The 461,373-nt window shown below is 49.8% G+C and carries 343 protein-coding genes, 4 tRNA genes, 10 pseudogenes and 1 riboswitch (2 of these 358 only partly in view); of the genes and pseudogenes, 184 read left to right on the top strand and 173 right to left on the bottom strand.

Annotated features, from left to right (window positions below):
* On the bottom strand, window positions 1-2,173 hold the 5' portion of the coding sequence (locus BQ8005_RS11620; RefSeq protein ID WP_159436248.1) for a hypothetical protein. 32 nt of this gene lie to the left of the window's left edge; the window shows 2,173 of its 2,205 coding nt (coding positions 1-2,173); its start codon is at window positions 2,171-2,173; its stop codon lies beyond the left edge, outside the window.
* A 358-nt stretch (window positions 2,174-2,531) separates the two neighbouring features.
* Here BQ8005_RS11620 and BQ8005_RS11625 point away from each other — a divergent pair, with 358 nt between their 5' ends.
* The 10 genes from BQ8005_RS11625 (at window position 2,532) to BQ8005_RS11670 (ending at window position 13,096) form a co-directional block, all read left to right on the top strand.
* Window positions 2,532-3,008 carry a pyridoxamine 5'-phosphate oxidase family protein gene (locus tag BQ8005_RS11625; protein WP_075318161.1) on the top strand — a complete coding sequence of 159 codons (477 nt, stop codon included), beginning with the start codon at window positions 2,532-2,534 and terminating at the stop codon, window positions 3,006-3,008.
* Window positions 3,009-3,084: 76 nt separating this feature from the next.
* Window positions 3,085-3,987, top strand: coding sequence for a serine O-acetyltransferase (locus BQ8005_RS11630; protein WP_075318162.1), 903 nt, complete (start codon window positions 3,085-3,087; stop codon window positions 3,985-3,987).
* A gap of 58 nt (window positions 3,988-4,045) precedes the next feature.
* Window positions 4,046-5,485, top strand: coding sequence for a THUMP domain-containing class I SAM-dependent RNA methyltransferase (locus BQ8005_RS11635; protein WP_075318163.1), 1,440 nt, complete (start codon window positions 4,046-4,048; stop codon window positions 5,483-5,485).
* Window positions 5,469-7,742: a S9 family peptidase gene (locus BQ8005_RS11640; protein ID WP_075318164.1), complete on the top strand. Its 2,274-nt coding sequence runs from the start codon at window positions 5,469-5,471 to the stop codon at window positions 7,740-7,742. Before BQ8005_RS11635 ends, BQ8005_RS11640 begins: the two co-directional genes overlap by 17 nt.
* Before the next feature lie 143 nt (window positions 7,743-7,885).
* Window positions 7,886-9,160, top strand: coding sequence for a phosphoribosylamine--glycine ligase (gene purD / locus BQ8005_RS11645; protein ID WP_075318165.1), 1,275 nt, complete (start codon window positions 7,886-7,888; stop codon window positions 9,158-9,160).
* A 14-nt stretch (window positions 9,161-9,174) separates the two neighbouring features.
* On the top strand, window positions 9,175-10,176 hold the full coding sequence (locus tag BQ8005_RS11650) for a hypothetical protein (protein ID WP_075318166.1): 1,002 nt from the start codon (window positions 9,175-9,177) through the stop codon (window positions 10,174-10,176).
* Complete coding sequence (locus BQ8005_RS11655; protein ID WP_021847004.1) at window positions 10,161-10,640, top strand: YqaA family protein; 480 nt, start codon at window positions 10,161-10,163, stop codon at window positions 10,638-10,640. The genes BQ8005_RS11650 and BQ8005_RS11655 overlap by 16 nt, the downstream gene beginning before the upstream one ends.
* A 24-nt stretch (window positions 10,641-10,664) precedes the next feature.
* Window positions 10,665-11,360, top strand: coding sequence for a tRNA (5-methylaminomethyl-2-thiouridine)(34)-methyltransferase MnmC2 (gene mnmD, locus BQ8005_RS11660; protein ID WP_075318167.1), 696 nt, complete (start codon window positions 10,665-10,667; stop codon window positions 11,358-11,360).
* A 52-nt stretch (window positions 11,361-11,412) separates the two neighbouring features.
* Window positions 11,413-12,315: a metal ABC transporter solute-binding protein, Zn/Mn family gene (locus tag BQ8005_RS11665; protein ID WP_075318168.1), complete on the top strand. Its 903-nt coding sequence runs from the start codon at window positions 11,413-11,415 to the stop codon at window positions 12,313-12,315.
* Window positions 12,316-12,334: 19 nt separating this feature from the next.
* Window positions 12,335-13,096 carry a metal ABC transporter ATP-binding protein gene (locus BQ8005_RS11670; RefSeq protein WP_075318169.1) on the top strand — a complete coding sequence of 254 codons (762 nt, stop codon included), beginning with the start codon at window positions 12,335-12,337 and terminating at the stop codon, window positions 13,094-13,096.
* A 121-nt stretch (window positions 13,097-13,217) separates the two neighbouring features.
* Here the strand turns inward: BQ8005_RS11670 and BQ8005_RS11675 are convergent, their stop codons facing one another.
* The 3 genes from BQ8005_RS11675 to BQ8005_RS17415 form a co-directional block, all read right to left on the bottom strand.
* The gene (locus BQ8005_RS11675) at window positions 13,218-14,024 is read right to left on the bottom strand and encodes a DUF6261 family protein (protein WP_159436249.1); all 807 of its coding nucleotides are present in this window, start codon (window positions 14,022-14,024) and stop codon (window positions 13,218-13,220) included.
* A 414-nt stretch (window positions 14,025-14,438) separates the two neighbouring features.
* Entirely contained in the window at window positions 14,439-16,262 is a 1,824-nt protein-coding gene (locus BQ8005_RS11680) for a GLUG motif-containing protein (protein ID WP_075318171.1), read from the bottom strand.
* 42 nt (window positions 16,263-16,304) lie between these two features.
* Window positions 16,305-16,472: a hypothetical protein gene (locus BQ8005_RS17415; RefSeq protein WP_159436250.1), complete on the bottom strand. Its 168-nt coding sequence runs from the start codon at window positions 16,470-16,472 to the stop codon at window positions 16,305-16,307.
* Between the two features lie 254 nt (window positions 16,473-16,726).
* Between BQ8005_RS17415 and BQ8005_RS11685 the strand changes: the two genes are divergently transcribed.
* The 19 genes from BQ8005_RS11685 (at window position 16,727) to tyrS (ending at window position 35,192) form a co-directional block, all read left to right on the top strand.
* Window positions 16,727-20,155: a protein O-mannosyl-transferase family gene (locus tag BQ8005_RS11685; RefSeq protein WP_075318172.1), complete on the top strand. Its 3,429-nt coding sequence runs from the start codon at window positions 16,727-16,729 to the stop codon at window positions 20,153-20,155.
* Between the two features lie 97 nt (window positions 20,156-20,252).
* Window positions 20,253-20,915, top strand: a complete 663-nt coding sequence (locus BQ8005_RS11690) for a polysaccharide deacetylase family protein (RefSeq protein ID WP_021846671.1) — start codon at window positions 20,253-20,255, stop codon at window positions 20,913-20,915.
* Window positions 20,916-21,222: 307 nt separating this feature from the next.
* A complete protein-coding gene (locus BQ8005_RS11695; protein WP_075318173.1) occupies window positions 21,223-22,125 on the top strand; it encodes a class I SAM-dependent methyltransferase in 903 nt (300 codons plus the stop codon).
* Window positions 22,122-23,003: a cell division protein FtsX gene (locus BQ8005_RS11700; RefSeq protein WP_021846673.1), complete on the top strand. Its 882-nt coding sequence runs from the start codon at window positions 22,122-22,124 to the stop codon at window positions 23,001-23,003. The genes BQ8005_RS11695 and BQ8005_RS11700 overlap by 4 nt, the downstream gene beginning before the upstream one ends.
* Window positions 23,004-23,110: 107 nt before the next feature.
* A complete protein-coding gene (locus tag BQ8005_RS11705; protein WP_075317828.1) occupies window positions 23,111-24,184 on the top strand; it encodes an IS5 family transposase in 1,074 nt (357 codons plus the stop codon).
* A 171-nt stretch (window positions 24,185-24,355) separates the two neighbouring features.
* Window positions 24,356-24,601, top strand: coding sequence for a DUF3098 domain-containing protein (locus BQ8005_RS11710; RefSeq protein WP_075318174.1), 246 nt, complete (start codon window positions 24,356-24,358; stop codon window positions 24,599-24,601).
* Between the two features lie 23 nt (window positions 24,602-24,624).
* On the top strand, window positions 24,625-25,479 hold the full coding sequence (locus BQ8005_RS11715) for an undecaprenyl-diphosphate phosphatase (protein WP_022021780.1): 855 nt from the start codon (window positions 24,625-24,627) through the stop codon (window positions 25,477-25,479).
* Between the two features lie 6 nt (window positions 25,480-25,485).
* Window positions 25,486-26,202, top strand: coding sequence for a tRNA pseudouridine(55) synthase TruB (gene truB / locus BQ8005_RS11720; RefSeq protein ID WP_075318175.1), 717 nt, complete (start codon window positions 25,486-25,488; stop codon window positions 26,200-26,202).
* Between the two features lie 30 nt (window positions 26,203-26,232).
* On the top strand, window positions 26,233-27,291 hold the full coding sequence (queA, locus tag BQ8005_RS11725) for a tRNA preQ1(34) S-adenosylmethionine ribosyltransferase-isomerase QueA (RefSeq protein WP_075318176.1): 1,059 nt from the start codon (window positions 26,233-26,235) through the stop codon (window positions 27,289-27,291).
* A gap of 7 nt (window positions 27,292-27,298) precedes the next feature.
* Window positions 27,299-27,772, top strand: coding sequence for a 2-amino-4-hydroxy-6-hydroxymethyldihydropteridine diphosphokinase (gene folK / locus BQ8005_RS11730; RefSeq protein ID WP_075318177.1), 474 nt, complete (start codon window positions 27,299-27,301; stop codon window positions 27,770-27,772).
* A complete protein-coding gene (locus BQ8005_RS11735) occupies window positions 27,769-28,797 on the top strand; it encodes an endonuclease/exonuclease/phosphatase family protein (RefSeq protein WP_075318178.1) in 1,029 nt (342 codons plus the stop codon). The genes folK and BQ8005_RS11735 overlap by 4 nt, the downstream gene beginning before the upstream one ends.
* A 226-nt stretch (window positions 28,798-29,023) precedes the next feature.
* Window positions 29,024-30,316 (top strand): methionine adenosyltransferase, encoded by a 1,293-nt coding sequence (metK, locus tag BQ8005_RS11740; protein WP_075318179.1) that lies wholly within the window; start codon window positions 29,024-29,026, stop codon window positions 30,314-30,316.
* Between the two features lie 139 nt (window positions 30,317-30,455).
* Complete coding sequence (locus BQ8005_RS11745) at window positions 30,456-31,043, top strand: LOG family protein (RefSeq protein ID WP_111936110.1); 588 nt, start codon at window positions 30,456-30,458, stop codon at window positions 31,041-31,043.
* Window positions 31,043-31,774: a DUF4271 domain-containing protein gene (locus tag BQ8005_RS11750; protein ID WP_075319167.1), complete on the top strand. Its 732-nt coding sequence runs from the start codon at window positions 31,043-31,045 to the stop codon at window positions 31,772-31,774. The genes BQ8005_RS11745 and BQ8005_RS11750 overlap by 1 nt, the downstream gene beginning before the upstream one ends.
* Before the next feature lie 4 nt (window positions 31,775-31,778).
* Window positions 31,779-32,528 carry a uroporphyrinogen-III synthase gene (locus BQ8005_RS11755; protein ID WP_075318181.1) on the top strand — a complete coding sequence of 250 codons (750 nt, stop codon included), beginning with the start codon at window positions 31,779-31,781 and terminating at the stop codon, window positions 32,526-32,528.
* Window positions 32,529-32,933 carry a ribonuclease P protein component gene (gene rnpA / locus BQ8005_RS11760; RefSeq protein ID WP_262484394.1) on the top strand — a complete coding sequence of 135 codons (405 nt, stop codon included), beginning with the start codon at window positions 32,529-32,531 and terminating at the stop codon, window positions 32,931-32,933.
* Window positions 32,933-33,154 (top strand): membrane protein insertion efficiency factor YidD, encoded by a 222-nt coding sequence (yidD, locus tag BQ8005_RS11765; protein WP_075319169.1) that lies wholly within the window; start codon window positions 32,933-32,935, stop codon window positions 33,152-33,154. Before rnpA ends, yidD begins: the two co-directional genes overlap by 1 nt.
* Before the next feature lie 18 nt (window positions 33,155-33,172).
* A complete protein-coding gene (locus tag BQ8005_RS11770; RefSeq protein ID WP_021846685.1) occupies window positions 33,173-33,820 on the top strand; it encodes a TatD family hydrolase in 648 nt (215 codons plus the stop codon).
* 79 nt (window positions 33,821-33,899) lie between these two features.
* Window positions 33,900-35,192 carry a tyrosine--tRNA ligase gene (gene tyrS / locus BQ8005_RS11775; RefSeq protein WP_075318182.1) on the top strand — a complete coding sequence of 431 codons (1,293 nt, stop codon included), beginning with the start codon at window positions 33,900-33,902 and terminating at the stop codon, window positions 35,190-35,192.
* A gap of 346 nt (window positions 35,193-35,538) precedes the next feature.
* Here tyrS and BQ8005_RS11780 read toward each other — a convergent pair whose 3' ends face one another.
* Window positions 35,539-37,101 carry a RagB/SusD family nutrient uptake outer membrane protein gene (locus BQ8005_RS11780; protein WP_075318183.1) on the bottom strand — a complete coding sequence of 521 codons (1,563 nt, stop codon included), beginning with the start codon at window positions 37,099-37,101 and terminating at the stop codon, window positions 35,539-35,541.
* Window positions 37,102-37,131: 30 nt separating this feature from the next.
* Window positions 37,132-39,195, bottom strand: a pseudogene (locus BQ8005_RS11785) (SusC/RagA family TonB-linked outer membrane protein); the annotation flags it as partial.
* Between the two features lie 108 nt (window positions 39,196-39,303).
* Here BQ8005_RS11785 and BQ8005_RS11790 point away from each other — a divergent pair.
* Complete coding sequence (locus BQ8005_RS11790; RefSeq protein WP_005815306.1) at window positions 39,304-40,593, top strand: IS1380-like element IS612 family transposase; 1,290 nt, start codon at window positions 39,304-39,306, stop codon at window positions 40,591-40,593.
* A gap of 172 nt (window positions 40,594-40,765) precedes the next feature.
* On the opposite strand, the pseudogene BQ8005_RS11795 reads toward BQ8005_RS11790, so the two are convergent.
* The 3 genes and pseudogenes from BQ8005_RS11795 to BQ8005_RS11805 form a co-directional block, all read right to left on the bottom strand.
* A pseudogene (locus tag BQ8005_RS11795) lies at window positions 40,766-41,833 on the bottom strand (SusC/RagA family TonB-linked outer membrane protein); the annotation flags it as partial.
* Window positions 41,834-41,998: 165 nt separating this feature from the next.
* The gene (locus BQ8005_RS11800) at window positions 41,999-43,540 is read right to left on the bottom strand and encodes a sulfatase family protein (RefSeq protein ID WP_075318184.1); all 1,542 of its coding nucleotides are present in this window, start codon (window positions 43,538-43,540) and stop codon (window positions 41,999-42,001) included.
* 159 nt (window positions 43,541-43,699) lie between these two features.
* The gene (locus BQ8005_RS11805) at window positions 43,700-47,791 is read right to left on the bottom strand and encodes a hybrid sensor histidine kinase/response regulator transcription factor (protein WP_111936072.1); all 4,092 of its coding nucleotides are present in this window, start codon (window positions 47,789-47,791) and stop codon (window positions 43,700-43,702) included.
* A gap of 127 nt (window positions 47,792-47,918) precedes the next feature.
* Here BQ8005_RS11805 and BQ8005_RS11810 point away from each other — a divergent pair, with 127 nt between their 5' ends.
* Entirely contained in the window at window positions 47,919-48,998 is a 1,080-nt protein-coding gene (locus BQ8005_RS11810; protein WP_075318185.1) for a phosphotransferase enzyme family protein, read from the top strand.
* Window positions 48,998-49,741: a carbohydrate-binding family 9-like protein gene (locus tag BQ8005_RS11815; protein WP_075318186.1), complete on the top strand. Its 744-nt coding sequence runs from the start codon at window positions 48,998-49,000 to the stop codon at window positions 49,739-49,741. The genes BQ8005_RS11810 and BQ8005_RS11815 overlap by 1 nt, the downstream gene beginning before the upstream one ends.
* Window positions 49,742-50,099: 358 nt before the next feature.
* Here the strand turns inward: BQ8005_RS11815 and lpxA are convergent, their stop codons facing one another.
* From lpxA to BQ8005_RS11835, 4 genes are all read right to left on the bottom strand, one after another.
* Entirely contained in the window at window positions 50,100-50,867 is a 768-nt protein-coding gene (gene lpxA / locus BQ8005_RS11820; protein ID WP_075318187.1) for an acyl-ACP--UDP-N-acetylglucosamine O-acyltransferase, read from the bottom strand.
* A gap of 16 nt (window positions 50,868-50,883) precedes the next feature.
* Complete coding sequence (locus tag BQ8005_RS11825) at window positions 50,884-52,272, bottom strand: TolC family protein (RefSeq protein ID WP_075318188.1); 1,389 nt, start codon at window positions 52,270-52,272, stop codon at window positions 50,884-50,886.
* A gap of 104 nt (window positions 52,273-52,376) precedes the next feature.
* Window positions 52,377-55,793 (bottom strand): efflux RND transporter permease subunit, encoded by a 3,417-nt coding sequence (locus BQ8005_RS11830; RefSeq protein ID WP_075318189.1) that lies wholly within the window; start codon window positions 55,791-55,793, stop codon window positions 52,377-52,379.
* 30 nt (window positions 55,794-55,823) lie between these two features.
* Window positions 55,824-56,999, bottom strand: coding sequence for an efflux RND transporter periplasmic adaptor subunit (locus BQ8005_RS11835; RefSeq protein WP_075318190.1), 1,176 nt, complete (start codon window positions 56,997-56,999; stop codon window positions 55,824-55,826).
* Window positions 57,000-57,440: 441 nt separating this feature from the next.
* Between BQ8005_RS11835 and BQ8005_RS11840 the strand changes: the two genes are divergently transcribed.
* Together BQ8005_RS11840 and BQ8005_RS11845 are read left to right on the top strand one after the other, a co-directional pair.
* On the top strand, window positions 57,441-59,414 hold the full coding sequence (locus BQ8005_RS11840) for an Ig-like domain-containing protein (RefSeq protein ID WP_075319173.1): 1,974 nt from the start codon (window positions 57,441-57,443) through the stop codon (window positions 59,412-59,414).
* A 39-nt stretch (window positions 59,415-59,453) separates the two neighbouring features.
* Window positions 59,454-60,293, top strand: coding sequence for a DUF3108 domain-containing protein (locus BQ8005_RS11845; RefSeq protein ID WP_456236476.1), 840 nt, complete (start codon window positions 59,454-59,456; stop codon window positions 60,291-60,293).
* A gap of 20 nt (window positions 60,294-60,313) precedes the next feature.
* Here the strand turns inward: BQ8005_RS11845 and BQ8005_RS11850 are convergent, their stop codons facing one another.
* The gene (locus BQ8005_RS11850; protein WP_021846701.1) at window positions 60,314-60,718 is read right to left on the bottom strand and encodes a PaaI family thioesterase; all 405 of its coding nucleotides are present in this window, start codon (window positions 60,716-60,718) and stop codon (window positions 60,314-60,316) included.
* Between the two features lie 207 nt (window positions 60,719-60,925).
* On the opposite strand from BQ8005_RS11850, the gene BQ8005_RS11855 reads away from it, so the two are divergent.
* Both BQ8005_RS11855 and BQ8005_RS11860 read left to right on the top strand, forming a co-directional pair.
* On the top strand, window positions 60,926-62,128 hold the full coding sequence (locus tag BQ8005_RS11855) for a glycoside hydrolase family 88 protein (protein WP_075318191.1): 1,203 nt from the start codon (window positions 60,926-60,928) through the stop codon (window positions 62,126-62,128).
* Window positions 62,129-62,238: 110 nt separating this feature from the next.
* On the top strand, window positions 62,239-63,783 hold the full coding sequence (locus tag BQ8005_RS11860) for a sulfatase family protein (RefSeq protein WP_075318192.1): 1,545 nt from the start codon (window positions 62,239-62,241) through the stop codon (window positions 63,781-63,783).
* Window positions 63,784-64,061: 278 nt separating this feature from the next.
* Here BQ8005_RS11860 and BQ8005_RS11865 read toward each other — a convergent pair whose 3' ends face one another.
* From BQ8005_RS11865 to BQ8005_RS11885, 5 genes are all read right to left on the bottom strand, one after another.
* On the bottom strand, window positions 64,062-67,664 hold the full coding sequence (locus tag BQ8005_RS11865; protein ID WP_234984039.1) for a glycoside hydrolase family 2 TIM barrel-domain containing protein: 3,603 nt from the start codon (window positions 67,662-67,664) through the stop codon (window positions 64,062-64,064).
* 3 nt (window positions 67,665-67,667) lie between these two features.
* A complete protein-coding gene (locus BQ8005_RS11870) occupies window positions 67,668-69,485 on the bottom strand; it encodes an alpha-L-fucosidase (RefSeq protein WP_200806331.1) in 1,818 nt (605 codons plus the stop codon).
* 117 nt (window positions 69,486-69,602) lie between these two features.
* The gene (locus BQ8005_RS11875; RefSeq protein ID WP_075318194.1) at window positions 69,603-72,689 is read right to left on the bottom strand and encodes a chondroitinase family polysaccharide lyase; all 3,087 of its coding nucleotides are present in this window, start codon (window positions 72,687-72,689) and stop codon (window positions 69,603-69,605) included.
* Window positions 72,690-72,801: 112 nt separating this feature from the next.
* A complete protein-coding gene (locus BQ8005_RS11880) occupies window positions 72,802-74,085 on the bottom strand; it encodes a DUF2851 family protein (protein ID WP_075318195.1) in 1,284 nt (427 codons plus the stop codon).
* Window positions 74,086-74,096: 11 nt separating this feature from the next.
* Window positions 74,097-75,215 carry a sensor histidine kinase gene (locus BQ8005_RS11885; RefSeq protein WP_234984040.1) on the bottom strand — a complete coding sequence of 373 codons (1,119 nt, stop codon included), beginning with the start codon at window positions 75,213-75,215 and terminating at the stop codon, window positions 74,097-74,099.
* Window positions 75,216-75,234: 19 nt separating this feature from the next.
* Between BQ8005_RS11885 and BQ8005_RS17690 the strand changes: the two genes are divergently transcribed.
* The 9 genes from BQ8005_RS17690 to BQ8005_RS11925 all read left to right on the top strand — a co-directional run bounded on the left by BQ8005_RS17690 (window position 75,235) and on the right by BQ8005_RS11925 (window position 83,124).
* On the top strand, window positions 75,235-75,372 hold the full coding sequence (locus tag BQ8005_RS17690; protein ID WP_234984041.1) for a hypothetical protein: 138 nt from the start codon (window positions 75,235-75,237) through the stop codon (window positions 75,370-75,372).
* A gap of 185 nt (window positions 75,373-75,557) precedes the next feature.
* The gene (locus BQ8005_RS11890; RefSeq protein ID WP_075318196.1) at window positions 75,558-76,151 is read left to right on the top strand and encodes a metalloprotease family protein; all 594 of its coding nucleotides are present in this window, start codon (window positions 75,558-75,560) and stop codon (window positions 76,149-76,151) included.
* A 415-nt stretch (window positions 76,152-76,566) separates the two neighbouring features.
* The gene (gene dapB, locus BQ8005_RS11895; protein ID WP_021846428.1) at window positions 76,567-77,328 is read left to right on the top strand and encodes a 4-hydroxy-tetrahydrodipicolinate reductase; all 762 of its coding nucleotides are present in this window, start codon (window positions 76,567-76,569) and stop codon (window positions 77,326-77,328) included.
* A gap of 16 nt (window positions 77,329-77,344) precedes the next feature.
* The gene (locus BQ8005_RS11900; protein WP_021846427.1) at window positions 77,345-78,829 is read left to right on the top strand and encodes a S26 family signal peptidase; all 1,485 of its coding nucleotides are present in this window, start codon (window positions 77,345-77,347) and stop codon (window positions 78,827-78,829) included.
* Between the two features lie 21 nt (window positions 78,830-78,850).
* Window positions 78,851-79,771 (top strand): signal peptidase I, encoded by a 921-nt coding sequence (lepB, locus tag BQ8005_RS11905; RefSeq protein WP_075318197.1) that lies wholly within the window; start codon window positions 78,851-78,853, stop codon window positions 79,769-79,771.
* 13 nt (window positions 79,772-79,784) lie between these two features.
* Window positions 79,785-80,450 (top strand): WbqC family protein, encoded by a 666-nt coding sequence (locus BQ8005_RS11910; RefSeq protein WP_075318198.1) that lies wholly within the window; start codon window positions 79,785-79,787, stop codon window positions 80,448-80,450.
* Between the two features lie 14 nt (window positions 80,451-80,464).
* Window positions 80,465-81,277: an SDR family oxidoreductase gene (locus tag BQ8005_RS11915; RefSeq protein WP_075318199.1), complete on the top strand. Its 813-nt coding sequence runs from the start codon at window positions 80,465-80,467 to the stop codon at window positions 81,275-81,277.
* Window positions 81,278-81,299: 22 nt separating this feature from the next.
* Window positions 81,300-82,469 carry a mannonate dehydratase gene (gene uxuA, locus BQ8005_RS11920; RefSeq protein WP_075318200.1) on the top strand — a complete coding sequence of 390 codons (1,170 nt, stop codon included), beginning with the start codon at window positions 81,300-81,302 and terminating at the stop codon, window positions 82,467-82,469.
* A 67-nt stretch (window positions 82,470-82,536) separates the two neighbouring features.
* Window positions 82,537-83,124 (top strand): epoxyqueuosine reductase QueH, encoded by a 588-nt coding sequence (locus BQ8005_RS11925; protein ID WP_075318201.1) that lies wholly within the window; start codon window positions 82,537-82,539, stop codon window positions 83,122-83,124.
* Between the two features lie 388 nt (window positions 83,125-83,512).
* Here the strand turns inward: BQ8005_RS11925 and BQ8005_RS11930 are convergent, their stop codons facing one another.
* Window positions 83,513-84,769, bottom strand: a complete 1,257-nt coding sequence (locus BQ8005_RS11930) for a M16 family metallopeptidase (RefSeq protein WP_075318202.1) — start codon at window positions 84,767-84,769, stop codon at window positions 83,513-83,515.
* A 143-nt stretch (window positions 84,770-84,912) separates the two neighbouring features.
* On the opposite strand from BQ8005_RS11930, the gene BQ8005_RS11935 reads away from it, so the two are divergent.
* From BQ8005_RS11935 to BQ8005_RS11950, 4 genes are all read left to right on the top strand, one after another.
* Complete coding sequence (locus BQ8005_RS11935; protein ID WP_075319177.1) at window positions 84,913-85,848, top strand: carbohydrate kinase family protein; 936 nt, start codon at window positions 84,913-84,915, stop codon at window positions 85,846-85,848.
* Window positions 85,849-85,974: 126 nt separating this feature from the next.
* Entirely contained in the window at window positions 85,975-87,045 is a 1,071-nt protein-coding gene (locus BQ8005_RS11940; protein WP_075318203.1) for a tyrosine-protein phosphatase, read from the top strand.
* An 87-nt stretch (window positions 87,046-87,132) separates the two neighbouring features.
* The gene (locus BQ8005_RS11945) at window positions 87,133-89,001 is read left to right on the top strand and encodes a DEAD/DEAH box helicase (protein ID WP_075318204.1); all 1,869 of its coding nucleotides are present in this window, start codon (window positions 87,133-87,135) and stop codon (window positions 88,999-89,001) included.
* Window positions 89,002-89,028: 27 nt separating this feature from the next.
* A complete protein-coding gene (locus BQ8005_RS11950) occupies window positions 89,029-89,955 on the top strand; it encodes a hydrogen peroxide-inducible genes activator (RefSeq protein WP_021846665.1) in 927 nt (308 codons plus the stop codon).
* Between the two features lie 154 nt (window positions 89,956-90,109).
* Here BQ8005_RS11950 and BQ8005_RS11955 read toward each other — a convergent pair whose 3' ends face one another.
* The 4 genes from BQ8005_RS11955 to BQ8005_RS11970 all read right to left on the bottom strand — a co-directional run bounded on the left by BQ8005_RS11955 (window position 90,110) and on the right by BQ8005_RS11970 (window position 95,658).
* Window positions 90,110-92,245, bottom strand: a complete 2,136-nt coding sequence (locus BQ8005_RS11955) for a S46 family peptidase (protein WP_075319179.1) — start codon at window positions 92,243-92,245, stop codon at window positions 90,110-90,112.
* A 30-nt stretch (window positions 92,246-92,275) separates the two neighbouring features.
* Window positions 92,276-93,724, bottom strand: coding sequence for a lipopolysaccharide biosynthesis protein (locus tag BQ8005_RS11960; protein ID WP_075318205.1), 1,449 nt, complete (start codon window positions 93,722-93,724; stop codon window positions 92,276-92,278).
* 13 nt (window positions 93,725-93,737) lie between these two features.
* The gene (ruvB, locus tag BQ8005_RS11965) at window positions 93,738-94,772 is read right to left on the bottom strand and encodes a Holliday junction branch migration DNA helicase RuvB (RefSeq protein ID WP_075318206.1); all 1,035 of its coding nucleotides are present in this window, start codon (window positions 94,770-94,772) and stop codon (window positions 93,738-93,740) included.
* Window positions 94,773-94,953: 181 nt separating this feature from the next.
* Window positions 94,954-95,658: a DNA alkylation repair protein gene (locus BQ8005_RS11970; RefSeq protein WP_083610559.1), complete on the bottom strand. Its 705-nt coding sequence runs from the start codon at window positions 95,656-95,658 to the stop codon at window positions 94,954-94,956.
* A gap of 118 nt (window positions 95,659-95,776) precedes the next feature.
* Between BQ8005_RS11970 and BQ8005_RS11975 the strand changes: the two genes are divergently transcribed.
* Genes BQ8005_RS11975 through ybeY form a run of 3 tightly spaced genes read left to right on the top strand, consistent with a single transcriptional unit; the run spans window position 95,777 to window position 98,438 of the window.
* Window positions 95,777-96,769, top strand: a complete 993-nt coding sequence (locus BQ8005_RS11975) for a M20/M25/M40 family metallo-hydrolase (protein WP_394334121.1) — start codon at window positions 95,777-95,779, stop codon at window positions 96,767-96,769.
* A gap of 9 nt (window positions 96,770-96,778) precedes the next feature.
* A complete protein-coding gene (locus tag BQ8005_RS11980; RefSeq protein ID WP_075318209.1) occupies window positions 96,779-98,008 on the top strand; it encodes a nucleoside recognition domain-containing protein in 1,230 nt (409 codons plus the stop codon).
* Window positions 98,009-98,018: 10 nt separating this feature from the next.
* Window positions 98,019-98,438, top strand: coding sequence for an rRNA maturation RNase YbeY (gene ybeY / locus BQ8005_RS11985; RefSeq protein ID WP_021846658.1), 420 nt, complete (start codon window positions 98,019-98,021; stop codon window positions 98,436-98,438).
* On the opposite strand, the gene BQ8005_RS11990 is transcribed toward ybeY, so the two are convergent.
* Window positions 98,431-99,294 carry a hypothetical protein gene (locus BQ8005_RS11990; protein WP_075318210.1) on the bottom strand — a complete coding sequence of 288 codons (864 nt, stop codon included), beginning with the start codon at window positions 99,292-99,294 and terminating at the stop codon, window positions 98,431-98,433. The genes ybeY and BQ8005_RS11990 overlap by 8 nt on opposite strands.
* 325 nt (window positions 99,295-99,619) lie before the next feature.
* Between BQ8005_RS11990 and BQ8005_RS11995 the strand changes: the two genes are divergently transcribed.
* The 8 genes from BQ8005_RS11995 (at window position 99,620) to deoC (ending at window position 108,723) form a co-directional block, all read left to right on the top strand.
* On the top strand, window positions 99,620-101,215 hold the full coding sequence (locus tag BQ8005_RS11995; protein WP_234984042.1) for a leucine-rich repeat protein: 1,596 nt from the start codon (window positions 99,620-99,622) through the stop codon (window positions 101,213-101,215).
* 319 nt (window positions 101,216-101,534) lie between these two features.
* Window positions 101,535-102,347: a DUF6261 family protein gene (locus BQ8005_RS12000; RefSeq protein WP_021847218.1), complete on the top strand. Its 813-nt coding sequence runs from the start codon at window positions 101,535-101,537 to the stop codon at window positions 102,345-102,347.
* A 129-nt stretch (window positions 102,348-102,476) separates the two neighbouring features.
* A complete protein-coding gene (gene mnmG / locus BQ8005_RS12005; protein WP_075318213.1) occupies window positions 102,477-104,351 on the top strand; it encodes a tRNA uridine-5-carboxymethylaminomethyl(34) synthesis enzyme MnmG in 1,875 nt (624 codons plus the stop codon).
* Between the two features lie 58 nt (window positions 104,352-104,409).
* The gene (locus tag BQ8005_RS12010; protein WP_021847216.1) at window positions 104,410-104,934 is read left to right on the top strand and encodes an adenine phosphoribosyltransferase; all 525 of its coding nucleotides are present in this window, start codon (window positions 104,410-104,412) and stop codon (window positions 104,932-104,934) included.
* 84 nt (window positions 104,935-105,018) lie between these two features.
* A complete protein-coding gene (uvrC, locus tag BQ8005_RS12015; protein WP_075318214.1) occupies window positions 105,019-106,866 on the top strand; it encodes an excinuclease ABC subunit UvrC in 1,848 nt (615 codons plus the stop codon).
* 158 nt (window positions 106,867-107,024) lie between these two features.
* Window positions 107,025-107,477 carry a D-aminoacyl-tRNA deacylase gene (dtd, locus tag BQ8005_RS12020; RefSeq protein ID WP_075318215.1) on the top strand — a complete coding sequence of 151 codons (453 nt, stop codon included), beginning with the start codon at window positions 107,025-107,027 and terminating at the stop codon, window positions 107,475-107,477.
* Between the two features lie 18 nt (window positions 107,478-107,495).
* A complete protein-coding gene (locus BQ8005_RS12025) occupies window positions 107,496-107,831 on the top strand; it encodes a nucleotide pyrophosphohydrolase (protein WP_075318216.1) in 336 nt (111 codons plus the stop codon).
* The gene (gene deoC, locus BQ8005_RS12030) at window positions 107,821-108,723 is read left to right on the top strand and encodes a deoxyribose-phosphate aldolase (RefSeq protein WP_075318217.1); all 903 of its coding nucleotides are present in this window, start codon (window positions 107,821-107,823) and stop codon (window positions 108,721-108,723) included. Before BQ8005_RS12025 ends, deoC begins: the two co-directional genes overlap by 11 nt.
* Window positions 108,724-108,800: 77 nt before the next feature.
* Here the strand turns inward: deoC and BQ8005_RS12035 are convergent, their stop codons facing one another.
* On the bottom strand, window positions 108,801-109,775 hold the full coding sequence (locus tag BQ8005_RS12035) for a polyprenyl synthetase family protein (RefSeq protein WP_075318218.1): 975 nt from the start codon (window positions 109,773-109,775) through the stop codon (window positions 108,801-108,803).
* 88 nt (window positions 109,776-109,863) lie between these two features.
* Here BQ8005_RS12035 and polA point away from each other — a divergent pair, with 88 nt between their 5' ends.
* From polA to lgt, 8 genes and pseudogenes are all read left to right on the top strand, one after another.
* Entirely contained in the window at window positions 109,864-112,707 is a 2,844-nt protein-coding gene (gene polA / locus BQ8005_RS12040) for a DNA polymerase I (protein WP_075318219.1), read from the top strand.
* Window positions 112,708-112,984: 277 nt separating this feature from the next.
* On the top strand, window positions 112,985-113,377 hold the full coding sequence (locus BQ8005_RS12045; RefSeq protein ID WP_021847209.1) for a DUF3836 domain-containing protein: 393 nt from the start codon (window positions 112,985-112,987) through the stop codon (window positions 113,375-113,377).
* 319 nt (window positions 113,378-113,696) lie between these two features.
* The gene (ychF, locus tag BQ8005_RS12050; RefSeq protein WP_075318220.1) at window positions 113,697-114,800 is read left to right on the top strand and encodes a redox-regulated ATPase YchF; all 1,104 of its coding nucleotides are present in this window, start codon (window positions 113,697-113,699) and stop codon (window positions 114,798-114,800) included.
* Window positions 114,801-114,892: 92 nt separating this feature from the next.
* Window positions 114,893-115,693, top strand: coding sequence for a carboxypeptidase-like regulatory domain-containing protein (locus tag BQ8005_RS12055; RefSeq protein ID WP_075318221.1), 801 nt, complete (start codon window positions 114,893-114,895; stop codon window positions 115,691-115,693).
* 35 nt (window positions 115,694-115,728) lie between these two features.
* Window positions 115,729-116,160: pseudogene (locus BQ8005_RS12060) on the top strand (ketopantoate reductase family protein); the annotation flags it as partial.
* Between the two features lie 108 nt (window positions 116,161-116,268).
* Window positions 116,269-117,825 (top strand): annotated as a pseudogene (locus tag BQ8005_RS12065) (IS1182 family transposase); the annotation flags it as partial.
* Between the two features lie 165 nt (window positions 117,826-117,990).
* Window positions 117,991-118,467: pseudogene (locus BQ8005_RS17540) on the top strand (ketopantoate reductase C-terminal domain-containing protein); the annotation flags it as partial.
* Window positions 118,468-118,541: 74 nt separating this feature from the next.
* Entirely contained in the window at window positions 118,542-119,435 is an 894-nt protein-coding gene (gene lgt, locus BQ8005_RS12075; protein ID WP_075318222.1) for a prolipoprotein diacylglyceryl transferase, read from the top strand.
* 88 nt (window positions 119,436-119,523) lie between these two features.
* On the opposite strand, the gene BQ8005_RS12080 is transcribed toward lgt, so the two are convergent.
* The 3 genes from BQ8005_RS12080 to BQ8005_RS12090 form a co-directional block, all read right to left on the bottom strand.
* On the bottom strand, window positions 119,524-121,338 hold the full coding sequence (locus BQ8005_RS12080; RefSeq protein ID WP_075318223.1) for an IS1182 family transposase: 1,815 nt from the start codon (window positions 121,336-121,338) through the stop codon (window positions 119,524-119,526).
* A gap of 142 nt (window positions 121,339-121,480) precedes the next feature.
* Complete coding sequence (gene mutS / locus BQ8005_RS12085; protein ID WP_075318224.1) at window positions 121,481-124,099, bottom strand: DNA mismatch repair protein MutS; 2,619 nt, start codon at window positions 124,097-124,099, stop codon at window positions 121,481-121,483.
* A 279-nt stretch (window positions 124,100-124,378) separates the two neighbouring features.
* Window positions 124,379-125,308, bottom strand: coding sequence for an AraC family transcriptional regulator (locus tag BQ8005_RS12090; protein ID WP_075318225.1), 930 nt, complete (start codon window positions 125,306-125,308; stop codon window positions 124,379-124,381).
* A gap of 132 nt (window positions 125,309-125,440) precedes the next feature.
* Between BQ8005_RS12090 and BQ8005_RS12095 the strand changes: the two genes are divergently transcribed.
* The 3 genes from BQ8005_RS12095 to BQ8005_RS12110 all read left to right on the top strand — a co-directional run bounded on the left by BQ8005_RS12095 (window position 125,441) and on the right by BQ8005_RS12110 (window position 127,511).
* Window positions 125,441-126,145, top strand: coding sequence for a YczE/YyaS/YitT family protein (locus BQ8005_RS12095; RefSeq protein WP_021847202.1), 705 nt, complete (start codon window positions 125,441-125,443; stop codon window positions 126,143-126,145).
* 298 nt (window positions 126,146-126,443) lie between these two features.
* On the top strand, window positions 126,444-126,929 hold the full coding sequence (locus tag BQ8005_RS12105) for an RNA polymerase sigma factor (protein ID WP_075318226.1): 486 nt from the start codon (window positions 126,444-126,446) through the stop codon (window positions 126,927-126,929).
* 12 nt (window positions 126,930-126,941) lie between these two features.
* Entirely contained in the window at window positions 126,942-127,511 is a 570-nt protein-coding gene (locus BQ8005_RS12110) for a hypothetical protein (RefSeq protein WP_075318227.1), read from the top strand.
* Window positions 127,512-127,919: 408 nt separating this feature from the next.
* Here the strand turns inward: BQ8005_RS12110 and BQ8005_RS12120 are convergent, their stop codons facing one another.
* Both BQ8005_RS12120 and BQ8005_RS12130 read right to left on the bottom strand, forming a co-directional pair.
* Entirely contained in the window at window positions 127,920-129,398 is a 1,479-nt protein-coding gene (locus tag BQ8005_RS12120; RefSeq protein ID WP_075318228.1) for a TlpA family protein disulfide reductase, read from the bottom strand.
* A gap of 387 nt (window positions 129,399-129,785) precedes the next feature.
* Window positions 129,786-130,334, bottom strand: coding sequence for a hypothetical protein (locus BQ8005_RS12130; protein WP_021847198.1), 549 nt, complete (start codon window positions 130,332-130,334; stop codon window positions 129,786-129,788).
* A gap of 177 nt (window positions 130,335-130,511) precedes the next feature.
* On the opposite strand from BQ8005_RS12130, the gene BQ8005_RS12135 reads away from it, so the two are divergent.
* Entirely contained in the window at window positions 130,512-130,907 is a 396-nt protein-coding gene (locus BQ8005_RS12135; protein ID WP_021847197.1) for a hypothetical protein, read from the top strand.
* 59 nt (window positions 130,908-130,966) lie between these two features.
* Here BQ8005_RS12135 and BQ8005_RS12140 read toward each other — a convergent pair whose 3' ends face one another.
* Complete coding sequence (locus BQ8005_RS12140) at window positions 130,967-131,380, bottom strand: PH domain-containing protein (protein WP_075318231.1); 414 nt, start codon at window positions 131,378-131,380, stop codon at window positions 130,967-130,969.
* Between the two features lie 102 nt (window positions 131,381-131,482).
* On the opposite strand from BQ8005_RS12140, the gene nadB reads away from it, so the two are divergent.
* Window positions 131,483-133,075 carry an L-aspartate oxidase gene (gene nadB / locus BQ8005_RS12145; RefSeq protein ID WP_075318232.1) on the top strand — a complete coding sequence of 531 codons (1,593 nt, stop codon included), beginning with the start codon at window positions 131,483-131,485 and terminating at the stop codon, window positions 133,073-133,075.
* 181 nt (window positions 133,076-133,256) lie between these two features.
* On the opposite strand, the gene rbr is transcribed toward nadB, so the two are convergent.
* A complete protein-coding gene (gene rbr, locus BQ8005_RS12150; RefSeq protein ID WP_021847194.1) occupies window positions 133,257-133,835 on the bottom strand; it encodes a rubrerythrin in 579 nt (192 codons plus the stop codon).
* A 246-nt stretch (window positions 133,836-134,081) separates the two neighbouring features.
* Between rbr and BQ8005_RS12155 the strand changes: the two genes are divergently transcribed.
* Both BQ8005_RS12155 and BQ8005_RS12160 read left to right on the top strand, forming a co-directional pair.
* Window positions 134,082-134,399, top strand: a complete 318-nt coding sequence (locus BQ8005_RS12155; RefSeq protein ID WP_083610562.1) for a DUF4884 domain-containing protein — start codon at window positions 134,082-134,084, stop codon at window positions 134,397-134,399.
* Between the two features lie 91 nt (window positions 134,400-134,490).
* Window positions 134,491-136,167, top strand: coding sequence for a SulP family inorganic anion transporter (locus BQ8005_RS12160; RefSeq protein ID WP_075318233.1), 1,677 nt, complete (start codon window positions 134,491-134,493; stop codon window positions 136,165-136,167).
* Between the two features lie 101 nt (window positions 136,168-136,268).
* Here the strand turns inward: BQ8005_RS12160 and BQ8005_RS12165 are convergent, their stop codons facing one another.
* Both BQ8005_RS12165 and BQ8005_RS12170 read right to left on the bottom strand, forming a co-directional pair.
* Window positions 136,269-136,847, bottom strand: coding sequence for a hypothetical protein (locus BQ8005_RS12165; RefSeq protein WP_075318234.1), 579 nt, complete (start codon window positions 136,845-136,847; stop codon window positions 136,269-136,271).
* Between the two features lie 12 nt (window positions 136,848-136,859).
* The gene (locus tag BQ8005_RS12170; protein ID WP_075318235.1) at window positions 136,860-137,342 is read right to left on the bottom strand and encodes an RNA polymerase sigma factor; all 483 of its coding nucleotides are present in this window, start codon (window positions 137,340-137,342) and stop codon (window positions 136,860-136,862) included.
* A gap of 482 nt (window positions 137,343-137,824) precedes the next feature.
* Between BQ8005_RS12170 and BQ8005_RS12175 the strand changes: the two genes are divergently transcribed.
* Entirely contained in the window at window positions 137,825-138,124 is a 300-nt protein-coding gene (locus BQ8005_RS12175; protein WP_262484407.1) for a DUF3836 domain-containing protein, read from the top strand.
* Between the two features lie 98 nt (window positions 138,125-138,222).
* Here BQ8005_RS12175 and BQ8005_RS12180 read toward each other — a convergent pair whose 3' ends face one another.
* Complete coding sequence (locus BQ8005_RS12180) at window positions 138,223-139,575, bottom strand: nucleoside hydrolase-like domain-containing protein (protein WP_234984043.1); 1,353 nt, start codon at window positions 139,573-139,575, stop codon at window positions 138,223-138,225.
* Window positions 139,576-139,817: 242 nt separating this feature from the next.
* Here BQ8005_RS12180 and BQ8005_RS12185 point away from each other — a divergent pair, with 242 nt between their 5' ends.
* Together BQ8005_RS12185 and BQ8005_RS12190 are read left to right on the top strand one after the other, a co-directional pair.
* Window positions 139,818-140,702, top strand: a complete 885-nt coding sequence (locus tag BQ8005_RS12185; protein WP_075318238.1) for a TraB/GumN family protein — start codon at window positions 139,818-139,820, stop codon at window positions 140,700-140,702.
* A 118-nt stretch (window positions 140,703-140,820) separates the two neighbouring features.
* Window positions 140,821-141,711, top strand: a complete 891-nt coding sequence (locus BQ8005_RS12190; RefSeq protein WP_075318239.1) for a DNA/RNA non-specific endonuclease — start codon at window positions 140,821-140,823, stop codon at window positions 141,709-141,711.
* Here the strand turns inward: BQ8005_RS12190 and BQ8005_RS12195 are convergent, their stop codons facing one another.
* Window positions 141,712-142,485 carry a radical SAM protein gene (locus BQ8005_RS12195; RefSeq protein ID WP_075318240.1) on the bottom strand — a complete coding sequence of 258 codons (774 nt, stop codon included), beginning with the start codon at window positions 142,483-142,485 and terminating at the stop codon, window positions 141,712-141,714.
* Window positions 142,486-142,752: 267 nt separating this feature from the next.
* On the opposite strand from BQ8005_RS12195, the gene BQ8005_RS12200 reads away from it, so the two are divergent.
* The gene (locus tag BQ8005_RS12200; RefSeq protein WP_075319183.1) at window positions 142,753-143,097 is read left to right on the top strand and encodes a cupin domain-containing protein; all 345 of its coding nucleotides are present in this window, start codon (window positions 142,753-142,755) and stop codon (window positions 143,095-143,097) included.
* 16 nt (window positions 143,098-143,113) lie between these two features.
* On the opposite strand, the gene BQ8005_RS12205 is transcribed toward BQ8005_RS12200, so the two are convergent.
* Window positions 143,114-145,123, bottom strand: a complete 2,010-nt coding sequence (locus BQ8005_RS12205; protein WP_075318241.1) for a helix-hairpin-helix domain-containing protein — start codon at window positions 145,121-145,123, stop codon at window positions 143,114-143,116.
* A 98-nt stretch (window positions 145,124-145,221) separates the two neighbouring features.
* Between BQ8005_RS12205 and BQ8005_RS12210 the strand changes: the two genes are divergently transcribed.
* Window positions 145,222-145,842: a DUF4294 domain-containing protein gene (locus BQ8005_RS12210; RefSeq protein WP_075318242.1), complete on the top strand. Its 621-nt coding sequence runs from the start codon at window positions 145,222-145,224 to the stop codon at window positions 145,840-145,842.
* 273 nt (window positions 145,843-146,115) lie between these two features.
* Here the strand turns inward: BQ8005_RS12210 and BQ8005_RS12215 are convergent, their stop codons facing one another.
* Complete coding sequence (locus BQ8005_RS12215) at window positions 146,116-146,655, bottom strand: RNA methyltransferase (RefSeq protein ID WP_075318243.1); 540 nt, start codon at window positions 146,653-146,655, stop codon at window positions 146,116-146,118.
* Between the two features lie 380 nt (window positions 146,656-147,035).
* Between BQ8005_RS12215 and nadA the strand changes: the two genes are divergently transcribed.
* Complete coding sequence (nadA, locus tag BQ8005_RS12225; protein WP_075318245.1) at window positions 147,036-148,055, top strand: quinolinate synthase NadA; 1,020 nt, start codon at window positions 147,036-147,038, stop codon at window positions 148,053-148,055.
* Between the two features lie 95 nt (window positions 148,056-148,150).
* Here nadA and BQ8005_RS12230 read toward each other — a convergent pair whose 3' ends face one another.
* From BQ8005_RS12230 to leuS, 3 genes are read right to left on the bottom strand one after another with little or no spacing between them, the layout of a single operon-like run.
* Complete coding sequence (locus tag BQ8005_RS12230; RefSeq protein ID WP_075318246.1) at window positions 148,151-148,729, bottom strand: non-canonical purine NTP diphosphatase; 579 nt, start codon at window positions 148,727-148,729, stop codon at window positions 148,151-148,153.
* A gap of 13 nt (window positions 148,730-148,742) precedes the next feature.
* A complete protein-coding gene (locus tag BQ8005_RS12235; RefSeq protein ID WP_075318247.1) occupies window positions 148,743-149,645 on the bottom strand; it encodes a YitT family protein in 903 nt (300 codons plus the stop codon).
* Between the two features lie 11 nt (window positions 149,646-149,656).
* Complete coding sequence (leuS, locus tag BQ8005_RS12240; RefSeq protein WP_075318248.1) at window positions 149,657-152,494, bottom strand: leucine--tRNA ligase; 2,838 nt, start codon at window positions 152,492-152,494, stop codon at window positions 149,657-149,659.
* 195 nt (window positions 152,495-152,689) lie between these two features.
* Between leuS and BQ8005_RS12245 the strand changes: the two genes are divergently transcribed.
* The 5 genes from BQ8005_RS12245 to dacB all read left to right on the top strand — a co-directional run bounded on the left by BQ8005_RS12245 (window position 152,690) and on the right by dacB (window position 159,976).
* Window positions 152,690-153,655: a DMT family transporter gene (locus tag BQ8005_RS12245; RefSeq protein ID WP_075318249.1), complete on the top strand. Its 966-nt coding sequence runs from the start codon at window positions 152,690-152,692 to the stop codon at window positions 153,653-153,655.
* Between the two features lie 11 nt (window positions 153,656-153,666).
* Window positions 153,667-154,545 carry a DMT family transporter gene (locus BQ8005_RS12250; RefSeq protein WP_075318250.1) on the top strand — a complete coding sequence of 293 codons (879 nt, stop codon included), beginning with the start codon at window positions 153,667-153,669 and terminating at the stop codon, window positions 154,543-154,545.
* A 577-nt stretch (window positions 154,546-155,122) separates the two neighbouring features.
* A complete protein-coding gene (locus BQ8005_RS12255; protein WP_075318251.1) occupies window positions 155,123-157,021 on the top strand; it encodes a TlpA family protein disulfide reductase in 1,899 nt (632 codons plus the stop codon).
* A gap of 28 nt (window positions 157,022-157,049) precedes the next feature.
* Complete coding sequence (gene lpdA, locus BQ8005_RS12260) at window positions 157,050-158,399, top strand: dihydrolipoyl dehydrogenase (protein ID WP_075318252.1); 1,350 nt, start codon at window positions 157,050-157,052, stop codon at window positions 158,397-158,399.
* Between the two features lie 104 nt (window positions 158,400-158,503).
* Entirely contained in the window at window positions 158,504-159,976 is a 1,473-nt protein-coding gene (dacB, locus tag BQ8005_RS12265; RefSeq protein WP_075318253.1) for a D-alanyl-D-alanine carboxypeptidase/D-alanyl-D-alanine endopeptidase, read from the top strand.
* Window positions 159,977-159,979: 3 nt separating this feature from the next.
* Here dacB and trpA read toward each other — a convergent pair whose 3' ends face one another.
* The 8 genes from trpA to BQ8005_RS12305 form a co-directional block, all read right to left on the bottom strand.
* Entirely contained in the window at window positions 159,980-160,759 is a 780-nt protein-coding gene (gene trpA, locus BQ8005_RS12270) for a tryptophan synthase subunit alpha (protein WP_075318254.1), read from the bottom strand.
* An 11-nt stretch (window positions 160,760-160,770) separates the two neighbouring features.
* On the bottom strand, window positions 160,771-161,766 hold the full coding sequence (trpD, locus tag BQ8005_RS12275; RefSeq protein ID WP_075318255.1) for an anthranilate phosphoribosyltransferase: 996 nt from the start codon (window positions 161,764-161,766) through the stop codon (window positions 160,771-160,773).
* 228 nt (window positions 161,767-161,994) lie between these two features.
* Window positions 161,995-162,579, bottom strand: a complete 585-nt coding sequence (locus BQ8005_RS12280) for an anthranilate synthase component II (protein WP_075318256.1) — start codon at window positions 162,577-162,579, stop codon at window positions 161,995-161,997.
* A 27-nt stretch (window positions 162,580-162,606) separates the two neighbouring features.
* Window positions 162,607-163,224, bottom strand: coding sequence for a phosphoribosylanthranilate isomerase (locus BQ8005_RS12285; protein ID WP_075318257.1), 618 nt, complete (start codon window positions 163,222-163,224; stop codon window positions 162,607-162,609).
* On the bottom strand, window positions 163,221-164,057 hold the full coding sequence (trpC, locus tag BQ8005_RS12290; protein WP_075318258.1) for an indole-3-glycerol phosphate synthase TrpC: 837 nt from the start codon (window positions 164,055-164,057) through the stop codon (window positions 163,221-163,223). The genes BQ8005_RS12285 and trpC overlap by 4 nt, the downstream gene beginning before the upstream one ends.
* Before the next feature lie 17 nt (window positions 164,058-164,074).
* A complete protein-coding gene (locus tag BQ8005_RS12295; protein WP_075318259.1) occupies window positions 164,075-165,472 on the bottom strand; it encodes an anthranilate synthase component I family protein in 1,398 nt (465 codons plus the stop codon).
* Entirely contained in the window at window positions 165,469-166,659 is a 1,191-nt protein-coding gene (gene trpB / locus BQ8005_RS12300) for a tryptophan synthase subunit beta (RefSeq protein WP_075318260.1), read from the bottom strand. The genes BQ8005_RS12295 and trpB overlap by 4 nt, the downstream gene beginning before the upstream one ends.
* Window positions 166,660-166,994: 335 nt before the next feature.
* A complete protein-coding gene (locus BQ8005_RS12305) occupies window positions 166,995-167,957 on the bottom strand; it encodes a helix-turn-helix domain-containing protein (RefSeq protein WP_075318261.1) in 963 nt (320 codons plus the stop codon).
* 289 nt (window positions 167,958-168,246) lie between these two features.
* On the opposite strand from BQ8005_RS12305, the gene BQ8005_RS12310 reads away from it, so the two are divergent.
* The 3 genes from BQ8005_RS12310 to BQ8005_RS12320 all read left to right on the top strand — a co-directional run bounded on the left by BQ8005_RS12310 (window position 168,247) and on the right by BQ8005_RS12320 (window position 174,033).
* Window positions 168,247-169,356 (top strand): efflux RND transporter periplasmic adaptor subunit, encoded by a 1,110-nt coding sequence (locus BQ8005_RS12310; RefSeq protein WP_075318262.1) that lies wholly within the window; start codon window positions 168,247-168,249, stop codon window positions 169,354-169,356.
* Between the two features lie 92 nt (window positions 169,357-169,448).
* Window positions 169,449-172,640 (top strand): efflux RND transporter permease subunit, encoded by a 3,192-nt coding sequence (locus tag BQ8005_RS12315; protein WP_075318263.1) that lies wholly within the window; start codon window positions 169,449-169,451, stop codon window positions 172,638-172,640.
* Window positions 172,641-172,671: 31 nt separating this feature from the next.
* Window positions 172,672-174,033 carry a TolC family protein gene (locus BQ8005_RS12320; RefSeq protein ID WP_075318264.1) on the top strand — a complete coding sequence of 454 codons (1,362 nt, stop codon included), beginning with the start codon at window positions 172,672-172,674 and terminating at the stop codon, window positions 174,031-174,033.
* Window positions 174,034-174,204: 171 nt separating this feature from the next.
* Here BQ8005_RS12320 and BQ8005_RS12325 read toward each other — a convergent pair whose 3' ends face one another.
* Both BQ8005_RS12325 and BQ8005_RS12330 read right to left on the bottom strand, forming a co-directional pair.
* Window positions 174,205-175,698: a butyryl-CoA:acetate CoA transferase gene (locus BQ8005_RS12325; RefSeq protein WP_075318265.1), complete on the bottom strand. Its 1,494-nt coding sequence runs from the start codon at window positions 175,696-175,698 to the stop codon at window positions 174,205-174,207.
* Window positions 175,699-175,751: 53 nt separating this feature from the next.
* Complete coding sequence (locus BQ8005_RS12330; protein WP_075318266.1) at window positions 175,752-176,165, bottom strand: hypothetical protein; 414 nt, start codon at window positions 176,163-176,165, stop codon at window positions 175,752-175,754.
* Between the two features lie 465 nt (window positions 176,166-176,630).
* Window positions 176,631-176,699: riboswitch (Fluoride riboswitch) on the top strand.
* Between the two features lie 124 nt (window positions 176,700-176,823).
* Here BQ8005_RS12330 and BQ8005_RS12335 point away from each other — a divergent pair.
* The 4 genes from BQ8005_RS12335 (at window position 176,824) to BQ8005_RS12350 (ending at window position 182,382) form a co-directional block, all read left to right on the top strand.
* A complete protein-coding gene (locus BQ8005_RS12335; RefSeq protein WP_075318267.1) occupies window positions 176,824-178,104 on the top strand; it encodes a voltage-gated chloride channel family protein in 1,281 nt (426 codons plus the stop codon).
* Window positions 178,105-178,240: 136 nt separating this feature from the next.
* Window positions 178,241-179,611, top strand: coding sequence for a tRNA (N6-isopentenyl adenosine(37)-C2)-methylthiotransferase MiaB (miaB, locus tag BQ8005_RS12340; RefSeq protein WP_075318268.1), 1,371 nt, complete (start codon window positions 178,241-178,243; stop codon window positions 179,609-179,611).
* A gap of 174 nt (window positions 179,612-179,785) precedes the next feature.
* A complete protein-coding gene (locus tag BQ8005_RS12345) occupies window positions 179,786-181,525 on the top strand; it encodes an IS1182 family transposase (RefSeq protein ID WP_075318269.1) in 1,740 nt (579 codons plus the stop codon).
* A gap of 173 nt (window positions 181,526-181,698) precedes the next feature.
* A complete protein-coding gene (locus BQ8005_RS12350; protein WP_075318270.1) occupies window positions 181,699-182,382 on the top strand; it encodes an MIP family channel protein in 684 nt (227 codons plus the stop codon).
* A gap of 3 nt (window positions 182,383-182,385) precedes the next feature.
* Here the strand turns inward: BQ8005_RS12350 and BQ8005_RS12355 are convergent, their stop codons facing one another.
* The 6 genes from BQ8005_RS12355 to BQ8005_RS12380 form a co-directional block, all read right to left on the bottom strand.
* Window positions 182,386-183,339: an acyltransferase family protein gene (locus BQ8005_RS12355; protein WP_075318271.1), complete on the bottom strand. Its 954-nt coding sequence runs from the start codon at window positions 183,337-183,339 to the stop codon at window positions 182,386-182,388.
* Window positions 183,340-183,422: 83 nt separating this feature from the next.
* Window positions 183,423-183,872: a DUF3836 domain-containing protein gene (locus BQ8005_RS12360; protein WP_075318272.1), complete on the bottom strand. Its 450-nt coding sequence runs from the start codon at window positions 183,870-183,872 to the stop codon at window positions 183,423-183,425.
* A 327-nt stretch (window positions 183,873-184,199) separates the two neighbouring features.
* Window positions 184,200-185,429, bottom strand: coding sequence for a DUF4861 domain-containing protein (locus BQ8005_RS12365; RefSeq protein WP_075318273.1), 1,230 nt, complete (start codon window positions 185,427-185,429; stop codon window positions 184,200-184,202).
* A gap of 108 nt (window positions 185,430-185,537) precedes the next feature.
* Window positions 185,538-186,341, bottom strand: a complete 804-nt coding sequence (locus BQ8005_RS12370; protein ID WP_021848768.1) for a gluconate 5-dehydrogenase — start codon at window positions 186,339-186,341, stop codon at window positions 185,538-185,540.
* 32 nt (window positions 186,342-186,373) lie between these two features.
* Window positions 186,374-187,216, bottom strand: a complete 843-nt coding sequence (kduI, locus tag BQ8005_RS12375; RefSeq protein ID WP_021848769.1) for a 5-dehydro-4-deoxy-D-glucuronate isomerase — start codon at window positions 187,214-187,216, stop codon at window positions 186,374-186,376.
* Between the two features lie 132 nt (window positions 187,217-187,348).
* A complete protein-coding gene (locus BQ8005_RS12380; RefSeq protein WP_075318274.1) occupies window positions 187,349-188,104 on the bottom strand; it encodes an exodeoxyribonuclease III in 756 nt (251 codons plus the stop codon).
* A 161-nt stretch (window positions 188,105-188,265) separates the two neighbouring features.
* Here BQ8005_RS12380 and BQ8005_RS12385 point away from each other — a divergent pair, with 161 nt between their 5' ends.
* Window positions 188,266-189,159: an EamA family transporter gene (locus tag BQ8005_RS12385; protein WP_234984045.1), complete on the top strand. Its 894-nt coding sequence runs from the start codon at window positions 188,266-188,268 to the stop codon at window positions 189,157-189,159.
* A gap of 92 nt (window positions 189,160-189,251) precedes the next feature.
* Here BQ8005_RS12385 and BQ8005_RS12390 read toward each other — a convergent pair whose 3' ends face one another.
* From BQ8005_RS12390 to BQ8005_RS12415, 6 genes are all read right to left on the bottom strand, one after another.
* Complete coding sequence (locus tag BQ8005_RS12390; protein WP_234984046.1) at window positions 189,252-190,298, bottom strand: metallophosphoesterase family protein; 1,047 nt, start codon at window positions 190,296-190,298, stop codon at window positions 189,252-189,254.
* A gap of 141 nt (window positions 190,299-190,439) precedes the next feature.
* On the bottom strand, window positions 190,440-192,197 hold the full coding sequence (locus BQ8005_RS12395) for a RagB/SusD family nutrient uptake outer membrane protein (RefSeq protein WP_075318276.1): 1,758 nt from the start codon (window positions 192,195-192,197) through the stop codon (window positions 190,440-190,442).
* Window positions 192,198-192,215: 18 nt separating this feature from the next.
* On the bottom strand, window positions 192,216-195,470 hold the full coding sequence (locus tag BQ8005_RS12400) for a TonB-dependent receptor (protein ID WP_111936076.1): 3,255 nt from the start codon (window positions 195,468-195,470) through the stop codon (window positions 192,216-192,218).
* 179 nt (window positions 195,471-195,649) lie between these two features.
* Entirely contained in the window at window positions 195,650-196,585 is a 936-nt protein-coding gene (locus BQ8005_RS12405; protein WP_075319187.1) for a FecR family protein, read from the bottom strand.
* 84 nt (window positions 196,586-196,669) lie between these two features.
* Window positions 196,670-197,230: an RNA polymerase sigma-70 factor gene (locus BQ8005_RS12410; RefSeq protein WP_083610615.1), complete on the bottom strand. Its 561-nt coding sequence runs from the start codon at window positions 197,228-197,230 to the stop codon at window positions 196,670-196,672.
* A 643-nt stretch (window positions 197,231-197,873) separates the two neighbouring features.
* Window positions 197,874-197,944: transfer RNA gene (locus BQ8005_RS12415), tRNA-Gln, on the bottom strand.
* 144 nt (window positions 197,945-198,088) lie between these two features.
* On the opposite strand from BQ8005_RS12415, the gene BQ8005_RS12420 reads away from it, so the two are divergent.
* The gene (locus BQ8005_RS12420) at window positions 198,089-201,328 is read left to right on the top strand and encodes a S41 family peptidase (RefSeq protein WP_075318279.1); all 3,240 of its coding nucleotides are present in this window, start codon (window positions 198,089-198,091) and stop codon (window positions 201,326-201,328) included.
* A 100-nt stretch (window positions 201,329-201,428) separates the two neighbouring features.
* Here the strand turns inward: BQ8005_RS12420 and topA are convergent, their stop codons facing one another.
* The 4 genes from topA to BQ8005_RS12440 all read right to left on the bottom strand — a co-directional run bounded on the left by topA (window position 201,429) and on the right by BQ8005_RS12440 (window position 209,209).
* Window positions 201,429-203,783: a type I DNA topoisomerase gene (gene topA / locus BQ8005_RS12425; RefSeq protein ID WP_075318280.1), complete on the bottom strand. Its 2,355-nt coding sequence runs from the start codon at window positions 203,781-203,783 to the stop codon at window positions 201,429-201,431.
* A gap of 93 nt (window positions 203,784-203,876) precedes the next feature.
* The gene (locus tag BQ8005_RS12430; protein ID WP_075318281.1) at window positions 203,877-205,535 is read right to left on the bottom strand and encodes a TonB-dependent receptor; all 1,659 of its coding nucleotides are present in this window, start codon (window positions 205,533-205,535) and stop codon (window positions 203,877-203,879) included.
* 30 nt (window positions 205,536-205,565) lie between these two features.
* Window positions 205,566-208,598 carry a tetratricopeptide repeat protein gene (locus BQ8005_RS12435; RefSeq protein WP_075318282.1) on the bottom strand — a complete coding sequence of 1,011 codons (3,033 nt, stop codon included), beginning with the start codon at window positions 208,596-208,598 and terminating at the stop codon, window positions 205,566-205,568.
* 83 nt (window positions 208,599-208,681) lie between these two features.
* On the bottom strand, window positions 208,682-209,209 hold the full coding sequence (locus tag BQ8005_RS12440) for an NUDIX domain-containing protein (protein ID WP_075319189.1): 528 nt from the start codon (window positions 209,207-209,209) through the stop codon (window positions 208,682-208,684).
* A 126-nt stretch (window positions 209,210-209,335) separates the two neighbouring features.
* Between BQ8005_RS12440 and BQ8005_RS12445 the strand changes: the two genes are divergently transcribed.
* Together BQ8005_RS12445 and BQ8005_RS12450 are read left to right on the top strand one after the other, a co-directional pair.
* Window positions 209,336-210,139 (top strand): inositol monophosphatase family protein, encoded by an 804-nt coding sequence (locus tag BQ8005_RS12445; RefSeq protein ID WP_075318283.1) that lies wholly within the window; start codon window positions 209,336-209,338, stop codon window positions 210,137-210,139.
* Window positions 210,139-210,858, top strand: a complete 720-nt coding sequence (locus BQ8005_RS12450; RefSeq protein WP_075318284.1) for a ComF family protein — start codon at window positions 210,139-210,141, stop codon at window positions 210,856-210,858. The genes BQ8005_RS12445 and BQ8005_RS12450 overlap by 1 nt, the downstream gene beginning before the upstream one ends.
* A gap of 161 nt (window positions 210,859-211,019) precedes the next feature.
* Here BQ8005_RS12450 and BQ8005_RS12455 read toward each other — a convergent pair whose 3' ends face one another.
* The 5 genes from BQ8005_RS12455 to BQ8005_RS12470 form a co-directional block, all read right to left on the bottom strand.
* Window positions 211,020-213,560: a TonB-dependent receptor gene (locus BQ8005_RS12455; protein WP_075318285.1), complete on the bottom strand. Its 2,541-nt coding sequence runs from the start codon at window positions 213,558-213,560 to the stop codon at window positions 211,020-211,022.
* A 180-nt stretch (window positions 213,561-213,740) separates the two neighbouring features.
* Complete coding sequence (locus tag BQ8005_RS12460; RefSeq protein WP_075318286.1) at window positions 213,741-215,027, bottom strand: MgtC/SapB family protein; 1,287 nt, start codon at window positions 215,025-215,027, stop codon at window positions 213,741-213,743.
* 73 nt (window positions 215,028-215,100) lie between these two features.
* The gene (locus BQ8005_RS12465; RefSeq protein ID WP_021848791.1) at window positions 215,101-215,568 is read right to left on the bottom strand and encodes a CYTH domain-containing protein; all 468 of its coding nucleotides are present in this window, start codon (window positions 215,566-215,568) and stop codon (window positions 215,101-215,103) included.
* Window positions 215,569-215,703, bottom strand: a complete 135-nt coding sequence (locus BQ8005_RS17815; RefSeq protein WP_021848792.1) for a hypothetical protein — start codon at window positions 215,701-215,703, stop codon at window positions 215,569-215,571.
* Between the two features lie 146 nt (window positions 215,704-215,849).
* Window positions 215,850-216,620 carry a carboxylesterase family protein gene (locus BQ8005_RS12470; protein ID WP_075318287.1) on the bottom strand — a complete coding sequence of 257 codons (771 nt, stop codon included), beginning with the start codon at window positions 216,618-216,620 and terminating at the stop codon, window positions 215,850-215,852.
* Between the two features lie 387 nt (window positions 216,621-217,007).
* Between BQ8005_RS12470 and BQ8005_RS12475 the strand changes: the two genes are divergently transcribed.
* From BQ8005_RS12475 to BQ8005_RS12490, 4 genes are all read left to right on the top strand, one after another.
* Entirely contained in the window at window positions 217,008-219,326 is a 2,319-nt protein-coding gene (locus BQ8005_RS12475; protein WP_075318288.1) for a GH92 family glycosyl hydrolase, read from the top strand.
* 12 nt (window positions 219,327-219,338) lie between these two features.
* Window positions 219,339-220,139, top strand: coding sequence for a basic secretory protein-like protein (locus tag BQ8005_RS12480; protein ID WP_075318289.1), 801 nt, complete (start codon window positions 219,339-219,341; stop codon window positions 220,137-220,139).
* A gap of 230 nt (window positions 220,140-220,369) precedes the next feature.
* Window positions 220,370-220,786, top strand: a complete 417-nt coding sequence (locus BQ8005_RS12485; protein WP_075318290.1) for a hypothetical protein — start codon at window positions 220,370-220,372, stop codon at window positions 220,784-220,786.
* A 22-nt stretch (window positions 220,787-220,808) separates the two neighbouring features.
* Window positions 220,809-221,618, top strand: coding sequence for a hypothetical protein (locus tag BQ8005_RS12490; protein WP_075318291.1), 810 nt, complete (start codon window positions 220,809-220,811; stop codon window positions 221,616-221,618).
* A gap of 434 nt (window positions 221,619-222,052) precedes the next feature.
* Here BQ8005_RS12490 and prfB read toward each other — a convergent pair whose 3' ends face one another.
* Window positions 222,053-223,171, bottom strand: coding sequence for a peptide chain release factor 2 (prfB, locus tag BQ8005_RS12495; RefSeq protein WP_021848799.1), 1,119 nt, complete (start codon window positions 223,169-223,171; stop codon window positions 222,053-222,055).
* An 80-nt stretch (window positions 223,172-223,251) separates the two neighbouring features.
* On the opposite strand from prfB, the gene BQ8005_RS12500 reads away from it, so the two are divergent.
* Window positions 223,252-226,179, top strand: coding sequence for a M16 family metallopeptidase (locus tag BQ8005_RS12500; protein WP_075318292.1), 2,928 nt, complete (start codon window positions 223,252-223,254; stop codon window positions 226,177-226,179).
* Window positions 226,180-226,266: 87 nt separating this feature from the next.
* Here the strand turns inward: BQ8005_RS12500 and BQ8005_RS12505 are convergent, their stop codons facing one another.
* From BQ8005_RS12505 to BQ8005_RS12525, 4 genes are all read right to left on the bottom strand, one after another.
* Entirely contained in the window at window positions 226,267-227,478 is a 1,212-nt protein-coding gene (locus tag BQ8005_RS12505; protein ID WP_075318293.1) for an acyloxyacyl hydrolase, read from the bottom strand.
* A 25-nt stretch (window positions 227,479-227,503) separates the two neighbouring features.
* The gene (locus BQ8005_RS12510; RefSeq protein WP_159436252.1) at window positions 227,504-228,571 is read right to left on the bottom strand and encodes a hypothetical protein; all 1,068 of its coding nucleotides are present in this window, start codon (window positions 228,569-228,571) and stop codon (window positions 227,504-227,506) included.
* Window positions 228,572-229,465 carry a DUF6261 family protein gene (locus tag BQ8005_RS12515; RefSeq protein WP_075318295.1) on the bottom strand — a complete coding sequence of 298 codons (894 nt, stop codon included), beginning with the start codon at window positions 229,463-229,465 and terminating at the stop codon, window positions 228,572-228,574.
* Between the two features lie 262 nt (window positions 229,466-229,727).
* Entirely contained in the window at window positions 229,728-231,533 is a 1,806-nt protein-coding gene (locus tag BQ8005_RS12525) for an AMP-dependent synthetase/ligase (protein ID WP_075318297.1), read from the bottom strand.
* A 160-nt stretch (window positions 231,534-231,693) separates the two neighbouring features.
* Between BQ8005_RS12525 and BQ8005_RS12530 the strand changes: the two genes are divergently transcribed.
* Window positions 231,694-232,764: a M20 family metallo-hydrolase gene (locus BQ8005_RS12530; protein ID WP_075318298.1), complete on the top strand. Its 1,071-nt coding sequence runs from the start codon at window positions 231,694-231,696 to the stop codon at window positions 232,762-232,764.
* Window position 232,765: 1 nt separating this feature from the next.
* Here BQ8005_RS12530 and BQ8005_RS12535 read toward each other — a convergent pair whose 3' ends face one another.
* From BQ8005_RS12535 to dut, 4 genes are read right to left on the bottom strand one after another with little or no spacing between them, the layout of a single operon-like run.
* A complete protein-coding gene (locus tag BQ8005_RS12535) occupies window positions 232,766-234,055 on the bottom strand; it encodes a murein hydrolase activator EnvC family protein (RefSeq protein WP_075318299.1) in 1,290 nt (429 codons plus the stop codon).
* Window positions 234,052-234,636: a lipoprotein insertase outer membrane protein LolB1 gene (locus BQ8005_RS12540; protein WP_075318300.1), complete on the bottom strand. Its 585-nt coding sequence runs from the start codon at window positions 234,634-234,636 to the stop codon at window positions 234,052-234,054. Before BQ8005_RS12540 ends, BQ8005_RS12535 begins: the two co-directional genes overlap by 4 nt.
* Window positions 234,620-236,428: a tetratricopeptide repeat protein gene (locus BQ8005_RS12545; protein ID WP_075318301.1), complete on the bottom strand. Its 1,809-nt coding sequence runs from the start codon at window positions 236,426-236,428 to the stop codon at window positions 234,620-234,622. The genes BQ8005_RS12540 and BQ8005_RS12545 overlap by 17 nt, the downstream gene beginning before the upstream one ends.
* Window positions 236,429-236,461: 33 nt before the next feature.
* Window positions 236,462-236,893: a dUTP diphosphatase gene (gene dut / locus BQ8005_RS12550; protein ID WP_075319191.1), complete on the bottom strand. Its 432-nt coding sequence runs from the start codon at window positions 236,891-236,893 to the stop codon at window positions 236,462-236,464.
* 145 nt (window positions 236,894-237,038) lie between these two features.
* Between dut and BQ8005_RS12555 the strand changes: the two genes are divergently transcribed.
* A complete protein-coding gene (locus BQ8005_RS12555) occupies window positions 237,039-238,367 on the top strand; it encodes a deoxyguanosinetriphosphate triphosphohydrolase (RefSeq protein ID WP_075318302.1) in 1,329 nt (442 codons plus the stop codon).
* Between the two features lie 14 nt (window positions 238,368-238,381).
* Here BQ8005_RS12555 and BQ8005_RS12560 read toward each other — a convergent pair whose 3' ends face one another.
* Both BQ8005_RS12560 and BQ8005_RS12565 read right to left on the bottom strand, forming a co-directional pair.
* Window positions 238,382-239,350, bottom strand: a complete 969-nt coding sequence (locus tag BQ8005_RS12560; RefSeq protein ID WP_021848811.1) for a glycine N(alpha)-acyltransferase GlsB — start codon at window positions 239,348-239,350, stop codon at window positions 238,382-238,384.
* Between the two features lie 33 nt (window positions 239,351-239,383).
* Window positions 239,384-240,205: a lyso-glycine lipid O-acyltransferase GlsA gene (locus BQ8005_RS12565; protein WP_021848812.1), complete on the bottom strand. Its 822-nt coding sequence runs from the start codon at window positions 240,203-240,205 to the stop codon at window positions 239,384-239,386.
* 232 nt (window positions 240,206-240,437) lie between these two features.
* Here BQ8005_RS12565 and BQ8005_RS12570 point away from each other — a divergent pair, with 232 nt between their 5' ends.
* The 14 genes from BQ8005_RS12570 (at window position 240,438) to BQ8005_RS12635 (ending at window position 257,060) form a co-directional block, all read left to right on the top strand.
* The gene (locus tag BQ8005_RS12570; protein WP_075318303.1) at window positions 240,438-240,941 is read left to right on the top strand and encodes an RNA polymerase sigma factor; all 504 of its coding nucleotides are present in this window, start codon (window positions 240,438-240,440) and stop codon (window positions 240,939-240,941) included.
* A gap of 563 nt (window positions 240,942-241,504) precedes the next feature.
* The gene (gene rsmH / locus BQ8005_RS12575; RefSeq protein WP_075319193.1) at window positions 241,505-242,419 is read left to right on the top strand and encodes a 16S rRNA (cytosine(1402)-N(4))-methyltransferase RsmH; all 915 of its coding nucleotides are present in this window, start codon (window positions 241,505-241,507) and stop codon (window positions 242,417-242,419) included.
* 18 nt (window positions 242,420-242,437) lie between these two features.
* Window positions 242,438-242,794: an FtsL-like putative cell division protein gene (locus BQ8005_RS12580; protein WP_021848815.1), complete on the top strand. Its 357-nt coding sequence runs from the start codon at window positions 242,438-242,440 to the stop codon at window positions 242,792-242,794.
* Window positions 242,795-242,817: 23 nt separating this feature from the next.
* Window positions 242,818-244,944, top strand: a complete 2,127-nt coding sequence (locus tag BQ8005_RS12585; RefSeq protein ID WP_234984048.1) for a penicillin-binding protein — start codon at window positions 242,818-242,820, stop codon at window positions 244,942-244,944.
* Between the two features lie 16 nt (window positions 244,945-244,960).
* Window positions 244,961-246,412, top strand: a complete 1,452-nt coding sequence (locus BQ8005_RS12590; protein WP_075319197.1) for a UDP-N-acetylmuramoyl-L-alanyl-D-glutamate--2,6-diaminopimelate ligase — start codon at window positions 244,961-244,963, stop codon at window positions 246,410-246,412.
* Between the two features lie 40 nt (window positions 246,413-246,452).
* Window positions 246,453-247,721: a phospho-N-acetylmuramoyl-pentapeptide-transferase gene (gene mraY, locus BQ8005_RS12595; RefSeq protein WP_021848818.1), complete on the top strand. Its 1,269-nt coding sequence runs from the start codon at window positions 246,453-246,455 to the stop codon at window positions 247,719-247,721.
* A 7-nt stretch (window positions 247,722-247,728) separates the two neighbouring features.
* Window positions 247,729-249,063 carry a UDP-N-acetylmuramoyl-L-alanine--D-glutamate ligase gene (gene murD, locus BQ8005_RS12600; RefSeq protein WP_021848819.1) on the top strand — a complete coding sequence of 445 codons (1,335 nt, stop codon included), beginning with the start codon at window positions 247,729-247,731 and terminating at the stop codon, window positions 249,061-249,063.
* A gap of 42 nt (window positions 249,064-249,105) precedes the next feature.
* Window positions 249,106-250,413 carry an FtsW/RodA/SpoVE family cell cycle protein gene (locus BQ8005_RS12605; protein ID WP_075318304.1) on the top strand — a complete coding sequence of 436 codons (1,308 nt, stop codon included), beginning with the start codon at window positions 249,106-249,108 and terminating at the stop codon, window positions 250,411-250,413.
* Window positions 250,414-250,440: 27 nt separating this feature from the next.
* On the top strand, window positions 250,441-251,595 hold the full coding sequence (murG, locus tag BQ8005_RS12610) for an undecaprenyldiphospho-muramoylpentapeptide beta-N-acetylglucosaminyltransferase (protein WP_075318305.1): 1,155 nt from the start codon (window positions 250,441-250,443) through the stop codon (window positions 251,593-251,595).
* A gap of 11 nt (window positions 251,596-251,606) precedes the next feature.
* A complete protein-coding gene (gene murC, locus BQ8005_RS12615) occupies window positions 251,607-252,986 on the top strand; it encodes a UDP-N-acetylmuramate--L-alanine ligase (RefSeq protein WP_075319199.1) in 1,380 nt (459 codons plus the stop codon).
* Window positions 252,987-253,062: 76 nt separating this feature from the next.
* Window positions 253,063-253,800 (top strand): cell division protein FtsQ/DivIB, encoded by a 738-nt coding sequence (locus BQ8005_RS12620; RefSeq protein WP_021848823.1) that lies wholly within the window; start codon window positions 253,063-253,065, stop codon window positions 253,798-253,800.
* A 39-nt stretch (window positions 253,801-253,839) separates the two neighbouring features.
* The gene (gene ftsA, locus BQ8005_RS12625; RefSeq protein ID WP_021848824.1) at window positions 253,840-255,243 is read left to right on the top strand and encodes a cell division protein FtsA; all 1,404 of its coding nucleotides are present in this window, start codon (window positions 253,840-253,842) and stop codon (window positions 255,241-255,243) included.
* A 20-nt stretch (window positions 255,244-255,263) separates the two neighbouring features.
* Window positions 255,264-256,577, top strand: coding sequence for a cell division protein FtsZ (ftsZ, locus tag BQ8005_RS12630; RefSeq protein ID WP_075318306.1), 1,314 nt, complete (start codon window positions 255,264-255,266; stop codon window positions 256,575-256,577).
* A 33-nt stretch (window positions 256,578-256,610) separates the two neighbouring features.
* Window positions 256,611-257,060, top strand: coding sequence for a GatB/YqeY domain-containing protein (locus BQ8005_RS12635; protein ID WP_021848826.1), 450 nt, complete (start codon window positions 256,611-256,613; stop codon window positions 257,058-257,060).
* A 93-nt stretch (window positions 257,061-257,153) separates the two neighbouring features.
* Here BQ8005_RS12635 and BQ8005_RS12640 read toward each other — a convergent pair whose 3' ends face one another.
* Together BQ8005_RS12640 and BQ8005_RS12645 are read right to left on the bottom strand one after the other, a co-directional pair.
* Window positions 257,154-258,395, bottom strand: a complete 1,242-nt coding sequence (locus tag BQ8005_RS12640) for a rhamnogalacturonan acetylesterase (protein WP_111936077.1) — start codon at window positions 258,393-258,395, stop codon at window positions 257,154-257,156.
* Between the two features lie 37 nt (window positions 258,396-258,432).
* Window positions 258,433-261,315, bottom strand: coding sequence for an exo-beta-1,4-galactosidase (locus BQ8005_RS12645; RefSeq protein WP_075318307.1), 2,883 nt, complete (start codon window positions 261,313-261,315; stop codon window positions 258,433-258,435).
* Between the two features lie 266 nt (window positions 261,316-261,581).
* Here BQ8005_RS12645 and BQ8005_RS12650 point away from each other — a divergent pair, with 266 nt between their 5' ends.
* Window positions 261,582-263,684, top strand: a complete 2,103-nt coding sequence (locus BQ8005_RS12650) for a beta-galactosidase (protein WP_111936115.1) — start codon at window positions 261,582-261,584, stop codon at window positions 263,682-263,684.
* A 20-nt stretch (window positions 263,685-263,704) separates the two neighbouring features.
* Window positions 263,705-264,652 (top strand): annotated as a pseudogene (locus BQ8005_RS12655) (glycoside hydrolase family 43 protein); the annotation flags it as partial.
* Window positions 264,653-264,675: 23 nt separating this feature from the next.
* Here BQ8005_RS12655 and BQ8005_RS12660 read toward each other — a convergent pair.
* The 10 genes from BQ8005_RS12660 to BQ8005_RS12710 all read right to left on the bottom strand — a co-directional run bounded on the left by BQ8005_RS12660 (window position 264,676) and on the right by BQ8005_RS12710 (window position 273,557).
* Window positions 264,676-265,614, bottom strand: coding sequence for an AraC family transcriptional regulator (locus BQ8005_RS12660; protein WP_021848831.1), 939 nt, complete (start codon window positions 265,612-265,614; stop codon window positions 264,676-264,678).
* 380 nt (window positions 265,615-265,994) lie between these two features.
* Window positions 265,995-266,204, bottom strand: a complete 210-nt coding sequence (locus BQ8005_RS12665; protein WP_021848832.1) for a helix-turn-helix domain-containing protein — start codon at window positions 266,202-266,204, stop codon at window positions 265,995-265,997.
* Window positions 266,205-266,215: 11 nt separating this feature from the next.
* Window positions 266,216-266,662 carry a hypothetical protein gene (locus BQ8005_RS12670; protein ID WP_159436253.1) on the bottom strand — a complete coding sequence of 149 codons (447 nt, stop codon included), beginning with the start codon at window positions 266,660-266,662 and terminating at the stop codon, window positions 266,216-266,218.
* Window positions 266,663-266,682: 20 nt separating this feature from the next.
* Window positions 266,683-266,913, bottom strand: coding sequence for a hypothetical protein (locus BQ8005_RS12675; protein WP_075318310.1), 231 nt, complete (start codon window positions 266,911-266,913; stop codon window positions 266,683-266,685).
* A gap of 14 nt (window positions 266,914-266,927) precedes the next feature.
* Window positions 266,928-267,395, bottom strand: coding sequence for a DUF2975 domain-containing protein (locus tag BQ8005_RS12680; RefSeq protein WP_075318311.1), 468 nt, complete (start codon window positions 267,393-267,395; stop codon window positions 266,928-266,930).
* 12 nt (window positions 267,396-267,407) lie between these two features.
* On the bottom strand, window positions 267,408-268,091 hold the full coding sequence (locus tag BQ8005_RS12685) for a DUF2975 domain-containing protein (RefSeq protein WP_075318312.1): 684 nt from the start codon (window positions 268,089-268,091) through the stop codon (window positions 267,408-267,410).
* Entirely contained in the window at window positions 268,088-268,870 is a 783-nt protein-coding gene (locus tag BQ8005_RS12690) for a CPBP family intramembrane glutamic endopeptidase (RefSeq protein ID WP_075318313.1), read from the bottom strand. Before BQ8005_RS12690 ends, BQ8005_RS12685 begins: the two co-directional genes overlap by 4 nt.
* Before the next feature lie 398 nt (window positions 268,871-269,268).
* Complete coding sequence (ribF, locus tag BQ8005_RS12700) at window positions 269,269-270,228, bottom strand: riboflavin biosynthesis protein RibF (RefSeq protein ID WP_075318315.1); 960 nt, start codon at window positions 270,226-270,228, stop codon at window positions 269,269-269,271.
* An 8-nt stretch (window positions 270,229-270,236) separates the two neighbouring features.
* Window positions 270,237-270,857, bottom strand: coding sequence for an HAD family hydrolase (locus tag BQ8005_RS12705; protein ID WP_075319205.1), 621 nt, complete (start codon window positions 270,855-270,857; stop codon window positions 270,237-270,239).
* 21 nt (window positions 270,858-270,878) lie between these two features.
* Entirely contained in the window at window positions 270,879-273,557 is a 2,679-nt protein-coding gene (locus BQ8005_RS12710; protein ID WP_075318316.1) for a calcium-translocating P-type ATPase, PMCA-type, read from the bottom strand.
* Between the two features lie 181 nt (window positions 273,558-273,738).
* On the opposite strand from BQ8005_RS12710, the gene rd reads away from it, so the two are divergent.
* Window positions 273,739-273,900, top strand: a complete 162-nt coding sequence (rd, locus tag BQ8005_RS12715; protein WP_075318317.1) for a rubredoxin — start codon at window positions 273,739-273,741, stop codon at window positions 273,898-273,900.
* Window positions 273,901-273,933: 33 nt separating this feature from the next.
* Here the strand turns inward: rd and BQ8005_RS12720 are convergent, their stop codons facing one another.
* Complete coding sequence (locus BQ8005_RS12720; protein WP_075318318.1) at window positions 273,934-275,631, bottom strand: Na/Pi cotransporter family protein; 1,698 nt, start codon at window positions 275,629-275,631, stop codon at window positions 273,934-273,936.
* A gap of 81 nt (window positions 275,632-275,712) precedes the next feature.
* On the opposite strand from BQ8005_RS12720, the gene BQ8005_RS12725 reads away from it, so the two are divergent.
* Window positions 275,713-277,386 carry a nucleoside kinase gene (locus BQ8005_RS12725; protein WP_075318319.1) on the top strand — a complete coding sequence of 558 codons (1,674 nt, stop codon included), beginning with the start codon at window positions 275,713-275,715 and terminating at the stop codon, window positions 277,384-277,386.
* 82 nt (window positions 277,387-277,468) lie between these two features.
* Entirely contained in the window at window positions 277,469-278,860 is a 1,392-nt protein-coding gene (locus tag BQ8005_RS12730; RefSeq protein ID WP_075318320.1) for a sensor histidine kinase, read from the top strand.
* 123 nt (window positions 278,861-278,983) lie between these two features.
* Here the strand turns inward: BQ8005_RS12730 and BQ8005_RS12735 are convergent, their stop codons facing one another.
* The 3 genes from BQ8005_RS12735 to BQ8005_RS12750 form a co-directional block, all read right to left on the bottom strand.
* On the bottom strand, window positions 278,984-280,153 hold the full coding sequence (locus BQ8005_RS12735; protein ID WP_075318321.1) for a DUF418 domain-containing protein: 1,170 nt from the start codon (window positions 280,151-280,153) through the stop codon (window positions 278,984-278,986).
* A gap of 40 nt (window positions 280,154-280,193) precedes the next feature.
* Window positions 280,194-282,332, bottom strand: a complete 2,139-nt coding sequence (locus tag BQ8005_RS12740) for a M3 family metallopeptidase (RefSeq protein WP_083610565.1) — start codon at window positions 282,330-282,332, stop codon at window positions 280,194-280,196.
* A 384-nt stretch (window positions 282,333-282,716) separates the two neighbouring features.
* Complete coding sequence (locus BQ8005_RS12750) at window positions 282,717-284,090, bottom strand: aminopeptidase P family protein (RefSeq protein ID WP_075318323.1); 1,374 nt, start codon at window positions 284,088-284,090, stop codon at window positions 282,717-282,719.
* 217 nt (window positions 284,091-284,307) lie between these two features.
* Between BQ8005_RS12750 and rpoN the strand changes: the two genes are divergently transcribed.
* The 5 genes from rpoN to BQ8005_RS12775 all read left to right on the top strand — a co-directional run bounded on the left by rpoN (window position 284,308) and on the right by BQ8005_RS12775 (window position 289,463).
* Entirely contained in the window at window positions 284,308-285,807 is a 1,500-nt protein-coding gene (rpoN, locus tag BQ8005_RS12755) for an RNA polymerase factor sigma-54 (protein WP_021848849.1), read from the top strand.
* Window positions 285,808-285,822: 15 nt separating this feature from the next.
* Window positions 285,823-286,500 carry a phosphatase PAP2 family protein gene (locus BQ8005_RS12760; RefSeq protein WP_075318324.1) on the top strand — a complete coding sequence of 226 codons (678 nt, stop codon included), beginning with the start codon at window positions 285,823-285,825 and terminating at the stop codon, window positions 286,498-286,500.
* 52 nt (window positions 286,501-286,552) lie between these two features.
* On the top strand, window positions 286,553-286,933 hold the full coding sequence (gene gcvH, locus BQ8005_RS12765) for a glycine cleavage system protein GcvH (RefSeq protein ID WP_021848851.1): 381 nt from the start codon (window positions 286,553-286,555) through the stop codon (window positions 286,931-286,933).
* A gap of 100 nt (window positions 286,934-287,033) precedes the next feature.
* Window positions 287,034-287,543: a 5-(carboxyamino)imidazole ribonucleotide mutase gene (purE, locus tag BQ8005_RS12770; protein WP_021848852.1), complete on the top strand. Its 510-nt coding sequence runs from the start codon at window positions 287,034-287,036 to the stop codon at window positions 287,541-287,543.
* A gap of 84 nt (window positions 287,544-287,627) precedes the next feature.
* Entirely contained in the window at window positions 287,628-289,463 is a 1,836-nt protein-coding gene (locus BQ8005_RS12775) for a 4-hydroxy-3-methylbut-2-en-1-yl diphosphate synthase (RefSeq protein ID WP_075318325.1), read from the top strand.
* Between the two features lie 28 nt (window positions 289,464-289,491).
* Here BQ8005_RS12775 and BQ8005_RS12780 read toward each other — a convergent pair whose 3' ends face one another.
* From BQ8005_RS12780 to BQ8005_RS12790, 3 genes are read right to left on the bottom strand one after another with little or no spacing between them, the layout of a single operon-like run.
* Complete coding sequence (locus tag BQ8005_RS12780) at window positions 289,492-290,853, bottom strand: TolC family protein (RefSeq protein WP_075319209.1); 1,362 nt, start codon at window positions 290,851-290,853, stop codon at window positions 289,492-289,494.
* 40 nt (window positions 290,854-290,893) lie between these two features.
* On the bottom strand, window positions 290,894-293,059 hold the full coding sequence (locus BQ8005_RS12785) for a peptidase domain-containing ABC transporter (protein ID WP_075318326.1): 2,166 nt from the start codon (window positions 293,057-293,059) through the stop codon (window positions 290,894-290,896).
* A 30-nt stretch (window positions 293,060-293,089) separates the two neighbouring features.
* Window positions 293,090-294,259 carry an HlyD family secretion protein gene (locus BQ8005_RS12790; RefSeq protein WP_075318327.1) on the bottom strand — a complete coding sequence of 390 codons (1,170 nt, stop codon included), beginning with the start codon at window positions 294,257-294,259 and terminating at the stop codon, window positions 293,090-293,092.
* 307 nt (window positions 294,260-294,566) lie between these two features.
* Here BQ8005_RS12790 and BQ8005_RS17420 point away from each other — a divergent pair, with 307 nt between their 5' ends.
* Window positions 294,567-294,794 carry a hypothetical protein gene (locus tag BQ8005_RS17420; protein ID WP_159436254.1) on the top strand — a complete coding sequence of 76 codons (228 nt, stop codon included), beginning with the start codon at window positions 294,567-294,569 and terminating at the stop codon, window positions 294,792-294,794.
* Window positions 294,795-294,865: 71 nt separating this feature from the next.
* On the opposite strand, the gene BQ8005_RS17945 is transcribed toward BQ8005_RS17420, so the two are convergent.
* The 3 genes from BQ8005_RS17945 to BQ8005_RS17820 form a co-directional block, all read right to left on the bottom strand.
* Entirely contained in the window at window positions 294,866-295,390 is a 525-nt protein-coding gene (locus tag BQ8005_RS17945; RefSeq protein ID WP_075318328.1) for a stage II sporulation protein M, read from the bottom strand.
* A gap of 209 nt (window positions 295,391-295,599) precedes the next feature.
* Window positions 295,600-295,869, bottom strand: a complete 270-nt coding sequence (locus tag BQ8005_RS12800) for a hypothetical protein (protein WP_159436255.1) — start codon at window positions 295,867-295,869, stop codon at window positions 295,600-295,602.
* A gap of 517 nt (window positions 295,870-296,386) precedes the next feature.
* Window positions 296,387-296,512 (bottom strand): hypothetical protein, encoded by a 126-nt coding sequence (locus BQ8005_RS17820; protein WP_262484396.1) that lies wholly within the window; start codon window positions 296,510-296,512, stop codon window positions 296,387-296,389.
* Window positions 296,513-296,753: 241 nt separating this feature from the next.
* Between BQ8005_RS17820 and BQ8005_RS12805 the strand changes: the two genes are divergently transcribed.
* The 4 genes and pseudogenes from BQ8005_RS12805 (at window position 296,754) to BQ8005_RS12820 (ending at window position 301,423) form a co-directional block, all read left to right on the top strand.
* Window positions 296,754-298,052, top strand: coding sequence for a sensor histidine kinase (locus tag BQ8005_RS12805; protein WP_075318330.1), 1,299 nt, complete (start codon window positions 296,754-296,756; stop codon window positions 298,050-298,052).
* An 11-nt stretch (window positions 298,053-298,063) separates the two neighbouring features.
* A complete protein-coding gene (locus BQ8005_RS12810) occupies window positions 298,064-298,762 on the top strand; it encodes a response regulator transcription factor (RefSeq protein WP_021848860.1) in 699 nt (232 codons plus the stop codon).
* 75 nt (window positions 298,763-298,837) lie between these two features.
* Window positions 298,838-299,335, top strand: a pseudogene (locus BQ8005_RS12815) (DUF1016 N-terminal domain-containing protein); the annotation flags it as partial.
* A gap of 627 nt (window positions 299,336-299,962) precedes the next feature.
* A complete protein-coding gene (locus BQ8005_RS12820) occupies window positions 299,963-301,423 on the top strand; it encodes a VapE domain-containing protein (protein WP_075318331.1) in 1,461 nt (486 codons plus the stop codon).
* Window positions 301,424-301,440: 17 nt separating this feature from the next.
* Here the strand turns inward: BQ8005_RS12820 and BQ8005_RS12825 are convergent, their stop codons facing one another.
* Together BQ8005_RS12825 and BQ8005_RS12830 are read right to left on the bottom strand one after the other, a co-directional pair.
* Window positions 301,441-303,138: a S41 family peptidase gene (locus BQ8005_RS12825; RefSeq protein WP_075319211.1), complete on the bottom strand. Its 1,698-nt coding sequence runs from the start codon at window positions 303,136-303,138 to the stop codon at window positions 301,441-301,443.
* A 28-nt stretch (window positions 303,139-303,166) separates the two neighbouring features.
* Window positions 303,167-304,150, bottom strand: coding sequence for an adenosine kinase (locus BQ8005_RS12830; protein WP_075318332.1), 984 nt, complete (start codon window positions 304,148-304,150; stop codon window positions 303,167-303,169).
* Between the two features lie 81 nt (window positions 304,151-304,231).
* Between BQ8005_RS12830 and BQ8005_RS12835 the strand changes: the two genes are divergently transcribed.
* Together BQ8005_RS12835 and BQ8005_RS12840 are read left to right on the top strand one after the other, a co-directional pair.
* Window positions 304,232-304,305, top strand: a tRNA-Asn gene (locus tag BQ8005_RS12835).
* 18 nt (window positions 304,306-304,323) lie between these two features.
* Window positions 304,324-304,397 (top strand) — tRNA-Asn (locus BQ8005_RS12840).
* A 118-nt stretch (window positions 304,398-304,515) separates the two neighbouring features.
* Here the strand turns inward: BQ8005_RS12840 and BQ8005_RS12845 are convergent.
* The 5 genes from BQ8005_RS12845 to BQ8005_RS12865 form a co-directional block, all read right to left on the bottom strand.
* Window positions 304,516-304,600, bottom strand: a tRNA-Leu gene (locus BQ8005_RS12845).
* A gap of 76 nt (window positions 304,601-304,676) precedes the next feature.
* Window positions 304,677-305,699: a S41 family peptidase gene (locus BQ8005_RS12850; protein ID WP_075318333.1), complete on the bottom strand. Its 1,023-nt coding sequence runs from the start codon at window positions 305,697-305,699 to the stop codon at window positions 304,677-304,679.
* Window positions 305,696-306,544: a DUF3316 domain-containing protein gene (locus BQ8005_RS12855; protein ID WP_075318334.1), complete on the bottom strand. Its 849-nt coding sequence runs from the start codon at window positions 306,542-306,544 to the stop codon at window positions 305,696-305,698. Before BQ8005_RS12855 ends, BQ8005_RS12850 begins: the two co-directional genes overlap by 4 nt.
* A gap of 29 nt (window positions 306,545-306,573) precedes the next feature.
* Window positions 306,574-309,246 carry a DNA gyrase/topoisomerase IV subunit A gene (locus BQ8005_RS12860; protein WP_075319213.1) on the bottom strand — a complete coding sequence of 891 codons (2,673 nt, stop codon included), beginning with the start codon at window positions 309,244-309,246 and terminating at the stop codon, window positions 306,574-306,576.
* A gap of 123 nt (window positions 309,247-309,369) precedes the next feature.
* Entirely contained in the window at window positions 309,370-309,732 is a 363-nt protein-coding gene (locus BQ8005_RS12865) for a hypothetical protein (protein ID WP_075318335.1), read from the bottom strand.
* 173 nt (window positions 309,733-309,905) lie between these two features.
* Here BQ8005_RS12865 and BQ8005_RS12870 point away from each other — a divergent pair, with 173 nt between their 5' ends.
* Entirely contained in the window at window positions 309,906-311,447 is a 1,542-nt protein-coding gene (locus BQ8005_RS12870) for a glycine--tRNA ligase (protein WP_075318336.1), read from the top strand.
* A 35-nt stretch (window positions 311,448-311,482) separates the two neighbouring features.
* The gene (locus tag BQ8005_RS12875; RefSeq protein ID WP_075319215.1) at window positions 311,483-312,103 is read left to right on the top strand and encodes a BamJ family beta-barrel-assembly machinery protein; all 621 of its coding nucleotides are present in this window, start codon (window positions 311,483-311,485) and stop codon (window positions 312,101-312,103) included.
* A 90-nt stretch (window positions 312,104-312,193) separates the two neighbouring features.
* Here the strand turns inward: BQ8005_RS12875 and BQ8005_RS12880 are convergent, their stop codons facing one another.
* From BQ8005_RS12880 to BQ8005_RS12965, 19 genes and pseudogenes are all read right to left on the bottom strand, one after another.
* Window positions 312,194-314,038 carry a serine hydrolase gene (locus BQ8005_RS12880; protein WP_075319217.1) on the bottom strand — a complete coding sequence of 615 codons (1,845 nt, stop codon included), beginning with the start codon at window positions 314,036-314,038 and terminating at the stop codon, window positions 312,194-312,196.
* 18 nt (window positions 314,039-314,056) lie between these two features.
* Window positions 314,057-314,878, bottom strand: a complete 822-nt coding sequence (gene murQ / locus BQ8005_RS12885) for an N-acetylmuramic acid 6-phosphate etherase (protein ID WP_075318337.1) — start codon at window positions 314,876-314,878, stop codon at window positions 314,057-314,059.
* Between the two features lie 30 nt (window positions 314,879-314,908).
* Window positions 314,909-315,745, bottom strand: coding sequence for a BadF/BadG/BcrA/BcrD ATPase family protein (locus BQ8005_RS12890; protein WP_021846333.1), 837 nt, complete (start codon window positions 315,743-315,745; stop codon window positions 314,909-314,911).
* 11 nt (window positions 315,746-315,756) lie between these two features.
* Complete coding sequence (locus BQ8005_RS12895; protein WP_075318338.1) at window positions 315,757-316,950, bottom strand: acyltransferase family protein; 1,194 nt, start codon at window positions 316,948-316,950, stop codon at window positions 315,757-315,759.
* Window positions 316,947-319,844 carry an FAD-binding and (Fe-S)-binding domain-containing protein gene (locus BQ8005_RS12900; RefSeq protein ID WP_075318339.1) on the bottom strand — a complete coding sequence of 966 codons (2,898 nt, stop codon included), beginning with the start codon at window positions 319,842-319,844 and terminating at the stop codon, window positions 316,947-316,949. The genes BQ8005_RS12895 and BQ8005_RS12900 overlap by 4 nt, the downstream gene beginning before the upstream one ends.
* 19 nt (window positions 319,845-319,863) lie before the next feature.
* Window positions 319,864-321,141, bottom strand: coding sequence for an exo-beta-N-acetylmuramidase NamZ family protein (locus tag BQ8005_RS12905; RefSeq protein WP_075319219.1), 1,278 nt, complete (start codon window positions 321,139-321,141; stop codon window positions 319,864-319,866).
* A 34-nt stretch (window positions 321,142-321,175) separates the two neighbouring features.
* Window positions 321,176-322,501, bottom strand: a complete 1,326-nt coding sequence (locus tag BQ8005_RS12910) for an MFS transporter (RefSeq protein WP_075318340.1) — start codon at window positions 322,499-322,501, stop codon at window positions 321,176-321,178.
* A 19-nt stretch (window positions 322,502-322,520) separates the two neighbouring features.
* Entirely contained in the window at window positions 322,521-323,864 is a 1,344-nt protein-coding gene (locus tag BQ8005_RS12915; RefSeq protein WP_075318341.1) for a SpoIID/LytB domain-containing protein, read from the bottom strand.
* Between the two features lie 18 nt (window positions 323,865-323,882).
* Window positions 323,883-324,086: pseudogene (locus BQ8005_RS12920) on the bottom strand (DUF4922 domain-containing protein); the annotation flags it as partial.
* A gap of 76 nt (window positions 324,087-324,162) precedes the next feature.
* Complete coding sequence (locus BQ8005_RS17425) at window positions 324,163-324,315, bottom strand: hypothetical protein (RefSeq protein ID WP_159436256.1); 153 nt, start codon at window positions 324,313-324,315, stop codon at window positions 324,163-324,165.
* 297 nt (window positions 324,316-324,612) lie between these two features.
* On the bottom strand, window positions 324,613-326,067 hold the full coding sequence (locus BQ8005_RS12925) for a glycosyltransferase family 2 protein (RefSeq protein WP_075318342.1): 1,455 nt from the start codon (window positions 326,065-326,067) through the stop codon (window positions 324,613-324,615).
* A gap of 30 nt (window positions 326,068-326,097) precedes the next feature.
* Entirely contained in the window at window positions 326,098-327,960 is a 1,863-nt protein-coding gene (locus BQ8005_RS12930; protein ID WP_075318343.1) for an outer membrane protein assembly factor BamB family protein, read from the bottom strand.
* A 28-nt stretch (window positions 327,961-327,988) separates the two neighbouring features.
* Window positions 327,989-331,081, bottom strand: a complete 3,093-nt coding sequence (locus BQ8005_RS12935; RefSeq protein WP_075318344.1) for a golvesin C-terminal-like domain-containing protein — start codon at window positions 331,079-331,081, stop codon at window positions 327,989-327,991.
* 17 nt (window positions 331,082-331,098) lie between these two features.
* Complete coding sequence (locus tag BQ8005_RS12940; protein ID WP_075318345.1) at window positions 331,099-332,568, bottom strand: sodium:solute symporter; 1,470 nt, start codon at window positions 332,566-332,568, stop codon at window positions 331,099-331,101.
* A gap of 93 nt (window positions 332,569-332,661) precedes the next feature.
* Complete coding sequence (locus BQ8005_RS12945) at window positions 332,662-333,831, bottom strand: exo-beta-N-acetylmuramidase NamZ family protein (RefSeq protein WP_075318346.1); 1,170 nt, start codon at window positions 333,829-333,831, stop codon at window positions 332,662-332,664.
* 186 nt (window positions 333,832-334,017) lie between these two features.
* Window positions 334,018-335,739, bottom strand: coding sequence for a RagB/SusD family nutrient uptake outer membrane protein (locus BQ8005_RS12950; RefSeq protein WP_075318347.1), 1,722 nt, complete (start codon window positions 335,737-335,739; stop codon window positions 334,018-334,020).
* A gap of 18 nt (window positions 335,740-335,757) precedes the next feature.
* Window positions 335,758-339,099, bottom strand: a complete 3,342-nt coding sequence (locus BQ8005_RS12955) for a SusC/RagA family TonB-linked outer membrane protein (protein ID WP_075318348.1) — start codon at window positions 339,097-339,099, stop codon at window positions 335,758-335,760.
* Window positions 339,100-339,545: 446 nt separating this feature from the next.
* Complete coding sequence (locus tag BQ8005_RS12960) at window positions 339,546-340,394, bottom strand: hypothetical protein (protein WP_075318349.1); 849 nt, start codon at window positions 340,392-340,394, stop codon at window positions 339,546-339,548.
* 158 nt (window positions 340,395-340,552) lie between these two features.
* Complete coding sequence (locus tag BQ8005_RS12965; RefSeq protein ID WP_075318350.1) at window positions 340,553-341,560, bottom strand: aspartate-semialdehyde dehydrogenase; 1,008 nt, start codon at window positions 341,558-341,560, stop codon at window positions 340,553-340,555.
* Window positions 341,561-341,868: 308 nt separating this feature from the next.
* On the opposite strand from BQ8005_RS12965, the gene BQ8005_RS12970 reads away from it, so the two are divergent.
* The 3 genes from BQ8005_RS12970 to BQ8005_RS12980 are packed head-to-tail and all read left to right on the top strand — an operon-like array spanning window position 341,869 to window position 345,436.
* Complete coding sequence (locus BQ8005_RS12970; RefSeq protein ID WP_075318351.1) at window positions 341,869-344,001, top strand: cation:proton antiporter; 2,133 nt, start codon at window positions 341,869-341,871, stop codon at window positions 343,999-344,001.
* Complete coding sequence (locus BQ8005_RS12975; RefSeq protein WP_075318352.1) at window positions 344,001-344,711, top strand: tRNA threonylcarbamoyladenosine dehydratase; 711 nt, start codon at window positions 344,001-344,003, stop codon at window positions 344,709-344,711. The genes BQ8005_RS12970 and BQ8005_RS12975 overlap by 1 nt, the downstream gene beginning before the upstream one ends.
* A gap of 17 nt (window positions 344,712-344,728) precedes the next feature.
* Window positions 344,729-345,436 carry an ABC transporter ATP-binding protein gene (locus tag BQ8005_RS12980; RefSeq protein WP_021846874.1) on the top strand — a complete coding sequence of 236 codons (708 nt, stop codon included), beginning with the start codon at window positions 344,729-344,731 and terminating at the stop codon, window positions 345,434-345,436.
* On the opposite strand, the gene BQ8005_RS12985 is transcribed toward BQ8005_RS12980, so the two are convergent.
* Complete coding sequence (locus tag BQ8005_RS12985; RefSeq protein ID WP_075318353.1) at window positions 345,387-346,343, bottom strand: ComEA family DNA-binding protein; 957 nt, start codon at window positions 346,341-346,343, stop codon at window positions 345,387-345,389. The genes BQ8005_RS12980 and BQ8005_RS12985 overlap by 50 nt on opposite strands.
* 12 nt (window positions 346,344-346,355) lie before the next feature.
* Window positions 346,356-347,723, bottom strand: a complete 1,368-nt coding sequence (locus tag BQ8005_RS12990; RefSeq protein ID WP_075318354.1) for a sodium-dependent transporter — start codon at window positions 347,721-347,723, stop codon at window positions 346,356-346,358.
* A 103-nt stretch (window positions 347,724-347,826) separates the two neighbouring features.
* On the opposite strand from BQ8005_RS12990, the gene BQ8005_RS12995 reads away from it, so the two are divergent.
* Complete coding sequence (locus tag BQ8005_RS12995; protein ID WP_075318355.1) at window positions 347,827-348,213, top strand: VanZ family protein; 387 nt, start codon at window positions 347,827-347,829, stop codon at window positions 348,211-348,213.
* Here the strand turns inward: BQ8005_RS12995 and BQ8005_RS13000 are convergent.
* A complete protein-coding gene (locus BQ8005_RS13000) occupies window positions 348,208-349,506 on the bottom strand; it encodes a UDP-N-acetylmuramoyl-tripeptide--D-alanyl-D-alanine ligase (protein WP_075318356.1) in 1,299 nt (432 codons plus the stop codon). The two genes, BQ8005_RS12995 and BQ8005_RS13000, sit on opposite strands and share 6 nt — an antisense overlap.
* A gap of 192 nt (window positions 349,507-349,698) precedes the next feature.
* Between BQ8005_RS13000 and BQ8005_RS13005 the strand changes: the two genes are divergently transcribed.
* From BQ8005_RS13005 to cdaA, 3 genes are all read left to right on the top strand, one after another.
* Window positions 349,699-350,544 carry a mechanosensitive ion channel family protein gene (locus BQ8005_RS13005; protein WP_075318357.1) on the top strand — a complete coding sequence of 282 codons (846 nt, stop codon included), beginning with the start codon at window positions 349,699-349,701 and terminating at the stop codon, window positions 350,542-350,544.
* 255 nt (window positions 350,545-350,799) lie between these two features.
* Complete coding sequence (gene folP, locus BQ8005_RS13010; RefSeq protein ID WP_075318358.1) at window positions 350,800-351,660, top strand: dihydropteroate synthase; 861 nt, start codon at window positions 350,800-350,802, stop codon at window positions 351,658-351,660.
* Window positions 351,661-351,695: 35 nt separating this feature from the next.
* Window positions 351,696-352,460, top strand: coding sequence for a diadenylate cyclase CdaA (gene cdaA, locus BQ8005_RS13015; RefSeq protein WP_075318359.1), 765 nt, complete (start codon window positions 351,696-351,698; stop codon window positions 352,458-352,460).
* Window positions 352,461-352,482: 22 nt separating this feature from the next.
* Here cdaA and BQ8005_RS13020 read toward each other — a convergent pair whose 3' ends face one another.
* Genes BQ8005_RS13020 through BQ8005_RS13035 form a run of 4 tightly spaced genes read right to left on the bottom strand, consistent with a single transcriptional unit; the run spans window position 352,483 to window position 355,521 of the window.
* Window positions 352,483-353,511, bottom strand: a complete 1,029-nt coding sequence (locus tag BQ8005_RS13020; protein ID WP_075318360.1) for a GNAT family N-acetyltransferase — start codon at window positions 353,509-353,511, stop codon at window positions 352,483-352,485.
* A 7-nt stretch (window positions 353,512-353,518) separates the two neighbouring features.
* The gene (locus BQ8005_RS13025) at window positions 353,519-354,436 is read right to left on the bottom strand and encodes a DUF2156 domain-containing protein (protein WP_021846865.1); all 918 of its coding nucleotides are present in this window, start codon (window positions 354,434-354,436) and stop codon (window positions 353,519-353,521) included.
* A gap of 54 nt (window positions 354,437-354,490) precedes the next feature.
* Window positions 354,491-355,186, bottom strand: coding sequence for an LrgB family protein (locus BQ8005_RS13030; RefSeq protein WP_075318361.1), 696 nt, complete (start codon window positions 355,184-355,186; stop codon window positions 354,491-354,493).
* A complete protein-coding gene (locus BQ8005_RS13035) occupies window positions 355,183-355,521 on the bottom strand; it encodes a CidA/LrgA family protein (protein WP_021846863.1) in 339 nt (112 codons plus the stop codon). The genes BQ8005_RS13030 and BQ8005_RS13035 overlap by 4 nt, the downstream gene beginning before the upstream one ends.
* Before the next feature lie 269 nt (window positions 355,522-355,790).
* Here BQ8005_RS13035 and pta point away from each other — a divergent pair, with 269 nt between their 5' ends.
* From pta to BQ8005_RS13050, 3 genes are all read left to right on the top strand, one after another.
* Window positions 355,791-356,807: a phosphate acetyltransferase gene (gene pta / locus BQ8005_RS13040; protein WP_021846862.1), complete on the top strand. Its 1,017-nt coding sequence runs from the start codon at window positions 355,791-355,793 to the stop codon at window positions 356,805-356,807.
* A gap of 25 nt (window positions 356,808-356,832) precedes the next feature.
* Entirely contained in the window at window positions 356,833-358,035 is a 1,203-nt protein-coding gene (locus tag BQ8005_RS13045; RefSeq protein WP_075318362.1) for an acetate kinase, read from the top strand.
* Between the two features lie 145 nt (window positions 358,036-358,180).
* Window positions 358,181-359,584, top strand: a complete 1,404-nt coding sequence (locus BQ8005_RS13050) for an alkaline phosphatase (protein WP_075318363.1) — start codon at window positions 358,181-358,183, stop codon at window positions 359,582-359,584.
* Window positions 359,585-359,670: 86 nt separating this feature from the next.
* Here the strand turns inward: BQ8005_RS13050 and BQ8005_RS13055 are convergent, their stop codons facing one another.
* The 10 genes from BQ8005_RS13055 to BQ8005_RS13100 all read right to left on the bottom strand — a co-directional run bounded on the left by BQ8005_RS13055 (window position 359,671) and on the right by BQ8005_RS13100 (window position 380,026).
* Window positions 359,671-360,345 carry an ABC transporter ATP-binding protein gene (locus BQ8005_RS13055; protein ID WP_021846859.1) on the bottom strand — a complete coding sequence of 225 codons (675 nt, stop codon included), beginning with the start codon at window positions 360,343-360,345 and terminating at the stop codon, window positions 359,671-359,673.
* Window positions 360,346-360,445: 100 nt separating this feature from the next.
* Window positions 360,446-362,839, bottom strand: a complete 2,394-nt coding sequence (locus tag BQ8005_RS13060) for an ABC transporter permease (RefSeq protein ID WP_075318364.1) — start codon at window positions 362,837-362,839, stop codon at window positions 360,446-360,448.
* A gap of 15 nt (window positions 362,840-362,854) precedes the next feature.
* A complete protein-coding gene (locus tag BQ8005_RS13065; RefSeq protein WP_075318365.1) occupies window positions 362,855-365,224 on the bottom strand; it encodes an ABC transporter permease in 2,370 nt (789 codons plus the stop codon).
* Window positions 365,225-365,413: 189 nt separating this feature from the next.
* Window positions 365,414-367,780, bottom strand: coding sequence for an ABC transporter permease (locus BQ8005_RS13070; RefSeq protein WP_075318366.1), 2,367 nt, complete (start codon window positions 367,778-367,780; stop codon window positions 365,414-365,416).
* 23 nt (window positions 367,781-367,803) lie between these two features.
* Complete coding sequence (locus BQ8005_RS13075) at window positions 367,804-370,104, bottom strand: FtsX-like permease family protein (RefSeq protein WP_075318367.1); 2,301 nt, start codon at window positions 370,102-370,104, stop codon at window positions 367,804-367,806.
* An 18-nt stretch (window positions 370,105-370,122) separates the two neighbouring features.
* Window positions 370,123-372,504 carry an ABC transporter permease gene (locus BQ8005_RS13080; RefSeq protein ID WP_075318368.1) on the bottom strand — a complete coding sequence of 794 codons (2,382 nt, stop codon included), beginning with the start codon at window positions 372,502-372,504 and terminating at the stop codon, window positions 370,123-370,125.
* Window positions 372,505-372,522: 18 nt separating this feature from the next.
* Window positions 372,523-374,796, bottom strand: coding sequence for an ABC transporter permease (locus BQ8005_RS13085; RefSeq protein WP_075318369.1), 2,274 nt, complete (start codon window positions 374,794-374,796; stop codon window positions 372,523-372,525).
* A 29-nt stretch (window positions 374,797-374,825) separates the two neighbouring features.
* On the bottom strand, window positions 374,826-377,222 hold the full coding sequence (locus BQ8005_RS13090) for an FtsX-like permease family protein (protein WP_075318370.1): 2,397 nt from the start codon (window positions 377,220-377,222) through the stop codon (window positions 374,826-374,828).
* A gap of 71 nt (window positions 377,223-377,293) precedes the next feature.
* Complete coding sequence (locus tag BQ8005_RS13095) at window positions 377,294-378,541, bottom strand: efflux RND transporter periplasmic adaptor subunit (protein ID WP_075318371.1); 1,248 nt, start codon at window positions 378,539-378,541, stop codon at window positions 377,294-377,296.
* A 54-nt stretch (window positions 378,542-378,595) separates the two neighbouring features.
* On the bottom strand, window positions 378,596-380,026 hold the full coding sequence (locus BQ8005_RS13100; RefSeq protein ID WP_234984092.1) for a TolC family protein: 1,431 nt from the start codon (window positions 380,024-380,026) through the stop codon (window positions 378,596-378,598).
* A gap of 231 nt (window positions 380,027-380,257) precedes the next feature.
* Here BQ8005_RS13100 and BQ8005_RS13105 point away from each other — a divergent pair, with 231 nt between their 5' ends.
* Together BQ8005_RS13105 and BQ8005_RS13110 are read left to right on the top strand one after the other, a co-directional pair.
* Window positions 380,258-381,628 carry a sigma-54-dependent transcriptional regulator gene (locus BQ8005_RS13105; RefSeq protein WP_075318372.1) on the top strand — a complete coding sequence of 457 codons (1,371 nt, stop codon included), beginning with the start codon at window positions 380,258-380,260 and terminating at the stop codon, window positions 381,626-381,628.
* Complete coding sequence (locus BQ8005_RS13110; protein WP_075318373.1) at window positions 381,625-382,590, top strand: sensor histidine kinase; 966 nt, start codon at window positions 381,625-381,627, stop codon at window positions 382,588-382,590. Before BQ8005_RS13105 ends, BQ8005_RS13110 begins: the two co-directional genes overlap by 4 nt.
* A 142-nt stretch (window positions 382,591-382,732) precedes the next feature.
* On the opposite strand, the gene secDF is transcribed toward BQ8005_RS13110, so the two are convergent.
* The 4 genes from secDF to BQ8005_RS13130 all read right to left on the bottom strand — a co-directional run bounded on the left by secDF (window position 382,733) and on the right by BQ8005_RS13130 (window position 388,820).
* The gene (secDF, locus tag BQ8005_RS13115; RefSeq protein WP_075318374.1) at window positions 382,733-385,729 is read right to left on the bottom strand and encodes a protein translocase subunit SecDF; all 2,997 of its coding nucleotides are present in this window, start codon (window positions 385,727-385,729) and stop codon (window positions 382,733-382,735) included.
* A 132-nt stretch (window positions 385,730-385,861) separates the two neighbouring features.
* Window positions 385,862-386,965: an endonuclease/exonuclease/phosphatase family protein gene (locus BQ8005_RS13120; RefSeq protein WP_075318375.1), complete on the bottom strand. Its 1,104-nt coding sequence runs from the start codon at window positions 386,963-386,965 to the stop codon at window positions 385,862-385,864.
* 9 nt (window positions 386,966-386,974) lie between these two features.
* Window positions 386,975-387,865, bottom strand: a complete 891-nt coding sequence (locus BQ8005_RS13125) for a rhomboid family intramembrane serine protease (protein WP_075318376.1) — start codon at window positions 387,863-387,865, stop codon at window positions 386,975-386,977.
* Complete coding sequence (locus BQ8005_RS13130) at window positions 387,846-388,820, bottom strand: rhomboid family intramembrane serine protease (RefSeq protein ID WP_394334104.1); 975 nt, start codon at window positions 388,818-388,820, stop codon at window positions 387,846-387,848. The genes BQ8005_RS13125 and BQ8005_RS13130 overlap by 20 nt, the downstream gene beginning before the upstream one ends.
* Between BQ8005_RS13130 and BQ8005_RS13135 the strand changes: the two genes are divergently transcribed.
* The gene (locus tag BQ8005_RS13135) at window positions 388,792-389,058 is read left to right on the top strand and encodes an HU family DNA-binding protein (RefSeq protein WP_021846843.1); all 267 of its coding nucleotides are present in this window, start codon (window positions 388,792-388,794) and stop codon (window positions 389,056-389,058) included. The two genes, BQ8005_RS13130 and BQ8005_RS13135, sit on opposite strands and share 29 nt — an antisense overlap.
* A 201-nt stretch (window positions 389,059-389,259) precedes the next feature.
* Window positions 389,260-391,080, top strand: a complete 1,821-nt coding sequence (gene argS / locus BQ8005_RS13140) for an arginine--tRNA ligase (RefSeq protein WP_021846842.1) — start codon at window positions 389,260-389,262, stop codon at window positions 391,078-391,080.
* Between the two features lie 72 nt (window positions 391,081-391,152).
* On the opposite strand, the gene BQ8005_RS13145 is transcribed toward argS, so the two are convergent.
* On the bottom strand, window positions 391,153-391,605 hold the full coding sequence (locus tag BQ8005_RS13145) for a hypothetical protein (protein ID WP_075318378.1): 453 nt from the start codon (window positions 391,603-391,605) through the stop codon (window positions 391,153-391,155).
* Window positions 391,606-391,628: 23 nt separating this feature from the next.
* Entirely contained in the window at window positions 391,629-392,567 is a 939-nt protein-coding gene (locus tag BQ8005_RS13150; protein WP_159436257.1) for a hypothetical protein, read from the bottom strand.
* Window positions 392,568-393,236: 669 nt separating this feature from the next.
* Between BQ8005_RS13150 and BQ8005_RS13155 the strand changes: the two genes are divergently transcribed.
* The 4 genes from BQ8005_RS13155 (at window position 393,237) to BQ8005_RS13170 (ending at window position 400,334) form a co-directional block, all read left to right on the top strand.
* Complete coding sequence (locus BQ8005_RS13155; protein ID WP_075318380.1) at window positions 393,237-394,319, top strand: FecR family protein; 1,083 nt, start codon at window positions 393,237-393,239, stop codon at window positions 394,317-394,319.
* A gap of 216 nt (window positions 394,320-394,535) precedes the next feature.
* Complete coding sequence (locus BQ8005_RS13160) at window positions 394,536-397,877, top strand: SusC/RagA family TonB-linked outer membrane protein (RefSeq protein ID WP_075318381.1); 3,342 nt, start codon at window positions 394,536-394,538, stop codon at window positions 397,875-397,877.
* An 11-nt stretch (window positions 397,878-397,888) separates the two neighbouring features.
* Window positions 397,889-399,412: a SusD/RagB family nutrient-binding outer membrane lipoprotein gene (locus tag BQ8005_RS13165; protein ID WP_075318382.1), complete on the top strand. Its 1,524-nt coding sequence runs from the start codon at window positions 397,889-397,891 to the stop codon at window positions 399,410-399,412.
* Window positions 399,413-399,419: 7 nt separating this feature from the next.
* A complete protein-coding gene (locus BQ8005_RS13170) occupies window positions 399,420-400,334 on the top strand; it encodes an alkaline phosphatase family protein (protein ID WP_075318383.1) in 915 nt (304 codons plus the stop codon).
* Window positions 400,335-400,518: 184 nt separating this feature from the next.
* Here BQ8005_RS13170 and BQ8005_RS13175 read toward each other — a convergent pair whose 3' ends face one another.
* Window positions 400,519-401,055: an RNA polymerase sigma factor gene (locus BQ8005_RS13175; protein WP_075318384.1), complete on the bottom strand. Its 537-nt coding sequence runs from the start codon at window positions 401,053-401,055 to the stop codon at window positions 400,519-400,521.
* A gap of 178 nt (window positions 401,056-401,233) precedes the next feature.
* Here BQ8005_RS13175 and BQ8005_RS13180 point away from each other — a divergent pair, with 178 nt between their 5' ends.
* Window positions 401,234-405,271: a glycoside hydrolase family 2 TIM barrel-domain containing protein gene (locus BQ8005_RS13180; RefSeq protein ID WP_075318385.1), complete on the top strand. Its 4,038-nt coding sequence runs from the start codon at window positions 401,234-401,236 to the stop codon at window positions 405,269-405,271.
* 70 nt (window positions 405,272-405,341) lie between these two features.
* On the opposite strand, the gene BQ8005_RS13185 is transcribed toward BQ8005_RS13180, so the two are convergent.
* Window positions 405,342-405,974, bottom strand: coding sequence for an RNA polymerase sigma factor (locus BQ8005_RS13185; RefSeq protein ID WP_111936079.1), 633 nt, complete (start codon window positions 405,972-405,974; stop codon window positions 405,342-405,344).
* Window positions 405,975-406,149: 175 nt separating this feature from the next.
* Between BQ8005_RS13185 and BQ8005_RS13190 the strand changes: the two genes are divergently transcribed.
* The 10 genes and pseudogenes from BQ8005_RS13190 to tnpC all read left to right on the top strand — a co-directional run bounded on the left by BQ8005_RS13190 (window position 406,150) and on the right by tnpC (window position 420,839).
* Window positions 406,150-407,217 carry a FecR family protein gene (locus BQ8005_RS13190; RefSeq protein ID WP_075318386.1) on the top strand — a complete coding sequence of 356 codons (1,068 nt, stop codon included), beginning with the start codon at window positions 406,150-406,152 and terminating at the stop codon, window positions 407,215-407,217.
* 161 nt (window positions 407,218-407,378) lie between these two features.
* Window positions 407,379-410,834 (top strand): TonB-dependent receptor, encoded by a 3,456-nt coding sequence (locus tag BQ8005_RS13195; RefSeq protein ID WP_234984050.1) that lies wholly within the window; start codon window positions 407,379-407,381, stop codon window positions 410,832-410,834.
* 13 nt (window positions 410,835-410,847) lie between these two features.
* The gene (locus tag BQ8005_RS13200; RefSeq protein WP_075319225.1) at window positions 410,848-412,767 is read left to right on the top strand and encodes a RagB/SusD family nutrient uptake outer membrane protein; all 1,920 of its coding nucleotides are present in this window, start codon (window positions 410,848-410,850) and stop codon (window positions 412,765-412,767) included.
* A 252-nt stretch (window positions 412,768-413,019) separates the two neighbouring features.
* Window positions 413,020-414,008 (top strand): annotated as a pseudogene (locus BQ8005_RS13205) (metallophosphoesterase family protein).
* Between the two features lie 168 nt (window positions 414,009-414,176).
* Window positions 414,177-414,759, top strand: a pseudogene (locus tag BQ8005_RS17975) (transposase); the annotation flags it as partial.
* A 43-nt stretch (window positions 414,760-414,802) separates the two neighbouring features.
* Window positions 414,803-416,431: a glycoside hydrolase family 43 protein gene (locus BQ8005_RS13215; RefSeq protein WP_159436258.1), complete on the top strand. Its 1,629-nt coding sequence runs from the start codon at window positions 414,803-414,805 to the stop codon at window positions 416,429-416,431.
* Between the two features lie 27 nt (window positions 416,432-416,458).
* Window positions 416,459-418,030, top strand: a complete 1,572-nt coding sequence (locus BQ8005_RS13220) for a DUF4874 domain-containing protein (RefSeq protein WP_075318387.1) — start codon at window positions 416,459-416,461, stop codon at window positions 418,028-418,030.
* Window positions 418,031-418,441: 411 nt separating this feature from the next.
* Window positions 418,442-418,729, top strand: coding sequence for an IS66 family insertion sequence element accessory protein TnpA (gene tnpA / locus BQ8005_RS13225; RefSeq protein ID WP_075318388.1), 288 nt, complete (start codon window positions 418,442-418,444; stop codon window positions 418,727-418,729).
* 28 nt (window positions 418,730-418,757) lie between these two features.
* Complete coding sequence (gene tnpB, locus BQ8005_RS13230) at window positions 418,758-419,126, top strand: IS66 family insertion sequence element accessory protein TnpB (protein ID WP_071149928.1); 369 nt, start codon at window positions 418,758-418,760, stop codon at window positions 419,124-419,126.
* 87 nt (window positions 419,127-419,213) lie between these two features.
* Complete coding sequence (tnpC, locus tag BQ8005_RS13235) at window positions 419,214-420,839, top strand: IS66 family transposase (protein ID WP_075318389.1); 1,626 nt, start codon at window positions 419,214-419,216, stop codon at window positions 420,837-420,839.
* A gap of 385 nt (window positions 420,840-421,224) precedes the next feature.
* On the opposite strand, the gene rpsO is transcribed toward tnpC, so the two are convergent.
* Window positions 421,225-421,494 carry a 30S ribosomal protein S15 gene (gene rpsO / locus BQ8005_RS13240; protein WP_021846818.1) on the bottom strand — a complete coding sequence of 90 codons (270 nt, stop codon included), beginning with the start codon at window positions 421,492-421,494 and terminating at the stop codon, window positions 421,225-421,227.
* A gap of 159 nt (window positions 421,495-421,653) precedes the next feature.
* Between rpsO and typA the strand changes: the two genes are divergently transcribed.
* Entirely contained in the window at window positions 421,654-423,456 is a 1,803-nt protein-coding gene (gene typA, locus BQ8005_RS13245) for a translational GTPase TypA (RefSeq protein ID WP_021846817.1), read from the top strand.
* 189 nt (window positions 423,457-423,645) lie between these two features.
* The gene (locus tag BQ8005_RS13250; protein WP_075319229.1) at window positions 423,646-423,855 is read left to right on the top strand and encodes a winged helix-turn-helix domain-containing protein; all 210 of its coding nucleotides are present in this window, start codon (window positions 423,646-423,648) and stop codon (window positions 423,853-423,855) included.
* Window positions 423,856-424,030: 175 nt separating this feature from the next.
* On the opposite strand, the gene BQ8005_RS13255 is transcribed toward BQ8005_RS13250, so the two are convergent.
* From BQ8005_RS13255 to BQ8005_RS13270, 4 genes are all read right to left on the bottom strand, one after another.
* Complete coding sequence (locus tag BQ8005_RS13255; protein ID WP_075318390.1) at window positions 424,031-424,678, bottom strand: nitroreductase family protein; 648 nt, start codon at window positions 424,676-424,678, stop codon at window positions 424,031-424,033.
* A 24-nt stretch (window positions 424,679-424,702) separates the two neighbouring features.
* Window positions 424,703-425,086 carry a DUF6565 domain-containing protein gene (locus tag BQ8005_RS13260; protein WP_021846814.1) on the bottom strand — a complete coding sequence of 128 codons (384 nt, stop codon included), beginning with the start codon at window positions 425,084-425,086 and terminating at the stop codon, window positions 424,703-424,705.
* A gap of 141 nt (window positions 425,087-425,227) precedes the next feature.
* On the bottom strand, window positions 425,228-426,835 hold the full coding sequence (gene pckA / locus BQ8005_RS13265; RefSeq protein WP_021846813.1) for a phosphoenolpyruvate carboxykinase (ATP): 1,608 nt from the start codon (window positions 426,833-426,835) through the stop codon (window positions 425,228-425,230).
* Window positions 426,836-427,098: 263 nt separating this feature from the next.
* Window positions 427,099-428,208 (bottom strand): S41 family peptidase, encoded by a 1,110-nt coding sequence (locus BQ8005_RS13270; protein ID WP_083610570.1) that lies wholly within the window; start codon window positions 428,206-428,208, stop codon window positions 427,099-427,101.
* Window positions 428,209-428,320: 112 nt separating this feature from the next.
* Here BQ8005_RS13270 and upp point away from each other — a divergent pair, with 112 nt between their 5' ends.
* Window positions 428,321-428,980: a uracil phosphoribosyltransferase gene (upp, locus tag BQ8005_RS13275; RefSeq protein ID WP_075318391.1), complete on the top strand. Its 660-nt coding sequence runs from the start codon at window positions 428,321-428,323 to the stop codon at window positions 428,978-428,980.
* Window positions 428,981-429,318: 338 nt separating this feature from the next.
* Here upp and BQ8005_RS13280 read toward each other — a convergent pair whose 3' ends face one another.
* A complete protein-coding gene (locus BQ8005_RS13280; protein WP_075318024.1) occupies window positions 429,319-430,224 on the bottom strand; it encodes an IS982 family transposase in 906 nt (301 codons plus the stop codon).
* A gap of 617 nt (window positions 430,225-430,841) precedes the next feature.
* Between BQ8005_RS13280 and BQ8005_RS13285 the strand changes: the two genes are divergently transcribed.
* The 3 genes from BQ8005_RS13285 to BQ8005_RS13295 all read left to right on the top strand — a co-directional run bounded on the left by BQ8005_RS13285 (window position 430,842) and on the right by BQ8005_RS13295 (window position 437,661).
* Entirely contained in the window at window positions 430,842-433,982 is a 3,141-nt protein-coding gene (locus tag BQ8005_RS13285; protein WP_075319232.1) for a SusC/RagA family TonB-linked outer membrane protein, read from the top strand.
* 30 nt (window positions 433,983-434,012) lie between these two features.
* Window positions 434,013-435,986: a RagB/SusD family nutrient uptake outer membrane protein gene (locus BQ8005_RS13290; protein ID WP_075318392.1), complete on the top strand. Its 1,974-nt coding sequence runs from the start codon at window positions 434,013-434,015 to the stop codon at window positions 435,984-435,986.
* Window positions 435,987-436,179: 193 nt separating this feature from the next.
* Window positions 436,180-437,661 carry an arylsulfatase gene (locus BQ8005_RS13295; protein ID WP_111936116.1) on the top strand — a complete coding sequence of 494 codons (1,482 nt, stop codon included), beginning with the start codon at window positions 436,180-436,182 and terminating at the stop codon, window positions 437,659-437,661.
* Between the two features lie 250 nt (window positions 437,662-437,911).
* Here the strand turns inward: BQ8005_RS13295 and cysS are convergent, their stop codons facing one another.
* Complete coding sequence (gene cysS / locus BQ8005_RS13300; RefSeq protein WP_075318394.1) at window positions 437,912-439,387, bottom strand: cysteine--tRNA ligase; 1,476 nt, start codon at window positions 439,385-439,387, stop codon at window positions 437,912-437,914.
* Between the two features lie 200 nt (window positions 439,388-439,587).
* Here cysS and BQ8005_RS13305 point away from each other — a divergent pair, with 200 nt between their 5' ends.
* Together BQ8005_RS13305 and mnmA are read left to right on the top strand one after the other, a co-directional pair.
* Entirely contained in the window at window positions 439,588-440,199 is a 612-nt protein-coding gene (locus tag BQ8005_RS13305; RefSeq protein ID WP_075318395.1) for a DUF4840 domain-containing protein, read from the top strand.
* A 109-nt stretch (window positions 440,200-440,308) separates the two neighbouring features.
* Window positions 440,309-441,349 (top strand): tRNA 2-thiouridine(34) synthase MnmA, encoded by a 1,041-nt coding sequence (gene mnmA / locus BQ8005_RS13310; RefSeq protein WP_075318396.1) that lies wholly within the window; start codon window positions 440,309-440,311, stop codon window positions 441,347-441,349.
* Between the two features lie 98 nt (window positions 441,350-441,447).
* On the opposite strand, the gene BQ8005_RS13315 is transcribed toward mnmA, so the two are convergent.
* The gene (locus BQ8005_RS13315; RefSeq protein WP_075318397.1) at window positions 441,448-442,962 is read right to left on the bottom strand and encodes a GH3 auxin-responsive promoter family protein; all 1,515 of its coding nucleotides are present in this window, start codon (window positions 442,960-442,962) and stop codon (window positions 441,448-441,450) included.
* Window positions 442,963-443,146: 184 nt separating this feature from the next.
* Between BQ8005_RS13315 and BQ8005_RS13320 the strand changes: the two genes are divergently transcribed.
* Window positions 443,147-444,157 (top strand): ATP-dependent 6-phosphofructokinase, encoded by a 1,011-nt coding sequence (locus BQ8005_RS13320; RefSeq protein WP_075319234.1) that lies wholly within the window; start codon window positions 443,147-443,149, stop codon window positions 444,155-444,157.
* Here BQ8005_RS13320 and rnc read toward each other — a convergent pair.
* Genes rnc through BQ8005_RS13335 form a run of 3 tightly spaced genes read right to left on the bottom strand, consistent with a single transcriptional unit; the run spans window position 444,133 to window position 446,638 of the window.
* On the bottom strand, window positions 444,133-445,107 hold the full coding sequence (rnc, locus tag BQ8005_RS13325; protein ID WP_083610572.1) for a ribonuclease III: 975 nt from the start codon (window positions 445,105-445,107) through the stop codon (window positions 444,133-444,135). The genes BQ8005_RS13320 and rnc overlap by 25 nt on opposite strands.
* A 4-nt stretch (window positions 445,108-445,111) precedes the next feature.
* Window positions 445,112-446,377, bottom strand: a complete 1,266-nt coding sequence (fabF, locus tag BQ8005_RS13330) for a beta-ketoacyl-ACP synthase II (RefSeq protein ID WP_021846804.1) — start codon at window positions 446,375-446,377, stop codon at window positions 445,112-445,114.
* 24 nt (window positions 446,378-446,401) lie between these two features.
* A complete protein-coding gene (locus BQ8005_RS13335) occupies window positions 446,402-446,638 on the bottom strand; it encodes an acyl carrier protein (RefSeq protein ID WP_021846803.1) in 237 nt (78 codons plus the stop codon).
* Window positions 446,639-446,789: 151 nt separating this feature from the next.
* Between BQ8005_RS13335 and purN the strand changes: the two genes are divergently transcribed.
* Entirely contained in the window at window positions 446,790-447,371 is a 582-nt protein-coding gene (gene purN / locus BQ8005_RS13340; protein WP_075318398.1) for a phosphoribosylglycinamide formyltransferase, read from the top strand.
* A 79-nt stretch (window positions 447,372-447,450) separates the two neighbouring features.
* On the opposite strand, the gene pdxB is transcribed toward purN, so the two are convergent.
* Window positions 447,451-448,494 carry a 4-phosphoerythronate dehydrogenase PdxB gene (pdxB, locus tag BQ8005_RS13345; protein WP_075318399.1) on the bottom strand — a complete coding sequence of 348 codons (1,044 nt, stop codon included), beginning with the start codon at window positions 448,492-448,494 and terminating at the stop codon, window positions 447,451-447,453.
* A gap of 79 nt (window positions 448,495-448,573) precedes the next feature.
* Here pdxB and BQ8005_RS13350 point away from each other — a divergent pair, with 79 nt between their 5' ends.
* Window positions 448,574-450,412: an ABC transporter ATP-binding protein gene (locus BQ8005_RS13350; protein ID WP_075318400.1), complete on the top strand. Its 1,839-nt coding sequence runs from the start codon at window positions 448,574-448,576 to the stop codon at window positions 450,410-450,412.
* Window positions 450,413-450,438: 26 nt separating this feature from the next.
* Here the strand turns inward: BQ8005_RS13350 and BQ8005_RS13355 are convergent, their stop codons facing one another.
* Entirely contained in the window at window positions 450,439-451,083 is a 645-nt protein-coding gene (locus tag BQ8005_RS13355; RefSeq protein ID WP_075318401.1) for a ribonuclease H1 domain-containing protein, read from the bottom strand.
* Between the two features lie 94 nt (window positions 451,084-451,177).
* Here BQ8005_RS13355 and BQ8005_RS13360 point away from each other — a divergent pair, with 94 nt between their 5' ends.
* The 5 genes from BQ8005_RS13360 (at window position 451,178) to BQ8005_RS13380 (ending at window position 455,628) form a co-directional block, all read left to right on the top strand.
* Window positions 451,178-451,705 carry a shikimate kinase gene (locus BQ8005_RS13360; RefSeq protein ID WP_075319236.1) on the top strand — a complete coding sequence of 176 codons (528 nt, stop codon included), beginning with the start codon at window positions 451,178-451,180 and terminating at the stop codon, window positions 451,703-451,705.
* Between the two features lie 112 nt (window positions 451,706-451,817).
* Complete coding sequence (gene speA / locus BQ8005_RS13365) at window positions 451,818-453,710, top strand: biosynthetic arginine decarboxylase (protein WP_075318402.1); 1,893 nt, start codon at window positions 451,818-451,820, stop codon at window positions 453,708-453,710.
* 97 nt (window positions 453,711-453,807) lie between these two features.
* Complete coding sequence (gene argB / locus BQ8005_RS13370) at window positions 453,808-454,581, top strand: acetylglutamate kinase (protein ID WP_021846796.1); 774 nt, start codon at window positions 453,808-453,810, stop codon at window positions 454,579-454,581.
* Window positions 454,582-454,643: 62 nt separating this feature from the next.
* Window positions 454,644-455,153 carry an RNA polymerase sigma factor gene (locus tag BQ8005_RS13375; RefSeq protein WP_075318403.1) on the top strand — a complete coding sequence of 170 codons (510 nt, stop codon included), beginning with the start codon at window positions 454,644-454,646 and terminating at the stop codon, window positions 455,151-455,153.
* On the top strand, window positions 455,143-455,628 hold the full coding sequence (locus BQ8005_RS13380; protein ID WP_021846794.1) for a hypothetical protein: 486 nt from the start codon (window positions 455,143-455,145) through the stop codon (window positions 455,626-455,628). The genes BQ8005_RS13375 and BQ8005_RS13380 overlap by 11 nt, the downstream gene beginning before the upstream one ends.
* A 207-nt stretch (window positions 455,629-455,835) precedes the next feature.
* Here the strand turns inward: BQ8005_RS13380 and BQ8005_RS13385 are convergent, their stop codons facing one another.
* Together BQ8005_RS13385 and BQ8005_RS13395 are read right to left on the bottom strand one after the other, a co-directional pair.
* On the bottom strand, window positions 455,836-457,569 hold the full coding sequence (locus BQ8005_RS13385; RefSeq protein WP_075318404.1) for an IS1182 family transposase: 1,734 nt from the start codon (window positions 457,567-457,569) through the stop codon (window positions 455,836-455,838).
* 183 nt (window positions 457,570-457,752) lie between these two features.
* Window positions 457,753-458,631 (bottom strand): head GIN domain-containing protein, encoded by an 879-nt coding sequence (locus BQ8005_RS13395; RefSeq protein WP_075318406.1) that lies wholly within the window; start codon window positions 458,629-458,631, stop codon window positions 457,753-457,755.
* A gap of 271 nt (window positions 458,632-458,902) precedes the next feature.
* Between BQ8005_RS13395 and BQ8005_RS13400 the strand changes: the two genes are divergently transcribed.
* Window positions 458,903-459,628, top strand: a complete 726-nt coding sequence (locus tag BQ8005_RS13400; RefSeq protein WP_317044838.1) for a YgjP family zinc-dependent metalloprotease — start codon at window positions 458,903-458,905, stop codon at window positions 459,626-459,628.
* A gap of 9 nt (window positions 459,629-459,637) precedes the next feature.
* Here the strand turns inward: BQ8005_RS13400 and BQ8005_RS13405 are convergent, their stop codons facing one another.
* The gene (locus BQ8005_RS13405) at window positions 459,638-460,030 is read right to left on the bottom strand and encodes a hypothetical protein (protein ID WP_021846790.1); all 393 of its coding nucleotides are present in this window, start codon (window positions 460,028-460,030) and stop codon (window positions 459,638-459,640) included.
* Between the two features lie 254 nt (window positions 460,031-460,284).
* Between BQ8005_RS13405 and BQ8005_RS13410 the strand changes: the two genes are divergently transcribed.
* A protein-coding gene (locus BQ8005_RS13410; protein WP_075318407.1) for a DUF418 domain-containing protein crosses the window boundary here: on the top strand, window positions 460,285-461,373 show its 5' portion. It continues 93 nt past the right edge of the window; only the first 1,089 of its 1,182 coding nucleotides appear in the window; the start codon lies at window positions 460,285-460,287; its stop codon lies off the right edge, out of view.

Genomic DNA, 461,373 nt, shown 5'->3' on the forward strand with positions numbered 1-461,373 from the left:
AGAATTCGCGACCGAAAGTCATCGGCTGGCCAGCAACGGCCTGCTGCTTCATTTCAGCTGGACGGTAAGGTATCTGCACCTGGTTCTTGTTTCCTTTTTCCGTCTGTGCGGCAATCTTCTGGTTGGGCAGATTCAATGCCTTAGTACCGGCGTTGGCATCATTGATGATTTTCTTCAGATCTTCAATGTTGCCCGCATTGGCCTGAATAAGCTGGCCGATAGACAGACGCTCTACCTTGCTGTCAACACCCTCTTCATCTTTTACAGACATGAAGCAGGAGTAGTTCGTATTCCAGTCGCTCAGGACATAGGCATAATAATTCCGTTCGGCAGAGATGCTGGTCCAGTTGAAAGATGTATACAGTTCCACGTCACTCATCTGTTCGTACACCTTGTCTACCAAGATGTATCGGGGATCTTTCGTACCTTCCGAAGGAGTGAAACGCATCACGACAATAGCACGACCTGCGGTAGCAGCCGAATCACCGAATATTTTGCCGGCCTCTTCGTCACCGTCAAAGTAACCCAAGCATTCTCCCTTGATCTCTGCATCCGAGAATTGCGGAGCCGTAATAAACGACTTGTCAGCCTGTACACGGGCTACCTTTCCTTCGTTGTTCAAGGCAAAATAGCTCAACGTATACGACTTGCCCGGAGTAAGGTTCTTATAAACATTGCTATAACGTGAACCCGGACGGTAATAGCTTTCATACAGGAAGGTGCTCATAGGCTTCTCGGGGTCGAAACGCAGACTTTCCTGATAGGCCAGTTTTACTTCTTCCTCGATGGCTGCCTTTGCCTCGGCTTCGTTATAGTCCTCGTCGGGCATCAGCAGACTTGTATAAGGCAATGTCTCGTCAGAAGGAATGATATTGAAATCAACCTGATAGGGAACAAGAGAATTAATGCTGTATGAGAATGTCATCTTCGAGGGATCACCCTCAGAAGGATTGGCATTGAACTCATAACATTGCGGCTCGCTAACGATACCTGTACCTATATTGTAGGCAAAAGCCAATACATAGTGTTTCACGCCAGGAGTCAATGTAGCAGCAGGGGCTTCCTGTATACCGCTCTTTACCACAAAACCAACGAACGGGCCTTGTGATCTTACGAACTGTTCGGCAATCTGCATAGGAGTCATATCCTTGGTCGACTCATCGTAAGGGTCATAACACCAGATGTAGGTCTGCTCCAGATCTTCAGGCACTACTTTGATTTTGGCTGATGTAGCCGTTACATCTGTCACCTGTATATCGAATTTCATATCGATCATGCTGCTGTCTCCCTTATCTGTTGTGTAAGAACCGGTTGCAGGTTCGGAAACAATAACGAAAGTCAAAGCTCCGTCTACTTCTACTGTCTTGAAGGCAGCCGTCATCCATATGTATTCGGTATTGTTCTGCAAACCCGATGCATTCAATGTCAAGTCACCTTGATGGAAAAGTTGCTTCAGGAGTTGGTCTATTATTTCAGGAGTAATGTTACCGTCAGGGGCCAATTCAGATACCCGATAGTTCATTTCCTCACCGAAATAAGTATTGAGAATCTGTAGATTGTCCCATCCCATATCTACTGCTTGTTGGTAAGTAGCTTTCGGGAAAGTGCAGAAATAATAATCTACTTCCTTATTAGAAGGTTTCACGGCAAACTGTGCTGTTTTATCTGTAATGCCAGACACCTGCACATCGAACGAGCAGTCAACAGGTTCAGCAATATCCGTCTGAAAGAACAGATACTCAGCCTGTTCGGCTGCGCGCGTACCATCCACTGCAAACACAACCAGTTCATAAATACGACCAGGAAGCAGATTTTCTATCTTCAAATCTGTCTGATCGCCCTTCAAACTAATGGAAGAAACATATTGCTCGAATGGAGTGTCTTTAGCTTCAGCTTGTTTCTTAAGGTTATCCATCAAGAAAGCTGTCAGTTCACCTTTCGATACTTGATCAATAGTTTGCTTGTCTACATAAAGACACAGGTAAGGGATATTGGCATCAGATGCCTTCACACTGAAGGAAAAGGTAGAAGTCGTAGCTTCACCTTCGGTCAGCGTCAATACTTGCTTGCTAAGGTCCAGGTATGCACTGTTGACTTCTTCATCATCATTACAAGAAGTAAAGACAAACAGCATCAGCAAGCTGATTAGCGGTAAAAAGGGTTTTAATTTCATGTAACTTTAATTTAATAATTTTTTATCAGAAAAGAAGCGAATCTGCGCGCAATGACCCATCTTCCTCTCGTGCAGCGTGCAAACCTATAGACAAATCATATACAAGCAAAGCAAACAAGCAAAAAAATGCAATCTGCTCTTAAAAAAAGAATTTCCCAAACCCATGTATTTAATTAAGGTATAAAAGCGACAAAAGGAAGAGTAGAGAAGCCGCATCGGCTCAACAATGCAGAAAAGCCCCGAAACAGCAAACCTAAGAGCGCGGGAAAAGCAATGTTTACTATTTTCCCCATGATTGCACGACAATCTTCTTGTTTTTTCCCCGCAAACCTGTAACTTTGCCACAAAAAACAAATACATGAAAACTATCAGTATCACCGATTCAAAAGAAATAGAAAACATCATCCGTCAATGTCCTTATTGCATGGTAGGCATCACCGATGCGGACGGCCATCCTTACGTCATCCCCATGAACTTTGCTTACGAAAAAGGCATCATCTACCTACACTCCGGCCCCGACGGCGGCAAACTAGAAATGGTCCGCCAGCATCCTGACGTGTGCATCACCTTCTGCGACGGACACGAACTGGTGTGGATGCACCAGCAGGTGGCCTGCTCGTATAGCATGAAGAGCCGTAGCGTCATCTGCCGCGGACGTGTCGAATTTGTAGACGACATGGACGAAAAGCGACGCATCCTCACCCTTCTGATGAAGCACTACACTGACTATCCTTGCACTATGGGCGACCCTGCCGTACGCAACGTAATAGTATGGCAAATACAGGTAGAAAATATGACCTGCAAATCCTTCGGATTACGCCCGAGCGAGCTATAAATGAAGAGGATGTAGGATATTTGGCAAGTTTTTGCTACCTTTGTTGTCACTTTACGAACCATATAAGGATATTCGGATGAGTCCACTCAACTTTACCCACATTTTGGCACAGACGGTAGACGAGCTTTCGGAAAGCGAGTCCTACAAAGGCCTTTTCCACCAGCATACGGACGGCAATCCGCTCCCGTCGGGCAAGGCATTGCAGCAAATCGTCGAACTGACGCGCGCTATCGTCTTCCCCGGCTACTTCGGCATCTCGAACGTGAACAGCCGTACACTGAAATACCACATCGGTGTCTACGTCGAACAGCTCTTCGACCAGCTGACCGAACAGATATTGGCCGGCCTCTGTTTTGCAGGCGACGGGCAAGAGGACGGCTGCTGTACCGAGCAGCTCCGCCAGCAGGCAGCCGAGAAGGCGGCAGGCTTCATCGCCACCCTGCCCGAGATGCGGCGCATCCTGGCCACCGATGTCGAAGCTGCCTACAACGGTGACCCCGCTGCCCACTCTTTCGGCGAAGTCATCAGCTGCTATCCGGCCATCCGCGCCATCAGCAACTATCGCATGGCCCACCAGTTGCTGTGCCTCGGCGTGCCCCTCATCCCCCGCATCATCACCGAAATGGCGCATAGCGAGACAGGTATCGACATCCATCCGGGCGCACAGATAGGCCACCACTTTACCATCGACCACGGCACGGGTGTGGTTATCGGCGAAACCTGCATCATCGGAAACAACGTCAAGCTCTACCAGGGCGTCACGCTGGGTGCCAAGAGCTTCCCCCTCGATGCCGACGGCAAGCCCATCAAGGGCATTCCCCGCCATCCCATTCTGGAAGATGACGTCATCGTCTACTCCAACGCCACCATTCTGGGACGCATCACCGTGGGACGTGGAGCGACCGTGGGCGGCAATATCTGGGTGACCGAAGACGTACCCGCCGGGGCACGTATCGTGCAGACCAAAGCCAAGAAATAAAGGCGCACGAGGGAAAGAAACATTAAAATCTGAATTCTGAAATCTGAAATAAATAGAAATGAGCGAACAATCTTCTTTTGAGATGATAGCCAAGACCTTCCAAGGTCTGGAAGAAATACTGGCACAGGAACTGACGGAACTGGGTGCCGATAACATAGAGATAGGCCGAAGAATGGTATCTTTTACGGGTGACAAAACTATGCTTTACAAAGCCAACTTCTGCCTGCGTACCGCCATCCGCATCCTGAAGCCGCTGAAGCACTTCACCGCCCACGACGCCGACGAGGTGTACAACGAGGTGAAGGCCATCCGTTGGGAAGACTATCTGACGACGGACAAGTCGTTTGCCGTAGATGCCGTCGTGTTCAGCGAGGAATTCCGCCACAGCAAGTTCGTATCTTACCGCGTGAAGGACGCCATCGTCGACTACTTCCGCGAGAAGACGGGCAAGCGACCCAACGTGCGCATCAACAAGCCCGACGTGTTACTGAACATCCACATTGCCGAAAATACCTGTACTCTGTCGCTCGATTCGAGTGGCGAGTCACTCCACCGCCGCGGCTATCGCCAAGAAGCCGTCGAGGCTCCGCTGAACGAAGTGCTGGCCGCTGGCATGATTCTGATGACAGGATGGAGGGGAGAATGCGACCTCATTGACCCCATGTGCGGTTCGGGTACCATCCCCATCGAAGCAGCCCTCATCGCCCGCAACATCGCACCCGGCGTCTTCCGTCAGGAATTTGCCTTCGAGAAGTGGCCCGACTTCGACCGCGACCTCTTCGATGCCATCTACAACGATGACAGCCAGGAGCGTGAGTTCGCCCACAAGATATACGGCTACGACAACAACCCGAAAGCCAACGAAATAGCCACCCACAACATCAAAGCGGCGGGTGTCACGAAAGACATCGTCCTGAAGCTGCAACCCTTCCAGCAATTCGAGCAGCCGCAGGAGAAATCCATCATCATCACCAACCCGCCCTACGGCGAACGCATCTCGACGGACGACCTGCTGGGCCTCTACGAGATGATAGGCGAACGCCTGAAACACGCCTTTACGGGCAACACTGCCTGGATACTCTCCTACCGCGACGAATGCTTTGACCAGATAGGCCTGAAGGCCAGCGCACGCATTCCGCTCTTCAACGGCGCCCTGGAATGCCAGTTCCGCAAGTACGAAATCTTCGACGGCAAGTACAAGGACTTCCGCGCCGAGGGTGAGGAGCTGGACAAGGAACAGCGCGAACGCCGCCCTACCGCCCCCCACAAGAACTTCAAGCCCCGCGAACGGCGCAGCTTTGGCGACGGCGAAAAGAAAGAGTTCAGACCCCGTGGCGAACGGAAAGACTTCGCTCCGCGTGAAAAGAAGGAGTTCAAGAAAGATTTCAAGAGCGAACGCAAACCGCGTTCGGGCGAGTCGTACCCTGAAAGGAAAAGAAGAGAACTACGCAACAACCCTAAAGACAATCTCAGTAAAAAAGATGAAAAGAATCAGTAAGAACGTGGTGGCCCTGCTGATGGCAGCAACCACCCTGACCGGTACTCACCTTATGGCACAAGAAACTGCAACAAACGAACTGAAATACCCCACACTGGAGGACCTCATCCCCGGCGGAGCGACCTACCGTTATGCCGAGAGCCTCTACGGCCTGCAATGGTGGGGCGACCAGTGCATCAAGCCGGGCATCGACTCCCTCGTGGCCGTCAACCCCAAGAACGGTAAGGAGACATTGCTTACGACCCGCGAAAGCATCAACCAAGCACTCGAAGCTGAAAAGCTGGGCAAGTTGTCGCACCTCTACAACGTACAGCTACCGTGGGAAGACCAGACGAAACTTCTCATCACCCTGCCCGGCCGATACATCACTTATGACTGGAAGGCCGGAAAAACGACCACCGTCCTGACCTTTGACAAGAAAGCCGCCAACACGGACTATACCGTGGCAGGCGGACACGTGGCCTACACCCTGAAGAACAACCTCTACGTGGACAACAAGCAGGTGACCGACGAACCCGAAGGCATCGTCTGCGGACAGAGCGTTCACCGCAACGAGTTCGGCATCTCGAAAGGTACCTTCTGGAGCCCGAAAGGCACGCTGTTGGCCTTCTACCGCATGGACGAGTCGATGGTAACCCAATATCCGCTGGTGGACATCACCGCCCGCGTGGGTGAGGTGAACAACATCCGCTACCCCATGGCCGGCATGACGAGCCACAAGGTACAGGTGGGCATCTATAACCCTGCCAACGGCAAGACCGTCTACCTGAACACGGGAGATCCCACCGACCGCTACTTCACCAACATCGCATGGGCACCCGACGAGAAGACCCTCTTCCTCATCGAGCTGAACCGCGACCAGAACCACAGCAAGCTCTGCCAGTACGACGTCGCGACGGGCAAGCTGATGCAGGTGCTCATCGAGGAAAGACACCCCAAGTACGTGGAGCCGCAGCAACCCATCGTCTTCCTGCCCTGGGATAGCAACAAGTTCATCTACCAGAGCCAGCGTGACGGCTATAACCACCTCTACCTGTACGACCTGGAACGGCTCCACGCCATCCAACCCCAGGAACTCACGAAGGAAGAGGCAGAGAAATTGTGGAACACTATCAAGAAGGCTGGAAAGGGAAAGACTCCCACGAGAGTCGCAGGTGTACAACTCACCTCCGGACCCTGGCTCGTGCAGAGCATCCTCGGCTTCAACGCCAAGAAGAAGGAAGTCATCATCGCCGCTACCAAGGAGTCGCCCCTGCAGAGCAATCTGTATAAGGTGAGCATCACCAACGGCAAGCTGGCTCCGATAGACAACGGACTGGGCGTACACAACGCGCAACTCTCCGCCTCGGGCACGTACCTGCTGGACAACTGGTCGGCTCCCGACGTGCCGCGCGCCATCAACATCGCCTCCACCGCCAACGGCAAGGAAACCGTACGCCTGCTCACCGCCGCCAATCCTTTCGAGGGTTTCAAGATGCCCAGCGTGGAAGTAGGTACCCTCAAGGCGGCCGACGGCAAGACTGACCTCTACTACCGCCTCATCAAGCCGGCCGACTTCGACCCGACCAAGAAATATCCCGCCATCGTCTATGTCTACGGCGGCCCGCATGCCCAGCTGATTGTCAACAACTGGAACTACGCCGCCCGCGGCTGGGACCTCTACATGGCCAACAAAGGCTACATCCTCTTCACCGTGGACAACCGCGGCAGTTCGAACCGCGGCCTGGAGTTTGAGAACTGCACCTTCCGCCACCTCGGCATCGAGGAGGGCAAGGACCAGGTGAAAGGCGTCGAGTTCCTCCAGTCGCTGCCCTACGTGGACGGCAGCCGCATCGGCGTATACGGATGGAGCTTCGGCGGCCACATGACCACGGCCCTGATGCTGCGCTACCCCGAAATCTTCAAGGTAGGCGTGGCAGGCGGACCCGTCATCGACTGGGGCTACTATGAGGTGATGTACGGCGAGCGCTACATGGATACACCGCAGACCAACTCCGAAGGCTACAAGCAGTGCAACCTGAAGAATCTGGCGCCCAACCTCAAAGGCCATCTGATGATTATCCACGACGACCACGACGACACTTGCGTGCCCCAGCACACCCTGTCGTTCATGAAAGCCTGTGTGGACGCACGTACGTATCCCGACCTCTTCATCTACCCCGGCCACAAGCACAACGTGCTGGGCCGCGACCGCGTGCATCTGCACGAGAAGATAACAAGATACTTCGAAGACTATCTGAAATACCCAGGCAGATAAACACCTTATCCGGAAGCAGATAAACATTTTATCTAGGAACAGATAAGCATCTTATCCGGAAACAGATAAGCACTTTATCCAGGAACAGATAAGCACTTTATCCAGCAGTAGATAAAACAACAATAATATAACTAACATCCATCATGAAAATATTACTCTTAGGCTCGGGCGGCCGCGAACATGCCCTGGCATGGAAAATAGCCCAAAGCCCCAAAGTGGAGAAGCTCTACATCGCCCCGGGCAACGCAGGCACACACGCCGCCGGCGAGAACGTGGACATCAAGGCCACGGACTTCCCCGCCATCAAGGACTTCGTCCTAAAGAACGGCGTGGAAATGATCGTAGTAGGTCCCGAAGACCCGCTGGTGAAAGGCATCTACGACTACTTTGCCGCAGACGAAGCTACACGCCACATCGCCGTGATAGGCCCTACGAAGGCCGGAGCCACACTAGAAGGCAGCAAGGAGTTTGCCAAAGGCTTCATGCAGCGCCACGGCATCCCCACCGCCCGCTACAAGAGCATCACCGCCTCCAATCTGGAAGAAGGCCTCGCCTTCCTCGAAACCCTCGAAGCTCCCTACGTGCTGAAGGCCGACGGCCTCTGCGCCGGCAAGGGCGTGCTCATCCTGCCCACGCTGGACGAAGCCAAGCGCGAACTGAAGGAGATGCTGGGCGGCATGTTCGGCGACGCCAGCGCCACAGTGGTCATTGAGGAGTTCCTCAGCGGCATCGAGTGCTCCGTCTTCGTGCTGACCGACGGCAAGAACTACAAGGTACTCCCCGTAGCCAAGGACTACAAGCGCATCGGCGAGGGCGACAAGGGCCTGAACACCGGCGGCATGGGCAGCGTAACGCCCGTTCCCTTTGCCGACGACGTCTTCATGGAGAAAGTACGCACCCGCATCATCGAGCCCACCGTGAACGGCCTCATCGAGGAAGGCATCCTCTACAAAGGCTTCATCTTTCTGGGCCTCATCAACGTGAAGGGCGAGCCGATGGTCATCGAATACAACGTCCGCATGGGCGACCCCGAGACGGAAAGCGTGATGCTGCGCATCCAGAGCGACCTGGTAGACCTGCTCGAAGGCGTGCGTGACGGCAACCTCGACACCAAGGAACTGGTTCTCGACCCACGTACGGCCGCCTGCGTGATGCTCGTCAGCGGCGGATACCCCGAAGCCTACGAGAAGGGCAAGGTGATGACCGGCCTGGAGCAGGCAACCGCTACGGACAGTATCCTCTTCCACGCCGGTACAGCGCTGAAGGACGGACAGGTGGTAACCAACGGCGGACGCGTTATTGCCGTCTGCTCGTACGGCAACACCAAGGAAGAAGCCCTGCAGAAGAGCTACCGCGTGGCCGACCTGATCAGCTTTGAGAAGAAGTACTTCCGCCGCGACATCGGCTTCGACCTGTAACCCCTCGTTAAAGCATGAGGCGTCAACGTTTTCAGAATAAAGTGGCCACAGGCAGGTTCATCCTGCCTGCCGCTTTGTTGATTTCCGCAATCTGCTGGACGGTAATTGTTACGCTGTTGCCCGGCACAGGTACGGAAGGCCCCAACTGGCCGCTTTGGCTCAAGGAAGCAAGCAACTGGCTTCCCCAAGGCATCTTCCCGCCGTTGCTCGGTTTTGCCCTGTACGTCCTGACAACGTTCTTCCTGATCAACCTGAACAACATTTTCGCCATCATCCGTATCCGAACTTCCATTCAGAGTTTTCTCTTCCTGCTTTTGGCCACCGCATTCCCGCAACTCTACGACGAATTGCCCGGATTACTGGTCGCCCTCAGTTTCCTCACGGCCTTCTACCAGCTGTTTGGCAGTTACCGCCAGGAAAGGTCTTCGGGGGCCCTGTTCAATACCTTTGCATTTGCGGGTATCGCCAGTCTGTTCGTCCCCCAAAGCCTGCTGCTTGTCCCTCTGCTCTGGATCGGTGCAGCCAGTTTCCAGTCGCTCAATCTGAAAAGCCTGCTTGCCTCGATCATCGGCTTCATCCTGCCGTGGTGGATACTGCTGAGCTGCACCGTGCTGACGGGCAGTACCCACACATTCTTCCACCAACTGTTCGACGAAACACGTCTGTTCCGTCCCGTCGGTTACGGTCTCGAATCCTGGATGGTGTTTCCATTCGGATTTCTCTTCCTGCTCTTCGCCGCCAGTGCCTTCCACTACTTCTTCAACGGATACGAAGACAAAATCCGCACACGGGCCTATCTATATTTTCTGATTCTCTTCGGTGCCTGCCTCTTTGTCGGCATCGGACTGCAGCCCTATCTGCTGACAGCGTTCTGCCCCTTGCTGCTGATTATCGTCAGTATGCTGGCAGGCCATCTGTTTGCACTCACTAGCAATAAACTTTCCAACGCATTTTTTGTTATTTCCCTGATTGGAATTTCAGTTATGTTTGTTTATCACGTATGGATGCTTTTATAGACTCGCTCGTACAGCTCCTCATCGACTGGGGATACGCAGGCCTTTTCCTGTCGGCACTGCTGGCAGGCAGCATCCTGCCCTTCAGCTCCGAACTGGTGCTCGTCGCCCTGGTCAAGCTGGGCCTGAGCCCGACGCTCTGCGTGCTCTCAGCCGCCGTGGGCAATACGGTAGGCGGGCTGACGTGCTACTACATGGGCCGATTGGGCAAGACGGAATGGATTGAGAAGTATTTCAAGGTGAAGCAGGAAAAAGTGGAGCGCATGATGCGCTTCCTCCAGGGAAAAGGCGCACTGATGGCCTTCTTCGCTTTCCTTCCGTTCGTGGGCGAGGCCATTGCCATCGCCTTGGGCTTCATGCGCAGCAACTTCGTGCTGACCACCCTCTCCATGTTTGCCGGAAAACTGCTTCGCTACATTGCCATGCTGTGGGCACTCCAAGGGGCCATTTCGGCAGTAGGCATCTGACTATTCATATAGGGAAAAAGAACTATGCAAAGAATCATTGAACAGACCGAAGACGGCAGCGCCACGCTCTACGTGCCCGAACTGAACGAGCATTACCACTCCGTAAAAGGCGCCCGCACCGAGTCGCAGCACATCTTCATCGACATGGGGCTGAAGGCCTCCGCCGCCCCCTGTCCGCACATCCTCGAAGCAGGCTTCGGCACCGGCCTGAACGCCCTGCTCACCCTGCAGGAGGCCGAACGCTCCGGACGGCCCGTCCGCTACACCGGTATCGAACTCTATCCGCTGGCCTGGACCGAGGTCGAGGCCCTGCACTACAGCGACGACCCGCGCCTGCGCCTCCTGCACGAAGCGCCGTGGGAAGAGGAAGTAAGCCTGACACCCACCTTCCGCCTGCTGAAGCTGCGCCGCGACCTGACCTCGTGGCAGGCCGACGACGAACGCCCGCCCCTGCGCTGCGATGTGGTCTATTTCGACGCCTTTGCCCCCGAAAAACAACCCGCCCTCTGGACACCCGCCGTCTTCCGCAACCTCTACCGCTGCCTCACGCCCGGCGGCATCCTGACCACCTATTGCGCCAAGGGCGCCGTGCGCCGCCTGATGCAGGACATCGGCTTCCGCATGGAGCGCCTCCCCGGCCCTCCGGGAGGAAAGCGGGAGATACTGCGCGCCACGAAGCCGAACGATGTTCCAGAAAATATGCCTGAACTTTACCGTTAATTAACACATTCTTCGTATCTTTGTGCGTTTTCCAAAAGATTTTAACAGAAAAATGAAGAGAATACATACGATATGGATGCTCGTCCTCCTGCTCGCCGCCTGCAAACCGGGAGGAGAAAAGAAGGCGGATACCCCGGACGACAAGCCGGTCATCACCGTCACCATCGAACCCTTGCGTTACTTCACCGAAGCCATCGCCGGCGACCGCTTCGACGTGGTCAGCATGGTGCCCAAAGGGAGCAGCCCCGAGACTTACGACCCCACGCCCGCCCAGCTGATGTCGCTCTCGCAGAGTACGGCCTACCTGCGCATCGGCTTCATCGGCTTCGAACAGACGTGGATGGACCGTCTGACGGACAACGCCCCGCACCTGCAAATCTTCGATACCTCGCACGGCATCGATCTCATCTTCCCCGACGGACTGCCCGAAGAGGAACCGCACGCCGCCGAAGACGGCCATGCCCACCACGGCCCCGAGCCACACATCTGGAACTCGCCCGCCAATGCCCGCATCATCGCGACCAACGTGTTCAAGGCCCTCTGCACCCTCGACACCAAGCACCGCGACGACTACCTGGCACGCTACGACAGCCTCTGCACCGTCATCGACCGCACCGACAGCATCTGCCGCCAGATGCTCGCCCAGCCCGGAGCCGACCATGCCTTCATGATCTACCATCCCGCCCTCAGCTACCTGGCCCGCGACTACGGCCTGCTGCAGCTCTCCATCGAGGACGGAGGCAAAGAACCCTCGCCCGCCCACCTGAAAGAGCTCATCAATGCCTGCCGCGAAGAGAATATCCACGTCATCTTCGTGCAGCCCGAGTTCGACCGCCGCAACGCCGAGCTCATCGCCCGGCAGACAGGCACCCGCGTGGTGGACATCAACCCCTTGGCCTACGACTGGGAAGCAGAGATGCTGAAAACGGTTCGTGAATTGATAATGGATAATTGATAATGGATAATTGATAATCATGCAGCCGCTCATCGAAATACAGCACCTCAACGCCGGATACGACGGACGCACCGTCTTGCGCGACGTCGACCTCACCGTCTACGACCGCGACTTCCTGGGCATCATCGGCCCCAACGGAGGCGGAAAGACGACACTCATCCGTTGCATCCTCGGCCTGCTGAAACCCCAAAGCGGCACTATTGCCTTCCATCCGCAAAAGGACAAACAGGCTCCCCTTGCCATCGGTTACCTGCCCCAGTATGCCAGCATCGACCGCAAGTTCCCCATCACCGTCCAGGAGGTCATTCTCTCCGGCCTGAGCAGCCGCAAGGGCCTCAGCGCACGCTACAGCGCCGAGGAACGCCAGCGAGCCGCCAGCGTCATCGCCCGCATGGGACTGGAAGGCATGGAGCAGAAAGCTATCGGCGCCCTGAGCGGCGGACAGCTGCAACGTGCCCTGCTGGGACGCGCCATCGTCTCCGACCCCGAAGTGGTCATCCTCGACGAGCCCGCCACCTATCTGGACCGCCGCTTCGAAGCCCGCCTCTACGAACTGCTGGCCGAAATCAACCGCGACTGCGCCATCATCCTCGTCAGCCACGACATCGGCACCGTGCTCCAGCAGGTGAAGTCCATCGCCTGCGTCAACGAGACACTGCACTACCACCCCGACACGGGCATCACGGGCGAGTGGCTGGAACAGAACTTCAACTGTCCCATCGAGCTGCTGGGCCACGGCAACCTGCCCCACCGCATCCTGAAGGAGCACCGCCACGAATGAGATTTCAGATTTTAGGAATGTAGGGACGCAAAAAAAAGGGGCTTCGGCCCCTTTTTTTAATTGAGAATGGAGAATGGAAAATGGAGAATGAATTTTCAATTATCAATTATCAATTCTCCATTTATAAAGGGCTTCCGCCTTCGCCGTCGTCATCCCCTCCGCCGGGTTCCGGTTCGGGCGTGGGTTCGGGGTCGCTGCCGTCCGGGGTCGAACCGCCCGAAGTCGTGCCGTCCACGATGTCGGCATAGATGCCCACGATGCCGTTCAGATCGTTGATGAAGGCCAGCAGCTCGTCCGTGGGCTGCACGATGGCATAGGCATTCACCGTCTGCACAATCTGGTCGTAGAGCGCGTTCGCCTGGTCCACCACCTGCTCCGAGTCGAGGTCTTCCACATCCATGCGCGCGCTCTTCTCCTGCGCCTTGCCCAGGAAGGCGGCTTCGAAGGCGGCGTTCGCCTCGGCCAGGGCCGTTACCTCGGCGTCGAGGCCCAGCAGGGTGACGGCAGCCTGGTTTTCCTCGGCCTGCAGCACGCCGAGCATGCCCTTGATCTCCGCCGTCTCCTTGCTGTACTCATGCTTGCGGATGCCCTTGTAGGCGGCGAGCTGCGGATCGAGCAGCATGGCGGCCTGGCGCTTGTCTTCGACGGGCGTGGTCTGGTAGGCGATGACGACACTGCTGATGGTGCCCACAGCGTTGTCGCGCACCTTGTCCGTATCGGCCAGCTGGGCGGTGGAGATGTAGGCGCGCTGGCGGTTGACGATGCCGGCGAGCTGGCCGACGGCCTGGCTGTAGGCGGGCTCCAGCGCCTCGATGTGGAGTTCGGCAGGCGTGGTTTTGGTGATAAGGTCGAGTGCGTTGTTGTGGAACTCGCTGCAAGAGCCGATGGTCATGCGGCTCATGCCAAATGATTTGATTTGTGTTGCCATAACGTTAAAATTTTAAGGATTAATAGTGTATTTGATTGGTTTCAGTTTGCCGACAGCTTTCCGCGGCTCGCCGAAGGGCTTCGGAACCTTGCCGACAGCTTTCCGCGGACCTCCGAAGGGCTTCGGAACCCTGCCGACAGCTTTCCGCAGGCTTCCGTAGGGCTTCGGAACCTTGCCGACAGCTTTCCGCGGACTTCCGTAGGGCTTCGGAACCTTGCCGACAGCTTTCCGCAGACTTCCGTAGGGCTTCGGAACCCTGCCGACAGCTTTCCGCGGACCTCCGAAGGGCTTCGGAACCTTGCCGACAGCTTTCCGCGGACCTCCGAAGGGCTTCGGAACCTTGCCGACAGCTTTCCGCGGACTTCCGTAGGGCTACGGCGACTTGCCGAAAGCTGTCGGCAGGCTTTTTTTGCTTTACTGCCCGATGCGCAGCTCCTTCGGCAGGCCGGAAGCCGAGCGCGTGGAGGCGCCGCCGATGTTAAGGCCCGTCACGTCGATGCGGCAGCGGAAGGGGGCGAGGTCAGTCAGCTCCGTGTCGAGCACGAAGAGGTTGCCTGCTCCGTCGGAGCCGTTCTCGCTGTTCAGCCGGTAGCTCGCAGCGTCGCAGGCCTTTGTAGCGAAGGTGCCGGTGAAAGCGAGCCCGCTTCCTTCGGGCTGAATTCGTGCTGCTGTAGTAAGTACTGTCACGCCCGTGCCACGCACGCTGATGGTCTGTCCCTCCAGGCTCTCGCCGCCGAACGTCTCGCCCGGCAGGGCGATGATGTAGGGCACGCCGGCCTCAATCTGATGGTCGGCTGCCGTGGCAGTACTGCCACTGGCGAAAATCAGTGTGTTGGGAGTCTTGAAGTCAGTCAGGCTGCGCAGCCAGTAGTCTCCTGCTAAATCGGTGAGGACGGGCTGCTTGGCAACATCGTCCGCATAGAGCGTGCCGCTGAAGGGCAGGCAGAGGGTTTCCCAGCCGCTGCCGCTGCCGTCGTTCGTGGCCCAGACTTTCGGGCTGCGGGTGTAGGTGGCCTTCGTGGCTGTAAACTTCACGGGCGTGTAGAAGTCCGCACCGTCGGTGAGGACAAGCTCGGCGCAGGTGTAGCTGTCGCCGTCTTTTACGACGATGTTCTTGCCTGCGAATGTGCCCGAGGCTTCGAACACAGCGATGGTGTTAGGATGGCTCGCCAGATCCAGATCTACGTTTCCGTTGTTGTTCGCATAGCCGGTTTCTGTCGATTGTCCTTGATACATCGTGTACGCATAGACTTTCTTGCTTGCATCAGACGTCGGTACGGGGTAGCCGTCCGTGCCGATGGTCTGTCCCCAAACCTGCTCTGCTTTTTCGCCTTGCAGCAGCCAGGCCACTTCGCCGCTCTGGAACTGCTTGGCGGTTTTGGAAGTTCCTTCTCCTGCTGCGCCGCAGGTATCCAGGTAGTAGCAGTTGGTCACGTTGCCCCAGCTATTTCCGCACACGCCGCCGACACTGTAATTACCTTCCACGCTGCCGCTGTTGTAGCAGTTGGTCACGGTGACGTAGTTCCATCCGCACAGGCCGCCGACATACCTGTTGCCTGCCACGCTGCCGGTGTTGTAGCAGTTGGTCACGGTGGCGTAGTTCTGTCCGCACAGGCCGCCGACATTGCTCCCTGTACCTGTTACGCTGCCGGCGTTGTAGCAGTTGGTCACGGTGCCGTCGTTCCTTCCGCACAGGCCGCCGACAGAGTTGACACCTTTGATATAGCTTGCCTTTACGCCCAAGTTTTGCAGGGCTCCACCACTTCCGAGGTAACCCACCAAGCCTTGGATGTCTGCTTCGCTGTTGATATAAATGCCGCTTACGCTGTAGCCGTCGCCATCCAAGGTGCCGGTGAATTGGTTCTCCCAGCTGTTGCCTATCGGCGTCCAGCTGTTTGCCGGAGCGTTGCTTCCCCAGTTTTCCCAGCCCTCGGTGTTGTTCAGCAGGATGTCGGCGGTGAGCTTGATGGTCTTTCCTTCAAAAGTATAACCGGCGTTCACTAGTTTTGCCAGTCCGGCCAATTGTTCTGCGGTAGCTATTTGAAATTCGGTGGCATCAGCCTGATACCAACTCGTATCAACTTCGCCGTCCCATACTTCCCCAGCCCCGTCGGTCTTGGTCGAGGTCTGCCCGTCGAGCCCCAGTTCGGAGAGCAGGCTGTCTTCGCCGCACGCGCCAAAGGTCAGCGTCAGCACGGCCAGGAGCAGCGTCCTGAAAATGTTTACAGTCGTTTTCATACGAAATAATTGGATTTGTTTGTAGATGTTGTGTGGATTCGGTTACCAACCGTAGCTATCGGTGGAGCGTCCCCAACCGGGATTCGGCTTGCTGTTCGTCACCAGCAGGTTGAATTCCGCGTCCAGCTCGATGATTTCGCACTGCGGCGCCTCGTAGGCTTCCTTTCCTTCTTTCAGGTTCGCGTAGTTCTTGTTGATTTGTTCTTTCATACGCTTAAAATGTTTTGCGTGCAAAGATATTTAATTATTAAAGGAAAAGAAATATAAAAGTAAAAAAACTTCGCTACACAGCACAAAAAAAATACGCACAACGAAACAAAGGACATCCACTTGTGCAGACAGCCAATCTTTAACCTATCCTAATATTCGCCCGCAGGGATGCGTATTTAAATACGAAATACTTATCTTTGCCACGTTTTTATAAAAACTCGCAGATTATAACGTTATATCATCTACACAACTGAATGAAACAGTACAAGTTCGTCAACAACCTGACAGGTTGGATTACTTTCTTCATCGCGGCCACGGTCTACTGCCTGACCATCGAGCCGACCGCCAGTTTCTGGGACTGCCCGGAATTCATCACCACCGGTTATAAACTGGAAGTGGGACACCCGCCCGGAGCACCGTTTTTCATGCTCGTGGCCAACTTCTTCTCGCTCTTCGCCTCCGGCCCCTCGGAAGTGGCACGGATGGTGAACTATATGAGCGCGCTGATGAGCGGCGCCTGCATCCTGTTCCTCTTCTGGAGCATCACGCACCTGGTGCGCAAGCTGGTAGTGAAGGACGAAAACCACATTACCCGCGGACAGATGGCCACCATCATGGGTAGCGGCGTAGTGGGCGCGCTGGCCTACACGTTCAGCGACACGTTCTGGTTTTCGGCCGTCGAGGGCGAGGTATATGCGTTCTCGTCGCTGTTCACCGCCATCGTATTCTGGCTCATCCTGAAGTGGGAAGACGTAGCCGACCAGCCACACTCCGACCGCTGGCTCATCCTGATAGCCTACTTGACGGGCCTCAGCATCGGCGTCCACCTGCTGAACTTGCTCTGTCTGCCCGCCATCGTGCTGGTGTACTATTATAAGAAAGTGCCCAACGCCAATGCGAAAGGCTCGCTGCTGGCACTCATCGGCTCTGCCGTGCTGGTAGCCGTGGTGCTCTACGGCATCGTGCCGGGCATCGTGAAGGTGGGCGGATGGTTCGAACTGCTGTTTGTCAACACGCTGGGCATGCCGTTCAACACGGGCGTCATCGTCTACATCATCCTGCTGGCCGCCTGCCTCATCTGGGGCGTGTACGAGAGCTATACAGAGAAAGACAAGATGCGTATGGCCATTTCGTTCGTCCTGACCATCGCCATGCTGGGAATCCCGTTCTACGGACACGGAGCAGGTGCCGTAGTCATCGGCATCATCGTCATCGCCCTGCTGTGGCTCTACCTTAACCCGAAGACGCAGGACCGCCTGAAAGAAAAATACCGCGTCAGCGCCCGCACGCTGAACACCGCCTTGCTGTGCACCATGATGATGGTCATCGGCTACTCGTCGTACGCCCTCATCGTCATCCGCTCCACGGCCAACACGCCGATGGACCAGAACTCGCCCGAAGACATCTTCACGCTGGGCGAATACCTGGGCCGCGAGCAGTATGGCACACGCCCGCTGTTCTACGGACCCGCCTACACTTCGAAGGTAGCCCTCGACGTGAAGGACGGCTATTGCCAGCCGCGCATCTCGTACAACGGCACCAAGTTCATCCGCAAAGAGAAGGCCACGCCCGACGAGAAAGACTCATACATCGAGATACCCGGACGCGTCGACTACGAATATGCACAGAACATGCTCTTCCCCCGCATGTACAGCAGCACACACACCCAGCAGTATGAAGCCTGGCAGGACGTCAAGGGCTACGAAGTGCCCTACGACCAGTGCGGCGAAATGATCATGGTGAAGATGCCTACGCAGTGGGAGAACATCAAGTTCTTCTTCTCCTACCAGCTGAACTGGATGTACTGGCGCTACTTCATGTGGAACTTTGTGGGCCGACAGAACGACATCCAGGGCTTCGGCGAGATAGAGCACGGCAACTGGATCACGGGCATCGACTTCATCGATAATCTGCTCATAGGCGACCAGACTCTGCTCCCCACCGACCTGAAGGAGAACAAGGGACACAACGTGTTCTACGGTCTGCCGTTGCTGCTCGGTATCATCGGCCTGCTGTGGCAAGCCTACCGCGGACAGAAGGGAATCCAGCAGTTCTGGATCGTGTTCTTCCTGTTCTTCATGACGGGTATCGCCATCGTGCTCTACCTGAACCAGACGCCCAGCCAGCCGCGTGAACGCGACTACGCTTACGCCGGTTCGTTCTACGCCTTTGCCATCTGGATCGGCATGGGTGTCGCCGGCCTCATCCAGCTGCTGAGCAAGTGGATGCGGGGCAAAATCGCCGCCCAAGCCGAAACATCGGGCGAAAGTGAGGAAGCTCCCGAACTGAAACCTTCGCTGGCCGTTGCCCTCATCGTCTCCGTCGTCTGCCTCCTTATCCCCATCCAGATGGCCAGCCAGACCTGGGACGACCACGACCGCAGCGACCGCTACATGGCACGCGACTTCGGGCAGAACTACCTGATGTCTCTCCAGGAGAGCGGCAACCCCATCATCTACACCAACGGCGACAACGATACTTTCCCCCTGTGGTACAACCAGGAGACCGAAGGCTTCCGCACCGACGCCCGCACCTGCAACCTGTCGTACCTCAACACCGACTGGTACATCGACCAGATGAAGCGTCCGGCCTACGACTCGCCGTCGCTCCCCATCACCTGGGACCGCATGGACTACGTCGAGGGAACCAACGAATACATCACCGTCCAGCCTGAATACAAGAAGAGCATCGACGCCCTCTACGCGCAGGCCGAGAAGGAAGCCCTTGCAGGCAACCCCGAAGCCAAGATCAACGTACAGAAGGAGTTCGGTGAGAACCCCTACGAGCTGAAGAACATCCTGAAGTACTGGGTACGCAACAAGAACAAGGAACTGCAAGTAATCCCCACGGACAGCGTGGTCATCAAGGTGGACAAGGAAGCCGTACGCCGCAGCGGCATGCTGCTGCCGGGCGACTCCATCCCCGACTACATGCCTATCAAGCTCCGCACCAAGGATTCGCAGGGCAACTACCATCCCAAGCGCGCCCTCTACAAGAGCGAGCTGATGATGCTCGAAATGCTGGCCGAAGCCAACTGGGAGCGTCCCATCTACATCGCCGTCAGCGTAGGACAGGAGAACCAGCTCGGCTTGGACAACTACTTCATCCAGGAAGGTCTCGCCTACCGCTTCACACCCTTCGACACGAACAAGACCGGCGTGAAGATAGACAGCGAAAAGATGTACGACAACCTGATGAACAAGTTCAAGTTCGGCGGCATCGACAAGCCCGGTATCTATATCGACGAGAATGCCATGCGCATGTGCTACTCGCACCGCCGCATCTTCGCACAACTTATCGGACAACTCCTGGCTGAAGGCAAGAATGACAAGGCACGCGCCGCACTGGAGTATGCCGAGAAGATGATTCCGGCCTGCAACGTGCTTTACGACTGGCAGAACGGCTCCCTACAAATGGCCGAAGCCTGGTACAAGCTGGGCGAAATGGAGAAAGGCGACCACATCGCCCAAGCCCTTGCCGACAAGGCCGTCGAATACATGACCTGGTACATGAGCCTCGACGAAGGCCGCTTCATGATTTCCAGCCGCGAATTCGAGTACCACTGGGCACTCCTCAGCGAAGAAGTCAAGAAAATGGAGCAATACAAATCGCCGTTGGCCGAAACCTATCGCGCCAAGTTGGAAGAACTGTATGAGATGTATGTAAACAGAATGAAAAGGTAAATTAGCGGTAAGCAGTGAGTGGTGAGCACTCCATCCGGAGGACACTCATCACTCACTGCTCCACCACTAACCGTTAACCACTAATCACACTACCACCGTGTTTATCGAACAACCTCCCGAACTGTTTCGAAAACTCTATCCCAGCGCCCTGTGGCGGATGAACCCCGACGAGAAAGCCGTCTACCTGACTTTCGACGACGGGCCTATCCCCGTAGTCACGCCCTGGGTACTCGATCTGTTGGACCAACACAACATCAAAGCCACCTTCTTCATGGTGGGCGACAACATTCGAAAACACCCCGAAGAATTCCGCATGGTTGTAGAGCGTGGCCACCGCATCGGCAACCACACCTTCAATCACATCCGCGGTTTCAGCCGCAGATATTTCACCTCCTACAGCTACCTGGAGAATACGGAAGAGGCACACGACTTCATGCTCTCCATCTGCGATCCCGAAACGACCGACAAAGCCCTCCACCCCCTCCTGTTCCGTCCGCCTCATGGCCATATGGGATGGGCGCAATACATGCTACTGAAGCGCAAGTACAAAATCGTCATGTGGGATCTCGTCACCCGCGACTACAGCAAGAAGCTCCGCGGCCCGCAAGTTCTGGCCAACGTCATGCGCTACGCCCGCAACGGCTCCATCATCACTTTCCACGACTCCCTCAAGTCGTGGGACAGCGGCAATCTGCAATATGCCCTCCCCCGCGCCCTCAACTTTCTGGAGGAAGAAGGGTATGCGTTCAAGGTGCTGTAAGCAAAACTGTGGCCACCTGACACAGTGCTTTCTGGTCATCTAACACAGTGCTTCCTGACCTCCTCATACAGTGCTTTATCAGACCATAACGAAGCACTGTGTCGCACCCCGACAAAGCACTGTGTCAGAACGGACGCCACAACGGATAGGAAAGACAAGGGAACAAAGAGTACAGACGCGCAAGTACATGTCTTAAATCTCCTTAACAAAAGGCACGTAAGTCACTTTTTATTTGTTATTTTGCATCAAATTTAGGTGTGTTGTGCCCTAATTGTCCGCAAGCACACCCCCATAGGCCGGATTTTCGATGAATACACTCACTATAACAACCTGTCCATTGTGCGGCGGAAACCATTTGGAAAGGACGCTTACCTGTGTAGACCACTATGCTACAGGCGAAGCCTTCCATTTGTGCCGTTGTCAAGATTGCGGTTTCCTTTTCACGCAAGACTTCCCGACAGAAGCTGAAATCGGCCGTTATTACGAAACTCCAGACTATATTTCCCATTCGGATACGAAGAAGGGTGCCATGAACCGCATCTATCACTGGGTGCGTCACTACATGCTGAAGCGGAAAGCAAAGCTGGTGATGCGTGTCACCCACCGCAAGGACGGACACCTGCTCGACATTGGTACGGGTACGGGCTATTTCGCCGATACAATGAAGCGGCTGGGATGGCAAGTAGAAGCTGTGGAGAAGAATGCCTCCGCCCGCGAATTCGCCAAGGCGCATTTCGGACTGGAGGTACAACCGGAAACAGCCCTGAAAGACTATGTGTCGGGAAGTTTCGACGTCATCACGCTTTGGCACGTATTGGAGCATCTGGAGCATCTGGACGAGACCTGGGAAACTCTGAACACCTTGCTGACAGACAAGGGAATGCTGCTGGTAGCAGTTCCTAACTGTTCTTCGTACGATTCCCGCAAGTATGGAGCCTACTGGGCTGCCTACGATGTACCCCGACACCTGTGGCACTTCACTCCCTCTACCATCCAGCAGTTTGCTTCGAAGCATGGTTTCATCATGTCCGAACGCCATCCGATGCCGTTCGACGCGTTCTATGTATCCATGCTTTCCGAGCGCTACATGAACCGTTCGCTCCCTTTCCTGCGCGGGATGCTGACGGGGACAGTGGCATGGTTCAGTTCGTTGGTACATAAAGAGCGCAGCAGTTCAATGATCTATGTATTCAGAAAAAAGAGTCTATGAAGTCCAAGCCTACCCATCACACGACCTCCCTCTTTGACATGCAGTTTGTCACTTCCTGCATCAGTACGACATTGGTTCTGCTGTTGTTGGGCATGGTGGTATTCTTCGTGCTGGCTGCCCACAACTTGTCAGTGTATGTAAAAGAGAATATCAACTTCTCGATCGTCATCAGCGACGACATGAAGGAGCGTGACATCCTGCGCCTGCAAAAGAACTTGAATAAGGAACCTTTCGTGAAGAGTACCGAATACATTTCCAAAAAACAGGCTTTGGAGGAACAGACCGAAGCAATGGGCACCGATCCGCAAGAATTTCTGGGCTATAACCCCTTCTCGGCCTCCATCGAAGTGAAGTTGAAGTCGGCCTATGCCAACACGGACAGCATCGCCAAAATAGAAAAGCAGATCCGAAAGAATACCGATATACAGGACGTGCTTTATCAAAAAGAATTGGTAAATGCGGTAAACGACAATATCCGCAAGATCAGCCTGCTGCTGCTAGGTCTCGCCGTCATACTGACCCTGATATCATTTGCACTGATCAACAACACTATACGATTGGCTGTTTACTCCAAACGTTTTCTGATACACACTATGAAGCTGGTGGGAGCCAACTGGAGCTTCATCCGACGCCCCTTCTTGCGTCGTAACTTCTGGACAGGCGTATTGGCGGCAGCTTTGGCTGACGGCCTTCTGTGGGGTGCCGCTACCTGGCTGGTAGAAAAGGAGCCTGAACTGGTAAAAGTCGTCACCCCCCAAATCATGCTGCTGGTATCAGTAGCCGTATTGCTTTTTGGCGTGCTTATCACATGGTTATGCGCCCTTTTCTCGGTCAACAAATACCTCCGTATGAAAGCAGGTGCGCTTTATCGCATTTAAGATCAGTCTGACAATAAAAAGGGGTGTTCTATAAATTGAATTACTTATAATACTTTGATAATCAGATAATTATTTGTATATTTAAGCAATAAAAATTGCTGAAAACGATGAAAAAGCAGAACCGATACAGAAACCGCATTAGCAAGAGTCTTTTCGAGTCCGAAGATACTCATACGATTTTGTCGAACCTCGGTAACCCATTGACTGCGCTTGACAACTTGATTGACTTCGAGATGTTTCGCCCTGAACTTGAGGCCGCTCTCTCGAACAAAGAGCGCAAGAGTAACGCTGGGCGCAAGCCTTTCGAACCGGTTCTGATGTTCAAGGTTCTGTTTTTACAACGCTACTACGGCCTGGGAGACCATCAAATCCAATACCAGATTGTTGATCGGACGAGCTTCCGCCAGTTCCTTGGTATAGAGAGCGTAAAGGACGTTCCCGATGAAAAGACGGTCTGGAAATACAAGGAGGCGTTGCAAGTCTGTGGCGCGTACGACAGACTGTTCGACATGTTCCGCCGGTACATGGAGGATAGAGGTCTTGTTTTCAACAGCGGCAAGATAGTGGATGCGAGTTTTGTCACCGCTCCCCGTCAGCGCAACACTCGCGAGGAAAACCGGCAGATAAAAGCCGGCAGGGGTGATGAACTTTGGAATGACAATCCACACAAGAAGTGCCATAAGGACACTGATGCCCGTTGGACGAAGAAGCGTGGTGAAACTTATTACGGATACAAGAACCACTCCAAGGTGTGTGCCAAAACGAAGATCGTGCTTGCCTACGACACCACATCCGCCAGTGTGCACGACTCGAAGAAGGTCACCGACTTGATTACGGATGAAGACAAGGGGAAAGCCTTGTACCTTGATGCCGGATATGTCGGCAAGGACGATGAGGTCAGGAAACGTGGAATGACCCCTGTCATATGTGAAAAAGGACACAGGAATCGTCCGCTGACAGAAACCCAAAAGGCCAACAACAGGACAAAGTCCAAAGTGCGCAGCCGTGTGGAGCATGTCTTTGGCTTCATGGAACAGAGTATGCACGGGCTGTTCGTCCGCACGGTCGGGATAAGCCGAGCGAAAGCCAATACCGCACTGACGAGCCTAATGTACAATATCTGCCGCTTCTGTCAGATTGTCAAGTATCATGGCGATTGGCTGGCTACTTGTGAGGGATAGTTATGCCTTAAATATTAATTTATGTTAAAATTGGGGGGTGATATAGTTATGAGCTAAAACACATACTTTTACATCGTGAATTAATAAAATCCGTGTCGGTCAGGCTTAATCGGGTTCTCCCGATCATCACGAAGTGTTAATTATAGAACCCCTCAAAAAAGATTTAAGAATATGGATAAGAAAAAGTTTGCTTTCGACAAGACCAATTTCATTCTGCTGGCCGTGGGTATGCTGGTGGTCATCATCGGCTTTGTGCTGATGACGGGCCCTTCGTCCACGCCGACGCACTTCGAGCCCGATATCTTCAGTGCGCGCCGCATCAAGGTAGCTCCTGTAGTGTGCCTGCTGGGCTTCCTGTTCATGATTTATGGCGTGTTGCGCCGCCCCAAGGATGAAAATGTTTCAGAAGAAGAATAACATAAATTGAATAGATAAACAATATGGGTGATTTGACTACATGGGAGGCAATAATTATTGCTGTAGTGGAAGGATTGACGGAATTTTTGCCTGTTTCTTCTACTGGACATATGATTATAACACAGAATATGTTGGGAGTGGAGAGCACAGAGTTTGTGAAGGCTTTTACTGTAATTATACAATTTGGCGCCATTCTTTCGGTCGTATGTTTGTATTGGAAGCGTTTCTTTCGTCTGAACCATACGCCTGCTCCGCAAGGTGCGTCTTCTCTACAACGCTTTCTGCATAAATTTGATTTTTATTGGAAGTTACTTGTAGCTTTTATACCGGCTGCTGTTTTAGGTTTTCTGTTCAGTGACAAAATAGATGCGATGCTTGAAAGTGTGGTAGTTGTAGCTGTAATGCTTGTGATAGGGGGCATTTTCATGCTATTTTGTGACCGTATCTTCTCCAAGGGCAGTGAGAAGACGGAAGTGACGGAAAAGCGAGCCTTCTTTATCGGTTTGTTTCAGTGTATAGCGATGATACCCGGAGTTTCTCGTTCTATGGCTACGATTGTAGGTGGTATGTCCCAAAAGCTGACGCGTAAAGATGCAGCAGAGTTTTCGTTCTTTTTGGCTGTCCCTACAATGTTTGCAGCAACGGCTTATAAAGTCTTGAAATTGTTTTTGGATGGAGGAACCGAGATTCTGGTCAATAATTTGTCTGCTTTGCTTATAGGTAACGTGGTTGCATTTATAGTCGCATTATTGGCTATCAAATTCTTTATCAGTTTTGTTACCAAATATGGATTCAAAGCTTTTGGCTGGTATCGGATTATTGTAGGAGGATTGATCATAATTATGTTGCTGTGTGGACACTCGCTGGAGGTCTTATAAAGATAGATGATGAATTTCAAGAAAGGAGAAGTCTTATACCTGAACAAGCCGTTGGGCTGGACATCGTTCAAGGTGGTGGGCCACGTGCGTTACCACATCTGCCGGCGGCTGGGCGTGAAGAAGTTGAAAGTGGGCCATGCCGGTACGCTCGACCCCCTGGCTACGGGTGTCATGATTGTGTGCACGGGCAAGGCAACGAAGCGGATAGAAGAGTTCCAGTATCACACGAAGGAGTACATCGCCACCATCCGGCTGGGCGCCACGACTCCTTCCTACGACCTGGAGCACGAGATAGATGCCGTCTATCCCACGGAGCACATCACCCGCGAGCTGGTAGAAGAGACGCTGAAACGTTTTGTCGGCGAGATACAACAGATCCCTCCCGCTTTCTCTGCCTGTATGGTGAACGGCAAGCGCGCCTATGACCTAGCGCGTAAGGGTGAGGACGTGGAATTGAAACCCAAGTTGCTCGTAATTGATGAGATAGAGCTGTTGGAATGCAATTTGCCTGAAATAAAAGTACGTGTGGTATGTAGCAAAGGTACCTATATCCGTGCCCTGGCCCGCGACATCGGCGAAGCACTGAACAGCGGCGCCCACCTGACAGCCTTGGAACGTACACGCGTAGGGGATGTTCGTATTGAGGACTGCCTCAATCCGCTCGACTTCAAGGACTGGATCAATGCACAGGAAATAGAGACAGATACAGAAGAGGAACAATAAAATCAACCCAATATAAAAGAAAGGAAAGATATGAAACTGTCGCAATTCAAATTCAAGCTTCCTGAGGAAAGGATCGCTTTACATCCCACCAAGTACAGGGATGAGTCGCGTCTGATGGTGCTGCACCGCAAGACAGGGGAAATAGAACATCGGATGTTCAAGGACATATTGGAGTATTTCGACGACAAGGACGTGTTTGTATTCAACGACACCAAAGTATTCCCCGCCCGCCTGTACGGCAACAAAGAGAAAACAGGAGCCCGTATCGAAGTATTCCTGTTGCGCGAGCTGAATGAAGAACTGCGTTTGTGGGACGTACTCGTCGACCCTGCCCGCAAGATACGTATCGGAAATAAGCTCTACTTTGGAGACGACGATTCAATGGTAGCCGAAGTCATTGATAACACCACTTCACGTGGACGTACCCTGCGCTTTCTTTACGACGGCCCGCACGATGAATTCAAGAAGGCACTCTACGCATTAGGAGAAACTCCACTGCCTCATAGCATCATCAACCGTCCTGTAGAACCAGAAGACGCCGAACGTTTCCAATCTATCTTTGCCCGCCACGAAGGTGCCGTAACGGCTCCAACAGCCAATCTGCACTTCAGCCGCGAGTTGATGAAACGCATGGAAATCAAAGGAATAGACTTTGCGTACATCACACTTCACGCAGGTTTAGGCAATTTCCGCGAAATTGATGTGGAAGATCTGACGAAACACAAAACAGACTCTGAGCAGATGATTGTAGATCAGGAAGCCGTGAATATCGTGAATCGTGCCAAGGACCTGAACAAGCAAGTGTGTGCTGTAGGCACAACCGTAATGCGTGCCATCGAAAGTACCGTCAGCACCGACGGCCATCTGAAGACTTACGACGGCTGGACGAATAAGTTCATTTTCCCACCCTATGATTTTACGGTAGCCAATGCAATGATATCTAATTTCCATATGCCACTTTCTACTTTGTTGATGATTGTGGCCGCTTTCGGAGGATATGAGCAGGTGATGAATGCTTACGACGTAGCTCTAAAAGAAGAGTACCGTTTCGGTACTTATGGTGACGCTATGCTTATTACAGATAAATAATCATTTAATGGAGGATTCTTCATTTATATATTATTTAGGTCTGGGTACCAATCTCGGTAATAAAGAGCAAAATCTTCGCGATGCTGTTCAGAAGATAGAAGAGCGGATAGGGAAAATAGTTTCCCTGTCCGCTTTTTACGCAACTGTCCCTTGGGGATTTGACTCTGCAAACGGTTTTTTGAATGCAGCCTGTCGAGTTGATACGTCCCTGCATCCCTTACAAGTTCTGGAAAGTACACAAGCGATAGAGTACAAAATGGGACGTAGAGGTAAATCTGTAGACGGTATTTATCATGACCGTATCATTGACATTGACCTGCTAATTTGCCTAGATATATCGGGCAGAGAAGTACTCATGGACACTCCGCAACTGAAGCTACCTCACCCATTGATACATCTCCGCGATTTTGTAATGAAACCACTAAAAGAAATAGCTCCTGAGCTGACATATTCAATCTTATCAAAACAAAAAGAAATATGAAAAAAATAGGATTGTTTATCCTGCTTCTATGGGTTATACTGTGTATAAAAGCCCAAGAGAAGAATGAATTTACCGTATTGCAATGGAACATCTGGCAGGAAGGTACGCAGGTAAAGGGAGGATATGATGCCATTGTGGACGAGATAGTCCGCCTGAAACCCGACTTTGTAACACTCAGTGAAGTAAGGAATTATAAGAATACCCGCTTTTGCGACCGTATCGTCCAATCGTTGAAGCAACGAGGCGAAATTTATTATTCCTTTTTCAGTTATGATTCGGGACTGCTGAGCCGTTATCCCATTACAGATTCATTGACCGTTTTCCCCCTGAAGGACGACCACGGGAGCATTTACAAGATGGTAAGTTCCATCCACGGGCATCGAATAGCCGTCTATACGGCCCATCTGGACTACCTGAGCGATGCCTATTACAACGTACGCGGTTATGATGGCTCCACCTGGAAGGAAATCCCCATTCCGCAGACGGTGTGCGAAGTGTTGCAGGTGAACGACGCTTCCCTGCGCGACGACGCTATCCGCAACTTCATCGCCGAAGCGAAGAAAGACATTGCCGAAGGGACCATCGTGATATTGGGCGGCGACTTCAACGAGCCGTCACACCTCGACTGGACGCGCGAGACAAAAGACCTCTTCGACCACAACGGCCTGATTGTGCCCTGGACGGTTCCCCTGCTTCTAGACAACAACGGTTTTGTCGATACGTACCGCGAACTCTATCCCGACGTTATCAACTATCCCGGTTTCACTTTCCCTGCCGACAACCCGCTTATCCCCGTCGAGAAGCTGACGTGGGCACCCAAAGCCGATGAACGCGACCGTATAGACTATGTTTTTTACCATCCGCATCCGGCCGTTGAACTGAAGGATGCCGTCATCTTCGGCCCCCGTGGCTCCATCGTCAACAGCAAGCGTATGCCCGAAGAATCGAAAGACCGTTTCCTGCAGCCTTTGGGCGTTTGGCCTACCGACCATAAAGGGGTGCTAGTAACTTTCAGACTAAAATAATCTTCGTGTAACGTTAATTTTGGCCTAAAGCATCGTTTCTTGAAGAAAAAGCGCTATCTTTGTACCCGAAATAACAATGTGGAAAGATTTGAGTAGCTTGCAACCACAGAAAAAAATGCTAAAACACATACTTTTCTGAACAGTACGGCCACGAGCCGATACTTCTACTCGCTGAACTTTCCCATTCAAACTTTGTTTTATTAATTATTATTTAACTGTTATTGAAATGGGATACTTGTTTACATCCGAATCGGTGTCTGAAGGACACCCCGACAAAGTGGCCGACCAAATATCGGACGCTGTACTTGACAAACTGTTGGCCTACGACCCTAGTTCGAAGGTAGCTTGCGAAACGCTGGTAACAACCGGACAGGTAGTACTGGCCGGTGAAGTAAAGACTAAAGCTTACGTAGACCTCCAACTCATTGCACGTGAAGTCATCAAGAAGATTGGTTATACGAAAGGCGAATACATGTTCGAGAGCAACTCATGCGGCGTGCTGAGCGCCATCCACGAGCAAAGCCCTGACATCAACCGTGGTGTGGAGCGTCAGGATCCCATGGAGCAAGGTGCAGGCGACCAAGGTATGATGTTCGGTTACGCCACCAACGAGACAGAGAACTACATGCCACTCTCACTCGACTTAGCACACCGCATCCTTCAGGTGCTGGCCGACATTCGCCGCGAAGGCAAACAGATGACCTACTTACGCCCCGACGCCAAGAGCCAAGTAACTATCGAATACGACGACAACAACACGCCTGTACGCATTGATACTATCGTCGTTTCCACGCAGCACGACGACTTCATCCAGCCTGCCGATGGTACGGAGGCTGCCCAACTGAAAGCCGATGAAGAAATGCTGGCCGTCATCCGCAAGGATGTCATCGAAGTGCTGATGCCTCGTGTCATCGCTTCTATCCATGCTCCGAAGGTGCTTGCTTTGTTTAATGACCACATCACCTATCACGTCAATCCTACTGGTAAGTTCGTAATCGGAGGTCCTCATGGCGATACCGGCCTGACGGGTCGTAAGATTATTGTAGACACCTATGGTGGTAAGGGTGCACACGGTGGTGGTGCCTTCTCGGGTAAAGACCCCTCTAAGGTAGACCGCTCGGCTGCCTATGCTGCCCGTCACATTGCCAAAAACCTTGTTGCAGCCGGTGTGGCCGACGAAATCTTGGTACAGGTCAGCTATGCCATCGGTGTGGCACGCCCCATCAACATTTACGTCAACACCTATGGACGTAGCCATGTGAATATGAGCGACGGTGAGATAGCCCGCAAGATTGACGAAATCTTCGATCTCCGCCCCAAAGCCATTGAGGATCGTCTGAAACTGCGTAACCCCATCTATCAGGAAACGGCAGCTTACGGACACATGGGACGTGAGCCTCAAATTGTGACCAAGCATTTCCGTAGCCGTTACGAAGGCAACAAGGATGTTACGGTAGAGCTCTTCACGTGGGAGAAACTCGACTATGTAGATAAGGTAAAAGCTGCTTTCGGATTGTAATCCGGCAGTATTTGTTCTTACCGAGGGTGTGTCAAAGAAAAGGAATCCTTTTGGTACACCCTCGTTTTTTTGTCTATAAGCGTACTTTTCTGACTGAAATCATGTACCTTTGCCTGCAAAACCAATCCGTGTCATCATGATGAATAAGATTAATGCTGTCTGTGTCTATAGTGCATCGAGTACGAAAATCGATTCTGTGTATTTTGAAACAGCACATGAGTTAGGTACCCTGTTGGCCCAGAATGGTATCCGTGTAGTCAACGGTGCCGGGAATATGGGACTAATGGCAGCTGTCTCCGATGCGACATTGGCGGCTGGAGGGAAGGTAACAGGTGTCATTCCCCATTTTATGGTAGAGCAGAACTGGCATCATACTGGATTGAGCGAACTAATAGAAGTTGACACCATGCACGAACGCAAGCAGAAGATGGCTACCCTGAGCGACGCTGTCATCGCCCTGCCCGGCGGCTGTGGCACACTAGAAGAGCTGCTCGAGATCATCACTTGGAAGCAACTGGGCCTCTATCTGAAGCCCATCGTCATCCTGAACGTGAAAGGCTACTACGACCCGCTACTCGAGATGTTCGCCCGTGCAGCAGAAGAACATTTCATGGGTATTCGCCACATGGATATCTGGCGTGTAGCCAATACACCTGAAGAGGCCATAACACAAATACAAACCACTCCTATCTGGGACGTTTCCATCCGCAAATTTGCTGCCCTATGATGCTTTCGCCACTACTCCAGGCTATACCCATCTCAGAACAAGGCATCCCCCTGCCCTATCTGCCAGGACGTGACGATACCATCGCGTTGCTACTATTGTGCTGCTTCCTACTATCATCCTATATTCTCTCCCGCAGCCGTAAGTTTTTGCTCCAGCTAGGCAAAGACTTTATCATGCACCGTGAACGAGCTAGCATCTTTGCAATATCCTCAGGAACAGACATTCGTTTTCTGCTGGTACTGATTCTTCAAACCTGCGTACTGGCCGGCATTTACCTCTTCGTCTGTTTCAGCGACCTCTACCCTGAAATAATCCATACTATACCATCTTCCTTCCTCCTTGCCGGCTACATAGCAAGTTGCATACTATACCTCTTTCTGAAATGGTCTATCTATTCTATGCTTGGATGGATTTTCTTTGACAAAGGTACAGTGGATTTCTGGATGGAATCTTATTCCACTCTCTTATACTATATGGGATTCGGGCTTTTTCTCTCTATTCTCATGGTAGTCTACCTCGATTTCAGTCTGCAAAATTGTGTTATAATCGGCCTCCTTCTGCTTGGTTTGGTTAAAATATTGATGTTTTACAAATGGATAAAGCTTTTTTGTCACAATTTATTCGGCTGTTTCCTTTTAATTTTATACTTTTGTGCCCTTGAAATCAGCCCTTGTATTATGTTATACAGCGGTTTGACACAACTAAACGATTTTTTGACAATAAAATTTTAGGACGTTGAAAATAAAAAAAGTGCTTGTATCGCAGCCGAAGCCGGCCTCAGAGAAGTCTCCATACTACGATATAGCCGAAAAGTACGGAGTGAAAATAGAATTTCGCCCGTTTATAAAAGTGGAGAACGTTTCTGCAAAAGAGTTCAGACAACAGAAGATCTCGATTCTAGACCATACAGCTGTGGTTTTCACATCTCGCCACGCTATCGATCATTTCTTCCACTTGTGCACAGAACTGCGTGTTACGATTCCAGAAACCATGAAATATTTCTGTGTAACCGAGTCCATTGCACTCTACATTCAAAAGTACGTACAATATCGGAAGCGTAAGATATTTTTTGGCCAAACCGGCAAGTTCGACGACTTGCTGCCAGCCATCCTGAAGCACAAGACGGAAAAATATTTGGTCCCCATGTCAGACGTACATACCGACGAAATTAAGAATGCATTGGATAAAAACAAAATCCAGCATAGTGAGGCTGTCATGTACCGTACGGTGAGCAACGACTTCCAACCAGGTGAATCATTCGATTACGACATGCTGGTGTTCTTTAGCCCCGCAGGAGTGTCTTCTCTGCAAAAAAACTTCCCCAACTTTGAACAGAAAGACATTAAAATAGGTACTTTCGGTTCTACGACGGCACAAGCTGTACGCGATGCAGGACTGCGTCTCGACTTGGAAGCCCCCAGCGTAAAAGCCCCTTCAATGACAGCGGCTCTTGACATGTTTATCAAGGAGAACAATAAAGAATAAGTGAACAGATTGCGAAAGCCCGAAAGGCTGAACAAAAAAAAGATAATAGAGAAGATGTTCGCGGGAGGTTCGCGTTCCTTCTCTATTTTTCCTTTACGGGTAGTATGGTTGCCAGTAGAGGAACTTGATGTGCAGGCATCCATTCTGATCAGTGTATCCAAACGTCGCTTCAAACGAGCAGTTAAACGTAACCGCATAAAACGTCAAATACGTGAAGCTTACCGTTTAAATAAACAAATACTACTTGCTCCTTTGACTGAAAAAAACAGGCGTCTAGCTATTGCTTTCATCTACCTAGCTGACGAACTGATGAATTCGGCATTGGTGGAAGAGAAAATAAAGGCAGCTTTGACACGTATTGTTGAAAAGATCTCGACCGAACAGACGGTCCAGCCTACCGAATGATCAGAAAACTACTGACATACCTACTATTACTCCCCATTTATTTCTATCAACGGTGTATTTCTCCGCTGACTCCTCCATCCTGCCGTTTCACGCCTACATGTTCGCAATATGCTGTAGAAGCACTGAAAAAACACGGACCAATTAAAGGGCTTTATTTAGCTATCAGACGAATTCTTCGCTGTCATCCTTGGGGAGGATCAGGCTACGACCCCGTTCCTTGAACTTGCTTTTATTAGTTTATGCATACCTTGCCTATAGATATCCACACCCATCAACTTCCAGCCTTACCGGGAGAGGCCATTATCTGCTGTTTGCCTGATACATTCCACCCACAGGAAAACAGCTGGTATTCCGTAGGTATTCACCCCTGGCAACTGGACAACTACGCATGGAAAGAGGCTGCATTCAAAGTACACTTTGAATCGTTGATACATCATCCGCAAGTGATAGCAATAGGTGAAGCCGGGTTAGACAAGCTCGCAAGTACCTCTCTGCTTCAACAAATAGAAGCACTACGCTATCAAGCTCTTGTAGCCGAAACAATCGCTAAGCCCTTAATTCTTCATCTGGTGAAGGCTACAACGGAATTGCTGGCACTGAAAAAAGAACTGTCTCCTCGTGTACCTTGGATTATCCACGGTTTTCGTGGTAAGCTACAACTAGCCCTCGAACTTGTGCGCCACGGTTTATATCTTTCATTTGGTGCTAACTATCAAGAGGAAGCCATGAAACAGATACCTACCAACCGTCTGTTACTGGAAACGGACGAAAGCAACGTACCTATCGCAGACTTATACAAAAAAGCCGCGCTTCTACGTAACATAACAGATAAAGAACTCATGGAAACAGTTTCCACTAACATACAACGTATCTTTTTTGAACATTAAGTTTTGTTTCTTCAAAGAAAGGTCGTACTTTTGTAGCAAGTATAACTATAAATCAAATCATTAAACAATCAATCATTCGATGAACTTTGTAGAAGAATTAAGATGGCGTGGCATGCTCCACGATATGATGCCGGGCACGGAAGAACTGCTGGCCAAGGAACAAGTGACTGCTTATATTGGTTTTGATCCTACAGCTGACTCCTTGCACATCGGACACTTGTGCAGTGTCATGATTCTGCGTCACTTTCAGCGTTGCGGACACAAGCCTTTGGCTTTGATTGGCGGCGCAACAGGTATGATTGGTGACCCTTCCGGCAAGTCAGCAGAACGTAATCTGTTGACAGAAGAAACCCTGCGTCACAACATGGAAGGCATGAAAAAACAGCTGAGCAAATTCTTGGATTTTGACTCCGATGCTCCCAATCATGCCGAGCTGGTGAACAACTATGACTGGATGAAAGATTATAGTTTTCTGGATTTCGCCCGTGAAGTAGGTAAACACATCACCGTCAATTATATGATGGCAAAAGACAGCGTAAAAAAACGTTTGAACGGCGAAGCCCGCGATGGCCTTTCGTTCACCGAATTCACCTATCAGCTGTTACAAGGATACGACTTTCTCCACTTGTATGAAACCAAAGGTTGCAAACTTCAAATGGGAGGTAGCGATCAATGGGGTAACATTACAACGGGTGCCGAATTGATCCGTCGCACGAATGGCGGTGAAGTTTATGCATTAACTTGTCCGTTGATTACCAAAGCAGACGGTGGCAAATTTGGCAAAACCGAAAGCGGAAATATCTGGCTCGATCCACGTTATACTTCTCCCTACAAATTCTATCAATTCTGGTTGAATGTAAGCGATGAAGATGCCAAGCGTTATATCAAGATCTTCACAGCCCTAAGCAAAGAAGAAGTAGAGGCACTTACTGCCGAACATGAAGCAGCACCGCACTTGCGTGTTCTTCAGAAACGTCTGGCCAAGGAAGTAACAATCATGGTACACTCTGAAGAAGACTTCAACGCAGCTGTAGAAGCTTCAAATATTCTTTTTGGTGGTGGCACATCTGAAGCTTTGAAGAAATTGGACGAGCAAACACTGCTTTCCGTATTTGAAGGTGTTCCACAATTTGAAATATCACGTGACGCATTAGCATTTGGAATAAAAGCAGTAGACTTATTCGTCGAAAATGCTGCTGTATTTGCTTCGAAAGGCGAAATGCGCAAACTGGTTCAAGGTGGCGGTGTATCATTGAACAAAGAAAAGCTCACAGCTTTCGACCAAGTGATTACCACTGCCGACCTACTGGACAACAAGTATCTGCTAGTTCAACGTGGTAAGAAGAACTACTACCTGATCATTGCGAAATAAGCCTTAAGGCATTTGCATGATAAAAACCATAAAAACTACCCAAGTCTACGGGCAAAGCTGTAGACTTGGTAGTTCTTATTTCGAGCATACATTAAATAAGGAGTACTCAGTAAATATCCACACTTTTTAAAACAATATCGGGATTCCCCCATTTGGGCTACTAGTCCTTATTATCGGGAGAATATACCCGCAAGATAAAAATGCCAATAAATCCACAACGCTTTAAGTATGAATCAATTGGCTAATCTTATACTATTTTATGAATATCCTTAAAAAGGAGCCATGCCGAATTTTAGCACAGCTCCTTTTTAATTTATTTAAGGATAGAAGTATTGGAGAAGAATGATTAATATCCTGCATTATTCGTCCATCCTGTTAACAGGATCTGAGCAGAAGGTATCGGAAAATAATAGTGATTTTGTGTTTGGAACAAAGAGCCGTTCCATGTCTCAGCACGCTTCACGCTTACCTGTTCTGTACGAACCAACTCAAACCAGCGACGCATCTCAGCATAGAATTCATAGTTACGTTCGTTAGAAACTATATTAAGGAAATCATCAGCACTCACGCTAGTTGACACTTCAGGAATACCTCTTTCAGCATAACCTGCACGATTCTGAAGACTACGAACAGCTTCTACAGCCTGACTATTAACACTTCCTGTAGCACGGGTAGAAGCCTCAGCATAGAGCAGTTTAGCATCTGCCAAACGATAGATGCACGTTACACCGTTAGCCTGGGCGTTTTGTCCAGGATACCCTTGATCATAATCATAGTACTTACTAATACAAGGCAAACCGTCAGAACTTTCCTCCCAAGTAATAGTTCCATAAATAGGTTTTCCATTAGACGTAGTTCCAACTACCTCACCTTCACTGGAAGGCCATTCAGCCATAAAATTCCATTCCTTACGTTTATCATCCGGATAATTCAGATAAGCTTCTTTACGTGCATAATAATCTGCCCATCCAGATCTTACCGTATTGGATGAAGCATCAAAGAAATTAACCGGATAGTAGGACTTTCCATAGTTGCTGGCCATAACCTTATTAGCATGGCTGTGATGTAAACAGAACATAAACTCACTGCTGTTTTTATTAGCTTCCTTCCATAAGTCTTCGTAATTAGCCTCTTGTTTATGGTATCCATTATTATCCAATACATCTTTAGCTACTTCAGCAGCCAAAGCGTAATATTCTTGTCCTTTCTTCAAAGGCCAGCCTGCCATTGTAATATATACATCAGCCAAGCAGGTCTCTGCAGCCCACTTGGTAGGCGTAGAACTGTTACCGACACGCGGTGTTTCAGGTAGATTTTCTACAGCATATTTCAAACTAGGAATAATAGCCGTATTATAGATTTCCTCTACTGGTGTACGAACAGCATCATTAGCCAAATCTTCATCACTCATAATCAAAGGTACATCACCATACATACGTACCAAATAGAAGTAGCTCAGCCCACGCAAAAAGTAAGCTTCCGCCAAAGTCGATTCAAAAGTTTTGGCAGCTTCTGCACCTTCAGGAATCGCAGACTTGTTAATCAATTTATTGGCATTATTGATTACTGCATAAAAATCTTTCCAAGTATTATCAAAATCTGCTGTATTGGCAGAAATACTAGGACTTAATCGGTCATAATTGGCCAACTCATTACCGGCCTTAGCCGCACGGTAAGTAATTTCATCCGCACAAACCTGAATACGCTGAATACGGCAGTTAAAACCATAATTACTCCCCCATAAATTATTATATAGTGCAGAAACCGCATTTTCAAGTGCAGACTGATCCATACTGGCAATGTAATCTTCTTCCGTGATGAACGATTGCGGTTCTTGATCCAAATCTACACAAGAAGTTGCGAGAAACAAACTTCCGGCAAGTGTTGCAAGGTATGTTAGTTTTTTCATATTATCGTTATATTTTTTTGATTAAACAAATTAGAATGCAAAATTCAAACCAATCAAGTAGTTACGGCTATTAGGGTAATTTCCCCAATCTACACCTTGAATCAGCGGATCACCTAATGTTGATTCTGGGTCAAGTCCGGAGTATTTAGTAATGTGGAATGGGTTCTGAACAGAAGCATAAATACGCAGGTTCGTGATACCCCAGTTCTTACAAACCTTTTCAGGTATAGTATATCCTAATGTAATACTCTTCATCTTAATAAAACTTCCATTTTCTATATAACGAGTACTGAACATATTCTTATTTTCAGTGCCTTGGCCATCCCAACGGGGAACATTGGTATTGGTATTTTCCGGTGTCCAGTGATCCAACCACACTTTAGACGGAGTAACCACTGCCACCTGTTGACTCTGAATACCATTTAAACCAATTTGTTCTGTTGCGTTATAAATATCAAAGCCATGGAAACCAACCAAGAAGAATGACAAATCAAAGTTCTTATAATTAAAAGTGTTGTTCCATCCCCAGTTGAACGTCGGTTGACCGCAACCAATGATACCTTGATCTTCATCATTATATACACCGTCTTTATTAACATCTGTATACTTAGAGTTACCAGCTACTACACCGTAGACTTCACCATTAGTACGACCATCCGTATTTCCATTGGCATCTACAAACAAAGCATTTACATCTGCTTCCTGCCACAAACCCTCATACTGATATCCCCAGAAGCTGGCCAATTTTTCACCCTCTACCATCTGAAACAACTCGTTTTGATAGTTCCCAGCTTGCTGCTGTCGATGGTTAGCTGTCGGAATCTTATTAAAAGTACCTTTATTATTGGTAAAAGTCAAGTCCGTATGCCAATTAAAACCTGTCGGATCATTGCTTACAAACGGATCGGCACTGATAGTAAATTCTATACCAGTATTCTTTATTTCACCAGCATTACGCAACAATGAGCCATAACCCATGTGCGTAGGTTGAGCTACCTCCAACAAAATATCTTTAGAAAGTTTACTATACCAATCGGCAGATACGCGTAAACGCCCGTTCAATATACCAAAATCTATACCTACATTGAATTGGTCATTGCGTTCCCACTTCAAATAAGGAGCACTCGGACGGTCAACGGCATAAACTGTTGGTTTTGTTCCATTTAAGCCTGTTGAAGTCGTTGGAGTCATCATCGAATAAATACGGTAAGCTTCTACAGACTGGTTACCAACTGAACCGTAACCCAAACGGAGTTTCAACTGATCAATAAAGCTGTTGTCCTGCAAAAAACTTTCCTGCTTGATATCCCATGCTAAAGCTGCTGATGGGAAGTATGCCCATTTGTCCTCCAAACGTGAAGAACCGTCAGCACGAATAGAAGCCGTCAACATGTATCGGTTCATAAATACATAGTTTATACGCAACATTCCGGACATCAGCGCATTGATAGTCCGTTCACTCGATAATTCGTTTAACGATGCGTCTTGGCTCATAGCTAAGTTGTTGTAACCATGAGTAATGTCAACATAGTCAGGGAAATAAGCACGTCCCAAATGATTGTAGTTATTGTCATAAGACTGCTCGAATACTGCTGTTGCGTTGATACGATGATTCTTATTAAACTCTTTCACATAATTCAACGTATTAGTATTCAGCCAACTGAGGTTAAAATAACTGCGAGCGTATGCACGACTGTTGGAATTAGCAAATTGCTGATAGCTATCTTCATTTTCCAACGTAGTACTCAAGCGATTATCGAACAACACACCCATCTGCGAACGGAAAGTCAAGCCATCAATGATGTTGAATTGTACATAGCCTTGTAAGCGGTTATTGATAGTTTGCGTTGATGAATCCAGTTCCCAAATGTGCCCCATAGGATTGTACATGTGGTTACCGCTCCAATCGTCATTATTATATTCACCACTCTCATTCTTAGGAGACAGGGTATTATCGAAAAACATCGCTGTCTGGAAAATACCGCGATAAGGATTTGTACGTGGAGTAGAACTTTTGCGATAGTTACCATAAAAGTTTAAACCAGCATCTAACCATTTCTTAATCCTTAATTCCGCAACACTATTATAAATATAACTTTTTAAGTACCTGAGCAACAAAAAGTTGCCCAGGATTTTGCCGTGTCAGATTTTTCACTTATCTTAGTGTTGCAATTAGAAAACAAGCGAAAATCGTAACAAGGCATGGCAAAGGTACAAATAAAATCTGAGAAACTCACACCTTTTGGAGGAATTTTTTCAATCATGGAGAAATTTGACTCCATGCTTTCACCCGTTATCGACTCAACACTGGGTCAGAGATGCCGCAGTATCATCGGATATCAGTTCAGCGAGATAGTCCGTTCGCTGATGAGCGTTTATTTCTGTGGCGGCTCATGCGTGGAAGACGTAACGTCACAACTGATGCGCCATCTCTCGTATCATCCTACCCTTCGTACATGCAGCTCTGATACCATCCTCAGAGCCATCAAGGAACTGACACAGGAAAACATCTCCTATACTTCCGACCAAGGCAAGACCTATGATTTCAATACTGCAGACAAACTCAACACATTGCTTATAAACGCTTTGGTTTCTACAGGCGAGTTGAAGGAAATTGAGGAATACGATGTTGACTTTGACCATCAGTTTCTTGAAACGGAGAAGTATGATGCAAAACCGACCTACAAAAAGTTCCTCGGCTACAGGCCTGGCGTATATGTTATCGGTGACAAGATAGTCTATATCGAGAACAGCGATGGCAACACGAATGTGCGTTTTCATCAGGCAGACACCCATAAGAGATTCTTCGCTCTTCTGGAATCCCAGAACATCCGTGTAAATCGCTTCAGGGCAGACTGCGGTTCCTGCTCGAAGGAAATCGTCAGTGAGATAGAGAAGCATTGCAAACATTTCTACATCCGTGCCAACCGATGCAGTTCGCTCTACAATGACATCTTTGCTCTGAGAGGATGGAAGACGGAGGAGATTAACGGCATCCAGTTCGAACTCAATTCCATTCTCGTTGAGAAATGGGAAGGCAAGTGCTATCGTCTTGTCATCCAGAGACAAAGACGCAACAGTGGCGACCTTGACCTATGGGAAGGCGAATACACTTACCGTTGTATTCTGACCAACGATTACAAGTCATCGACAAGGGACATTGTTGAATTCTACAATCTGCGTGGCGGCAAGGAACGTATCTTTGACGACATGAACAACGGATTCGGTTGGAGCAGGCTCCCCAAGTCATTCATGGCGGAGAATACTGTCTTTCTTCTGCTTACTGCATTGATACACAATTTCTACAAGACCATCATGAGCAGGCTTGACACCAAGGCTTTTGGGCTCAAGAAAACGAGTCGCATAAAGGCTTTTGTCTTCAGATTCATCTCCGTACCTGCCAAGTGGATCATGACTGCAAGGCAATACGTGCTGAATATCTACACAGAGAACCGCGCTTATGCAAAACCCTTCAAAACAGAATTCGGATAAGAATCCTTTCTTTCCGGTTAGAATCTGCGTATTTCCTCAAGTCGCATCGTGGGGTAAGGGGATGTTGGCTACATATTGATGTTGTGCTGTTGCTTTTTACTGAAAGCTACTACTAACGACTCATAAATCTACCCTTAATCGTGTATTGGATGATAGTTGCGGATTTTAGGTTAATCTTTGTATCAACTTTCAAACGCCAGTTGTATGTCTCGCTCATAGATTCTTTCAAGATACCTTGGTCGTCCTGATAACGGAAAGAAGCCAAGAATGTAGTGCTTTCATTACCACCACTGACAGATAAATCATAGTTCTGAGTTACAGCAGTACGGAAAATCTCACGGCTATAATCATAACCGGCACGTCCAGACTGTAAATCAGCTAACTGAGTAGAATTGAAGTAATCACCATGACCAGTATCATTACCGTATTCATTGACCAACGTGGCATATTCGTAAGGAGATAATGTGTCTGGATACTTGGCTACTGTTTTGATGTTAGCAAACGCATTAAAGTTAACTGACAGTTTATCCTTTCCTGGATTTTTAGTTGTTACCAGAATAACACCGTTGGCACCACGAGAGCCATATACTGCGGTAGCTGAAGCGTCCTTCAGTACTTCAATGGAAGCGATATCCGAAGGATTCAAATTCTGCAGAGAACCACCAATGAAACCGTCCACAACTACCAATGGTCCAGTTTCTGCAGTAATGGAATTGATACCACGCACACGAATAGTATTATCTTGGCTCGGATCACCGGAACCACTCAGCACCGATACACCCGCCATACGGCCTTGTAGTGCGTCTGATACGTTTCCTGTAGGAGTCGTTTTCAAAGCATCAGAAGCTTTTACCGAAGCTACAGACCCAGTCAAGTCACTCTTTCTCTGTACACCATAACCTACAACCACAACCTCTTGCAGAAGTTGACTATCTTCCACCAATTTCACATCAATTTTGGTTTTACCGTTAACGGCTACTTTCTGCGTCTGGTAACCTATATAAGAGAAAACCAATGTTCCATTGGCGGGAACATTCGACAGGTCATAATTGCCGTCAATGTCTGTAATACATCCGATAGTGGTTCCTTCTACTTGGATAGAAGCTCCAATTACCGGACCAAGATTGTCTGTTACTGTACCTGTTACCGTGATTTCTTGCGCTTTAGCTTGTATGGCAAACAAAGCTACAAGTAACATGGTACCTAATACTTTCAATAGATTAGATTTCTGTTGTCTCATAAAATATCAAATTATTAGTTAATAATTAGTTGAATTTCTCTGCAATACTTTGGAGCAAAAGTATCAGTTATCTACGAAAAAAAGCCGCAATAATAATTCGTAAAGTATACAATTCTGTACAAAAAGAACTTCTAGAAGGCCACAATTTCTTGTTCGTGGATCAAACTATTTGTTTTTTACCTTCTCCAATAATTTGGACAGTTCATCCGCAATTTTCTCGTTACCTTTAATAACATTTGTCTTCTCCGAAGGATCCTGAGCTATATTGTACAACTGCGCTTCAGGAGCATTACCCAGTTCCATTTTCGTCCAGAACTCAATAGCAGGCTTATCGCTAGGCTCAATATATTTCCAATCGCCTTGGATGATGGAAAGCGTATTGTTCAGATTTTGCTGCACAACATATCCACATCCGATAGTATCCTTACCCAAGAATGTCTCAAGACAATCACGACTATCGGGTGCCACTCCTTCTGGCAACTTATGCCCCAACAAACCTGCCAACGACGCATAAACATCAATCATGGAGAACAACGCCTGTTGCTTGCCTGGCTGAATGGCGGCCGGCCAACGTACAATGAAGGGAATACGCGTTCCTGCCTCATAAGCGCTATATTTGCCACCCCGATAATGTTTCATCGGTGTATGACCGTTCAGCAATTCGCGTGCCTGATCCTGATAACCGTCATCAATGACAGGCCCGTTGTCGCTACAGAAAACAAAAATGGTATTGTCCGCAATGCCCAAGCTATCGAGCGTATGCATAATTTCGCCTACAGTCCAATCGAGCTGGAGGATGACATCACCACGAGTTCCCAACCCACTCTTACCTGCAAAGCGCGGATGAGGTATGCGAGGCACATGAATGTCTTGCGTACCCATATAAAGAAAGAACGGCTGGTCTTTGTGATCGATAATAAAGTCCTTAGCCTTATTCGTGATAACATCAGCAATATCTTCGTCTACCCACAAAGCAGATTTACCGCCTGTCATCCATCCGATACGAGGAATGCCGTTGATAATCGTATTGTTATGTCCCTGGCTGGGTTTCAGCTTGACCAGTTCCGGATTTTCTTCACCTGTAGGCCAGTCGCCCACTTTGTGTTCATAGCTGACGGTAATAGGATCGTTCGGATCAAGTCCATCCACACGACCGTTTTCTACAAATACACAAGGTACACGATCGACGGTAGCGGGAATGATATATTCATAGCCAAACCCTATATCCTGTGTATTAGGTTTGATAAGGCCGTTGAAATTAGTTCCACCTTTAGGGCCAAGTCCCAAATGCCATTTACCGATAGCTGCCGTAGCATATCCTTCTGCCTGAAACATGTCGGCCATGGTCACACAAGCCGTGTCGATGATCAGCTCAGAATTACCAGGAGCAATGCCTGTATTCTCCTGACGCCAGGGATACATACCCGTCAGCAATCCGAAACGTGAAGGAGTACTGGTTGAAGATGTGGCATAAGCATTCGTAAATTGCAAACCTTGCCCCGCCAGACGGTCAAGATTAGGCGTACTGATTTTCGTAGCTCCATAGCAACTCAAATCACCAATACCCAAATCATCGGAAATAAGATAAATAACATTGGGCTTTTGATTCGTTTGAGCCTCTTTGGAAGACTTCGCTGTGCTGTTGCAGGCACTGAATAAAGCAGCACCAACTGGAAACACAATAAGAAAAGGAGAAGGATTTCTCATAGCGCTTTGATTTTAAAATGTTACGCCGCAAAAGTAGAGACATCCTCCCAATAGTATTATCAGAAAAAGTTCAAAGAAAGACGAAAAACGTACATATCAGCATTACCCCTCAAACACAAAACAGTGCTTTCCGATCAAGAAAGCACTGTTTTCCAATGGTTATTCCACCATTTCGTTTCCAGCACTGCCTCCCTTTCGATAAGCCAAGGGACTCACCTGATAAACATCCTTGAAGCATTTGGAGAAATAGCGCGGCGAACTGAAACCGATGCGATCTGATATTTCTGTTATATTCAATTCTGGATTGTTGCGAAGCATCAAAGCACCTTTTTTGAGTCGGATGGTAAGAATGAAATCATTGGGTGTCTGCCCTGTAATGGCCTTGATCTTGGAAAACAGGTTGGTGCGCGCCATTGCCATTTCGCGGGCAAAGGTGTTGACATTGAAATCGGGGTCGTCCAAATGATGTTCGATCACCTCCATGGCCCTGTCGAGAATTTCCTTGTCTATCGGATTGGTTGCCAACAATTGCGCCTGAGCCTGAGGTTGCTTGCTGAACTTCTCCTGTAACAGGATGCGGGAGTTCACCAGATTGTTACAACGCGAAATGAGCAAACTGGTATTGAAAGGCTTGGTGATGTAGTCATCGGCCCCGATACGCAGGCCTTCAATGTTCTGTTCGATGGCCGTACGTGCGGTTAGCAATACGACAGGAATATGACACGTGTTAAAATCTGACTTTATTCGCTTGCACAATTCGGTACCCGACATCAGCGGCATCACGACATCGCTCACGACAATGTTCGGCTGCTCTTTGCCAATCAGCTCCCAAGCTTCCTGCCCGTTGGAGGCTGTTACGACACGATAGAAAGGAGCAAAAATATTGCTCAAGATCTCGCGAATGGAATCGTTGTCTTCTACGACCAGCATCTTCACATCGGCCATTCGCTTGATGGGAGCATCTTCCTCAAGTTCTGTCTTCAGCATCATGTCCATTTCTGCCTTGTTGACATCGGGTTGCTGGATGGAATTGTCACGAAGGTCTATCTGCTCTTTCGAGAAATGGGCATTGCCAAGCGGAATGGTCACAATGAAACTGGTACCTTTGCCCAACTCACTTTCCACCCGTATGTGTCCATGATGCAACTCTACGATACCTTTCGTCAAGGCAAGGCCAATGCCTGTGCCCGTCGACTTGTTGGCATCTTGAACATCGATAGGATCTATCTGATAGAAACGGTCGAAAATCTTATCCACTTCTTTGGCATCGATACCTTCTCCTGTATCCGTAACACAAATAATGGCATTCTTTTCGTCACGAGAAACAGACAAAGTAATGGAATCTTTGGCTTTGGTATGCTTCATCGCATTGGACAACAGGTTATTGACAACCTTCTGCATCTGTTTCTGGTCATACCAAACATCCAAGGCCTCCACTTCTTGCTTGAAATCGAAATGGATCTGATGTGTACTGGCATACTCCAGAAACAACAAATAGTTTTCATAAAGGAAGCTCACAATATCGTGGGAAGCCACTCTGATCTTCATGTGTCCTTGTTCCTGTTTTCGAAAATCGAGCAATTCCGTTATCAGCTCCCGAAGCTGAATACTGTTTTTATAGATGCTCAACACTTTATTATAAAGAGTCGGAGTAAAATTCTGTACCTGAAGCAACGTCTCTACCTGAGAAATAATAAGAGTAAGGGGCGTACGGAACTCATGTGAGATATTGGTAAAGAAACGTAGTTTGGATTGGTTCAACAATTCGATGTCTTGCGCATGCTTTTTCTCGTACTTCAAGGATTCCCTTAGCTTGAAACGCATTTTATAGGCTCGTATCAGATACCACAAAAGGCTTCCGACAGAAAGTATATAGATCAGATAAGCCCAAACGGTCTTGTAGAAAGGCGGCAATACGTGTATCTTGAGATGGACGGGGGCACAAATGTCGGCACTCTGGTCTTTAGGTTTTATCTCAAGCGTATAGTTACCCGCATTCAGATTGGTATAAGTAATGGCATTTCCTGTACGCGCCTGCGTCCATTTGTCAGAGAATCCTCTTAATCGATAAACAATCTCGTCTTTATTGGCAGCTACATAATTGGAAGTAGCAAATTCAATGGTAAACATGGATTGATCCGCCTTAAGAGTTATTTCGGGCGTATAAGAAAGAGCTTGACTAAGGATGCCGCTTTCATCGTCTACCCGAACTTCCTTACCATTGACATAGAGCTTGGATAAGGTAATGCTATAAGGCTTTTGAGGAAAATGCAATTCCATTTCATGAAAAGAAATCATCCCTTTGGTACTTCCCAAGAAAATTTCTCCATCACGCGTGACACACAGAGCATTTTCGTTGATGGCAGAGAAAGGAAATCCATTGTCTATGTTATAATTCTGCGCCTTGAGCGTATGCCGATCAAAAATAGAAAATCCCTGGTTTGTAATCAGAAGAAGATGACCACTTACAGGTGATTCCTGAGCTTCATAAATACAGTCGCTCACCAATCCATGATGAGTCTGATCAAAATTCACAAAATTATCGTTTTGAGGACAATACAAATCCAAACCACTTCCAGAGGTCGCAAACCAGAGATTACCCTGCTTATCGCATAAAATACTGTATACATTATTGTTGCTTAAGCAATTGGCCTCATGACTATTCCAACGGTAATTTTTCAGCTCGTTTGTTTGCAGATTATATCGGAATACTCCCTCACCTGTAGCCGCAATCCATAGATTACCTTCTCGGTCAAATTCCACATCTGCTACCATCCGAATATTTCTCCCCTCTTTCGAATGCTGAAAGAGCCTATGGCATTTTCCTGTATATTTATGAATGATACAAACGCCATTTTGAGTAGCCACAACTAAGCTATCCTTACCATAAGGCTCAATATCGCGCACAATGTTGGAAGGAAGAGTTTCAGGATTTCCTTCTTCCATCCGATGATGGGTAAAACGCCCTGTACGTATGTTCAAACGATCAAGTCCACCTAAATGAGTTCCGATCCAAATTTCTTCTAGTGCTGCATCATAAAACAATGCCTTGACATTATCGTGAGCGATGCTATTCGTATTATTCTTGTCGGAGCGATACCAACGAAATTCATTTTTTCGCCGGTCAAGGTAGTTTAAACCACCACCCTCTGTTCCAATCCATAAGTCTCCATTTTTATCTTCTACAATACGACCTACAACCGGGTTGCTCAGCCCTTTCTTCTCTACAGAAGAATAATGATAGGCTGTATAAATATTATATTCAGGATTAAAATAGTTTACTCCACCAAAATAAGTGCCAAGCCACAACGTCCCTTGCTGGTCCTTCACAATACACCAGATTGAAGAATGCGTTAAGCCATCCGCCCTTACATCATTGGCCGTATGATTCTGAAAAAGCCCATTGCTCTTGTTGTAGCGATTCAAGCCATTGAATGTACCAATCCAAATATTACCTAAATTATCCTCACAACAAGCTCTCACAAAATTGGACGATATACTATGCGGATTATTAGCGTCGTACTTAAAATTACGAATACTGCCATCAGTACAGATATTGTAAAGTCCATTTTCCCAACTTCCAATCCACAGCTCTCCATCGCTATCCTCATAAATACTGGTAATGTTACCTTCTTTAATCGGATGAGACAAAGCCATGCTATCCAATTGTAAGCGATAAACGCCATCAGTAGTTGTACCGATCCACAAATACCGATCATCAATATGCATACAATAAATCTCAGGGGTATTCCCTGCCAGCTGATAACAAAGGTCAAAATTACCAGTATCTTCATTATAAAGATAAATTTCATTTCTCTTGGCTATGTAAAGGCCCTGATTATAGTAAATACTATGTATATTATCCACCAAAAGCGTCTTAAACTTTTGGGTACGAAGATCCAACTGAGCTACTCCATCATTACAAAGTAGGAATATCTTCCCCTTTTTGTCACCCGTAATACGAATTACTGTATTGCTGAACAAGCTATACGGATTGTCTTTCTCCAATTTATAGGTCTGTATATCCGTTCCATTATAGCGGTTCAATCCCTCACGAGTACCAATCCAAAGCATGCCATTCTCATCAATATAAAGACTGTTGACCGAGAATTGAGACAGGCCATCTTCAGTTGTCAGATTACTGAAAGCCACGTTTTGGGCATGGAGATGCACATTTGTTATGCCAATAATCCAAAATAAGAGTATATAGATGATAAGATTCTTCACTTCAGGCTTATTTTTAAGGTTCATGTGACAAATATATAAAGTTTTTATGCCATCTTACTCTTTTTTATTCCCGTTTTTTCGATTATGTCTATTTAAATGCCTATTTTTGGCAATTCATCAGTATAAATTCATTTATTTAATAATTTTAATCATGAAAGACCTTTTATCTATTGTATCTCACTTTCAGTTGGCAGACGCCGTTCGTGAAATCAAACCGTTAGGCTCAGGCTTAATCAATGACACCTATAAAGTCATAACCGAAAACAACAATCCCGACTACGTATTGCAACGCATCAACCATGCAATCTTCCAGAATGTAGACATGTTGCAGGCAAACATCGAAGCCGTAACACGCCACATCCGAACGAAATTGCAAGAAAAAGGGGAATCCGATATTGAACGAAAAGTCTTGCACTTCTTGCCTACAGACAATGGCAAGACTTATTGGTTCGATGGCGAGAACTATTGGCGCATCATGATCTTCATCCCCCGCGCAAAAACATACGAAACTGTAAATCCTGAATACTCTTATTATGCAGGAAAGGCATTTGGTAACTTCCAGGCCATGCTTGCCGATATTCCGGATACACTGGGCGAAACAATCCCCGATTTCCACAACATGGAATTCCGCCTCAAGCAACTACGCGATGCCGTAGCAGCCGATGCCGCAGGAAGAGTAAAAGAAGTACAATATTATCTGGACGAAATAGAGCGTAGAGCAGAAGAAATGTGTAAAGCCGAACGTCTGTATCGTGAAGGGAAACTGCCTAAACGCGTTTGCCACTGCGATACCAAAGTAAACAACATGATGTTCGATGAAGACGGCTCCGTACTCTGCGTCATCGACTTGGACACGGTAATGCCCTCTTTCATCTTCTCTGACTACGGAGACTTCCTCCGTTCGGCAGCCAATACCGGACTCGAAGACGACAAGAACCTGGACAACGTAAACTTCAACATGGAGATTTTCAAAGCCTTCACCAAAGGTTACCTCGAATCGGCCAAAAGCTTCCTGCTTCCCATCGAAATCGAGAACCTGCCTTACGCCGCAGCTTTGTTCCCCTACATGCAATGCGTACGCTTCCTGGCAGACTACATTAACGGCGACACCTATTACAAGATACAGTATCCTGAACACAACTTGGTACGCACGAAAGCCCAGTTCAAGCTGTTGCAGAGCGCAGAAGAACAGACGGCTGCCATGAAAGACATTATCGCTTCCTGCATCTGATGAGAATAGATTATCTAAGCCGGATAATTTCCGGCTTACTGATATTTATATCATTGAATGTACATGGTAACCCTTATCAAGATAAAGACATGAAAGATTTGACTGTAAAAAAAATAAATGTCGATACAATATCGGTAGAAGAAATACCTGCCCTCTTCAAGCAGGAACATATCGCGTACCAGACAGTTGCCAATGTCAACTGGAAAGACAGCTACCCCTATTGCCCACAAGTAGAGTTTGGCATTGCCTATACTGATAAAGCCATATTACTCCACTATCAAGTAACAGAAGAGTCGGTACGTGCCGTAGCAGGACACGACAACGGCCCTGTCTGGGAGGATGCCTGCGTAGAGTTCTTCTCCATGCCTGGCGGTGATGATATTTATTATAACGTGGAGTGTAATTGCACAGGCACCCTATTGGTCGGTGCGGGTGCGACACGTTCCAATCGCCAACATGCTCCTCAGGAGGTGCTGGACCTGGTATCGCGATGGGCTTCTCTGGGAAAGGACGATTTTGAAGAACGGATAGGAACATGCAGTTGGGAAGTTGCATTGGTCATTCCTTTCTCGACCTTCTTTCTGCATGACATCCAGTCTTTGGAAGGAAAATCGGTACGCGCCAATTTCTATAAATGCGGCGACAAGCTGCAAATGCCCCATTTCCTTTCCTGGAATCCGATAGACTTGCCGAAACCGGATTTTCATTGTCCGGCATTTTTCGGCCTGTTGCAATTTGATTAAACACAAAGAAAGTAAGAATATCCCCACCATCCGTCATCCTGGCCTTGAGCCGGGATGACGTGGTATTTGTGGGACACAACTATGGACTTTACGCTTCTAAAGTAGATGTTTAGCGCGCCAAAGTAGGTGTTTAGGAAATGCAAAGAGGGACATGTGAAACTTCGGTTTTGCTTTCACACCGCCCGTTTTTTTAGAAATTCCCCGTAAAGCCTTCACGCTTTCACTTTATCGTAAATATTTGTTTTCGAATAAATTATGGTGAAAGCAACGTTTCACGCGATTTTATTGGTTTCACACCAAGGTATAAAAAACAGGCCGTTTCAAATGAAACGGCCTGTTTTTCGCTTTGACTGGAACTTTATTTCACGATACCATTTGAATTCTTGATAAAATTAATGATGTTGTATATTTCATCACTCATCGGAACCTGGTCTTCAATTTTCTGTAAAGCATCCTGAACACTGAAGTTGCCTTGATATACCAAGCGGTAAGCATTCATAATGTGGCGTAACACACGTTCCGTTACTTGATTCTGGTGTTGCAGTACCATTGCGTTAATGCCGTGGTATTCAGCTGGATTTCCCGCCATAATAATATAAGGAGGCACATCTTTTGCGATACGGCAACCACTCTGAATCAGTGACCAGCTACCAATATGACAATTCTGTTGGATAATGACGTTACTACTCAGTATGGTACAATCGTCTATACGGCAACCACCAGCTACAGACACCTTGATTCCCAAAACCGAACGATTGCCAATCTGCACATCATGACACAAATGCACGCCGTCCATCAAGTGATTCTCATTACCAATGCGGGTACATCCATCTTTGTGTGTAGCCCGACTGATAACCACATTCTCACGGATGTCATTGTGATCACCGATAATCAACAAGCTTTTTTCTCCTTCATAGTGAAAATCCTGCGGCTCGGCAGCAAGTACAGCACCATGATATATCTTATTACCTTTGCCCATTCTTGTACCATTCAGGATTCTAGCACCTGACATGATCACATTATCATCTCCAATTTCCACATCTGCCTCGATATAAGCAAACGGTTGTACTGTTACATTCTTGCCAAGTTTGGCGGCAGGATCTACATAAGCTAATGGACTAATCATAATATATAGAATTAAGTTATTCTCTTCCTCCACCCAGTGCCTGATACAAGCTGATAACAGCCTGCATGCGACTGAATGTATCACTTACTTCCGACAGCTGCGCACTAAGATACGATTGTTCAGCCGACAACACTTCCAAATAGGTTGACGTGCCTAAGTTAAACAATTCTTTCGTATAATCGGCTGCATTCTTGGCAGAATTTACTTGCATATTGCGCGCATTTACTTTTTCCGTACAAGCCTGATACATATCGAGGGCATTGCTTACTTCATTACCTGCATTCAACAAAGTGGTCTGAAACTGAATTTTGGCTTCCTCTTGTTGTGCTTTAGCAATTTTAAGTTTAGCAATATTTGCACCGTTCTGGAAGATAGGCTGCGTAAGCGAAGCAACTGCGCTAGCCAGTAACTTGGCAGGGTTAACAATAGCAGCTCCAGCACTATTAGTCCAACCTGCAGATCCACTAAGTGTAATACGTGGATAGAAGTTCGAACGGGCTACGTTGGTATTATAATAGGCTGAAGCCAATGCCTGCTCGGCAGCTTTCACATCAGGACGATTAGAAAGCAACTGCAAAGGAATGCCTACTGAAAATTCATTGGGAAGCTGTTGTTCTTCGAGCACACTACGTTCGATACCATGAGCAGGCTCACCTAACAACAGACAAAGCGAATTTTCAACCTCACGAATGCTTGAACGAATATCAGGGATGGATGCCTGTACTTGTGCATATGCAGCACGGCTTTGCTCAACGGCAGCTTCTGTTGTATTATAGAAACCAGCCTCTTTCATGGCTATCATCGTTTCAGTATTTTTTTTCAGAATTTCGGCCGTACCCTCGGTAATTTGCAATTGACGGTCAAGCATCAATAATGTATAATACAAATTGGCTGTATTCGCAATCAGTTGCACACGAACATTTTGTTCATAAGCCAATGTTTGCTCCAAAGTTGCCTGCGCCTGACGCTTCAAGTTCAAAAGCTGACCAAACATATCTATCTGCCAGCTGGCAGTAACAGGCAAAGAATATGTTTGCGTAGCTTTACCTTTGTCCCAACTACTTACAGTTCCTTGTGGAGAAAGCGTTAAGGCCGGGATGAAAGCCAACTTAGAAGCCAATAACGGGGCTTGAGCCTCTTGCACTCTTAATGCAGCCGTACGAATATCAGGACTGCTTGTAAGCGCCTGTTCAATAAGTGCCTGCAGCTGCGGATCAGTAAACACCTCACGCCAAGGCAAATTACCAAAATTGGCTGTATCCGAAACCAGTGTATCGTTCACAGCAACTGTATCGCGATACAAACCTTCAGCCACAATGTCTTCAGGCCGGTCGTATGTTTTATAGATATGACAGCTACTCAACAAGGCAGTTGCACATATCAGGGTTAATATTTTTCCTTTCATACTTGTTGGTTTATATAAGCAAGGATGAGAAACGAAGAATAGTCATTCACGAAGCACTGCTCCACAAAGGAGCTATTCTTCATTTTTCATTCTTAATTCATCATTTATTTACTGTATTGCTCGATTTCTGCTGTAGCATCCGAGTTATCAACATCGTCCCATTCCATCGGTTTGAATTTCTCTTGGAGATATTGGAAAGCAACAAACAAAGCCGGTACGATGAAGATCTGCAAAATCATACCGATCAACATACCGCCGATCGCCGAAGTTCCCAGTGTACGGTTACCATTGGCACCTGCACCCGAAGCGAACATCAACGGAAGCAAACCTACAATCATAGCCAATGAAGTCATCAAGATAGGACGCAGACGTGCTGCAGCACCCAATACGGCTGCCCACGTAATGCTCATACCCATCTTACGACGATCAAGAGCAAACTCTACAATCAAGATGGCATTCTTGGCCAACAATCCCATCAACATAATCAAAGCAATCTGCATATAGATGTCATTGGACATTGAACCGATAATCATCTTCAATGCCGGCACACTACCGATAGCACTAGCCCCATTGACGAAGAGGAAGCTTCCCAACAAGCCGAATGGAATAGAAAGCAATACGGCCAAAGGCAGAATATAACTTTCGTACTGAGCACTTAGCAACAAGTAAACAAAGACGAAACAGAGTACAAAGATAAGTCCTGTCGTACTACCACTTGTCTGAGCTTCCTCACGTGCCATACCACCCAACTCATAACCAAAACCTGCAGGCAAATTCTGTTGAGCAACCTCGGCAATCGCTTGCAGAGCCTGACCAGAAGTATATCCAGAGGCAGGAGCTACCATCACCTTCATAGAAGTATAAAGATTGAAACGGCTGATAACGTCCGGACCATAAATTTTCTCAATAGATACAAATTGTGTAATAGGAGCCATTTCACTGCCGTTACGAACCTTGATACTTTGCAAAGACTCCAGATTCTTGGTTGCATCGGGTTCAGCCTGAACCATGACACGGTACATCTTACCGAAGCTATTGAAGTTGGAGGCATAAAGACCACCATAATATCCTTGCAATGTAGTAAGGATGTCGCTCGGACTGATACCTGCCTTCTTACAAGCTGCCGCATCGATATTCAACATATATTGCGGGAAATTCGGGTTGAAGCTGGTACGTGCAGAGTTCACTTCCGGACGTTTTTCCAACTCGGCCGTATATGCATTCACCACATCGAAGAAGTGGTTCAAGTCACCACCCGTCTTATCCTGCATGTTCAACTCGATATCGCTAGAAGCAGAATAACCAGGGATCATAGGCGGAGCAAAGAACAACACCTGAGCTTCTTTGATAACCTTTTGAGCACGCATAAACAAGGTTGCATACACAATAGTCGAATTCTGCATGGTCGAACGTTCTTCCCAGTTCTTCAACTTGATGATGACCGAACCATAAGAAGGTCCTTGACCACCAATGAAACTAAAACCAGAAATAATAGTACGTGACTCAACAGCCGGATCGGCAGCCACAAGGCTATCCACACGATTCAGAATCTGTTGCGCACGCTCTTGCGAAGTGCCAGGAGGCAAAGTCACAGCACCCATGATGGTACCTGTATCTTCATTGGGCACCATACCAGTCGGCGTAATCTGCATGAAAACGACCAGCAATACAATAGAAGCTGCGACGATTCCTGCTGAAAGCCATTTCTTCTGGATAAAGTTCAAAACCTGTTTCTTATACTTGCCCAGCAGTGAATCATAAGAATCATTGAAAGCCTTCTTGAACTTATCGGTAGTCATACCAGCCAGTGCCAGGACGCTAACGACAATCATCACAATGCATAATACAGGATGATTTTCGAAGTTAAAGAAGCCAAAGATCATACCAAGGATAGCGATAACCGTAAAGATCAATGTTATGCCAGGACGCATCATTCTTCCTAAAGAATCAGTATAGCGAGCCAGCATAATTTTGCGAGCTTCCTTGGTCGCAGTACCTATACGTTCTTTTAACGAAGCCTCACTATTATGTGGTTTCAAGAAAATAGCACACAAAGCAGGACTCAATGTCAAAGCGTTGATAGCTGAGAAAGCAATAGCGATGGCCATGGTCAAACCGAACTGACGATAGAAGGTACCAGCGGTACCGCCCATGAAGCTCACAGGTATAAACACGGACATCATGACCAACGTAATAGAAACGATAGCACCACCTAGTTCGTGCATGGCATCAATAGAGGCCGTCCGAGCCGATTTATAACCTTGGTCGAGCTTGGCGTGGACACCTTCGACGACCACAATGGCATCATCGACCACAATGGCGATGGCAAGCACCATTGCCGAAAGTGTCAGCAAGTTGATACTGAAGCCGATCAATTTCAACACGAAGAATGTAGCGATCAATGCTACAGGAATAGCAATGGCAGGAATCAACGTAGAGCGCATATCCTGAAGGAAGATATACACCACAATAAACACGAGGATGAATGCCTCAATCAACGTCTTCACAACTTCATGAATAGAAGCAAAAAGGAAGTCGTTGGCATTCTGTGCAATGTTGATTTTCAATCCCGAAGGCAACTTAGCAGAATAATCTTCGAGCAATTTCTCGATATCGCTAATGGTTTGAGTCGCGTTCGTACCAGCCATCTGATAGACGATACAGCTGACAGACTTGTGTCCGTTTACCGTATTATTGAAGGTATAAGCCAGACGTCCCAATTCGACACGTGCAATATCTTTCAGACGAAGAACTTCACCATTCTCAAGAGCCTTGATAACGATTTCCTCAAATTCGGCCGGTTGTTGCAAACGGCCTTTATAGCGTAAAGTGTATTGAAAAGTCTGTTTTCCACGCTCACCCAACTGACCAGGAGCAGCTTCAATATTCTGTTCACTCAAGGCAGCCACTACATCATTGGGAATCAGCTTGTACTGTGCCATGATGTCTGGCTTCAACCAAATACGCATGGAGTAGTCCATACCCATCACATTGGCATCACCTACACCCGTCACACGCTTTACTTCAGGAATCAGGTTGATGTTAGCGTAGTTTTCCAAGAACTCGATGTTGTACTGGTCTTTCTCATCATAGATGGAGAAAATCATCAACATAGAGGTCTGACGCTTTTGAGTGGTCACACCGACTTTGGTTACTTCGGCAGGCAACAGACCTTGAGCCATGGACACACGGTTCTGTACGTTTACGGCCGCCATATCGGGATCAGTTCCCTGCTTGAAATAAATGGAGATATCAGCCGAACCACTATTGGAAGCGTTGGAAGTCATGTACATCATGTTTTCCACACCATTGATCTGATCTTCCAACGGAGAAATGACTGAGTTCAAAACGGTTTGGGCATTGGCACCTGTATAGGTGGCACGCACAGATACCGTAGGAGGCGCAATGTCCGGATATTGGGTGATAGGCAATGTTGCCAAACCAATAAAGCCCAAAATTACTAACAAGATGGAGATTACCGTTGATAGTACCGGACGGTTAATAAATCTATCTAATTTCATTCTTTTGTCAATTTGTAGGTTGGATTCGTTTTATTGAAACGCAGTTTGGATGTTACCATCCTTCTGATCTTGGAGTGCCTGTTGGTAAGCAGCCTCCTTATCAGCCGGGCTGATAGGTGTAATAGCCTGGCCATCCTTCAGGTTCTGTACGCCTTCCAATACGATCTTGTCGCCAGGTTTCAGACCTGCAGTTACGTAATAATATTTGCCGTCGTTCAACGTGAAGACATTGATTTCAGTATTCTTCAATGTATTATCAGGTTGTACAACGAATACGAACTTCTTATCCTGTATTTCAGTAGTAGCCGACTGAGGGATCATGATAACGTTTTCCATCGGATTGGGGAAAACGACATTACCTGTACCGCCGCTGCGCAGAATGTTCTTCGCATTGGGGAAGAGGGCACGCATGTTGACCGAACCTGTGGTTTGATCAATGACACCACTGATTGTTTCAACACGTCCGCTATCAGGATAGATCGAACCGTCGATGAGCTGCAGATGAACTGAAGGCAAACTTTCCAGAATTTCTTTCATGCTGCCACCTTCACGTATCATGGCCAGCAGCTGACGCTCGGTCATGGAGAAATAGGCATACATTTCTGAGATGTCTGCTACCGTTGTAAGCGGAGTAGCAATCGATGGGCTTACCAGACTTCCCACACGATAAGGGATGGTACCTACGACACCATCGCTAGGGCTGGTCACCCGTGTGTACGACAGATTGTTCTGTGCATTCACCAGTTGTGCCTCGGCCTGTGCCAGCGAAGCTTTTGCCTGTGCCAACTGATTTTCAGACATAAGCAGATCGTAGTCACTGACAATCTGTTTCTTGTTCAACTCACGCTTGTTAGCAGTGGTCAGTTCTTGAGTATTCAGAGCAGCTTTGGCTGTTTCTACCGTCGCTTTGGCTGAATTTACGGCTGCCTGATACTGAACAGGGTCAATAGAGAACAATACTTGTCCCTTACGTACAACCGCACCTTCGTCTACGTGCAGTTTGGTAATAAATCCGCTGACCATCGGACGAATTTCCACGTCTTGTTTACCTTTGATGGTGGCAGGATAGCTATTTGTCAGGTTCGCAGTGGTAGTCTGTACCGTCAGTACTGCAAATTCGGGTGCTTTACCCGCTTCCTTGTTGCCCTGTCCGCAGCTGCTGAGCAGCGCCAGGCAACATGCCAATAATACTAATCTATTCTTCATACTTTTTTATCTCTGTGTCTAATTATTGAATATCAACCTAACATTGCCATATACACAAACCAAGTATAGGCTCCGTGAAAACTAAAAGGCGCTCCTTAGTTTTCCATCCTGCAAAAGTATCGTTTTTACGACAGAATGGTTTGTTGTATAAGCTTTTTTTAACTATGTTTCAGAGAATTCTACCTGTACGAAGCTCAAACGTACAGTGCTTTTTATCATGTAACCGTACACGCCGTCTGCCTTCCACTTTTTTCGCCAAAAGAAAGCAGCCTTTTCCTGATAGGAAAACAGCCTTTTTCACTCGCTATTCCAATGCTTTTCCCTGTACATTCCATTCCCTTGTTGTTGTGATAAAAATCTAAAAAAAACAAGCATTCCGTTTCCCATATAAATAGATGTTGTATCTTTGCGAAGCTTCTTCGGATGCAAGACTCTACGGATATGAATAAACTAAAAAAACATCTGCACATCAAATCGAGCGCATGGCGCATGCAGCGCTTGCCTATTTTCATCGTATTGGGCATCATGCTATACTCATGTGCCAGTATCGGTCGTATTGAAGGAGGCCCTATCGACGAAGCCCCCCCTGTCTTTGTGCAGAGCACACCTAACCCTGGCCAGTTGAACTATAAACGCAACCGCGTGACCATTGCATTCGATGAATACATCAAACTGGACAATGCAGGCGAGAAAGTTGTCATCTCACCTCCTCAAATTCAGCAACCCGAAATCAAGACAAGTGGCAAGAAGGTAGTCATCAACTTTCAGGACACGATGAAAGCCAATGTCACTTATACGATAGACTTTGGCGACGCCATTCAGGACAACAATGAGAGTAACCCGCTGGAGCAGTTCACCTTCACATTCTCTACAGGTGCGCAACTGGACACGATGGCCGTATCGGGTACCGTACTCAATGCCTCCGACCTGGAGCCGGTAAAGGGTATGCTGGTAGGTCTTCAGTCGAATCTGTCCGATACAGCTTTCACGTCCCTGCCCTTCGAACGTGTAGGACGTACAGATAGCCGCGGACGCTTCTCCATTCGTGGAGTGGCACCAGGCACTTATCGCATCTATGCCCTGCAGGATGCCGACCAGAACTACTTCTATTCACAGCCAGCTGAACGAATAGCGTGGCAAGACTCGCTAATCAACCCACGCTACGAATTCCGAATGCGACAGGACACAACGTGGATAGACTCCCTGACCATTGATACCATCATCGAACGCCAGTACACGCATTACTTGCCCGATGACATTCTGCTTTGTTGCTTCAAAGAGATATCCTACAACCAACGTCTGGCCAAAAGCGAGCGTCTGACTCCCCAAAAGTTCTCGCTCTACTTTACAGCGCCTGCCGACAGCCTCCCGTTGCTGAAAGGCCTCAACTTCGACGAGCACGACGCCTTTGTTATCGAGCAGACGACAGGACGTAACGACACAATCCACTACTGGATAAAAGACTCCCTGCTTTACAAGCGGGATACCCTGCAAGCGGAAATAACCTACTTGGAAACCGACTCGCTAGGCAAACTGGTACCACGCACAGACACCTTGCGCCTGCAATCGAAACTGACCTACGAGAAGCAACGGAAACAAAAACAGGAGCAAGACGAAAAGAAGCTGGAAGAGCTACGCAAAGAAGCCAAGAAAAAGAAGAAACGTGATGCCGACGGCAAAACCATAGAGCCAGCAGAACCCGTTTTACCAACCGAGTTCCTACCCATGGATGTCTATGCCCCGTCGTCGATGGACGTATACGATTATCTCACCCTGACCTTCCAAGAGCCCTTGGCAAGGATAGATACCGCAGCTTTCCACCTGCAACAAAAGGTAGACACTTTGTGGCAAGACATTCCCTTCGACTTCCAACGTGACTCGCTGGACATAAAAGTCTACAATATCTTTGCCAATTTCGAATTGGGAGAAAGCTATCAGTTTGCAATAGACTCGGCTGCTATCCAAGGACTCTATGGGCTGACAACAGATAAAGTAAAACAAGAACTGAAAGTCAAGACCCTCGAAGAATACGGAACCATTCTTTTCGACATTATAGGTGCTGACTCAACGGCATTTGTCGAACTGGTCGACGCACAAGACAATGTAATACGTACAGTATCTGTCATCGATGGAAAGGCCGATTTCTACTATCTGACACCAGGGAAATATGGTGCACGCCTGATTGTTGACACGAATAAAAACGGGCAGTGGGATACAGGAAACCTGAAAGAGCATCTACAACCTGAAAAGGTATATTACTACTTCCAACTATTGGAATTGAAAGCCAATTTCGAGCTTCAGCAGACATGGAATCTGTTCGACAGGCCATTGGATCAGCAGAAACCATTAGACCTCAAAAAACAGAAGCCAGAAGAAAGCAAGAAGAAAAAAGGCCAAACCAACAACAACCGATAACCGAAAAAATCAAATGTAGAAATGAAACTGGCGATAAGAATAAAACAAAGAAACAGATTGATAGGATTGTTAGTGGCAGGAATCGTATGCCTGTTCACCACACTCCCCCTAAATGCACAATGCCCGGCAGAAAACAAAGCCTTCAAATCGGGTGAACATGTGATGTACGACCTTTATTTCAATTGGAAGTTCATCTGGGTCAAAGCCGGCATAGCCAGCCTGACGACCAATGCGACTACCTACCAACAAAAGCCAGCTTTCCGCTTCAACCTTCTGTCAGTCAGTAGCAAACGGGTAGATTTCTTTTTCAAGATGCGTGACACGCTGACCTGTTATGTCAGCGACCGCCTTGAGCCTCTATATTTCCGCAAAGGAGCTGAAGAAGGCAAACGCTATACAGTAGACGAAGCCTGGTTCAGTTACAAAGACGGCGTATCGCATGTCAGACAAAGCCGCTCATGGCTGGGCGGACGTGTCGACACCATGTCTTATAGCGACAGCCGTTGCATCTTCGACATGCTGAGTATATTGGCACAGGCACGTTCCTACGACCCTAAAGATTATAAAATAGGCCAAAAGATACGTTTTCCCATGGCAACAGGCCGAAAGGTAGAGGAACAGACATTGATTTATCGTGGGAAAGAAAACATCACAGCCAATAACGACACAACGTACCGCTGTCTGGTATTCTCATTTGTAGAATATGTAAAAGACGGCAATAAGGAAAAAGAGAAGGAAGTAATCACGTTCTTTGTTTCAGACGACAAGAACCACCTGCCAATCCGTCTCGACCTGTATCTCAACTTCGGATGTGCCAAAGCATACCTGACCAGCGTACGCGGCAACCGCTATCCGTTGACATGTATTGTTGAGGATTAACCATCCCCCCGCTTCACGAATCACAACTGGAAAGGAAGCGGGTCAGATTTACGAAACACGCTCGACTCAAACGTGGCAACCAATTCACCACGCTGGTTTGTGATGTCTATCTGATAACATCCTGTACTACGGCCGGTATAACGTTCATGAGCCTCGGCATAAAGAATATCTCCTGTAGTGCTGGCACGTAAGAAAGTGATATTAGAGGAAAGCGAAAAAGCCAATGTGCCATGCGAATTGGCGGCAGCTGCCAAAGCCAGATCGGCCAAAGTAAAAAGTACTCCCCCTTGCGTACGTCCACCCGCATTGAGATGCTCATCCGTTATTTTCAATTGTGCTCTACTATATCCTTTTTTCACTTCAGTCAGTTCGATGCCTACATTATCAGCAAAACGGTCGTTCTTGAAAAATTCTTGTGGTGTCATTTTGGTAACTTCTAATCAATGAAACGTTTTTACTCTTTTTCAAAGCTTACTTTATGTGAACTCTTATAAAAAATGAGGTTTCGCCTACAAATGTAACAATTTTACCCTTTAACTGTATGATTTAGGTACCTATATATGACAAGAAGGACGTACCTTTGCAAACGTCAATGGTATGAACTTATATTTTTAAAATTATAATCCTTTGTTATGAAAACAACACTGACGACCTTGGGAGTATCTCTCCTGATCTTCGCAAGTTGCGCCGGCCAGAAAAAAGCGGAAAGCAACTTCATCCAAGACAACATCGATAATGCGGTGGCACAACACACATTGCAGACAGACATTATTGAAAAATCTGGTAAGATATTGAACCCCCGTACCATCGAAAAAGACGGCAGTATTCACTACGTACCCATCGACGACTGGTGTTCAGGTTTCTTTCCTGGAAACATGTGGCTGACCTACGAACTGACAGGTGACCAGAAATGGGAAAAACTGGCAGAGAAGTATACAGAAGATTTGGATTCTGTAAAGCACCTGAAATGGCATCACGACGTAGGTTTCATGATCGGTTGCAGCTACTTGAACGGCTACAGACTGGCAGGAAAGACTGAATACAAAGATGTAATCGTAGAAGCTGCCAAATCGTTGTCTACCCGTTTCCGTCCAGGAGCAGGCGTCATCCAATCATGGGATGCCGACAAAGGATGGCAAGGTACACGTGGCTGGAAATGTCCCGTCATTATCGACAACATGATGAACCTGGAACTGTTGTTCGAAGCTACACGTCTGTCGGGCGACTCTACATTCTATAATATCGCCGTAAAGCATGCAGACACTACACTGGCTAACCATTTCCGTGCTGACAACAGTTGTTACCATGTGGTTGACTACGATCCCGAAACCGGCGAAGTACGCAGCAAACAAACAGCCCAAGGCTATGCCGACGAATCAGCATGGGCACGCGGACAAGCATGGGCTTTGTACGGATATACGACTTGTTACCGCTATACACACGATAAGAAGTACCTGGATCAGGCAGAGAAAGTATATAACTTCATCTTCAACAACAAGAATCTGCCTGCCGACCTCGTACCCTACTGGGACTACGATGCACCCAACATTCCGAACGAACCGCGCGACGCTTCTTCGGCAGCCTGCACTGCTTCAGCTTTGTACGAGTTGAGTACGTATGTCCCTGACAAGAATTATAAGGAAACAGCCGACCGTATCATGGAAAGCCTTGCTTCTCCAGCCTATCGTGCTGAAGTAGGGACAAACGGCAACTTTATCCTGATGCATTCCGTAGGCAGTATTCCTCACGGAGCAGAAATCGATGTTCCGCTGAACTATGCCGACTATTATTTCCTGGAAGGTTTGATGCGTAAACGCGACCTGGAGAAGAAATAAACAAGTAAGAACAGACAAGCTAAGGGCTACAAATTGCAAGAAGACACCCAAAAGCTGTTATTTGCAACTTGTAGCCCGCTGTTTATCCACACATCTAAATATAAACAACCATGAAACATTCTTTGAACCTCATAATGGGAGGAATGGGCCTCCTGGCTCTAGCAGGTTGCAAAAGCCAACCAAATGAACAGCCTCAACAGCCCAATGTCATCTATGTATTCCCTGATCAGTACCGTAATCAGGCCATGGGTTTTTGGGGGCAGGAAGGCTTCCGTGAGCATGTCAATTTCCGCAACGATCCTGTACACACGCCTAACTTAGACCGTTTTGCCCGCGAATCAGTCGTGTTGACTTCGGCCCAAAGCAACTGCCCGTTGAGTAGTCCGCATCGCGGCATTCTGCTGACTGGTATGTATCCCAACAAAAGTGGAGTACCCCTGAACTGCAACGCCAATCGCCCCATCAGTTCGCTACGTGAAGATGCCGAATGCATCAGCGATGTTTTCAGCAAAGCCGGTTATGATTGTGCCTATTTCGGCAAGTTGCATGTCGATTTCCCTACTCCCAATGATCCAAACAACCCTGGACATTACGTAGAAGAACAAATACCAGCCTGGGATGCTTACACCCCGAAAGAACGCCGACACGGCTTTAATTACTGGTATTCATACGGTACCTATGACGTACATAAAAATCCTCATTACTGGGATACGGAAGGCCATCGCCATGAACCCAAGGAATGGTCTCCCTTGCATGAAGCCAAGCAGGTGGTCAGCTACCTGAAAAACGAAGGCAACGTGCGCGATACACAGAAACCATTCTTCATCATGGTGGGTATGAACCCGCCTCACAGTCCCTACCGCTCACTGGACGACTGTATGGAGGAGGATTTCAACCTCTACAAAGACATACCGCTGGATAGCCTGCTTATCCGCCCCAATGCTGATTCCAAAAAGAAAAAAGCCGCCAGTACTCCGTATTATTTCGCCTCGGTAACAGGCGTAGACCGTGCTTTCGGCCAAATACTCGATGCTTTGAAAGAGTTAGGGCTGGACAAGAACACCATCGTCGTATTCTCGTCCGATCATGGTGAAACCATGTGTAGCCAAGGAACAGACGATCCGAAGAACTCCCCTTACGCCGAGTCGATGAATGTTCCCTTCCTCGTCCGCTATCCAGGCAAACTGACACCACGCGTAGACAACCTGATGTTGTCATCTCCAGACATTATGCCTACGTTGCTGGGACTGGCCGGACTTTCCGACTCCATCCCCACTGAGGTACAGGGTCGTAACTATGCTCCGCTTTTCTTCGATGAAAAGGCCGAAATTGTTCGTCCTACAGGAGCACTCTACATCCAAAACATGGACGGTGAAAAAGATACAGACGGCAAAGTAAGAACATACTTTCCCTCAGCCCGCGGCTTTAAATCCGCCAAATATACCTTGGCTCTCTACATAGACCGCAAAGAGCACAAGCTGGTTAAGAGCCTGCTTTTCGACGACGAAAAAGATCCCTATCAGCTGAATAATCTCCCGCTGGAAGAATATCCAGAAGTAGTAAAGGAACTTTGTGCCGAGATGGGTAAAGTACTGAAAGATATAGATGATCCTTGGTATCAGAAGGGAATCTTAAAAGATATGATACCTTACTAAAAGACTCGTTTACGTCTATTTTGACAAAAGTGTTTCATTGCATCCTAACACTGCACTTTGTGACCCTCTAACACAGTGCTTTATGACGGTCTGACACAGTGCTTCATTACAACCCCAGAAAGCACTGCATTAAACAGTCAGGAAGTACTGTATCAAAGCGCCAGAATGTAAACCCTAAACCCCTGCCAATACAGGGTACATATACCATTCAGGCACGGACAGCACAACGAACCGATAAGTACTTGTGCATATCCGTGCCTGAATGTTCTTTTATGTCCTTACAGACAAGGAGTGAATCTCAGCTTGTAGGAATGTTCCTCCTGCGATACGCGATAGATGGGGAGCGTATCAACATCGCTGCCACAGCTGGCGTTGCCCACACCCCGCATAACGGCGTCCAGATGGAGCACGATGTACGGACGGGCTGTCAGTTCCCACATGTGCTGTCCCTTCATCAGGTCCTCGTCGGTGTAGCGCAGAGCCGAGAAGGAAACGTTGCCTTCCGTACGGATGCAGACACCCTTGCCCGAAGCGTCAGTCAGCTTCAGTTCGCGCAGGCCTTCACGGTTGCCCATAGACTGCGGCTTGACATACTTCTCGACCATATCGTCCACCGTCGTCGTATAGCGGCCCACCATGCAACCGTCCTTGCGGTCGTTGTAGTTCTCCCACGGACCGTAGGCGTAGTAGTCCACCTGGCTCAGCGAGGGGTTGATGCCACACACCAGGCCGCAACGGCGCAAGTCGGCCGTATGAGGCTGGAATACGGCGTCCATATCCATCGTACCGTCGGGAGCAAAGGTGTAGGTAATCTGCGTGTCGCAGAGCGAACCCTTGCGGACGGTCTTCACTACAACTTTCGCGCCGTCTTTCGTCACCGTGCATTCGCCTTCGGCTTCAAGTCCGTTCTCCGTGCGGGTAAACTTGTCATTCTCTATCCAGCGATGGTTGTCGTAGACGAAGCCCTGACCTTCGCTGACAACGGCCTGACCATTCATCACCAGCGACGTCATCTGGCCGTTCTTGCGGTTGAATACTGCTTCCACGTTGGCGTTCTTCACGCTGACGGTGCTTTCCGTCTCTTCCACCTGCAAGGCCAGCTTACGGCCGCCCTTGGTCGAGAGTTCGGGCAGCGGGCCGCGTTCCAGCAGCGTGTATTGCTGCTGTGCCACCACATGACCTGCCGGAGCCCAGGGAGCTGCTTCTTTCTTACATACCTGGAGGTTGAGCATCACTTCCTCGCCTGCCTTCTGTGCCTGACGCAGCTTGAGGGTGTTCAGTTTCAGCGTCACGGCCAAAGAGTCGTCGGGCATTACGCGATCCAGCATCATGCTGTCGGCCGCCAGTGCCACACCATCCTTCACGGCCTGCCAGCGCAGGTAGAAACCGTCGAGCGGCAGGAAGTCGTAGGTGTTCTTCAGCAGTACGCTGGCCTCATCTTTCTTCACATCCATGCCCAGGAAGCCGAAATGCACATACTGATATACGGCCTTTACCTCCTTCAGCTTCGGCGACTCGTCGCGCGTGGCGGGAATGATGCCGTTGGAGCAGAAGTTACCCTGATGGGGGCCAGGGAAGTCATAACCCGTGTGCAGGCGGTAGATACCTTTCTTTATTTCGTGAGGCTCGTAGATGGCCTGGTCCACCCAGTCCCAGATGGCGCCGCCGATGGTTGACGAACTGCTTTCGATGCTCTGCCAGTATTCCTTCAGGTTACCGATGGCGTTGCCCATGGCGTGGGCGTATTCGCAGATGAACATCGGCTTGTCGAACGAGTTGACATACTTATCCATCCATTTCATACCTGGATACATCTTCGAATAGAGATCGCTGAAGCGGTTGCCGCCAAATTCTTTTCCGTCGCGCGTTCCTTCGTAGTGGATGGGACGGCTGTCCAGACGACGGGCCGCATCGTAGCAGGCCTGGAAATTGCTGCCGCCTCCGGCTTCGTTACCCAAGCTCCAGAAGATGACAGACGGATGGTTACGGTCACGCAACACCATGCGGTCGATGCGGTCCACAAAGGAGGGAATCCACGACGGCATGTCGCTGATAGACTGGTTGGCATGGTCTTCAAGGTCGGCCTCATCCATCGTATAGAGTCCGAAGTAGTCGAACATGGCGTACATCTTGGCCGCGTTCGGATAATGGGAGGTACGGATGGTATTGATGTTGTTCTGCTTCATCAGCAATACGTCGCGCAACATCGACTCTACAGGTACAGCACGGCCGTAGAGGGGGTGCGTATCGTGGCGGTTCGTACCCTTGAAGAACACGCGCTGGCCGTTGATGTACACCAGCGAGCCGCGTATTTCGATGTTTCTGAAGCCATACTTGGTGGAGAAGGCCATCTCATCCTTGCCTCCCTCACGCTGGATGACGTGCAGTGTGTAGAGGTTCGGCGTCTCGGCCGTCCAGAGCTGCAAGTCCTTCAACGAAGAAAACAGTGCTTTCGCCTCCACTTCGCGGTCTTTTTCAGTGAACGAAACGGAGAGTTCCTTTTCGGCTACCAATGAGCCGTCGGGAGCCAGCAAGCGGAGGGCTATGTCTTTCTTACCGCTCAGCCCGTCACGGTTGTCGAGCTTCAGGGCAACGGAGAGCTCACCGGCCTTATATCCGGCCTGCGCATCGAGGCGGGAGGTGATGTAATGGTCGCGTACGCTGACCTTCGGAGTGCTGTACAGACAAACGTCGCGGAAGATACCGCTCATGCGGAACATGTCCTGACACTCCAGATAGGAGCCGTCGCTCCAGCGGAACACCTGTACGGCCAGGCGATTGCGGCCCGCACGCAAGTATGGAGTCAGGTCGAATTCAGCCACGTTGTTGGCACCCTGCGTATAGCCCACGTATTCACCGTTCAGATAAACCAGCGCGGCGCTGTAGATACCTCCGAAGTGGATGAAGGTGCGACGGTTCTCCCAGCCCTTCGGCAGGTCGAAGAAGCGCACGTAGGAACCCACGGGATTGATGCCGTAGTTCTTGCCACCGTCATTGAACCCCTTGCGGGCATCGATGTAGGGAGGCGTATTGGCGTGCGGATATTCCACGTTGGCATAGATGGGGCGGTCGTAGCCCTGCATCTCCCAGTTGGAAGGAACGGGGATGGTTTCCCAGCCCGACACGTCGAAGTCTTCCTTGTAGAAGTTCAACGGGCGTTGCGAGGGTTCGGGTACAAAGTGGAAAGCCCAGTCGCCGTTCAGCAACAAGTAGCGCGAACTGTGGCTGTCGACCCACGGCATGCGGTAATATTCAGCATCGGCCGTCATCTCGGCTTCGCTGGCATAGGGCAGGTAGGTGGCGTGACCCACTTCCTTGTTCTCTTCAAAACGGGTTTCGTCTTCCCAATAGGTGCGCGAACGCTGCACTACCTGTTCGGCCATGCCTTCGGGCATCGGCATCGGGCTGACTTCAATGGAAAAGAGTGTTTCCTTCTCGTCCTTCAATCCGTCCTTGGCTACCAGAGCCAGTTGGCCGGATTTGTTGCAAACCATAATCAGGTCGGGGCTGTTGGAAGGGAATATCTGTACATACTTCCCGTTCTCGCGGACAATCCACAACTGCGACTCGTCCGAACCGTTGTTTTCCGTAATACCCACCGCCTGACCGGCCTTGTTGTGGACAGCCTTGTTCTCGAAGGGGTTGAGGATGCGGAAACTGCCCGACAGATTGCTGAGGGCCCATTGCTGCAGCTGGTCGGCCGCACGCTGCTTCACCAGCAGAGCCTCTCCGCCACCTGCCTTGTAACCGATCACTTTCCCTTTCTGCCCGGCCGGCGCTATGTTATATAGCTTGTCCTTGGCAAAATTGACCTGCGCACAAGCCATACTGACGGCCCATACGAAGATACATGCTAAACTTACTAAGATCTTTTTCATCATACTTTAATTTAAGAATACACCAATTTCTTCCATTTCTACTATAGCAGCCGCAGCATCGGGTGTAGTAGCATCAATTTTGATGAAACGAGCCTTTTGAGACTGGGCAAACTTGACGGTCTGTGGCAACGGATTATGCATGATATTGCTAAATTCACCGTTTGTAGGAACCTTTGTCCACGATTTCCCATCCATGCTGACATAAAAAGTATAGTGATACGCCATGGTCGGCTTGGCCTGCTCGTTGAGAGGAGCATAGGTAAAGCCTTTCAGGCTCACTTCCTTGCCCAGGTCAATGACAAGCGGCTGGGCAGAAACTTTCTTCCAGGAATCTCGGGGCAGGTCGTTCCACTTGGACGCCGCCTGCTGTTCTTCAACATCAGGTGCATAGTAGGCTGCCACATTACTGATATGTGCCTCAAGACGGGCGCTTCCAATGGTTATCCGCAAAGCCTCAGCCTCTACCGCAGGAAAGCGAAGCATACGCTTGTAACCTACCGTCGTACCTTCGCCCAACAGTTGCCACTGCCCTTCTACACGGGCCTCCACACGGAAGCTCTCCACACGCTGTCCGCGGGCAATGTCTTCCTGCAGAAGGACTACATTGATTTTCGACGAAGATTTCAGTTCATATTCTCGCTGGTCACCCGAAGCAGCATTCCACATCTTCTGTCCCTTCTGGACACGATTGTCGGCAAACACCTGCTGGCGATAAGCCGCAAACTCCTTCAGACGGGCCACGTCGGCTTCATGAATATGACCGCGACGATCAGGCGGAATGTTCAGCAACAGCACTGAGTTATAGCCTACCGACTGGAAATAGATGTCGGCCAGGTGCTTCAGGCTCTTCACCTTACCATTTTCATTCTCATGCCAGAACCACCCCGGACGAATGGAAACATCGACTTCCGAAGGATACCAGAACAGTTCGGTCGCATTCTCCAACATCTCGCGACTTCCCAAATCCTTTGCCTGACTATTGATATCCAGCCGGCTATTATTTTCTGCCGAACGGGCATAAATACCTGGCGTCAGCACGGTCGCACTCCACTCTGTCTCACGACCGAGCCCCCGTTCGTTGCCCACCCAGCGGACGTCATCACCCATGATGGCCATCACAGCCTTGGGTTGCAGGCGCTGGATGGTCTTGTAAAAAGCATCCCAATCGTACACCTGCTTCTTGCCGTTGGGACCTTCGCCATTGGCACCGTCGAACCACACTTCATGTACTTCGCCATAGTTGGTCAACAGCTCGGTCAGCTGTTCGATAAAGAATTCGTTGTAGCGGGGAGAGTCACCGTAACATTCAGCGTTACGATCCCAAGGAGAGAGATACACACCAAACTTCATACCATACTTCGTACAGGCGTCACGCAGTTCCTTCACCACGTCACCCTTTCCGTCCTTCCAGGGAGAAGAAGCAACCGAATGTTTTGTGGTCTTGGTAGGCCACAGGCAGAAACCGTCGTGATGTTTGGCCGTCAGCAATACCATCTTGAAACCAGCTTCTTTCAACTCGCGAACCCACTGTTCGGCATCCAGATCGGTGGGGTTGAACAAAGCAGGATCTTCTTTACCATCGCCCCACTCTCTGTCGGTAAAGGTATTGATACCAAAATGCAAAAAGGCTGTCAGTTCCATCTGCTGCCATTCCAACTGCTGGGGAGAAGGAACCAAACGGGCAGACATCGATACTTTTTGCTCCAACGTCGCATGTTTAGGGAATTGTACATGTTTTACAAAAACCTCTGTTTCTTGCTGGGCTTGCCCACGCAAAGGCAACATGCCCAACAGACACATTACAAGAAATGATTTTAATTTCATAAGATTAGGGTTGAACATTATTTCAACAAATATAAGCAAAACCTGTAAGATTACCAAACAAAAAGTAATCCTACAGGTTTTTAACTGTCAAAATCCATGTTTTTACTTACCCTAACTTTAATGTTTCAGTTCAACTCCAAAGCTGGCAGCATCCTTACAAGCAAAACGCAGCACTGTCTGCTTTTTATCTACTGAAACGACTTTGCAGAAAGGAGTCTCATCTACCTGCCAACACCCTTTTAAAATAACGGTCAACGGCATCTCGGCACTTTTGTTGCTTTTCCACGGACGAGAATAGATACTACGTTCCTTACGTTTGCCTTGTTCGTCGAATGCCTCATCACTGGGACCGCTATAAAGAGCCAAATCGGGTTGAGCCACAGTAAGACGTACCTTCTTACCTTCCTGACGAACCATCACCAGACAAGAAGTATCGGTGGCCTGTACCAGCCCATCTTTGGGTAGAGATTGTGGTGCCTCGAAGAGAACATAGGATGTCAAAGTACCATCAGCCGTACATACAATGTGAGCATTACGGTCCTGTTGAAGCACCTTATAATCGGGTTTTCGGGCAAACCGTTTCAAAGTGGCAGCATCTGTACGAGGCAAGATAGCATATTCATAAGAAGCATCTTTCGGTGCCTTGCCATGCTGCAAGGTAAGCGATACCCAGTTACCTGTCGTAGGTTTCACACTGCGTTCACCCACTGTAGTCTGCGGGAAGTTTTTCTCGAATTTAGCCGATTTCATCGTCGCTTTCGGCAGATAATAACCTACACCGTTAGGGTCAAGATAGCTTGTACCATTATCCTGATAGGCATCCCAATAAGTACGGAATTCAGGGGTAGTAGCAGCCAACTGGAATACAGTAGTTTCTGTCGGATAATCTGTATTTACATTCTCAATATCCGAGCCAAGACAGACAATAGTACCATTCAAGAAGTGATAGGACTTACGGGCACGCAAAGAACCGTTATACTTGTCATGTTCGTGCAGTTTCATACCGAAATTACCGTTTTCACCGTTCTGTGAAAGTCCTCCAGCAAAGGCTTCGTCAGAATAAAGCATCTCTTCCATACCCGAATAGATGTCCACATTCAACACGTTGGCACGCAATTGATCGAAAGGCAGATGAATGCTGGTAACACCTGGTATACGGTTCCAGTCGAAACCTGCTTCCTGCCAGCCGCTGGTAGTAAAAGTTACCATTTCATCGGGCTTTCCCGTCAGAATCTGAATACTGCCATGAGCCAGATAACGGCCGTAGAAATTGGCATCCAAATAGTGTTCGGCCGCCCAAAGGTAACGTGAATGACCACGCACTACTGCCGCCCAATTGTCGCGACGCTGCACACTTACACAACCGTAGCCCAAAGCCAGGTTACCCTGTGGGTCTGCTTCAGGACGGAAGCCTTGCGCTTCCAGTTCCTGTTTCAATTGCAATTCTTTTTTATTTGACGTACGGGGCAGGTAATCAGGGTCATTATCATTTACCCGACTGGTATACTCCATTAGGCGAAGGTAGGCAGCAGCCATGTCGGCATCGTAAGTCTGCTTGCCGTCAGGCGTACCCGAAAGGGCCATCATGGCATACTGCACGGGGATAAGTTGTCCTTTACCGTTAGGATGGCGGCCCGACATGGAGAGTGCCCATTGGCGGGTATTGCAATAGAACCGCATGGTAAGCAACACCTTCTTCACCGTTTCATGCGCCAGCTCAGACACACGGAATTGCGTACCACTCAACAAGTAAATCATGTTTGTGGCACCATCCAGCCCTCCTACAGCATAAGCCGGATAGTTGTTGCAATGATGGAAGCAGGCGCCATCACTCTTGAAGGAACCCATCAGGCCGTCAGCCGGACGACAACCATAGTCAAGCCAGCGGGAGAAGGAACGCAGATACTGTACCTTTTCAGGTGAATCTTCCATGATAAGAATACTAGCTATACGACCCTGTGTCTGGGTATTGAAAGAGTCTATGTCGATACCGTTCACCGTAGGCATCGGATAGACTTCATTGGTGATAGCATACCAGCGCAACGTACGTTCGGCTTCAGCCAGTTTTCCTGCTTCACGCAGTACATCCTTCATCAAGAAATAGGCTACATAAAGACCACGCATGCTATAACCATAGTGGTGAATATTACCCCAACAACTGCCATAAGCCACACCTTGGTCGGTAATGTGGTCGTACATGGCCAGGAATTTCTGTTGGAGTTCATCACGCAATGTGTCATCTTTAGCATTCAGATAGGCAATGGCGATGCGCTTCATCAGGTTGAAATAATTGTTCATCTCCATGCCCAACTTGGTGAACATATCTTTGTCCCAACCGGGTATCATGCGCTCGTAGGCCTCGGCCTGACGCACCATGAAGATGGGCAGACCGCTCACCTTGCCGTTCTTATAGGCAATCTGATAGAAATCGTATGCATTGCGGATGGCCTGCATCTCTTTGTCGGTCAGTTTGCCGGGCGTATAGAGCATGTCGCGAAAACGGGCTTCCATCAGCCTCATATCCTCCTTCTGTTGTTCATTAAGAGGTGTCAAGGCAATTTCGGGCTTCCAAAGCGAATGCTCATAAATAACCAGCCAATGGTTCGTCGTGCCTTTATTGACGAAAGGTACCTGCACATCAGCTGTCTGCTGACGGGCATCCACTTTACTACCGGTAATAATATGGTCGAAGTAAAGTTTACCTTTCATGTCGGGTGCTACGATGCGCAACTCATTCATGCCTTCCTCTGGTATACCCTGCATATCGCGTTCATAACACACCCATGCAGCACGCCAACCTGTGAAGTTGATACCAAAGGGAAAGGAAGTACAGCGTTTGCCGTCTTTCAGAAATTCGAAACGTATCTGCTTGTCCTGTGCCTGCTCGTTGTACACCCACACGATAAAGGCTGAAAGATAGAGATCTTTACCCGTAGGATCCTTCTTCTCGAACATCAGATCTTTTTTTACACTGAGTACAGCCCCCGGCTCATACTCCCAGCCAAGACTATGAAGCCCATCTTTGTAGTGTTCATCGTTAATAGTCAATCGGGAAGTTGCATCCGTCGTCATATAGGCAGGTACCTCACCATCTTCGAAGGAGAGCAAACGTTCATTTTTCACTACCTGTGCTTCAGTCTGAGAGATCAGGAAGAACCCCAAAAGCGTAGCCGCTCCACGAGACCATTTGTTGAAATGCATCATATATTCTGTTAGTTTATTTAAGGTTGTTACAATGTCTTTCTCATTCGGTCACGAAGAAACGACATTTCCAGCAAACCAATAGGTAAAATCGTACAGAATAGATACAAAATAGTTAGCGATTCCCTCTTTGCTTCAAGAACTCGTAACCAAAACGGCAACGCAGGCAATCCTTACGGTCACAATATTCTTTCTGAAGTTGAATAAGAGCCTGTGAGTCAGCAGCTGTCGAGACAGGTAGACCGGCCCCACTCCACATTCGTGTGATATAGTTGTTCTCGGCCTTCAGAGTCTCCAGCAACATCGTAGCCCGCTCACAAAGGCTTTCCTCCTGGCGATGCTGTCCATAGGCATAAAGGAAAGGGACGACGGTATTGATAATGACCAAATCAAGCGCGCCACGGCCCATTCGCTTAGGCTGGTGGACAGAGGCCCTGCCGAAGGTGAAATGCTCTTCCCAATAGGAAGAAGTGCCCACAGCCAATAATTCGCGCAGCTCGTCGGCGGTACGGGCCTCCATCACCCGTGAGAAGAGCGTCTGCCCGCGGTGGTACAGGTCGGCCAGCTGGGCCAGGCGAACGTAGGGAAAACCGCCGGGGCGTTGGCGTAGGAACCTCCAGCGTGAAGAATCTAATGGAGTAGGCAGGCTGAACTTCTGCTGCAAGTAGCGGAATTCTTTCTGAAGGCGGAGGTAATAGTCGCCGTAGTCGGGCTGTTCTTCGTCCAGCAGGCCAGCCATGCCAAGAAAAAAGGCTTCCACCTGGAAGAGATTGTCGCGATGCTTGTCCACGGCACGGAAGGGAATGAGCCGTGCCCATGCCTCAAAAGCGTCACTGTTCAGCCCGAACCCATAATTTCGCGCCAGGGTAACGAAGAACACGTCCTCCCAATGATTGCTGTACGCATCGAGACGGGCACGGATGTCGCGCGCCTTCCGCCCGAAGCGCTCGGCCTGCAAGGCAGAGAGCCAGGAATGGATTGTCAGCTTGGGCAAAGACGAAAGGATGGAGTAACAAGGCGGATGGATTTCCGAGCTACGCAGTTCGTCGTAACGGCGGGCTACATAATCGGGGCAGCTCAATACGAGCTGAGGAATAGGCTGGCCGTCACGGCGGCACACAGGGCAGTCGGCCTCGCCCACTACGTGCAGGATAACGTTGTCGTAGGCCGCATCCGTCTGGTGTCCGTGCTTCTGCCAAAGGGAGGAACGGTCGTGCAGTTCCACGTTGCCCACCCACAGCACGCCGTCCAGCTTCAGCTTGGCATTGAAGAAGTCGGGGCCTGCATCGGTGTTGGGCAGGCCGGAATCGATGACTTCCACCCGTTGGCCGTCAGTGGTGCGGAGTTCCTGCAAAGGGAAAATCTTGTGTTTCCAAAGGTAGTGTAAGAGGTGTTCCATACTATTAGTAATTAATCTGTTTTATCAGTAGTTGCCGGAAAAGGCAGCGACATCGTAAACTCGCTGAACCGTCCCTGCACGCTCTCCACGCTGACGTAGCCGCCATGCTCGCGGGAGACGTTCATCACGTAGTTCAAGCCGAGGCCGAAGCCGGAAACTTTCTTTTCCCCGCTGCCGTCGTCGCGGGGCAGGACGCGCTCGAACTTGTCGAAAATGGTGCGCTGGGCCGAAAGAGGAATACCGATGCCGTTGTCGCGAACGCTGATGCGAATGAAATCAGCTTCACGTCGCGAAGCAATGCGTATCTCTACCGTTTCCTTGGAGTATTTCAGTGCGTTGTCTATCAGATTGGAAAGGGCTTCCTTCAGATACTCCAAGTCACCATAGACTGCCTCGGCCTGCAGGTCGGTATGGAAGGTGACGGGCTTCGTGGCCTTCGCTTCGAACACCTGTATCAGGTCGTCCACGGCGGGACGCAGGGGATGCCAGTCTTTGGTGAGCAGCAGCTGGTGATGTTCCATCTTCGAGAGGGTGAGCACCCGGTTGGTCAGGTCCAGCAGGTGCAGGCTCTCCCGCTCCAGCAGGTCGAAGTGCTCGCGCTTGCGGTCGGGCTTGTCGTCCAGACGGCCGCTGCGCAGGTTCTTCACCGCCATCAGGAGGGTACTGATGGGGTTCTTCATGTCGTGCACCATGGCGTAGGAGAAGTCCTCGCGCATCTGGAACAATTTATCTTGCCGCTGGATGATGTCCACCTGCTTGAAGATGCCAAAGGCCAGCAGGAAGAAGCCTGCCACCGTGCCCAGCAGGTAGTAGAGCTGCGACCCGACGGTCTCGGCACGAAGGTTGAGGAGGCGGGCACGCACGCCTTGCAGGCTGTCCAGCGGGATGACGAACGTGCGCCGCTGCTCCAGCTCCCGTTCGTAGTCGTCGAAGTAGCGCAGGGCGAAGCGGAGCACCACGGTCGAGTCGCCCGAGAGCGATACCGTGTCCAGCCGGAAGCGGAGGCGGCGCAACCCGCCCTCGCGCAGCTGCTGGCGGAAGAGGGAGTCGAGCCCTGCCTCGGGGCAGAGGGCGTGGCGGTCATCGGCGCGGCACCAGCCCTGCCTCGGGGCAGAGGGCGTGGCGGTCATCGGCGCGGCACCAGGCCTCGTGGACGGTGCGCGTCACACGCTGGCTGTTGAGTCCCAGACCCATGCCCGTCCAGCGGCCAAGGAAGAAGACGGCTACGGCGGCGGCCACGAGGGTGAGGAGGATGTAGTAGGACTTGCTCATGTCTGTAGCGGTTAGTGGTTAACGGTGAGCGGTGAGTGCAGGTACTGACCACTCACCGCTTACCGCTACAAAAGTAACTTCTTTTCCCTTTCCCTCCAACTCCGTTAACGTAAAGATAACGTAACGTTAACCTTCCGTTTACCTGAGAGGACTTATCTTTGCAACGTCAACCAGAAAACAACAACTAAAAACATACCATTATGAAAACAACTGCGCAACTCACCCCGAACCCTGCCCCGCAGACCGGCGGCATCGAAGTAAAACTCAACACGAAAAGCACCAACCTGTGGACATTCGTTATCTTCCTTCTGCTCCTCTTCTCCGGTTCACTGCTCTACTGCTACGTATGGGAAGAGTCCTCGGCCTATAACGTGGGCTACTTCATCGGCAACTTCTGGAGTGGCTATATCTGGCAAATGACACTCCTTGCTTTCGCCGCCAACATTTTGTCCGGCTATCTGATTCTCTACTTCTGCAACGGACGGCAAACGAAAGCTATACGTTGCCACTCCAGTTGGTCAGGCGTAGGCTATTACTCCACCCGCCCTGTCTCCTTAAGGTGGTATCGTCTGTTCTTGCTGCTGCCCGCCATTCTGATGGGTATCCTGCCCTTCCTGCACGGCTTCTGCACGGGCAACAAGACAATCTATGCCTTCGGCATCTTCAGCCTGGCCTGCGCCGTGGGCGACGTGATGCTCTACTGGAAGCTGCGCCCCTTTGACGACGAAGACCTCTATCAGGCCGAAGGAAAACCCTTCGAGGGCACCGTCATCCGACGCAACTACACGAAATAGAGCTGCCCGTTTGTCAAGAAAGGCAACCAAGCTTTCCGAAGCCCCGTTTTCAGGTGTTTTTCAGGTACTACCTGAAAGGCTTTCAGGTCTAACCTGAAGGGTCTTCAGGTAGGGACTGAAAGGTCTTCAGGTACGGACCTGAAATGTATTCAGGTTTTTCCGGAAAGACGCCTGAAAAATCAAATACTGATTATCAGCGGATTAGTGATCTTCGACAGAAACGACGCAACTTGATGCAGACAGGTCTTTCTTCCTTCGGACGAGGCTATCTTTTGTCAGGAATATTCAGCAAGAAGGAAGCATGGCGGCAGACACTCTTCCACCCCGCTATTGTTAACAAGTCAATAATGAAGGCTATTTGTGTCAGAAAAGTCCTATATTTGCACATTAATATAATTAAGAAAAACAGAGAACAATGAAAATAGCACTGATCGGTTATGGCAAGATGGGCAAGGAAATAGAACGCATTGCCCGTAGCCGCGGACACGAAATCGTCTGCATCATCGACATCGACAACCAGGAGGACTTCCAGTCCGAAGCCTTCCGCTCGGCCGACGTGGCCATCGAGTTCACCAACCCCAAGGCTGCCTACGGCAACTACATGAAGGCCTTCGAGGCGGGCGTGAAGCTCGTGTCGGGTAGTACGGGCTGGACGGAAGAACACGGCGAGGAAGTGCGACGCCTCTGCACCGAGGGCGGACGGACGCTGTTCTGGTCGAGCAACTTCAGCCTGGGCGTGGCCATCTTCTCGGCCGTCAACAAGTACCTGGCCAAGATTATGAACCAGTTCCCCGGCTACGACGTGAGCATGAGCGAAACGCACCACATCCACAAGCTGGACGCCCCGAGCGGCACCGCCATCACCCTGGCTGAAGGCATCCTCGAAAACCTCGACCGCAAGTCGCGCTGGGTGAAGGGCACGCTCCAGGCACCCGACGGCACCGTGACGGGCACCACCGCCTGCGCTGCCGACGAACTGCCTGTCAGCTCCATCCGCGAAGGCGAAGTACCGGGCATCCACAGCATTCGCTACGACTCCGAGGCCGACAGCATCACTATCACCCACGACGCCAAGAACCGCAGCGGCTTTGCCCTGGGCGCCGTGCTGGCCGCCGAATACACCGCCACGCACGAAGGCTTCCTGGGGATGGGCGACTTATTCCCGTTTCTGAAATAAACAAGCATAGCAAGCCATGAAACAAGTATCACGCAAACAATGGATCAAGTTCGGCATCGTCACGCTGCTCTACCTGCTCTTCCTCCTGTGGGTCAGGAGCTGGTGGGGACTGGTGGTCGTGCCTTTCATCTATGACATCTACATCACCAAGAAGATACCCTGGAGCTGGTGGAGGAAGTCCGAGAACGCTGCCGTGCGCGGCGTCATGAGCTGGGTGGACGCCATCGTGTTCGCCCTGGTAGCCGTCTACTTCGTCAACATCTACCTCTTCCAGAACTATCAGATACCGTCGTCGTCGCTGGAGAAATCACTGCTCGTGGGCGACTTCCTCTACGTGAGCAAGGTGAGCTACGGACCGCGCGTGCCCAACACGCCGCTCTCCATGCCGCTGGCCCAGCACACACTGCCCGTGTTCAACTGCAAGTCGTACATCGAGTGGCCGCAGTGGAAGTACAAGCGCGTGCCGGGCTTCGGACGGGTGAAGCTGAACGACATCGTGGTGTTCAACTTCCCCGCAGGCGACACTGTGGCCACCAACTTCCAGCAGACCGACTTCTACAGCCTGGCCTACAGCGAAGGGCAGCGCGTCTATCCGAAGCAGGTCAACATGGACAGCCTGACGCGCCAGCAGCAGCGGGCCGTCTACGACCTCTACTATGCAGCAGGACGCAACCTCATCTTGTCCAACCCGCAGATGTATGGCAAGGTCATCACCCGCCCTGTTGACCGCCGCGAGAACTACGTGAAGCGCTGCGTGGGCCTGCCGGGCGACACGCTCCAAATCAAGGAGGGACAAGTATATATCGACGGCCAGGCCATCGAGAACCCCGAAGGCCTGCAGTTCAACTACTTCGTGCAGACCACCGGCCCGCTCATCCCCGAAACCCTCTTCCGCGAGCTGGGCATCAGCAAGGACGACCAGTGGCTGATGAACAACGATCCGGGCTGGGAGGCCGAACTGGAGGCCATGGGCTTCGACCGCCGCGACGCACAGGGCCGTCTAGCTCCCGTCTATCACTTGCCGCTGACGCAGGCCATGCGCCAGGCCCTCGAAGGCAACAAGAAACTCATCAGCCGCGTCGCCATGGAGCCCGAGAGCTTTGCTGGACAGATGTATCCGCAGAACCTCTATACGAAGTGGGACCGCAACAACTACGGCCCCATCTGGATACCCGCCAAGGGAACCACCATCACCCTGACGGACGACAACCTGCCCATCTACGAGCGCTGCATCACGGCCTATGAGGGCAACAAGCTGGAACGCCGCCCCGACGGCCTCTACATCAACGGCCAGAAGACCGACACCTATACCTTCCAGATGGACTACTACTGGATGATGGGTGACAACCGCCACAATTCGGCCGACTCGCGCTATTGGGGCTTCGTGCCCGAAGACCACGTGGTAGGCAAGCCGCTCGTCGTATGGCTCTCGCTGGACAAGGACCGCGGCTGGCTGGACGGCAAGATACGCTGGAGCCGCCTGTTCAAATGGGTAGGCTAAGCTGAACGGAGGACAAGCTCCATGAAGAAGGCGGGAAGAATCATACTGACTATAGCTGGAGTGGCGCTCATCGTGGTGCTGCTCCGCTCGTGTGTGGCTACCTCCTACCTGATTCCTTCGGCCGGCATGGAGAACTCGCTCTACCAGGGCGAACGCATCCTGGTAAACAAGTGGAGCTACGGGCTGCGCCTGCCCTTCATGCGCCTGTGGGGCTACCATCGCTGGGGAGATTGCAACGTCAGCAAGGAAGACATCCTCGTCTTCAACAACCCTGCCAACCGACTGGCAGACATCAGCCGGCGTGAAGTCTTCATCAGCCGCTGCATCGGCCTGCCGGGCGATACGCTGCTGGTCGATTCCTTCTTCACTGCCCTGCCCTGCGAGCAGTATGCCCCCGACCAGAAGTTTGTCTACGCCTATCCCAAGAACAAGGAACGCCAGCTGGACACGCTGCTTGCCACACTCTCCATCCGCCACGCCGAACGGATGGGCGAAGACTCGCTCCACTACCTGCGCAGCTTCAGCCGTTACGAATACTATCTGCTGGAGCAAGCTCTCTACGGACACTGCTGGATACAACCGGCCACTCGCCCCGACTCCCTGCAGGAAGCCCGCGCCCTCATCGTGCCGAAGAAGGGCCGCGCCGTGCGCGTCTATCCGTGGAACCGCGTGCTGCTGTGCAACACGCTGGTACTGCACGAGCACCGCAACGCCAAGATACAGAACGACACCCTCTACGTGGACGGCCGCCCCGTGCAGCACTGCGTCTTCACGAAAGACTACTACTGGGTGGCCTCGAACAACGCGGCCAACGTGTCGGACTCGCGCCTCTTCGGCTTCGTGCCCGAAGACCACCTCATCGGACGGGCTTCCGTCATCTGGTTCTCGCGCGACAAGGAAAGCGGCATGCGCTGGGAAAGGATTGGCAAGGCGGTGCGATAACAACAAGAAAGCAATGGAAAAGGAAACGATATACCTCTCTTCGGCCTACCTGGCCCCGGTGGAATACTACACCAAGCTGCTGGCCTACAGCCACGTCTATGTGGAAGACTGCGACCACTACCTGAAGCAGACCTACCGCAACCGCTGCACCATCGCCGCGCCGGACGGTCCGCTGGCGCTCTCGGTGCCCATCGTCAAGCCCGACACACTGAAGTGCCCCATGAAGGACATCCGCATCTCCGACCACGGCAACTGGCGCCACCTGCACTGGAATGCTCTGGAATCGGCCTACAACCATACCCCTTTCTTCGAATACTACAAGGACGACTTCCGCCCCTTCTACGAACAGAAGTACGAGTTCCTGGCCGACTTCAACGAAGCCCTGTGCCGCCTGGTCTGCTCGCTCATCGGGCTGGAACCGCAGATGGAACGCACCACGGACTACAAGACCACCTTCGCTCCCGGCGAAGACGACTTCCGCGAACGCATCCACCCCAAGAAGGACTTCCGCACGGAGGACCCCGACTTCTGCCCGCAACCCTATTACCAGGTGTTCCAGGAACGGCTGGGCTTCCTGCCCAACCTGAGCATCGCGGACCTGCTGTTCAATATGGGACCCGAAAGCCTGCTGGTATTGCAGGCCAGCCATCGAAGAGAAAACGTACATTCATTCATTTAAACAATATATTTATCATGAAGAACTTATTTGACATCAGAGACAGAGTAGTAGTCATCACCGGAGGAACCGGCGTATTGGGTAAAGCCATCGCAGCCCACCTGGCCGAAGAAGGCGCTAAAGTGGTTATCCTTGGCCGCAAAGCTGAGGTAGGCAATGCCATCGTGGCAGACATCAAGGCAAAGGGTGGAGAAGCCATGTTCCTGACTACCGACGTGATGGACCGCAGCAAACTGGAGCAGAACCTGGCTGACATCCTGAAGACTTACGGACGTGTAGATGCCCTGCTGAATGCAGCCGGAGGCAATATGCCGGGAGCCACCATCGGCCCGGACGGCACGTTCTTCGACCTGAAGATTGAAGAATTTCAGCGCGTACTCGAACTGAACCTGACCGGCACCGTATTGCCTACGCAAGTTTTCCTGAAACCGATGGTAGAACAGAAGAAGGGCGTCATCGTCAACTTCTCCAGCATGGCTGCCTTCCGCCCCATGACTCGCGTAGCAGGCTATGCCGCCGCCAAGGCAGGCATCTCCAACTACACCGCTTTCATGGCTACCGAAGTAGCCAAGAAGTTCGGCGAGGGTATCCGTGTGAACGCCATCGCGCCGGGCTTCTTCCTGACCGAACAGAACCGCACCCTGCTGACCAACCCCGACGGTTCGTGGACGCAGCGCGGACAGGACGTCATCCGCCAGACTCCCTTCGGCCGCATGGGACGCCCCGAAGAACTGTGCGGAACCATCCAGTACCTCATCAGCGACGCTTCGAGCTTCGTGACGGGTACCGTGGCCGTGGTAGACGGCGGATTCAATGTATTTGCCATGTAATCCTCAAAAAAACAATACCGATATGATACTTTGCGAACAAACCTGGCGCTGGTACGGGCCGAACGACCCCGTCAGTCTGTGGGACATCAAGCAGGCCGGAGCTACCGGCATCGTCAACGCCCTGCACCACATCCCCAACGGCGAGGTGTGGACGGTAGAAGAGATTATGAAACGCAAGCAGATGATCGAGGGAGTGGGCCTCACGTGGTCCGTCGTAGAGAGCGTGCCCGTACATGAGCACATCAAGACGCAGACAGGCGACTTTCAACGCTACATCGACAACTACAAGGAAAGCCTGCGCAACCTCGCCCAATGCGGCATCTACATCGTCACCTACAACTTCATGCCCGTGCTCGACTGGACACGCACCGACCTGGCCTACGAACTGCCCGACGGCAGCCGCGCCCTGCGCTTCGAACGTGCCGCCTTCATCGCCTTCGACCTCTTCCTGCTGAAACGCCCCGGCGCCGAAGCCGACTATACCGACGAAGAGAAGGCCAAGGCACGCGCCCGCTTCGAGCAGATGACCGACGAAGACAAGCAGAAACTCGTCCGCAACATGATAGCCGGCCTGCCCGGCTCGGAAGAGAGCTTCACGCTGGAGCAGTTCCAGCACGAACTGGACCGCTACAAGGATATCACGCCCGAACGCCTGCGCCGGAACCTCATCTACTTCCTGAGCGAAATCTGCCCCGTGGCCGACGAAGTGGGCGTGAAGCTCGTCATCCATCCCGACGACCCGCCCATGTCCATCCTGGGCTTGCCACGCATCATGAGCTGTGCCGAAGACTTCCAGGCGCTCATCGACGCCGTGCCCAACCCCAGCAACGGCCTCTGCCTCTGCACCGGCTCGCTCGGCGTCAGCAGCGCCAACGACTGCGCCGCCATGATGACCCGCTTCGCCGACCGCATCAACTTCGTGCACCTGCGCTCCACGCAGCGCGACGCAGAGGGCAACTTCCACGAGGCGAACCACCTGGAGGGCGACGTCGACATGTACGGCGTGATGAAGGCCTTCCTTGAGCTGCAACAGCGCCGCGGCGTCTCCATCCCCATGCGTCCCGACCACGGACATCAGATGGTGGACGACCTGCGCAAGAAGACCAACCCCGGCTACTCGTGCATCGGCCGCCTGCGCGGACTGGCCGAACTGCGCGGACTAGAGATGGGGATTGCGAAATCGATTTATTAATTAATAGTTAGCGGTGAGCATATTATCTGTGCTCACCGCTAACCGTTTACCCCTAACCACTAACTCCATGCTCAAACTCCAAACTCCCAACGGCGACACCCGCATCCTGCTCCACTCGTGCTGCGCCCCCTGCTCGTCGGCCATCATCGAGTGCATGCTGGCCAACGGACTGCGCCCCACCGTGTTCTACTGCAACCCCAACATCTACCCGCAGGCAGAGTACGAGACGCGCAAGAACGAAGCCATCCGCTTCGTCACCGCCCAAGGCCTCGATTTCGTCGACGCCGACTACGACTACGCCCACTGGAAAGCCCGGATGACGGGACTGGAGGACGAGCCCGAACGCGGCCCGCGCTGCCTGCGCTGCTTCACCCTGCGCCTGACGGAGACCGCCCGCTATGCCTCGGAACACGGTTTCACGCTGTTCACCACCACCCTCGCCTCGTCGCGCTGGAAGAGTCTGGAGCAAATCAACGAGGCCGGACGATGCGCCGCCGCCCGCTACCCCGGCACCCTGTTCTGGGAGCAGAACTGGCGGAAAGGCGGACTACAGGAGCGGCGCAACCAGCTGCTCCGCGAATATGCGTTCTACAACCAACAGTACTGCGGCTGCGAATTCAGCATGAGGCGCCTCAACAAGCCGAAAGAAGGCTGACTGCCCCGCACTGGGATTCCGTCCTGCACACTGCAGGAGGCTTTCGCGCTTCGCGATTTCGTCCTGCACGCTGCAGGAAGCTTTCGCGCTTCGCGATTCCGTCCTGCACGCTGCGGCAAGCTTTCGCGCTTCGCGATTTCGTCCTGCACGCTGCAGGAAGCTTTCGCGCTTCGCGATTCCGTCCTGCACGCTGCGGCAAGCTTTCGCACTTCGCGATTTCGTCCTGCACGCTGCAGGAAGCTTTCGCGCTTCGCGATTCCGTCCTGCACGTTGCGGGAAGCTTTCGCACTTCGCGATTCCGTCCTGCACGTTGCAGGAAGCTTTCGCACTTCGCGATTCCGTCCTGCACGTTGCAGCAGGCTTTCGCAAGCCGCGAAAACGCCGCCCATCACTTGTAAATCAATACGGAAAGATAGTCTTCGGCCAGCAGCTCGCCCGCCACGGCCAGCAGCTCGTCCGCCGTAAGCTCGGCGACGCGGCGGCAGACGGCCTCCTGCGACTCGTAGCGGTTGTAGTGGAGGAAAGTCTTCGCCATGCCCAGGGCGTTGTTCTCGTTGTTGTCCGACGCCACGCCTATCTGGCCTATCAGCTGCTTCTGGGCGGCGGCCAGCTGCGAGGCGGTCAGGCGGCGGTCGCGCAGGCGCTTCAGCTCCTTGTGCACCAAGTGGAGGCAGAGGTCCACGTCGGCGGGGTCGCAGCCGAAGTAGATGCAGAACGTGCCCGTGTCGGTGTAGGCCGTCAGGTTCGACTCCACGTTGTAGACCAGCCCGCGGCGTTCGCGCAGCGAGACGTTCAGGCGGCTGTTCATGCCCGGCCCGCCCAGCAGGTTGTTCAGCAGGTAGAGGGCCGTGCGGCGGTGGTCGTAGGCGTTGTAGCCGCGGGCGCCCAGCATGACGTGCGCCTGGTTCGTGCCCTTGTCCAGCACAAGGCGGTCGGGCACGTAGAGCGGCGGGGGCATACGGCGGTCCGTAACGGTGTCGCCCGTCCCGCTGCCGGGCAAGTCGCCTACCAACTTCTCGGCCAGGCGCACCACACGGCGGAAATCCACGTCGCCCAGAACGAAGAACACCATATTTTCCGGCCGGTAGTAGCGGCGGGTGAAGGCCACAGCGTCCTCCGTGCGGAACGTGCGCAGCCGTTCGGGCCGTCCCAGGATGTTGCGCCCCAGCGGATGGCCGCGGAAGATGAGGTCCTCGAAATCGTCGAATATCAGTTCGGCCGGATTGTCCTCGTACGACTGTATCTCGTCGATGATGACCTCGGTCTCCTTCTCAATTTCGCGTTGGGGAAAGGTAGAGTGGAACACGATGTCGGCCAGCAGCTCGAAGGCGCGGGCAAAATGCTCCACGAGGAATGCCGAATAGACCACCGTCTCCTCCTTGTTGGTATAGGCGTTCAAGTCGCCGCCCACGTTCTCCATGCGGTTCAGGATGTGCCACGCCCGCCGCTTCTGCGTTCCCTTGAAGATGAGGTGCTCCACAAAGTGGGCCATGCCCTGCTCCTCTTCGCGCTCGTCGCGCGTGCCGGCGTCGACGGCAAATCCACAATAAGCCACCCGCGAGCGCAGGGGCTCGTGGATGATGCGCAGGCCGTTAGCCAGCGTATGCACGTGATACTCCGGTTCCCCGGTTTCAAACTTCTTCATCGGTCGGTTTTCTTACATTTTGCGCCTGCAAAAATACAACAAAACCTATTGCGTTTTATGGAAAATTGCGGATATTTGCACCCGGCAAAAGCGGGAAGACGCGCCCCGGCCGCCTCCCCGCGAGCGTAAAAACATCATTCACTATGCGAAAAGTAATCGGCATCGGAGAAACCATTCTCGACATTCTCTTCCGCAACGGGCAGCCCACCGCGGCCGTACCCGGCGGTTCTGTTTTCAACGGCCTCGTGTCGCTGAGCCGTGCGGGTGTCCCCATCCGCTTCATCAGCGAGACGGGCAACGACCAGGTAGGCAACATCATTCTCCAGTTCATGCGCGACAACGGCATGCCCACGGAACACGTCAACGTTTTCCCCGACGGCAAGTCACCCGTGTCGCTCGCCTTCCTCAACGAACGGAACGACGCCGCATACCTCTTTTATAAAGACTATCCCCGCCAGCGACTCGACGTGGTGTGGCCCGAAGTAAACGAAGACGACATCGTCATCCTCGGTTCTTATTACGCCCTGAACCCCGTGCTACGCGACAAAATCGTGGAACTGCTGGACACAGCGCGCGCCAAGAAAGCCATCGTCTACTACGACCCCAACTTCCGCTCCACGTACAAGGAAGAAGCTATCAAGCTGGCGCCCACCATCATCGAAAATCTGGAATACGCCGACATCGTCCGAGGATCAGTCGACGACTTCTTTTACATGTACAACCTGCAGGACGTGGACAAGATTTACAAGGACAAAATCAAGTTCTACTGCCGCAACTTCATCTGCACCGCCGGACACAAAGACATCGCCTTGCGCACGGCCCGCTTCAGCAAGGATTACCCTATTCCGACAGTCGAAACCGTCAGCACCGTCGGCGCGGGCGACAACTTCAACGCCGGTATCATCTACGGCCTGTTGAAGCTGGATATCCGCTACGACGACCTGAACGACCTGGACGAAGCGCGCTGGAACCGCGTGATGGACTACGGCATCGCCTTCGCCACGGAGTCGTGCCGCAGCCTGAACAACAGCATCTCCCCGGAATTTGCAGAAAAATTAAAGATAGAAAAAGAAGCATAAAAGGGGCACCCGTCCAATACGCCTTGAACGCAATTTTCCTATATTTGTGATAACCGGCTTTCCGGGGACGGCATCCGTCCCGCATGGAAGCCGGATTTCTGTCCATCCAAAAGAAAATTCGCAAGTATGTATAGAAATTTGTATTGCCTGTTAATGTTAGCTGCCCTGCTCCCGTCGTGCAGCAAAACCAGTCCACGCATCTCCGTCGTGTGCGAAGAAAACAACGTAGGGAACAGCGTCGTGAAATGGGAAACTATCCCCGAAATCCCCGGCGAAGTCAAAGTCTATGCATCTGAAAGCCCGGAACACACGGGCACGGAACATCTCGTAGCCAGCGCACCCATCTCCGACCAGCACCTGACCATCATCACCACCGACCCCATGCGCCGGTATTATTACCGGATGGTTTTCGCCGAGAAATACAAGGTAGACATGGCTACACGCAACATCAACATCCCGGGCATACAGAATTTCCGCGACCTCGGAGGCTATCCCTCCTACCCGCATCATAAATTCGTCCGCTGGGGAATGCTCTACCGTTCCGGTGAAATCAACAGGCTACGCAAAGGTTCACTAAAGAAACTGAAAAACCTGGGAATACGAACCATTATCGACCTCCGTTCGCCCGAAGAGAAAATGGAACTCAGTAAAAGTCTGGAGAAAAACTTCAGCGTAGTATCTATCCCCATCGCTACTGGAAACATGGAACAAATCATTAACGGCGTGCAAGACCGAAGCATCCGTAGTGATACAGTTTACCGCATCGTGGAACGCATGAACCGGGAATTGATTACCAAATACGCGGTACAATACCGTAAATTATTTGACCTCCTGCTCAATGAGGACAACTACCCCGTCGTCATCCACTGTTCCTCTGGTAAAGGCCGCACAGGTATTGTCTCAGCGCTCATTTTAGCCTGCCTCGATGTCAACGAAGACAAAATCATGGAAGACTACCGCCTGAGCAACGATTACTTCAACATTCCTCGGGCTACCCGCTACGCCTACAACTTGCCCGTCCGCTCGCAGGAAGCCATCACTACACTCTTCTCCGCCCGCGAAGACTTCCTGAACGCAGCCAAGGAGGAAGCCGAACGCCAGTATGGCGACATCAAAACCTATCTGCGCGAAGGCATCGGCCTCAGCAAGCAGGAAATGAAACATCTGCGGAATATCCTGCTGACAAAGCAGCCGTAAGACAATCCGAAAACGAAGCTTTCGTTTTGTACTTCACTCGGTTTGCACTATCTTTGTCCCCAAAACATAAAGAGATACAAAGATTTAATGAAGACATTTGAAGAGCTTGGTGTGTCGCCGGAGATACGCCGCGCCATCGAAGAGATGGGATATGCGTATCCCATGCCAGTACAAGAAGAAGTAATTCCCTATCTTTTGGGAGAAAACAATGACGTGGTGGCTCTGGCACAGACAGGCACCGGAAAGACAGCGGCCTTCGGACTGCCGCTGACACAGAAAATCGACGTCAGCAAACAATATCCACAATCACTGATCCTCTGCCCCACGCGTGAGCTCTGTCTCCAGATTGCGGGCGACCTGAACGACTACAGCAAGTATATCAACGGCTTACGCGTGCTGCCCGTCTACGGTGGCTCGTCCATCGAAAGCCAGATCAAGGCCCTGAAACGCGGCGTGCACATCATCGTGGCTACGCCCGGCCGCCTGCTCGACCTCATGGAGCGCAAGACCGTCTCCCTGATCACCATCCAGAACGTGGTGATGGACGAGGCCGACGAAATGCTCAACATGGGCTTCACCGACAGCATCAACGCCATCCTGGCCGACGTGCCCGAAGAACGCAACACTCTGCTCTTCTCGGCCACCATGAGCCCCGAAATAGCCCGCATCTCGAAGAACTATCTGCACGACGCCAAGGAAATCACCATCGGACGCAAGAACGAGGGAACGGCCAACGTGAAGCACATCGTCTACGTGGTCCATGCCAAGGACAAGTACGAGACGCTGAAACGCATCGTCGACTATTATCCGCAGATATACGGCATCATCTTCTGCCGCACCCGCAAGGAGACGCAGGAGATAGCCGACAAGCTGATGCAGGAAGGTTACAACGCTGACTCGCTACACGGTGAACTGTCGCAGGCGCAGCGCGACGCCGTGATGCAGAAGTTCCGCATCCGCAACCTGCAGCTGCTCGTGGCTACCGACGTGGCCGCCCGCGGACTGGACGTGGACGACCTGACGCACGTCATCAACTACGGCCTGCCCGACGACACCGAAAGCTACACTCACCGCAGCGGACGTACCGGACGCGCCGGAAAGACGGGCACCTCCATCGCCATCATCAACCTGCGCGAGAAGGGCAAAATGCGCGAAATAGAACGCATCATCGCCAAGAAATTCGAGACAGGCGTCATGCCTACCGCCAAGCAAATCTGCGAAAAGCAGTTGATGAAAGTCATCGACGACCTGGAAAAAGTGAAGGTGAACGAAGAAGAGATAGCTGACTTCATGCCCGACGTCTGCCGCAAGCTGGATTGGCTGTCCAAGGAAGACCTCATCAAGCGCATGGTGTCGCACGAGTTCAACCGCTTCGTGGAATACTACCGTGATCGCGAAGAAATAGAGACCGTCGGCACCAACGAAGAGAAGAAAGCTGGAAAAGGTAAAAAGAACGGCAGCCGCAAGGCCGAAGCGGGCTTCACGCGCCTCTTCATCAACGTGGGCAAAACAGACAACTTCTTCCCCACCGATCTCATCGGCCTCATCAACAGTAACACGAAGGGCCGCGTCGACCTGGGACGTATCGACCTGATGCGCAACTTCTCGTTCTTCGAAGTGGACGAGGCCGAAGCCGATAAGGTCATCAAAGCCCTGAACCGCACACGCTGGAACGGACGGAAAATCTCCGTCGAGCCGGCCGGAGAAGCCGACGAGAATACGGGCAGGAAAAAGGCCGAACGCAAAACCGAGAAGCCTGAACGCAAGAAAGCCGAAAAGCCCGCTAAGGAACCCAGACGCGCCAAGCCCAGCCGCGAAGAGCGCGGATACACCAAGCCCCGCGGCCGCAAGGACGACTGGAAGCAATTCTTCCAGCACGAAAACGGGCTCAAGGGGCCCGAACCCGACTTCAGCGAAGAGGGCTGGGCCAAGCCGTCGAAGAAAAAAAAGAAATAAACCGAAGAACCTCAAACGACCGATACCATGACCCTGCAACAACTGGAGTACATCCTCGCCCTGAACCAGTTCCGCCACTTTGGCAAGGCGGCCGAACACTGCGGCGTGACGCAGCCCACCCTGAGTGCACTGATCCAAAAGCTAGAAGAAGAGCTGGACATCCGCATCTTCGACCGCACTCGCCAGTCTGTAAGCCCTACACCTGCCGGACGCCTTATCTTGGGACAGGCGCGACAGGTGCTGGCCGAAGCCGCCCGCATCAAGGAAATGGTGGCTGAAGAAAGGCATATACTGACAGGCACGTTCACCTTGGGCATCCTCCCCACTATCGCCCCCTACCTGCTGCCTCGCTTTTTCCCTCAGCTGATGAAGCAGCACCCGCAGCTGGACATCCGCGTCACGGAGATGAAAACCGCTGCCATCAAGCAGGCTTTGGCAGACGAGAAGATAGACGTCGGCATCGTGGCTGCCCTGGACGGCATGGACGATTTTGCGCAGACGCCGCTCTTCTACGAACAATTCTACGCCTACGTGGCCCGCGAAGATGAACTCTTCAGTCGCGAGACCATCCGCACCGCCGACCTCTCCGGCACGCAGCTCTGGCTGCTAGACGAGGGGCACTGCTTCCGCAACCAGCTCGTCCGCTTCTGCCAGCTGAAATCCGCACAGACCAGCCAGATGGTCTACCATCTGGGCAGCATGGAAACGTTCATGCGCATGGTGGAGGGCGGCAAGGGAGTCACATTCATCCCCGAACTGGCCATATCTCAGTTGAGCGAGACACAGCACGAACTGGTACGCCCCTTCGCCGTGCCCCGCCCCACGCGGCAAATCGTGATGCTTACGTCCAAAGACTTCATCCGCTGCACGCTGCTCGACATACTCAGACAAGCCATCCAGGCCGCCGTACCGGCCGAAATGCTTTCGCCCAAGCCCACGCAGCAAGTCATCTAAAATAAAGTAACAAAATAACAGTATTTCAGGCCTGATACTCAAGCTTCTCCCAACTGAACGTATCTTTCCGTCAATTCACCATGGTGAACAGCCTGCCGGACATATTTTTCTACACATACGCCACAATAATATAGACAGAAAAAAGGACATGACATCATCCAATTTTCAATTCTTCTATCAGGCGGCCCGCCTGACCATATTTCTCGATGATGAACAGCACGTAGCGGATATCTACCCCGATGCAGCGCTGCAAGCGGGGCTCGTAGAGATAATCGCTGCTCATGGCCTCCCAATTGCCGTCGAAAGCCAGGCCGAGGAGCTGACCGCGCGCGTTGAACATGGCGCTGCCCGAGTTACCGCCCGTGATGTCGTTATCCGAAATGAAGCAGACCTTCATCTCTCCGCTCCGATCGGCATAACGGCCGTAGTCGCCGCTCTCCAGCAGGCTCACCAGCTCGGGCTGCAGGGCGAAGTCGGGCTCGCTGCGATGCTCGCGGGCCTTCTCCAGAATGCCACGTACGGTTGTGAAGTAGCGGTAATGCGTCCCGTCGGCCGGGTCATAGCCCCGCACCGTGCCGAAGCTGAGGCGCATCGTTGAATTGGCGTCGGGATAGAAACGACGGTCGGCGTAATAGCGGCGTACAGCGGCATTGAACAGCCGCTCGCCACGGTCAACGGCTAGGTTGGAGGCGTTCATCTGCATGTTCATCTCGAAGAGCTGGGTGATAAGATCGATGCCCAAGTTGATAGCCGGGTCGCTAAAGAGGTGCAGCGTGGTGTCGTTCTCCAGGAAACGCTTCAGACCACGGGGCGTGGCAATGGCCGTACGAGCATAGAGGCTGTCCACATAAGCACGCTCGCTGCCGCCGTAGACGGTAGCGATGGAGTCGTACAGTGACGGCAGATAGTTGACCTCCACATGACGGGGATACTCCTTCAGCAGAGCTGTGAAAACGTCCTTGTCGACGTCCAAGTCGAGGTTGGCATACTTGTCCACGATACCTTGCAGATTGACCTCAACGACCTTTGGATCAGCGCCAAAGTCGAAGTTCAGAATGCTGAGGGCCAGCTGCACCAATTCGGGACCGTTAAGGAAGCTTTCCAGCAAGTAGGCCTGTGCCCGGTTAACGGCACGGCGGTCCTTGTAGGCCAGCTCGAGATCGGTCAGCAAGTGAAGCAAGCTGTCGCGCTCGGCTGGAGTGCGACGTATCCAGTCCTGTAAGTCGCGCTCCAGCGTGCGCTTCCTCTCGAGCACGTTCAGGCGGCGGAGGGAACGATTCGTACCGATGCTGTTCTTCCAGTAGTTAGAACTTTCGTCGTACTTGGAGGCGTACTTGATGCGGATATCGTCGCTGGCGTCCATCGCACGCTTCCAGATGGCCTGCTTCACGCCGCGGATATCTATCTGCGCCTGGTTGATGCCGTTCATGGCTTCCTCGATGCCGAACGACGACAGGTAGCGTTCCGTCGAGCCGGGATAGCCCAGGGTCATGCAGAAATCACCTTCCTGATAGCCTTCAAGTGAAATGGGGGCCACGTAACGGGGATGGTAGGGCACATTGTCGGGCGAGTAGTCGGCCGGACGGTTCCCACGGCCGGCGTAGATGCGGAAGACGCAGAAGTCGCCCGTGTGGCGCGGCCACATCCAATTGTCCTTGTCCCAGCCGAACTTGCCGACGGACGAAGGCGGAGCAAATACCAAGCGAACATCGTTGAAATCTTGATAGACGGAGAGCCAGAATTCATTACCGCCATAATAAGCGTCGACCACGCCCGTCAGCGTGGAGTCCTTCTGCGACACTTCGGCTCCGACGGCTAACATTACCGAGTCGACGGCACTGGCGCGGGCCGACTCGTCCATGTCGGGCCGGACGGCAGAAAGCACACGCTTCGTCACGTTCTCCTGCCGCAGGAGGAAGCGCACGTAAAGTTCGGGATTGGGCAACTCCTCATCGCGCGTGCGGGCCACGAAGCCATCCTGCAAATAGTCATGATCCACACTGGAATGCTGCTGCACGCTGCTAAAGCCGCAATGATGGTTGGTGAGCACCAATCCGTCCTCGGATACCACCACGCCCGAACAGAAGCCGCCAAAGCTCACTACGGCATCCTTCAGCGAGGCCTTGCGAGGGCTGTACAGTTCCTTCGGCTTCAGCTCAAGCCCCATCTCTTTCAGCATGTGGGTAGTCTTTTTGTCCAAATTACCCAGCATCCACATACCCTCGTCAGCCATAACAGCCACGCTCGCCAGCAGACAGGCGGTCAGCAGACAATATTTCAAGTCTCTCATCATCATTATTTTCTTCGTTTTTTCCACAGATTATTTCTTCGTCACCAACCGATTCAACAACGGAATGCGGCTCAGGGGCAGGTCATGTTTCACGATATAGGCAGCAAACACCAGCAGGAGCACCGTCCGCCAACCTAGGCGCAGCCACAAATTCTCAATGGGCACATACTCAGCAGCCACGTAAAGAACGGCGGCCAGCAGCACGTAGCGTCCGATGCCCTTTAGGTCGTAGCGGATGGGGTATTTCTTCTGCCCCACGAAGTAGGACAGCAGCATGGCCACCCCATAGCCCGCAAAGCCCGCCCAGGCGCAGGCCATGTAGCTGTAGCGCGGAATGAGCAGCACATTGATAAGCACCAGCACGGCGCACCCCGTCAGCGAGAAGTAAGCACCCCAGCGCGTCTCGTCAATCAGCTTGTACCAGAACGACAAGTTAAAGTACACGCCCATAAAGATTTCGGCCGCCATCACGATGGGCACTACGCGCAGGCCGGCCCAGTAATCGCGCCCGATGATGAACTTCAGCAGGTCGAGGTAGAACATCACGGCCAGGAAGGCCAGCAGGGTGAAGATGATAAAATACTTCATGGCGGCGGCATAGACCTCACGATTATCCTTGTCGCGGCTCTTGCCGAAGACAAACGGCTCGTAAGCATAGCGGAAGGCCTGCGTCAGCATGGCCATGATCATAGCTATCTTGCTGGCCGCGCCGTAGATGCCCAGCTGCACCTTGGCCTCAGCGGCATCGGGATAGACGTAGGGGAAGATAATCTTGTCGGCCACCTGGTTCAGAATACCTGCCAGACCAAGCACGAGCAAAGGCAGGCTATAGGACAGCATGCGGCGCAGCAGGGCACGATCGAGTACGTAGTGGAAGCCGCGCAGCTCAGGCACGAGGCAGAGCATGACGGTGGACGTGCAGACAAGGTTGAACAAGAAGGCATAGCCAACGTCGCTACCCTTCATCGCCACGTAGTAGACGAGATTCAGGGCGATATTCAGGAAGATGAACAGCAGCTTCAGCGCAGCAAACTTGATGGGGCGCTTCTTGTAGCGCAGGTAGGCAAAGGGGATGCTCTGGATGGCGTCCATGGCCACCACGGCCATCATCATGCCCACGTATTCGGGATGGGCTTCGTAGCCCAGCAGGCTAGCAATAGGTTGCAGAAACACCAATCCCAAAGCAAGAAACGTAAGCGACACGCCACCTACACCCATCAGCGTAGTGGAGTAGACGCGCATAGGATCGTCCTTGCCGTTGTTGGCGAAACGGAAGAAGCCCGTCTCCATGCCGAAGGTAAGCAACACCAGTGCCAAAGCCACCCAAGCATAAATATTTGTCACCACGCCATAGCCTCCGCTCTGCGCAGACATCGCCATGGTATAGACAGGTACCAGCAGATAATTCAAAAATCGCCCTACGATACTGCTTAGGCCGTAGATGGCGGTTTCTTTAGCCAATGATTTCAGATTTGCCATAATTCAATCTTTTTCAGTCAAACAACGACGGCTGTCCTCCGTTGTACATCGTCCGCCCCAAATGCTTATAGGCCAGCTCCGTCACTTCACGACCGCGGGGCGTGCGCTTGATGAAACCTTCCTTGATGAGGAACGGTTCGTAAACTTCCTCGATGGTGCCGGGATCCTCGCCTAAGGCGGTGGCAATGGTTGTGAGGCCCACAGGGCCGCCCTTGAACTTGTCGATGATGGTCATCAGAATCTTGTTGTCTATCTGGTCGAGGCCGTAGCGGTCGATGTTCAGAGCCTCGAGGGCGTAGCGGGCTATCTCGGTGTCGATGCTGCCCGAACCCTTCACCTGAGCAAAGTCGCGTACGCGGCGCAACAGGGCGTTGGCAATACGAGGCGTACCGCGGCTTCGGCTGGCAATCTCGACTGCCGCCTTCGACGAGCAGGGTACGTCGAGGATGCGTGCCGAACGCTGGATGATGGTGCTCAGCACATCGTTGTCGTAGTACTCCAGATGGAGGTTGATGCCGAAGCGCGCACGAAGCGGAGCCGTCAGCAGGCCGCTGCGCGTGGTGGCGCCCACGAGCGTAAAGGGGTTCAGGTCTATCTGGATACTGCGGGCCGAGGGGCCTTTGTCGATCATGATGTCGATACGGTAGTCCTCCATGGCCGAGTAGAGATACTCCTCCACCACAGGGCTGAGGCGGTGGATTTCGTCGATAAAAAGGACGTCATTGGGCTCGAGGCTCGTCAGGATGCCCGCCAGATCGCCCGGCTTGTCGAGCACAGGGCCGGAGGTAATCTTGAAGCCCACACCCAGCTCGTTGGCTATGATATTGGACAACGTAGTCTTTCCCAAGCCGGGAGGGCCGTGGAGCAGCGTATGGTCCAGCGCCTCGCCGCGCAGACGGGCCGCCTTGACGAAGATGCGGAGGTTGTCCACCACCTTGTCCTGACCGCTGAAATCTTCGAAAGCCAGCGGGCGGAGCACGTTCTCGAAGTCGCGCTCACGGCTGTTCATCGGCTGCTGGTTACGTATATCAAAGTTTTCTTGTTCCATGATGCATGTTTATACGAGACAAAGATAATGCAAACCGAGAGAAGTACAAAGAGGATGTATCATAAACCACCACAAACTTCGTAGAAAATAGAAGAAATACTACGCCATCCGTAAAGCACCGTTTTCTCCTCAACAAAGCAGTGCTTTCCTTGGGGGAAAGCATTGTTTTCTCTTCTGGCTCTCATCCGCGCGCCATGAAGCGGCGGCGCTCGTCGTCGGCAAACTTCTCGATGGCGTAGCGCAGCATGGTGCGGGGCATCACTTGGCAATGTTCCTCAAGGAAGCGGACGAGTACAGTCTTGTCCTTCTTGCCCACCTCGCGCAACATCCATCCGCAGGCCTTCCGCATCAGGTCGTGGGGCGTGTGGAAAAAGTGTGGAACGAGGGTCAGAATGTCGATGAAATCGCCGTTTTTGATGAGCGGCATCGTGGCCACGACCGCGATGCGCTGGTTCCACAGCAGCGGGTCGGCGGCCAAACGGTGGAGCACGTCGCGGGGCTTGTCCTTCAAGTGTTCGCCCACGATATAGGGAGCCGAGAGGTCCACCAGATCCCAGTTGTTGATGCGGGCCGTCTGCGTCAGGTAGAAGTCGAAGATGGCTTTCCGCCCCATTTCATCGCTCTTCCTGAAGCGCTCCACCAGCATCAGCAGGGCGCAGAGGCGGCACTCGTGCCAGGGGCTCTGGAGCAACACGGCGGCCACTTCGGCGGGTTCGTCCTTATGACGGCGGGCCACGAGGCGCACGTTGGGAACGACGACGCCCAGAAAGCGGTCGCCCTCGCCATACTCTCCCCGCCCCGTCTTGAAAAACTTGGGCAGGTATTCGCGCTTCACAGGGTCGATGTAGGCCTCCAGTTCGGCCTGTATTTCTTCTGTCTTGGTCATTTGATGGTCAGTAATTAGGGGTTAGCATGAGGCAAAAATACGGGAAAAATTGACAAACTATGGAAAGTTATCCCTATTTTTGTCCCTACATATGAAAAGAACAGTCATTTCCCTCCTGATGATGGGGGCCGTCTGCCTGAGCGGCACGTCCCTCGTCCATGCACAGACAGCCGTCGAGCGGGGTCTGAAGAGTATCAACCGTACTTCGGCCGAGGCCATCGTGGGCTTCCTGGCCGATGATGAGTTGCAAGGTCGCGAAGCGGGTATGCACGGCTCGCGTGTAGCCGCACGCTATCTGGCCGCCAATCTCAAGGAGGCAGGCATCCGTCCGCTCTATGGCGACAGCTACTTCCAGCCCTTCGAAGCTTGCGCCAAGGAGAGGCAGCAGAAAAGGGCGCGCTGGCAGGTGCACCCTGACTCCATCGCCCGTCTGAAGCAGGGCACACACCGCGTGCTGCGCATGGCCAACGTGCTGGGCATCATCCCCGGCCAGCGGACGGACGAATATGTCATCGTGGGTGCCCACTTCGACCACCTGGGTACGGACGAGACACTGGCCGACGATGCCATCTACAACGGAGCGGACGACAACGCCTCAGGCGTATCGGCCGTGCTGCAGATAGCCCGCGCCTTCCAAGCCAGCGGACAGAAGCCGTTGCGCAACGTCATCATCGCTTTCTGGGACGGTGAGGAGAAGGGGCTGCTGGGCTCGAAGCATTTCGTCCAAAGTTGCGATTTCATCGGGAAGGTCAAGGGATATCTGAACTTCGACATGATAGGGCGCAACAACAAGCCCGACCGTCCGCGCCACGTGGTTTACTTCTACACCGCCGCTCACCCAGCCTTCGGGCAGTGGCTTAAGGACGACATCGCCCGCTACGGCCTCGCTCTGGAGCCCGACTACCGCGCGTGGGACCGCCCCGTGGGTGGCAGCGACAATGCCTCGTTCGCCATGCGCGACATCCCCATCATCTGGTATCACACCGACGGACATCCCGACTACCACCAGCCTTCGGACCACGCCGACCGCCTGAACTGGGAGAAGGTGGTGGACATCACCAAGGCTTCGTTCCTCAACGTGTGGAACTTGGCGAATGAAGAAACTTATTAACACTGCATTATGGTACTGAACTACATCTGGGTCGCCTTTTTCGTCATTGCCTTCATCGTCGCGCTGGGCAAGCTCGTCTTTCTGGGCGACATGGACATTTTCACCGAACTGGTGAATGCCACATTCGACTCATCGAAAAGCGCCTTCGAGATATCGCTGGGCCTGACGGGCATCCTCGCCCTCTGGCTGGGCCTCATGAAGATAGGCGAGCAGAGCGGCCTGATAGGCGCCCTGTCGCGCTGGCTCAGCCCCGTATTCTGCCGCCTCTTCCCCGACATACCCAAAGGTCATCCGGCCATGGGTAGCATCTTCATGAACCTGTCGGCCAACATGCTGGGGCTAGACAATGCTGCTACGCCCATGGGCTTGAAGGCGATGAAAGAATTACAAGAACTAAACCCGCACAAAGATACGGCCACTAACCCGATGATCATGTTCCTGGTCATCAACACCTCGGGGCTTATCCTGATACCCGTCAGCATCATGGTCTACCGCGCACAGATGGGGGCCGCCCAGCCTACGGACATCTTCATCCCGACGCTGCTCACCACCACCGTGTCGACCTTTGTGGGCGTGGCGGTGGTCAGCATCAGCCAGCGCATCAATTTGCTTTGCAAGCCCATCCTGATGCTGGTGGGAGGCATCGCGCTGTTCTTCGCAGCACTGATTTACCTCTTCGTCCGCCTAGGGCGCGACCAGATGGGCACCTACTCCACGCTGACGGCCAACATCATCCTGTTCAGCATCATCCTGTTCTTCATCCTGTGGGGTGTGTGGAAGCGGACGAATGTCTATGACGCCTTCATCGAGGGTGCCAAAGAAGGCTTCACTACCGCCGTGCGCATTATTCCCTACCTGGTGGCTTTCCTGGTGGGTATCGCCGTCTTCCGTGCGTCGGGAGCGATGGACCTACTGGTCGAAGGCATCGGCGCTGTGGTGGGATGGTTCGGCGTAGATACGAGCTTTGTGGGCGCGCTACCCACGGCCCTGATGAAGTCGCTCAGCGGCAGCGGGGCCAACGGCCTGATGATCGACGCGATGAACCAGTATGGCGCCGATTCGTTCGTGGGACGCATGAGCTGCGTGGTGCGCGGCGCTTCGGACACAACGTTCTACATCCTGGCCGTCTACTTCGGCAGCGTAGGCGTCACCCGTACGCGCAATGCCGTGACATGCGGCCTGCTGGCCGACCTTTCAGGCATCGTGGCGGGCATTATCATTAGTTATTGGTTCTTTTAAATATAGGGATATGATTACTTACCAAACTGAGGGCGTAGACATGCCCGACATCCAAAAGCGCGAAACGACGGCATGGATCAAGGCCGTGGCGGCTTCCTACGGGAAGAAAATCGGTGAAATAGCCTACATCTTCTGCTCGGACGAGAAGATACTGGAGGTAAATCGCCAGTACCTGCAACACGATTACTATACGGACATCATCACCTTCGACTATTGCGAGGGCAACCGCCTGAGCGGCGACCTCTTCATCAGCCTCGACACCGTCCGTACCAACGCCGACCAGTTTGCCGGAGGCGATTACCGCCGCGAACTGCACCGTGTCATCATCCACGGCATCCTCCACCTCTGCGGCATCAACGACAAGGGACCTGGCGAACGGGAGATTATGGAGGAGGCGGAGAACAAAGCGCTGGGGTTAATAACTATCTGAACCCCGGCACTGGTGGCCGTATCGTAGGCCCGCCGTCCGACCGACCGCCACGATGATCGATGATGATGCCGCGGATGAGCTCGTAGATCAGTGGCCCCACGTCGAACTGCAACTTGAACTTGTCGTTAAACCGATAGCCCGGCATCACCACCGGCAGCGTCTCCCAGCGGCCCGTCAGGTCGTTGTAGAAGCGCTGTACACCAAGCTCCAGGCTGAAGCGCTCGGTGATGTCGAACCCCATTGTCCCCCCGTAAGAATAAGACTGCATATTGAGAAAGTCGCCTGTGCGCGCCGAGCCGAAAGCGGTGAACCACAGATGGTCCTGCGCCCGGTAGACCAATGCCCCCGAAAGGCCCAGCGACTGCCGACGGTTGAAGTAAGCCATGTTCATCCGCACGGCGTCCACCGTGGCCTGCAGGCTGAGACGATCATTCAGTTCCTGCTCAAAGCTGAAGGCGGCCTCGTTACGCAGCCCGATGCCTGGCAGGCTCGTCTGGCTGCCCATACCATAAATCTGCCCTGTGCGCCAGCGCCACAGGCTACCCTCCGTACGGAAATCGCCCTTGAAACGGAGCGACGGATTCTCCTGATAGGGCAGGCGCAGGTCGGGATCACGGCGCACGGGACGGAACACAGGCACCTCACGCCCTGCCTCGAGCGACGGCTCCAGCCGATACTCCTCCACACCAACGCCCGAAATGCCCGATTTCACCGGCAACTGCGGCGTGCCAGCGCCCACTCGGAGGCTGTCGCGGCGCACGCGCGTACTGTCTTCCTGCCCCGAAGCGGTCTGCACGCCCAGCAACAGTACGCCCAGCCACAGCAGGCAGACGACCGATATTCTTACGTTTCTCATATGTCCTCCTTTTTCAAGCGATGCAACTCACTGCTAAAGATACCGGAAAACCGCCATACTCCCTACGGTGAAGAAAATCATTTCAACATCTTTAACGCTGCCCCGCCCGATGGCACAAAGTAACATTCCTTACAGAAAACTTAGCTTTCCGTTTGAATAAATCAAATAATTGGTTACATTTGCAAGCAACGCAGCACGTTTTGCTGTAGGGACGCACCACGGTGCGTCCGCCTCCCCCGGCAAATGCTATGAGAACCAATTTTAATCGGACAACTATATGAAAGCAAGAAAGACCTTAACCCTCCTCCTGCTCGCCGCGCTGACCTTGGCGGCCTGCAAGTACGACGACTCCGAACTCTGGGAACAGGTGAACCAAAACACCGAAGAACTGGCTGCCCAGGCCGCGCGCATCGCCGCCCTCGAAGCCTGGCAGGCGGAAACGAATACCAACATCCAAGCCCTACAGACGCTGCTCAGCACGACGGACTACATCACCGCCGTGACGCCCGTCGTGAAGGACGGCGTGGAGGTGGGCTTCACCATCAGCTTCCTGAACACGTCCGCCATCACCATCTACCACGGCGCGAAGGGCGACAAGGGTGACAAGGGTGACACCCCGCAGATAGGCGCCACGCAAGCCGACGACGGCAACTGGTACTGGACGCTGAACGGCGAGCTCCTGACCGACACCGACGGCAACCCCATCCGCGCCAACGGCACGCAGGGCGAGCAAGGCGACCAAGGCCCCGCCGGCGACGACGCCCCGCTGCCCCAGCTGGCCACGGGCGCGAAACTCAACGAACAGCAAATCACCACCGACTCGCAGAACAAAGACATCGAGCCCGACGCCATCTACCTGAGCGTGGACGGCGGCAAGACATGGACACGCGTCAGCGGCGAACAGGGCGACACTGGCTCCACCGGTCCTACCGGCCCGCAAGGCGACAGCTTCTTTGAAAGCGTCAACACGAAGAACGCCGACTACGTAATCTTCAAGCTGGCCAACAACGGCGGCACCTTCCAAGTGCCACGCTACACGGGCATCGGCCTGACGTTCGATGTTCCGGGTGTATCCCTGCCCTACGGGCAAACGGCGAAAATACAATGCATTGTCACCGGCATCGACAACCCCACTGCGGACGACCTCTACCTGATAACCGTCCCCGACGGATGGAAGGCCTCCATCAGCGTTAACCTCATCCTCACCGTCACCGCCCCCGCCGACATAACGAGCGGCGCCGCCACGGGCGAAATCCTCGTGATGCTGGACAACAAGAAGGGCAGCACCACCATCGGGCGCATCACCGTCTTTTGCGGCACTGAGCTGACGATAGGCAACCTTCAGCCCGGCCAGCTTGCCACCCTGATAGGCAGCCGCATCGACCTGAAATCCATCACCGTGACAAGCGGCGAGATCAACGACGACGACTGGGAGGCCATCAAACGGAACAAAGACATGCTGACCGACCTCGACCTCGCGGGCACCACCTATACGGGCGACGACGCAGCAAAATTTGCATACACCGGACACATGGGAAACAACTCGACCCTCCAGACCCTCAAGCTGCCCCAAGGCGTCACGGGCATCGGAGACTACGCATTCAACCATTGCTCGTCCCTGACCTCCATTGACTTCCCTGTAGCGCTGAATACCATCGGAAACTACGCATTCTTCGGCTGCTCCCTCCTGAAATCCATCGAAATCCCGAGCGGAGTGACAGGCATCGGTGCGGGGGCATTCGGCGATTGCAGCTCCCTTTCCACCGCCACTTTCCTGGGTGAGACACCGCCCGTACATATTGGTCACGTCTTCTACCAGTATACCGCCCTTTCCGACATCTACGTGCCGGCCGGGTCGGTAGATGCCTACAAGGAAACATGGTTCGAATACGCGGACAAAATCAAAGCCATCGAGCCGTGACGCAGTAGGCCTTCCGAGGCCTCGGAAACCCCGCCAAAAGTTTTAGGCTGCACATCCGAAGGCTCGGAAACCCTGCCAAAAGTTTTAGGCTGCACATCCGAGGCCTCGGAAACCCTCCCAAAAGTTTTAGGCTGCCTTCCGAGGCCTCGGAAACCCTCCCAAAAGTTTTAGGCTGCACGTCCGAGGCCTCGGAAACCCTGCCAAAAGTTTTGGGCTGCTCGTCCGAGGGCTCGGAAACCCTGCCAAAAGTTTTGGCCGCGCGTCCGAGGCCTCGGAAATGACCGACAAACCTATTATTAACCCTCAAATACCCAACATTATGAAACAGATTTTACCCATTGGGCTCACCGGCCTTCCCGGCGGTACCCACATGCAATTCCACGACCAGGCGAACAGCTACATCATCGAGGCCACCGCCGCCGCGCTGCACGTAGAGGCGCAGGCCGCGCTGTATGCCTCCCTGCTGAAGCAGGAGGCGGCCATCATCAACCGCCCCTCGTCGCAACGCTACACGCAGCTGCTGGCCGACGCCGACACGCGGCGCGACAACGGCCTGATGGTGGTGCTGAACCTCATCAAGGCCCACCAACGCTCCATCGACGACGAGAAATACCGGGCTGCGGCACAGCTGGCTTCGGTCATCGCACCCTACAACACGGCCTACAGCAACTCCTACATGAAGGAAACGGCTGAAATCAAGGGACTGGTGGCCAGCTTGCGCTCGGCGGAAAACGCGCCTCTCGTCGCCCTGCTCGGCATAGAGGCCGAAGTGGACTTGCTGGACGAGGCCAACACGGCTTTCGAGGAAATACACCGCCTGAGCCAGGAGGACGCCCAGCAACGGCAGACACTGGAGGGCATCGACACGAAGGAGTTGCGCGGCCAGGTGGATGCCTGCTACCAGCAAATCGTCCTGGTGGTGAACGCCTTCGCCATCGCCTCGCCATCGGACGAGCTGGACGCATTCATCGATTCGGTGAACGGACTCATCTACCGCACGCAGCAGGAGGCCAGCCACTCGCACTCCACCAGCGGCTCCACGGCAGATACCGGCACGGATACGCCCGAACCGACGCCCGAACCGGAACCCGGCGGCGGCGAGGACGAGGGCGAAGGCGGAAGCCCGCTATAAATTGATAATTGATAATTGATAATTGAAAATTCATTCTCCATTTTCCATTCTCAATTCTCCATTAAAAAAAGGGGCTTCGGCCCCTTTTTTTTGTACCTTTGCCCAGCAAAAGCAAAGAAACAGAGAACAATGGAATTCAACTACGACGTAATCGTGATAGGCGCCGGCCATGCCGGATGCGAAGCCGCAGCCGCCGCAGCCCGCCTGGGCTCGGAGACCTGCCTCATCACCATGGACATGAACAAAATCGGGCAAATGAGCTGCAACCCCGCCGTGGGCGGCATCGCCAAGGGACAAATCGTCCGCGAAATCGACGCCCTGGGCGGACACATGGGCCTGGTGACGGACCGAACGGCCATCCAGTTCCGCCTGCTCAACCGCTCGAAAGGCCCCGCCATGTGGAGCCCCCGCGCGCAGTGCGACCGTGCCAAGTTCATCTGGGCCTGGCGCGAGGTGCAGGAAAACACGCCCCACCTGCACATCTGGCAGGACACCGTACGCCGCCTGCTCGTCGAGGACGGTGAAGTGCGGGGCGTGGAGACAGTATGGGGCGTAACGTTCCACGCACGCTGCGTCATCGTCACCGCCGGCACCTTCCTGAACGGACTGATGCACGTGGGCCGCACCATGCTGCCCGGCGGACGCATGGCCGAATCCGCTTCGTACGAACTGACCGAATCCATCGCCGCGCACGGCATCGCCTACGGCCGCATGAAGACCGGCACGCCCGTGCGCATCGACGGCCGCAGCGTCCACTACGAGGATATGGAAGTGCAGGACGGCGAGGCCGACTTCCACAAGTTCTCCTTCCTCGACACCCCCACCCGACAGCTGCGCCAGCTGCCCTGCTGGACGTGCTACACCAACGAGGAAGCGCACGAGGTGTTGCGCCGCGGCCTGCCCGATTCGCCCCTTTTCAACGGGCAGATCCAGAGCATCGGGCCGCGCTACTGCCCCAGCATCGAGACGAAAATCGTCACCTTCCCCGACAAGCCGCAGCACCAGCTCTTCCTGGAGCCCGAAGGCGAGACCACGCAGGAACTCTACCTGAACGGCTTCTCCTCGTCCCTGCCGATGGACATCCAGCTGGAGGCGCTGAAGAAGATTCCCGCCTTCCGCGACCTGGTAGTCTACCGTCCCGGCTACGCCATCGAGTACGACTACTTCGACCCCACGCAGTTGAAGCATACGCTGGAAACGAAGAAAATCAAAAACCTCTTCCTGGCTGGACAGGTGAACGGCACCACAGGCTACGAGGAAGCAGCCGGACAAGGCATCATCGCAGGCATCAACGCCCACATCAACTGCCACGGCGGCGAGCCCTTCACCCTGGCACGCGACGAAGCATATATCGGCGTACTCATCGACGACCTCGTAACAAAAGGCGTCGACGAACCCTACCGCATGTTCACCTCGCGCGCTGAATACCGCATCCTGCTCCGCATGGACGATGCCGACATGCGCCTCACTGAACGCGCCTACCACTTGGGCCTGGCCACGCGCCACCGCTATGATCTGCTGACCAGCAAACGTGAAGCCGTGAACCACATCCTGGACTTCGCCCGCAGCTACTCCATCAAGCCGGCGCTCATCAATTCCGCGCTCGAAGCACTGGGTACTACCCCGCTCCGCCAGGGCTGCAAACTGATCGACCTCATCAACCGCCCGCAGGTAACCATCGCTAACATTGCCGAGCACGTCAGCGCCTTCCACCGCGAACTGGACAAAGTAACCGAGCGTCGCGACGAGATTCTGGAAGCTGCCGAAATCCTCATTAAGTACGAAGGCTACATCGGACGCGAACGCATGATTGCCGATAAGCTGGCCCGCCTGGAAAGCATCAAGATCAAGGGCAAGTTCGACTACAACTCCTTGCAGTCCCTCTCCACTGAAGCGCGACAGAAGCTGGTGAAGATCGATCCCGAAACCATCGCACAGGCCAGCCGCATCCCCGGTGTATCCCCCAGCGACATCAACGTCCTGCTGGTGCTTTGCGGCCGCTGACGGGCCTTACGTTCCACGTGAAACAAAAAGTTCAATAAACCTAATAAAACAACTGATTATGAGCAAAGAAACTCTAAAGAAAAGCATCCGCGAAATACCCGACTTCCCGATACCGGGCATTCTGTTCTACGACGTGACCACCCTATTCAAAGACCCAGCCGCCCTACAGGAACTTTCGGACACGATGTACGAGATGTACAAAGACAAAGGCATCACGAAGGTCGTGGGCATCGAGTCGCGCGGCTTCATCATGGGACCGATCCTCGCCACCCGCCTGGGAGCCGGATTTGTGCCTATCCGCAAGCCCGGCAAACTGCCCGCCGAGACCATCGAAGAAAGCTACGAGAAAGAATACGGTAAGGATACGGTGCAGATGCACAAGGACGCCATCGATGAAAACGACGTTATCCTGCTGCACGACGACCTGTTGGCTACCGGCGGTACCATGGCCGCAGCCTGCAAGCTGGTAAAGCAGATGAACCCCAAGAAAATCTACGTAAACTTTATCATCGAGTTGCAAGAACTGCACGGTAGAGATGTCTTCGACAAGGACATCGACGTAGAAAGCGTTCTTTCTCTCTGATTTCATCGGGACACAGACAGGAAGACATAATCCCAACGCCCTGCCTGTGTCCTTCTTCTCCTCCGACCTTAACCCCGACTTCCCATGGACAAAGACCCCGAACTGAAGCTCAACGACTACCTGAGAGGCATCGTGCTGAACCTGCCCGAGAGCCCCGGTATCTACCAATACCTGAACGATGAAGGAACCATTATCTACGTTGGAAAGGCCAAAAATCTGAAAAGAAGAGTTTCCTCTTACTTCAACCGCGAACACGGTCCCGGCAAGACAAGGGTACTGGTGAGCAAGATTGCCGACATCCGCTACATCGTGGTCAATACGGAAGAAGACGCGCTGCTGCTGGAAAACAACCTCATCAAGAAATACAAGCCGCGCTACAACGTTCTGCTGAAAGACGACAAGACCTACCCCAGCATCTGCATCCAGAACGAATACTTTCCGCGCATTTTCAAGACACGCCGCATCATCCGCAACGGTTCGACCTATTACGGTCCCTACAGCCATCTGCCGTCCATGTATGCCGTCCTCGACCTCATCAAGCACCTGTATCCCATCCGCACCTGCAACCTCAACCTCAGTCCGGAAAACATACGCGCAAGCAAGTTCAATGTTTGTTTGGAATACCACATCAAAAACTGTGCCGGCCCCTGTATCGGCAAGCAGAGCCACGAGGAATACCTGAAGAACATCGGTGAAATCAAAGAAATCCTGAAAGGAAACACGCGCGACGTGGAGCAAATGCTCTATCAGCAGATGCAGGATCTGGCCGCCGAAATGAAATTCGAGGAAGCACAGAAGGTCAAGGAGAAATACCTGTTGATAGAGAACTACCGTTCACGCTCGGAAGTGGTAAGCAACGTGCTTCACAACATCGACGTCTTCTCCATCGAAGAAGATGCCGATGAAAAGGCGGCTTTCATCAACTACCTGCACATCACGAACGGTGCCGTCAACCAAGCCTTCACTTTCGAATACAAAAAGCGCCTTGAGGAAACCAAGGAGGAACTGCTCCAGCTGGGCATCGTCGAGATGCGCGAACGCTACAAAAGCCAATCACGCGAAATCATCGTGCCCTTCGAACTGAACATGGAATTGAAGGACGTGACCTTCACCATCCCCCAGCGTGGCGACAAAAAGAAACTGCTCGACTTGTCTATCCAGAATGTGAAGCAATACAAGGTGGACCGCCTGAAACAGCAGGAGAAACTGAACCCCGAGCAGCGCACCACGCGCCTGCTGAAGGAAATCCAACAACAACTGCACCTGGACCGCCTGCCCCTTCGCATCGAGTGCTTCGACAACTCGAACATTCAGGGCTCCGACCCGGTGGCCGGCTGCGTGGTCTTCGCCAAGGGAAAGCCGTCGAAAAAGGACTACCGCAAGTACAACATCAAGACCGTGGAAGGCCCCGACGACTATGCCTCGATGAAAGAGGTCGTATGGAGGCGATACAAGCGCGCTGTAGAGGAGAACACACCTCTGCCCGACCTCCTCATCACCGACGGTGGAAAGGGTCAAATGAGCGCCGTAAAAGAGGTTGTGGACGACCTAGGGCTGAACATCCCCATCGCCGGCCTGGCCAAGGACAACCGCCACCGCACAAACGAGCTGCTCTTTGGCTTCCCTCCGCAAAGCATTGGCCTGAAACAGGGTACACCACTATTTAACCTGCTAACCCGTATACAGGACGAAGTACACCGCTATGCCATCACCTTCCACCGCGACAAGCGCAGCAAGCGGCAGACGGCTTCGGAACTGGACGAAATAAAAGGCATCGGTGAAAAGACCAAAAACGCCCTGCTCAAGGAATTCAAGAGCGTGAAACGCCTCCGCGAAGCCACGCCGCAGGAATGGGCGGCCGTCGTAGGCGAGGCCAAAGCACGCATCCTGCAGGAACACTTCGGCAAGCAACAGGACGGGGCTCAGCAATAAAAATAAGCGGGCTTATTTGGTATTGCATTCTCCTTTCACTATCTTTCAATAAGATAGGAGGCGGTTCGGCATAATCAAATTGAAAAACTTAGTTTTCATTTGCTTCTGCGCTCACCTTTCACTATCTTTGTCAGTCAGTAAAACAAGATACAAAGACAATGAGAGTAGTGATACAACGCACCGCACACGCTTCGGTGACCATCAACGGACATTGCAAGGCGGCCATCGGCCAAGGCATGATGATACTCGTAGGCATCGAAGAAGCCGACGGACAGGAAGACATCGACTGGCTCTGCAAGAAAATCGTAAACCTGCGCATCTTCGACGATGAAAACGGCGTAATGAACCGCTCCATCCTCGACGCGGGAGGCGACATCCTCGTCATCAGCCAGTTCACCCTGCACGCCTCAACAAAGAAAGGAAACCGCCCGTCGTACATACGCGCCGCTAAGCCGGAGATTTCAATCCCCCTCTACGAACGGTTCTGCCAGGACCTCTCGGCCGCACTGGGCAAGGAAATAGGCACGGGAGAATTCGGTGCCGACATGAAGGTGGAGCTGCTGAACGACGGCCCCGTCACCATCTGCATCGACACCAAAAACAAGGAATAACCCCAAAAACGCAGCGATATGACACTGGAAGAAGCACAGAAACAGGTGGACAGCTGGATCAGGACGTACGGCGTGCGTTACTTCAGCGAACTGACCAATATGGCCGTACTGACCGAGGAAGTGGGCGAACTGGCCCGCGTCATGGCCCGCAAGTACGGCGACCAGTCGTTCAAGCCCGGTGAAAAGGACAATTTGGACGAAGAGATAGCCGACGTCTTCTGGGTGCTGCTCTGCATCGCCAACCAGACGGGCGTCGACCTGACCGAAGCTTTCCGCCGCAGCATCGAGAAGAAAACGAAACGAGATCAAGACAGACATATCAACAACCCTAAACTGAAGGAACATGGAAAGTAAAGAGCCCACCAAAAGCAAGTATGACGAAGCGCTGGCCAAATACAACACCAGCCTCGACGATGCGGACGTAGCCGCACAAGTGAAAGCCATCATCGAACAGAAAGTGGCCGAAAATGATACGCCCGAAGTCAAGAAATTCCTCTTCCACTGCATCGACCTCACTACGCTGAACACTACAGACAGCGACGAAAGTGTAATGCGCTTCACTCAGAATGTGAATCGCTTCGACGAAGAATTCCCCGATATGAAGAACGTGGCTGCCATCTGCGTCTATCCCAATTTTGCCGAAATCGTGAAAGATACACTCGAAGTGGAAGACGTAAAGATCGCCTGTGTATCGGGCGGATTCCCTTCCTCACAGACCTTTACCGAAGTAAAAGTTGCCGAAACCGCGATGGCTATTATGGACGGAGCCGACGAGATAGACATCGTCATCTCGGTAGGCAAGTTCCTCGTAGGCGACTATGAAAGCGTGTGCGACGAGATTCAGGAATTAAAAGAAACCTGCAAGGACAAGCATCTGAAGGTTATCCTTGAGACAGGCGCCCTCCGTATGGCTTCGAACATCAAAAAAGCCTCGATTTTATCGATGTATGCCGGTGCTGACTTCATCAAAACCTCGACCGGAAAACAGCAGCCTGCCGCCACACCCGAAGCCGCTTACGTGATGTGCCAAGCCATCAAGGAATATTACGAAGAGACGGGCAACAAGGTAGGCTTCAAGCCAGCCGGAGGCATCAACACGGTGAACGACGCCCTCGTCTACTACTCCATCGTGAAGGAAGTGCTGGGCGAAGAGTGGCTGAACAACACCCTGTTCCGCCTGGGCACCAGTCGCCTGGCCAACCTGCTGCTGAGCGACATACTGGGCAAGGAGACGAAGTTCTTCTAAACAGAATCGGAAACACAAGCATAAAAGGCCGCTTTCCTCCTCGGAAAACGGCCTTTTATGCTTATCATTACAATGCTTTATTTCTGCCTTTCCACTACATAATTAAGATAAGCCTCCAGTGACTGACGAACAGCTGTATCGGCCGTAGTAGGGAGCAGCGCAAAGGCCTTCTCGCGATAGTCGCGCATCACCCTTTCGGCATACTCAATGCCACCGTTTTCCTTCGTGAAGGCCACCAAACGGCCGATTTCATCGGCCGATGCCGTGCCCGACTTCACCCGCAGGGCAATGGCACGGGCCTCTTCATCGCCCGTCGAGTTGAGCACATGGAGCACGGGCAACGTCAGCTTGCCTTCGTGCATGTCGTTGCCCGTCGGCTTGCCTATCTGCTTGTCCTCATAATAATCGAAGATATCGTCCTTAATCTGGAAGCAGAGACCAATATATTCACCGAATAGACGTGCCTTCTCCACGTCCTCGGCAGAGGCTCCGGCCGACAGGGCACCACATTTGGTGCAGGCGGCAAAAAGCACGGCCGTCTTCTTGTGGATAATCTCAAAATAGACGGATTCGGAGAAATCGGTGTTGCCCACATTGGAGAGCTGGAGCAGTTCGCCGTCGGCCAGGTCCTGACCCAATGCGGAAACCACGTCGATGATGTCGTGATTGCGCGTCAAGGCCACCTGTACAAGGGCCGTAGCCAGCAGATAGTCGCCCGAGAGCACGGCCACCTTGTTGTTGAACACGGCGTTCACCGAGAGCTGTCCGCGACGTTCGCCGCTTTCGTCCACCACATCGTCGTGCACCAGGCTGGCATTGTGGAGCAGCTCCAGCGCCACGGCCGCATGAAGAGCCGCCGAAGAAACCGCGCCGCACAGCTTAGCCGAAAGCAGCACCAGCATAGGCCGCATCATCTTCCCGCTCCGCTGGCGAATGTGTTCGATTACACTATTGAGCAGCGGGTTGGAGCTGGAAAGCGAACGGGCAAACAGCTGCCTGAAATCTTCCAACTCAGCAGAAATGGGGGCTTGTATCACTGATGCTATATCCATGAGGGCATTATTTGGGTACAAAAATACGAATAAAACGGTTAATACGGTATTTTTTTGTACTTTTACCCTGCAAAAAAGGATAAAATGTATGAATTCAACCGATAAACTTTTCCTGCTCGACGCATACGCGCTCATCTACCGCGCCTACTATGCGCTCATCAAGAACCCGCGAATCAATTCAAAGGGGCAGAACACTTCGGCCATCCTGGGCTTCGTCAACACCCTCGAAGAGGTGCTCAAGAAGGAGAACCCCACCCACATCGGCGTGGCCTTCGACCCGGCCGGGCCCACCTTCCGCCACGAGGCCTACGAACAGTACAAGGCCCAGCGCGAGGAGACACCCGAAGCCATCCGCTTCTCCGTACCTATTATAAAGGACATCATCCGCGCCTACCGCATCCCCATCCTCGAGGTGGCGGGCTACGAGGCCGACGACGTGATAGGCACACTGGCCACCGAAGCCGGACGGCAGGGCATCACCACCTACATGATGACGCCCGACAAGGACTACGGCCAGCTGGTGGGCGAGCACGTCTTCATGTACCGCCCAAAGCACACGGGCGGCTTCGAGGTGATGGGCACGGAAGAGGTCAAAGCGAAGTTCGACATCCAGTCCACCCTGCAGGTCATCGACATGCTGGGCCTGATGGGCGACGCGTCGGACAACATCCCCGGCTGTCCGGGCGTAGGCGAGAAGACGGCACAGAAACTCATCGCCCAGTTCGGCAGCATCGAGAACCTGCTGGCCAACACCGACCAGTTGAAGGGCGCCCTGAAGACGAAGGTCGAGACGAACAGGGAGCAAATTGTCTTCTCCAAATTCCTGGCCACCATCAAGACCGATGTCCCCATCCAGCTCGACATGCAGGCCCTCGTCCGCGAAGAGCCAGACAAGGAAGCGTTACGACGAATTTTTGAGGAACTGGAATTCCGCACCCTCATCGACCGCGTGCTTGGCAAAGACGAAGCCCCCCACCCTGCCGCTCCGGCCGACCCGTTTGCCGGTACCCTCTTCGCCCAGCCTGCCGCTACGAAAGAGGCCGCTCCGAAGGCCGTTGCCCAAGGCGATTTGTTTGCGTTATTTGCGGACGAGGGGGCGGGCGACGCCGAAAATTCGATTCTCAGCAGCTTAGAAACGATAGGAACCGAATATCAACTTGTTGATACAGAAGAAAAAAGACGCGAATTTATTCAAAAGTTGTTGACAACAGAAATTCTCTCAATAGATACGGAAACCACCGGCACCGAGCCGATGGAGGCCGAACTGGTGGGCATGAGCTTCAGCGACGCCGAAAATCGGGCGTGGTACGTGCCCGTTCCTGCCGATCGGGAAGAAGCCCTAAAAATTGTAAACGAACTCCGACCGCTCTACGAAAACCCGAAATCGGTGAAGGTGGGGCAGAACATCAAGTACGACATGATTGTCCTACAAAACTACGGCGTCCGCGTGCAAGGTCCGCTCTTCGACACGATGCTCGCCCACTACGTACTCCAGCCCGAGCTGCGGCACAACATGGACTACTTGGCCGAAATCTACCTGCACTACCGCACCATCCACATCGACCAGCTCATCGGCCCGCGGGGCAAGGGACAGAAGAGCATGCGCGACCTCACCCCCGCCGAAGTCTACCGCTACGCCTGCGAGGACGCCGACGTCACCCTCAAGCTGAAGAACGTGCTCGAGAAGGAACTCAAGGCGCAGGGCGTGGAACACCTCTTCTTTGAAATAGAGATGCCGCTCGTGCCCGTCCTCGTGAACATCGAGAGCAACGGCGTACGCCTCGACACGGAAGCCCTGAAGCAGTCGGCCGCACACTTCAACGCCCGCCTCAGCCAAATCGAGGAAGACATCTACACACTGGCTGGCGGAGCCTTCAACATCGCCTCGCCGAAGCAGGTGGGCGAAGTGCTCTTCGACCGCCTCAAGCTGATGGAGAAACCCAAGAAGACCAAGACCGGCCAGTACGTCACCTCCGAAGAGGTGCTCGAAAGCCTCCGCGGCAAGCACGACATCGTGGGCAAGATACTGGAGCACCGCGGCCTGAAGAAGCTGCTGGGCACCTACGTCGAAGCCCTGCCCCAGCTCATCAACCCGCGGACGGGACGCATCCATACATCGTTCAACCAGGCCGTCACCGCCACGGGCAGGCTCAGCTCGAGCAACCCCAACCTGCAGAACATCCCCATCCGCGACGAGGACGGCAAGGAAATCCGCAAGGCCTTCATCCCCGACGACGGCTGCGAATTCTTCTCGGCCGACTACTCGCAGATCGAGCTGCGCATCATGGCCCACCTCAGCGAAGACCCCAACATGATCGAAGCCTTCGTCGAGGGCCACGACATCCATGCCGCCACCGCCGCCAAGATTTACAAGGTAGGCATCGACGAGGTGACCTCCGACATGCGACGCAAGGCCAAGACGGCCAATTTCGGCATCATCTATGGCATCTCGGTCTTCGGGCTGGCCGAACGCATGAACGTCTCACGCCAGGAAGCCAAGGAACTGATAGACGGCTACTTCGCCACCTATCCCTGCGTGAAGGCCTACATGGACCGCAGCATCAACGTGGCCCGCGAACAGGGCTATGTGGAAACAATCTTCCACCGCAAGCGCTTCCTGCCCGACATCAACTCGCGCAACTCCGTCGTGCGTGGTTATGCCGAACGCAACGCCATCAACGCACCCATCCAAGGCAGTGCCGCCGACATCATCAAAGTAGCCATGGCCCGCATCTATCAGCGCTTCCAAAGTAACAATCTGAAAGCAAAGATGATTTTACAGGTCCACGACGAACTGAATTTCAGCGTTCCGACGGCCGAAAAAGAGCTCGTGCAAAAAATTGTAATCGAGGAAATGGAGAACGCCTACCGCATGCACGTGCCCCTCAGAGCTGATTGTGGGTGGGGAACCAACTGGCTGGAGGCTCACTAAAGAGGCCGATAACAAAGTTTAACTTACAATCAGAAAGCAGCCAAAAGGAATTAATTAAAATGCACTTTGTATGCAAAATGTCCGGCAGACCATCCGCCGGACATTTTTTTTGATATTTATCAGGCAAAAAGAAAGGGGATAAACTCTGCAAATACTTACACTTTGAAAAATATTCTTCAAATATCAGACATTATGTCAATATAATGACTACCTTTGCACCGCTTTTCAGAAATGAGGCATAGAAAAAAGAAAGAATAGACATAAATTGATATTAATCATGAAAGCAAAAGTATCCTTAAAGAAATTGTTTGTATCCACCCTGTTTCTAACTCTTGGTGTAAGCGCATTCGCTTTCCAGAACAACGACTTCGTTTATAATTCGAAAGAAGTAAACGGACTGAAAGTGAGCCAAAGCGTCTACAAGAACAACAACAACCTGCTGACCAATTATCTGGAATACCATTACAAATATGATGACCAGAAACGTCTCATTGAGAACGAAACTGTATGTTGGGATGAGAATCTGAAGACTTGGAAAAAGGTAATGTGTGTACGCTACACATATAGTGATAATCAGGTAACGACCAACTATTACAAATGGAACGACCACAAAGGCCGGTACATAAAAGAAAATGGCAAAACAACCACTATGTACATAGCTGCCAAATAAGCAAGTATAAAATCCTTATACTCTCTTAATCGAAACTATTTTACTCCTAACAATAAACCAAACCTTTTTAGTTAACTGCGAAAAGCCGGAGTGCGTGATGCATCCCGGCTTTTTTATTTTTCTCTACCAACCAACTAACCATTCCATCTCCACACATGTAATTGCGCACAAGGTGCATAATCTTTAAATAAGACAAGAACACTACGGAAAGAAAAACCGAAAACAGAATTTTCGTTTTGCCTTTCCCTTGGTTTACACTATCTTTGCGGACTGAAAACAACTGACAACAAGAAGATAACTCTAAAATATAAGACAGACTATGGCATTAAAAGCAGGTATCGTGGGCCTTCCCAACGTGGGAAAATCCACACTCTTCAACTGCCTGTCCAGCGCGAAGGCACAGGCAGCCAACTTCCCATTTTGTACCATCGACGCCCAGATGGGCCAGGTATCCGTGCCCGACGAACGACTGACCAAGTTGGCCGAAATCGTCCATCCGGGTCGCATCGTCCCCGCCGTGTGCGACATCGTCGACATTGCCGGACTCGTCAAGGGCGCCAGCAAGGGTGAAGGCCTGGGCAACCAGTTCCTGGGCAACATCCGCGAATGCGACGCCATCATCCACGTGCTCCGTTGCTTCGACAACGGCAACATCGTTCACGTGGACGGCTCCGTCGACCCCGTGCGCGACAAGGAAATCATCGACACCGAACTCCAGCTGAAAGACCTCGAGACGGTAGAAAACCGCATCAAACGCGTGGAGAAGGTAGCCAAGGTAGGCGGTGACAAGAATGCCAAAATAGAGTACGAACTACTGCTCCGCTACAAGGAAGCGCTGGAGCAGGGCAAGAGCGCCCGCACCGTTGTTCCTCAGAACGAAGACGAAGAAACCTGCGCCCACCAGATGTTCCTGCTCACCACCAAGCCCGTGCTCTACGTGTGCAACGTGGACGATACCTCCGCTGCCACCGGCAACGCCTACGTGGAGCAGGTGCGCAAGGCCATCGAGGATGAGGATGCCCAGCTGATGATTATCTCCGCCCAGACCGAAGCCGACATCGCCGAACTGGAGACTTATGAGGAGAAACAGATGTTCCTCGAAGACCTCGGCCTGAAGGAGAGCGGTTGCAACCGACTCATCAAGGCCATCTACAGCCTGCTCAATCTGGAAACGTTCATCACCGCCGGCGAAATGGAAGTCAAGGCCTGGACCTATCGCAAGGGATGGAAGGCTCCGCAATGTGCCGGCGTCATCCACACCGATTTCGAGAAGGGCTTCATCCGCGCCGAGGTCATCAAGTACGACGACTACATCAAGTATGGTTCCGAAGCTGCCGTACGTGAGGCCGGCAAGCTCAGCGTCGAAGGCAAGGACTACGTGGTGCAAGACGGCGACATCATGCACTTCCGCTTCAACGTGTAAGGATAAAGACAAGATAAAGGACGAGGCCACGGGGCAAGCACCCGGATGGCCTCGTCAAATTATTCCCCCTGATACAAAACAACCATAACTCCATGAAAACAATTCTCCCACTCCTCCTCGCCCTTCTGGTTCTCCCCCTGCAGGCACAGACGGCGGCCGACAGCGTAACCATCTGTGGACGCGTGACCGACTACGAAGGACAGCCCATCGACTGTTGTTCGCTCTTCTGGCAGACACCTTCGTTCGACGACGCAGCCCAGGCCATGACAGATGCCGACGGGCGCTACTCGATACGCATTCCCCGCGGCAAGTACCAAAGTATGGGAGCCTTGCGCATGGACACCTATCCGCATACGCCCAAAGGTTCGGCCCTGCCGGCAGCCGACCAGCGGCTGGAATTCTGGGCATGGGACTTCATCGCCGACCGCGACACGACGCTCGACATCCGCTACCATCGCATGGAAGTCTACGGCCTGCGCGTGTTCCGCATCCCCGGAGCCATGCCCTGCTACCAGATATTCGTCCGCCCCATGAGCCTAACCCGCTTCCAGCAGATGGAAGCCTCCCAGACGCAGCATGCCCAAGACGTGGACAACATCGAGCAGGGAGCCGCACGCGACGACGCACGTGCCGTCCGCCTCGCCCCCACCCTCGACCGCCTGAAGGCCACTGTATGGATAGATGGCGAGGAAGTACCCATCCTGATGAAGCAGGAAATCAAGGAATACTTCTCGGCCGACGAATGGGGGAATGCCTACCTCCTCACCACAGACCGCCCCAAGCGCAGTACCGCCCTGCCCTACCACGTCTCCAAGGTAGAACTGGAAGACCTGGACAACGGCGACCGGGGTGAAGGGCTCTACTATATGGAAAAAGAAAAGTATGTAAACTGAACAAATACATCCTAACCCTCAAAAACAAATACAGCATGAAGAACTATCTCATTGCAGGTACCGGCGGCGTAGGCGGAAGCATCGCCGCCTTCTTGGCACTGGCAGGGAAAAACGTCACCTGCATTGCCCGCGGCGAACACCTGGCCGCTATCCGCGAACACGGACTCCGTCTCCACTCCGACCTCAAGGGCGAACACACCCTGCATGCCCCCGCCTGTACGGCCGAGGAATATCAGGACAAGGCAGACGTCATCTTTGTCTGCGTCAAAGGATATTCCGTCAATTCCATCACCGACCTCATCCGGCGGGCCTCGAAACCCGAAACCGTGGTCATCCCCATCCTCAACGTCTATGGCACAGGGCCCCGCATCCAGCGTCTGGTGCCGGGCGCGACGGTGCTCGACGGCTGTATCTACATCGTGGGCTTCGTCAGCGGCCGGGGCGAAATCACACAGATGGGGAAGGTGTGTCAAAAAGCACACCTTCTTTGTTTAGCACAAAGCCCCGACTTTCACAAGCTGGGGCTTTGTTGTTACCTAAAGATTTTGTATCTTTAAGCCTAAAGATTTATACATATGGCAAAGATACATTTTCGTCCCTACACTCCCAACCAAACGGTACTATTTCCGCAAAGAATCGATGAAGATATTGCAGAAAACGATCCTATACGCATGGTTGACGCTTTGGTTGAAAGCCTGAATCTTGAAGGTTTCAGGAAGTTATACAAAGAATGCGGCCGTAGTCCTTACCATCCCAAGATGATGCTAAAGGTTATCTTGTATGCCTATATGAACAATATATACTCCTGCCGGAAAATAGAAAAGCTCCTTCGTCGTGATATCCATTACATTTGGTTAGCCGGTTATGAGAAACCGGACTTTATTACTATCAACCGTTTCCGTAATCGGGTGAAGAAGGAGATCAACGAAGTGTTTACCCAAACCGTACTTCTGCTTTCATCCAAAGGTTTCATCAGTCTGAATGTGGAATATATTGACGGAACAAAGATTGAGTCCAAGGCCAACAAATATACTTTTGTATGGCGGAAGAGCGTTGAGCGAAACCGTGAACGACTGATGAAGAAAATCAGTGTTTTGTTAAGCCAAATAGATGACGTCATCGCTCAGGAAAAAGCTTCGGAAAACAACGAGGAAATTGAGTTTACTCCTTCCATGCTGACAGAAATGGCGGGAGAATTACGCACTGCTCTTGAACAGACTTCAGAACCATCCACGAAAGAGCAGAAATCTGCGCTGGGAAAGAAACGCAAGCAGCTGAAAGAACTGGAAGCACATAGAGATAAGCTTCAGGAATACAATAACCATCTGGACAATCTTCAGGACCGCAACTCTTATTCCAAGACAGACAAAGAGGCCACTTTTATGAGAATGAAGGAGGATGCCATGCACAACGGTCAGACAAAACCAGGATATAATCTTCAGATTGCTACGGAAAATCAATTCATTATCGATTATTCTCTTTTTCCGAATCCGACTGACACCTTGACGATGATTCCCTTTCTGAAGTCCTTTGCCGACAGATACGGCCGTTTGGCTCATACGGTGGTTGCTGATTCCGGTTACGGATCAGAAGAGAATTACCACTTTATGTCGGAAAACGGGATGGAAGCATACGTCAAATACAATTGTTTCCACATGGAGCAGCGGCCAAGATTTAAACCGAATCCTTTTAAAGCCGAAAACTTTTTCTACAATGAAGAACAGGACTACTGCGTCTGTCCAATGGGACAAAAGATGCAGAGGGCAGGTACCAGGCATACGAAAACCGAATCCGGATATGTAGTCGAATATGCCAGGTATAGGGCTGTCAGATGCGAAGGGTGTCCGTTAAGATGTCTGTGTTTTAAAGCTAAAGGAAACAGGACGATAGAACTGAATCACCGACTCAGGATATACAAACAGAAAGCCCGGGAACTTCTCTGTTCCGAAGAAGGACTGAAACACAGAGGGCAAAGGTGTATAGAACCGGAAGCTGTATTTGGACAGATAAAATTCAACATGAACTACAAGCGCTTCCGTCATTTTGGAAAGGACAAGGTCCTTATGGACTTTTCCTTCCTGGCCATCGCCTTCAATATAAAAAAGATGTGTACCAAGATGAATAAAGAGGGGATAAATTGGCCAATTAAACACCTTTACGGCCTTATTACCACTCATTTAAGCTATTGGGAACAAAATATCGAGATTATCTTCAGAATATCGCTGCTTGAAAAAGTTAACAACGCTCTTATCGTTGATAAAGAAAAGAGGGTGAATCGCGTATTACGACACACCCTCCTGGTCTATGGTGCGCACCAAGGAACGGATGTTCCCCGTGAAACACTCGAAGCCGTGCAGCGCGACCTGCAGGACAGCGGCATCAAGGCCGAAATCTCGGACGACATCAACCGCGACACCTTCGTCAAGTGGTCGTTCATCTCGGCCATGGCTGTGACGGGCGCCTACTACGACGTGCCTATGGGCGAAGTACAGAAGCCTGGCGTCGTGCGCGATACATTTATCGGCCTCTCACGCGAAAGTGCCGCCTTGGGCCGCAAACTGGGCATAGAGCCGAAGGAAGACCTGGTGGAATACAATCTGAAGGTGATGGACAAGCTCGACCCGCACAGCACCGCCTCCATGCAGAAAGACATGGCTCGCGGACACGAAAGTGAGGTACAGGGACTGCTGTTCGACATGATTGCCGCCGCCGAAGCGCAGGGCATCGACATCCCCACCTACCGGATGGTGGCAGAAAAGTTCAGAAATCTCTGACCCGCGGATTTTGTTCTTTGCCGGATAAAGACTACTTTTGGCAACCGTAACCATAAAACTAAGAAAGAAACGTCATGTTACCGTTACTCAACATCCACTGGAACCCCGATCCCGAACTGTTCAACCTCTTCGGCATCTCCATCCGTTACTATGGCCTGCTGTGGGTCATCGGCCTGGCTTTTGCCTACTTCATCGTGCAGAAAGAATACCGCGACCGGCGCATCGGCGACGACAAGTTCGAACCGCTGTTCTTCTACTGCTTCTTCGGTATCCTCATCGGTGCCCGCCTGGGCCACTGCCTGTTCTACCAGCCCGACTACTACCTGCACCACTTCTGGGAAATGATTCTCCCCGTGAAGTTCCTGCCGGATGGCGGATGGAAGTTTACGGGCTACGAAGGCCTGGCCAGCCACGGCGGCACGCTGGGACTCATCATCGCCCTATGGCTCTACTGCCGCAAGACGAAGATGCACTACATGGACGTGCTCGACATGATTGCCGTAGCCACCCCCATCACCGCCTGCTGCATCCGTCTGGCCAATCTGATGAACTCCGAGATTATCGGGCGGCCGACGGACGTACCCTGGGCTTTCGTCTTCGAGCGGGTGGACATGGTGCCCCGCCATCCGGCCCAGTTCTACGAGGCGCTGGCCTATTTCGTCTTCTTCCTCGGCATGGTGTGGCTATACAAGCGCGGGCAGAAACAGGCTCCTGCCATCCCGCGTACCGACTTCAGCAAGGGTGCGAAAGCCGACGCACAAGTCACCCCGCTCTATCACCGCGGCTTCTTCTTCGGCCTCTGCCTAACGGAAATCTTCGTCTTCCGCTTCTTCATCGAGTTCCTCAAGGAGAACCAGGTGGACTTCGAGGACGGCATGACGCTGAACATGGGCCAGTGGCTCAGTGTGCCCTTCGTCCTCATCGGCCTCTACTTCATGTTCTTCTACGGACGACAGAAGAAGGCGTGACGTCCCTGTGGCTTCGGACCGCTGAAAACATCCCCGCTTTTCCCCTGAAAGATACGACCTTTTGATGCAAAACATTGCTTCTTTTGCATCAAAAGGTCGTATCTTTTATAGAAAGGCAAAGGAAGTAAGCAATCACATCTGCCATCTTCGTTGCGTCCATGCCAGATTGTCGATATAAAACGAGGGTGTGTCGTAATACGCGATTCACCCTCTTTTCTTTATCAACGATAAGAGCGTTGTTAACTTTTTCAAGCAGCGATATTCTGAAGATAATCTCGATATTTTGTTCCCAATAGCTTAAATGAGTGGTAATAAGGCCGTAAAGGTGTTTAATTGGCCAATTTATCCCCTCTTTATTCATCTTGGTACACATCTTTTTTATATTGAAGGCGATGGCCAGGAAGGAAAAGTCCATAAGGACCTTGTCCTTTCCAAAATGACGGAAGCGCTTGTAGTTCATGTTGAATTTTATCTGTCCAAATACAGCTTCCGGTTCTATACACCTTTGCCCTCTGTGTTTCAGTCCTTCTTCGGAACAGAGAAGTTCCCGGGCTTTCTGTTTGTATATCCTGAGTCGGTGATTCAGTTCTATCGTCCTGTTTCCTTTAGCTTTAAAACACAGACATCTTAACGGACACCCTTCGCATCTGACAGCCCTATACCTGGCATATTCGACTACATATCCGGATTCGGTTTTCGTATGCCTGGTACCTGCCCTCTGCATCTTTTGTCCCATTGGACAGACGCAGTAGTCCTGTTCTTCATTGTAGAAAAAGTTTTCGGCTTTAAAAGGATTCGGTTTAAATCTTGGCCGCTGCTCCATGTGGAAACAATTGTATTTGACGTATGCTTCCATCCCGTTTTCCGACATAAAGTGGTAATTCTCTTCTGATCCGTAACCGGAATCAGCAACCACCGTATGAGCCAAACGGCCGTATCTGTCGGCAAAGGACTTCAGAAAGGGAATCATCGTCAAGGTGTCAGTCGGATTCGGAAAAAGAGAATAATCGATAATGAATTGATTTTCCGTAGCAATCTGAAGATTATATCCTGGTTTTGTCTGACCGTTGTGCATGGCATCCTCCTTCATTCTCATAAAAGTGGCCTCTTTGTCTGTCTTGGAATAAGAGTTGCGGTCCTGAAGATTGTCCAGATGGTTATTGTATTCCTGAAGCTTATCTCTATGTGCTTCCAGTTCTTTCAGCTGCTTGCGTTTCTTTCCCAGCGCAGATTTCTGCTCTTTCGTGGATGGTTCTGAAGTCTGTTCAAGAGCAGTGCGTAATTCTCCCGCCATTTCTGTCAGCATGGAAGGAGTAAACTCAATTTCCTCGTTGTTTTCCGAAGCTTTTTCCTGAGCGATGACGTCATCTATTTGGCTTAACAAAACACTGATTTTCTTCATCAGTCGTTCACGGTTTCGCTCAACGCTCTTCCGCCATACAAAAGTATATTTGTTGGCCTTGGACTCAATCTTTGTTCCGTCAATATATTCCACATTCAGACTGATGAAACCTTTGGATGAAAGCAGAAGTACGGTTTGGGTAAACACTTCGTTGATCTCCTTCTTCACCCGATTACGGAAACGGTTGATAGTAATAAAGTCCGGTTTCTCATAACCGGCTAACCAAATGTAATGGATATCACGACGAAGGAGCTTTTCTATTTTCCGGCAGGAGTATATATTGTTCATATAGGCATACAAGATAACCTTTAGCATCATCTTGGGATGGTAAGGACTACGGCCGCATTCTTTGTATAACTTCCTGAAACCTTCAAGATTCAGGCTTTCAACCAAAGCGTCAACCATGCGTATAGGATCGTTTTCTGCAATATCTTCATCGATTCTTTGCGGAAATAGTACCGTTTGGTTGGGAGTGTAGGGACGAAAATGTATCTTTGCCATATGTATAAATCTTTAGGCTTAAAGATACAAAATCTTTAGGTAATAACAAAGCCCCAGCTTGTGAAAGTCGGGGCTTTGTGCTAAACAAAGAAGGTGTGCTTTTTGACACACCTTCATCAATCATTTTCAAAAACAGGATATTTTATTTCCCTTTGACGATGCGCTTGATGTCGTTCAGCTTGTTCAGCGCCTCGAGAGGCGTCAGGTTGTTCACGTCGAGATTCAGTATCTCGTCGCGTATCTGGTACAGCACGGGGTCGTCCAGCTGGAAAAAGCTGAGCTGCATGCCGCCGGCCGACGACGGCCCTTCGGTGATGGTCTTGCCCGTGACAGTACCCGTCTGGCGGTTCTCGCGCTCCAGCTGCTTCAGGATTTCGTCGGCGCGCTTCACGATGCTCTTGGGCATGCCTGCCAGCTTGGCCACATGGATACCGAAGGAGTGTTCGCTGCCACCCCGCTCCAGCTTGCGCAGGAAGATGACCTTGCCGTCCACCTCCTTCACCGCCACGTTGTAGTTCTTGATGCGGACGAAGCTCTTCTCCATTTCGTTCAGCTCGTGGTAGTGCGTGGCAAAGAGGGTGCGCGCCTTGGCCCGCGGATGTTCGTGAATGTACTCCACGATGGCCCAGGCGATAGAAATGCCGTCGTAGGTCGACGTGCCGCGCCCCAGCTCATCGAAGAGCACGAGGCTGCGCGGCGAGAGGTTGTTCAGGATGTCGGCCGCCTCGTTCATCTCGACCATGAAGGTCGATTCGCCCACGGAGATGTTGTCGCTGGCGCCCACACGGGTGAATATCTTGTCTACCACCCCGATGTGCGCGCTCTCGGCAGGCACGAAGCAGCCTATCTGCGCCATGAGGGTGATGAGGGCCGTCTGGCGGAGCAAGGCCGACTTACCGGCCATGTTGGGACCGGTGATGATGATAATCTGCTGTGTCTGGCTGTCGAGCATCACGTCGTTGGCCACATACTTCTCGCCGATGGGGAGCTGCTTCTCGATGACGGGATGGCGGCCCTGACGGATGTCGAGCACGTCGTCGTCCGAAAGGACGGGACGGATGTAGTTGTTCTCGCGCGCGGCCGTGGCAAACGACAGGAGGCAGTCGAGGCGGGCCACCTGATTGGCATTGATCTGGATGGCGGGGATAAACTCGCTCAGAGCCTGCACCAGCTCGTTGTAGAGCTGTGTCTCGAGCACCAGTATCTTGTCTTCCGCGCCGAGTATCTTCTCTTCGTATTCCTTCAGTTCCTGCGTGATGTAGCGTTCGGCGTTGACCAACGTCTGCTTGCGTATCCACTCCTGGGGTACTTTCTCCTTGTGGACGTTGCGCACCTCGATGTAGTAGCCGAAGACGTTGTTGTAACCTATCTTCAGGCTCGGTATGCCCGTCAGCTCGCTTTCGCGCTGCTGCAACTGGAGCAGGTAGTCCTTGCCGCTGTAGGCTATCTGGCGCAGCTCATCGAGCTCGGCGCTGACGCCCTGCTTGATGACGCCGCCCTTGTTGACCAGCAGCGGCGGGTCGTTGTTGATTTCACGGTCGATGCGGTCGCGGATGGACTGGCAGACGTTGAGCTGCTCGCCGATACGGTTCAGGCTGGCATTGTCGGCCTCCAGGCAGGCCTGCTTGATGGGTTCGACGGCCTGCAGCGCCACCTTCAGCGCCACCACCTCGCGGGGGCTGACACGTCCCACGGCCACCTTCGACAGGATGCGCTCCAGGTCGCCGATGCGGTGCAGCTGCTCCTCCACCAAGTCGCGGAAGTCGGGCTGGCGGAAGAAGTATTCCACCACGTCCAGGCGGTCGTTGATGGGGCGCACGTCCTTCAGCGGGAACACCAGCCAGCGTTTCATCAGGCGGGCACCCATGGGGCAGATGGTCCTGTCGATGACGCTGAGCAGCGAACTGCCCCCGTCGTTCATCGAGCCCATCAGCTCGAGGCTGCGCACGGTGAACTTATCGAGCCGGACGTACTTGTCCTCCTCGATGCGGGCCAGCGACGTGATGTGACCTATCTGCGTATGTTGCGTCATGATGAGGTATTGCAGGATGGCTCCCGACGCGATGATACCGTTCTTCAGGTGCTCCACGCCGAAGCCTTTCAGATTCTTCACCTCGAAGTGTTTCAGCAGCTTTTCGCGGGCCGTCGTTTCGGTAAACACCCAGTCGTCCAGCTCGAAGGTGAAGAACTTGCTTCCGAAATTACCTTCGAACATCGGCCGCTTGCCTCGTTCGAAGAGCACCTCCTTGGGGCCGAAGTTGTTGAGCAGCTTGTCGATGTAGTCGAAGGGGCCTTCTGCCGTCAGGAACTCACCCGTCGATATGTCCAGAAAAGCCACGCCGCAGGCTCCCTTGCCGAAGTGTACGGCAGCCAGGAAGTTGTTCTCGCGGTAGTTCAGCACGTTGTCGTTGATGCTGACACCGGGCGTCACCAGCTCCGTAATGCCGCGCTTCACCAACTTCTTGGTCAGCTTGGGGTCTTCCAGCTGGTCGCAGATGGCCACGCGCTTGCCCGCACGGATGAGCTTGGGCAGGTACGTGTCGAGCGCATGATAGGGAAATCCGGCCATCTCGATGGTCTTCTCCTTGCCGTTGGCACGCTTGGTCAGCGTGATGCCCAGGATTTCGGAGGCCACAATGGCATCGGTCGAGTAGGTTTCATAGAAGTCTCCGCAACGGAACAGCATCACGGCGTCAGGGTGCTTGGCCTTGAGGTCGAGAAACTGTTTCATCATCGGTGTAAGGACAATATCTTCGTTCATGAGGTTTCGGCTTAAAAACTAAACAGAAACAAAGATAAATCTTTTTTAGAAAACAAGCATCTGCGGGCTCCCATTCCTTAGTAACCCTTAACAAAATAGCGCATATTCATAAAACATGTTATATAACATGCGTTTTTTCTTGCAGAATTTGCAAATTTCCCAAAAGTCTGTACCTTTGCATCGTGTTTTTCATAGTATTAGATTTTAAGGTTAACAAAGGTTGGAGTACAGCGGTACTCCTTTTTTTATGCCCTTACGCCAACAAGCCTCCCCGTCGGCTCATTCTTCTTTCCCGTCCGTCACTGCCGGCACAGCTACCTCGCGCCACAACCTTTTCCTGAACCCCAACGGCGTTTCGCCCGCATTCCGCCGGAAGAATTTGCAGAAAGCAGAAGTGTCGCTGAAATTGAGTCTTACCGCTACATCGCTCACCGCCAGACTGCGATTGCCCAGCAAAGTACGCGCCTCCATCAGCAGCAGCTCGCTGATGATGCCGTTCACCGTCTTGCCCGTCCCCGTCCGTACGATGCGCGACAGATACTGTTCGCTGATAGCCAGCTCGCGGGCATAGAAAGCCACAAAATGCTCTTCGCGGAAATGACGGGTGACGAGGGCATAGAATTCCTGCAACACATGCTCCTTGGGGCTTATATGCCGGCGGATGGGGGTACGCCGCGAAAGGAAGTCGGCAATATCGAGCAACAGGGCATTGCAGGCAGCCTGAAGACGGCGGAAGAGGAACTTGTGGTCGGAATCCAGCAGCCGCATCAGCACTTCCAGCTGGCTGCGCATCTCCTGCATCTCGTCTTCGGCCAGCAGGAGGGTATATTGCCTGTTCTGCCGCAGGGTAGACAGCAGGAGGGCGGCCGTCTGCGTCAGGTATGAATCGTTGGTCAGCATGGCTTCCGAAATGGAAAGGGTAATGAAGCGGATGTCTTTCGACGAAAACAGATGGTCGGTCAGGTAGTTGGCCCCATGCACCAGCAGTGTGCCCGACTCCATGACGATATGTTCTCCGTTGAGCAATATCTCCGAACGCCCTTCCAGTATAAAGATCAGATAGAGTTCACGGTTGAAGTAGGCTACATCTGCCGGATAGTTGCGGTTGTCGTATCCGCTTTCGAAGCAGACCACATCTTCCCGATAATGGGGGATTCCCGGACGCTCTTTCAGCATCCCTGCATTGTCGAATATACAAGATTTTACCATTTCAGTTCAAATATATGCCTGCAAAAGTAGTATTTGTTTCGTAATATACAAAAATTGAATCGGATTGTATAACCCGATGCGAACGAAAAAGGCGAACTTTGCGCCCCGAAAACAAGGTAAAAAGATCAGGATATGAAAAGTATGTTCAAAAGATATCTGGTATTTGTAGCAGGATTGTACTTCCTGGCTGCGGGTGTGGTACTCATAGTCCGTTCGGCATTGGGCACGACTCCCATCTCGAGTGTCAACTATGTGATGAGCCTCAACACACCGCTCACACTGGGCACCTGTACATTCATCATCAACATGCTGCTCATCGTAGGGCAGTTCTGGCTGGTACGCGGACGGGGCAGTCGTCAGGACACCGTCGAAATCCTCCTCCAGATTCCTTTCTCCTTCATCTTCTCGGCCTTCATCGACCTGAATATGCTCCTTGCGGCCGACATCCGCCCGTCCAACTATGCCATGTCCATCGCCTTGCTGCTCGTAGGATGCCTCGTCCAGTCGGTAGGCGTGGTGCTCGAACTGAAGCCCCGTGTAGCCATGATGAGCGCCGAAGCGTTCGTAAAATATGCCTCCAGCCGCTACCGCCGCGAGTTCGGACGTACGAAAGTGTGCTTCGACGTCACACTGGTAACACTGGCCGTCCTGCTCTCGCTGGCCTTCACGCAAACCATCGAGGGCGTACGCGAAGGCTCGCTCATTGCAGCCGGCCTTACCGGTTATATCGTCACTTTCCTCAACCACAAAATCATGACGCGCAAGAACCTCTACCGTCTGATCCCTGTGTTGAGACCTGCCACCGACAAGAAACAGGAGGCTTTAGAGGCCTGTTAAAGACTTTTTTACTTAACAACTGCATGTAAGGTCTAAAACATGTTATAAAACAGAATTTTATATTTGCATTATTTGCAGATTTCCCCAAAGTGCGTACCTTTGCATCGTGTTTTTCATAGTATTAGATTTTAAGGTTAACAAAGGTTGGAGTACAGCGGTACTCCTTTTTTTATGCCCATACGTTTCCTCTCCATTCTTCCCCAGTCGACAAAATAATTTTTCCCAGTCAGAAAAAAACGGAACCAGCCTGTAACTAATCGGAAACCTCGGACGACCAACTGAACAAAAAGCCGGAAAAATGACAGACAAAAACAAGGAAAAAGAATTCACCGACCTGCTGCTGCAACACCAGGCCATCGTCTACAAGGTGTGCCTGCTGTATGCGCAAGACAAGGAAGACCTCGCCGACCTCTACCAGGAGACAGTGTACAACCTGTGGAAAAGCTACAGGACATTTGAAAACAGAAGCAGCTTCGGCACCTGGGTCTATCGCATCGCGCTGAACACCTGCATCACCGACCTGCGCCGCAGGAAGCGCCACGAGTACGTACCCCTACGTCTGACAGATACCGACCTGACGGACGACGACCCGCAGGACGAAATGCTGAACGACCTTTACAGCCTCATTCGCCGCCTGAACAAGCTGGACCGCATGTACATCGTCCTCTGGCTGGACGGAAAGACCTACGAGGAGATTGCCGACATCATCGGTACCAACCGAAATCAGGTAGCCGTCAGGCTACACCGCATCAAAGAGAAACTGAAAACCATGTCCAACCTTTAACTTTACATTATCATGAATCTGGAAGAAATGCAACAAGCGTGGAAAGAACTCAACGAACGGGTCGCACGCAACGAAATCCTGCATCGGGAAGAAGTAAAGAGAATCTTGAACACACGCAAGGAAAACCAATTGGAGAAACTGATGAGACTGGAGAAGACAGGGCTGTTGACCATCGTAGTCTTGTGTCTGTTCTGTATCTATGCCTGGACAACGTTCCCCGGCTACCACCTGGCTACCAATATCACAGCGGCCATTCTGCTCGCCGGCAGCCTCGTCTTACAGGCAGGCCGACTACACCAGCTGACCAGTATGAAGCGGGCAGAGAACCTGGAAGTACAAATCCGATACGCCCTGCGCTACAAAGCCGCCTACAACCGCACCTATCTGATTCTCTACCCGATTATCATCCTTTTTGCCATTATGCTCGTCGTCAACTTCCACACGCTGTTCAACCGCACCCTCATCCTACTGCTACTGGCCGTCTGCCTCATAGCCGACTATTTCATATTCCACTACACGCACGGCCGGGTGAAGCAGATGATTGAAGTCAACCGAGAACTCAAGCAGATAGAAGAAGAATGACTGAAGAAAAGCATAGGCGGAACAGGGTAAGCAATGCCCTGTCCCGCCTTTATTGCAGCTTCAGGAAACGACCTTACAAGCTATACAGTCACCATTTTCAATCATAAAATCAGGATAGGCAAAAACTTCTACCGTTTGATACCCTTGCTGAGACCTACCACCGACAAAAACAGGAAGCCTTAAAGGCTCATTAAAGACTTTTTTACTTAACAACTGCATGTAAGATCTAAAACGTGTTATATAACAGACTTTTCTGACTACATTATTTGCAGATTTCCCCAAAGTCCGTACATTTGCAATGTGTTTTTCATAGTATTAGATTTAAGGTTAACAAAAGGTTGGAGTACAGCGGTACTCCTTTTTTTATGCCCATACGCAAATGGCCTCCACTCCACACAATCTTTCCATTCAATCCTCCCTCAGCTGATCTATCTGGACAGCCGTCTTTGGCCAGCTGGGACGGATAGCCGAGCCGTAGTTCACAATTACTCCCTCCTTATTCACCAGCAGGAAGAAGGGTATGCCGTCCTGCCCCAGATGCTTGGACATTTTCTGCAAGACATCACGCTCAGCAAAGTCTTCCCAATGCAAACACTCCAACACTGTTTCCTTAAGCGAAAAGCGTTGTAATATCCGTTCGTAATCAGTGCGTTTCCCGCTGACGCAGAGGCTGACCATCGCCACATCGTCCGTGCTGTATCGGGCACACAGCTTCTTCAACGGCTCCATCTCCGCCAGGCAGGGAGGGCAGAAAACTCCCCAAAAGTCAATGTAGAGCACCTTGCCCCGATGCTTGTCTATCAGCGAACGCAAGGGCGCCATATACTGTTCCGCCTCGGGAGTATCGGCATCGCCATGCAACAGGTAACGGGAAAAGACTTCGGGATGGCGCAAGTAATCGGTTGTCCGCCGATAAAGCAAGTCCAAAGAGTGGCGGAGTACAGGTATCTGCACCAGCGTATCATATTCCCGACAAACAGAATCCCAAGCTACCGTATCGTTGACTGCCAGTGAAGTACCCAGTAAGTCGGCCAGCAGGAACTGGGCCACCCTGCTTCCTCTCTGTTCATCAACCAAATCCTTGTCGGTAAAATCAAGGTCACCCGTCGCAGCACGTCTATATCTCAAATAAAAAGTCAAATCACGAATCAAGCGGAAATGAGCGGACGTAATAATTTTGTCGGCCAGTAATGCGTCCACCTCGGGCATCAACGCCTCGCAGGCAGCCGTTTCCTTCTGCCAGTCCACTTGCTTTTGGCCATAAAGCCGCCTGATGCGTTGCTGCGTATAACGGAAACGTTCGGCGTAATAGTCGGCCAGCAACAGACGCTCCGTCAGTTCAGCCACGTCACTGGTGGGACGATAACGCTCCAGAAACTCCTCCCGCTTCTGCTTCCGAAGCGCATATTCCTTCTGCACGGCCTTTTCAAACACCTCTACTGATGAGTTTACATCGTCCATATAAACATAATCCGACTGATAGAAACCTCCTTCTGCAAAAGCCAGCATACCCTGATTCAAGGCAGCTGAAGTTCCCTTTACCACCGGATGGAGCAAGTCATTAAAATCAATCTGTAAATAGAGGCTATCGCCTGGTGCCAGATACAGACGGGGTGCATAATTGCGAAGAGAAAACTCGCACACCGCCTCGCAGAGCGGCACGTTAAACGAGAAGGTGTCGTCCTCCCTGATAGAAGCCTTATACACCGTCTCCTGTTTGGCGTTAAAAGAAACCAGTACCAACTCCAATTCCTTCTCATTGGGATAAATTCCCCTATTCAGAATACGGCCCTGCACAACAGCTGTTTTAACGGGTTCAAGACCATCGGCCCAAAGACGGCCAAAGCTGCATAGAAACAGACAGACCACAAAAAATAGATGCTTCATAGACAATTGCATAAATCGTTAGATATAATTATTCTCTGCCATAGCAAGATGCAGCAAATATAAGAAAAACGAATGTTTCGGAGATGCAAACAGATACTTAAAAGAGAAATTCTTATCCAAATAAATCTGTAAGGATTTTAATACATGTTATAAAACAGCCTATTTCACTTCCAAAATTTGCAGATTTCCCCAAAGTCCGTACATTTGCAATGTGTTTTTCATAGTATTAGATTTAAGGTTAACAAAAGGTTGGGCTCAGCGGAGCCCTTTTTTTATATCTTTACCTGTACTCACAAATATCAATCAAAAAACAACAGCCGCCATTTCCTATTTATTGTATAGGAAACGACGGCTGCTCCACCGTTTTTACGCCAGCGATATCAATCCTCACTCATCATCTCTTTCTTGCTTCGGCGTACCCTCCGGTTTATGTTTAGGCATCGGCTTTTGACTCATGCCCAACCATTGGTCATATTGGGTTTCGGTGAGTATCTTCTTCATTTTTTTGTTCTTTTTGGCGATACGCTTTTGCATGTCCTCCGTACTTTCTGGCTTCGGAGCTCCATCCATCATAGGTGGACGGTGCATACCGTCAGGAGCACCTTCTCCCATGCCCATGGGTGGCATTCCTCCCTCATGAGGCGGACGAGGCCCCCGACCATTTGCCCCCATCATAGGCGGACGTTGCATACGGTTTTCAAGCAATTCGCGCTGTTCTTTCAAAATCAGTTTATAGACTTTCTTATACTGCTTGTCCGTCAGATTCAAAGCTTCTTTCAAGCGATCAGTTTCTTTTTGTGCCATCTTTTCAGGATTAGGCACTTCGCGAAACATTTCACCTTTCTTCTCTGGCTCGCCTTCCGAAGCCACCTGTGCCTGTACCTGCAAAGCAGATAGGAAAATTCCAAGACACAATACCGTATATTTCAGGCTCATTTTCATCTCTTATTCCTCCTTTGTTTACTATGAATGACATTGCAAATGTAGCCAGCATTCGAACAAATAGAAAACAGAATAGACCAATAGGAAACTTTTGACGATAAAACCTAAAAAATCTGGCATCTGAATGTAATTTATCCAACCCGACAACGACTAATAAAAGAAACTTAAGATATGATTAAACAAGACTACCTGATACGCATGATACAGCAAATCGTCTCTATGATTGTAGAGGCGCTGCTACACAAGAAAAAAATCCGCCAGAAGGAATGGGAAGACTACGATCACCTGACGAGACAGATATTGGGGACAGACACCCGCGACTTGCTCAACACCAGTGCCGACGAACTAATTGCCCGCCATGCCGACACGCCCGACGGCATGGAGAAGCTGGAGTTGGCCGCCGTCAACATGTTGAAGCTGGCCGAAGAAGTAGATGAGGACAATCCTCTACTGAAATCACGCCTCCGACAGGAAGGCATCCAACTGTTAAAATATATCCAGCAGCATAGCGACAACTATTCGCTCCAACGAGAATTCCTCATTGGCCTGCTGGAAACAAACCATTGATTTACACCTCGCAAAACAGCCTTTTCGAGTATGGATTGCATAGTTTTAGTAAAAGCCTCCTATCCATTCGTTTTATCTAATTCCTTCCGCCGCTTCTCCAAAATCCGCACGAACTCTTTTTCATTGGTAGGCTGGAGGGCATCGTGCTTGCCATCTTTATAGACTACCAGCACATAGTGCACCAACGCACGTCCTCCCACTTGCATGGACGAACGACAGTCCACTGACACAATCTCGGCTAACGAACGCTCACGTCTGCGCGAAAAACGTCCTTCATAAATGATCAGCTGACCATCTGTTGTCAATGTATAAGTAGTATGAATGATTTTTTCGATGAAATGAAGCAACAGGATACCCCATAGCACAGCTATCAAGATGTACTTCACCCACAAGCAATAAACCAGCATGAACGTAAACATAAGCAGCGCCAGATAACGGGCTGCACCCACTCGGGCATGGAATACTCTGTCCATAGTTTCTTCTTTTTTTTGCGGTAAAGGTATGGATTTTCGGTGGCAAAGCGCACAAACAACGCACTTATTTTGTAGATTTGCAACCTGCTAATACACATTGTTATGGTAAGAAAGTTCGATTTCCTCGTCATCGGCTCAGGAATAGCCGGTATGAGCTTCGCCCTGAAAGTGGCGGAAAAGGGGACGGTAGCCCTCATCTGTAAGGCCGGAATGGAAGAGGCCAACACGTATTTTGCACAGGGAGGCATCGCCTCGGTGACCAATCTGGCCGTGGACAACTTCGACAAGCACATCAAAGACACCATGATAGCCGGCGACTGGATCAGCGACCGCGCCGCCGTGGAGAAGGTGGTGCGTAATGCCCCCGAACAGATCAAGGAGCTCATCCACTGGGGCGTGAACTTCGACAAAAAGGAAGACGGGACATTCGACCTGCACAAAGAAGGCGGTCACTCTGAATTCCGCATCCTGCACCACAAGGACAACACGGGAGCCGAGATACAGACTTCGCTCATCGAAGCTGTGAAAAGGCATCCCAACATCAGTATATTCACCGACCACTATGCAGTGGAAATCATCACACAGCACCATCTGGGCATCATCGTGACGCGCTACACGCCGGGCATCAAGTGCTATGGCGCCTATGTACTGAACGAGAATACGGGCGAAGTGGACACCTTCCTCTCCAAGATAACCGTCATGGCTACGGGAGGCTGTGAGGCCGTTTACCGCCACACCACCAACCCGCTGGTGGCTACAGGCGACGGCATTGCCATGGTCTACCGCGCCAAGGGAGCGGTGAAGGACATGGAATTCATCCAGTTCCACCCCACGGCCCTCTACCATCCAGGCGACCGTCCCTCGTTCCTCATCACCGAGGCCATGCGCGGCTACGGCGGCGTACTCCGCACAATGGACGGCAAAGAGTTCATGCAGAAGTATGACCCGCGCTTGTCGCTCGCCCCGCGTGACATCGTAGCTCGTGCCATCGACAACGAAATGAAGCTCCGCGGCGAAGACCATGTCTACCTGGACGTGACCCACAAAGACCCCGAAGAAACGAAGCGCCACTTCCCCAACATCTATCAGAAGTGCCTCAGCATCGGTATCGACATTACAAAGGACTATATCCCTGTAGCACCTGCTGCCCACTACCTCTGCGGAGGCATCAAGGTGGACCTCGACGGGCAGAGCAGCATCCGTCGCCTCTATGCCATCGGAGAATGTTCGTGCACAGGCCTGCACGGCGGTAACCGTCTGGCCTCGAACTCGCTCATCGAAGCCGTGGTCTATGCCGACGCGGCTGCCAAGCATGCCTTGAGCGTGCTGGAGCGTTACGACTTCAACGAAGACATACCTGAATGGAACGACGAGGGCACCATCAGTAACGAAGAGCGTGTACTTATCACACAGAGCATGAAGGAGGTGAACCAGATTATGGAGTCGTATGTGGGCATCGTGCGCAGTAACGTGCGCCTCACCCGCGCTTGGAACCGCCTGGACATCCTCTATGAGGAGACTGAACGCCTCTTCAAGCGTTGCAAGGCCACGCGCGAGCTATGCGAACTGCGCAACATGATCAATGTGGGTTACCTCATCACGAAGCAAGCTATGGAGCGCAAGGAAAGCCGCGGCCTGCACTACACCATCGACTATCCGCACCACGCCGACGAAGCCGACGGAAAGAAAAAATAAAAAGTCTTCTGTAAACATTAAGAGGACTCCCTCATTGGTCCCGGATGGCCATAGAATTGGACGCAAACTTAATTTTGCAACCTATAACAAGCATATAATAAAAACGACCCATTGGCCTGTCTATGCGACTTCTGCCAATGGGTCGTTACTTATAAAATATAGAATGGAGATAATCCAAATCTTACCAGTTTTCCTTCTTCACTTCGAAGTAAGCCTGCGGATGGAGACAAGCAGGACATAACTCAGGAGCTTCCTTACCTACATAAATAAATCCACAGTTACGGCACTGCCATACCACTTCGCCTTCCTTGGCAAAGACAGTAGCATTCTGGATATTGTTTACAAAAGCTTGGTAGCGTTCTTCGTGTCCCTTCTCAGCTACAGCAATGTTGCGGTACATCAAAGCTATTTCGGGGAAACCTTCCTCATCGGCAATGTCAGCAAACTTGGGATAATCGAGCGACCACTCTTCGTGCTCACCTGCAGCAGCTGCCTGAAGGTTTTCGAGCGTCGTGCCGATAACACCTGCGGGATAGCTGGCTGTAATCTCTACCATACCACCCTCGAGCCACTTGAACATGCGTTTAGCATGTTCCTTTTCCTGATCGGCTGTTTCCATGAAGATAGCAGCAATCTGTTCGTAACCTTCTTTCTTAGCTACACTGGCAAAGTAAGTGTAACGCATGCGTGCCTGCGATTCGCCGGCAAACGAAGTCATCAGATTCTTCTCTGTGCGGGTTCCTTTGATACTCTTAGTCATAATCATTCAGTTTTTAAAAGGGTTAATATTTTGTTTTTGTTGATTTCTTACGTTGCAAATGTAGGAAAAAGACTTCAAATGCCTTATCTCCAACCTTATCGGATTTTTCTATCACTTCATAAACAAAATCTATTATACAGTAGAAACCTAGTTGTATTAACAATAATTGTCGTCATCCATACGCTATAAAAAAACAAATGTCACTATCTTTGGGTTCATAGAAACCTCATAAATATTCCATCCTCCATGAAAAAAAATCTCAGAAAAAAAAATCTCAGTTCTCTCCTTTTGCTGGCTTTGGCCTGCATTTGTTTTTCCGCCTGTTTCGTACAACGTTCCGTTTCGGTCGACAAAGCCGCCAATAACCCCGACTATACTGTCAGTTACCTCTTCGAACACGACGGATGCCGTGTATATCGCTTTTATGATACATATTCGTCCAGCTATGTTTATTTCACCACACAAGGCGACGTAACCGCCATCCCCAACGACTCCACACGCCAGCAAACGGTCACTTACCGCCAACGGAATGACAACGTATTCACAAAAAAAGCAGAGCAATAGCAACTATTTGCTTTATTTTACCTAAATTTGCACCCTCGTTTTCGGAATCACAACAAACTCAATAGGTAAAATAAGTTCTATTAAACAGAAAATGAAAGCGTTCGAATTCAAGCCGAAACTCTACACGGCGCTGAAGAATTATTCTAAAGAAATGTTTATGGCCGACCTCATGGCCGGCATCATTGTGGGCATCGTAGCCCTTCCATTGGCTATTGCTTTCGGTATTGCATCAGGTGTATCGCCCGAGAAAGGTATTGTAACCGCCATCATTGCGGGTTTCATCATTTCCCTGCTGGGCGGTAGCAAGGTGCAAATCGGCGGACCTACAGGTGCATTTATCGTTATCATTTATGGCATCATCCAGCAATATGGTGAGGCGGGCCTCATCGTAGCTACGCTGATGGCAGGTGTCATCCTGGTGCTGCTGGGTGTATTCAAGTTGGGAGCAGTCATCAAATTCATCCCCTATCCCATCATTGTGGGTTTTACAAGCGGTATTGCCGTTACCATCTTCACTACACAGGTGGCCGATGTATTCGGCCTTCAGTTTGGCGACGAGAAGGTGCCTGGCGACTTTGTAGGTAAATGGCTGGTCTATTTCAGACACTTTGATACAGTGAATTGGTGGAACACACTGGTGAGCATAGTAAGTATCGCTATCATCGCCCTGACACCCAGGTTCTCTAAAAAAATACCCGGCTCGCTCATCGCCATTGTAGTGATAACGTTGGCTGTCTGGCTGATGAAGACCTACGGCGGCATTACCTGCATCGACACCATCGGCGACCGCTTCAGCATCCGTGCCGAGCTGCCCGATGCCGCTATCCCCGCATTGGATTGGGAAGCTGTAAAGAACCTCTTCCCCGTAGCCGTGACCATCGCTGTGCTAGGTGCCATTGAATCGTTGCTTTCAGCTACCGTTGCCGATGGTATGATTGGCGACAAACATGACTCAAACACGGAGCTTATCGCACAAGGAGCGGCCAACATCATTACACCGCTCTTCGGCGGCATCCCTGCCACAGGAGCTATCGCACGTACCATGGCCAACATAAACAATGGCGGTAAGTCACCTGTGGCTGGCATCGTACATGCCATCGTACTGCTGCTCATCCTACTGTTGCTCATGCCACTGGCCCAATACATCCCCATGGGCTGCCTGGCGGGCGTACTGGTTGTAGTATCCTATAACATGAGCGGCTGGCGTACATTCAAGGCACTGCTCCGCAATCCGAAGTCGGACGTCACGGTGCTGCTCATCACCTTCTTCCTGACCGTCATCTTCGACCTGACCGTAGCCATTGAAATGGGTCTGGTCATTGCTTGCGTGCTCTTCATGCGCCGTGTGATGGAGACAACAGAAATCTCGGTCATCAAAGACGAGATAGACCCCAGCAAGGAATCGGATATCGCCACGAGCGAGGAACACCTTATCATCCCGCAGGGTGTGGAGGTATACGAAATCAACGGTCCTTATTTCTTCGGCATTGCCACTAAGTTTGAAGAAATGATGGCGCAGATGGGCGACCGACCCAAAGTACGTGTCATCCGCATGCGTAAGGTGCCGTTCATCGACTCCACGGGTATTCACAATCTGGAGAACCTCTGCCGCATGTCGCAAAAGGAAAAGATAACTATCGTCCTCTCGGGCGTCAACGAGAAAGTACACAAGGTACTGGAGAAATCGGGCTTCTACGAACTGCTGGGCGAAGAAAACATCTGTCCCAACATCAATGTAGCGCTGGAGCGGGCCAAGAAGCTGTTATAAACAGACAACTTCGCATATAAAGAATGTGCCAAAAACGAGTAATTTCTGTTTTTGGCACATTTTATTTTAAAGATCCACAACGATCTTAAATATATCGACCACTACTCCTCGAACTGATCCAGCAGCTCTTTGCACCTTTCCACATGCTTTTTATATTGAAACAGAGCTATCACAATGGCAACAATGATGGAAACAATGCCCGATACGGTAATAAGCTGTACGGTAGCAGGATCGTCCGTTTGAGCATACAGGCGCATAAAAATGTAGGTGAGCATGGCGGTCAGGGGAATTATGCCGACAAGGAGCGATCCCGTGTAAAATCTGCGATAACCGGTAATCTTTTCTGTAACCGTCCGCACATCGTCGTCCAGCAGATGGTTCATGCCCAATTTGCGGCTGACCCACAAGCTGACACCCAAATCGACCAAAGCCCACAATGACACCAATATGCCAAACAGCAGAGGCCAATCTATGTTGACACAAATCACAATAATCATGGGTACCGTCAGGACATCGCCCAACATTCGGTCTCTGATTTCCTTGCTGATGGCCATCGCAGGCCGTTTCCTGAGGGATTTGAAAAACTTTTCGTTCAGCGTTTCCTGCTTTTCCAACCCTTCCTTAAACACGTTATACTCCGATTTCAGTGTCTGAAGTTCTTTTTCGATATTGATTTCCATACGATTCGTTTTTTAGATGTTAGACATTTTTTTGAGTTGTTCCTTGATGCGAACCAACTTGAACGAGACATTCTTGACAGAAATACCTAGGATAGCGCCAATCTCGTCGTAGCTCAGGCCTTCGAGCCACAACAGAACGACACTTCTATCGACCAGTCCCAATGCATTGATCCGCTTATAAAGCTGCTTTATCTGCAAATTCTTTTCCAGACTTCTCCCTTCCGAAGGAAAACTCGTACCCAAGTCCAGCCGTTCGCGCTGCTTCTTCTGGCGGTTGCTGAAGTTGATACAGTAGTTCAGGCTGACGCGATAAATCCACGTTCGGATATCACTCTTCCCCTCGAAGGCATCGAAGCCCTGCCACAAGCGGACGAGAATGTCCTGATAGAGATCGTTCACCTCGTCCGTATCGTTCGAAAACATGTAGCAGACGGTGTAGATAGTCCGCTCATGCTCTCGGATGATATTTATGAATTGTTGTTCTTTCGCATTCATTTCACATGCCGTTTTTACTTGTTAGACCACAAAGCGACCCGAAAACTATACGTTCACACCCATTATTTTGATTCATTCATCTCCATTCAATGAAGTTTCAAAGTAAGCGTCTCATAACAAACAAGTTATGGTGAACGATTCACATAGAAAAGAACTTTATTCTTTCAAAAAACGGGATCGCGAAACAAAATAAATTGCTTTCACCCGAAAAAGCAATGCTTTACGAAGGATAAAACTATGTTTTACGGAAGATAAAACGATGCTTTACGAAAAGCCATAAATACCCTTCCGCCTCGCAACCATGAACATGGTTCTCGTAAAGTGCCACTTTAGCTTGCTAAAGTCCCTCTTTACGACACTCATGTTGATATTTACTGACGACAAACAGGCATTAACCTAAGCTTAACGTAACCTTAACCTGAAAGCTCCTTGCGTCACCCTACCTTTGCGACATCGAAACAAGAAAAAAGGAATGTCTAACTATAAAAACTGAAACGAATATGATTACCAATCTCATCATGGCCATTTTTATTTCGGCCGCAGGCGTATCTACCAACTTGGTGTATAACGTAAAAATGGAAAACAACCGACTGGCGAACAAGGAAGTGTTCAGCGTGGAAAACGGAAAGTACCTGAAACGCCTCTTCAAGATGGACTTCACCTACAATGCACAAGGACAGGTGACAGACAAGAAGACCTACGTGTGGAGCGACGCCCGCCAAAACTACGTCCTCCAACAGACGGAAACCTTCAATCCGACCGACGACAGACAGGCTGAATAACCCCGCTTGAAGTTTGACTTTACATACACTTATCCCCCGAAACGCATCATTTGTAGACAGCCGTTTCGGGGGACAAGTGTATGTAAACAAAGGACAATTTATCCGACTACGGTCACAATCACCCGACAATAGCGCGTCAATGCAGGTGTACCTGAGTCGCGAACCTCACAAATCAGATGGATAGTATCGCCCACGCGGGCATCTTCGGGCACCCGAAATGAAAACTTGGGTGTGGAAACTCCTTCGACATGACCCGCATAACTTCCAGCTTCGGCATAATGCCACCAGCGGAAAGACAACGTATCGCCATCGGGGTCGGTACTGCCTGAAGCATCCCATTCGATTACTTCACCAACACCTGCAGAGACGTCCAACAAAGCCTGAGCCAAGCTGACGACAGGCGGATGATTGGCCGACTCATACTCTTCTACACACCAATCCGCCCGTGCCGCAAAGTCATTCTGAATGTCGTCCAACCATCGCCAGAGGGGCTTGAAATAGTGGGTACGGACATTGATTTCCGCCGTATCAGTCGCATGCTCCAAACGTTTCGACCAGCTGTTGGCAATCCCCCACTGGCCCGAAGGATGCTCATAATCCGATGAAGGCAGAGGATCCATCCACACATTTCCCCTGACCCTGACATAACGTCCTCCCCAACCTCCATAGGCAGGCGACTCCCCGTTGCGCAAACCTGTAGGAATGGTATGCAGAAAAGCGGGCGTGTCGCCCTCGGCATTGAAGGCTCCCTGCTTGTTGGGATAGGCGTCGCACAGAGGTCCGTGTCCCTCCAGTATCTGAGCCTTCATCCATGCCTTCTCAAAATAAGGTTTAACCTCGCTTGGCAGCACCTTCGGCCATATATATGCCATGCAGTCGAACTGGTCGGAAATAATGGTCGGTATGCCATACGGCTCCCACTGAGGGCGGATATATTGCTGATAAGTCTCGTCCTGCTCCCAGATGAGATACAGGCGAAGGCGTGAAGCTACTTCAGCCATACGCTCAGGATGGTCTTCCTGAATAATTTTCAAGGCTGCCGCTATCGTATTGCATCCCCCCCAGGCCTGCAACCAGATGGGACGGCTGTCTGAGTTGTCCAAGAGGATATCTGCAATAAAGCGAGCTCCTTCCGTGCGGGTGGCATACTCGCCTACCGCACTGATGTTACCCACTTTCCAACGTGCCAGCAGCTCGTCGGGCGAAGGATAATCCTTACTGTGCTTCAACAGATTGGGATAAACCTGTGCATAATATCCGATGTACTCTGCTATCCACTCGACGGGATGAAAAGTATTCCATCCTTTACCACCCACCCAATGGAACTCCGAACTGCTGTTCACTATAGCTTCGACATCAAACTCATTGGACGTCAGCAGAAAGCGTACAAACGAAGCACGATCGTCCGCCTCACCATCGGTTGTGACAATGATGCGAGGCCTGTCTTCCATTCCCTTGACAGATGTATAATAACAGATGACCAGCAAGCAAACAATTCTAATAAATCTCAATCCAATCATACTATTCCAATAATAACGCCAACAAAGATACAGAATGTTTTCCTATTCTTACAGACAGAGTCAGTGTTTATGACCGTCGCCTGTTAACCTAACATTAACGTAACGTTAACCTAAATCCCCACTATCCTTCCCTATCTTTGCATCAACAAAAAACAAAAAGACAAATGACAACAATGAAAAAGACACTCGCACTCGTGATGCTCCTTTGCATCACTCTCGGAGCTCAAGCACAACTGTTATGGAAAGTATCGGGCAACGGACTCGACCACCCCTCGTACGTCATGGGTACCCACCATCTGGCTCCCCTCAGCATCAAGGACAGCATTGCAGGCATGAAGCAGGCGATGGACGAAACGCAACAGGTCTATGGCGAGCTCGTCATGGAAAATGCCATGAAGCCCGACATGCTGATGAAGATGCAACAGGCCATGATGCTGCCAGCCGACACTACGCTGAAGAGCCTCTTCACGCCTGCCGAATACGACAGCATCGCTTCGGTCGTAAAGACATATATCGGCATGGACCTTGCCCTGTTCGACAAACTGAAGCCAGCCGCCCTTACCACCCAGCTGTCCGTAGCACTGGCTGCCAAGTCGGTAAAGGGTTTCAATCCGCAAGAACAACTCGATACTTGGTTTCAGGCACAGGCCAAACAGGCTGGAAAGAAAGTGGGAGGGCTGGAAAGCATGGAACAGCAAATCGACGTACTCTACCGCTCGCAAAGCCTGCAACGCCAGGCTCACCTGCTCTATTGTGCGGCTACCACCATCGACTACGCTACCTTACAGGCCCAACGCATGACAGAAGCATACATGAACCAGGACCTCAATACCCTACTTGAAATCATGGAAGAGAAACAAAACGACTCTTGCGACAGTACACCTCAGGAAGAAGACACCCTGATATTCGGCCGCAATGCCAACTGGGCCCGCCAAATGCCCGACATCATGAAGCAAGCCCCCACCCTGTTTGTAGTAGGTGCTGGCCATTTGCCCAGCCAGCGAGGTCTTCTGAAGCTACTCGAAGACCAAGGATACACGATAGAGCCAATGAAGTGACGCTAATTTTCCTTCCTTTCGATAAGGCAGAATACACCTCAGCAAAAAAAATCAAGCAAGCTTTGTTTTTTCTGCTTTCGACTTTCACTACCTTTGGAGTCTGAACAAACGAATTCTTATGGCAAGAAGAAAAGCTAAAAAGAAAGACTCCAAAGGTCTTCTGTATTTTATTCTACTGGTTTGTGCCGCCTTCATCGGCTATGGCCCGCTAAGCAATGCCTGGAAATCAGGACTTATTCATCTCGACCGCCTGCCACAAAGCATAAAGTCCGCTGTACAGACAAGTGAACCTGAAACACAAACAAACCTCTCCACTACCCAAGGCCTCGAAATACCTGTCCCATTAAAAGGCATAAACGAAACCATTCTGAAACGGAAAGGGTATACAGTATCTTATAATCGTACATTAAACCTACCCAACTGGGTAGCGTGGGAGCTAAATCGCGACAAACTGATAGAACGCGAAAGCCGCACGGATAAATTTCTACCTGACCCCGACCTGCCTGAAAGCGAAGCCGTCACTACCGACGACTACAAAGGTTCGGGCTGGGATCGCGGCCACATGTGTCCCGCTGCCGACAACCGCTGGCACTGGCGCGCCATGCAAGAAAGCTTCTACATGACCAATATCTGTCCTCAGCACCACAACCTGAATCGCGGCGACTGGAAGGAACTGGAAGACCGCTGTCGCGTATGGGCTGAACAGGAAGGTCGTATCTACATCGTCTGCGGTCCCATCCTTTACAATCAAAAACATTGCACCATCGGAAAAGAGCACAAAGTGACCGTTCCCGAAGCCTTCTTCAAAGTCATCCTATGTGCCGACAGCCGCCCTCCGCGTGCCATCGGCTTCATCTACAAAAATACTTCAGGCAACCATCCGCTGGACAGCTATATCAATTCCGTTGACCAAGTGGAGCGCATTACAGGCATCGACTTCTTCCCTGCCCTACCTGATGATGTGGAGAAACAAGTAGAAGCGAAATGTGATTGGAAACAATGGAACTAATCAATACGATACACTTACTTCAATTCCTGCTTCCTTCACCAGTGCGGCAATACGGTCAAGCTCTTCGTGCGTAGCCTTCAGCAGATCGTGATCGGGTGTCTCGCGGTCGATGGTATAGATCATCACCTGGCGAGGAGCTATTTCCTTTACTTTCTCCAGCCAAGGAAGGACATATTTGTCTGACGTGTTGTCCATATCCTTGTCCTTATATCCACCCTTAAGGAACATTGTCTGAATGATACAACGGCCTTTGAACGCCTTCATACCTTCAATGATATCAGCCACAGCATATTTGCCTGTCGGACGGTCAAGGTCGCGAATATAGTCCTCGTCTACTGTATCGAGTTTCAAGATATTGTTGTCTATCTTGTTCAATGCATCAAAGACGGCAGGTTTGTGGATAAAGGTGGAATTGCTGAGCACACTGACTTTGGCATTTGGGAAATAACGGTCGCGCAAAGCCAACGTATCATCAATGATTTCAGCAAAATGTGGATGAGCCGTCGGCTCTCCATTACCTGCAAAGGTCAGGACATCGGGAGCAGGACCGTTGGCCTTCATATCCTGTAGGCGGGCTTCGAGTGCCTGGCGCACTTCTTCACGCGTCGGACGAGGAAGTTTCGGACGAAAATCTTCATTGAAGCCACATTCGCAATAAATGCAATTGAATGTACATAGTTTACCATCGGCAGGCATCAGATTGATGCCCAGCGAAACTCCCAAACGACGGGAATGAACAGGCCCAAAAATGGGCGAAGGATAGATGACAGTCATACCAATCTTCTATTTTAACCAATCACGAATAACAAAAACAAAGGTAAGCAAAATGAATGAATTCTTTGTTTTTCCTTCAAAAATAAACAATCTTGCTCCACTTTTCAACAAAATCGTCTTTACAATCCATAGAAGTTACCTACATTTGCAAACAACAATTAGCATAAACTACTGCATATGAAAACTTTTAAAACTCTTGTATCCGTATTCGCCTTGTCGGCTCTGTTTGCCACAAGCAGCTGTACGCAACAACAAAATCAAAAGGAAATGGATAATCACAGCAACGTATTCATGTATGAAAATGACATGGAATGGGAACCTGCAGGCGAAGGTGTGACCCGCCAGATTGTAGGTTACAACGAGGACATCATGATGGTCAAGGTAAAATTCGAAAAAGGAGGTGTCGGTACAGCCCATACCCATAAGCACACACAAGTGACTTATGTCGTAAGCGGCGCATTCGAATTTACCATCGGCAACGAAAAGAAAGTGGTAAAGGCAGGCGACGCGCTCTACATGGAGCCCAACGTAGAGCATGGTTGTGTATGCCTTGAAGCAGGTCTTCTCATCGACTGCTTCAACCCATATAGAGATGATTTCTTGAAGAAATAAACACACTCTTCATACGCTAAAATTTCAGTCGGACTTGTATTTGCAGGTCCGACTTTTTGTTTCCTCGTATCAGGTCATTGCCCGAACCTATCTCATCCCTGTCCTGATAGATGGTTTGTCCGAATTTGGCTATCAACATCAGCCAGTTGCGAAAATCATAACGCAAATGAGCGGAAAAACGAAAGCCGCGACCATAGAACGAAGGCGTATAGAAAGTATAAAGCAACCCTTTCTCGTAAGCATAGACGCGCGAGTCATAATCGTCGGTATGGAAATAGGTGCCTTGCAACGAAACGGCCAAAGGAAAGAAAGGCAATCGTACACTACACGATTGCGTCGCCTGCCATCCCTGACTATATTGCAAAGGAGGCTGGCTGAAATGATTGTAATCAAACGTAGTACGCAGGCTCCAAATGTCTTGCACGAAATTGAGTCGATAGCGCACTTTGTGATGGTAAGTGGGCAATATAGTTTCTCCTCCGCTACCTGTCACATCCCTTTCCTTCCGCTTGAAGCGATAGTTGGCATACATCGACCATCGCTTGTTGGGCGTGAACGTAGCTTGAAACAAGCCGTCCACTCCTTGCGAAGGCTTACTGATGCGATACTTCCACCAGGGAAACGAAAAAAGATCGATCGCACCAAAGAAACGCCATCGGGCGAAAAGCGATGCTTCGCCGCCCAGAAACCAGCCGTTTTCGTTCTGCAAAGCACTGCTTTCTCCAAACGAATGGGCAAACATCCCCCAATAGTCGTAGGAATAAAAGCGATGGATGAGCATAACCTTGTAATTGTTCGCCACCTGATAGCGCAACTGATTGAGAAAAGCATAACCTTGTTTTCCTTTGGCCGCCTCCCCCACCCAAGCAAACCTGCCCAAGCGAAGTTTATAATCCACACCCGCGTTATAGAAATGATTGCCCCGCAGATTGTGGCGGGCATACTTCCTCAAATTAGGTTCATAAGGACGGTCGAAGAAATAATATACACCCGTCATGCCCACTTTCAGATGAGCGTTTTCGTAAGAAACGTTTCCTCCTGCCACCTGCATCACAAAGGCATGCTTCTTGGCCGCTTCACTTTCCGAGCGATGCAAGCCTGTCTTATAGATGGAAGTGATCGATCCATCTTCTACCACGCCATCCATCCGCCGATGCGAATAAAAAGCCGAGGTCTGCCAACGAGATGCCAAACGGACGGTAGCCCCCACCCCTCTGAAGTAATTGTATTCGTCCGATGAGCTGTGCTTGCGAAAACCTTCTGTGCGGTTTTCAGTAGTTGCCAACGAGAAAGTCTTGCCAAATCCGAAACTATTGCCCAACACCAATCCTTGTCCGAAACTGGCTTTATAGTTACCTATAGCCAAGGTTTGCAAGCGTCCGCAATCTTTCATCAACAGATAGAAGGAATAATAGTCGTATCCCTGACGGTCGTGCAAGGCAAAAAAAGGTTCGCCTGCATCTTTCTCGCCTGTCACGCCCACTTGCAGACGGTCGCTATAACGGAAATTGTAACGTAACGAATGGTAGAGCGAAGGTCCCAGATAGCTTGTCTCATATCCTTTGCGCGTATAGAAAGGCACATCGAAACGAGTCGTCGCCTCGTGCTTTCCATACTTCAAAATACTCCTTAACGAAGGAAACCTCTCTTCCTCACGCGAAGGGACCACACAGACGAAAGGAAGCAACCGTTCAATAGTCGCCTTGTCCATCTCCTCCACCAACTGGAGTTCGTACAATGTCTGCATATCGCCATGCACATACACGTATACCAACAGGTTTTCCACCTGAATGTCCGACAAGAAAGGAAAAATCTCCAGCTGTTGTCGTGTAGCCGTATTCAAGTTCAGTTTCTGAGTCAGTCGATGAGAAAGTTCCTCCAGTTCGTCTTCCCAATCCGTGCTTTCAGCTTCGGTAGCCAGCTGCTCCAAGTTTTCTTCCCAAAGCATCAGATTGGTATTCTGAGCCTGCACGACAGAAGAAATCAATCCTATCAGCAACCACACCCCTATCTTTATGTTTTTCATAGGATCGATGTAATTTTTTGTTTATGTGCCAACGAAGTTACCTTAAATAAGTTAACAATGCAAGGAAAAAGAAAGGTATTCAAAAAAAATATCAAAGAATGCTGTACTTTTGCAACGTGAACGGAAAGCTTTTCATATTAACCATTATCCTGTTAATAACCGCTACTTTCAACGGTTACGCCCAACAGAAGAAACAACAATCTGGTAAGGTGTATCTCACCCCCATGACCGTTTACGAAGGTGACACCATCCCTTACGTAAAGTTACCAACCGTCTATATATTCAAACCACTAAAGTTCAAAAACAAAAGAGCCCGTACACAATACTACAAACTGATACGCGATGTCAAGAAGGTCCTGCCCATTGCCAAAGAAGTCAATCAGATTGTCATCGAAACCTATGAATACTTGCAGACGCTTCCTCCCAAAGAAAGGTCCAAACACCTGAAGAGAGTCGAGAAAAGCTTGAAAGAACAATATATGCCTCGCATGAAGAAACTCACTTTCTCTCAAGGCAAGCTGTTAATAAAGTTGGTGGACAGACAAACACATTCTACAGGTTATGAACTGGTGAAAGCTTTCCTTGGTACTTTTCGTGCAGGCTTCTATCAGACGTTTGCCGCCCTCTTCGGTGCCAGTCTGAAGAAGGAATACGATGCTACAGGCGATGATGCTCTGACCGAACGTGTCATTCTGCTGGTAGAGAGCGGACAACTCTGATTCATGTTTATATCTTGTTGAAACAGCGGTTAACTATTCAAATAAGAAGAAAACAGTTCGCTATAAATCAAATAATTAGTTCTGTTCATAAGTTATGAACCATACTGTCCCCTACAAGCGGCTTCTTTTCTCCGTTCCCTATACATAGAAACAATCGTTTCCAGCATTTGGAAACGACCGTTACCTTATAAAGGTAACAACTGTTTCCTCTATTGGGAACAAGCTTCACTTAGTAAGATATCTCAGATGATCTTCCTATAAAGAGACAGAAAATTACAATGTTTTAAGTTGTTTGAACAAGTCCCAAATAACGATACCTGCCGTTACTGACACGTTCAGCGAGTGCTTGGTGCCATATTGGGGGATTTCAATACAACCATCACTATGGTCGATCACTTCTTGTTGAACACCTTTCACCTCGTTTCCCAACACCACGGCATAACGTTTCCCTTGCTCTAACTGTATGTTTTCCAGCATGATACTGTTTTCAACTTGTTCTATAGAAAACACAATATACCCCTCCTGACGCAAGTTATCAACAGCTTCAACCGCGTTATTAACATACTTCCAATCTACTGTGAATTCAGCCCCCAATGCCGTCTTGTGCATTTCAGGATGAGGAGGAGTAGCCGTAATACCACACAAGTAGATACACTCCACACGAAAAGCATCGGACGTACGAAAGACTGAGCCAATATTGTGCAAGCTACGCACATTGTCAAGTATCACAACCAGAGGCAGTTTGTCTGCCTTCTTAAACTCTTCAGCACTGATTCGGTTCAGTTCGGTAATCTTCAATTTACGATGCTCCATACGATTCTGTTTTTATATCCTTGGCAAAGATACTCCTTTCCGTTCATATAGCGGTTAACAACCGTTGAAAACATGTGGAAACTCAATGAAAAGAAAATGAAAACTTTTTCTTGCACGATTCAAAAGAAACTATATGCTCCATGAGTTATGAATATCCCAAAAAAGTTAGCATTTAGTTTCCAAGCAATCTTAAACAGATTTTTCAGCATCATTCAGACAGATAATCCCCCGAAAGTTATTAACTTTGCAATATATGAACAAGAAGTTAATACAGAACAAAAGTATGCTTGTTTTCAAGGATTAACCTCTTTCCTGCCCGTTGATAAGCATGGGATAAACAGAAAGAAGAGACTAATAACTTCACAGGCAAGAAAAATCGTATTTATTTGTCCACCGTATTAACAGCCTATTATCACTACCATAGGGATTTAAAAAGAAAAAAGAGAAATAAAATTTTTATTATGGATAATCTTGTAGAAGCTATCAACCGATTAAAAAAAGAGAAAAATGCCCTGATCATGGGTCACTATTATCAGCGCAGTGAAATACAGGAAATCGCCGACTATATCGGCGACAGCTTGGCGTTGGCACAACAGGCTGCCAAGACAACGGCAGACATCATTGTGATGTGTGGCGTTCACTTCATGGGCGAAACAGCCAAGGTTCTCTGCCCTGAAAAGAAGGTACTGGTGCCCGATATGGCCGCCGGCTGTTCGCTGGCTGATAGCTGTCCGGCCGATAAGTTCGAACAATTTGTCAAGGAACATCCGGGCTATACTGTTATTTCGTATGTCAATACCACGGCGGCCGTCAAGGCATTGACTGATGTAGTGGTCACTTCTACTAATGCTCGTCAGATTGTAGAAAGCTTTCCAAAAGATGAGAAAATAATCTTTGGACCTGATAGAAACTTGGGTAGTTATATCAACTCCGTTACAGGTCGTAATATGCTGGTATGGGATGGAGCCTGCCATGTACACGAACAGTTCTCAGTTGAAAAGATAGTTGAAATCAAGAAGCAGCATCCCCAGGCAGTCATCCTGGCCCATCCTGAATGTAAGGGGGCTGTGTTGAAACTGGCCGATGTCGTAGGTTCGACCGCCGCCCTGCTGAAGTATTCCGTAGCTCATCCTGAAAAAGAATATATTGTAGCTACTGAAGCAGGTATCCTGCACGAGATGCGCAAAAAATGTCCGCAAACCACCTTTATCCCTGCTCCTCCGATGGACAGCACCTGCGGATGTAACGAATGCAACTTCATGCGTCTGAATACGCTGGAGAAGCTTTACAACTGCCTGAAAGACGAGAGTCCCGAGATAACCGTCGATCCTGCCATTGCCGAAAAGGCTGTCCGTCCCATCAAGCGCATGCTCGAGATATCGGCACAGCTGGGATTATAATTTTCTGAATAATAGGTTGTAATGTATAAAAAAAGAGTGCTGACATTCGGTTATGTCGGCACTCTTTTTTTATATAGTCTGTGTAGTAACTTGCATCAAATGGACTTCAGGAATTTGCAGAGTTTCTGCGTAGCCTTGGCCCGATGGCTGATCTTGTTCTTTTCGGCATTGCCCATTTCTGCAAAGGTCTGGGTATAGCCTTCGGGTACAAAGATTGGATCATAGCCGAAGCCAGAAGTCCCTTTCCGTGCCTTGACAATCTCTCCCTTGACGATGCCTTCGAACAGATGTTCCTTTCCGTCGATGATCAGGGCAAAGACGGTGCGGAACTGAGCCTTGCGGTTCTCCACGCCTTCCAATTCCTGAAGTAGCTTCTTCATGTTGGCTTCGGAGTTGTGGGCGTCGCCTGCATAGCGGGCCGAATAGACGCCCGGAGCGCCGTTCAGTGCCTCCACCTCGAGACCAGTATCGTCGGCAAAGCAGTCCATGTGATAGTTTTCGTAAATGTATCTTGCCTTTATCAAGGCGTTTCCTGCCAGGGTATCAGCCGTTTCGGGAATGTCTGTCTGGCAGTTGATGTCCTTCATGCTGAGAAGTTCTATCTTGTCACCTAAGATGTCTTTCACTTCTTCCAGCTTGTGGGCATTGTTGGTTGCAAAGACATATTTCTTCATATCTTGATAGAATTTATTTTCCTTTCAGTTTGTCGAAACCTTCACCATATACACCGATGACCGAGCTTTGCGAGATGAAAGCATTGGGGTCGATGTCCTTGACCAGGCGGAAGATTTCGACCGACTGGCGCTTGTAAGCTAGGACTACCAGTACCTTGACGTGACCTTTGCTGTACCAGCCTGTACCGTCGAGCACCGTTACGCCACGATGGGTTTCCTTGGTAATGCGGTCGGCTATCTTCTCGTATTCTTTGGAGAAGATGAGGAACTGGACCGACTGGCGGGCACTGTTCACAATGTAGTCGAGTACAAAGCCGATGATGAACAATGTCACAAAACCGAATATCACGCGACGCCAGTCGTGGAAGATGAAGTAGCACGAACTGATGATAACCACATCGCAGGCCATGATCATACGTCCCAGCGTCACGTCGCGATACTTGTTGATGATGGCGGCGATGATATCCGTTCCGCCCGTACTTCCGTTGCAATTGAACACCACACCCAGGCCCAACCCGCACATCGATGCGCCGATCAGGCAGGCCATGAAGTCCTGTCCAGGTCCTAGAATCTGTGGCGGTATGCCGTCAGGACCGTTCACAATCTTCTGGAACAACCACAGAAAGAATGTCAGCATAAAGATGGCATAAGTCGTCTTGATGCTGAATTTGGGACCCAGTATCTTGATGGCAAAAGTCATCAGTACAGCATTGATGAGGAAGTAGGACCATTGGATGGGGAAGCCGGTGGCATAATAAATGATGGCTCCGATACCTGTGGTTCCACCTGTCGTTATCTGGTAGGGGATCAGAAAAGCTGCCCATGCCAGCGAATAGCTGATGAGTCCGAGGGTAATCATGACATAGTCTTTCAACTCCCTCATCAATGCTGCTTTACTTGGTTTACTGATATGCATAGTTTACTGATTTATTTCACTACCACGTTCACAATCTTCTTCGGCACGACGATGACTTTCACTACCGACTTGCCTTCCATCCACTTGGCCGAGCGTTCGTCGGCCAGCACTTCTGCCTGGATGGCATCCGAAGCGGCATCGGCGGGGAATTCCATGTTGAAGCGTGCCTTTCCGTTGAAGGAGATGGTGTAGTTTACGGTGTTTTCCACCAGATATTCCTCGTTGTAGGCCGGCCAGTGGGCGTCGCATACGGAACCTGCATTGCCCAGTGTTTCCCACAATTCCTCGCAGACGTGGGGAGCGAAAGGAGCCAATACTACAATCAGTTGGTTCAGCACTTCCTTCTTGTTGCACTTCAGGGCAGAAAGCTCGTTGACACAAATCATGAAGGCACTGATGCTGGTGTTGTACGAGAAGGTCTCTATGTCGCTCGTCACTTTCTTGATGAGCTTGTGGAGCGACTTCAGTTCGTCCTTCGTGGCAGCTTCGTCGGTCACGAGATACTGGCCTGAGCGGTCGTAGAAGAGCGACCAGAATTTCTTGAGGAAACGGTGTACACCGTCGATACCGTTCGTATCCCAGGGCTTGGACTGTTCTACAGGGCCGAGGAACATCTCGTACATACGCAGCGTATCGGCACCGTATTTCTCGACAATCATGTCGGGATTTACGACGTTGAACATCGATTTCGACATCTTTTCAACCGCCCAACCGCAGATGTACTTACCGTCTTCGAGGATAAACTCGGCGGTATTGTATTCAGGACGCCAGTTCTTGAAGGCTTCCACGTCGAGCACGTCGTTCGACACGATGTTCACATCCACGTGGAGTGGGGTAGTGTCGTACTGGTCTTTCAGGCCCAGTGACACGAAAGTATTGGTATCCTTGATGCGATATACAAAGTTGCTTCGTCCCTGAATCATACCCTGGTTCACCAGCTTTTGGAAAGGTTCTTCCACAACGGAGATACCCAGGTCGTGCAGGAACTTGTTCCAGAAGCGGGAGTAGATCAAGTGGCCGGTAGCATGTTCTGTACCGCCTACATAGAGATCCACGTTCTTCCAGTAGGCATCTACGTTCGGGGCTACCAGTGCTGTGTGGTTACGCGGATCCATGTAGCGCAGGTAGTAGGCGCTGGAGCCTGCGAAGCCCGGCATGGTGTTCAGTTCGAGCGGGAAGACGGTCTGGTTATCAATCTTGCTGTTCTCAACGACACAGTTGTTTACCGTGTCCCAAGCCCACTTCGTGGCATGTCCCAATGGCGGTTCGCCTGTTTCGGTAGGCAGGAACTTGGCCACTTCGGGCAGCTCCAGCGGCAGGCAGCTTTCAGGAATCATGTAGGGCATGTTGTCCTTATAGTAGACGGGGAACGGTTCGCCCCAGTAGCGCTGGCGGCTGAAGATGGCGTCGCGCAGGCGGTAGTTCACCTTGACGCGGCCCAGGTGGTGTTCCTTGACGTATTTCTTGGTAGCAGCAATGGCTTCCTTGATGGTAAGTCCGTTCAGCGACAGGTCGCAATAGGGAGTGGCACCGGCCTTCGGCGAGTTGCAGACAATACCTTCTTTGGCGTCGAAACTTTCCTCGGAAACGTCACAACCTTCGACCAGCGGACGGATTTCCAGGCCGAAGTGCTTGGCAAAGGCGTAGTCGCGCGAGTCGTGAGCAGGTACGGCCATGATGGCACCTGTACCATATCCGGCCAACACGTAGTCGCTGATCCAGATGGGCACTGCTTCGCCCGTGAAAGGATTGATGGCATACGAGCCCGAGAAGACACCCGTCACGCTGCGGTCGCTGATACGTTCGCGTTCGGTACGCTTCTTGGTACGGTCTAAGTAGGCTTCCACTTCAGCCTTCTGGGCTTCGGTTGTCACCTGTGGAACCAGTTCGCTTTCAGGCGCCAGTACCATGAACGTTACGCCGAACATCGTATCGGCACGGGTGGTAAAGATGGTGAATTCGAGGTCGCTGTCCTTTACCTTGAACTGAACTTCGGTACCTTCCGAGCGGCCTATCCAGTTGCGTTGTGTTTCTTTCAGCGAGTCGGTCCAGTCGATGGTTTCCAGTTTGTCGAGCAGACGCTGGGCGTAGGCCGACACACGCAGACACCATTGGCGCATCTTCTTCTGTACGACAGGATAACCGCCGCGTTCCGATACGCCGTCCACCACTTCGTCGTTGGCAAGTACTGTGCCCAACTGAGGACACCAGTTTACCATCGTTTCGCCCAGGTAGGCGATGCGATAGTTCATCAGCGTCTCCTGCTGCTGCTTTTCGTTCATAGCCTTCCACTCGTCGGCCGTGAAGCTCAGTTCCTCGCTACAAGCCACGTCCAGTCCTTCGGTGCCGTTGGCTTCGAAAGCCTTCACCAGTTGGGCGATGGGCTGTGCTTTCTGCAACTTGTTGTCGTAGTAGCTCTGGAACATCTGCTGGAAAGCCCATTGTGTCCAGTGGTAGTATTCGGGGTCGCAGGTGCGTATCTCGCGGTTCCAGTCGAACGAGAAGCCTATCTTGTCGAGCTGTTCGCGATAGCGGTTGATATTGTTGACGGTAGTAATTGCAGGGTGTTGGCCAGTTTGAATGGCATACTGCTCGGCGGGCAAGCCGTAGGCGTCGTAACCCATAGGGTTCAGTACGTTGAAGCCTTGCAGTCGTTTGTAGCGGGCGTAGATGTCCGAAGCGATGTATCCCAGCGGATGTCCCACGTGCAGACCTGCACCCGAGGGGTAGGGGAACATGTTCAGTACATAGAATTTCTGTTTCGTATCGTCTTCCGTTACCTGATAGGTTTTGTTGTCCACCCATCGTTTCTGCCATTTCTTTTCAATCTCCCTGAAATTGTATTCCATACTGATGTCTGTTAATAATTTATTGAAAACGTGTTTATATCTTCTTTTTTCGGTTTATAATGCGGTTAATAAACCGTTGCAAATTTACAGGTTTATTTTCAGATTTGCTCATCAAGCCGATAAAAAACATTGGGTTGCGGGCGTACGTTGCTTACTTTTCTCGTAATTTTGCGCTCGAAACAGAAATATTCACTTATGGATAGAGCAAAAATGAAAGGCCATGCCGCGATGTTGGCGGCTAACAGCATGTGGGGATTGATGGCTCCGCTGGCCAAATTCGTCATGATAGGAGGGGCGGTCAGTTCGCTGGTGATGACCGACTTGCGCGTCTTTGGCGCGATGGTTCTCTTTTGGATTTTTTCTTTTTTCCAAAAGCCTGAACATGTGGGTCACAAGGATCTGATGAAGCTTTTCGTAGCTTCGCTTCTAGCCATCGTCTTCAATCAGGGCAGCTATATCTTCGGCGTAGGGCTGACTTCGCCTGTCGATGCTTCCATCATCACGACCAGCATGCCGCTCATCGCCATGATATTGGCGGCCATCTTCTTGAAAGAACCCATCACGGGTCGGAAGATATTGGGTATCGCCGTGGGCGCATCGGGGGCGTTGCTGCTTATCTTGGGAAGTTCGCAAGCGACGGCCAGTTCGGCATCGAAGGGTGATAATCCTCTGCTGGGCGATGTGTTTGTGCTCTTGGCGCAGTGCAGTTATGCTTTTTATTTTGTGTTGTTTAAAAATTTCGTAGCCAAGTATTCGGCCGTGACGGTGATGAAATGGATGTTTACCTATGCCTTCATTTGTCTGCTTCCTTTCTCATACAATAGTCTTTTGAGTACCGACTGGTTGGCGCTCGATGGAGCGCGCATTGCTTCCATCCTTTTCGTAGTAGTGGGTGCTACGTTTCTTAGCTATATTTTGATCATTGTAGGGCAGAAGAACCTGCGTCCGACGGTGGCAGGCATGTATAACTATATCCAGCCGCTGGTCGCTACGATTGTGGCCATCTGCTGGGGCATGGACAGCTTCAACTTGACAAAGATGCTTTCCGTCGTGATGATTTTCGGCGGTGTATGGCTGGTGACTTCCAGCAAAAGCCGTGCCGAAATGGAAGCCTATAAGGCGGAGAAGCAGGCGAAAAACTTGGACAAAGAAGCAGAGTAGGAGAGAGGGCGATGGAAGGCGGCAAGGATTTCAAGTGGCATTTGACAGCCATCGTGGTGGTAGGCATCTGGGGCATGACGTTCATTTCGACCCGTGTGCTGATAGAGAACGGGCTTACGCCGCAGGAGATTTTCCTGTTGCGCTTCCTCATAGCTTACGTGGGCATCTGGTTCATTTCGCCTCGAACATTGCTTTGCCGCACGTGGCGCGACGAGGGTTGGATGCTGCTGGCGGGCGTGACGGGTGGTTCGCTCTATTTTCTGACGGAGAATACGGCACTTGAAGTGACGCTTACCACAAATGTGGCTTTTATTGTCTGTAGTACGCCTCTGCTCACTGTGTTGCTGGCTCGGCTTTTCTATCGGAGCGAGCGGGCTACGTGGCGGTTGGTATGCGGCTCGTTGTTGGCATTGCTGGGCGTGGGGTTGGTCATTTTCAACGGCAATTTCGTGTTGAAGCTTTCGCCTCTGGGCGACGTGCTTTCGTTGACGGCTGCCCTTTGCTGGGCTTTCTATAGCTTGATTATGCGCCAGGTGGCCGACCGCTACTCCACGGTTTTCATTACTCGCAAGGTTTTCTTTTATGGGGTGCTCACCATTCTTCCTGCTTTCTTGGTGCGTCCCTGGCAATTCCCATTGGAGGCATTTGCACGGCCTGCCGTCTGGATGAACCTGCTGTTTCTTAGTGTATTGGCTTCATTGGTGTGCTTCGTGGTGTGGAACTTCATTCTGAAGCAGTTGGGTACCGTTCGCGCTTCCAATTACATTTACCTGAACCCCATCTTTACGTCCATTGGTGCCTTGCTTTTCTTGGGCGAACCATTGACACCCGTTGCTTTGTTGGGTGCGGCTTGCGTATTGTGTGGCGTCTATTTGGCAGGGAAGAAGTAGGCGGAAGAATGAACTTTTTGTTGGTTTAGCGGATTGCTCGATTTTGGGCATATTATCTTTCTTTCTGTGGCCGATTCTTTCTTTTCGCTGACACTCCTGTTTTTCAAAAAGTACGAAATAGAAGGCTTTGAGGACTTTTAAAGCCTATTTTTCCCCGTTTTTGGGGATGTTTTTCTTTGTTTTCGGCCTTATTTTTCCTTATAAATGTGCTTGTTTTCCCTCAGAAAAGTGCCTGTTTTCGTTCATAAAGTACTACTTTACGATGAGAAACAGATACTTTTAGTCTTTTATTCTCCTTTTTCGTCTTCGAAAACAGGCATTTTTCTTTGTTTTTCTTCTAGTTTTTTTGTAAACATTTCGCTATCGAATTAAGTATGAGCAAATAAACAGTTTTGCGCTTCGTTCGTTGCCATCAGCCTTACCTTTGGACCGAACGAAGCGATTCTCAAACGGTTTGAAAATCAAAGTGTCAATCTGTCAATAGACGGTGGACGAAGTCAGTCGATTTTTATTTGCTTTCGAGGCAGAGGCAAGCAAATCTTTATTATATTTGTAGCAATATTAAATCGAAACCATTATGCACAACAAGATTGCTTTTCTGACGGCAGCCGCAGCCCTGTGGCTGGCCGCCTCGTGCACGCAGCGGAACAAATGCGTGGAGAATCCCCTGATTGAGTCGGCCAACACCATGACGCTCGACATTTCCAAAGTCGAATTGAGCGACACGGCTACCGTGCTCCATACGGATGCCTATTTCCATCCGGGCTATTGGATCAGGATCAGTTCCGAATCCTACCTGCTGGCCGACGGCAAGCGTTACGCCTTGACCGGCACGGAAGGCATCGATGCCGATTCGCTCTTCTGGATGCCTAAATCGGGAGAGGCTTCTTTCCAGTTGACTTTCGAGCCGTTGCCGCGCGGCACGCACTCGTTCGATTTTATCGAGGGCGATTGCGAGGATTGCTTCAAGCTGTTCGGTATCGACCTGACGGGCAAGAAGGCTTTCGACCGCCCTTCTGACATCCCTGCCGACGTCATCCGTGCTTCGGAAACCGCCCCCGATGCTGTGCCCGAGCCTCAATTCAAGATAGGCGAGACGGTGGTACACATGCACCTTTCAGGCTATCGGAAGGAGCTGGCCAAGGAAGCCAATATTTACCTCAATACGCTGATGAACGGCCAGCAGCCCTATACAGCCGCCATCGACTCTGCAACGGGTAGGGCCGAATTCAAGTTCTGGCAATACGGACCTGCACAGGCTTTGGTCAGCGTGGGTATGGTAAATGGACAAATATGGCTAGCGCCGGGCGAGGAGATAGACCTCTACGTGGATATGCGGCGTAGCGGGCAGTATATTCTGAAGCGTCGGGCTGAAAAGAAACAGTTGCCGGCATTCGAGACCATTCCTTTCTGTTACTTCTCGGGCACATACGCCGGCCTGTCGGCTCCGTCTTTGTATTCGGATAAGTATTATGGTATGAACTTATATACAGGCGAGTTTGCCGACTACAAGATGACGGCTGCCGAATACACAAAGCATGTCATCGGCCGTTATCAGGCCCTCTCGGACAGCATCGCCCAAAGCAAGCTGCCGCCCGCAGGCAAGGAACTGGCCTTGATCAATCTGAAGCAGGAGGCGGTCGAGGCCATGGCACAAGGCGATTTCTTCCGTGAACACAATTACAGAAGCGTACATAACCAGTGGGACCGCTCCAAACCTCTGGGCCTCAAAATCGACCCGCTGACGGCTGAGAACCGCGCGGAGCTGTGCAAGCTCTTCTCCATTGCCGACCCCAAGTTGCTGATGGGGCAGCATGCGATGGAGTATGCATCGGCTGTAGCTAATCCCCGAATCGCATGGCCCAAGGAAGCGGGCCTGGAAGGTACCTTCGCTTCCGCACTGAAGCTGGCGTTGCCTCTGGTAGAAAAAGCCTCGAACGCTGCCCTCACCGAAGCCGACCTGAAGATATTGGACGGTGTGCAGAACCCCTTCTGGCGCGAATCCCTACTGAAGATACAAGAAAATACACTGGCTCTGCTCAAGGCCGTCGAAGGGAAAGCCGTTATTGAGCAGACGCCCGACGTGCCTGTGGAGAAGCTTTTCGATGCCATCATCGCCCCCCACAAGGGCAAGGTCGTCCTCGTAGACTTCTGGAATACCTGGTGTGCGCCCTGCCGCATGGCTATCAAGGCCAACGAGCCGTTGAAGGACGGTGAGCTGAAGAGTGACAACCTGGTTTGGATCTACATCGCCAACCAGACCTCCCCGCTCGTCAAGTACAAGGAGATGATACCCGACATCAAGGGCAAGCACTACCGCCTCACCGACAAGCAGTGGGCCTACCTCTGCGACAAGTTCAAGATAGACGGCATCCCCTCGTATGTGCTGGTGGACAAGCAGGGCAAGTACGGCCTCCGCAACGACTTCCGCGACCACGGGAAGATGAAGGATACGTTGAAGGGAATGATTGAGTAATCCTCTATATAAATTAAAGAATAACACCATGGAAAGATATCAAGTTGCCATTATCGGCGGAGGCCCTGCGGGCTATACTGCCGCCGAAGCTGCCGGACGGGCAGGACTGAGCGTTGTACTCTTCGAGAAAAACAGCCTGGGGGGCGTCTGCCTGAACGAGGGCTGCATCCCCACCAAGACGTTGTTGTATTCGGCCAAGACCTACGACGGCGCGCGCCATGCGTCGAAGTATGCCGTGTTGGCCGAGAACGTGGGCTTCGATCTGCCCAAAATCATCGCCCGCAAGCAGAAGGTGGTGCGTAAGCTGGTACTGGGCGTCAAGGCCAAGCTGACGGCCCATAATGTAAAGATCGTGACAGGCACGGCCGAAGTGGTGGACAAGAACCACGTGCGCTGTGGCGAAGAGGTCTATGAGTGCGACAACCTGCTGCTCTGTACGGGTTCGGAAACGTTCATCCCGCCTATCGCAGGTGTGGACACCGTGCCCTACTGGACGCATCGCGACGCGCTTGACAACAAGGAACTACCCCAGTCGCTGGCCATCATCGGCGGTGGAGTCATCGGCATGGAGTTCGCTTCGTTCTTCAACAGCCTGGGCGTGCAGGTGACGGTCATCGAGATGGTGGACGAGATACTGGGCGGCATGGACAAGGAACTCGCCGCCCTCCTGCGGGCCGACTATGCCAAGCGCGGCGTGAAGTTCATGCTCAGTACGAAGGTTGTTTCGCTGGCCGTGGCCGAAGGCGGACAGGTACAGGTGGGTTATGAGAACGCCGAAGGCGTAGGCTCCGTCGTGGCCGAACGGCTGCTGATGAGCGTAGGCCGCCGCCCCGTGACGAAGGGCTTCGGGCTGGAAAACCTCGACCTGCAGAAGACCGAACGCGGTAGCATCGTGGTGGACGAACACATGCAGACGTCCTTGCCCGGCGTATATGTCTGCGGCGACCTGACGGGCTTCTCGCTCCTGGCTCATACCGCCGTACGCGAGGCCGAAGTGGCTGTGAACCACATTGCGGGCAAGGAAGACGCGATGAGCTACCGTGCCATCCCCGGTGTGGTATATACCAATCCCGAGATTGCAGGCGTGGGCGAGACGGAAGAGTCGTTGCAACGAAAAGGCATCGCCTGTCGTGTGGTCAAGTTGCCCATGGCCTATAGCGGCCGCTTCGTAGCCGAGAACGAAGGCGTGAACGGCCTCTGCAAGCTCATCCTGGCCGAGGACGACACCATCTTGGGGGCACACGTGCTGGGCAATCCCGCCAGCGAAATCATCACCTTGGCCGGCATGGCCGTCGAGCTGAAGCTTAAGGCCGAGGAATGGAAGAGGGTAGTCTTCCCGCATCCCACGGTGGGTGAGATTTTTCGTGAAGCGTTGTAATTGGGGGCACTACAGAGGACACAGAGTTGCACAGAGGAAGATTCAAAACTTGGTGTAACTCTGTGTTATCCGTGCCCAAGATATAATATTCAATTCCTAAACTGATGAATATGTTTTGGAGATTACTGGTATGGGCGGTCCTCCTGGGACCGCTTTCTTTTGTCTGCGCACAGGCCGACAGTCTGTTGCACGCACGCATCGACACAATTGTAAAGCACGACCTGCCGCTGGGCGGCAACGCGGGTATCTGTATCTACGACCTGACGGCCGGACGTATACTCTACGAATATCAGGCCGACAAGCTGTCGCGGCCTGCTTCGACCATGAAGGTGATGACGGCCATTACAGCTTTGTCGCAGCCGGGGGCGATGGAGTCGTTCCGCACGGAGCTGTGGACTACAGGCCGCGTGGTGGGTGATACACTGAAGGGCGACCTTTACGTGGTGGGCGGCTTCGACCCCGAGTTCGACACGGACGACCTGGAGGAGCTCATCAGTGGCCTGACGCGACGGGGCATCCGCGTGGTGGACGGCCGCATCGTGGGCGACGTGTCGATGAAGGACTCGCTCTACTGGGGCTCGGGCTGGCTGTGGGACGACGCTCCTGCCGCCTATCAGCCCTACCTCTCGCCGCTGATGCTGAACAAGGGTGTACTCCAGCTGTCCATCCGTCCCGCCGAGCGGGGGCTGGCTGCGTTGGTCACAGGCAACCCCTCTTCCTCTTATTATACGATAGAGAACCGTACGCACAGCTATTCGCCGGCCGCAGGGCCGCTGCGCGTGGCGCGCAACTGGATGGAGAACGGCAACCATATCACCCTGCAAGGCAACGTGCGGGCGGCGGAGGGGCGCTCGTTCAGCCTGTTCGACTCCGGCCGCATGTTCATGCACGTCTTTGTGGAGCGGCTGCTGGAGGCAGGTATCCACTGTACCGCCGTGACTGACAGCACCCGTACGGGCATCGAGGCGGCCTACTGCTTCGGCGAGCTGCCGATCGATAGCGTGGAGAGGACGAGGCTGACTGTGCACGAGACACCCTTTCAGGCCGTGCTCGACGAGATGCTCAAGGAGAGTGACAACCTGAACGCCGAAGCCATGCTCTGTCGGGCGGGCGTGCTGGCCTCGGGCGGCAAGAAGCGGGTGTCGGCCCGGGACGGGCTGGACGCCATGCGGGCCCTCATCAGGCGCGTCGGGCTGAACCCGAAGCACTACAGCCTGGCCGACGGGTGCGGCCTGTCGCACTACGACTACCTCTCGCCCGAACTGCTGGTGGCCATGCTTCGCTATGCCTACTCGCGCAGTGACATCTTCTCACCGCTCTACAAGGCCCTACCCGTGAGTGGGGTGGACGGCACGCTGAAGTACCGCATGGGCTACGGCACGCCCGCTTTCCGGCAGGTGCATGCCAAGACCGGCTCCTATACGGGCATCAATGCCTTGGCCGGCTACCTGAAGACCACGGAGGGGCATTGGGTGGCCTTCGCCATCATGACGCAGAACGTGCTTTCGGGCCGCCAGGCACGGGCTTTTCAGGATGCCGTGTGCCTGGAGGTGGTGAAGGCTTCTATCAAGAAATAATAACTAATCCTTTGTCAACGCTTCCTTCAGCCGGGCGATGGCCAGAGCCGCATCGCCCTCGGCCTCGCTGAGCAGGGTGACGAACCGGCTGCCGATGATGGCGCCCGACGAGGCCCCGCAGGCCGCCTCGAACGTAGCCTTGTTGGAGATGCCGAAGCCCACCAGCCGCGGATGCTTCAGCCCCAGGCTGTCAATGCGGCGGAAGTAGGCCTGCTTCTGCTCGTCGAACGAACGCTGGGCTCCCGTCACGGCGGCCGACGACACCATGTAGATGAAGCCTCCCGTGTGCCGGTCTATCTCGCGCACCCGTTCGTCGCTCGTCTCGGGCGTGACGAGTATCACCACGTGTAGGCCGTAGCGTTCGGCCGTGGCCTGGTAGTGCTCGCGGTATTCGCGCAGGGGCAGGTCGGGGATGATGAGGCCGTCGATGCCGCACGTCCGGCAGTGCTGGCAGAAGGCTTCGAAGCCGAACTGGAGGATGGGGTTGAGGTAGCCCATCAGCAGCAGGGGGATGTGTACCGTGCGGCGGATGTCGGCCAGCTGGTCGAAGAGGCGGCGCAGGCTCATGCCGCCCCGCAGGGCGGTAGTGGCAGCCTGCTGGATGACGGGGCCGTCGGCCAGGGGGTCACTGAAGGGGATGCCTATCTCGATCATGTCCACGCCCGCGTCCTGCAGGGCCTGGATGGTGGCGGCGGTGCCGTCGGGGGTGGGGCAGCCGGCACAGAAGTAGATGGAGAGAATGCGGCTGCTCTTGGTCTGGAAAAGTTGGTCTATACGGTTCATGGTTTTCTTGTCTATCGGTTTATTTCAATGAATTTCTTCAGTGTCTTGAGCGCTTGCCCGCTTTCCAGCGAACGGCGGGCGATGTCGATGCACTCGCCTATCTCCTTGTCCGGCTCCATGAGCTGGATGGCGAAGGCGGCGTTCACCAGTACGCAGTGCTTCTGGGCTGGGGTGGCACGGTTGGTGAGCACGTCGTCGAAGATGCGGCTCGCGTCCTCGCGGTTCCGGCCCCCTTGCAGGTCGGTGGGGCGTGCCGGGTCGAAGCCCAACTCCTGCGGGCGGTAGATGCGCTCGTCGCGGCGGGTCATTACCTTGAACTCGTCGGTCAGGGAGATTTCGTCGTAGTTGTCGAGGCTGTTGACCACGGCAAACTCGATGCCCGCCTTGCAGAATACATAGGTGTAGAGGCGCATCAGTGACAACTGGCTGACACCCAGCAGCTGGTAGGCCGGGCGGCAGGGGTTGACGAGCGGGCCCAGCAGGTTGAACAGGGTGCGCACGCCCAGCGACTTGCGTACGGCGGCCACCGATTTCATGGCGGGGTTGAAGAGCTGTGCATGCAGGTAGGCCAGGTTGCATTCGTCCATGCTGCGTCGCAGGGTGTCGGGGTCGGCGGTGAAGCGGATGCCGTGCTCCTCGATGACGTCGCTCGCGCCGCTCACCGACGTGGCGCCATAGTTGCCGTGCTTGGCCACCTTGTAGCCCGCCCCCGCCACGACGAAGCAGGCGCAGGTGGAGATGTTGAACGTGTTCTTGCCGTCGCCCCCGGTGCCCACGATGTCGATGGGGCGGTAGGGGGCGAAGTCGATGGGTACGCGTGTCTGCATCAGCGCCTCGCGGAAGCCGGTCAGCTCGTCCACGGTGATGTCGCGCATGCAGAAGGCCGTCAGCAGGGCAGCCACCTGTGCGTCGGGGTAGTGGCCGGCCGTGATGTCGAGCAGCAGCTGGCGGGCCTCGGCCTCGCTCAGGTGCTCGTGGTTGAAGAGTCGGGAAAGTATCTGTTTCATGTTCAGTTGATGGTTTATGGTAAATAATATGTACGAATGGGGCGCGTCGCAGGGCACTCGTGACCTGCTGTTGTACCCCACCCGTGGGATATCAGTGTACCCCACTCGTGGGGTCCTGTATCCCCCTTCAGAAGGTGTCCTGAGCGGGGTTCGAGGGAGGTTTTGGGGCGAACGGGGCGAAGGATGGCATGTACCGGGCTTCGTAAGATTTCTTTACAGGTTCCCGGTTCATGACGCATGCTCTGTCCAGTTGCGGATGATGCGTTCGCCTAGGGGCGTGAGCACCGACTCGGGGTGGAACTGGATGCCGTGCACGTCCAGCATGCGGTGGCGCAGGCCCATGATGAGACCCTCGTCGCTCACGGCGGTGACGGCCAGCGTGTCAGGCAGGCCCTCGCGGCTGACGACCCACGAGTGGTAGCGGCCCACGGGCAGGCGGCGGGGCAGGCCGTCGAAGAGGTAGTCGTCGGCCACGCCGGGACCGTCGAGGCTGATTTCGGTCTGCACGCCATGGAACACGTCGGAGAGGTTGCACAGCCGTGCGCCGAAAGCCTCGCCGATGGCCTGTTCGCCCAGACAGACGCCCAGGATGGGTTTGGTCGCGGCATAGGTACGGATGACGGGCATCAGCAGTCCGGCTTCCTGCGGGATGCCGGGACCGGGCGAGAGCAGCAGCTTGTCGTAGGCTGCGAGGTCGGGCAGGGCGAAGCGGTCGTTGCGCAGCACGGTGACCCGTGCGCCTGCCTGTTCGACCAGTTGCACCAGGTTGTAGGTGAACGAGTCGTAGTTGTCTATAATAGCAATGTGGTTCATGTGGATGTAAGTCTTTAAGTCATTCAGTTATTGGGTTAACTCTTGCAGGAAGCCGTGCAGCCGTTCCACGTCTTTCAGGCCGGGAGTCGTCTCGAAGCGGCTGTTGAGGTCGATGCCTGCCAGTTGTGGATGATGGAACTGACGGATGGCATTTGCGCTGCCTGCGTTGAGGCCTCCGCTCAGGAAGAACGGTGTGCGGCCGGCGTAGCGGTGGAGCAGGCTCCAGTCGAACTGCCGTCCCGTGCCGCCCAGCTGGGGCGTCTTGCTCTCGAAGAGGAAGTAGTCGCAGGTGCCGTGGTAGGCTTCTGTGGCGGCCACGTCGCGCGGGGTGGCCAGGTGGAAGGCCTTGATGACCTTCAGCCCGTGGCTTTTGCGCAATGATTGGCAGTACAGAGGCGACTCCTTCCCGTGCAGCTGCACATAGTCCAGCTCGAAGCGGTCGGCATACGTCAGCACGGTTTCCTTGGTCTCGTTGACAAATACTCCGATGCGCCGGGCCCGACGGGGCAGGTAGTCCGGCATCTGATAGACGAAGCGGGGCGAACGGGGGTAGAACACGAAGCCGATGAAGTCCACGCCCAGTTCCTCGACCCGGCGGATGTTCTCGCCGTCGGTCATACCGCATACTTTGACAAGCAGGTTCATAAGGCGGAGGAGGTTTGAAGGTGAGACATCTGTTGGATGAACGCGTGCAGTTCGTCGCCCGGGCATTCGCTCCGCATGAAGCGTTCGCCGATGAGCAGTCCGCGGTAGCCGTGGCGGCGCAGGAGGCAGGCCGTCTCGGCATTGTGGATACCGCTTTCGGCCACCATCAGCGGGTGAGGGTCCGTGCTTGCCGTGGCTTGTGCCAAGGCTTCAGCCAGGTCGACGGCATGCGAGGCATCGGTGTGGAAGGTACCCAGGCTGCGGTTGTTTACTCCCACGAGGTCGGGGCGGCAGTTCAGGTAGTCCAGTTCGTCGGGCGCGTGTAGCTCGAGCAGGACCTCCAGCCCCAGTTCGTGGGCCTGCTGCGAAAGTTCACCGCATTGGCTTCGGTCGAGGCAGGCGGCGATGAGCAGCACGGCGTCAGCCCCTGCCGCACGTGCCTGCAACAACTGGTAAGGGTCGATGACGAAGTCCTTGCGCAGGATGGGTAGGGTGGTGAGCGGCCGTGCAGTAGTGAGGTCACCCAGCCTGCCGGCAAAGAAGGCCTCGTCCGTCAGGATGGAAAGGGCGGCGGCTCCTGCGGCTTCGTATTGGAGGATTACCTCGTCGGGCCGTGCCTCGCGGTTGATCCAGCCCTTCGACGGCGAACGGCGTTTGAACTCGGCGATGATGCCCGTGGGCGAGGCTGCCAGGGCCTGTTTCAGGCTATGGGTAGTGCGTTGTTCCTTTCTGTCGGCTGCTGTTGCCAGCTGGTCGGCAGTGAGGTGGCGTTTCTGCGTCTCCACCTCTTCGCGTTTGTGTGCGATGATTTCTTTCAGAATGTCTCTTTCCATTGTCATGTCTTCTTGGGTTAAAAGTTTTGTGCCAGTTCGATGGCGCGGCGCAGGGCCGCCAGCTTGTTGTTCACTTCCTGCAATTCGTTCTCCACATTGCTCTTGGCTACGATGCCACCGCCTGCCTGAAACCACAGCACGCTGTTGCGGCTCACGAAGGTGCGGATGGTGATGGCCTGGTTGAGCGAACCGTCCAGTCCGATGAAGCCGATGCATCCGCCGTAGGCACCACGGTTGTGCGGCTCCAGCTCGCTGATGAGCTGCATGGCCCGTACCTTGGGTGCACCGCTCAGTGTGCCGGCGGGAAAAGTGTCGAGGAAGGTCTTCACGGCATTGGCTTCCGGTCGCAGGTTGCCGCTGACGCGACTGACAAGGTGGATGACGTGGCTGTACAGCTGCGGTTCGCGGAAGAAGTCCACACGTACGTCGGTACAGTTGCGTGCCAGGTCATTGCGTGCCAGATCGACGAGCATCACGTGTTCGGCGTTCTCCTTGGGGTCGTCCAGCAGACGTCGGGTGGCAGCCTCGTCTTCCTCGCGGTTGCCTGTGCGTCGGGTGGTACCTGCTATGGGGTCGATGTAGGCCCGTTCGTCGGCGATGCGGCAGTGCGTTTCGGGCGAGGAACCGAAGATGCGGAAGCCTCCGAAGTCGAAGTAGAAGAGGTAGGGCGAAGGATTGACGCTGCGCAAGGCACGGTAGAGGTTGAAGTCGTCGCCTTCGAACCGTTGTTCGAAGCGGCGCGACAGGACCATCTGGAATACGTCGCCCCGCAGGCAGTGGGCAATGGCCCGGCGGATGTTGGCGCGGTGTTCGTCGTCGGTCAGTGTGGAGGTCACTTCTCCCGTTGGGTGGAAACCATACGTAGGAAAGTTGCGGTTCATTACGGCGGTCTGTACTTGGTCCAAGCCGCTGGTCTCACCTTCGCCTAGCATTTCGACGAGTATCAGTTCGTGGTTGAAGTCGTTGAAGACGATGAGGTATCGGTAGAGGATATAGAGGGCGTCGGGAGCGTCATTCAGTGCTTGGCGGCTGTCCTTCACGGCAATGCCTTCGAGGTAGCGCACGGCGTTGAACGAGGTGTAGCCGTAAAGACCACAGTAACGGCTTCCTTCGCCTGTAACCTGGAAGCGGGACAGGAAGTGGTTTAGGGCTGACGCCATGTTCCCTTCGGCTTCCAGTGTGCTTTCCTGCCGCGAGCCGTCGGGCATTCGGGTTACGACGATGCCGTGCCCGATGCTGATAGAGGCGATAGGGCAGAGGCCGATGAAGGAGCGGCCGTTCTCGCCTCCATGGTAATCAGAGCTCTCCATGAGGGCACTTTGCGGGAAGAGATCGCGCAGTTTCAGGTACGTGCTGACCGGGGTGTGGATGTCGCCGGGCAGGGTACGTGTTCGGGTAGTGTAACGGTAAATCATAAGTTGTATTCGTTTTGATGTTTCAGATAAGTGTCCATGTCTTTGTCGCCACGCCCTGATACGGTGATGACGACTACATCGTCGGGCTTGGTCTGGAGGCGGGGCAGCACGGCTAGTGCGTGGGCGCTCTCCAGTGCGGGGATAATGCCTTCCAGCCGGGTCAGCTCATAGGCTGCACGCAGGGCCTCGTCGTCGTTGACGGCCAGGACGTCGGCCCGCTTCGTGGCGGCCAGGTGGGCATGCAGGGGGCCAATGCCCGGATAGTCCAGTCCGGCGGAGATGGAGTAGGGTTCAGTCACTTGGCCGTCCTCGTCCTGAATGACGTAGGTGCGTGTACCGTGCAGGATGCCCACACGTCCCAGTGCTAGGGTGGCTGCCGTTTTGCCAGAATCTACACCCAGTCCGCCTGCTTCGGCCAGTACGATGTGTACCCGTGGGTCGTTCAGAAAGCGCAGCAGGGTACCGGCGGCATTGCTGCCTCCACCCACGCAAGCCACCAGGTGGTCGGGGTGTTCGCGGTCTTCGATTTCGGCCAGTTGGTGGGCAATCTCCTCGCCGATGACCGACTGCAGGTGGGCCACTAGTTGCGGGTAAGGATGCGGGCCTACGGTAGAGCCTATTAGGTAGTACGTATCATCGGGGTGGCAACACCAGTAGCGGATGGCCTCGTTGGTGGCGTCCTTCAGGGTGGCATTGCCCGAGGTGACGGGCACTACCTGTGCGCCCAGCATCTTCATCTTCTCCACGTTGACGTGCTGGCGCTCAATGTCGGTTTTTCCCATAAACACGAGGCATTCCATACCAGCTAGGGCACAGACAGTAGCGGCTGCCACGCCGTGCTGTCCGGCGCCAGTCTCGGCAATGATGCGTCGCTTGCCCATGCGGCGGGCCAGCAGCATTTGGCCCACGGCGTTGTTGATCTTGTGAGCGCCGGTGTGGTTCAGGTCTTCCCGCTTCAGATAGACCTTGCAGCCGTATTTCTCGGACAGGCGGCGGGCATGGTAGAGCGGCGATGGGCGACCTACATAGTGCTGCAGCAGGTCTTCGAATTCGCGTTTGAAATCATCACTAGGCAGGATGGTACAGCAGGCTTCCTGCAGTTGGCTGACACAGCGGTGCAGGATTTCGGGGATGTAGGCCCCGCCGAATTCACCGTAATAACCGTTTGAATCAATTGAATAGTTCATTGTTGCAATGTATATTTTAAGTGATAGTTACTGGGGTTGGGATAAAAAGAAAAAGAGCTCCGTCGCAAGTTGCGGCGAAGCTCTTTTCTTTTTGCTTGTCCTTTCCGGCTTGTCCTGATCCTTTCGAAGGATGGAAGCGGTGTATCAATGACTGCATATATGAGTGTTGCCCCCTTTACGACTTTGTATGAGTTGTAACGGTTGCCACCACCAATATTTATGCAGGTTGATTGTCATTCTTTGTTTACGTTTTAATACTTAACGGAGGCAAATGTATGCATTTTAATTGGAAATACAAGCTTTCTCTTGAAAAAAGTTATGTAGTGGAAACATTTTTAAGATTCGGTTTGTGGGCTGTCTTGCTCTTCGCTGTCCGAATGAACACGATATCGGGCTGGAGACATGCCTATATGAGCCTTTACATATTTGCCAAAAAATGACTGGTTGGGGAAGTTGAACATCTCTGCTATTTCCTTGATAGACTTCTCAGAATGTTTCAACTGATATTTTATTTGTTCGATGGCATATTCATTGATCCATTCAGTCGGAGTATGGCCACTGACTTCCTTAATGGCCGCCGAGATGTATTTGGCTGAATAGCACAGTCGGTCGGCATAGTAGCTTACAGAGCGGTGTATTCCTCCGTCAGCAGTCAGTTCTTCCATGAACAGTTTGAAGATATGCTTGCTTCGTTTGGCTTCTATTCCTGTCTCTTCGGTTTCATCGGAGTGTTTCTGGATGCCTGCCAGCATTTCATGGAACAAGGCAGAGAAGAGATATCCCAGAATTTCCTGGCGGTAACGGTGTGAGGGATCACTGATTTTGTCCATAATCAGTTGATAATACAGATTGAAATTCTGGCTTTCTTTTGTTTTTTCCTCCGGTGATTTGGCAAAAACAGGATTCTTATAGAGATAATACAAGGCTTTTCTTGCTGCTTTTTCCCGTTTTACCGTCTGTTGCAGAAATTTGGTGGAAAAACCTATCAGGCTGACCTTGTGCTGTGGACTAAGGAGCATGTTGCTTATAATCATGGTTGGCAGGCAGACGAATGCTTCTCCAGCCTGTAACTGATAGCCCTTTTTGTTGATGTTCAGTTGCATTTTTCCTTCAATACAAGCAACGATGATGAAAAGATTCAGCCTTATCATCCGGTTGGAGTAAGGGAGTTTCTCCATGTTACGTGCTACTATGACATTATCATCTACATAATCTACATATTCTCCCTTTGTTTCTTCTTTGTACTTCTTGAAATCATCGATATCAACTGTGATGATTGTTTTTTCGTTCGTATACATATTATATTTATTAGAATTGCATAATTTCATCTGATGCTGTGATTCACAATATATACTCTAATTTACGGGTCGATAATCTGGAAGGCTGTTCTTTTCTCCCGTTGCAAAGTTGGGGAATATTGGTAAAACTAAGTTGTTCTATTTCTCATAAAGGCTGTTCTATTATTCTTTATGTAATATTTTTTAAGTATGAGGTGGGGAATATGGAACATCTATACGGGAATTTAGATAACATATGGCTTGTTCTATTCTTCTATCTTTGTGCCAATTTTAAATCAATTAGTTGGACATGAAAAAGTTTAAGATCAGACAGATGCGACTGATGACACTTATCGGTTGTACAGTTTTTGGATTGGCATCGTGCAAACAGGCACCGAATGCCGCTATGCAATCTTCTTCTTACGAGACTATGACGGTGGGTATCACCGACAAGGAACTTTCTACTTCTTATTCCGCTACCATTCGCGGAAGGCAGGACATTGACATCTATCCGCAGGTATCGGGTACTATTGTGCGTCTTTGTGTAACCGAAGGTGAAGTGGTACGTCGAGGGCAGTTACTCTTTATTATCGATCAAGTACCCTATAAGGCAGCTTTGAAAACAGCTGAAGCTAATGTGGAAACAGCCCGTGCGTCTTTGGCCACTGCTCAGCTGAATTATGATAGTCAGAGGGAATTGTATACACAGAAGGTTGTATCGGAATTCAGTCTGAAGACAGCTGAAAACAATTTCCTCACAGCCAAGGCACAACTGGCACAGGCTGAGGCACAGGAAGTGAATGCTCGTAATAACCTTTCATATACCGAAGTAAAGAGTCCCAGCGACGGTGTTGTGGGCGCTTTGCCTTATCGTGTAGGTGCATTGGTCAGCTCGGCCATGGCACAACCTCTTACTACGGTGAGCGATAATAGCACGATGTACGTTTATTTCTCCATGACCGAAAATCAGTTACTCTCCCTTACCCGTCAGTACGGTTCGATGGACGAGGCACTGAAGAACATGCCCGAAGTAACGCTGACCCTAAACGATAACTCCGTATATGCCGAGAAGGGAAAGATCGAATCCATCAGCGGTGTCATCGACCGCCAGACGGGTACGGTCATTGCACGTGCCGTTTTCCCTAACGAATCACGTCTGCTGCACAGTGGAGCCTCCGGCAGTGTATCTATCCCCAGTGTCTACAAGGATTGTATTGTCATCCCGCAGGGAGCAGCCGTACAGATGCAGGACAAATATCTGGTGTATAAGGTAGTGGACGGAAAGGCTGCTTCTACACTGGTTTCAGTAGCACCGATAAACAACGGTCGCGAATTTGTAGTAATGGACGGCCTGAAGCCGGGTGAGGAAATCGTGGCGAAAGGAGCTGGATTGTTGAGAGAGGGAATGCAGATAAAATAACCTAAGTTTTGCTTTTGGCAAAACCTGCAGGAGCTGAAGGAGTTGAAAGGAAACACTTCCGGACTTCTTGACTCCCATAAACAACAAACATTATGAAAGGAAACATATTCATTAAACGGCCGGTGATGGCCATCTCCATCTCCGTCCTTATTTTTGCTATCGGCCTGATTTCGCTGTTCACGTTGCCTGTGGAACAATATCCTGATATTGCACCACCTACAGTATATGTATCAGCTACTTATACGGGTGCCGATGCAGATGCCGTGATGAACGGCGTTATTATGCCGTTGGAGGAGAGTATCAATGGTGTGGAAAACATGATTTATATGACTTCGACGGCTACCAATAACGGTTCGGCTACCATACAGGTCTACTTCAAGCAAGGTACCGACCCCGATATGGCGGCAGTAAACGTACAGAACCGTGTGACGCAGGCACAGGGATTGTTGCCTGCCGAGGTAACGCAAATCGGTGTGACTACACAGAAACGTCAGACTAGCTTTCTGCAAATCAATTCACTGGTCTGCACCAACGGGCGTTACGACCAGGCATTTATCGGAAACTACCTTGACATCAATGTTGTGCCCCAGATCAAGCGTATTGCCGGTGTGGGCGACGTGATGGCGATGAACGCTCCTTACAGTATTCGTATCTGGATGAAACCCGACCGCATGGCGCAGTACGGTTTGGTACCTTCGGACATCAGTGCAGTGCTGGCTATGCAGAACCTGGAAGCACCTACGGGCTCATTGGGCGAGAATTCGGATAATGTGTACCAGCTCACCATGAAGTATCGTGGCCGTCTGAAAGAAGTATCTGACTTTGAGAACATTGTCGTACGTGCACAGGAAGACGGTTCTGTTCTTCGTCTGAAGGATGTGGCCGAAGTAGAGCTGGGTGCATTGAGCTATAGTTACCAGGGCGAGATGGATGGTAAGACAGCCATTGCCTTCATGGCCTTCCAGACAGCAGGATCGAACGCTACTGCCGTGAATGCCGAAATTTCGGCTTTGCTCGATGAGTTGTCGAAAGATCTGCCCGAAGGATTGGAGTTTGTCAATCTGATGAGTTCTAATGACTTCCTGTATGCTTCGATTTACAGTATTGTAGAGACCTTGGTTATTGCCATTATTCTGGTTATCCTGGTGGTATACTTCTTCCTGCAGGATTTCAAGAGTACGCTTATTCCTTCTATATCTATCATCGTTTCATTGGTAGGTACGTTTGCCTGCCTGATTGCCGCAGGCTTCAGTCTGAACATTCTGACCATGTTTGCGTTGGTGCTGGCCATCGGTACGGTGGTAGATGATGCTATCGTGGTGGTTGAGGCGGTACAGGAGAAGTTCGACTCTGGCTATAAGTCGCCTTACCTTGCTACCAAAGATGCGATGGGCGATGTGACGATGGCCATCATTTCCTGTACTTGTGTGTTCATGGCCGTGTTTATCCCTGTGACTTTCATGGGTGGTACGTCCGGTGTTTTCTACACACAGTTCGGTATTACTATGGCTACTTCCGTAGGTCTCTCCATGATATGTGCCCTGACACTGTGTCCGGCATTGTGTGCCTTGCTGATGCGTCCGGCTTCAGGTACCAAGAGTGCCAAGAGTATTAATGGTCGTGTTCGTGCCGCTTACAATGCTTCTTATACCGCTTTGTTGGGTAAATATAAGAAAGGTGTGATGTTTGCTATCCATCATCGTTGGATGTGTTGGGCAACTTTGGTAGCTGCTGTTGTGCTGCTGGTATTCTTTATGAACACCACCAAAACAGGACTTGTACCGCAGGAAGACCAGGGTACCATCATGGCCAATGTCAGCACTGCTCCGGGTAGCACACTGAAGGAGACCACCCAGGTGCTGGATAAAGTAGATGCCATTCTGACCAATACTCCCGAAGTAGCCCACTTCCAGCGTGTAGCCGGTTACGGTTTCCTTTCTGGACAGGGTACGTCGTATGGTATGATTATCATCCGTCTGAAAGACTGGAGTGAACGTAGTGGCAGTGAACATTCGGCAGAAGCCGTGATGGGTCGCCTCAATGCTCAGTTTGCCCAAATAAAAGATGCACAGATATTCTGCTTCCAGACGCCTATGATTCCGGGCTACGGTATGGGTAACTCGGTAGAATTGAACATGCAGGACAAGACGGGTGGCGACATGACCACGTTCTATCATGCTGTGCTGCAATATCTCGGTGCGCTGAACCAACGTCCGGAGGTGGCAATGGCTTATACGACCTATGCCGAGAACTTCCCGCAGATTTCGGTAGATGTAGACGCTGCCAAGTGTATGCGTGCCGGCATTTCACCCAACGAAGTGCTGAGCGTATTGGGTAGCTATTGCGGTGGTTCGTATGTGTCCAACTACAATAAGTTTGGCAAGATGTACCGCGTGATGCTTCAGGCCGATCCAAAATATCGTTTGGACCAGATGGATCTGAGTAATATGTTTGTGCGCAACGGTACGGAGATGGCTCCTCTCAGCCAGTTCGTTACGTTGAGCAAGACCGAAGGTGCCGAAATCAAGAACCGTTTCAACCTGTTCAGTTCTATCTCTGTCAACGTGAATGTGGCCGAAGGGTATTCTACCGGTGAGGTACAGAAAGCGATTGCCGAAGTGGCCGAACAGATGTTGCCTTCGGGCTACAGTTACGAGTACGGTGGCATTTCGCGTGAGGAGGCTAATACCAGCCAGTTCCAGACAGTGTTTATCTACAGTATTTGTGTCTTCCTGATTTACCTGATTCTGGCCTGTCTTTACGAGAGCTTCCTGGTACCGTTTGCCGTTATCCTCTCTGTACCGTTCGGTATGTTCGGATCGTTCTTGTTTGCCAAGCTCTTCGGACTGGAAAACAACATTTATATGCAGACAGGTATGATTATGCTTATTGGTTTGTTAGCCAAGACAGCCATTTTGATTACAGAATTTGCCATCGAGCGGCGGCGCAAGGGCATGGGTATTATTGAGTCGGCCTATGCAGCTGCACAGGTACGTTTCCGTCCGATCCTGATGACGGTGCTTACCATGATATTCGGTATGCTTCCGCTGATGTTCTCCAGTGGTGCGGGTGCCAACGGTAACTCGTCATTGGGTACTACTGTCGTGGGTGGTATGCTGATCGGAACCCTTGCATTGTTGTTCGTTGTGCCGGTATTCTATATTATCTTCGAATATATGCAGGAGAAGATCCGTCCGCACCAGGAACTGGAAGCCGATGCTCAAGTGTTGTTGGAGCGCGAAAGGAGCCTGGCAGAACGTAGTGGGTTTAATGAGGAGAAATAGTCATTCTTAAAAAATTAATCCATCAACTAATATGAAGAAACTTATTTTATTGTCAACCGCCGCTGCTCTGCTGAGCAGTTGCGGCATATATACCAAATATAAGCCGGCCGAAAGCGTGCCCGACAACCTTTATGGGGAAGAGTTCAGCACTGAAGACACTACCAGTATCGGAAGCATGGACTGGCACGAGCTTTTTACCGATCCGCAGCTGCAGGCCTATATCGAACAAGGTTTGCAGAACAATACCGATTATCTGTCTGCACAGCTTCGTATAGAGGAGGCCGAAGCTACCTTGCTTTCCTCCAAGCTTGCATTTCTGCCCTCGTTTGCATTGGCTCCTCAGGGGACAGTAAGTAGCTTCGATGGCGGAAAAGCCACACAGACCTATTCGCTGCCCGTTACTGCCAGTTGGGAACTGGATATTTTCGGTAAGATGCGCAACAGCAAACGGCAGGCACAGGCTCTTTATGCCCAAAGCAAGGATTATAAGCAGGCTGTACGTACACAGCTTATTGCCGGTATAGCCAATACCTATTATACTTTGCTGATGCTCGACGACCAGCTTGCCTGTGCGCAGGATATGGCCCGGTCGTGGGAAGAAACCGTTCGCTCTACCCGTGCCCTGATGAATGCAGGACAGGCCAACGAGGCTGCCGTATCGCAGATGGAAGCCGCCTGTTACGAGGTACAGGCATCTGTGCTCGACCTGAAAGAGCAAATCAACCAGGCAGAAAACAGTTTTGCATTGCTGCTGGCCGAGACACCTCGTTCTTACAAACGTGGTACACTGACTGGTGTTCAGATGCCTGATGAGTTATCTGTAGGCATCCCTATGCAGATGCTTGCCAATCGGCCTGATGTGCGCATGGCCGAACGGTCGTTGGAGGCGGCCTTCTATGCAACCAATGCGGCACGCTCGGCTTTCTACCCCTCTATTACGTTGAGTGGCAGTGCAGGATGGACAAATTCGGCTGGATCCATGATTATCAATCCTGCTAAGTTCCTTGCTTCGGCCGTAGGTTCGCTCACTCAGCCGCTCTTTGCACGCGGACAGTTGTTGGGGCAGCTTAAGATCAGCAAGGCACAACAGGAAGAAGCCGCTCTTTCTTTCCAGCAGACTTTGCTGAACGCTGGCAGCGAAGTGAACGACGCATTGACGGCCTGGCAGACCAGTCGAGATAAAAGCCTGTTGTTGGATAAGCAGGTAGTTTCGTTGCAGAAAGCTGTAGAGAGTACTTCTTTACTCATGGAGCATGGTACCACGACTTATTTGGAAGTGCTTACTGCCAAACAGAATCTACTGAGTGCCCAACTTACCCAGACAGCCAACCGCTTCAGTGAAATACAGAGTGTGATTACGCTTTATTGTGCATTGGGTGGAGGACAGGAATAGATACTAATCTCTCTTTATATTCTTTTATAAGAAGATGAGCCATTCCGGGAAGTGATTTCCAGGGTGGCTTTTTTCATATAAACAAGGGATAAAGAAGATGGATTTCGTAGCATCCACTTCTTTATCCCTTGTCGTTTATTCGCTTATTAACAGGTTATTGATAAGCGTCTGTTAATATTGTGCCCAGTCGGTATTTCTCATATCACCACTCTTGGCCAATTCGGCGTGCATACCTAAGGCAGCACGGATGGCGTGCGGAGTTTGTGATTTACCGTCAGTCAGCTTCAGGTAATCCCACAACAGGTTCTTGTAGTCAGGATGTACACAGTTCTCGATGATGGTTTGTGCACGTTCTTTCGGGCTCTTGCCACGTAGGTCGGCTACACCCTGTTCGGTTACGATGATGTTAACATCGTGTTCCGTATGGTCGTGGTGTGAAACCATCGGTACAATGGCACTGATCTTGCCTTCCTTGGCCACAGAGGGGCAGGTGAAGATCGAGATGTAAGCATTGCGTGTGAAATCGCCACTACCGCCGATGCCGTTCATCATCTTGGTACCTCCGATGTGTGTGGAGTTGACGTTGCCGTAAAGGTCTACTTCAATAGCGGTATTGATGGAGATGATACCCAGTCGACGTACCACTTCGGGGCTGTTGGATATTTCGGACGGACGAAGTACCAGTTTGTCGCGGAAGAAGTCCATATCATCGTAAATACCCTGCAGGCAGTCGTTGGTGACGGTGAGCGAACAAGCGCTTCCGAACTTGATGCGTCCTTCGCGGATGAGGCCGATAACAGAATTTTGGATAACTTCGGTGTACATTTCGAAAGGCGGGATCGTCTTGTCGTGTCCCAAAGCGCTAAGCACGGCATTGGCGATGTTTCCTACACCGCTTTGCAGAGGCAGGAAGGTGGAGGGAATGATGCCTCGCTTCATGTCAGCTACCAGGAAGTCAGCTACATTTTGTCCGATTTTGTCAGTCAACGGATCAGCTGCGGCAAACGAACGGGCTTCGTCGGGCCAATTAGTTTCTACCACACCTACAATCTTCTTGGGGTCTACCTGTATGTATGGAGTTCCGATGCGGTCGCTGGGCTTGTAGATAGGTATCTCGCGGCGGTAGGGCGGATCTAGTGGTTCGTATACGTCGTGCAGGCCCATGGCAGCCTTGCTGTGGGCGGCATTCAGTTCGATAATGATTTTATCGGCCATGCGACAGACGGTAGGTGCGATACCTCCGGCTGCGGTCAGGTAGATTTTACCGTCGGGAGTTACTTCGCAAGCTTCGATGATGGCGATGTCTACTTTGCCCATAAAGCCGTAGCGTAGTTCCTGAGCCATCTGAGAGAGGTGAATGTCGTTGTAGGCTATTTCGCCGTTGTTTACAGCCTTGCGGAAGTCTGCGTTGGTTGTATAGGGAGCACGGTAGCGGATGGCTTTGGCGCGTGACAATACACCGTCGCATGAGTCACCTGTCGATGCACCTGTAAAGATACCTACTTGGAAAGGATTTCCCTTGGCATGTTCTGCTTCTGCGATTTTGGCCAGTTCGGCCGTTACGGCCTTGGCTGTTCCTGCGGGTGTGAATCCGCTCAGGCCGATGTTATAGCCATGTTTGATGAGGCTGGCAGCTTCGGCTGCCGAAATGTAGTTGAATGCCATAATTTTATATCGTTACTTTACTTTAATATATTGTTTTTTAAGTTTTTCGTTTCTCAATATTTCCTCTGTAAGATTTCCGACCAGATGATACCCTTGCGTATTTCTTCTGCCGATTGTATATCGATGGCGGGAGAGGTATCTTGGGTCTCTGCTCTGTTGGTTTGTGGTGTTTGTGCAACTGATTGCTTGTGTTGCACAGTTTGTTGAGTTTGATAATTTTGGGGGATAAAAGGTTTTACCTTTTGCTTGTGTGCTTGCTCTTTTGCCTGAGTGTTGTCCGTTTGTAGGGGAGGAGGGATTGGAATACCTTCCCAACTTTCTGGAAGTGGATGAGTTTTGTGAGGGTGTGGTATGTCGTTATCATCCCTTGGAGGAGCCGAGGTGTTTTTGGCTTCCTTCTTGGCTTGTTTGACAAATCCGATAATGAGGATGCCTGCTATTAACAGAAACTTTAAGATGTCTTCCATACTCAGGAGGTGTTAATTCTACCGCCAAAGGTAACCAATTTATCTGATTGTTGCCAATAAAACGGCAATAAAAAAGGGCAGCTTCACAGCTCCCCTCATTTTTTTAACCTAAACCTTAACTATGAAAAAATCTAATGTTTTTCTTCATGTTGCAAAATTGTAAATTTTATCGAAAACAGCCAAATATACCTCTCAAATTGTTCATTTGTTTATAGATTATTAACACATAAAATCTTGTGAGGTTTGATTTTGACGGAAAGATGGTTAATTATACGATTATTTTACAAATGAAAGCCTATAATTTGTGATTCTATTCGTTTGAATATGTTGGCTGAAACGGGAGGTTTATGTGTTGTAAGCGTCGAGTTTGTTAATATTTCATCTGTATTTTGATGGATGTTTCGATGTGTTGTGAAAGATAAAAGTTGTATGGCTCAGAAAAAACAAGTATTTTTACGCCCGATTTTAATCGGAGGGAATGGGACTTCCCTGTTATAAACCGCTAATCAAGTAGCTGATAGTTCCTGTTTGTAGGGAGGTGTGGATACCTGCCCGAAGAGGAAGTGTATAGTTACTTTTATGTGTGGTTATCCTTCTCTTCAGCTTTTCCCCTATGTAGCCTCCCCTGTTTTTTTATATTGTAATACGTAGTTTGGATATGAAAGAAAAGTCTGAAAGAAAAGTTTGGATAACCCGTTTCGAACAGTTTCCCATCTTGGAGTATCTGCTGAAATGGATTTGCATTACTGCTGTGGCAGGTGGATTGATAGGCTCTGCTTCTGCCTTGTTGCTAGCGTCGCTCAATTGGGCGACCGATTATAGGGAAAGTCATCTATGGATCATTGCCTGCCTGCCCTTGGGCGGCTTGCTCATTGGGTTGATGTACCATTATTGGGCAGGTACGGCGGCGAAGGGGAACAATTTTTTGATAGAGGAAATCCGTTCTTCGCGCAACATTATCCCTTTCAAAATGGCACCGCTGGTGTATGTGGGCACTGTCCTGACCCACCTGTTCGGAGGCTCTGCGGGGCGCGAGGGGACGGGTGTACAGATGGGTGGAGCCATTGCCGACTGGATGTCGCGCCTGTTCAGGATGCATCCTTACGACCGCAAAATCATGGTACAGATAGGTATTAGTGCCGGCTTCGCCTCCATCTTTGGCACGCCGCTGGCGGGTGCCGTGTTTGGATTGGAGGTGATTGTGGTGGGGCGTATGCGCTACGATGCCATCTTCCCCATCTTCCTTTCAGCCTTTTTTGCTCACTTTGCCTGCCATGCCTGGGGGATAGCACATACGTCTTATTGCATGTCGGAGGTGCCGGGATTGGACATCGTCGTATTGTTGTGGGTTTTGCTGGCCAGTTTGATATTTGGGTTGGTAGCATCGGCTTTCTCTCGCTCCATCGTCTTGTGGGGGCAGTTGGCCAAGCGTTATGTCGCCTATCCGCCTTTCCGCCCGCTGTTGGGAGGAGTCTGTATCGCGTTGTGCGTGTGGATGCTGGGCACCACGAAGTATATCGGATTGGGCGTCCCTACCATCGTGGCTTCCTTCACCGAGGTGCAGATGTGGTACGATTTCCTGCTGAAGCTGCTGCTCACTACGTTTACCATCGGCTTTGGTTTTAAAGGGGGAGAGGTGACGCCGCTCTTCTTTGTCGGCGCTACGTTGGGCAGTGCGCTTTCCGCCCTGTTGCCTCTGCCTGTATCTTTCCTGGCGGGATTGGGCTTTGTGGCCGTTTTTGCAGGTGCCACCAACACGCCTATTGCCTGCACGCTGATGGGCATCGAACTCTTTGGAGCGGAGGCAGGAATCTACTTGGGTGTGGCTTGCGTCACGGCCTATCTGTTTTCAGGTCACACGGGCATCTACACCTCTCAGGTATTGGGCAGTCCGAAGCATTTGGTCTATTGGAGACAAAAGGGTCGGATGTTGAGATGAAAGCATTGTTTTCTTCCTGCTATCTCAATGCTTTCTTGGGCGTAAAGCATAGAGATGTAAGATGGAGAGTTAGGAATGGAAATGCCGACTATTTTCGTATCTTTGCAGCCGAATAAACTAATATACATTTATTTATATGGAAAAAAAGATGGGAGCAGACTTTAAATCTGCAACTGCCGACAGTGAAAAGAAACTGTTTATTGAGACATACGGCTGCCAGATGAACGTAGCCGATAGTGAAGTGATCGCCTCTGTGATGCAGATGGCGGGGTACAGCATGGCCGAGACGCTGGACGATGCCGATGCAGTGTTCATGAACACCTGCTCCATCCGCGACAACGCCGAGCAGAAGATACTGAACCGACTGGAGTTCTTCCATTCGCTCAAGAAGAAGCGTCCGCACCTTATAGTGGGTGTCTTGGGCTGCATGGCCGAGCGCGTGAAGGACGACCTCATCGAACATCATCACGTGGACCTAGTCGTAGGCCCTGATGCCTACTTGACGTTGCCCGAACTGATTGCCTCTGTCGAGGCGGGCGAGAAGGCTATCAACGTGGAGCTTTCGACCACGGAAACCTATCGCGACGTTATCCCTTCGCGCATTTGTGGAAACCACATTTCTGGTTTCGTGTCCATCATGCGTGGGTGCAACAACTTCTGTACGTATTGCATTGTGCCTTATACCCGCGGACGCGAGCGCAGCCGCGACGTGGAGAGCATTCTGCGCGAAGTAGCCGACTTGCAACAGAAAGGCTACAAGGAAGTGACCCTGTTGGGACAGAATGTCAATTCCTACCGTTTCGAACGTCCTGATGGCGAAGTCATCACCTTCCCTATGTTACTGCGCACAGTGGCTCAGGCCGCCCCTTCGATGCGCATTCGCTTCACCACTTCGCACCCCAAGGACATGAGCGACGAGACGTTGCATGTTATTGCCGAAGAGCCCAACGTATGTCGCCACATCCACCTGCCCGTGCAGAGTGGAAGCAGCCGCATCCTGAAGCTGATGAACCGCAAGTACGACCGCGAGTGGTACTTGGAGCGGGTGGCTGCTATCCGACGTATCATCCCCGACTGTGGCCTCTCGACCGACATCTTCAGCGGCTTTCATAGCGAGACGGAGGAAGACCATCGGATGTCGCTTTCGTTGATGGAAGCGTGCGCCTACGACTCTGCCTTTATGTTCAAGTACAGCGAGCGCCCTGGTACCTATGCTTCCAAGCACTTGCCTGACGATATCCCTGAAGAAGTGAAGATACGACGTCTGAACGAAATCATCGCCCTGCAGAACCGCCTCTCGGCCGAAGCCAACGCGCGTTGCGTGGGCAAGACTTACGAGGTGCTGGTCGAGGGCGTGTCGAAGCGCAGCCGCGACCAGCTCTTTGGCCGTACGGAGCAGAACCGCGTGGTGGTGTTCGACCGTGGTACACATCGTGTGGGCGACTTGGTAATGGTGCGTATCACTGGCTCTAGTTCGGCTACACTGCTGGGCGAAGAAATCGCTTGATGAACACGCTCTTTGGAGTGATTGCTCAAAAAACAGGAGAAAATAGATTTAAACCTTAGGAAGGTGTGTCAAAAAGCACACCTTCTTTGTTTAGCACAAAGCCCCGACTTTCACAAGCTGGGGCTTTGTTATTACCTAAAGATTTTGTATCTTTAAGCCTAAAGATTTATACATATGGCAAAGATACATTTTCGTCCCTACACTCCCAACCAAACGGTACTATTTCCGCAAAGAATCGATGAAGATATTGCAGAAAACGATCCTATACGCATGGTTGACGCTTTGGTTGAAAGCCTGAATCTTGAAGGTTTCAGGAAGTTATACAAAGAATGCGGCCGTAGTCCTTACCATCCCAAGATGATGCTAAAGGTTATCTTGTATGCCTATATGAACAATATATACTCCTGCCGGAAAATAGAAAAGCTCCTTCGTCGTGATATCCATTACATTTGGTTAGCCGGTTATGAGAAACCGGACTTTATTACTATCAACCGTTTCCGTAATCGGGTGAAGAAGGAGATCAACGAAGTGTTTACCCAAACCGTACTTCTGCTTTCATCCAAAGGTTTCATCAGTCTGAATGTGGAATATATTGACGGAACAAAGATTGAGTCCAAGGCCAACAAATATACTTTTGTATGGCGGAAGAGCGTTGAGCGAAACCGTGAACGACTGATGAAGAAAATCAGTGTTTTGTTAAGCCAAATAGATGACGTCATCGCTCAGGAAAAAGCTTCGGAAAACAACGAGGAAATTGAGTTTACTCCTTCCATGCTGACAGAAATGGCGGGAGAATTACGCACTGCTCTTGAACAGACTTCAGAACCATCCACGAAAGAGCAGAAATCTGCGCTGGGAAAGAAACGCAAGCAGCTGAAAGAACTGGAAGCACATAGAGATAAGCTTCAGGAATACAATAACCATCTGGACAATCTTCAGGACCGCAACTCTTATTCCAAGACAGACAAAGAGGCCACTTTTATGAGAATGAAGGAGGATGCCATGCACAACGGTCAGACAAAACCAGGATATAATCTTCAGATTGCTACGGAAAATCAATTCATTATCGATTATTCTCTTTTTCCGAATCCGACTGACACCTTGACGATGATTCCCTTTCTGAAGTCCTTTGCCGACAGATACGGCCGTTTGGCTCATACGGTGGTTGCTGATTCCGGTTACGGATCAGAAGAGAATTACCACTTTATGTCGGAAAACGGGATGGAAGCATACGTCAAATACAATTGTTTCCACATGGAGCAGCGGCCAAGATTTAAACCGAATCCTTTTAAAGCCGAAAACTTTTTCTACAATGAAGAACAGGACTACTGCGTCTGTCCAATGGGACAAAAGATGCAGAGGGCAGGTACCAGGCATACGAAAACCGAATCCGGATATGTAGTCGAATATGCCAGGTATAGGGCTGTCAGATGCGAAGGGTGTCCGTTAAGATGTCTGTGTTTTAAAGCTAAAGGAAACAGGACGATAGAACTGAATCACCGACTCAGGATATACAAACAGAAAGCCCGGGAACTTCTCTGTTCCGAAGAAGGACTGAAACACAGAGGGCAAAGGTGTATAGAACCGGAAGCTGTATTTGGACAGATAAAATTCAACATGAACTACAAGCGCTTCCGTCATTTTGGAAAGGACAAGGTCCTTATGGACTTTTCCTTCCTGGCCATCGCCTTCAATATAAAAAAGATGTGTACCAAGATGAATAAAGAGGGGATAAATTGGCCAATTAAACACCTTTACGGCCTTATTACCACTCATTTAAGCTATTGGGAACAAAATATCGAGATTATCTTCAGAATATCGCTGCTTGAAAAAGTTAACAACGCTCTTATCGTTGATAAAGAAAAGAGGGTGAATCGCGTATTACGACACACCCTCTTTGTGTTTCAAATATAGAAGTCTCTCTCTTCCAAAAGCCTTTCAAGTTGTTTTATTTTCTATCTTTAAGGTTATGATTCAAGAAAACTAAAGTGTTAAAATGCGTTTTCTTCAAATCGACTTATAAAGAAAATGTTTATATTTAAGGAATTTATTATTGAAATAATGTCTAATCCTTAAAATCGAAGCGTATGAGAAAGTATTTGGCAGAGATGATAGGCACGATGGTGCTTGTCTTAATGGGATGCGGCAGTGCTGTATTCGCAGGTAGTGCAGCCGACACCGTAGGTGCCGGAGTAGGAACTTTGGGAGTAGCTTTGGCTTTTGGTTTATCCGTAGTGGCTATGGCCTATACGATTGGAAGCATTTCAGGATGCCATATTAACCCTGCTATTACGCTGGGGGTATGGATGTCGGGGCGTATGAATAGTAAGGATGCTACGATGTATATGATTTTTCAGGTATTAGGTGCTATCATTGGTTCGTTCATACTGTCGTTGCTAGTATCTTCAGGAGGATTCGATGGGCCTACAGCCACTGGTTCCAATACGTTTGATCCGAGTGAGACGGGACAGGCGTTTATTGCTGAGGCTGTATTTACTTTTATCTTTGTTTTGGTAGTGCTTGGTTCTACTGATGAGAAAGGTGGTGCAGGTAATTTGGCTGGCCTGGCTATTGGTTTGACACTGGTGTTGATTCATATCGTTTGTATCCCTATTACAGGTACGTCGGTCAATCCTGCTCGAAGTATTGGCCCTGCTTTACTTGAAGGTGGGCAGGCTCTTTCACAGCTGTGGCTTTTCATTGTAGCTCCTTTTGTAGGTGCTGCATGTAGTGCGCTGGTGTGGAAGTTCTTTGCCGCAGGTCGTAAGTAGTTATTATTTTCCGAAGAAATAGCGGGAAAGTCCCGATCGGTATAACATTTGTTCGATGGCAAGGCTGCCGCCCACAGCCAGGGCGGTAGCCGTTACGAGGAATAGTATACCCGTAGGATCGAAGGACAGCAGTGGCAAGTAACTTTTAGCCAGCATGGTGAAAACAGGGGAAAAAAGTAGAATGGCTAGCGTATGTTGTCCGATGTACAGGCAGCCTCGACGAAAGCGATTCGTCAGAAGTGGGTAGAAGTAGAGTAACAGACATGATGCCAGGCAGGTAATGATTACTCCGGCCAAACTCCCGCGAGATAGATTTTCGGGTACGGCACATAATAAAATGAGTGGTACAACAGCCCATATAGATGGGCGGAAGAAACGGTTTAGTTTTACGTGGGTCTGTGCCAATATACATCCTCCTAGAAAGTAGGTAGCATTCTCGTAAGCTAGTAGGTGCAGGCATGCCAAGCCATAGAGGCAAAGTCCTAGAATGATAAAGCGAGTAATTGCTTTTCCTCGCACAAGATGGAAGACAACGTAGTAGAGCAAGGCGCAGAGTATAAGCGTATGCAGATACCAGTAGGGGCCTACGGGTGAGACGAAGATCGCTTCGATTACGGCCGGCAGGCTCAGTTCTTCTAGTCCTTGGCGTACGGGTAGTAGGCAGGAAGCTACCGCATAACTTGTTTCCATTACTGCATAGGGAATAAAAATCCATAAGTATTTCTTCAGAAACTCTTTGATGGACTTCCCAATATTGGTCAGGTAACCTGAAATCAGCAAGAAGATTGGCATGTGGAAGGTGTAAACCACTTGCTTGGCATAGGGATATTTGTCGCCGATGTAGGTTAGGTGGAAGATTACCATCAATAGGATACAGACGCATTTCAGGTAGTCTATTTCATTCATCCTGCCGGACAGGGTACGTTCGTTTCCGAGGAACGGATCCTTTGTCTTCATGTTGGTGAGAGTTCTAAAGATTATTTGTGCACAAAAGTACACCATTTTGTCGCTCCTCGGAAATGATGCAGTGAGTTTAACAATCAGCGTCGTTCGGCTATTAGAGCGGGAATTCCTATTACTTGGTGGCAGGCTACGGGGATGTTATTCTCGTTCAGTTCATATACTGTTTCTTTCTTGTCTTTACTGAACGTTTCTTGTGATTCACTCCAGCGGGCATAGCTCATGATGACTTCGTTGGCTTCGTAGCGGTAGGTCATCTGGAAGTAAGGAATCCATTTATCAACAGTACCGTCCCATTTGGAAGCTGTTTTATTGATAAGACGGTTTTGTTCGTCATAAGCGAATTCGTAACGCATGTGGTTGTGCAGATAGTTGCCGTCCTGCTTGTAGATGGTTCTCGATACGACGAGGTTGTTCTTTACTTCTTCATTTGTGATGAAGTTATCCTGTGCCATTGCTTGGGTGTTGAGAAGGTTGACCAGTGTGATTACGGCGAGTGCCAATGCTTTGAATACGTTCATAGTTTTCATAATTCAGTTCTGTTTTAAAGAGTTATTGTTATTAGTTTCTATTTTTATCAGTTAGACGTTGTTCGTAGAAAGAAAAGTTGCGCTATTGAGTTTCTTTTTTCTCGAACGTCCATTCACTTAAATATTATTCAAATGGCATGCCAAACTTCTAAATATTTGATAATCAGTGTCGGTTCATTATTCCCTTCTGTTCGTTATCGGACATGTGTCCGCTTTTGATGTTCGAAAACATACAAAATGCCCTGTAGTGCGTCTGATGAATGACGGCCATACAGGGCATTTGAGCATCCTATTTTAGGGAATAGGATGTTTTGATAATGCTTTCTTTTAGTTTATACTTATCGTTAACGGGTTGCGTACTTTTTGTGCAAAATTAGCCATATAGTTATTCCATGCATTGATATCTTTTATGTCTGCACGGTCCCAGCCAAATCCCCAATAGTAGACATAATTTGCTCCAGGTTCATAGTCGCTAGTTGCTAAAATATGTCCTTCGGCATAACCATGTTGTTTCTTTTCGTCATTGGAATATTTTACAATTTTCGCTTCTTTAATTTCAGTAAGGAAGGCTGCTCCTACGAATACTTTGCCGTTGTCAGGACCTGTGGTCGGATCTACATAAGTCATGTAACCGTTGGCTGCATCAGTCTTTACGGCACCATCGTCGTGTAAAACAATGCCAGTTGCTATAGGCAGAGATTCTTGAAGTCCAGTATAGGATACAGCAGTACGGTTCAGATGAGAACCTGCATCAAGGGTAATGATACGTGTCTCTACGATATTACTATCTCCCTTTACAGTTAGTGGATTGAATTCTAATTTTACTGTGAAACGTAGCGGACCGTTGTCTAATACTTCAAAATCTTTGTAGCACCATGGATAAACAATTTCACCATTGTCTATAAGAGCTGCTACGCCTGCACCTAGTGTCGGGCCTACAGCATAACAGTCCATACCATAACCATGATCAATGTGGTAGGAAATAGATTGCAATAGTTCAGAGGCTGCTTGGGGATCTGTTTTTCTCAATTCAGCAGCGCGTGCACGTGCTTCTTTATCTAATTCTTTAGCGTACAGATCTTCCAATATCGGTTCGGAAGTATTACGTTTCAGGAATAGATCATAGCCGAAACCCCGTTCGCCTCCAGCCTGTAGAGCAGGTCCGTAGGCACGGAAACCTACCAGGTCATTTTCCCAAGCCATGTCATCCAGACGTTCTGGATATTGGCGTCCACAGGCTTTTACCTCTACAGGTTGAGGAATTCCTTCCTGAATGGTGTAGGTAGCTGTTGCTTTGGCAGCTACTGTTGCAGGGAATATCACTTTATCATCGTAAGTTATCTGATAGGGGATTTCGGTACCTTCAGCATCGAGTACCACAATTTGTGCTGTATCAGCTAATTTTAGCCGATTACTGATTTCATCCATGGATACTTCCACCATTTCTCCAGAACGATCTATATCCAGTGGGTTACTGACGGTTACTGTCATTGGTTGATTGTTTGTACAAGCCAATAACATGCAAGCCGTTATATAGGATAAGAATATTTTTTTCATATAAAGAAGAGAGATTAATGTTTTGATAAATAAGAAAAATGGATAATTGAATCCGGAAACTGTTCCGTTTCAATTATCCATTAAATGGGTATTCCTAAATGAAATTAATTATTTAGGTTGTTTGCCAATGTATGCCAAGATACCGCCATCTACATAGAGGATGTGGCCATTTACGGCGTTAGAAGCTTCGGAAGCGAGGAATACTGCAGGACCAGTCAGTTCCTGTGGATCCAGCCAACGGCCAGCCGGAGTCTTGGCGCAGATGAATGAATCAAACGGGTGACGGCTACCGTCCGGTTGTTTTTCACGCAACGGAGCTGTCTGTGGAGTAGCGATGTAGCCCGGGCCAATGCCATTACATTGGATGTTGTATTCGCCATATTCAGAGCAAATGTTACGAGTTAACATTTTCAGACCACCCTTGGCAGCTGCATAAGCGGATACTGTCTCACGACCCAGCTCAGACATCATGGAGCAGATATTAATAATCTTACCGTGTTTTCTTTCCATCATGCCAGGCAATACGGCTTTAGATACAATAAACGGAGCATTCAAATCGATATCGATTACCTTACGGAACTCAGATGCTGCCATTTCGTGCATCGGGATGCGGCGAATAATACCAGCATTGTTTACCAGGATATCGATGGGGCCTACTTCTTTTTCGATCTGCGCAACCATAGCTTGTACAGCAGGTTCATCCGTTACGTCACATACGTAACCATGTACAGCGATACCTTTTTCTTTATAAGAAGCCAAACCTTTATCTACCAATTCTTGGTTAATGTCGTTGAAGCAGATTTTTGCACCTTGTTCTGCAAAGGCAGAAGCGATTGCAAAACCAATACCATAGGAAGCACCTGTTACGAGGGCTACCTTGCCTTCCAAAGAAAAATTCAAATAAGGATTCATAACGTTTAAATATTAAATTATTAAACTTAGGTTTATTTCAAATCTGTTATTTTTGAGAAATCTTGGTCGCCATAATCCAAGTTTTCACCACCCATACCCCAAATGAAAGTATAGTTGTGGGTAGCTGCTGCCGAGTGGATGGACCATTCAGGTGAGAGGACGGCTTGTTCGCCTCGCATCCATAGGTGACGTGTTTCTTCTATTTCTCCCATAAAATGACATACTGCATGTTCTTCTGGTACTTCAAAATAGAAGTAAGCTTCCATTCGGCGGCTATGTACGTGAGCAGGCATGGTATTCCATACACTGCCAGGTTTTAGTTCCGTCATGCCCATCTGTAACTGGCAGGTAGGCAACACTTGGCTAACGAGCATTTTGTTAATGCAGCGGTGATTGGATCCTTCGAGTGAACCCATCTCGGCTGTGATGGCATCTTGTTTTGTTACCTTACGGTCTGGATAGTTGCAATGGGCAGTTGTAGAATTAAAGTAAAATTTGGCAGGACAGGAAGAGTCGAGACTTTCAAACGTTACTTCACGATTGCCCGAGCCCAAATAAAGAGCTTCTTTATAATCTAATGAAAATACTGTGTTATCAGCTTTTACTATACCAGGACCACCTACGTTGAATATGCCTATTTCACGACGAGTTAAAAAGTAGGGAGTTTTCAGTGGGTCGATAGCTTCCAAAGACAATACTTCGCCTGCTGGCATAGCACCACCTACCACCATTCGATCGTACATGGAGTATACCATATTTATTTCGTTTGGAGTGAAAATTCTTTCAATCAGAAAGTCGCGGCGAATGCGTCGGGTATCATAATTCTTTGCATCTTCGGGATGCGCAGCATAGCGGATTTCATAGTTTGTCTTCATGGAACTGACTGTTTTTATATCCTTAAATACTCGTTGTACGGTCTTCGTTTGCGTACACGATGCAAATGTAGCAAAAGAAAACGGACTCTCCTTACTTTTTTGTACTTATTATCTATTAATATTGTACAAAACTTAAAAGTTAATGTCTACTTCTACAGGGCAATGGTCTGAACCATAGATGTCGGTGTGTATCTTGGCGTCGGTGAGTTTTTCACACAAGCGGTTCGATACCAGGAAGTAGTCAATACGCCAGCCTGCATTCTTTTCACGGGCGCGAAAACGGTAGGACCACCATGAATATATATCCCGCTGGTCGGGATAGAAGTAGCGGAAGGTATCAGTAAAGCCACTTGCGAGTAGGGTGGTGAACTTGGCGCGTTCTTCGTCGGTGAAGCCTGCGTTGCGGCGGTTGGTTTTGGGATTCTTCAAGTCGATTTCCTGATGGGCCACGTTCAGGTCACCACACACAATGACGGGCTTTTTCGCGTCGAGCGCCAGGAGGTAAGTACGGAAGTCGTCTTCCCACGTCATGCGGTAGTCCAGGCGGCGCAGCTCGTCCTGCGAGTTGGGCACGTAGACGGTGACAAGGTAGAAGTCCGGCATCTCCAGCGTGATGACGCGTCCCTCCTTATCATGGTGTTCGATGTCGATGCCATAGTTGACGCTTAGCGGTTGGTGGCGTGTGTAAATGGCCGTGCCCGAATAACCTTTTTTCTCGGCATAGTTCCAATAGGATGTGTAACCTTCGAAAGGAAGGTCCAGTTGTCCTTCTTGCATTTTGGTTTCTTGCAGGCAGAAGAAGTCGGCGTCGAGCCGGTGGAAAGCTTCGATGAAGCCCTTATCTTTACAGGCGCGGAGCCCGTTTACATTCCAGGAGATGAATTTCATATTTCGGTGATGTTATTTTAATTATGATTTTACAAACATAGCGAAAAAGCACTGATTAACCATCGGTACAGGCAAAAAATGTTGTTACAGGCCGTGCGATGTATACTCTTCGGAGAATTTTTGTAATTTTGCGCCCCGATTCATCTTTACAAGATACAGCAATGATAAAGACTCTCAGCAAAAATGCCATCATCGGTTATCCGGCCGGTATCATCACCGGCATCACGTATGGACTGAACCCTCTGTTTGCCGTCCCTCTGATGAAGGAAGGCGCTTCGATAGAATCTATCCTCTTTTTCCGCTATATCATCGCGGTGCTACTTCTGGGGGCATTCCTCTTGCTGCGCAAGCAAAGCTTCAAGGTGTCGTGGAAGCAGGCGGGCGTACTGCTCGTGCTGGGACTACTCTATACGACCAGCAGTCTCACCCTGTTCGAGGCATACAAGTACATCGCTTCGGGGTTGGCCACGACCATCGTCTTCCTCTATCCAGTCCTGGTGGCCATTATCATGGTTTTTCTGAAAGTAGTCCCCTCGTGGCCAGTATGGCTCTCCATCGGCCTGACGTTCGTGGGGGTGGTCATCATGACGCAGAGTGATTCGTCGCAGATGGTCAACCCGATAGGCCTCCTGCTCTCCTTCGCCTCGGCTTTGGTGTATGCGTTGTTCATCGTTATCATTAATAGGAGCAAGGTCATCGGCAATATTTCGAACAGCCTCCTCACCTTTTACGCCCTTTCAGTAGGTACGATTGTCTTTTTGGGCAAGATTGCATTGTCGGATACAGGAGTAATGACTGGGCTGACGGGCCACACGGCCTGGCTGAACCTGGTAGGGCTCGCCGTGCTGCCCACCATCGTGTCCACCGCTACACTGGCCATCGCTACCCGCAACATCGGGGCGACCAAGGCTTCTGTGCTCGGTGTCTTCGAGCCTGTCACGGCCATTCTGGTAGGGACACTCGTCTTCGGCGAAGCGCTTACGACGAATATTGTTGTTGGCATTCTGATTTCGATGGTAGCCATCACGTTCATGATTGTCATGACCAAGCGATAATAGGCTTTTTAAATGAAAAAGAGGTAGGGAAGAATTTGTTGAATTCATTTCCTACCTTTTTTATTTAAGAATATTTCCTATTGATCAAGGTTTTATTTTGCTTTTAGTAATGTCTCTTTTAGTATATTTCCATTGATATCAATTACTTTAATATGTATATTTCCATCTTTTAGATCTAAACGTGCAGCACACATAGCTCCTTGAACCAATATGGGGAATTGATTATTTATTTTGTCAGCATCGTGCCAGGAATAACGGTGAGTATGTCCAGATACTAATAGATCAACTTTGGCCTTATTAAGTATAGGTAGAAACTTGTTGATAGCATCCTGCCAACCATGCCAGACCTCGTTGTTTTCAGTATCCGGTTCTATTACCATTGGGAAGTGAGAGATAACTATGTGGTATTTTGCTTTTTTATATTCTTTGGAATTCATCACTTCCTTGAGCCATTGGGCCTGTTCGGTGCGGTAAGCGTTGAAGTCCGTTAGTCCGGCATATACCCAGTGGTCTTCAGCTTTGTCTTCGCCCGAGTCAAGCATTACGATCATTACGTCGCCTAGTAAGTAGGAGCCGTAAATTTTGCCGTTTTTCTTGGGGAAATAGCGCGAATAGCTACGGGCTAGCGAGCCTCGTGTCTCGTGATTGCCGCGTACCACTTCGAAAGGAATGTTTTTGGCGAATTTTTCGACACTGACGTCAATAAATGAGGTGAAGATGGTCTCCGTATTGTCAAGGTAGTTCATCATGTCGCCTGCATAAAAATAGGCGTCACAGGTCTTGTAGTCGGCTAATTCTAGCAGTTTTCCCAGCTTGACGGCATCAGTGTGCATGTCGCTGGTCACGAAAATGGAAGCGCCTTTCTGAGCAGGGTTCACGGTAGAAAATGTGTACCAGGGCGTGGTGATGCTGTCGCCATAAGTTACTTTGTAGGGCTGGAAATCACGCATCTCTTTGGACAGGATGCGATAGTCGTAAGACTTGCCGGGATTCAAGTTTTCTATGCGTATGGCGTTGAAAGTGTCGAAGGCTGCTTTCAGACCGTCTTTTGATTCATAGTAGCGCACGGCCTGTTCGTTTGCCGCTCCATGGGGTTTTAGTTCTACCCACGAAAAGGCTTTGGCAGAAGTGAGAAACACTATTGTTGCTCCGTCATTTGTAACCTCTTGGAGGTAAGGCCCATGTGCTAGTTTGAATGTATCTTGGGCATTTGTTATTAAAGTACAGACACTTAGAAATATAGATAAAACTATTTTTTTCATACAGATAAAATTAAAGTGTTAGGGATTTTGTGGAAGATCAATAGGATAAGAATCAATTTCTCCTTGCGGGATATAAAGTACCGCGCAGTCATCTGTCGAGTGGATTTCCTGTACTACAGCTGATTCGGCACCACGGTCGTGACAGCCGGGATAGTGGCGGTCAATGACCTTATCGTTGCGAAGCAAGTCATATTTACGCTGTGCTTCGGCAAAGAGTTCTTTGCGGCGTTCATCTAGAATAGCGTCTAGTAATTCACCGTCCGATTGTTCCGAATAGTCAGGTACCAATGCACGTTGTTTGATGATGTTGAGGTCAGCTATTGCTTCAGCATTTCCTAGGTAGTAGCGGGCTTCAGCGCGATTAAGATACATTTCGGAAAGACGCATTACCATTGGCGACCATAACTGACCGAACTTTTCTTGTCCTTGGCATTTCAAGATATAGAACCGGGGATAATCGTTGCGTTTGCGCATTTTTTTCTGTGCATGCATACGGTAAGTTACCCATTCGGCTTTGGCTGTTTGCCCGTCCTTTCGGTATATTTGGCGTGCTTCTACATTGTCGGCATAACCGTCTGCGTCTACCGTAATCAAGGTTTCTTTCAATTCGAAGGGATCAGAGTTGGGATCTACTATCACTTTATAATGAGTATCATCTACTTTCTCTACGTTTTGGAAACGGTAGTATGTTCGATGTAATGGGTCGCGGGTTGGCTCTAGTGAGTTGCCGTAGAAATAGTTCTCACCCACGAACATTAGTTCATACAATTGTCCTTTTTCTTCATCGGGATCTTCGTATTGGGGTGAGATGAACGACATGCGGATGTCAGATGGATATCTCTTTAATGCTTGGATCAAAGGTAGGGATGCGTAGACTTCACCATATCCTTGTCCATCGATGACAGCATATTGTGAGCCGATGACGCTATAAGCACCTAAAGTGTTCAGGTCATCCTTAATCATGCGAATGGCAAACATAGCTTCTGGGTTACTTTCGGGTACCAGTTCGTTCATTGTGACATATTCGGTGGAAGTAAGTAAGCGTTTGTCTGAGTGCTCGATAACGTCGGTAGCGTATTTTTCAGCATTTTCGTAATCGTGCATGTACAGATATACACGGCTTAGCATACCTTTTACAACCCACTGGTTACCGTAACAGGCATTCTTCTCGATGCCGGAACCTTCCATGAGCTGTTCGGCTTTCAACAGGTCCTTTATTACCTGCTCGTACACGGCTTTTACGGTGGCACGGGGCGGGTATTCGTCCAGATTGTTGGTAAGCTTTAGAGGTACGGCCAGGTCAGTATCTGAAGCTACATGGTAAGGACGTCCGAAGGTGATGGCCAATTGATGGTATAGCAGGGCACGTATGAAGTAGTTTTCACCAATTAAATGGTCCAATTCTTTGGATGAGCCTTCTTCGCTGGTACTGATAATCTTGTTGCAGTTTACAATGGTTTTGTAACAAATACCCCACAAATTACTGCAATACGAATTATTGGTGATGCGTTGGTAATTGTACAGATTGAAGGTATGGCTGGTGCTTTGTCCACTCATTGATACATTGTCACTGCCATATTCGCCAATCTGATGTACGCCTTTGTTAAATTCCAAACGTTTCAACGCGGAATAATTGCCCAGTGTTACGGCTTCTACCGAGTTAGGATTATTAGTCAGTTCTTCATCGGTAATGGACGTGTAGGGGTACTCAGTAAGGTCGCATGCTGCCAATGTAGTGCATGTTAGGCCTATTATCAATAACTTGGATAGTTTCATATTGTTTGCGAATAAAGTTTAGAATGATACATTGATGCCGAAAATATATTTCCGAGTAGTCGGATAAGTAGTGCTTGAACCGTAACCTGTACCGTCATAACCAGCTGTGGCAGGATCCACTTGCGAGTAAGGGGTCACTGTAAACAGGTTGTCGGCGCTGAACGACAAGGTAACATCGCTTGCCTTGAGCCACGATAGTGCCTTTCGAGGTACGGAGTATGACAACGTGAGGTTTTTGAATGTTAAATAATCAGCATCCTCCAAGTAGCGACTTGAAGTTTTGTTAGAATTGGCGTTTCCACCGCTGATGGCTTGCGGATGTGTGGCAATGTCACCAGGTTTCTCCCAACGTTTCCAGCCTTTCTTCAAAACCATTTGGTTGTAAGTATCGTAAGCACCGTCTGAGTCGAGCAACTCTCGACCTGTGGCATAAAGTTTGCCGCCTATACTATACACAAAATTGGCGTTCAGCGTCAGATTCTTCCATGTGAGTGAGGTGTTGAAACCACCGTTTACTTTGGGAGCGGCGCTGCCCATATAAACACGTGATGCCTGTGCTTCGGTGTACGAGTTGGTAAGTACGCGTTTACCATTCTCATCGGTCTTATACCATTGAGGGGCACCGGTCTCAGGATCTACGCCTGCCCATTCGGCCAGGTAGATGTCATCCATATCGCGACCTTCCTCGAAACGGCGGATACCGGTAAGTTGAGGGCGACCTCCATACAGTTCTTTGATGCGGTTTTTGTTATGCCCTAAGTTAAAGCCCAATGACCAGTCCCAATCGTTGTTGTGGAATAGATTGGCATCAAAGCTGAAATCCACACCTTTATTGACTACTGCACCAATATTTTGCCACTGACCGCCATAGCCAGAAATAGTGGAGAGCTTGACATAATATAGAAGGTCCGATGTGTTTTTGTTGTAATAATCAATGGAGAATCTTATACGGTCAACTAGATTAATATCCAAGCCTATATCGAAGGTTTTGGTTTTTTCCCAACTTAAATCGTCGTTGCCCAACTGATCTGGGAAGTTAGCCGGTAGTTCGTTGTACATGTCTGAAGTATAGAGTGACAGATGGTTATAATTATCGTCAGGAGTATTTCCTACCACACCATAGCTGAGGCGAAGTTTGGCATCTTTCACTATAGAGGTTAATGGTTCGAAGAATTTTTCGCGACTGAAATTCCATCCACCGGATACGGTGTAGAAGTTACCGTATTGGTTGTTCTTTCCGAATTTGGACGAGCCGTCCAGACGGTAAGAAACCTGTAGCATGTATTTATTATCATAAGCATAGTTCACATTGGACAAAATGGACTGGATGTTGAATGCCGATTTGGAGCCTGACATGTCATCCATGCCTGTGGTACCGTCTATCACTTCCTTCCCACTAGTAATACCTTTGGCTGTAGCGCTGGTTGCTTGGTAGTAGTAACGCGAAAACTCATAGGCTACCAGTGCTTGGATACTGTGCATGTTGTTTATTTCAGTTTTGTAACGTAGCATTTGGTTTGTAAAGTAGTTTGAAGTAATGGAATAGGAGTTACTGATGGTTCCATGCTTGCTTTGTCCACCTTGTGTGTTTGGGTCTACGTACGATTCGTCACGGGCAATCTTGTAATTTACGTTATTGTTAGATTCAAGGGTTAGCCCTTTCCATAACTCCCATTTAAAACCTGCTGTGGCTGCCACATAAAAATTTTCATAACCACTCCAGTCCTTGTATTGCGATTCTAAATAGTTTTCACTATCGCGGCCATACCAATCGCTTTCCTGCCCAGTTCGTACTGAGCCGTCTTCGTTATAGGGATAATCCCATGGCAGATAGAGGTATGAGCTATAAAGTGATGCTGTTTGGTCTTTGGTCTTAACGTATTGACCTTGCATGTTGAGGAAAGCCTTGAATCTATCATGAATCTTAAAGTCTGTATTGCTTCGGATGGTATATCGGTCGTATTCCATCTCTTTTACAGCGGCTGTTTCTCGATAGTAATCTAGTAACACATATGAGTTCAACTTTTCGTTTCCGCCTTGGTAACTGGCGTTGACGTTGGTATAGAGTCCGGTTTGGGTAGCTAAATCCATCCAGTCGGTATCATGTTTCAGCAGGCTTTCGTTGAACCAGCTCGAACTGTTGAAACTTGATTGGTAGTCATACAACTGTTGGGAATTCATCATCTTTAAGTTACCCCAAGAAAGGGTAGAAAGCCCCTGTTGGATATTGACATTGAATTTCTGACGGTCAGTTCCGCCACGTTTGGTTGTTACTACAATGACACCGTTCGAGGCGCGCGAACCGTAGAGAGCGGTTGATGCGGCGTCTTTTAGTACCGTTACATTCTCTATTTCGTTTGGTGAAAGACGAGGATCGCTGTTAAAGATGACGCCATCCACTACCCAGATAGGGTCAAGGCTGGAACCCAGTGAGCCTTTTCCACGGATTGAAATTTTGGCGGTTTGTCCCGGTTTCCCAGATTCCAATTGGACATTCATACCAGCCACTTTACCTTCGAGCATGGTAGAAATGTTGGCTGTGGCCACATCTTTCAGTTTGCTTTCTTTCAGGGCTACTGCCGAACCGGTAAGTGTATTGCGCGACTGGATGGTGTACCCCATTACCACCACTTCGCTTAGTGTTTGTGCGTCTTCTTTCATGACAATTTTCAGGGGCTTGCCTGCTTCAGCCTTTATTTCTTGGTTGGTGTAACCAATGTAGGTTATTACCAGTGTGGCTCCACGCTGCACTTGAAGTGAGAAATTGCCGTCGATGTCGCTTACCACACCATTGCCTGCTACGCCTTTTTCCAAGATGTTGGCTCCGATGATAGGTAGGCCTGTCATGTCGGCTACATGGCCTTTAATTAGGATTGTACCTTTTTCCTGTTGTATCTTGTCCGTATTTGAGTTGTATGACAATACAATGTGGTTTCCTTCCATTTCATAGCTTACATGGTTGCCAAGTACGGCATTCAGCACTTCAGCCACTGTCTTGTTTTCCATATGGACCGATACTTTTTGTTGCACGGAGATATCATCTGAATACATAAACAGATAATTGGTCTGGCTTTCAATGTCGTTCAGTATTTCCAGCAGAGTAGCATTATTTTTGATAATGGAAACTTTAGTATTTTGAGAATTGGCATTATTTGCCATCATACTAAATGCGCAAAAGAATAGCAAGAAAGCTGTTTCCTTCATAATCTTTAATAAATGTTTACCAGACTGATTTTTATGTGTGCAAGAATCAGTCCGAACTGTATTTTTCATATCTTTGTTTTTAAGTTGTGATTGATACTTTCTCTTTTTTGCAGAAAAGAGGAATATTTATCTCCATGTAGGCTGGCAGATATTGCAGTATCTGCCAGTCGTTTTTTCATTGAGATTCAGATTGTTTTTATGTAGGTTTTCTTTCTGTCATGAGCCATTTTTTTAAGGTTAAACAATTCTTATTTTATTATAAACCGGTTTTCTTTGTCGTTACGTTCGAATGAGAAAGCTGCATATTTTTGTAAAACTCGCAGGGCATAATCTATGCCATCGGACAGACGGAATTTGACTGTCAATATGGGGTTAGATGTCTGTGCATCTTGTACGTCTATTTTTACATTATAGTATTTCTCAAATTCTTTCAGAATATGGGTCAGGGGAGTGTTTTTGAAACAGATGAGACCTTCGCGCCAACGATAGGTATCAAAATCTGTTATTTCTTCAATTTTGAGGCGTCCATCTCTCCAGACGGCCTTTTGTCGAGGGGCAATGAGTAGAGAAATTCCTTCTGCACACACTTGCACACTGCCTTCCATTAATGAAGCCTCGAATTCGTTTGTATTTGAATAGGCTTCTACATTGAATTTTGTACCCAAGACTTTAACTTGTTTATGGTTGGGAGCGTATACGATAAAGGGTTTGCCTACATTGTGTTCTACTTCAAAATAGGCTTCACCATCCATGTGAATTTCACGTTTGTCTTTATTAAAATTGTTCGTATAAGTAAGTTTTGTATTGGAGTTAAGCCATACTTTACTACCGTCAGGCAGGGTTACGTTAGCCATCTGGCCATATTGAGTTTTTATGATGACAGGATTTTCATCTTTATGGTTGTTTATGTGGTTGAGTACCCAGAAGGAAAGGCCGAAGGCCAGTAACAGGATAGCTGCCGTCTTTCCTATTTCAAATATGATATTTTTTATCGTGAAACGATTTTGCTTCTTACGTGGTATGATTTTAGAAGGTGAGTTCAGTAGAGTTGCATCAAACAATTTACGTTCTTTCAGATAAACCTTCCAATTGTTTTCTGAGGCCTCGACGTACTGCCTGATTTGCTCTTCTTCTTCTTGAGTAGCCGTTCCGTTAAAATAACGGTATAGGATTTCTTTATTCATATTCATGGGGTTCATTTGCTTTATTAACACATGGCAAATAGAGTTCCCTAGTATGAAAATGATTTTTTTTTCTAAAAAAAATAGTTATGCCAGTAGTTTATATAAGAAAGGTACAAAAATGAGATAATCCTTCAGAGCAGTTCTAAGAGTTTGTATGGCTTTTCCCATGTGATATTCAACTCCTTTGACTGTTAGTCCTGTTATTTCTGCGATTTCTTTATAAGACTTGTTTTCTTCACGGCTGAGAGTGAAAATGCTCGCTGTAATTGGAGGAAGTTCAGCTAGTACTTCTTTTACAATCTGGCGGATTTCGTCGGTAAATAGGCTTTCTGGATTACATGCTTCCAGTGTGGCAATTCGGTTTGAGATTTCCCATTTTGAGTGGGAAGAGAGATATTCGGAAGCTTCGTCCATGTATTGTAGATGCCGCAGGTTGTTCAGTGCTTTATTCTTCACAATCGTGAGTATGTAAGCTGCCAGGTTGGTATCGACGGGCAAATCATGTCTGTTCTCCCAATATTTCATCATGGCTTCCATAACAATGTCTTCTGCTATGGATGCGTCATGGGTATACGACTGAGCAAAGCGGATAAATTGCAGCCGATTTTCCGAGAAAAACTGGATAAATGGATTTAGCTCGTTCATGCTATCATGTTTCTTTTTGCTATTATCGTCGACAAACATAGCAAAAATATGCAGATTGGCAATCGGGGCAGGCGAAAAATGTGGTTACAGGCTGTATGATGTACACGCTTTGAGGAATCTTGTAACAAGTTTATCATGAAAATATAAAGTAGTACGTTACGGCGCTAATGTGCCACTTTAGGATCGTAATGTTGGTAGTTAGCGTCGTAATGTAGATGACGAGAGAAAATGCGTATCGTGGCGGTGAAAGAAAGCGCATTGTTACCGTGAAAGGAGCGTATTGTCTGAGTGAAAGGAAGTACTGTGTTAGACCGTAACGAAGTGCTTCCTTAGATTGCGATAAATCGGAGTATCAGAAACTGCTTTCACGCCTTCACCAGATTTTTTCGAGGAATATATCTTGCTTGAACAGCATCCGACGGCAAGATACTGCTTTCAACGTATTTCCCTTTCGCTCATTGGTTTACGGTGAATTCATGCTGGGTCTATCGGACAACAGATGGGGTGAAGCATCGGTTTGTGTGAAAGCGTACGCTTGTTCTTGTTAGGTGTATCCAATAAAATGGGATGCAGCGCTTGCGGGACATGCCGGAAAAGAAAAAGCCCCAAGAGGAAATCTCTTGAGGCTTTTGTCGGTCGTTTGTTGGACTACCAGGATTCGAACCTGGACAAACAGAACCAAAACCTGTTGTGCTACCATTACACCATAGTCCAAACTTTAGGTGCTTTCTGTTAAAAAGCGGTGCAAAGATAGGGGTTTCGGTGATAGCTTCCAAATATTCGGCTGTTTTTTTCAGAGGATTTGTTGATTTTGTCCTATCTTTGTGTTAGAAAATATATCTTATCAATACATTTTTTATGAAAAGACTGACATGCTCTATGCTGTTGGGCCTCACTGTTGCAGCTTCGGCTTTGGCCGGAACTCCGCTTTGGATGCGTGACGTACGCATCTCGCCCGACGGTACTCAGATCGCCTTTTGCTATAAGGGCGACCTCTACAAAGTGAATGCACAGGGAGGCGAAGCCGTAAGGCTCACCTCGCAGGTCTCTTACGAATCGTCGCCCGTGTGGTCGCCCGACGGCCGTCAGATAGCCTTCGCCAGCGACCGTGAAGGCAATATGGACGTCTATGTGATGTCCGCCGATGGCGGAAGCGCGCGACGCCTCACCTATAACTCGGCCTCCGAAGTGCCCACGGCCTTCTCACCTGATGGTCAGAAGGTCTATTTCAACGCTGCCTTGCAAGATCCCGCCTCGAGCGCTCTTTTCCCCACCTCGGCCATGACGGAGCTCTATGCCGTGCCTGTTGCAGGCGGACGGACGGAGCAGATACTGGCCACACCTGCTGAAATGATTTGTTTTCTGAATGACGGCCAGGGTTCCTTCCTTTACCAGGATCGCAAGGGTTTCGAAGACGAATGGCGCAAGCACCACACGTCGTCCGTCACGCGCGACATCTGGCGCTATGACGCCACCACGGGCCGCCACACCAACCTGACCAACCGTGCTGGTGAGGACCGTAATCCAATCTTGTCGGACAACGGAACGGAATTTTATTTCCTGAGTGAACGCGACGGAGGTTCGTTCAACGTGTGGCGCATGGGACTGAATAACCCGCAGGCAGTACTGCCCGTTACCACCTTCAAGACACACCCTGTGCGCTTCCTTTCGCAAGGTAAGGGTACCCTTTGCTATACTTATGACGGTGAAATTTATACGCAGACCGTAGGCGGAAAGCCACAGAAAGTAAAAATTAGCCTGACGGAGGATGACGCCGACAATGTGGCTCGCCTCACTTTCTCGAGCGGAGCTACCTCGGCCACACCCTCAGCTGACGGTGAGCAGGTGGCCTTTATCGTCCGAGGCGATGTATTCGTTACTTCGGCCGACTATGCCACCACCAAGCAGATTACCCATACCGCGGCAGCCGAAGCCGACGTCTGCTTCGCTCCCGACGGACGCACCCTGGCCTATGCCAGCGAGCGCGGAGGCAACTGGCAGCTCTACCTGGCCAAGATAGCCCGCAAGGAAGACCCTAACTTTGCCAACGCCACACTGATAGACGAGGAGGTGCTGCTGCCCTCCACGACTGTAGAGCGCACTATGCCAACCTTCTCGCCCGACGGCAAGGAGCTGGCCTTCATTGAAGACCGCAACCGCCTGATGGTCCTCAATCTTGAGACGAAGAAGGTGCGCCAGATTACCGACGGCTCCACCTGGTACAGTACCGCAGGCGGCTTCACCTACTGCTGGTCGCCGGATGGTAAGTGGTTCGCCCTCGAGTTCATCGGCAACGGCCACGATCCCTATACCGATATCGGCCTGGTGAGCGCCGACGGCAAGGGACAGATCTTCAACCTGACGGGCAGCGGCTACTTCAGCTCCTCGCCCCGCTGGGTGATGGACGGTAATGCACTCCTTTTCAGCACCGAACGCTACGGCATGCGCAGCCATGCTTCGTGGGGTTCGTTGGAAGATGTTATGCTGGTATTCCTCAACCAGGATGCCTACGACAGGTACCGCCTGAGCAAGGAGGACTATGAACTCCAGAAGCAGGAAAAGGCCGAAGCCGACAAGGACAAGAAAGACAAGGACGATGATAAAGATAAGAAAGACGGCGATAAGAAGGACGAAGTGAAGCTCATTGAGGTAGAACTGGACGGCATCGAGGACCGCATCGTGCGCCTCACGCCCAACTCCTCACGCCTAGGCGACGCGATTCTCTCGGCCGACGGCGAAAGCCTCTACTATATGTCGGCTTTCGAAGGAGGCTTTGACCTTTGGAAGATGGACCTGCGCAAGCATGACACCAAGCTGCTGAAGAAGATGGACGCTGGATGGGCCTCGCTCACGCTGGACAAGAAAGGCGATAACCTCTTCATCCTAAGTGGACGCAGCATGCAAAAGATGAATACCAAGAGCGACAAGCTGGAATCCATCACCTACCGTGCTGAAATGAAGATGGACCTGGCCGAAGAGCGTGCCTATATGTTTGACCATGTCTATAAACAGGAAAAGAAGCGTTTCTACAACCTGAACATGCACGGCGTGGACTGGGACAAGATGTCGGCCGCCTACCGTAAGTTCCTGCCCCACATCAACAACAACTACGACTTCGCCGAACTGCTGAGCGAATGGCTGGGTGAATTGAATGTGTCGCACACGGGCGGACGCTACTATCCCTCGCTGGCCACCGACGCCACCGCCAGTCTGGGTCTGCTCTACAGCTGGACCGACCGTGGAAAGGGGCTACTGATAGACGAAGTGGTGGAGAAAGGGCCCTTTAATACGGCCAAGTCTAAGGTAAAGGCCGGCGACCGCATCGAGAAGATCGACGGGCAGACGCTGGATGCCAAGACCGATATCAGCCAGCTCCTCAACGGCAAGGTAGGCCGCAAGACGCTCGTCTCCTTTTACAGCCCTGCTTCAGGCGAACGCTGGGACGAAGTGGTGAAACCCATCAGCAGTGGTGCACTGAACGGCTTGCTCTACCAGCGTTGGGTGAAGCAGCGTGCTGCCGACGTAGAGCGCTGGTCGGGCGGACGCCTGGGCTACGTACACATCCAGTCAATGGACGACGGCAGCTTCCGCACCATCTATTCGGACATCCTGGGCAAGTATAACAAGTGCGACGGCATCGTCATCGATATTCGCTTCAACGGCGGCGGACGCCTGCACGAAGACATCGAGGTGCTGTTCAGCGGAGAGAAATACTTCACACAGGTAGTGCGCGGACGCGAAGCCTGCGATATGCCTAGTCGTCGCTGGAACAAACCCAGCATTATGCTGCAATGCGAGGCCAACTACTCTAATGCCCACGGTACACCTTGGGTATACAGTCATCAGAAGCTGGGTAAGCTGGTGGGTGCACCTGTACCCGGTACCATGACCAGCGTGTCGTGGGAAACGTTGCAGGACCGCTCGCTGATATTCGGTATTCCTGTAGTTGGTTATCGTTTGCCCGATGGCTCTTACTTGGAGAATTCCCAATTGGAGCCTGATATCTTGATACTCAATAGTCCTGAGACCATCGTCAAAGGTGAGGATACACAGTTAAAAGTTGCTGTAGATGAATTATTGAAGGAGATTGGAAAATGAATTATTAGTCCAGTGAAGATTTCTTAGAAATAGAAAGAGCCATATCGAACTCAGTTAGAGTAAAGATATGGCTCTTTTTTTATCCTTTTAATATGATTTTTCACGTCGTTTTTTTGTGTGTGGTTTTGCCACGACGTGTTTTAGGTTTATTGGGGTCACTTTGGATTTTAATTAGATCCATACAAGCTTGTAGGTTAAGATCTTCGGGCGTAATGCCTTCAGGAATTTTATAGTTACTTCCCTTATATGAAATGTAAGGGCCATAGCGACCATTCATAATTTCAAGCTCAGGATCCTCGTCAAACTTCTTGATGTGGCGTTTGGCTTCAGCTTCTTGTTTCTCTTTGATGAGAGCTACAGCTTCATCCAGTGTGACGGTCAGTGGGTCGATACCTTGGGGTAGGGAAGCGAACATGCTCTTCCACTGGGCGTAGGGACCGTAGCGGCCACTACTTACTTTGATTTCAGCTCCTTCGTATTCGCCAAGTGTGCGAGGTAAACGGAATAGTTTTAATGCTTCGTCCAGTGTGATGGTCTCGATGGACATTCCTTTCTCTAGGCGGGAGAAACGTGGCTTCTCGCCATCATCAGCACTACCTATTTGTACTACGGGTCCGAAACGACCTATTTTTACCGATACAGGTTTACCGCTTGCAGGATCCGTACCCAACAAACGTTCGCCTGCTTTATGCTCGTTTTTGGTAGCAAGTGTTTTCTCTACTGAAGGGTGGAATTTACGATAAAAGCGGTCGAGTACGGTAGTCCATTTTGTTTCACCTTCAGCAATTTCGTCGAACTGCTTTTCGACTGTGGCTGTGAAGTTATAGTCAAGAATATCGGGGAAATACTCAGTGAGGAAATCGTTTACTACCATGCCGATATCGGTGGGGAGCAATTTGGATTTCTCGGCACCAGTCAGTTCTGTGCGAGTATCTTCGGTTATGTTCTTTCCTTTTTCCAGGGTCAGTACTTCGTATTTCCGTTCTTTACCTGGCTTTTCGCCTTTCACTACGTATTCTCGTTGCTGGATAGTAGAAATAGTAGGGGCGTAGGTAGACGGGCGTCCGATGCCCAGTTCCTCTAGTTTGCGTACCAGACTAGCTTCGGTGTAGCGTGGAGGTTGGAGGGTAAAACGTTCGGTAGCGGTCACACTGCTATAGTCCAGTGTCTGCCCTTGCGCGAGCGGAGGAAGCAGCCCTGCTACATCGTCGCCTTCAGCTTCATCATCATGTGATTCGCGGTATACGCGTAGAAAACCATCAAATTTGACAACTTCTCCTACTGCGGTAAATTCTTCATTGGTATTGCTGAGGCCGATAGTGACGGTAGTCTTTTCCAATTCGGCGTCAGCCATTTGTGAAGCCAGTGTACGTTTCCATATCAGGTCGTAAAGACGGCGTTCCTGAGCGGTAGCCTCTATTTTGACATTCTCCATGTAGGTGGGGCGGATGGCTTCGTGAGCTTCCTGTGCACCTTTGGTTTTGGTTGTGAAGTGGCGTGAGTGCAGGTATCGTTCACCCATCTTGGCAATGATGGTTTCGCGAGCGGCGTTGATAGCCAGCTCAGAGAGGTTTACTGAGTCGGTACGCATGTAGGTAATGTGTCCCGATTCGTAAAGGCTTTGCGCTACCATCATAGTCTGTGCCACGGAGAAACCCAGTTTGCGAGCTGCTTCCTGTTGAAGGGTCGAAGTAGTGAAGGGAGCAGCGGGACTCTTTTTCAGTGGACGTGTAGCAATGTCTTGAATAGTGAAAGTAGCATCTTTGCAATTTTCAAGGAAATGACGTGCCTCTTCTTTGGTTTTGAAGCGGTGTTCCAATTCTGCTTTCATGTCTACCAACTTACCGTTAGCATCGGGCACGGGGAAGATTGCTGTAACGCGGTAGGCTGCTTCGCTATGGAAAGCCTGAATTTCACGTTCGCGTTCAGCGATGAGGCGTACGGCTACCGACTGTACGCGTCCGGCTGAAAGAGCAGGTTTTACTTTACGCCACAAAACAGGCGAAAGTTCAAAACCTACGATACGGTCCAATATGCGTCGTGCTTGTTGGGCGTCCACCAGATTCAAGTCTATCTGTCGTGGATTCTCAATGGCACGCAAAATTGCGTTTTTGGTGATTTCGTGGAAGACAATGCGCCGTGTGTTTTCTGGTTTCAGGTTCAGCACTTCATACAAATGCCAGGCAATAGCCTCTCCTTCACGGTCCTCATCGGAAGCCAACCATACCGTTTCGGCATTGGAAGCTTCTTCTTTTAGTTGCGCTACAAGTTTCTTTTTGTCCGCTGGTATTTCGTATTGCGGTTCGAAATGGTTGTTTACGTCTATACTGAAATCTTTCTTCCGTAAGTCACGGATATGCCCGTAGCTGGACAAGACTTCAAAGTCCTTTCCCAGGAATTTTCCGATGGTCTTGGCCTTGGCAGGTGACTCAACAATGACTAAATTCTTCTGCATAAAATCTTACTTTGTAGCGGACATATCCCGCTGATTTTGTCCGCAAAAGTAGGAAAAAACAAATTTCCCACCTTAATAATATAAAGAAAAAAACTAAAAACGGAAACTTACGCCTCCCAAGAAGTTAATACCTTGGGCCGGACATCCTTCATAATATTGGTAGTCCTTGTTCAACAAATTGTTGAGTCGAGCGTAAATAACTATGTTTTCAAAAACTTCGTAGTTGGCGGATAAGTAGAGATTGCTGACAGCATCTGCGCGTTCACCTTCCACTTTGCTACGTTCGATATGCTGATAGCCTAACGATAAACGGAGTGCCGAAAGTGGAGATACATCGATTCTTACATTGGCTTCCAAAGCTGGTTTGAAACCAAGAATGATGCTTTCGGTATAAGTGGCGTTTTCATTGCTAGGTGTATTCCAGTTGCGGTAAACAGCCGATGCGTTGAACCCAAACAATTGCTTGTAGCTGTAGGTAATCTCACCGCCTGCATAGACGTTGCGTGCATCAGCCTGTCCGAGGAGCAGACGTGTTTGTGGAGAAGACCCACCTGTTATAAAATCGGGTACGAGGAAAAGGTCATCTTTTAAGTCCTGATAGCCGGCATACAGATGGAACCACAAATCATTAATGGGACTGGCTTTGAAGCCGATGGCTGTGTTCAGCTGCTCGTAGGTGGCATCAAGCTGGTTTTGTAATAGTCCGTAAGGATTGTAGCTTTCCAGTTGTCGGAAGTCGTTCTGTCGCTTGCCTCCTGTACCTTGTACGTAAAGCAGGTAGCTGTCCGAGAAATTATATTGTATCTGTACATCAGGGGCTACGCGGACTTCTTTGCCGAAACCGATTGCAAAGTCAACGTGTGCACCAAGTTTCAGTTTCCAATCGTCATTTTGGAATTGGTAGCTCGGATTCAGTCCGATGGAAGTGCAATTCTCGAAATTGGCTTTTTGGTAGAATGCGTTATCCATGTTGAATACGATATGGATAAGTTGTTCGTCCGAGATATTTCCAGACACTTCGGCTTTGGTGCGTATCATGCTTTCTCCTGTATTTTCAGCAGCAGGGTCATATTGGCGCTGGTAAAGGAGAAGATTGGTTTCAACGGCATAGTCCAACGGAAGATCCTTATTGCGGTTCTTGAAGCCGAGGTGTACGTCACCAGAGGTAAACTTTTGTTTATTGGCATCCCATTCAGGCATGAAATTGAAGTTACTTAGACAGAAATGACCGCCTAGATTCAAGTCCAGTGAGCGGAAACGATGCTGGTAGTCTATGCCTGCACGGGTGCGATAATAACGTGATTTCCATTTCTCTTGTCCTTCACCCATATCCAGTTTGCCGTTCATGCCGTCCATATCAAGGTGTAGATTCAGCCGATCGTTGTCTGAAAGGGTGAACAGGTAGTTGGCCAGCAGGTCGAGATTATTATAATTGCCGTATCCCAGACGTGCATATCCTCCCTTGGCTTTAGCCAAAGTCTCAATGCCGGTATAGGGTTGCATGGTCGTTGCGGGGATTTGTGTAGCAGGCATCAGTGTCTCGTTGTATTCCACTGCTTTCTTGGTTACAACTGGTACTTCTATCTGTGGAAGAACATTGATTTTCGAAGCATCCATGATGTCTGGATTGTATTCCTGCTCTACCACCACAGTGCGCACCAGCGTAGTGTCCTGCGTTTGCTCCTGTGCTTGCAAGGTCAGAGGTAGTCCTATCAGGGCTGCTCCTCCGAGTATATATCGCATATTTTTCATATTCGTTTGTTATTTATGAGGAAAATCTTGTTATTCTTTCAGTTTAGCCAGTCTTTCTTCGATCATGCCGGCAATGTCATCATCGGCCTGGTAATTCTGTTGCAGGCTGAGGAGGTATTGGCGTGCATCGAGCTTCTTGTCCATGGCTACATATACGTCGGACAGGAGGATAAAGCTGCGTGCCAGCCAGTAGGCATGCGGAGTGCTTTGTTCAATGAAATCGAGCACTTCCTTTTCGGCTGCTGTGTAATCGCCGTTGTCATACAGTTGTTGGGCAAGCAGGTATTTTGCTTCGGCACCATAGAGTGTACGTGTGTCTTTTGCCAGTATCTGCAGGTCTGCGGTTGCCTTTTGCTGTGCCTTTTGGTTGAGGTAGGCCTTGGCACGATAGTACAGAGCTTCGTTTTGCAGTTCAGGTGTCAGTTTAGTCTCGGACAGTAGAGCAGTGGCTGCATTGATGGTTTCTACATCGTCTTTCAGGAGTACGCCACAACGCAGTACGCCTGTAGCCCCCAACTGTCTGTGCTCAGTGGTAGTAGCGCGAGCCTGTAGTTGCTTGTAGTCGGCTAACGCCAAGTCGTATTGCTGGCGGTTGAAGAGGATTTCTGCATGCATGGGCAATGCTTCTTCAGCATAAGGACTGTTGGGGAATTCGAGCAATTTGCCTGCATGTAACAATACGGCTTCGTCGTCTTTCTGTTCTTTGCCGATGAGGCAGAGGTAATAGTGGGCATTCAGGCGGAAGGCACCTTCTGGATAGCTCTGGATGTAGCGTTCGAAGCTTGCCTTGGCGGGTGCGATTTCCCCTTTCATGTATACTTTCTCGGCGGCGATGTAGGTCAGTGAGTCCTGTTCGCTGGCTTCGAAACGTATTTGTCCTGGCATCTGTGCCGCCAGGGCAGCATATTCGTCCACGCGGTTGGCATCTACGTAGATGGATTTCAGGTCGCGCATGGCCAGGCGGGCTTCTTCACTGCCGGGATATTGCGTGATGACGTGCTTGTAGGCTTCGATAGCACGGTTGTAGTCTTCATTCTGATAGTAGAGAAGGCCTATTTCAGCGGCAGCCTTGCGGGCTATAGGACTTTCGGGGTATTTGGATAGTAGCTCGCGGAAGGTTGCGATAGCTTGGGTGCTTTGATTGTTTTGTACATACGAACGTCCCTTTTCATATAGACCGTTGATGGCATAGGGCGAATTGGGATATTTTTGTGCCAGTCTGTCGAGCAGTGTTATCTTACCGTTGTAGTCCTTTTGCAGACCGGCTACCAAGGCCAATTGGTAGTAAGAATAGTCGCCCGAGGCTGTTCCCATATTCTCTGCACGGGTATAGTAACGGGTGGCTTCATCGAAGCGGCGTGCGTGGAAGCAACAATCGCCCAAGCGGTTATAGGCGTCGGCCAAGGCTGCCGGATTCTGTCCTTTCTCCAGTTGGGTATAGCGATTGAAATAGCTTTCGGCACCCGTGTAGTTCTTGCGATGGAAAGCGATGTATCCTAAATTGTAGTGAGCCAGCGTATACATCTCATTACTCGTGTCGGGGTTGTAGTTCAGATAGCGGTTAAAGTCGTCGGCTGCCTGTTGTAGTTGTCCCAGGCGATAATAGGATTCTCCACGCCAGTAGGCTGCTTTGCCTTGTTCTCTTTGGCCTTGCTGGCCGAAGAGGGCCGCATACTGGAAGGACTGTCCAAAATAATCGATTGCTTTCTGGAAGTCGGCGTTGGTAAAGGCTTGTGTACCCAATTGGAACAGGATGCGCACTTTGGCTTTCTGTATGGCTGAATTAGGTGACTTGATGCGGTTGATGGATTTCAGGGCTGCTTCGTAGCTGCGTGTCTCCATATAGACTTCCACCAGATAATCGCTCACTTTGTCAGCATAGGCCGATTGTGGAAAATCATTCAGGAATTTCTCGAAGACAGTGACCGATTCGCCGAAGGCAGAATAAGACGTTTCGTGGATGCAAAGGGCATAATTGTAAGATGCCTGTTCTTTTATGGCTCTGTTGGCGTCCGAAGCGGCAGCTTGCTCAAATGCCATGCGGGCTTTATTCTTTTCAGACAGTTTGAGGTAGGCCAAGCCCATGTGCAGGTAGGCGTTCTGGCTCAGTGCATCTTTTTCCTGCGTGACGCTGGACAACAATACGGGCACCTGACTATAGACACCGCAGTGATAGCTGGCCAAACCATACATGTACCGGGCATCGCGGCGGGTGGAGGCATCATTCTGTTCGAACGCCTGCATGGCTTCATGGTATTTTCCCATGTGGTAGCAGGCCGATCCGATGATGCGATACATCTCTGCCGTATTCTCGTTGCCAGGGTAGGCGGAAAGATAGTTTTGCGCCACAATCTCCGCTTTGTCGTATTGTTTCTTTACCAGATAGATTTCTGCGATGTAATAAGGAACCAGCGCTTGGTACTTGTCCTTGTCCTGCAAGGCGAGGAAGCCGTTCAGGGCCTCGTCGTAGCGTTGCTGGGTGTAGCGGATGTAAGACAGATAGTATGTACAGTCTGTCTCATAGCGTGGGCTGGTGTTCTTCAGCGTTTCGAACCAGATAGCTGCTTCTTTCACTTTACCTGTTTCCAGGTAGCACATAGCCCTGCGGTATGTCATGTCATCACGTTCATTGTCTGCCAGCAGGGATAGATCGGAAGCGTTGAACAAGGCCAATGCATTGTCATAGTCTTGTGCGAAGAAATAGTTGGAAGCCATCAGCGCATAGATACGGTTGGCATGAGGTGTATCGGGATGATTGTCCAAGAAGTTCTGTAGGAATTCATTGCTTCGTCCGTCTCTCATTTCATAGGCGGAACAGGCTAACATGTATTCGGCTTCCAGTACTTCACCTGTATGTGACGGCTGAGAGCCTTCGGCTTCAGCTTTCTGTAAGAAAGCCCGTAATGGGGCAATGGCAGCTGAATAGGCTTTTTCTTGGAACAAAGTCTTTCCTTCCTGATAATATTGTTGCAGGGGAGCAGCTTTTTCGTTGTTCTGTGCCGCTACAACTAGCGGAGCACAATACAGTGCCGCACAGAGTATACGTGAGAATTTATGCTTCATGTTCTTTATGGTGTAATAAGTATATTTACAAAAGTACGTTTTTTGACTGGCATTTGTTTGCCCTGTTGATATTTTTTAGGATATCACACAAATTCTTTCAGGAATTTCTTCAATCCTTCTCTGATGGAGGCAAGTCCGAATTCCTCTGGTTGTAATTTCTCAAAAGGAACAAAGAAGGTATCTGCCGCATCGTCCATAGCCTGAAAATGGAGTGTGTCTTTTACTTGACAGCGGAAAAACATATCGAGCGTATGGACTGTGAAGCCTGAGTAAAGATACAGGTTGGGCAGGGAGAACAGGTATTGTGCTTGTGTAACAGTCATGCCGGTTTCTTCCAGAACTTCACGTGCTACACCTTCTTCGGCCGTTTCATACATGTCGACAAAGCCTCCGGGCAAGTCGAGTGTTCCCTTGGCAGGGTCCTTGGCACGTCGGCATACGAGCAGCTCGTGTCGTTCATTGACGATAAAGGCCACGGTGGCCGAGGACGGGTTGAAGTAATAGACAAAGCCACAATCGGGACATTGTTTGGATTTCCCGTTATGTATCCCGAAACGGGGAGAACCGCATTTGGGACAATAGGCGAATTGCGAGAGAGGATGCTCAGTCATGCTCATCAAAGTATTTGGAATGTTGGTATATGCCTGCAAAGGTAAGCAATTAGTAAAATCTTGGGATATATTCTTTGGTAAATGTGCAGGAAACTGCTATTTTTGGTTGAATTTAAGAACTGGGATATGGATAATTTGGAATGGCTGACAGGGGAAGTCTGTCGGATAGCCCGGGAAGCCGGACATTTCTTGAAGGAAGAGCGGAAGAATTTTCGTCGGGAAGCGGTGGAGCAGAAGAATGCTCATGACTATGTGTCGTATGTCGACAAGGAGTCTGAACGACGGGTGGTGTCGGCATTGCGTGCCTTGTTGCCCGAAGCGGGTTTTATTACAGAGGAAGGCTCGGCTGACTATCACGAAGAGCCTTGCTGTTGGGTTGTCGATCCGTTGGACGGCACGACGAACTATATTCACGACGTGGCACCTTATTGTGTGAGTATTGCCTTGAGGAATCGAGACGAGCTGTTGTTGGGCGTGGTCTATGAGCCTGTGCGCGACGAATGTTTCTATGCCTGGAAGGGTGGGGGAGCTTACTTGAACGGAGACCGGATGCAAGTATCCGATGTCGCTTCTTTAGACGATGCCTATGTCGTGGTGGAACTTCCTTATAATGCCCGTCAATATGCCCGTACGGCGCAACATCTGATACAACGGCTTTACGGAAAAGTAGCCGCTATCCGTATGAACGGGTCGGCCGCTTTGGCACTCTGTTATGTGGCAGCAGGGAGATATGACGCTTGGCTGGAGGCTTTTATTGGAAAGTGGGACTTTTCGGCTGCCGCATTGATGATACAGGAAGCCGGAGGGCGGGTGACTGATCTTAAGGGAAGTACGTCGTTTCTCGAAGGGCATCATATCGTAGCTACCAATGGCGCCTTACACGATACGTTCTTGGAAGTTGTGCAGGAATCTCTTCCCGAAGGTCTTTAATGGAAGGAAAGGTAAAAGTGGGCAGTTGGAGACTCTGGTTACAGGGGCTGGCACACCTGTTTTTTCCGCGTCGATGCGTTGTATGTGGGAATTGTTTGCACGAAGGCGAAGAGGTGATTTGTCTGCGTTGTAATATTGACATGCCTCGCACAAACTGGCACCTGGAACGGGACAATCCCGTGGAGAAACTGTTTTGGGGAAAGATTCCGTTGGAGCGTGCCACCTCTTATTTCCTCTATCACAAGGGAAGTAATTTCCGCCATATCCTCCATCTGCTGAAATATGAAGGAAGGTCAGATATTGGACGGACGATGGGGCGCTTTATAGCGGAGGAAATTGCTGGAAGCGGTTTTTTCGACGGGATAGATGCCATTGTGCCGGTTCCTTTGCATCCTCGTAAACTGCGGGCGAGAGGTTATAATCAAAGCGAATGCCTGGCCTCCGGTATTGCGGATGTGACGGGAATTGAACTGGATGTACAGGCAGTAAAAAGATGTGTACACAGCCAGACACAGACACGCAAATCGGCTTACGAGCGTTGGGAGAATGTGGCAGGAATTTTTCGGGTAGATCATCCTGAACGCTATGCAGGCAAGCATATTTTGCTGGTGGACGATGTGCTGACTACAGGTTCTACGGTGACAGCCTGTGCCGATGCTTTTGCCGGTGTTGAGGACTTGCGTATCAGCGTGCTGACGCTGGCGAAAGCTGCGATTTGAAGCTGCACTCCAGTTCCTTCCGTTACCGTATTTTCTTGTGTCCTGATACTATATATCCTGAGGGTCTCATACAGTGCTTCCTCACCTCCTCATAAAGCACTGTATGAGAGGGTGAGGAAGCACTGTGTCAGGACCTCAGAAAGCACTGTGTTGCGACGGCATCATTCGCCACCTCCACCACCGGCAGCGCCGCTGCCGCCACCCGACTTCACGTCGTCGTTCGTAATGGTACGTGCGGCTTTTTTTACGCTGGCTTTCAGTTCACCGATGCGGTAGCTGACACTAAGTCCGAAGCGCATTTGTGGGTACTTGTTCCAGCTGTCCTGGATGAATCCCTGTCCTTCGATGTGCGACTTAAACTTATTGTATTTCTGGAAGAAGTTGCTTGCAAAAGCTGACAGCGACAGGCGTCGGTTCATGAACGACTTGTTCAGATTCAGGCTGTAGCTGAAGAAGCTGCTGCCTTTACCCTGCAGCATGATCCACGGTGTTTGGCCAAAGATGTTCATACTCAGGCGCCAGTCGTGTTTGAAAGTCTGCTGTGCACCACCATAGGCGAAGAGGTTCCAGCCGTCGTTTTCCAGTCCGTTGGCACCTTTCAGGCTGGTATAACCGCCGAACAGGTTGGCGTAAACGCGGGTGTCTTTCGTAGCGTTCCAGTTGACATAGGCGCTCAGGTTGAGGTTACGGCTCTTACCGATGTTCTGATAGGTCGTGTAGAGTACGTCCTTACCTGTTTTTTTGTCTTCGGAGAGATCGGGAATATCATCTTCGGATACAAGACTGGTAACAGACTGGATGCTGTTGTTCGTAAACGAATAGCGGGCAGATACGTTGATGTTGAACTTCGGCGTAAAGTTGCTGTAACTTAGGTCAAAAGCATGGCTTTTTTCACTGTCCAGTTCCGGATTACCCTGGCTGAGGCTGGACGGGTTACTATCGTTCAGATAAGGATTCAGATACCAGATGCCGGGACGATAGATGCGCATGTTATAGCCCAAACGTAGGTTGGACAGGTCGGTCAGTTTCCAGCCCAGCGAAGCGGAGGGTACTACGTCGTCATAGTTCTTGCGGAAGTCATCGCCGCGTCCCAAAAGGTATTTTACGTCCTCGATGGTGTGTTCGTATCGAACGCCCAGACGTCCGGACAGTTTCTTCCATTTCAGACCGTAGCCCAGATAAGCTGCGATGATATCGTTCTGATGGCGGTAATGTGTGCTGTATTCTTCGTCGAACACATAGTCCGAGTTGTCGGCTGCTGTCCGCAAGTAACGGTCGTTGTCCGAAGAGTTGTTACGTAAGATATACTTTACGCCCGATTCGATGGTATGCAGTTTGCCGATGGGGGTTGTGTAGTCTGCCTGGAACGTGTGTTCGGTCGTATTTTGGCTTCCGTCATTGTGTTGGTCTTCCAGACGACGCAGATAGTCGGTCCAGTCATCATGGCCATAGGCGATGTCATATTCCGAATAGGAATCCGATGTCTGCGGACGGGTATTCACCTTATAAGACAAGGTAAACATGCGTCCTTTTATGGTGGGGGAAAGACGTTGGTAATCGATTCCGCCATCGATAGAATACCAGGATGATTTGCTGTGACTTCCGATACCGTACTGATAAAGCAAGTGGTTGTCCAGTGGTGAATTACCCACATAATTGCTTCCGCCGTTACTGTTGTTTCCGCCGCCCCACAAACCGAATGAGGCAGAAATCAGGTTCAGTGAATCGATTTCATAGCTGGCTTCCATACTGCCCGACTGGAAAGAACCGTCGCCTTTGCTGCTGCCTTCATAGTCCAGGTTGGCAACCTCTGCACTGGTATCTGTAGCCCGTTGCGTTCCTCCTGAATAACTGCGTGGACTGTCGTTGTAATTATAATTGTAGCGGGCGCTCACAGTAAACTTGCCTTTCTGTACCGTACCGAACAGACCACCGCCTGCGCCACGGTTGCTTACGTTACCGCTCAGCGTTACGGTATAGCCTTCAAATCCACCGCCTTCGGTCACGATGTTCAGGATACCTCCCACACCTTCGGCATCATACTTCGGCCCCGGGTTGGTAATGACTTCAATATGTTTGATGGTATTGGCGGGCATACTTTTGAGTACTTCTGTCGGGTTGTTGCTCATCATGTTGTTGGGCTTTCCGTTTACGTAGACCTTGAATGAGCTACTACCATTTACCTTGATGTTATCTTCTCCGTCTACGGTTACGAGCGGTACCTTACGGAGCATTTCGAGCAAAGTATTGGTTTCCGAGTCGGGATCGTCTTTTACATTGTATTCAATTTTGTCGATATCAGCTTTTACCAGCGGTTTCTGTGCTACGACTTCCACTTGTCCCAGTTCATTGGAGGCATCAGTGACATATAACGTACCAAAATCCACCAGTTTTTGACCGGCTTTGACAGAGAAGTCTTTTACAATGGGATTGCGTCCTACTGAAGTGATGGTCATAATGAAACTTCCGGTTCCTTTTACATTCTCCTGAAACCGTCCTTTCATGTCAGAAACCATCATTTTTACCGGCTTATTGGGTGCCGATTTACGTGCCACACGGATAGTAGCATAAGGTTCTCCTTCCTGCGTCAACGAGTCGAGCAGAATTCCTTTCAGCTGGAAAGAAGAAACAGCTGAGTTTTGTGCTGCTGCCAGCCCGGATATGAAAAGTATCCACAGCAGCACGGTAGCTTTTAAGTTCATGCGTTTTTTTCTAATTTATTTGACTATTCTTGTTATCGTCTTATTAGACGTTGCATGTGCTCCTAAATCACATGCGGACAGCAAAAATAGCTGCTTTTATCGCAATTACGATATCTTCGGAGTTAAAAAAGGTCAATAGTGGATGACTTCACCGTTTCCGTTATCTGTGGTGGCTGTTGGTTACACCAGATAGAAGAACAGGAGTAGGAACAGATTTATGGTAATTACAATCCCGAATCCTCGTAAGATCCAGGGGCGGAGAGCACTTTTTCGTCCGGCGAAAGCCCAACCGTAACACATATTTACGATGATATTACTGATGATGGCTTGCATACTGCAAGCTGTGATAACGATGGTGGCAACTCCACCTGTACCTTGCAGTAAGTTGAGGATAAAAGGGGTTATGTCACTGAATCCGGAGATGAAAGAAAGTAGGTTCAATCCTTCCGTTCCGGCATAAATCAAGGTATAATGAGTGGCTATTGTGAATACGACGAATAATACTGCGAAGATTAGTGCAACTTTAAATTCCAGTGGATTGCTACTTTCTTCTTCTACTTTACCCATTACAGATGCTGGCAATCTGGAGTGTATATACCAGGCTACACCAGCTGTGACCAATGCCATAATCAGTAGATAAGGGTAGATACAGGCTAATGTTTCACGGCTGAAGATACCGATCAGTATCAGGAAGCGCAAAAACATCATACTCACAGCCATTAACATGGAAGCTACATATTCAGGCGCCTCTTCTGCGGTAGCCGTACGGCTTTTACGTGCCAGTACGGAAATGGTGGCCGTACTGCTGTATAGTCCGCCTATGATACCGGAAACCAGCAAGCCTGACTGATGGAACACATACCGTCGCAGCAGATAAGAAAGGTAGGAGATGCCTGAAACGACAACTGTTGCCAGCCAGATGCTGTAAGGTGCCAGGTCGATACCAGGTATCAGGTTTTCTTTGGGGAGCATGGGGAGGATGATACCACTGATGGCTAGAAACTTGGCCAAAGTGGTCATTTCATCGTTTTTCATGCGTTGGGCCAGTTCGGTGAAAGTATGCTTTAGTTCGGTGAACAGCAATACTGTTACGACTACCATTACATAAAACCAGGAAGGTTGGGTTGCTACGATAGGAGCCAGGCAGTAGGTAATCAAGGCTATGACAATAGTTGTCACGCCAAACACATGGTAACGTGTCTGTTTGACATAATAGTTTAGAGCCAATAGTAACCCTAATATTGCACCTCCTCCCATGAACAGCCGATAGTCTGTAGGATCAAGAATGTAGAGCAGGTAGCCCAGAATACCGATGAAGGTGAACGTACGGTCGGTTCCGAAAAGTGTAGTCTCACCCTCACGCTTCAGGCTGATTCTTCGTTGTGAAAGCCCGATGAGCAAGGAAAAAAGGGTTACCAAGACGAAAGTAACCAATTCCTCAGGCAAGTATTGATACAATTTTTCCATAAACGGCCCTCTGTCCCTGCGGTATTCTTGTCAGGGGAATTATAAATATATAATGTATGCAGGCCCTTTGCCACTACCACTGTGTATAGGGGTGTTTCATCAGTTGTGAATTATAGTAACGTATGTCACCGGTCACCTCTTGTCCGATAAAATCCGGCTTTTCAAAAGTTTCATCTTCTGAGGCAAGTTCTACTTCTGCGATAACCAGTCCTTCGTTGTCACCGTAGAACTCGTCCACTTCAAAGACATGTTTTCCGCTCTGTACCAGATAGCGCGTCTTGTCTATGACTCCCGGTTCACAGAGCTTCATCAGTTCCTGTGCCTCATCGAGAGGTATTTCTTTCTCCCATTCGTATCGGCTCAAGCCTGTGGCATCCGATGCACCTTTGATGGTGAGGTAACCTTTGGTTCCACGGATTCTGACACGTACAGTTCGCCCCCTTGTGCTACAGATATAACCTTGCACAATGCGGCTATGGGCATAGGCTTGCGATTTGTATTCTCCTTCAACCAGGAATTTGCGTTCTATTTCCTGTCCCATTTATGCCAGATAAGTGAAGGCAACAAACATCAGGATTGCTAAAATTACTGCTGCTACTCCCAGACCGATCATTACCTTTTTACCTTGTTGTTCTTCCTTGCGGGTGTGCATCACTTTCTTTTCTTTCTTTCCCATAATACTGTTTCATTTAAAGTTCAACGTTGAACAAAGTAAGAGAGAATTTGGGAAGAATGCAAGCGAAACGGGATATTTTTTCAAGAACTCATTTTCTTTGTTATTATGCCTCCAGTTCGTTTGCCGGCAAATATCTGTTTTCTATCTTACTTTTTTTGTTCGAACAGCCAGCTCATGAGGTCAGGGAGGTTGAAAGCAGGATTCCAGCTTTCATGCATACATCCGGGGAATTCTGTGTACTTCACGTCAACCCCTAGTTCCTTTAATGCCCGATAGGCGGCGCGCGAACCTTCTACAGGCACCACGTTATCAGCGTCGCCGTGGAAGATGCGGAATTTTACTTGCTTCAGTGCCGGAGTGAAACGGGCAGGATTGACCGTACCGCAAATAGGAATGGCAGCGGCAAATAGGTCGGGGTGACGAATCGCCAAATCATACGTGCCCATGCCTCCCATTGAGAGTCCCATGATGTAGATGCGGTTTTTGTCTATTTCAGGCTTTGCCAACCAGGTATCGAGCAGTTCTTCTAGTGTGCGAAGCAACGGAGACAGAGGTACATCCACAGGCATATCCGATGGTTGTAGCGAAGCTGGACGTCCGATATAAGCCCAATAGTCGTCTGGCGGACATTGAGGCATCAGAACGAAAGCGGGATATTGTTCGCGGTTCACGGGATTAAGCCACATTTGTGCTCCGTGTTTCAGTTGTTTTTCATTGTCTGTACCCCGTTCACCAGCTCCGTGCAGAAACAGAACCAGCGGATATTTTGCACCGGGCTCCAAAGTTCCCGGCTCCAGCAAACGATAGCGTAACGTGTCTCCACGATCGGAAACATAATCTTTACGTAAAAAGGCCCCCTGCGAGGAAGCGGCTGCCCATACCAACAACAGGCAGAGAAAGTTTACCACGCGTTTCATAGTCATAACCTGATTTTTTCCGTAAAAATAGAAATAATTCTCCGCATAACAAGAGTTTTCGAACAAAAGGAACTATCTTAGCCGAACTAAACTTTACCTGTGATAATCATGAAAACGTTCAATCAATTTATTACTCCCTGTCGGGTATGCCTTTGTTCGTCTGATGAACTTAATCGCTTGTACGAACAGAATATTGGGGGTAATGGAAGGATGAACGATAAACGGTATTTAAAACTTGCTGAATTGTCGTCAAAATCCTATTTTTGTCTTTATAAATAGAATTCTTCAACTAATACCCTGAATATGAATCAATTATTTTTAACCACCTGGTACAGGTTTATCATAAAAAACTGTACGTTCCGTCAATTAAGTAATGTCTATATTAAAATGGGTGCTGCACTGATTGTCCTTCTGACAGTTATTCTGCCCGTCGCGGCCCAGCAGCCGACAGATTATGTCAATCCCCTGATAGGGACCAACGGGATGGGGCACGTCTTTCCCGGAGCCTGTACTCCCTTCGGCTGGGTACAGCTCAGTCCCGATACAGACACCATCCCCCACAACGTAGGCGGAGTGTATCAGAAGGGCACGTATGCTTATTGTGCCGGATACCGTTACCAGGACCCCACTATCGTGGGCTTCAGCCACACCCACCTCAGCGGAACGGGGCATTCGGACCTGGGCGACCTGCTGCTGATGCCTGCTACCGGCCCGCTGAAGCTGAACCCCGGCCGTGCCGACCACCCCGACGAGGGCTACCGCTCGCGCTTCAGTCACGCCACCGAGAAAGCGGCGCCAGGCTACTACGAAGTCATGCTGGACGATTACGGCATACGGGCGCAGCTCACCGCCACGCAACGGGTCGGCATTCATAAATATACGTTCCCCGAAGGAGAAAAGGGCCATCTGATTCTGGACTTGGTGCACGGCATCTACAACTACGACGGCAAAGTGTTGTGGAGCAACCTCCGTGTGGAGAACGACACCCTGCTGACCGGCTACCGCATCACCAACGGATGGGCACGCACCAACTACACGTACTTTGCCATCTCCTTCTCGCAACCCATCCGCGACTATGGTTACCAGGAAAAGGGGAAGACGCTGTACAACGGTTTCTGGAGACGTTTTGACGTAAACAGAAACTTCCCCGAAATGGGCGGCCGCAAGGTGGTGGCCTATTTCAACTTCGACACCGACCGTCAGTCGGAACTGGTTGTCAAGGTAGCTCTCTCGGCCACCAGTACGGCAGGAGCCCTCAAGAACCTGCAGGCCGAAGCCGCACAGAAGAGCTTCGGGCAGCTGGCCGCGGAAGCCGGAGAAGACTGGAACCGGCACCTGGGCATCTTCGAGATAGAAGGCACACCCGATCAGAAAGCCATGTTCTATACCTCGCTCTACCACACAATGATCAATCCTTCGGTCTACATGGATGTGGACGGTTCCTACCGTGGTTTGGATCACAACATCCACCAGGCCCAGGGATTCACCAATTATACCATCTTCTCCCTGTGGGACACGTATCGGGCGGAGCACCCGCTGCTGAACCTCATCCAGCCGGCCCGGAATGCCGACATGGTGACCTCCATGATCCGGCACGAGCAGCAGAGCGTACATGGCATGCTCCCCGTATGGAGTCTGATGGGGAACGAGAACTGGTGCATGAGCGGTTACCACGCCGTGTCCGTACTGGCAGACGCCATTGCCAAAGGTAACTATCCCCCTGCCGACGAAGCCCTGGCTGCCATGGTCAGCACCTCGACGGTACCCTACTACGAAGGGCTGGAAGCCTACATAAAGCTGGACTACGTGCCCCTCGAGCAAAGTGCCACCGCAGCCTCCACGACGCTGGAGTATGCCTACGACGACTGGACCATCTACCAGACGGCTCTGAAAGCCGGCAACGAGGAGGTAGCCCGCACTTATCGCGAGCGCGCCCTCAACTACCGCAACCTCTTCGACCCCAGCATCGGCTTTGCACGTCCCAAGCTGAAGGACGGCTCGTTCAAACCTGACTTCGATGTACTGCAGACCCACGGGGAAGGCTTCATCGAAGGCAATTCCTGGAACTTCTCCTTCCACGTACCCCACGACGTGGCGGGCCTCATCCCGCTGATGGGTGGCGAAAAGGCGTTCATTGACAAGCTGGACAAGCTGTTCACGATGCACCTGCCCAAGCAGTTCTACGAACAGAACGAGGACATCACGGAGGCATGTCTCGTAGGCGGATATGTGCATGGAAACGAACCCAGTCACCACATCCCCTACCTCTACGCATGGACCTCGCAACCGTGGAAGACCCAATACTGGCTACGCGAAATCCTGAATAAGATGTACCGCAACGCAACAGACGGACTGGGAGGCAACGACGACTGCGGACAAATGTCGGCTTGGTATATATTCTCCGTCATGGGCTTCTACCCCGTATGCCCCGGCACCGACCAATACGTGTTGGGAGCCCCCTACCTGCCGTACCTGAAGCTGAAGTTGCCCAACGGGAAGACACTGGAAATCAAAGCGCCCGGAGTGAGCGACAAGAAGCGCTACGTACGTTCGCTGAAAATCAACGGTACCGTTTATGACAAGATGTACATCACCCACGAAGACCTGATGAAAGGCGGTGTCTTCGAGTTCAGCATGTCGTCCTCGCCCAACAAACGCCGCGGACTCTCCGCCCAAGACAAACCTTATTCATTAACCCAATCCTAAAAACTTAAACTAATGAAAAGACTGATGTTATCATTTGCCTGTGCAGCCAGCCTGCTCGCCAACGCGGCAGCCTGCACCACCAGTGACAATCCACAGCCGGACCAGCCGGTCACCGTATGGGACCGTTACAACGTAGGAAGCGTCCTGTTCGAGGACCAGGCGCCCGAAACCGCCGGGTCGGATATCTATCGTCGCATCATCCCCCGGCCCGAAAGCTACATCAAGGAACAGGCCCGCACCGTGCTGGCCACCCTCTACACGTCTCCCAAAGACAGCATTCCCCGTGTCTACCAGATCCACTATACGCTGGAAGACATCGAAGGTGTTTCAGCCAAGAGCGGCGGAAACGGTTACGTCAGCATCTTCTACAGTACCCGTCATATCGAGCAATCGTTTGGTCAGGACGACACGGCCAAGGTGCTGTTCGAAACCCGCGGCGTACTGCTCCACGAACTGACACACGCCTATCAGCTGGAGCCGCAGGGAGTGGGCAGCTACGGAGACAGCTCGACGTTCCGCGCCTTTATCGAGGGTATGGCAGACGCCGTGCGGATAGCCAACGGAGGCTTCGAAGGCCCCAGTGCGCGCCCGAAAGGTGGCAGCTACATGGACGGATACCGTACGACCGGTTACTTCCTCGTCTGGCTACGCGACCACAAAGACGCCGAATTCCTGCGCAAGTTCAACCGGAGCGCGCTGGAGGTCGTTCCCTGGTCGTTCGACGGAGCAGTGAAGCACATCCTGGGGCAAGACTGCAACATAGATCAGTTGTGGCGCGAATATCAGATAGCGGTAGGCGATATACAGCCTTAAAAAGAGATAAAAAAAACAAGGAGGAGTGCAGACCGTTCATGAGATATGAATAGAATTCATTTTCGATAACTATACCATGAAGAAAAGACTTGTACAAGGTTTGTGCTTTGGAATCTCATTCCTTTTTTGACAGTCGGTTGTAAATCCTCAACATAGGTTGAGAATTATACTGAACTGTTGGAGTTTTTAGCTCTATTTTGTAATTTTGAACCCCTGATAAACCGAACAACATGAAAGAATGCAAACGATATCTGTTTAGTTTATTCTGTTTTTTCGTTCTTTTGACGGTGGGAGGCAGTTGCTCCATCGGCGAAAGTGACTATGACGGAGGAACCGGAGCCACAACCTGGGAGCTATGCGATCATCTGTGGGAAGCCAACTATTCGCTGGAAAACGGAACGTTCGTCAACCATCAGATAATTTTCTATCCCGGTGGTATGGGCGACGAATCGTTGTTATATAACTATTATGGAGAGGTATGGGAAGAAACTTACAGCTTCTATTGGCGATGGGCCAACAATTTGCAGAATTCCATTGCCTTGAGTTATCCGGGAGGCGGAACCATTTACATGGACCATGTTTATATCAAACTTGATGTCTTCTCCTGCCTGTTAGACGGTACTTTTGTAACTTTCCGCGGACAATAATAGACTAAATACAGAAAAAACTATGAGACGAATTCAGAAACAACTCGGAATGCTTTTCGTATTTCTCTGTACTGTTATTCTGACAGGATGTAACGACGAAGAGAGTAATCCGCTTCGCTTCGACCAGTCGGTTGATGAAGACAACACCGTAGATGTATGTTTCCCCCGGAGCGAAGAGGACGGAAGCGCAGGCGCCGTTACCATCTTGGGCGGCGACGGCAACTACACCGCACAATGCGACAATGCCGCCGTACTGAAAATTGACATGAAGTATCCTAACGCCTTCGTACTTTATCCGCAGGACTGGGGCGAGGCACATGTCACCGTGACCGACGGCACGGGTGCGTCCATCGTCCTAAAAGTGGTGGTCTTCCAAAGCAAACAGACGCTGGCCATCGACCGTATGGACGTACTCATCATAGGAGGAGACCAACTGACGGAGGAACAGCTGGAGAAACTCCGTGAAGAAGCCCTGGCCACCGTCCCCGTAAAGCAGGCCGGCGGAGGCTATCGGATGATATTCGACAATCCCCAAGACTCATACAGCGGCACGCTTTGCTTCTATCCCACGGAGATGGATAAGGAAGAAGAAATGGTGAAGGGAACCTTCATCGTCAACTCCGACCGAAACGAAGAGAATCTTTGGAATTATCGTTTCCAGCTGGAAGAGAAAGAACATACGCTGGCAGTGGTACCCTATAGCGACAAGAAGACTGTTACAAAAGCAGATGTACTCCCCACTGTAGCCCTGCTGGAAGACGTGACCGGACAGATTCCGACGTCCTATCCCGGCGTGGAGGTGTTTACGCAACAGGTCATTCAGAGACCTTAATACATACATTGGTAGGTTTACATCATTATGCTGACAAAGTGGGTAGTTACGTTTCTCAAGTAGATAGTTACGTCGCTAAAGTAGATGTTTATAAACTTGGAAAACATCTTCATGGAAATGTCTTTCCCGAAAATAGCTTTCACGCTTTCACGCGTAGGCAAAAGGCTGATAGTCTGTTTCTTGGTGTGAAAGCAGATGTTTCACACAACTCTATTGGTTTCACAATAATATGCTCAACAACAAAGAATTACTGTGAAATCGCATCATAGAAAAAGCACTTCTTGATAAGTTGGCAGCCTTTTCGCTCCGTTCTTTCAAGAAGTGCTTTTTGATATAAAGTCGAGAGTCTAAATGTCCCGTATTTTTCTCCAGTTAGGGAAAAATTATTCTCTGACTGGAGAATTTTATTTTCCCAGTAGGGCAGTATTTCTACATCAAGCCTCGCCCGCTCCTGCGAACTCCATCAGGTAGGCCTTGACGAAACCGTCTATCTTGCCGTCCATCACACCGTTCACGTCGCTGGTCTGGTAGTTGGTGCGGTGGTCCTTCACGCGGCGGTCGTCGAAGACGTAGCTGCGGATCTGCGAACCCCACTCAATCTTCTTCTTGCCCGCCTCAATCTTGGCCTGCTCAGCCATGCGGTGCTTCATCTCCTTATCGTAGAGCATGGAGCGGAGGAGGCGGAGGGCATTCTCGCGGTTCTTGGGCTGGTCGCGCGTCTCGGTGTTCTCTATCAGGATTTCTTCTTCCTCGCCCGTATAGGGATCTTTGTATTGGTAGCGCAGACGGACGCCGGACTCCACCTTGTTCACATTCTGGCCACCTGCGCCGCCGCTTCGGAAGGTATCCCAGGAGATGCGGGCCGGCTCGATGTTCACTTCGATGGTATCGTCCACCAGCGGAGTGACGAATACGGAGGCGAATGATGTCATACGCTTGCCTTGGGCGTTATAGGGCGACACGCGCACCAGGCGGTGCACACCGTTCTCACCCTTCAGGTAACCATAGGCATAGTCGCCGCTGATTTCGATGGTACAAGTCTTGATGCCTGCCTCGTCGCCTTCCTGCAGGTTGGCAATGGTAGCCTTGTAGCCGTGGGTTTCAGCATAGCGCAGGTACATGCGCATCAGCATGCTGGCCCAGTCTTGGCTTTCTGTACCACCTGCACCGGAGTTGATTTTGAGCACACAGTCCATTTGGTCGGCTTCCTCGCGCAGCATATTCTTCAGTTCGAGAGCTTCGACAGCTTCGGCTGCTTTGGTATAGGCCTCGTCCACTTCCTCTTCAGTCACCAGCTCGTCCTTGTAGAAGTCGAATGCCAGTTGCAGTTCGTCCGAAAGGGTTTTCACTTCGTTGTAGCCGGAAATCCACTGCTGGAGTCCTTTCACTTTCCTCATCTGTGCTTCGGCGGCCTTCTGGTCGTCCCAAAAGCCGGGGGCCTGTGTGCGAAGCTGTTCTTCCTCCACCTGAATTTTCTTGCCTTCGATGTCCAGGTAGCGGTTCAACGCCTCGGTACGGTCTTTGATATCTTTCAGTTGTTCAGCGGTTATCATAATGAAAATACTTTGTTTCGGAATGCAAAGGTATGAAAAAAACGAATAACTTTGCAGTTATCATTCTAATAAGTCTATTTATGAACACATTACTCAAGAAAATCGGCCTGCCGCTGCTTTGTTTGGCAGCCTTGGGCCTGAGCAGCTGTACGCAATCGAAGTACAGCTACGAGACTGTTCCCAACGACCCGCTCCAGGCGCGCATCTACACGCTGGACAACGGCCTGAAAGTGTACATGACTGTCAACAAGGACGAACCGCGTATCCAGACGTACATCGCTGTGCGCGTAGGTGGTAAGAACGACCCTGCCGAAACTACCGGTCTGGCTCACTACTTCGAACACCTGATGTTCAAGGGAACCAATCATTTCGGCACGATGAATTATGAAATAGAGAAGCCTTTGCTCGACCAGATCGAACAGACCTTTGAAATTTACCGCAAGACTACCGACGAGGCTGAGCGTAAAGCTATCTATCATACGATCGACAGCCTGTCGTACGAAGCTTCGAAGTATGCCATCCCCAATGAATATGACAAGCTGATGGCCGCCATCGGTGCCAACGGTACCAATGCCTACACCAGCTTCGATGTGACTTGCTACACTGAAGATATCCCCAGCAACGAGGTGGAGAACTGGGCCAAGATTCAGGCGGACCGCTTCAAGAACTGTGTCATCCGCGGCTTCCACACTGAGCTGGAGACGGTGTACGAGGAAAAGAACATGTCGCTGACCCGCGACGCGCGTAAGGTGTACGAGCAGACGCTGGCCGCCCTCTTCCCCCATCATCCCTACGGCACGCAGACCGTACTGGGTACGCAGGAAGACTTGAAGAACCCTTCCATCACCAACATCAAGAACTACTACAAGACCTGGTACGTGCCCAACAACATGGCCATCTGTCTCAGCGGTGACTTTGATCCCGACCAGATGATTGCCACTATCGACAAATATTTCGGCGACATGCAGCCTAATCCCAACCTGCCGAAGCTTAACCTGCCTAAGGAAAGCGATATCACGGCTCCCGTGGTGCGTGAAGTGTTGGGTCCTGAGGCTGAAAACGTGACGCTGGCTTGGCGCTTCCCCGGTGCGGCCAGCAAAGAGCTGGAAACGTTGCAGATTCTGTCACAAATCCTGTATAACGGTCAGGCCGGTCTCATTGACCTTGATCTGATGCAACAGCAGAAGACGCTAAGCGCCTATTGCTATCCGATGGCCATGAGCGACTACAGTGCCTTCATGATGGCCGGACGTCCTAAAGCCGGACAAACATTGGACGAGGTGAAAGATCTGTTGCTGGGTGAACTGAAGAAACTGCGCGACGGCGACTTCGACGAGAGCCTGCTGGAGGCTAACATCAACAATTTCAAGCTTTACCAGCTGCATCAGCTGGAAAGCAACGGCGCCCGTGCTGACTGGTTTGTACAGTCGTTCATCAACGGCAGCAACTGGGCTGACGAAGTGACTGCATTGGACCGCATGGCCAAGCTGACGAAACAGGATATCGTGGACTTCGCCAACAAGTACCTGAAGGACGACAACTACGCCATCATCTACAAACGTCAGGGCAAAGACCCCAACGAAATGAAGATTGCCAAGCCCGAAATCACACCTATCGTGATGAATCGCGACACAGCTAGCGCCTTCCTGAAGGAACTGCAGGCCGAGGCCAAGAACGTGACACCTATCGAGCCTGTCTTCCTGGACTACAGCAAGGATCTGACGCAGCTGACCACCGGCAAAGGTGTGCCCGTGCTCTACAAGCAGAACACTTCCAACGATCTGTTCCAGCTGATTTATCTCTTCGATATGGGTAACAATCAGGACAAGGCGCTGGGTACCGCCGCTCAGTATCTGGAATACCTGGGCACGTCGGACATGACGCCCGAACAGGTGAAGAGCGAATTCTATCGCATGGCCTGCTCGTTCTATGTATCGCCGGGCAGCCGCCGCACATACGTTACCCTCTCCGGTCTTAACGAGAACTTGCCCGCAGCCATGGCTTTGTTCGAGAAGCTGCTGGCCGACGCACAGGTGAATGCTGAAGCTTATACCAACCTGACCAACGACCTGCTGAAGGCACGCAAGGACGCCAAGCTGAGCCAGGGCACCAACTTCGGTCGCCTCATCAGCTACGTGAACTACGGCCCGAAGAACCCTGCAACAAATTTGCTGAGCGAAGCCGAACTGAAGAGCATGAATCCGCAGGAACTGGTGGACCGCATCCACAGCCTGAACAGCTACAAGCACCGCATCCTGTACTACGGTCCGAGCAGCGACAAGGAACTCGTGGCCCTGCTCGACAAGGAGCACCGCACCCCCGAAACGCTGAAGGACGTACCTGCCGGCGAAGACTTCAAGCAGCAGGCCACGCCCGAGACGAAGATTTACTTGGCTCCCTACGAAGCCAAGAACATCTATATGTCGCAGATATCCAATCGCGGCGAGAAGTTTGACGCAGCCATCGAGCCTGCCCGCCAGCTCTACAACGAATACTTCGGCGGAGGCATGAACTCCATCGTCTTCCAGGAGATGCGCGAGAGCCGCGGACTGGCCTACTCGGCCTGGGCCGGACTGAACAAGCCGGGGTATGCCGACGAGGACTACTACTTCATCTCGCAGATTTCGTCGCAGAACGACAAGATGCTCGATGCCATCAACACGTTCAACGACATCATCAACAACATGCCGCAGTCTGAAACAGCCTTCAAGCTGGCCAAGGAAGGCATGATAGCCCGCCTGCGCACCGACCGCATCACGAAGATGAGCGTCATCTGGAGCTACATCAACGCACAGGATCTGGGCCAGACGGTAGACAGCCGCATCAAGCTCTTCAACGACGTGCAGGGCATGACGCTGCAGGATGTCGTCGACTTCCAGCAGAAATGGATCAAGGGACGCACGTACAGTTACGGCATCCTGGGCGACAAGAAAGAACTCGACATGGAAGCGCTGAAGAAAATCGGTCCGGTCATCGAACTGACGACGGAAGATATCTTCGGATACTAAAATTTGAGTGATTGGCAGTGAGCGGTTAGCGGTCAGTATAGCGACTGACGGCTAACCGCTTTTTTTATGCCCGGCGCTCACCGCCAATCAGAACTTTCCGAAGCGCCAGCCCAGGCCGAGCATCAGGTTGTTGGGGTCCTTGAAGTCGTGAAGCTGGTAGCCCACGTGGAGGAAGAGGCGGTGCGTGACGAACGCCTTCAGCGCCAGAATCTGGTAGAAGCCGCGCGTGTCCTCGCCCTGCTGGATGAGGTTGCGCCCGATGCCGACGTTTACCGAGAAGATGGGCATGTTCAGCTCGGCGCGGAGGGAGAGGCCGGCGGCAAACTGCTCGCGGAAGGGCGGGCGGTAGAACTTCAGCCCGTCGCCGCTGGTGCCTTCGACATGATGCGCCTTCAGGTTGGCACTTTCGTCGTACTGGGCGTCGAGCGAGAGGCCGGCGCGGAAGTATTTGTTGACGCAGTACATGGGGTTGAAGTTGAGGCCCGCCACGGCAAACGAGCCGGGGATGAGCTCGGCGCCGCTGTCCAGAAAGAGGCCCCGCTTGCGGGTGGAGCCGTAGAGGACGACGTCGTAGCTGATGCGCGCGGCCAGCGAAGAGGGTTCGTCGGTATGAATAGTGGAGGCGGAAGCCTCGGCCGGCGAACCGCCAAAGGTGCGCATCACGCCGATACGGGCGCCGACGGTGTTGACGCCCGCGTTGGGATAGTTCGAGTTGCCGTTGGAGTAGTGTGTCAGGTCGATGCCCGCTGTCAGGCTCCACTGCGGTGCCAGCTGCCAGTTCAGGAAGAGACCGGCGTTGATGTAGGCGTTGATGCGCGAGCCGACTACGTTGTTGTAGAAGTTGGCGTCGGGGGCATACTTCTGCCAGCCGAAGGAGGCGCCGAAGTTCCATTCGTAGTCCAGCGTCAGGCGGGGAGCGAGCCGCGCGATGCGTGCGCCCTGGAAGACGTAGACGGCCGAGGGCGTGCCCACCTCGTCGGCGTTGAAGAACGTGTTCCAGGCCATGCCGATGCCCTGATAGGCCGACGGATAGAGGCGGCCCAGGCGCGACTGGGGCGAGAAGCGGAAGGCGTATTTCAGGTGGACGCCCAAGGTCGTGTTGATGGGACGTTGGGCGGCGTTGTCGCCCCGGAAGAAGCCGGCGGTGGGGAAGACGTAGCCGGGGCGGAGGTCGATGCCGATGCCGTGCGTCGGGCGGTGGCGGAGGGTGTCGGCAGCCGTCTGTGCGTGGAGAGCGGCGCCTGTCGCGGGCAGCAGCAGGAGGGCTGCCAGCAAACTGGAGAGCAAAGTCTGTTTCATGGTCGGGGAGTCGGGGGAAAAGGGGTTACTGTTGGATGTTCACGTCGCGCACGGTGGTTGTCAGCGAATAGCCTTGCGGGTCGTAGAGGTCGGCGCGGCCTTCGAGCACACGGCGGCGGCCCGTCTGCGGGCAGCTGGCATAAATCTTGTAGGGGATGCCCGTATAATGGAACCAGCACTTCACGGCGCACTCCACTGCCTTGCCGGGCGGGACGACGACGGTGTCTGTCACGGCCAGCCATTCGTCGGACAAGGGGAATTCATACGTTTCGCCCGAGAGCGGGAGTTCGTCGCCCAGCAGCGCGGGCCGGTCGTATTTGCCCAGCCGCGGCACGGGGACGACGGGCATCTCGGTGCCGAACATCTGGAGCTGCGACGGGTCGATGCCGGGATTCCACTCGTCGCCGCCTCTGAAGGTGAAACTTCGGCGGAAGCTGTCATAGGGATGAAGCGGATATTTCCAGGGATTGTCCGTAAGATTGGTGGGAGAGATCATCATTCGCTCTGTTCTCGCACTGTCTTGCTCCAAGTACCAGGAATCCAGCGAATAGACGATGCTGTCCAGCCGGTAGCGGGGCGAGGGCTCGAGGAGCAGCTCCACTTCGCGGTATTCGTACTCGTTGCCCACGCCGAGGGAGAGGCGGCACGTCTCCAGCCCGATGTTTTCGGCGTCCGAGAGGCGCAGTTCGCGGTCGGCCGTACGCTCCAGCGTGAGCGAGAACTGCGGATAGCTGGCAACGTACTTCGCCCGTCCGAGGTCGCTGAAGTGGAAGGGGACGTCGAAGTAGAGCTGGGTGCCGTCGGCGTCGTAGATGTCGCCCCGGATTTCTTCGTACAGGCCCTGTTTTTTCAGGAAGAGGCCGCGCACGTACCAGTTGCCGCTGCCGAAGCGGAGGGTGGCGGCCGTGCCGTCGGCGGGCACCTGAAGCTGGTCCGTCGCGGGGGCGCACGAGTCGATGAATACGTCGGGGTTGCAGCTGCCGAGGAGGGCGGCGAAGAGGAGGGGGAGGAACAGGCCGGGTTTCTTCATGTTGTTTGCAGTTTGATTGGACTGCAAAGAAAGGGATTTCCGCCCATATCTCCAACAGTCCAATCAAACTATCAACACACAGAGGTTTACGCTTCCGGCGCCGGCGTGTCGTCGGCCGCGTCGCCGTCGGCGGTCGTCGTGCCCTTGGAGCGCTGCTTGTAGGCGGTGCGCACCTGGGCGAAGAGGTAGTTGGCCTCGCGGATGAAGGTCGTGGCAGAGGTAGTTGGCCTCGCGGATGAAGGTCGTGGCCTCGTCCGAGGGCTCGAGCAGGCTGCTGGCGTTGGCCAGGGCGCACATGTCGTCCAGCAGGTCCTGCGCCTGGGCGGCGAGGGTTTTGGAGTCCGGCGTGCCGGTGCGGGCGGAGCGTTCCTTGTCGCGCTGGACGGCGAGCTGGGCGTAGGCTTCGTTCAGGCGCTGCATCTCGGCGATGTAGGGGGCCAGGCCGAGGGTGGTGACGTCGTCGGCCAGGTCGGGCTTGGCCAGGTCGGCGGCCAGTCCGCGGATGACTTCGGTTTCCTGACTGACGGGCAGGGAGGCGATGCCGGCGTAGGGACGTACGACGGGCTCCAGTCGGCGGGCGGCTTCGCGTTCGGTGGCGAGGGGGAGGCGGTCGTAGTCGGCGATGCGGCGGACGATGTAGTTGGCGGCGACGTCGCGGTCGGCCTCGAGCTGCTGCATTTCGGGTGTTTCGGCGGCCGAGGTGGCCTGCATGGTGAGTTCGCTCATCTGGTCGATGAGGGTGTTCATCTGTTCCACCTGCTGGGCGCTGATGTTCAGCGCGGGCACGCCTTCGGTGGCTGCGCTCAGGGGCGATCCGCCTTCTCCGTCGCCGTCGTCGCCACCGCCGCCCTGCGTCGTGCCGGGCATGAGGGCCATGAAGCGTTTGAGGAGGTTGAGGCGTTCGGCTTTGTTGTAGTTTTTGATAGAAGTGTCCTTAATCAAAGTGTATGTTCCCATAGTTTTGTAGTTTTTAATGGTTTAAAGAATGTTTTTTATCGTTTCCCGGTCGGGAAAACCTCTTTCCGGTTTCAAAAGCTGCATTTCCTGGTCGGGAAAACCGTTTTTGGGTTTCAAAAGCTGCATTTCCCGGTCGGGAAAACCATTTTTCGGTTTCAAAAAGTGCATTTCCCGGTCGGGAAAACCGTTTTTCGGTTTCAAAAGCTGCTTTTCCCGGTCGGGAAACGTTTTTCCGCCTTCCTGGGGCACCTTCCGTCGTCCGTTATTCCTCGTACATCCGGTCGATAACCTCCCGATAGTTCTCGGCGACGACGGCGCGGCGCAGCTTCAGCGTATTGGTCAGCTCGCCGCGCTCCATGCTGAAGGGCTGGGGCAGGAGGGTGAAGCGCTTCACCTGCTCGTAGTGGGCAAACTGCTGCTGCAGCGTGTCGATGCGGTCGCGGTAGAAGGTGCGGACGGCTTCGTTCTCCACCAGCTCCTCGCGGCTGCCGAAGGCGATGCCCTGCGTGCGGGCATACTGCTCCAGCAGGTCGTAGGTGGGCACGATGAGGGCGGAGACGAACTTGCGCTGGTCGGCGATGATGGCCACCTGGTCGATGTAGCGGTCTACGATGAACTTCGTCTCCAGCGCCTGCGGCGAGATGTACTTGCCGTTCGACGTCTTGAACAGGTCCTTGATGCGCTCCTTCAGGTAGAGCGTGCGGCCCTCCAGGCGTCCGGCGTCGCCCGTGTGGAACCATCCGTCCTTGTCGATGGCCTCGGCCGTCGAGACGGGTTTCTTATAGTAGCCGCGCGTGATGGTCCGTCCGCGCAGCAGGATTTCGTCGTCCGGCCCGATCTTCACCTCCAGGTCGGGCATCACCTCGCCCACCGAGCCGATGACGAATCCCGTGGCGGGGAAGCACGATACGGTGGCGGTCGACTCCGTCAGGCCGTAGCCGACGACCATGTTGATGCCTACGGAGTGGACAAACTCGCACACCTCGTCCGATACCGCCGCGCCGGCCGTGGGGAAGAACGTGCCGCGCTCGATGCCGATGGTCTTCTTCAGCAGGGCGTAGACGGTCTTCTCGTAGAACTTGTAGCGCAGGTGGAGCATCAGGGGCGGCGTCTTGCCCAGGCGGACGTACTGCAGGTTGTGTTCGCGGCCCGTGCGGATGGCGTCGAGCAGCATCGTCCGGCGGATTCCCGTCTCCTGGGCGATGCGTTCCTGTACGCCCTGGTACACTTTCTCCCAGAAGCGGGGGACGCTGCACATCACCGTGGGGCGCACCTCTTTGATCGTCGTCTGTATGTCCTGCGGATGCAGGTTGATGCAGATTTGCACGCCGCGCTCCAGGCAGACATACGTCCAGCCGCGCTCGAAGACGTGCGTCAGCGGCAGGAAGCACATCGACACGTCCTGGTCCGTTACCTGCGGCAGGCGGATGTGGTGCGTGCGGAAGGCCTCAAGGTAGTTTGCGTGGTGGAGCATCACCCCCTTCGGTTCGCCCGTCGTGCCGGACGTGTAGAGGATGTTGGCCAGGTCGTCGGGCGACGCCTTCGCCGTGCGTTCCTCCACCACCTCGTTGTGCGGCAGGCCTTCACCCAGTCGCATGAACTCGTCGAAGTAAAGGGAGGTCGTGTCGCGCGCGTCGCGCACCACGTTGCGGTCGAAGATGATGAGCCGTTGCAGCGACTGGCACAGCCCGATGACGCGGAAGGCGGCGTCGTACTGGAACTGTTCGCCCACGAAGAGGAAGCGTATCTGCGCGTCGTTGATGATGTACTGTGCCTGTGTCGGCGAACTGGTGGCATACAGCGGAATGGTCACCGCGCGGTTGGCGAACGCCGCAAAGTCGACGTACAGGCATTCGGGCTTGTTCTGCGAGAAGATGCCGACATTCTCCTGCTCGCCGATGCCCAGCGCCACCATTGCGTTGGCGGCACGGCGTATGCGCTGGGAGAATTGTTCCCACGTCACCGGAATCCATTGTGCCGTTTCATAGTCCCTGTATTTCAGGGCCACTTTGTCTCCATACTTCTCTGCCTGACGATGGATCATGACAGATAAATGATGATAAGCCATGACTGAGTGAATTGGTTAATATGCTGCAAAGGTATTAGTTTTATCTGAAACTAATTCATAAATTGCAAAAAAATGTAACATTTCCTTCCTTTGTTCCTGCAAGTTTATCCGATTTTATCCGTAAGTTTGCATTCGCAAAAAAAAACTAATAACAGAAGACATGACCTACGACATTCCCACTCTGACCTCCGAGGCCGTCGGCCTGCTCAAGTCGCTGATCAGTATTCCATCCGTCAGCCGCGACGAAGCTCGTGCCGCCGACTGCCTGCAGCAATACATCGAACAGCAAGGCATGCAGACCGGCCGCAAAGGCAACAACGTCTGGTGCCTCGGCCCCGGTTTCGACCTGAAGCGGCCCACACTGCTGCTCAATTCTCACATCGATACCGTGAAGCCCGTGCAGGGCTGGCGCAAAGATCCCTTTACTCCCCGCCTCGAACCCAACGGCAAGCTCTACGGTCTGGGGAGCAACGACGCGGGTGCCAGCGTGGTCAGCCTCCTGCAAGCGTTCCTCACGCTGAGTCGTACAACGCAAAAATACAATCTCATTTATCTGGCTTCGTGCGAAGAAGAAGTGTCCGGCCGCGAAGGCATCGAGAGCGTCTTGCCCCAGCTGCCGCCTGTCAACTTCGCCCTTGTGGGTGAGCCTACGGAAATGCAGCCTGCCATCGCCGAGAAGGGGTTGATGGTGCTCGATGTCACCGCTACCGGTCGTTCCGGCCACGCCGCCCGCGACGAGGGCGATAATGCCATCTATAAGGTATTGGAAGACATCGCCTGGTTCCGCGACTATCGGTTCGAGCGCGTTTCGCCCCTGCTGGGCCCGGTGAAGATGAGCGTGACGATGGTCAACGCCGGTACGCAGCACAACGTCGTCCCCGACCGCTGCACGTTCGTCGTAGACATTCGCAGCAACGAGTGCTATACCAACGAAGAACTGTTCGAAGAAATCAAGAAGCATATTCACTGTCAGCCGCAGGCCCGTTCGTTCCGTCTGGGCTCGTCGCACGTACCGCCCGAGCATCCGCTGGTGCGTCGTGCCGTGGCGCTGGGCCGCACGCTCTTCGGTTCGCCCACGCTGTCCGACCAGGCGCTGATGCCCTTCCCCTCCATGAAGATGGGGCCCGGCAAGAGCTCGCGCTCGCACACGGCGGACGAATTCATCTTTGTCCGCGAGATAGAAGAGGCTATCGGTCTGTATCTGGAACTGCTGGACGGGGCGGAACTCTGAATCAGCGGTTGAGCCACGGTTCGGGGTTGAGTTTCTCCTTTTCCCGCCGTAGCTGGAAGTGGAGGACGGTGCGCCCGCCGTCTGCTCCGTCGGAGAAGATGGTGCCGAGCGTCTGCCCTGTCTTCACCGTGTCGTCCGCCTTCACCGAGGCTGTAGACAGGTTGCAGTAGACGGAAATATAGGCGCCGTGGCGTACGAGGATGTTGAACAGTCCGTTCAGCTGGAACACGGCGGCTACCTTGCCGTTGAACACGGCACGTGCCTGGGCTCCCGGTTTGGCCTGGATATCGATACCTTTGTTGTCGAGCTTCACCCCCCGCAGACCGGGCACGGTGTATTCGCCGTAGTGGCTGGTGATGATGTAAGGACCCGTGACAGGCACAGGAAGTTTTCCGCGGTTGCTGGCGAAGCTGCCGGAGAGTTCGCGGTCGGCTTTGTTCATCGTGTATGCCTCCAGCGGCTTGGCTTTCGGTTTGGTGGCCGACGGACTTTCTGTTTTTTCTGCTTTCTTGCGGGCAGCCGCTTCGCGCCGCGCCTCTTCTTCGGCACGTTTGCGTGCTTTTTCTATTTCTTCGGCAATCAGGCGGTCGATGCGGGCATTCAGTTGGTTGGCTTCCTTGCGTTTCTTGTTGATTTCGCTCTGTAGGCTGCGCTGCTTCTTGCGTAGGCTGTCTACCAGGGCTTTTTGTTCTTTTTCCTGCCGTTCGAGCGTTGTTTTCTCGTTCTCGCGCTCTTTCAGAAGGTTTTCCTTGGCCTTGCGGGCTTCGGTCAGCTCGGCGCGCTTGTCGTTGATTTGTTTCTGTTTCTTTTGGATTTCTTCGCCCTGCATGCGCTGGTAGGAAGCATACTCGCGGACGTAGCGCAAGCGCCGGTAGGTCTGCTCCAGGGTCTGTGCGGAGAAAATGAACAGCAGCTTGTCCTGAATCGTATGGTTGCGGTAGAGGTAGTTGACCGAAGCCGCATATTTTGTTTTTTTATCTTTTAATTCTTTCTGTAGCTGATTGAGTTGCCGTTCCAGCGAGACCAGTTCGCGATCGATGGCATCCATGTCGCTGTTGATGGCCAGAATGTAGCGTTTGCGTTCCTCGATCTGCCCCGTCAGGGCGGCTAGTCCTTTCAGCTGGCTACCTACATTCTTGGTTGTGGTTTGCAACAGGCTTTCCGATTCGGCAATCTGTTTCTGCAAAGCGCCGCGCTTACTTTCCAGCTCTTTGATGAGCTTGTTCGACTGAGCCATCAGAGGCAGCAGCAGACAAAGGCATCCAGCTAACGCACACAAGAACCGTTTCATAGGCTCATCAACATTTCAAGTAGTTCATGAAGTTCCACCTTTTGATAGCGGGAGGAAAGTTGTGTCGGGGTCAGGTTAAAAGGTTTGGTGGAAAAGTCTGTCAACTCTATTTTTCCTTTCTCCAGCGAAGGAATGCCCAGTTCACTACCGGTCAACGTATTCTTTCCACCGGGACGTGAAGCCGCATAAAGTAACTTTTCCAAGTGTTGGAAAGTCGCTTTCTTGGGAAGCATGCCTTTCAGTTCCTGACGTGAGGCCTGCACGTAGCGTTTGCCCATGCGGTCTACCAGAATTACTTCGTCGGGCGTGATGTCAATGCGCGCCACTTCGGAACGCAATATCGGCATGAGGAAGGAAAGTTGCATCCGTTCACCGTTTTTTAGTTTCATGGTGCCGTTAACTGTCAGAACAGCATCCTTGGTAGGCACGGTCAAAGTCACTTTGGACGAAAGATAGCCGGTTTCGTTGCTTTTACTCCCTGCTTGACGGGAAGTCTTACAACCGGCTAAGCCTATCAGCAAAGCCATCAGACACAATAGCGGCATAAATGGCCGCGTACGGAATTTATTCTTTATATTCATTTTTATTCAGTCTTTTTTCGGGTTCGCGGATGTATTTTCGTTGCTTTATCTTCTGTTTCAGTGTTTCCGAATCGCTGCCCATATCGAGTGCCTGCTGCCAATATTTCACAGCTTGTTCTACTTCGTTTACCATGTAATAAATGTCGCCGCAATGTTCTACTACTTCGGCGCTTTTTTCTTCATCACTCTTCATGGCTTGGTCGATATACAGGCGGGCTTGTACATAATTCTCTTTTTCGAACAGAATCCAGGCGTATGTATCCAGATAGGTCGCATTTTGTGGTTCGGCTTTCACCGTTTTATAGCTCATTTCTTCTGCTTTGTCCAGATTCTTGCGTTCCAAGGAAAGATAGTAAGCATAGTTGTTCAATGCTCCTATGTTATTGGGGTTATAGACCAAGGCTGAATCGTAAGCGGCGTAGGCCTCTTCATTCTTGTCTTTTGTATGCCAGGCGTCGCCAATGATGGCATAAAAGTCGGATACAACTTCTTTTTTACTATCTTTAGTGACGTGTGTTAATGCTTTTTGACAAATAGCAAGTGCATCGTCTGTTCGTTCGGCTTGGTTGTAGGCGATAGCCAGGTAAAAATAGAATTCCAACATATCAGGGTTGGCTTCAACTCCAGCTTCACATAAACGGATGATTTCCTGATAATCCTCGCTACGAACAGCTTCGCCCAGTAGCGTCATACGAGCTGCCGTATTGGTCGGATCGATGTCGAGTACTTTGTTGAGTACAGGAATAGATTGTTTGTTCATGCCTTTTGACAGAAGGTATTGTGCGTATAGCATTGGCATGTTGGCATCATCAGATTCCTGTTCCATGATACGGTCGAACAAGGTTATGATACGAGTACTGTCTTGGCCAGCTTGTTCGTTCTGTACAATTAGTCGGCGCATAACTTCCAGTTTGGTGGCTGGTTCTACTTTCTTGTTCAGCAAGATGGTATCAAGCTGTTGGTTATAAAGTTCTTTTTGTCCGGTTTTCTCATAATAAGAAGCCATTGAATAGAGAGCCATCGCATTGTCTGGTTCTTCGGTCAGTACTTTTTGATAAAGAGTATAGGCTTCTTCTGTTTTGTTGTTGTCCAAATAGACGTCTCCTAATACTACTTGATAGCGAAGATCATTAGGGTATTCACTCACTAAACTCTCTATTTCGCGGAATGCATTTTTACGATCGTCTTGTTGCAGGTAGATACGGAACTTTTCCATACTGATTTGTTCGCTTTTACCAAGCTTTTCTTCCAGTCGGTTAAGTAGTACCAGCACTTTGTCGTACTGTTGTTGGCGGTTATAGATATCCAGCAGATTGTAAATAGGATCTAGTTTGTCAGGAAAGCGTATTGTCATGTCCTCCAATAATACAGTGGCTTTCTCTGTGTTCTGTTGTTGCAGATAGAGATTGACTAATCCTTGTGCATACCAATAATTATCTGGAGCGTAATACACTGCTTTTTCCAGTGAAATTACCGCTTGTTCTTCCTGTTTCAAGGCCATGTAAAACTGCGATAATTCGAACAGTGCTGAAGGAGCATTGGGACGGATACGTAGACAATGTTGTAATAGGTCGAAGGCGGCATCATATTTCTGCTGCGTTTTCATCCGTACTGCTTCCAGAAAAAAATAGTTATATTTGCGTTGGAGGGCTGGAGCCAAAGTATCTGCCGTGACTATTGTTGTTGTATTCGCGGAAATCTTTGTTCTGTTTCCTTCACGAACCATTCCGCATGACATCAATAGGCATATCGCAAGAATTGTTCCCAGCCAATTGTTCAGTTTGTATCTCATTATTCGATTTATTCGTTTTTTATTTACAGATTTCTACATACCTGTATGTCCGAAACCACCAGCACCGCGTTGTGTTTCATCCAATACTTCTACTTCTTTCCAAATGGCTTGCTCATGACGGGCTATAACCATCTGTGCAATGCGTTCTCCGTCCTCAATAACAAATGGTTCGGCTGACAGATTGATCAGGATGACACATATTTCTCCTCGATAATCAGCATCTATCGTGCCGGGGGAGTTGAGCACCGTTATTCCTTTCTTTAGAGCTAATCCGCTGCGAGGGCGTACTTGTGCTTCAAAGCCAGGAGGAAGGGCAATGTACAGTCCAGTAGGTATCAGACAGCGTTGCATGGGTGCGAGAGTCATCGGTTCGGACAGGTTGGCACGTAAATCCATGCCTGCCGACAGTTCGGTGGCATAGGCTGGAAGCGGATGCTTTGAACGGTTGATAATCTGTACTTTCAGCATATTCGGTATCGTCTAACTAATTTTATATACTTATTTTAATGGGCAAAAGTACGGATTTTGAAGCAAATAGTCATACATTTGCAGTTAAATATAAGTAACTGCATTCTTGTTTTCTCAAACGTCAAACTTATAAAAATCTAAGATGAATTGGAATACCCTTTTGTCAGCCAAGCGTTTCGGATTGGAAGAATTTCATCAGGAACGTCACGAGAATCGTTCAGAGTTTCAACGCGACTATGATCGCCTGGTCTTCTCAGCCCCTTTTCGTCGCTTGCAGAACAAAACGCAGGTTTTTCCTTTACCGGGCAGTATTTTTGTGCACAATCGATTGACGCATAGCTTGGAAGTATCATGTGTGGGACGTTCATTGGGGAACGATGTTGCTAAAGGGATCTTGGCTAAGGAACCAGATTTACAGCAGAGTTTTCTTCCAGAAATAGGTTCTATTGTTTCAGCCGCTTGTTTGGCTCATGATTTAGGCAATCCGCCGTTTGGGCATTCAGGGGAACGGGCTATTTCTACTTTTTTCTCCGAAGGAAAAGGACTTATTTTAAAAGGTGAACTGACAGAGGCGCAGTGGGAGGACTTTACTCATTTTGAAGGGAATGCCAATGCTTTCCGTCTTCTAACTCATCAGTTTGAAGGAAGACGTCCAGGTGGTTTTGTACTGACCTATTCGACTTTGGCCAGCATTGTAAAATATCCCTTTTCATCGAGTTTGGCGGGAAAGAAATCTAAATTCGGTTTTTTCATCAGTGAAGAGGGAAGTTTCCGTCGTATTGCTGAGGAACTGGGCATGATAAAGTTGAATGAACATCCGCTGAGATATGCTCGTCATCCATTGGTTTACTTGGTAGAGGCGGCTGACGATATCTGTTATCAGATGATGGATATTGAGGATGCGCATAAATTGAAAATATTGACTACAGACGGAACGAAAAGTTTGCTTCTTTCTTATTTTGACGATGAACGTAAGGCGCATATGGAACAGACGCTGAAGATCGTAAGTGATGTCAACGAACAGATTGCCTATCTGCGTTCCAGTGTCATCGGTTTGTTGATACGTGAATGTACCCAAGCTTTTTTGGATAACGAAAAGCAGATATTGGCGGGTAAGTTTGAGGGTACACTGATTAAACATATTAGTCCTCTTCCTGCTTCTGCTTATCATCTTTGCTCTGAAATATCGTTTGAGAAAATATATTGCTCGCGCGATGTACTCGATATTGAATTAGCAGGTTTTCGTATTATCGGTACGCTGCTGGAATTGATGACTGATGCTGTTTGTTCGCCTGAAAAAACATATTCCAAATTGCTTATCAACCGGGTATCCAGCCAATATAACATAAAATCGCCCGTATTCTACGAAAGAATACAGGCGGTATTGGATTATATTTCGGGCATGACGGATGTCTTTGCCCTTGATCTTTATCGGAAAATAAACGGGAACAGTTTGCCGGAAATTAGCTGATGTTCCGTGCCTTTTCAGGCCTTCTTGTTGAACACGAAACGGTTCACATCTTGTTCGTTTTCTACAAACGATTGGATGTGGCGAATACGTTTTTCAGCTAAAATTTCATCGACAGCAATCAGGATGCCTGTTTCTTCTACATTGCCGAATTCATAATTGATAGCGGTACCGAACATGCGCATTGTGGGACTTAGGCTCATGTAGGCATTGACTAACGGGGGGATGTTGTAACCAAATTTTCTGATTTCAGCATTTAATATTTTGTAGTCTTCTTTGAATGAGTCTTTGCAGAATAATGCAGCCAAGTCGTTTTCATCTGCTTCTAATTTCAATGGTTCCATCGGAACAACTAACCCTTCCTTATCGCCAAAATGCTTATGCAGGAAGTAGAGAATCATGTCGCGACCCAAACGATGATAACTGGGGTACATAGTTACTTTGCCGAAGAAATACTTTACATTGGGCATGACGACCGTCAGTGCACCTAAACCATCCCACAAGTTGTCCAGTGCGAAAAGACCTTTGCTGTCTGTACGTGTGGATTGGTATTCCAAAGTGACGAATGAACGGCCTAGCTCAATGGTGGTAGGCAAGTATTCTTTCAAGAATTGTTCGGAGAAGTGGAACATGTGTGAAGTAGCCAAAATTGGGGCTCCCTGTTCGTCGAACCGAACGTCTGTTCCCAGCAGGTAGCGGTATCCACCCAGGATTTCCTCGGCTTCGGGGTTCCATACGATCAATTGCTTGTAGGGATTTTCCATGGTGTCGTATTCGTCTATGTCCATCGACATGCCGGTTCCACCACCGGCAGCTCGGAAAGCAATTTCTCGTAATCTGCCGATTTCTCTCATCGTGTTTGGGGCTTCATGTGCCGTAACGATGTATATCTGATTATGGCTGCGGTTTGTCATCCGTAAGCGCCTTTCTTCCGTCAGCTCCGCTTTCAGCAGTTCTTTGTCTACCGGTGCTATAATCTCTTCCATACTCATACCTATTTTTCTATAAACTCTGTGTCCTTACAACTTATATACGATATCCTTTACATACTGTGCCCATTGCGCGGGTGTCTTCGACTTGTCGAACGTTTGCCAGGGAATGGGTTTCCCGATGGTTACGGTAAAGGTCTTGTGTCGGTTTTTCAGCATTTCGTCGGCTAGATACAACATGGCGATGTTGAACTTGATTCCCAGGAACTTGCACAGGTTTGCCAAGTTGTAGAAAAAGTTGGAGTTGCGTCCCTCGAAGTGTATGGGGACGACGTCGCGCTGATGTTCTACGCTTTTTACGATGAATGCCTTTTTCCAATCCAGATCGGCTATCACTCCGCCTTTCTGACGGCGGGAACAAAGGCCGGCGGGGAACATGATGAGCTGATTGTCTGACGCAAAACCGGCTTCTACCAGTTTAGGGAAGTCTTTGGCCTGGCGGCCGGTCTTGTTGATGGGAATGCAGAGGGGAGCCAGTCCGTGAAGGTTCATCAGCAGGTCGTTCACCAGATACTTCACCTTGCCGTCATAGTGTCGGCCCAGTATGTAGCCCAGGGAGATGCCGTCCTGTCCGCCCAACGGATGGTTGGAGACAAACGTGCACAAGCGGTCGTCCGGCAGGTTCTCGCGGCCTTTTACTTCGATCTTGGCATCGAGAAACTCCAGGCATGCTTCCAGAAAGTCGACTCCGACCTTGTCTTTCGATTCGCGCAGGAAGACGTTCAGTTCGTCTTGATGGACGATGTGCTTCAGGTACGAAACGACGAAACGGGGCACGTACTTTGATTGCTTCGGAGCTTTTTCCCGAAGGATCCTGTCAATGTCTATTAAAAACAAAGAGTCATCTGCCATTCTTGAATCCGGATAAAATAACTGCGCAAAATTAACGCTTCTTTTTAATTTCGTGCAAGACTTTGACAGAAAATACACCTGAAAACTGACAAAATACACCCAAAATCTATCAATAAACAGATTTTCCCCCTAAGTTTATCGGATTTCGGGTGACCGAATGCGTAAAGAGTCCGTATCATTGCATCGTCGGAACAAAAGTACGACAATTAATCATTTAACACGCACGTATAGTATGAACAGTGTAACATTTACAAAGGCTTTGGTGGGGATTCAAGACGATCTGCTCCGCTTTGCCTACAAGCTTACCGCAGACCGCGAAGACGCAAACGACCTCCTTCAGGAGACTTCCTTGAAAGCACTCGACAATGAAGATAAATATACACCTGAAACGAATTTTAAAGGATGGGTTTATACCATCATGCGCAATATCTTTATCAACAACTACCGCAAGATGATGCGTGACCAGACGTTCGTCGACCAGACGGAAAACCAGTATCACCTGAACACGCCCAGCGAGAGTTACGTGGAAAGCACCGAGACGGCCTACGACCTGAAAGAGATGCACCGCATCGTCAACGCCCTCCCCAAGGAATACCGCATCCCATTCTCCATGCACGTGGCGGGCTTCAAGTACCGTGAGATTGCCGAGAAGCTCGACCTCCCCTTGGGTACGGTGAAGAGCCGCATCTTCTTCACGCGCCAGCGGCTGCAACGCGAACTGAAGGACTTCGTCTGATACTCCCCAATCTCTATATATATGAAAGGACAAGCGTTTTTCGTGAGAAAAGGCTGTGTATATTTTTAGTTGTGCAAAGAAAAGGGCCGGCTTCGCTTCGAAGTCGGCTCTTTTCTTCAGGTCGGCAGGCGGAAAATCCCGATTGTCAGGCCAAAAACCGTGGTCGATGGGTAGAAAATCCCGATTTTCAAGCCGACAACCGCGGTAGATGGGCCGAATATCCTGAAAGTCGCCTGAAAACCGTGGTAAACGGGGCAAAAATCCCGATTTTCAAGCCGGCAACCGCGGTAGACGGGCCGAAAATCCCGAAAGTCGGCCAAAAACCGTGGTGGACGGGCGGAAAATCCCGATTGTCAGGCCGACAACTGCGGTGGACGGGTAGAAAATCCCGAAAGTTGCCCCCCCTCGTTCACTTAAAGTATCGTTCGCACAAGTCGGCGGAAACGTCTGCAAACAAAGGATTTAAAGCTGTTGAAAACTTGTTTATGGATTTTAGCGAAATCCTTGCCCGTAATTGTGGAGAAATGCGTACTTTTACAGCCGTTTATATAATTAAGGTGCAAATGGCTGAAAAAGAAACGACATACCACATCCCCGTGCTGCTGAAACCCAGTGTGGACGGCATGGACATCCGCCCGGACGGCACGTACGTTGACGTGACCTTCGGTGGCGGCGGACACTCGCGCGAAATCCTCTCCCGGCTGGGCGATGGCGGGCGGTTGCTGAGCTTCGACCAGGACGAGGATGCCGAACGTAACATCGTGGACGACCCGCACTTCACCTTCGTGCGCAGCAACTTCCGCTACCTGCACAACTTCCTGCGCTACTACGGCGTCGACCGTGTGGACGCCATTCTGGCCGACCTGGGCGTGTCGTCCCATCACTTCGACGACAGCGAACGAGGCTTCTCCTTTCGCTTCGACGGCCAGCTGGACATGCGCATGAACAAGCGTGCCAGCCTGACGGCGGCCGACGTGGTGAATACCTACGACGAGGAGCGCCTGGCTGACATCTTCTACCTCTACGGCGAGCTGAAGAACAGCCGCAAGCTGGCTTCCCTGCTGGCGAAGGCACGCACCGTGCAGAAAATCGTCACTATCGGCGACTTTCTGGACATCGTCAAGCCCCTCTTCGGCCGCGAACGCGAGAAGAAGGAACTGGCCAAGGTATTCCAAGCCTTGCGCATCGAGGTGAATCAGGAGATGGAGGCCTTGAAGGAAATGCTCCGCGCCGCTACCGAGGCGTTGCGGCCGGGCGGTCGTCTGGTCGTCATCACCTACCACTCGCTGGAAGACCGCATGGTGAAGAATATCATGAAGACGGGCAACGTAGAGGGCCGCGCCGAGCAGGACTTCTACGGCAACGTGCAGGCGCCTTTCCGACTGGTGAACAACAAGGTTATCGTGCCCGACGCCGAGGAGATAGCCCGCAACCCCCGTTCGCGCAGCGCCAAACTGAGAATAGCAGAAAAACGATGAAATAAAGGAGATATTGCAATGGAAACGACACAAGAAAACACCGTGCAGCCGGGCAAGAAGAAAAGCAAGCATGCTTCCTGGAAAAGCATTGTGGGCGGCGATATTCTGGCCACGGACTTCTTCCGCCGGCAGACGAAGCTGCTGGTGCTGGTTATGGTGCTTATCATCTTCTACATCCACAACCGCTACGCCTGCCAGCAGCAGATGATCGAGATCGACCGCCTGAAAAAGGAGCTGACCGACATTAAGTATGACGCCCTGACCCGCAGTTCCGAACTGATGGAGCGCAGCCGCCAGTCGCGCATCGAGGAGTACATCTCCACCCGTGAAAGCGATTTGCAGACGGCGACCAATCCTCCTTACCTGATAAAGTAAAACTACAATCCGCAACGAACACCATGGCTGTAAACAAAAAAAACATAATGACCCGCTACTTCTTCGTCGTGCTGCTGATGTCGCTCACGGGGATAGCGGTGGTAGTCAAGGCCGGCCTCATCATGTTTGCCGAGCAGGGCTACTGGAAAGACGTGGCCGACCGCTTCGTGCGCGAAGGCGTTCCTGTCAGGCCTAACCGTGGCAATATCCTCTCGGCCGACGGCAAGCTGATGGCCAGCTCCCTGCCCGAATACCGCATCTACATGGACTTCAAGGCCGGTGGACATCAGAAAGACACCATGCTGATGAATCACCTGACGGAAATCTGCGAAGGTCTTCATAAGATTTTCCCGGATCGGAGTGTTGCTCAGTTCAAGTCTCATCTGCTGAAGGGCCGCAAGAAAGGAAGCCGTAACTACCTGATTTATCCTAAGCGCATTTCCTACATTCAGTATAAGGAGGCCAAGCGTCTGCCCGTGTTCAATTTGAACAAATACAAAGGTGGTTTTCATGAGCTGGCCTACAACCAGCGTAAGAAACCGTTCGGTTCACTCGCTGCACGTACGCTGGGCGACGTGTATGCCGATACCGCTCAGGGTGCGAAGAATGGCATCGAGCTGGCTTTCGACTCCTTGCTGAAAGGTCGCGAAGGCATCACCCACCGACAGAAGGTGATGAACAAGTACCTGAACATCGTGGATCGTCCGCCCGTGGATGGTTGCGATATCATCACCACTATCGACGTCGACATGCAGGATATCTGTGAAAAGGCGTTGGTTGACAAGTTGAAAGAGCTGGAAGCCGTGTCTGGCGTAGCCATTCTGATGGATGTACCCACAGGCGACGTGAAGGCTATTGTCAACATGACGCGCGGGCAGGACGGCAACTATTACGAGATGCGCAACCTCGCTATCAGCAACTTGCAGGAGCCGGGTTCCACCTTCAAGACCGCCTCCATCATGGTGGCGCTGGAGGACGGTAAAGTCACGCCCGACTACATCGTTGATACCGGCAACGGCATCAAGATGATGTACGGCCAGGCCATGCGCGACCACAACTGGCATCGTGGAGGTTATGGCGCCATCGACGTGAACCGCATCATGGAGGTGTCGTCCAACATCGGAGTGTCCAGCATCATCGACAAGTACTACAAGGACGATCCGCAAAAGTTTGTGGATGGCCTGAAGCGCATGAGTATCGACCAGCCGCTCCACCTGCAAATCCCAGGCGAAGGCATACCCAACATCAAGGGACCCAAGGAGAAATACTTTGCCAAGACCACCTTGCCATGGATGAGTATCGGCTACGAGGTGCAGTTGCCACCCATCAACATCTTGACCTTCTACAACGCCATCGCTAACAACGGAAAGATGGTTCGTCCCCGCTTCGTTACTAAGGCTGTGAAGGACGGCGATACAGTGGAAGAATTCCCTGTTGAGGTTATCAATGAGAAGATCTGTTCGGATCGCACTTTGGAGCAGATACGTACCATCTTGCGCAACGTCGTCGGTCACGGACTGGCCAAGCCGGCAGGCAGCGATCAGTTCAACGTGTCGGGAAAGACCGGCACGGCACAGATCTCGCAGGGAGCGGCAGGCTACAAGAGCGGAGTGCGCAACCACTTGGTCAGCTTCTGTGGTTACTTCCCTTCGGAGCAGCCTCGCTACAGCTGCATTGTCTCTATTCAGATCAACAAAGGTATCGCCTCGGGTGGTGGAATGGCAGGAAGTGTTTTTGGCAAGATTGCAGAACGCGTCTATGCTAAGAATCTCCATTTTGACTTGAGTAATGCCGTAGATAGCACGACCAATGTTATTCCGGCAGTTAAGGCTGGCAATATGAATGAAACGGTCCGAGTGCTGGAAGGTCTGCAGGTACCGGTACAGAAGGATTTTAAGCTGTCGGCTAGTCAGACCACTTGGGGACATGCACAGCAATCACCCAATGCGGTTATCTTGCAGGCTGGAGAAGATAAAACGGGGTTGGTGCCGAATGTGATAGGGATGGGAGCTAAAGACGCTGTCTATCTGCTGGAAAGCAAGGGGCTGCGTGTACAGCTTTATGGCATCGGCAGGGTGAGAAGCCAGTCCATAGCAGGAGGTAGCAGGTTGGTGAAAGGACAGACTGTTACCCTTCAACTAAGACAATAAAAGAATGAAAAGATATATGAAACTGAACGAACTTTTGAAAGCTATACAGCCGGTAGAAGTGGCCGGAAGTACAGACATCGAAATAACCGGGGTGAACATCGACTCGCGTCTGGTGGAAGGCGGTCATCTTTTTATGGCCATGCGCGGTACGCAGACCGACGGCCACACCTACATACCTTCGGCCATCACCAAAGGGGCTGTAGCCATCCTTTGCGAAGAAATGCCAGAGCAGAAGGAAGCCGATATCACCTACATCCTTGTGAAGGACTGCGAAGATGCCGTAGGCAAGATAGCGACGACCTTCTATGGCAATCCGACTTCGAAGCTGGAGCTGGTGGGTGTCACTGGTACCAATGGTAAGACAACCATTGCTACCTTATTATATAATGTATTCCGTTACTTCGGCTATAAGGTAGGTCTCATCTCTACCGTATGCAACTACATTGACGACGAACCGGTGCCTACCGATCATACGACGCCCGATCCCATTACGCTGAACCGACTCTTGGGGCAGATGGCTGATGCCGGTTGCAAGTATGCCTTTATGGAGGTCAGTTCGCATTCCATCGCCCAGAAGCGAATCAGTGGCCTGCATTTTGCCGGAGGTATTTTCACTAACCTGACGCGCGACCATCTGGACTATCATAAAACGGTGGAGAACTACCTGAAGGCCAAGAAGAAGTTCTTCGACGACATGCCTAAGAATGCCTTCAGTCTGACTAATTTGGACGATAAGAACGGACTGGTGATGACACAAAACACCCGTTCGCATGTATATACTTACTCGCTGCGCAGTTTGAGTGATTTCAAGGGTCGTGTATTGGAGTCGCATTTTGAAGGTATGTTGCTCGATTTCAACAATCATGAAGTGGCTGTTCAGTTTATCGGACGTTTCAATGCCTCCAACCTGTTGGCAGTATTTGGTGCTGCTGTCTTGTTGGGCAAGAAAGAAGAAGATGTGCTGGTAGCGCTAAGTACCCTGCATCCGGTAGCTGGTCGTTTCGATGCAGTTCGTTCATCTGGCAAAGGCTTTACAGCGATTGTTGACTATGCCCATACACCCGATGCGCTGGTCAATGTGCTGAATGCCATTCATGGTGTGTTGGAAGGGAAAGGTAAAGTTATCACCGTGGTAGGAGCCGGCGGGAATCGCGACAAGGGCAAGCGTCCCATCATGGCAAAAGAAGCCGCTCGCTTGAGCGATCGCGTCATTATTACGAGTGATAATCCTCGTTTTGAGGAACCGCAAGATATTATTAACGACATGCTGGCCGGTCTTGATAAGGATGATATGCAGAAAACGCTTAGTATTGTTGATCGTCGCGAGGCTATCAAGACTGCTTGTATGCTGGCGCAGCCCGGAGATGTTGTATTGGTAGCTGGTAAGGGACATGAAAACTATCAGGAAATAAAGGGTGTGAAACATCATTTTGATGATAAGGAGGAACTCAAGAAGATTATGAACTGAAGACTGATTGTTAATTGTACATTGTAAATTATTCATTGTCATGTTATACTACTTATTCCATTGGCTCGACCAATATGACTTCCCTGGTGCAGGTATGTTTGGTTACACGTCGTTTCGTGCGTTGATGGCTATCATTCTGGCTCTGCTCATTTCCACTATCTGGGGAGATAAATTTATTCATCTGCTGAAACGAAAGCAGATTACTGAAACTCAGCGTGATGCTAGCATTGATCCTTTTGGTGTGAATAAGGTGGGTGTACCTAGTATGGGAGGAGTCATTATTATTTTTGCTACTCTTATTCCTTGTTTGTTATTGGGTAAGTTGGAAAATATCTACATGATACTGATGCTTATCACCACCGTCTGGTTGGGTTCACTGGGTTTTGCTGATGATTACATTAAGATATTCAAAAAGGACAAGGAGGGGCTGCACGGAAAATTCAAGATTATTGGCCAGGTGGGGCTTGGCTTGATTGTGGGGTTAACTCTCTATCTTAGTCCACAAGTTGTTATTCGTGAGAATATTGAAATGGAACAACCGGATGGACAGATAGAAATTGTTCATGCTGCCAAGGAAATCAAGGCCACACAAACCACTATTCCGTTCTTTAAGAGTAATAACTTGGATTATGCTGATCTCATGGGTTTTCTAGGTGAGCATGCGCAGACTGCCGGATGGATATTATTCGTTCTTGTTACTATCTTTGTAGTTACAGCTGTAAGTAATGGCGCGAATTTGAATGACGGTATGGATGGCATGGCAGCTGGTAATTCGGCTATCATAGGATTGACATTAGGTATATTGGCTTATGTGTCTAGTCATATTGAGTATGCTGGTTATTTGAATATTATGTATATTCCTGGCTCAGAAGAGCTGGTAATCTTTGTTTGTGCTTTCATTGGTGCACTTATTGGTTTTCTATGGTACAATGCTTATCCAGCACAGGTATTCATGGGTGATACAGGTAGTCTCACCATTGGAGGTATCATTGCTGTTTTTGCTATCATTATCCACAAGGAATTACTGATTCCTATTCTTTGTGGAGTATTTTTGGTAGAAAATCTTTCGGTTATTTTGCAAAGAGTTTATTATAAAGCTGGTAAGCGGAAAGGAGTCAAACAACGTTTGTTCAAACGTACACCGATACACGATCATTTCCGTACCGGTATGAACCTGATAGAGCCGGGATGTCGTGTTGTATTTACCAAACCAGAACAGCTGTTCCATGAATCGAAGATTACCGTTCGTTTTTGGATTGTGACCATCATTTTGGCAGCTATTACTATTATTACGTTGAAGATCAGATAATATAGATATGAACAGAATTGTAGTTTTAGGAGCCGGCGAAAGCGGCGCAGGTGCTGCCGTGCTGGCAAAAGTGAAAGGTTTCGACACTTTTGTTTCAGACATGGGTGCCATCAAGGACAAGTACAAAGAACTGTTGAACAAGTATGATATTCCTTGGGAAGAAGGTGAACATACGGAAGAAAAGATTCTGAATGCCAACGAAGTCATCAAGAGCCCGGGTATTCCTAATGATGCTCCGCTGATATTGAAGTTGAAAGCGCAGGGTACGCCTGTCATTTCCGAGATAGAGTTTGCCGGACGTTATACGAATGCAAAAATGATTTGTATTACAGGATCAAACGGAAAGACGACAACCACTTCACTCATTTATCATATATTTAAGAGTGCCGGAATGAATGTCGGCTTGGCTGGTAATATTGGAAAAAGTTTGGCTTTGCAGGTTGCTACCGAGCAGTACGACTACTATGTTATTGAGTTGAGTAGTTTTCAATTGGATAACATGTATAAGTTCCGCGCTAATATTGCTGTACTAATGAACATTACGCCCGACCATCTGGATCGTTACGATCACTGTATGCAAAACTATGTAGATGCTAAATTTCGCATTACTCAGAATCAGACGGAAGAAGACGCCTTTGTTTATTGGAATGATGACCCCATTATTCGTCGCGAGTTAGCTAAACATGGGCTAAGGGCACAGTTATATCCTTTTTCTGCTGTTAAGGAAGATGGAGCTATTGCCTATGTGGAAGATGGAGAGGTGGAAATCAATACACCTATCGCTTTCAACATGGAACAAGAAGAACTGGCCTTGCGCGGTACACACAATCTATATAATTCGCTGGCTGCTGGCATCTCGGCCAACCTGGCAGGCGTGAAGAATGAAGACATTCGGAAGGCCTTATCTGACTTTCAGGGAGTTCCTCACAGATTGGAAAAAGTTGCTACAGTACGTGGGGTACATTTTATCAACGATTCGAAAGCTACTAACGTTAACTCCTGCTGGTATGCCCTGCAAAGCATGACGACCAAGACTGTGTTGATATTGGGTGGAAAGGATAAAGGTAACGATTATAAGGAGATAGAGGATTTGGTGCGTGAGAAGTGTTCGGCATTGGTGTACTTGGGTTTGCATAACGAAAAGTTGCACGATTTCTTCGATCGTTTGGGACTGCCGGTAGCCGATGTACAGACTGGTATGAAGGATGCTGTAAACGCTGCCTACCATCTGGCCAAAAAAGGGGAAACAGTGTTGCTGAGTCCATGTTGTGCTTCGTTTGATCTCTTCAAGAGCTACGAAGATCGTGGTGATCAGTTCAAAGCATGCGTACGAAGTTTATAAACTGTTTTAAAACGAGATACGGACATCTTAAAATAGAATAACGTGGATCTATTAAAAAGCATATTCAAAGGTGACAAGGTGATATGGATTATCTTCTTGGTGCTCTGTCTTATTTCTATTACAGAAGTGTTTTCCGCAGCGTCTACACTTACTTATAAAAGTGGCGACCATTGGGGACCGATTACCCAACATACGATTCTGCTTTCCATTGGGGCATTGATTGTTGTGTTTGTGCATAATATTCCTTATAAATGGTTTCAGGCGCTTCCATACCCCCTGTTGTTGGTTTCGGTTGTGCTATTGCTCTTTGTTATGATTACAGGTATTGTGACAGGTGACCGTATTAATGGCGCTGCCCGTTGGATGACTTTCATGGGAGTACAATTTCAGCCTTCAGAATTGGCTAAAATGGGTGTCATTATGGGAACGGCTGTAATTTTGTCGCATGGACAAGATGAATCGGGAGCATCCCCTAAAGCTTTTAAGCGCATCATGATCATGACATGTATTGTTTGTGGTCTTATTTTGCCGGAGAATTATTCAACTGGTGTATTGCTTTTTGGTACCGTTTATTTGATGATGTTTATCGGACGTGTACAAGCTAAAAAACTGATATTACTAGGAGGAGGTTTGATTGGTGCAGTAGTACTGTTTGTGTCTTTTTTATTGGCTACACCTAATGATACATTGGAAAAGATTCCAATGGGACATCGTTTTACTACGGTGAAAGCACGTATTGTTGATTTTGCTTATGCTAAGGAAGTGCCTGCTGCAAAGTTTGATATTGATGGGGATGCTCAGGTAGCTCATGCTCGTATTGCTGTAGCTACCAGTCATGTTATCGGAAAAGGACCTGGTAATTCAGTCCAGCGCGACTTCCTTAGTCAAGCTTATTCAGATTTTATTTATGCTATTATTATTGAAGAACTGGGGCTTATTGGTGGTATTGTTGTCGTTTTTCTTTATATTTGTCTGTTGATACGTGTAGGACGTATTGCTAAGAAGTGCGACCGAACTTTTCCGGCCTTTTTGGTCATTGGTATAGCTCTTTTGCTAGTGACGCAGGCTTTGTTCAATATGATGGTAGCTGTAGGTTTAGCACCTGTTACAGGACAGCCGTTGCCACTTATTAGTAAAGGAGGTACCTCGACTTTTATTAACTGTGCTTATATTGGTATGATACTTAGTGTCAGTCGATATACTTCTCAGTTGGAAGAACAGAAACAACATGATGCTCAGATTTCGATGCAAGTGGAAGCTGCTGTTGCAGATGTCGCGTCTGTTCAGGTCCAGGAAGAGGCAGAAGAACCCACTTCAAAACTGTTAAACAGTGACAGTGAATTCAATTAGAAGAAGAATCCAAAAACAAAGGTGAAAATGAAGGATTACATTAATAATAAGGCTCCGCGTATTATTATCAGCGGTGGTGGTACAGGAGGACATATTTTCCCAGCTGTATCTATAGCCAATGCTATTCGTGAGTTGTGTCCCGAGGCTGAAATCCTTTTTGTAGGTGCAGAAGGAAGGATGGAGATGCAACGTGTGCCCGATGCCGGTTATCGTATTATTGGTTTACCGGTAGCAGGGTTTGACCGTCAGCATTTATGGAGGAACTTCTCTGTGATCCTTAAATTATTGCGTAGCCAATGGAAAGCACGCAAGATTATCAAGGAATTTCGTCCGCAAGTAGCGGTGGGTGTAGGTGGATATGCTAGTGGTCCTACATTGAAGACTGCAGGTATGATGGGTATACCAACTTTGATACAAGAGCAGAACTCTTACGCCGGAGTTACCAATAAATTATTGGCTCAGAAGGCAGATCGCATTTGCGTGGCTTATGAAGGCATGGAAAAGTTTTTTCCTTCTGAGAAGATTCTATTAACAGGGAATCCTGTAAGACAATCGTTACTAGATAATCAGATTACACGTGAAACTGCAGCTTCTGCATTTGGTTTTAATCCTAATTTGAAGACAGTGCTTGTATTAGGTGGAAGTTTGGGAGCACGTACTATCAATCAGACGTTGGCGGCAGGGTTAGCGCTTATGAAAGCACATCCTGAGGTGCAGTTTATTTGGCAAACAGGTAAGATATATATAGATCAGGTAAAAGCTGCCATTACTGCTTTTACGGGAGAAGCTGTGCGCAATGCACGAGTAGGTAGTATTCCTAACTTGTATGTGACAGACTTCATTAAGAATATGAATAATGCCTATACGTTGGCTGATTTGGTTATTTCGCGTGCTGGGGCAGGTTCTATTTCAGAGTTCTGTCTCTTGGGTAAGCCAGTTATTCTTGTTCCTTCGCCTAATGTGGCTGAGGACCATCAGACAAAAAATGCGTTGGCATTGGTTAACAAGGATGCTGCTCTTTATGTGAAAGATGCCGAAGCGCAGGAAAAGTTGCTTGATACGGCCCTAGAGACCGTTGCAGATGATGAATTATTGAAGCAATTAAGTGTAAATATTGCAAAGTTGGCTTTGCCTGACTCTGCTCGTATTATTGCTGAAGAAGTGTTGAAATTGATAAAATGAAGCATATTATTATGAATATAGAAACTATACAATCCGTTTATTTTGTTGGTGCCGGAGGGATCGGAATGAGTGCTTTGATACGTTACTTCCTTTCACTGGGCAAACGTGTAGCTGGATACGATCGTACCTCCAGCGAACTGACAGCACGGCTTGTGGAAGAAGGGGCGGTTATTCATTATGAAGAAGATGTTAATCAAATACCAGAATGGTGTAGAGATGCAGCTACAACTTTGATTGTCTATACTCCGGCTATTCCCAATGAACATGCTGAATTGAATTATTTCCGTACGAACGGTTTTGAGATACACAAACGTGCTCAAGTATTGGGTATTATTACACGTAGCAGCAAGGCTCTTTGTGTGGCTGGTACACATGGTAAGACCACAACTAGTACGATGGCTGCACATTTACTTCAGCAATCGCATGTAGGTTGTACAGCTTTTTTAGGAGGTATCTCAAAAAATTACGGTACTAATTTGTTATTGTCACAGGAGAGTCCTTACACAGTTATTGAAGCTGATGAATTTGATCGTTCCTTTCACTGGTTGTCTCCTTATATGAGTGTTATTACTGCTACTGACCCTGACCATTTGGATATTTATGGTACTCGGGAGGCATATTTGGAAAGTTTTCGTCACTACACAACACTTATTCAACCAGGAGGAGCACTCATCCTTCACGAAGGACTTGCCTTGCAGCCCGATGTGCAGTCTGGCGTCAAGGTTTATACTTACAGCCGCGATCATGGTGACTTTCATGCTGAAAACATTCGTATTGGCGGAGGTGATATTTATGTGGACTTTGTGGCGCCTGATACGCGTATCTGTGATGTTCAATTGGGAGTACCTGTCAGCATTAATATAGATAATGGTGTAGCTGCTATGGCATTGGCCCATTTGAATGGTGTTACTGATGAAGAAATTAAGCGAGGCATGGCCAGTTTTCGTGGTGTAGATCGCCGTTTTGATTTTAAGCTGAAGACAGATCGTATTGTTTTTCTCAGTGACTATGCCCATCATCCGGCGGAAATTGCTCAGAGTGTACGATCTATTCGTGAATTATATCAGGATAAGAAGATAACGGCTATTTTCCAACCTCATCTCTATACACGTACGCGCGATTTTTATCATGAGTTTGCAGATAGTCTTTCGTTGCTTGATGAGGTGATTCTTACTGATATTTATCCTGCTCGTGAAGAGCCTATTCCAGGCGTTAGTAGCCAGCTCATTTATGATCAATTACGTCCTGGTATTGAAAAGTGCCTTTGTCGTAAAGAAGATGTACTTGCTTTGCTCGAAACAAAGGATATCGAAGTTCTGATTGTACTAGGTGCTGGTGATATGGATAACTATGTTCCTCAAATTACTCGTTTGCTGGAACAACGGTGTTAACAGATATATACGTAGCAAATTCATTTGAGTGTTATAATTGCGGATACAGTCAAGACATCAGAAATAACGAAGAAATATGATAAGAAGAATTTTACTGACAATTGTCCTGTTATTGGTCAGCGCCTATCTGATTGTAGCCGTTACCGCTTTTAATCGGAAACCTAAAGCGGCTGTTTGTTCCGATTTGGAATTGGTTATTAAGGATACTGTTTACGCTGGCTTCATTACCAAGAAGGAGGTTTTGTCCATGCTTCGCAAGGAAAAGCTTGATCCTGTAGGTCGCGATTTGGATGAAGTACGTACAGATCGTCTCGAGGAGGTTTTATCTGCTCATCCGCTTATCGATCGTGTAGAGTGCTACAAAACTCCCAGTGGGAAAGTATGTACAGAGGTTAGTCAACGTATTCCCATCATGCGTGTTATGAGCAGTCGTGGCAATAATTATTATTTGGATAACAAAGGAACAATTATGCCTCCTGGTGCAAAATGTGTGGCTCATGTCCCTTTGGCTACGGGACATATAGAAAAGTCTTTTGCCATGGAGAAATTATATAAGTTTGGTGTATTTTTGCAGCAGAATCCTTTTTGGGATGCTCAGATTGAACAAATTTATATTTGTGCAGATCAGACTGTTGAACTCGTGCCTCGTGTAGGCGACCATCTCATATATTTGGGTGAATTGAAGGACTATGATCGCAAGTTGGACCGTCTTAAGGAATTCTACCAAAAAGCCCTAAATAAAGTGGGATGGAATAAATATTCACGTATTAATGTAGAGTTTGATAACCAGATTATTTGCACCAAACGAGATTGAATACAGGAAAGATTAATAAAACAATAATAATGGAGATATATGGCAACAACAGAATTCATCGCAGCCATTGAGCTCAGTTCTTCTAAGATTTCCGGCATTGCCGGACGTAGGAACAGTGACGGAAGTATTCAAGTGTTGGCCTATGCCACTGAGGAGGCATCCTCTTTTGTTCGCAAAGGGGCTGTTTATAACATTGGTAAAGCTGCACAGGCATTGACTACTATCATTAACCGGCTGGAAGATCAACTCAAAAGCCCTATTGCGAAAGTCTATGCTGGTATTGGTGGGCAGTCTTTACGTACTGTCAAAAATGTCGTGAGCCGCACACCTGAAGCAGAAGTTATTTCGCAGGAACTTATCGATACCCTTTGTGACGAAAACCTGGCTTGTCCCATTGTCGACATGGATATTCTCGACGTGGCGCCACAAGAATATAAGATAGACAATAATCTTTATGCTGATCCTGTAGGTGTTACCGGTAAATTTATTACTGGACAGTTCCTTAATATCATGGCTCGTTCTTCGCTCAAGAAGAATCTTGAATTGAGTTTTGAACAAGCTAAGATTGAGTTTGCTGACCTGCTAACAGCTCCCACTGCTTTGGCTCAAGCTGTCTTGACGGAGAATGAGCTTCGTTCAGGGTGTGCGCTTATTGATTTGGGTGCAGACACCACTACAGTTATGGTTTATAAAAATAATATCTTACGTTATCTTAGTGTGATTCCTTTAGGTGGTAGTAACATCACCCGTGACATCACCACCTTGAAAATGGAAGATGAAGAGGCTGAAAAGTTAAAACTTAGCTATGGAGATGCTCTTTACAAAGAAGACGAAGAGACGGAAACGCCTGCTGCGTGTACAACAGAAGATGGACGGAGTATTCTTCTTACGGAGTTGAACGAGATTGTTGCTGCACGTACAGAAGAAATCTTGGCTAATGTTTGGAATCAACTTCAGCTTTCTGGTTATGAAGACAAGCTTTTAGCCGGTATTGTGCTGACTGGAGGTACTTCCAATTTGCGTAATATTGAGGGCGCGATGCTTAAGGTTTGTAAGGTAAGTAAAATTAGAATTGCTTCTTCTGTTCAGGAAACGATCCGTGGCTATAATGAGCAGATTAAGAAAAACGGAACACAAAATACCCTTTTGGCTTTGCTCATTGCTGGTAAGGATAACTGTTGCTTACAGGAAGAACCACATCCTGTACAATCCGGGCCAGTTAAACCAACCGATATGTTTAAGGATGATGAAACTCTGAAAGCTCAGGAAGAAGAGAACCGTCGTAAACGTGAAGAGGAGGAGAAGAAGAAGAAGGAGGAAGAGAAGCGTAAGAAGGAAGAAGAGAAACGGAGAAAAGAACAGGAAAGAAAGAATAAATCCAACTGGTTCAAGTCCAAGATTGATACTTTGACCAAAGAATTGTTTGACGATGATAAGATGTAACCATTAAAAGCAGATAGCATATGGACGATATAATTAAAGATTTTGGTTTCGCTACCGATTCACCGAAGATTATCAAAGTCATCGGAGTAGGGGGAGGAGGCGGTAATGCTGTTAACCACATGTATCGTGAAGGTATCCACGATGTAGCCTTCGTGGTATGTAATACCGATCGTAAAGCTCTTGAGGAATCCCCCGTTCCTGTAAAGCTCCAGCTGGGACACGAAGGACTGGGAGCAGGTAATCGCCCGAATAAGGCTAAAGAAGCTACCGAAGAAAGTATTGAGGAAGTAAAGGATATGCTGAACGACGGTACGAAGATGGTTTTCATCACTGCAGGTATGGGAGGAGGAACTGGTACAGGAGCTGCACCGACTATTGCTCGTATCGCCAAGGAAATGGACATCCTCACCGTGGGCATTGTTACCATTCCCTTCCGCTGGGAGGGCGATAAGAAGATTGACCAAGCCTTAGACGGAGTCGAGGAAATCAGTCGCCATGTCGATGCCTTGCTGGTTATCAATAATGAGAAATTAGGTGAGATATATTCTGATCTTTCTGTGACCAGTGCTTTTGCCAAAGCCAATGACACGTTACTTATCGCAGCCAAGAGCATTGCTGAAATCATTACTATGCGAGGTATTATCAACCTTGACTTTAATGATGTAAAAACCGTGATGAAAGATGGAGGTGTAGCTATTATGAGTACCGGATATGGCGAAGGGGAAAATCGTGTAAGCGAAGCCATTAAGAATGCTCAGCATTCACCTCTGCTTAATAACAATGATATTTTCAACTCGAAAAAGGTGCTGCTTAATATCTCCTATAGCCCTGATCATGAATTGATGATGAGTGAGATGGATGAAATAAAGGATTTTATGAATCGCTTCAATCGTGATTTTGAAACAAAATTCGGCATGGTGGAGGATAAGGAATTAGGCGAACGTGTAAAAATCACTCTCCTTGCTACAGGTTTTGGTATTCAAGATATCCACATGCAGGAGATGGATGCTCGTTTGAGTCAACGTAGTGCTGAAGAACAGCAGCGCCTGGCCGAACTGGAGGAAGAGGAAGAACAACGTCGTACACGCCGTGAAACCTACTATGGAAAGGATGCAAATAACCGTGCACAACGTACACGTCGTCGCCATCTTTATATATTCTCTCCTGAAGATTTAGATAATGCAGAAGTGGTGGCAATGGTTGAGAATTCACCTACTTATTTGCGTGATAAGACTACGCTGAATGCTATCAAGGCTAAGGCTGAGGAACAGAATCAGCAAGCTGCTCAAGAGGCTGGAGGTGCAGAAGATGGGGGAATTATCAGTTTTGTATAAACTCGATTATTAATTAAAACTTATATTGATACAATGGATCTATTTGAGAAAGTCAGCGAAGACATTAAAACCGCAATGAAGGCTAAGGACAAAGTGGCCCTTGATACTTTGAGAAATATTAAGAAAGTGTTTCTGGAAGCCAAAACAGCTCCGGGTGCTAATGATATTCTGACAGACGATGCTGCATTGAAAATCATTCAAAAACTGGTGAAACAGGGTAAGGATGCCGCTGAAATCTATGTACAACAAGGACGTCAGGATTTGGCTGACGGTGAATTGGCACAGGTAAAAGTTATGGAAGCTTATCTGCCTAAACAGATGACTCCTGAAGAACTGGAAGCTGCCTTGAAAGAAATCATTGCCGAGGTAGGTGCTACGAGCGGCAAGGAAATGGGGAAAGTGATGGGCGTGGCCAGCAAGAAGTTGGCCGGATTGGCTGAAGGTCGTGCCATTTCTGCTAAAGTAAAAGAATTGCTAGGATAATTCTTCTTCCAGGTAAAGTGAAGCCCGTTATCTTCGTTTAGGATCTCGTATAGGAGTCGGACGAAAATAACGGGCTTTTATTGTGTGATGTCATTAATTCCCGTCGGGTTTCTCTATTTCCGTAAAGGGAGAATCATCCCAATGGAAATTGTCGGGATTGTCGGGATGAGCAGGATCGAAAGTAGGGAATGGCTTCAAATGACGTGCCAAATCCGGTACTTGTGTTTTCAGTCCTTCTACGATGCAGCGGGCTATCTCGTAAGCGCCATAGGGATTGAAATGGGTATTGTCTGCGAAATCCTGTGTCTGACCTGGGTAGGAGCCTGCAGGATAGTGAACAAAAGCACGTTTCGAAGGTTCTACACCCATAGCTTCATAGAGTGTGCGGGTCATTTCGTTTAAATCAATCAATGGCACATTTTCCTTCTCAGCCAGCCAACGCATAGCTTCAGGATAGTCTTCATGAGTATCGCGAATGTGGCCGTCGGGACCAAAAGATCGTCGCTGGGTTGGTGTTACCAAAACAGGATGTGCACCACGTAGACGAGCTTCGTCAATAAAAGTCTTCAGGCTGGTCATGAATGAATAGTAGGCACCTTTACCCGGACCTTTTTGTTTTTGGTCATTGTGGCCGAATTCCATGAACAGGTAGTCGCCCTTTTTCATTTGGCTCAAGGCTTTTTTTAATCGACCGGCGGCAATAAAGGTATTGGCACTTTCGCCACTTTCTGCATAGTTGGCTATACAAACATTGGTGTCAAAAAAGTAGGGAATCATTTGTCCCCAGCTAGCCCATGGTTCGTTATCCTGATCGACAACAGTACTGTTACCGCAGAGGAAGACGGTAGTAACTGTTGTGTCGGCAGGTTCTATGGTAATGCTTTCACACACAGGTACACTACCGTTGAATTCTAAAGTCAGTTTGTCGTCCCAGTTCAATTTTCGTTTTTCTCTGGGCTTTATGCGTACGTATTCGTTGCCATCGATGTGGGTATTCCGTTTGTTGACAATAAAAGTACGCTCAATAAATTCTTTCTTTTTGGTTGGTACGCTTTCGATGAACAAACGGCGTGATTCTGCTCTGACAGTAGTAATGCCTGCTTGCTTGCGGCTGCCTAAACGGACAGTTACCTTATAATTCCCATCGGGTACACGAACTGAAAAGAAAAATGGTGATTTACTGTCTTTGGCAGGGGTTTCTACCAGATCATAGCCGTAGCCTGTTTCTTCACTGTAGCGTGGAGCTTCGTCCAGAAGATAGGTCTTCGTTCCGGTTTGAGCAGTTGCCGACACCCCAAGTCCTAATAGGGGAATCCATAAATACTTTTTCATCATATTATTATCACGGTCTATTGATTATACTTTCAAGTTATTAAAATACTTTTTTAGGTTTTAGTTCGTCAGGTGAATCTTTGGTATAGGAGTTTACTGTCCCGGCTTCTTTGGTAAATAGTTGTCCGATTTGTTCGGGTGATACTTTAAAGGCTGGTCGGAAATTGTCAGACCTCATATAATCGTAGACAGCTTTCCGTAGCTGACGGGCCACAACACGTTCGTCCGGCTGAGAAGTCAGATCTAATGTCGTCATTATCAGTCGTCCGTTCAATACTTTTGCTTCGAAAAGCACACCGATCTTACGGCTGATAAACCAGGTGTCAATACTTTGTACCAAAGGTTGGAAATCTGCAGGAAAATCGGTGAACTGCATGACAGGAGCACGGTTCAGCAACTCCCACCACTGCAGGTTGCTATGGTATTCAGTAGGAAATTCGCGAAACAGAGGATGATATTCATTCACAAAAATACCGGTGGTATGTGGAGGACGCATCTTGAACCAGGATGTATTCCAAAATACAGGTGTAAAATATTGCTGTACTTCTTTGCCATATTTTACATTACGTCCGGCTATAATCAGTACTTTGCCACCTTCTTTTAATATTGTAAGAGCCTTTGCGTCCAATGTATCTGTTGTGTAGACATCGCCTTCAGTCACTTCGACTTGAGCAGGATATACCCAGAAGTCCCAGTCGTTGACGGCTTCGGTGCCCTCAATACGTATCTCAAGGTTCAGTTTACGAGGCGTATCAATATCTGTTAGCGGAAATTCCACGTGGCCCAGGGAATAAAGATTGCCAATGGGGATATCTTTGCGGTTTATGATGCCACGGGTATATACTTTCCCATACGTATCTTGTATGATATAGGTGATTTCTGCGTTTGTTAATGGAGTTGGACCGAAGTGGGACACTTCAACATCAGCTCGGAAAGTTTCTGCGTTTGTATAAGTGAACTTCGGGATGCGTGCTAAGGGAACAGTAGGACTACAGAAGCGACGGAAAGCAGGGGCGTCAATGTAGCCTTTTTCATCGAAGAAGGCATCTAGAATACCTACTAAAGCCGTACCTTGGCCAGTATAGTCATTGAGTGCCAATAACTGGAAGCCTGCATAATCGGGAGTACGCATGGTCTTTTCTATTTCATGCTTGTAGCAGAGGGCTTGCAGTTTACCCGAGGCCATCATAAAGTCATGTCCCCGTCCTTCCATGTCGTTGTCGCGCAGTAAATCTTGGAAGATCTCAAAGTTCCGTGCTTTGTTTACACCTGTGTATTTCCGTATCTCGTTGAAATTGGGGAAGGCGCACCACTGTCCCGTCTCATGTGATACAAAAGGCTGGCTGACAGTATCGATGTTAGCTCGGAAGTCTGACATGCTTTCGGGTTGTTGTTTGGCCCATGTCAGTCCACGTGCTCCTGCTTTGACATGATATTGATTGCGTGGTTGCCATTGCCAGCTTCCACCCACAGAAGCACCGGTGTATACACGGCGCGGATCAGTCTTTTCCCAGAAGTCTACAAACTGGGTAACCCATTCTACCCATCGGCCTGAGGGCTCGTTTCCGCAGGCCAGCATACAGAAGGAGGCATGATTGCCATACGCCCTGGTCAGGGCAATGGTTTCGTCCATCAGATATTTATCAATCGGTTGTCCCAATCCCAGTTTCGGACCGTGATTGGGCCAGCTGGGGCCTTCCGGTTGTAGATAAAATCCTGTACGGTCTGCGGCTTGGAAAGCAGCTTCAGGCGGACAGTAAGAGTGGAAACGCATGTGGTTCAAACCATATTCGCGGCAGATGCGGAATACGCGTTCCCATGATTCCACGTCCATCGGGGCGTATCCGGTCAAGGGGAATACACAATTCTCTACCGTACCGCGCAGCATTGTTTTTCGTCCGTTTACGTAGAACCACTTTCCTTCAATCTTGAATTCGCGCATGCCGAATTCTACTTTTTTTGTTTCTGTTCCGTGTCGTCCTGTTATGGTGGCGGTCAGGCGGTAGAGTGCAGGAGAGAATTCATCCCATGTCAGGAAGTCATCTCCCATTGGCAGTTCTGCTTCATAGGTGTTTGTGCCTTTCTTTGCTTTGATTGTCAGATTGATGGCAGGTACTTCATGTGTCTGTTCGGCATTGAAGCTTTGTGCGGAGAAGCTCATTTCAACAGTTTCTGTTGATGAAGCGTTCAAACTGAAGCGGACTAAAGCTTTTTTCTCTGCCAGATTGGGGTATACTTGTATATCTTCAAAGCAGGTTTTAGGAACACTTTGTAGTTCGATGCGTCCTACGATACCGTTCCAGTTACCTTGTGTCTGGTCGGTGATACTGTGCGAGTCTGGACCTACGTTGATCTCTTTGATGCGGTTGTCTACCCGGATACTTATTCGGCATTCTTTGCCTGGAGTTACAGCAGCGGTCAGGTCGTAGACGTGTGGTACACAGAGACTGTTCTGCATCCCAATCTTTTTCTGTCCGATCCATACAGTCGTTTCGATATGAGGACGTTCCAAAAAGAGTACAATTCGTTGGCCTTTCCAGTTGGCAGGTACTTGTACTGTTTTCTGATACCAGGCTACTCCTACATAATGCTTGTCAGGAGTCAGGAAGAAGGGTAGTTTTACCTGTCCATCTATTCGATATTTTTCCATGTAGGGATTGAAGTAATAGGAGCTGTCATACAGGCTGCCTGTCCAGCGGGTACGTACTGTTACGTCGTCTCCCTTTAATTTTTCGGGCATACTGCCTGGCAGGTTAATATGGTCCGTTGTCAGTTCCTTGCCAAACCAACGTTCCTTTATCCCCGCGTCATCACGGTCTATCTGGAATTTCCAAGTTCCGGAAAGATCCAATGGATTGTTTTGTCCGGTGGCACCTGTTATGGAAGCCAATACAAGTAGAATACTTATTACAAAATGTTTCATGCAATATGGATTTAAGTTGTTGTTTTAGCTGTGTTTATTAGTCCTTTGAGAACGAGTGCTAAGTTACGGCATCTGTAGTGAATGCTAAATAGAAAAGCATACAGAAAGATGGAATAATGTACCGCTCAGGGATTGATACAGAATAATTTTGTACAGAAATCCATGATTATGTCCGTTTCTCCAGCTGTTTTGTTGGGGAATGTCAGGCGTATGGGTTATCTTTGCATTATTGGACATAAACATGTATTATGAAAACAACAACTACTATGAAATCAACCATTATCTGCCTGTCCTTGCTTTGGGGGCTTGTTGCTGCATCGGCACAAACAGTAGCTTCACATTGGTTTGACGACAAGAACTTGACATTGACAGGTGTTTATTATTATCCCGAACATTGGGATGAAAGCCAGTGGGAACGTGACTTCAAGAAAATGCATGAATTGGGATTCGAATTTACTCATTTTGCAGAGTTTGCTTGGGCGCAACTGGAACCTCAAGAAGGTGTGTACGACTTTGCATGGTTGGACCGTGCTGTTGCTTTGGCTGCCAAGTATGATCTGAAGGTTATCATGTGTACCTCTACTGCTACACCGCCTGTATGGCTGAGCCGGAAATATCCTGAAATCCTGTTGCGAAATGAAGATGGAACTGTGCTTGATCATGGTGCCCGTCAACACGCATCGTTTGCTTCACCGCTGTATCGTAAACTGGCTTATCGCATGATCGAACAGCTGGCACGCCACTATGGAAATGATTCGCGTATCGTCGGTTGGCAGCTGGACAATGAACCTGCTGTACAGTTCGATTACAATCCGCAGGCCGAACTGGCTTTTCGTGATTTCCTGCGCCAAAAATACGATAACGACATACACAAACTGAACGACGCCTGGGGGACGGCTTTCTGGAGTGAAGTTTATTCTTCTTTCGACGAAATCACGTTGCCTAAGCGTGTACAGATGTTTATGAATCATCATCAGATACTGGATTACCGTCGTTTTGCAGCCAAACAGACCAACGACTTTTTGAACGAGCAATGCTTGCTGATCAAGCAATATGCACGTAACCAGTGGGTCACCACGAATTACATACCAAACTATGACGAAGGCCATATCGGCGGCAGTCCGGCTCTTGATTTTCAGAGCTATACCCGTTATATGGTTTATGGTGACAATGAAGGTATCGGTCGAAGGGGATATCGGGTGGGTAACCCGCTGCGTATTGCCTGGGCCAACGATTTCTTCCGTCCCATACAAGGTACTTATGGGGTGATGGAACTTCAACCCGGTCAGGTGAATTGGGGAAGTATTAATCCGCAACCTCTCCCTGGTGCTGTGCGTCTTTGGCTTTGGAGTGTTTTTGCCGGTGGAAGCGATTTCATTTGTACGTATCGTTACCGTCAGCCTTTGTATGGTACAGAGCAATATCATTATGGCATTGTAGGAACGGACGGCGTAACAGTGACGCCTGGCGGGAAAGAATATGCTACGTTTATGGAGGAAATACGCCAATTGCGTAAACAGTACCAGCCCCGTGAAAACAAACCGGCAGACTACTTGGCCCGTCGTACTGCCATTCTTTTCAATCCGGAGAATTGTTGGAGTATTGAGCGGCAGAAACAGAACGCTACGTGGAATACGTTGGGACATGTTGACAAATACTACCGTACGCTGAAATCTTTTGGGGCTCCGGTCGACTTTATCTCTGAAAGTAAAAACTTGGCAGATTATCCAGTTGTTATTGTACCCGCCTACCAGTTGGCAGATCCGACGTTGGTAGAACAGTGGAAGACTTATGTGGAGAATGGAGGTAACCTGGTCATTACTTGCCGTACGGCGCAGAAGGATCGTTATGGTCGTTTACCCGAAGCGCCTTTCGGTTCCATGCTTACACCATTGACCGGCAATGAAATGGAATTTTACGATTTGTTGTTGCCACAGGAACCGGGTGTTATCCAGATGGATGGGAAGGAATACCAGTGGAATACGTGGGGAGAAATCATAAAACCCGCAGAGGATGCTGAAGTATGGTGTACTTATACCCGTGAGTTTTACGAGGGGAAACCTGCCGTTACCTTCCGCAAAGTCGGCAAAGGAACCATTACCTATATTGGTGTAGACAGCCATGACGGAATGCTGGAAAAAGACATCCTGAAGAAGCTCTATGCCCGCCTTGACATCCCTGTCATGGATTTGCCCTACGGCGTGACTTTGGAATACCGCAACGGCATGGGTATTGTCTTGAACTATGCTGATGTTCCTTATACGTTCAATCTGCCCGAAGGAAGCCAAGTACTGATAGGAAGTACTGAAATTCCTACTGCAGGTGTGTTAATCTTTGCTACGGCACCTGAAACGAGCTTTAAGAAATAACTCCTACAAATATGAAGATTATGAAGAAGTTTTTTATCAGCCTGTTGGCCAGTATATGTAGCTTTTGGACACTTCAGGCACAGGAAACCGCCTATTTGTTTTCATACTTTATCAACGACAGTCGTGACGGCTTACATTTGGCTTACAGTCGTGACGGCCTGAAGTGGACCGCCTTGAACAACGGAAAGTCCTACCTGGCACCTGCTGTAGGCAAGGACAAACTGATGCGTGATCCCAGTATCTGCCAGGCACCCGACGGGACGTTCCACATGGTATGGACTTCCAGCTGGACCGACCGGATCATTGGTTATGCATCTTCCAAGGATTTGATCAATTGGAGCGAACAACGTGCCATACCTGTCATGATGCACGAATCGGAGGCGCACAACTGTTGGGCGCCTGAGTTATTCTACGATGAACCGACACAGACTTATTACATCTTTTGGGCCACGACTATTCCCGGACGGCACAAAGAAGTACCTACGAGCGAAAGCGAAAAGGGATTGAATCACCGTATCTATTACGTTACGACTAAAGATTTCAAGGAATTCTCGTCTACACAGATGTTCTTCAATCCCGATTTCAGTGTCATCGATGCGGCAATCGTCAAAGATAATAAGTCGCAAGATTTGATTATGGTCGTGAAGAATGAGAATTCGAACCCGCCGGAGAAGAATCTTCGCATCACGCGCAGTCGGGACATCACCCATGGATTTCCTACGGAGGTATCGGCACCGATCACCGGTGATTATTGGGCAGAAGGTCCTGCTCCCTTGTTTGTGGGAGACACGCTTTACGTCTATTTCGACAAATACCGTGACCATCGTTATGGGGCCGTTCGTTCACTGGATCATGGAAAGACTTGGGAGGATATCTCTGACCAGACTTCTTTCCCACAAGGCATCCGTCACGGAACAGCTTTTGCTGTGGATGAGGCCGTGTTGGACAAACTTCTTCAGACTGCTAATCCAGAATGAGTGGAGCAGTAGATTTACTGCTCCTCCATTTCTTCTGTCTCTTCCTCTGTATCAGTCTCTCGTCCGAACGATCGATATTCCATTGGGGTAAAGCCTGTATGCTTCTTGAACAGGGAGAAAAAGTGTTCAGTAGACTTATAGCCCAGCAGGAAAGAGATTTCCTTTACAGAGCGGGACGTGCCTACCAATAATTGTTTGGCCTTTCTGAGCTTCAGTTCCTGGAAATACTTGGCTGGGGCATAACCGGTATAGTCTTTGAACACCTTTCGAAACCATGAATAGCTGATATTCAGTTTCATGGCCAGCTCTTCAGGATCTATGTCCTTGAAGATATTTTCGTTCATAATGATTTTGGCCTGCTCTATTTTCTGGTCTACATCTCCCATTTCGTAGATTTTGTTTTTCGAGATGGAGAGTATCATGCCGAGCATGTGCAGTACTACGCCGCCCAGATGTTGTTGTGCCGAGGTACGGTCGCTTTCGGCTATTTCCAATGCTTGTGAGAAGAGTGATACCAGTTCCTCGTTGAGCCCGACTTCCAAAATCTGGTTTTCTGGTGTGAAGAATCCGGCTCTCATCAGGTTGTCCACTACCGGGCCTTCGAACCCGATGTAGTATTCGTTCCATCCGGTCTGCATGTATGGGTGATACGTATGCCATTGACCGGGTAGCAGAAACATCATTCTTCCTTTGCACACCTGTCGTTCGCGAGTCGTTTCCGAACTGAACAGGCCGCGTCCTTTTGTTATATAGACTATTTGGTATTCATGCAGGATGCGTCCTTTTTGTGCATTGAAGAAATAACCCGAAGGATGATCTTTCAGCGGGTAGGGAGAGCCGGGTGGGATAGGCTGGAAACCGACCGTGTTGACCCACAGGCCGAATTTACGGTCCATGTCGTTTACGATCAGATACTTGAATTCCACTCCCAAATCATCAAAATTCTTAGTCATAACAGGTGTTTTTCGAGGTAAGCATGACACAAAGTTAGTCTTTTTCCGCTAAATGCCAAAAGCGGAACTTTGTTGTTTTATCCTTTAGATAGTTTTAAGAAGCCGTTCCATCAGAGGAATATGAAAGGTGAATGCTGGAGTGAAGCATTTGCTTTCACAAAAAGTCGTTGAATAACAAATACTTGCAAGCCTGTGAAAGCGTGAAGGCATTCTATTGGAATGAAACTTTCAAAGGTGTAGAACGACCTTTTACGTTGTATGAAACAAGGCTTAGCTTCGTTTCGCAGACATCTACTTTAACTCCGTAAACACCCACTTTGGCCTCATAAACATCTATTTTAGCTGCGTAAACACCTACTTTAAGACGGCGTTTTTATCGTCTATTCCTCTTCCCTATACTCCAACAAATCCCCCGGCTGGCAGTCGAGCACCTTGCAGATGGCTTCGAGGGTGGAGAAGCGGATGGCCTTCGCCTTGCCCGTCTTCAGGATGGAAAGGTTGGCGGGAGTGATGTCGATTTTTTCCGCCAGCTCGCCTAGCGTGATTTTCCGGCGGGCCATCATAATATCCAAATTCACTACAATCGGCATAGGCAAGGGGATTAAATGGTTAAGTCCTGTTCTTCTTTCAGCTTCACCGCACGGCGGACGATCTTGCCGACAAACTGCAACAGGAAACCGAACAGCAGGATGGTTATCCAATCCAACGAATAGTTCCAACTGTCGCTCAAGGCATCACTCCCGTCTACAATCCAATTGCGTATCAGCATCATCAGAATGATAAAATAACCGCTGAAATCCAACGAATCGGCTGTCTTATGGCTCAACAGATTGCGGCAATCCAGTCTCAGGATGTTTACACAAAGCACCACCAGAGCCAGCAGGTTGCAGACATACGCCCAACCCTGCAGCCGTTCTTCACCCTCTGCCTGTATCAGGTCAATTATCTCCGATAGTAATAAGACGATTGCAAACAACACGATACATACTACCCAAAACAGGGTGCCCATACCCTTATAACGTTGATACCAACTCTTTAATCTCTTCATAACTGTAGTCCTCCTTTTTATCATGCCAACCACGTGGTGCAACGCTTCACCCAGCGATGATACAGATACGACCAACCATAAATCCAAACCACCCCTCCGTATATACGGATAAACCTGGCATCTTTATCTACCCACAGGTTCATTACCAGAAAAAATACGAACGAAGCCACCATCAACGTCAACAGCAGAAAACCGACGTAGCAGATACCTGCCACCCATTTGCGGTCTGTATGAAAAATACTACGACTCATGTGTACCTTCTACTTTAAATAGTCAAATCCTGTTCTTCCTTCATCCGTATGCCGACCTTGAACAGGCAGGCGATGAAAAGGAAGAATACACCCAACAACAGATAAATCATCGGAATGGTATTCCCAGCCTTCGCATCGGACAAAAAGGCATTGAATATCATCTGCAAGATGCCGTTGCATTCCAGCACGACCCCAATAGTCATAATCAAGTCTGAATTCTGTTTGGTAAAGACCAATCCCTTCTGTACGTTGCGCAGCATCAGATAAATGAGTACACTGCATACAGCCATTGCCAACAACGTTACATTTTCGGGCAGCAGCTTTACAATCAGGCCGTCGGTATCGTCCTTCCCCAAATCATAACATAAGTCCAGATTACGGAAAAAGACGAAAAGCAGACAGCTGACACACATTATTATCAAGCAATACATCACAAACTCCAGTTCTTCTTTCGAAGTTTTCTTTCCAAATATATTTTTCATATTCCTATCTTCTTATATCGTTAAATCTTGCTCCTCCTTCATCTTCAGCCCGATGGCAAAGACTTCCGCCACGATGAGGGCAATCAGTCCCAGCAGCAGATTCGTGACCTTGACCGAATCGGAGAGTATCAGGTCATAAGACTTCAGCGCAAAGACCTCACGCAGGCTGCAAAGCGACAGATATTCGGGCAACAGTACGCAGACAAAGCCCACAATCAGCAGCACGCCCAAGCGGCGCAAGCGACGGACGTTTCGCCAGTTGAAGATGTCCGAACGGTTGACCGACACCACCAGACGGATGAACAGTACCAGTGCCCAGACGTTCGCTACCAGCACCAGGAGGCCCATCAGCGTGGATGCCACCTTCTGCCAGGCAGGCGTCTCAACCGGCACGCTGACCATCAGGTTGGTATAAGCCATCGGGACGTAGCGGCCCGTCTTCTCGTTGCGTACCGAGTCGGTGAACAGGTCTCCTTTCCATTCATCCAGAAACTTGGGAAGCACGGAGACCGTTCGCAGGTTGCTTACCCGCTCCAACTGGGCGCTGTTTCCGCCTTCCAGCTTCTCTCGCGCAGCGTCCATCCCCATCTGGACACCCTTTGTCATGCCCAGCCCCATGTAATAGACCGATACGCCCACCGACCAGCCCATCACTAGGAGGACGATGGCACAGAGTATGTTCAATCTTCTTTTCATGCTTCTATGTTTGTTGTATGTTTCGTAACACTCAGTTTTTTTACGGAAAGAAGGAACAGGGCAAGCGCCAATACCGCTTCGCCAATCAATACGGAATTACCCAATAATTCGGCGGTTGTTTCCACTTCCGGATAATTCAAACTCAGATAGACGGAAAGGCTGTTGTTCAATACGTGAATGAGGATGCAGGGAATCAGACTCCGTGTATGCCAGTAAATCCACGCCAGCAGGAACCCCATGAGCGAGGCGCTGACAATCTGTGCAGGGTTGAGATGAACCACACCGAACAGCAGACCTGAAATAAGGATGGATACGGCAGGAGAATATTTCTGCAACAACGCTTTCATGACGGCTCTGCGGAATACGAATTCTTCCAGCACAGGTCCTATCAACGCGATGCAGAGAATACCAACCCAGCCGGACTGTAGCGTATCAAATGTCTGCTTCATCAGATCGGGCAGAAACGTCAGTTGCGACATCAGTGCGTCTGTCAGGCAAATGCCCGATACGCCAGCCAGCAGTCCCCAGCCTAATTGGGAGTAGGGAGTGAAAGCGTATATCCGACCGTCATCGACCAGATAACCGTTTTTCCACAAATAGATGGCAATAAACACAAAGCTCAACAGCATGGCAGGAATTATTACTTCTGTCGATGCAGCAGTGACATCGAGCGTGCCCGTCGTGGCAAACTCATAAACCATCACACACGGTGCAGCTACCAACGAGCCAAATATCTGTAACAGATAATAAATCAATATTAACTTGATAACCGTCTTCATGGCGTTTTCCTTTTCTATACTATGATTAAATGCCGGCTATCAGCCCGCTGACGAACGCTACCAAAATGGTGAACAACATGACCAACACCGTAATGCACATGCTAACTGTTTTCATAACTCAAACCTTTTTAATGATATTATTTCTGTTTTTCAATGAATATTTATCGTTTTTCGATATACAAAGAAAGAATGTTTTTCTGATACTACCAAATAAAACGATAAAAATTTATCGAAAAACGATAAATCCAAATTCTGTCACTCTGACGAAGCACTGTATGAGGGTGCAATGAAGCACTGCGTGACATCCTCAGGAAGCACTGCATGACGACCTGACGAAGCACTGTGTCAGACCCTCACAAAGCACCGTGTGACAACGCCACAAAACACTCTTTGAAACGTCAACGGGAAAGGGAAAGCAAGGCACGGGCCTCGGCGGCATCGCGGTGAAGCTGTGCGGCCAGTGAGTCGAGCGAGTCGAACTTGCGTTCGGGACGGATGTGCTGCACGAAGGTGAGACGCAGGGGATGATGGTAGATATCGGCATCGAAGTCGAAGATATGCACCTCGATGGTGCGGTTGGTACCATTCTCCAGCGTGGGACGGCAGCCGATGTTCAGCATGCCACCGTAAGTATGATTATCCACGTCCACCCGAACCGCATAGACGCCACGAGCAGGAATGAGTTTGCAAGGATCGTCCACATCAAGATTGGCTGTGGGATAACCCAGTTTATGACCTACTTGGAAACCGCTCACCACCGTGCCGTTCAGGAAGTAACGGTAGCCTAAGTAATCGGCAGCACGGACCACATCACCCTCATGGAGCAGGCGGCGGATGCTGGACGAGCCGATACGCAAGTCTTCACCGGTTTCTCCCGAAATACCCAGTGATGAAGGAAGGCAGGCTTTGCCGGGCAGGACTTTGATGCCCAGTTCGCGGCCGTAGCGTACGTAGTCGTCGAAACCTTCACGGCGATCGTGACCGAAACGGTGGTCGTAGCCGATGAAGAGTGTACGAATATTGTAGCGGCGTATTAAAAGTTCCATAAACTGTCGGGCAGAAAGTGCAGCCAGTTCGGGTGTGAAGTCGAGCAGCAGGCAATAATCCAGTCCTGACTCATCAAGTAATGCCAGCTTTTCATCGCAGGTAGTCAGCAGTTCGGCGCGGAAGTCGGGCTGCATCACACAACGTGGATGGACGGGGAAGGTGATGACCGTCGAAGCCATTCCCTGTTCAACTGCTGCAGTCTGTATTTGGTTGAGCAGAAAACGGTGACCTCGATGCACACCGTCGAAGAAGCCAATGGTGGCCACACTGGGGCGTATTTGATTTACTGGAATATCGGATATCTGCTGCACGGTCTTTTTCAGCTTTTGAACAAATGACTCCAGTCTTCGTGCGCCTTCGGCATATAGGTGCGTATGCCCAGCGTTTCGGCTGCACGGCAGTTGCCCTCGGCATCGTCGAGGAACAGCGAACGGGACGGATCGGCTCCTGTCTCTGCCAATACTTGTCGGAAGATGGCGATATCAGGCTTGGCAAGTTTCATCTCGTAGGAGAGGAAGATGCGGTCGAAGAAATCTTCTACTCGGTGGCCATTATAGGAGAAGACATGGCGGAGTAACCACTGCCAGTGGATGTCGTTGGTATTGCTCAGCAAGTAGAGTCTGTAACGGCGGCGGAGCTCCAGCAGCAGGTCGAGCTTGTAGGAGGGAATGCCTACCAGGAAGCTGTTCCAGGCTTCGTCTATTTGGGCATCCGTTACAGAAACGCCCGCCATCTTTCTGATTTCGTCGCGGAACTCTGCATCGTTAATCAGCCCCTTTTCGTGAAGCAGGAAGAAGCCCTGCTGGTGGCAGACGTCGAGCATCGCCTGTACGTTTGTAATGCCCAATTCATTGAAACGGTCGATGCAACGTTGGCGGTCGAGATCTATCAGTACCCCGCCAAAGTCTATAATAAGCGTATCTATTCCTTGCAAATCCATCATTCCCAGATTAATTGTTCTTTATTTCTTCCGCAAACGCTGAACCCAACGTATCCCTTCGCCTACCCATAGTACCAGCGACGAGGAGGCGATAATCAGCAGCCATGTCTGTCCGTCGAGTGGCACGGTGCGGAATACGGCACCACCGAACTGTACGATGAGGAACTGCCCCACCAGAATAGCCAATACGATGAACTCCATACCATAGGATTTCGAAATGCCCTTGAAAGCGGAATCGGTCGTGCCGAACACGCGGGCATTGAAGAGGTTCCAGAACTGGAGCATCACAAAGAAGGTGAAGAAAATGGTCAGTTCGCGCACCGTCATGCTTTCCTGCTCAAAGTAAAGCAGCATGCCCATCAGGATGCAGGCAAAGAGCAGACCTACGCCGAATATCATCACCTGCATGGGCTTGGTAATGATGAAATCGGTCGGCTTGCGGGGCTTCTCCTTCATCACGCTCTCGCTGGGCGGGATGGAAGCCAGCGCCAGGGCGGCAAAGGTATCCATGATGAGGTTTACCCACAGCATCTGCGTCACGGTGAGCGGCAGGTCGGTACCTACTAGCGAACCCAGCAGCACGATGAACAGGGCTACGAAGTTGATGGTGAGCTGGAAGACGATGAAGCGCTGGATGTTCTTGTAGAGCGAACGTCCCCACATGACGGCAGTGCCGATGCTGTTGAACGAATCGTCGAGCAGGGTAATGTCACTGGCTTCCTTGGCCACGGAGGTACCTGTACCCATAGAAAGTCCCACCTGGGCGTGGTTTAAGGCGGGCGCATCGTTCGTACCGTCGCCTGTTACGGCTACTACAGCTCCTTTTTGTTGGAGCAGTTGCACGAGGCGTTGCTTGTCCGTAGGACGTGCGCGCGACATAATCTTCAGGTCCATCACACGGTCGAGAGCTTCTTCATCAGTCAGGGCGGCGAAGTCGGCACCGGTGATGCGGTTGCGTTCGGTGTCTTCAGGCTTCCACAGACCTATCTGGCGGGCAATCTCGGTAGCAGTGCCCGGCGTGTCGCCTGTCACAATCTTCACACCGATACCGGCCGACTGGCACTTCTGTACGGCAGCAGGTACATCGGGACGGATGGGGTCGCTGATGGCTACCACGCCCACAAATGAGAGATCACTATCCGCTACCAGGGAAGCACAATCGCGTGTATCATCGTCGGCAACCAGTTTATAAGCGAAGCCCAAGGTGCGCATCGCCATGTTCTGATAGCCCAGCAGCTGGGCTTCGACAGTAGAGCGGTAGGGAGCGGCATCTATACGCTTGCCGTCCAGCACCACGTCCTTACACTTGCCCAAAACTATTTCAGGAGCCCCCTTTACGTAGAGCACTTTCTTATTCAATAAAGGTGAATGTACCAGCGTAGCCATGTACTTACGTTCCGTCGAGAAAGTCAGCTGGTCTACCACCTGTGCCGCTTCACGCAGTTTCAAGTAGTCCTGTCCCTGTTTGTTGAGCCACAGGAGCAGTGCTACTTCGGTGGGATTGCCTACACCCTTTACCTTTCCGTCTGCCGTAGCTTCTTCGAGGAAGGCGGTGGAGTTGGCACTGATACCTTCTTTCACCACGTGGCTCAATTCGTCATCGGCCAGTTCGCCACGGTTCTTCAGACCGTAGAAGCTGGGTTCGTACACTTGCATCTGGTTCTGTGTCAGTGTACCTGTCTTGTCGGTACAGATAACGGTGATGGCACCCATCGTTTCGCAGGCATGCATCTTGCGTACCAGGTTGTTGGTGGAGAGCATGCGGCGCATGTTCAGCGCCAGGCTTAGGGTGACACTCATCGGCAAGCCTTCGGGTACGGCTACTACAATCAGTGTGACGGCCATCATGAAGTATTTCAGTGTAGCCTGCAGGGCGGGCAGCCAGTCGGCAAAAGTATGGAAGGAAGAGAAATCGTAGAAGAGGATAACATCCTTCACAAAAAAGATAGCAAACGCCAGCCCGGCAGCGGTAAAGCCGATCTTACCTATCAGATTGGCTAACTTGGTGAGCTGGATATTCAATGGGGTAGGTTCAGTGGTTTGCTCCGTACTCTGACGGGCCACCTTACCGATTTCGGTCGCATCGCCTACGGCCTCAACACGCATCATGCCATGCCCATCGACTACGGTCGTACCACGCAACACACGGTTGGAGGCATACGTGGCCTCTTCGTCAAAGTCAGCTTCGACGGTCGTTTTGGAAACCACCGGTTCGCCGGTCAGATTAGACTCATTTACCTGCAACGAAACAGCCTCGAGCAACGTACCGTCGGCAGGCATTTCCTCGCCCGTTTCCAGAATGACGACATCGCCCACCACCACATCCTTGCGGGGTACTTCCTGTACGTGTCCGTTACGGATCACCTTGACCAGTGTCTCTTCGTTGACGGCGTTCAGTAGGTCGAACTTCTTGTTGGCATCGTACTCAAAGAAGAAGCCGATGCCTGTAGCCAGCAGGATAGCGGCGATAATGCCGATAGTCTCAGCGTATTCGTTCTCGACAATCGAAATGATCAGCGAAAACAAAGCGGCTACAAGCAGTACTTTTACAACAGGGTCTTGAAATTTCTCCAAATAGAGCTTGAACAGAGAGGGGCGTTTGGGAGGTGTCAACAGGTTTACACCATGTTCGGCACGGCTGCGGCGTACCTCTTCGTCGGTCAATCCGAAATGATTGGTATTTTCTTTCATTGTGCTCATGCAGATTGTTCATGTTTTAATTAACCGAGCACAAAAATACAACAATAATTCAGACGGTTAACATTATTAATTCTTTTTAGGAAAGATGAATACATATATACCCGAACAATCAAACGCCAATTTGCGTTTATTATGCAGAGATGAAGAAACAAGATTATTAAAAACAAAAACAAAAGAAAGTATGGACAAATACATCTGCACCGTATGTGAATACATCTACGATCCCGAATTGGGTGACCCTGAAAATGGCATTGCGCCAGGTACTTCTTTTGAAGACTTGCCCGATGACTGGGTATGTCCTCTCTGTGGAGTAGGCAAAGAAGACTTTGAAAAGACTCATTAAATAGAGAAAATAAAAAGGAAGAAGGCTTCGTGATTACGAAGCCTTCTTTTCTTTGATGTCACAGCTGGCTTCCACCACATTCACCACGTAGTCGCCCAGTTTCTCGCACTCGGCAATGATGTCCATGTAATAGACGCCCATCTGATAGCTGTATTCTTTGTTGTTCACATCGATGATGTTCTGGTTTTTCAATTGGTTACGATAATTGTTGATTTCGTTTTCCAGGTTGTAGGACTTGTTCACATCTACCGGGTGATGTTCGGTACGTTCTACCACTGCAATCATTTGCGAAAGTGCCTCGTCGGCCAGCTTCATCATACAGTGGATATGGTCGTACTGCTTTTCATTAAAGTCTTCATTGGCTTGCCGTTTGCGGCTGATCGTGCGCGCCAAATTATAGCAGCTGTCTCCAATACTCTCTATTTCGGTTACTTCGCGAAGCATACCCCGTATCTGCAGTTTACTTTCTGAGCTCAAACGGCCTTCGGATACTTGATTCAGGTAGTTGGCAATCTCTAGCTCCATGCTGTCGCTGATGTTTTCATATTTCTCTACCCGGCTGAAGACACGATTAAAATCATCGTCTTTTTCCGTATGCAGCAGGTCGCGCACCATGCCGAACATGCGATGTGTACGCTCTGCAAAGAGATGGATTTCTTTGTTTGCCTGCAATATAGAAAGCTCTGCAGTAGAAAGCATACCGCCCGAAATGAAGCGCAAGCGATATTCTTCGTCCTGCTCCTTAGACGGAATAATAGCACAGACGGTACGTTCGATAAAGGGAACGAACCAAATCAGAATCAGTACGTTGCAGATATTAAAGGCTGTATGGAAAGCTGACAGCTTGAAGGAAACCGCTACCGCAGGGTCAGTCGATCCCATCACGTTCTCGACAAACCAGGAAACGGCCTCTGTGAAAGGAACGAAAAGAACGAGTACCCAGATAACGCCAAACACATTGAATGCCAAGTGAGCCAGCGCAGCCCGCTTGGCTTGTGTATTACCCGTAAGTGCCGCCAGATTGGCTGTAATCGTTGTACCAATATTTTCGCCCAGTACCAATGCGGCACCCAATTCAAAACTGATCCAACCGTTGGCACACATAATCAGCGTAATAGCCATGGTAGCAGCTGAGGCTTGGACTACCATTGTCAGGATGGTACCGATGAATACGAACAGCAGGATGGAAAGGAAGCCCATATCCGTATAGTTCTGTACGAAAGCCAGCATATCAGGATTTTGGCTCAAGTCTGGGGCATTGTTTTTCAAGTAGGAGAGCCCCATGAACAGGAAGGAGAAACCGAAAATGAATTCACCGACAGACTTGCGGTTGCTTTTTTGAGAGAAGAGGAGAGGAATGCCAAAGGCTAACAGAGGGAGGGCGAAGGCAGCGATGTCGACCTTGAAGCCCAAAGCTGAAATAATCCAAGCCGTAACCGTGGTACCGATATTGGCACCCATAATGACGCCGATGGATTGGGAAAGAGTCAGTAGACCTGCGTTAACGAAACTAACCACCATGACAGTGGTAGCGGAAGAAGATTGTACCAGGGCTGTGATCAACACGCCGGTCAGTACACCGGTCACCCGATTGGTAGTCATTGCTGTCAGGATTTTCCTGAGCCGGTCGCCGGCAAACTTCTGAAGGCCTTCACTCATGATCTTCATTCCATAAAGGAATAAAGCCAAGGAACCGAGCAACTTTAAAAAATCATAAAAAGAATACTCCATCTTTAATTATTTAAGGGGTTTCTTTGCTCCATCTGTTATTAAGCTTATCTTTAGTGCTGTCAAACTCCAAAAAGAAGACTTATGAAACACATGTTACAAATCTGTTGCAAAAATAATAATATTTATAAAGAATTCCCTATCGGAAGCTCACTTTTGGATATTTATTCCGGACTTAATCTTAATTTTCCCTATCAGGTGGTCAGTGCAAAGGTTAACAACCGCTCCGAAGGACTTAACTTTCGGGTGTACAACAACAAGGATGTCGAGTTTCTCGATGTACGCGATCCGTCGGGCATGCGTACCTATGTTCGGTCACTCTGTTTTATTCTTTATAAGACGGTCAGTGAACTCTTCCCCGAGGGTAAGCTTTACGTGGAACATCCTGTATCCAAGGGGTATTTCTGCAACCTGCGTATCGGGCGTCCCATCGAACTGGAAGACGTTCAGGCGATTAAAAAGCGAATGCAGGAGATTATTGCCGAAGATATTCCTTTCCACCGTATCGAGTGCCACACCAGCGAAGCTGTCCGTGTATTCAGTGAACGGGGGATGGACGATAAGGTGAAACTGTTGGAAACATCGGGATCGCTCTATACCTATTATTACACATTGGGAGATACGGTAGACTACTATTACGGCAATCTGCTTCCCAGCACGGGATTTATCAAGTTGTTCGACATTGTGAAATACTATGACGGTCTGTTGCTGCGTATTCCCAACAAGGAAAATCCCAACGTGCTGGAAGAAGTCGTGAAACAGGAAAAAATGCTTGACGTATTCAAAGAACATTTACGTTGGAATCATATCATGGGCTTGAGCAACGTAGGAGATTTTAACCAGGCTTGTCTGGATGGGCATGCTACAGATCTTATCAATGTGGCTGAAGCCTTGCAGGAAAAAAAGATAGCACAAATAGCTGATGACATTTTTCTGCGGACGCAAAACGGCACGCGTGCACAGCTGGTACTGATATCCGGTCCTTCGTCTTCGGGCAAAACAACCTTCAGCAAACGCCTCAGTGTGCAGCTGATGACCAACGGACTTCATCCCTATCCCATTTCGTTGGATAACTACTTCGTGGATCGCGAACAGACGCCGTTCGACGAGAAAGGCAACTACGACTATGAATCGCTTTATGCGCTCGATCTCAAACTGTTCAACGAACAGCTTCAGGCCCTGCTGCGTGGTGAAGAAGTGGAGTTGCCCCGTTTCAACTTCACGACCGGCAAGAAAGAATTCAAAGGTGACAAACTGCGGATCGACGAGCATACCATCCTTATTTTGGAAGGTATCCATGCTTTGAACCCCGAATTGACACCTCAGATTCCCAATGAGAACAAGTATAAGATTTATGTATCGGCTCTGACTACCATTTCGCTGGACGACCATAACTGGATACCCACGACGGACAACCGCCTGATACGCCGCATCATCCGCGACTACAACTACCGTGGTTATTCGGCTCAGGAAACGATCTCCCGCTGGCCCAGCGTACGTGCTGGAGAGGATAAATGGATTTTTCCCTACCAGGAGAACGCGGACGTGATGTTCAATTCGGCTCTGCTCTTCGAACTGGCCGTGCTGCGCTGTCATGCCGAACCGATACTGAACAGCGTGCCACGCAACTGCTCTGAATATTCCGAGGCCTACCGTCTGTTGAAGTTTATCAAATACTTTACTCCTGTGCAGGATAAGGAAATACCTCCTACGTCGCTCCTGCGTGAGTTCCTTGGCGGAAGCAGTTTCAAATATTGATGGAGGTGACAATATCTTTTTATCCTTTTTATACAAAATATCAGATTTTGCTTACCTTTGCACACAACAAAACAACATTTGTATGAAAAAGATACTTCTGATTGGGCTTGTGGCTGCTTTCTGTTTATGCGGTCACAGCCGTGCACAAAACCAAAACAGTGCCGCTGACCTGATGAAGCAGGCACAGGAAAATCTGGACAAGCATTCGTACATCACAGCGCGTTATCTGTTTCTGCAAGCTTATAATGCTTTTGTGGCAGAGGGCGATTATGCGCAGGCTGTTGTGTGTGGAGTCAATGCTTGTGCTCTCTATCATCGGGAGAACTACTATAAGGAAGCTTTCGAAGTGCTGACCCGAGCTGACCAGATGGTAAGCGAGGGTGAGAAGAAAAGCGGAAAGCAGATGCCCGCCCTGCGCTATCCCATCATTAAGGAGCGGATGCGCATGTACCTGAACATGGGTAAGACCGGCAATGCCAAGACGCAGCTCGACCAGCTGGAAGACGTGTCCAAGAAAGCAGACAGTGACTCACTGAAAACCGACCTGCTCTACACGCAGGCCGCCTATTTCTACACCCTGCGGCAGAACGATAAGGGGGACGCCACCATCCGCCAGCTGATTGAGGAAAGCAATCGTCAACAGGCCGCCGAAGCTCAAAGCAAATACGACACGCTGAAGCAGCAATACGACACGAGCCTCCAGACTATCGAGGAAAAAGATAGCTCGCTCTCTGCCAAACAGTACTTCATTGTCAGCCTTGGCATTCTGTCCATCATTCTGGCAGCAGCTCTGGTTGGTGTGGCTGTCATCCTGTTGCGCTTTTTTGTGCTGAGCCGCAAGCAGAAGAAAGCAATCGCACTGGCCAACGAGCACAACGAGCTGAAGACGCAGTTCATCCAGAACATCTCGGCGCAGATGGAACCTACGTTGGCCACGCTGGACGACCGCCAGCCGGGTGTACAGGCCCTGAGAGGCTTTGCGCAGCACATTCAGGAACTTTCCGACCTGGAGCAGTCGCTGTCCGAGCCCTACGAGGCCGAGGAAAAGAACGTGAGCACCTTCTGCGAGGGGCTGATGGAGAAAATACAGAAGGCGAACCAGAAAGACCTCGCCTTGTCGGTCAACGCTCCGAAACTGAACGTCAAGATTTGTCCTGAACAGTTGGAATACATCCTGCTGCACCTGCTGGAGAACGCTGTTCGCTACACGCCCGACGGCGGCAAGGTGACGCTCGACTTCAAGAAACGCGGCGCACACACCCACCAGTTCATCGTGACGGACACCGGCTGCGGCATTTCCGAAGAGCAACGCGCCAAACTCTTCAAGCCCTTTAGCGAAATCAAGGACCTGACGCAGGGCGACGGACTGGGTTTACCTATCTGTTCCCTGATGGCCATCCGCATGAACGGCAGCTTGACGCTGGACGAAGGCTACACGAAGGGTGCACGATTCATTCTGGAGTTGCACGCGTGAGTGCATAGCGACTAAAAAAAACGAGGCACGGACTATACGGAATTTCGCGGCGGGAAAAGCCCACCGACCTATCGTTCCGCGTAGTCTGTGCCTCGTTTTATGTCCGGACGTGACCCCGATCGGCTATTTCAGCCAGGTAGCTCGCTTCCACAAGTACTCCATCGGACCGTGGCTGTGGCGGCGCATCCACCAGCGGCAGAAGGCCAGCTGGACGATGAAGATCAGTGCGCCGACCAGGACGCTGGTCGTAATGCCCAACTTGTCGTGCAGGCCGAAGCCCCAGTTGTAGAACAGCATGGAACCGATGATGCTCTGCGTGATGTAGTTGGTCAGGCTCATACGGCCATAGGGGATGAGGTAATCCAGCCGCTCCTTCAGACGAGTACGGTAATAACCGTTGAGAACGGCCGATACCAGCAACAGCATGAAGGCAAACTTGTAAAGAGAGGATACCACAAGCAGCAACGGCGTACGTACCGAGGGGTTCTCCACAAAATCGGGCAGCATGTTGCCCAGTCCGTAGAGCGGGAAGAAGGCGACGAGCGATCCGCACAGCACCTTGTTCCAGAATTTCAGATTCTCCTTCAGGAACAAGCCCCGGCGGCCTACCAGATAGCCGAAGATAAAGAGGGCTGCCGTCTGGAACACACGTCCGTTGTCCCACGCCCAGGCCAGACTGGCCAGCTGGCCTTCCCACAGGTTGACGCGCAGGGTGTCGAGGAAGGTGCCATGGCTTTGTGCCTCGAATGTAGCGGCCCACAGGTTACCTGTAGGCAAGGCAGGTGTCACGAACGTCGGGTCGAAGGCAGCACGGATCACATAGTAGAGCGGCAGTGGCTGTACCAGCAATACGCAGGCCAGGATGAACAGCCACTTGTCGCGCAGGCGGCATATCAGCGGCAGGATGAAGCCCACCAACGAATAGAGCACCAGTACCTCGGCCGTGAAGAACGAGGCGTTCAGGTTGCCGATGAGGAAGAGAAGCACCAGCCGCCAGCAGAAGCGCAGGCGGAAATCACGCCCGCGCAGACGCTGGTTGTCGTACTGAATGAAGTAGCTGAACCCGAAAAGCAGGGCAAACACGGCATACGCCTTGCCGCCCAGCAGGAAGAAGAGGCCGTCCCACACGGCACGGTCCGTGAAGGCCAGCCAGGCACTCTGCCCCGCCGTGTCGGGGAAGGAGTAGAAGTTGAAGTGTTCAATCGAATGCAGCAGGATGATGCCCATCACTGCCAGTCCGCGCAGCACGTCGGCCACGTCCACGCGCGCATGTCTCTGTATCTGTTGTTCCATCGGTTTGTATCGGTTCAAAGACTGTTTTCCGTTCATTCTGTCATTTCTCCAGCTGATACAGGCCACGGTTGATCAGCAGCCACTTCACGTCGGGCTCCTGCCCACGGTAGTTCTTGTACATGTCCATGGCGTCGTCGATGCCGCCGGGCGTCAGGATATAGCGGCGGAAGCGGTCGGCCAGCTCGGGGTTGAAGATGTTGCCGTTCTCGGTAAAGGCACCGTAGGCATCGCAATCCAGCACCTCGGCCCAGATGTAGCTGTAGTAGCCCGCCGTATAGCCGCCACCCATCGTGTGGTTGAAGTAGGTGGTGCGGTAGCGCGAGAGAATCTGCTTCAGCAGCTTGCGCTTGCCCAGTGTCTTGGCCTCGAAAGCCATCACGTCCATATCCTCGGGAATAGACTTCAAGGTGTGGAAGTCCATGTCGAGGTACGAGGCAGCCAGGTATTCCACCGTGGCGAAGCCTTGTCCGTACTTGCCGCTCTTGGCCAGCTTCTTCACCAGTTCGGCAGGCATCATCTCGCCCGTCTGGTAGTGGCGGGCATAGTATTTCAGTACTTCGGGTTCGAAGGCCCAATGTTCGTTGATCTGTGAAGGCAGTTCCACGAAATCGCGGGGCACGCCGCTGACACCCGAATAGTGAACGTCGCGGAAGAGGCTGTGCAGCCCGTGGCCGAATTCGTGGAAGAGGGTCGAAGCCTCGTCGGCACTGAGCAGGGCGGGCTGGCCTTCGGTGGGCTTGGTGAAGTTGCAGACGATAGTCACCACAGGGATGATGCGGTTGCCGTGCTTGTCATACCCCTGCGGACGATAGCTGCCACACCAGGCTCCGCCGCGCTTGCTGGCACGGGGGAAGAAGTCGAAGTAAATGATTCCCAGCGTCTTGCCGTCCTTGTCGATGCACTCGAAGACCTGCGCCTCGGGATGGGGCAGCGGCATGTAGGTGAGCGGACGGAAACGGATGCCATACAGGCGGGTAGCCACATAGAAAGCTCCCTCGCGCACATGGTTCAGCTCCAGATAGGGGCGCACTTCGTTCTCGTCGATGTCGAACTTGGCCTTCCTGGCTTTCTCGAAGTAGTAGCGCCAGTCCCAGCCTTCGGCCTTGAACTTTTTGCCGTCCTTTTTGATTTCGGCCTGGATGTCCTTCAGTTCTTCCTTGGCTTTCGCCAGTGCAGGTTCCCAAATCTGGTCGAGCAGGGCATACACCTTGTCGGGTGTCTTGGCCATGCGCGTCTCCAGCGCCAGCGAGGCATAGTCTTCGTACCCCATCAGGCGGGCCTTCTCCAGGCGGGCCTCCAGCAGCTCGCGCACCACGGCCTTGTTGTCGGCGTCATTGCCGTTGTTGCCGCGGTTGGTGTAGGCCTTGAAAATCTGTTCGCGCAGGGCACGGTTGTCGGCATATTGCAGGAAGGGCATCACACTGGGATTTTGCAGGGTAAACACCCACTTGCCCTCCAATCCCTGCTGACGGGCCGTTTCGGCGGCCGAGGCTACCAGCGTGGCGGGCAGGCCGGAGAGGTCGGCTTCGTTGTCGATGATCAGCTTGTAGGCGTTCGTCTCCTGCAGCATGTTCTGCCCGAAGGTGAGCTGGAGCAGGGCGATGCGGCTGTTCAGCTCGCGCAGCTTCTGCTGGTCGGCCTCGCTGAGGTTGGCGCCGCTGCGCACAAAGTCCTTGTAGGTCTCCTCGAGCAGTTTCGTCTGCTCCTTGTCCAGGCCGAGGCGTTCGCGGTTGTTGTACACCTGCTTGACGCGGGCGAAGAGGGCGGCGTTGAGCGAGATGTCGTCGCTATGCGCCGAGAGCAGGGGCGAGAGCTCCTTGCTCAGGGCCTGCAGCTCGGGCGTGGTGTTGCAGCTGTTCTGTCCGCCAAAGACGAGGGACACGCGCCGGAGCAGCGCGCCGCTACGATCGAGGGCGGCGATGGTGTTGTCGAAGTCGGGCACGGAACGCTGGCGCACGATGGCGTCGATTTCTCGTTTCTGTTCTTCCATACCCTTGAGGAAGGCCTCGCGGTAGTCGGCCACCTCGATCTGTTCGAAGGGCGGCACGCCGTAGGGGGTGGTGTACTCGGTGAGGAAGGGGTTTGTCCGCGCGCCCGGGGCGTCGGCCTGGCCGTAGGCAGCCATCGAGGCGCCCAGCAGGGCGGCTGCACAAAGGTTTCTGCAAATGTTTGTTTTCATATCGTTGGATTTGATGGTTTTTCGCTGCACAAAGATAGGATTTTTTTGCCAATCTTCCTTTCGGCAGGCTGGTTGTACTGATTTTTGTTCACTTGCAGGGATGCAAACGGTTGAAAATCGCGATTTTTGTTCACTTGCAGGGATGCAAACGGTTGAAAATTGCGATTTTTGTTTACTTGAAGGGGTGCAAACGATTGAAAATTATGATTTTTGTTCACTTGCACCGGTGCAAACATTCAAAAATTGGATTTTCGGGCCGGCCGCAGTGTGGCGGGCGAATGGAGAGGGACAGGGCTGCCTGCCGAAAAAAGCGGGGGGCGTGCCGGCGGCCTTGCAAGGCTTCGTCGGGCACGCTCCCCGTATCTGTAGAAACGGCGTCGGGCGTCAGCGTAAGGCTTCCACCTCGTCGGGTGTCAGAGGAATCTTCTTGCCCAGGCGGCGGGCACCGTCGGCGGTGATGAGGTAGTCCTCCTCGTTGCGGATGCCGCCGAAGTGGCGGTATTCCTCCACCTTGTCGTAGTTGATGAAATCGGTAAACTTCTGCTGCCCGCGCCACAGGTCGATGAGTTCGGGGGTGAAGTAGATGCCCGGCTCCCCGGTATGCACGAAGCCCGGCTCGAGCGGAATGGCCAGACGCTGGCTCTTGCGGCCGAACTGGGTGCTCTTGGGCTGGCCGTTGTAGCCCACCCACTGCTCGCCGAGGTTCTCCATGTCGTGCACGTCGAGTCCCATCATGTGGCCCAGGCCGTGCGGATAGAACAGGGCGTGGGCACCTTCGCGGACAGCATCTTCGGCATTGCCCTTCATCAGACCCAGCTCCTTCAGGCCTTCCACCATGACACGGGCCGAGAGGTCGTAGACGTCCATATAGGGAATGCCGGGTCGCAGAGCCTTGACGCTCTCCAGATGCATGGCGTTCTGAATCTCGTAGACGGCACGCTGGCGGGGTGTGAAGGTCTTGTCGGCGGGGATGGTGGACGACATGTCGCCGCAATAGCCCGAAGGCAGTTCGGCACCGGCGTCAATGAGGAAGAGGTCGCCCGGCTTGATTTTATTGCCGTGGTAGTGGTTGTGCAGCGTCTGCCCGTTGATGGTGGCGATGGTGGCGAAGGAGAGTTCGCAATTGTTACGCTCGGCCACGTGGTTCATCTCGGCCACCACCTCGTATTCGTACATGCCGGGACGGATGCACTTCATGGCGGCGATGTGCATGTCGGCCGTTACGTTGCAGGCCTTCTCGATTTCTTCGATTTCCTCGGCCGTCTTGTAGTTGCGCTGCGCCACCACGGCACGGATAAAGGGTACAGACCCCTCCTGGCGTGCGGGCGGCAGGCCCAGCCAGTCCATCAGCTTCAACTTGTGCTCGGCGCGGTAGGGCGGCAGGTAATGGATGCTCTGACCGCTCTGCACGGCCTTGTGCAGGTAGCTGACGATATCGGCCGCGGGGCGTGTGTCGGCGATGCCCACGGCTGCGGCTTTCTCGCGGAGCGTGGGCTGCGTACCCATCCAGACGATGTAGTCGATGCTCAGTTCGTCGCCGAAAATGATTTCACGGTCTTCGTCGATGTCGATGATGGCCGACAGCCCGGCGAAGGAAAGTCCGAAATAATAAAGGAAAGTAGAATCCTGACGATAGCGGAAGGTGTTGTCCTCGTAGTTCAGTCCCTGTTCGTCGTTCCCCAGGAACAGCAGGACACCCGAGCCCACGGTTTTCTTCAGCTGGGCTCTGCGCTGTACATAAGTTTCTTTCGCAAACATGGTGTTTCTTGCTTTAAAGGTTGATTGATTGCAAAGATAGCGAAAGGCGAGTGTAGAAGCAAATGAAAACTCAGTTTTCAGTTTGATTATGCCGAGTCGCATCCTGTCTTATTGAAAGATAGTGAAAGGCGAGGGCAGAAACAAACGAAAAACCTTGTTTTTCATTTGCCAGTACGCTCACCTTTCACTATTTTTGCGCTACTATTTAAGAAAAGATATGGCACAAAGCTCCCGACAGATACAGACCCAGGCGCAGCAGCAGGTACAGACGCTCTCGCCCCAACAAATTCTGGTAGTGAAACTGCTGGAACTTCCCGCCGTGGAGCTGGAAGACCGCGTCCGGGCTGAACTCTTGGAAAACCCCGCCCTCGAAGAAGGACGTGAGGAAACCCACGGAGAGGAAGAAGATGTCCGCACGGCCGACGAATCGACCATCAGCGAAGAAGACGGCGGCGACACCGACTACGACTCGCTGAGCGACTACCTCAGCGAAGACGACATCCCCGACTACAAGCTCCAGGAAAACAACCGCAGCCGCGACGAACAGGCCGAGGAAATCCCGTTCTCCGACTCCACCTCCTTCTACGAAACTTTGAAGGAACAGTTGGGCGAACGCAACCTCACTCCCCATCAGCGCGAACTGACCGAATATCTCATCGGCTCGCTCGATGACGATGGCCTCCTGCGTAAGCCGCTGGACAGCATCGCCGACGAACTGGCCATCTATTCCGGCATCGAGGCCACTCCCCAGCAGTTGGAAGAGGCGCTCAAGGTCATCCAGGACTTCGAACCCGCCGGACTGGGAGCCCGCGACCTGCGCGAATGTCTCCTCATCCAGCTTCGCCACAAGAAGGAACAGCTGCCCGCCAAGGCCGACGACAGCCTACTCCGGCTGGAGACCACCATCATCAGCGACTGTTACGAAGAATTCACCCGCAAACATTGGGATAAGATACAGCAGAAGATCGGCATCAGTGAAGACCAGCTCGACCGCGCCATCAAGGAGCTCTGCAAACTCAATCCCCGGCCCGGTGCCTCGCTGGGCGAAGCCGTGGGGAAGAACATGCAGCAGATTGTACCCGACTTCATCGTCGAGACCGAGGACGACGGCACCATCAACCTTTCGCTGAACAACCCCAACGTTCCCGAATTGCGCATCAGCCGCGACTTCTCGGAGATGGTCGAGGAACACACGAAGAACAAGGCCAACCAGTCGAAGGAATCCAAGGAAGCCATGCTCTTCCTGAAGCAGAAGATGGACGCTGCGCAGGGCTTTATCGACGCCGTGAAGCAGCGGCAGAACACGTTGCTCACCACCATGCAGGCCATTATCGACCTTCAACGTCCCTTCTTCGAGGAAGGTGACGAGTCGCTGCTTCGCCCCATGATCCTGAAGGATGTGGCCGAGCGGGCCAAGCTGGACATCTCTACCATTTCGCGCGTGAGCAACAGCAAGTACGTGCAGACCAACTACGGCATCTATCCGCTGAAGTTCTTCTTCAGCGACGGCTATACGAAGGAAGACGGCGAAGAAATGTCGGTACGCGAAATCAAGAAGGCCCTGAAAGAATGTGTCGACAGTGAGGACAAAAAGAACCCTTACACCGACGACGAACTGACCGAGATGTTGGCCGCCAAAGGTTATCCGATAGCCCGCCGCACCGTAGCCAAATATCGTCAGCAGCTGAACATCCCCGTAGCTCGTCTGCGGAAATAGACATAACAAAGAAAGATGGAAGTAAAACTCATAGAAGAAAAGACTCTTATCCGGGTAGCCCGCATGGTATCGGCCATATTCACGCCGTTCTCCATACCTTTCCTGGCTTTCCTGATACTGTTCCTGTTCTCATACCTGAGCATCATGCCCATTCAGTACAAACTCATTGTGCTGGGCATTGTCTACTGCTTCACCATCATGATTCCTGTACTGGCTATCTTCATCTTCAAGAAGATCAACGGTTTCAGTGCGCAGGAGTTGGGCGAGCGCAAGAAACGCTACGTTCCCTTTTTCCTCACGATAACCTCCTACGTATTCTGCTTGCTGATGATGAACCGCCTGAACATTCCGTGGTACATGAGTGGCATCATTCTGGCAGCCCTTATCATGATGGTTATCTGCATTGTGGTTAACCTGAAATGGAAGCTGAGTGAGCACATGGCCGGTGCCGGTGCCGTCATTGGCGGACTGGTGGCTTTCAGTGCCCTGTTCGGTTATAATCCGGTCTGGTGGCTTTGCCTCTTCATTCTGGTGGCCGGTGTGCTGGGTACGGCACGTATCATCCTGGGGCATCATACGCTGGGCGAAGTGATGGGAGGATTTGCCGTGGGCTTCATCTGTTCGCTGATGGTGCTCCATCCCATCGCCAACAGCTTCTACTTCTTCTTCCGTCAGCTGCTGTTCACCTATTAAAAGTCAATTATCAGTGATACACTTATATTTTTAACCTCTAAAACTAAAAATCATGAACTTTCCAAGCAACGTAAAGTACACCAAAGAACATGAATGGATCCGCCAGGAAGGCGACGTAGCCTATGTAGGCATCACCGACTATGCTCAGGAACAACTGGGTGACATCGTATTCGTAGACATCCAGACCGAAGGCGAGACACTGGAAGCCGGCGAAACATTTGGTACCATCGAAGTAGTGAAGACCATCTCTGACCTCTTCATCCCCGTAGCCGGCGAAGTGCTGGAGCAGAACGCAGCTCTGGCCGATCAGCCCGAACTGGTAAATCAGGACCCCTACGGCGAAGGTTGGCTCATCAAGATCAAGCCTTCTGCTGATGCCGATTTCGACAGTCTGCTCGACGCCGAAGCCTACAAGGCACTGGTCAACGAATAATAATTGATAAACGGTTGGCGGTTAGTGGTTGACAGTCAGCAAGCTGTACGTAAACATCACTAACCGCTGATCATTAACCACTAATCACTAACTACTAATCATGACTCCAATCGTAAGCATCATCATGGGTAGTACGTCCGACCTTCCTGTCATGGAGAAGGCCGCCCAGCTGCTCAATGATTTCCACATTCCGTTCGAAATGAACGCACTCTCGGCCCACCGTACGCCCGAGGCCGTAGAAGAGTTTGCCAAGAACGCCCGCAAGCGTGGCATCAAGGTCATCATCGCTGCCGCAGGTATGGCTGCAGCCCTGCCAGGTGTTATTGCTGCCAACACCACCCTGCCCGTCATCGGCGTACCCGTCAAAGGCGCTGTGCTCGACGGTGTGGATGCCCTCTATTCTATCATTCAGATGCCTCCCGGCATTCCTGTAGCGACGGTAGCCATCGACGGTGCCATGAATGCCGCCATCCTGGCCGTACAAATCCTGTCGCTGAACGATACAGCCCTCGCGCAAGCTTTCGCCGCCTACAAGGAAGGCCTGAAGAAGAAAATCACCAAGGCCAACGAGGACCTGAAGGACGTAAGATACGAGTACAAGACGAACTAAAAAATGAAGAATGAAGAATTAGGAATGAAGAATCGGTCATCGCATCCCCATTCTTAATTCTTCATTCTTAATTCTTCATTCATTATGGATTTATTCAACTATTCCCGCAGGGAAACATCTGTAGTCAATATCGGTGCCACTCCGTTGGGAGGCGACAATCCTATCCGCATACAGAGCATGACCAATACCGCTACTCAGGATACCGATGCCTGCGTAGCCCAAGCCAAACGTATAGCCGATGCGGGCGGAGAATACGTGCGGCTCACGACACAAGGCGTGAAGGAAGCCGAAAACCTTCGCAATATCAATGCTGCCCTGCGCCGCGACGGCTACATGACGCCGCTGGTAGCCGATGTACACTTCAATCCGCACGTGGCCGACGTGGCCGCTCTCTATGCCGAGAAGGTACGTATCAATCCCGGTAATTACGTAGACGCTGCCCGTACCTTCAAGCACCTGGAGTATACCGATGAGGAATATGCGCAGGAATTGCAGAAGATATGCGACCGCTTTGTCCCCTTCCTGAACATCTGTAAGGAAAACCACACGGCTATCCGCATCGGCGTGAACCACGGCTCCCTGTCCGACCGCATCATGTCGCGCTACGGCGACACACCCGAGGGCATGGTAGAATCGTGCATGGAGTTTCTGCGCATCTGTGTAGACGAGCATTTCACCGACGTAGTCATCTCCATCAAGGCTTCGAATACGGTAGTTATGGTGCGGACGGTACGCCTGCTGGCAGCCGTCATGGAAAAGGAAGGCATGCACTTCCCATTACATTTGGGTGTGACCGAGGCAGGCGACGGCGAGGACGGACGCATCAAGTCGGCCCTGGGCATCGGCGCCCTGCTGGCCGACGGACTGGGCGACACCATTCGTGTATCGTTGAGCGAGGCGCCCGAGGCCGAGATTCCTGTGGCCCGCAAGCTGGTGGACTACGTGACGCGCCGCAAGGATCATCCTTATATCCCCGGCCCGAACATCCCGACCTTCAACTATCTGGCTCCTTCGCGCCGACAGACCGTGGCCGTGCGCAATATCGGCAGCGACAATGTGCCCGTTGTCATTGCCGCCCGTCTGGACGGCGACCTGACGACCGATCCGCAGTTCGCTCCCGACTATATCTATACCGGCCACCAGCTGCCTGCCGACGTACAGGAAGGTGTGCAGTACATTGTCGATGCCGACGTGTGGGAAGGAAAGCCCAATACCTGGCCTGCCTTCAAGGGCGACCAAATGCCTTTCGTAAGCAGTTGCAACGCTGCACTGAAATTCCTCTTCATTACCTATATGGGGTTGAACGACGAGGCGCTCGCCTGTCTGAAGTACCATCCCGAAATTGTACTTGTGGCACAGAGCAACCATCCCAACCGGCTGGGTGAGCAGCGTGCGCTTGTCCACCAGCTGATGCAGGAAGGTCTGTCCAATCCTGTTGTCTTCTTCCAGCACTATGCTGAGGAGGAGAAGGAAAACTTGCAGATCAAGGCGGCAACCGACATGGGCGCCCTTGTCTTCGACGGCCTGACGGACGGTATTTTCCTCTACAACCAGGGCAGAATCCCCGCCACCACGCTGGACGCCACCGCCTTCGGTATCCTACAGGCCGGTCGTTTGCGCACCAGCAAGACCGAATACATTTCCTGTCCCGGCTGCGGACGCACGCTCTACGACCTGCAGAGCACCATCGCCCGCATCAAGGCCGCTACGTCGCACCTGAAAGGGCTGAAGATAGGCATCATGGGCTGCATTGTCAACGGCCCGGGCGAGATGGCCGATGCCGACTATGGTTACGTGGGTGCCGGACGCGGCAAAATCAGTCTTTACAAGAAGAAGGAATGCATCGAGAAGAACATTCCCGAAGAAGAGGCGGTAGAGAAGCTCATCGAGCTCATCAAGGCTAACGGAGACTGGCAGTAAACATTGCGGACATGACGCAAAGGCATGCTTAGATTGAGGCATGTCTTTGTGCCGTGTCCATGATTTCTATCCATTTGTGGCAGGAATAGAAAGCCAACACTCTTTCTTTCAGCAGATATGTGTACTTGGCCTGTGATTGCTTGGACAATGCATCGGCCAGTTTCATCTTGATTTCATTATATTCAAATACCGTGGATTTCCCTGCCGCATACTTCTCCAACGCATACCGATGCGCTTCCTGATTGGCCATGACTGCCTTTGTGGTCGATTCGTATTTCTCAAAAGCCGAAACCGCATCGGTATAAGCCTGCTCGATGTCCTTATATAGCTGCTTCTTCTCATTCTCCAACGCCAACCTCGCATTATCTTCCTCAATGCGTGCCGCCCTTATCTGGTTTCTTGTAGAAAAGCGATCAAACAAGGGGATACTGATGGTAAAACACAGACTCTTCTGCATATTGTTGCTGAATTGCCTGCGAAAGGTTTCGCTTAATCTGCTTTCATTGTCGTAATATCCGGTATTAATGCCTGCGGCAAAAGAAATGGTCGGATAATACCCGGCTTTTGCTATCTTGACTTCTTTGGCTTTACTCTGCAAGGAATAAAAAGCCTGGTGTATCTGTGGCATACAAGTCAAGGCATTCTGATAAATGTGCAACGGACTGAGCGTATCCGACACGGTCACATTGCCTCCCAATGAATCAATTTCAAAGTTTTCATACCCTTTCAGTTCCATCAATTGAGCCAAGTCCAGGAAAGCCAAGCGAAGTGAATTTTTTGCCTCGGTGGCCGTCAACTCATCATCGGCCAATTGCGCCCGTACATCGTACAATTGCGATTCAGGAGCTTTCCCATTTTCTATCAGCAACAAAGTACGCGCTTCCTGTTCCTTAGTCAGTTGGATCTGCTCCAGAGCTATACGATAGATTTCTTTATTCAGCAATATCTGAAAATAGGCACTCGTTACATTCAGCGAAAGATTATTTTCTATCAGTTCCCGGTTTGCTTCTGCAGTCAATAAATCAAACTTGTTTTGCGAAAGCGATACTGTCCGTTTGAACCCTGCGAATATCGGCAACTCAGTACTGACGGAAAAAGAAGAATTTTTAATGTTGCTGTTCTCATACGTATTGTTCTGATTCAAAGAACGCCCATAGGTAAAGTTTTGCGAAGCCCCGGCATTTAAGTCTGGAAGGATACTGTTCTGCAGGCTATTCTTCTGTATCTTCAAACTTAGAACCTGATTCCGGCTTTGCTTCACTTCAATGTTATGTTCAACGGCATAATCAATACATTCCGATAATGTCCATCGCTTTTGTTGGGCTTGTATGTTTTCTATGCCTGCTAAATAAATAATAGCCGTGCATGTAACGGTCACTAACTTGTTCATACTCATTTCAGAATTTGCGCTAACCTTTCTTTTCGCATCGTTAACTTAATATCTCAAATTGCTCATTCCACAATCGGTTATAGATTCCATCGGACTTGAATAATTCCTTGTGCGTGCCTATTTCGACCACCTGTCCTTGATCAATGACCACAATCGTATCCGCGTTTTTCACGGTACTCAAGCGGTGCGCAATCACAATAATTGTCTTTCCCCGCTGGGCCAACACATTCAGTGTCTGCTTCACGTACTTCTCCGATATGGAATCCAGCGAAGAGGTTGCTTCATCGAATATCAGGATTTCAGGCTCCTTGTACAAGGCACGGGCAATGGCAATGCGCTGCCGTTCCCCTCCGGACAAGGAAGCTCCGTGTTCACCGATATATGTCATATAGCCGTTAGGCAAATGGTCAATGAAGTCCTTCAACCCCAATTGTTCCACCAAGTCCACAATCCGCTTCATATCCGGCTGAAGGTCACCCACCGCAATGTTCTCGATAATCGTCCCGGCAAACAATTCGATTTGTTGGGGCACGGTGCCCACCCAGCGGCGAAGGCTCTTATTGTCAATCTGCGCAATGTCATAATCACCGATGCGGATTTTTCCGGCCTGTATGGGATAGATGTGCTGCAACAAGGAAACCAACGTGGTCTTCCCTGAACCGCTTTCACCGATGACAGCCGTTGTCTTTCCTTTCTCAATCTTCAAGTTCAGCCCGTTAAACACCTCTTTGCGTGAACCGTAACGGAAAGACACATTCTCAAAAGTGATATCCCCAATCATGTCCGGCTCCAGCACAATCTTCTGCGAATCGTCCTGTTCCCGCTCCAAATCCATAATTTGGAAAAGGCGGTCGGCGGCAATCAGTGCATCCTGAATAGTCTGATTGGATGAAATCAGCGAACCAATAGGCAAGATGACATAACTGATCAGCGAATAGAACACCATTAACGCGCCCGGTGTCAGTTCCTTGTCAATCACCAATGTACTACCCACCCAAAGCACGGCAATGGTGATGGCCGTGGATACAAACTGGATGCCCCCTTGCGCCATGATGGCACCATAGATGCTTCGGAATGTATTCTTCAGCAAATGAACAAAGCGTGTTTCCGTTTTCAGATTGGCAAAATCCTCGATGCCGAACCGCTTGATGGTAGAAATCGAATTGATGGATTCCACCAACTGTGATTCCAAATCCGCGCTGCTCTCCATGATGCTGCGCTGATACTTCTTGTTCAGGCGGTTAAATCCCCAGAAGATAAGTAGGAACAAGGGAGCGGATGCCAATGTGATCAGAGCCAACTTCCAGGAGTAAACGAACATCAGTCCCACCGAGAACAGCAGAATCATCAGGTTCACCACCAAGTCCAGCGACACATTGTTGATGAAATTGCGTATCTTCACCGCATCGTTCACACGCGAAATGATTTCGCCTACCCGCATCGTGTCAAAGAACTGTTGCGGGAGCGTCAGCAGATGCTTGTAATAGCCCAATATCAAGGCCGCGTCAATCCGTTGGCCTGTCTTCAGTGCCAAGATGCTCTTCATGGCTCCGATGAAGGTTCGCAACAGCAGGATGACAATCATCACCACGCCCATCAGGTTAAGCAAGTTGATATTTTCGTCCACCAGCACATAGTCCGTAATCTTGCCCACGTATACTGAGGTGGACAAGCCGAGAATACTGTATACCAACGCACCGAAAACGGCCTGTATCATTACGCTTCTGTGAGGAGCCAGCAGCGAGAAGAACTTGCGGGCCATGCTGGTCTTCATATTGCCTTTTTTGAAACTTTCTTCCGGTTCCATCAGGATCAGTACGCCTGTCCACATACTTCCGAATGTTTCGTTGGGCACTTTGTGCATCCGGCCATCGCCTGGGTCCATGTAAGTGATATGCTCTTTTTCCACTTTGTAGATGACTACAAAATGCTGTAACCGTTCGTGCACGATGACGTGGGCAATGGTGGGCTTGGGTACGATACGCAATGCCTCGAACAGGGCCTTAACCCCTTTGGCTGAAAGTCCCAGACGGTTGGCCGCTTCAATCAACCCCAGTACATTGGTGCCTTTCTGGTCGGTGAACGCATATTGTCGGATACGTGCCACGGGAAATTGCAGTCCGTAATGTGCGCATACCGAAGCCAGGCAGGCCGCTCCGCAGTCTGTAATATCGTGTTGCTTTATCTTAATTCCTTTTTTGTACATATTCGTTGCCTACTATTTTAATGTTTGTATTCAATTCAATTTCGCCACCATTGTTTCATTCTCATATTGTCGGGGATTTACCCAATCGTCCATTTTCTGATAAAGCAGATCAAACAACGAGCGGCGGGAGACCATGAAATGTGCACTGACCGTCATTCCCTTCTTCAGTTTTCCAACCCGTCCGTTCTTCAGTTGCAGGTAATCGCGTTCTATCTCGCATTTCACCTTATAGAAAGAGTTTCCTTGGCTGTCCGTCAGGAAATCCGATGAAATCTCCTTCACTTTACCCGGAATCGTGCCCCATTCGTTGTAATTGAACGATTCCACCTGCATCTTTACAGGCATTCCTACGCTCATAAAGCCGATGTTACGGGGTGTAACATACACTTCCAGACAGAGCGTGGAATCCGGGCTGATGACTGCCAAAGTTTGCCCTGCCTGGATGCTGCTTCCTCTGTACACGCCGGAAAACTGGTCTACCGTTCCAGCTACCGGGCTGCGCACAATATACAAATCCTTGTCTTTCACCTCCTGTTTCAGACTGGAATTCATTTCGTTATAGGTGTTTTGATAGGTGTTTTTGTCGGCCTGCCATGTACTGAGCTGGCTCTGCATCAACGAAGCCAATTCATTGCGCTGGTTCTGCAACTTGAAGTAATAACCATCATACTCTTCTTCGGAAATCACTTTCTTCTCAAACAGCGTTTTGTTGCGCATGTATTCTTTTTCCGCCTGTGCTAAGGCTGTTTCCAGTTCTTGTTTTTTTCGGATAAAATAAATGTATTCCTGTTGCCGAACCGGCGAACTGAACGTGTTCGGCTTCTCTCCCTTGGCCAAATAAGCCAAGTCCATCAGTTGGGCACTGCAATCGTTCAAACGGCTGATCTGGTAACTGATTTTATAATCCGAATTGGCTGTCTTGAATCGAAGAATGACATCCCCTTTTTTTACCTGTTCACCTTCCCGTACGAACACCGAGTCCACTATCTCTGTAACGGAAGAAGTGATTTCCGCTTTTTCTGCTATCGGTCTGACCACTCCGCTTCCCTGCACCGAAATGTCCACATAGATAAACGGAAGTGCTACAAGAGTTGCTGTAATGGCTAATAAAACCACCCAATAGATAACTTGCGATTTGGTCGTGTGTTGATAGATGTACGTTTCAATACTGTTTTCTATCCATTCGTTCGGTAATAACATAGCTTTTATGTTTTGTAAATATGGCTACTTTTCTTAGCAAAAAGAAGTTAGAGAAATATAAACTAAAAGTGGAGGTAACAAAATTGACAACAATGATATATGAATTGAAATTCCTTTTGATAATAAATATATGATCAGATGCCCATATATGTAAAACCAACAGCCTGTATTTATGATACTTAAATCATTTAATGTAAGGCCCCATATGTATTTCATATTAAGAAGATCTTCAGCTGTAGATAAATACTTTCCGTTTACATATTTAATAAGATTATACCATAGGAAATAGTTATATACTAAAAAAGGAATGAACGAAAAACATATTGTGCAGAAATACTGTTTTGTGTTTAGTTTCCTTTCAAATATATCGCAAATTACAATTTTGGATGTTGAGAATATGAATAAACAAATACCTAAAGGAATGAGTGCTGCTACTATATTATTCAATGCAAACGCAATTCCATATGCAGTTGGAATCTTTTCTATATGTGCAATTCTAAGTTGTATTGCATTAGAAAATTCTGTGATGCAATAAGAAGATAATGAAAGTAATAAGAGTATGACTAAGGCTAATGTAAACGTTATATTGTTTGGTCTCATAATAAATCAGATCATTGATATATGGGTTTCGATAAAAGCAGCTACAATAGTGATTATTATACACGCCATACTTAATTGTATGGTCTTTTTAACAGATAGAATGTTCTTATGTAAAATTATCTTATTGGATATGGAAAAGCCAAGAAGAACAGACAGAATTAGCGGAATTAATTCAATTGAATGTGGTATTGTACTGCATAGCATATCCTGTGTTCCCAAAAGTGGAAATAATGATTTTATAATATAGCCATGTATATAGGCATTGTAAAATACAAATACCAGAGAAAAAATTCCAAAGCTGAAGATACCTAAAATAACATTTTTCAATATTACGATAATATTATTTTCTGTTATCCACAAAAAACTCTTAAAATGAGATTCATTGTGAATTGTAAGAAGCTTTTGATAGTCTGAAATAGAGGATGATGCTGTATCTATAAATGAATATTCAACAATTAATCCAATTAGGAATCCTATTGCGTACACCAAGAAGCTTATACATATTATGATTTGACACTTTTTTTCTTTCATATTCGGGGAGGTAGATAGCAGTGCCAAAACCAAATACTATGATATTCATATTCCAATGCGGGGAAATGGATAAGATAAATTTTGGCTTTGGCACAAAAATATAGCGAATATCCACTGTATATTCAGTGATAAGCTTTTATACTTATCAGTTTGAGTATTATTGAGGTGAATATTTTTGTGGGGAACGGAATAAATGTGTCTATACTGTTTTACAAGCCGACTGTTGCGCCTGCTACGGCTCCTGCAACATTCCCAAATGCCATGCCCCAAGCTGCTCCTTGTAAAGTCGCATCTGCAACTCCTATTACTGAAATAGCAAGTCCGGCTTCTGCACTAGCACCATTTTTTGCAGCCAAATATCCGATACCGGCATATAATTCACTTACTTTGTTCGTTTTTCTATTAACCAATAAAGATGAACTGATGCATAATCCTACAACCAATGAAAGGGCTGTCACTTTTTTAATTACATTTTTCATGACTTGATAAATAATTGAATTGTTAATATTTTGGTTCTGCAACCTATTAAAACTTATCTGAACTCGATTTTTCTGACAACTATGATACCTATGATTAGTATGGCTATAGCTGACATACATGCTCCGAAACCAATTGCATGAAGGAAATGGTCTTCTATAAATTTAATGTATATCCAAAAGGATAAATAGGAAGATAGTGCCCCTATGCAAAAACACGTCCAAAATGGTAATGGCTCTTTGGAAGGATGGAGTGTCTTCCCACATTGTTGGCATTGTATGGGATAATTTGTTCCGTGCCAACAATATAACAATCTTGTTCTAAGATCGATGGTATTGTGGCAATGTGGACATTTTCTTTTCATGGCTTTCCCCTTATTTAATAAATTGTTCATGCTTTAGAATCTAATATATCGTTGTTTCTGTCGCAAAAGTAAGTCTTAAGTCGGATGATGAAAGTTGTTCCTTTGTTAATGTTATGTTATTAACCCCAAGGATATTTTTTTATAAACTATGGTTATTAATCTTTTTTTGTACCTACTATCATATATATTAGTTGCCCATTGACTACAACCCATTTATATTTTTCTCCACCAAAGATGTTTAAAGCCTCTTCTTTACTTAATTCGTTCATTATTTTTTTCATATTCTATTTTTTTTATTTATGCTGCAAATTTAGTATGAGATAGAGAGGTGAAAAGTTTTCTTTTTGTTATCGTTACGTTAATAAAGAGAATATGCTAATATCTATTGATGTAATATGTTGAATTATTGGTCGATAATATCTTTGGTGAATATGGATGAAATTACAATTGATAATTAATTTAAAATTGTGACATGCAATTAGTGCTCTGTTTGGGAAAAAATGTAACTTTGTAAAAAATGTTATGAAATCTTTGAAGAATAATAAATGCTTTTATTGGATTACTTCTATCAGTATAGTGGTTATGTTACTCTTACAAATAACATGGCTATATAATACATATATTCTTATACAAACCGATATAAGAGAGAAAATTTCTGAGATTCTAGAGAGCTCCCTAAAAAGGGAAGTAAGTGTGATTGCCTTAAATTTGCCTGAAGGGGTAGAAATTATAGGAGGACCGGAGGGAGAAACTATATCTCAATGTACTTATCTTTATGATGGGTTACTGAAACTTGGAATGGAATTTTCTAATGATAGAATAGATTCTATAGCCAGTCTATTATTGAGAGAGGAAAATTTGAATTGTGAATTTACTATTCGTTATCTAGATACAAAAAGAGATAATGTAAGTGGTGAGGATGATATTTTTGTGATAAAATCAGATATTATACCACTTAAATTGGACTTGTCTAAAGGGGTGCAGCTTGTATTGCGCAATCCATATATTGTTATTTTGCAGCGTATGGTACTATTGATAGTAGCTACCTTAATGATGGCATCATTTATTGTTTTCTGCATTATCTACCAACTTAGGATTATATCCCACATGAATAAAATCTTCAAAATCCGCGAAGATTTCTCTTATGCCATGATTCACGATATGAAAACCCCACTTACCACAATCGTTATGACGCTTAACTTGTTGCATACCGGCCGGTTGGAAGGTAAGCCGGAAAGAAAAGAGAAGTATTTCCAAATCGCCGAGAATGAAGCCGACCATTTATTGACGTTGACCAATAAAGTGCTGACAATCTCCAAATTGGAACAGCATAAGCTGGATATGAAGAAAGAGGAAATCGAATTAGCTCCTATGGTAGATAGACTGGTCGATAAGTTTACTGCCAAAGCAGATAAGCCGATACGCTTTGTGAAAGACTTGCAAGCTACAGAGGTCTATGCCGATGAGGAATATTTGGAAGAGGTGTTGGATAATCTGATAGACAATGCCGTCAAGTATTCCAAAGAGAGTGTGGAAATCACCCTCAGTTCGTCGTGCAACGACAGTCATACCATTCTCATAGTGAGAGACAACGGGATAGGTATTTCGGAAAAAGACCAGAAGGTGGTATTCAATAAATTCGAGCGTGGCGCTGCCGGGCGCCGGAAACGCAAACAAGGCGCTTCCGGATTCGGCTTGGGACTTCACTTTGTGCAACAAGTGGTGGAGGCGCATGGTGGAAGTATATTCGTAAACAGCAGTGAGGGGCTGTATACCGAATTTGTTATATCTTTGCCGTTGTTGGTGCAAAATTTGAAATAAAAGCTGTTCCTATGATTAAATTGTTATTAGTGGAAGATGATGCCAATCTGCGCTATGTGATACAAGGCGGTTTGGAAGATATTATCGGCGGTTACGAAGTACGTACAGCTGCTACCGGTGAAGAAGGGCTGAGAGTTTGGGAAGAATTCAAGCCCGACATCATCATCAGCGACATTGACATGCCGGGAATGGACGGTTTCGAGATGGTGAAACGCATTCGGGAAATAGATCGTGAAACACCTGTATTGTTTGCCTCAGCGCTGACCTCACCCAAGGACGTGCGGAAAGGCTACGAAATGGGCGTGAACAACTACATCAAAAAACCGTTCATCGCCGACGAACTGGATGCGCACATGAAAGCCATTCTGAAGCTGAAAGAAGGGGTTGGCAGCAGAACGGAAACCGGTTTTTGCCGGTTCGGCCACTATACTCTGGATACCGAACACGCCAATCTGCGTGACGACCGTACCGGCCGGCATCGGGTATTGACACTGATGGAAGCCAAAATCCTGCAAATCTTAGCTCAGAATAAGAACGAGATTATTCGTCGCGAAGCCATCTTGAGCCGTTGCTGGAATACGGAGGATGATTATTTCGCCTCGCGCAGTCTCGACGTATTCATATCCAAACTTCGCAAACTCTTCGAGGATGATTCGGATATCGAGATTAAAACTATCCGCTGCGTGGGTTGGGTGTTGTATGTGCACTAAAGTGTTGCATTATAAAAAACGTAACTTTGTGAATATATCAAAGGAAATGATGGCTAAAATACAGGTAAACAAGCAATTGATAACACGTCAGAAAACTTTCGGGATATTGGCGGCATGTTGCAACAAAGCCAGGATGCAGACGGTTGGGGCAAGAAAACCTTGCAACGGCTGGCAGCGGGCTTGAAGAACGATTATTCCGAAATAAAAGGATTTACTGTACGCAACATGCAATATATGGTGCAGTTCTTCAACGAATATAATCAGGAATCTACGATGATAAAAGAGGGTGATACTTCAATTGCGCAACCACCGGTTGCGCAATTGGGAAAGTACAATTTTACTCTTCCCATCAAACATCTGGATTGGACGCACAACTTGATTATTATGCAACAAGTTAAGGATATTCGTGCCCGTTATTGATACATGGTGCAGAGTATCACATCCCATTGGTCAAAACGCTATCTGCAAGAAGCTATCAAACTTGACGATTATGGCAAGCATGGAGCGTTGGCTAACAATTTCACTGAAACCTTGCCCGTATCGGAAGCTAACGATGTAAAATCAATGCTCAAATACTTACTCAGAATCTCTTTTTCTTAATGACTATCTCTAAAAATGGTTGTCAAATTTGAGTGCGATTAACTAATCTGTTCATAGATGCATTTCACTCTCATCAAGTCCATAGTTATATCCGTCAAGTCCCTCTTTACAACTGCCAAGTAGATGTTTACACCAAGCATCTTCGTATATCCCCCTACCCAAACAATTATTGGGGAACACTGCTTTCGGCAAAAAAAAGCACTGCTTTGCAATGGACAAAACAGTGCTTTAACGAAAGTGATATTTTTCACATCCAAAAGAAAAACTGATTTCTCCTAAAATGGATTCACGGATTCATCTTTCTAGCTATCTCGCTTTAAATGTGAGAATTAAGGTGAAAGGAAACGTTTCACGGGGGTGAACTGTTTTGAAAGGGGAAGTACTGAGTGGTTCATCATTAAGTTGGTTTCACTATAAATGGCAGGTTCTCAGAAGATTACAATGAATTCACTCTCGAAAGAGCTTCAATTTCTAACTTGTGAAAGCAAAGAATGTTGATTTTCGTTGATTATGGTTGATTATCGTCCGTTATTTACGCTGAAAAACTTGACTTCGCCTTCCTGATGTCGTATCTTTACGACAAGATAAACAACTACTTTTATGAACCTGATTTGCCAACTGAGAGATTTCTTTTTTCGTGAAGAACCATCCGTTTCGTCGTACGACCGGCTGCTTGCCGATCTGAACCGTGCCTGCTCCCGCCTGCCCGAAGGACAGGCCTTCCTCGTGATGGGCGACGGCGAGTTCACTGTCCGCCTGACCTGGAAACCCCGGCAGGAAGATGCGGAGAAACGCATGTTCAGCCTGAACGGACAGAATGAAGTGACGGAATGGGTAGAAACAGCTCCATCTGCCGTGGAAGCGAAGAAACCAGTAGCACAGCAGGCAGAAAAGGAACCGAAACAGCAACGGATGATGCAGCGCCTCTCATGCTACCTGAAACTGCACTATGCTTTCCGCTACAACCTGCTGACGGAACGGACGGAATGCGCCCGCCTGAATACAGAAAAAGCCGATGAGTCTCACCTCCTTACTTATACACCCGTAGACAGCCGTATCCTGAACGGCATCGCTCTCAGTGCCATCGAAAACGGCGTGGAGTGCTGGGATCGTGACATCAAGCGATATGTGGAATCCGACCACGTACAAGACTACCACCCCTTTGAACTCTATTTCAATAACTTGCCCGCATGGGACGGCAAAGACCGCGTAACGGAGTTGGCAAAACGGGTATCCGATAAGGATGTCTGGGTACGCGCCTTCCACCGCTGGATGCTAGCCGTCACAGCCCAGTGGACAGGCTCAGGCAATCGTGGCCGCAGGGCTAACAGTGTGTCTCCGCTTTTGGTTAGCCCCACACAGGGCTTGGGTAAGTCTACTTTCTGCCGTATGTTGCTCCCCCAAGAATTGCGTGACTACTTTACGGAGAGCTTCGACCTGACCAACGCCTCGTCGGCGGAGAATAAACTGGCCTCTTACGGCCTGATCAACCTGGACGAGTTTGATCGTCTTCCCGCCAGCCGGATGCCCCAGCTGAAGAACCTGATGCAGATGGAAGACCTGCGTGTGCGTCGTGCCTACCGCCGTGCGGCCGAATCGTTGCCAAGAATTGCCTCATTCATCGGTACAAGCAACCGCCGCGACCTGCTGACCGACCTTTCGGGCAGCCGCCGTTTCATCTGTGTGGAAGTGGAGCATGCCATCGACTGTACGACCTCCATCGACCACGCCCAGCTTTATGCCCAACTGCTGCACGAACTGAACAGTGGTGAGCGCTGCTGGTTCAGCAAGGCCGAAGAGGCCGAAATTCAGGCGGCCAACCGTCCGTTCTACCGCATTACGCCCGCCGAAGAACTTATCGGCAGTTGTTTTGCGTTTGCCGAGGTAGGCGAGCAAGGTGCCCGCCTGATGTCTGCAGCAGATATTTATACCGTGCTGAAGAAAAAGAATCCCGCTGCCTTGAAAGACTGTTCTTGTACTTCGTTCAGCCGCCTGTTGGCCCAGTTGGGGCGGAGGGTACACACAAGGTATGGCAATGGGTATTGGGTGAAGAAGCGATAACCCCTGCTAAGGTTGTATTACTTCTCTGCTACCGCCGGGTCAGCCGTAGCCTTCGGGCTGAGCAGGCTGTGATATTTTTCCGTATCGCCCAATACCTTTAACGCCTCTTTCAGGTCGGGGTCATCCTTCAGCTGCTGGATGATGCTGCCTTTCTGATAATAGTAACGCTTCAGGATTTCGATAGAAATCATATTGCGTATGTCCTTTGCGAAATAATCCAGGTCGTGGTCCAGGTTATGCTGGAGCTTCTTCTCCAATGCTTCGAATTCGCCGGAGGCATCTTTCAGGTAGCCTTCGAATTCGGCCATTTCCTTCAGGCTTTTCAATATCTTTTCTGTCTGTTGGTCGTACTTGAAGTCGGCCTTCCGTACCATCTCCTTGAAGTCGGCATAGTCGGCATCGGTCAGTTCGAAGTGCTGGGCGTCGGCAATGGTTTCGTGCTTCAGGCAATACTGTGTGGCGTAGTCGAATATCAGGTTGTCGTTCACCAGATAGAACAGAATGTTGGGCAGTTTCTCCTGCTCTACCTGTATGTCGGGAGTCACGCCGCCACCATCGCGCACTTCGCGCCCGGCTGCTGTATGGAATACCGTTGTCAGACTGTCCGGAATACGACCTACGCTGCCGTCGGCATTGCGGTGCTTGTAGTCGATGGCCTGCACGCAGCGTCCGCTGGGGATGTAGTATTTGGAAGTCGTGATTTTCATCTGTCCGCCATAGGGCAGGGAGCGTGTGGTCTGTACCAGTCCCTTGCCGTACGTGCGTGTACCGACAATCACCGCACGGTCCAGGTCCTGTAATGAACCGGCCAGGATTTCCGAAGCCGATGCCGTAGAACTATTGACTAACACAGCCAACGGGATATCCAAATCGATGGGTTCGCGCAATGTTTTGTAGGACATATTGATTTGTTCGATTTTGCCTCGGGTGGTTACTAAGGTTTTTCCACGTGGTAAGAAGTAATTGGCAATATCCACCGCCTCGTCCAGCAATCCGCCGCCGTTGTTGCGCAGGTCGATGACCAGCGAGGTGATGCCCTGCTTCTTCAGGTCGAGGAACGCCTGTTTGAACTCGCGTGCAGGTTTACCTGAGAATGTACTGAGGTTGATGTAGCCCACATTGTTTTCCAGTTTCGTATAATAAGGTATGATAGGCAGCTCGATGGCCCGGCGTACTAGTTCGAATTCCAGTGGTTTCTCCACGCCCGGACGTTGCACTGTCAGCTTGAAGCTGGTACCCGCCTGGCCGCGGAGCATTTCGCTGATTTCCTGGTTGTTCTTTCCTTCCAGATCCTGTCCGTCGATGGCCATCAGGATATCGCCTGCCTTCAGTCCTGCTTTGGCTGCCGGCATACCTTCGTAGGGTTCGCCTATCATGGAACGCTTCAGTTTCGTATTCCAGGTGATGATAGAGCCGATACCGCCATAGGTGTTCTTCAGCATCTGCTCCAGTTCGCTCTGGTCGTCCTCGGGATAATAGGCCGTATAGGGGTCGAGCGAATAGAGCATGGCGTCGATGCCCTCACGGATCGTTTTGTTGGCATCAATCGTATCTACATACAGCAAGTCCAGTTCTTTCACGATTGAACTGAAAATGTCGATATTCTTGGCTAACTGAAAACTGCGGTTGTCACTGTTCTTGAAACTCAGAAATGCTGTGCCAGCCACTATCAGCAACAACAGAGCGATCCAACGTACTTTACAAAATCTTTTCATATTCATATCTGTCATACAATGTTCTTGTTCATAAGTTTTCGATCTCTTTCTTGATATCCTTCCAGCAGGCAGCGGTAAGTTCGGCTCCTACGACCTGAATGACTTTCGCAGCAAGTATGGAAGCGATGCGGGCACATTTTTCGAGTGAGCAGCCGGTGACCAGTCCGTACAGAAAGCCGGCGGCAAAGTAGTCGCCTGCTCCTGTCGTATCGGCTACTTTAGACACTTGTACTGGTGCTACCTCCAGTACCTGAGTCCCTTTGCGCACCAACGATCCGCGGGCTCCCAATTTCACTATAGCTATGCTGCATGTTTGCGCCAGGGTTTCCAAGGCTTCTTCGGGTGTTCCGCCGGCAAAAGCTTTCGCTTCTTCTTCGTTGGCAAAAACAATGTCCACGTATTTGTTTAACAGCAACGAGAAGAATTCTCTGTCTGCATCTACTATATTATAGCTGGCCATATCCAGACAGACTTGCAATCCGGCTTCTTTGGCCAGTTCTACGGCCCGCAGAATCATGTCGTGGTCTTGTACCAAATAACCTTCGACAAACAGATAGGTGTATCCCTTGAACATGTCCAGCGACAAATCTTCGGCCTTCAGTGCGGCTGCGGCTCCCAAATAGGTACCAAACGTACGTTCTCCATCGTTTTGGGATATAAAGGTGGAAGCAATTCCTGTAGGCAGGGTAGAAGAGACAAGCAGATGATCTTCGATACCTTTGCTCTCCAGTGTGCTTTTCAGGAAGTCGCCATAAGAATCTGAACCGATTTTCCCGATGAATCCACTGGGAGCTCCCAGGCTTGCCAAAGCTCCGATGGCATTGCCGGCTGAGCCGCCTGCTGCCTTATAGGTCTTCAGATCCTTAAAATATGCCGTGATAAGGTTGAACCGTTCTTCGTCGATCAATGTCATGCTACCTCGCGGAAGTCCCATCTGTTTCAGGACCTCATCACTCTCAAAAGTGGCCAAAACATCGACTAAAGCGTTGCCTAATCCAATTATTTTCTCCATTTCGATAAATTTTTCTGCAAAGATATTGCATATTTCAAAATATCCTATTAATTTTGCACCGCATTTGAGAAAAAACAACACTCTTCGTTAGCTCAGTCGGTTAGAGCATCTGACTGTTAATCAGAGGGTCCTTGGTTCAAGTCCAAGACGAAGAGCTCCTTCAAATGCAACATTCTTCGTTAGCTCAGTCGGTTAGAGCATCTGACTGTTAATCAGAGGGTCCTTGGTTCAAGTCCAAGACGAAGAGCAGAAGTCCGCAACAAGCGGACTTTTTTGTTTTCAGGCCTTTCCCTAGCGAGGGGAGTGGCGGACAAAAAAAGAGGAGAAAAGCATATCGGACTATTGCTTTTCTCCTCTTTTTCTTTTGGTGCGGGTGATAGGACTCGAACCTACACGCCTTGCGGCACCAGATCCTAAGTCTGGCGCGGCTGCCAATTACGCCACACCCGCAACGGTGTTTGCTTGTTCAGCGGGGCAAAGGTAGAAAATATTTTTTGTTCTTCCAACTATTCACGGCTTTAGTTTTTCAAGGTTTCACTTGCAGCAGGCTTCGGGCTTCTTCGATGAGGGTGTCTATCTGGCGTTCGTAAGCAGCTACGGTATCCATGTCCATCTTGATGTCGGGGTCGATACCGAATTCGATATGCTGCTTGTCGGCGTCGAGGTGGGGACTGGCGGAGAAGCGTACAATCCAGCCGTTGGGAAGCTCGGAGGTGAAGGGGAGGCCCGAACCTCCTCCGCTCTTGTCGCCCAACAGGGTGACGTTGGGCATATAGCGCATGGCGTTGATGAAGTCGTTCGTGGCGCTGTAGGAGTGGCGGTTGGTCAGCACGACGGCTTTCTTCTGCCAGCGCACGCCGTCCGACGGGTCGACGTAGATGGGTTCCGGCTCGGAGAAGTCGCTGTGCCCCTTACCCGTCTTGTGTTGGATGTAGCCCGTCAGTACGCGTTCGTTGGTGAAGCGGGCGGCGAAGCGGGTAGAGTAGGTGAGGTTGCCGCCGCCGTTGTTGCGCACGTCGATGATGAGGCCGTTGCAGGCGGCCAGGTAAGAGAGGGTCTCGTCCAGATTGCCTTCGCCGATACCGTCGGAGAAGGAGGTGTAGGAGATGTAGCCGATGTTATCGTCCAGAATGGTGTATTTCAATCCCGCGGAGATGCGGTAGTCGCGTCCCAGGTATCGTTCGACAAGGCTTTCGTCATAGTTGCGCGGGTAGTCCAGGTACCAGTCCCAGTAACGGGCGGTGTTCGAGGCGGAATAGAGATTCACGTGCCCGTCTTTCAGTTCGGCCAGCATGTTGCCCAGCACTTCAAACAGGCCGTCGCTGCTCATGTCGGAGGTAATCAGCGGCTGGTATTTGTCGCGGATGGCGTCCCAGTCTATTTGTTTGTAGTCCAGGAAGCAGTATTGTTCGTCGATGATTTTCCAAAGGGCTTCGAAGTTACCTTGAGGGGTATTGTCGAATTCTTCTTCACGGATGCAGCTGTGGAAGAGCAGTATCGGAAGGATGAGAAGTAAAATGTATTTCAGGAAGAAGACCGATTGTTTCATAAGGTTTGCTTTTTCTTGTTAGGAAGCAGGTAGAATTCCTTGACGAAGCCTACCATGAATACATGCGAATAGGCGTGTGTCCGCAGGTTGTTGATACTGGACTGCTGGGCGTCCCATACGTAGGCCAGGCGCATCTTCATCCGTCCTACGGGCAGGTCGGCGGTGAGCATCTGGCGCAGGGAGGGCTGGTTGTGGAGCGAGGTGAAACGCACCACACCGTCGGCATGGCCCAGCGAGAAGATTTCGTAGTACGACTGCCCGTAGTGGGGCGAGAACATCACACCCATGACAGGCAGATTGGCCTGATAGCGCAGGGTGATGGGATAGCGCTTGATGCGCAAGTCCCAGATGGCCATGACGGAAGCGTCGAGGTTGACGTAAGCCCGGGCCGAAGCCGGATTGTTGCCGTTGTGCAGGTTGTAGACGAAGCCGCCGTTCAGGTCGGCCAGTCCGCCGGCCAGCAGACGGAAGTGGTCGGTCAGGCGGAGGTGGTAATGCAGGCCGTAGTTCCAGTTGAGCAGGGCGGAGAGGGTATTGTTGTTGTCCACGTGGTTGTGGGTGTAGTTCACGTAGCCCTGAAAGAAACTTTGGCGCGAAAGGTTTCCGTCGGCCCAGCGGGTCATGCGCATGCTTTCGCGGGAGAGGCGGAATTCAATGCCCCGATACTCCTGTGGCGACAGGTAGGTGTCGTACATGTTGGCTGCACCCACACCGTAGAGGGTGGCGCGGGTGACGTAGCGGGTCGGATCGTTCAGCATGATGGAATCTGCGGGTGTCTGTGCCGTCAGGCTGCCGGCGGTCAGGAGCAGGCCTGCCATGATTCCTGTCAGTTTATGGTTCATCATCTCAGTTCATTCAAATAGCTTTTCATACGTCAGAACAGTTTCATTTGTCCCGTCAGTTCGTCCAGGATGTCGCCTTCGCTCTTGTCCTGGTCGGGGTCCAGGTTTTCGGGCTCTTCTTCGGGCTCGTCGGCGGCGGGTTGCGGTTCGGGCTGGCGGGTCGGTTCCAGTTCGTTGATGGTATCGATGGCGTAGGTCGTCAGTCGCTTACCCTTGGCCTTGAAGCCCTTGACGGCGATGAACTCGTCGGCCTCGACAATCATCGGGTCGCGGAAGCTGTCGTGCCCGCCGAATACGACTTCCAGGCGGGGGTAGCATTCGTCGGTCAGCAGGATGAGCTTGCTGTTCCGGTTGTCGCCCAGGTAGTTCTGCTTGCGGCTGCTCGACTCGAAGCAGAAGCGTTTGATGTAGGGGTAGTTCTGCTGGTCGGCATCGTAGAGCACGGCGGTCCAAACTTTATTCGGGTCGAATTTCTCCATGATGCGGATGCCGTCTTCGTAGTGGTTGTTTACGTCGAAGTTGGTGGTATAGAATTCGCCGTTGTTCAGGACGACGAGGATGAGTTCGTCGCTTTGGTATTCACCCAGGTATTCGCCGCGTCCGTCGTAGTTGAGGCGCAGCACGTCGCGGTCGAACCACACCTTGCGTCCGCCCAGCGTGGAGCCGCCGCGCTGTTTCAGCGTGATTTTGTGGACCGGGTTGCGCGTCAGGATGTTGCCGATGGCCTGACGTCCCTTGATGCCTATCTGGCTGAAGTCTTCTTCGAAGATGATTTTGCGGATGCGCGGGTTGGGCTTCAGCGTGACCTTGATGATTTCGGCCTCACCGTTGGGGTTGGCACTGAAGTAGGTGATCTTGGACTCGGGTGTGCCCTGCGTCACGTCGTACTCGCGGTCACGGATGATGGACGTCACGGCAAAGCGCTTGATGTAGGTCGTCCCGTTCTTGCCGTCGCGGTAGCACACGTTGTAGATGGTGCGCTTGTCGTTCTTCTTGAAAACGTTGGCGTAGAGGATGTTCTTGCCCACGAACTTCTTGTCGGCCACGGGCGTGATGAGGTAGCGGCCGTCGCGGAAGAAGAGGATGACGTCGTCCAGGTTCGAGCAGTTGGCCAGGAATTCGTCCTTCTTCAGGCTGGTGCCGATGAAGCCTTCCTCGCGGTTGATGTAGAGCTTCTCGTTGGCCTCGATGACCTTGGTGGAGTCGATGGTGTCGAAGTTGCGCAGCTCCGTGCGGCGGGGGAAGTTCTTGCCGTATTTCTCCTTGAGCATACGGAACCAGTCGACGGTATATTCCACGAGGTTGGCCAGGTGGCGTTCGGTCTCCTCGATGTCGGCCTTCATGCGGGCTATCTGCTCTTCGGCCTTGTCGGAGTTGAACTTCAGGATGCGGGCCATCTTGATTTCCATCAGGCGGAGGATGTCGTCCTTCGTCACTTCGCGGATGAACTGCGGGTAGTAGGGCGTCAGGCGCAGGTCGATGTGTTCGCAGGCTGCGTCCATATTCTTGGCCTGTTCGAATTCCTTATCCTTATAGATGCGTTCTTCGATGAATATCTTTTCGAGCGAGGCGAAGTGCAGGCTTTCGCGCACCTCGTCGCGGTGGATTTCCAGTTCGCGGCGCAGCAGGTCGCGGGTGTTGTCGACGGACTTGCGCAGGACGTCGCTCACGGTGAGGAAGTGGGGCTTGCGCTCGTCGATGACGCAGCAGTTGGGCGAGATGCTCACCTCGCAGTCGGTGAAGGCGTAGAGGGCGTCGATGGTCTTGTCCGACGACGTGCCCGGCGTCAGGTGCACCAGTATCTCGACGCTGCCCGATGTCAGGTCTTCTACCTTGCGTATCTTGATTTTGCCTTTCTCGCTGGCCTTCACGATGGAGTCGCACACGCTGGCCACGGTCTTGCCGTAGGGGATTTCGCGGACGGCGAGCGTCTTGTTGTCTATCTTCTCGATTTTCGAACGGACGCGCACCGTGCCGCCGCGTTCGCCGTCGTTGTACTTCGACACGTCGATGCTGCCGCCCGTCTGGAAGTCGGGGTAGAGGCGGAAGTCTTCGCCGTGGAGGTAGCTGATGGCGGCGTCGCACAGCTCGTTGAAGTTGTGGGGCAGAATTTTGGACGACAGGCCGACGGCAATGCCTTCCACGCCCTGGGCCAGCAGCAGGGGGAACTTGACGGGCAGGGTGACCGGTTCGCGGTTGCGGCCGTCGTAGGATAGCTTCCATTCCGTCGTCTTGGGGTTGAACACCACGTCGAGGGCAAACCGTGAGAGGCGGGCTTCGATGTAACGGGGAGCGGCGGCGCTGTCGCCCGTCAGGATGTTTCCCCAGTTACCCTGGCAGTCGATGAGCAGGTCTTTCTGCCCCAGCTGCACCAGCGCGTCGCCGATGGAGGCGTCGCCGTGGGGGTGGAACTGCATGGTGTGGCCCACGATGTTGGCCACCTTGTTGTAGCGTCCGTCTTCCATGCGGCGCATGGAGTGCAGGATGCGTCGCTGCACGGGTTTCAGTCCGTCCATGATGTGGGGCACGGCGCGTTCCAGAATGACGTACGAGGCATAGTCTAGAAACCAGTTCTGGTACATGCCGCTCAGTTGGTGTTTCACGTTCTCGTCTTTCTTGTCGGCGGGTTTGTAGTCCGAGTGTTCTTCCCGGCCTTCGGGCAGGTTGTCCTGTTCTTCCTGGGTCTTGTCAAAGTCTTCGCTCATATTGAATTTGGTCCGTATGCGGTCGTCGATAATTTCGTTGCAGGCAAAAATAGCAAAACGCGGGCGCATTGGCAAATGAAAGCCTCCGTTTTTTGATTTGCCTGTGCCGGGCCGCCCTCTATTTTATCGAAATTTACGAAAAATCCCGGGAAAAACCGGTGTTTGCATCGGTTTTGCAGGCCCGCCGGCGTTGCGGACGGTTGTCGGGAAGGTTCCGTAGGGCTTCGGCAGTCTGCGGAAAGCTTTCGGGAAGGTTCCGCAGGGCTTCGGAAGTTTGCGGAAAGCTTTCGGGAGGGTTTCGTAGGGCTTCGGCAGTCTGCGGAAAGCTTTCGGGAGGGTTTCGTAGGGCTTCGGAAGTCTGCGGAAAGCTTTCGGGAGGGTTTCGTAGGGCTTCGGAAGTCTGCGGAAAGCTTTCGGGAAGGTTTCGTAGGGCTTCGGAAGTTTGCGGAAAGCTTTCCGCAGAGTTCGCGGGGCGGCCTTGTGCATTTTTAATATTCCCCGAGACCCGATGTATCGGATAAATCCCTATCTTTGGACAAGATAGGATGCGGTTCGGCATAAAAAATCAAGCAAGCTTGTTTTTTATACTCTTACCTTTCACTATCTTTGTGGCGTTTTTATCGAGAATTAGGAATAAAATTAATCAATATTTTACGAAAATGGCACAAGAAGATGTTTTTAAGAAACTTGTATCACATTGCAAGGAGTATGGTTTTGTGTTTCCCAGCAGCGAAATCTACGACGGACTGGGAGCCGTATACGACTACGGACAGAACGGTGTGGAACTGAAGAACAACATCAAGCAATACTGGTGGCAGAGCATGGTGCTGCTCCACGAGAACATCGTGGGCATCGACTCGGCCATCTTCATGCACCCCACGATCTGGAAAGCCAGCGGACACGTGGACGCATTCAACGATCCCCTCATCGATAACCGCGATTCGAAGAAGCGCTACCGCGCCGACGTGCTCATCGAAGACCAGATAGCCAAGTACGACGAAAAGATAAACAAGGAAGTGGCCAAGGCTGCCAAGAAGTTCGGCGACGCCTTCGACGAGGCTCAGTTCCGCTCGACCAATGCCCGTGTGCTGGAGCACCAGCAGAAGCGTGATGCCCTGCATGAACGTTATGCCAAGGCCATGAACGCCGGACCGGACCTGAACGAGCTGCGCCAGATCATCCTCGACGAAGAAATCGTCTGCCCCATCAGCGGCACGAAGAACTGGACCGAAGTACGCCAGTTCAACCTGATGTTCTCCACCGAAATGGGTTCTACGGCCGACGGTTCCATGAAGGTGTACCTCCGTCCCGAGACGGCGCAGGGCATTTTCGTCAACTACCTGAACGTACAGAAGACGGGTCGCATGAAAATCCCCTTCGGTATCGCACAGATCGGTAAGGCTTTCCGTAACGAAATCGTGGCTCGCCAGTTCATCTTCCGCATGCGCGAGTTCGAACAGATGGAGATGCAGTTCTTCGTAAAACCCGGCACAGAACTCGAATGGTTCAAGAAGTGGAAAGAAATCCGCCTGAAGTGGCACAAGGCCCTGGGCTTCGGCGACGACCACTACCGCTACCACGACCATGAGAAGCTGGCCCACTACGCCAACGCCGCTACGGACATCGAATTCCTGATGCCCTTCGGTTTCAAGGAAGTGGAAGGTATCCACAGCCGCACCAACTTCGACCTCTCTCAGCATGAGAAGTTCTCGGGCAAGAACATCAAGTACTTCGACCCCGAAACGAACGAAAGCTACACGCCGTACGTCATCGAGACCTCCATCGGCGTCGACCGTATGTTCCTCAGCATCATGTCTGCTTCTTATAAGGAAGAGCAGTTGGAGAACGGCGAAAGCCGCGTCGTGCTGAAGTTGCCTGCTGCCCTGGCTCCGGTGAAACTGGCTGTGATGCCGCTCGTCAAGAAAGACGGCCTGCCCGAGAAGGCACGCGAGATTATCGACTCACTGAAGTTCCACTTCAATTGCCAGTACGACGAGAAAGACTCCATCGGCAAGCGCTACCGTCGTCAGGACGCCATCGGTACGCCCTACTGCGTTACCGTTGACCACCAGACGCTGGAAGACGGCTGCGTCACGCTGCGCGACCGCGACACCATGAAGCAGGAGCGCGTGGCCATCGCCGACCTCGACCGTCTGATTGCCGACCGTGTCAGCATCACGTCGTTGCTCAAGACACTTTGAGAATGGAGAATTGATAATTGATAATGAAGAATTCTATGAGAAGAATACGCAAGATCCTTTGCTTCCTGTTGCCCCTGGCTGCCCTGCTTTTAGCTTCGTGCGAGGAGGTGCAGGAGGCCAGCAAGTACGACAACTGGCAGGTGCGCAACGAGGCTTTCATCGACTCCATCGCCCGCGAGACGGGAGATGTGCTTGTAGCGACTGAGGAAGATGCTTTGAATATGCCCGTTGGGAAGATGTTTAAAGTAATGTTGAACTCTGCTAGTGTTTCAGGGCGTACGGTATATGCCTATTGCCGGAAAGTCAAAGCTAATCCGTCGGGTAGAAGACCTCTTTATACAGAAACTACAAGCCTTTACTATTGTGGCTCTTTGATAACGGGTGATGTGTTTGAAGGGAATTTTGACGGATATACGGCTGTAGATCAGATTTTGTCAGGTGATAAAAATCCTACAGAGTTTGATGCCCCTCGTGATTTCACGGTGTCGGGATGGCTTTGGACTGATCCGATACAGTTTATGCGTGAAGGGGAACGGTGGTTGATGTATTTCCCTTGGGAAGGTGCCTATGGCGAATCTGGTAAAGATAATATTCCAGGATATTCAGTCTTGACTTTTGATGTAGATTTTGTAGAAATCGTAGAAGACGAAGATTGAGACAACTTTTAGAAGTTGCACGGATAGAAAAAAGGCTTGCGGTAGCATCGATGCTGCCGGCAAGCCTTTCTCGTTTTCGGTGGGGAAGGGTTACCACCGTTTTTTCAGTTCCTTTGCCCAGATTTTGTAGCCTTTCTCGTTGAGGTGCAGGCCGTCGGTGCTCAGCTCTTTACGCAGGACGTGTGTCCCTTTCTCGGTGAAGAGCGGGAAGAGGTCGACGAAGTCAATCTGCTGTTCGTGGGCGAGCTTCTTCAGGCGGGCGTTTATTTCCGGCACAAGTTCGGTTTTGTTCGTCAGCAGGCGGTAGCGGCCGAAGCTTTCGTTGATGGGCAGTAGGCTTTGCAGGTGGAGCCGGGTCTGCGGCGACTCGCGGCGGATGCGTTCCACGGTGAGACGGATGAGGTCGGCGATGCTGTCGGCCGTCAGTCCGTGGGACACGTCGTTGATACCGATCATCAGGAACAGTTCGCGCGGTTGTCCGGGCAGAATCTGGTGGAGGCGTCGGTAGACACCCATCACCTCGTCGCCGATGATACCGCGGTTCACCACGTGTTTCCGTCCCAGCCGTTTGCCCCAGTCGCCTCCGTTTTCGGTCAGGCTGTTGCCCAGCATTACGATATCTTCCGTCGTAATGGGCGGCTCGTCCATGAATTGCAGGAAACGTTCGTAGTAGTGGGCGTGGTAGGGCGCCATGCCTTCTTGGTCGAGGATGGAGGCCGCCACGGCGTTCGATACCAGCGAGCGCAGGCGCACCACGCTGTGTCCGTCTTTGGGATGCACGGCGTTGATGAGCAGGATGACGCTCGTGTCCGTGTCAGGATCGATGACGATGCTGGTACCTGTATAGCCTGTGTGGCTGTAAGTGTTCGGGCTGAAGAGGTCGCCGTTGTTCGAAGCGTAGGCGGTGAAACTGTCCCAGCCCAGTGTACGGCCGATGGAGGACACGGCGCGGGGAACAGTGCGCATGGCTTTCACACCCTGCGGACTCAGGATGCGTCGGCCATTCCACTCACCACCGTTCTGGAGGGCGGCGCAGAGCACGGCGATGTCTTCGGCGCAGGAGAAGACACCTGCATTGCCGCTGATGCCTCCGTTCATGATGCGGGCCAGCGGGTCGTGTACTTGTCCGCGCAATACCTGTCCGTTGGCTTGCTGTTCGGTAGGAGCGATGAGGGAGGCCCATTCCGGCAATTCCTCGGTATTCACCCAGTTGCCTTTTTTGTCTTGCCTGCAAGGCAGGTAATCGGTGTGCTTCATGCCCAGCACGTCGAAAATGTGTTCGTGGGCGAAATCCCGGAGCGATTGCCCGCTGACGGTTTCCACGATGTGCTGCAGGGTGATGAAGTTCAGGCAGCTGTACTGGAAGTCGGTCTGCGGACGGAAATCGCGCGGGCAGGTGGCAATGTATTCCATCAGCGCCCCGGGGTTGAGGATGCCGTGTTCCTTGCTCAATTTCTGTACGTCAGCATAGGGTGGCAGGCCGGAAGTGTGCGTCATCAGGTCCTGGATGCGGATGACCTGCGTTTCCTTGCCGTCCTCGCTCTGCCAGTTCTGGAAGTCGGGGAGATAGAGATCTACGGGGTCGAGCATACGCAATTTACCTTGTTCAGCCAGAATCATAACACAAATCGCAGTAGACATGGATTTGCTGCACGAAGCCATGTCGAATACGGTGGCGGTGGTCATCGGTTCTACCTTAGGTACCAGGCTCTTATTACCATAGGCCTTCAGATAGGCCATCTTGCCGTGACGTACGACAGCCAGCACAGCTCCCGGTATTTCTTTTTGGGCGATGGCCTGGTTGATGGCTTCGTCGGCCCACAAAAGCCGTTGTGAGTCCATGCCGACCTGCTCGGGAGCTACACGCTGGAGTGGTTGTGCACTAACGGCAGCAAATCCCAACAGGCAGGAGAGAATCAGACAAAGAGTTTTCATGAGGTCATGCATATTGGGTTATTGTTTTCCTTCGCGATAGGCATCTACGGCTTTCTTTACAGAACCGTGCATTAACAACAAGGCTTTGGCTTTTCCGTAGTCCAGACCGAGTTCTTCGACCAGCATACGGGTGCCGCGGTCCACCAGCTTCTTATTGCTCAGCTGCATGTTGACCATCTTGTTGCCTTTGACGCGCCCCAGTTGGATCATAACTGAAGTAGTAATCATGTTCAGAATCATTTTTTGTCCCGTACCCGACTTCATGCGCGAGCTGCCGGTGACGTATTCCGGTCCTACAATCATTTCGATGGGGACATCAGCCTCGGCAGCCATGGGTGAGTCGGGATTGCTGGTGATACAGGCGGTCAGGATACCATGTTCGCGGGCTTCGTGCAGGGCGCCAATGACGTAGGGGGTGGTACCCGATGCGGCAATGCCGATGACGGTGTCCTTGGTCGTGATGTTGCGTTCCACCAGTTCCTCCCAGCCGCGGTGAATGTCGTCTTCGGCATTCTCTACAGGATTGCGTAGAGCCGTGTCGCCTCCGGCAATGAGGCCGATAACCAGCGTGTTCGGCATGCCGAATGTGGGCGGTATTTCTGAAGCGTCGAGTACACCCAGACGTCCGCTGGTGCCGGCTCCCATGTAGAAGATGCGGCCACCCTGCTTCATGCGGGGTACAATCTGGGTTACTAGTTTTTCTATCTGCGGGATGGCCTTTTGTACGGCCAGGGCTACTTTCTGGTCTTCAGTATTGATATCTTCCAGTATTTCGCGGACAGACTTCTTTTCCAAGTCGTTGTAGAGCGAAGGTTGCTCTGAAATCTTGATGAATGCCATATTCTTGTATAATCGGTTAGTGGTTAATAGTTAACGGTGGTAGGCGATGAGGCCTTCCATAGGACTCTTGAGGATGGTGCCCAAACGGATGCCCATTTCGTCGGCGGCTTGTGCCAGCACGTCTTTGTAGTAGTAGGCTACGGAACCGATGAAGTGGACTTCATGGCTTGTGTAATCATATTGCATGACGTTACGTTTCAGGAACGATTTGAAGCTGTTCAGGACGAGGTTATGTACGCAAGGTTCGTTAAGGTTTTGTGCCAGGAAGGGTGACAGGCTGGCCAGGAAACGGTTGGGGAACGGCTTGCGGTAGACGCGGTCGATGATGTCGGCTGGGGTCAGGTTGAACTGGCTGAGGAATTTCTCCTTCAGTTCCGGCGTCATCTGATTTTTTAGGATGTCGCCTACCAATAGTTTGCCCAGGCAGGCACCGCTACCTTCGTCACCCAGGATAAAACCAAGAGGAGATACGTTCTGCACAATCTTCCCGCCATCGTAGTAGCACGAGTTGGAGCCCGTGCCCATGATGCAGGCAATGCCTGCGTGGTGTCCGCACAGACTGCGGGCAGCGGCCAGCATATCGGTACTAACCTCTACTTGTTCCTTAACGTGTAGGTGTCGGAGAATGGCCCGGCGAACAGTTTCTATCTTATCTGGAAAAGCGCATCCTGCACCGTAGAAGTAGACTGCATCCAGTTCACTGGCCTGTAGCTGGGGCAGAAGAGCAGTCGCTATCTCGTTACTGATCTCTTCTTCACTTTGGAAAAAGGGATTGGTACCTTTCGTAAAAATCTGTTGGAGAACTTCTCCATGCTCGACCAAACACCAGTCGGTCTTGGTAGAGCCGCTGTCTGCTATCAGTATCATAGTAATAAAGTTTATATCTTAATATATATTTTTCTTTTGTACAGTTGGTATCCGATGCACCAGTTGATAGCGACGAATACCAGCGCATAAATCAGTGAGCCGCCAGTATCACCAAAAATCGGTTGCATTATCTTGTCGTAAAGCAGGCCGTGGATGGAAATGCTGCCATCACCCCAAGGCAGGTGGATGCTTCCGAACAGAATGCCCAACACACCGCCTAGCACGTACATGAACAATGGATTCACGCCAAACGATTCGAAGAACAGGCTCCAGCGTTTATATCCCTTTACGTCAATAATCCAGATGAGTAAGGCCAGCAAGCTGGATGCCAGTCCACAGGTAGTAAGTACAAAAGTGGGCGACCATATCTTCTTATTGAGCGGGCATCCGTAGCTCAACAGCAAGCCGCTGAAGGTGAGAATGGTACCTACCAGGAACAGTTTGACGAGATGCGATTGGAGCACTTCTTCGCGGCTACGGCTGGCTGCATTCTTGTCGCCCAGCATCATACGGCCCACACAGAAGCCCAGCAGTACGTGAGCGATGGAGGGAATAGTGCTCAGCAAGCCCTCAGGATCGATTCCGTTGTCTTTATACATATGGGCAGGGGTAAGGACGGCACGGTCTACGACGGACAGAATATTAGTTTCGTTGTAGGCAAAACCGTTGCCACACATCAGCAGAACAAAGTAGCCCACGAGGAGCGTGGCGATGAGGTAGGGGATGCGGCTATGCTTCATCGTAAGAGCCACGATGGAAGCAGCGCAGTAGCACAGAGCCAGGCGCTGCATGACGCCCAGAATGCGCATGCGGTCGAATGTCCATACCGATGCCAACAGGTTTTGCCCAAAGCTCAGGTCGTCGGGGGCAGAGGACCAGTAGTAGCAGAAACGCGAGAACCAGCCGATAGCCATACCGATGATAAAGATGACGACAGTACGTCGTAGAATTTTCCGGAGTGTGGCGTGGCTGTAAGTAAAATTGTATTTCTTCAATGAAATGTAGGTCGATATGCCCATGATGAACATGAAGAAAGGGAACACCAAGTCGGTTGGTGTCAACCCGTTCCACTCGGCATGACGCAGAGGAGCGTAGATGTGTCCCCATGAGCCGGGATTATTTACCAGGATCATGCCGGCGATAGTAATTCCTCGCAGAATATCAAGGGAGAGAATACGTTTGCTGTTGGTTTGCTGTTGGGTCATAATGATTGTTCCTCCTTTTTGTCTTTAGCGGTTGTACATTCATCTACCAGATAGGCTATCGATACATATGGGATGCCAGAATTAGTGGTCAGGCCGATCTCACACGTGCGGCTATTGCTGTAACCTATCTGGATATTGCGTTCTTCTATTTGCGGACGGAGTTTACGCAGAGCATAGGCATTCAGTTCAGGATGCGTAAAACCACGGTCGCCTGCGAAACCGCAGCAACCCACTTCCTCGGGTACGAATACCTGTGTAGAACATAGACGAGCCAGGTCGATGAGCGTATTGGCCAGCCCCATCTTACGCATGGAGCACGTGATGTGCAGGGCCACAGGGCGGTCGACGGGATTGAACACAAGACGGGAACGAAGGAAGGTGTAAATGAACTCAGCCGGCTCGTAAAGCTTCATGCGGTGAATGGTTTCGCGCATACGGTGGAGACAGGGACTTTGGTCGCAGAGTACGGGGTATCGTCCTTGTTCACTGGCTTCCCATAAAGCCTCTTCCAGTTCGTGCGTTTTGCGGTCGGCGATGTCCATCATTCCTTTGCTTTCCCAGATGGTACCGCAGCACAGCTTCTCCATGTCCTTGGGGAAGATGACACGGTAGCCTGCCTTGTGGAGTAGGGCTACCATCTTGTTGACCAGTGCTTGTTCGACTGGTGATTTGCGGGCAAGTCCCATGGTCTGGTTGATGCAGCTGGGGAAGTAGACGACAGCTTCACAGTCTCCTCTTTCGTTAGAAGGTTGAGACTGTTCAGGCTTGAATGCTTTCGGCATTGCCGGTGACCATTGTGGAATACCCAGGAGAGTGTGCATGCCATGTGTCAGTTTGCTCATGGCAGAGGTGCCCAGTATGACATGGGCGGTATCGGCCAGGGTGAGTACGGGACGTAGTGCACCTTTGATGCCGGCAAAGTGGCGGGAAGCATAGTTCCCTGCCTTGTAGCCAAGACTGTCAGGAGGCAGGAGGCGTTGACGTACAAGATGAGTCAAATCGCCTGTATTGATGCTCATAGGACACGACATTGAGCAGAGTCCATCGCCTGCACAGGTTTGGTTACCCAGGTAATGATATTGTTTCTCCAGCAGGGCAAGACGTGCCGGGTCATTGCCTTCCTGACGCAGACGAGCCAACTCACGTTGGATAACGATGCGCTGGCGCGATGAGAGGGTGAAGCCGCACGACAGGCAGTTTACTTCACAGAAGCCACATTCAATGCAGCGGTTGATTTTTGATAATGAGGCATGACCTTTGTCATCTGTTATCATTGGCAATGGCTTGAAGTGCTTCAGGTGACATTTGGGATCATCATTGAAGATGACACCGGGATTGAGCAGGCCTTTGGGGTCGAAGAGCTGCTTCACGGATTTCATCACCTCGTAGGCCTCGTCGCCCCACTCGTAACGAACGTATGGGGCCATGTTGCGACCTGTGCCGTGTTCAGCCTTCAGGGAGCCGTCGTACTTGTCTACCACCAGCGTCTTGACGTCCTCCATCAGTGCCTCATAACGGTCCACTTCCGCTTGGGTAGAGAAGCTTTGATTGAGGATGAAGTGATAGTTTCCCTCTAGTGCGTGTCCGTAGATGCAGGCGTCGTCGTAGCCGTGGCGGGCGATGAGGGCCTGCAGGTCAGCGGTGGCTTCGGGCAGGTCTTCGATATGGAAGGCCACATCTTCGATGAGGCAAGTGGTGCCGGGACGGCGCGTGCCTCCCACGCTGGGGAAGATGCCAGAACGGATGGCCCAGTATTTGCCGTACTCTGCCGGGTTGTCGGTAAAGTGCACGGGGATGTAGGTACGGAAGGCTGAGAGCGTTTGCTCAATGGTGGCAATGCGGGCCTTCAGCTCTTCGGGCGTGCGGGCCTTGGTTTCGGTCAATACGGCGGTGAGGCCCGACGGGTCGGTGACTTCTCCTTTATACTTTATGTATATAGGGTCGTCTACGGACGACAGGCTTTTGTAGTCCAGCAGCTCTGCACCCTTCACAATCCACTCTTCCTTCGAATCGGTCAGTTTCTTCATAGCTACTACTGCACGGCATGCCTCGCGGATGTCCGTAAAGTAAACCATTGCGCTGGCCTTATAGGGGTAGTCGTACTCGGTGCGCATGGTTACTTGCGAGAGGAAGGCCAAGGTACCTTCGCTGCCTACCATCAGGTGGGCGATGATGTCGAATGGGTCATCGAAGCAGACGAAGGGCAGGAGGTTGAGGCCTGTGACATTCTTGATGGCATATTTGTAACGGATGCGCTCTAATAGCTTGGGATTGGCATGGATGCGATCGCGCAGGTGGCAGATGCCTCGGATAAAGTCGCGATGCGTTACTTCGAAGCCGGCGCGGCTTATAGGATCGCCTGTGTCGAGTACCGTACCGTCGGCCAGAATGATGCGGGCCGAGAGCATTACGCGGTCGCTGTTGGCATGTGTACCACAGTTCATACCCGAGGCGTTGTTCATTACGATGCCACCTACCATAGCACTCTTTACCGACGCTGGGTCGGGGGCAAACTTACGTCCGTAGGGAGCCAGCAATTCGTTGACGCGTTGTCCTACGATACCGGGTTGGAGAGTAATTTGGTTACCATCAGGGCTGATGGAATATTGTTCCCAGTGTTTCCCAGCGACGATGAGGATAGAATCGCTAATGGACTGACCGGAAAGGCTTGTACCTGCAGCACGGAAAGTGACGGGCAGTTTCAGGCGGTCGGCCAGACGGAGCAGCTCGGACACTTCGTATTCGCTGTCCGAACGGACGACTATCTGCGGGACGAGGCGGTAGAAACCTGCATCCGTGCCCCAGGCCAGGCATCGCAGTTCGTCAGTATAGATCCGCTCCTGCGGGATGAAGCGCAAGGCTTCGTGCAGGAACGATAAATAAGGTTCTTTCATATCATTGTCTTTTTTAGACTTATCGGTATAAGTAATACTTTTTAGACAGTCGGCGGAAACTCTCCACGTCCTTCTCCCAGTAGGGCCGTATGTCCTCCCAGCGGTTGGTTTTCGTGAAGCGTTCGCGTATCTGGCGCGAACCGCACACCTTGTCGAACATCGCGAAGCGGCCCTTGTCGGCATGGTCGAAGACGGCGCGGTCGGGCCACAGACAGGCTACTTCCTGCATTACGAGGAACTGCAGGGGGCTGAGCGGCGCGCGGGCGTAGTCAGTAATGTGTACCTGTACGCCTTGCAGTTGCTGTCCCTGTCCTACGCTGTAGAAGGGCTTCAGGTAGATGGGTCGGAAGATGACGCCGGGCACGTGCAGGGCGTTCAGTGCGTCGGCTAGCTTGTCAGCCTCGGCCCAAGGAGCGGCGAACATCTGGAAGGGGATGGTGTAGCCCACGCCGATGGACATGTAGCCCAGTTCTCCCAGGATGCCGCTCACGGGGTAGAAGAAGGCCGAGTGAGGGTGTGGAATGTGGGGTGACGAGGGAATCCATTGCAGTCCCGTGGCCGTGTAGTCCATGCGTCGCTTCCAGCCCTTCATCTTGATGACCGTCAGATTGCACTGCACACCGCCCGTCAGCATCCGTTCACTGTTGAGCATCAGGGCCAGCTCGCCACAGGTAAGGCCATAGACGTAGGGTATCTTGAATTGGCTGACGAAGGAGATGCAATCATCCTCCGTCAGGTTGCCTTCTACTTTCAGTCCGCCCAGCGGGTTGGGGCGGTCCAGCACGATAAGCTCCTTGCCGTTTTCGGCAGCGGCTTCCATAGCTAGTCCCAGCGTGCTGATATAGGTGAATGAGCGACAGCCGATGTCCTGAATATCATATACCAGCACATCGACGTCCTTCAGCATCTCGGGCGTGGCCTTGCGCGTTTTGCCGTAGAGTGAATAGACGGGCAAGCCGGTGGCGGGGTCGCGCTGGTCGGATACGTGGTCGCCTGCATGTACGTCGCCGCGCACACCGTGTTCCGGTCCGTAAAGGGCCACGAGGTTGACGTTCGGCGCTTCGTGCAGGATGTCGATAGTGGAGTACAGTTCGTTGTCCACGCCCGTAGGGTTGGTGATGAGTCCCACACGTTTACCCTCCAGGCAACGGAAATTCTGTGATTTCAGTACTTCAATCCCTGTTTTGATGTGTATTTTCTGAGCCTGTGCGCCGAGGGAGAGGCACAGGAAGAGGAGCAGGAGAGTCTTCTCAAGCCTTACTCCGGATGTAAGTATATTCTTTCTATTCTTGTTCATGGTCATCCTATTCTATAATAATGATAATCTGTTTTCATTTCTTTCCATATTCCGGATCAATCTTCCTGTCCACGAAGAAGGTGACGATGACCGTGGCAATGCAGCACACCATCACCAGCCAGAAGAAGTCCGTATATCCGATGGCTTCCTGTATATATCCGGCGAACATGCCCGGTATCATCATGCTCAGCGCCATAAAGGCTGTGCAGATGGCATAGTGCGAGGTCTTGAACTCGCCTTCGGAGAAGTACATCATGTAGAGCATATAGGCCGTGAAACCGAAGCCGTAACCGAACTGCTCGATGGCAATGGCGGTGGAAATGATGACTACATTGTCAGGCTGGGCGATGGCCAGGTAGACAAACGTCAGGCACGGCAGAGTCATGCAGCCAGCCATCCACCAAATGGACTTCTTCAGGCCGAGGTGTGAGGCGAACAATCCGCCCAGGATACCACCCAGGGTGAGGAAGATGACGCCGATGGTACCATATACGATACCCACTTCGGCGGTGGACAGCTCCAGTCCGCCTGATGCCTTGGAAGCTACGAGGAAGGGCATGCACATCTTGATGAGGAACGCCTCCGGCAGGCGGTAGAGCAGCATGAACACGATGGCCAGCAGGACGCCCGGTTTGGTGAAGTAGGTGGCGAAGGTACGCCCGAACTCGCGGAAGATGGCTTTGGCACTGGCAGTACCGGCTGCCAGCGTGGGTTTATCTGAAGCGGGCTTGGGTATCACGAAGATATGATAGAACGTTACCAGACTGAACAGGACAGCGGTGACAAGCATCGTGATGGTCCACGAAAGCGGAATGTCTTTCGTCTTCAGCTCGATGGCACCGGCAATGGCCACGAGTACGCCTTGGCCGAAGATGGAGGCCAGACGGTAGAACGTGCTTCGGATGCCTACGAAGGCGGCTTGGTCACTTTGTTTCAGCGCCAGCATGTAGAAGCCGTCGGCGGCAATGTCGTGGGTGGCCGAGGCGAAGGCAGTGATGATGAACAGGACCAATGTGAAGGTGAAAAGGCTGATATGGGTCGTGCCAGCAGCGATGTCTGTTTCGTTCGGCCGCGGGATGGCCAGCGTCAGCAGGATGAAGGCGGCGGACATCAGGACCTGCATGGCTATTGTCCACCAGCGCTTGGTCTTGATAATGTCTACAAACGGGCTCCAGAAGGGCTTGATGGTCCACGGCAGGTAGAGCAGGCTGGTAAACAGAGCCATCTCCCCGTTGGGTACGCCCATCTTGGTGAACATCATCACGGAGATGTTGTTCACGATGAAGTAGGGAATGCCTTGGGCAAAGTACAGGGTGGGAACCCACGCCCAAGGACTAATATTTCTTGTCTGTAAGTTCATGATTCGTATGTATGTTTATTTATGAATAGATTTTTTCTATGTTGGCTCCGATATAGTAGTGCAGCAATATCTCGTCGTACTTGTAGCCCTGTTCGCCCATGACGGCAGCGCCTATCTGGCAAAGACCTACGCCGTGTCCCCAGCCGGCTCCGATGAGGCTGAAGCGTCCAGGGATACCTTCAGGCGAAAGATCGTGCTTGTCCACCACGAAGGCCGAGCTGTAGAGGTGCGAGGGCGACAGCGTGCGACGTATCTCCAGCTCCTTGCCAATGGTCAGGGTGCGTTTGGTGCCCACAATCTTCAGTTTCCATAGTCGTCCGCTAGTGCCGCGGGCCACGGGTACGAGGTCGACGATCTGTCCGTAATCCACGCCCGAACGCTTCAGGATGAGGGCCGACAGTTCTTTCTGTGTGTATTCCACTCGCCAACGGTAGAAGTCGGTTGTCTCCTGGTCGTAGTTGTTAAGTACCTGCGAGAGAATATGCTTGTCCGTGGTGTTGCAGAAGGCCTCGGGCGAGGTGCGTATCCAGCGGTCGGCTTCTGCTTCGATGGTGAGGTCGGGCAGGGCAGGGTCGGGTACAGAAGTCTGTCCCTGGCGGATGCGGCGGTCGAGTTGCTTGCGCAGGTAAGGGTAGGGCGTGTCTTCCCAGCAGTACTGGAACTCTTCGAAGGCGCCGCCGCAGCATTTGGAGAAGCGGGCGTCGCAGATTCGGCCGTCGGATGTCAGCACTTGTCCGCGGGTGGCTCGGATGGCCTGGCGCACGATGTCGGTCGAGGCGCGGGTGATGCCCTGGTAGCGCTGGCAGTGGTCGTCGGCGCAGACGTCGAAGCGGGGGTGGTCTTCGCGGTCGAACCATCGGATGAGTTCGTCGTCGGTTTGCGTGCAGGCCGAGTAGTCTGTATGTTTGGATGCGATTTCCTTGTTCTTGTTGATTTGGGCCAGCAGCCAGCTCCTCGAAATCACCGCATGGGCCTTCAGCAATTCCAGCGAGGCGGTGGCACTCATTTCACTGGAGATGACACTCGTCAGGTAGTCTTCCACACGGATGACGTTGACGGCGGTCAGGTGGTTGTCTTCTACGATGATGCGCAGGGCGCCTTGGAAACGCTGGTCTTCTTTGCGCTCCCAGTGGAAGTTGATGCCGATGGTAACGCCGTGCAGCTCGAACGAGGCCGTCGGTTCGTCCTCGGGCTCGAAGAGTAGTTCGTCGTAGAGGCGGTCTTGCCACAGGATGCGGCCGTGGTCGAAGGTGACGGTCTGATGACCGTCGACCTTCCGGCCGTCTTGCTGGTAGGGAGTCAGCAGGGTAAATTCTATTTGGGGGTCGAATACGATTCCGACGTGTACGTAGGGTTCGTTCATGGTATCTCGGTTTCTGGTTTAATGAATTTCGTTGCGGATACACGCCTTCACCCGGGCGAAGGCTTCGGGCGAAAGACAGACCTCACTCAGGATTTGCGCCACGTCGTCGGCGGTGATTTTCTGGAAGTCCTGCTCGACGGGGGTGATGAACACGCCGCCGAGGTCGACCGACGCGGGGCTGCTGAGCAGGCGGGCGTCGCCTTCGGCCGTGTAGCAGGCGGGGCTTTTACACATCTTGATGTGGATTAGAGGCAACCTTTTTGACAGTCCGCGGGAACTCTCCCCGGCCTTTTTCCCGTTAGGGCGTATGTCCTCCCCGCGGGTTGGTTTCGTGGAACGGTCGCGGATCTGGCGCGACGCCCGCGAGGGCGTCGTAGCTGCGGCGCGCCGTTTCCCAGGCGGCGAGCTGGCGGTCCAGCAGATGATGTACGTTTTCGTTCAAAGTTGTCATAGCTTCTGTTCTTTTATTATTAGTTAGGGCTGCCTATCCCGATAGTCGGCCCTTCCGAGGCGTCGGACGGGTAGAAAATCCCGATAGTCGGGCCTTCCGAGACGTCGGACGGGTAGAAAATCCCGATAGTCGGGCCTTCCGAGACGTCGGACGGGTAGAAAATCCCGATAGTCGGCCTTCCGAGGCGTCGGACGGGTAGAAAATCCCGATAGTCGGGCCATCCGAGACGTCGGACGGGTAGAAAATCCCGATAGTCGACCCATCCGAGGCGTCGGATGCCTTGCTTATCCCGATAGGCTACCTGTTCAGCGCGATGCGTGCCTGTAGCTCCCAGGTGCGGATGCGGTCCTTGTAGAGGTTGTGGGCGTTCATCTTCACCACGTCGAGCGAGGCGTCGGAGTTGTCGTCCCAGCGGCGGCAGAGGTAGACGACGTCGTAGACACGGCCTATCTGGAAGCGGCGCGAGAAGGCGAGGCCCAGCGCGTAGTCTTCGCCGTAGCTGGTGTTGGGCACCTTCACCTCGCGCAGCACGGGGGTGTAGAAGGCTCGGGGCGCTCCCAGCCCGTTGATGCGCAGGGCGTTGTTGCGGCCGTTTTCGGGCGTCCATTCGCGGTGGTCGATGATGCCGGGCGGAATCATCTGCATGTCGAAGTTGGTCATCATGTAGGTGCCTACGACCATTGCGCAGTTCTGCTCGTAGAAGGCGCGCACCATCGTGGCCAGCGTGTGCTCGTCCTTGTAGACGTCGTCGCTGTCCAGCTGTACGGCGAACTTGCCGCAGCACGGGTGGTGTACGCCCAGGTTCCAGCAGCCGCCGATGCCCAAGTCGTTGCGCTCGGGGATGAGGTGGATGAGGCGCGGGTCACTGTTGAACTCGTCGATGGCTTCGGTGGTGCCGTCGGTGGAGTGGTTGTCGATGACGATGAGGTTGAACTTGAAGTCGGCCTGCTGCGAGAGCACCGAGCGGATGGCGTCGCGGATGGTGCGGATGCGGTTACGCACGGGGATGATGACCGATGCTTCGTACTCAAAGTCGCCGCGGTCGAACTCGATGTGTTCGAACTCAGGCTTCAGGTAGCCGCCCACTTCCTTCAGGTGTTCGGTGCAGGCTGCTTCCATCTCCAGCTGGCGGTTGCGGTTCTTCGGATCCACGTAGTCGAAGATTTTCTCGCCGCTGCGTCGGGTGTCGTTCTCCACTTCGGTGTAGAGGTATTCGTTGATGTGTACCAGCTCGCCGCGTTGCGACAGCTTCAGGCGCAGGTCGTAGAGCCCGGCGAAGCGGTAGTCGGTCTTCATGCGGGCGGCGGCTTCCTTCAGGGCGGCGGTGCGGAGCAGGAGCACGGAGCCGAAGTCGAAGTCGTCGCGCAGCGAGCCTTGCTGGTAGTCGATGACGGGGGCGATGGTTTGCTGGCCGTCCTTCAGCTGGTAATGGTCGGCGTAGGCCATGGCGGCGCCGCTGTCTTCCAGAATGCGCATCATGCGCTCCAGGGCGAACATGCCCAGGCTGAGGATGGTGTCCTTGGTGTAGAGCAGGGTGTAGGGGGCTTCGGCCTGTGCGGCGATGGCTTTCAGGCTCTGGCTGCCGAAGGGATCGGCGGCGGAGAGGAAGCCGCAGCCTGCGGGCAGGGCAGCGGGCGCTTCGGCGCCGAAGAGGATGATTTGTCCGGTCTGGCCGGTGGCTTGCAGGCCTTCAACGGTTTGTACGATGTCACTGTTTCCGGTGTAGAGGAGATAGCTGTCAATCAGTTTCATGATCGTTATTTTTTAGCGGTTATACATTTCTTATTTCTTGGCTTGCAGCAGTGTGACGGTACCGTCTGTGCTGCTGACCAGCACGCGCTGGCCTTCCAGTGGAACGACGGTGTTGATGAGTGAGTTGCCTACCTTGTGCTGCCATATAATGCGGCCTGTCTTTCCGTCCAAAGCGCACACCAGTCCGTCGTTGGTACTGGCGTAGACGATGCCGTCCTTTTCGGGCAGCATGGAGGGGGCGTGCTCGTAGCCGAAGCCGGCGTTCGTGGCCCAGAGTTGACGGGCTTCACCACCCTGCGCTGCGTAGCAGACGATGCTGTCGTTCATGGTCTTGGCGTAGACGCGCTGTCCGTCTTCGGACAGGCCGACGCTCTCACGCACCTGTGACTGGAAGGTGCGCCAGACGGTTTTCCCCGTCCGAAGATCGATGGCGGTCAGTGCACGTTTGGGGTCGGCGATGAACACTTTGTTGTCAGCCTCCACGGGCCATACGGCGGCAGGCGAGTAGTGCATGCCCGATAGGCCGTGTGTCCACTTCCAGCACTCGCGTCCTGTCTGTCGGTCGAGGGCGTAGAGCGTGTTGTCCCACGCACCGAAGATGACTTTGCCGTCAGCCAGCAGTGGGCGTGTTTCAATATAACCCTGCACGTCGGTGTAGGCCCAGAGTAGCTTGCCGCTCTTCAGGTCGATGGCGCGGAAGGTGTGGTCGCTGGCACCGATGTAGGCCGTGCCGTCGGCGATGGCTGCGGCTCCCAGCACGGGTGCCGAGGCTTCGAGCGTCCAGAGCAGTTTGCCATCCGTGGCGTTCACGCCGTAGACGCGCTTGTCGGCCGAGCCGAACACTACTACGCCTTCTGCTACGGCCGGAGTGCCCACGATGCGTCTTTCAGCGGCGAAGCTCCACAGACGTTTGCCTTTTTTCAGGCTGTAGGCGGTCAGGCGGCCCAGATCGTCGGCAATGAACACCCGTTCGCCGTCCGTGGCAGGCGAGCAGTAGATGCCCACACCGGTCTGCACCGTCCAAGCGGCTTTCACCTGCGGATACGCTTGGTTGACGGAATAGTCAGGGTATTTTTCGGCTCTTCCCTGATGGTCATAGTAGGAATGCGTGAGCGAAAGAGCGGCCCATTGCTGCTTCGGTTCGCCGATGCGTTGGGTGAAAACGCGGATGGAATCCGGCCCCACCTCGTAGATGCCATAACCCGGCTTGCCGTCGGCATCGCGCAGGTTACTGCGCATCAGGATGCCTGGTAGGCCGTCGTAGCTCAGGTGGCGGTTACGGTGGTAGTGTCCCCCGATGAAGAGACGGACATTGTAGGGGCGCACAGCGTCGGTCACGTCGTACCAGTTGTCCACGTCGCCCTCCAGCATGGGGTAGTGTGTGACGAGGATGACGGGTGTGTCCTTGCCTGCCTTCTTCATTTCATCGGTCATCCAGCGAATGTCTTGCGGCACTACGTGTCCGTAGGCCATGCGCATCAGCGGTCCCGAGTTGAAGCCAAGGAAGAGGAAGCCCTTGTGCATGAACTTGAAGCGTTCGCCACCGTAAATGTCGGCGAAGGTCGTACAGCCCGATTCGCTCCACTTCGTCTCGTGGTTGCCCAAGACGACGTGGTAGGGCGCTTTCAGCAGATCGAGGCACGATTTGACGCGCTCCATGCAGAGGCGGTCTCCATTGTCGGTCAAGTCACCCGTTACCAGCACAAAGTCGATGCTGTCCGTGGCGTTGATTTGGGCGACGGTGCGCAGCAGGTCTTCGGTCGGGTTGGGGTTCCCGGGTGCGAAGTGGATGTCCGTAATCTGTGCGAAGCGGAAGAATTTGTTTTGGGCCTGCATCGTCAGCGGGGCGAGGCAGATAAGCAGTAGTAGGAGGATGAGCCAATTTCGTTTCATAATCTGTTCAGGTTTTGTTTGGGATCATTTATTGTTCTCCGTCGTCGAAGAAAGTCAAGATGGCTTCCATCAGGCGGTTCCGTTCTTCAGCTGTGCGGAGGGTTTCGAAGGGGAAACCTAAGACGCAGGTCTTGTAGGTACCTTTGTAGGCGACACCAGCGCTGAGGTTGTTTTCCGAGTAGCGCATGAAGGTGCAGGCGTCGGGTGAGGCCGGTTCGATGGCGTCAGGGGCTTCCACCACGTAACAATCTGCATTCAGCTCGTTATGAAAACTGTAATCACCGTTCGGCTTGCCAAAAGGAGAGGCAACGCTCTTGACACGTCCTTCGGCGGCAGCCTGGTTGACACGCCATTGGTATTTCAGTATCTCGGTGGCAAACTTCAGGTCGGCCTTGTCGGCCTTGTCGGGCGGTGTCAGGCGGTTATTCCACAGGTCGGTTCCGACGTAAGAACCGGAGACGAAGAGGTTTCCGCCCTGCTGGCAGTAGGCGGTGATGGCCTGCTGCATGGGCTGGCTGAAGGTTTTGAACTTCAACGGTTTCACGCCGCCACGTCCCATCTTGGTTTGGCATTCCTTGCCTAGGATGAGGTCGGCGTAGGCGTAGTCATTCATACTTACGGAGCCTTCCTCCACCGTTTCGTCGCTACATGATACGAAAGAATAACCTGCCTGGAGAATAGCTGCACCATGTATGGCGGGGTAGTCGAATGTATTTCCTGCAATAACTTGCGTTTCATAGTTGCCGTAGCTGTCGCCGAAGCCTGAAGCATCGTCGTCCATCCAAGGAATTGTGCGGCGGAATTCTTTCATCTTGCCGATGTAGCTGATGTCTTTTACGTAGGGGACGCCGTGGTCAACATCGTCGAGGAAGCCTGCCAGCAGCGTGTCTGCGGGGGCAGGCGCCACGAAGTCTGCGGGTGCGCTGATACGGTCGAAGCCGTTAATTACCAGTACTGTACCCTTAGGTTGGAAGGCGCGACCGGCAGAAAGAATCTCGGAGGGGAAGCTCTCGCCGCCCTTGTTCACAGCTGTTACCTTAAAGCTGCAAACGACTCCTGCGGGGAGAGTTGTACGATAGCTGTTCTTGTCTACCAGTACACCGTTGTCGAAATCGCCGTCGCCGATGCGGGTGTAGACGATGTATTTCTCGGCATTGGCTGTCGGCTCCAGCGGGTCGGCTACGGGCTGCCAGGTGAGCTCGATTTCGTTCTCGCTTACGTTGCGGATGGCAAAGTGGTCGACAGGTAGCGGTTGTACAACGTAATCCATGTGATATTGTGAGCAGATAAACTGTAACATGCCCTTATAGACGGCACGGCTCACGGTAAAGCGGAAACGCGGATCGAGGCCGTAGCGCATGTCGGCGAAGTTCTGATGGGAGAGAAGTTCGAGCAGCATGGTGGGGACGCGTGGCACGCGTGCCTCGAAGTAAGATTGGTTCCACATGCCGCGGCGACTCCATTTCGGCTCGTAGAGCGTGCGGACGTCGCGGATGATATTCGATTGGATGAGATCGGTCAGGTCGTGTGACAAGTAGCGGGAAGCCCCGTTGGCAAACACGCCGTTGTAAGCATCTGTCTGATAGATGCCCAGAGTGCCGATGATAGAGTCGTTGAGTGTGGTGCCCGCATCGGAGTGGAAGGCGAAGGCCAGGTCGATGGGGATGTTCAAGCCTTTTTCGTTTGGATTGACAGAAGATCCTCCAGCCAGATAGTTCACCCAAATGCCACGACATTTGTAGTCGTCGGTATAGTCGTTCTGTCCGTTGCTTTCAGAATAGATACTGTCGGGTATACCTGCCCATTGCAGCCAGTAGCGGGCAGCTTCACAGAAGCGTGGATAGCCACTGGGTATAGCGGGTATATCGGCTGAATGCTGTCTCACTTCTTGTCGTTTCTGTCCGTTGTCCGTATTGGCGGCCTTGTCCGAACTTTTCAGATTCTCGGTACTCCCTTTATCCGAAAGGCTACGGGCGATGTTGCCCATACCTCCGCCAATCTTTACGGCATCGGCAGTGATGATTTTGCCTGCTTTGGAGCTGCGGTTGCTCAGCACTACTTTATAGCAGTTGTGCTTGCCTGCGTCGAAGCTGAACGTGCCCAGATAGATCCAGGTACCTCCACCCATTTGCTGGTTCACTTTGAATTGGGTACTACCGCCTTTGTGGTAGACGGTATAGAGAGCCTCGTCTGTACTGTTGGGCAATGTCTGATAGGATACATAGACGGCATATTGACCGCTTTGAGGTATGTCGGGTATCCATTCAGCGGTACTTTCCTTTCCTTTCTTGATGGTTTCGGTCATGCGATAGGTACCTTCCTTGAAAGGATTGGTGAAGTCGGTGTATAGTGTGTGCAGGTGTGCGAAGCCTTCTCCTTGGCCTTGGGTCCATACTTTATCGCCATTCGTTTCTGTATAGAGGGAGGCTCTGGCCAGATAACCGTCGTTGTCCACGATGACTTCTTCGTGCTGGCAATCACGTTCGCGGGGGAGTAGTACGTTGGCACCCGCATTCTCGAGCATGGGGACGAGGAAGGGGAGTACGTAACTCTGCGTGTAGAGGTCTTCCACCGTCTGGAAGATGCGTGCACGTTGCCACTCCCAGCGTGTCAGCTTCTGCTCGTAGTAGAAACCATGGCTTTGCCAGAGCGCGATGTGGCGGTTGTGGAGTCCATTGGTGGGCGTATAGGCTTCGGATACTCTGCTCACTAACGGCTTGTCGCCTGCGGGTGCAAAGGTTTTGGCTTTCTTGTCGGGCTTGTTGCGCAAGGCTTGAGGAATGAGCTCTTCGATGCGTCGTTTGTTGGTATATATCTCCAGCTTGTGCGAAGCAAATTCGGCGGGAAGCATATGTCGCACGCCGTCGTATATTTCGGCCACGTTGTTTTCTCGAAAAGGAATGTAGGCGCAATTCATGTTGGCAAAGAGTTGCAAGGTCTTTCCGCTGACGGCTGTGGAGTCGATTTGGATGCGCCCTATCGAAACTTCCTTTCGAGCAATGTCGTCCAGGTATTTTCCGATGTGTTGTCGGATATCCATAGAAAGCTCTTGTGCACTTCCTGCCTGTGGAAGGAGGGAAGCGGCGAAGAGAGCAAGCCAGATATATTGTTTTGCTTGCATAGTGGATTGGGTTTAAGTTAATTATAACGTTTTTTATTGGTTTGAATAAGCAGGCAAAGTCCAAGGGCTGTAATCAGTGCATTGATGATGAGCAGCTCGAAGCTGATCTGATAGCCGCCGAACCATGCCTCGCTATGGCTTTGCAGGATGTAGCAGAGGATGGGCGAAGCGACGGCCACCAGCGGTACCCATCGGTCGTGGACAGGCTTCTTGCAGGCCATGCCGAAGATGAACATGCCGAGGATGGGGCCGTACGTGTAGGCGGCAAGGCTATAGACGGCGTTGATGGCACTGTCGTCGTTCAGTTCATAGAAGATGACGATGACAATCACCATGAGCAGCGACATGATGAAATGCACCAGCTTGCGTGTCAGGGTTAGGTCTTTGTCGTTTTGTTTCTCGTTTGCCTTCAGGATGTCGATGGTGAACGAGGTGGTGAGCGCCGTCAGGGCGGAGCCGGCGGCAGAATAGGCAGAAGCTATCAGCCCGATGATGAAGATGATGCCAATAAAGAGCGGAAAGTCTTCGCTCCATGCCACTTTGCCGAACAGGGCGTCGCCTGCTATCGGGCCTTCCTGGCTCAGGTTGACGTCGGCATACATGTAGAGCAGCGTACCCAATACGAGAAACAGGCCGATGACGAAGATTTGGATGAACGAACTCAGAATCATGTTCTTCTGCGACTCGCGGAAGTTCTTGCAACTCAGGGTACGTTGCATCAGGTCCTGGTCGAGGCCTGTGCAGGCGATAATCATGAATATGCCAGCGATGAACTGCTTCCAGAAGTAGCGGCCGTCGTTGGGGTCGTCGAAGAAGAACAGTTTGCTGGTAGGATGACTGGCCACGGCCGCAGGAAGTTCGCCGAAACCAATCTGAAGGTTGTTGGCGATAACCACGATGCAACTGATGACCGACACGACGAGGCAGAGGGTTTTCAGAGAGTCTGTCCAAATCAAGGACTTCACGCCGCCTTGGAAAGAATAGAGCCAGATGAGCGCTACCGTCAGCACTACGTTGAGTGAGAACGGTACGTGCAGGGGAGCGAACACCAGCGTTTGCAACACGACGCACACCACAAAGAAGCGGACAGAAGCTCCCAGCATCTTTGATACGAAGAAGAACCACGCCCCTGTACGGTAGGAAGCCAGCCCGAAGCGACTTTCCAAGTAACCATAGATGCTGACCAGGTTCATTTTGTAGAAGAGAGGTATCAGTACGAGTGCCACGAGGATAGAGCCTACAAAGAAGCCCAGCACCATCTGCATGTAGGAATATCCGCCCGCCAGGACGGCGCCAGGTACGGAAATGAAGGTCACGCCCGAGATGGTAGCTCCAATCATGGCCAGTGTTACCATGTACCAGGACGACTTGCGGTTGCCTGTAAAGAAGCCGGCATTGTCAGCCTTGCGCCCTGTTATCCAAGAAATGATGAATAGCAGTGCGAAGTAGCATGCGATGGTAGCGAGTATGATCCAAACGGTAGTCATATTTAGTATTCTTTTGTTCTTGTTTGGGAAAGCATCGTTTTCCTGGTCGGAAAACAGTGCTTTCGGGTTGAAAAAACAATGCTTTCTCTTTGGTTATTCTTCGTAGAGCAAATAGGGCTTTCGCTGTTCCTTGAATCTCTTCACGTCGTCTTGCCACATGGCCTTAATTTCTTCGGCGCTTTTTCCGTCTTCAATCATTTTGCGTACGTAATCCACACCTACCAGTTTTTCGAAGAAAGAACGGAAGAAATGGTCGTCTAAATTCAGGTTGCGGTAGGCATCAATGACGTATGTCAGATCCACGCCCCGTTTCCAGATCTCTTCATCGCTCATACCGCTCAGGTCCACGCCGTAGCACAACTTGTTGAGCTGAGGCGGGTTCTTGGCGCCTGGCACGCTTCGTGGCGTAAAGCTGAAATCGTAGCCCTTCATGTTGGGATGGCCATATACTTGGAAAGGCTTGTCTGTTCCTCGTCCCAGGCTGACGGGCGTTGCCTCGAAGTAGCAGGTCGAGGGGTACAGATAGACGGATTTCATGTTCGGAAGGTTGGGCGACGGAGCGATGGGCAGCCTGTACATCGTCTGGTGCGTGTAGTTCTTGCAAGGGATGACGGTCACGTCACACACACGAGAGGCAGGCAGCCAACGCTCGCCGTTGACCATCAGGGCCAGTTCGCCTAGCGTCATGCCATGTACGATGGGGATGGGCAGCCAGCCCACGCCTGACTTATGCTTCATGTCGAGTATCGGTCCGTCCACATAATGTCCGTTGGGATTGGGACGGTCGAGAATAAGCATCTTCTTGCCGTATTCGGCACAGGCGTCCATCAGGCGGCACATGGAGGCGTAATAGGTGTAGTAGCGTAGGCCTACGTCTTGGATGTCGACGATGAGGATGTCGAATTTGCGCATGGATTGTTCGCTTGGTTTACCCAGCTTGCCGTCGTAAAGCGACAGGATAGGTACTCCCGTCTTTGAATCTACGGAACTTGATACATGCTCGCCTGCATCTGCATTGCCTCGGAAACCATGTTCGGGCGAAAAGATGGCCACTACGTTGAACTTGTTTTCCAGCAAGACATCCACTAAGTGTTTGTTGCCAATCATACCCGTGTGATTAGAAAAAACGGCAATCCGTTTTCCCTTCAGAATGGGGAAGTATTCGGAGGTTTGCTCGTCGCCGAGGATGATCCTGCCTTCTTGGCTTCGGCATTCGTAGCACCAGCATAGGATGGACAATAAGAATATGAGAATTTTTTTCATGGTTGTCTGTGGATTGTTTTTTGTTTCACATTCTACAAAGATAGGAATTATTCTTATGTCAGGAATACATATTCAATCATTTTACAGGTTGGTAATGGTTCGTTTAAGGTAACGTTAGATTGGAAATAGTAAGAAAAGAACCCCGCTGTAGCTGGTACAGTAGGGTTCTTTTGACTATCTGTTCACTTATTTCCAGCCAATATTTTGTTCTAAGTTTGGATTGAGGGTAATTTGTCCACTAGGTATCGGGTAGAGGTAATGTTTTTTGTCGTAAACACGTTCATTGTTTCCATATCCGTCTACATAGTTTCCATCCAGTGTCAATCCGCATTCTGGATCGTTTACATAGTTGGCTCCCAAGCGAATATCTGGGTTCTTGCTGGTATCCAACTTGTCAAGTTGATGCCAGCGGATGAGGTCCCAATAACGGAAATCATTGTCGAGCATCAGTTCGCAACGGCGTTCACGACGGATTTCCCAAATCAGAGGGCTTACACCCATATCGTTATCGCCTGCGTCGGCAACGTCGACCGTGATAGAGGGAAGGCCAGCACGACTCTTCAGTTTGTTGATAGTCTTGTTCAGATCATCGTTTGTAATAGTACCTAACTCAGCCTTTGCCTCGGCATAATCTAGGTAAATTACAGACAACCAATAGAGTGGAGCTGATGTGTAGTTCTTGCCACCTGTTTCACGATAAGTTGGATCAATGTTTACATTATCGAATTTGCAGATTCCATAACCGCTGGAAGCTGTCATGGCTATACCGCCTGCAATGCGTTGCCATGCATGGCCTTGGTAACAAAGTACAGAGTCGATTATCTGACCTAAACGCTTGTCGCGTACTTCTAACAGGTTTTGGATATTCAGATGTTGAGCACCATCGCTGGCTGACAATTTCATGATACCTGCATCAGTATTGTCATATGATGTGTTGGCTGCAGTCTTTCCATCCAAGAACAAGAAGGAGTCGAAAGCATCTTTTGAGATACCGTCCATCTGAGTACTGCTACAAGTGTAATTAATAGTGGAGTGTCCGAAATAATCTTTCTTGTATTCTTTGTAGAAAATAATTTCGGAGTTTCCTGACAATGTCTCAGAATTGTAGATAGCACGATAACTGGCTATATCTGAACCCAGTGTATAGTCTGGCATGATTTGTTCGCAGGCTTCTACGCAAGCTTGTAAGAACCGATTGGCTCCTTCTAAATCAGCAGGTTTCCCATTTTCTTCTTGTGTGCGATATTTGCGGAAAGTACCTTCCCACAAGCAGATTTGGGATTTTAAGGCGTTAGCCATGTTGCGTGACCATGTTGTTTGGGAGTTGACATCTTCGATGTTGCTGCAGGCAAAATTCAAGTCCTCTAAAACCTTGTCCATGATTTCATCACGATCCTCGCGCGCGGCATACAGTAACGGATCGTTTGTGTCAGGTACATGATCGAGCCATGTACAGTCTCCGAACTTACGAACCAAATCCCAATATTGCCAGCCACGCATCAGGCGTGCTACACCTATCCAATGGTTTTTTGTAGCCTCATCCATGTCTGTTGCTTGAGTAGTCAAGGAGCTGATCATGGCATTGGCACGACGTATTTCATCCCAAGTAGATGACCAGTTACTGTCCGAAGCAGGAACATTGATGTATTTCCAATTTTTGAATCCAGCACCTATTTGATCGTCACTGAGAGAAGTAAAATAGAAATCTCCACTTCCACCACTATTACCATAACCTGTGAACAGATTATAGAAAGTAGCCGCATAACCTTCTACGCTGGATGGATTATTCCAGAATAAAGGACTATCTGTAAATTTGTCGAGTGGTTCTTTATCGAGCATGTCAGTACAGCTTGACAATGAAAGCGAACCAAGCAATAGTGCACTATATAAAAATGTTTTCTTTTTCATGATTCTTGTCTTTAAAGTTTAGAATGTTACTTGGAGTCCGAATGAGATGGTACGTGTGATCGGTGCTACACGTCCCCATACACCATTACTGTTGCTGCCCGTATCGCTGGCATCGATTTCAGGGTCTACTGGTGCATAACTGTTGTTAATCAACTCACAAAGATTTTCAGCAGTGAAATAGATACGTGCTTTCTGCATGAAACATTTTTTAGTCCATTCTTGTGGCAGGGTATAACCTACTGTTAAGTTCTTGAAACGCAGGTATGAACGGTCGATCAAATATTTACTTTGAGGATAGAAGTTGTTCTTTCCATCTGCGATGCCAGAAACTGTTCCGCCACTTCCGTTGCCTGGATATAAACGTGGGTAAAAAGCATCAGTGTTTTCTTCTGTCCAGTAATCCATTTGGTTGGCGTAGATACCATCAGCACCACGTGAGAATGGCATTACGAATGCACCTGTTGACCACTGATCCCATTTGCCTACACCTTGGAAATACATGTCGAGGTCAATACCTTTCCATGAGCCTCCCAGGCGGAATCCATATTGGAAGCGAGGAGTAGAGTTACCAATAACTTTCAGGTCACCCATGTCATCTTTAGTACCGTTTCCGCCATCGATGACTCCATCTCCGTTTAAGTCTTTGAATTTAATATCGCCGGGACCATATTCAAATGTACCTCCACTGACAAGACCATCTTGATTAGCTACGCCTTGTGCATAACCTGTACGATTGCCGTTGGCATCGTAAGTGAAGTCGTCTTTTGTGAAATAACGATCAGTCTCAAAACCATATATATCTCCATATACCTTACCGCTAAAGTAATCGCTTAGGATACCACTTGGGTTATTCCAGTTAGTTACGACTGTTTTATAGTCAGAAAGGTTTCCGTTTGCGTATACAGTAAAGTCACCAAATCGCTTGTTCCAGCTGACGTTCAATTCCCAACCGCGTGTGCGGAGTGAGCCTGCGTTGGTATAGGGCTCGGTTGTTCCCAACATGTCGGGCAGAGTTACACCTGGAGCCAACATATCCAATGTCTTGCGTTGATACCAGTCAAATGATACATTCAGTTCGTTGTTCATGAAACCTAAATCCAAACCGATATCAAAGGTGCGGATACGTTCCCATGTCAATGTGCTGGATACCAACGATGGAGTATCATACATGTTTACAAAAGTTCCGTCACTTCCCAGCCAATATCTATCGCTTAATGAATTGATGGTTGAGATAAACATGTCTTCGCCGACAGCTTCATTACCGATTTCTCCGAAAGAAGCACGAAGCTTACCATTGCTGATGATATTACGCAGATTGTCGAAGTAACCTTCTTGGCTGAAACGGTAACCTAATGAACCTGACGGGAAGAAAGCCCAGCGGTCACTGGAGGGGAAAGATGAAGAACCGTCGAGGCGGCCGTTCAATTCCAATAACCAGATTTCATTCCAGTTGTAATTGATTCGGCCGAAGTAACCTGCTGTAGCAGAGTGGATATGACGTCCGCTAACCGTTTGTGTTCCATTGGACAGATTGAATTCGGGCTGATCTGGATTCAGTAAGCCTTCTCTCTTAGAACGATGCCAATAGTATTCTTCTCCTTCTGCATTACCACCGATCATAATGTTAAAGTTATGTTTATTGGCCAAGGTAAATTCATAATTGGCATAAAGGTTAAAAGCATAAGAAGTAGTCTTTTCGCTTTGTTGCTGCAGATAAGAGTCGGTTTGAATATCTGTTGGAGCAGACATATTACCCCATGTATTATATCCTGAAACCGGCAGGCCTACCATATCTTGGAAAAGATTTTTTACGTTATAAGTATAGTCTGCGTTCACGGTCAAGCCTTTAGCTAGTTTTGCTTTTGCAAAACCTGTCATGCGGACATAGTTGGTAGAGGTTTCTGTGTCACCAGCTTGCTTCAGATACATAATGGTATTGCGCAAGTCTGTACCGTTAATGGTACCCAATGGTTCAAAGAAACTTCCCCATCTCCACATATATTGATAGGGAGTACGACGTGTATTCGGTTCTGTATAAGTGCGATCTGTGAAATTGAATCTACCACCAATTTGTAACCAGTCGGTTACGTCAGAGGTGATATTTGCGTTTACATTGTAACGTTTCAGTTGGTCTGGATTAAAGTTGAGTTGTCCTTCTTTCTTGTCATAACCAACAGATAGATAGTAGGTTGTTTTCCCGCTGGTACCCTGTACATTTACGTTATGACTTTGTGAGGGGGCCCAATTTTGATACATAATGCCTACGACATCCCAATCAGCATAGAACATGGCAGTACCTGTTGTAGGATCCAAGTAATAGTCTCCTACATTATCCATACTTTGGAAGGGCTGCATTTCACGATATCCAGCTTTTTTATGGCCGTGTTGTTCTTGCCAGGCTTCGGCATAGGGGAGCATCTTGTCCAAATACATACCAAATAATTCGGGATCTGTACCATTACGTTCGTTGACCTCAATTAAAGCTCTTAATTGGGATGGTACGTCTGCATAGTCAGGCAAAATGCTTGGAGTGCTCCATGCAAAATTGTTAGAGTAGTTAATCGTAAATTTATCTTTTTTAGTACCTTGTTTGGTTGTGATTAATACCACACCAAAAGCTGCGCGCGAGCCGTATATGGAGGTAGAGGCAGCGTCTTTTAGAACGGAAACGCTAGCAATGTCTTGTGGATTGATGAGCGAAAGGTCATCCAAAGGTACACCATCGACGATAATCAAGGGGTTACTGGTTTCGCTATTACTCAGTGTACCTACACCACGAATTGTCATACTCGGCTGCTCATTAATACCTCCTTGTGTATTCAGAATAGTCAAGCCGGGAACTACACCTTGTAAAGCTTTGGTTACATCCATTTGGGGCTTGGCTTCCAATGCTTTATTTACATCTACTGTAGAAACAGCACCTGTTACATTGACTTTCTTTTGTGAACCGTAACCTACGACCACAACTTCGTCCAACATTTCATTGTCTTCCGCAAGTATGACTTTGATGGTGCTTTGTTGAACTTTGATTTCTTGTGATTTGTACCCGATGAATGATATTTGCAGGATGGCTCCCTGTTGTACGTTCAAGGTGAATTTTCCGTTTATGTCTGTCAGGCTACCGTTGCTGGTTCCTTTTTCCAGAACATTTGCGCCAATAATAGGTTCTCCGTTGTGGTCAGTTACCAAGCCGTTTACGGTTATTGTTTGCATTTGTTCTGTAATTCCTAAGTTTTGGCTTGGAATGGTAGGGATGGCATAGATTTGTCCATTGCCGAAGAGCAGTGTGCCACATATGGCTGCTGCAGTGAGAAGTTTACCTCTGTAGGTAAATCTCGTTTGTTTGTGATCTTCATTCATAAAAGAAAGGATTTTAAGTTGGTTGGTAATAAGGGTCTGACAAGGTTGTATTCCAAAATGGCGGATAATTGCTTGCCTGTCCTGTGAATAAGTGCTGTTCCTGATATTGAACGAATCAGGTTGATTTGTAAAAAGTCCTCTTATTTATATTCATAGGCACATTGTTTTTAAGGGTTAACTTGTTAATAATTGTTTCTAAATCGGAAAATGTTTATAATATGGGTTCACATTTTCTTTTGTGTCTCAACAAAGGTATTTTATTTTTTTTAAAATGAAACATTATTCTTGCCTTATTTAAGTATCGGATATATGTTTTTGTGTTTTTTAAACAATAGACAGATATGTTTCCTGACCTGTAAAATTGTGAATATCTTGATAGACAGATGTGGGTATGGTGTTGTAGAAAATAGCTCTCTTATAGGGATTTGTCGTGTGGGGGTATTGTATTATACCTCTTCTCTATTCATTGCATGGTATTCTATCAGACCGTTGATGGAAGTTTCTTCTATTGTTTTTAGGTCGATACCAAATTCTTTGGCTGTTTCACGTAACAACTCGGCATAATAGTGGGCAAGCGAGCCAACAAAGCGGACAGGGTAGTTTTGATAGTCGTATTGGCAGACATTGCGTGTAAAGAAGCTGCGTAGATTGCTGGTAATGAGGTTGTAGACGTAGTCTTCATTCAGATAGTCTGCTAAGAAATAAGAAACAGTGGCTAGAAAGCGGTTTGGGAAGGGACGGTTGTAAACAGACTCCATTACTTCGTTGGCGTTGATGCGGAACTTGTCGTAGAAATCATTCGTGATGTCTTTGGGAGCAAGGCCTTTTAATACGTCGGACAGAAAGTGCTTGCCCATAACGGCTCCACTGCCCTCATCTCCCAAGATGTAGCCACCCGCTTTGACGTTTTTGGCAATGATTTTTCCATCATAGAAACATGAATTAGAGCCTGTTCCAAGAATGCATGCTATGCCTGCTTCACACTTGAAGAGGCCTCGGGCAGCAGCCAACAGGTCGCTTTCTACTTGGATGGGGGTCTTAAATTGGGCTACAAGTGATGCACCCAATATGTTTTTCTTTTCATGGGAGGAACATCCGGCTCCGTAAAAATATACCTGCTCCAATTTTTTCTTGAAAAATAGCTCAGGCAGTCCCAGTCGTACGCTTCGGCTGATCTCGCGTCGGGTCTGGAAGAAAGGGTTGAGGCCTTCAGTAAAGGCTCTTTGTATCAAGTTGTTATCCTCGACTAAAACCCACTCTGTCCGAGTTGAACCGCTTTCAGCTATTAATTTCATGGTATGGTCGTTTTAGATTTACGTACAAATATATAGTTTTTTTTAGATATTCCTATTCCTTTTTAAAGGTTTCTTTTCAATTATAGGGATTCAAACTAAAAAACTCCCAGCTTCTTCGTGAGGAAAAGCCGGGAGCTTTTGAACTATTGCGATTTCTCTTAAAGGGCTTTCTCTTTAATTAGGTATTCAGCAATCTGAACGGCATTCAGGGCGGCTCCCTTCTTGATTTGGTCGCCTACAATCCAGAAGGTCAGTCCGCAATCGTTGGTCAGGTCCTTGCGGATGCGGCCTACGTAGACGGGATCCTTGCCGGCCAAGAAGAGCGGCATAGGGTATTCCTTTTCGGCGGGGTTGTCCATCAGCACCAGTCCTTCGCCCTTGCCGAAAACTTCGCGAGCCTCTTCGACGGAGATGGGGCGTTCGGTTTCCACCCAGATGCTCTCGGAGTGGGAGCGCAGGGCGGGCACGCGGACGCAGGTGGCGCTTACCTTGACGTCGGAGTGCATGATTTTGCGCGTTTCGTTGTACATCTTCATCTCTTCCTTCGTATAGCCGTTGTCGGTGAAGACATCAATCTGAGGGATGAGGTTGAAGGCCAGTTGGTAGGCGAATTTCTCGACGGTGACAGGTTCGCCGGCCAGTACCTGGCGGTATTGGGTGTACAGCTCGTCCATGGCGGCGGCTCCGGCACCGCTGGCTGCTTGATAGGTGGCTACGTGTACGGTCTTGATGTGCGAAAGCTGTTCGATGGCTTTCAGGGCAACGACCATCTGGATGGTGGTGCAGTTGGGGTTGGCGATGATGCCGCGCGGACGGTCCTTGGCGTCGGCGGCGTTGACTTCGGGCACTACCAGGGGTACGTCGGCGTCCATGCGGAAGGCGCTGGAGTTGTCTATCATCACGGCTCCGTATTTGGTGATGGTCTCGGCGAACTCTTTCGATGTGCCTGCGCCTGCGGAAGTGAAAGCGATGTCCACACCTTTAAAGTCATCGTTGTGCTGCAAGAGTTTGACCTCGATCTGTTTGCCGCGGAAGGTATATTTGGTACCGGCGCTGCGTTTAGAACCGAACAAAACTAACTCGTCCAACGGGAAATTTCTTTCATCGAGCACACGCAGGAATTCTTGTCCCACGGCTCCGCTTGCTCCAACAATTGCTACTTTCATTTCTTTTTCTTTGTTTTAAGTGGTTTGTAAAAAAGTCAATTCAAGGCGCAAATTTACAACATTCTGCGATTATAACCACAGAAGTCGTTTTTATTTTTTGATAAAAACATACCTTGCTTGTAGGGACTTCTGGCGGCGGGTGACGGAAAACATTGCTTTCGTCCTTGGAAAACGGTGCTTTCGCCTTCGGAAAGCATCGCTTTCCATCAAAGAAAAGAGGGTGCTTTCTTGAAAGTAGGTGGAGCGGGTGGTAGGAAGTGAAAAGTTTTTTGCTATTTTTGCACAAGAATTTAAAATGACGCAAGCCTATGAACTGGTTAGACCTCAGTTTGGAACTTCCCATAACCGACCCTACATGGATTTTCCTCCTTGTATTGCTCATCATTTTGTTTGCGCCCATCCTACTGACCAAGTTGCGCATCCCCCACATCATCGGTATGATTCTAGCCGGACTGGCCATCGGTGAGCATGGATTCAACATCCTGGTGCGCGACAGCAGTTTCGAGCTTTTTGGCAAGGTAGGTGTTTATTACATCATGTTTCTGGCGGGGCTGGAGATGAATATGGCCGACTTCAAGAAGAACCGTGGCAAAGCAGTGGCGTTGGGCTTGCTGGCTTTCATCATTCCCATCAGCATCGGTATGGTGACCAATGTGCTCTTGCTCAAGTACAGCCTCATCACTTCTATCCTGCTGGCCAGTATGTATGCCTCGCATACGCTGGTGGCCTATCCTATCGTCATCCGTTACGGCATCTCGCGCCAGCGTAGTGTGAGCATCGCCGTGGGCGGTACGGCCGTCACCGATACGCTGACGTTGCTCGTGCTGGCCGTCATCAGCGGAGTGTTCAAGGGCGAGGCGGGCGGCCTCTTCTGGCTTTGGCTGGTGGTGCGCTTCGTGGTGCTGGCCATGCTCATCATGTATTTCCTGCCGCGCATCGGGCGCTGGTTCTTCCGCCGCTACGACGACAATGTGATGCAATATATCTTCGTCCTGGCCATGGTGTTCCTCGGCGCGGGGCTGATGGAGCTTATCGGCATGGAAGGCATCCTGGGAGCTTTCCTTGTAGGTCTGGTGCTGAACCGCCTCATTCCCCACGTGTCGCCGCTGATGAGCCATCTGGAGTTTGTGGGCAATGCGCTGTTCATCCCTTACTTCCTGATAGGCGTGGGCATGCTGATTGATGTCAAAGTCATCTTCGGTGGCGGTGATGCCCTGAAGGTGGCGGGTGTGATGATTGTGGTGGCGCTGGGCGGCAAGTGGATTGCCTCGTGGCTGACGCAGAAGATATACCGCATGTCGGCCCTCGAACGCGAGCTGATGTTCGGCCTGAGCAACGCACAGGCGGCGGCTACGCTGGCGGCGGTGCTGGTGGGCTACAACATCATCCTGCCCGATGGTAGCCGTCTGCTCAACGAAGACGTGCTCAACGGCACGGTGCTCCTCATCCTCGTCACCTGCATCGTCAGCTCCTTTACCACCGAGCGGGCGGCGCGCAAGATGGCCATGGGCGAGGCCCATCCCGAAGAAGACCGTTCGCGCGAGCCCGAAAAGATTCTGATACCTGTGGCCAATCCCAATACCATCGAATACCTGATGAACCTGTCGCTCGTCATCCGAGACCCCAAACAGAAGGACAACCTGCTGGCTCTGAACGTCATCAACGACCACTCGGGCACCGAAGCCCTCGAGCAGCAGGGCAAGCGATACCTGGAGCGTGCGGCCAAAATCACCGCCTCGGCGGGTGTGGAGCTGAAGTGCATCAGCCGCTACGACCTGAACATTGCCGCGGGCATCATCCACACGGCCAAGGAGCATGGAGCTACGGATGTCATCATCGGCCTCCACTGGAAGGTGAACATCGTGGATTCCTTCTTCGGTATGCTGACCGAGAGCCTGCTCAAGGGACTTCATCGCGAGGTGATGGTGGCCCGCTTCCTGATACCCATCAATACCCTGCGGCGCATCATCGTGGCCGTGCCGCCCAAGGCCGAGTACGAGGCCGGCTTCCAGAAGTGGGTGGACCACTTCTGCCGCATGGGCACCACGCTGGGATGTCGCGTCCACTTCTTTGCCAACGAACAGACGGGCAACCTGCTTCAGGGCCTCGTCAAAAAGAAACATAGCGACACGCTGACCGAGTTCTCCCGCCTCGACGAGTGGGAAGACCTGCTGCTCCTGACCGGTCAGGTGAACTACGATCACCTGCTGGTAGTTATCAGCGCCCGCCGCGGCTCCATCTCCTACGACAGCTCGTTCGAGAAACTGCCCAGCCAGTTGGGCCGCTACTTCACGAACAACAGCCTCATCGTCCTGTATCCCGACCAGCTGGGCGACCCGCAGGATGCCTTGTCGTTCTCCAATCCGCAGGGCAGCAACGAGAGCCAGCACTACGAGAAGGTGGGCAGGTGGTTCTATAAATGGTTTAAAAAGGAAAACTGATGGAAGACTGGAAACAACGTACACGCCTGCTGCTGGGCGAAGAAAAGAGTGAACGCCTGCGCCAGGCCCATGTGCTGGTCGTTGGCGTGGGAGGCGTGGGAGCCTATGCCGCCGAGATGCTTTGCCGTGCGGGGGTAGGCCGCCTGACGCTGGTCGATGCTGACACCGTCCAGCCTACCAACATCAACCGCCAGCTTCCGGCCCTGCACTCCACACTGGGGCAACCCAAGGTCGAAGTTCTCGCCGCCCGTTTCCGCGACATCAATCCCGAGGTGGAGCTCACCGTCTTGCCCGTTTTCCTCAAGGACGAGAATATCCCCCAGCTGCTCGATGCCGCCCGCTACGACTTTGTGGTCGATGCCATCGACACCCTGTCCCCCAAATGCCACCTGATAGCCGAGGCCCTGAGGCGGCGCATCAAGATTGTATCCAGCATGGGAGCGGGCGCCAAGAGCGACATCACGCAGATACGCTTTGCCGATATCTGGGACACCTACCATTGCGGCCTGAGCAAGGCCGTGCGCAAGCGGTTGCAGAAGATGGGCATCCGTCACAAACTCCCCGTCGTCTTCAGCACCGAGCAGGCCGACCCCAAGGCCGTGCTTCTGACCAACGACGAACAGAACAAGAAATCGACTTGCGGCACGGTGAGCTACATGCCCGCCGTCTTCGGCTGCTACCTGGCGGAGTACGTCATCCGCCGGCTATAATAATAAGGAAAGAAGTTATGATACGACTCGAACAGATAACCAAGAGCTTCGGCAGCCTCCAAGTGTTGCGTGGCATCGACCTTGAGATACAGAAAGGCGAAGTGGTGAGCATCGTCGGCCCCAGCGGTGCTGGCAAGACGACCTTGCTTCAAATCATGGGTACGCTCGACCGTCCCGATACGGGTACGGTCTGCATCGACGGCGTACGTGTCGACGGGTTGAAGGAGCGCGAGCTTTCCGCTTTCCGCAACCGCCACATTGGTTTCGTCTTTCAGTTTCACCAGCTCCTGCCCGAGTTTACGGCCTTGGAGAATGTCATGATACCTGCCTTCATTGCCGGGCAGGGACGTCACGAAGCCCAGGCTTCTGCTCTCGAGATGCTGACGATGATGGGCCTTGCCGACCGTGCCTCGCACAAGCCCAACGAGCTTTCGGGCGGCGAGAAGCAGCGTGTGGCCGTGGCGCGCGCTCTTATCAATCGGCCGGCCGTTGTGTTGGCCGATGAGCCATCGGGCAGCCTCGACACCCACAACAAGGCTGAATTGCATCAGCTTTTCTTCGACCTGCGCGACCGTCTGGGGCAGACGTTTGTCATTGTGACCCACGACGAAAGCCTGGCTTCCATCACCGACCGCACCATTCATTTGAAAGACGGAGAGGTCGTAGCAGACAATATTACTCAAAACTTAGGTAGTGTCCAATTCTCTCCAGGTCCTCTTGTGTAAATTCTTCATAGAGTACGAACGGCTTGAGGCTTTTCAGCGGGCCGTGCTTGCGGCGGTATTCTATTAGTGCTTTTGCTTGATAGAAGTTGAGGTAAGGATGGCGGCGCAGGCGGTCCACGCTGACGCGGTTGACGGGGATGCGGCGGATGGCGGTGGTGTCGATACGGAACCAGTCGTTCAGTTGGCGATAATCGAGATTGATTTCTTCCAGCTGGCTGAGGCTATAGAAACCACCTAACTGCTGGCGATATCCGCTGATGAGACGTGCGATTCCACTTCCTATGCCAGGAATCTTTTTTAATTCGGTGGTATCGGCACGGTTTAGGTCGACCAAAGTACCAGGTGCGTATTTCAGCGGCTTTGCCTGTTGGATGCTGTCCTTGTGCTGTTTGGCCAAAAAGAGGGAAGGGTGATGGTCGGTACTGTCTGTGGCTGGAATGTGGATGTAGGGCCGTAATGTGTTGTATTGTTTTTCTGTCAGGCCGTATATCTTGCGGAAATCTTCTGCCCGGCGGAAGACACCTCCCTTTTCTCGATAACGCAGGATGTTGCGGGCCATCCAGGCAGGGAGCCCCAGCTGGCGGAAGGTGGCCGAGTCGGCAGTGTTGGGATTGAAGGGAACAAGTATGGGCGGCACGTCGTTTTCCTCTTTCCATGCTGTGTAGTGGGACTTACGGCTCTCCTTTTCCTCTTTTTCTTTTTCACGGATGGAAGCGCTGAAGGCTCTATATTCCTCCATCGCCTGTTGTTGTCTTAATTGGTCGTCAAATTTGTCTACCTGCTTTGATTTTAAATGAACGTATATCTCTCCTCCCAGGAAAAAGAGGAGGGAGATGCCCAGCAGCACCAGAATGCCTCGTCTTTCCCCTCGGGAGTAATAGAAAAAATCATTGAACCACTTCCGCATGAATTACCTTTTTTATTTCAGTAGTCCCAATTCATTAATGAAAATGAAGCCGATACCTATCGGAGCTATGTACTTCAGTAGGAATAGCCAGATGCGATAGACTACTTTTGGCAGAGTACCGTTGTTGCTTACCTCTTCCCATAGGATACGTTTATCCAGATACCAGCCAGTGAAGATGGCGATGAAAAAGCCACCCAATGGGAGCATGATTTTGGCCGTCAGGAAGTCGAAGAGGTCGAACAGAGTTAGGCCGAAGACGGTCAGCTCCTTGCCCACACCCAGCGAGAGCGAGCAGAGCACGCCCAGGAAGGTACAGCCCGCCGTCACCAGCTTGGCGGCCCGTCCACGAGTTAGGTTGAACTCCTCGTGCAGGTAGGCTGTCACCACCTCGTGCAGGGAGATAGTCGATGTCAGTGCGGCCAGGGCAAGAAGCACGTAGAACATGATAGACAAGATGACTGCTAGCCAGGGTAGGTTGCCGAAGGCCTGCTGGAAGACGTTGGGCAGCGTAATGAATAGCAGGCTGGGACCTGCGTCGGGTTGGATGCCCACCGAAAAGGCAGCGGGAAAGATGATGAAACCAGCCAAGATGGCCACCATCGTATCAATCCATCCCACGTTGAGTGCCGTCTTGGGTAGGTTGGTATCGTTGCGGAAATAGGAAGCATACGTACAGAGACATCCCATACCCAGCGAGAGTGAGAAGAAAGCCTGTCCCATAGCGCCCAGCAGCACGTTGCCGTTCACCTTGCTGAAGTCGGGTTTCAGCAGGAACTCGATGCCTGCCCCCGCACCTGGTAGGGATACGGAGCAGACGGCCAGTACGATGAGCAGCAGGAAGAGCATTGGCATCATGATTTTAGCTGACTTCTCAATACCTTTTTCTACACCTTTCACAATGATGAAGTGGGTCATCAGCATGAAAGCCACCATCCACAGGGCCGGCCGCCACGGATGGGCGATGAAACCGTTGAACGAGGCGATAAAGTCGTTGGCCGACTGGCCGGCAAAGGCATTCGTGCCTGCCTGTACGATGTATTCCAGTGTCCAGCCTGCCACTACCGAATAGTAGCCCAGGATCAGGAAACCTGCCAGCACACCCATGCGGCCCACCCAGCGCCAGTGGGTGCCGGGCGCTAGCTTCTGATAGGCGCCAGCCGTATTGGCCCGTGAGTGTCGTCCGATGGAAAATTCAGCTACCATGATGGGGATGCCGAAGAAAAGAACACATCCTAGATAGATCAGGATGAAGGCGGCACCGCCGTGGTTGCCCGTTTCAAAAGGAAAACGCCAGATGTTGCCCAATCCTACGGCCGAACCTGCCGAAGCCAGGATGACACCCAGCTTGCTTCCGAAGTTTGCTCTGTTGTTCTTTGTCATAAATCGTGGTTTTTTCTTTCATTTTGTTACTAATACCTGCAAGAAATCGCAAATATAGAAAATGTTCTGTACATTTGCATCTCGTATTGAAATATATTTGAATATGCTGTATTACATTCGTAAATATCCCGTTTCGCTTCTCATTATCTTGACGGTAATCTATTTGTCTTTCTTCAAGCCGCCCCAGACGGAGATGGAATCCATTCCTGGCATCGATAAAGTGGTGCATGTGTGTATGTACTTTGGAATGTCGGGTATGTTATGGCTGGAGTTTATACGGGCACATAAAAAAGCACGCGTACCGATGTGGCACGCGTGGTTGGGAGCCTGGCTCTGCCCCGTATTGTTCAGTGGGGCGGTAGAATTGCTCCAGGCTTATTGTACAACTTATCGAGGTGGAGACTGGTGGGACTTTGCTGCCAATACCTCAGGAGCTACGTTGTCATCGCTCATTGGCTGGTATTGGATGAGGCGTCATCCCTCTTTATAAATAGTCAACGACTGTGCTCAGTCGTATCCCGTTGGACCCCTTGATGAGAATGTTTTTTCCTGTCGGCTTTTCTTGCTTCAGCGCTTCAATGAGGGCGGGAGCGTCGGCATACGTCTCGTAGCTGTGGCGCGTGGCGGCAAACTGGCTGCCTACCAGGATAATGCGTTCGAAGTCGCATTCTTCCAAGTAGTCCACAATTTTCTGATGTTCCTTTGCGCTGTCTTGTCCCAGCTCGCGCATGTCGCCCAAGATGGCTACCTTGTGAGTCACCTTCATTTGTCGGAAGTTGGCTAGCGAGGCCATCATGCTGGTGGGGTTGGCATTGTAGGCGTCGATGATGAGGGTGTTGTCGGCCGTCTGCTTCAGTTGCGAGCGGTTGTTTTGGGGCGCATATTCCGTCAGAGCTAGGTCAATCAAGGCGGCGTCCACGTCGAAATAAGTGCCTATGGTGACGGCAGCTAGTGCGTTGGGCAGGTTGTAGCTGCCTATCAGTTGGGTTTGGACTTGATGCGTTTCAGTTTCTCCCTGTTTTTTCCATGCAAAGGCTAGGAAAGGTGAGCAATTGGTCAGCTGGCCACAGATATAGTTGGTGTCTCCTTCGCCGTAGGTCACGTGCGGCAGGCCTGCGGCCATCTTTATCAGATAGGGGTTGTCGGCATGCAGGAAGACGAGAGGAGCGGGCAGCTTGCGCAACCAGTCGTAGAGTTCGCCCTTGGTGCGCATTACGCCTTCGAACGAGCCGAAGCCTTCAAGGTGTGCCTTTCCTACGTTTGTGATGAGGCCCATGTCGGGTTCGGCTATCTCTACCAGCTCGCGGATGTCGCCTGGATGGCTGGCGCCCATCTCGACGACGGCCAGTTCGTGCTCAGGCTTGAGGCGGAGCAGGGTGAGGGGCACGCCGATATGGTTGTTCAGGTTACCTTCCGTGTAGAGCAGATGGTAGCGACGGCTCAGTACGGCGGCTATCAGTTCCTTGGTCGTGGTCTTGCCGTTGGTGCCAGTGATGCCGATGATGCGTGTACCCAGCTGGCGGCGGTGATGGCGGGCCAGGCGCTGGAGCGTCAGCAGGCAGTTGTCGGTCAGCAGGTAGCGGTCGTCGCCAGGAACGAGGTATTCGGCTTCGTCGATGACGGCGTAGGCACATCCGCTTTCCAATGCCTTGGCGGCAAAGGCGTTGCCGTTAAATGTGTCTCCCTTCAGGGCAATGAAGAGGGAGCCTTTGGGGCAATGACGGCTGTCGGTCGTCACGCCGTTACATTGGTTGAATATCTGGTAAAGAGTCGAAATTTCCATATCTTTTCTGTTTTTGTGATTGACGGCTACAAAGGTAGTCTTTAATTAAGAAACGAGAATAGGGAAAGGAAAATTTTAGTCGCAAACATTTTTCCTTTTTGGGTGTTACTTATGTATGTGTTTTTTCCGTATATTCGCCCTGAATTCAGGAAATAATCATTTTTGAAGTCAAACCAAATAAATTTGTAGAGTATGATGTTTTCATTATTGAGTGCCGCGTCTGTCATCAGCGTGGAGAATTTGCTGGATCGCCTGCTGAACTATAGTATCGAGTTAGGCAAGAGTCTGCTGGCCGCCCTGGTCATCTATATCGTCGGCCGCTTCATCATCAAGTACATCCTGCGTTTCATTGCTTCCCTGATGGTGAAGCGCAAGGTGGAAGTCAGTGTGCAGACCTTCCTGCGCAGCCTGCTGAAGATTGTGTTGAACCTGATACTTGCCTTTGCCATCATCAGCAAGCTGGGTGTCGAGACCACTAGCTTTGCCGCCCTGCTGGCCTCCGCCGGTGTTGCCATCGGTATGGCTCTGTCGGGCAACCTGTCCAACTTTGCGGGCGGACTGATTATCCTCGTCTTCAAGCCTTTCAAGGTGGGCGATTACATCGATGCCCCCGGTGGCAGCGGTACGGTCAAGGAAATCCAGATTTTCCATACGCTGATTGCCACCACGGACAACCGCATGATTTACATTCCCAACGGCTCGCTCAGCAGCAATGCCGTGACCAACTACAACAAGCAGGAGACACGTCGTTTGGAGTGGGTTTTTGGCGTGGAGTATGGTGAAGACGTTCAGAAGGTGCGTGCCGTCCTCCAGCGAATCGTTGATGCCGACCCGCGTATCCTGACTACACCTGCCCCGATGATTGTGCTGAAGACACTGAATGCCAGCAGTGTGGATGTCATGGTTCGTGTCTGGACGAAGACGGAAGACTATTGGGACGTGATGTTCGAAGTGAACGAGCTCGTCTATGACACTTTCAACAAGGAAGGTATCGGCTTCCCCTTCCCACAACTCACAGTACATCAGGCAAAGGATTGAAACTAAGTTTGTCGCATCTGTATGGGCGCGGAGTGTTCGGATGGAGGTTATCTATCCGCATGCTCCGTGTTTTTTAAAGCAATGCTTTACGACCAGGAAAGCATTGCTTTAACGCCTTTAAAACGGTGCTTTATTGGGGAAGAAGATATTTTAGTGAGGCAGGAAGAGGGAAACCGAAAATAATGGGACGATTTTGCGGTCGTGCCTTTCTTTTTGTTTACATTTGCAGGGATTAATTGTAGAAAGACGATTTCCATGAATCAGGAACAAACGAAATACTTGAATGTCAACGGCCGGCTGCTTGATCTCTCGATGCCTTGTGTGATGGGTATTCTGAACGTGACGCCCGACTCCTTCTATAGCGGGAGCCGCATGCAGACGGAGGGGGAGATAGAAGCTCGCGTACGACAGATTTTGGAGGAGGGAGCGGCCATCATCGATGTGGGTGCCTATTCTTCGCGTTCCAACGCCGATCACGTGTCGGCCGAGGAGGAGATGAATCGTTTGCGCCTGGGGTTGGACGTGTTGCGCCGCACGGCTCCCGATGCCATCGTGTCGGTCGATACCTTTCGTGCAGATGTGGCGCGGATGTGTGTCGAAGAGTATGGCGTGGCTATCATCAACGACATCGCGGCGGGTGAAATGGATGCCGACATGTTCAGTACGGTAGCCGAATTGAATGTCCCCTACATCATGATGCATATGCAGGGAACACCCCAAAACATGCAGCAACATCCTCACTACGACAACCTGTTGCGTGAGGTTTTCCTGTACTTTGCCCGCAAGGTGCAGCAGCTGCGCGACTTGGGTGTGAAGGATATCGTGCTCGACCCTGGCTTCGGCTTTGGCAAGACGTTGGAGCATAATTATCAGCTGATGGCCCATTTGGAGGAATTCCGCCTCTTCGAACTGCCTTTGCTGGTGGGTGTGTCGCGCAAGTCAATGATCTACCGCTTGCTGGACACGACACCTCAGGAGGCCTTGAACGGCACGACTGTACTCCATACGCTGGCCCTGATGAAGGGGGCCGACATCCTGCGTGTGCACGACGTCCGCCAGGCCGTCGAGGCGGTGAAGATTGTCGAGGCGATGAAGGCGGCGCCAGTTGGCGATTAGAATATAGTTTTATCATTATTTATATCGTATAGATTGTGTTTTTCGAGTTTGGCATAAAAGACTTTATAGACATCTTGTCGGTGGCTTTCCTGCTGTACTACAGCTACAAGCTGATGAAGGCATCGGGATCGATCAATATCTTTACGGGTATCCTGGTGTTCATCTTGATATGGCTGGTAGTGTCGCAGGTGCTCGAGATGAAGCTGCTCGGCTCCATCTTTGATAAGTTGGTCAGTGTGGGAGTGCTGGCCTTGATTGTGCTCTTTCAGGAAGAGATCCGTCGTTTCCTCGTGACGCTTGGCTCGCACCATCATGCCAGTGCGCTGGTACGCTTCTTCACAGGTAATAAGAAAGATAGTATGGAGCACGAAGACATCATGCCTATCGTGATGGCTTGTATCAGTATGGGCAAGCAAAAAGTGGGTGCATTGATTGTCATCGAGCGCGACATGCCGCTGGACGACGTGGTGCGTACGGGCGATGTGATAGATGCCAACATCAACCAGCGGCTCATTGAGAACATCTTCTTCAAGAACAGCCCCCTGCACGATGGAGCGATGGTTATCAGTAAACAACGTATCAAGGCGGCTGGTTGTATTTTACCTGTGTCTCACAACTTGGACATCCCTAAGGAGCTGGGCTTGCGCCATCGGGCGGCGATGGGTATTTCGCAAGTGTCCGACGCACACGCCATCATTGTGTCCGAAGAGACAGGCGCTATCTCCGTGGCTCATAAGGGGCAGTTCTACCTCCGTCTGAATGCTGAAGAGCTGGAGCGTCTGCTAACGAAAGATAGTTGATAATGGTGAACTTAGTTCTCCATTAGTTAAGCATCAGGCTCATATAAGGATGCTGGGGAGCCAGTATCTTTGTGGTGAGTTCAGAGATCGTAAGTGCCAGATGGCTGCCCGTCAGTCGTTTGACACTTTTCATACAGTGCCCGTTGTTCAGGTAGTAATAGCCGTTGTTCACGTCGAGCTGTTCATCTGTAATGGTAAGATTCCATTCGATGTTCGGATGGGTGGCGGCGAAGAGTTGAAGGACAGCATGGACGTCGATGATGCGGGCCATACCCAGCTTTTCCCCTTCCCTTTCTTTGGAAACAGGACAAAACAGACGCAGGTTGGTTTGCCCATTCATCTGGCAAATATGCTGAAGCAGAAGGCGGGCTTCTTCTTCCGAGTCGGCCAGCAGTTCGCCTACCAGCAGACCGTTTGGTCCGTCTGGATAAACGAAAGCCATAGCAGCTGTGGCATCGTATTGTTGCATCGGATGCAGAAGATAGATATGGCCGTCGCTCAATTGCAGGTCGGCTAGGATCACTTTGAAATCTTCCGCTGTATGCTGGATACAACAGGGGCGTTGCTGCATCTTTTGTTCGAAACAGGCGTAGAGTTGTGGATCGAAACTATCTGTAATTGTAATTGAGTAGTCGGGTGTCAGGATGGAATCGGTTTCTTTGGTGAAGATATCAGTCTGCACATGAAAGACAGGAGCATATCCACTACGTGTATAGTAATCGAAGAGCCAGGGCTCGGCAGGAATGAGCGTGGACAACAGTACGCCCTGAGTGTGCATACGTCCAAAGGACTCGGCCAGCAATTCACGCATGACGCCTTTACCTCGGAAATCAGGATGAGTGCACGCCCCCGATATATAGGAGGTGTCTATCGTTTTTCCACAGAAAGTCATAGGATAGGGAAGCATCTGCAAGGCTGCAATGACAGATTCGCCGCTTTGGATGGCGATATTAACCTCATTGCTGTATCTCATCCGAAAATACAAGTCAGTGAAGGCGGGACTGTCATGGAAGCATCGTTCCCATAGTTGTCTGACTTTCTCTTTCATGATGCTATGCTTACCATTTGATAGGTTCTACAGGCTCGTCGCGAAGGCAGGCGGTGTATTTTTCCAGAATAATGGCAGGCTGATAAGATAACTTGGCCTTACGTAGTCCTTCGATGCCTAGGTCTTCTTCTCGATTGATGTAGACGTATTGTTCGGGGATGTGATTGGCAAATTCATAATTGATCATGGCGTACGAACCTTCAATACGAGTATCTGCCTTTTCCACATGTACGCCGAAGGTGTCTTGGTTGATGGGCATGCCAAACGTAAAAGCTGCGATACGTCCGTCTACGTGTAGAATACCTCCTGTCAGACCCAATTCCTCGAAGTGGTGGAGAGCGTAGACCAGTGCCCGCCGTTCGTTACCCGTTCCTTCATGTTGGTCGCAGTTGTTGGCCTTGCACCATTCGGCTTCCAGTTCGAGGCATTCTTGAATGCGGTCGGGGGTGATGGGAGTATATTCGTAGTTGGGATACATCCGTTTGAATTTATTCACATGGTTGCGCTTGGGTTGGAATTTTTTTCCTGCCAATGTCGCCAGGTCAGTACGCAGATACAGATAGTCTGCATAATCGCGGTCGGCTGTAAACAGGAAGCGGCCGGGCATTAAAGCCTCCAGCTCTTCACACATGTCTGTACAGATACCTAGCAGGCAAAAAGGTGCCTTTTCTTCATGAGCATCTTGTATCATAGCCTCCAGCACTTGACCCAGGTTGCCTTGTCCGATAGGCATCATGTATACCAATTCGCCTTCAGCCCAGAACTTCAGTAGCAGATAACCGTTCAGGACAGCAAACTGGGTGTTGTATAGAAAACGCCAGCTGCATAGATTCGAGAATGACAGATCACAGTTTCTTCTTAAACTGTGTTGTGTAAAGGAGGTTATCAATTCTTTGTCCTTGGGGGTGATATCTTTAAAGTCAATCATAACCGTTTGTTGTAAGGGGCCTGTTATTAGAATGACAAAGATAGGAAGATTTTGCTAAAGTAGTCCCAGAAGCCTTAAAATTGTAGGAGTAAATAATGCGGTAAAGATGCCGTTTAGGGTCAGGCCTAAGCTGGCAAAAGCGCCGTATTTTCGGCTGACTTCCATCGCTGTTGAGGTGCCGACGGCATGGGCAGCTGTTCCCAAAGACAATCCTTGCGCCATTGGACTTCCAATATGAGTCAGTCGCATGGTCTTGAAGCCTAATATTCCTCCCAGCAAGCCGACGCAGACTACTACGGCAGCCGTAAGCGAGGGAATACCGCCCAACGATTTGGTTACTTCCATCGCAATGGGGGTAGTGACAGATTTGGGGGCTAAAGAATAGATGATTTCATCAGAGGCTCCCATCCATTTGGCAATTAATACGACAGATACCACACCCACGATACAGCCGGCCAGCTGGGATAATAGGATAGGCAGCAGTTGTTTTTTGATTGTTTCCAATTGTAGATAGAGGGGGACTCCTAAAGCTACAACGGCAGGTTTCAACCAAAATTCAATGAGATGTCCGCCTTGATTATAGGTCTCATAACTGATACCTGTCATTTTCAGAAACAAGATAAGCAGGGCAATGGTTAGCAATATGGGGTTAAGCAACATGATGCCTGTCTTTTTCTGCAACAGCTTGGCGAAGAAAAAGATGCCGAACGTGATGGCCAGCAAGAAAAATTCGTTTTCTAGGAAGTTCATTTGATTTTACGTGTTAATTGGTGAACCCATCCAGTGACTACTATTACCAATAGGGTGCTGACGAGCGAGGCGGTGACGATGGGCCAGAATTCAGCCGCAATAACGTTGAAGTACAGCATCAGTGCCACGCCTGGCGGCACGAAGAAGAAACCAAGGTTAGCAACCAGAAAGTCGGACATACCTTGTACCCAATGTAATTTGATCCAACCTAACTTGAGGAATAGGGTAAGTAACAGCATGCCGATGATGCTTGACGGAAGTTTGATGCCTGTTAACCAGACAATCAGTTCACCCAAAGCCAAACATCCGAAAAGAATGGCACATTGACGAATCATAACTAAAAAACTAATACCTTATGTTATTCTATTGAAAACGGGTGCAAAGGTAGTCATTCTGCTTATAGAGTGTACTCTTTTGCTGTATTTTCTTCTGGTTGGTTTAGGGATATAAGGTATTGGAAAGGATTGTAGTGTTAAATATTATAATAATTAGATTCCCACTGGCAAATATTCTCGGAATTGCAATGTGGATATTGCAAAATTGTGTATTTTTGCAGCGTGATAAACACGTTTTACCGACTATTAATCCACAATCTTAATATATCATGCAAAGATTAATTAATGAAATTCTTGAACGCGCGAAGGCTGATCGCCAACGCATTGTTCTTCCCGAAGGTACTGAAGAACGTACTTTAAAAGCCGCTAATCAAATTTTGACAGACGGAATTGCTGACCTGATTCTTTTGGGCAATCCTGATGAGATCCATGCTTGTGCCAAAGAATGGGGATTAGGCAATATTAGTAAAGCTACTATCATTGATCCTGCCAATCATCCGAAACAGGAAGAGTATGCACAGCTGTTGTGTGAGCTGCGTAAGAAGAAAGGCATGACCATTGAAGAAGCTCGCAAACTGGTGCTCGATCCGCTCTATTTAGGTTGCCTTATCATTAAGAATGGTGATGCCGATGGCCAGTTGGCGGGTGCTCGTAATACAACAGGCGACGTGTTGCGTCCTGCTTTGCAGATTATTAAGACAGCTCCGGGCATTACATGCGTGTCTGGTGCTATGTTGCTGTTGACTCATGCTCCTGAGTATGGTAAGAACGGTATTCTGGTGATGGGTGATGTTGCTGTAACTCCGGTACCCGATGCTTCACAATTGGCTCAGATTGCTGTATGTACTGCACGTACTGCACGCGCTGTTGCCGGTCTTGATCCGAAAGTTGCTTTGTTGAGCTTCTCAACGAAGGGCTCGGCTAAGCATGAAGTCGTAGACAAGGTTGTTGAGGCTTTGAAGATCGCTAAGGAAATGGCTCCTGATATTGCCATTGACGGCGAATTGCAGGCAGATGCAGCTCTGGTTCCCGAAGTAGGTGCCAGCAAGGCTCCCGGATCGTCCATTGCCGGACATGCCAACGTATTGGTTGTGCCGAGTCTTGAAGTAGGTAACATTTCTTATAAGCTGGTACAACGCTTGGGACATGCCGATGCTGTAGGTCCGATCCTTCAGGGTATTGCCCGTCCGGTGAACGACCTGTCACGCGGATGTTCTATCGAAGATGTATACCGTATGATTGCCATTACAGCCAATCAGGCTATTGCAGCAAAAGCCAATAAATGATTAACCTTAAATAGAAAGTAAGATTATGAAAGTTTTAGTTCTCAACTGCGGTAGTTCGTCTATCAAATATAAATTGTTCGATATGGACCATAAAGCTGTCATTGCACAGGGTGGTATTGAGAAAATCGGTCTGCCTGGTTCATTTCTGAAGTTGACTTTACCGAATGGTGAAAAGAAAATTCTGGAAAAAGATATTCCAGAACATACGGTAGGTGTAGAGTTCATTCTGAATACTCTCATCTCGCCTGAGTATGGTGCTATCAAGTCGTTGGATGAAATCAGTGCTGTTGGCCATCGTATGGTACATGGCGGTGAGAAGTTCAGCAAGTCTGTTCTGCTGACCCAAGAAGTGCTCGATGCCTTTACTGCTTGCAATGATTTGGCTCCGCTGCACAATCCGGCAAATCTGAAAGGTGTTCATGCGATCGATGCAATTCTGCCGAACGTACCTCAGATCGGTGTATTCGATACGGCTTTCCATCAGACGATGCCTGATTATGCTTACATGTATGCCATTCCTTACGAACTTTATGAGAAGTATGGTGTACGTCGTTATGGCTTTCACGGAACTTCTCACCGTTATGTGTCAAAACGTGTATGCGAGTTCCTGGGTATTCAGCCCGAAGGCACAAAAATCATCACTTGCCACATCGGTAATGGTGGATCTATCTCGGCAATCAAGGATGGTAAGTGTGTAGATACCAGTATGGGACTTACTCCGTTGGAAGGCTTGATGATGGGTACACGTAGTGGTGACATCGATGGTGGTGCTGTAACATTCATTATGGAAAAAGAACATCTGGATGCTGCCGGTGTATCTAACCTGCTCAACAAGAAGAGTGGTGTGATGGGTATCTTTGGCAAGTCGAGCGATATGCGTGACTTGGAGAATGCCGTAGCTGCAGGTGATCCGAAAGCTATTCTGGCAGAAAATATGTACTTCTATCGCATTAAGAAATACATTGGTGCTTATGCTGCTGCTTTGGGTGGTGTTGATGTCATTGTCTTTACAGGTGGCGTAGGCGAAAATCAGGCTTCAGCTCGTTGGGGTGCTTGCTCTGGTTTGGAATATATGGGTGTGAAGCTGGATGCTGAAAAGAATAAAGTACGTGGTGAGGAAGCGGTTATTTCGACCGACGATTCGAAAGTTAAGGTAGTTGTAATTCCTACTGACGAAGAACTGATGATTGCTTCTGACACCATGGCTATTTTGAACAAAGAAGCATAAATCGATTTTACTAATCGTGTTAGAGAGGATGTATCCTGATGGATGCATCCTCTTTTTTTTAACATAATCTTCATTTTCTGACGGAGGAGATTTCGTATCTTTGTCCAGTCAAAAAAAGTAATATCCATTAAAATATAGTATCATTATGAAGAGATTGACTTATTTGTTACTGTTTGTCCTGGTGGCAAGTATGACGCATGCCCAGCAGGCCAAGTATGTATTCTTCTTTATCGGTGACGGTATGGGAGTGAATCAGGTGAATACCACTGAAATGTTTCAGGCTGAAATGGAAAATGGACGTATCGGTACTCAGAAGCTTTTGTTCGGCTCGTTTCCAGCTGCCGGTATTGCTACATCTTACTCTGCTAGTAATTCGGTAACAGACTCTTCGGCAGGCGGTACTGCGTTGGCTACAGGCTCGAAGACCTATAACGGTGCCATCGGTGTAGGCGTTGATAAAGAACCTCTGGAAAGTGTGGCTTATAAGGCTAAAAAGAGTGGAAAGAAGGTTGGTGTTGTCACCACGGTTAGTGTAGACCATGCTACGCCGGCAGCTTTTTATGCACATCAGCCCGATCGTAACATGTATTATGAGATTGCTTTGGAATTGCCTAAGAGCGGTTTCGATTTTTTTGCCGGTGCTGGTTTCTTGAAGCCTGCGACGACTTATGACAAGCAGGAAGCTCCTTCTATTTATCCTATCATGGAAGAGGCCGGTTATACCATTGCACGTGGATTGAAAGAGTATGAAGAAAAAGTTGCTTCTGCTAAAAAAATGATACTCCTTCAAGCCGAAGGAGCTTCAGCGGATTGTCTGCCTTATGCCATTGACCGTAAAGATGGTGATTTGGCTTTGGCGGATATTACGAAAAATGCGATAGATTTTCTGACTAAGGATAATAACAAGGGATTTTTCCTGATGTTGGAAGGCGGAAAGATAGACTGGGCTTGCCACAGCAACGATCCAGCTACAGTCGTGAAGGAAGTGATCGACATGGACAATGCAATTCGTGTGGCATACGAATTCTATCAGAAACATCCGAAGGAAACCCTGATTGTCGTATCTGCTGATCATGAAACTGGTGGCTTGGGTATGGGTACCGGTACATACACACTGAACCTGAAAGCGTTGGATTATCAGAAACAGTCTGTTGATTTATTGTCGCGTGCCATGACCGATTTGCGCAAAGCTAAAGGCAACAAGGTGACATGGGAAGAAATGAAGGCTTTGTTGACGGAGCGTATGGGCTTTTGGAAAGATCTGGAACTGACTTGGGAGCAAGAAAGACTGTTGCGTGACGAGTTCGAAAATTCGTTTGTAAAGAATAAGGTCGTTTTTGAGGAAAGTCTTTATTCCAAGACCGAACCCTTGGCTGCAGCAGCCAAAAAAGTAATGAGTCAGATCGCTCATTTGGGATGGACCAGTGGAAGTCATACGGCAGAGTATGTTCCTGTTTATGCCATAGGAGCCGGATCTCAATTATTTATGGGTAAGATGGATAATACGGATATTCCCAAACGCATAGCCAAGGCTGGAAGATACAAATAGCATAATAATTATATGTTTGTTTCATGTAACACTGCATGTCCCTGAAAGAGAAATCAGACAGGGAAACATGCAGTGTTTTTTTGTTGTTACAGATTTGCCTCGGCCACTACCTGCCCGTCGAACAGGTTGATGATGCGGTCGGCAAAGCCGGCATCGTGCTGCGAGTGCGTCACCATGACGATGGTAGTACCCTCCTTGTTCAGCTCCTTCAGCAGGTCCATCACTTCCTTGCCGTTCTTCGAATCGAGGTTACCGGTAGGCTCATCCGCTAGGATTAGTTTCGGGTTGGCCACTACGGCACGGGCAATGGCCACACGCTGCTGCTGACCGCCGGAGAGCTGCTGCGGGAAGTGCTTGGCACGGTGGCTGATGGCCATGCGCTCCATTGCCTGCTCGATGCGTTGCTTGCGTTCGCTGGCAGGCACGCCCATGTAGAGTAGTGGCAGTTCGATGTTCTCATACACGTTCAGCTCGTCAATCAGGTTGAAGCTCTGAAATACGAAGCCGATGACACCCTTGCGTAGGCTGGTACGCTGGGCTTCGGTATATTTCGACACTTCCGTGCCGTTCAGGTAATATTCTCCCTCCGTGGGGTTGTCCAGCAGCCCCAGAATGTTGAGCAGGGTGGACTTGCCGCAACCTGACGGTCCCATGATGGCTACAAATTCTCCTTCGTTCACTTCGATGTTCACATTGTTCAAGGCCAATGTCTGTACTTCTTCCGTACGGAATACTTTCTGCAAATTTACTGTCTTGATCATAATCTTAAAGTTTTTGTATCTTTCCCATTTGATGGAGAAAGACGGATTAAATATACTGGTTAATTTATAAAATTCAGTTTTTCAGTGTTCTTTATTTTTCTTATTCTCTTTTCATCACCTCTGCCGGATTGACCTGCGACGCCCGGCGTATCTGCCACAGCACGGTGAGCAGGGCGATGACGGCCACTGTCAGGCCTGCCACGAGGAAAATCCACAGCGAGAGCGGGGCATGATGGGGGAAGTCCTCCATATAGCGGTGGATGGCGACGTAGGCAACAGCGGCACCTGCTACGAAAGCGGCTCCCAGCAAGACGAAGTACTTGCGCAGCAGCAGGCGGCAAATGTCGGCCACCTGTGCACCATGCACCTTGCGAAGGGCTATCTCGCGGTAGCGCTGGCGGATGTCGTAGAGCGACAGACCGAACAGTCCCAGACAGGCGATGACGATGGCTATCAAGGCAAAGGTGATGACGATGCGCGTCACCTTCCGGTCATCCTCGTGCAGGCGGGCTATCTCGTCCGTGATGAACGAATACTCAAAGTCGCCCCTACCCACAGCCTCCTGGTAAAGGTCGCTGAGGAAAGCGATAGCTTCCTTCCGCTTGCCGGGGGCGATGGAGAGGAACGTGAAGTCGCGCCAGCCGTTCTGATAGATGAAGACTACCGGCTGGTTTCCGCCCGACAAGTGGCCGGTGCGGAAGTCGTCCACCACACCTATGATGTAGTAGGAGGGTACCTTGTTCCAGTCGTCACCCGAACGGTACCAGAAGCGTTGGTTTGGCGTGACCTTCTCCGTCCGCCAGTCCCGGATGTGCAAGGCCTGGAGGAAAGCCCGGTTAGCTATCAGCTTGCAGGCATATTCGTCCTCGTTCTCGTTCCATCTCCGGCCTTCCAGCAGCCGGAAGCCGAAGAAGTCCATGTATTCGCGCGAGGCCCAGAGGTAGCAGGCCTCCACCTCCTGACCGTCGTCCGTGCGGAAGCGGGTATCCGGTTGCAGATCGTAGGGCGGGATGCCATAAGTCATTCCCGTAAACAAGGGTGACTCCCCGATGCGTTTTTCCAGCAGGGCAAAGGCAGCATTCTTCTTCTTCATCTCCTGCTGTCTGATTTCCCAGTTGTTTGAGGCTGCCGGGTTCTCTTTCCAGAACGGGCACTGAATGATGTCCTCCGTGCGGTAGCCCACGTCCGTATGCAGCAGGAACTGCAAGTGGCGGCTCAGGTAGATGGCGGCCACCGTCAGGCAGAAGGCGATGACGTATTGCAGGAAGAGGAACACCGTGCGCGAGCGGGTCGCCTTGCCTCCTACCCCCACCTGGCTGAGCGAACGCATAGGGGCGGCATGCGCATAGCGCCAGTAAGGCGGCAGCATGGTGAAAAGCGGCAGCAGGAACAGCACAGCCGCGGACAGCAGCAGGTCGAAGCGCAGGTCACCCTGTACGGGAATGTCGAACCACGCGTCCACCAACCGCCGTGTCACCTCTACCAGCAGCCAGGCCAGAAAGACGACCGCCGCGTTCAGGCAGACATTCTCCGCATAGAGCTGGAGGAAGATTTGCCCCTTGCCGGCTCCCAGTACCTTCTTCATGCCCAGTTCGCGTCCTCGCTTCAGCATCACCACCGAATAGAGGTTCATGTAGTTGAGCAGGCCTACCAGCAGAATCAGTCCCGCCACCAGTCCGAGCAGTCGGAGCACGTCCGAACGGCCCTGGGTTACCGAGTCGGCATAAGCAGATACCTGTCTGCTCAGGTAGAAGTCCTTGAGCGGGACGAGCTGGTAATAGACGGCCTGTTGTCCATAGCATATCAGTTGCATGGGCGTGCGGTTGGCCCGGTTTATCTCGTCCCCGTCCTCCGGGCGGTGCAGGCGTACCACTTCGTAGGCCACCCGACTCCAGTCCTTCATCAGGTACACGGACAAGACGACATCGAACTGGAAAGAGGACTTCGTGGACGGCTCCTTCAGGATACCTGCCACACGGACGGGCTTACCCGACGACGTGACCAGCTCCTTGCCCACCGCATGCTCGGTCCCGAATATCCGCAGGGCGGCCTGTGGCGTCAGCAGGGCTTCGTCGGGCTTCAGTTGCAGGCTGCCTTCCTTGCAGCCGTAAGGTATCAGGTCGAAGAACAGGCTGTCCACCACCATGGTGTTTACCGCATAACGATAGTCGTCCTTCGTCACAAAGTCATCGTCAAACATCATAAACCGGCTGAACGCCTCCACTGCCGGATGATCCAGCGGATTGCGGTAGTTGGGGTCGTTGTTCCGGTCCCCGCTCTCGCCCAGCGACCCTCTCGGTTCTCCTTCCTTGAAAACGGCTGTCAGGAAAGTCCGGTCGACTTCGGATACAAAATGATTGACGGTGCGCTCCTGGTGGATGTAGCGCACCAGCACAAAGACACAACCCAGGCTCAGGGCCAGTCCCAGCACATTGATGGCGGTGTAGGTCCTGAAGCGCAGGATGGTACGGATGGATAAGAGTAATGCTTTCATATATTCATTGTTTATTTATTCATTCTTCATTGCTTCCACCGGCTTCACCCGGCTCAGCATCCAGCCTTGCAGGCAGACGATGAGGGCCGACACGCCCCATACGACAACCAGCGGCCACACAAAGATGCCGGCCGAAAGCGGGGCACGGTAGGCAAACTGCTCCAGCCAGCGCTGCATCAGCCACCAGGCGACAGGCATGGCCAGCACGTAGGCCACTGCGGCGTAGAGGCAGAAGGGCTTGTTGAGCAGCCAGATAATCTGTCCGCGCGTAGCGCCGTGCACCTTGCGGATGCTGATTTCGCGTATCCGCTGGCGGGTGGCATACCAGGCGATGCCGAACAGGCCGAAACCCGTCAGCAGCAGGCCGATGAGGGCGTAGAACGTCAGGATGCTCGACAGCGAAAGCACCTTCGCGTTGCGCTCCATGAACACCTGGTGCATGTCCGTGTATTGGAAGGGCTGGCCGGGATGAAGCTCGTTCCACACGGCTTCAATCTGTTGCAACGTTTCCGCACGGTTCTCGGGGCGCAGGCGGATTTGTACATAAAATCCTTTTTGTAAATCATTTGTTGAAAGCAGTTTGATAATAAGCGGCGTAACAGATTCTTCCAACGAATTTACAGGAAAGTCACGTACCACGCCAGCTATCACCGCTAAGCTATCAGACGCCTCCGCATCAAATTCACGCAACGAATGACCGATAAACTCTGTACCCGCAGGTATCAGCAAACGGACAAAACTTTCGTTTACCAGTATCGGGCGGGCTTGCCGATCCAGCAGACGGTCCGGCCGGTCACCACTCAACTGTTCGATACGTATGGTACCAAGCAAGGTCGAATCGCCTTCCAATGTCAGCAGGTTTGTGCGTACTTCTTCGCCACCGGCGGTCTGAATACTCAACTGGCGTATCCAGGCATTCAATATGGATGATTTCGAAAGGGTCATAGACTCAATATTCCTGACCCGTTTTTCCAACTCGGCTTTGAAGGGTGCCAGTGGGGCGCCAAACGCATCCCCTATCTCGATACAGTTTTCGTAGCGCGAGGCCTGCCGTTCGGTCAGAGACATCTGGTTGCGCGCCACGAGGGTGGCCAGCAGCAGGCCGATGGAGATGGCAAACTGAACCGTCACCAGCACGGCCACGAAGCGCTGCTTGCGCCGTCCGCCGTAGAGTGTACGATACTGGCTGAACGACAGGCGCGACAGGCGGCTGCTGATGTACCAGGCTGGTATGACAGACATCACCAGGATGAACACCAACAGCCAGGGCAGCATCTGGCTGCTGAAGAAGAAGCCCATCGTCAGCCGCGAGCCCAGCAGGCCGTTGAACACCGCCAGGCAGTCGTTCACCAGCAGGATGGAGAGGAGGAACGCCAGCACCACCGTCAGGAAGGCGTCGCCGAAAAGTTGCAGGCGGATGTTGCGCAGCGTGCTGCCCATCAGCTTCTCCACGTGGATCATGCGGAGCTGTTGCAGCAGGCGCGAGAGGCTCATGTTGGTGTAGTTGCAGCAGGCGATGACCAGTATCAGCACCGCTGCCAGCAGGCTGATGTAGAGCGTCTGCACGGGTGTCTGGCTGATATAGTCGAGAACTTGCTGCGAAGCGTCGTCGGGGGTGGTGAAGCAGACGGCTTCCAGCGGGTCGAGATAATACTTCGTCTGGTCGGGCAGCATGGTGGGCACCTTGTCGGCGTTTATCTTGTCGGCCAGGCGGGCGGCGCTTGTTCCTTTCGAAAGCTTCAGCAGGGTAAGTCCTCCCCAGAAGAAGTCGGGGTCATGAGCAATCAGCATGTCGAAGCGCATGAGCGACTGACCTCGTTCCTTGAGTACAGCCGCCACTTCATACGTGCGGGTCTCGCCAAAACGCATGTGTACCTCTACCTGTTTTCCTACGGCTTGCTTTCCTCCGAAAAGGCTGCGGGCGCATGCCGCGCTTAGGGCCATCTTGCCCGGTTCGCGGAGTGCTTGCTCCAGATTACCTTCTGCCGCATGGTAATCGAAAAAGCGGGTCAACGTCGTATCGGCTGACAGCATCATGAAATCACCTTCCACCTTTTGTTCATTCACTTTGCAGTAGAGCAAATCCAGTTTGCCCAACCGCAGGATGTCTTCTACTTCGGCATAACTGTTTTTCAGTCGCGGCGGGATTTCGGCAGCAGCAAAGGCTACCCGTTTTCCTTCGGTCATCGGGTCGTCCTGCCGCAGGAAGACGATGCGGTCGCGGTCGGGGTTGCGTCCCTCCAGCCCGTGTTCATGTACGAAATACGTCATCAGCAGGTTGGTACATGCCAACCCCAAGGCCAGACTGGCCACGGAGACGAGGAAGAACACCTTGTTCCGCCACCAGCTCCTGAGAATCATTTTCAGTGTTACGTTCAGTATCATAGTCGTTATTGTAATATGTTGTTATTCAGTCGTTAATCAGTTTATTTTTGTTTATCCGGAATAAACTGTCAGTTTAATGGCTTTAAACTGCCAGTTTAAACGGACTAAACTATCAGTTTAAACGGAGTAAACTGCCGGTTTAAACGGGTTGTACTGGTGCCACGAAGCGTGTTGTTGTCAGGCATGCAGTTATTCTCTTTTCACCACTTCCGCCGGATTCTCGTTCGCCGCCCGCCACACGCTTCGTCCGATGCTTGCCATGACCACGACGGCCATCAGCAGAAATACGGAGAGGAAGGGCAGCACGCCCATTTCCACTTGACGGGTGTAGGTCTCCATCCAGCGTTTCACGACGGCATAGACAACCGGGAAGGCCAGCAGAGCCGCCACGCCCAGAATGGCCAGGTATTCACGGCAGAACATGGAGAGCACATCTTTTGCCGTAGCACCGTTCACCTTGCGGACGGTTATCTCCTTGCGGCGCTGTTCGCAGGTGAGGGTGATGAGGGAGTAGATGCCGAAGACGGCCACCAGCCCGCACACCAGGGATGCGAACGTCAGCAGACGGGAAAGCATCCGCTCCGAATGCAGGAACTCGTTGTACGACTCTTCTTCGTTGTAGAGCTGCATTGCTTTTCCGGGTGCCTCCGTGCGGCACAGGTCTTCAATGAGGGCGCGGCACTCGTCCCATGTTCCTTCCTTATATTTGAAGAGAATACCGGTAAAACGTTCCATGATGCCCACTTCTTCGCCGAAGATGAAACCGGTGGCAGGCATCGGCTCCGTAGGCGGAACGTATTGAAAATCTTTCACGACTCCCGTAATCGTTTTGTCGGCTACCATGTTGGTCGTGCGGATGTGTTTCCCGATGGCTTCTTCCGGCGTATAGCCCATGCGGCGTACCAGCGACTCGTTGAGCACGATGTCCTGATAGGATTGCAGCGTGCACTCACCGGCCAGCGGGGTAAGTCCGTAGAAGCGGAAGAAGTCGTCTCCACCTAGATAGAGGTTGACGGGCAGCGGCGCGTCCGGTTGATGTTCCGCCCCTTCCCAGCTGAGTATCTGTCCGATGGCTTGCGGACCTATGGAAACCAGGGGATGATAGGCCGTAGGAAGCACTTCCGTAATCAGCGGCAGGCTTTTCAGCTTCGCTTCGAAGGGATAAGTGTCGGCCGCTGTCTCAAGGGCAAAATAGGCCCGGTTCTCCAACTCCATACCCAGGTCGTATTGACGGAGGTAATCCAACTGACGGTTCATCAGCAGCGTGCCCGTGACGAACAGCATGCACACAAACAGCTGGAACACCAGGCTGCCCCGGCGCAAGGCAGAGCGCAGGCGATGGTGGCCGACCGCGCCGGCCGAACGGCTGAGGGCTTGTTGCTGCATGCGGTAGATGAATCCCAGGGCCACCACCAGCAGCACCAGCATCATCAGGCCCAGGAAAGCCATTGCCTCGCCATAGAGCATCGTGCGGGTGACGTCTATCTCTGCCAGTCGGATGAAGGCGGTAAACAGCAGTTCCATCAGAATCATGCCCACGAACAGGGCGGAAAGCATCAGCATCAGGAATTCCATTCCCAGCATCCGCACCAGCGAACGGAGCGACGCGCCATGCACCAGACGGAGCGCCATCTCGCGTTGGCGCACCTGCATGCGGTTGACAAACATGGTAAGGTAATTGATCAGGGCACATACGATGACCAGCACCCCCACCAGCGAGAAATAGACAATGTAGCGGAAGGTGATGCCTCCCTTGCGGCTGTCGCGGAAGTCTTTGGTGTAGCGCAATTCTGTCAGCGAGGTCAGAGACAGGCGCTCAATTCCGGTGTGGCGCGTCTCGGTCGGGTGAATCAGTTCATGCGGCAGGGAGGCGGTCATCTTGTCCTGTAACCCGACGACGTCCGTACCTTCCTTCAGTTTCAGCACGATGGTCCACAGGTGATACCACCAGTTGTTTCTTCCGCTGCTCAATTCCTGCATCAGCGAGAAGGGATAGTTCGTGTGGCGGCAGTTCACCCTGACGACTGCTCCTATCTTTTTCTTTCCGTCCGACTTCATGTCCACCTCTTTGCCCAGCGGACTTTCCTTGCCAAACCACTGCCGGGCAGCTTCTTCGGTAATGGCTACCTCGTCGGAATGTCTCTGCATGAAGTTGAAGCTGCCGTCCACCAGCTGCGCATCGAGCAGCTGTATCCAGGCACTGTCTGCCGATGACACGTTGACTTTCCGTTCCACTCCGTCCACCTCAACCCTTTCGCTTGTAATCCTGAAATAGGCGGCAGACTCCACTTCGGGATAATGCTCCGTCAGGTAGGCGGCCATCGGTACCGGAAGCCTTTCGGTCATCTTTCCGGCCTTGTAGCCGTCGTTCACCCTGGCCACATAGAGGCGGTCGGCATCGCGGCGGAAGCTGTCGTATGTCATCTCGTAGTGTATCCAGAAGGCCGACAGCGCAAAACAGACGAATCCGGCTGCCAATCCCAAAACACTGACGGCGGTCTGCATGCGGTATTTCAGCAAGTTGCGCCAGGCTATTTTCAAATAGTGCAGCATCATATTCTTTTTTTATTTAGCAGGTATTATTCTCTTTTCACAACTTCCGCTGGATTCTCGTTAGCCGCCCGCCACACGCGCCAGCCGATGCAGAGGGCTACCAGCAGCGCCATGCCGAGGAAGATGACGGCATAGAGCCACCAGCTGAGGGGCGTCTGCTCCACATAACTCTCCAGCCAGCGTTTCATCAGCACATAGCCCACGGGGAAGGCTACTACGGCAGTTGCGGCGAGCAGCAACAGGTATTCGCGGGCAAAGAGGCCGAGGATGTCCCCCACCCGTGCCCCGTTCACCTTGCGGATGGCCACCTCCTTGCGGCGGCGTTCGCAGCTCAGAGTTATCATGGAGAAGATGCCGAAAGCAGATACCAGGATGCAGACGGTGGAGACAAAGGCCAGCAAACGCATCAGCAGGTGTTCGGCCTTGAGATAGGCATTATACTCGTCCATGACGTTCACCAGCCGGTAATGCACTTCGGGATAGTCCTTGGCAAAGAGGCTGTCTACGCGATGACGAAGTTCGGGCCAGGCTCCTTCGTGGTACTTCAACAGAATATCGTCATGGGCAATCCATTCAGTTTGACATACATAAAGCGTCGGTTGTATAGGAATGGTAGGAGCAGTGATATGTAAATCGCGTACTACACCGGTTACTGTGGCTTGCCGTTTGTCGCGATAAGTAACGGTCATTCCCACCGGATTGGCTACTCCCATCACCCGCACAGCCGATTCGTTCAGCATAATCTCTCCCCTGCCGCTATTAGGTCGGATAAATTTGCCTGCCGCTAAGCGGATGCCATAGAAAGAGGCCAGTGTATCGTCCATACAGGCCATGCGCATGTTTTTAATTTCAAGGCCTTCTGGTTTTCCTTCCCAGTCGATGGAAGTGGCGGCCACAGCTCCTTCGGGCAAAAGGCCTGTATAGTCCGTAAGTACCCGACTGACAAAAGGCATCTGGCGGACACGGTCCACAATCTCATCTTTCGCATTGTCGGGATAGAGGAAGGTAAAGGCGGCGATGTTGCGGCGTTCCCAGCCCAGGTCGGTGTGTTGCAGATAGTTCAACTGTTTCATCAGCGCCACCGTACAGAAGATGGCTAGCAGACTGATGAAGAGCTGCAGGCCCACCATCGCCTTGAGACGGCGGCCCGATCGGCTGCGATCAGGGCGTAGGGAAGAATAGCGGAAAACGAAAGGCAGCAACAATACCAGAGAAAGCGCCAGCACCATCAGGAAATAGAGCAACGACTCGCCATACACGTTGCCTTCCACGCCCGAAAGCCGCTGGAAGGATGGTTGTAACAGCTCGACCAGCATAAAGCCCAGGAAGCCCGAAAGCAGGACAAGCAGGGAATATTCGGTGGTGAGCATCGCGAAGAGCCCCCTGCCGGAAGAACCGCATGTGCGCCGCAAGGCCAGCTCGCGACGGCGGATGTCCATGCGTGAGAGGAACAGGGCTAGGTGGTTGAACAGCGAACAGAGGATGACCAGCCCACCCGCCGCAGCAAACAGCACGAGGTAGGAGAAACTGACAAGCCGTTCCTCGTTGAACGGAGCCTGACGGACTTCGGAAAGAGGCATCAGGCGCAGGCGACCGGTAATCTTGCGGTAACGGTCGTCTGTCTGCTCGGCATAAGCACGGAACTTTTCTTCCAGTGCCTGGGGTGATACACCCGGAGCAAGGCGTACCACCACCTCAAAGCCTGCGTTGTACCACACGTCCTGCCACTTACGGAAGTAATCCCCTTCGCAGATAAAGCCGAACGAGAAATTGCTGTGCGGCAGGTCGCTGACGACGGCGGAGACGGTAGCTTTCTGGTCGTTATACACAACCGTGCGGCCCAGCACATCCGTTGTGCCGAACAAGCGCCGCGCCGTCCGTTCCGTCAGGGCTACCTGGCCGTCCGTATAAAGGAAATCGGGGGTACCTGCCAAGATACGGATGTCGAAAAGATCCATGAAGCAGGAGTCCAACTGCATGCTGGGAAGTTCCAGCGCAGGCTGTCCCTCCAAGCCCAATTCCCAATTCGGATAACGGGTGAAGGCACAGGCTGCCTCCACTTCGGGAAACTCCTGCTTCAACAGCGTGGAGGTAGGATAAGGCACATTGGGTGAGAGACCTCCGGCTTTGATAGGCTGCTCGGTGTAAACCAAATACATGCGGTCGGCCGCTTCGTAACGGCTGTCGAACGATGCTTCGTAGCGCATCCACAGGTTGGCAAAGGCGAAGCAGGCAAAGCCAACGGCTATCCCCACCACATTGACGGCGGTCTGCATGCGGTACTTCAGCAGGTTGCGCCAGGCGATTTTCAGGTAATGTAGTATCATATTTATCTATCTTTCTTATTATTCACTCTTTATCACTTCAGCCGGATTCTCGTTCGCCGTCTTCCAGATGCGATGACCGATGCTGGCAGCCACACAGGCGGCAATGCCGGCAAAGATAAGCAGAAACGGTAGTACGCCGATTTCCACTTGACGGTTATAATTCTCTATCCAGCGCTTCATCGCCCACCAGGCGGCGGGGAAAGCGATCAGTGAGGAAACGACCAACAGCAGGGCATATTCGCGGAAGAACAGAGCGAGGATGTCCCTCACCGTGGCGCCGTTCACCTTGCGGATGGCAATCTCCTTGCGGCGCCGTTCGCAGGCCAGCGTCACCAGCGAGTAGATGCCGAAGATGGAGATGAGGATGCACACCATCGACGAGAACCCGAGCAGCGACGACAGGGCGTCTTCCGACTTCAGATAGTTGTTGTAACATTCTTCCTCGCTATAAAGGAAGAGCTTGCGGTCAGGCAGTTCGGCACGCTGCATCTCCTCGATGCGACGGCGGCATTCGTCCCACGTACCCGGACGGTATTTGAAGAGGACGAAACAACGGGCATGCATCCACTCCATCCGGTCAGTGTTGACAAATACCGTGTTGGGCAGTTCGGCGGTGGGCGACTTGTAGGCACAGTCCTTCAGCACGCCGATGACGGTCATCGGCTCCACTTTGCGGTTGACGAAGAACAGCTGCTTGCCCACTGCCTCTTCGGGACTCCAACCCATGCGGCGGGCCGTACTCTCCATGATGTTCACCTGCCGGTACTCCGACTTGGCCGATACCCATTCACCGGCCAGCAGCTGCATGTCGTAGAAGCGGAAGAACTCTTCACCGGCCAGCACTTCGTCGAAAGTCAAAGGTTGCTCCAGCCGGCCTTCCATGCCCGTGCATCCATCTATCTGGTACGACGAATAAGCCCCCTCGCCCAACAGCGGCCAATAGGCCGGGCGTACCACTTCCGTTACCATAGGCAGAGCCTTGATTTTCTCGGCCCACACGTTCATGTCCACGCCCATCCAGATGCTCATGGCCGCCCGTCCGCGATAGTCCAGCCCTGTATCCACACTACGCAAATGGTGAAGCTGCATCTGCATGGCCACCGTACAGAAGATGAAGGCCAGGCAGACCGTCAGCTGTAGGACGACACTCCCCTTGCGCCAGACCGTGCCCGAGAGGGCGTTACCCGTATGGATGTTTCCGTGCAACGACCGCTTCTGGAACAGCCATACCGACAGGACGACAACGGCCATCATGACTGCCGAGACGCACGTGATGTAGAGCAGCGCCGAACGATAGACCGAGAAATCGGCGTCCTGAATGAGAGAATAGCGCAGGAAAGCCGGCATCAGCAATTCCACCAACACCATGCCCACCACCAGCGAGGCCAGCACGGTGAGCAGAAAGTCGGTGCAGAGCAGGGCCACCAGCGAACGCAGGCCTGCTCCGCAGATCTGCCGCAAAGCCATTTCCCTGCGACGCGTACGGAAGCGGTCGGCGTAGATGGTCAGGTAATTGAGGAAGGCACAGACGATGATGAGTACCCCCACGGCGGCAAACCAGGTGATGTAACGGAACTGCACCGTCTGATTGTTTTTGAGGATAAAGCCCTCCGTGGCACGAAGACCCGTCAGCGGTTCCAGATAGAAACGGGTGAGTCCTGTAGTTGCTCGGTACTTGCTTTTGGTCAGCTCTTCGGGGAAGTGGGCATTCATCTTCTCCAACAGACGGGAAACATCCGTACCTGGCTTCACCTTGACAAGCGTCCGGTAGGTGTAGTCGTCCCAACCAGTCCGGCCGCTTCCGCTGCCCAGGAAGGCGTAGGGGAAATTGGTGTGCGCTCCCCAGTCGCTCACTACGGAACCGATGGTGTATTCCTTGTTCCAGTTGGGGTTGGTCACGGTCTGGCCGATGACATCCGTCGTGCCGAACAGCAGGCGTGCGGTTTTCTCAGTAATGGCGATACGGCTGTCTGCCTCACTGGCGGAGCGGAGGAAACTCTCGTCACCGTCCAGCGTCCGGATATCCAGCATACGCAGGGCAGTAGTGTCGGGCTTGAGCATAGGAAGCTCCAGCATCCGGTTGTCTTTTACAACAAAGAATGTCCCCATCTCGAACAGGCAGTAGTCCTCAATCTCCGAATAGTGTTCTTTCAGGTAACGGCCCAACGCTTGAGGGGTGTAGCTTGCGGAGGAGCCTCCGAAACTTTCATCGTTCACCCCGACCAGATACAGACGGTCGGCATCGCGGTGAAAACTGTCATAAGTCATCTCGTAGTGCACCCAGAAGGCCGAAAGGGCAAAGCAGGCCAGGCCCACAGCCAGTCCCAGGATGCTGACGACGCTCTGCGTGCGGTATTTCAGCAGGTTGCGCCAGGCGATTTTCAGGTAGTGTAATATCATATCTTTGTTTTTTAATTATCATTCTCTCTTTATCACTTCCGCCGGATTGAGTCTCATGACTTGCCAAATTTTCATTCCTAAGGTAACGACTACCAGACTGCCTACCGAAATGAACATCAGCAACGGCCATTCCCAACGATAAATACAGTCTATGGTGTAACTCTGCAGCAGCGTTTTCATGGAGAGGAAAAGCAGCGGATAGACCAGCAGGAAAGTGAAGGCAAACAGCAGGATGTAAACCTTGCCGAACATCCAGGCAATGTTTCTCGGAGTGGCTCCGTTGATTTTGCGGATGGCCACTTCCTTCAGGCGGGCTACCGTGTCCATGGAGATGGCGGAGAAAATGCTGAGTACCACTAACAACAGGCTGACAACTGCCAGTACCGACATGGCCACGCGCATGGTCTTGATGATATTAAGACCTTCGTCGGACTCATCCAACGTCATCAGGTCAATCGGCAAGGTGGACGGTACAAATTCGCGGCAGAGGTCGTCCAGCCGTTTCAGAAAGACAGGCAGGTCGGTCGCTTCGGTTACCTTTATATAATAGAGTTGTGCATCGGTACTGGGCATGAAAACAGAACCCATATATTGGGGGTCTTCCACCTCATTGAACAATGCCTTGTAAACGCCTGCTATCCGATAATCCCTGTTATCCAGGCGGACTGTTCCTGTATTGCCGTCGGCATCCAGCAGCTGCTTGAAGGCTTCGCTTACATAAACCTCGCCTGAAGCATCATCGGGGACTACCTTCCCCTGCATCGGTATATGGAAGAAACGGAAGTAACGGGGACTGCCACTGGACATGACGATATGGGCCACGCTCTTGTCCTTGCGTTCGTATTCGGTATAAACGTGGAAATTGATCGGGTTGGAAATGCAATAACTGATGATGTCTTTCACTTCGGGCATCTTGCGTACCTCTGTCAGAATAGGTTGTATGTTGTTTTCCAGGTATTGGGTCTTCAGGGGAAGCACCACAATCCGTTCCTGCTCTCCTTCGGGCAGGGGATTATACATCTTGTCGAACAGCAATTCGTTCGATGCGAGCCAGGTCAGTGCGACACCACCTGCAAAGAACATGGAGATGACCAGTTGCAGACCGATCATCGCATTGCGGAACGTGTGCCTTTTGCGGCTCTGCTGGAGGAAGGCATACAGGGATATCTGACGCAGCTTGCGCAGCGGGAAGCTGACAATGAGCAGGCAGACCGCCACGACGACCAGGTAAACCTTCAGTTGGGTCAGATAGACATCCTGCAAACGGATATCGGGAACTTCGTCCATGGGCAGAAGGCTGTATGCCAGGCCGAATGTCCATTCCGTCAGCAGGAACGAGAGAAGCAGGGCGGCCGTCATCATCAGGATGACTTCCGACGCAAGCAGGCCATACAGGCCTTTGGTATCGGAACCCAGGCACTTGCGCAAGGCCAGTTCGCGCTGGCGGTTGAAGAACATCTGGATGGTGAACTTCAGGAAGTTGATCAGTCCAGACACCAGAATGAGGGAGACAACCAGCAGAAACAACAGCTTGGCAAGCAGGGTCTGTCCGTGCTGGCTACTTTCCGACTCGACCTGAAACTTTATCGGTTTGCCTTGCGAATCGGGCCAGGCAATCTTTTCCAATAAGGACCGGAAGCTGTTCAGGTCCATCTTTTCGGGCCGGTAGCAACTGGCGTACAGGATATGGTTGTCTGACGGTTTCGTTACAGGAAAGTAGCAGTCGGGAACCGTATTCGGATCTTTCCCCGTGGCCACACCTGCCACCTTGAACAATTGGCCCGACTGGTCGTTGACGACGCGCAAGGTCATGCCTGTCGGATCGGTGTTACCAAAAGCTTTCCGGGCAAAGGCTTCGGACAGCACGACGTCCGTAGGTCCGAATTCATTCGTTGCCCCCGTTACCGAAATGCCGTTGTAGGTATAGTAATAGGCGTCGGCATTGCGATAACGGACCAAGAAAGGACGCTCCTGCCCTTCCGGGTCGAAGAATACCACTTCCCGGGTACTCAATCCTTTGGAATAGGCTGTCACAGCTTCTACACCCGCATGCCGGAGTTCTTCCTCCATACGGGTAATCTGGTTGATGGAAAACGCCCAGTTGTTTGCCAACGAAAGATTCAACCGGCGGTCGTAGTGGGGACGGTGGTCGGTGGGGGCTACCGTCTCCACAAACTGATAGGTATAGCTGAAGCATACAATGCCGGCAGCCAGGCAGAGAGCCGATATCAGGCTCTGCATCTTGTACTTCATCAGGCTGCGGGCAGCCACTTTCAGGTAATGTAGTATCATTCTTTGTATCATTATTTATTCTGTGTTTATCATTCTCTCTTTATCACCTCCGCCGGATTCTGTCGCGCCGTACGCAGGATGCGGAAGATAACCGTCAGCGCCGTAACAGCTGCCACCAGAACAAAGACGCCGGTCCAGTAGAAGAAACCGCAGTCGAAGAACACGATGTACATCCGCTTCCATTGCTGCAACAGGAACCCGACCAGCGGGAAGGCCAGCAGGGCACTGACGGCCAGCAGCACGATGTACAGGCGGGCGAAGAGCAGCATGATCTGCGGTACCCCCGCTCCGTTCACCTTGCGGATGGCTACCTCCTTCTGCCGGCGTTCGGTGTCGAGCGTGATGCTCGAATAGACACCCAGCAGCGTGATGAGGATGCTGACCACGGCAAAGAAGAGCACGATGTTCTTCATCGTGTATTCCAGCGGCTGACGGTCGTGGATGTCGTCGAGCAACGTGCCTACCCGTACAGGCACGCTTTCGGGCAAAGCCTCACGGAGCAGTTGCTCCACCCGGGCCTTGACTTCCTGTACCTGGCCACTGTGACACTTCAGATAGCAGTGCCCGATGTAGTCGGACGGATTGTAAGGGAGGAAGACGTAACCGATGCTCTTCGAATAGGTGTCGGTCTGGAAAGGCGCACAGATGCCGCATACGCTATAGTCGTGTTGCGAGTCGTAAAGAGGCATTCCCAGTATGTCTTTCTCCATCCGTTGCTGCCAGGTACGGTCGGCCACGATGTCGGCTTCCGTCTTCGGAGCGCGTCCCTGCTCCAGCGGGATATTCATGAAGGTGAAGAAATTGGCGGGGACACGCATCACCTCAACTTCTATCCATGAGTTGTCGTTGCCTTTCTCGGTCATCATCAGGTTGCCCGATGAACCTCCCAGGTAACTGACGTCTGCCAGCAGGGCATCTTCCACAGCAGCCAGACTTTTGAAACGGCCGACCAGGCTTTGCTTTTCCGCATTGTTCAGGCAGGAGTAATCCAGCGGGATGCTGAGGATGGAAGCCTTCTCCTGCATGGAGAGGGTATGCAGCAGGGTGCCGCTTGTTTTCTCGGACTGCAGGTAGAGGGCTGCGGACAGGGCGACAAACAGCCAGCAGAGAAAGAACTGTACCCCCAGCATAAAGTTGCGCCCCCGATGGCTCTGACGCCTGCGCCGGCCGCCATTGAGTCCGTCCTGTGCCGATATGTGGCGGATGCGCAGTGTGGCCACCAGGCAGATACCTGCGCAAAGCAGTACCAGCAACCCGATGTATTGGGCGGCATGGCGCATGAGCAGCGACTTGCTGAACGTCATCGACATGAATTCGACGGAATAGTCCAGCCGCCCGTCGGTCACTTCGATGCCCCACAGCATCAGCAACGAGGCTGCCAGTACCACCAGCAAAGACTGTACGAAGAGCAGGGTGAAGAGCTGTCCGCCGCTGCATCCGTTCACCTTCATCACGCTGAACTCTTTCGTGCGGTTGAAGTAGGAACCGATCAGGAAATGGAAGAAGTTGAGCAGACCCACCAGCAGGATGAGCAGTCCCATGGTGCCTGTAATCCAGCTGGTGACGGACAGCTGCCTGTGCTCGTAGGGAAAGCGTCCGATGGGAAATACTTGTGCTTCATAGTCCCTGTCGTACAGCTGCCAGCTGTAGCCGCGCTGCATGAACTGCTCTTCTAACTGACGGATGTCGGCATCGGGTGCCAGCAGGGCAAAGGTGTTGCCTCCCGTCATCTCGTGGCGTCTGTTGCTTTGCAGCAGACCTTCGCTGTCGTTCAGCACCAGCATATCCATCGTTTCCATGAAGTGGAGGGAATTGTTGAGCGGCGTGTCTTCCATAACGGCCTGCACGGTATAGGTGATGCCTCCGTTATGGGGAGTGGTCGATGGCGAGGTGGGCAGCCGGCGGGTCATGACACATGTCTTTCCGATGGCTTCGGCCTCGCTGCCGAAGATGCGGACGGCCGTCGAACGGCTCATCACCAGCGCATTGGGCGTATGGCTGGCCGTCTGCCAGCTTCCAGCCACGATGCGGGGCGTAAAGATGCGGGCATAGAGACTATCCGTCTCCATCCGCTTCAGCTCGTAGGGCAAGGTCTTGCCGGGCCTTACCTCGATGTCGAAGGGCATTTGGCGGGGATAGGTGACAAACGAAAGGGCCTCTACCCCCTTTGCCCAGCCGTGCATGTCCTCGCAGAGCGGTGCGGGTGTGCCGGAGAAATAATGGTTCTGTTCGCTATCATACAAACTAACCAGTACAATCCGCTTGTAATTGTCGAAACAATGGTTGGTAGACTGTATGAAACGGCTGCAATACAGGCAGACGCAGAAGCTGAACAGGCCCACGGCCAGCCCGATGATGGAAATGATGTTCTGTGTTCTGTATTTCAGCAGGTTTCTGATGGCAAGTGTAACGTAATGTAGTATCATATTCTATTCTGCGATATTCTTCTTATAGTCCTTTTTCTGAAAAGTATCAAAATCGAAAAGGTATGTCCCGTTTACAACACCAGCTCCTCGGCATCGCCAAAGTTATCGTATCCGGTTGTAATTACCCAGTCGCCAGGCTGGAGGCCGTCGGTAACTTCGTACTGTTGTGGGTTCTGTCGGCCGATGGTGAGAGGCACGCGCACGGCACGCGTCTTGTCCTTGTTCAGCTTGTAGATCCACTGCCCACCCGTAGCCTGGTAGAAATTGCCGCGGGGAATGACGAGGGCGTCTTCGGGCTGCCCCAGTTCGATCTGCACACGGAAGCTTTTGCCCACGCGGACGTTGTCGGGCATGTCGGCGGTGAAGACGAGATCGACGTCGAACATGCGGTCCTTCACTTCGGGCACTACCTTGGTGATCTTCAGCGGATAGCGCTTGCCTTGGTAGAGGATGGTTGCGGGCAGGCCGGTGGTGATACGGTCGATGTAGTATTCGCTGAGCGAGGTATGTACCTTGAACTGGTCGAGTACCTTGATTTCGCCGATGCTTTCGCCGGACTGTACCTGCTGGCCAGGCGTCACGCTGACGAAGCTGAGCTGCCCGCTGATGGGGGCGCATACTACCAGGTCGTTCAGGCGTTGACGCGAACGTTCGTACTTCTTCTGTTCACGGTCGCGGTCGTTCAGCAGCAGGTCGCGGCGGATGATGGAGACAGCCGAATCGTGGCGCAGGCTCTGGCGTTGCAGGCGGGCTGTCTTTTCCTTGTAGCGGTACTCGTCTTCGGAGACTTGGAGCTGAGCCTTGCTCTTGATACCCATGCGAAACTCTTCTTTCTCCAGTTCAAAACTCTTGCGCAGCTTCTCCAGTTCGTAGTCAGTTTGCAGGGCTTGCTGCTGTAGGGTGAGGCTTTGTTGTTCCATTTCGATTTCCTTTTCGCGGTAGGTGATGAGCTGTTTCTCCCACTCGTCGCGCTGGTCTTCGATGGTGCGCAGCAGGTCGAGGTTTTCCAGCACGAGGATGGTATCGCCTTTCTTCATCATGTTGCCTTCTTCGCCCACAATGCGGCTCACACTACCTGCCTCACGGGCGTTGACCTTGATGGTGAGGATGGGCTGCACGAGTCCTTCGACGTCGACATATTCCATGAATTTGTCGTTCTTTACTTCAGCCATTTGCAGGCTCTCGGGGTCGATACGCAGTTTGCGCGGTCCGGCCGAGAGAATGATGACATAAATCAGGAAGGCGGCAAATACCACTCCGCCTGCCAGATAGTAACGGTAACGGATGTACCAGGGTTTCTTTTCGAGTTTGATATCCATTTTATTAATTGATAATTGAAAATTGATAATGGGATACTATTTTGTAGTGAGAATTTATTTGATAAGTCGTTCCAAATCTTCCTCCAACGGCCGGTCCTGCCCAAAGTCGTAGAGCGTAAGGCTGCGCAGGGTGTAGTACAGGCTCCAATAGTCGTAGAGGGCTGTCACATAATTGCGGCGGGCAGAATCTTTTTCGGTAATGGAAGCATTGAGGTCGAGGATGGTGGACTGTCCCAGCAGGTAGAGGCGGCGGGCTACGTCGGCACGGCGCTGTGCGGTAGCGTCTGTACGAGCGGCAATGTGTACGCGTTGGGCTTGCAGATTGAATTGCTTCACCAGTTTGCGGATGTTCAGGTCGAAATCAGTCTTGTCCTGTTCCACTTGCGTATGTACCAGGTCGCGGTTGCTCTTGGCTACGCGTACCTGGCCCTTGCCACGTCCCCAGTCGAGGATAGGCAGCGAGATGCCTAGGCTGACGTATTGCTGGTCCATGGGGTTGCGCCAGGCGTTCTTCCAGCGGTCGGCAGTCTGCGTCAGGCCGAAGCGCAGGTAGATGTCGGCTTTCAGGCCGGCGTTGGCACGAGCCTGGGACACGGCGCTTTCACTTTCCAACTTGCGGCGCTGCATGTTCTCGATGTCGGGGCTATTCTGGGCGGCCAGCAGTAGCGCCTCGTTGAGGTCGATTTGAAGATCGGGCACAAAGTCCTCGATGCGGACCTTCAGTTCCACGTCCTGCTGGATGCCCAGGTACGAACGGAGTTCCTGCATGGCGTTGTCTACTTCGATGCGGGCGTTCATGCGGTTGGTCTCCTCGGTAAGCTTGTTGATCTCGAGTTGCAGCATCTCATTCTCGCTGATGGTACCGATGTCGTAACGGCCGCGCGCATACATATACAGCGTGTCGGCATTGGCGTAGTTGGTGCTGGCTATCTCGTAGTTGCTCTGTGCCGTAGCCAGGGCGAAGAACTTCTGTGTGGCAGCAGCCGCCACCAGTTCTAGCGTTTCGACGTAACGTTTGCGCGCCTCGCGGTAGCGTACGGGCTCAATGCGGCGGTCCCACTTCAGCGAGTTGTAGCCGAAGAGTGACTGACGATAGCCGATGTTGACGGGTGATGTCTGGTAAGAGTGACTATCGTCGCTGAAGAGGTCGATGCGTTGGGCCGAGGTCTCCACGAAGAAGGTACCGCCTGTCCAGGGTACATTTTGCGTCAGGCTCAGGGTGAGGTCGGTGGCGAGCAGATTCTGTTCCACAAACTTCACACTGCCGTCGCCCATTGTCACCTTGTTGATGGCGCGATCCAGGTAGGGGTTGGACGTCAGCGTCAGGTTGGGCAGGTAGTTGGCTCGGTAGTAGCGATAGTTCCAGTAGGAGGAACGGAAGCTGTGGCGGGCACTCTGTGCATCGGGCGACTTTTCCTGCGCATGGTGGATAGTCTGTTGCAGGGTCAGTTCCAGGGCCTCCTGGGCGTGGAGGACTGTCCCCATGCCGCAAGTGGCCGCTATCAGTAAAAGGATACGTTTGAACATAGTTTTTTCATTATTTTATAAATAGATATCAAAATCCGTGCCAAATGGTTAACTGGCTGTTGACCAGTAATTAAGCGAAATATTCTGTGGGGGCTTACGTGCACTATCGCACAAAAATAGTGCGGAAGCGCACGTACAGCACACGGATATTATACGTATCTTTGTCCCGACACACAATGTATCATGATTATGGAGAAATTTGGTAAGATATTGATTGTAGATGACAACGAGGATGTGCTCTTCGCCCTCAATTTACTGCTTGAGCCTTACGCCGAGAAGATAAAGGTCATCACCGGTCCTGAGCGGCTGGAATATTTCATGACAACTTTCCAGCCCGACATTGTCCTGCTGGACATGAACTTCAGCCGCGATGTGGTGAGCGGGCAGGAAGGCTTCGACTGTTTGAAACAGATTCTGCACATAGACCCGCAGGCGGTGGTTATCTTCATGACCGCTTATTCGGATACCGATAAGGCTGTACGGGCCATCAAAGCGGGAGCTACGGACTTCATTCCCAAACCGTGGGAGAAGGAAAAGCTGCTGGCCACGTTGTCTTCGGGTATGAAGCTGCGCCGCTCGCAACGCGAAGTAAACCTGCTGAAGGAGCAGGTGGAAGCCCTGAGCGACGGCAATGCCGACGAACGCATCATCGGCGAATCGGATGCCATGCGGGCCATCTTTGATACGGTGGAGAAGCTGCGCGACACGGATGCTAACATCCTGATTCTTGGTGAGAACGGTACGGGAAAAGACATCATCGCCCGCCTGCTCTACCGCCATTCACCTCGCTCGGGAAAGCCTTTCGTCACCATCGACTTGGGTAGTATCCCCGAACAACTGTTCGAAAGCGAGTTGTTTGGTTACGAGAAAGGCGCCTTTACTGATGCCCGCAAGGCCAAGGCGGGGCGTATGGAGGTGGCTACGGGAGGTACGCTCTTTCTGGACGAGATAGGTAACTTGTCTCTACCCATGCAGGCCAAGCTGCTTACCGCCATCGAGAAGCGGCAGATCAGCCGGCTGGGCAGCACGCAGAGTACATCCATCGACGTGCGGCTCATCTGCGCCACCAATGCCGACATCCGTCGCATGGTGGAGGAAGAACGCTTCCGCCAGGACCTGCTCTACCGCATCAACACCATCGAACTGCACATTCCGCCTCTGCGCGAACGCGGTAACGACATCCTGCTGCTTGCCGATCACTTCCTGCAACGCTATGCCCGCAAATACCAAAAGGAAATGCGCGGCCTGACGCGTGAGGCCAAGAACAAGTTGCTGCGCTACGCCTGGCCGGGCAACGTGCGCGAACTGCAACACACGATGGAACGTGCTGTCATCCTGGGCGATGGCTCTCTGTTGCGCCCCGAGAACTTCGTCTTCCAGGCCGCGGCTCCCACTCGTTCGCACAAGGAGGAGATGGAAGTGCTCAATCTGGAGCAGCTGGAGCGGCAGGCCGTGGAGCGTGCCATGCGCCTGAGCGAGGGAAACATGACCAAGGCAGCCGAGTATCTGGGGATCACGCGGTTTGCTCTGTACCGGAAAATAGAAAAATTAGGCCTATGAGACGTTATTCCTTCATCGTCGCTCTCCATATCCTCGCCATTGCCCTGTTGGCTGTGGGTGTCTACCTGCTGGCTGTCCGGGAGTTGTGGTTCAGTGCCCTGATGGTGTTTCTCGTACTTGTGGCTGTAGGCATCAACCTCTACCGTATGCAGATGGTGCAGATACGCATGATGCGCCACCTGGCCGAAAGCTTGCGTTTCGACGACATGATGCTCTCTTTCCGTTCGCCCTATCGCAATCGTTCGATGGAGCAGATGGTGGGCGAATTGTCCGAAGCCATGCGCAACTTCCGCACCCGCGTGCTGGAGCACAACGAAATGACTGCCTGGCAGAAACTGATCCGTGTGCTGACGCACGAAATCATGAACTCGTTGACCCCCATTATCTCCCTGTCCGAAACTTTGTGCGAGCGCGAAGTAGACGAGCGTAGCTATAGCCTGATGCACCAGGGCATGCAGACTATCCACCGCCGCAGCAAAGGGCTTCTGGAGTTTGTGGAAAATTACCGCAAGCTGACTCGCCTGCCTGCCCCCGTCCGCCGTCCCGTGTCACTCGTAGAACTGCTTCAGGACCTGCGCAAGCTCTTTCCCGAAGATTATATTCACATCTATCTGCCCGCCGACGACCGCACCCTCCAGATAGACCGTACGCAGGTGGAGCAGGTACTCATTAACCTATTGAAGAACGCACGCGAGGCCTGCACCCGCCGCTCGGAGCCCTGTATCGATGTCCGCGTACTGCCTGCTCAGTCGTGGCAGTGCCGCATCACCGTCAGCGATAACGGCGATGGCATTCTGCCCGACGTGGTAGACAAAGTGTTTGTGCCCTTCTTCACAACCAAGCCCGGTGGTCAGGGGATCGGCCTGAGCCTCTGCAAGCAAATCATGAACCGCCATGGCGGTAATATCACAGTGGAGTCCGTTGTGGGGCAGGGCACGTGCTTCACCTTGCTCTTTAACTAGAACGTTGATTTATATATAGGTCGGGAGCTTTTTACCGCAGTTCCCAGCCCGCTGAGGTATTTCAGCAGCCAAAAAGACGTAAAAAAACGGGGACGCTCAGTTCGAGCGTCCCCGTTTCTATGTATAGTCGGAAACAAACGGTTTATTTCTTGTTTTCTTCAGCAGGTTCGGTAGCATTCTTCTTGATCAGCGAGTATGCGATCGGAGAAGCGACGAACAGTGAAGACAGCGTACCGAATACCACACCCAGAATCATGGCGAAAGCGAAGCTGCGGATGGAATCACCACCGAGGATGAAGATACACAGCAGCACGATCAACGTACTCAGTGAGGTGTTGATGGTACGGGCCAGCGTCGTGTTCAGTGAGTCGTTGAACAGTTGGTACTTGCCACGCTTCGGATACAGTCCGAAGAACTCACGTACACGGTCGAAGATTACCACCTTATCGTTGATAGAGTAACCGATAGCTGTCAGGATGGCACCGATGAACGTCTGGTCGATTTCCAGCGAGAACGGCAGGATACCCCAGAACATGGAGTAGGCACCCAGAATGACGATGGTGTCACAGCACAGAGCGGCTACAGAACCGATACTGTAGGCGATGTTACGGAAGCGGAGCAGGATGTACAGACCGATAACGATCACAGCCAGCACGATAGACCAGATGGCCGATACCTTGATGTCGTCTGCGATGCTCGGACCTACTTTCTGTGAGCTGATGATACTACCGCCCGTGTGGTTCTCGCGGTCGATGAAGGTTTCCAGCGAGATGTTCTGCGTCAGCAACGGCTTCAGCGTTTCGTACAGATAAGCTTCGATTTCAGAGTCAACATTGTTGCCTTCCTCTTCGATGCGGTAGTTGGTGCTGATACGTACCGTCTTACCATCCGTACCGATGGCAATGACGCTCACGTTAGCGTCGCCGAAGCGGCTGGAGATCAGTTCACGAACTTGTTCGGGCTCTACCTGCTTTTCAAACTGTACCTTGAAGTTACGTCCACCGGTGAAGTCAATGCTCTGGCTCAGGCCGCGTGTAAAGAGGAAGCCCAGACAAACTACGATGACGATAGCCGTTGTAGTGAGCCACGTCTTGTTGCGTCCCATGAAGTTGAAGTGAACATTCTGCATCAGGTTCTTGGAAACGCTGGTGTGGAAACTCAGGTTCAGCCACTTGTCCTTGTTCATGAAGTATTCGTAAACCAGACGGGTCATAAATACTGCGGTAAAGAACGAAATCAGGATACCGATGATCAGTGTTGTAGCGAAACCGCGGATAGGACCTGTACCGAAGTTGAACAGGATGATACCCGTCAGGATAGAAGTCAAGTTCGAGTCGAAGATAGCCGAGAAGGCGTTGGAGTAACCGTCGGCCAAGGCTTTCTTCACGCCCTTGCCTGCGCGGAGCTCTTCTTTCGTACGTTCATAGATCAACACGTTGGCATCCACAGCCATACCCAGTGACAACACCATACCGGCGATACCAGACATGGTCAATGCGGCCTGGAACGATGAAAGGATACCCAGTGTGAAGAACATGTTCAGCACGAGGGCGCCGTTGGCAACCATACCCGGAATGAAGCCGTACATGGTACACATATAAATCATCAGCAGCACCAATGCCACAATGAACGAAATGATACCGGCGTTGATAGAAGCCTGACCCAGTGACGGACCTACGATGTCTTCTTGAACGATGTGTGCCGGAGCGGGCATCTTACCAGACTTCAACACGTTAGCCAAGTCTTTGGCTTCTTCGGGAGTGAAGTGCCCGGTGATTTGTGAGTTACCGCCGGTGATTTCATTCGATACAGTCGGAGCAGAATATACGTAACCGTCCAATACGATGGCGATGCAACCTTGCGTAACAGCCACTTTCTTGGTCAACTGTGCCCAGCGGCGTGCACCGTCGGTATTCATAGACATACTTACAGACGGCTTGCCATATTGGTCGAAGTCATCCTTAGCGTCTACAATCACGTCGCCTTCCAGAGGAGCGCGGTCATTGCGTTCTGTCGAGCGGATGGCGTACAGTTCGAAGGTTTGTTTCTTGGGATCGAAAGCAGCAGCTGATACACCCCATTTCAGGCGGAGATCTTTCGGGAACTCGGCTTGTATTTCGGGCATAGCCAGGTAGCGGTTCACCTCAGCTGTATCCTTAGCCAGCGCATAGGCTGCAATCGGACCAACATTGGGATTTACTTGCAGAATGGCAAGCAGCGGGTGATCTTTCTTGTACTGAGCCAGGTCAGCTTCCTGTGCGGCAGTGCTTTCACCTTTCAGAGCAGCTGCAAGACTGTCGGTTGCGCTTGTTGCGGCAACGGCAGCAGTTGTGTCGATGGCAGCGGCTGTATTGGTCGTATCGTTGGCGGCCAGCAGGCTGCGCAGCTTGGCATCGGCCGACTGCATGTAAGGAGCGATTTCGTTGGCGTTGTAAGTTTCCCAGAATTCCAGATTTGCAGAACCTTGTAACAATTTTCTTACACGTTCAGGTTCTTTGATACCTGGAAGTTCTACCATGATACGTCCCATTTTGTCTTCCAGACTTTGGATGTTGGGCTGAACCACGCCAAAGCGGTCGATACGGGTACGAAGTACATTATATGAATTGTCTACAGCGGCTTTTACTTCTTCGCGCAGTACTTTTTCTACTTCTGCGTCAGTCGACTTCTGATTGACTTTGTCTTTCAGTTGCTGGGTAGCGAACAGCTGTGCGAGCGGAGCGTCCGGAGCCAGACGGTGATACTCTCTGATGAAAAGCGTGATGACGTCATCTTGGCTGGTAGTAGCTTGCTGGGCAGCTGTAGCCAGTGCCTGGTTGAATGTCTCATCAGACTTGTTGTCTGCCAGTGCCTTGATGACATCGGGTACAGAAACTTCCAGGATGACGTTCATACCACCCTTCAGGTCCAGACCCAAACTGATTTCCATCTCTCTACAATCTTTCAGGCTCCAGTTCCATAACCAAACCTTTTCATTGGCCAGTGAGTCCAAGTAGCTTTGCTCCACTCTCGGATCTCCGTTTGCTATCTCCCGTGCTTTGTTTGTGTAGTGGCGGGTAACAAAAGAGAACGATAAGTAGAACACGCATACCAAGGTCAGCAGTATGGCAAAAGCCTTTACAAATCCTTTGTTTTGCATGTTACTTTTAGTTTATTATGATTACTTTATTGATTAATTTCTACGCATTTACAAGGCTGCAAATATAGTTCTTTTTTCACAATATATTACTTCGTGGCCTTATTTTTTTAAATCTCAGAAGCCTTGACGCTGTTATTTCTCTTTGAAAGTGAAGTAACACCAGATGGGATAGTGGTCAGAATCTTTGATGCTTTTGTCCACTGTGCAGTTATAGGTTTGCAGGTTTTTGCTGGTCAGGATATGGTCAATGCGAAAATAGAACTTGTTCTGATTGTACGAAATGCCCAGTCCTTGTCCCGATTGGGTGAAGGCATCGTTCAGCCCTTGACTGGCTACGCGGTGGGTGTACGAGATGGGGGTGTCGTTGAAGTCGCCGCAGACGATGACAGTGGAATATTTCGACTGTTCGACAGCCTGAGCTATAGCATCGGCTTGTGGGGCGCGCAGGGCTGAGGCTTCGGCCAGCTTTCCCAGCAGCAGGCGCGCACCGCTTTCCATTTTATCGCGTTGGGGAGAGGCCAGCATGTCTTCGTAGACGACTTTGTCTTCTTTGGTCAGTTTATTCGACTCCAGATGATTGTTGATGAGGGTCAGTGTGTCTTTCCCTATTTTCAGTTCATAGACGACCGAGCCGTTGTAGTTGCTTTTGTAATCCAGTTTGCGAGTGGATAGGATGGGGTATTTTGAGTAACAGGCTATGCGGTTCGTGGAAGCTTGCGAATTTCCCAATTTGTCGATACGGTGGTAGGGATAATCTTTCAGGGCGTGGTCGATATCTTTCTGTGTCAAATGTTGTTTGGAGTTGGAAGTGGCATATTCTTGCAGGCACAGAATGTCAGCTCCGCTCTCTTGAAGATAGGTGAGTATAGGGTTTTTCCCGTTTTTTTTCGTGCATCCGTCAAAGCCCATGATATTGTATGAAAGGATTTTCAGGCTTTCTTCCGGCAGGTGGTCGGTATGGAAATTGACGGGCATGTAGGTGCGTATCTGCGGATATGCCAGCAACATTCCAGCCAACGGCAATAGAGCCAGCTTGTAGTGTTGTATGATCAGCCAGAAAAACAAAAAGCAGATGTTTGCTATCAGGAAAATAGGGAAAGCCAGGCCCAGACAGGATCGCAACGGATGCTCGACTGGTTGAATATAAGGACTGTAGGCCGTGAGCAGAAATGCCACTGTGAAAGCGGCATTCACGGCTCCGATTGTGAGTGCTGCAACATTTCGGAGAAGTTTCATGTGCGTTGTTTATCTTTTGCTGGCATCGAACAGGCTTTTCTTTTCTTCAGCAGTCAGGCTTTCGTATCCCGATTTCTTCAGCTTCTCCAGGATGCGGTCTATTTCGTCCGACTGGCTTTTCTTCCGTGCGTTATATTCGTAGTCTTTCTGACGGTTTCCGCCATAGTTTATTTTCATCTTCGGTTTGCGAGGGCGGGGACTGAAGAGACCTTCTATGCTATCCAGCAAACGGTTGATCCATGCGGTGATGTCTTTTCCTTTGCTAAGGGAAGCTGCGAACCACAAACCTGCTAATGCTCCACCAAGGTGGGAAATGTGTCCTCCTGCATTGCTGGAGGTGATGAAGAGCAGGTCCATACCGATAACAATCAGGGCCAGGTATTTCAGCCGAACGGTTCCAAACAGGAAGAGCTGTATCGGATAGTTAGGTTCTCTATATGCGGTAGCGGCAACAATGGCCAATACCGATGCCGATGCTCCCAGTAGGAAAGAGCCTTCTATCATGTATTGGAAATAGGGGAATACATTGTAAGACACCATATAGAGCAATCCTCCGCAGATACCTCCCAGCAAATATACGCCACGCAGGTGTTTGGCGGAGAAGAATTGCAGGAACAGGGTTCCAAACCAGTAGAGCCACAACATGTTGAACAGAATATGCAGTAGTCCCGCATGCATGAACATGTAGGTCAGGATCGTCCAGGGTTGCATGATGAAGCGACTGAACGAGGCTGGAAGTTCCAACCAGCTGATCCAGCTGCTTAATGAATGGTTGAACAATTGGAACAGGATTCTGACCAGCGTGACTACAACAAAGACGGCAACGTTGATGTAGACCAACCGCAGGCAGATGTTACCTCTACGGAACTTTTCTTTTAAATCAGTTATAATAGTAGCCATTTCCTCTGTTTTTGTTTCTCCAGTACATAATCAAAAGGAATCCGAAAATCATTCCACCCAAGTGGGCAAAATGGGCAACATTGTCGCCGGCACTGTTGGCCAGTCCCGAGTAGAGTTCTATCAGTGCGTAGCCCATGACGAAATACTTGGCCTTGATGGGGAAAGGCAAGGGGAAGATGAACATGGGTTGATTGGGAAACAGCATGCCAAAACCCAGCAGGATGGCATATACCGCCCCCGAAGCTCCTACCGTAGATGAGTTTAGCACCAGATTCAGGCTGGCCATCGCTGGATCTACAAAATTCATGTTCGATTGCAATGCTTTAGATCCCTGTTCAAAAACGGCTTGGATGGCTTCCGGGCTCATACCCGATTCGATGGTGAAGTAGCGGACGGCTGTTACGGCTTCCTGTATCAGGCCGGCGCCAATACCGCAGATCATGTAGTAGGCCAGAAAACGCTTGGGACCCCATACCTGCTCCAGAATACGTCCGAACATCCATACGGCGAACATATTGAAGAAAACATGTGTGAAGCCGGCATGCATAAACATGTAGGTGATGAGCTGGCCGACATTGAACCGGTCGGATAGTACAAAATGCAGTCCCAGGTAATCGGCAAGATCTATTCCATAGCCTTCGGCTACAAGCGTACCAAGAAACATCAGTACATTAATAATCAGCAGATTTTTGGTTACTGTCGGAATGTTGTTCATATAGAATTCTTTTGATTTATCAAGACTGCAAAAATACGAATAAATTCTGTTATGCAACAGGAAAAGTGTATCTTGTTGATTCTTTTTCAGTTTTTGGGCTCTTTTTTCTTCTCTTTTTATTTGATATTCAGAATATTTACTATATTTTTGTGGGGACTGGCTCGGAATACTTTTCTTGTTAAACAATATACATTTCAAAAGAACTAAGGTTATGAATAAGACTGATTTGATTGCTGCCATGGCTGCCAGTGGTGGAATGGCGAAGGCGGATGCTGCAAAGGCTTTGAATGCATTTATGGAGGCAGTGGCCGATGCGTTGAAGAAGGGCGATAAGGTGACTTTGGTGGGATTTGGGACTTTTTCGGTGACTGAGAGGGCGGCTCGTACAGGAGTTAATCCGGCTACGAAGCAGATGATTGAGATTCCGGCGAAGAAAGTTGTCAAATTTAAGGCAGGTTCGGAATTATCGTTCGACTGATAAAGGTATTTATTGGATCGTATCGTTTTTTAGGGAAATATGGGTTGCTGGCTTGTTCGCGGTTCTTTCTGTGGAGGGCTTGTGACCCATTCTTGTTTGAGGGTTAGGGTGCGCTTATATGGGAAAGCTTGAAAACTTCGTTTTCCGCTTTGCGCTTCTCTCGGTTTGCACTATCTTTGCAGCAGGAAATAATTAGAAACTATGGATATACAACAGAAACTGGTAGCGTCCGTCATCAGCGGACTGAAAGCACTCTATGGGCAGGATGTGCCTGCCGCACAGGTGCAGTTGCAGAAAACCAAGAAAGAATTTGAAGGACATCTGACGCTGGTTGTGTTCCCCTTCCTCCGCATGTCGAAGAAGGGACCCGAGCAGACGGCGCAGGAAATCGGTGAATATCTGCTGGCAAACGAGCCTTCACTCGTGGCAAAGTTCAACGTCATCAAGGGCTTCCTGAACCTCACCATTGCTTCGTCGGCATGGATCGAGCTGCTCAACGGCATTCAGGCTGATCCGCACTACGGATTGACTGAAGCTACAGATCAGTCGCCGTTGGTGATGATCGAGTATTCGTCGCCCAACACCAACAAGCCTCTCCACTTGGGGCACGTGCGCAACAACCTGTTGGGTAACGCCTTGGCCAACATCATCGCCGCCAATGGCAACCGTGTGGTGAAGACCAACATCGTGAACGACCGCGGTATTCACATCTGCAAGTCCATGCTGGCTTGGCTGAAGTATGGCAACGGTGAGACGCCCGAGTCGAGTGGCAAGAAGGGTGACCACCTCATCGGCGACTACTACGTAGCTTTCGACAAACATTTCAAGGCTGAAGTGAAGGAGTTGATGGCCAAGTATCAGGCCGAAGGCATGAACGAAGAAGAAGCCAAGGCTAAGGCAGAAGCCGAATCGCCTCTGATGAAGGAAGCTCGCGAGATGCTCGTGAAGTGGGAGGCTGGTGACCCTGAGGTACGTGCCCTGTGGCAGAAGATGAATGACTGGGTATATGCCGGCTTCGACGAGACTTACAAGATGATGGGTGTCAGCTTCGACAAGATATACTACGAATCGAACACATACTTGGAAGGCAAGAAGAAAGTGCTCGAAGGACTGGAGAAAGGTCTTTTCTACCGCAAGGAAGACGGTTCCGTGTGGGCCGACCTCACGGGCGAAGGCCTCGACCACAAGCTGCTGCTCCGTGCTGACGGTACGTCGGTCTACATGACGCAGGACATCGGTACGGCCGAACAGCGTTTCTCCGACTATCCCATTGACAAGATGATCTACGTGGTGGGTAACGAGCAGAACTATCACTTCCAGGTGCTGTCCATCCTGCTCGACCGTCTGGGCTTTGAGTGGGGCAAGAGCTTGGTACACTTCTCCTATGGTATGGTGGAACTGCCCGAAGGCAAGATGAAGAGCCGTGAGGGTACGGTAGTCGATGCCGACGACCTGATGGAGGAGATGATCAACACCGCCAAGGAAACCAGTGGCGAGCTGGGTAAGCTGGACGGTCTGACGCAGGCCGAGGCCGACGACATCGCCCGCATCGTAGGTTTGGGTGCGCTGAAGTACTTCATCCTGAAGGTGGATGCCCGCAAGAACATGACGTTCAACCCCAAGGAATCCATCGACTTCAACGGCAATACCGGTCCTTTCATCCAATATACTTACGCCCGCATTCAGTCCGTCCTGCGCAAGGCGGCCGAAGCAGGCATCGTTATCCCCGAGCAGCTTCATTCGGGCATTGAGCTGAGCACGAAGGAAGAAGGTTTGATTCAGATGCTGGCCGACTTTGCCGGCGTGGTGAAGCAGGCAGGCGAGGACTACAGTCCTTCAGGCATTGCTAACTACTGCTACGACCTGGTGAAGGAGTACAACCAGTTCTACCACGACTTCAGCATCCTGCGCGAGGAGAATGCCGACGTCAAGGTGTTCCGTCTCGCCCTGTCGCGCGAGGTGGGCAAGGTAGTCCGTCTGGGCATGGGCCTGCTGGGCATCGAAGTTCCCGAACGTATGTAAGCCATAGTGCTTATTTGATATAGTTTTCAGCAGGGGAGGATGTGCGGATAGCACATCCTCTTTTTTCTTGTTTTAAATGTTGCTCTTAGGATTGCAGACTGATAGTATTTCTTGGTACACTTGTCTGGTTTCATCTGGTTTCTTGCGGTTGAAGAATGCGGGTACACCTGTTTTGCAACGGATGTGAATAAATGGTGGAGTGCCATTTCGTAAAAAAAGAAAGCATTTTTCTCCGTTTCCCAGCATGAAGTATCCTGTATTGATTCCTTTGAACGAGGATTCGTTCAGTCGGAAGGATACAGGTGGCATTTTGTCTATTAAGGATACCTCGGCAATGTCGGAGGTCGGAATTTGGATTGCATCTCCTCCTTCCAGTGTGATTGTTTCTTGGCTTATAGTAACGTTATCTAAGTGAGTCATATTGAAAGGCCCTGCTATCCCCCAGAATATCCCTGCCAGCAGGATTGCTAAGAAAAGAACGATTGCCTGGTCTCTACGTTTTTCTGTTTTGAATAACTTCTTCATATTGATTCTTTTTATTGTTTCTGTCAGATACCTTCTATGATATAGTCCTGTTCTTGCGAGAAGGGTTTCAGCGTATGTGTCCATTCCTTTCCGTCGGGAGAAATCAGGCGCAGGGACTGGATGTCTTCCTTTTTGTCGGTTTTGAACATGAGGAGGCCGTCTTTGTCCGTTGTTCCTCTGTATTGCCGGTTGGCATAGATTTTTATGTTTCCCGTTTCGGGGCGGGAAGGGTTGGATTTGACCATCAGGATGAAGCCTCTTTCATTGTCCTCCAGTTCGAGCCAGCTGACCTCTTGGCGGGTTGTACAAGTGTCGGTAGGTTGGCTTTGGAAAGCGGAGAGGGCGGAGAGGGATGCGTCTGTTATGGTGGAGGTAAATGTGAATTTCCCGTTTCTGATTTGTACGCTCTTGGGAGCGATGCCGAGTGTCTGTAGCAAGGAGTCACGCTTGGCTTTGGGAAGCATGGGGAGAAAGATGTGTTTCCCGTTAGGGAACTCGGCGCTTTGGCTGCCGAAGGGTTGTGCCTTTCGTTGGTTGGCGTGGATTCTGTCCACATAAATCAGATATTCGTAGTTCAGGATATGGCCCTTGCGGTAGTATTCGGTTACGAACGGCAGGTATTTGAGTTGAGTTTGGGAATCGGCATGTTGCAGCACCATGAAACAGGCTCTCCAGCTGCTGTCCGACAGGCCTTCAAGCCGGCCGTTGATGATGGAGTCGACGATGGGCAGGACTATCGACTGGTTGATGGAGTCGGTTCTGTCCCATTGGCGCAAATAGATCTCCTTTTCTTTCGGGTCATGGCTTTGATTGTAATCGTGTCTCACTTTCTGGTCGTTGTGTAAGACTACTTTGAGTAGCGAGTCGATTGTGGCTGCATTCCTTTGTTCTTGAGCCTTGGACGGATGGGAGTAAAAGGCAAGAAAGATCAATAGAAGCAAGGTGTTTATGAATTGTTTCATGACAGAATTATTTTTCATTACTACAAATGTACAGAAATAAGCAAATACCTGCAAGCGCTTGAAGGCTTAATAATATCCCTCTTTACGCTGCTCAAGTTTATAGTTAGCCCGCTCAAGTCCATAGTTAGCGTCGTAAAGTAGGCTTTGGCATTTTTCTTTTCCGGCAATAGTTTTCGGTAAAACATCGTTTTCTCGTGTGTAAAGCATTACTTTTTATGAGAGAAAACATCGTTTTCTTAAAGGGATTTCATGAATGGGTGAAGGGTGTACAGACTTTTTGTGCTTTCTTTCAAATTGGTTTCATGCTTTCACGAGAGTATAAGTTGCTGTTTTACAGTGGATAATTGTGAAAGATAATCCTTCACACCTGTGAAGGATATTTTTCTGTGACACCTTGACACCCTATATTTATAGAATCCACGCGCGCGCGGGCGAGAGTGACTGTTAATTCTAATTTAACATTAACAGTTGACTAGCGAATTTGTTATCTATATAATAAAAGTTTGTTTTTTGCGTGACAAGGTGTCACACCCTTGTTGAAATTGTCTATTTGGATGATTCCTTGTAGCTGGCTTTCAGCGTTTTGCGATTTTTTACAAAGAAATCTTCAAAAATAGGATTAGGTTTTTCTCTCCTGTCCGTCTTTATAGCAGAACGAAATCTGAAATTATGCAGAAACAAGATCCCATAGAAGAAGCACGGCGCCATCCGTTGGTATCCTACTTCAAGTCTCGGGAAAAGGAAGTGCCCGAGGAAGAGATTGACCGACGCTGGAACGATTTGGCTCGCCGCTTGCAGCGTGAATCCGCTCCCCGTCGGAGTAAGGTGTGGCGCCTGTATGCCGAAGTGGCCTGTGCGGCCGCTTTGTTGGCGGGTGTGCTTTGGGGTGGAAAACTCTATATGGACCGTCAGTCCCATTCTTTGGAACAGGCTATTGCCCAGCTCGACCAGTGTTCCATCGATACGGCCAGGCAGGTGTTGCTTATTACTCATGCCGAACAGCGTATCGAAGCCGGTAAGGATGCCTGCATAGCCTATTCGGAGAAAGGTAAGGTTTCGGTGAACCAGCGCCAGGTGGAAGAGGCTCCACAGAAGTTGGAATACAACCAGCTGATTGTGCCTAAAGGCAAGTCGTCCCAGCTATTGCTGGCCGATGGAACTTCGTTGTATGTCAATGCCGGTACGAAAGTGGTCTATCCAAGCGTATTTGCAGGCAAGACCCGTGAAATCTATGTGGACGGTGAAATCTACATCGACGTCAAGAAGAATACAGAGCAGCCGTTTATTGTCAAAACTCCCGGCTTCGATATTCGTGTGACGGGTACAGCCTTCAACGTGAATGCCTATAAGTCGATGAGCGAGTCGGAAGTGGTGCTGGTACGTGGTTCCATCATTGTGACCGACCATGCCGAGCGTGAAACAGCCGTGAAACCCAATGAACTTCTTCGCCTGACCGACGGCGTGGCCCGTTCCAAACGTCAGGTCGATGCTTCTGAATATACAGCTTGGACACAAGGATATTTCCCTTTGCAGGGACGCAGCATGGAAAGCATTCTTCAGCGTCTGTCGTTCTATTACGGTTGTGACCTGACGTGCGATCCTTCTGTCAAAGACTTGTCGCTACAGGGTACCATTGATATGAGCGTTCCCCTTCCCAAGGTGCTCGAACGAATTGCTAAAATACATCCCATCGGCATTCGCCAGACGACCGATGGTTACCATTTGTTTATGACCCCAAATACTAATCTTTAAAAAACACGGACTGCCTATGAGAAAGGAAATATGAAATGCACACATCTGACAGGAGAGACCCAAGGTTTGGTTCTGTCTATTTAATCTTATACAAAAAACATTTTATTAACCCTTATGGCAGAGTCTCACTCCATAAAAAAGCCCGGACAACCCCCATTGCCCGAGCCCTTAGAGTGTGATACTTTGCTGTAAGTATCTAATCAATCATGCAAAAATATGGATTTTTTTGTAAGAAAACAACTGATTTCAGCAATGTTAGTATTTTTTGCATTGCTTTTTCCGCTAGCACTTCCTGCTGCGGAACAATATAACAAGAACTTTTCATTCGAACTACGCGATGTCACTGTCAAAGATATATTCCGTTACATCGAGAAGAATAGTGAATACGTTTTTCTCTATGCTTCCAATAAGAACTTGTCGAAGAAGGTCAATGTGGATGTGAAAGACAAGAATGTCAAACAGATCTTGGACGAAGTATTGGAGCATACTGGACTGGTCTATGAGATCGACGGGAAGCAGATTCTAGTGAAGGAACGGAAAGAAGCTCCTGTGGCAAAAACCAGGCAGGTGGAGCAGAATCAAGGAAGGGATATAAACGGTGTTGTAACCGATAAAAATGGGGAGCCTATTATTGGTGCAAATGTAATAGTAAAGGGCACTTCTATTGGAGTAACTACGGATGTCGATGGGCAGTTCCATTTGAAAGGAGTTTCCAAAGGTAGTGTTTTACAAATTTCTTATATTGGTTTTACAACTCAAGAAATAACAGTTGGTCTAAAAAATGATTTCCGTGTTGTGCTGACTGAGGATACCGAAATGTTAGGTGAGGTTGTCGTTACTGCCTTGGGTATTAAACGTGAAGAAAAAGCTTTAGGATATGCGGTACAAAAAGTAAAAGGGGATGCCTTGTCTACAGTGAAAGCTGTGGATGTAGGTACTGCATTGACAGGTAAGGTTGCAGGTTTGAATGTTAAGAACAGTACGGAATTTAATGAAGCTCCTGATTTGGAATTGCGAGGAGAAACTCCTTTATTAGTTGTGGATGGAATCCCTTATGGTAATATTTCTTTACGTGATATCGCTTCAGACGACATAGAGTCAATTGATGTTTTAAAAGGGGCTACAGCTTCTGCTCTTTATGGATCTCGTGGCGGGTCAGGTGCGATTATGATTACCACTAAACGAGGGAAAAAAGAAGGATTAAATGTTAGTATAAATAGTAATACAATGTTTAATGCAGGTTTCCTTCGTCTTCCTGAAGTTCAAACTTCATATAGTACCGGAATGAATGGGAAATATAATGCAGAAGATTTTGTTTGGGGTGACAAAATGGATATAGGACGTACGGCTGTGCAATGGGATCCTATAACCATGGAATGGAGAGAGATGCCTCTTGTCTCGAAAGGGAAAAATAATTTTAAAAATTTTTTAGAATTCAGTTTTGTTACAAATAATAATGTGAGTGTTGAACAGAAAGGGAAGTATGGTAGTGTACGTACATCATTGACACATGTATATAATAAAGGACAATATCCTAATACAAAGCTGAATAAAATCAATTATACGGTTGCTGGGAATATAAAATATAAGAATTTTTCTTTTGATGGAGGACTTACTTATAATAAACGTTTTTATCCAAATAATGAGGGTACTGGATATGGTACAGGAGGTTATATTTATAGTATGTTGGTTTGGACTGGTACAGATTTGGATATACGTGATTATAAAAAATATTGGTATAAAAAGGATCAAGAACAAAATTGGCCAAATAAAGTATGGTATGATAATCCTTATTTCATTGCCAATGAAATAATTCATTCAAGTGATTATGATGTTGTAAATGCATTCATGAATATGGAATATAAAATTACGCCATGGTTGAAAGCTTCTTTAAGAACGGGACTTGATTCATATTGGGAAAAGGAAATTTGGAGGAATTCTATAGGCGCTTATGGTGGTTGGGATAAAAAAGGATATTTTGAAGAACAGCACAAGAATGGATATAGTGTAAACAATGATTTTATTGTAACTGCAGAAAAACAATTTGGGGATTTCAATATTGATGGCTTTATTGGTACAACGTTATACTACTATAGAGATAATTTGTTGAATGGATCGACTTCTAATGGACTTACGATTCCTGGATTTTATTCATTGAATGCATCAGTTGATCCTGCAGAAGTTTATAGCACTGTGTCAAAAAAGCAGGTAAATAGTTTATATGCTAAAGCTTCAGCTTCTTGGAAGAGTACTGTTTTTGTAGATGTTACAGCACGAAATGATTGGTCTTCAACTCTTCCAGCTGAAACACGCTCTTATTTTTATCCTTCGGCTTCGGCAAGTGTTGTCCTTTCCGAGTTTATAAAAATGCCTCAATGGATTGATTTTTGGAAAGTTAGAGGATCTTGGACTCAAACTAAATCAGATCTGTCCGTCTATGAAACAGATCGAAGTTATACAATTTCTACTAATATGTGGGATGGTTTGAACGGGGCGACTTATCCGACAACTATGCGTGGAACAATTGTACAACCGAGTGCAACACGAAGCTATGAAGTAGGCTCTGCAATTCATTTCTTGAAAAATCGATTACGTGTAGATGTCGCTTATTATAATAAGTTGTATTACAATTTAACAAGAGATGCTGCAATTAGTGATGCTTGTGGTTTTGAATACACGTTGATTAACATTGGTGAAGAACATGTAAGGAAAGGTGTTGAATTAACTTTATCTGCGGATATTATTAAGAATAAAGATTGGAATTGGAATGCAACTTTTAATTGGGCACGCGATAGGTATTTTTATTCAAAGATAGATCCTATTTATTCAACACAAAAAGACTGGGTTAAAGAAGGAGAACGATGGGATTGGTTAGGATATTATGATTGGGAACGAGATCCGGATGGTAATATTATTCACGATAATGGTTATCCGGTTCAAAGTGAATATCAAAGTGTTGCGGGTTATGAAGAACCTGATTGGATTTTTGGGCTTTATAATAAATTGAATTATAAAAATTTCACTTTATCGTTTACGATAGATGGTCGAGTGGGAGGGGTTGCGCATTCTGTTATTGATCAAGCGTTATGGATGACAGGTGCACATCGTGATACTGATACACAGTGGCGTTATGATGAAGTTGTTAATGGGAAGATGAATTATATAGGACAAGGTGTTAAAGTGGTTTCGGGAAGTGTCGAATATGACTCTCAGGGACATATCTTATCCGATACGCGTGTATTTGCTCCAAATGATAGAGAGGTGTCGTATGAAACGTACATGAAATTGTACCATGGAGCCGGTAATGTGTGGGATGCTAAAGACCAACATATATTGGATCAGACTTTTATTAAACTACGAGAAGTTTCTTTAAGTTATGATATCCCAAAGACTTTTTGTTCAAAGATTGGCTTAAAAGGAGCTTCTATTGCATTTGTGGGGAACAATTTACTTATGTGGACAAAAGAATTTAAATTCTCAGATCCGGATGTCGCTTCTGAAAACTTGAATTCACCGTCAATAAGAATGTTAGGATGTAATATTAAGGTTAATTTTTAATAGTTAGTCGAATGAAAACGTTATATCAATCTATAATTGCAGGATTACTTCTATTGAATGTATCTTGTACGCAAAATTTTGATGATTTGAATACAAATCCTAATTCTGCAACTACTGTGACTTCCGCTTTATTGGCTACGCCATTGTTATTAGATATTACGGAGACGGGAGGAACAACTTCAGGTTTTATTTCTGATAATTGTTTAGCTAAGCAAATGGTTTGGTTGGAATATTTACATGATTACAATTACAATTTGTTAGGCCGTGCTTCGATTGGGGGATATAAAAAGTTGATTAATACTATAAAAATGGTAGAACTCGCGGAAGAAAAGGATAGGGCTGCATATGAAGCATTGGCGTTATTTATTCGAAGCTACAAAATATTCTATTTTTCCATGCAATTAGGTGATGTTCCTTATTCGGAAGCATTGAAGGGAGAAGAAGGATTAGTAAAACCTAAATATGATACACAGGAAAGTGTTATGATTAATATTGTACAAGATCTTGAAAAGTCAGCTTCTCTTTTTGCGACTGCTTCTAATTTTGATGGTGATCCCATTATGAAAGGTGATGTGGAAAAGTGGAAAAAAGTAGTAGATGCTTTTCGCTTAAAGGTTCTAATGTATCTTTCTAAAAAACAGGATCATAGTGAATTAAGAGTTAAAGAACGGTTTGCTCAGATTGTGTCATCTGGGAATTTAATGGAAAGCAATGAGGATAATTTTCAATTGGCTTTTTCTAATAAAGCAGGACAAATTTATCCTTTTAATAATACGGTATCCAAACATTATATGTATGCTACAATATCAAGTGTTGTGGTCGATACATTAAAGGCTTATGATGATTACCGCTTGTTTTATTTTGCTAAACCTGCACAAGCCTTAATAAATCAAGGGCTGCATGCCAATGATATGAATGCGTATGTCGGTTTAGATCCAGTTGCTGATTTTTCTATATTACAAGCTCAAAATGCAGATGGAGCATGTTGTACACTCAATGCTCGATATACGGATCTTATTACTGGAGAACCTTATACTCGTATTGGATATGCAGAGCAATGTTTTATTTTAGCAGAAGCAGTTTTAAGAGGCTGGATATCAGGTAGTGTATCTGATTATTATAAAGAGGGTATTCGTGCTGCAATGAAATTTATAGCAGACAATACTCCTGATGATGTAAAATATCATTCTGGGTGTTTGATAACGGATGAATATATTAATAGATATTTGCAACAAGATGTAATTCAATTATCTGGAAACTTTGAAAATAAATTAAGAAAAATTATTACTCAGAAGTATTTGGCTTATTATATGCAATATCCGATGGATGCTTATTATGAATATCGGAGAACAGGTTATCCTATATTACCAATAAATCCTGTGACAAATCGGAATACAGATAAAAATAAAATTCCTGTTCGTTGGATGTATCCTACGTGGGAATATGATTATAATAAAGAATCTGTTGAGGAAGCTGTGCAACGACAATATGGTGGTGTTGATGATTATAATGAATTAATGTGGATTTTAAAATGATATAACTATGAAACGTAATGTTGTTATTCCTTTTTGGATATTATTGTGTATATTGTTTTGTTCTTGCCAATCTGTAACGAAAAAAGAACACCCTAAAGCAAAACATGTTATTCTTATTGGTATAGATGGCTGGGGAGCATATAGTATGGAAAAGGCTAAAATACCTAATATTCGTTTTTTAATGGATAATGGAACTTATACATTGAAAAAGAGATCTGTATTGCCGTCATCTAGTGCTCCTAATTGGGCTTCCATGTATATGGGAGCAGGGCCAGAACTACATGGGTACTGCGAATGGGGGTCACAAGTTCCCGACTTGCCGTCACGTGTCCTTAATGAGGATAATATTTTTCCTACTGTTTTTTCGGTTTTGAGGAAAGCGGATCCACTGGCTGAAATTGGAAATATTTGTGAATGGGATGGTATTCGATATCTGGTTGATACTTTAGCTTTGAATTATGATAAACATGTATTTGAAGTGAAGGAAGACAGTACGGCTACAGTTCGTTATGCTGTTGATTATATAAATAACAGGAAGCCGACATTGGTAAATATTGTATATGATGCTCTTGATCATGTCGGGCATGTGGCAGGACATGATACACCAAGTTATTATGCTAAATTGGAAGAACTGGATAAATATGTCGGTGAGATTGTGGCAGCTATTAAAGAGGCTGGTATATGGGATGAATCCATCGTAATAGTGACTGCGGATCATGGTGGTATAAAATATAATCATGGCGGGCGTACCATGCAGGAAATGGAAACTCCTTTTATTATGTGTGGATCGCATGTAAAATCAAATTATGAATTACAGGAAAGTATGATGCAGTTTGATATTGCATCTACAATAAGCTATATTTTAGCTTTGGAACAGCCTCAAGTTTGGATTGGAAGGCCAATGGTTTCTGCCTTTGAATAGTTATAGTACAGTCTGAATTTGTGAGCTCTCGCACACATTCACTGACCTTTAATCAATCTCTTAAAACGTATTTTGACTTTACCATCAGCTTCTCTTTTGGAATAGGGCTGTTGTCAAGGTAAAGATTGCATCAGGAACGGACTGCCCCCGATCATAAAAATCGATTGGTGGGCAGTCCATGGTTTTATAATAGTATTTCCCTTAATTTTCGTAATGCTTTCGATACTGAATTCATAGAGGCCTGAGGTGTAATGTCTAAAATCTCACCGATCTCTTTGTGGGACAATTCTTTGATATAGAAAAGATAAAGAATTTGCTTCTGTTGGGGAGGCAGGTTATGGATAGCCTTCAACAAAGAATGGTACTGGTGGATTTCCTCATCGTCACGGCTGAAGAAATGACGGAAGGAATCTTCGTCGTCTGAAAGAGAAAACTCGATATCGTCGATATGCAGACTGTCATGGAGAGTGGCATAATGGTCGTAGATCGCATTCCGAAGGGCACGCAACAGGTATACTTTTAGGTCGTTGATATCATCAGCATTGCCACGTTTGCAGAGTTTGACGAAAATATCTTGGATGAGGTCTTCTATTAGTGCTGGGTCGTTGATAAATTTGAGACCATAGTTGAAGAGCAGGTTGTAATGTGTTTTGTAGGAAAGTTCCAATACTTCCAGGAAGTTACCGTTTGCTTTAGAGCTATTTTTTGATATCAATCTCATTGTTTTCCCCTGTATCAGAACTTACCAATTAATAAATTGTCGGCTAAGGTAGTAAAAAGAAAGGATAAAACATAGAAAAAATGAATAAGAGTTCGTTTTGTAGAAGAGTACGACCGTTCGTAAGGAAAAAAGTTGTATTTTTGTTTCCTGTAAAATCTTGTAATACTATTATTTCGTTATGAAAACCTTATTATCTATCATTCTCTTGTTGGGAACGTTGGGCTGTTTCGCTCAGACAACAGCTTTGAAGGGTTTCGCCTATGGTCAGGCCGAGGCACCGACAGGCAAGGAGTGGGAAGCTCCCGAGGAGTTGGCGCTGAACAAGGAACAGCCGCGGGCGTGGTTCTTTACGTTTGCCGACGTGGAAAGTGCACGGCGTGTCCTGCCCGAGCACAGCAGTTATTATCAGTCGTTGAATGGTGACTGGAAGTTCCATTGGGTGGGTAACCCCGAGGAACGTCCAATCGATTTTTATAAACCCGAATTTGATGTAACGGGATGGGACGATGTGACCGTGCCGATGCAATGGAATGTGGTGGGTATCCAGAAGGATGGCAGTCTGAAGTACGGAGTGCCCATCTATGCCAACCAGCCGGTCATCTTCCAACATAAGGTGGCCGTGGGCGACTGGAAGGGGGGCGTGATGCGTACGCCGCCTACGGATTGGGTGACCTACAAACACCGCAACGAGGTAGGTTCCTACCGCCGTTTGTTCACTATCCCTGCCGGTTGGGAAGGACGCGAGGTGTACATCAACTTCGACGGTGTTTCGTCTTTCTTCTACCTTTGGATCAACGGGCATTACGTGGGGTTCTCGAAGAACTCGCGCAATACGGCTTCGTTCGACATCACGCCTTATCTGAACGAGAAGGGAGACAACATGGTGGCGGTCGAGGTCTATCGTAATTCGGACGGTTCTTTCCTCGAGGCGCAGGATATGTTCCGTCTGCCGGGTATCTTCCGTACCGTTTCGCTGACATCGACGTCGCAGGTACAGGTGCGCGACTTTCGCGTCTTCCCCGACTTGGATGCCAACTATGAGGACGGCACCCTTCGTGTTGAGGCCGACCTCCGTAACCTGAGCAAGAAGACGGTAAAAGGATATACACTGACCTATTCGCTCTACGCCAACAAGCTTTATTCGGATGACAATGAGCTGGTGGAAGGCGTAGGCGGCACATTTAAGCTGGACGAAATGGAGAAGGGTGGCAAGCTCTGTTCGAAGACGGAGATAGCCGTACCCAGTCCGCGCAAGTGGTCGGCCGAGGCGCCCTATCGTTATGTATTGGTGGGCCAGCTGAAGGATAAGAAAGGCCGTGTCGTAGAGACGTTCTCTACCGCTCTGGGCTTCTGCAAGGTCGAAATCAAGGATACGCCTGCCAGCGAAGACGAGTTCGGACTGGCTGGACGCTACTACTACGTGAACGGCAAGACGGTGAAGCTGAAAGGTGTCAACCGTCAGGAAATCAATCCGGCTACAGGCAACGCTATAACGGTGAAGCAGATGGAAGAGGAAATCATGCTGATGAAGCGTGGCAACATCAACCACGTGCGCAACTCGCACTACTCCTGCGATCCGCACTGGTACTACCTCTGCGACAAGTATGGCATCTATCTGGAGGATGAGGCCAACATCGAAAGCCACCAGTATTATTACGGTGATGCCTCTCTGTCGCATGTGCCCGAATTTGAGGCGGCCCACGTGGCACGCGTCATGGAGCTGGCACATGCACACGTCAACCATCCGTCGGTAGTCATCTGGTCGCTGGGCAACGAGGCCGGGCCGGGCAAGAACTTTGTGACGGCCTACAATGCCCTCCATCAGTTCGATCCCTCGCGCCCCGTTCAGTACGAGCGCAACAACGACATCGTGGACATGGGTTCCAACCAGTATCCGTCCATCGCGTGGATGCGTGGTGCCGTGACAGGCAAGTACGACATCAAGTACCCCTTCCACGTATCCGAATACGCCCACTCGATGGGTAACGCCGTGGGCAATCTCATCGACTACTGGGAAGCTATCGAGTCGACCAACTTTTTCTGCGGAGCCGCCATCTGGGACTGGGTGGACCAGGCACTCTACAACTACGACCCGAAGACAGGCGACCGCTATCTGGCCTACGGAGGCGACTTCGGAGACAAGCCCAACAGCGGTATGTTCTGTATGAACGGTATCCTCTTCCCTGGGCATCAGCCCAAACCTCAGTACTACGAAGTGAAGAAGGTTTATCAGAACGTGGGCGTCAAGGCGGTGGACATGACGAAGGGACAGATTGAAGTCTTCAACAAGCGTTACTTTGAGCCGCTGACCGATGTCTATATGGTATGGTCGTTGTGGAAGGATGGGAAGAAGATTGAGGAAAGCACTGCTTTCAAGGGTCCGCGCAGCATCCTCGGCCCGCGCGAGAAGGTGGCCTACACCCTGCCTTACGACTACAGCAAGCTGGCTCCCGAAAGCGAATACTTCGTGAAAGTACAGTTCCTGCTGGCTCAGGATATGCCTTGGGCCAAGAAGGGTTTCGTGCAGATGGAAGAACAGCTGCCCGTGAAGGCTGCCGGCGAGAAGCCTGCTCTAGCCTCTGTGATGGCTTCGATGGAACGTCCGTCGGTAGAGGAAGCTGAAGACTTCACCACTGTATCGGGCAACGGCTTCACGCTGAAGTTTGACAATCGCGAAGGTACCATCTATAGTATGGAATACAACGGTCGCAAGGTCATCCTTGACGGCAAGGGACCGAAGCTTGATGCCCTTCGCGCCCCGGTGGACAACGACAACTGGGCCCGCGACCGCTGGTTTGAGAAAGGCTTGCACAACCTGAAGCATAAAGTCTTGAACTATGCGTGGGTTAATGCCAAGCAAAAGGGTGACAATACGGTTCAGCTGATGTACACCGTCGAGTCGCAGGCACCGAACGCTGCTGTACTCGAAGGAGGTAACTCCGGCCGTAACTCCATAAAGGAACTGACTGACCGTCCCTTCGGTCCGAACGACTTCAAGTTCGTTACCAACCAGATATGGACTGTCTATCCCGACGGTTCGGTAGAGCTCCAGTCGAGCATCACGTCGAACGACCCGTCGCTGGTGCTGGCCCGTCTGGGTTATGTGATGGAACTCCCCGCCGAACTTCAGCAATACACGTGGTACGGCCGTGGTCCGTGGAACAACTATAATGATCGTCTGACGGGTTCGTTCATCGAGCAGCATCAGAGTCTGGTGAAAGATCTCTTCGTAAACTTCCCCAAACCGCAGAGCATGGGCAACCGCGAGGACGTCCGCTGGTGTGCCCTGACCGATGCCAAGGGCGATGGTGTGGAGTTTGTGGCAGGTACCCGCATGTCGGCTTCCGCCCTACCTTGGTCGGCTTTGGAGATGACGCTGGCCTCGCACCCATACCAATTGCCTAAATCTACGGGTACTCACCTGCATATCGACTTGGGTGTGACCGGCTTGGGTGGTAATAGCTGTGGACAGGGCGGCCCGTTGGAACCCGACCGCATGAAGGCCGGTGACCACAACATGAGTTTCATTATTCGCCCTGTGCGTCAGGCTGATTTTACTAAGACAGCTTGTGTTTCGACATCCGGTGAAATGCCATTGTCTATCTCGCGTAGTCGTAATGGAGAAGTGACTATCAGCACTCAAAAGAAGAATGCAGAGATTCTTTATACCCTGAACGGCAAGAAGAAGGAATATCTCTATATTGAACCCTTTAACCTGCGCGAAGGTGGTGTAGTAACAGCTCGTTATAAAGATAATAAAGCTGTATCCGTAACGATGAAGTTTGAAAAACAGGAAAGTGTTCCGATGACTGTAGTGTATGCATCGAGTGAAGAGACTGGCGAAGGAGCTGCTGCTCACCTGGTAGATGGTAATCCGAGTACGACGTGGCATACGATGTATTCCGTGACCGTGGCCAAGTATCCCCACTGGGTGGACTTCGATGCAGGTGAAGTGAAGACTATCAAGGGCTTTGTTTATCTGCCTCGTCAGGATGGTGGAAGCAACGGTAATATTAAGGACTATAGCTTGCATACAAGTATGGATGGCAAGGCATGGACTGAAGTTACGAAGGGGACCTTTGGTAAAGGTAAACTGGAACAGCGTGTGATGCTGGACAAACCTGTACGTGCCCGTTATATCCGTTTCACGGGGCTTAGCTCGCAGAACGGAGCTGATTTTGCTGGCGGAGCTGAATTTTCGGTAATTGCAGACTAGTTCTGTGGTTGAATCAATGGAAGAGCCACTCTCTGTATAAGAATATACGGAGTGTGGCTTTTATTTTGTGTTAAGCTAATATCCAGGATGATTTTAGTAGAAGGATCGTTTGACATATTCCCAAAGTTATTCCATCTTTACCCATCAGGGCGCGAAGCTTCAATAAGGCTCGATTGGTCAGATTCATGGAAGACTGTTCGTTAATGTCCATTATAATTGCTATCTCTTTGTGTGAGAGTTCCTTGACATATCGTAGATAGAGCGCAGTCTTCTGGTGGGGAGGAAGTTGCGCAATAGCTTTTAACAGATGTTGTGCTAAAGCAAAGTCATAATCGTTTTGTGGAAACATCTGTTCAAAGAGATCTTCGTCAGTAGGTATCTCAAACAAAGATGCGTCCAGCAAATCTCTTTCCCGTTCCTGTCCGATGAGTTTGTTGAGCAAGTTGTTTTTCATAGCCTTTAGTAGATAAGCTCGTACGGTGATGCCATTAATGCAGACGCGTTTGTTTCGGTAAAGGTGGACGAACAGGTCATGGATACAATCCTTTATCAACTCTCGGTCAGAAGTACATTTCAAGCCATAATTCAATAACAAGAGATAATACCGTTGGTAAATTATCTCCAGTGCCTTGCGGTTACCCTCTGTCAGAAGGTTCCACAAGGTAGTTTCGTCTGCCTGTTCAATGCTAGTTATGTCTTTCATGTTTTTGTATCCCTTCTGCAAATAAAGACATTTTTTATATTTCTTCCAAGGTTGAGGTGAAATATTGCGTCTATCGAGGGGCTTTTCTATTATTTTTCATTTTCCTGAAAAAAAAGTTTCGGATAAGTGAGTAGGTTTTCTTTTTGAATCCATTGTAGATACAAAGGCCTGATTTATGAAATATGAAATAAGTGACATAAAGCGAGTTTTACTCCGGTTGGTTTCTTACTTCCGGTCTCAAGAAGATACTTCTTCGCAGCAAGAAATGGATGATTTATGGCGTCGGATTGATCACAGCATTGATTCCCGTCAGCGTAAGCACCGGATTGTTTGGTGGAGTAGTATATCAGCGGCTGCGTTGCTGGCAGGATGTATTTGGTTGGGTGCAGAATATTATATGGGGCAACAACCTGATTTATCAGTTGTAGCAGCTCGTTTGCTTGAAGAGTCGGTAGAAACTGATGAAATTCAGCTGATTGTAGCGCCGGAAAAAACTCTTCATGTAAAGGATGGAGGTACAGTAACTTACTCGCAAGATGGAAACATCCATGTGGATGAAAGCAAAGTAGAGGAAAGGGAGGCACACAATAATCCTTATGATCAGATTATTGTGCCTAAGGGACGTTTCGGACGTTTGATTTTGGCTGATGGTTCAGAGCTATATATTAATTCGGGTACCAAGGTCGTTTATCCTAAGCGATTTGAAAAGAATCGGCGTGAAATATTTGTAGATGGTGAAATTTACATTGATGTGAAGCGTGATGAGAAAGCGCCGTTTATAGTGAAGACAGCTAGGTTCGATGTCGAGGTTCTTGGAACGGCTTTCGATGTCAAAGCCTATAGCGAGGAGCATACTTGTGGTGAAATTGTTTTGCTCCGTGGATTGGTGAACGTGAAAAGTACGTCGGGGTCTGAGGCTATGTTAACTCCCGATAATAAGGCTCTTGTTCCCTCTCAAGGAACAATACGTACAATGGCTGTAGATGCGGCTGACTATATCCTTTGGACAAAAGGGATTTTACCGCTCAACAATGGCACTGTAGGGGATATTATAGATGATTTAGGACGATATTACGATGTGAAGATTATTTGTGGTGAGGATATTAGACAAATAAGAATTACTGGGAAAATCGATTTGCAGCGTGGGGTTGAAGAAGCTCTTCGAAACTTGTCGCTTACAGGTGGGTTTGTTTATTCAAAGCAGGCTGGAACTTATATCCTTAATCTTTCAGATGAAAACTAACCATGAAAATGAGAGAGCAATTATAATGTCTAACTTTAAAATAAAGCCTATGAGTACATAACTTTACATGTCAATCAAGAAAAGTCCGAACAATACTGCGAATATTGTCCGGACCCGTGAAAAACACCTAATGTTGGTATTTAAATCAAGTTTACAAATTTATGAAAAAAGAAATGAAAAACGCAACCATGATGCCTCGGTTAACGAAATTTATGTTTGTTGTGGGATTTTTGTTGACTACAATCATGAGTTATGCCAATAATTTGGCGTATGCACAAAATCAGACTTTTACATTCCATTTAAAGAACGTATCCATTAAGACCGTTCTACAAACCATTGAAAAACAGAGTGAGTTTATTTTTATGTATCGTTCCGATCTGCTGGATACTTCTAAAAAAGTATCAGTAGATGCTGACAAGAAAAGTGTTTCCCAGATTTTAGATCAGATTTTAGAAGGAACTGCTGTTACGTATGAGATTAATGACAGACAGATTGTTTTGAAGAAAGCAGAGAAACCAATTGCCGCTCCTCAACAATCTTCAGCCAAGACTATTTCTGGACTTGTGACAGATGGTGACGGTAACCCTGTCATTGGGGCAACTGTTAAAGTAAAGGATACTACTACAGGAGTGATTACAGATATTGATGGACGTTACTCTATCAAAGCAAATATTGGTCAGATATTGGTATTTAGCTATATTGGATTCAATACAGAAGAACGTACAATAAAATCTGAAACTTCAATTAATGTAAGAATGATGGAAGCTTCGGTTGGCTTGGAAGATGTGGTGATTATCGGTTATGGTCAACAGAAAAAGGAAAGTGTTGTATCTTCCTTGAATACGATTGGCCCAGCTGAATTGAATGTGAAACAACGAAACTTGCGTAATACATTAGCAGGACAAATTGCCGGTGTTATTGCCGTTCAGCGTAGTGGTGAACCTGGGAATGATGCAGCAGCATTTTATATTCGTGGACAAAGTTCGTATGCCGGTGGCACCAATCCTTTGGTTCTGGTAGATGGTGTTCCAAGAAGCATGGATGACATTGATGTGGACGAAATAGAGAGCTTTACAGTACTGAAAGATGCAGCTGCAACTGCAGTCTACGGTGCGGAGGGTGCTAATGGTGTTGTTTTGATTACTTCCAAGCGAGGTAAAGTACAAAAAACACAGGTGAATGTAAGTGCACAATATAGTATTGTTACTCCTACTCGTATGCCACAAACCTTGAATGCCTATGACTATCTTTCGTTGTATAACGAGGCGATTTGGAACGATAAGGGAAATCCTACCTTGGAAGGTTATACTCCTTATTATTCTCAAGAAGTGCTGGACAAATATAGAACGGGTGTGGATCTAGATCTCTATCCTTCTGTTAATTGGTATGATTTGTTACAAGAACATACACAAAGTCAACGCTATACCATTAATTTCCGTGGTGGTTCAGACAAAGTACGATTCTTTGCTTCTGGTGCTTATTATTCGGAGGATGGTATTTTCAAGTCCAATCCGACAGAGAAATATAATGCCAATATCGGATTGCAACGCTTTAATCTTCGTTCGAATGTAGATATGGATCTAACAAAGACGACTCAGTTGTCTATTGATATGAGCGGTCAGTATTTGAGAAAAAATCAGCCTGGGTTCTCTTCAGATCAAATATTTGATTGTATAAGTCATTTTCCAGTACATGTTATACCGATGTATTATTCAGATGGAAGTGCTTCAGATCACGGATCGCCAGGTTATGGTACAGATGATCAACCTTATAATATGTTGAACAATAGTGGTTATAGCAAGACTTGGAGCGCATTTTTGCAAACCAAGGTTACCTTAAGGCAAAAACTGGATTTTATTACACCGGGATTGTCAGTGAAAGGTTCTGTCAGTTTTGATGCTGATTTTTTCTCAACAATGATGAGGGATAAGACTCCAGAGACATATTATGCTTTGGGAAGAAATGATGACGGAACGCTTAATAAAAAAATGATGAAGGATGGTTCTGCATTGTCTAATCCTTGGATAGATGATACGGATGGCACTAAGAAAATCTATATGGAAGCGTCGTTGGATTACAGCCGTGAGTTCAACAAAGTGCACGATGTGACGGGAATTTTATTGTACATGCAAAAAGAAACTCAGTACCAGAATAAAGGAGGATTACAACTTTTACCTTACCGTAAGCAGAGTGTGGTTGCACGTGCTACTTATGGTTATGACAACCGTTACATGTTTGAAGTAAGTATGGGTATGACTGGAAGTGAAAATTTTTATCAAGGTCATCGATGGGGTATTTTCCCTGCTGTTGGTGCGGCTTGGTTTATAAGTCATGAGAAGTTTATGCATGGTATGGAAGATTATATTAGTAAATTAAAACTGAGAATTTCTTATGGCATTACAGGCAATGATGACATAGGAGGTTCGACAAGGTTTCCTTATAGAGAAGAAATAAAGACTGATGCTCCTGGGTATAGTTTGGGGCTAACACCTGGTGCTGGTGGAGGTGAAAGTAATTCACCAGGAGGAGGTGTTGTTGAAGGAGGATTTGCAATGCCTAATCTGTCTTGGGAAATAGAAAAAAAGTTTAATGTAGGTATTGATTTGGGATTGTTCCGAGGTAGAGTTGACTTTAGTGCAGATTATTTCTTTAATCGTCGAAGTGATATCTTGTTGCAAAGAAGAACTGTATCTAATGTAACAGGATTTCGCGTTATGCCTTATCAGAATTTTGGTATTGTGAATAATCAGGGAATTGATGCAAATTTGATTTTAAAGCAGAGAATTGGAAATGTTGATTTGTCGGCTCGCGGTAATATTACATTTGCAAGAAACGAAATTATTGAATATGATGAGGTTCCTCAGAAATATGATTATCAGAATTATACAGGGAACTCTATTGGCGATGAAAAATTGTATATCGCTGAAGGTCTTTATACACCGGATGATTTTGATGTAACTACGGCTGCTGACGGTTCTCAAAGTTATAAGTTGAAGTCAGGTCTACCTGTACCTGCCGCAAATGTTGCACCAGGTGACATTAAATACAAAGATGTGAATAGTGATGGTGTGATAGACCAGTACGACCTTACATACGACCATGGCCTTTATGGTGCTATTCCAGAAATTGTTTACGGTTTTGGTTTGAATGCTGAGTGGAAGGGTTTCTTTGTGGGTGTATTCTTCCAAGGTACCGCTCATAGTTCGGCTAATTTGATGGCCAATTCTTCAAATATGATGCCTTTTGTGAAAGGAGTAGATGGAGCGTCTGCACGGTTGGAGGCACTTAATTGTTGGTCTGCTGTAGAGCCTTATAATCAGAATGTATTATATCCTCGTTTACGTAGTGGAGCTTTTGATCATAATATGTTTGAAAGTACGTGGTGGTATCGTAATGCAGGCTTTCTTCGTTTGAAGAATATTGAGGTTGGATATGAATTCAATGAAAAAGTATTGCGTACTCTAAAAATGAAGAATTTGAGGATTTATTTACAGGGTAATAATATCGCTGTATGGGATCATGTCAAACTTTGGGACCCGGAATTGGGTAGTGCCAATTCGGGTGCTAAATATCCGCTTTGTAGTAATTATACAATTGGACTTGAAGTTGCATTCTAAATTATATATAGATATGAAATTCTTAAATAAGATAAAAGCTGCTACTGCAGTTTGTGTATTGACTTTTACTTTAGCTGGATGTAGTGATTATTTGGATGTATCAGATGAAATAGCAGAAAGTCTGACCCTAGATGAAGTCTTTAATACTCCTACTTATGCGCGCCGTTGGCATGCTAATTTATTCGGTTGTATTTCTGAATACTCTAGTATTGGGAGAAATCAATATGATGGTTTTTCTGGTGCGTGGGTTTCTATGTGTGGTGAAACTACTATTAGTTCTGGGGGGTGGACAGAGATGACTTCTGGTTTTACAGCTGCAACGGCACCTTTTCATCGTTGGGTAGCTCTTTATGAGTATATTCGCGATGCGCATATTTTTTTGGATCGAGTACAACCTTTGGGGGGCATCAATGACCAATATCAACTGACGGAAGCCGATGTAAATCGAATGAAGGCTGAAGCTAAATTCTTGATTGCTTATAGTTATTTTTCGTTGTTTGAACTTTATGGAGCAGTTCCTATTATTACTGATATTGTAGATCCTGAAGACAAGGGGCTGGATTTTGCCCGTTCTTCGGTAGATGAAGTAGTGAATTACATTGATGGACTTTTAGATGAAGTGATAGAATCTGGAGATTTACCCGAGACGCTTATCAAAGATCCTACAGCAGAAGGAAATAACAAGTACAGATTGAATGAGATTGTTCGACCTACGATAACTACTGCAAAAGCTTTGCGTGCTAAATTGTGGGTATATGCAGCTTCTCCTTTGTTTAATGGTGGTTATCCTGAAGCCTTGGAAGTGACTAATACAGATGGAAAACATTTGTTTACATCTTATGACGCGAATAAGTGGGTGATTGCGAAAGAACGTCTGGAAGATCTGTTCCAGGATACCGATCAGCATGGGCATGAACTCTTTATTGTAACCAATTCGGATGGTTCGATCAATGCAGATGAATCTTATTATCAGTTATTTCAAAACTACAATGATGAGATTCTTTGGGCCACGGGAGATAATCTTTGGAATGGAACAACAATGGAAATGAATACTAATCCAAGAGATTGTTATGCTGGTTGGGCATACTTGGGCATTTCTCAAGAATTGGTGGATGCTTATTTCATGGATAACGGTCTGACGATTGATGATCCGGGTAGTGGTTATCAGGAAAATGGATTTACGGACGTAGTGAATCCTTGTAATGAGAATAAGCGTGTGGATGCAAATGTCTTTAATATGTATTCTCATCGTGAACCTCGTTTTTATGCCAGTGTGGGGTATGAAGGGAAAAGTTGGCATATCCAACCGATTGGTAAGCCAGATTACACCCTCGGGTTTGCTAAAGGTGAAGGGTGCGATAATTCTTCAGGTGATAATCCTCGTTCAGGATATCTTCCGGTAAAATTTAAAAATCGTCAAATTCTTTTTACGGGAGATTATATAAGAAGTTGGGCCCGTCCATCTGTTCTTTTCCGCTTGGCCGATTTTTATCTTTATTATGCAGAAGTATGTAATGAAATAGCTCCCAACGATCCGAATGTTATTGTATATTTGGATAAAGTCAGAGAGCGGGCTGGTATTCCTGGTTATCGGGAACTGGCTCAGACTAATAAAAAGAATATTATAGGGAATCAAGAACTTCAGCGTAAGATGATTCAGCGTGAGCGTCAGGTTGAGTTAGCTATGGAAGGCCAACGATACTTTGATATCCGTCGTTGGATGATTTGTGGAGAAGGAGAAGATGCTGATCAAACTGTATTTCATGCAATGAATATGAACGGTTTTAAGGATAAACCAATTGGTTCTTCTGACTCTTATTTTACTCGCATTGTTCTTGAAAATAGAGCTTGGCGTCGGGCCATGTATTTATATCCAATTCCGCAAAATGAGGTTCAAAAAAGCCGTTTGTTGATACAAAATCCATTGTGGTAGTAACGATTTAATAGTTATATGTTATGTTTTTACGGCTGAGGAATGTATAATAATTTTTTGTTATATTGTAAAGAGTATAATTTGTTTTTTGATGATTTACATTATAGTGTATATACTGTTTTGTTCCTCAGCCGTAATTTAAAGTTTCGGTTTGAATATTATAAGTAATATAGAATAAATAATGGAGTTGCTGAAAATTAATGTATTAGAATCTTAATCGATATATTGTCTATTATAAATTATTGTAGTTATATGAATTTTTCTAGAATCATTCTTTTCTTCATCGTTATGGCAATCACGAATTTACATGCCCAACAAAAACACTTGAGATTTAATGCTAATGGAGAGTTTAAGATTGCCCAATTTACAGATATTCATTTTCAATATGGTAATCCTGCATCGGATATTGCTTTGGAGCGTATTAATGAAGTGTTGAATATCGAATCGCCTGATTTAGTAGTGTTGACAGGTGATGTAATTTATTCTTCACCAGCTGATAAAGGACTATGTCAAGTATTAGAATGTGTGTCGTCTCATAATGTTCCATTTGTTGTTACTTTTGGTAACCATGATGATGAGCAGGGCATGAATCGAATACAATTATATGACATAATTCGTACAATTCCTGGTAATCTTATGCCTGAACATGGTGGAACTGTTCCGATTGATTTGGCTTTAAGTGTGAAGTCTTCATGTTTGAAAGAAAAGGATGCAGCGGTTCTCTATTTTTTTGATTCTCATTCCTATTCCAGATTAGATGATGTTGAAGGATATGGTTGGTTGACTTTTAAGCAGGTCGAAAACTATCGTTGTCAGAGTTCTCATTTTACGGAAATAAATAATGGAGATCCATTACCAGCTTTGGCTTTTTTCATATCCCTCTCCCCGAATATAATCAGGCCGCTGTCTGTGAAGAGGCTGTATTGATAGGGACTCGTATGGAGAAAGCTTGTGCGCAAGGTTTGAATACGGGAATGTTTGCTGCTATGAAAGAAGCTGGTGATATTATGGGAATCTTTGTGGGACATGATCACGATAATGATTATTCGGTTATGTGGCATGGCATTCTATTGGCTTATGGGCGTTATTCAGGCGGTAATACTGTTTATAATCATTTATCAAATGGTGCACGTATTATTGTTTTGAAAGAGAATCAACGCACATTTGAGACATGGGTTGATTTGTCTGATAGGATGAAGGTGAATCATACTATTTACCCTGATAGTTATATAAAAAAATAGATTTGAGATTATCATCATGTCCTCAGAGCTTAAAATTAAAGGAATTTATTGTATGACTGGTTTCTTTGCAAGGAATTTTCATTATAGCAGAAAATATGATTGAAGACAGGAAGGCTAGGTATTGTAACAAACTTAATTGTATGAGTGATATTGGGATTATGGTTTTCCACATTCTTCATTGAGAAGGTATTGTTGTGGGATCTGTAACGGTATTAGTCTTGTAAACTTCAATCTTTTGTATATCTGTCGTGACCAGAGGATTCTGATTCATAAGATATTTGAAGGACTTGTTGAACGTGGAAATGTTCTATTGAGTGTTTTTTTAGTTTCAGGTTACATCTGATAATCAATGACAAGGGAGGATTTTCAATTTCATGTTCACTCCTAGAAACATGGATGGCCGGGAGCCGTTGAAGCAGGGTAAGTTCCTGGAGAACATTAAAGGAAAACTATGTGCAGACAAGGGATATGTTGGTTAGTCTCTGCCCGAGAACTTTTTTCTTAATGACAAATACTTGCCACTAAGGTTAAAAACAATATGGAGAACTCACTGCTGGGTATTGCTGATAAGATCCTGCTTAGAAAAGGATATTGATTGAAACGGTTAGTGATGAGTTGAAAAACATTGTACAGAAAGAATATTCTAGATACCGTTCCTTCAGTTTATTGCCAATTCATTATCTGCTATCACAACATATTGTTTTTTGATAAGAAAGCGGCCATTGATATGAAGTTTATTAATGAGGGGTAATTATCTATTTTCTGATTTATATTTCGAACCTACATTGAATATTATGATTTATCTTATCTCTCTTTGTTTTGCTCATTTATTGGGAATATCCGTAGATTGTATACAGAATATCCGTAATCCTATTATCTCGGGATTTCATCCAGATCCCTGTATTGTTCGTGTACAGGATGATTACTATATTGTGAATTCTACCTTTGAGTGGTTTCCTGGAATTCCAATATTTCATTCCAAAAATCTGGTTGACTGGCAGCAAATAGGGAATGTTCTGACCCGTAAGAGCCAACTGGACTTGACGGGTATACCCGACTCGGAAGGAGTTTATGCTCCATCCATTACGTGGTATAGAGGATTGTTTTATGTTACTTATACGGTAGTACACCCTGGTCTACAATGGAGTAGTAAAGGATATCCGAACTATATTGTGACTGCAGAAAATCCGGCTGGACCATGGTCGGATCCGGTTTATATCAATTCTTTGGGTTTCGATCCTTCTTTATTCATTGACGATGATGGCAGGGGATATGTCGTTGTACGTATCTTTGATTATCGCAAAGGTAGAGAAATGTCCCCTGGAATTGGGATTCATGAGATTGATATGGAGACTTTGAAGCCTAAAGGAGCTCCTAGATTTATTTATTCCGGTTGGGGAAAGCGATCGGCAGAGGGACCTAAAATCTTGAAAAAGGATGGATATTATTATTTGTTTACGGCAGAAGGGGGAACTGGTTACGGGCATTACGAAGCTGTTGCCCGTGCAAAGAATATTTATGGTCCTTATGAACGTGCTCCACATATTTTCTATACTTCGCGAAATACCCCTTCACATCCGATACAAAAAGCTGGGCATGGCACTGTATTCTCTACTCCTACGGGGGAATGGTATACCACTCATTTAGGCTCACGACCGTTGGGGCAACGGGGAAACTGTCCCCTTGGTCGTGAAACATTTCTTCAAAAGGTAGAGTGGAAGGATGGATGGCCTCGGTTGGCGGATAACGTTTCATTGCCTGCAGAAAAGGTTTCAGTTGTAGGCCAACAATCACAGGCGTCTGTAAATGCAGTGCATAATGTCAAGGATGATTTTAATTGTTCGGAATTACATTGTAAATACATTACCTTAAGAGAGGAATTTAGTAGTGACTGGATTCGTTTGAAGGATGGGTTGCTGAGATTGAAAGGCCGTGAAGCATTGGGCGGATTATACCGGCAGAGTATACTGGCTCAACGTATCACATCGTACAAACAGAATTTTGAAACCCGTTTGTCATTTAGTCCTGAAGACTTCCGCCAAAGTGCGGGTCTTTGTTGCTATTATAATTCCAGACATTTTTATGCCTTAGGGTTGACTTATGATGAGAGTCGGGGAACTGTGTTAGAATTGGTGGGGGCAGATAAGGTCTATCAGGAATATTTGCCGGAACGTATTCCTGTCCAGGCAACAGATGTGGGAATGAGGGTGGAAATCAATATGGACAAATTACAGTTCTATTATTCTTTATCCGAAGGAGTATGGAAGACCATTGGCCCCTCGCTTGATTTTAGCAAATTGTCGGATGATTATGTTGCGGGTTTTACTGGGGCAGTGGTGGGACTATTTGCTCAGGATATGATGTATGAATCGGAGTGGGCAACATTTGATTATTTTAAGGTAGATGGAGTTGATGGTCATTAAAAATTCTTTAATTTAATTGTATATGATATGAAACATGTATTATTTTTGCTGTTAGTTACTGCTTGTCTAAGTGGTTGCAGTTTATTTGGACAAAAAAATGAAGGGCATCGCTCTTTTCGTGGTATTTGCGTAGACGATGTAAACGGAACTGATGGTTTGTATAATCCGGAACGTGGTTTTCGTTTGGAAGTGGCTCTTGATGTTGCCAATAAGAATTATTTGTGGAATCCTGCGGCTTTTCCAGATATAACTTCTTATCTTGAGCAGGAATCGAAGAATTATGCGTCAGACAGTGTTTCGTTAGTACAGACTTATTTTTATCTGACCGATTTGGTTGGCAAGGATTTGTCTGCTGAGGTTTTTAAAACAATGGATGTTTTCTTCAATAAATTACGCGAATTGGGCAAGAAGGCCGTTTTGCGTTTTGCGTATGAGACAGCTTTTATGGGGCGTGCATCTAAAGGACCGACGGAAACGGATGTGCTTCGTCATGCCCAACAATTAAAACCTTTTTTGGAAACAAACAAAGATGTTATACAGGTTGTACAAGCTGGAATGATTGGAGCTTGGGGAGAGTGGCATAGCTCGGTTCATGGTTTGGAAGGTTCTGACTTGACGAAGCAAAATATATTAAAAGCTGTGTGCAATATGACTCCTCAAGGCCGTTACATTCAAGTACGTGTTCCTGGATATAAGAATCTGTTGAAAGAAAATATAGAGTTATATAATCGCTTGTCGTTTCATGATGATTTCATTGTCATCAAAAAACATCAATGGGATGGTGGGATGTCTGAGGGGACCAAGGCTTATAATCAAATTTTGGCTGAATCTCCCTTTTTACCGGTAGATGGTGAATTGCCTTGGGGTAGTTGGAGTATGAATGAAGACCCTGATAGTCCGGAAGCGGGTTGGATAATTGATGGCCTTCAAACTGCTCGCCGGTTATTTCTGCAACATTATACTTCTTTGAGTGTCATCCATAATTATAAGGAAAAAGGTACAAAAGATAAATATTCAATGATGTATTGGAAAGAGACACCGATTACAGAAGAATTCTTATCACAGAATAAAATGCCTGTATCCAATGGCTATTTCCAGAAGAAAGATGGAACAAAGGTCGAAAGAAATGCATTTGAATACATTCGGGATCATTTGGGGTATCGTATTGAACTTCAGGAGATGAATTTTCCCCTGACCTTGAGCCGGACGGTAGAGAATGACATTGAGATATCTCTTATCAATAGAGGTTTTTCTACATTATTTAATGAACATCCTGTGTACCTGGTACTGATTAATAAGCAGAATGAAGTTTGTTCTTCTTTCTTGACTAATGTTGATGTGAATGATTGGCAGCCTTACTTACCAACCGATAGTACTTGTACTCCTTTGATTCATAAGATTACGGCGAAATGGAAGTTAGATACTCGTTTACCTTCTGGGGATTATAAGATAGGTTTGTGGATACCAGATGGTTCGGAAAAATTAATGTTGAATGCGAGATATGCTTTGCGTTGTGCCAATGGAGACATTGAGTGGTGGGTTTCACCAGATAGTAAGTATGGGGTAAATATTTTGACTTCTGTAAAGGTTGGTGAATAGGCATTGTATCAGTTAAATACACGACTCTCCTAACCTTTAATCAATCTCTTAAAACGTAATTTGGCTTTACCGCCATGTCTTCTTCTCTCAGCAGGGCTGGTATCAAGGTAAAGATTGCATCAGGAACGTACTGCCCTTCAGTGTGAAATAGCTCTGAAGGGCAGTTTTTATCTGTCAGTTCATGCTTGTGAAACTTATGCTTTCACCATAACTCTCACGTTTAAAGCAAGATACGGTGAATGTGAAGCCGTGAAACCATTTTGGGATAAACATATCCTTATTTATGGATGTGAAAGCATCGTTTTCGGTAAAGCACTGTTTTGTTCGTAAGCATTCGAAGAAATGCACCTTTTACACTTTGAGGTTTGGTTGTAGCTTTGCGGCAGTGAATACAATCAAACCTCAATTATTATGAACAGACAAGAATTTGAAGAATTAGAATTACAGGTGCAACAAAGCGACCTGCCGTTGAAGTCGTACCTTCAACAGATAGGTGTAAGTTATTCAACCTATCATTACTGGCGTAGAAAATGTTCCGTTGACAGGAACGGTATCAAGCAAGAGTTGACTCCCATCAGTTTCAAACAGGCAGCTACGGAATCTTCCCTTGAAGAACAAGTACCTCATGGTGTTGCGCTGCTGTTTCCCAATGGACTTCGTGCCCACTTCGGGAGCGGTTCTGAAGATTTGCTGAAGTAAATATTTACCCAAAGTCTTCGAGACGGTCATGTTTAACCTGAACGACACGATGCGCTACTTTCTGTGTCCGGGCAGGACAGATATGCGCAAGGGTATCAGTTCGCTATGTGGAGTGGTACATGAGAAAATGAACAGTGAAGTGAGGAACGGTGATGTCTTCATCTTCATCGGTTCCAGCCGCAGACTAATGAAACTCCTTCATGCCGAAGACGGAGGTATGGTAATGTATGTAAAACGTCTGGAGGCCGGTCGCTTCAAGCTGCCGGAGTATGATCCCAAATCAAACAGCTATCCCATGGAGTGGCGCGATCTGGTGATGATGGTTGAAGGAATACAGGAAAACCCGGAACAGAGGCTCCGGCGGTTAAGAGCCGAACGTAAGGAATACCATGTATAACATGTTTTTTATGTGAGTAAACTTTGGATATTGTTGCATAATTCACTGTTAATTAGTATATTTACATCATTAAAAGAAGTATAGACAATGGAAGAAAAAGAAATTTTGCTCAAGACGATAGAAGGGCTGAATGCCTCTATAGCCTCATTGTCTACTACTAATAAGAATCAATCCGAACAGATAAAAAATCTGCAGGAACGTATCAAGGAGTTGACGGCTCAGGTCGCATGGCTGAACCGTCAGCTCTTTGGTCGTAAATCGGAGAAACTTCGCGTATATGATCCTAATATGCCAGACCTCTTTGCCGACGAGTTTTCCGGACTCCGGCAGCAGGCGGAAGAAAAGCGGGACGAGGCTGTGGAAAAGATTGAGAAGGAATCGGTGGAAGACGTAAAACGAAATCGTCAGAACCGCAAAATGATAGAGGACTTGCCCGTATTGGAAACCGATACAATAGAACCGAAAGGCGTAGACTTGTCTTTATACCGTAGAATAGGCGAAGAGATAACAAAAGTCGTCAAACACAAGCCGGGAATGCTTTACGTCAAGGTGATCATCCGTCCCAAATATGCTCTCAAGGATAGTACCCTGCTTCCTCCAGCCGGACAGAAAGGCGTAGAGATAGCTCCCATGCCGCTGATGCCGGTCGACAAGTGCATTGCTGACACCAGCCTGCTTGCCGAGATACTGCTTCAGAAGTATGAATATCATGTCCCGTTCTACCGTCAGATACAGCAATACCGCCATCTTGGAATGAAAGGCCTTACCGAAAGTACACTGGACGGCTGGTTCAAGAAAACCGTGGAACTGCTTAAGCCTCTGTATGAAGAACTCAAATGGGAAGTCTTCTCCTGTGACTATGTACAGGCGGATGAAACTACAGTTCCGGTCATTAACAGAGAAAAACACAGAGCCGACAAGGAATATCTCTGGATGGTAAGATCAGTCATGGAGAAACTGGTCATCTTCCATTACGACGGGGGATCACGGGCCGGAGCGGTCATCGAATCCCTGGCAAATCAATATAACTTCAAGGGATATCTTCAATGTGACGGTTTTGCAGGTTATGAAACAGCCTTCAAGACCAACCCCGACGTGCGGCTACTCAACTGCCTGGTGCATATACGCCGTCATTTTGAGCAGGCTTTGGATGAAAACAGGGAGATGGCGCAACATGCACTGACTCAGATACAGCATGTCTATAAAATAGAACGCCAGTGTGACGAAGCCGGCCTGTCATATGATGAGCGCAGACAGACGCGTCAGGAACTGTCCAGGCCAATCATGGAGGCAATGAAGGTATGGATGGAGACAGAAGGAATTAAATACAGTCCAAGTTCTTTGACAGGCAAGGCCATAACATATGCCTATACCAAATGGGATAATATTATGAGATGTCTGGACGATGGCCGCCTGTACTGGGACAACAATCTGGCGGAAAATGTCCAACGGCCCATCACTCTGAGCAGAAAAAATTTTCTTTTCTGTGGTAATCACGAAGCAGCAGCTAATATGTCTGTTATCTGTTCCCTATTGGCTACTTGTAAGGCACACGATGTAAACCCAAGGAATTACCTGAATGATGTAATCGCCCAAATGCCTTATCACAAGAATGCAACTCATGAGATACTTTTGGATCTGCTTCCACACAAGTGGAAGCTGAAACATCCGGAAAGCATATTGACAAAACAACATGAGGTATCTGACAACTAATGCCATATGCAACATATAGGTTCAACAAAATAATAGCGGCTGAAACTATTAGGTTCATAGTGACAGTCGCTATTGTTGTATATAAAGGTTTAATACCTGTAGTTGGCCGAATACTTACTTTTGTTCCTTGTAAAGCAATGCTTTCTTGGGGATGAAACGGTGTTTTCTTAATAACCTCTTGATAAGGTAAATGAGAGGTATTCAAAGATGGCTGGTATAAACATCTACTTGGCGGTTGTAAAGAGGCACTTGGAGGATGTAAACATGGACTTGGCGGATGCCAATATACTTGTTCGGAGGAATGGGGGATGATGAGTGAAAAAGCAGAGTGGGGAAACTTCGGAAGAAGTTTCCCCACTCTTTTAATCTTTTGCCGCAGGTAAGATTACTTACGCAGGCCGAGTTCTTTAACCAAAGCACGGTAACGTTCGATGTCACGGGCCTTCAGGTAGTCGAGCAACGCACGGCGTTTGCCTACCAACATGGTCAAAGCTCTTTCAGTACTATAATCCTTTCTGTTGAGCTTCATGTGCTCAGTCAGACGAGCAATACGGTAGGAAAACAATGCTACCTGAGACTCAACCGATCCGGTATCAGTGTTAGACTTTCCGTACTTGCCGAAGATTTCTTGCTTTTTAGCAGCGTCTAAATACATAATGTTTTAATTAAAAGGTTGATAATATTCTCTTTCGAGGCTGCAAAGGTAGGCATTATCTTTGATATAGCAATGAGTTTCAGTATTTTTTTTCTTCTGGATACCACATATATAGGGCAAAAGTTGTAACTTTGCAGACCAGAAAATAATAGGTATTATATGCAGAACATTAGAAACATTGCCATCATCGCCCACGTGGACCATGGCAAGACGACGCTTGTAGACAAGATGCTTCTGGCCGGAAACCTCTTCCGCAGTAACCAGAGCACGGGTGAATTAATGCTGGATAACAATGACCTGGAACGCGAACGAGGGATAACGATCCTGTCGAAGAACGTTTCCATCAACTATAAAGGAACCAAAATCAACATTATTGATACTCCGGGGCACAGCGACTTCGGTGGCGAGGTAGAACGTGTGCTCAACATGGCCGACGGCTGCATCCTGCTGGTCGACGCTTTCGAAGGACCGATGCCGCAGACGCGTTTTGTGCTTCAGAAGGCGCTTCAGATTGGCCTGAAGCCTATCGTGGTGGTGAACAAGGTGGACAAGCCCAACTGTCGCCCCGAGGAAGTGTACGAAATGGTGTTCGACCTGATGTTCAGCCTCAATGCCACAGAAGAACAGCTGGATTTCCCTGTCATCTACGGTTCGGCCAAGAACAACTGGATGAGTACCGACTGGCAGAAGCCGACAGACAACATCACGCCGCTTCTGGACTGCATTCTGGAGAATATTCCTGCTCCCCAGCAGCTGGAAGGTACGCCGCAGATGCTGGTGACGTCGCTGGACTATTCTTCCTATACCGGCCGTATCGCCGTGGGCCGCGTGCACCGCGGTACGCTGCGCGAGGGCATGAACGTGTCTCTGGCCAAACGCGACGGCAGCATCATCAAGACTAAAATCAAGGAACTGCATACATTCGAGGGCATGGGCCGCGTGAAGGTGGCCGAAGTGTCTTCGGGCGACATCTGTGCGCTGGTGGGTATCGAGGGATTTGAAATCGGCGACACCATCTGCGACTTCGAGAACCCCGAACCGCTGCCGCCTATCGCTATCGACGAGCCGACGATGAGCATGCTCTTCACCATCAACGATTCTCCGTTCTTCGGCAAGGAGGGCAAGTTTGTGACGTCGCGCCACATCCACGACCGTCTGATGAAGGAGCTGGACAAGAACCTGGCCCTGCGCGTGAAGAAGAGCGAGGAAGACGGCAAATGGATTGTTTCGGGCCGTGGCGTGCTCCATCTCTCCGTATTGATCGAGACCATGCGTCGCGAGGGTTACGAGCTTCAGGTGGGTCAGCCGCAGGTTATCTTCAAGGAAATAGACGGCGTGAAGTGCGAGCCTATCGAGGAATTGACGGTGAACGTGCCCGAGGAATATGCCAGCAAGATTATTGATATGGTGACGCGTCGCAAGGGCGAAATGGTGAAGATGGAAGCGGCAGGCGGCGACCGTGTGAACCTGGAGTTCGACATGCCGTCGCGCGGTATCATCGGTCTGCGTACCAACGTGCTGACAGCCAGTGCGGGCGAGGCCATCATGGCACATCGCTTCAAGGAATACCAGCCCTACAAGGGCGAGATTGAACGCCGCACCAATGGTTCCATGATTGCTATGGAGAGCGGTACGGCCTTTGCCTATGCCATCGACAAACTGCAGGACCGCGGCAAGTTCTTCATCTTCCCGCAGGAAGAGGTCTATGCCGGACAGGTAGTAGGCGAGCACTCGCACGACAACGACCTGGTGGTGAACGTCACGAAGTCGAAGAAGCTGACCAACATGCGTGCCAGCGGTTCGGACGAGAAGGCACGCCTTATTCCACCTGTACAGTTCTCGCTGGAGGAAGCATTGGAATACATTAAGGAAGACGAATATGTAGAGGTGACGCCCAAGTCCATGCGTATGCGAAAGGTCATCTTGGACGAACTTGAGCGTAAACGTGCCAACAGAGGCTGATAGTATAATTTCACATTACCTTGTACAGAAGAGGATGTTGGATTGGGATCAATCCGGCATCCTCTTTCTTTTTCACAAAAAGTGACCAAAAGAATACTTTTAAGTACTAAAAGGTAACCACTTTTTGCAGGGAAATGCGTTACTTTGTTTCAGCCGATGAGGCAGTTTTTAAAAAGAAAGGAGAAACTTATGAACCTGAACCTGCAATTTGTGAAAAGAAACAGTCAGAAGGTATACGATGTTCTGGCATATTATACGCGTTGCACCTTTGACCAGTTGGAAAAGCTTTGTAATCTGACCAGTACAGAACTCTGTCTGGCGTTGGCACAGTTGATACGTGAACATAAAATCGAGCAGTATAGCGAAAGGCGTGCCGTCTATTACCGTCTGCCAGCCTGAGAAGCTTGACAAAACAATGAAGCACTTCCTGAGGGGCTGACGAAGCACTTCGTCGCCTGTTCAGGAAGTGCTTTGTTATATTCTCATACAGCACTTCGTTGCACCCTCAGGAAGCACTTCGTCAGAGCGTCATGCAGTGCTTCGTCTCTGGCTTCCGAAGGTAGGAAATGTCCCTTTAGTCTATAAACTGTACTTTCTCTGCGTTGCGTGGTTTGGCTGCGGGTGTTTCGTCGGGATAGCCGAAGGCTATGCAGTAGAGCAGCTCATAGCCCTCGCTGAAGTTCAGCTTCTTCAAGTATTCGGCTGCTTCGGGCGACTTCATGAAGCGGGCAGGACCGCCAAGGCAGCACGAACCGATACCCATGGATTGTGCTGTGAGTATCATGTTGCCTCCCAGCAGACCACAGTCTATCTGTGAGCAGTCGTATGACGGGTCGTTGGCGATGAATACCACCGTCGGGGCGTTACGGAACATGTTCTTGAACGATGGGGCTTCGGCCGCTTTCGGATTGGCTTTTTTGTAAAGCTCCGTCACACCGTTGATGAAGTCGGGGTTGTCTACCACGCGTACTTCCCACGACTGCTTGTTCATGCCGTTGGGAGCGTTGATGCCACACTTCAGGATGGTCTGCATCGTGTCGCGGTTCACGGCCTGCGGTTTGTACTGGCGGATGCTGCGGCGTTCCATGATGGTTTTGATGACGGCTTCCGACTGGCTGAGGCCTTCGGCGGCCGCTACGTTCTCCTTTTGTGAGGCGGGAGCCGTACAGCCGATAGCTGTGCACAGGCAAAGCCCGCCCAGAAATCCTTTCAATAGTTTCATAATCGTTTATTTTGTAGGTTGGTTTTATTCATTCTCTTCTTCCTGATTGTTGTCCAATCCCTGGTCTACGCCTTCCAGAAAACCGTCGAGCGCGGCACCTGCCTTTTCCATCTGTTCCATGATGGCTTTCCCGCTGTTCTTGAAGACGGTGGCGGCATACTGGCCTTGCAACTTGGCTACTTCCTTCAGTTCGTCCTCGCTGAGGTCTTCGTAGGAATTGATTTTGTCGAGCAGCTGACTGAACTTTTCGTTAGCCTTTTCCCATTGTTCCTGGCTGTAGTCTTTACCGTCTTTCTGAATTTCCTCTACGAAGTCTTTCAGGTCGTCGATACGGCTGCTTTTCGACTGGCAGGCACCGATACTCAAGGTAGTAAGTGCCCAAAGGGCGATTACGATGTATTTCCTCATAATAAATTGATATTAGGATATGTAAGTCTTTTCTTTTTTGCGTGTCCGTTGCAAATATAGCAGATTGGAAGAAGAAACAAAAAAGGAGTCCCGAAAAATCGGAACCCCTTTTTGAAATATTTAGGTTTATTGATCTCTTGATTAGAGCTTCGGACCAGCAGCAACCAACTTCTTGCCTGCTTCGTTGCCAGTGAACTTCTCGAAGTTCTTGATGAAGCGGCCAGCCAGGTCTTTTGCCTTCTCTTCCCACTTGCAAGCGCAGTCGTAAGTGTCGCGAGGATCGAGGATCTTCGGATCTACGCCCGGCAGTTCGGTAGGAACAACGAAATCGAAGAAAGGAATAACCTTTGTCGGAGCCTTGTCGATAGAACCGTCGAGGATAGCGTCGATGATACCACGGGTGTCGCGGATAGAGATACGCTTGCCAGTACCGTTCCAGCCAGTGTTAACCAGGTAAGCCTTGGCACCAACTTTCTCCATCTTCTTAACCAGCTCTTCTGCATACTTGGTCGGGTGCAGGCTCAGGAAGGCTGCGCCAAAGCAAGCAGAGAATGTCGGAGTCGGTTCAGTGATACCACGTTCTGTACCGGCCAACTTAGCGGTGAAACCAGACAGGAAGTAGTACTGAGCCTGCTCGGGGTTCAGGATAGATACAGGAGGCAATACACCGAAGGCATCAGCAGACAGGAAGATTACCTGATGTGCGTGAGGACCTTTGGATACGGGCTTAACGATGTTCTCGATGTGGTAGATAGGATAAGAAACACGAGTGTTCTCAGTTACGCTCTTGTCAGCGAAGTCAATCTTGCCGTTGGCGTCAACTGTTACGTTCTCCAGCAGAGCGTCGCGCTTGATGGCAGCGTAGATATCGGGTTCGCTTTCCTTGTCGAGGTTGATAACCTTAGCATAGCAACCACCTTCGTAGTTGAATACGCCTTCGTCGTCCCATCCGTGCTCATCGTCACCGATCAGTTTACGTTTCGGGTCGGTAGACAGAGTAGTCTTACCAGTACCAGACAGACCGAAGAAGATAGCAGTGTCAGTGCCTTCCATGTTAGTGTTGGCAGAGCAGTGCATAGAAGCGATACCACGCAACGGGTTCAGGTAGTTCATGATAGAGAAGATACCCTTCTTCATTTCACCACCGTACCAAGTGTTCAGGATAACCTGCTCGTTGGTCTTCAGGTTGAATACAGTAGCTGTTTCAGAGTTCAGACCCAGTTCCTTGTAGTTGTCAACCTTAGCCTTAGCAGCGTTGAATGATACGAAGTCAGGTTCGCCGTAGTTAGCCAGTTCTTCTTCTGTCGGACGGATGAACATGTTCTTTACGAAGTGAGCCTGCCAAGCAACTTCCATGATGAAACGTACTTTCAGACGAGTTGCAGGGTTGGCACCGCAGAATGTATCCATAACGAACAGACGCTTGCCGCTCAGTTCTTTAACGGCTTTAGCCTTCAGGTCGGCCCATGCTTCTTCAGAGCAAGGCTTGTTGTCGTTCTTGTAAGCATCAGAAGTCCACCATACAGTGTTTTCGCTGGCTTCGTTCTTAACAAAGAATTTATCTTTAGGAGAACGTCCGGTATAGATACCAGTCATTACGTTCACAGCACCCAGTTCTGTTACCTGACCCTTCTCATAGCCTTCGAGGCTTGATTTGGTTTCTTCTTCGAACAATACTTCATAAGACGGGTTGTGGAGAATCTCCTTTACGTCTTGAATACCGTACTTGCTTAAATCTAAATTTGCCATTTCTTTTTAAGATTTTAAAAAATTGGTATTTTGGTTTATAATCTCTTTACCTTAATGTTGGAATAAGAAAGTGCCCGTATTTAGACCGCTTTACAGGTGTCGGGAGACACTCCCTTGTTTTCCGCGTACAAAAGTACGATTTTCTTCTGAAAGAAAATCTCAATTGGAGAAATTTTTCTTTAATTGCGCGTCTTTTATAAATCCATAACAATATCTGCTAACTGAATGTTGCAAAACTTGTCTTTTTTTTGAAACAGGGGAATTTAAAATGAGTTGGGTTTCTTTTCCAATTCCTTGGCTACCCATCGTGTCCATTCGTCTACGTTGTCGGTCAAAGTTTCGGGAAGGGGCAACGGAATGCGTACGTCGGGAGCAATCCCCGTCTGGTCGACACCATTATCGGGCAGGCGGCAGGAACGTGTCATGGGAATATAGAGAGTAATGCCGGATTGGGGCAGATTAACCCCGCGACAGTTTGAATAATCAAGGCATCCTTTCGTATTGTCTTGTCCGTAGATGGTGGTACGTTGGCTGCATGACCGCAGATTCAGAACCATCTGTTCGCCGGCACTGGCTACTTGGCCGTCTATAATCAGTGCAGCCTGGTGGGGAAGTGGGAAAATGGTGTCATAAACAAGTTCTACCTGTCTAGGCGTCATGGCTACAAACTCGTCTTGCGATTTTTTCATGGTTTCCACTACTTGCTGGAGCCAATCCAATTCAATCTCTGCCATCTCGGCGATGTGTGCGGGTGTGTTGCGTATTTCAACTCCGTCTACATACCCCTTCCGGTCGTACAGCAGTTTCTCGTATGGATTGAATATTTCATCGGTTCCTCCTCCGTTGCCTCGGATGTCAATAATCAGATTTTCGCACCCCGAGGTCAGGTAGGCGTCAATGGATTGATGTACCCATTCCAATGTTGGGTCATCTCCCATGCAAGATGGGAAACGGATGAGGAAGGTATGGTCAGTCACTTTCCGGAAGGTTTTGGTGGAGTTATATTCTTTCATCTCTTCATACGTCGGTACTTTCCGCATGTATGGCTGTGAATAGATGCCTACTCGTAAGTGGAAATCGCCAAACCAGGCATAGAGTTCGCCTAAAGCTTCCCAAGGCTTTCGTTCCTGTTTGTCCACTTGCTGACGGCAACGGGCTTTTAGTGCTTCATATTGATTTCGGGTTTGCTCTGTCACCAAAGTGGGAAATCCTACATAATTGGTTTCTAACTCTTGAACACCAAAATCAAATTCCGTCAAATCGGCGTTTGAAGAAGTCTTTTCTTGACCGGCTAATGAGGTATAGGCAAAGAAAAGTAAGGCGCAGAAGAACAGTAATTTGAAACTCTCGTTTCGTATGAATGTCTTTTTCATATTTCCTTATGTTTATATGTTCTGTAGCAAAGATAACGTTTTCCATCGAGCAAGTGGTTTTATGTGGTGGGAAAATCGTATTTTTGCATTCGGAATAAACAAAATACATGCTATGAAAGTAATCAATTTTGCAGAGACGAATTCTGTAATTAATCAATACGTGGCGGAAATACGCGACGTGAACATTCAGGGCGACCGCATGCGTTTCCGCCGCAACATCGAGCGAATCGGAGAGTTGATGGCTTACGAGATGAGTAAAGAACTGACGTATTCGGTAAAGCAGGTGCAGACGCCTTTGGGTGTGGCGCCGGTCAGCACGCCTGATGACGATGTGGTCATTGCTACCGTTTTCCGTGCCGGTCTGCCACTCCATCAGGGCTTCCTGAATGTGTTCGACCGTGCAGGTAATGCCTTTGTGTCGGCCTACCGCTATTATAAGGATAAGGAGTGCCGCGAGCTGGATGTGCATATTGAATATATTGCTACGCCCGACCTGACGCAGAAGACGCTGATGCTCGTCGACCCCATGCTGGCTACGGGCGAGAGTATGGAGCTGGCCTATCGTGCCTTCCTGAGCAAGGGACGTCCGGCACGTCTGCTGATAGCTTGTGTTATTGCCAGCCGTCAGGGGGTGGAACATCTTCAGCGCCTTTTCCCTGAGGATGATGTTACATTGTGGTGTGCGGCTATTGATCCTGAGTTGAATGAACGTTCGTATATTGTTCCAGGTCTGGGTGATGCGGGCGATTTGGCGTACGGAGATAAGCTTTGATATATTGTCGTCTCTCCTTTTTTGAATGCTTGACACAAAGCTCTGTGTGTTTTTGTTGGGCTGACTCCTCTTTGTCTCGGACAGGGGCGAAATAGGGGCGGGGAACGGGATGAAATTCTCTTTTTAGCTTTCTGAAATAGGTTTGGGGCATCAGATTGTATGTTTTCAGTCGGCTGATTGTATGTTTGTGCCATCAGGTGTATGTTTCGTATCAGAAAAAGGCTGCTTTTCTGTGGAAAAGCGGCCTTTTTTGTCTGTTCTCTCCCGTCTTTTAGGATGTTTGATGAGGCCTTTTTTCGTTTTTTTTGTTTTTTATTTAACGTGAGTTCGAAATAGAATTAGAAGATAGACAGTTGTCCGTCATTGACAAAATTCACGTCAATGGCGGGTTTCTTCTCAAAAAAGCAATATGCCGCAATAGCCGACAAGGAATTTGCAATGAAGTTGTTAAAGGAACGATGTCTGGAATGTTCGATCTGTGCAATATTCTTCAGCTCGTCATTGACCGTTTCAATCAAGGCTCTTTTTCTGAGCAGGATCTTGTCGGAGATGCTCATCAGTGAGTTCTTCATATTGTTTTTAACTTTAGTGACAAGTTGTATGCCATTAAGGAAAAGGTTCTCAAACAGAGCCTGGCCAATATATCCCTTGTCTGCACACAATTTTCCTTTGATGTTTTCCAGGAACTTACCCTGTTTCAATGGTTCCCGGTCATCCACGTTTCCAGGCGTGAACATAAAATTGAGAATCTCACCCTTGTCATTGATTATCAGATGCAACTTGAATCCGAAGAACCAGCCCATGGAACATTTTCCACGCTCGGCAAGCCCTTCAAATGTCTTATGAATAAGGATTCTTTGGTTACGGCATACACGCAAGGGAGTGGAGTCAATAAAACTGATACCTGTACAGGCTCCCAACAGGACTTTCTTAATGAAAATAGTCAAGGGAAGCAGTACTTCCTTTTCCAGTTCCACGAAACGGTTATAGGATACCAAACGTGGGAAAAGGTGTTTCAGGTGTTTGCATACATATTCCTTATAGTAATGCTTAAAGTAGCGGAAACCACCGGAGTGGAACAGGATAAGAATAACCATAATCTCAGCATCACCCATGCGGTTGGGCTTGTTGCGATGGTTCTGTTTCTTGTCTTCTATCATATATTTTTCCTGTTGCAACGCAAATTCCTTGCAAAAATCATCGGCCATACAATAAATCTCTGTAACTTTAGACTCTGGAAACATAGCGGTAATCGTTTAAATCTTATAATTCAGCACTATAAATTTAATACTTTTATCGCTATGTTCCTATTTACTAGTAGATTATAATTTGATCTTATATCGAACTCACGTTATTTAAGTGTAAGTAGGGCTATCTTGCAGTTGGTTAGCGGGAAAGTGTTTCCTGCTTGTTGTTTGCAGCAGCCTTCCTTCGGCCCGAAACAAGTGATTCTCGGGCGTTTATGGATGCAAAGTGTCAGAATGTCAATATTAGTATTCAGATAGAATATAGTTGCTTTGTCGATGTACAACTCTTCTTTATAGATATATGGTGTGACTTGTTCTCTTTAATTATCATGGTGTCCTCTGATGGGGTATATTTTATCTATTTATAAAAAAAAAGGTTCTATTGTTTTGTTATGTTAATTGTGATTCTTATCTTTGTACTTAATGAATGTTGCTGTTGACCTTAAGTATCGTATAGCCTTAAATTATAGTAATATATGAGCCGTATTTTTAGACTAATTAGTTAATCTTTCAATTGAAATGTTATGAATGAAATCCTAAAAAAGTTGAAGCCGATAGGGCTGTTCCTTTTGCTATCGGTTGTTCCTTCCGGAACGATTCTTGCGGACGTATCTATGGCAGACAATGCAATCGTCCAGCAGATTGGTGAATGTAAAGGTGTTGTTAAAGACGCCAATGGTGAAACTGTAATTGGCGCCTCTGTGAAAGTTCAGGGGGCCGGTACAGGAAGTATTACCGATATTGACGGTAATTTCGTGATACCTAACGTAGCCCGTGGTGCTACTTTGGAAATTAGTTTTGTGGGTTATCAGACGGTGACCGTTACATGGGACGGAAAGCCATTGAGCATTGTTTTGAAAGAAGACGCACAAGCTTTGGATGAAGTGGTGGTTGTAGGTTTCGGTTCTCAGAAGAAGGCCAACCTGACGGGGGCCGTTACTACCGTCAAGATGGACGACGTGCTGGGTGAACGCCCGCTGACAAAAGCTGCCGATGCCTTGCAGGGTGCGGTCCCCGGTTTGTTTGTAGGTAGTAACGGTAACTCTCCAGGCGAAAGCCGTTCATTCCAGATTCGTGGAGCCTATTCGATTGGTTCGGGTTCGTCTATTGCTCCATTGGTCTTGATAGACAACGTGGAAGGCGACATCGATATGCTGAACCCCGACGACATTGAATCCATTACGGTGATGAAAGATGCCGCTTCGTCGGCCATCTACGGTGCCCGTGCTGCCGGTGGTGTTATTCTGGTGACAACCAAAAGGCCCAAGAGCGGTGAGCGTTTCCAGTTGAACTACAACAACAACTTTGCTTTTGCCAATGCCATTAATCTGCCTAAGCAGACTTCGTTAGAAACTTACCTGCATGCTTACCAGGAGGCGTCGGGTAATGATTATTGGTCGTTGGGGGCTCCCAAGGTAGACCGTTGGTTGGAACTGTTGGCCCAGTATAAAGCCAATCCTTCGTCTGTCGAAACCAAAGGTGACGGCATTTACAAGGATACCGACGGAGCTTTGTATTTCCTCAATGAAAAGGATTTGATGAAGAATATGATGGAAACCAGTTTCCAGCAGACTCATAATCTGTCGGTAAGTGGAGGTACAGAGCGCTTGCGCTATCGTCTTTCTGCTGGATTGGTCGATACGGATGGTGTGCTTTATTCTGACAAGGATAAGTATACTCGTATGAATGTCAGCAGTTTCATTTCGGCGGATATTACCAAGTGGTTTACCCAGGAAGCTACGTTAAGTTATGCTCATAGTAAACGTAATATGGTTGTTTCTCAAGGTGGAGGTTTGTGGAGTACACGCCTTGTTTCTTATTATCCCGAAGGTGCGATGCCCGAAGGATATGGGTTGGGAACCGATGACAATCTGTTGTTCTTCACTTCTCGCAACCAGATTGAGACTGCTAATCCATACAAGAACATCAACGATAATCCGCGTATTTTTCTGAAATCGATTTTAAAACCGCTGAAGGGGCTTGAAATCGCCTTCGAGTATACTTATGACAAGAACATGTATGATTATCATTGGTATACAGGTAGTGTGCAGATGACTTCCATTCAGGGTGGAGCCGATACGACCCCCAGTAATGACTATTTGCGCAAGTACAAACAATATACAGATTATAATGCCGTCAATCTGTATGGTACATATAGTTTTGACTTGGCCCAGGATCATCATTTCAAATTGATGGCTGGTTTCAACCAGGAATCTAGCTATCAGGAAACGGTTGATGTTTATTCTTATACTCAGTCAATCCCCGAGATTCCTTCTTTGGGTGGTGGCTCAGGTACGTTAACGGCTAATGATTATTATACCGAATATGCTGTTCGTGGTGGATTTTTCCGTGTGAACTATGACTACAAAGGCAAGTATTTGCTGGAAGTTAATGGTCGATACGATGGTTCGTCCAAGTTCCCCAAAGATTCTCGCTTCGGTTTCTTCCCCTCTGTTTCAGTCGGTTGGAATATGGCTCAGGAGGACTTCATGGCTGGTACATCTTCTTGGCTTGACCAGTTAAAGATTCGTGGTTCTTACGGACTTATTGGTAATCAGAATATTGCAGCCTACTCTTTCGTTCCTTCTATGAGTGTGAACAACAAGTATATGGGCTGGTTGATAAATGGTGCACCTGTTACAGCTATTACATCGTTACCTGGTCTGGTGCGTTCAGACTTTACGTGGGAGAAGGTAGGTACTACCAATATTGGCATCGACTTTGCTTTGTTCAACAATCGTTTGAGTGGTCTTTTTGAATGGTATCAACGTGATACCAAAGGTATGTTGGCTCCCGGTATGCAGCTTCCGGCAGTGGTAGGCGCTACTGCTCCAACTCAGAATACGGCCGATATGCGTACCCGTGGTTGGGAATTGAACATGAACTGGCGCGACAAGGTTGGAAAGTGGTCTTATAGGGTCGGCTTTAATTTGTCTGATTCGAAGAGTGTGATTACTAAGTATGACAGCAACGAATCTAAGCTCCTCAGTACTTATTATGAAGGAATGGAATTAGGTGAATATTGGGGATATCTGTTTGACGGTTTTTATACGGTGGATGATTTCGTAGATACACAGACCTGGCAATTGAAGGACGGTGTGGTGCGCATAAACGGTGCCAATCCGCGTCCGGGTGATGTGAAGTTCAAGAATCTGCGAGATGATGAAATGGGTGAGAATCTGATTTATGCTGGTGACGGAACACTGGAGAATCCAGGTGACCGTGAACGGATTGGAAATAATCTTCCCCGTTATCTGTATGGTATTAATTTGGGAGTAAGTTATGAAGGTTTCGATTTGAGTGTCTTTTTACAAGGAACTGGAAAACGTGATTATTGGATTGCTAATGTGTTGACTTTCCCAATGTATGGTGACTTTAAGTTCATTCCTCTTTATGAAGGGACAGAGAACTATTGGCGTCCAAAGGATGCGGTTGCAGGTGATTATACGTGTGCCAATCCGGACGCAGAATTCCCGCGTATTTATGACGGATATGGTAATAGTGGATCGAATTATCGTACGTCTGACAAATACATGTCTGATGCTTCTTATCTGCGTATTAAGAATGTTACGTTATCTTATTCATTCCCCAAACAATGGATACAGAAGGCGCGACTGTCTCAGTTGAAGGCCTTTGTAAGTATTGAGAATTTGGCTACTTTCACTTCGTTGAACAAAGGTATTGATCCTGAAACTTTGAGTTGGAATTATCCGAATTTCCGTACGGTTTCTTTCGGTTTGAATGTGACCTTATAAATGTTTAACCTTTTCAATAAAGACGTTGCAATGAAAAAAATAATGATATGCGCAGCCTTGCTAGGTGGATTGGCCTTGACGGGTTGCAACGATAGCTTTCTGGAAAAATATCCAGTGACTTCACCGACAGAAGAAAATGCTTTCCAGAATTATGATAATTTTCAGGCCTTCATGTGGCCATGTTACGAGGTTTTCAATAATACTACCATCCGCACTTCTTTTGCTGGAAATGGCTGGGGAAACGGTGGTGGACAATATACTGGCGATGCAGATGCCGGATATCTGAATTATCGTAGTCCAAGTGGTTTTAACCAGTTTGCATATCAAACTAAGGGAAGTACGGCCTCGGGTAACGGTTGGGATTTTAGCGGTGTACTTCGTCGTGTCAATATTATGCTTTCGCATTTGGATGATTCTAACATGAGCGATTCTGAAAAAGATCATTGGAGGGCGGTAGGATATTTCTTTCATTCGTATTGGTATATGGAGCTGATTGACCGTTTTGGTGATGTGCCTTGGGTGGATAAGGTTTTGAACGAAAGTTCTCCTGAAATTTACGAAGGACGTAAAGACCGTAAGGAAGTTGCTGATATGGTACTGGAACGTCTGAAATGGGCTGAAGAACATATAGGTGATTTTGAGTCGCGTGACGGAGAGAACACTATTAACGTGGATTGCATCAGGGCCGTTATTTCCCGTTTTGCATTGCGTGAGGGCACGTGGCGTAAATATCATGGATTGGGTGATGAAGAAAAATACCTGAATGAGTGTGTTCGTGTTTCGGAATTATTGATGGCGGCTTATCCTACGCTTTATACGGGCACAGACGGCCAGCCGGGAGCTGGTTATGGCGAAATGTGGACAACGGACGACTTAGCTAATGTGCCGGGGATCATTCTCTATAAGTCTTATGTGGCAGGAGTAAATCCTGTACAAGGTGGATGCTATGTAGAACATACTTCTTCTTCGGACATTGAGATGAACCAGAATACGGTGGATCTTTATTTGATGAAGAATGGCAAACCCATTCATAACGTTGCATCTAATTATTATGGGAATGCTACGATGTATGATGTGTTCCGTGATCGTGACCCTCGTATGTATCATACCATTATGCCTCCTTATAAGGTTATTGCAAATGGAGCTAACAAACCGACTCGGAATCCGAATGCTTCATGGGGGTATACAGACGATCCTGCTGATCGTGAATATATAGATATAATGGGTGAAAATTATTCATGCAGTAATCCGGGGGTTGGTATGAAACGTTTGCCGGCGCAGAACTGGTCTGCTTCATTGGTACCTGAAATTCCTAGAATCGGTACAGGAGGTGCTTTTGTACAATGTCGATCCGGTTATTATATTTGGAAATTGTATTGCTGTTGGGAAGAAAACTTTAACAATGGCCAGTTGAATGTAGCCGATAAGCCGATTTTCAAGATTGAAGAAACGTTGTTAAATTATGCGGAAGCTAAGGTAGAGTTGGGACAATTTACTCAAACAGAAGCGAACAAGAGTATTAACCTGTTGCGTAGGCGTGCAGGTGTGTCCGATATGATTGTGTCCGAAATTGATGATAGTTTTGATCCCGAACGGCCTTACTACTATCCTGCTGGCAACGATGCAGGTATTCGAGTGCCAGCTTTGATATGGGAAGTTCGTCGTGAACGTATTATAGAACTGATGGGTGAAGGTTTCGGTTTTTATGATATACGTCGTTGGCGTATGGCTCCTTGGTTCCTTAACCGTGCTGCAAAAGGTATTTGGGCATCAAAGAGTTTTGCACAGTCTGTGGGTATGACACTTTACAATGAATCTACAGGACTTTCTGACGGACAGAACGGTTCGATGACCGAGGGATACTTGTATCTGTTCAATGATCCCCAAGCTGAAGGAAAAGGTTGGGATGATAAATATTATCTCTATCAGGTACCGACTGATGAATTTATTCTTAATCCTGATTTGACTCAAAACCCGGGTTGGGGAAAAGGTGGAGAAGATTGATTTAAGGTAATGAAGATTTTGTAACACTTTGGGCGTAGATGAATGGGCTGGTTGCTCTCTCAAAATCATCTGCGCCCATTGTATGATTTTCCAATGATTTCTGTATCTTTACACTTTAAAATATGAGTCTATGAAAAAAATTGCTCATTTTATTCCTTCGGCTGTTTGGGTCGTTGCTGCTTATCCTTCAGTGATGTTGGCTGCTGATAAATCAGATTCGGACCGTCCGAACATTATCTTCATTCTCTGTGACGACATGGGTTACGGTGACTTGGCTTGTTATGGACAGAAATATATCCAAACTCCCAATCTGGATCGTATGGCTGCCGAGGGTATGCTTTTTACGCAAGCTTACGCAGGGAGTCCTGTCAGTGCGCCCTCACGTGCTTCACTGATGACTGGCCAGCACTCAGGCCACGGGCATGTGCGTGGAAACAAAGAATATTGGACCAATGCCCCTTTGATGAAATACGGTGACAATGATGAATATACCGTTGTGGGGCAGGAACCCTACGATCCTGGTCACATTATTCTGCCTGAGATCATGAAGAAGAACGGTTATACCACCGGCATGTTCGGCAAGTGGGCGGGCGGCTACGAAGGTTCGTGCTCCACGCCCGACAAGCGTGGTATTGACGAATACTACGGCTTCATCTGCCAGTTCCAGGCCCATCTGTACTATCCGAATTTCCTGAACCGTTATAGCAAGTCGAAAGGCGATACGGCTACTATTCGCGTCACGATGGACGAAAACATCCAATATCCGATGTATGGCGACGACTACAAGAAACGTCCCCAATATTCAGCTGACATGATTCATCAGGAGGCTTTGGCCTGGCTCGATAAACAGGACGGTAAACAACCTTTTTATGGCTTCTTCACCTATACATTGCCTCATGCAGAACTGGCTCAGCCTAATGATTCGATTCTAAAGGCTTATAAGAAGAAGTTCTTCGTGGACAAGACTTGGGGAGGAGATGAAGGTTCGCGTTATAATGCCGTGGTGCATACACATGCCGAGTTTGCAGGCATGATTACTCGTCTGGATGCCTATGTGGGCGAGATTCTGGCCAAATTGAAGGAGAAGGGACTGGACGAGAATACACTGGTCATCTTCAGTAGCGACAACGGCCCTCACGAGGAAGGTGGTGCCGATCCTGAATTTTTCGGGCGCGACGGCAAGTTGCGCGGATTGAAACGCCAGTGCTACGAAGGCGGTATCCGCATTCCCTTCATCGTACGCTGGCCGGGACATGTACCTGCCGGTACGGTAAACGACCACCAGCTGGCCTTTTACGACGTGATGCCTACGTTCTGCGAGCTGATAGGCGACAAGAAGTTCCCTAAAAAGTATCTGAACAAGAAGCTGGAAGGCGATTGTTTCGACGGTATATCGTTCGCACCGACGATGCTGGGGCAGGACGACAAGCAGCAGAAGCATGCCTTCCTGTATTGGGAATTCCATGAAACAGACCAGATTGGTGTGCGTATGGGCGACTGGAAACTGGTTGTGAAGAAGGGGGAACCTCATCTCTACGACTTGGCAACGGACATTCACGAAGATCATGACATAGCTGCCCAGCACCCCGATATTGTAGAGCAGATGGTAGGAATCATTCATCGCGAACACCGCCCGAGTGAGTTATTTAAGGTGACGCTTCCAGAACGGGAATAAAGAAACTGTTAAAACACAACAAAAAAGGTTGCTTTAAAATAAAAGACAGAGATAGGCTCACTTATAATCTGTGAGTCGCAATATGAAAATCTCCTGTTTTTAGTCTTATAATTGAGGTAAACAAAGACTATAACAGGAGATTTTTATTTTTAAGTTTCAATCTATAAGATTACTTTTGCAATTCTATTTTGAGCTCTCTCTTATATATATGCTATAAGGGAATAGTATAGGAATGGGAAATCCAATAAGATTATTTATTTAGCTTCCATTCCGAACCATCTTTACCGTCCTTGATTTCAAAGCCGAGAGCGGTTAATTCGTTACGTATCTTGTCGCTTGTTGCCCAGTCTTTATTGGCTTTGGCTTTGGCGCGCTCTTCCAGCAGCATGTCTACGACGTGGCCGAAGGCTTCTTCGCGGGCTGCGTTCGAGGCGTTTTCGGCTTTCAGACCCAAGATGTCGAAGCAGAAGAGGCGGAAAGTCTCTTTCAGTTCGTCCAGGTCGGCTGCTGTGATGGTGTCGTTACCGGCCAGGATGTTGTTCACCATCTTGGCACCGTCGAACAGGTGGGCGATGACGATGGGGGTGTTCAGGTCGTCGTCCATGGCGTCGTAACACTTCTCGCGCAGCGCCTTTACGTCGACCGTCGATGCCTGTGCGGGCGTTATCTTCTCCAGTCCGCTGACGGCGTCCATCAGTCGGGTCAATCCCTTCTCGGCTGCCTTCAGGGCTTCGTTTCCGAAATCTACAGTGCTGCGGTAGTGTGCCTGCAGGGTGAAGAAGCGGATGGTCATAGGTGTGTAGGCTTGTTCCAACAGTGGATGTGTGCCGGTAAAGAGCTGCTCCAGCGTGATGAAGTTGTTATAGCTCTTGCCCATCTTCTGTCCGTTGACGGTCAGCATGTTGTTGTGCATCCAGTAATGTACCATGTCGTCGCCCTGGCTGGCTACACTCTGTGCAATTTCACATTCGTGATGGGGGAAGATGAGGTCCATGCCGCCTCCGTGGATGTCGAAGTGTTCGCCCAGGTACTTACGTCCCATGGCCGTACACTCGCAGTGCCAGCCGGGGAAACCGTTGCCCCAAGGCGAGGGCCAACGCATGATGTGCTCCGGTTGCGCATTTTTCCACAGGGCGAAGTCGGCAGGGTTACGCTTTTCGTCTTGTCCGTCCAGCTCGCGGGTGGTGTTGAGCACGTCGTCCAGGTTGCGGCCTGACAGTTTGCCGTAGTGGTGGTCGTGGTTATACTTGGCTACGTCGAAATATACGGAGCCCTTGCTTTCGTAGGCATAGCCGTTCTTCAGTATCTCTTTTACCAGTTCAATCTGCTCGATGATATGTCCTGAGGCTTGCGGTTCGATGCTGGGGCGCAGTACGCCCAAGGCATCCATGGCCTCGTGATAGCGGTTGGCGTAATACTGTGCAACCTCCATCGGCTCCAGCTGTTCCAGACGAGCCTTTTTAGCAATCTTGTCTTCGCCTTCGTCGGCATCGTGCTCCAGGTGTCCTACGTCGGTGATGTTACGCACATAGCGCACTTTATATCCCAGATGCTTGAGGTAGCGGAAGAGAATATCGAAAGTAATGGCTGGACGGGCGTGTCCTAAATGTGGGTCACCGTACACGGTGGGGCCGCAGACATACATGCCTACATGTGGAGCGTGCAGTGGCTTGAATATTTCTTTTCTTCGGGTCAGCGTGTTGTAAATCGTCAGTTGATGTTCCATATTGTTAGGTTTTTATTTCCGATTGAAAGTACAAAGTTACTGTTTTTCGGATAAGTAGCTCTATGATGGCCCTGTTTTTTGTCGGTATCGTAATTCCGTTCTTTGCTTGTTAACGTTTGTTAGGATTCGCCCGTGCAGTATTTTCGGCCTTTCGGTCTTTCTTAAAGCAAAGACTAACTTAACCAAACTGAATAACTATTATGAAAAAAGAAATGAAATTCAACCGTCTTTTTGTATCTTTAATGATTGCCGGCTGTACGCTGGGTTTTGTAGCATGTAGCGACGACGATGATCCCCAAACTCCCACTGAACCGAAAGTAGAAGACGTATACGGTGATTATACCGGTACGATGTACACTGCTTTGCTGGATCAGTCGACTTTTGCTGAAGGAGAAGGGGAGGAACCTGCAGGCGTTGATGTGGCTGCCCAGGTGAAGAACGATACCGTTTATTTCGATGAGTTCCCCGTACGCGACCTGGTTGTTTCTATCGTGGGCGAGGAGTCTGCCGATGCCATTCTTGAAGCCATTGGCAAGGTAAGCTACAAAGTGGGCTATGAGGCTACGATGACTGCCGCTAAGGATAGTGTTTACATGGCGTTCGATCCGAAACCGCTGGAAATTTCAGTACCGATGGGTGAAGACAATACGTTGACCGTAAAGGTAGAAGTGGCAGCCGCAAACAAAGGCAACTACGAGTTCGAGACCAAGAACCTGAACATGGGACTTGAAGCCAGCAGTGTGACGGTCAATGACGTTCCTTTCCCTGCATTCTCGGCTACCGGATTTACTTTTGAAATGAAAAAGAAATAAACTAACAGATATAATAACTGTAAGTTAGTCTGATACTGAATGAAAGGGATGCCCATTGTGGCATCCTTTTTTTGTATATTTGTGTCCGTAATACTTAACAAATCGAACGATGGAGAAACGTGTATTGCTGGGCATGAGCGGAGGAACCGACAGCTCTGTGGCGGCCATAAAGTTGCAGGACGCCGGATACGAGGTGGCGGGGGTTACCCTTCGTCTGCACGATGACGGAGGACGAGCTGCTGAAGAGGCTGCCCGTCTGGCCGACCGTCTGGGTATCGAACATTTCGAATACGACGCCCGCGAGGCTTTCGAAGCGCAGGTGGTCCGCTATTTCACCGAAGAATATCTGGCGGGCCGTACGCCCGTGCCCTGTACCGTGTGTAATAATCGACTGAAATGGCCACTCTTGGCCCGTCTGGCTGATGAAAGGGGGATTTCTAACATTGCGACAGGGCACTACGTACGCAAGGTGTACCATGACGGGCGATGGTATATCGCTCCTGCCGCCGATGCTGACAAAGATCAGTCATTCTTTCTTTGGGGATTGAAGCAGGATATACTGAAGCGCATGCTTCTGCCCATGGGCGAGCTGACCAAAGCCGAGGCTCGTGCCTATGCCGCCCGTCGTGGCTTCCAGCGTGTGGCGGAGAAGAAGGACAGCTTGGGTGTGTGCTTTTGCCCGATGGACTATCGCGCTTTTCTGCGCCGTGCTGTTTCGCCTGAGCTTCTGCCAGGAAAGGGAGCCTTTCTTGATGAAAACGGTGCTTTTTTGGGGTGGCACGAAGGCTATCCCTTTTACACCGTCGGTCAGCGGCGCGGACTAGGTATCCACCTGAATCGGGCTGTCTATGTGAAAGAGATATGCCGCGAACGAAACGAAGTGGTACTGGCACCGCTCGCCTCCCTTTATCGGACGGAGATGTGGCTGAAGGATTGGAACCTTGTGGATGAGACCCGACTCTTGGGCTGCGGGGCGGTCATCGTGAAGATACGCTACCGCAAGCAGGCCAACCGCTGCCTTGTCTCGCGTACGGACGAGGACCGCTTACACGTGTGCCTGCTCGACCCGCTCGAGGCCGTGGCTTCGGGGCAGGCTGCTGCTTTCTATGATACGGAAGGGTTGCTGCTCGGAGGCGGAATTATCTTATAATGTTTTAAGCTAAAACATACGACCTTTTGCTTCAAAACATTGCAGCTTTTGGAGCAAAAGATCGTATGATTTTGAGAGGTCTCTTGCTGGGGACTCTCTTATTTATTGTTCAGGCGGAGCATTTCTTCGATATACTCGCGCGTATTGCTCAGGCGGGGAATCTTGTGCTGGCCGCCCAACTTGCCTTTTTGGTCGAGCCAGTCGTGGAAGAGGCCTGAGCGTGCCACGATGATTTCCAGCGGTTGCAGGGCCAGGTCATTCTGACGTTTGGCCTCGTAGTCGGAGTTGACCTCCTTCAGCGTGTCATCCAGAATGCGAGCGAACTTGTCGAGGTCGTCGGGCATCTGAGCGAACTCAATCAACCACTGGTGACGGCATTTGGCATTCGCATCCATGAAAACGGGAGCGGCAGAGTAGTCCGTAATGCGTGCACCCGTTTCGGCACAGGCCTTGGCCAGTCCCTTTTCGGCATTGTCTACGATAAGCTCTTCGCCGAAGGCGTTGATGAAATGTTTGGTGCGGCCCGTGATAACGAACTTATAGGGTCGGTTGTTGGTGAACTTCACCGTATCGCCGATGATGTATCGCCAGAGGCCGGCCGAAGTAGAGATGACCATGGCGTAGTTTTTGTTTAGTTCCACCTCTTCGAGGCAGCAGATGCGTGGGTTCTCCTTGCCGATGTCCTCCAAAGGTATAAATTCGTAAAAGACACCATAGTCAATCATCAGCAGCATGGAGCGGTCGGCAGGGTCGCTTTGCGTGCCGAAGTAGCCTTCGGAAGCATTGTAGGTCTCTACATAGTGCATCTTGCTGCTGCGTATCACCTCCTTGTATTGCTCGCGGTAGGGCGTGAAGGCTACGCCACCGTGGAAAAAGACTTCCAGATTGGGCCACACTTCCTCCAGGCTCTGCTTGCCCGTTTTCTCCAGGATGTGCTTGATGAGCACCAACATCCACGACGGCACGCCCGACAGGTTGGTGACGTTGGCATGGATGGTTTCGCGGGCGATGGCTTCCATTTTCGGTTCGAAATGTTCCATTAGGGCTGTCTGCTTGCTCGGAACACGGATGTAGTTGACCAGCGGGTTGAGATTTTCCATCAGAATGGCTGACAAGTCACCCACAAGGCTGTGGTTCGTGTTCAGGTTGGGAGCATGGCTTCCTCCCAGAATTAGTCCCTTGCCCGAGAAGAATCGGCTTTCAGGGTTCTGACGTAAGTAGAGAGCTACAGCATCCTGACCGCCGCGATAGTGCGTGTCGTGTAGCGATTCCTTGCTGACGGGCAGGAATTTACTCTTGTCGTTCGTTGTACCCGACGACTTGGCAAACCAGCGTATTTCTGATGGCCACAACAGGTTCTGCTCTCCGGCTCGCAGACGGGCTACGTAAGGCTTTATTTCTTCGTAAGTCTGTATAGGCAGGCGGTTCTTGAAGTCTTCATAGGTATGTATGGAACTGAAGTCATACTTCCGACCCCACTCCGTTTGGGCGGCTTTGCCGATGAGACGCATCAGTACACGATGCTGTATCTCTCCAGCGTGTCCGGCATATTGATCTATTTCCTTTACGCGGGAATTGAAATAGATATTGTTGAGGAATCGCGTTATATTCATCTTTCTTATTGAAATCAGATTCTGCACGCAAAAGTAATCTTATTTCCGGTCATCTCTATCTTTTTTCTGTTTTTTTTCTATCTTTACGGCTGCATTTATGGTGCAAACTGACATGTTGACCATTTTATGCGACATAATGATAAAAATATTCTCCAAAAGGAGGAAGAAGGAACGGAGGTATTATATGAGAATCGGTATTTTGACTTCAGGGGGAGATTGTCCGGGGATTAATGCGACAATTCGCGGTGTGTGTAAAACGGCCATCCGTCACTATGGTATGGAAGTGATTGGTATTCATAGTGGTTTTCAGGGATTGATGACCAAAGATGTGGAAACATTTACGGAAGATTCTCTGTCGGGATTGCTGACGTTGGGAGGGACAGTGCTTGGTACATCGCGCGAGAAACCCTTCAAACGGGGAGGCCTGATGGATGGTGTGGACAAACCGTCACTGATAATCCAGAATATCAAAGAACTGGGGTTGGATTGTGTTGTCTGTATTGGTGGAAATGGTACGCAAAAGACTGCAGCTAAATTCGCGGCGATGGGTGTGAACATCGTATCCGTACCGAAAACCATCGACAATGATATTTGGGGAACAGATTTTTCTTTCGGCTTTGATACAGCGGTGAGCATTGCTACTGACGCCATCGACCGTCTACATTCTACGGCAAGTTCGCATAAGCGTGTGATGGTCATCGAGGTAATGGGGCATAAGGCCGGTTGGATAGCTTTGTATTCGGGTATGGCTGGTGGTGGCGATGTTATTTTGATTCCAGAGATTCCTTATAATATCCATAATATCGGTGAGGTTATTCTGGATCGTTTGCGCAAAGGGCGTCCTTACTCTATTGTGGTGGTAGCTGAGGGAATTCCGACCGATGGACGAAAGCGGGCGGGTGAATATATCGCTCAGGAAATTGAATACGAAACTGGCATTGAAACACGAGAAACCGTGCTTGGCTATATCCAACGTGGCGGTTCTCCGACACCTTTTGATCGTAATCTATCGACTCGTATGGGTGGTCATGCTACAGAATTAATAGCTACCGGTCAGTTTGGACGTATGGTCACTTTGCAAGGAAACGACATCTCGTCTCTTCCACTGGAGGAAGTGGCTGGAAAATTGAAACTGGTAACAGAAGACAATGATTTGGTAGTACAAGGACGTCAGATGGGTGTCTGCTTCGGATAGGAAGAAATTTCAGAAGAACAGGGAACTTCGTCCGTTGTTTCCTGTTTTTCTTCTATCGGTAGTTCAGGAGCTGATACTTTTATTTCAACGATAACCGATGAGGCTTCAGTTTCGATATTTTCGGTTACAGGTATTTCGTCTGTAGTAAGTGGCTTGTTTGTGTTCTCTAGGGTGGCTTGGTGCTCGGTTTTTAATCGTTCGATTTCGCTTTTGAAGGTTTCGTCAGACTTGAGCTTCTTGAGAGCCATTTGAGCTGCATTCTGTTGAGATTCCTTTTTGGAGTATCCTGTACCAGTTCCTGCAGGAAGTCCTTCTATCTGTACTTCTGTTTGAAACATTGGATTGTTTTCGCGATCAATGAACTGTTCGATGAGTTCGAACGAAACCTCCACCTTATGTTTTTGGCTCCATTCAATGAGCTTCGACTTGAAGTTCATTTCTTTGCGAGACATCTTGTCCAAATCGATGTACTGCTTGAAGATCTTCTTTTCCATGAACTGCTTGCATCGGTCATATCCTTGGTCGAGATAGATGGCGCCGATAAAGGCTTCGAATGCATTGCCGTACATGTAGCTGTTGTGTGAGGAAGAGCGCGAAGCGTACTTTACTAGCTTGTCCAAACCTATTTCTACGGCCAGTTTGTTCAGTGTCTCACGTTGTACGATTTTGGAACGGGTGTTGGTCAGGAAACCTTCACGTTTGCCTTCAAAATGTTTGAAGACAATATCACCTACGATGGCGTCGAGGATGGCATCACCTAAAAATTCCAGACGTTCATTGTTGATGGGCCTTCCTTCTTCCGAACGGAGAGAAGTTGATTTATGGAGCAGGGCTTGCTGGTAGATTTTTAAATTGCGAGGGAAGAATCCCAAAATACGATAAAAACAAAAATAAGACTCCCGTTCCTTATGAAACAAGAGCCTTATTTTGTCTATCTGGTTACGTAACACGACCTTACTCTGCGTATTTCTTGAAGATGACACAAGCGTTGTGACCGCCAAAACCAAAGGTGTTGGACAGGGCTGCATTGACTTCGCGTTTCTGAGCCTTGTTGAACGTAAAGTTCAGGTCGTAGTCGATGTTCTCGTCGTTGTCACCCTCAGTGTGGTTGATGGTCGGAGGTACGATGCCATTCTTGATGGCCAGGATGCTGGCAATCGCTTCTACGGCACCTGCTGCACCCAGCAAGTGACCTGTCATAGACTTGGTCGAGCTGATGTTCAGTTCGTAGGCGTGCTTGCCGAATACTTCCTGAATGGCTTTAACTTCCGAAATATCGCCCACCGGAGTGGATGTACCGTGTACGTTGATGTAGTCAATCTGTTCGGGTTGCATCTCTGCATCCTCCAGAGCGTTTCTCATCACGAGTTTGGCTCCCAGTCCTTCGGGGTGTGATGCTGTCAGGTGATGGGCGTCGGCCGACATGCCTACACCAGCTACCTCAGCATAAATCTTGGCGCCGCGCGCTTTTGCGTGCTCCAGTTCCTCCAGCACGAGGCAACCACCTCCTTCACCCATTACGAAGCCATCGCGGCTGGCGCTGAACGGACGTGATGCCGTTTCGGGTGAGTCGTTGCGGGTGGACAGTGCGTGCATGGCGTTGAATCCGCCTACGCCGCAAGCGGCGATGGCTGCTTCCGAACCACCTGTTACGATGGCGTTGGCCTTGCCCAGACGGATCAGGTTGAATGCATCGGCAATGGCATTGGTCGAAGTGGCGCAAGCCGAGCACGTAGCATAGTTAGGTCCGTGGAAACCGTACAGGATAGAAATCTGTCCGGCCGCAATGTCCGAAATCATCTTGGGGATGAAGAACGGATTGAACTTGGGACCGTTTTCCTTGCCTGTCAGTGCATAGTTGCCTGCTTCTTCTTCGAATGTGCGGATACCGCCGATACCGGCGCCGAATATAACACCAATTCTGTTCAAATCCTCATTTTCGACTTCAAGACCAGAGTCTGTAACGGCTTGTTTGGCCACGGCGATGGCATACTGAGTGTACAGGTCCATCTTGCGGGCTTCCTTGCGGTCGATATATTCATTTGCATTGAAGTTCTTCACTTCGCAGGCAAATTGGGTCTTGAATAATGATGCGTCGAAATGAGTAATAGGTCCCGCCCCACTAACTCCATTGACAAGATTGTCCCAGAATTCCTGGACATTGTTACCAATGGGGGTAATGGCACCGAGACCTGTTACTACAACTCTTTTTAATTCCATGTTCTAAAAACTGATGGATAAAAATTACTTAGCGTGCTCTTCGATGTAAGATACGGCGTCGCCTACGGTAGCAATCTTCTCAGCTTGATCGTCAGGAATAGAAATGCCGAATTCTTTTTCGAATTCCATGATAAGTTCTACAGTGTCAAGAGAATCAGCTCCCAGGTCGTTAGTGAAGCTAGCTTCGTTTGTAACTTCTGATTCTTCTACGCCTAATTTATCGACGATAATCGCTTTCACTCTTGATGCAATTTCAGACATAACTTTAAGTTTTTAGTTAATAATTTGAGTTTATTTCTTTAATTTTGCGTTGCAAAGGAATGAATATTTATTGTTCTGAGCAAATATTTGACGAATTAAATGCGATTTTTTGCACAAAAAATAGTCTTTTGTGCAAAAACAAGGAGGTTTTATGGGGAAAAATGTTGCAATTTTGGCTTCAGGCAACGGTACGAATGCCGAAAACATCATCCGTTATTTCCAAGAGAAAGGTGGGGAAGACGGAGTGGCGTTGGTCGTGTCTAACCGTCAGAATGTGAATGTCTTCAAACGGGCGGAGAATTTGCATGTTCCTTGTATTTATATAAATAAGGAGAAGTGGACGACTGGCGAAGAGGTTCTGAAGCTTTTGGCCGACTATCGGGTGGATTTCATTGTGCTGGCTGGCTTCCTGGCGAAGGTGCCCGATGCGTTGTTGCATGCTTATCCACAACGTATCATAAATATTCATCCTTCGCTCCTGCCTAAGTTTGGTGGCAAAGGTATGTATGGCGATCGTGTCCATCAGGCCGTCGTGGAGGCAGGCGAACGCGAGAGTGGCATCACTATCCAATATATCAACGAACATTATGACGAGGGAGGCATTATTGCCCAGTTTCGTTGTCCTGTTTTTCCCAAGGATACGGCAGAAGATGTGGCGGTGCGGGTGCATGCGTTGGAGTACGAACATTATCCGCAGGTCATCGAAAGATTGTTGGCTGAGATAGATAAGTAGATATATGAAGAGGAAAGCATCGCTTTCTTGGAAGGAAAAGGCTGTTTTCGTCGAAGGAAAACAGCCTTTTCTTTTTTGCTTAGATATATTTCACTTGGAAGGCTCCTTGTTCGCGTCGCAGGGGATAGTCGCCACGAAGCTTCTCGAAGAGCTCGGGGTGGAGGCGCAGGGCCTGGTCGTCGCGCCGTGGGTCGTACATGGCGAGGCTGGCTTCTGTCAGGTCATGGGCCTCGATGAGGGGCTGGGGCGGTGCGGGTGGTTCGATGTGGTAATGGGCGTCGATGTGGAAGAAGCGGCACAGCGCGTCGAGCGACATGCGGGTGGCGTTTGCCTTGCCGTCGGCCGAGTAACCTGCGATGTGGGGTGTGCCGATGAAGACGCGGTCGAGTAGGTCGAGGTTGATGTTAGGTTCGTTTTCCCAAACATCGATGATGGCGTCGCTTACTTGTCCTGTCTGCAGAGCATGGAGCAGGGCTTGTGTCTCGATGACTTCGCCTCGTGAGGTGTTGGCGATGATGGGGCGGCGCTTCAGGCGGCTGAAGAAGTCTGCATCGGCCAGGTGGAAAGTCTTGTGAGCTCCTTCGCGGATGAGAGGGACGTGGAAGGTCAGTACGTCACACTCCTCCATCAGTTGTTCCAGCGGAGAGAAGAGGTTTCCTCCTTCCTTCTCCTGACGTGGAGGGTCGTTCAAGAGGACACGCATGCCTAGTTCGCGGCCTACTTGCGCTACCTTTGTACCCACGTTGCCCACGCCGATGACACCCAGCGTCTTGCCCTCTAGTCGGAAGCCCTTCTGGCGTTGGAGGAGCAGGAGGGAGGAGTGCATGTATTGGGCCACGGAGGCTGAATTACAGCCAGGAGCATTCTGCCACGTAATGCCTGCCTCCTGGCAATAAGCCGTGTCAATGTGGTCGAAGCCGATGGTAGCGGTGGCGATGAAACGCACGCGACTTCCTTCCAACAGGCGACGGTCGCAACGGGTGCGGGTGCGGATGATCAGAGCATCAGCATCCCTGACAAGTTCAGGGGTGAAGTCCTTGCCAGGGGCATAGATCACTTCATCGGCCAAGGTGTCCAAAGCCTCTTTGATGAAGGGTATTTTATCGTCAACAATTACTTTCATGTGTATTCTTTGTTTTAGGTTGGCAAAGGTAACGTTTTTTTCACTACCTTTGTCCACCTATATATTAAATGTGACGATAATGAAAGAATTCCTCCAACTGCTGCGACGTTTCGTGCCGCCCTACAAGAAATACCTTGTTTGGGCGCTGTTTCTCAACCTGCTGTCGGCTTTCCTTAATATATTCTCTTTTACGCTGATTATTCCTATCTTGCAGATTCTCTTCAAGATGGACACGAGGGTCTATGAGTTTATTCCTTGGGATACGACCGGCATGGGGCTGAAAGACGTGGCGGTAAATAACTTCTATTATGGCGTGTCTCAGTTGATTGCCGATCAGGGTGCTTCGCTGACGTTGCTCATTTTGGGCGTGTTCCTGGCCGTGATGACGCTGCTGAAAACCTTGGCCTATTTTGCCTCTTCGGCCGTGATGATACCGCTCCGTACGGGCGTGGTGCGTGATATCCGTAGGCAGGTCTACAATAAGGTGTTGCGTTTGCCGCTAGCTTTCTTTTCTGAAGAGCGTAAGGGAGACATTATCGCCCGCATGAGTGGTGACGTGACCGAGGTGGAGACGTCCGTCACCAGCTCGCTGGATATGCTCATCAAGAATCCCATTCTGATTATCGTTTATTTCGCCACGATGATTGCCGTCAGTTGGCAACTGACCGTGTTCACACTGCTTGTAGTGCCGGCCATGGGTTGGGTGATGGGTACTGTAGGTAAGAAACTGAAGCGGAAGTCGCTCGAGGCACAGAGCAAGTGGAGCGACACGATGTCCCAGCTGGAGGAGACGTTGGGTGGCTTGCGCATCATCAAGGCTTTCATTGCCGAGAAGAAGATGGAAGAGCGTTTCGATAAGTGCAGCAATAACTATCGAGATGCAATCAACCGCGTGGCCACGCGTCAGGCTTTGGCCCATCCAATGAGTGAATTTTTGGGTACGTGCCTCATTGTCATTGTTTTGTGGTTTGGAGGTACACTTATTTTGAACAACAGTTCGGCTATCGATGCTCCGTCGTTCATCTTCTATCTTGTTATTCTCTATAGTGTCATCAATCCGTTGAAGGAATTCTCCAAGGCAGGTTATAACATTCCGAAGGGACTCGCTTCGATGGAGCGCATAGATAAAATTCTTTTGGCTGAGAACCCTATCAAGGAGCCTGCCCATCCGAAGCAATTGAAGGGGCTGGAGCATCAGATTGAGTTCCGCGACATCAGCTTCAGCTACGACGGACGGCGCGAGGTGCTGAAACATGTCAATCTGACCGTACCTTGCGGACGGACTATTGCATTGGTGGGGCAGTCAGGTTCGGGTAAATCGACGTTGGTCGACCTCTTGCCGCGCTATCACGACGTGCAGCAGGGTGAGATTTTGATTGACGGTACCAACATAAAGGATGTGCGCATCCGTGATCTGCGTGCTCTTATCGGCAATGTCAATCAGGAGGCTATTCTCTTCAACGACACTTTCTTCAATAACATCGCTTTCGGAGTAGAGGGGGCTACGATGGAGCAGGTCATTGCCGCGGCCAAGATAGCCAATGCTCACGACTTCATCATGGAGACGCCCGATGGCTACAATACCAATATCGGTGACCGTGGTGGTAAGCTATCTGGCGGGCAGCGCCAGCGCATCAGTATTGCTCGCGCCATTTTAAAGAATCCGCCAATCCTCATCCTTGATGAAGCCACCTCGGCTCTTGATACAGAGAGTGAACGTCTGGTGCAGGAGGCTTTGGAGCGTCTGATGAAGACACGTACCACTATCGCTATAGCTCACCGCCTTTCTACAATTCGCAACGCTGACGAGATTTGTGTCCTCTACGAAGGTGAGATTGTGGAGCGTGGTCGCCACGAGGAGCTGCTCGCTCTGAATGGATACTACAAGCGACTGAACGATATGCAGTCGCTAAGTTGAGAAAAGAGTGAATAAATAGTATGGAACTATTTCCTCCCAAAGTCAGCTGGTACTTCGCCCCAACGGTCGGTTTCCCACTTTAGAATGGGTGTGGTGTAGGAGTTTTCGTGTAGCCATTTCTCTGCCCGTTCTATAAGTTGGAACAGGGCTTCTGTACGTGGTTCGCGAGGAAGCTTAGTCTTGCATTTCTTTTGTTTCACCCAGCTGATTGCATTGCGACTGTCGCTATAGATAGGCATGTTTAGTCCTTTTTGCTTCAGCAGGGCCAATCCATGGACGATGGCCAGGAACTCGCCGATGTTGTTTGTGCCGTAGAGGGGGCCATAATGAAATACTTGTTGGCGTGAGGCTACGTGTACGCCACGATACTCCATCTGACCAGGGTTGCCACTGCAGGCTGCGTCTACAGCCAGGCTGTTTTCTACGACTTCAGGTGAAAGTTCACTATCATCTCTGGCTGCCTTCTGAGGACGTCCTGTTGTCGAATTTTTTTGTCCAATGTAGGCATAGGGTGATGAGGCGAAGGCGTGCTCTGCTTCCTCTAGTGTGTCGAACGATTTAAATTGGGCACCGTCATATCCTTTGGTTTGCAATTGGCAGTCCGTCCAGCTGTCATAGATGCCGGGTATGACGCCTGCCCATACCACGTAGTATTTTTGTTTCTTGCTCATGTGGCAAAGGTACAAATATTTTCTGTTTCTGGCTCTGCGCATTGCAGAATTGCTTATCTTTGTCCACAAACCACAGGCTGTTACTGTAATAGATATGATACGCATCTTTTTGACCGGTTACATGGGTGCCGGAAAGACAACCCTTGGAAAGGCCTTTGCCCGCGAATTGGGACTGACCTTTATCGATCTCGACTGGTATATCGAGGAACGTTTCCATCGTTCTATTTCCGATCTCTTTCATGAGCGAGGTGAGGATGGTTTTCGCCAGCTGGAACGTAATATGTTGCACGAGGCAGGCGAGTTTGAGGATGTCGTTATTTCTACGGGAGGCGGCACGCCTTGTTTTTTCGATAATATGGAGTATATGAATCGTCAGGGGCAGACCGTGTTTCTTGATGTTCCTGTCGAGGTGCTTTTTCGTCGCTTGCGTGTAGCAACTCAGCAACGTCCCATTTTGCAAGGCAAGACGGATGAAGAACTTCGTACCTTTATTGAGGGTGCGTTGGACGGTCGACGCTCTTTCTACGGGCAGGCCCGTTATCGTTTTGACGGCAGTCGTCTGGAGGACCGTCATCAGATAGCAGAGTCGGTCAGCAGCTTGCGTCGTTTGTTGGAGCTGTAAAAGTTTGTCTTTCGTATGTATTTTCGTCCGTAAAAGATGCTGTTACAGGATTTATGTGTATTTTTGTCCACTAAATAATCAAACCTAATAAAAACCGCTAAGTTACAGAAGAATGAGAAAATGGCGTATTGAAGATTCGGAAGAGCTGTACAACATTACTGGTTGGGGCACTTCCTACTTTGGTATCAACGAGAAAGGGCATGTTGTAGTAACTCCTCGTAAGGATGGTGTGGAAGTCGATTTGAAAGAACTGGTCGACGAGCTCCAGCTGCGCGATGTGACGGCTCCCATGCTGGTGCGCTTTCCCGACATACTGGACAACCGCATTGAGAAGGTGTCTTGTTGTTTCCAGAAAGCAGCCGAAGAGTATGGTTACAAGGGTGAGAACTTCATCATTTATCCCATCAAGGTGAACCAGATGCGTCCCGTTGTGGAAGAGATGATCAACCACGGCAAGAAGTTCAACCTCGGTTTGGAGGCAGGCTCGAAGCCCGAATTGCATGCTGTCATTGCCGTCAATACCGACCCCGACTCGCTCGTGGTGTGCAACGGCTACAAGGACGAGAGCTTCATCGAGCTGGCTCTGCTGGCCCAGAAGATGGGTAAGCGTATCTTCCTCGTTGTTGAGAAACTGAACGAACTGAACCTCATCGCTAAAATGGCCAAGCAACTCAAGGTGCGTCCTAACATTGGTATCCGTATCAAGCTGGCTTCTAGTGGCAGTGGCAAGTGGGAGGAGAGCGGCGGCGACGCTAGCAAGTTCGGCCTGACATCTAGCGAACTGCTCGAAGCCCTTGACTTCCTTGAGAAGAAGGATATGAAGGACTGCTTGAAACTGATTCATTTCCACATCGGTAGCCAAATTACCAAGATACGCCGTATTAAGAACGCCTTGCGCGAGGCTTCACAATTCTATGTGCAGCTCCATAAGATGGGCTTCAATATCGAGTTCGTCGATACTGGCGGCGGCATGGGGGTGGACTACGACGGTACCCGCTCTAGCAACAGCGAAAGCTCTGTGAACTACTCTATACAAGAATATGTGAATGACGTTGTATCGACCTTTGTTGATGCGGCCGACAAGCATGGCTTCCAGCATCCCAACATCATCACCGAGACAGGTCGCAGTCTGACCGCCCATCACTCCGTCCTCATCTTCGAGGTGCTGGAGACGGCTTCCCTGCCGCAGATGGACGACGACTGGGAGCCAGGTGAGGATGCCCACGAACTGGTGAAGGAACTCTACGACATTTGGGACAACCTGAGCCAGCGCAGCATGCTCGAGCCTTGGCACGATGCCCAGCAGATACGCGAGGAGGCGCTCGATCTCTTCAGCCACGGTATTGTGGATCTGAACACCCGTGCCCAAATCGAGAAACTCTATTGGAGTATTTGTCGCGAAATCAACTCCATCGCTAGTGGGCTGAAGCACTGCCCCGAGGAGTTCCGAAAGTTGAATAAGCTGCTGGCCGACAAGTACTTCTGTAACTTCTCGCTCTTCCAATCACTGCCCGATTCGTGGGCTATTGACCAGATGTTCCCCATCATGCCCATCCAGCGCCTGGACGAGAAACCCGACCGCGAGGCTACGCTTCAGGACATGACGTGCGATTCCGATGGCAAGATTGCCAACTTCGTCACTTCCCGTCCTGATGCCACGACTTTGCCTTTGCACTCCCTGCGAGATAAGGAGCATTACTACGTGGCTGTCTTTCTTGTGGGAGCCTATCAGGAGATTTTGGGTGACATGCATAACCTCTTCGGTGATACGAATGCTGTGCACGTTTCTGTCAACTCCAAGGGCTACTCCATCGACCAACTTATTGACGGCGAGACGGTGGCCGAGGTGCTTGACTATGTACAGTATAATCCTAAGAAGTTGGTGCGTAAACTTGAGACATGGGTAACTCAGTCTGTTAAGGAAGGACGCATTTCGCTTGAGGAAGGCAAGGAATTCCTGGCTAATTACCGTTCGGGTCTATACGGATATACTTATTTGGAATAACAATTTATCACCATAGAGGACACAGAGTAACACAGAGGAGAATGAGGTTCTGTGTTACTCTGTGTCCTCTGTGGTAAATAACATATATATTAAGATAATGAAAGAGAAACTCACACTCATCAAAGTAGGCGGCAAGATTGTAGAGGAGGAAACTACCCTTTATAAATTGTTGGACGACTTTGCAGCCATTGAAGGATACAAAGTGCTGGTACACGGTGGAGGTCGCTCGGCTACGAAACTGGCTGAACGACTGGGTATCGAGAGTCACATGGTGAACGGTCGCCGCATTACCGATGCCGAGACGCTGAAGGTTGTAACGATGGTCTATGGTGGTCTGGTAAACAAAAACATTGTGGCTGGTCTGCAGGCACGTGGTGTCAATGCCTTGGGATTGACAGGAGCCGACATGGATGTCATTCGTTCTGTAAAACGCCCAGTGAAAGACATCGACTATGGTTTTGTGGGCGATGTAAAACAAGTCAATGCTATGCTGCTGGGCGATTTGATAGCCAAAGGTGTAGTGCCTGTTATGGCTCCCTTGACCCACGATGGAGAAGGCCACATGCTCAATACCAATGCTGATACCATTGCGGGCGAAACAGCCAAGGCTTTGTCAGCCTTGTTTGATGTCACTTTGGTTTATTGTTTCGAGAAAAAAGGTGTGTTACGCGATGAGAACGACGATGACAGCGTTATCCCTACAATCAATCAGGTTGAATTCCATCAATTGGTAGCTGACGGTGTGATACAAGGTGGCATGATTCCCAAGCTGGAGAACTCTTTTGAGGCCTTGGAAGCAGGTGTGTCCGAGGTCGTAATTACCTTAGCATCAGCTATCAACGAACAGGGAGGTACCCGTATCCGAAAATAATTTGAAAAAAAGTAACTATCTACTGTAACTTTTATCCTGCTGAACCGTCAATTCATTAGAAGATGCAGAAAATCGACTTTCGCAAAGATATTCTTCCGCTGAAAGATAAACTCTTTCGGTTGGCTCTGCGGATAACTTTCGACAGAGCAGAGGCGGAGGATATTGTGCAGGAGACGATGATACGTGTCTGGAATAAGCGTGATGAATGGGATGAGTTGGAATCGGTAGAGGCTTATTGTCTAACAGTGGCTCGCAACTTGGCAATCGACCGCAGTGAGAAGAAAGACTCGCAAACGGTGAAACTGACCATAGAAGCAGAACAGACGCCTGATGCATCAAGCCCATATGATCGATTGGTGAACAAGGAACGGTTGAAACTCGTGCACAGATTGGTCGGCGAATTGCCTGAGAAGCAACGATTGATTATGCAATTGCGTGATGTGGAGGGTAAGAGTTATAAAGAGATAGCTGCTGCCTTACGGTTGACGGAAGAGCAGGTCAAAGTAAACTTGTTCAGAGCTAGGCAAAAGGTAAAACAGAAATTTATAGATATAGATAATTATGGACTCTAATTATATAGAACAATTATTGGAACGTTATTGGCAGTGCGATACTTCCCAAGAAGAGGAAGCACAGCTTCGTTCGTTTTTCAATAACGAAGATGTGCCGGCACACTTGCTCCGTTACAAGGATCTGTTCGTATATCAGGAGTTCCTGCAACAAGACGGCTTGGGCGAGGATTTCGACCAGAAGGTGCTGGCGCAGGTAGAAGTACCTGTTGTCAAAGCTCGTCGTATGACATTATCCTCACGTTTCATGCCGTTGTTTAAGGCTGCTGCAGTGATAGCCTTGATGTTTTCATTGGGCAATGTCATGCAACACTCTATTTTCGATAATAATGCAGGAGTTGTTTCTCTTGATACGATTGGGAAGCAGATGTCTACACCTTCAGTAGCACTTTCGGGTAATCCGGCAGATAGTCATGAAAAAGAACTAATGGATAGTTTGGCTCGTGTTGACAAGAAAGGGGAGACCGAAAAAAGATGAATTTTCATTGTTTTTAAATATACATTTTCATTTGCTTTAAAAAATAGTTAGTGTGCTTTATTAAAACGACTTGAGGCTGTGAAGTTTCAATTCTCTCAAAATCTTATAAAAACTAACTAAAAATAAATGGGATGCTGCGTGATGCAGCGTCCCTTTATTTTTATGGTAATTTGTATAAAAAAGTAAAGAAGGTGTGTCAAAACTTAGTTAGAGTATCTGGAGGGTGTGTCGTAATACGCGATTCACCCTCTTTTCTTTATCAACGATAAGAGCGTTGTTAACTTTTTCAAGCAGCGATATTCTGAAGATAATCTCGATATTTTGTTCCCAATAGCTTAAATGAGTGGTAATAAGGCCGTAAAGGTGTTTAATTGGCCAATTTATCCCCTCTTTATTCATCTTGGTACACATCTTTTTTATATTGAAGGCGATGGCCAGGAAGGAAAAGTCCATAAGGACCTTGTCCTTTCCAAAATGACGGAAGCGCTTGTAGTTCATGTTGAATTTTATCTGTCCAAATACAGCTTCCGGTTCTATACACCTTTGCCCTCTGTGTTTCAGTCCTTCTTCGGAACAGAGAAGTTCCCGGGCTTTCTGTTTGTATATCCTGAGTCGGTGATTCAGTTCTATCGTCCTGTTTCCTTTAGCTTTAAAACACAGACATCTTAACGGACACCCTTCGCATCTGACAGCCCTATACCTGGCATATTCGACTACATATCCGGATTCGGTTTTCGTATGCCTGGTACCTGCCCTCTGCATCTTTTGTCCCATTGGACAGACGCAGTAGTCCTGTTCTTCATTGTAGAAAAAGTTTTCGGCTTTAAAAGGATTCGGTTTAAATCTTGGCCGCTGCTCCATGTGGAAACAATTGTATTTGACGTATGCTTCCATCCCGTTTTCCGACATAAAGTGGTAATTCTCTTCTGATCCGTAACCGGAATCAGCAACCACCGTATGAGCCAAACGGCCGTATCTGTCGGCAAAGGACTTCAGAAAGGGAATCATCGTCAAGGTGTCAGTCGGATTCGGAAAAAGAGAATAATCGATAATGAATTGATTTTCCGTAGCAATCTGAAGATTATATCCTGGTTTTGTCTGACCGTTGTGCATGGCATCCTCCTTCATTCTCATAAAAGTGGCCTCTTTGTCTGTCTTGGAATAAGAGTTGCGGTCCTGAAGATTGTCCAGATGGTTATTGTATTCCTGAAGCTTATCTCTATGTGCTTCCAGTTCTTTCAGCTGCTTGCGTTTCTTTCCCAGCGCAGATTTCTGCTCTTTCGTGGATGGTTCTGAAGTCTGTTCAAGAGCAGTGCGTAATTCTCCCGCCATTTCTGTCAGCATGGAAGGAGTAAACTCAATTTCCTCGTTGTTTTCCGAAGCTTTTTCCTGAGCGATGACGTCATCTATTTGGCTTAACAAAACACTGATTTTCTTCATCAGTCGTTCACGGTTTCGCTCAACGCTCTTCCGCCATACAAAAGTATATTTGTTGGCCTTGGACTCAATCTTTGTTCCGTCAATATATTCCACATTCAGACTGATGAAACCTTTGGATGAAAGCAGAAGTACGGTTTGGGTAAACACTTCGTTGATCTCCTTCTTCACCCGATTACGGAAACGGTTGATAGTAATAAAGTCCGGTTTCTCATAACCGGCTAACCAAATGTAATGGATATCACGACGAAGGAGCTTTTCTATTTTCCGGCAGGAGTATATATTGTTCATATAGGCATACAAGATAACCTTTAGCATCATCTTGGGATGGTAAGGACTACGGCCGCATTCTTTGTATAACTTCCTGAAACCTTCAAGATTCAGGCTTTCAACCAAAGCGTCAACCATGCGTATAGGATCGTTTTCTGCAATATCTTCATCGATTCTTTGCGGAAATAGTACCGTTTGGTTGGGAGTGTAGGGACGAAAATGTATCTTTGCCATATGTATAAATCTTTAGGCTTAAAGATACAAAATCTTTAGGTAATAACAAAGCCCCAGCTTGTGAAAGTCGGGGCTTTGTGCTAAACAAAGAAGGTGTGCTTTTTGACACACCTTCTTCACATGTTAGAGAGTTTTGTCTGCCTGTAGGCAGAGGTCAGAGAGAATTTGTCGGTTTAGTTGTTGTTATAATTTATATACCTTTTTCTTCTCAGGATAGTCTAACTCCGGATCTCCTTTGTAGCCAATGGTTCCACTTCCGCTGACACGTGCTTTTAAATGTTCTACAGCATGGCATTTGATATCGCCCGATCCTGCTACGCTGGCTGATATGTTTTGTACTTTGAAGTCATTGGCATAGAGGTCGCCTGATCCAGCCACACTATAATTGGCTTTGTCGGCATTGCCGCTGATTTTCACAGTGCCCGATCCTGCTACGCTTGCATTGACTGACGTAACTAGAGCGTTTTCAATCTTCAGATCACCCGATCCTGCTACAGAGATATCCATGTCGGCTGCTTTAAGCTGTTTGCATTCGATGTCGCCCGAACCTGCTACGTTGGCTGTAAATCCTTGTGAACATTGTATGTTGCTTGCCGTAATGTCGCCCGATCCTGCTACGTTCATCTTCAGTTGGTCGGTTTTCAGTCCGTTGGTGAATTTGAAGTCGCCCGATCCTGCTACGTTAACTGCATTCAGGTCTTCTGATGTTACTCGGATCTCCAGTTTGTTGTAGGACACCTTCACGTTCTTCTTGAACCCCAGATTCAGTTTGCCGTTCTTGACGTAAATGTCGAGCAGGTCGACAATGTTGTCCGAGGTATAGATTTCCACTTTTGGTTTGCCCGATTGCTGTGTATAGGTGACGTCGAGACTACCACTGACGGCTATCTGGTCAAAGTCGCTAACCTTGATTTGTTTGGTCACGTAGTTTTTGCTTGCTTTGACTTCCTTGCCGCCCAGCCAACTGTTGCCTGAGTTGAAATGGTGACTATACGATTGTGCGCAGGCGCTCATAACAGTTGTCAGTAGGAAGATAGAGGTAAGTGTTGTAAACTTTTTCATATTCGTCGATATTTAAATGTTATTTTCTTGCTTTATTTATTAGACGAAAACCGGCTGCCGAACGTTGCAACGGCTGGCGTCTTTTTTTGTTTTTATTTTCTGTTTTCGTAGGTGCAAGAATCGTACCAAAAATGTAAATAGTTGATTATGAGTGGTGAATGAAAATATGGATTGTTCATAATCGGACAGTGTGTTCGCTTTTGTGCACAAAAGTTTTGTGGTTTTGTGCGGAAGTTTGTTCATTTGCAGTCGAAACTCAATAGAGGCAAGGATGATGGAAGGCAAACAACGATGCATGACGGGCCAATCGGTTACGGATGCCGAACTGGGGAGTATCGTGGTGCGAGTCAATGCTCGTGCGCGGCGGCTGATATTTCGGGCAGTAGAGGGCGGTTTTGTTGTGACCGTCCCTTTGGGAGCAACGTGGAGTGATGTGACTAAAGGATTGGAAACTTTGCGCCCCCGTCTGCGTGAAACGCAGGCGCGTCGAAGCGAAAAGTTGATAGACTTGAACTATCGGATTGAAGCGGAGCACTTTAAACTGACCTTGGTAGAGCGGGATATACGTCAGTTTCAGGCACGTTCGGAGCTGGGGATGATGCAGATTCTGTGTCCAAGAGGTACTGATTTTTCTAATTCCCAACTTCAAGTCTGGCTGAAGAAGGTGATAGGTGAGGCCTTGCGGAAGAATGCCAAGCTAGTTTTACCCCCTCGCCTGTATGCCTTGTCGAAGCAACATGGCTTGCCTTTCCACGAGGTAAAGGTTAACTCCAGCTCCGGCCGTTGGGGTAGTTGCTCTACGCGCAGGGATATCAACTTGTCCTATTATTTGTTGCTCCTGCCGCAACACCTTATTGATTATGTGCTTTTGCACGAGCTGACGCATACGCGCATTATGAACCATGGTGCGGAGTTTTGGGAAATGCTTGACCGCCTGACTGAAGGTCGATGCAAGGCTCTGAGACAGGAACTAAAGGCGTTTTCTGCCTCGTTGTGAAGACAGATGTTATTCTTGGGGCAGTTGTTTCACTGTTTCCCCTTCCTTTTCGAAACGGTAAGTTCCTCCCTTTTCACTCAGTTCGAAGAGTGATAATTTTTCTGTCGCATTGTCTACAATCATCAGGGCACTTTCTTCTGCAAAGCGTCGCACTTCGAGGTCGAATGGCGAACGGTCGATGGTCTTGTTCAGCAATAGGCTGTCATTGAGGTATATAGATACGGAGTCGCCTTCGAATCCCTTGACCAGCGAGACGGTATAGTGTTCGGCATAGCGACGGTTTTCGTCATTTTGCAGGCGCATGCTCATGTAGACGAAAAGGACAACCACGAAGATGACGGCAAAGGCCAGGATGCCGTTGCCTATCATGAATTGTTTGTTGGTGTTCAGACGGTGGGTCATAGTAGTGTTCTTTCTTTTTTTGCGTGACAAATGTACCGATAATCTTCGAATTTTCAGCGGGATGATGAATATATTATTCGTTTGCGTGACCTTTCGCTTGCAACAGACGATTAAACTATGTAAATTAGGCGTCTGAACGAAAGCAATGCTTTCCACCAGGGAAAACGGTGTTTTCCTCCTCGTAAAGCGCTGCTTTTCTATGTGAGGTCATAAGATTAAAAAATATAAACGTATTCGTTTAACGGAAAAGAAGGATGAATCAGACACAGACAAACCGCATCGAAGTGGTCGACGCCTTGCGTGGCTTGGCTTTGTGTGCCATTGTGATTGTACATTGTTTTGAGCATTACAATATGTATTACATTCCCGAAAGTGCTCCCCAGTGGCTAACGGCCTTAGATAGAGAGGTATGGAATACCACCTGGTTCTTGCTGGCAGGGAAGGCTTTCTCTACCTTCTCCCTGCTTTTCGGCTTCAGCTTCTTCATTCAGCTCGACAATGCGGCCCGTCGGGGCATGCCTTTCAGGGGGCGGTTTGTCTGGCGTATGTTTCTGCTGCTGCTTTTCTCGCAACTGCATTCTCTTTTCTACAACGGCGATATCTTGTTGCTCTATTCGGTAATGGGGCTTCTGTTGGTGGCTCTTTGTCGTTTGTCCACCCGCGTGGTGCTGACGGTGGCCGTTATCATGATTCTTCAGCCTTTGGAGTGGATTCGTTTGCTATGCACTCTGTTGGATATTCCTTTCCTTAATTATGGAAATCATTGGTTGACCTATGCCAAGTTGGCCAAGCCTGTCATGGAGTCGGGTAATGTGTGGGAAGTCATCGTGTCGAACATCACTTACGGCCAGCTGTACGGCAACTTGTGGCAGATAGAGAACGGTCGCATTTTTCAGATAGGAGGCTTGTTCCTCTTCGGCATGGTGGCCGGTCGGGAGCAACTCTTCAGGAATACGCCGGCCTCCATACGCCGTTGGAAGTGGCTGGTGCTATGGGCTGCCGTGCTGTTTGTACCTTTCCACATTGTGAGGAGTGCCTATCCGGCATGGGTGGAGGGTTGTCCACGGCTAGCCATGCCGCTCGACATCGCTCTTCCTTCTATCAGTAACTTCTTGCTTATGGTGGTGCTTGTCGGCTTGTTCACTCTGATTTGGTACGATCGAGGAGAGGGTTTCAAGTTTCAGCGTCTGTTCATTCCCTATGGCAGGATGAGCCTCACGAACTATATTCTTCAGTCCATTGTCGGTGTGACTCTGTTTTATGGTTTCGGTTTGGGGCTATATCGCTATACGGGCGCCACGCTCTGTCTGCTGATAGCTTTGGGTATCTTTATGCTTCAGCTC

Source organism: Bacteroides togonis (assembly GCF_900130135.1).
GTDB lineage: Bacteria > Bacteroidota > Bacteroidia > Bacteroidales > Bacteroidaceae > Bacteroides > Bacteroides pullorum.

Coding starts and splice junctions, on each gene's coding strand:
- BQ8005_RS12350 (WP_075318270.1), top strand. CDS start 181,699: ATGAGAAAGTATTTGGCAGAGATGATAGGCACGATGGTGCTTGTCTTA.
- BQ8005_RS13375 (WP_075318403.1), top strand. CDS start 454,644: ATGCAGAAAATCGACTTTCGCAAAGATATTCTTCCGCTGAAAGATAAA.
- trpD (WP_075318255.1), bottom strand. CDS start 161,766: ATGAAACAGATACTTTCCCGACTCTTCAACCACGAGCACCTGAGCGAG.
- BQ8005_RS12565 (WP_021848812.1), bottom strand. CDS start 240,205: ATGGCAGATGACTCTTTGTTTTTAATAGACATTGACAGGATCCTTCGG.
- BQ8005_RS12825 (WP_075319211.1), bottom strand. CDS start 303,138: ATGAAAAGATTTTGTAAAGTACGTTGGATCGCTCTGTTGTTGCTGATA.
- BQ8005_RS11790 (WP_005815306.1), top strand. CDS start 39,304: ATGGCAAAGGTACAAATAAAATCTGAGAAACTCACACCTTTTGGAGGA.
- BQ8005_RS13220 (WP_075318387.1), top strand. CDS start 416,459: ATGAAACATGTATTATTTTTGCTGTTAGTTACTGCTTGTCTAAGTGGT.
- BQ8005_RS11640 (WP_075318164.1), top strand. CDS start 5,469: ATGAAAAGAATCAGTAAGAACGTGGTGGCCCTGCTGATGGCAGCAACC.
- BQ8005_RS12035 (WP_075318218.1), bottom strand. CDS start 109,775: ATGGATATAGCATCAGTGATACAAGCCCCCATTTCTGCTGAGTTGGAA.
- BQ8005_RS12580 (WP_021848815.1), top strand. CDS start 242,438: ATGGAAACGACACAAGAAAACACCGTGCAGCCGGGCAAGAAGAAAAGC.
- BQ8005_RS12820 (WP_075318331.1), top strand. CDS start 299,963: ATGAACCTGATTTGCCAACTGAGAGATTTCTTTTTTCGTGAAGAACCA.
- BQ8005_RS12485 (WP_075318290.1), top strand. CDS start 220,370: ATGAAAGAATGCAAACGATATCTGTTTAGTTTATTCTGTTTTTTCGTT.
- BQ8005_RS12440 (WP_075319189.1), bottom strand. CDS start 209,209: ATGACTGAGCATCCTCTCTCGCAATTCGCCTATTGTCCCAAATGCGGT.
- BQ8005_RS13215 (WP_159436258.1), top strand. CDS start 414,803: ATGATTTATCTTATCTCTCTTTGTTTTGCTCATTTATTGGGAATATCC.
- ybeY (WP_021846658.1), top strand. CDS start 98,019: ATGATTACTTACCAAACTGAGGGCGTAGACATGCCCGACATCCAAAAG.
- BQ8005_RS12465 (WP_021848791.1), bottom strand. CDS start 215,568: ATGGGACAGGAAATAGAACGCAAATTCCTGGTTGAAGGAGAATACAAA.
- metK (WP_075318179.1), top strand. CDS start 29,024: ATGGGATACTTGTTTACATCCGAATCGGTGTCTGAAGGACACCCCGAC.
- BQ8005_RS11625 (WP_075318161.1), top strand. CDS start 2,532: ATGAAAACTATCAGTATCACCGATTCAAAAGAAATAGAAAACATCATC.
- BQ8005_RS13120 (WP_075318375.1), bottom strand. CDS start 386,965: ATGAAACTTCTCCGAAATGTTGCAGCACTCACAATCGGAGCCGTGAAT.
- BQ8005_RS13280 (WP_075318024.1), bottom strand. CDS start 430,224: ATGTTTCCAGAGTCTAAAGTTACAGAGATTTATTGTATGGCCGATGAT.
- BQ8005_RS12135 (WP_021847197.1), top strand. CDS start 130,512: ATGATTAAACAAGACTACCTGATACGCATGATACAGCAAATCGTCTCT.
- BQ8005_RS11840 (WP_075319173.1), top strand. CDS start 57,441: ATGAATAAACTAAAAAAACATCTGCACATCAAATCGAGCGCATGGCGC.
- BQ8005_RS12320 (WP_075318264.1), top strand. CDS start 172,672: ATGAAGAAACTTATTTTATTGTCAACCGCCGCTGCTCTGCTGAGCAGT.
- BQ8005_RS13045 (WP_075318362.1), top strand. CDS start 356,833: ATGAAAGTTTTAGTTCTCAACTGCGGTAGTTCGTCTATCAAATATAAA.
- BQ8005_RS13255 (WP_075318390.1), bottom strand. CDS start 424,678: ATGAAACTATTGAAAGGATTTCTGGGCGGGCTTTGCCTGTGCACAGCT.
- mraY (WP_021848818.1), top strand. CDS start 246,453: ATGTTATACTACTTATTCCATTGGCTCGACCAATATGACTTCCCTGGT.
- BQ8005_RS12875 (WP_075319215.1), top strand. CDS start 311,483: ATGAGAAGAATACGCAAGATCCTTTGCTTCCTGTTGCCCCTGGCTGCC.
- BQ8005_RS11990 (WP_075318210.1), bottom strand. CDS start 99,294: ATGAGAAACGTAAGAATATCGGTCGTCTGCCTGCTGTGGCTGGGCGTA.
- BQ8005_RS12895 (WP_075318338.1), bottom strand. CDS start 316,950: ATGACCCAACAGCAAACCAACAGCAAACGTATTCTCTCCCTTGATATT.
- BQ8005_RS13170 (WP_075318383.1), top strand. CDS start 399,420: ATGAAACGTAATGTTGTTATTCCTTTTTGGATATTATTGTGTATATTG.
- BQ8005_RS13405 (WP_021846790.1), bottom strand. CDS start 460,030: ATGACCCACCGTCTGAACACCAACAAACAATTCATGATAGGCAACGGC.
- BQ8005_RS11780 (WP_075318183.1), bottom strand. CDS start 37,101: ATGAAAAAACTAACATACCTTGCAACACTTGCCGGAAGTTTGTTTCTC.
- BQ8005_RS12740 (WP_083610565.1), bottom strand. CDS start 282,332: ATGAAAACAAACATTTGCAGAAACCTTTGTGCAGCCGCCCTGCTGGGC.
- BQ8005_RS12685 (WP_075318312.1), bottom strand. CDS start 268,091: ATGAAAAGAAGATTGAACATACTCTGTGCCATCGTCCTCCTAGTGATG.
- BQ8005_RS11855 (WP_075318191.1), top strand. CDS start 60,926: ATGAAAACAACACTGACGACCTTGGGAGTATCTCTCCTGATCTTCGCA.
- BQ8005_RS13190 (WP_075318386.1), top strand. CDS start 406,150: ATGAAATATGAAATAAGTGACATAAAGCGAGTTTTACTCCGGTTGGTT.
- BQ8005_RS12325 (WP_075318265.1), bottom strand. CDS start 175,698: ATGGCATTCAACTACATTTCGGCAGCCGAAGCTGCCAGCCTCATCAAA.
- tnpC (WP_075318389.1), top strand. CDS start 419,214: ATGGAAGAAAAAGAAATTTTGCTCAAGACGATAGAAGGGCTGAATGCC.
- BQ8005_RS13295 (WP_111936116.1), top strand. CDS start 436,180: ATGTTGGCTGCTGATAAATCAGATTCGGACCGTCCGAACATTATCTTC.
- BQ8005_RS12690 (WP_075318313.1), bottom strand. CDS start 268,870: ATGAAGACGGTTATCAAGTTAATATTGATTTATTATCTGTTACAGATA.
- BQ8005_RS12725 (WP_075318319.1), top strand. CDS start 275,713: ATGAAACACATGTTACAAATCTGTTGCAAAAATAATAATATTTATAAA.
- BQ8005_RS12735 (WP_075318321.1), bottom strand. CDS start 280,153: ATGGAACAACAGATACAGAGACATGCGCGCGTGGACGTGGCCGACGTG.
- BQ8005_RS13005 (WP_075318357.1), top strand. CDS start 349,699: ATGATGTTTTCATTATTGAGTGCCGCGTCTGTCATCAGCGTGGAGAAT.
- BQ8005_RS13025 (WP_021846865.1), bottom strand. CDS start 354,436: ATGATTGACTTTAAAGATATCACCCCCAAGGACAAAGAATTGATAACC.
- BQ8005_RS12255 (WP_075318251.1), top strand. CDS start 155,123: ATGCACAACAAGATTGCTTTTCTGACGGCAGCCGCAGCCCTGTGGCTG.
- BQ8005_RS12205 (WP_075318241.1), bottom strand. CDS start 145,123: ATGAAAAACATAAAGATAGGGGTGTGGTTGCTGATAGGATTGATTTCT.
- BQ8005_RS12430 (WP_075318281.1), bottom strand. CDS start 205,535: ATGAAAAATATGCGATATATACTCGGAGGAGCAGCCCTGATAGGACTA.
- BQ8005_RS12515 (WP_075318295.1), bottom strand. CDS start 229,465: ATGGGAACATACACTTTGATTAAGGACACTTCTATCAAAAACTACAAC.
- BQ8005_RS12470 (WP_075318287.1), bottom strand. CDS start 216,620: ATGAAACGCGTGGTAAACTTTCTCTGCCTGTTGTTGGTATGGGCAGCC.
- murD (WP_021848819.1), top strand. CDS start 247,729: ATGAACAGAATTGTAGTTTTAGGAGCCGGCGAAAGCGGCGCAGGTGCT.
- BQ8005_RS11800 (WP_075318184.1), bottom strand. CDS start 43,540: ATGAGAAATCCTTCTCCTTTTCTTATTGTGTTTCCAGTTGGTGCTGCT.
- BQ8005_RS13315 (WP_075318397.1), bottom strand. CDS start 442,962: ATGAATATAACGCGATTCCTCAACAATATCTATTTCAATTCCCGCGTA.
- BQ8005_RS11680 (WP_075318171.1), bottom strand. CDS start 16,262: ATGAAAACGACTGTAAACATTTTCAGGACGCTGCTCCTGGCCGTGCTG.
- BQ8005_RS12165 (WP_075318234.1), bottom strand. CDS start 136,847: ATGGAAATCAATATCGAAAAAGAACTTCAGACACTGAAATCGGAGTAT.
- ychF (WP_075318220.1), top strand. CDS start 113,697: ATGGCATTAAAAGCAGGTATCGTGGGCCTTCCCAACGTGGGAAAATCC.
- BQ8005_RS12785 (WP_075318326.1), bottom strand. CDS start 293,059: ATGTACAAAAAAGGAATTAAGATAAAGCAACACGATATTACAGACTGC.
- BQ8005_RS13050 (WP_075318363.1), top strand. CDS start 358,181: ATGAAGAGATTGACTTATTTGTTACTGTTTGTCCTGGTGGCAAGTATG.
- BQ8005_RS12880 (WP_075319217.1), bottom strand. CDS start 314,038: ATGAAAACTCTTTGTCTGATTCTCTCCTGCCTGTTGGGATTTGCTGCC.
- BQ8005_RS12490 (WP_075318291.1), top strand. CDS start 220,809: ATGAGACGAATTCAGAAACAACTCGGAATGCTTTTCGTATTTCTCTGT.
- rpoN (WP_021848849.1), top strand. CDS start 284,308: ATGGCACAAAGCTCCCGACAGATACAGACCCAGGCGCAGCAGCAGGTA.
- typA (WP_021846817.1), top strand. CDS start 421,654: ATGCAGAACATTAGAAACATTGCCATCATCGCCCACGTGGACCATGGC.
- BQ8005_RS13080 (WP_075318368.1), bottom strand. CDS start 372,504: ATGATATTACACTACCTGAAAATCGCCTGGCGCAACCTGCTGAAATAC.
- BQ8005_RS13260 (WP_021846814.1), bottom strand. CDS start 425,086: ATGAGGAAATACATCGTAATCGCCCTTTGGGCACTTACTACCTTGAGT.
- BQ8005_RS12800 (WP_159436255.1), bottom strand. CDS start 295,869: ATGAAAAATGTAATTAAAAAAGTGACAGCCCTTTCATTGGTTGTAGGA.
- BQ8005_RS11940 (WP_075318203.1), top strand. CDS start 85,975: ATGTATAGAAATTTGTATTGCCTGTTAATGTTAGCTGCCCTGCTCCCG.
- mnmD (WP_075318167.1), top strand. CDS start 10,665: ATGCAAAGAATCATTGAACAGACCGAAGACGGCAGCGCCACGCTCTAC.
- BQ8005_RS12435 (WP_075318282.1), bottom strand. CDS start 208,598: ATGAAGCATAAATTCTCACGTATACTCTGTGCGGCACTGTATTGTGCT.
- tnpA (WP_075318388.1), top strand. CDS start 418,442: ATGAACAGACAAGAATTTGAAGAATTAGAATTACAGGTGCAACAAAGC.
- fabF (WP_021846804.1), bottom strand. CDS start 446,377: ATGGAATTAAAAAGAGTTGTAGTAACAGGTCTCGGTGCCATTACCCCC.
- BQ8005_RS12080 (WP_075318223.1), bottom strand. CDS start 121,338: ATGGCAAAGATACATTTTCGTCCCTACACTCCCAACCAAACGGTACTA.
- upp (WP_075318391.1), top strand. CDS start 428,321: ATGAAAGTAATCAATTTTGCAGAGACGAATTCTGTAATTAATCAATAC.
- BQ8005_RS11925 (WP_075318201.1), top strand. CDS start 82,537: ATGCTCAAACTCCAAACTCCCAACGGCGACACCCGCATCCTGCTCCAC.
- BQ8005_RS13195 (WP_234984050.1), top strand. CDS start 407,379: ATGAAAAAAGAAATGAAAAACGCAACCATGATGCCTCGGTTAACGAAA.
- BQ8005_RS12370 (WP_021848768.1), bottom strand. CDS start 186,341: ATGAATCCTTATTTGAATTTTTCTTTGGAAGGCAAGGTAGCCCTCGTA.
- BQ8005_RS11975 (WP_394334121.1), top strand. CDS start 95,777: ATGATGGGGGCCGTCTGCCTGAGCGGCACGTCCCTCGTCCATGCACAG.
- BQ8005_RS12990 (WP_075318354.1), bottom strand. CDS start 347,723: ATGACAAAGAACAACAGAGCAAACTTCGGAAGCAAGCTGGGTGTCATC.
- BQ8005_RS11685 (WP_075318172.1), top strand. CDS start 16,727: ATGAAACAGTACAAGTTCGTCAACAACCTGACAGGTTGGATTACTTTC.
- BQ8005_RS12780 (WP_075319209.1), bottom strand. CDS start 290,853: ATGAACAAGTTAGTGACCGTTACATGCACGGCTATTATTTATTTAGCA.
- BQ8005_RS11665 (WP_075318168.1), top strand. CDS start 11,413: ATGAAGAGAATACATACGATATGGATGCTCGTCCTCCTGCTCGCCGCC.
- BQ8005_RS12560 (WP_021848811.1), bottom strand. CDS start 239,350: ATGGAAGAGATTATAGCACCGGTAGACAAAGAACTGCTGAAAGCGGAG.
- BQ8005_RS12730 (WP_075318320.1), top strand. CDS start 277,469: ATGAAAAAGATACTTCTGATTGGGCTTGTGGCTGCTTTCTGTTTATGC.
- BQ8005_RS12940 (WP_075318345.1), bottom strand. CDS start 332,568: ATGACTACCGTTTGGATCATACTCGCTACCATCGCATGCTACTTCGCA.
- BQ8005_RS13250 (WP_075319229.1), top strand. CDS start 423,646: ATGAACCTGAACCTGCAATTTGTGAAAAGAAACAGTCAGAAGGTATAC.
- BQ8005_RS12720 (WP_075318318.1), bottom strand. CDS start 275,631: ATGGAGTATTCTTTTTATGATTTTTTAAAGTTGCTCGGTTCCTTGGCT.
- lepB (WP_075318197.1), top strand. CDS start 78,851: ATGAAGAAGGCGGGAAGAATCATACTGACTATAGCTGGAGTGGCGCTC.
- BQ8005_RS12980 (WP_021846874.1), top strand. CDS start 344,729: ATGATACGACTCGAACAGATAACCAAGAGCTTCGGCAGCCTCCAAGTG.
- BQ8005_RS11935 (WP_075319177.1), top strand. CDS start 84,913: ATGCGAAAAGTAATCGGCATCGGAGAAACCATTCTCGACATTCTCTTC.
- dacB (WP_075318253.1), top strand. CDS start 158,504: ATGAATATGTTTTGGAGATTACTGGTATGGGCGGTCCTCCTGGGACCG.
- BQ8005_RS11890 (WP_075318196.1), top strand. CDS start 75,558: ATGAAAACAACTGCGCAACTCACCCCGAACCCTGCCCCGCAGACCGGC.
- BQ8005_RS13145 (WP_075318378.1), bottom strand. CDS start 391,605: ATGAAGAAGTTATTCAAAACAGAAAAACGTAGAGACCAGGCAATCGTT.
- BQ8005_RS12960 (WP_075318349.1), bottom strand. CDS start 340,394: ATGAAATTAATAGCTGAAAGCGGTTCAACTCGGACAGAGTGGGTTTTA.
- BQ8005_RS13095 (WP_075318371.1), bottom strand. CDS start 378,541: ATGGATATCAAACTCGAAAAGAAACCCTGGTACATCCGTTACCGTTAC.
- BQ8005_RS12670 (WP_159436253.1), bottom strand. CDS start 266,662: ATGAAGAGATTAAAGAGTTGGTATCAACGTTATAAGGGTATGGGCACC.
- BQ8005_RS13155 (WP_075318380.1), top strand. CDS start 393,237: ATGCAGAAACAAGATCCCATAGAAGAAGCACGGCGCCATCCGTTGGTA.
- BQ8005_RS12790 (WP_075318327.1), bottom strand. CDS start 294,259: ATGTTATTACCGAACGAATGGATAGAAAACAGTATTGAAACGTACATC.
- BQ8005_RS13160 (WP_075318381.1), top strand. CDS start 394,536: ATGGATTTTTTTGTAAGAAAACAACTGATTTCAGCAATGTTAGTATTT.
- lpdA (WP_075318252.1), top strand. CDS start 157,050: ATGGAAAGATATCAAGTTGCCATTATCGGCGGAGGCCCTGCGGGCTAT.
- topA (WP_075318280.1), bottom strand. CDS start 203,783: ATGCAGAAGAATTTAGTCATTGTTGAGTCACCTGCCAAGGCCAAGACC.
- BQ8005_RS12245 (WP_075318249.1), top strand. CDS start 152,690: ATGGATAGAGCAAAAATGAAAGGCCATGCCGCGATGTTGGCGGCTAAC.
- BQ8005_RS12830 (WP_075318332.1), bottom strand. CDS start 304,150: ATGGAGAAAATAATTGGATTAGGCAACGCTTTAGTCGATGTTTTGGCC.
- BQ8005_RS12310 (WP_075318262.1), top strand. CDS start 168,247: ATGAAAAAGTTTAAGATCAGACAGATGCGACTGATGACACTTATCGGT.
- BQ8005_RS12680 (WP_075318311.1), bottom strand. CDS start 267,395: ATGAAAAATATATTTGGAAAGAAAACTTCGAAAGAAGAACTGGAGTTT.
- leuS (WP_075318248.1), bottom strand. CDS start 152,494: ATGGAATACAATTTCAGGGAGATTGAAAAGAAATGGCAGAAACGATGG.
- BQ8005_RS12235 (WP_075318247.1), bottom strand. CDS start 149,645: ATGCATATCAGTAAACCAAGTAAAGCAGCATTGATGAGGGAGTTGAAA.
- BQ8005_RS12500 (WP_075318292.1), top strand. CDS start 223,252: ATGAACACATTACTCAAGAAAATCGGCCTGCCGCTGCTTTGTTTGGCA.
- BQ8005_RS12540 (WP_075318300.1), bottom strand. CDS start 234,636: ATGAATATAAAGAATAAATTCCGTACGCGGCCATTTATGCCGCTATTG.
- BQ8005_RS12450 (WP_075318284.1), top strand. CDS start 210,139: ATGGAAGGAAAGGTAAAAGTGGGCAGTTGGAGACTCTGGTTACAGGGG.
- BQ8005_RS11745 (WP_111936110.1), top strand. CDS start 30,456: ATGAATAAGATTAATGCTGTCTGTGTCTATAGTGCATCGAGTACGAAA.
- BQ8005_RS12665 (WP_021848832.1), bottom strand. CDS start 266,204: ATGCCGATTGTAGTGAATTTGGATATTATGATGGCCCGCCGGAAAATC.
- BQ8005_RS12710 (WP_075318316.1), bottom strand. CDS start 273,557: ATGAGCACAATGAAAGAAAATACCAATCATTTCGGATTGACCGACGAA.
- BQ8005_RS11715 (WP_022021780.1), top strand. CDS start 24,625: ATGGGTGATTTGACTACATGGGAGGCAATAATTATTGCTGTAGTGGAA.
- BQ8005_RS11915 (WP_075318199.1), top strand. CDS start 80,465: ATGAAGAACTTATTTGACATCAGAGACAGAGTAGTAGTCATCACCGGA.
- BQ8005_RS11735 (WP_075318178.1), top strand. CDS start 27,769: ATGAAAAAAATAGGATTGTTTATCCTGCTTCTATGGGTTATACTGTGT.
- BQ8005_RS12810 (WP_021848860.1), top strand. CDS start 298,064: ATGATTAAATTGTTATTAGTGGAAGATGATGCCAATCTGCGCTATGTG.
- BQ8005_RS11750 (WP_075319167.1), top strand. CDS start 31,043: ATGCTTTCGCCACTACTCCAGGCTATACCCATCTCAGAACAAGGCATC.
- BQ8005_RS13400 (WP_317044838.1), top strand. CDS start 458,903: ATGATGGAAGGCAAACAACGATGCATGACGGGCCAATCGGTTACGGAT.
- BQ8005_RS12305 (WP_075318261.1), bottom strand. CDS start 167,957: ATGTATACGAACGAAAAAACAATCATCACAGTTGATATCGATGATTTC.
- BQ8005_RS12170 (WP_075318235.1), bottom strand. CDS start 137,342: ATGAATGCGAAAGAACAACAATTCATAAATATCATCCGAGAGCATGAG.
- BQ8005_RS11695 (WP_075318173.1), top strand. CDS start 21,223: ATGAATACACTCACTATAACAACCTGTCCATTGTGCGGCGGAAACCAT.
- BQ8005_RS12025 (WP_075318216.1), top strand. CDS start 107,496: ATGACACTGGAAGAAGCACAGAAACAGGTGGACAGCTGGATCAGGACG.
- BQ8005_RS12295 (WP_075318259.1), bottom strand. CDS start 165,472: ATGATTTACCGTTACACTACCCGAACACGTACCCTGCCCGGCGACATC.
- BQ8005_RS12535 (WP_075318299.1), bottom strand. CDS start 234,055: ATGAAACGGTTCTTGTGTGCGTTAGCTGGATGCCTTTGTCTGCTGCTG.
- BQ8005_RS12860 (WP_075319213.1), bottom strand. CDS start 309,246: ATGAGCGAAGACTTTGACAAGACCCAGGAAGAACAGGACAACCTGCCC.
- BQ8005_RS13035 (WP_021846863.1), bottom strand. CDS start 355,521: ATGATTCGTCAATGTGCCATTCTTTTCGGATGTTTGGCTTTGGGTGAA.
- murC (WP_075319199.1), top strand. CDS start 251,607: ATGAATATAGAAACTATACAATCCGTTTATTTTGTTGGTGCCGGAGGG.
- BQ8005_RS12650 (WP_111936115.1), top strand. CDS start 261,582: ATGAAATCAACCATTATCTGCCTGTCCTTGCTTTGGGGGCTTGTTGCT.
- BQ8005_RS12130 (WP_021847198.1), bottom strand. CDS start 130,334: ATGAGCCTGAAATATACGGTATTGTGTCTTGGAATTTTCCTATCTGCT.
- lgt (WP_075318222.1), top strand. CDS start 118,542: ATGTTACCGTTACTCAACATCCACTGGAACCCCGATCCCGAACTGTTC.
- BQ8005_RS12945 (WP_075318346.1), bottom strand. CDS start 333,831: ATGAAAAAAATTCTCATATTCTTATTGTCCATCCTATGCTGGTGCTAC.
- BQ8005_RS12775 (WP_075318325.1), top strand. CDS start 287,628: ATGGATTTATTCAACTATTCCCGCAGGGAAACATCTGTAGTCAATATC.
- BQ8005_RS12200 (WP_075319183.1), top strand. CDS start 142,753: ATGGATAATCACAGCAACGTATTCATGTATGAAAATGACATGGAATGG.
- BQ8005_RS12095 (WP_021847202.1), top strand. CDS start 125,441: ATGAAAAGTATGTTCAAAAGATATCTGGTATTTGTAGCAGGATTGTAC.
- BQ8005_RS12140 (WP_075318231.1), bottom strand. CDS start 131,380: ATGGACAGAGTATTCCATGCCCGAGTGGGTGCAGCCCGTTATCTGGCG.
- BQ8005_RS12570 (WP_075318303.1), top strand. CDS start 240,438: ATGAACAGTGTAACATTTACAAAGGCTTTGGTGGGGATTCAAGACGAT.
- BQ8005_RS12930 (WP_075318343.1), bottom strand. CDS start 327,960: ATGAAACGAAATTGGCTCATCCTCCTACTACTGCTTATCTGCCTCGCC.
- BQ8005_RS13395 (WP_075318406.1), bottom strand. CDS start 458,631: ATGAAAAAGTTTACAACACTTACCTCTATCTTCCTACTGACAACTGTT.
- BQ8005_RS11950 (WP_021846665.1), top strand. CDS start 89,029: ATGACCCTGCAACAACTGGAGTACATCCTCGCCCTGAACCAGTTCCGC.
- BQ8005_RS13090 (WP_075318370.1), bottom strand. CDS start 377,222: ATGATACTACATTACGTTACACTTGCCATCAGAAACCTGCTGAAATAC.
- BQ8005_RS11700 (WP_021846673.1), top strand. CDS start 22,122: ATGAAGTCCAAGCCTACCCATCACACGACCTCCCTCTTTGACATGCAG.
- BQ8005_RS12900 (WP_075318339.1), bottom strand. CDS start 319,844: ATGAAAGAACCTTATTTATCGTTCCTGCACGAAGCCTTGCGCTTCATC.
- BQ8005_RS11705 (WP_075317828.1), top strand. CDS start 23,111: ATGAAAAAGCAGAACCGATACAGAAACCGCATTAGCAAGAGTCTTTTC.
- lpxA (WP_075318187.1), bottom strand. CDS start 50,867: ATGATTAGTCCATTAGCTTATGTAGATCCTGCCGCCAAACTTGGCAAG.
- BQ8005_RS12525 (WP_075318297.1), bottom strand. CDS start 231,533: ATGGCTTATCATCATTTATCTGTCATGATCCATCGTCAGGCAGAGAAG.
- BQ8005_RS12805 (WP_075318330.1), top strand. CDS start 296,754: ATGAAATCTTTGAAGAATAATAAATGCTTTTATTGGATTACTTCTATC.
- BQ8005_RS12555 (WP_075318302.1), top strand. CDS start 237,039: ATGAATTGGAATACCCTTTTGTCAGCCAAGCGTTTCGGATTGGAAGAA.
- kduI (WP_021848769.1), bottom strand. CDS start 187,216: ATGAAGACAAACTATGAAATCCGCTATGCTGCGCATCCCGAAGATGCA.
- BQ8005_RS13070 (WP_075318366.1), bottom strand. CDS start 367,780: ATGATGCTGCACTATTTGAAAATAGCCTGGCGCAACTTGCTGAAATAC.
- BQ8005_RS11910 (WP_075318198.1), top strand. CDS start 79,785: ATGGAAAAGGAAACGATATACCTCTCTTCGGCCTACCTGGCCCCGGTG.
- BQ8005_RS12280 (WP_075318256.1), bottom strand. CDS start 162,579: ATGAACCACATTGCTATTATAGACAACTACGACTCGTTCACCTACAAC.
- BQ8005_RS12660 (WP_021848831.1), bottom strand. CDS start 265,614: ATGACTAAGAATTTTGATGATTTGGGAGTGGAATTCAAGTATCTGATC.
- BQ8005_RS11900 (WP_021846427.1), top strand. CDS start 77,345: ATGAAACAAGTATCACGCAAACAATGGATCAAGTTCGGCATCGTCACG.
- cysS (WP_075318394.1), bottom strand. CDS start 439,387: ATGGAACATCAACTGACGATTTACAACACGCTGACCCGAAGAAAAGAA.
- polA (WP_075318219.1), top strand. CDS start 109,864: ATGAATTCAACCGATAAACTTTTCCTGCTCGACGCATACGCGCTCATC.
- BQ8005_RS13305 (WP_075318395.1), top strand. CDS start 439,588: ATGAAAAAAGAAATGAAATTCAACCGTCTTTTTGTATCTTTAATGATT.
- BQ8005_RS11650 (WP_075318166.1), top strand. CDS start 9,175: ATGAGGCGTCAACGTTTTCAGAATAAAGTGGCCACAGGCAGGTTCATC.
- pta (WP_021846862.1), top strand. CDS start 355,791: ATGCAAAGATTAATTAATGAAATTCTTGAACGCGCGAAGGCTGATCGC.
- BQ8005_RS12760 (WP_075318324.1), top strand. CDS start 285,823: ATGGAAGTAAAACTCATAGAAGAAAAGACTCTTATCCGGGTAGCCCGC.
- BQ8005_RS13150 (WP_159436257.1), bottom strand. CDS start 392,567: ATGAAACAATTCATAAACACCTTGCTTCTATTGATCTTTCTTGCCTTT.
- BQ8005_RS12675 (WP_075318310.1), bottom strand. CDS start 266,913: ATGAGTCGTAGTATTTTTCATACAGACCGCAAATGGGTGGCAGGTATC.
- BQ8005_RS12460 (WP_075318286.1), bottom strand. CDS start 215,027: ATGGAAAAATTGTATCAATACTTGCCTGAGGAATTGGTTACTTTCGTC.
- BQ8005_RS13065 (WP_075318365.1), bottom strand. CDS start 365,224: ATGATACTGAACGTAACACTGAAAATGATTCTCAGGAGCTGGTGGCGG.
- BQ8005_RS12345 (WP_075318269.1), top strand. CDS start 179,786: ATGGCAAAGATACATTTTCGTCCCTACACTCCCAACCAAACGGTACTA.
- BQ8005_RS12180 (WP_234984043.1), bottom strand. CDS start 139,575: ATGGAAGACAGGCCTCGCATCATTGTCACAACCGATGGTGAGGCGGAC.
- folK (WP_075318177.1), top strand. CDS start 27,299: ATGGAGGATTCTTCATTTATATATTATTTAGGTCTGGGTACCAATCTC.
- BQ8005_RS13105 (WP_075318372.1), top strand. CDS start 380,258: ATGGAGAAATTTGGTAAGATATTGATTGTAGATGACAACGAGGATGTG.
- BQ8005_RS12455 (WP_075318285.1), bottom strand. CDS start 213,560: ATGAACTTAAAAGCTACCGTGCTGCTGTGGATACTTTTCATATCCGGG.
- BQ8005_RS12480 (WP_075318289.1), top strand. CDS start 219,339: ATGAAAAGACTGATGTTATCATTTGCCTGTGCAGCCAGCCTGCTCGCC.
- BQ8005_RS12530 (WP_075318298.1), top strand. CDS start 231,694: ATGACCTACGACATTCCCACTCTGACCTCCGAGGCCGTCGGCCTGCTC.
- BQ8005_RS12620 (WP_021848823.1), top strand. CDS start 253,063: ATGATAAGAAGAATTTTACTGACAATTGTCCTGTTATTGGTCAGCGCC.
- BQ8005_RS13350 (WP_075318400.1), top strand. CDS start 448,574: ATGAAAGAATTCCTCCAACTGCTGCGACGTTTCGTGCCGCCCTACAAG.
- BQ8005_RS12210 (WP_075318242.1), top strand. CDS start 145,222: ATGCTGTACTTTTGCAACGTGAACGGAAAGCTTTTCATATTAACCATT.
- murQ (WP_075318337.1), bottom strand. CDS start 314,878: ATGGCATTCATCAAGATTTCAGAGCAACCTTCGCTCTACAACGACTTG.
- BQ8005_RS13355 (WP_075318401.1), bottom strand. CDS start 451,083: ATGAGCAAGAAACAAAAATACTACGTGGTATGGGCAGGCGTCATACCC.
- BQ8005_RS13175 (WP_075318384.1), bottom strand. CDS start 401,055: ATGAGATTGATATCAAAAAATAGCTCTAAAGCAAACGGTAACTTCCTG.
- BQ8005_RS12985 (WP_075318353.1), bottom strand. CDS start 346,343: ATGCGGAAGTGGTTCAATGATTTTTTCTATTACTCCCGAGGGGAAAGA.
- BQ8005_RS13135 (WP_021846843.1), top strand. CDS start 388,792: ATGAATAAGACTGATTTGATTGCTGCCATGGCTGCCAGTGGTGGAATG.
- BQ8005_RS11630 (WP_075318162.1), top strand. CDS start 3,085: ATGAGTCCACTCAACTTTACCCACATTTTGGCACAGACGGTAGACGAG.
- trpB (WP_075318260.1), bottom strand. CDS start 166,659: ATGAACTATTCAATTGATTCAAACGGTTATTACGGTGAATTCGGCGGG.
- BQ8005_RS12385 (WP_234984045.1), top strand. CDS start 188,266: ATGATAAAGACTCTCAGCAAAAATGCCATCATCGGTTATCCGGCCGGT.
- secDF (WP_075318374.1), bottom strand. CDS start 385,729: ATGCAAAACAAAGGATTTGTAAAGGCTTTTGCCATACTGCTGACCTTG.
- BQ8005_RS13000 (WP_075318356.1), bottom strand. CDS start 349,506: ATGGAAATTTCGACTCTTTACCAGATATTCAACCAATGTAACGGCGTG.
- BQ8005_RS12905 (WP_075319219.1), bottom strand. CDS start 321,141: ATGAACAAGAATAGAAAGAATATACTTACATCCGGAGTAAGGCTTGAG.
- mnmA (WP_075318396.1), top strand. CDS start 440,309: ATGGAGAAACGTGTATTGCTGGGCATGAGCGGAGGAACCGACAGCTCT.
- BQ8005_RS12870 (WP_075318336.1), top strand. CDS start 309,906: ATGGCACAAGAAGATGTTTTTAAGAAACTTGTATCACATTGCAAGGAG.
- BQ8005_RS13075 (WP_075318367.1), bottom strand. CDS start 370,104: ATGATACTACATTACCTGAAAATCGCCTGGCGCAACCTGCTGAAGTAC.
- BQ8005_RS11770 (WP_021846685.1), top strand. CDS start 33,173: ATGCATACCTTGCCTATAGATATCCACACCCATCAACTTCCAGCCTTA.
- folP (WP_075318358.1), top strand. CDS start 350,800: ATGAATCAGGAACAAACGAAATACTTGAATGTCAACGGCCGGCTGCTT.
- BQ8005_RS12190 (WP_075318239.1), top strand. CDS start 140,821: ATGGCAAGAAGAAAAGCTAAAAAGAAAGACTCCAAAGGTCTTCTGTAT.
- BQ8005_RS13100 (WP_234984092.1), bottom strand. CDS start 380,026: ATGGGGACAGTCCTCCACGCCCAGGAGGCCCTGGAACTGACCCTGCAA.
- BQ8005_RS12395 (WP_075318276.1), bottom strand. CDS start 192,197: ATGAAACTATCCAAGTTATTGATAATAGGCCTAACATGCACTACATTG.
- truB (WP_075318175.1), top strand. CDS start 25,486: ATGATGAATTTCAAGAAAGGAGAAGTCTTATACCTGAACAAGCCGTTG.
- BQ8005_RS11885 (WP_234984040.1), bottom strand. CDS start 75,215: ATGACCGCCACGCCCTCTGCCCCGAGGCAGGGCTGGTGCCGCGCCGAT.
- gcvH (WP_021848851.1), top strand. CDS start 286,553: ATGAACTTTCCAAGCAACGTAAAGTACACCAAAGAACATGAATGGATC.
- uvrC (WP_075318214.1), top strand. CDS start 105,019: ATGGACAAAGACCCCGAACTGAAGCTCAACGACTACCTGAGAGGCATC.
- BQ8005_RS12635 (WP_021848826.1), top strand. CDS start 256,611: ATGGATCTATTTGAGAAAGTCAGCGAAGACATTAAAACCGCAATGAAG.
- BQ8005_RS11670 (WP_075318169.1), top strand. CDS start 12,335: ATGCAGCCGCTCATCGAAATACAGCACCTCAACGCCGGATACGACGGA.
- BQ8005_RS11870 (WP_200806331.1), bottom strand. CDS start 69,485: ATGAAATTAAAATCATTTCTTGTAATGTGTCTGTTGGGCATGTTGCCT.
- BQ8005_RS11930 (WP_075318202.1), bottom strand. CDS start 84,769: ATGAAGAAGTTTGAAACCGGGGAACCGGAGTATCACGTGCATACGCTG.
- BQ8005_RS12970 (WP_075318351.1), top strand. CDS start 341,869: ATGAACTGGTTAGACCTCAGTTTGGAACTTCCCATAACCGACCCTACA.
- BQ8005_RS12590 (WP_075319197.1), top strand. CDS start 244,961: ATGAAACTGAACGAACTTTTGAAAGCTATACAGCCGGTAGAAGTGGCC.
- BQ8005_RS11955 (WP_075319179.1), bottom strand. CDS start 92,245: ATGAGAGACTTGAAATATTGTCTGCTGACCGCCTGTCTGCTGGCGAGC.
- BQ8005_RS13290 (WP_075318392.1), top strand. CDS start 434,013: ATGAAAAAAATAATGATATGCGCAGCCTTGCTAGGTGGATTGGCCTTG.
- BQ8005_RS17425 (WP_159436256.1), bottom strand. CDS start 324,315: ATGACAACTTTGAACGAAAACGTACATCATCTGCTGGACCGCCAGCTC.
- BQ8005_RS12965 (WP_075318350.1), bottom strand. CDS start 341,560: ATGAAAGTAGCAATTGTTGGAGCAAGCGGAGCCGTGGGACAAGAATTC.
- BQ8005_RS12585 (WP_234984048.1), top strand. CDS start 242,818: ATGGCTGTAAACAAAAAAAACATAATGACCCGCTACTTCTTCGTCGTG.
- BQ8005_RS12890 (WP_021846333.1), bottom strand. CDS start 315,745: ATGATACTGATAGCAGACAGCGGCTCTACCAAGACCGACTGGTGTTTG.
- BQ8005_RS13085 (WP_075318369.1), bottom strand. CDS start 374,796: ATGATACTACATTACCTGAAAGTGGCTGCCCGCAGCCTGATGAAGTAC.
- BQ8005_RS11860 (WP_075318192.1), top strand. CDS start 62,239: ATGAAACATTCTTTGAACCTCATAATGGGAGGAATGGGCCTCCTGGCT.
- BQ8005_RS12405 (WP_075319187.1), bottom strand. CDS start 196,585: ATGAATAAAGAAATCCTATACCGTTATTTTAACGGAACGGCTACTCAA.
- BQ8005_RS11835 (WP_075318190.1), bottom strand. CDS start 56,999: ATGAAGAATAGATTAGTATTATTGGCATGTTGCCTGGCGCTGCTCAGC.
- BQ8005_RS13200 (WP_075319225.1), top strand. CDS start 410,848: ATGAAATTCTTAAATAAGATAAAAGCTGCTACTGCAGTTTGTGTATTG.
- BQ8005_RS12185 (WP_075318238.1), top strand. CDS start 139,818: ATGAAAAAGACACTCGCACTCGTGATGCTCCTTTGCATCACTCTCGGA.
- BQ8005_RS12915 (WP_075318341.1), bottom strand. CDS start 323,864: ATGAACGAACCCTACGTACACGTCGGAATCGTATTCGACCCCCAAATA.
- BQ8005_RS12750 (WP_075318323.1), bottom strand. CDS start 284,090: ATGTTTGCGAAAGAAACTTATGTACAGCGCAGAGCCCAGCTGAAGAAA.
- BQ8005_RS12975 (WP_075318352.1), top strand. CDS start 344,001: ATGGAAGACTGGAAACAACGTACACGCCTGCTGCTGGGCGAAGAAAAG.
- BQ8005_RS12865 (WP_075318335.1), bottom strand. CDS start 309,732: ATGCACAAGGCCGCCCCGCGAACTCTGCGGAAAGCTTTCCGCAAACTT.
- BQ8005_RS12160 (WP_075318233.1), top strand. CDS start 134,491: ATGAAAGCGTTCGAATTCAAGCCGAAACTCTACACGGCGCTGAAGAAT.
- pckA (WP_021846813.1), bottom strand. CDS start 426,835: ATGGCAAATTTAGATTTAAGCAAGTACGGTATTCAAGACGTAAAGGAG.
- BQ8005_RS11850 (WP_021846701.1), bottom strand. CDS start 60,718: ATGACACCACAAGAATTTTTCAAGAACGACCGTTTTGCTGATAATGTA.
- queA (WP_075318176.1), top strand. CDS start 26,233: ATGAAACTGTCGCAATTCAAATTCAAGCTTCCTGAGGAAAGGATCGCT.
- BQ8005_RS13125 (WP_075318376.1), bottom strand. CDS start 387,865: ATGGCTACTATTATAACTGATTTAAAAGAAAAGTTCCGTAGAGGTAAC.
- dtd (WP_075318215.1), top strand. CDS start 107,025: ATGAGAGTAGTGATACAACGCACCGCACACGCTTCGGTGACCATCAAC.
- BQ8005_RS12640 (WP_111936077.1), bottom strand. CDS start 258,395: ATGATGAAAAAGTATTTATGGATTCCCCTATTAGGACTTGGGGTGTCG.
- BQ8005_RS11875 (WP_075318194.1), bottom strand. CDS start 72,689: ATGATGCATTTCAACAAATGGTCTCGTGGAGCGGCTACGCTTTTGGGG.
- BQ8005_RS17820 (WP_262484396.1), bottom strand. CDS start 296,512: ATGAAAAAAATAATGAACGAATTAAGTAAAGAAGAGGCTTTAAACATC.
- BQ8005_RS12705 (WP_075319205.1), bottom strand. CDS start 270,857: ATGGATTTGCAAGGAATAGATACGCTTATTATAGACTTTGGCGGGGTA.
- BQ8005_RS12955 (WP_075318348.1), bottom strand. CDS start 339,099: ATGAATGAAGATCACAAACAAACGAGATTTACCTACAGAGGTAAACTT.
- BQ8005_RS12055 (WP_075318221.1), top strand. CDS start 114,893: ATGAAAACAATTCTCCCACTCCTCCTCGCCCTTCTGGTTCTCCCCCTG.
- BQ8005_RS13180 (WP_075318385.1), top strand. CDS start 401,234: ATGAAAACCTTATTATCTATCATTCTCTTGTTGGGAACGTTGGGCTGT.
- BQ8005_RS12950 (WP_075318347.1), bottom strand. CDS start 335,739: ATGAAAAAGAAAACATTTTTATATAGTGCACTATTGCTTGGTTCGCTT.
- BQ8005_RS11880 (WP_075318195.1), bottom strand. CDS start 74,085: ATGGAACACCTCTTACACTACCTTTGGAAACACAAGATTTTCCCTTTG.
- mnmG (WP_075318213.1), top strand. CDS start 102,477: ATGGAATTCAACTACGACGTAATCGTGATAGGCGCCGGCCATGCCGGA.
- BQ8005_RS12360 (WP_075318272.1), bottom strand. CDS start 183,872: ATGAAAACTATGAACGTATTCAAAGCATTGGCACTCGCCGTAATCACA.
- nadB (WP_075318232.1), top strand. CDS start 131,483: ATGGTAAGAAAGTTCGATTTCCTCGTCATCGGCTCAGGAATAGCCGGT.
- miaB (WP_075318268.1), top strand. CDS start 178,241: ATGGAAAAAAAGATGGGAGCAGACTTTAAATCTGCAACTGCCGACAGT.
- BQ8005_RS12155 (WP_083610562.1), top strand. CDS start 134,082: ATGAAAAAAAATCTCAGAAAAAAAAATCTCAGTTCTCTCCTTTTGCTG.
- BQ8005_RS12250 (WP_075318250.1), top strand. CDS start 153,667: ATGGAAGGCGGCAAGGATTTCAAGTGGCATTTGACAGCCATCGTGGTG.
- BQ8005_RS11710 (WP_075318174.1), top strand. CDS start 24,356: ATGGATAAGAAAAAGTTTGCTTTCGACAAGACCAATTTCATTCTGCTG.
- murG (WP_075318305.1), top strand. CDS start 250,441: ATGAAGGATTACATTAATAATAAGGCTCCGCGTATTATTATCAGCGGT.
- BQ8005_RS12230 (WP_075318246.1), bottom strand. CDS start 148,729: ATGAAGAAATATGTCTTTGCAACCAACAATGCCCACAAGCTGGAAGAA.
- BQ8005_RS17415 (WP_159436250.1), bottom strand. CDS start 16,472: ATGAAAGAACAAATCAACAAGAACTACGCGAACCTGAAAGAAGGAAAG.
- BQ8005_RS11805 (WP_111936072.1), bottom strand. CDS start 47,791: ATGAACCTTAAAAATAAGCCTGAAGTGAAGAATCTTATCATCTATATA.
- BQ8005_RS12855 (WP_075318334.1), bottom strand. CDS start 306,544: ATGATGAACCATAAACTGACAGGAATCATGGCAGGCCTGCTCCTGACC.
- BQ8005_RS12315 (WP_075318263.1), top strand. CDS start 169,449: ATGAAAGGAAACATATTCATTAAACGGCCGGTGATGGCCATCTCCATC.
- BQ8005_RS11945 (WP_075318204.1), top strand. CDS start 87,133: ATGAAGACATTTGAAGAGCTTGGTGTGTCGCCGGAGATACGCCGCGCC.
- pdxB (WP_075318399.1), bottom strand. CDS start 448,494: ATGAAAGTAATTGTTGACGATAAAATACCCTTCATCAAAGAGGCTTTG.
- BQ8005_RS12120 (WP_075318228.1), bottom strand. CDS start 129,398: ATGAAGCATCTATTTTTTGTGGTCTGTCTGTTTCTATGCAGCTTTGGC.
- BQ8005_RS13055 (WP_021846859.1), bottom strand. CDS start 360,345: ATGATCAAGACAGTAAATTTGCAGAAAGTATTCCGTACGGAAGAAGTA.
- rpsO (WP_021846818.1), bottom strand. CDS start 421,494: ATGTATTTAGACGCTGCTAAAAAGCAAGAAATCTTCGGCAAGTACGGA.
- BQ8005_RS12330 (WP_075318266.1), bottom strand. CDS start 176,165: ATGGAAGACATCTTAAAGTTTCTGTTAATAGCAGGCATCCTCATTATC.
- BQ8005_RS13030 (WP_075318361.1), bottom strand. CDS start 355,186: ATGAACTTCCTAGAAAACGAATTTTTCTTGCTGGCCATCACGTTCGGC.
- BQ8005_RS13270 (WP_083610570.1), bottom strand. CDS start 428,208: ATGAAAAAGACATTCATACGAAACGAGAGTTTCAAATTACTGTTCTTC.
- BQ8005_RS11960 (WP_075318205.1), bottom strand. CDS start 93,724: ATGGCAAATCTGAAATCATTGGCTAAAGAAACCGCCATCTACGGCCTA.
- purE (WP_021848852.1), top strand. CDS start 287,034: ATGACTCCAATCGTAAGCATCATCATGGGTAGTACGTCCGACCTTCCT.
- BQ8005_RS12420 (WP_075318279.1), top strand. CDS start 198,089: ATGAAAAGACTGACATGCTCTATGCTGTTGGGCCTCACTGTTGCAGCT.
- deoC (WP_075318217.1), top strand. CDS start 107,821: ATGGAAAGTAAAGAGCCCACCAAAAGCAAGTATGACGAAGCGCTGGCC.
- BQ8005_RS12105 (WP_075318226.1), top strand. CDS start 126,444: ATGACAGACAAAAACAAGGAAAAAGAATTCACCGACCTGCTGCTGCAA.
- trpA (WP_075318254.1), bottom strand. CDS start 160,759: ATGAACCGTATAGACCAACTTTTCCAGACCAAGAGCAGCCGCATTCTC.
- BQ8005_RS12285 (WP_075318257.1), bottom strand. CDS start 163,224: ATGAACCTGCTTGTCAAAGTATGCGGTATGACCGACGGCGAGAACATC.
- BQ8005_RS12000 (WP_021847218.1), top strand. CDS start 101,535: ATGAAACAGATTTTACCCATTGGGCTCACCGGCCTTCCCGGCGGTACC.
- BQ8005_RS12475 (WP_075318288.1), top strand. CDS start 217,008: ATGGGTGCTGCACTGATTGTCCTTCTGACAGTTATTCTGCCCGTCGCG.
- BQ8005_RS17420 (WP_159436254.1), top strand. CDS start 294,567: ATGAACGAAAAACATATTGTGCAGAAATACTGTTTTGTGTTTAGTTTC.
- BQ8005_RS11825 (WP_075318188.1), bottom strand. CDS start 52,272: ATGAAAGGAAAAATATTAACCCTGATATGTGCAACTGCCTTGTTGAGT.
- BQ8005_RS12365 (WP_075318273.1), bottom strand. CDS start 185,429: ATGAAAAAAATATTCTTATCCTATATAACGGCTTGCATGTTATTGGCT.
- BQ8005_RS17815 (WP_021848792.1), bottom strand. CDS start 215,703: ATGGGAAAGAAAGAAAAGAAAGTGATGCACACCCGCAAGGAAGAACAA.
- BQ8005_RS12110 (WP_075318227.1), top strand. CDS start 126,942: ATGAATCTGGAAGAAATGCAACAAGCGTGGAAAGAACTCAACGAACGG.
- BQ8005_RS11655 (WP_021847004.1), top strand. CDS start 10,161: ATGGATGCTTTTATAGACTCGCTCGTACAGCTCCTCATCGACTGGGGA.
- BQ8005_RS12195 (WP_075318240.1), bottom strand. CDS start 142,485: ATGACTGTCATCTATCCTTCGCCCATTTTTGGGCCTGTTCATTCCCGT.
- BQ8005_RS13285 (WP_075319232.1), top strand. CDS start 430,842: ATGGCAGACAATGCAATCGTCCAGCAGATTGGTGAATGTAAAGGTGTT.
- BQ8005_RS11675 (WP_159436249.1), bottom strand. CDS start 14,024: ATGGCAACACAAATCAAATCATTTGGCATGAGCCGCATGACCATCGGC.
- BQ8005_RS12925 (WP_075318342.1), bottom strand. CDS start 326,067: ATGAAACTGATTGACAGCTATCTCCTCTACACCGGAAACAGTGACATC.
- BQ8005_RS13130 (WP_394334104.1), bottom strand. CDS start 388,820: ATGGCAGCAATCAAATCAGTCTTATTCATAACCTTAGTTCTTTTGAAA.
- BQ8005_RS12045 (WP_021847209.1), top strand. CDS start 112,985: ATGAAAGCAAAAGTATCCTTAAAGAAATTGTTTGTATCCACCCTGTTT.
- BQ8005_RS12545 (WP_075318301.1), bottom strand. CDS start 236,428: ATGAGATACAAACTGAACAATTGGCTGGGAACAATTCTTGCGATATGC.
- BQ8005_RS12910 (WP_075318340.1), bottom strand. CDS start 322,501: ATGAACTTACAGACAAGAAATATTAGTCCTTGGGCGTGGGTTCCCACC.
- ruvB (WP_075318206.1), bottom strand. CDS start 94,772: ATGGAACAAGAAAACTTTGATATACGTAACCAGCAGCCGATGAACAGC.
- ftsZ (WP_075318306.1), top strand. CDS start 255,264: ATGGACGATATAATTAAAGATTTTGGTTTCGCTACCGATTCACCGAAG.
- speA (WP_075318402.1), top strand. CDS start 451,818: ATGAGAAAATGGCGTATTGAAGATTCGGAAGAGCTGTACAACATTACT.
- BQ8005_RS13380 (WP_021846794.1), top strand. CDS start 455,143: ATGGACTCTAATTATATAGAACAATTATTGGAACGTTATTGGCAGTGC.
- BQ8005_RS12215 (WP_075318243.1), bottom strand. CDS start 146,655: ATGGAGCATCGTAAATTGAAGATTACCGAACTGAACCGAATCAGTGCT.
- ftsA (WP_021848824.1), top strand. CDS start 253,840: ATGGCAACAACAGAATTCATCGCAGCCATTGAGCTCAGTTCTTCTAAG.
- BQ8005_RS11810 (WP_075318185.1), top strand. CDS start 47,919: ATGAAAGACCTTTTATCTATTGTATCTCACTTTCAGTTGGCAGACGCC.
- BQ8005_RS11830 (WP_075318189.1), bottom strand. CDS start 55,793: ATGAAATTAGATAGATTTATTAACCGTCCGGTACTATCAACGGTAATC.
- BQ8005_RS13360 (WP_075319236.1), top strand. CDS start 451,178: ATGATACGCATCTTTTTGACCGGTTACATGGGTGCCGGAAAGACAACC.
- trpC (WP_075318258.1), bottom strand. CDS start 164,057: ATGGAAAGAGACATTCTGAAAGAAATCATCGCACACAAACGCGAAGAG.
- BQ8005_RS11635 (WP_075318163.1), top strand. CDS start 4,046: ATGAGCGAACAATCTTCTTTTGAGATGATAGCCAAGACCTTCCAAGGT.
- purD (WP_075318165.1), top strand. CDS start 7,886: ATGAAAATATTACTCTTAGGCTCGGGCGGCCGCGAACATGCCCTGGCA.
- BQ8005_RS12410 (WP_083610615.1), bottom strand. CDS start 197,230: ATGAACGAGCTAAATCCATTTATCCAGTTTTTCTCGGAAAATCGGCTG.
- BQ8005_RS12850 (WP_075318333.1), bottom strand. CDS start 305,699: ATGAAACAATCGGTCTTCTTCCTGAAATACATTTTACTTCTCATCCTT.
- rsmH (WP_075319193.1), top strand. CDS start 241,505: ATGGCTGAAAAAGAAACGACATACCACATCCCCGTGCTGCTGAAACCC.
- BQ8005_RS13060 (WP_075318364.1), bottom strand. CDS start 362,839: ATGAAAGCATTACTCTTATCCATCCGTACCATCCTGCGCTTCAGGACC.
- BQ8005_RS12445 (WP_075318283.1), top strand. CDS start 209,336: ATGGATAATTTGGAATGGCTGACAGGGGAAGTCTGTCGGATAGCCCGG.
- prfB (WP_021848799.1), bottom strand. CDS start 223,171: ATGATAACCGCTGAACAACTGAAAGATATCAAAGACCGTACCGAGGCG.
- BQ8005_RS12090 (WP_075318225.1), bottom strand. CDS start 125,308: ATGGTAAAATCTTGTATATTCGACAATGCAGGGATGCTGAAAGAGCGT.
- BQ8005_RS13335 (WP_021846803.1), bottom strand. CDS start 446,638: ATGTCTGAAATTGCATCAAGAGTGAAAGCGATTATCGTCGATAAATTA.
- BQ8005_RS12400 (WP_111936076.1), bottom strand. CDS start 195,470: ATGAAAAATACAGTTCGGACTGATTCTTGCACACATAAAAATCAGTCT.
- BQ8005_RS12935 (WP_075318344.1), bottom strand. CDS start 331,081: ATGCAAGCAAAACAATATATCTGGCTTGCTCTCTTCGCCGCTTCCCTC.
- BQ8005_RS11865 (WP_234984039.1), bottom strand. CDS start 67,664: ATGATGAAAAAGATCTTAGTAAGTTTAGCATGTATCTTCGTATGGGCC.
- BQ8005_RS12380 (WP_075318274.1), bottom strand. CDS start 188,104: ATGAAATTCATCTCCTGGAATGTAAACGGGCTCCGCGCCTGTAAAGAT.
- purN (WP_075318398.1), top strand. CDS start 446,790: ATGGGGAAAAATGTTGCAATTTTGGCTTCAGGCAACGGTACGAATGCC.
- uxuA (WP_075318200.1), top strand. CDS start 81,300: ATGATACTTTGCGAACAAACCTGGCGCTGGTACGGGCCGAACGACCCC.
- BQ8005_RS13385 (WP_075318404.1), bottom strand. CDS start 457,569: ATGGCAAAGATACATTTTCGTCCCTACACTCCCAACCAAACGGTACTA.
- argS (WP_021846842.1), top strand. CDS start 389,260: ATGGATATACAACAGAAACTGGTAGCGTCCGTCATCAGCGGACTGAAA.
- rbr (WP_021847194.1), bottom strand. CDS start 133,835: ATGACTAAGAGTATCAAAGGAACCCGCACAGAGAAGAATCTGATGACT.
- BQ8005_RS12335 (WP_075318267.1), top strand. CDS start 176,824: ATGAAAGAAAAGTCTGAAAGAAAAGTTTGGATAACCCGTTTCGAACAG.
- argB (WP_021846796.1), top strand. CDS start 453,808: ATGAAAGAGAAACTCACACTCATCAAAGTAGGCGGCAAGATTGTAGAG.
- BQ8005_RS12355 (WP_075318271.1), bottom strand. CDS start 183,339: ATGAAGACAAAGGATCCGTTCCTCGGAAACGAACGTACCCTGTCCGGC.
- BQ8005_RS12010 (WP_021847216.1), top strand. CDS start 104,410: ATGAGCAAAGAAACTCTAAAGAAAAGCATCCGCGAAATACCCGACTTC.
- BQ8005_RS11970 (WP_083610559.1), bottom strand. CDS start 95,658: ATGACCAAGACAGAAGAAATACAGGCCGAACTGGAGGCCTACATCGAC.
- BQ8005_RS12505 (WP_075318293.1), bottom strand. CDS start 227,478: ATGAAACAGACTTTGCTCTCCAGTTTGCTGGCAGCCCTCCTGCTGCTG.
- BQ8005_RS13110 (WP_075318373.1), top strand. CDS start 381,625: ATGAGACGTTATTCCTTCATCGTCGCTCTCCATATCCTCGCCATTGCC.
- BQ8005_RS13165 (WP_075318382.1), top strand. CDS start 397,889: ATGAAAACGTTATATCAATCTATAATTGCAGGATTACTTCTATTGAAT.
- tnpB (WP_071149928.1), top strand. CDS start 418,758: ATGTTTAACCTGAACGACACGATGCGCTACTTTCTGTGTCCGGGCAGG.
- BQ8005_RS12995 (WP_075318355.1), top strand. CDS start 347,827: ATGCTGTATTACATTCGTAAATATCCCGTTTCGCTTCTCATTATCTTG.
- BQ8005_RS11815 (WP_075318186.1), top strand. CDS start 48,998: ATGAGAATAGATTATCTAAGCCGGATAATTTCCGGCTTACTGATATTT.
- tyrS (WP_075318182.1), top strand. CDS start 33,900: ATGAACTTTGTAGAAGAATTAAGATGGCGTGGCATGCTCCACGATATG.
- dapB (WP_021846428.1), top strand. CDS start 76,567: ATGAAAATAGCACTGATCGGTTATGGCAAGATGGGCAAGGAAATAGAA.
- BQ8005_RS17945 (WP_075318328.1), bottom strand. CDS start 295,390: ATGAAAGAAAAAAAGTGTCAAATCATAATATGTATAAGCTTCTTGGTG.
- rd (WP_075318317.1), top strand. CDS start 273,739: ATGGACAAATACATCTGCACCGTATGTGAATACATCTACGATCCCGAA.
- BQ8005_RS11980 (WP_075318209.1), top strand. CDS start 96,779: ATGGTACTGAACTACATCTGGGTCGCCTTTTTCGTCATTGCCTTCATC.
- mutS (WP_075318224.1), bottom strand. CDS start 124,099: ATGAACGAAGATATTGTCCTTACACCGATGATGAAACAGTTTCTCGAC.
- BQ8005_RS13185 (WP_111936079.1), bottom strand. CDS start 405,974: ATGAAAGACATAACTAGCATTGAACAGGCAGACGAAACTACCTTGTGG.
- BQ8005_RS13320 (WP_075319234.1), top strand. CDS start 443,147: ATGAGAATCGGTATTTTGACTTCAGGGGGAGATTGTCCGGGGATTAAT.
- BQ8005_RS12645 (WP_075318307.1), bottom strand. CDS start 261,315: ATGAAACATTTTGTAATAAGTATTCTACTTGTATTGGCTTCCATAACA.